We start from the raw sequence: 338,603 nt of genomic DNA on the forward strand, positions 1-338,603 counted from the left end.
AGTATTTCTTTGATGACTTAGAGCTATTTGCAAGCTCAACAGAATTTGAGGCTGTGTATATTGCAAGCCCAAATTCTTTTCACAAGTATCAATCAATTCGAATGCTGAAAAGCAGCAAACATGTCATTTGTGAGAAACCTTTAGCTTCAGATTATACCTCAGCACAAGATATGTATAAAACTGCAGAAGAAAATGATGTGGTTCTATTTGAAGCATTTATGACGCCATATTTACCCAACTTTGCTGTTTTAAAACAAAATATTAAAGATATTGGAACGCTTCGAAAAGTGATGTTTAACTACTGTCAATACTCGTCTAGATATCCGAAATTTTTAAGAGGGGAAAACCCCAATACATTTAATCCATCGTTCTCAAATGGCTCCGTAATGGATATTGGTTATTATTGTTTAGGTGCAGCAATAGAGTTATTTGGCGAGCCAAAATCGGTGTATGCTACAGCAGATATTTTAGAATCTGGGGTTGATGGTAATGGCAGCATCATTCTAGGTTATAATGGGTTTGATGCTGTTTTAATGCATTCAAAAACCTCTAATTCATTTTTACCCAGTGAAATTCAAGGTGAACAAGCATGCCTACAAATTGAGATGATTTCGACTTGCAATAAAGTGAGTAGAATCGATCGTAATGGCCATATTACTGACTTGAGTGTAGGGCAAAAAGAAAACCGAATGTTCTATGAAGCAAACGCTTTTGCTGACCAAGTAATCATAAATAAAATTAATACTAAATCAAAAACACGATCCCTAACGTTGGCAAAAGTACTGACTGATGTGCGTATTCAAACTGGGGTTATTTTCCCAACAGACCCATAAACATGACAGCCCTTTTAACAAAGTTAAAAGGGTATAGGCATACACACGACGATGTCTAAAGCGAACTAATCAGAAATCATTTATTGGGCCAATCAAATTCAGGCAAATAAGAACTTATGATAAAAATGATCAATGCAACGTGTTTAATATTATTCTTGTTCAGTCAGATAATATTTGCCAAAGAACCACTAGAGCTTTTTTGGGAAGACATGGTGCCGCCAGATTATCAAACTCCCGATACTCCTTTGAGCCACGACGGCAATATGCTACAAATGGGACTAGATGCGCCCATAGTCGAGAGTCTAAATGGCAAGCTAGTAAAAATACCAGGATTTGTTGTTCCCTTAGAGGGTGACAACGAAACAACCACTGAATTTTTGTTAGTTCCGTATTTTGGTGCCTGTATTCATGTGCCACCACCACCAGCAAATCAAATAGTTTACGTGAAGTTTTTAGACGCGGTGCCGATAGATAATTTATATGATGCTGTTTGGGTCACCGGTACCCTATCCACAAAAGGGTGGGAAGGTGATTTGGCAACCGTGGGATATTCCTTAGTAGGTATCAGCGTCAGTCCCTATGATGGTTAAAAACACTGTAAAACTGCTAAATTAGCAATTAAAATTGTCTATGCTGATTTCCAAGTTCAGATGTAGTGCGTTATTTATATTCACAAATTCGCAGACACAGTACAAAGTTAATTTGATGAATTTTTTGACAAAAATGTCTATTACGCAAAAGCTGTTTCTCATTCCAATTATTGAAACCGTGGGTTTCTTAATACATTTAGGTATTACTACTTCAATAGCCCTAAAAAATGTGGGTTTATTAGAAAACGTGATTAGAAGTGCAATATCCCGCTTTAGATGTCACCAAAAGTGCATTGATCAAAATGGAAAGCATCAAGAACACAGCAATTTACTGAACAAATTCAGAAAACCATAGAACAACTTCAAAATGCGGCTCGTTCTGCAGTAAGTGTCATGGCTAAAGGCACTGAACAGGCGATAACCAGTGTTGAAACAGCCAATAAGGCCGGAGCTAGTTTGACGGTTATCACTGAAACAATTAGCCGTATTACCAGCATGAACGACCAAATTGCACTCTCCACCGGCGATCAACAAAATGTGGCCAGAACCATCAGTAATACTGTCGACGAAATCCATAATCGTACTGAAGAAACGGCCGCCAGTTCCAAAAAGCTTGCATCAGTAAGCTCAGAGCTTGCACAATTAGCTAAACATTTAGAAGGCATAGCTAAACAATTTAAGGTGTAATGCTAAAATCGCCCATAAAAAAACCGCAGATGCTAGTTTTTTTATGGAGTAATTAATATTTCTACCCAGAGTAACTATTAGCCAAAAGCTCGGCTTTTATACTTTTATTTATTGCTACAGCTTGTTTTGACTGATAATCAAAATGCACCATAGTTGTGGTGCCAGTCGCACATTTTTTTTGCTGCTGCCACAACTCCTGATAGACATCAAAAGAACTCCTGCCTATCCGACTGATAAATGTTCTAACCTGTACTTTCTGCCCATAAAAAATCTGCTCTAAAAAATCGACTTTATAACTGGCCAAAATGAGCGACCAGTTTTGCAAATCTAACTCAGGATTAAATAATTTAAAAATAGGCTCACGGCCGCTTTCAAACCAACCCACCAGCACAGTATTACTTACATGAGCCAAGGCATCTGTCTCGTAAAAACGCACATTAAACTCTTCACTAAACATGCAATATCATCCCTGCTGAAGCAATAATGTTTTAAGAAAACGTGCAGTATGCGACTCTTCTACATTGCAAATATCTTCAGGTGTTCCTTGGGCCACAATCTGACCACCACCAGAACCACCTTCAGGGCCAAGATCGATAACCCAGTCTGCCGTTTTTATCACGTCTAAGTTATGTTCAATCACCACCACGGTATTACCATGGTCACGTAATCTATGTAGAACATGCAATAGCTGTTTGATATCGTGAAAGTGTAAACCTGTTGTGGGTTCATCCAGAATATACAGAGTTTGACCGGTGTCACGTTTGGATAATTCTTTGGCTAACTTGACACGTTGTGCTTCACCGCCCGACAGCGTTGTTGCAGCTTGACCTAAACGTACATAAGACAAGCCCACATCCATCAGGGTTTGTAATTTTCTGGCAATAGCTGGGATAACATCAAAGAAAGGGCGAGCCTCTTCTACTGTCATATCCAACACTTGATGAATATTCAATCCTTTATACTGAATCTCCAATGTTTCACGGTTGTAACGTTTACCTTTACATAAATCACAAGGCACATATACATCCGGTAAGAAGTGCATTTCAACCTTAATCACACCGTCGCCTTGGCATGCTTCACAGCGTCCACCTTTGACGTTAAAACTAAACCGTCCGGGTTTATAACCACGAGATCTGGCTTCTTGGGTACCAGCAAACAATTCACGCACCGGCGTAAAAATACCTGCATACGTTGCGGGATTAGAGCGAGGAGTTCGGCCAATAGGGCTTTGATCAATATCCACCACCTTGTCCATAAACTCCATACCAGTAATGGTTTTATAAGGTGCAGGCTCCCCTGTAGTGGCGCCATTTAATTCTCTGTGGGCAATGCGATAGAAGGTGTCGTTTATCAGCGTCGATTTACCTGAGCCTGATACCCCCGTCACACACGTCATTAATCCTAGTGGTACTCTTAAAGTAACATCTTGCAAGTTATTACCAGTGGCCCCCTTTAGCACCACCCACTTATCTTGATCAATTTCAGTTCGTTTAGCTGGTATTTCAATTCTTTCTCTACCAGACAAGTACTTTCCTGTTAGCGAACGTTCACTCTTTTTAATATCTTCGATAGTGCCCTGAGCTACAATTTCGCCACCGTGTACACCCGCACCTGGGCCAATATCCAGCACAAAATCGGCAGCTCGGATCGCATCTTCGTCATGCTCAACCACAATGACTGTGTTACCTAAGTCGCGTAAGTGAATTAGGGTTTCCAATAACCTTGCATTGTCACGTTGATGTAAACCAATAGAGGGTTCATCAAGTACATACATAACCCCTACCAACCCAGCGCCTATTTGGCTAGCGAGCCTAATACGCTGAGCTTCGCCACCAGATAACGTATCGGCGCTGCGTGAAAGGGATAAGTAATTCAGACCTACGTTCACCAAAAACGTCAATCTATCATTGATTTCTTTGAAGATTTTTTCTGCTATTTTTAGGCGTTTACCGGTTAAAGTAAGATTTGCGAAAAACTTCAAAGCGTCGGCAATCGACATATCAGTAATGACATTAAGCGGTGTCTCACCAATAAATACGTTTCTGGCTTCTAATCTAAGACGTGAGCCAGAGCAGGTTGAGCAATGTTGCTGACTCAAATACTTGGATAACTCATCTCGTACCGCATTGGATTCAGTTTCTTTATAGCGTCGCTCCATATTTGGGATAATCCCTTCAAATGGATGTTTGCGTTCCATAATGTCGCCACGGTCGTTAATGTATTTAAACTTTAACGATGTGCCTTTACTGCCGTTTAACACAATATCTTTGGCCTGTTCATCGAGTTCTGCAAAAGGCACGGTCAAATCAAACTTGTAGTGATCAGCCACAGCTTGCAACATCTGAAAATAATAATAGCTGCGTTTGTCCCAACCCCTAATGGCGCCACCAGATAAACTGATTTCTTCGTTAGCAATAATGCGATGCGGGTCAAAAAACTGCCTTGTCCCCAAACCATCACAACTTTGACAGGCACCAGCAGGATTGTTGAAAGAGAATAACCGCGGCTCTAACTCAGCCATGCTATAGCCACAGTGTGGGCAAGCAAAGTTAGAAGAAAATACCAACTCTAACTTGTCAGGCTCGTCCATAAAGGCAACGGTTGCGGTGCCACCAGACAAGTTTAAGGCTGTTTCGAAAGACTCAGACAAACGAAGTTTTAAATCTTCACGCACTTTAAAACGGTCAACCACTACTTCAATAGTGTGCTTTTTGTGTAAGTCGAGATCAGGTGGATCCGACAAATCACATACATTTCCATCTATCCTAGCCCGAATAAACCCTTGCGCGGCTAGATTTTCGAGGGTTTTGAGATGCTCACCTTTACGAGCCTGAACCACAGGAGCAAGCAACATCAATTTAATATCGGCTGGCATATCTAATACCCGGTCAACCATCTGACTCACCGTTTGTGCATCTAATGGCACATGATGCTCAGGACAACGGGGCTCTCCTACCCGTGCATACAACAAACGCAAGTAGTCATAAATTTCTGTAATGGTGCCCACTGTAGAACGTGGGTTATGAGAAGTAGATTTTTGCTCGATGGAAATTGCTGGCGATAACCCCTCAATATGATCCACATCAGGCTTTTCCATCATGGATAGAAATTGACGAGCGTAAGCTGACAATGACTCTACATAACGTCGCTGTCCTTCTGCATACAAAGTGTCAAAAGCCAAAGAAGATTTACCTGAACCTGACAAACCGGTGATCACTGTCAGTTTGTCTCTGGGGATATCTAAATTGATGTTTTTCAGGTTGTGGGTTCTAGCCCCACGTACTTCTATTCTATCCATTAGTAACCAGATGTGCTGTAAAAGAACAATTATTACATACTCTGTAAATAGGCACTACGACCATTATCTGAATACAACAAGTTTATACACTAAATTAATCTTAAATGGCGCTAGACTTCCAACTAGCTTGCCAGTCTTTAAATACCGCAGTATAACCGCGATTTTTATTGCCTCGGTGACTTCTACTACAGAGCGTTCATCACTTATTTCAAATTGATCAAGTTGGCTATCAGGACTAGCATAACCACCTGGTTGCGTAGAGCTCCCAGCACTCATATGTGTAATGCCCATGGGCAAGAGGTTGTCACGAAAACGTTCACTTTCACGGGTTGATAAACTTATTTCAAGTTGCTCATTAAATAATCTAAAGGCACAAATAACTTGGACCAATCCTTTATCAGAAATGGGTGAATTAGGTTCAATCCCACCTGTACATGGCCGCAAACGCGGCAGCGAAAGACTATATTTACTGCGCCAATAGTGATGCTCTAAATAAGCCAAATGGTGACCCAGCAGCAATGCATCTAATCGCCAGTCGTCTAGACCTAACAATACGCCCAACCCTATTTTGTCGATACCTGCTCGTCCTAACCTATCGGGGCTGTTTAAACGATATTGAAAGTTTTGTTTTTTGCCACGAGTATGGTGTTTAGCGTACGTGACAGGATGATAGGTCTCTTGATATAACATCACCGCATCCAGCCCAAGATGGGCCAACCTTTGATATTCATCTGTGGCCAATGGCTGAACTTCTATGGCTAGATGACTAAAATGTTGTTTGATTTGCGGTAAGACGTCGGCAAAGTACTCGACACCTACTTTGCTTTCATGCTCTCCAGATACCAATAATATTGAGTCGAACCCCCAGCCTTTAATAATATCAATTTCTTGCTGGATCTCATCTGCATTTAATATTTTACGCTTGATTTTGTTGCTCATAGTAAAACCACAATAATCACACTCATTGGCACATAAATTCGATAAATACATAGGAATAAACAAACTAATATTATGACCGAAACGCCTTCTGGTTAATTCCATGGCTTGTTGCGCCATTATTTCCAAGTAAGGCTCTGCGGCCGGTGATAATAAAGCCATCAGAGCTTTGATATCACCGGCAGGCTGCTGCAAAGCCCGCTCGACATCTGCATTAGTCGACCCATACATAGTCAGGCGCAGGTCCTCACGATCTAAATCAGCAAATATATCAGCGAAGTTCATTTAAAAAACCTGTTAATGGACTAGACATACTAGCCTGTTTTAATACTTGGCCTAAACCCACCTGATAGGCATTTCTGCCGGTTATCACAGCCTCTTGAAAACACTTCGCCATCACCACTGGCTGCAAGCTAGAAGCAATACCGGTATTGACTAATACAGCATCAGCCCCTAATTCCATGGCTGCTGTGGCATCAGAAGGGCGTCCGATCCCTGCATCAATCACCACTGGCACCTTCGCCTGTTCAATAATGATTTGCAGAAACTCTTTCGTTAGCAAACCTTGATTGCTGCCAATCGGACTAGCCAAAGGCATGACTGCTGCACATCCTACTTCTTCCAGCCGGTGGCATAACACAGGATCAGCATGCACATAAGGCAGCACCACAAAACCTTGCTTTACCAGTGTTTCGGCCGCTATAAGGGTTTCAATTGGATCTGGCATCAAATATTTGGGATCAGGATGAATTTCTAATTTGACCCAGTTAGTAGCAAACATTTCTTGGGCTAACTGAGCGGCAAAAATAGCTTCTTTTGCATTCCTTGCACCAGAGGTGTTTGGAAGCAACTTTATCCCCAACTCGGTCAAGGGTTGCATCAAGTTATCCGTACTTTGCTTAAGATCAATCCGCTTAATCGCCAAAGTAACGAGCTCTGAACCTGAGGCTTTCAAGGCGTTTAACATGACTCGGCTATGTGAAAACTTACCGGTACCACTGAATAAACGTGACGAAAATTGGTGTCCCGCGATAGTTAACATGCCTTATCCTCCTGCCACGGCACTAAACACATCAATCTGATCACCTTCTCGGCAACCCTGCTCTGACCATTGGCTTTTGGGCACAATATGCTGATTAAATGCGACGGCGATATTAGCCAAATCCAATTGAAGGGGCTCAGTCGCCAACAGCAACACTTGTTGCAAATTCAGGTTTTCATCCACCTTTAGAGCTTGGCCATTAATAAAAACAGGGATCATGAATATGCCTCCTGGGCAAAAGAATTAGTCTCAGAGAGTAATGGTTCTTGGGGCGAAATTTGCCAGTGTTGGCATACTGTGCATTGAGGGTCTCGGTGACGGACAATGCTTTGCCAGATTAACCTTAAACCATCAAAAATATGTAACGTGTTGTCTTTCTCACCTATCGTTAAAACATGCCTAATAGCAGTTAGCGCTTGCATACTTGCAATAACACTCACCATTGGTCCCAGCACTCCCATATCACTACAGGTTTGTAGCGTCTCTTTTGCTGAAAATACACAATGGTAACAACCAGCTTCAGACATCCTCTGCGCGTCTACAACCATTAGTTGCCCAGAAAAAGCAGTTACTGATGCACTGACTAGTGGAATAAGTTGCCTAGCACACCAAGCGTTAATCAGTTGTCGGGTTGGCATATTGTCTGAGCAATCCAGCACCATAAGTTTGTTATGTTGACATGCTTGTTTAACATCTGAGTGGCGACTGATTAAACTCTGGGCAAACTGCTCACTAAATTTTTCGCTGTATGTCCTAACGGTGACATCGGGATTGAGTTTAGAGATCTCTTTTGCGGCGCACTCCACTTTTTCACGTCCCACAGAAGAAGCATTAAACAAGATTTGTCTAGGTAGGTTGGACATGTCCACTTTATCGTCATCCACTAAATGAAGGTGCCCGATACCTGCTGCCGCTAATTGTTGAGCTACGTGAGTGCCCAACCCTCCGATACCCACAATCATAATATGTTGACTCATTAACGTTTGTTGGCCCTGTTCACCTACTTCTGGAAGTAATATTTGCCGGTAGTATTGAACAAACTGCTGCTCACTTAAGGCCTTATTCATGTTAATGCCTGCCATGCCAGTTGTAGAGTCTGCCAGCTTTTTGCTGGGTCGGGTGCAAGCTCAATTCCACGCACAATAGCCACATCATGTACTTGTGTGACTTTTACTTGGGCAAGATTATGCTCGTCGATGCCACCAATGGCCACCAGCGGGAGTTTGTCTTTGAGTAATTGACAATAACGTGAAAGCTTTAATAACCCTTGAGGTTGTGATGGCATGTGTTTGGTTGGTGTGGCAAAGATATGTCCTATAGCCAAATAACTTGGAGAAAATTGCTGAGCTAGCAACATTTCAAAATATCCATGAGAAGACAGACCCAGCGCCAAACTAGCATCACTGATTTGGGATAGATTGGCTTGTAACATATCCTCTTGACCTAAATGTATACCAAAGGCACCGTGTTTTATCGCTAACTGCCAGTGGTCATTAATAAAAACTTGCGCTTGGTATTTTCTACCTAATGCCACCGCAAGCTGAATGTCCTGTTCTAGCTGTTTATTATCACAGGGCAGTTTTATTCGTAGTTGTGCAGTGTGCGCTCCAGCCTTGAGTACTTGTTCTAAGACAGATAAAGACTGCGTTACCGAATACACCTTTAAAGGCAAGCTGACATTGGCAAAATCAAGTTGAGAAACATCTGCCAGTTGTGGGTACTGAGGCAGTATAATCTCTGGAAAATGCACTAAGTCATTGGGCCAACCATGACGCGCTAGCACCCCAGGTCCTTTGCCTAAACCATAACTGCCACTGAGTCCTTGATGTACATAAGCTTTAGCAATCACAATGGCATCTAATAAAGGATGACCTAATGCCATCGTCGTCGCTATTGCTGATGAAAGTGTGCAACCTGTGCCATGATTGTGGCGAGTATTCACTCGGCTTCCACCAAATCCAATACGTTGATGTTGATGCTGTTCAGAAGTATGGGCAATCTTGTGGGCGGCTAACCAGTCAACGACCTGCAGGTTTTGACTATCTCCGCCTGTTACCAGAATATTGGTCTCGACTAACTGAGATAGATGATCAAGTGCTGATTGTTCAGTTTGCCCTTTCCCTTCAAACGTTCCAGCTAACACCATCAACTCGTTATAATTAGGCGTCAACAACGTCACTTGTTTGGCTAGGCGCAGATAAGCGTCAACATTAGTCTGTTGTTTACCACTAGTGGTAAACAACACAGGATCCAAAATGATCGGTATCCGGGTATCGTGAGTTTGCTCATAGTCAGCTAAATTATCTGCTAACCAATTGCTTATCAGCAAAACTTGCTCAGCATCGGCTAACACGCCAATCTTAATAACCTTGGGCGGCATATCGAATAGCAAACAATTTAACTGCCTTGTCAGCATATCTGGGGATACAGCTGACACACCCTCTACGTGATAAGAGTTTTGGACGGTGACAGCGGTGATTATATTACAAGCATGACCGCCTAAATCTTGAATTGTGAGCGTATCTGCCTGAATACCTGCACCGCCGCCACTATCTGAGGCAGCGATGCTCCAGACAATCGGCCGGTCACAACCACTTACAAATAGCCTGTTATCATTTGAATAATTATCCATAATTTATTCAGGCTCGGTCGTGGGTACTTCTCCAAGAGGTGTATAAATTTGCGCCCCTTGTGCTTTAAATTCCTTTGATTTTTCTGCCATAGCGGATTGTATTTCTGCTGAGCTGAGACCTGTGCGACTAGCAGCCAGTCTTGATGCATCCTGTTCAACTTTAATTTTTTGTTTAGCAACGTATTCACGCACTTCGTGAGTGATTTTCATAGAGCAGAACTTGGGCCCACACATAGAACAAAAGTGTGCCACTTTAGCTGACTCTTGCGGTAGGCTTTCGTCATGATAAGCGCGTGCAGTTTCTGGATCTAAACCCAAGTTATATTGATCTTCCCACCTAAATTCAAAACGTGATTTGGACAAAGCATTGTCGCGAATTTGTGCACCAGGATGCCCCTTTGCAACATCTGCAGCATGAGCCGCTATCTTGTAGGCAATCAAGCCCTGCTTAACATCTTCTTTATTTGGCAAACCCAAATGTTCTTTAGGCGTGACATAACACAACATCGCTACGCCATACCAGCCGATCATGGCTGCGCCTATACCAGAAGTAAAATGATCATAACCTGGGGCAATATCAGTCGTTTGTGGGCCTAACGTATAAAAGGGAGCTTCACTACAAATTTCAAGCTGCTTGTCTATGTTCTCTTTAATCAATTGCATAGGAATATGGCCGGGACCTTCAACAATGGTCTGCACATCATATTGCCACGCAATTTTGACTAGTTCACCTAAGGTATCAAGCTCAGCAAACTGTGCTTCGTCATTGGCGTCAGCAATACAACCCGGACGCATTCCATCGCCTAACGACAGAGACACATCATAAGCGGCACATAACTCGCAAATGTCTCTGAAATGCTGGTACAAAAAGCTTTCTTTATGATGAAACAGGCACCACTTGGCCATAATAGAACCACCTCGGGATACAATGCCGGTTAAGCGTTTGGCTGTCATTGGCACATAACGCAATAATACACCTGCGTGAATAGTAAAATAATCCACTCCTTGTTCAGCTTGTTCAATCAAAGTATCCCGAAACACCTCCCAGGTTAAGTCTTCTGCCACGCCATTGACTTTTTCTAACGCTTGATAAATCGGCACGGTGCCAATAGGCACAGGGGAGTTACGTACGATCCACTCGCGAGTTTCGTGAATATAACGCCCAGTGGATAAATCCATTACCGTATCAGCACCCCAACGAGTTGACCAAACTAGTTTTTCTACCTCTTCTTCAATGGAAGAAGTCACCGCAGAGTTACCTATATTAGCGTTTACTTTAACCAAAAAATTACGACCAATGATCATGGGTTCAGCTTCTGGGTGATTAATATTAACCGGGATGATAGCTCGGCCACGAGCTACTTCATCACGCACAAACTCAGCAGTAATCGGCTGCCCCATCAAAGCGCCAAAGGCATTGCCGGGTGCTTTTTGGGTTAAAACATCGTCAGTTACTTCCTCACGAGCCATATTTTCGCGGATCGCGATATATTCCATTTCAGGGGTAATAATGCCCGCTCTGGCATAGTGCATTTGGGTAACACATTGCCCTACTTTGGCTTTAAGTGGTTTATCAATAGAGTCAAAACGTAAATGTTCTAAACCATCATCAGTCATACGCTCTTGGGTATAACCCGAACTGACATGAGGTAATTGTTCAACATCTCCCCGCTGCATGATCCAATTGTGACGAAGTTTGGCTAATCCTTTGCGAACGTCGATATTAGCTTCAGGATCTGAATAAGGACCGGCACAGTCATACACCATAATATCCGGGTTAGTTTCGATGACAGGATTGTCTTCAGTACCACCCAAGATGGTGTCAGTTTGGGAAATAGCCCGCATACCCACTTGGATATTGTGATGGCTTCCCGCTAAGTATACTTTGCGGGAATTAGGGTGTAATAGTGGTTTAAGGTTATCAATAAATTGTTGTGCATTAGCACGGGTTTGACGACGTTTTGACATTAGCAATCTTCCATAGTGTTAAAAAATGAAGTTGCTTGTCTGGAGAGGTATGATGTTGAAAAGCACCAATTGTTGATAATTTGACATCACTAAATCTGATGCCATAAATACAACTTACTGGGTAAGTACTGTTTTAAACGCGCCAAATTTAAATTGGCTATGCTCAATAACATTACGCTTGTTTCCTTCGCGGGTACTAGCCCGATCAGGTTCAACGGATCCCGAATTAACGGTCTCAGCTTATGTTTTTCACCTCAGTAAAAAACACTAGCACTCCGACAAGAAAAAACCATTATAGACAGAGTAATAAAATTGACACAAGGACTTTTAAATATAAACGACTAGCGATTCAAAATCTGTAATCAAAAAAACATGTGATTAATAAGCAATAAAATCATAATACAAAGCGACCAATTGTGTTGGGAATTAAAAAAACATGTTAGACTCTTTATATATTATTATCCGAATTTTTTAACTTTTATTAGACAGTCTCCACTTTGAATTCTACCGAACTTCGCAGCGCTTTTTCTCTTGCCTTTGTGTATGTGCTTCGCATGCTTGGCTTATTTATGGTGATGCCAGTTATAGCTATTAGCGCCAAAACCTATCCAGATTATTCGGCTTTTCTTGTCGGACTAGCAATAGGTGGCTACGGCTTAACACAAGCCTTACTCCAGATCCCAATGGGGGTGCTATCAGATAAAATTGGCCGAAAACCAGTTATTGCAGGCGGTTTAGTTATTTTTGCCATCGGCAGTCTTGTGGCAGCGACCGCTGATAGTTTAACTTGGGTTGTAGTGGGTCGTTTTCTTCAAGGTGCAGGCGCAATTGCAGGAGCCATCATGGCATTGGCTGGAGATTTAAGCCGAGAAAGCCAACGACCAAAAGTAATGGCAATCATTGGTATATCTATTGGTTTCTCTTTTTACATAGCCTTACTTCTGGGACCTATCATCGCGAGTAGATTTGGCCTTAGTGGTATTTTTCTGATGACTGGGGTATTAGCTTGTCTGTGTGTTTTTTTAGTATTGTTTGTTGTACCTAATGCAAAAAATGTGGCACCTAAAGGCGATACTCTACCGGTTATTCAAGATTTAAAAATTCTATTTACGCACCCACAACTAGCCCGCTTAAATATTAGTGTGTTGTTATTACACATGTTAATTACACTACTCTTTGTGCAAATCCCAGTGTTTTTAGTCAATTTAAATTGGCCACTTGATAAGCATTGGCAAGCATATTCCGTGGTATTAGTTGTTTCTGTTGTAGGCCTTATTGGCTTTATGGCTATAGCAAAGAAATATAAAAATGCTGTTTTATCCATCAGTGTTGCAGGCTTAGCTTTAGTGTTTACTTTGATGATATTTAGTCAACAGTCTATTATTTATTTACTTGTACTAGTTTGTTTATTTTTTACTTGTTTCAATTACTTAGAAGCTAATTTTCCAGCTATGGTGTCAAACATATCACCAGCTGGTAAAAAAGGCTCAGCTATGGGGATCTACGCTAGTTTTCAGTTTTTTGGTGCCTTTATGGGTGGTGTGTTATCCGGCAGTATCGGCGAGCTATTAGGCATTCAATGGGTATTTGGTTTAGCCAGTATTTTATGTTGTATTTGGTTGTTGTTGATCAGAGGTTTACAGGCGACGAATCGACTGAAACGTTATACACTTAAAACAACGACACAAATAACAAGTATGGCTTTACAGCAGCTTTCTGAATTAGAAGGTGTGGTGGACATAACGGTTGTTCCAAATGAACAAGTTATGTATCTAAAGGCAGAACAAGATTTCGATATTCAACAAGCTCGGCTTGTACTGAATTTAAAAGATTAATTAGGAGGAATAATGGCGAGCAAAGGCGTAAACAAAGTAATCTTAGTGGGTAATTTGGGTAAAGATCCCGAAGTAAGATATACACCAAATGGCAAAGCCGTTGCCAATTTAACTTTAGCCACATCAGAAAGCTGGAAAGATCAAAGTGGCCAAATGCAGGAAAAAACTGAATGGCACCGCGTATCCATGTTTGGTAAGTTAGCTGAAATTGCTGGCGAATATTTACGCAAAGGCAGCCAGGTGTACATTGAAGGTAAACTGCAAACACGCAAATGGCAGAACAAAGAAGGCCAAGACCAATTCACCACAGAAATTGTTTTAGACCCATTCAATGGCGTTATGCAAATGTTGGGCGGTAAAGGTGGCGGTCAGTCTGAAGGCGGTTTCCAAGGTCAACAACGTCCTGCTGCGGCTCCACAACAATCAAATCAAGGTTATCAACAGGCACCCCAACAAAGTTATCAACAAACACCTCAGCAAGGGCAGCAATACCAAAAGCCTCCAGCTCAAGGTGCGCCACAACAATCAAATCAAGGTTTCAACCAAGCACCCGCTCAGGGACAACAACCGGCTCCTATGGCTGAACCAGACTTTGACTTTGATGACGATATCCCGTTCTAGCACTCTGTTTTTACTAAAGTAAGGTGCAGCAAAAAATATTAAGGCCCTGTTTTTACAGGGCTTTTTTTATTCCTCTAAGTTATTCAGGATAACTTAGAGGAATATCTATATCGAAGCATCTGCAAATATTACAAATATGTAACTTGTCCTGAAAATTCAAAGATAATGAAGCATTAGACAGTTTCTTTGAATGGCTTGTATATATTGATATATCCTCTAGATTATGGACGCCAATAAATGAAAGAAAAGCTTCTCGTTGTGGATGACAACACTACAATTTTGCGGATTGTTGACCTTGTTTAAGAAAACAAAGGTTATGCGTCAATACTGCCACTAGCGGTGAAGAAACCTACCAACTCGCTTTCAGTTTTCAGCCTGTCTTAATGGTTCTAGATGTCAACATGCTCAATGGGTGAAATGGCTTTGCAACATGTCAAAATTTAAAGCTGATATTCGTTTATCTACTATCCCAATAATATTCTTAACCGGCAAAGTTGGCCAATTTGAAGAAGGCTTTGAATTAGGCGGTGCTGATTAGGTATTAAAACCCTTCAACAAAAAAAATTCATTGTACGCATTCAATTTTACTTAAAAGTGCGCCACTTGGTGAATGAGGTGCAACAAGCAAACGAGAATCTAGAAAGCAAAATACAGGCCCGAACCCAAGACTTAACTGATTCAAATAAAAAGTTCAACCTCGTTATCAACCAAAGAAAGTTACTGGAAAGTCGTCTCAAACATGAGGTTTTAACTGACTTTTTGACATAACTACACAGTGGTGCCTCCTTTGAAAGCAACTTGCAATATCTATTGGAAAAACGTGACCCTAAGCTACAAAACGGTGCGTTAATATTTTTGGATTTGTTTAAGTTTGAAGTAATCAATCAACGTTTTAGTTGGGATGCAGGTGACTACTTTCTTAATTAAATCAGTAAGATATTACAAACACAGCTTGGGATAGGTAGACTTGGCGAAGACCAGTTTGCAGTGTAATTGAAACAAGCTACCACAGCGTCTGCCAAAACAATTGCAAGGGGCTTAGTTGATTGTATTAGCGGCTTTCCGGCTAAGTGGAAAGAACAGACGGTTCAAGTTGGTGTCTGTGTAGGTTTTTGCATGGTTGACAGCAGTGACTCAAGTGCAAAAAAGATAACCTCAAAGGCAATATATGCATCGATTATTTCCAAAGGGGAAGGAGTAAGTTCTATTGTCAATGACCAAGACCACGCTGTTAAACAGGAAACTCTAGAGACGAATCAAAATTTAGCTAGCCGCATAGAATCGGCATAATATTTAGATAATCTCTCACTTTTTTATCAAAAAGTTCAACCTTTACAACAAACAACGAGAAAGCTGCCGTCTATTGAATGTTATTAAGATTAAAAAGAGAATTCTTAGATAGATGGATATTACCAAGCGAGTTTTTTGAGTTTACTGAACATAACAAAATAAAGAGTAAAGTTGATCTATGGGTGGTGAAAGAAATTCTAAATTGATTGCAGCCTCTTGCAGCAAATCAAGCACTACAAAATAGATTTAGCCATATTTCAATCAATCTAACCGCAGAAACCAAAGCCAACCCGATGTTTTTGGTCACACTTGAAAATAGATGGGTCCTTTACTCGCTATTATGCCAACAAACCGCCAATGCAATACTCTGCGAAATGCTAAAAAAAGGGGCAGACCTTACTGGTAACACTATGATTGCTTCGCGTATAGAACAAGAGTCGGTCGCTAAAAGTTTGACCGAACTAGGTATAGAGTTCGCCCAAGGCAATTTTGATAACCTCAACTAGAAGGTTATCAAATACATACACAAAATATACCTAGTATTGATATCGAACTGTGGCATAAACTGACCTAAATTCACCTACAAAATAACGGTAACTGCCAAAACCAAAGTCGGCCCTTTCAGCATAATCTTCATCAGTAAGGTTGCTAACTCTGACACCGATATCTAGTGTTTCATTTAATGCCCAACCAGTTCGCAAATTAAGTAAGTTGTGACCACTATATTCAGCGCTATTCTCAGGATCAAGGTAATAATTACCTTGATGTACCCACTCCAACTCGATGAAACTACCTGAATCAGTTCGCCAACCGAGTTGTGCACTGCCCATATGTTCTGGCGCCGTATCTATTTCATTATCTTTAATATTGATCCGACTTAGTGTTAGATTTGAGTCGTACTGGTGCTTAGCAAAAGTACCGTTAGCAGACGCGTAAAAGTATTGCCAATGATAACTTAGCACCAGTTCTATTCCACGATGAGAGGTTTCACCATTGCTGATATTTTGCCTATCAGTATCTTGAAAAATAAAATTATCTTTTTGCATAGAAAATAAGGTGACATCATAAAATAACGAGTCAGTCTTGCCTCTTAAGCCCAATTCAATCGAATTCACATCTTCAGCATCAAGTTCTGCCACTGTTTGGCCGGCTTGAAGTCTAAATAACTCTGTGGCTTGAGGTGCTCGATACCCTGTAGAATATTGAGCGTAGAGTCGATAGTTATTGGTTAATGCGTAGTTTGCATTAACTTGATACGACCATTCATCGTAATCGACTACTTGGTCTTCAGGGCGAGTAAATCGACAGTTTTCAATACCTTGCGCACATGCACTGCCGGTACTTAATCGATTATCGTAATCATATTTGGTATGTTCATAACGCACCCCAGCGCTGAGTATTAATTGTTGTGTTGCGGTCCATTGAAGTTGGGCAAAAGGAGAGTAGACAGTTGCATTCACCTTGTAATCATAATGAATGCCGGCGGGTAAAGTAGGCGAAAAGTCTTCTGCTTGGGTCTCAGTCAATTGCCCTTGAGTATAATCCACATCAAAGCCACTCAACCAACTCAAGTCGCCGTAATACTTTTGGAATTGTGTTTGCACACCAACACTTGAATGACTGTTATCTTCGATGGGTTGCCAAGGAAGATAATGCTGTAAAAACTGCATATCTGTCGACCTTATATAGGGCGTAATGGTAAAGCTTGTGGTGTCGTTTTCAACATAACTGATTTGACTATAAACGCGCATCGACTGACTATCGCGAAACGCTTCAGGATTAGGGTTTTGTCTTTTTAGTGACGCATCTTTATAAACCTCGAATCCGCTAATAAAACCAGCCGTTTCTTGTTTCAGATTACTGACCGCTAGTACATTTTTAATCTGCCATTTACCGCCTTGATATTGATGTATCAGGTTCACTTTTTGCTGCTCATAGCCACTGTCCTGTAAATATCCTGCATCTTTTGTAACGTTGCCATATAACAAAAAACCATGTTGTTCACCTGTTGTAGACAAACTAAACATGCCACGGGTGTAATCATGTGGCCCCAGACTCAAAGACACACTGGATTGCTGGGTATCAAAAGGATTAGGGGTCAGCACATTAATCACCCCATGCACTGCATTCGAGCCATACATAGTACTTGCAGGGCCACGCAACACTTCAAGCGAGGATGCCTGTTCAGTATTGGCATCGAACAATTGATTTACATTACAAAATCCTGGGGCACGAAGCGAAATACCATCCTGGGCAATAAAGAATGCACCACAACCACCTGTTCCAGTTAGCACCGGTGAACGAATCGCAGTTAGGTGTTCTTGGCCATTACCCCGACTGATCCAAGCGCCCGGTATGCGCACCAAAGCTTGATTGATATGCTGCTGTTCTATCAATCTTAAACTTTCATCGTCTAACCAACTGATATTACTAGCGACATCCAACACTTTTTGACTAGCCCGAGAAGCTGTAACAGTAATTTTCTCTATGGGTTGCTCTTGGCTAAAAACCGATGTGCTTAGTAGTATTAACATGAGGTAACTAATATTTAGGTTCAAAAGATCTCCGAGGGTAAAGTTTAAGATAAAATAATGAGGTTATTTTAAGTCATAATATGTGGCATTCCTACGCACAAGATGTAAAAAATCACATCAGATAGGCCATAACATTTTTTAAAGTCAACGCTGACTTGACTAAGTTAGCGCTCACATTAGTTGGTTATCAACAGTGTTTTGTTGCATGTTTTCTCTTAATTGAGACGGCAAAGTACCAAACATCAAACGAAACTGGCGGCTAAAATAACTATGCTCCGAAAAACCACACCGATATGCCACGTCAGCGATGGGTAATCGTGTTTCAATTAACATCCGACGGGCATTTTCTAATCGAATTTCGTTGATAAATTGTTTAGGCGTTTTAGACAAATACTTTTTAAAACGCCTTTCAAGGGCGCTGACTGATATAAAGGCAAGTTTAGCTAAATCTTCAATTTTCAAGTCTCGATGAAAATTTTCTCGCACATGCTCTACTGGTGCCTTTATCGCATCAATGCTTGATAACACCTGTGATGCCTTAGATAACAAGCGAGTGAAACCATAAGAACCGATGATAGTATTTTGACTATCAAATAGAGGCCGCTTCGAAGTTGAGAACCAAGCAAATTCGCCAAACTTAAGAATATTCAATTCTAAGCGGTCAGTAATCACATTGCCGCTCATCACACTTTGATCATCGGTGATAAATTGTTTGGCGATATGCGGTGGGAAAAAGGCTGCGTCAGACTTACCTAAGACTTGACTAATTGAATGCATACCAATGTGCTCAACAAACATTTTATTGGCATAAACCACCCGACTTTCGGTGTCTTTAATCCAAAAAATCACATCCGTTAGTAAATCAAACATACTAAGAATTTGCTGGATACCAATCACATCTTGTAAAAATGGGGATTGTTGAAGACTTTTATATTCGGACATATAATAACGACTTTAAAAAGGAGTACGCCGAAATTATTGCATACAAGGGGGCATTTGTTCTACTCAAATCCGCGTCACAAATGGCGTTATTTATGTTAACTTATTGTTATTAAATTTGTATTTGGCTATAAATTATGAATCAGCAACACAAAAGGTAGGTATCAGATATGGATACAACTATTAAAAATCATCACTATTACGCAGCCTACAACTAGCTTTAATAATTCCTATTGCATTGAGTTTGTCTGGTGTCACTTTCGCACATGAATTAGGTTTACAATTATTCAGTGTAAGAAAACAAATTGAACAGGATTTACCCCAAGCCTTTAGTCAAATCTATCAATGGGAGATCAAAGTAGTTGAGGGAGGAAGAACATTATATGGACATCCAGTTGAAGAGTATAGAAACCGACTATTAAAAACGACTTACAAATTGTGAGCGTAGATGTTTTGTTTGAAGAGCTGCGCAACACCCTGTAGCCGTAGTATACGAAGCTAAATACTTTGGCAGTCGTTTTACCACTTTTTATTGGATCACACACGATGCGGCAAAAGGCTTTGATTTGGAAGATGCTAAAGGAACAATAGAAGTCATGAATAGAGTGAGGAAAATGTTGAACATACTGCATTTCAAATGGACATATTTGGAAGAAGCAAGGGGGGATGGATCCCACTAATCTTTTACAAAAACACCTAGGCCGTTTTTGTCCTTACATTTAAAATATAGGAAGATGGGCACAATGAACTTGATCAATAGTAAAGCAGATGTTGAAACAAATGTGGTCTTAGGCACAGGAGATGTGGGTATTGCTTCTATTATGGCAGAAGCAAAAAACAAGGGACCCGTTATTTCTTTATCGAAGATGAATCTTCTAGAGTGCTTTCTCAAGTTCCCAAAAGTATAAAATATTTGAATGATTTAGATACAATCACGCATTAAAATTGCTATATGCCAACAGTTATCAGTCTCAGTCTCAAAGCTTGATAACCACGAGTGAAAAACACTGCTTTAATAGGTCTTTATGCACACTATTTAGCTTACGACGCTCCCTTTTTTACTCTATAAATCATTGAGTTTAGTAAATAAACGGTACCCATGCATGGGTCATTTAAAACTAGCTCTTTTGATGGTTTTTTGCTGTAATAGATTAACTTTAAAGTGATAAAGCCTATGACATGCAAATTGGTTGGCGCGAATTTATTAAAGGTCGATTTAAAAAGACCTCAAAATTTCATTCCGTAGGGATCGAAATTGGTGTTAACAATTTTCACATTTCTACCTTAAAAAAAGTCAAGGGAAAACTTAACTGGGTAAAGCAACACTCTGCATCTATCGAAAATTGGCAAACTACACTCAAGACTTACGTCGAAACGAATAATATTACAAATACCCAATGTAATATCGCCTTATCCATCTCAAAATATAAATTGTTGCAACTCGACAGGCCTGCTGTAGAAGACGCAGAGTTAATACAAGCCTTGCAATGGATGGTTAAAGAGCAATTATTCAGTGATGATGAATTTGTCATTGATTATTTTGACCCTCCTGCAGTTACTGCAACTTCTACAAAAAAATTAAATGTAGTTGCTGTAAGCAAGGGTGACGTGATGGAAGTTCGCGATGGTGTATTGAAAGCAGGTTTAGCACTCAACATTATAGGTATTGAAGAGCTGGCAATCTGCAATCTTTTAACACCCAGCGATGACGCTGTTATTACTTTAAAACAAGAGGAAGGTGGACAGCTTAGTTTGAACATTATTAAGCGTAACCAATTGTTCTTTTCTCGACGTTTACGGGGTTATGAAAACCTGGCTAACTTTTCGCAAGAAGAATTAAAAATGGGTGTAGTTGATAACTTAAGTCTAGAAATTCAACGCTCCATGGATTATTTTGAGAGCCAGTTACGACAAGCACCTGTAAAAAAAGTCTATATTTCTTTAGATACGATCCATCAAAAGCAGGTCGCCAACATGATCAAACAAGTAATTTTTGTTTCGGTGGAAAAATTCATACCCAGTGTGAATACAGATGATGGAATGCCAATTAAAGCATCAAGCTTTGCTAGTTTAGGCGCAGCAATTGATAATGCGAGTTTGATTGCCTAATGAAGCATATAGTTAACTTTTATCATCCAGAGTTTCATCCTCAGTTACGTTTGTTAACATTGCCTAGCGTCATCATAAGTTGGGTATTTGTAGCACTTATTTGCAGCTTTTTTTACTTTTATCTGGCAACAGAACAAATAAACATCAAATCTGAAATTTCTAAGCTAGAACAAGATAGTCAACAGCAAAAAATATTAGTTAAAGAGTTACAAAACGCAATAGACAACCAGAAAGTTAATCCAACACTGCTTACACAAGTGGAAAAGAATCAACAAATTATCAGTCTCAAAAAACGCGTTTTAAATAAGTTGTCCAGTCAAGAGCAGTTAAAATCACACAGTTTTTCGAAACTGATGATAGATCTCTCCAATCACGATCAAGATGGACTGTGGCTAACTCATATAAACTTGAATGGTATAAGTATAGTAATGGAAGGCGCAGCAACAGACTCTTCCATAGTACCCAGATGGCTTAGTTCATTAGGCCAAACTGATTATTTTAGAGGACAAGAATTCTCTAATACTAGGCTTTATCGTGACTCTGAGCAACAACTCAACTTCGTTATCTCAACAAGTACAGAGCCTACATTAGAAAAGGACTCTAATAATGAGTAATTCTTTGGAGCAGGAATACAAGAAACTTTCGATTAAATTCTTAGAAGTAAGCTTGCGTGAGCAGATTTTAATTCTACTTTGTGGCTTAGCTGTTGTGATATTGATGATGTACACTTTTTTATTAGAGCCCATATTAGAGAATTCAGAAAAGTTACAGCAGAAAAGTATTAGTGCAAAAAAAGAGATTAGTATTTTGGCGGGACAGGTGTCTGAATTGACCAACACACTTAAAACTAATCCAAACGACCCAGTTCTTGAAAGAATCGCTTTATTGAAACGCCAAATACGAAACATTATTAATCAATTACAGACACAAACAGATAATTTAGTGCCCGCTAATGAAATGGCAGGAATGTTAGAAAATGTATTAGTAGGCAGTAAGGGGTTAAAGTTAATCGAATTGCAGTCTATTGCGCCAGTATCTATATCATTGGGACAATCCCAAAAAGGTGAAGAACCAATAGCTGGTTTATATCGCCACGGTGTCACACTTGCATTTGAAGGAAGTTATTTCGATATTAAACGGTATATAGAAAAACTAGAATCCTTGCCATGGCAATTTTACTGGAAAAAATTTGACTACCTAGTAGGTGAATACCCAACTGCAAGTGTTGAGTTAGAAATATATACTCTCAGTACCAACAAAGCTTTCATAGGAGTTTAAGGGCATATGAAACAGTTATTATTATTATTTTGCTTCGGAATAACTAACGTACAAGCAGACGTATTGACGGACCCAACTAAACCCAGTCTAAATAATTCGATATTTAATTCTGGCAATGATTCAAAAACTACCACCACAATGGCGCTAACATTAACTGCCATCATTAATAACAATCAAATTAAGCAAGCTATTATAAATGGGATAAGCTTTGCAGAAGGCCAACAAGTGCAGGGTTACAAAGTGATTTCAATTGGTAAAAATCATGTTGAATTAGATGGAACAAATGGCAAACAGACACTTTTTGTCAATAACAACAGCATAAAAAAAGACACAAATAATGGTTTTTAAGAAATTACTACTTTTGGGCATAGTCTTGATTATTTGTTCATGCCAAAGTCAACAAAAAACCACAGCCGTGGCTCACTCTTTTAACTCTGCTATTGCAGAATATGAAAACGAAGATAAACAAAACAGTCAGCCTCTGGCTGGCCAATCCTTAGTCGGCGGCCCCCTATTAACAATTCCTGACGAAATCAACCAAGCCCTATTGCCTAGCCCGAGCGATACATCCAACCAACTCTTTGGCGAGTCAAAGTATGATATTAACGCACAGAAAGTAGGTGCGGCTGCATTTTTCAGCAGCATAGTCAAAGGTACGCCATATAGCGTCGCTATCCATCCTGACGTTTCGGGGGAGATTTCACTAGACTTAAAGCAGGTAGCATTGACAGATGTGTTCGATTTAGTAGCTGAGCTATATGGCTATGAAATCGAACATAAACAAAACATCTATCGTATATATCCTACAGGAATGCGCACTGAAACCTTCGCGATTAATTATCTATTAATGAAACGAGATGGAGCAACACAAACGAGTATTACTTCAGGAGGTGTTTCACAAGCCTCTGGAAACAGCAGTAGTGGCATTAATTCTCAAAATCGTTTCAGTGGTAATTCTAGTAATTCGGGCAGTAGCAGTAACAGTAACAACAACTTAGGGTCAGGCAATAATAGCAACGGCACGAGTATCTCCACTCGCACCGAGACCGACTTTTGGGCTGAATTGTTGGCTACGCTAGAGTCTATGCTTGGTAAAGGAGAAGGCAAAAGTGTGATGGTCACACCTCAAGCAGGTTTGGTAACAGTACGTGCTATGCCTAAAGAAATTAGGGCCGTAAAAGCTTTTTTAGATGTGTCTGAGGAAATTATTCAAAGACAAGTTATTCTCGAAGCCAGAATTATAGAGGTTGCACTTGATGATGGTTATCAACAAGGCATTAACTGGGGGCAAATTCTAGCCAATAGTGGCTCAACAGATTTTCAGTTTTCTAACTCTCCTGGGGCCATTGGCAATAGCATAAGTGCCGCATTAGGTAACGTCACCAGCTTGTCGTTTATTAATAAAGACTTTTCTGGTGTATTATCGCTGCTATCTACTCAAGGTAATGTGCAGGTGTTGTCTAGTCCACGAGTAACCGCAATTAATAATCAAAAAGCGGTGATTAAAGTGGGAGATGATGAATATTTTGTCACCGATGTATCTAGCCAAAGCACCATCTCTAGCAGTACCACTTCAGTGGTACCCAATATTGAGTTAACCCCCTTCTTTTCAGGCATAGCTCTAGATGTCACACCCCAAATAGATGCAGACGGTATGGTTTTATTGCATGTGCATCCTTCTGTGATTGAAACTCAAGAGCAAGAAAAAATCGTAACCTTAAACCAAGAGCAATTTGTATTGCCTCTTGCTCAAAGTAATATTCGCGAATCTGATACCGTCATTCGGGCTAAATCAGGTGAGATAGTGGTCATTGGTGGATTGATGCAAACAATTATTTCAGAGTCAGAATCAAAAACACCTCTACTTGGAGATATTCCAATTTTAGGAAACCTGTTTAAAAGTAAACGAAACAGTGAAATTAAAAAAGAACTGGTGATTTTAATCAAACCGACTGTGGTGGGTAAAGACACCTGGAAACAGGAGTTAAGACGTAGTAGAGATCAAATGGCCGATTGGCTTCACGTGGACTAAATCATGTATCTATACCACTACGGTATTAAAGAATTACCTTTCACATTAACACCCAACACCAGTTATTTTTTTGGCCTGCCCAGCCACAAAGAAGCGATTCAAGTATTATTGACTGCACTCAAAACGGGTGAAGGCTTTATTAAGGTCACCGGCGAAGTAGGTACAGGTAAAACCTTAATTTGTCGTAAGTTGTTAAACGAATTACCCGCCCACTTTGTTGCCGCTTATATTCCTAATCCATATTTAACCCCCACAGAGCTTCGCCGAGCAGTAGCGAGTGAGTTAAACGTGGTGTTAACTGACAATTCTGATCAGCAGGAATTTACGCAGCGTATTCAACAACGTCTGATCCATATTCACCAAGAAAATAGAGGTGTCGTGCTCATCATTGATGAAGCACAAGCGCTACCAGTAGAAAGTATTGAAGCACTTAGGTTAATTACTAATCTGGAAACCGAATCACGTAAATTGTTGCAAGTGGTATTGTTTGGTCAGCCGGAATTGAACGATAAGTTGTCTTTGCCGGAGCTAAGACAATTAAAACAAAGAGTGACATTTTCTTATACTCTGCAATTGATGGATAGCGATCAAGTTTATCAATATGTAAAACATAGAATGAATGTAGCGGGTTATCGTGGGGGCGATTTGTTCGACCGGAAATGTTGCTCTTTGCTTTTTAAGGCCAGCAAAGGCACCCCACGAATAGTCAATGTGTTATGCCACAAAGCTTTAATGCTAGCCTATGGCGAAGGCCTGCAAAAAATCCCTGTATCACATGTAAAACTATCGATAAAAGATACCGAAGCCGCCACACAAACTAAATACACCTTACTCATATCATGTGTCGGTGTTTTAGTTGTTATGATAGCTTTAAGTTTTACTTATTTTAGCTGGTTGGGGTTTGCTTTATGAGTGTAGTGAACAAAATGCTGAAGGATTTAGAAGCCCGTCAGTCTAAACCGGACGAGATAAATGCTGATTACCAGGCACCGCAAAAAAAACAATCAAAGCGATGGGGTTTAGCACTATTAATATTATCTCTCGCCGCTATCACTTTTGCCTTGGTAGATAAAAACCAGCTGTTTGGTGAAAACAAGAATACTGAAGTTACAGCCATTGTGAATCCAAAACCTTTATCCCCAGCATCGTCAATAAAAAAGATGACTATTCTCACAGAAACGGCCCAAATAAAAGAGCAAATTCAGCCACAGATAGCTGCAACGCAACCTTCCAAAGATACGATTAAAAAGGTTATAGCTGAAACAGACATTACCTCAACAATTAAGGTACCAGCTGTCAAACAAATATTGCCTAGTAAACTTGAAATGGCTGCAGATAATCCTTTTTTTTACAAAAAATAAAAACTCAAAATATAAAAGTTCAAGAGAAACACCTAAACATCCTAGACAGCAACAAACTCAAGATCCAAGAGGCACCGGAACAAACACCAAGCTTTACCATGACTGACAGCAGTCAGAAAAATAACACCAGTAGTTTAAAACAACGAATTGCCAAGAGCCTCAATAATGATAATCTCAACTTGGCACAGTACTTATTAAAGGAATTATTGGAAACTGAACCTGATAATATTAAAGCTAGGAAAAAATTAGCGGCATTACTGTTTGCTCAAGGTGATTACATGCAGTCCAAGCAGCTACTTATTAGAGGTATTGAATTACACCCAGCCAAAGGTGATCTAAGGTTGATGCTGGCCCGATTGTATATGGTTCAAAAAAACCGTCACTCGCCATAAATATATTGTCTGAATTTCAGCCTAACAGAGAAGACCAAACTGAATACTTAGCCTATCGCGCGGCTTTAGCACAGCAATTAAAGCAGACAAAACTAGCTAAGAAGGATTATCAAACCCTGACTAAAATCGAATCTGATAATGCAAAATGGTGGTTGGGTTTAGCGGTTGCAAAAGATCAATTGGGTGAAATAAATATGGCGATAAAGTCCTACAATAAGGCAAGTTCACTTGGTCAATTACAAGGTTCAGTAAACGAGTTTATTCAACAACGTATTACAGTATTAGCAGGCACACCATGAAACCTAAAGTCAAAATACGCTTAGGCGATTTACTTGTTCAACAAGGTATCATCAGTGAAGAGCAGTTAATGAAAGCCCTTGCTGCGCAAAAGGAGTCAGGCCGCAAATTAGGCTTTATGTTAATAGAGCTTGGTCTCGTAACTGAAAAACAGCTTCTGTCGTTTTTATCGCAACACTTAAATGTGCCTTTGGTCGACATCAGTCAATATAACGTGTCATTAGCGGCTGTGAATATGTTACCTGAAGTGCAAGCCCGAAGGCACCGAGCTTTGGTGCTTGAGGACAAGGGCAACAGATTACTAGTGGCAATGAGCGACCCAGCTGATTTAGCGGCGCTAGATGTATTATCTGGATTATTACCCAAACCTATAGATGTGGCTGTTGTTAGCGATTCACAACTGATCCTAGCCTATGACAATTTTTATCGGCGTACCGAAGAAATTGCTTCCTTTGCCCAAGAACTGGCTGAAGAATATCAAGATGAAACCGAGTTTGATTTTAGCTCTGGTTTAGGCGGCGAGCAAGACACAGCCGTAGCCAGATTATTGCAATCTATATTTGAAGATGCGATCCAGGCGAAGGCATCGGATATCCATATTGAACCTGATGAGGGCTCGTTACGCATTCGGATGCGAGTAGACGGTGTTTTACAGGAAAACGTGATCCAAGAAAAAAATATCGCTTCGGCCTTGGTTCTCAGACTCAAATTAATGTCAGGACTGGACATATCTGAAAAACGTCTACCACAAGACGGTCGAACCAGTGTGCGTATCAAAGGACATAACGTCGACGTGCGAGTTTCAACCATGCCGATACAGGCTGGCGAATCCGTTGTGATGCGTTTACTCGATCAATCTGCAGGTTTGCTGACCCTTGACCAAACTGGCATGCCGAATAATTTATTGACACGTTTTAGACGTTTATTATACCGACCGCACGGCATGATTTTGGTGACTGGCCCTACAGGCTCTGGTAAAACCACAACCTTGTATGGTGCATTGAGTGAATTAAACAAAGCAGCATCAAAAATTATTACTGTTGAAGACCCCGTGGAATACAGACTGCCAAGAATAAACCAAGTACAAATCAATAATAAAATTGGACTAAGTTTTTCAAATGTTTTGCGTACCACTCTTCGGCAAGATCCAGACATTATCATGGTTGGCGAAATGCGCGACCAAGAAACAGCCGAAATAGGCTTACGTGGTGCGTTGACGGGTCACTTAGTGCTATCAACCTTGCATACCAATAATGCTATTAGTAGCGCAGTAAGGTTGATCGATATGGGTGCACCTGGTTACTTGGTAGCTAGTTCATTACGTGCAGTGATAGCGCAAAGGTTAGTACGAAAAATATGTGAAAAATGTAGTGAAGATTATCGTCTCAATACCGAAGAATTATTATGGCTAAACACCTTAGATAATAGCCTTAAAGACGTCAATTTTAAGCAGGGAAAAGGTTGTCAAAGCTGTAACAAAACCGGTTATAGAGGGCGAATTGGTGTATTTGAGTTGCTTGAAATGACCGAAAACATGATGAACGCATTAAAAGTAAATGACACTGTCACCTTTTCGCAAGCTGCTCAGCAAAGCCCTGGCTTTGTACCACTGGCCAAAGTAGCCCTGATGTACGCAAAGATGGGTATTACCTCAATAAACGAAGTGCTGAAGTTAATTGAAATGGTGGTAGATGAACGCGTAATCACACAACCAGATATCGCTGACACTATTGAACAAGAATTAGCGCAGGTCGTGATCGAACAAAAGACCAATCAAACACCAACTGACGAAGCACCCAAATCACCAGGCTTTTCATTTGAATTAGAGCCGAATGATCCAGCACCGGGAGGTGACGGTGGCAAAGTTTAGCTATAAGGCCAGAAAAACCGGGGGTGAACTTGCCACAGGTGTGCTAGAGGCACCAGATGCTTCAACTGTTGCACAAATTTTAGCTGGGCGTAGCTACACACCCATAGAGATCACCGAAAACAGCTCAGAAAAGACCACTGAATTATCACAAATTTCATTTTTTACACCTCAGATTACACTCGATGACTTGGTGATATTTTCTCGGCAAATGTATTCTTTAGCTAAATCTGGGATCCCCATTTTGCGTGCGGTCAGAGGGTTAGCCGACACCAACGGTTCTAAACGAATGGCTATGGCACTAGATGATGTGGCAGATCAACTTGAACGTGGTCGTACTTTGTCTTCAGCGTTAAACAAACATCATCATACGTTTGGCCGATTATTTGTCAGCATTGTGCATGTGGGTGAAAATACCGGTAAATTAGACGACGCTTTTTTGCAGTTATCGTTTTACTTAGAACGCGAACAAGAAACTCGAAAACAAATCAAAGCAGCCACTCGTTACCCAATGTTTGTGTTGATTGCCATCGTGATCGCCATGGTGATCATGAATATCGTGGTTGTTCCTATTTTTGCTGATATGTTTTTGTCTTTTGGAGCCGAGTTACCTTTAATGACGCGTATATTGTTATCCACATCTAACTTTTTCATTACTAAATGGCCATTTTTATTGGTAGGTATCGCCCTTATAACGTACCTAGTAATAAGGTACTTACGCACTGAGAATGGCCGTTATAAATGGGACAGAACCAAGTTAAAGTTGCCTGTAGTTGGTAGCATTTTTGAGCGTACTTTATTAGGACGATTTGCTCGCAGCTTTTCTATGATGTTGGTCTCTGGTGTACCATTAACCTCAGCACTTAATTTGGTAGCAGAAGCGGTCAACAATGCCTTCATGTCCGATAGTATTTTAAGTATGCGCAAGAATATTGAAAAAGGTGAAAGCTTATCTAGAGTAGCCAGTAGCAGTAAATTATTTACACCTTTAGTGTTACAAATGATCAATGTGGGAGAAGAAACAGGTAGAGTAGATGAGTTATTATCCGAGGTTGCAGAGTTCTATGAGCGAGAAGTCGATTACGACTTAAAAAGCCTGACGTCAAAAATTGAACCTATTTTAATAAGCATCGTGGCAGGCATGGTACTAATACTGGCTTTGGGTATTTTCACGCCAATGTGGGATATGATGGGCGCAATAAAAGGCTAACGTTATGAAAAGAAATCAAGCAACAGACGAGCGTAGTCGAAGCCTATTTCTCAATATCACTGTAGTGGTGGTATTTGTCAGCTTAATGGTGGGTTTTATTGTTTATTTAAACGATGGCTCCAGTAATCTGAGGCGAATAACATTAGAAAGTGTCGCCGAGCAATTTTCCACCAGCGTTAGTAATTCACATTGGCAGTGGCAAGGTGAAGGGCGACCTCAAATTGTGATGTTGATCACTTATGCAAATAAATTAGGCGAAAACAACACTCTAGTAGAAAAAGAAAGAAAACCTATATTTATGAATCATCTTGGTTGGCCTAAAGCTGAACCAACCTCAGAAGGTTGTGCATACATATGGGATATGGTGTTAAATATACCTATGAACATAGATGGTTTTAAGGTCTTCGCCGAATATTATGATGGGCTAAAGCTCACCAATAATGCCCTTGACTCTGTTTGCCGATATCGATTATCCACTGGTCCATACTTTGAATACAAAGTATTTTCGGGTCAGGTATTAAAGGTAAAAAAATGACTACCTTAATTAAAAAGTTCACTAATAAAACGCCTTGTAGGAGCACAACCATGAACAATAAAAGCGGTATAGTTGAAAAAAACAAACAACATAAAACCATACAATATCGCCACGCTAAAAAAAATAGATTCGGGTTTTACACTGATTGAACTGGTCATTGTAGTCGTTATTTTAGGCTTATTAGCAGCGGTCGCTTTACCCAGATTGCTTGATGTTACGGCTGATGCTGAAGATGCCACGGTAGATGGCGTAGCGGGCGGTTATGCCACTGGTGTAGGTCTAGTGCGTGCAAAATGGGAATTGGAGGGGCGACCCACAGAAAATAACGGAACTAATTTATCGTTTGTCACCATTGAAAGCATTGAAGTAGGTATTGATCAAGATACAGGTTATCCCACAGGCCAATTAAATACCGACAGCAGCAGTGAAGATGACAAAATGAGTACCCTAGACTGTGAAAGTATTTTCAACCTCATCATGCAAAGCGCCCCGACTATCTCTTCTGATTGGAACGATCGCCCCTTTGAAGACTTTCGCTATTTTACCAATGTTAAAACAAGTGTAGGTTCGGGCGGTAACGATGTGTGTTATTACTATCTCACTCAAACTATCAAAAATCGTACCATCGAGCCAACTGATAACCTAGCCGGCAACGGTTTTATCTACGACCCGCGGATTGGCCAAGTAATAGTATTTAGTAATAACTAAAAGCAGCTACGAATTTCTCACCTGCCATTGTGTTATGAGAGCTGCGAAACAAGAGGAAAATAAAAGTACATTGTAAAACATGTTTCTTAGTGTGCTGATTTATGACCAAGTAACCAACAAATCATTGATATTGCTGTTAGCTCAAAAAAAGTACTTAGGTATGAAAAAAAATAACTAAAATATTACAAGTAAGTGGCGTTAACTTGTGTTTTGGTGGTATAAAAGACTTAATAGTTTCAGATACTTAGTCTAAAAATAACCTCTTGAGGACAAAAAATGCAACAACAACAACGTGGTTTTACATTAATCGAATTAATTATAGTGATCGTGATATTAGGAATTTTGGCTGTTACTGCAGCACCTAAATTTATTGATATTCAGGGCGATGCAACTAGCTCTACTCTGAAAGGTGTGAAAGCTGCGTTACAAGGTGGTGCTCAACTTGTATATGCCAAATCTGCTATTGCAAGTGAACAAAAAAATGCAGCTGTTGGAGGCCCAACATCACAAGTAACGATCGGTAATAGCCCTGTTGAAACAGAATTTGGTTACCCAGATGCGGAACTAGCGTCAAACACAACCATAACTGGATGGGTTGATTTAAGCGTTTCTGAATTTACTGTGGTACCCACTTCAGGCGCTCTTACATCAACTGTTCCAGGACCTGGAACTTTTGCTGTCATTCCAGCATCAGGTTCTCCAACAGTTGACTACACAGAAACTTCTGAGGCTGGCGCCAGTTGTCATGTTTTATACACCGAGTCCTCAGCTTCTGAAGTTTCGCCTGTAATAACGACTGTAATTGGCGGTTGTTAATCTGCTAGGTAATATAAATAAAATAGGGAGCATTTGCTCCCTATTTTATTTAAAAGCATATGAGTCACATCACGAAAAAGTGGGAATGATGTTAAACAATCAATGTTACTCATTCAGACACAAAGGCTTTACTCTTGTAGAGCTAATAATAATGATTATTTTAATCAGTGTCTTATCCGTTTCAGTTTTCAGTCGCTTTTCTGGCACCTCCGGTTTCTCCGAATATACTTATCAAGCAAGACTCGTGTCTGGACTACGTAATATGCAGACTCGCGCTATGCATGACGCGCGAGGTGACTATTGTTTTCAAATCAACCTTGACTCAGTGACGCCTGCTTTTGGCCCCCCTGCATTAGATTATATTAGCGACACTGCTAGTGCCAAAGAAGCAACATGTGACACCGACATTGAGTTTGGCAACCCTGAGTATCTCACCACCAATGCCAGCGAAATGACAGATGCTGGAGTAAACCTTTCAACACTTCCTGGGTTTAGTTTTATTTCCTTTAATAGTTTAGGCCAACCGGTTGATGCTGCCGGAGAACTGACTTGTAGCAATCAGTGTGAAATTATTCTGACAGGTGAGTCAGCCGTGTCTGTGTGTATCGAATCGCAGGGATACATTCATGCGTGTGAATAAACCAGCTGGTTTTACTCTTATCGAGCTGGTTATTGGTATTATTGTATTTTCTATTGCCTTGGTATTGTTTACCTCTTTAATTGTTCCCCAAGCCATACGCAGTGTTGACCCTGTTTTCCAGGTACGGGCAACTGAATTAGCCCAATCACTCATTAATGAAATTGCCAGTAAATCTTTTGATGAAAAGTCAGACAGAACAGGTGGTTCGGCACTATGTTCACAAACGGTTACCCCACTTTGCACAACAAGTGATGATTTTGGAGCAGAAGAGGGTTTTTCCAATCGCGAAAACTTCAATGATGTGGATGATTACGATGGTTTATCCGAGACAGATGGAGGTATAAAAAACGCTCTAAATGAGAATGTAACGATAGGCAATGCTAATCTATACCAAGGTTTCTCTGCTGCAGTTTTCGTCGTATATGATGACAATATGAACGGTGTTGATGATGCCTTGGATAGCGGCGGCAATTACATTGGTAAGACTAAATTGATTACTGTGACTATCACTACTCCTAATAATGAAAATATTTTATTTTCAACATTTCGGAGTAATTACTGATGCTTCAACCTAACACCCCAAAAACAAAAGGCTTTACCCTAATTGAGCTAGTGACCGTGATCATAGTATTAGGCGTAGTGTCAGTAGGTATCTCCGGCTTCATCCGAACTGGAATGCAGATTTACTCGGATGTGACTGAGCGCGATCAGCTCTTAAGCGAGAGTCGTTTTGTCGTGACACGCATCAATCGCGCGTTGCGTATAGCGATCCCTAACAGCGTTCGAGAGGCTACTAATAGTGCGGGCAGTATTCAGTGTCTCGAGTTTGTGCCTGCTGCATGGGTCAGCTTTTACACCAGTTTATCTGTTCTGCCAGACTTATCGACAACAGCCAACATTGTAGAATTTGCAAACAATGCTGCCGATTTCACACTAATGACTAATGATTTTGCCATTGTTTATCCCACTTCAAACGAAGATATATATGACTTAAGTAACAACAAACGTAAAGTAATCACTGCCTGTGCGTTGAGTGATGATGACAATTGCAACGAAGATGATGACCCTAGTGGCATTGCTACATTATCACTTTCTGCTGCCTTTGAAGACCACTCGCCAGCTTCACGTTTATACATTGCCAGAACAGCTGTGAGTTATTGTGCACACTCAAATGGAAATATATACAGGGTAGAAGGCGATATCGACACAACACAAACCGTTTACACTTCTGGCACTTTAATGGCCGAAAACCTTAATAATAATTTTAATAATCCTGATGATGCCCCTTTTAGGGTATACGACGCCACTTTGACGCGAAATGGCTTAGTGCACATTTTACTAGCCTTTGAACGAAACGAAGAAATTATTAACTATTCCAGCGAGGTGCATATTCCTAATGTACCTTAGTCGTAATCCAATTCGTAACCTACATAATTTAGCAGCGTCACCACTCTCTCAACGCGGCAGTATGTTAGTCATAGCCTTATTCGTCATTATTGTTTTAGCCCTTTTAGGGCTGACCATGACCCGACTGCTGTCGTCATCCTCAGAAGCGATCATTCATGAAGTATTGGGACAACGAGCAATAAACGCGGCCAGATCTGGAATAGAGTGTGCAGTAGCAGATAAGTTTGGTGCAGGCTGTGTCAACCCCATTTTCAAAGAGCTTAATGATATAGCCGGATTAGAAAATTGTAGCTACCAAGTATCAGAAGCTCCACCTAAAACAATAACAGACGGCGGTAGAACCTTTTCTTATTTGACCTTTACCAGCACGGGGCAATGTAGAGCCGGTAAAATAAACGTGACACGGTTTGTTTATGTTGATGCAATACTGGAGGGGGAATAGCAGTGAAAACATTTATCTCCTTTATAATTTCTCTATTTAATTTTAGCCATGAGTTTGAAACTCTCCAATGGAGTGACTGTGCAACATATACTTATTATCGTTTTAAACATACCCGTTGCTACCAAGCAGATAGAAACTGGTCAGTAGGAGATAAATTTTGATGCATTACAATAGTCAAAAACTGACTTACTTGCGAATACTGCCTATCCTGTTGGTCTGTTTAAGTGGAAACGTTTATGCTGCGATTGGCGACTACTGTGAAACTACCTTCGTAGATGGTGCAACTGCCCATGGTAACGGTAAAATAGAAATTGGTAACTCTCCAACAATATATAACAATCCTGATGGTGTACTTGCCGCACTCAATGAAACGAATATAGAAGATTTAAACTGTAATGGTTTTGGTGCATGTCAAGTTTCGGGTACGGCGACAGAAACCCTCAATTTAGGTGCCTTTCTAGAGAGCTCAAATGAGAACAACAATGTCGATGTCGATTCCTCTTCAGTCACAGTAGGTGGAACCTCAGGCCCTTATACAGGAAACAACTTTGGCACCATCAATGTTAATAGCGGCGGCATACTGACTTTTAGTAGCGAGCATACTCAATACAGAATCAAGGAAATAAATGTTCTAGAAAATGGTAATAACGCGACCTTGAATTTAACCCCTGGAGATTATTATATTGAAGAAATTGAAACTTATGAAAATACTATTATCAATATAATTGGCTCAGGAGAGGTGCGTATTTTTTTAAGGGACCATAGCGATTTTGAAGGCAATACTCGTGTCAACATTAATGGTAATGTAGGCCAGTTATTGATATATGCTTATGACAAAATTCATTTCAAAGGCAGTACAGAAATCAACGGTCTTGTCTATTCACAAGACGAAGTCGAGTTTAAAAATACCACAGTGCTCAATGGAGCCGCCTCTGCCGGAGATAAGTTAAAAATAAAAAATAATGCCAATATTTATTATAGCTGTGGGGCTAGTGAGCCTGCCCCAAATCAGTGTGACGCCGTATTTCCTGATGGGGCATCCACACACAGTCTTGGAGGGACAATATCATTTGGAAACAATAGCCTATTGTTCGGGAGCGATAACAATCAACTTGCAACCACTGCCGTCAGCAAAAATGGTGGTTCAAACGTCGATACCTGCGACACGGCAGACTGCGTAGCAACAGGCACGCCTTCAAGTATAATCTCAACAGTTAATTTTCAGACCACAGCTAGCACAATAGATGTTACCGTAGGTTTCCAAGACACAAAGACAATAGGTACAGGTACTGGCGATTTATCTGGTTATGAGTACAAAAACATTAACGGTTCTAGTGAAGCGACTATTACCTTTTCAGATGCTCACAATGAGTATTGGGTAGATACGTTGGCGTTGGGCTTTAAAAACACGTTGTATCTGCAAGCTGGCGGCACATACTGGATCAATCAACTTACCATGGGGAGTCAAGTAGATATTATTGTGAAAGGCTCGGGTACCGCGCTTATTTATGTCAACCAAAGCCTCACTTCCCCCTCTCCGGGCCTCATTAATTCTCCATCGAATAATAATAGTGGTGATGCTAGCAAATTGGTGATGTACGTATTCTCTGACGTCACCTTTAATAACCAAAGCACTTATACCGGCAGCTTATATGTGGAAGGTAACCTATCACTTATTTCTTCCAGCCATGCATTTGGTAGTATCAGTGCCGCTAATATTGATTTAGGCAGCCAGTCCACCATCACTTATCAGAGCGAAGAAATTGCAGACACTGATTTTGGATCCTTATGTACTGAGGTTGTAATAGCGCCCTATCAGATAACAGGGCATCCAAAATCGATAACCGACGGTGATGATTGGAGTTGGAATGGCAGTTATATAGTTGATTGGCGAGCAGCCATGGAAGATGCCAACAACTTTGGTGAAGGTGGCGTAGTCAGCAAAGTAATAGAATCTGTCGATTTATCAAGCTTAAACGCAAGTTCACTTTCAACAGTTGATGCTTTTGTCAGTACTTGGTGGAGCTCTTCTCAATCCAGTAGTTATCACAGCATGCTGAGAGATTTCTTTTTAGCAGGTGGCGATTTAATACTACTACAAGATGATAACAGTCACGATGGTATAGGTGAGTTTCTGGGAATTGAGGCTATAAGCGGGATGTCAAATCCCACAACCATTTCATCGCCCCTGCAGGATGGACCATTTGGCGCTGTAGGTTCAATTACCTTAAATGATGGGGCCAGTCATCTGGATAGTGCACAAATCGACGCATTAGGCGGAACTATATGCGGTGTAGATCAATCAGAACAGGCTACTTTTGCCTGTTGGGAAGAAGGAGAGTATGCGCTTGGCGCAGGCAAGTTAGTGATCATAACAGACACTGAATTTGTGACCACTATCAACAATGAAGCCAACTATTCGAGTTTAAACGATAAAGGGAAATTGGCATTAAATGTTTTGGAGTTTTTGGTAAGAACACCGCAAACACCCACCCCACTAATAGAATACCATTTTGATGAACTGAGTTGGACTGGCTCAGCCAATGAAGTCATCGACAGTTCCGGTAATAATTATAATGGAACTGCAATTGGGGGCATTACCACTGCAACCGGAAAAATTTGTAATGCTGCACAAATCCCAAATAATAACAGTGTATCGACATTCGAAGCCGTTGATACCGAGGTCGATCTGGATACAGTTATCGGTTCCAGCGGGACGATCAGCCTTTGGTACAAAGGAGATAGTGACTGGAATTCTGGAACTGACAAAAGACTGTTTGATGCTAGTGACGGTGATAAATATTTCTTTGCAGAAATTGGGTCTGACGGTCGAGTCAAATTTTTCTTTGAAGATGGAAATGATGGTGATTACCAGAAGACGACTAATGATCCAATCTCAGTTGGGGCTGGGGTTTGGAAACACTTAACGTTTGTTTGGGATGTCACCAATATCACTGCAAAAATTTTCGTTGATGGTGTAGAGCAGAATATGTCCAGTGGAAGCAACAAAGATGGAGGAACACCCGCATTAACCGGTTTAGATACATTATACTTCGGTGACAACCGTGACACATCTTACACAACCGGTGAATCATCTGCCAGTGGGCTTATTGATGAGGCATTAGTGTTTGACTCAGTATTAACCACAACCCAAATTCAAGACATTTTCACTAACCAAGATGCGGGTAATAACTGGGATGGCACTACACGAAGTTGCCCCGTAATTACCTGTGGCACGTTAAACGCCGTTGGTATTAAAATTGGTAGTGGTGATGGTAGCAGTGACTCTCAAATAAATACAACAAGTGAAGCGTTAGCCATTCATGCTGCATGGTTAACCGCAAGTTCGCCTGCAACTGGTACAATAGATACAGGTAGTGACACCTATAATGTCACTGCAAGTGGTTCAAGCGAAGTTAACCGTATTGACTTTGGTGGTGCAAGTAAAGATTTTGCAGGTACATTATCTTATCCTGGCGCAGATACAGGTGTCAGCGGCGAAGATTTTTTAGTGCATACTTCAGGAACGCTCAGTTTACCCGCCGGTGATTATACGATTTACGTTGAGAGTGATGACGGCTTTAGTTTTGTCATGGATACGCTAAATGGTGACACTGTTTCATTCAGCAAATTTGGCAACTCAAGCAGCGGTACGAATAATGAGTTAAGGCATGAAAACACAACTGGCAATTCAGATACAGGGGGGTCTTTTACCTTAACTCAAGACTCTGTGTTTGACATATCTGCAATATTTTTTGAACGTGCTAGCGGTGACTATTTGGAAATTTCTATTTCCAATGACATCCGCAATAATAAAGCACCTTCAGGTTATGAAATTCTGCGTCACGGTGCTCTCAACGAAAAAATAAAGCTTGGACAATGTGCTGCTACCTCCCAAATAGACCATTATCGTATTGAACATGATAGCCAAGGGTTTACTTGTGAGGCTGAAAAGGTCGTAGTAAAGGCATGTATAAACAACGATGAAAATTGCGGTTTATATGATCAAGACACGATTATTACCTTGTCACCTACTGGATGGATAGATGGCGACAATCCACCGGCATTTGTTGGTTCAGCTGACTTTTTTTTAAATCATAGTGTTGCAGAAACCATTACCTTAGGCATCAGTAGCGCCTCACCTTCTGCACCAGTGAAATGCTTTCAAGCTGGCGTGGAAGCCTCGTGTGATTTAACATTTTCAAATGATGGATTTGAAATTTATGGAGCAAATTTTGGAGATTCATTACCAGACCAACTCGCTGCTAATAACTTCTTAAATGTGAATTTACGCGCCGTTCGCAGCAATAATAATGTGTGTGAAGCGTTATTAATCGGTCAACGAGATATCAACCTAACCTATAACTGTGACTCGCCTGATACATGTCTCACTCCGCTTAATGGGATCAGCATTGCTGGGGATGGCTCTGGTGAAAGTACTGGAAACATAGAAGTTGAATTTGACTCGCTAGGAGTGGCGAGTTTAGACGTACTTAATTACCCCGATGCTGGACGATTAACCCTTAGAGTTCAGGCTGAAGTGGAAGGTGTCACTATTACCAACTCTGATATCAAAACCGTTGATGTCTATCCCAGTTACCTGCAATTAGCTGTTGCTCAAAGCGAGTTACTCTATGCCAGTTCCGGTGAACAAAATAACTATATCGCCGCTGAACCTTTTACTTTTTCTATTGGTGCCTACGGGGTAAACGACGCCCTGTTACCTAACTACCAAGCTGAAAACGCGCTGCTAAAAGTTACCCGTATCCAACCAGCGAGCTTGGGTAGCAATGGTAGCTTTAAATATTCTGACACGGGTATAAACAGCGCATCAATCGGTAGCAGTTTTGCCACAGCATCAGGGTTAAGCTTTAGTGCTGGCAAGCACCAATATACAGGGGCTTATTACGACGAAGTGGGGCGTATAAATATCGATGTTAAGGATGAAACTTATCTAGGCAATGAAATTGTATCAAACGGTAGTTTAACCTTAGGCGACTTTTACCCTGCGTATTTTGACGTTGCTGTATCTGTGCAACCAACCTTAGCTGATACCTGTGGCGTATTTAGTTATATTGGTGAAACTATTGGTTTTGCAACAAATCCAGAATTAACCGTCACAGCTTACAACGCCCTTGATCAAGTAACCGATAACTACAGCGACACCGATTGGAACTATCTACCGGATGAGTCAACTCTTGAAACCAATTTAAGTTATTTGGACAGCTCTACTTACACTGTAACAGGCACAGCCCGTGAAATAGATGTGGGAGATGCACCCATAGTGACCAACAATACCAATTATGACGGTTCGGGCACTGTGGCAATCAATAATGGCCTATTCCAATATAATAAGGTCGGCACAAACAACTCGACTTTTGACATTACATCGCCTTTTAGCGGGTCCGTGGACCTAGTTTTTGCTAGTGGATTTTTTACTACCACTTTTACCGGTAAAGGGGGCTCTGACTCAATTTGTTATCGAGATAGTTATGTCAGTGCCAGTTGTAATAGTCTGAGCATAGAAAATGTAATAGGCACAGAAGTTCGTTATGGTCGGATATCGCTATCTAGTACTTATGGGCCTGAAACCGAATCATTAGTTGTGCCGATTCAAACAGAATATTACGATACAGGACAGTGGTTACTGAATAAAGCTGATAATTGTACCAGTATCGCTTTTGAAGAAAGTGCCAATCATATGGAATTATTACCAAGCGGCAGCACTGATATTACCGGTGACATCAATACTATTTCTAGTACTGGGATGTTGTTATTGGGCGTGGCTGACGACAATAATGACTTTTTACTCAGTGCACCAGGTACTATGGGGGAAGTGAAATTACAATTAGATCCCAACAATGACGCCACTGGTTGGTCAGATTACTTAAATTATGATTGGAATGCAGACGGTTTCATTAATGCAGATGATCACCCCGAAGCTACCGTCACTTTTGGCCAATTTCGTGGAAGCGATAGGATCATTCATTGGCGAGAGATGTTTAATTAACATATGTACCCAATCTACTTTATTTGGGCTCCCACACTCAAGGGTGCAGTGGAGTCCAATTATCATAAAGTGCGCGTTGTATTTTGAGTTGGTTTGGGTGTGAATAACTTAATCGATGTTAATAAAATAGCGTTTCCCATTTAACATACTTGCTCTTTTCGTTGTAACTCAATGGCATAGTTGTGATCTGGTAATGTTACGCCCGATTTTTGTTATGACATAAATAGTTGCCATCAAGCATCCAGATTGGAGTCGAATAATGAACCGTATAGCTCAATTCACTCTTATCATTGCCCTTTCGTTTAGCCAAAATATTCTGTCTAGCGATCTATCGGTTGCAGATGTTGAAAACAAAATATCTGTAAAACAATCCGAATACGACAATTACAACAGCTCACTTGAAGCATAAATTGCTAATGCCGCCAGCTTGGAAAAAGAGCTTGGAGCACTTCGCAAAAATGCCATACTCGCTGATGCAGATAGACAATCTGCACTAATAGAGATGAATTTAAAATATGAACAAGTGATTGATGATCCTGAATTAGATATCACCCCAGTAATAGAAACTTACGCAAAAGCAGTAAGAACCCATAAAGCAATTAAAGATGCCATCACCGATAAATACAACCAGTGGCAAGGAGATTTGCAAGATGTGGAACAAATGCAAATATCTAAACATAGCCTACTGAATACTATCGAAAGTTTAAAAGAGCAACTAAACAGTGCTCGAATCGATCGTTTATATCAAGAATTTAATCGCCAGGAAGCGATTGTAGTCTGTCAGAACATTGCTTGTGACAGAGACGAAACGTTAGGTAAATATAGTGATCGTGGTAAAACGCTTGCAAAACAAAAAGCGTCAAAACGTTTCCTAGATAACCTGAATCCTGTTTAAGAAACTAAACTAAATACCTGTTCCAAGATCCGAACTTTCGACTAAAAGAGATGAATCTAAAAAGGAACAGGCATGAGTAAATTTGTTGAGTTGTTTTGTGATGTCGATTATTTTTGCAAAGTATTTATACCTCAATGGTGTAAACAACTGCTTGAAGACGGTACGCGAAAACGTCAAAGAGAAGGGCAAATGACCACCAGTGAAATTATGACGATTGTCGTCAGTTTTCATATGTCACATTACCGTGATTTCAAAAACTACTCTCTTGGGTATGTATCTCTTGTCTACAAAAATGCGTTTCCAAATTTATTGAATTACACACGATTTCTAGCGGTCAAAGGTGTCCTGATAGCATGACTTATATTGGCTAAAAATTCTGATTTCGCTTAGTTTGCCGCACGTGCTTCGGTTTTCGCTTTTTCTGCTTCACGGGTGCGCTCTATAATTTGTTTTCCAAGTTCTCTTTGAAATCTTCTAGCTCTTGATTACGCTGAAACAGTTCTAAAGATTTTTGTTCTAAAATAACTTCAGCAGCTCACCGAGCTTGACGCTCTCTTTGACAGAGTTTTTTAGATATTTCTTCATTCATCTGAATTCTTAAAATTTATCGCTAGGTTTCCAACTTATTATAGTTATTAACACAGTTTTATAGTTTCTTTTGAGGTCAAATTCATAAAAACGTGTTGAAACTGTTATTTTTATGGTCTTGTTGATGCTCTGTACTTGCCCAAATCCCAGTGCATTGGTACAGTTAACGAATATTAATCTTATCAATAAAAGTGCGGTTTTTACATGTTCAAAAAGCTACGGGGAATGTTTTCCAACGATTTGTCAATCGACCTCGGCACAGCAAATACGCTAATCTATATAAAAGATAAGGGTATTGTTCTCAATGAACCCTCCGTTGTTGCAATTCGTCAAGAACGCGGTACAGGTGGCCCCAAAAGTGTCGCTGCCGTCGGGCGTGAAGCAAAACAAATGTTAGGCAGAACCCCTGGTAATATAAAGGCAATTCGCCCCATGAAAGATGGGGTTATTGCTGACTTTTATGTCACAGAAAAAATGCTTCAGCATTTTATCAAGCAAGTACACGATAATAATTTTTTACGCCCCAGCCCCAGAGTTTTGGTATGCGTACCTTGCGGTTCAACTCAGGTCGAACGACGTGCAATTCGTGAGTCAGCTTTAGGTGCGGGTGCTCGTGAAGTTTATTTGATCGACGAACCTATGGCTGCTGCTATTGGGGCTGGCTTACCAGTTTCAGAAGCAACAGGCTCTATGGTGGTAGATATTGGTGGTGGTACCACAGAAGTAGCCATTATTTCACTCAATGGTATCGTGTATTCATCTTCAGTTAGAATTGGTGGTGATAAGTTTGATGAAGCTATTATCTCTTATGTGCGTCGTAATTTTGGTTCGCTTATAGGCGAGGCAACAGCTGAACGTATTAAACATGAAATTGGTGCAGCGTACCCAGGCGAAGAAGTCAAAGAAATTGAAGTACGTGGCCGCAACTTAGCAGAAGGTGTACCACGTGGCTTTACACTTAACAGCAATGAAATTCTTGAAGCCTTGCAAGAGCCTTTAACAGGTATTGTGTCGGCTGTTATGGTGGCCCTTGAACAATCACCACCAGAACTAGCCTCTGATATTTCTGAACGCGGCATGGTACTTACCGGTGGTGGAGCCTTACTTAAAGACTTAGACCGTCTTCTTATGGAAGAAACCGGTATACCCGTTGTGATTGCAGATGATCCACTTACCTGTGTCGCAAGAGGGGGTGGTAAAGCATTTGAAATGATCGATATCCATGGAGGCGATCTGTTTAGCTACGAATAATAGTTATTGAAATTTCATAGTAATCAAGGCGACATCATGTCTCCTTTAGGCAGACGATAATGAATTTAATGTTTTCAAATGGACCCTCTTTGCCTAATAGACTTGCGCTGGGTCTTTTTCTGTCTATCGCACTGATTCTGTTCGACCACAAGCTAGACGGGTTTGGCACCACTAGGGTGTACCTCAATTCATTGGTTAGCCCACTGCAATACCTAGCTAATCTTCCCGGCCAATTGCTCAATGCCAGCGCAAGTCGTTTTGTTTCTCACGAACGGTTGTTTGATGATAATGCTAAGTTGACTCATGATGCTATGGTGATGAACGGCCAACTGCAACGCTTAACTTTTTTGCAAGAAGAAAATGACCGTTTACGTAGCCTTTTAAATTCGCCTGTGCAACACAACACCCGCAAAGTTGTAGCCGAACTCATGGCCGTGGATAACAACCCTTATAGTCATCAGATAGTCATTAATAAAGGCGCTATAAATGGGGTGTATGAAGGGCAACCTGTTTTAGATGCTAAAGGCATTGTTGGCCAAATAATGCAAGTGAGTTCGACTAATAGCCGTGTATTGCTCATAGCAGATGTCACCCATGCCATACCGGTTAGGGTAGCGCGAAATAACGTGCGTTTGATCGTTTCTGGTTCTGGCAGCTTGGATGAGCTTTTAATCCAACATGTTGCCCATAGTAGTGATCTGAAAATAGGTGATATATTGTTATCCTCAGGCTTAGGCAATGTATTCCCAGAAGGTTACCCAGTAGCCACTATCACATCCATTATTCGAGATGAAAGTAGGCCATTTTCCCAGGTCAGAGCAAAACCTATTGCCCAACTTGACAGGTTAAAGTACTTATTATTACTCTGGTCAGAGCGCACATCTGAAGATAAACAAGCAGTAAAAGAGATTATTTCAAAATGAGCTTACGCAATTATTTTATCGCGCTGAGTATTATCATCGCCTTGGTACTCCAGATTATGCCAATGCCCGCAATCGCAGATTTGTACCGCCCAGATTGGGTCTTATTAGTATTAAGTTATTGGGCACTAGCGCTGCCCAACAGAGTCAATGTAGGGGTCGCGTTTTTTACTGGTCTAATACTAGATATATTACTTGGCACCAGCATGGGTGTGCATAGCTTCGCTATGTGCCTATGTATTTATGTGTTAGCGGCAAATCATAAACGTCTGCGTAATTATTCAGTTTGGCAACAATCTGTCATTATTGGGATTATGGCGGCTTTATATAACTTGGTTATTTTTTGGGTTCAACATTTGATCACCGACATTTATTTCTTATTCGATTATCTGTGGCCCGTTGCCAGCTCAATGGTGATATGGCCTTGGTTATTCTGGTTACTTCGTAAAATTCGTCGCCAGTTGCGTTTAAATTGATGATGTTACTTCTAGCTTCACAGTCTCCTCGCAGAGCTGAATTACTGAAACAAATAGGCATACCATTTAGTCAATACCCAGTGGATATTGACGAAGCCGTGTTGAGCCATGAAACCCCTGACAACTACGTTCGAAGAATGGCGCAAGAAAAGTCTAGTTTAGGTTACAAAAGAGCAGGGGCCAAAAAATTAGTGCTGGGCTTAGACACCATAGTGGTAGCAGATGGCAATATATTAGGTAAACCAAAAAACAAAACTGACGCGTTGCGTATGTTGAGTTTGCTGTCCGATAACACCCACCAAGTATTAACAGCCGTCACTATCACTAACTACAAACAACAAAAAACCGTAGTCGTTGAAACTCAAGTCTGTTTTGGGCCTCTAAGCCCACAGCAAATAGCATGGTATTGGAAAACGGGTGAGCCTCAAGATAAAGCAGGAAGTTATGGCATACAGGGCCTAGGCGGACAATTTGTGAAACATATTAACGGCAGTTACAGCGCAGTTGTAGGGTTGCCGTTATACCAAACAAGACTGTTATTAACTGAATTCGGGATCATTAATGAGTGCTGAACTATTAATCAATGTTACCCCTTCTGAGTCACGTGTAGCCTTGATTGAAAATGGGATCCTCCAAGAAATCCATATAGAACGGCATACAAAGCTTGGTTTGGTTGGCAATATTTACCGTGGAAAAGTGAGCCGTGTGTTGCCCGGCATGCAAGCCGCGTTCGTGGACATCGGATTAGATAAGGCCGCATTTTTACACGCCTCAGACATCGCTGTTCATAATGAAGCGGAAGAAGAAGTTTCATCTAACCAGATCGAAAAGCGAGATATCCGCGAGCTAGTAAGAGATGGTCAAAACATTGTGGTTCAAGTGGTTAAAGACCAAATTGGCACCAAAGGCGCAAGACTTACAACCGATATTACTATCCCATCCCGTTATCTGGTATTTATGCCAAGCGTGGAGCACGTTGGCGTGTCTCAACGAATTGAAGATGAAGCAGAAAGAGAGCGCCTCAAATCCTTAGTCCAAGGCTTTTGTAGCGAAGACGGAGGCTTTATTTTACGCACTGCAGCCGAAGGCATAAAAGAGCAAGAGTTGACTCAAGACGCTGATTTTCTAAAACGTTTGTGGCAAAAAATTCGATCTAGGATGAAAAACAAATCTCATATTTTATATGAAGACTTACCCCTCGCGCGTCGCGTTTTAAGAGATTTTGTAGGTACTCAGTTAGATCGTATTAGAATTGATTCAAAGCTGTCTTTACAAGAATTACAGCAGTTTACCAAAGAGTATGTACCTGAATTACATAAACTTTTAGAATATTACCCCGGCGAAAGGCCTATTTTTGATTTATACGATGTAGAAAATGAATGCCAACGCTCATTAGAAAGGCGAGTAGATTTAAAGTCTGGCGGTTATCTGATCATCGACCAGACTGAAGCCATGACCACCATCGATATCAATACTGGCGCGTTTGTAGGTCATCGTAATTTAGAAGAAACTATTTTCAATACCAATATTGAGGCCACTTTAGCCATTGCCCGTCAACTCAGATTACGCAACCTGGGTGGCATGATCCTAATCGATTTTATTGATATGACAGTAGAAGATCACAAAAGAAGGGTCATGCACAGTCTGGAAATTGCCACCAACAAAGATAGAGCCAAAATCAATATCCATGGTTTTACTGTGCTTGGCCTGATTGAAATGACTCGAAAAAGAACCCGAGAAAGTTTAGAGCATGTGCTATGCGGTGAATGCCCAGTATGCAAAGGTCGCGGTTCGATAAAAACCGTAGAAACGGTGTGTTTTGAAATTATGCGCGAAATAGTCCGAGTCAATCGTGCCTACGACGCAGATAAATTTGTAGTCTACGCGTCGCCAGCCGTTGCGGACGCTTTGCTTGGAGAAGAGTCGCATATGCTGGCTGAGCTGGAAATATTCGTCACTAAGCAGATTAAAGTTCATACTGAACTTTTATATAACCAAGACAAATTCGATGTTGTCATGATGTAACTGAATGAATAACCTGAATACCAAAACTAAAAGTGCATCATTTTATGCCGCTTACTTAATTAAAAAACTCTGGGCCTTGGTTGCTTTAAGCTTGGTGGTGGTTGCGGTGACGCTCAGTCTAGTTCGTTATTCACTGCCCTATATGAACGATCAAAAACATCATTTAGAACAATGGTTATCAGGGCAAGTCGGAGCGGAGTTAAAAATTGGTGAAATTAGTGCAAAATGGCATGGTGTGGGCCCAGCAATAATATTACGCAACATACGGTTAATTCAAAGCACGCAGTCACCGATCACCTTGACCATTGCCGAAACAGCCATCGAAGTAGATTTTTGGCAATCTGTCCGAGCCAGACAAATTCAATCCAATAAGTTTGATTTACGCGAAATGGAATTGAGCATTGATATTGCTTCTTTGGATGAAGAAGAAACCCAATACCCTATAGTAGAAGCATTAGAAAAGTTATTTTTACAACAATTACAGCTGTTTTCTATTAGTCAAAGCAAAATTATTATCAACACTAGAAACAATCAACAGCAAGTAGTACTGATTGATCAGGTGTCTTGGGTTAATAAGGAAGAACATCACCAAGGTGTAGGCCAACTGCAAATAGAAGAAATCGCTAAAAACTCTACCTCTTTTATTCTCGACTTATATGGCAACCAAGAAAAACTCCACGGCACTTTTTTTGCAAAAGGAGAAGAAGTTGACTTATCTCCTTGGGTTGAACAATGGATACCCAGCAAAAACAAGTTAGTGGAGAGTCGAAGTAGTTTTGTTATGTGGGCCGCCATAAAAGATAAATCGATACAGTCTGTACAACTCGATTTATCTAATAGTCGCTTTGAGTGGCAAAATTTAGAAAGTAGTAGTCCAGAAAATAACATTAAAGCTGCCGTGTTGGGTGGCCAAATCAATGCCAGTCCTATGAATAATGAATGGCTATTTAATCTCAATAATTTGACCATGCAAATAAATGACAATGTGCTGGTAACAAACTGGTTAGGTAAAATTGACCAAACTGGCGCATTCACTTTGCAACACAAGCAACCGCTAAAATTAGCGGCTGTATTACCCATGTTAGGCTTGGCGATGGATCCCAATCAGATTGAGTCACTTGAATCTTTGCAACCAAAAGCAACATTAAACTCATTAGATATTCATCGTTCGTTAAGCGGTGATATGGCGGTTAAAGCTTCCATAAGCGATCTGCAGTGGCAACAGACAAAGTTCATTCCCGGTATGGCTGGCTTGGCAACCGAACTGAATTGGTTTAACGGTAATGGGCGCTTAAAATTAAAAGGCAAATCAGGGCAACTATCGATCAATAAGTTGTTACCAAAGAATATTGATTACCAGCGTTTTTATGCTGATTTATTTATTCAAACTTCTGAACAAAACGCCACTATTATAGTTGAAAACACCTTATTTAAAAGCGAACTCATTAGCCTTCGCCCCAACGTTTCTTATGGCAGTAAAGACAATTATTTATCTTTTTCAACTTCAATTGAAGTCATTGACGTTACGCAGTTGCCACTGCTTTATCCGACAGTGCTTATGGGCGTCAATACTAAAAATTACCTTATCGACTCTTTACAGCAAGGGCAAATAGGAAGTGCCCAGGTAATATGGCATGGCGCGGTCAACGCCTTTCCTTTTGAGCAAAACCAAGGCGTTTTCCAAGCCCAACTACAAGTAACTGATGGTCAATTAAAGTTTGCACCACAATGGCCTGCTCTGACAAATTTTGATGTCAATTTACTGTTCGAGAATAAAAGCTTGACCATGACCAGTCAAAAAGGGCAATTATTAGATGTAAAGCTAACTGAATTATCAGCAAAAATTCCAGAATTGGCTGCCAATGCTATTTTGAATATTGATGCAAATGCCCAAGCTAATGGCCAGCAAGTGACTGATTTAATGCTACAAAGTAGCCTTGCCGATACATTAGGTAAAACGTTGCAACAGGTAAAAGTCAGTGGGCCCTTAAAAACCCAATTAAACTTGTATATACCCCTGTCTGGTGATGATTTGGTGGCAAAAGGCAAAGTATTATTAGTTGAAAATCAAGTCGAGCTGCCTAACTTAGATGTTTTATTAGAGCAAACAAATGGCACGGTGAGTTTTATCAACAATAAAATCACAGCAAACGGACTTAAGGCGCAATTGTTAAAGCAACCTATAGATTTAAATTTTACTGGTGCTCAGCAGTACAAAGGTTATCAAACAGATATTAATATTAAAGGTGATTGGCAGGTTACACCTTTACTTGAATCCTTTTCTGAAGACTTAACAAAATATCTATCTGGAAATAGTAACTGGACAGCAGATATTGCCCTGACGCTGCCCACACAAGGTTACCAATACTCAGCAAAAATATTCAGTGAGCTCACTCAACTAAATTCAGACTTACCCGTACCGTTTGCCAAAACCCCATTACAATCCTTGCCGCTTATAGTCACCAGTGAAGGTAATCAGCAAGCCTCTTCAATTCGAATCACATTGGGAGAAGACGTCGAATTTAATGGTAATTTACCCCATCAAGATATGCAGTTTTCTCGAGCACATTTAGCCATTGGTCAATCCGATTTGATGGGCATGGGTTTAGGTTTCAGTATTTCTGCTAGTCTGTCAGAGCTAGATGTTAGACCGTGGTATCAGGTTATTAATACTCTTATTAATAACCTTCCAGATAACAACGAAAAACCATTACTCGAGGCACCTAAACGTATTTTTATCCACGCAGACAATGCTTTGATCGCGTCACAAAGGCTGACTGGATTAGAAATGGTAGCTAAAAATACCAGTGATAGCTGGCTTTTTGATATCAATGCAAAAGAAACACGGATGGAATTAACACTTTACAAGGAATGGTTGAAAAAAAGGTGTTGATATTAATGCTGATTTTATTGAATTTACAGAATGGAAGGGCACTCAATCTACTAATGATGAAACATACTCTATCGCGCCTATTGAATTTGCTGCCAACGTTGATACTTTGCCGCCAATCAGTTTTTCTTGTAGCCGCTGTCGATTTTTGGATAACGACTTAGGAAAAATTGATTTTGACTTATCTCGGTCTGCCTCAGGCATGAAGATAAACCAAGTTCGTTTAAATAATGCACATGGTTTATTTTACGGCTCGGGAGACTGGTTTTTAGCCAATGGTCAAAGTAGTACGCGTTTAAAGGGGGAGTTTAGCAGTTCAGATTTTGGAGCCTTCCTCAAAGAGCTTAAATTAGATTCAGGGATCAAAGATTCAAAAGCCAGTTCTACATTCGACTTAAGCTGGAAGCGCGCCCCCTACGAATTCAACTTCGACACACTTAATGGCGAAATAGACTGGCGTTTAACAGACGGTTATTTAACTGAAGTAAGCGACCAAGGATCACGTATATTCAGCCTGCTTAGCCTTGACTCTTTGGTCCGTAAATTGCAACTTGATTTTAGAGACATATTTGCTAAAGGATTTTTCTACGACAAGATTAATGGCAGCTTTCAATTAGAAAATGGCATCGCTTATACCCGAGATACATTAGTAGATGGAGGGGCAGGCGAAATCACCATGCAAGGTTATACTGACTTAAACGCCCAGCAACTCAATTACCAAATCGAGTTCGCTCCAAATGTAACATCCAGCTTGCCAGTGATAGTGGCATGGATGGTTAATCCAGCTACTGCATTAGCAGCGCTTGCACTCGATCAAATGCTGACTTCTGCAAAGGTGATTTCTAATATCAAATTTTCACTCACTGGCACCTTAGACGACCCAAAACTGACAGAGTTAGGTCGCGATAGTAAAGAAATATCGTTACCAGCAAGAACGAGGATAGAGAATGAAACAGAAACACCAAACCAATCTATAAATCTACAATTAGACATACCGCTTAATATACAAGTACCGATTGAGGCAACAATAAGTGGATAATGACGGCCAAAATATAGTCGCAATTCAAATGAACTCATCACCTCTGGTTGAAGATAATCTTTTATTTGTAGAGCAACAGCTCAAATTATTGCCCACTCAAAGACCTTGTTTGGTGGTATTACCAGAATGTTTTGCTTGCTTTGGTGGTGGTGACAAACTAATGATGGATATTGCAGAAGACTTACACCTCGGTCCAATTCAACATAAGCTCAAACAATTTGCTACACAATATGATGTCTGGTTAGTTGCGGGCAGTTTGCCAATCCTATGCCCATTAGCCAATAAATTTACGGCATCTTGTTTATTGATTAATAACTATGGGGAGACTGTTGAAGAGTATCAAAAAATACATCTCTTCGATGTTCAAGTCGCAGATAATACTGGCACCTATCTGGAATCCCGTTATACCCAGCCTGGTAATACATTAATTGTCACTCATACCCCCTTTGGTAATCTTGGCTTAGCGGTTTGTTACGATATTCGTTTTGCTGGCATGTTTGCAACTATGACCCAGATTGCACAGCTAGACGTATTAGCATTACCTGCAGCTTTCACACAACAAACGGGGCAAGCTCATTGGCATCCTTTACTAACCGCTCGAGCAATTGAAAATCAGTGTTATATCGTTGCCGCTAATCAAACAGGCAAACATAGGAATAAAAGACAAACTTATGGTCACTCCTGTATCATCTCTCCTTGGGGTGAAAATTTAGTTGAGTTACCCCACGATACCGGCATGATACATGCTCAAATTGATCACCAATTACTCGCTGACATCCGCACTAAAATGTCCGTTTATCAGCACAATAAATTCAGGAGTCACCTTGTCTAACTTGGTAGAAGAAAACTTACTAGATGCATCAAATTTAAACCGCTCTAAATTAGAGACAGCACTAGATACCATATATCAACATGACAATGATTTTGCTGATCTGTATTTTCAGTCAAGCCAACATGAAACTTGGGTGCTAGAAGACGGTATAATCAAAGAAGGCAGCTACAACATTGAGCGAGGCGTAGGGGTCCGTGCAGTAAGTGGTGAAAAGACCGGCTTTGCTTACTCTGATGAAATTTCCCCTGAAGCGTTAATGAAAGCGGCTAAAGCCTCTCGTAGTATTTCAAATTCTGGTGGCAAACATAAAATTGCGTCTCTCAAACAAAGTCACCCTGCCAGCCGATATCATGCTGACAACCCACTTTTGGGTATGCAAGAACAAGAAAAAATAGCACTCTTACGGGCTGCAAATGAATACATTCGCAAACAAGAAAGCGCACTTAGCCAAGTCGTTATCAGTATCAGCGGTGTTTATGAGGAAATCTTAATTGCGGCGACAGACGGTACGTTTTGTACCGATATTCGCCCACTTATCCGCTTCAACTGTTCAGTGTTGATGGAAAAAGACGGACGCCGAGAAAGAGGTAGTTCAGGTGCAGGTGGACGATTTGCCTATGATTATTTTGTCGCAGATGACGATGGCCGCCCCCGCTATCAGCAAGTTGCTGATGAAGCCATTCATATGGCAAGAGTAAATATTCAAGCTGTGCCAGCCCCTGCTGGGAAAATGCCAGTTGTCTTAGGCAGCGGTTGGCCAGGTGTATTGTTACATGAGGCAGTAGGCCATGGTTTAGAAGGTGACTTCAACCGTAAAGGCGCGTCTACGTTCAGTGGTCGTATAGGTGAACAAGTCGCATCCAAAGGCTGCACCGTTGTAGATGATGGTACTTTAGCCGATAGGCGCGGCTCACTTAGTGTTGATGACGAAGGCACACCGACACAACACAATGTATTGATCGAAGACGGTATTCTTAAAGGTTACATGCAAGACAAACTTAACGCGCGTTTGATGGGTGTTGCTCCCACCGGTAATGGCCGACGTGAATCTTATGCGCATTTGCCTATGCCTCGGATGACCAATACTTATATGTTAGGCGGTAACCATTCTCCTGAAGAGATTATTGCCTCCATAGATAAAGGCATATACGCACCTAATTTTGGTGGTGGTCAGGTTGACATCACCTCAGGCAAATTTGTGTTTTCTACATCTGAGGCCTACCTAATAGAAAAAGGTAAAATCACCACACCTATCAAAGGTGCAACGTTAATTGGCAATGGCCCTGAAGCCATGCAAAAGATTTCTATGATAGGTAATGACCTAGCCTTAGATAAAGGCGTCGGCGTTTGCGGGAAAGATGGACAGAGTTTACCTGTAGGTGTGGGTCAACCCACCCTTAAAGTAGATGAGTTGACGGTTGGTGGTACTGCTTGATTAAGGATTAATTAAGCTTTACTTGAAAAACAACCGCTGATTCAATCCCAGAAGGCGATGTAATAGTAGCAGTAAGGGTGGAGTCCACTGGTATATCTACATCATTGGTTAAAGTAAAGTTAGCTTCTCTCACTCCCGCTCTATTGGTTCTAGGCATTAATGTGTTTATTTGACCGGCTAAGCTGCCTGCGCTAGACGAAATAACAATTCTTGAACCGCTGGCTATTGGCTGCACAGCAGAGTCAGAAAACCGCAACCTGAAACTTAAGCTACTGCCTCTGGCAATACTTAAACTAGGCTGACTAGCCGTTTGATAGTTACTAAAAATGATAGTGTTACCGGCATCAGTTATATCCATCAAAGCATTAGAACTAGACATTACCAATACCAAGGCCTTGCGCACGTGTAAACTTGTCGCTATACCTTGACCGCAAGCATTACCAGGTATGCATTGGGGTCCATTGAAGACACGTTCAGGGTCTTCAATATCCCCATCAAAACTCCCGTCATCATCATAATCCAAAAAGATCTCGGCGGTGTCTCTACTATTGTTTTCGTTATCATCACGCCACGCCTCAGAATAGTCAACAAAGCCAGTCACTCCATAGTCACTGCCCCCGAAACCACTGTCAGTATTATCAACAATAGGGCCACCATCTGAATCTTCATAACTATTATTACCGTTTGCATCGAAAAGTGTTTCGTGACCTATGGCAGTAGCCAGAATGGTGACCCTATGATCTAAAACTCTTGGGTTTGCACTAGTCCAAATAACACGACAAGTAGCATTTGTTGTGGTACAACTAGGTTCAATAATTCCACCTTCGGTAGTAAAACTTATTGATGTACCATCAGGTACTGGATTATTAAAGGTATCCGCTAATCGAGCAATAATGTTAACAGTTTGCCCGCTAATATTATTGGCTTCAGGGTTAAGGTTATCTGCAGAAAGAGTAAAGCTATTTTGATCAGGCAACCCCGTATTCACCGATAACAAATCTGATTGAGTCAACACAGAAATATCAGAATTTGTCATAACTTCTGCTGTCACTCTGATGGAGGTAGGGACATTACCAGAGGTCACTCTTGTACTGACTTGCCCTTGAGAGTTAGTAATGCCTTTATCTGGAGATAAAGTTAAACCACCAGTTTTAGTATTTAGAGAAAACTTCACCTGTTGCTGGGATAATGGATTACCCAGGCCTCCCAACACCTCAAATACCAATGTAGAGACGGTTTGGTTATTTTGACCGCCAGTACCTTGTAAAACAATCTGCGTGGGTTGTGCAGAAACAAAACTAATAGAACCAATAGACTCGCCTTGAATAACGATGCCGCGAGCCAACGTTACTGTAGAATTATCTAAAATGAGTGATGCAATAACTGTATCGACATTTCCTTCGCTACCAGCACAACTAATATCCTCGTAGGTAACTTGAGCAACACCATTTATCGTATTGACTTGCAAATCTATGCTTGATCTATTCGCCTCAACACATGTGGATGTGAAGCTGACAGGTGATGGGGTTAAAAATCGCTGACCATTTTGATCTACCAAAGCGATAGACAAACCAAGCGTCGCTCCCGCACTAATTTCTGCGTCACCATTAGTGTTGGTAGCACTTACACCAATGACATTTTCTACAAAAACGCCATTGGTTGTGAAATGTCCCACACGGATAATCTGATCACTAATTGCATCCACAGACTGAACTTCGAAATTAAGGCTACTCACTAGATCAACATTATTAACTCTTGCTTGCGCAGTGGCTACTGCGGCCCCTAGTTCGCTAATCTCAGTGGATAATGACACTTCAGCAACGCCTTGACTGTCAGTTAATGCGTCACTGGTATTCAACACGCCTTTTCCAGTTACAAAGTTGATAATTACACCTTCTATTGGAAGACCCTCTTGGTCAACTAGCCTGGATTGCAATTGCACTTGTTCATCCGCTTTAAACCGAACGGATGGCTGTCCGCCCTTTAACATAACAACGTTAATAGAAGGTGGGTTCACAACAGCAATATATGCGGCCAAAAACTCATAGTTCGCGCCAGTGTTCACACTATCGAACGAAGCATTGAGTGATGAAGCGCCAACATTACTCGCATCACTAGAAAGCGTAACTTCAGCCACACCATTACTATTTGTTAATTTACTAGTGGCAGAAAGAGCACCTAAACCAGTTTCAAAAATGACAATTTGCCCTGAAACATTTTCACCGTTATTGCTCAATGTCGCCTGAATACACAAAGTATCACCAGCGGTAAAACTAGGTTCTGATACAGCTCCACATTGCTGGTCAAGAATCGCTAACGTAATAGTAAATGCTTCTGTTGTTGCTCCAGAACCAAATGGGTCGCTGCCATTTTCACCAGACGCCCCACCTCCACATCCGCTGGATCCCAAAAATAACAACACAGAAACAATTAATAGAGGGCGAAAACACATAAATATTATCCGTTTATAATCTGTTTTAGATATTGAAAAAGCTCACGAGAGGCTTTGGGTGGTTTATTATCAACTAGCTCTTTATTAGCCTGACGCACATATTGTCGCAATCTTTGCCGATCGAGCAAGGGATAATCAACAATAGTCGATTCAATTTTGCTATCACCTTGCAGTAAAATGTCATCTCTGAGCATTTCAGTTCCATGAAAAGCATCATTTAATTTTTTGTGGGCAGATTTAATATTACTCAAGGCATGTTCAATAGCGGCGATATCTGTATTACGCATGATCTTGCCAATCAACTGCAATTGACGTCGATAACCTTCTTTTTTGCGTAAAATTTTACGGGCAAGCATCACTGCATCGAGCAATTCTTCCTCCATAGGAACCTTGGCCAATGAGGATTGACCAAGATGAACCAAAGACTCCCCTAACTTTTGCATTGCAACCATTTGGGCTTTAATTTGGGTTTTACTGAGTTGTTCGTCTTCTGCACTTACGTCGAATTCAACTTCAACATCTTTGTTTTTTTTCGGGGCGACCATGACATTATCTTTAGTGATACACTATGCAGATTGTAACCCCCCAAGCAATAATAAACTATAGTGTAGCCAAATAATGAAGGCCTTATGCAACAACAATTAGCTGAAATACAAAGCATAGTAGAAGACGTTTTAAAATTAGCCAAGGACAAAGGCGCAACACAGGCCGAAGCTAGCATGTCTAAAGTAGAAGGTATTGCAGTGTCTTCTCGGCTAAAACAAGTAGAAACCGTTGAGTTTACGAACGATGGCGGTTTGGGTATCACGGTGTACCATGGTAAAAAAAGAGGCAGTGCCTCGACTGCTGATTTGTCGCCCGCAGCTTTAAAACTCACAGTAGAAAAAGCCATTGAAATAGCCAAACATACTGGTGAGGATGATTGCTCTGGTTTAGCTGAAAAAGAACTGATGGCATTTGACTTCCCTGATTTGGATTTATTTCACCCCATAGAGCTAGACACTGAATATGCAATACAGCAGGTGATTGCCGCTGAAACCAGTGCCTTAAACGTAGATCCACGTATTACCAATTCTGATGGCGCATCTTACAACGCCAACTTAGGCACCAAGGTGTATGGTAATAGCCATGGCCTAATTGCCGGCTATAACAGTAGTCGTTACAGCATGAGTTGTGTGGTGATTGGTGAACAAGACGGTGATATGCAGCGAGATTATAGCTATTCAGTAGGCCGCGAAGTCGGCATGCTATCTAGCCCCGAACAATTAGGTCTTGAGGCTGCACAGTTTACATTGGGCAGATTAGGCGCTAGGAAAGTTAAAACTTGTAAGGTACCGGTCTTGTTTGATCGAGAAATTGCTTCTGGCTTATTTGGACATTTTATCAGCGCCATTAGTGGCGGTAATGTGTATCGGAAATCTTCTTTCTTGTTAGATAAATTGAATCAGCAAGTACTACCAGATTGGCTCAATATTTCTGAACGCCCACATATATTGAAGGGATTAGCCAGTTCTCCTTTTGATCATGAAGGAGTCAAAACACAAGATATGGATGTAGTGAGCAATGGATTACTCAATCATTATCTATTAACCAGTTACTCCGCTCGAAAACTAAAAATGCAAACCACAGGTCATGCTGGTGGTATTCACAACTGGTTTATTCAACATACTGGTGACACCGATAAAGAAATGCTGGCGAAACTAGGCACAGGTTTGTTGGTTACTGAACTGATGGGTCAAGGTGTTAATATTGTTACCGGTGACTACTCTAGAGGTGCCGCAGGCTTTTGGGTAGAAAATGGTGTGATTCAATATCCTGTTCATGAAATTACCATTGCAGGTAACTTGGCCGACATGTTGATGAATATTGTGGCTATAGGCGCAGTACAAGAGACCCGAGGAAGTATACAAACAGGTTCAGTGCTGATTGATAAAATGCAGATAGCCGGTGAATAAAGCCTCTAAACAACATTCTCTGCTGTAAGCACAAACTGTAAACAAAAAAACGACACCTAGACGCCTATAAGTGTCGTTTTTTTAGACATACCGAAAGCTATTGAAGTGTATTAATTGCTGTAAAAACACCAGCATTAAAACCTGCTTTATTCTGAAATGTCCTCCGGTGCCGATATGTAACCTTGATAACCGTCAGCCCTTAGGATTGCAAACTGCTGTAATTGTTGCGGATTTTCAATACCAGTAATGATCACGCCTATGTTTGACCCTTTCGCAATGTTGATCAAAGCTCGACACATTTCGTTGCCTTGATTTAACTTTTCATAGAATGCAAAAGACTGGTCGAGCTTAATATAGTGAGGTTGTAATTTTTGTAAATAATCTAGTGAGCCCATTTGACGACCACATTGATCAACCCCAATTTTTGCACCCGCTGAGCGGATTATTTCCGTCAGTTTGTGACACTGTTCAAATGAATGAATCAATGCCGATTCTGGCATTTCAAACAACATCTGAGGTGCATGTTTCGATTGTTGTAAAAACCTCGACAGCCATGGAGCAAACTCGGGATCCTGCAAGCTATCATGGGTTAAATTAATGGCAACGGGCTGATGAGTGAGGTCCAAAATATTCTGTTGCTCAATGGTCTGCAACAAACACCTGTCAAGTTGTCCCCCTAGCGATAACAACTCGATAAAAGGCATAAATTCCGAGGCGCTGACAACCATATCGTCAATCCTCAAGCGACAATATATCTCACGTTGAATAATATCATCAGAGTGCATATCGCTTACTGCTTGCCATTGGAACATAAAATGACTTTTATTAATGGCGTCTACCAGCTTAGTTCGCCATTGCTCTCTGCTGTATTTTTGTGGTTGTTGTGCATCTATCCAATGGCTGATTTTTCCTTCTTTAAGGGCTTGTTGTAATGCGTTGTCAGATTGAGACAACAAATCAGAAGGCTGCATGTTGACAATTCGCTGGCTAACACCGAGGGCGAATTTACTATTGGCAATACAACCTGCCTTAGTGATTTCCTGATTAATGATGCGGATCAGTGTTTGTAAGTAGGTTTCAATTTGATGATGTTCAGCTTTGGTCAGCAAGAATGCAAACTCGGTATTAGCGATCCTCGCTATCACACCCTCAGCAATATCCGGTAATTCAGTCTGCATTCTTTCAGACAGTACCTTGATGATTTGATCTCGGCCTTGATAGCCATATTTACTATGAATGTCTTCTAACCAATCAAATTTAGCTAAAATAAGCCCACCATATCCGGGCTCATTCAACCAATTATTAATTTGCGCAGACAAATATTGACGATTAGGCAAGTGGGAAACCTGATCCACCAATTTATCATCTTTTAATTCACTGACTTCTTTATCTAATGAAGAAAAAACTTGTTTTAACTGCCCAGACATTAAGTTGATGGCACCCACTACATCTTTTAATTCAGTCGTTTTAGGCATCTCAATGCTCTGGCCAAATTTTCGCTGACCAATCTCTTTGGCCTGCAGGGCGATATCATGCAGCGGCTTTAAAATATAATTTAGTCTATACCTAAGTACAAAAATACTGATTATAAACAACAATGATAAAATCATAATCGTATCATTCATAACTCGCCATAATTGCTGATAACCCAGACCTGGGTGTGCCTCAACCTCAAGTGTGGCTAATTGCATCCACCCAGAGGTAATGATACTTTTCTTTTTTTGCACCCCAAATATATCTAAATTAATTAGCCATTTTGGAACACCTTCAATAACAACCGGATTTTCCCATATTTGTTCCTTACCATCGGCTAACCATTTTAATGTGACTTTGCGATAAAACCCTCCTTCAAAAATGACATTCACCAAGGTTTCAGCCGATACCATATCGCCTGTTTCTATATGGGGTTGTAACATTAATCCTAAGGATGTCATGGTGTTATTAAGATCAGACTCCATTTGCTGACTCATAAAATCACGCGCTTGAGTAAACTGAAAATAAACCAAACTGGTCATGACTAAATAAAAAAAGTCCAAATAGTAATGAGTTTATTTGTCGAAATAGGGTCATTTTCTTTAAAACTCCAGTTTAAGCTTGGGTTGTTTGAGTCTTGCGGTGTTTATTCGCTGACGTAAATCACGCCAACGCTTAAGACGTGAAGAATCTCCGGAAGCAACACTGCGTCCCCTGTCTTTGTTTAGCCATAACTGACTGCCGTTAAAGCTGTATATGGGTATGAGATCGTTACGTGTGTTTGCTGGTTTGATCACACCGTCAATATTATCCAATATTAAGGGTATAGAAGCAGGCGTAGCATAGTATGCAAGCACCATATGATATTGATCTAAGTTGACCGCTTTAACCATAGTGATCCTCATTTTTTCATCTGCGACGCCCAATTCCAACAGAGTAAAATATTTGGCGATAGAATAGTCTTCGCAATCTCCCCCATTCACGCCAATAAATTCAACTGGGGTAGCCCAATAATTGTTGACACCCCATAATTTAATATCATCAATAAAGTGGAACGTATTGAAAAATTGATTCACTTTTTCTAGGTTATCGTTTTCTGATAAACGGGTATTTGCTTGCATCAAATTAAGCCAAGCAGTACCTCGTTTCGCCGCACGTTTGCCATAACTTGCTTCTAATGCCGAGACTATTTTTGGGCCTTCAAGTTTCGTTACAGGATCAGCAATAGCAGACAGAAAAATCATACTGAGGAGTAATACGAGAACTGGATTTTTTGATAACATTGCTGCTATAAAACGGCTAGCCCTCACATTACTCCCTAATTATCATTGGGCTTGATCAACAGTATAAATTGTCCACATCATGTCATCGACACTCACTGTTTCGCTTAATTCGGCCATAATACGGCGATTGATGGCATGGGCTACAGCAGTGTCTGCAGAATTAGCCAGGCGATCAAAACCATACCCTATAGACGAAACACGCTCAGTCGCAATACTGAAGTCATTGACCAAAACCGAAACCAAGGCTTTTGCTCGTTTATTTGATAATGTTTGATTAAGTTCTGCTGATCCGATAATACTGGTATGCCCCTCAATAAGTAATCGCAATTCAGGTTCTTGTTCCAGAAATTTCGCTAGCACTTGGATTTTAGGCAATGCTGAAGGCGGTATGCTGTAAGAATTATTAGCAAATTTGATATCGATTTTATGGGGTTCGATATAAGTACTTTGTGTACCACAACCATAATTATCGATGGTCGCGCCCAAAACAGTGTCTGCACATTTTTCCCGTGCTTCAATAACGCCATCACGATCATAGTCATTTAAATCATTTAATTGTTCGACACTTGGTTCGAGGTTGACTATGAAAGTATCGGCACAAGCATTTAGCAGTATAGGACCACATAATAGCAAATATAATTTGATTACTGGAAGGGCTTTAATTAGCGGTAACTTATTAATGATTTGCTCCTTGATCATATTCATGCTCCCCTTGCCATTTAGCTGAACGATTCACCCGTAATGAATCAAGTAATTGGCCTGTTACATTTAATAACCTGTACCTAGCACTCAATTCGTCAAAGTTGGCATCTAAGTAATCTTTGCGCGCCTGAAAGAGTTCATTTTCTGTATCTAATAAATCCAGTAAATTTCTTTGTCCCAGACTAAACTGTTGTTGATAAGCTTCTTGGGTGTCTTTTGAAGTAACCACGTGTTGTTGAATATATTGTTTTTGTAATCCCAACATTTCATAGGCATTCCACGCTAGACCAAAACTTTCTGTGACCTCACGATGAGCACGATAGTTTATTTCTTGTGCTTCAATAATTTTATATGCGGCACCGCGTTCAAGAGCCGCATCCTTGCCACCTGAATACAGGTTATAGCGCATCCGTAACATTACGCTTAAATCATTGCGATGGCCGCCAACATTGGCTTCAAATCTTTTTAAACCACTTTCACCTGCCACATCATTATCAGCATTTGCAGCTAGTTCTAAGGATAATTTTGGATAATAATTAGCTTGCACTGAACCACTAAATGCACGAGCCGCACTGATATCCTGTCGAGCCGATTTAATAATAGGATGACGCTCTATGGCAAATATCAATCCACTGACATTATTTTTAGGCATCATATCTGCATCGGGTACTGGCATGACTAAATCGTCTGGAGTGATATTGGTTAAGCTAATAAATTCTGCTCGTGTATCTTGATAATTGTTACGCGCAGCAATTAAATTAGACTGAGCACGGGCTAAGCGACCAGTGACTTGAGACAAGTCAGCTATACTGCCCATTCCTGAATCTGTACGTTCTTTTATCTGGCTGAAAATTTCTTGGTGAGATTCAACGTTTTTTTCAGATAAAGTTACCAGTTGCTGGTTTTTTAAATAATTTAAATAGGCCTGACTTACCGATAGAGCCAAATCTTCAGCAGTACTGATTAATGCCCATTGTTCAGCACTGGCCTCAAATTTAGTGCGCTTCACTTCACTACTGGTAAACATACCGTCAAACAGCATTTGCCTTAAACTTACTCCAAACTCCCCCCGTCCCAACTCTGTTGCACCATCGTCAAAACCCAAAGCAGATCGTCGGTTGCCTGGACTATCTGTATATTCATAACCGTAACCAGCCGTTATGTCGACCGTGGGTAAATACCCAGCCGAGGCGCGATTGACATCTTCTTCTTTTGATTTGAAACGGGCGAATGCCTGACGAATATCAGGGTGTGTGTCCAATGCAAGTGCCACTGCCTGCTCTAAACTTTGTGCATAGACTCCTGTAACAGGCAATGCAGATAAGCATAATGAGCAAATGATTGCCTTCAAGTGCCTAGTAAATATACCTTTGTTCATAAAATTCCATGGTTTGTTGTTTAGTGGAGTTACTTATATTTTATCGTTCCCGGAGTGCTGCTTCGTTAGCCCTCAAAAGCGGATTTAGTATATATTCTAATATAGTACGTTTACCTGTTATCACGTCTACATTCGCCATCATTCCTGGGATAATTGGCATTTCTTCCTGGGCATGGTTTTTAATACTCGAAGCATCGGTACGTACCCGGATTAAATAAAAACTATTTCCTTCTTTGTCCTGAGTAGTGTCAGCGCTAATATGTTCTACTTTACCGGTTAATCCACCGTATCTGGTAAAATCATATGCAGTTATTTTCACAACCGCGGGTAGCCCAGGGTAAATAAAACCAATATCTCTGGGTTTTATATTTGCTTCGACTATCAATTTATCTTCCGTCGGTACAATTTCAGCTATTGTTTCTCCTGGTTTAACCACACCGCCTAAAGTATTTATATAAATAGTTTTAATAGTACCAACCACAGGGGATAGTATTAATGCTTTGGTTACCTTGTCTTGGGCACTAACCTGAGATTCATTAATACGTGATAGTTTATTTTGGAGCTCATTAAGTTGGGCTCTTACCTCAGTTCGATAAGACAATATTTTTCACGGCGCTTTAAGACCGCTTCTTGTAGCGCAGATTTTAATTGGGGAGAGAGTAAACGCACTGAGTCCAATTCGCCGTTAAGATCGTTTACGCTGCGTTCTAATTTAAACAGCTCTATTTTTGATACTATAAGTTTTTCTGCTAGCGGTCGGGTTAAAGCGAGTTCTTTTTTGGCTAGACGGTGACTGATCTCTAACGTATTGATTTTTGATTCGAGCTCGGTTATCTCTTGTTCTCGTTGCTGTATTTGTTGACCTTGGATTGCCAACTGGTTAATTAAATTATCTAGTCGACCTGAATATTCTTCTTGTTGGCTTTTGACCATGAACTTGGCACTTTTATTCAGATCTTCGGGGTAAATTGGCACTTGTTTTGTTATAATAATTTGCAGCTTCCAGTCATCACTGTTACCCACCAAAATACTCGACAATTCAGCTCTTAAACGAATAATATTTGCTCGTAAACTGTCGACTTCCTGTTTTTGTTCTGCAAAATCAGAACGAAACCTAGTGTCATCAATCCTCGCTATAGGTTGGCCTTTAGTCACTTGCATGCCTTCCTGTACAAACCATTTTTGCAGGACCCCACCGTCTAAACTCTGAATAATTTGTACTTGGGAGGAAGGGATCACTTTACCCGTGCCAGAGGTGACCTGATCTAGAGTAGAAAAGTAAGCCCAAACAATAAAACTTATCAATAACCCAGCCATTGACCATATGATTAACCGATGCAAGCTAGGTACTTCGGTTAACATGGCACCATAAACATTATCAGCCATTTCTAGGTCTTTTTGACTGACCTTCATAGATTTACCACCGGATTGCCCTTACCACCTTTGAGTTTCTCCAACACGACATCTTTAGGACCGTCCATGACTAATTTACCTTTCTCGAGAACGATTATTCTATCCACTAAAGATAATAAATCCATTTTGTGGGTAATTAACAATAAGGTGCGATCCCTTGCTGTAGCGCTAATAAATTTGATAAATTGCTGTTCAGCGCGAGCATCTAAGCTGGCTGTTGGTTCATCTAATAACAATATTTGTGGTGTATTTAAAATAGCCCGAGCTAGTGCAATCGATTGGCGCTGTCCACGTGATAAAGTACTGCCATTTTCACCAACCTGTTGATCAAGTCCCTGAGTGTTATGATCAGTAAAAGCATTCACCCCCGACAGTTGAACCGCACGGATAAGCTGATATTCAGTTACTTGCCTTGTACCAAACAAAATATTGTCGCGAATGGTGCCATGAAATAAAGTGATATCCTGAGGTAAGTAGCCAATATTTCGTCGTAAATCGCTGGGATGTATCTGATTATGATTTAACCCATCAAATTGGATGTTGCCAGCAGTAGGCTGATACAGACCTAATAATAGTTTTGCTAAAGTGGTTTTGCCCGAGCCGTTTCGCCCCACGATGGCGATTTTTTCACCTTGTTTTATATCAATTGACATAGTTTGCAAAGCTGGATTTTTGGTATCCGGGTAGGTAAAACTGACACTTTCAGCACAAATATTACCTACTAGCTTTGGCCTGCTTGCCAAGTGAGCTTTGTTTTCAAACTCCCCCTCTTGCTCCATTAAATTATCAAGTTGTCTTAAGGCACTCATTGTTTGACTAGAGCGTGTCATTAAACCTGCAAGTTTAGCCACAGGTGAAATTGCACGACCAGTTAACATGACAGCTGCGATTATCCCCCCCATAGAAATCAGATTATCTGAGACTCTGTAAACACCTAATACCACAACCCCAATAATTGAAATTTGAACCATAAAACTAGCAAAGTTAATCACAGAGTTAGTGATCATTTTAGACATAAGTAGCCAGCTGGAGGTATGCCCTATCATTTGTTGCCAGGCATTTAGTACCACACCTTCGGCACCATTAGCCTTAATCGACTCTAACGCACCTAAACACTCAATCAAGTGCCCATGGCGTAAACTTGAAAATTTATTACTTTCTTCAATAGCGGCACGCAGTTTGGGCTGTTTTAAAATCGTATAGCCAATAATTAGTAAAGAAGCCACTATTGGAAATAAGGCTAAATCTCCGGCCACTAGCCAAATACAAAACATAAACAGTAGAGCAAAAGGTAAATCAACTAGAGCGGTTATAGTAGCCGATGAAAAAAACTCTCTTACGTTATCGAACTCAGTTATTTGTTTAGCCATCCCCCCGATACTAGGCGCCCGCTTTTCCAGTGGTATACCCACCACTTTAGCGAATAATTTTGAGGAGACCTCTATATCCACTTTTTTCCCAGCTACATCAATCAAATAGCCTCGTAATTGTTTTAAAATGAAATCAAATATATAAGCCACACTTGCGCCAATAGCTAACACCCATAAAGACTCAAAAGCTAAGTTTGGCAACACTTTGTCATAGATATTCATCACAAAAAGCGGCGAGACTAAAGCAAAAAAGTTCACCATGACAGACGCGATAATTACGTCTCTGTAAATAGGAGTCGCATCTTTTAAATGTTGCCATAACCAATGTTTTTTGGAGTCATTAATATAAACATCAAAATTGCTGTCACCACGATATTGCTGCTTGATGAGAAATAAATAACCAACAAAATTGGATTCCAATTCTTCAATGGTTAGGTGTTCTTCCCCTCCTGTTTCAGGCAAAGTGACAATCGCTCTATTTTTTTCTAGATTGAGCTCTTGTAATACACAAGCCTGCTTATCTTTCAGCATCAAGATGCAGGGTAACAACATGGAAGGTAACTCGTTTAATCCTTTACGCACCAGCTTGGCACTGAGTCCAGCCCGTGATGCAGCTTGGGGTAGCAGTTCAGGTGTCAGATAACTGGCAGTAACCGGTAGCCCCGCGGTTAAGGCTTCAGCGGAGCAGGGATCGCCAAAGTGCTCGGTTAATGACACTAAGCAGTCTAATAAAGGATCAGAGGTTAAGCGCTGCGAAGCGTTGATTGTCCACTGGCTAGAGGGTTGCGCCGAAGATTGCACTGATTCTTAGATTCCTTTGAACAGACACATCAAACATAACACAATCAATTAAAATATGACTGTGTTATGAACTACTGAGAGCGTAATAATATTACAATAAGAATTCTTGTGAGTCTAATTCAGCAATAGGTGCACTAGTCGCTTCAGCAGTATCGCTGATTATAATGGCTCCATCAGCTAAAAACCCATTCGTCACTGTGGTAAATAAGGCATTTTCGGAGTTAGGGTTACCTTTTTCCAGTACAACAGAGTCATCCACTTGAAAATCCTTAAATGCGATGGCTAAGTCAATATCGATCTTAGCACTTTGATCTTCTCCTATCGCAGCAAAATATGTTTCAAGCCCGCCGGTGTGCCCGACAGTCAAAATATCACTTAAATCATCTAAGTCGGGAGAATATTTAAAAGCGGCTTCATCGGCATTGATCAAGACTTTTGCATCAAAACCTGTGTTTATGGTGCCACCGGTTTCATCAAGGTCGAGATCGACAGCTTTGGCGGAGGGCTCTTGTGCTATTTTTCCTGATGCTGGTAGTTTTATTTCTATTGTTAGGTTCGCCTCCGTCGTTTCCGGATTCACTGTATCATCATCCTGAATGGTGTATACAAAAACTAAATTAACATCCTCTGCAGGTAGTTGCTCTATATTTACATCACGTTGTTCGAAGAAATAATCGCCTTTATTATCAATTACTAAGGTTCCGTAATGAGTTTCTATCTCGTGCGAAATGTTGATATTATCAAATTTATAGACATCATCTTTGAACTTGATCTGTGTTATGGTAGGTTTCTCCAAATCATCAGCATCTCCACTATCGGACTTATTTCCCGTGGTTACACGACTAATTACGTTTCCTCTATCGATCCCGTCATGACTTATCACACCCTCGTCACTCAATTGAAAGCTAACAGAGCTTGTATCAGGATTAGCAACGGGGGCACTTGTAACGTCGATATTTAGGGTAGAGTCAACGAATTTGGATCCATCAAACACAGTATAGACCACTTCAGGCACCCCACCTTCAAAACCACTCACTGGCTTAAATGTATAGTCGCCATTGCTGCTGACCGTTAACTCACCCTTGGTAAGTGATACTGTTGTACCGCCATCAAACACTACCGTGAAGCTATCCTCACCTTGGTATGGGTCTATCGTCATCGACAGAGCATCCGTCACACCTAACGTTGACGTCGCAGTAACAGCAACATCTTCCGTTACAGACGTATCTGCTGTCCTGATGACCGGTATATCACTCGTACCGTTGATCGTTACCGTGAACGTCTCTACTTCAGTACCATCCGCACTGGTCGCTGTGTACGTCTGTGTGATCGTATCGTTCGCACCCCAGGTATTGAACCGCTGAGTTATCAACTACGAAGGTAGTAAGTTCCATTACTGTTTACCGTCACCGCACTTAAGCGGGGGTGTAATCGATCCAGCGCATCACTGTTCGTACGGCCAGTAAACACAACCGTGAAGCTATCCTCACCTTGGTCTGGGTCTATCGTCATCGACAGAGCATCCGTCACACTTAACGTTGACGTCGCAGTAACAGAAACATCTTCCGTTACAGACGTATTTGCTGTCCTGATGACCGGTATATCACTCGTACCGTTGATCGTTACCGTGAACGTCTCTACTTCAGTACCATCCGCACTGGTCGCTGTGTACGTCTGTGTGATCGTATCGTTCGCACCCAGGTATTGAACCGCTGAGTTATCAACTACAAAGGTGTAAGTTCCATTACTGTTTACCGTCACCGCACCTAGCGGGGTGGTAACCGTATCCAGCGCATCACTGTTCGTACGGCCAGTAAACACAACCGTGAAGCTATCCTCACCTTGGTCTGGGTCTATCGTCATCGACAGAGCATCCGTCACACTTAACGTTGACGTCGCAGTAACAGAAACATCTTCCGTTACAGACGTATTTGCTGTCCTGATGACCGGTATATCACTCGTACCGTTGATCGTTACCGTGAACGTCTCTACTTCAGTACCATCCGCACTGGTCGCTGTGTACGTCTGTGTGATCGTATCGTTCGCACCCAGGTATTGAACCGCTGAGTTATCAACTACGAAGGTGTAAGTTCCATTACTGTTTACCGTCACCGCACCTAGCGGGGTGGTAACCGTATCCAGCGCATCACTGTTCGTACGGCCAGTAAACACAACCGTGAAGCTATCCTCACCTTGGTCTGGGTCTATCGTCATCGACAGAGCATCCGTCACACTTAACGTTGACGTCGCAGTAACATCTTCCGTTACAGACGTATCTTGTGTCCTGATGACTGGTACATCATTTACCGGAGTCACGCTTATGCTTAATGTGTCTAATGCATTGGTATTTGTGAGATAATTCACAACGGGCAGTTCACCATTCCAGTCATCTGCTGGAATAAAAGTGTAACTACCATCGCCATTGACCGTTAAGCTACCATTTTCAACGGTGGCCGTTTGGCCGCTTAAATAAAGATTAGGATCGCCGGCCACTGTATAAGACTGGATCGTGAGTACATCATCCGCATTACTGTCATTATCAAGCACATTGCCGCTAGCGGTCGTATCTTCTGCAACCACATTAACATCGCTTTGGGTAAGGGTAGGTTGCGTAACCCGTGCAAACAGCTCAAGATCTTCTATTGTCGCAAGAGTATTATCCAGTTCAGCTGTCTCGTAACCGGCACCGGCTAAAAGTTCATTGCCTTGTCTGTCCAAACTCACAAAATCTGTACCTTCATTGCCAGTCAAACCGCCGGCAGTTGTATCAGGCAGATCTATATCATCACCAGATTCGATGGATGCCTGAATAGCATCGATATCACCTTGCACATTATTGGGTGTTTCCCCGTTAAGGGTTTGGCTTGGTGTTAGTGTCGAGGCTTGTTGTGATATTTGGTCATTAGTGGCCAAGATTTCATCTGGTGTACCCGTTATTAGTTGCTCTGTGCCATCCTCAAAAATTAGGGTAACTTCACTATCTTGGGCAAGTATTAAAACTTTACCAGCCACTAGATTGTCACCTTTTTGTAATGCTGTATTTTGGTCCGTTGCGGATTGCACTAGCCCGCTAACATCGACTATTTGAGTATCTTTTAAGGTGGTGAAATTTTCCATAGATAACATTCCTAATAATTGACTTAATTCACAAATTAAACGAGTTAGCTTCCGAGATAACAGGGACTCAACCAAATTTTGGTGTGAATAAGTGGTTAACATAGCATTGAAATTGATTAAAATGACTATTGAGGTTAACTAAATTACCTATGGATCTTTAATACTATCTGACTTTATAAGACGAAATAAAGTATTCCCTCTTATACATATTTATGAATGGCGGAGTAAATTGGACTCTTACGATGCAAGTATAGTCCAATCAACTATTAACGTTTAAGTTTACGGACTCCCAAACCCAAAAGGGCTAAGGCAAAAATTGCTGTAGTAGAAGGTTCAGGCACTTCAACCGCCTTAAAAACATAGTTCACATACGTTCCAGCGCCTATATTTTCATCGAGCACAAAAGCTGAAACATCCCCATCATCATCAAACAAAGTCGTACCTGAATTATTAGCAGTTACATCCTCTGCTAATGTAACCAGTGAATTTGCATATCTCGAATACCAAGCCATGTGATTTACAATCACACTATTTCCTGTCGAGTCAATATTACTTGTTCCTCCTAGAGCTGCCACGGCTATTTGTATACCAAAAAGTTCTGGATAATTCTCAGCTAATACTGCGGCAGCAAGACCATTAACAGGTGTGTGGCTTTCATTGCCATTAGTGAGCCAATCAGGTGCATCCGCTAAATCAAACTCACCAACATATTCCCACAGCAAATCAGTTGTAAGTGTGTCTCCATAAATCTGACCCTGAACCAAGCCCGTAATCAATCCCGCATTAGTCTGACCAATCAAGCCAATTGATAAAACGGCTGCGCATATCACTTTAAAAAATCTACCACTCATAAAATTCTCCTTAAAGGCCTACTAGAAACCTTCGTACAACATTAGAATATTTTTAACTTTTTATTTTATCAATAAAAAGTTAACGACTTAATTCCAACACATCTAGCAATTTTCGAACCAACAATTAAATATCTATATTATTCAATAGATTAAGAAAAAAATAGAAAATTTTTGAGATTGAATATGTAAAAGAATCGGACACATTATGTTGCTGAAATTTTTGCGGCTTAGACCGTTTTTGTGGGGCGTTTAGGGGAAAGGTTAGGGTGTAAAATTAAACACTCCCGATGATTTACACCCTTCTTGTCATCTATGGGGCAATGTATGGAGCCACCAGATTATCTTCCCTATGAAAAATCACCTGCAATAATCAGAATAAACTGAAACAGATAAATATGAGTTCCGACTACATTACGCTAACGTTTTATGGGAGAGCGATTAAGTCATGTATCTTTTTGAGCGAAGGAAGTTTAAAGGATTCTTGATAAAAAAGCCGGTTGAGTCTGCCTAACAAGTTGACTGAGCGATTCGGGTCATGAGATTTACGCCTATGCATACTGGCAACTTGTAAAAACTCCCAAGGCTTTAAATTCCAATCTAAAACCTGCTCTGTGGAAATGTGTTGGCTTTGTATACAGCTAAGAATACGCTCTGTTTTACTTTCACTTGTAGCAATTGACTCCTTGTCATAAATATTATTAACCGCTATTCCCACGGCTTCAATGGCATGATTAATAGCAGACCAGATTTGATCGTGAGTAGGATGAGCACCATTTGGCGCATAATACCCCATTACTTCCCATTCCAGCTCGGCGTTACTGACTGCTATCGAACTGCCAACAACTGGGGAATACGATAAATCTGGCATAGCACCAATGTTATAAGCGTCAACCGACAAGCCTATATTGATGGCAATATCACCCATGTTCTTCTTATCAAGAAAAATAGCTTCAAAAGCGGCACGTTTAACCCCCATCCAACCGTAGACAACAGGTGTCAGGCTAGCAAAATCACGCACATCATCCGGCAAATCCTCACCATACTTATCAATAAATAACGGGGTGGGATTAAGCTGAACATGCTCATCTGGCACCCACACTTCGTATTCTTGTCTGTTGTCACCTTTGCCACGACTTTTGATCCCATAAGACAGATTCCGTGGACGGCAAATACTTCTATCTTCATCAACCTTATGGAAGAACTCCGACCGAAAACGTTTAATAAAGGGTGCATCTTGACCCGCAATCGCGGCAGTGGGGTAGCGAAACCCAATATCGCTGTTATTAACAATATAAAAACCGGGAATTTGTTGCTGTAAAATAGGCTTTACCCCCGTAAAAGAGTGATAGTTTTGCACTATTAAACTTCTCTCGGGCTCAATAGTCAGCCTGCGGCCATCAGCAGTAATAAATTTAGGGGTTTTGTGATACGCATAATCGTTGAGACCAAGACATTGCGCATGAGCGTTTCTGGCCATCGCCAGTTCACTAAAAAGCGTATCGTGGTTGCGAATATGTTTAAAAAGTGGTCTGTGATTAAGCATAAATTTCTATTATTAGTATTGCTTGTTATTGGCTGCTGATTATTTATATGAGGTTGCAGAAAAGATTACAAGTAATGATCTTAAAACAATAAAAAAAGTCGGGATTAACCCGACTTACATAACAGATACCTACAATCTAAAAGCTAGCTAGCTTTGATATGGAATACGCCAACATCAGCTTGTGTGACTTCTACCTGAGTGCCAGCTACCAAATGTTCATTGGCCTTCAGCTTCCAGTCGATCCCTGAATAATGATATTCAGGGGTCAACTCAGGCGCCACATCTTCCACTAATATAAAACGGTGACCGACCAAATCGCCTTGTGCTTTTGTCTTGTCCACCTGCGTTTGCATGTTTTTTAAAGGCTTCCATAACAAAACAGCTGATAATCCAGTGAGTACGCCTGTACTCAACATGGCCGACAACCAAGTATCTGGAATAATACCCACATACAATAAACCTGCGGTGACCACCGCAGCGCAGCCTACAAAAAACAGTGCGAAGGTTGAAAAACCCAACACTGCCACTTCAATCACTAATAAAAGAATGCCGAGAATGAGCAAACTTTCAGCTAAGTTATTGAGTGCCCAGTCCATACGTTACGCCTTATTCAACTGATTAATAATAGTCATCGCTTGGGCTACAACACTCGCAGCTTCGGTACTGCTATCAGGCAATAGCACCACAGAGGATTCTTTAGCAATCGCATGTTTGGCCTCAATGGCCTTAGTCGCTAAATCTAATTGAATGGCCTTTTGCCCTTCTTCCGTGGCAGCTGCTTGACCTACTTGGCGTAATGCTTCTGCCTGAGCAGTCGCAACAGCAACTATTGCTTTGGCTTCACCTTCTGCACGTAATACTTGTTCTGCTTTGTCGGCTTCTGCTGCTAAAACAACCGAAGCTTTCTGACCTTCAGCACGGTTAATTGCGGCCTGTCTGTCACCCTCCGATTCTAAAATTTGTGCGCGCTTGACTCGCTCGGCTTTCATTTGGGCTTCCATCGCTTCCATTACGGATTGAGGAGGCACAATATCCTTGATCTCGTAACGCAGTACTTGAATACCCCAAGGGCCAGCAGCATCATTAATCGCCATCACTATATTAGTATTTAGCACATCCCGTTCTTCAAAGGTTTTATCCAGTTCCATTTTGCCTAACTCAGAGCGCATTGTAGTCTGTGCTAGTTGGGTTACGGCAAACACATAATCGTCCACACCATAAGTGGCTTTATAAGCGTCAAGCACGCGGAAATACAGCACCCCATCGACACTTAATGAAATATTATCTTTGGTAATAGCGCTTTGCTCTGGCACATCCACTGCTTGCTCTTTTAGCGAGCGGTCAGCAGAAATTCGATCAATAAAAGGGAAGATGAAATTAAGACCGGCTTCTCTGCTCGATTGGAATTTACCAAATCGTTCAATTACATAAGCACGGTTTTGAGGGACAAATTTAATTGAGGTTTTAAGTAACACCACCACAAATACTAAAATGAGGGTTTGTACAGTTAAAATATAATCAAGTAATACTTCCATGACTGTCTTCCTTATTCAACACGGCTGAGTTAGCCGTATATCAATATGAGGCTAACTCAGCCACTTTTCAAGTTTTAAAAAGGTAACTAGTTTAACCACGCATAACTAAATTTCATAAATACTGAGCGCTCATTTTTAGTCAACGACGTTAGCACATCATCTTGGTAAGCAGAGTCTGAATACCCCACAAAAAATTTGGTCAGTGGATTAAGTTTATAAGAATACAATAATTGAGTGCCTAAACCTTTACTGCTGGCATCCACATCAAATGTGTAATTTTGTTGATTCCGCTCAATGTCAGAATAAACTAAAATCAGACGCAAAAACTGGCGCTGATTGAACTGATAGGTTGCACGAAAATCAGATAGATTCGCAGCAAACAGCAGCTGACTGTTCACATCAAGGTTTTGATAGGTATGACGCAGTTTGAACTGTAAGCTTTTGCCTACGCTCCAGTTAATTGTTGGGCGCACAAACCATTGTTTTCCTAAGCGGTTGTTGTCGTAATCAATATGATCACCATAACGCGCAAATGCACTGATATACCATGATGAACTGGGTCGCATTTCAAAATAAACGCTGCCCTGCTGCTCAGTAAATAAAGTGCTATTGTTGGTAATGCTCAGCTTGCTGGGATCATCACGCAAGCCCACTTTATCTCGCTTTTGCAATCCTATTTTAAAATACGATTGTAATTGACCGTTCATGCTTAAATACACTTCAGCTTCTTTTTCAATCAGCTCATTATTATCGTTATGGCTGATATCCCAATCACCGGATAACCTAATCTTATTCCACCAAGTGTTTTCGCTGTACCAATTATAGCCTGCGCCTACTACAGACTGATGGCGGTCAGCCAAAGAACCAAAGCCCAAATCTGTGCGGATACCTGCTCCCTGGCTATTTCGATTTAAAAAAACATTCCAGTTACGCTCCTCATGATCATAACTAACACGATACGCTCTTCCACTAAAGGCCTCGGTTTTTTTTAAGCGAATGGCTGTCTCTGAATAATCCTCGTCTTGCTCACAATTGTCGTCACAAAACTCTTTGTATAGGTCTAAGGGATATTGTGTGTCAGAACGTAATATTTGTGCCCGAAAAGTATCGTTATCGGTTAGCTGATATTTAGCATCAATAGCATTGACGTAGTTGTAATACCCCTCGGCATCACGCAGAGTGCTGGTCCAGCCAACTGAAAGTTGCTCAGATAAATCATAGCGGTAGCGCAGAGCTAAATTGAGTGATTCCTGCTCGACATTAGCAATACTAGAGCCTAGATTACCCGGCACCAAGAAGGTTGTAGATTCATCATTGGCAACAAAAAAACCAAAGGTATGTTGTTCGATTCGCCCAGTCACTTTAGCACCATAATCAGGCGCGGCTACATTACGGGTATAAACCAAATTATAATTACTCGAAAAATAATCTGTGTTTTCTAAGAAAAACGTACGTTTTTCATCAAAAAAAGCGCAAATGTATCGTTAATACTCAACTGTGCCACATCAGCTTCCACTTGTGAAAAGTCTGGATTGAAAGTGGCTTGTAAAGATACTTCTGGAGTAACCCCCCACTTCAGGTCTAAGCCTACTTCTGTGTTATTAGAGTCTTGCCACTCTAGACTTTCTTCTGGGTCACGACTCTGCCCTTTTCCCAACACTAATGTGGGTATTAAGGCCAAATTTTTTGCCTTGTTTGGCTTGTTTGAATCCACCAATAGAGCCCATTTGACATAAATTACACGAGTTATTGCGATCTAGTGGCATATTCGAAATACGTAACCTATCTGCTCTCGGATAATAGCGCACCAACTCAGCCCCCCAATTTTTGGTTTCACTCCCCTCTTCAAAGTTTAAAATACGCAATGGAATAGCCATTTCGACCTGATATCCGTCAGCAACAATTTTACCTGCCGACTGCCAGATACCATCCCAACTATCACTTTCTCTACCCGTCATTTCGTTTTGAATCGAATCAGCTTGAATACCAAAGGGGTTAACAAAAAACTGATGGGCTAATCTGCTGTCGTTAAAGGTATCAAGCTTAATCCCAACTAAATCATCACTCCATATACCATCGCGATCGCGATAAAAAGCACTGATGTTTTCTACCTTAGGATCTTGGGCTATAAATGCCACATATAAGGTGTCGCCATTTTCAAATATTTTAACATTAGTGGTGACTGGTGGACGAGTATTTTCAAATGGACGAGTAACAAATTTGAGTTCCAACTGTCTTGCTTGCTGCCACTGAATATCATCAAGTTCGCCGTCAATCTTAATTTTTCCAGCTATGTTAGGAATGTCTAATTTAGCGAAATCATTTGAGATATTGGCTTTAGAAGTGGCTTGTTTGGCGTAAGTGAGATTAGTGTAGACAACAAAAAACAATAAACAGATAAACGTTCGAGACATGAATAAAGGTTCCGATTAACAAAATTATAATCCAACATCAGGTTTGGATAATTTGAAAAAAGGGTAAACTAAATACGTAAATAAAAACATCTTTATGCGTTAAATCAACCCGTTAGCCAGACAAGTTGCATATGTACCTATTTATACGCAGAATGTTTGTTTTGATCCTGCCTATGATAGCAATGCACAATTTATGACTAATTTATGTGTAAAGTCGAAGATGTATCACATAAACACTGAAGAGCCTTCGAGGCAATGAAACGCTGTATAATTTTGCTACTGGTGACAGCTCGTTTTTTAGTTTAAGTAAAGGCAAACACTAGCCTTTAACAGTGAACAGCTTTATCTAATTAGGTTTTAAAAGACCTTAATCTATATTTAACTCACGAGTCATATTTTCGTTTTTGTCGCGATGCACAATAACGTTATCTTCGATTCGTATGCCACCAAAAGGTCGTAAACTATCAACAATATTCCAATTAATATATTTGGATTGCTCGCTGCTTTTTAGATCTGCTAATAAGCTGTTAATAAAATATAAACCTGGTTCAATAGTAAAGACTTGCCGTGCTTCGATGGTGCGAGTATTTCGCAGAAATGGATGAGCATCAGGGGCGGGATTAGGGGTACCTCTGTCATCCGAGACGTGCCCAGCCACATCATGTACTTGCAAACCAAGAAAATGCCCAATTCCATGGGGATAAAACGTATTAACAATACCTGTTTCAAGCATATCGTTAGCATTCAAATTCACGATACCTGTGTCACATAACAGTGCTGCGACTTGATGATAAGCACTGCTATGAATTTGAACATAAGACACGCCTGGTTTTAACTCATTCACACATTGTTGAGTAATTTTATGCATAGACCCAATTAAGTCTGCAAACACGCCAGTCTCTCGAGCATAAGTGCGGGTAATATCAGCTGCATAACCATTAAAATTTGCACCCGCATCAATCAAAAAAGAACGGGCTTGGGTAGGCACTTCTGTTTCTACATTGGTGTAGTGTAATATTGATGCGTTTTCATTTAGCGCCACAATATTATTATAGGGAACTTGGTTATCACTTTGCCTAACAGCACGAAGATAAGCTAAATTAATATCAAACTCACTTAACCCTTGTTCAAAAGCAATTTTCGCGGCTCGATGCCCATTAACCGCGATACGGTTTGCTTCACGCATACACACTAATTCATAATCTGTTTTATACGCTCGCTGGTAATGAAGGTAATGCATAACTCTATCAGGATTCACCAATTCAAAACCCAAAGCCTTTGCTACCTCAATATATTCGCCTATATAAGCATATTTAGTTTTATCGAAAGGTAGGTGTTTTTCCACCGCATCAGCTTGCGTCAGTAATACTATATCGAACTGCTGAGCCCAGAAATCGTTTGGCTCATCAGGCACTTTATGCCAGAAATCTTTGGGTCGGTAGAAGACTAATTTTGGCTTATCAACGCCGTTCACAATCAGCCAACAATTTGGGTTATCAATCACTGGCAACCACGCTTTAAACTGCGGATTTACTTTGAAGGGATAATGGTTATCGTCTAAAAACAAACGTTTACCTTGCCCCGAATGGATAATTAAACCTTCAATACTCTCCCGCTGAATAGCTTCACAGGTGCGGCTTTGTAATTCTGAAATATGCTGTGGATAGGTTTGTGCTAACTTTACTTGAAGTGTTTGAACTGACATACCAGACTCTCATCAAAGAATATAATTGCATATTAACATAAGCTTAGGGCTCTTGGCCTGGCGTATATTGTAGAGAAGTAGCTAACTTTTTGGTTGTATTTCCATATTAGCTAATTTCTTAAAAAGGTTCTCACTGCCACCTAAGTGTTGGCTGTATATTTGCTGATATGCCAGCACCGCTTTAACGTAATTACGCGTTTCTTTATAGGGAATAGTTTCTATCCATAAGTCCAAGGGCATATTACCTTTTTCAGGTAGCCACTGTTGCACCCTCCGCCAACCAGCATTGTAAGATGCCGTAGCCAAAATGGCATTATTATCCATCTTATCCATCAGATAACGCATATATTGTGTACCCAGTGCAACATTTCGGTTGGGATTTAATAAGCTATTTTTTCTGATTTTTTCTTGGCGAGATAGCGTGCCGTACCCGGCATTACTTGCATCAACCCCAAGGCACCAGCATGAGAGGCAGCGTCTGGCATAAAAGAGCTTTCACGTCTGACAATGGCAAATGCCCAGGCTACATCAATATTATTTTTCTTAGCGTTGCTTTGCAACTGACTGTCAAAAGGCATCGGGAAACGTCTGCTCAAATCATCCAGATAACCTGAATTGGAAAACCAAAATAGCTTGATCATGCCAACCTTGTTGGCTGGCCAGCACAGCTGCGGTTACCTTCTGTTTCTGAGTCAATTGAGTTTGCAAAAAGATCCACTCACGTCTAGCACTAAGATTGCGGCCTAACTTTCTGAATTCAAAAGCTCTTTGTGCAGCAGGCAAGGAAGCTACCTCGTCTATTATCTCTTTCGGGATGAGCAATGGATTATCATTTAAGCTAGGCATTTCAGACAACTTTCCGCTTGCCAAAAAACCGTAGTAATGACGCTGCTTGGCCAATTTATGTAAGCCCACGTCAGCTAATTCTTTGGCACCTACCTTCTCGTAAGCTTGGGCTTTCCAGTATTCAAACATGTTGTTGTCAGCTGATTCTGCGGGCACAAGGCTAATCACATCCAACGCATCTTGCCAGTTATTCTGCCTTAATACATGAGCTAAATGCCAACGTAGTAATTCAGCATCAGGTTCAAAACTTGTGGCCTTTTCTAACCAAAATTCAGCTTGCTCGTGATCTGCTAGCGCTAAAAAAATAGCAAACCGATGCGATATTTGTTTTTGTTGTGATAGTGAAAACGCAAATCGGCTCGACAGCTTTTCCCAACTGCGTAATGCTAAATCCCTGTTATTACTGATAAGCCGTTTTAAACCGTATACCAAAATCTCAGTTTCTAGCTCTGGGTATTTGCCCAGAAAATTTGATAAACGAGAGACTTGGCTAGGTGAGCGCCGCACCTTTAACCAGAGATCGCCTAAGTATTGCTGATCCTGTGGCATCAAGGTTTTTAAATACGGGATCAGCGTTTGATTGCCCCCATCAGCCGCCAAAGACATTCTTTTCCATACTAAGTCTGATGAACGCTTGCCAGCCTTTTGCCACTTATTGAATAATTCATCACAATCATTAGGCTGGGATTGGCCTACTACCCACAGATTTTTTGCCAGCTCAAATGCCTGGGCGCTTGAGGGATCTTTTTGCAGTAACATATCCGCGTAACTACAGTTTAAAGTGACATTACCCATATCTCGATAAAAATGGCTAAACAGTTCGGGCTGATTTTGTTTATCTAAGTACAGTAACCACTTTTTGCGCAAAGGTCTGTCTAATGGAGAAAATTCATATTTAGCTAAAAAACGTTCTATTTGTTTTTTATTCGCCATAAAAGGAAACTTACTTAAGGTCTTCAATTCAACGTAGGGCTTTAAGGGGTAACCCTCCAGTTGTTCCATTAATTTTTTAAAGGCACTGTTATTGGGGTTGTACGCAAGCCTCTCTGCTTGAATAAAAAGCTTTCGTTGTTGCTCAAGGCCTAGTTCAGGTGAGGCGACTGCCGTTTGAGTAAATAACACAGTAGTGATCACGATGCATAATAAGTAGCGAATAGTCACAAATTCCAAAATAAAAAAAAGAAGCCAACAACATACTAGACTCGATACTAACAAACTTGCTTAGTTATTTAAGGGAGTATTTTGGATAATTCATACATTAACTGGCATGACCAGTTGAATTGACTATATTAACCCACATGTAACAACTCATATATTTTTTGTTAAAAGTTAGGTTGCCCTTTCCAAGTCTTTTAACAACAATTCATATAATCTGTACTCGGAGGGCCATTGGCCTCTTCCCAACTTACGCTTTGGCGATAGCCACAGGAGATGATAATGATATACGAAGGTAAGAGCCTCACGGTTAATTTACTGCAAGATGGCATTGCAGAATTAATATTTGATGCGCAAGGTTCAGTGAACAAGTTTGATCGACAAACCGTTGCAGACTTAGATGCAGCGACCCAAGCACTTGTAGCCCATTCAGAGGTGAAAGGTGTTGTCGTGCGCTCAGCAAAATCGACTTTCATCGTGGGTGCTGATATCACAGAATTTACTGATTTATTTGAAATGCCAGATGCAGAAGTACTGGCCTGGGTAGGCAAAACGTCTCGGGTATTTGACCGTTTTGAAGATTTACCTTTTCCCACTATCGCTGCAGTCAATGGCTTTGCTCTGGGTGGCGGTTGTGAAATGACCCTGGCTTGTGACTTTCGTGTGGCAGATACCACCGCCAGCTTAGGCTTGCCAGAAGTGAAACTAGGCTTAATGCCAGGATTCGGTGGCACAGTGCGTCTTCCTCGCCTAATTGGTGCAGACAACGCTCTTGAATGGATGACCACAGGCCGTGACCGCAAGGCATTAAAAGCTTTATCTGAAGGCGCTATAGATGCAGTCGTTGCACCAGATAAACTTACTGAAGCAGCCATCAGCATGCTGAAAGATGCGATTGCTGGCGACTTTGATTGGCAAGCTCGACGTGCAGAGAAAAAGGCACCTCTGACACTAAATCAAAACGAAGCCATGATGAGCTTTTCAACTGCTAAAGCTATGGTTTTCGCGCAGGCTGGTAAACATTACCCAGCGCCGCATATGATGGTAGAGACAATATCAAAAGCCGCGGGCCTTGATAGAGATGGCGCACTTAAACTAGAAAACCAAGGTTTTGCTCAATTAGCTAAAACCGACGCAGCAAAAGCTCAAGTGGGTATATTTTTGGCTGATCAGTTAGTTAAAGGCAAAGGTAAAAACAAGCAAAAGCAGCGAAAAAAGAAATCAAACTAACTGCCGTGTTAGGCGCAGGTATTATGGGTGGCGGAATAGCCTACCAGTCTGCGGTGAAAGGCACACCTGTTATAATGAAAGACATTAACCAAGCTGCATTGGACTTGGGTTTAAAAGAAGCCGCGACTATTTTAGGTAAAGGCATGCAGCGCGGTAAAGTCGATGTAGCCACAATGGCTTCAACTCTCAATAGCATTGTGCCTACATTAGAATACTCAGCCATTAAAGACGTCGACTTAGTGATTGAAGCGGTAGTCGAAAACCCTAAAGTAAAAAGCATAGTATTAGCTGAAACTGAGCAGCATGTATCTGACGATACGATTATTTGTTCTAACACCTCGACTATTTCTATCAACCATTTAGCCAAAAGCTTGAAAAAGCCAGAACGCTTCTGTGGTATGCACTTCTTTAACCCCGTGCACAAAATGCCATTAGTTGAAATCATTCGCGGTGAAAAAACCTCTGAAGACACAATTTCTGCAGTAGTTGCAGCCACTTTAAAAATGGGTAAAACCCCGATTGTGGTCAACGATTGCCCAGGCTTTTTAGTTAACCGTGTATTGTTTCCTTACTTCGCAGGTTTCAGCAGATTGATTATGGACGGTGCCGACTTTGTTGCCGTTGATAAGGTCATGGAAAAAATATTTGGTTGGCCAATGGGTCCTGCTTACCTGCTTGATGTGGTAGGCATGGACACGTCTGATCACGCATCTAGCGTAATGTCTGATGGTATCCCTGAGCGGATGCAGAAAATTGCTAACGACCCTGTTACCTTATTGTATAAAGCAGATCGTTTAGGTCAGAAAAATGGTAAAGGTTTCTATAACTTCAGCCTAGACAAGCGTGGCCGCCCAGCTAAAGTGGCGGCACCAGAAGCTTACGAATTGTTCGCCCCACATTGCGCTGCTAAGCGCGACTTCGACAAAGACGAAATCATTGCAAGAGTGATGATCCCAATGGCCAATGAAGCCATTCGTTGTCTAGAAGAAGGCATCGTTGCCAGTGCAGCTGAAGCCGATATGGCATTACTTTATGGTTTAGGCTTTCCTCCCTTTAAAGGTGGGATATTCCGCTTTATTGAAACGATGGGCTTAGCCAACTTTGTAGCATTAGCCGATAAATACGCTGATTTAGGTCCGGTTTATCAGATTTCTGATGGTGTGCGCGAAATGGCCGCATCAAACAAATCATATTTTGCGTAGTCTTTTTTACATTTATTCAGGAGAAGATCATGAAAGAAGTCGTAGTAGTTGATTGTATACGCACACCTATGGGTCGATCTAAAGGCGGTATTTTTCGCAACGTGCGCGCAGAAACTTTATCTGCACATTTAATGTCAAAGTTAGTTGAACGCAATCCAAACCTTGATCCTAATGATATTGAAGACATCATCTGGGGCTGTGTTCAGCAAACCAAAGAGCAAGGATTCAATATTGCTCGTAACTCACAATTATTAACTAATATCCCTCGCTCAACGGGTGCAGTCACAGTGAACCGCTTATGTGGTTCATCTATGCAAGCTCTACATGACGCCACCAGCGGTATTATGTCTGGTCGTGGTGACGTGTATATGATTGGCGGTGTTGAACATATGGGCCATGTGCCTATGGATTTCAATCTAGACTTTCATCCTGGTATTGCTAAGCACACCGCTAAAGCGTCAGGCAGTATGGGCATGACGGCAGAGTTGTTAGGGCGTCAAAACGGTATTACGCGTGAAATGCAGGATGCCTTTGGCGCGCGCTCACACCAACGAGCACACCAAGCAACACTAGAGGGCCGCTGGGCCAGTGAAATTGTCACCACACAAGGCCATGATGCAGACGGAATTTTAAAATCTATTAGTGCAGATGAAACAATCCGTCCAGACTCTACTGCTGAATCTATGGCGGCCTTAAGACCGGTATTTGATCCGGTCAATGGCACAGTTACAGCAGGTACATCGTCTGCCTTATCTGATGGTGCATCTGCGATGTTGATCATGTCAGCTGATAAAGCCAAAGCACTAGGGTTGACACCACGGGCTAAAATTCGCGCTATGGCAGTGGCAGGTTGTGATGCAGCTATTATGGGATATGGTCCAGTACCAGCCACCCAAAAAGCACTTAAACGTGCTGGCATGACGATGGCAGATATAGAACTGGCTGAATTTAACGAAGCTTTTGCTGCACAAGCGTTGTCTTGTATCAAACAACTTGGTTGGATTGATAGTTACGAAGACAAAGTCAACTTGAACGGTGGTGCAATTGCACTTGGACACCCACTAGGCTGTTCTGGCTCTCGTATATCCACTACGTTAATCAATCTAATGGAAGCCAACGACAAGTCTATCGGTCTAGCCACTATGTGTATTGGTTTAGGTCAAGGTATTGCTACGGTATTTGAGCGCGTTTAACTAGCTCAACATCCTATTTTAAAAAGGCATTACTTCTAAAAAGTAATGCTTTTTTTTGGACCATTTTTGGAGATTTTATTTCGACTGTTAAGTTAATTAGTCTTTGGCATAGTTAAATTGCCTTCTCGAGTAATGTGAATAGGCAGTGCAAAAGTGCCAACGTCCAATTTCACTTTCAGCGTATAAGCGATACGGGTCTTTCTTGGCTGCATGAGGTCAGCAAATAACCTAATACCTCCGAACAAATCTGCCTGTACGTTTGACTTTACCTCTTCTTCGCCATAAGCAGGCACGATAGGCAGTTGATTCGCCACACCAGAAAATATCTGATTACCTTCAATGCTAGCAGTGTATGCCATGCCTTTAAAATTTAAGGAGATACTATTGGGATTAACCACTCGCAAACCGATTTCAAATGTAGGATCTATACTACCGCCTGGCAGTATTTTAAAGGAATTAACGATTATTTCAGGCTTTTCAAAGTTAGAATTTAAAGTAGCACAGCTGGTGGGTATTAGAATAACCAATAGCGTAGTTAGACGAGATATGAGCAGTTTCAAAGTTTTATCCTTTACTTTTGTGGCAACATTAATCAGGAAATCGTTGTTGTACAAGTATCTACAGCTGCTAAAAAAGTATATGTATTAATAATCTCAGTTCGGGATAAGCCATACCGTCCAGTACCAGTATTATCGCGCCTATCTTCGTTAAACTTGCTCATATTAACGCGTTATTCCCTCATAAGCTCGCCTCGATAAACGCAATAATAGCAGCACTGGTTGCGTTCAATGTCTTTGCAAACCAATTGGCAGCATCTAACATATTGTTTATATTGTAATGACCTCTAGGGACGCGGCAGGTCTTAACCCAAGTTCAGGTTAAATAGATTATTTTTCATCTAAGGATGTGCCCACCGAGGAACCTCGTATCAGGTCAAGTATATCTTATTGCTAATTGCGTGGATTTTTATCATATCTGGCATTAGGTTAGTTGTAATTCACGACACGATCAGTTTTAAAAATTGGCTCGTTGATACCAATAGGCCTGCTAGAGATTGGATCTGTTCTGACTTTAAACGTGGATAAATGTCAGGTTGATCTACTCACACGCCTTATTAAATATTTTATTTGTAGAATGCCGTTTTTTGTTTAAGCGCCTGCACTAAGCGTTGTTTAACCTGAGGAGTCAGGCCAAGGCTGACTAAAAATGATGAGAAAGCAAAGATGAATACAATACTTTTTAGAATTTTCACGCCAGTGAATAACATGGTCAGTACCAGTATTGCTGCATAAACCAAACCAATCATTCCCAAAAACAAGCACAGGCCTTTGATATCTTTATTCATTATTAATTCCTTATTCACTACTACTAATTCTAACTAATCATCATGACTTACCCTAGCTCTTAGATCACGATTAAAGATGTAACTGAATTTATCAAGCAACGCTGCAAAAAATGAAATCCACTCTACAGCTTCTCTCTCGAAGCATTTAAAGCACCGACTGAAAAACCTCTATCATAAAAATGTATCACCTCACCTTGGGAATTTATCAACAGCACACGGGCATTTTTAGCTTTAAACTGCCTGTGTATCTTTGCACCCTTTCACCATCTCTATAAACGATGATCACACCTTTCCATATTTCTTACGGGATCCCGTTACGCATAGAGTTGTCAAACGCTGTACTAAACATCTGTAGAAACATACCTTTAATCCTGGGGATTTCGTAAGCTGCAACCTGAATGTTAGTTTGCTCTAGTCCAATCAACCGTCGGGCGATGTCAATTTGTGACTTATGAATATAGCCAAACAGCAACAAGGTCTTGCGACCTGCAAATGCTTGAGGGACGGAGGTGGGTTGGCCCGCTAAGCTTTCTCCTGTAAATTTAATCATTTTTTCACCCTCTATAACCTGACTGGGATAATCGTAATTAACGCAGACTTGCTGCAGCAAGTTTAATTAAAATACAGTGAAAAAATTCATAATACTTTTTAAGTCGGGGTTCGGTTAAAGCCAACACGTCTTACAGACCAAAATGAATTACAAGTAAAGATTAAAAAAGCCAGTGACATTAGCTGGCACTTAATTCAAAGATACACATTATAAGTAACAATAATCAGGCTAAATGTTGTCTAAAAAATTCCAGCGTTCGCGACCAAGCAAGTTCAGCTGCTTTGGGATCATATCGACTAGTAGAGTCATTGTGGAAACCATGCTGAGTGCTAGGATAAAAATATGCGGTGTAATTAACCTTATTAGCTTTTAATGCTGCTTCATAATCAGGCCAAGTGGCGTTAACACGTTTATCATTTTCAGCGAATTGGATCATGATTGGCGCTTTGACGTTTTTGACTAAATCGCCATTTACTGGCGTGCCATAAAATGGCACAGCTGCATCTATAAGTTCTGGTACTGTCGCTGCTAACATGTTGCTTACATAACCTCCAAAACAAAAACCAACTACACCTAATTTACCTGTACTTGATTCATGCATTTTCAGATAACGGGCCGCCGCTATAAAGTCTTGATCAATTTTGTCTCTGTCCATGCTGCCCTGCATAGCACGACCATCATCATCATTACCTGGATAACCACCTAAAGGAAACAGCGCATCTGGAGCAAACGCGATAAAACCTTGCTTAGCCAGGCGTCTTGCCACGTCCCGGACATATGTGTTAAGCCCACGGTTTTCATGTACCACTAACACACTCGGCGCTTTGCTATCCATGTTACTCGGCACAACCAAATAACCTCGCCCATCTCCGTGACCATTAGGAGATTTAAATTCTTGATAGGTAGCTTTTATATCTTGATCGTTGAAAGAGATTTGTTCAGCTAATGCGTAATTTGGCGTAAGCGCACTTGTCACTGCGCCAAGGGTAAGCCCAGCAACAGATAATGAGCCTAAACGACTTAGAAAAGTGCGACGGTCTATATCACCATGGGCATAATCGTCATACCAATCAAAGGCTTGTTGTGGGATCTGTATTGGCGAAATATGTGATATAAGGCTCTCTGTTAGGTAATTAATTTATTCACAATCATAATTGAAAAACACCAATAAAGATCATCTATGCTTTAACTTCAACAATGGGTAAACCAAAAATAGTTTAATTTCACTCATTCCTAGCAAATCCTAGATTGGTGACAAATTTATCCAACAGCACAGGAAACATCTTAGGTACAGCCTGTTTACAAAACCAACCAAAGTCGTAAAGTTTCCGCTACTGAAGCACTTAAACAACTAGCAACATGATCAGTCTGTTGACCTAACAATAGTAGGTGTAAATCTGTAAAATTGTAGTATCTTGAATCAGACAAATTCTCCAACAAATTAATGAGATAGAGGTAAAATAGTGAATTTCCCAACACACAGATTTTATGAAGACGTATTGGCACTTTTTTGTGCGGGTGTATTGGTATCTTTTGGAGTGGTGTTGTTTGGTACACATAACTTACTGACTGGCGGCACTGCTGGTATTGCCATTATTGGCACACACCTTGTTGATATGAGCTTTGGACTATTGTTTTTTTTGGTCAATATCCCTTTTTACTATATTGCTTGGACTCAATTAAGTAAGCGTTTCGCTATTAATACGTTTATCTCAGTATCTCTGGTGTCGGTTATGACAGAACAAGTGCAGCATCTGATTAATATTGAAAGTATTCACCCAATATTTGCTAGCGTGGCTGGCGGTATGTTGATTGGGGTGGGACTGTTGATTATGTTTAGACATAAATCAAGCCTAGGAGGACTAGGTATTTTAGCCTTGTATCTTCAGAACAAATTTAATATTCGTGCAGGCAATTTTGGCTTATTAGTTGATTCTGTGATCCTGACGTCTTCGATGTTTATCTTTAGCATTGATCTGGTATTTCTATCTGTGATTGGCGCTATCACAATGAATTTACTTATCGCAGTAAACCATAAACCTGGTCGTTATCAGGCTTATATTGAGTCTAAAAAGACTAAAAGCATTCACAAAGATGCAACCTTAGAGGAAAAACTATTAGGTGTGGTTGAGTAGGTCCCAATCTAGTACTCTAGTTTATTAGCGCTTCTATCGAATTTCACATGCAGTTCTTAGGCTTACGGTGGGTAGACAGCAGTTGAAAAAAGGCCGAAGTGTAATTATCCACTTCGGCCTTTTTTGTCAACTTGAGCATCAATAAGTTTTATTGATGCATTTTATTTTAATATTTACTTAACTCAAAGCTCTTAGCATCCATGCTGTTTTTTCATGAATACGCATTCTATCTGACACCAAGGCAGCAGAAGATTCATCGTCTGCTTGTTGCGCTGATGCCAATACCTTGCGGCATGTTTTAACCACTGCTTCATGACCATTAAGTAATATATTAACCATTTCAATTCCAGAAGGTACACCGTCAACTTCTTTAATTGAACTTAGCTTAGCAAACTCTTTATAAGTTCCCGGTGCAGCCACATCTAAAGTACGTATCCGCTCCGCAATATCATCAACAGCCGAAGATAGCTCAGTATAATGCTCTTCAAACATGAGATGTAGTTCTCTGAACTGCGGCCCAGTTACATTCCAATGAAAATTATGTGTTTGTAAATATAGCGTATAAGAGTCTGCTAACAGGCACTTTAAGCCTTCAGCAATAACTTCCCTATCTTGTTCGTTAATACCGATATTAATATTACTCATTATTTGTTCCCTTGTGGGTTGAGAGTGTAAATAAATAATAAGCCTTATCACTCGTGATGGCTAATGAATATTATTAAACAGAACAATCGATTTACACAATCAATATAAAATACCTAATAGACTACTCACATTAACTCGCAAATAATTGATGAATATCTTGAAATGCCTTAAATTCTAATGCATTACCGCAAGGATCCATAAAAAACATCGTCGCTTGTTCACCAGCTTGCCCTTCAAATCGTATGTAAGGCTCAATAATAAAATCAATACGGGCGGTACTAAGCTTAATCGCCAGCGCTTGCCAATCACTCCAGTTTAAAACTACACCGAAGTGAGGAATAGGCACTGCATAGTTATCTACTTGATTATGTTTGGGAAAACTTGGCATCTCAGTAACAAGATGGGTCACTAATTGGTGACCAAAAAAGTTCCAATCAATCCAGTCGTCAGACCGACGGCCTCTTTCACAACCCAGCAGGCCACCATAAAAGGCTTTAGCCTGTTCTAAATCTGTAACAGGTATAGCAAGATGAAAGGGTGTTAGCATCATTTTTAGCCTATAAATGTTTGAAAATCATAAATTAATTATCCGTAAAGGCCGATTCCGTAACGGCGCATAAAACCCCAAAGCTTTACTTATTGAAAGCCTAAACGATGTAGTAAAGAGACTAAACTAGTCTGGGTGACAGGTTTAACCAAAAAACCTTCAGCGCCATCTTTGATTGATTGGCGAATATGATCTTCAGAGCTACTTACAGAACACATTACCACTTTACTGTTTGGACTTTTAATACTTAGATGTTTGAGTAATTCTAAACCGCTCATCGCAGGTAGATTGATATCCAGTAGAATCAAATCAAAAACAACATGTAGGACTTTTTCTAATGCCACTTCAGCATTGTCAGCAGTTTCGACAAATTCGTACCCCATACGTTTAAGTATCAAACTGACAAACTTAACGTATTGCCTCAAACTTGTCCAATGATAAGAATAATGTGTTTGATTCATACTTTTAAAGACTCGTGAGCATGTTATATTACAATTTTTATCATTGAAAGAGAGATGAAAAATTTTCTATCTATATTTTATCAGTCGCCTACAAATATCATAATAGAATCAATTATGGTGGTTCAGGCATATGCGAATCGAACTTGATAATTGTATTTTTATTATTGGATTTCAAAACGTTGATTGACGTTTAATTGACGAGAGAGTATTAAACTTCGTTAAAAAAGGTAACTTTAATATACATCCATTTTATAGACCAGATGTCACTCGAAGTTAGTTACGCTCTGCCGCTATAGTATTTAGCTAGGCAAATAATACGCTCTCAAATAAGAAACAAACTTTTACTTCTTTTAGTCTGTGCCTTGTTAGTTAACCTGAGATCTGCTTAAGCGATGACCATAGAGTTCAGCTCTACGTCAGTTAAATTAAGCGGTAAATGGCAGGTTGGGATAATGATTACTTGCTGAAACTGCTACAAATATTTTAATACGATTGCCCTAGATTAACGGGTACCGGTCCGGTTGAGTATTTGCGTTTGTTGTAGCTGAAATTGTGTGGACACAGGTCGTGATCCCAACAATAGGCAGCTTGGGTTAAACCTGAGTCACGCCCCAGCGGAGCTTCCTGCTTTAAATTTGATGTTGCAGTCGCTTTGTTTTGCTCATACATTTGTAATGAGGTAATTATGCAGCAGATTGCCCGTCAGAATAAGGACGTGGGTTTATTAAGCGCTTACCTAACAGATGTATAAGGGACGTCAATATGGCAAATATGAGACATTATGTGTTTTCATCTTATGAAAAATGATGTTTAATTCTACCTATTCAATACTCTATCAAGCGCAAGCTGAGCACAGTAAAGGGATTTCAGGTGGGTGTGCATTGATACCAACGCTTGATTACTTGATCCATACACCTGATTTGTTATTTTTGTAACCTAATGTCAAATAAGCAGCATCCACTAGGCTCTGGCCGCGATCGTTGAGTAATAAGCCATTGCCCATTTTGGTCATCGTATAACTAAAAGCCAAACCACACTCGGGGTCAGCAAAACCAATAGATCCACCCGCCCCCACATGGCCAAAAGCTTGGTCGCCAAGAATAACGGACTGTCGACTTGCCGCAGAGTGCATCTGACGATTATCTAAAGACTTCATAAAACCTGGACCAAACCGTGTTGGAAGTAACAGTGTAAAATCTTGTTGGGTTGCTGTAGAGACCAGACTCATATTTTTAAGGCATTCGGGCGACACAAGACTGCCGTCATTCTTAGCTAAAGGTTCATACATGGCAACCTGACCACGGGCATTAGAAATTCCGCCAGCGCCACCGATTTCGGCACGATAGCTTTCAGGATTATCCGCTCTCCATCCTCCGGTGTTCAAAAATGATAACGCTTGAACAGACGTTGGGTCAGCCATCAACTTAGCGCCGAAATCAAGTACTATGTCGTCAGGTATAGGTGAATATGGGATCATTGGTGCTATGGGATGAGAAAAGCTGTCTGGAATACCGATCCAGAAATCAGCACCTGTTGGCCCAGCGACTTCGTCAGCAAAAAAAGTGCCTAGTGATTTTCCTGATACTCTTCGCACCAGTTCACCAACCGTCCAACCAAAGCTCACCATATGGTAACCATTACGTGTACCCGGCTCCCAAAATGGTTTCTCATTTTCAAGCCGCGAAATCATGTAGTCCCAATCATTGAAGCCACCTAGTTTTATCGGTTCACGAAATGCAGGTACGCCACTTTCATGGTTGAGCATCATCGCTACTGTAGTGTTGTCTTTCCCGTGTTTACCATACTCAGGCCAGTAATCAGTGACTAGTCCGTGTAAATCAAGCAGCCCCCTATCGATTAGAATATGCGCACAAAGAGCGGTAGCAGCTTTGGTGCATGAAAAAACAATGGATACTGTATCTCTTTCCCAGAGTTCGCCTGTTTTTTGGTTAGCCACTCCCCCCCACAAATCCACCATGGTTTCGCCGTTAACACTAAGGCAAACCGACGCACCAGACTCACCTCTATCGGAAAAATTACGTTCAAATTCGGCTTGCAATTGGACAAATTTCGGGTCGAACTGACCTTTTACTACTGTGGGCATTTGTTGTCTCGATTAATCTAGTTAAAAGAAAAAATGAAGAGCTCATGAACAACACAAAACCTTGATAGTCAGTCGCTTATAAATAAAACTTAGCGATAAAAAATTTAACCCCATCAAGGATAGAAGTCAGGCATTTCAATTGATGAATTTAAAGTGACCATAGCCTTTTTTTTGTGAAGAAATAATTTTATACTTTCTTTACAATTCGGCTAATAATCACCAATGATTTAATGTTACAAGTTGCCAAACGCGGATGACATCAACACACCATAACGTTTACCCTAAAAGACATATTCGCGGTTTTTATTTTCGAGTTAAATAAGCCTAGTAGATACTTAGTTAATTAATATTCAAAGATTTTAAACTCTTGTTTATTAAGTGACGTAAACGTTTCCATGTATCTAGCTTTACAATTTTCCGTAACACGTTCAACTCTATGAACAATAACCATAATAATAGAGTAATCGGTATTCTCGGACGATCCTCAAACTCAACAGAGACAGACATCGCAACGACTGTATCTGCGGTACAATTTTACATTTATACCTTTGGTTGAACACGCCATAAATAAATTACCTAAATTAGCAGTAAAACGATTATGAGTTAACAGTTCGCTTTGCTGCTAGATACTAGTTTAATGTAACTATTTAGGTGGCATTCTCAAACCACCATCGATACGAATAGTTTCCCCATTTATATAGGTATTTTCTGCGATATGTAATACTAGATTGGCAAACTCTTCAGGCAAACCTAAGCGTTTAGGATGCTGTACATGACTTGCCAATGCTGACTGCACATTTTCAGGCATTGCCAGTAACATTGGCGTCCCCATTATGCCCGGAGCGATTGTATTTACGCGAATACCGACAGCAGCTAAATCTCTAGCCATAGGTAAAGTTAAGCCAATGATGCCGGCTTTACTCGACGCATAAGCGGTTTGCCCAACTTGTCCTTCATAACCAGCTACCGAAGCAGTATTGATAATCACTCCTCGGGAATTATCTTGGTCAATTGAGTTTTTTTTAGCCATAATGGCAGCGGCAACTCTTGCTACATTAAATGAGCCGACGAGATTAATGTTTATCACGTTAGCGAAATCCGCCAATGCCATTGGCTCACTATCTCTATTTAATGTTCGTTTTGCAGGTGCGACGCCTGCGCAATTGACTAATAAACGTATATTGCTTTGTTTTGTTTTTTGTTGGAGCCTTTCAAATGCGAGTTCCACACTTCCGCTAGATGTAACATCAGCAAATTCATAATGACAGTTTGACGCGCTCAGCTGAGACGCGATTTGATCACCATTATCTTTATTTACATCAAATATACACACATGCCAACCTGCGTTGATTAAAGCGGTAGCGGTGGCATATCCAAGCCCTGAACATCCGCCTGTAACTATTGCTAATGAATGTGGTGAAGCCATATTGAGTCCTTATTTTATTGCTTGATTCGGTTTAATTCTCTCAATCAAGTATTAACATCGAACACATAGTTACTTTCGTCTATTTCTCTGGTCATTCGCCAGAAATCATCATTACGCCATGGTGTAATCGCAACTACACGGCCTCTTTTATTGCGATACCAATTAGTGGTGCCTTTGTGCGTCCAGATCATCTTCGCGTGTGCACTGTCCACTTTTTGATTGTATTCTTCGAATACATCACGACGAACTTCAATTGTACTACTATGATTTTCAAACATTTTTTCCAATAATAATAATACGTAATTAATTTGTCGCTCTACCACGGGTATAATGCTTCCGCCATGACCAAGCCCAGTATTAGGTCCAAGTAAAACAAACATGTTCGGGAAGTCAGGTACCAATGTCCCCATATAGGCTTTAGGATTATCTGTATCCCAAACTTCCTTCAAGTGCTCCCCTTTAGAACCTAAAACGTCAAGAGAAGATAATATCTCTGTGCTTTTAAATCCTGTTGCCATAATTAAAATATCAGCATCAATAGTCTCTCCGTTATCCGCAACAAGAGTAGAGCCTTTAACCTCTTTAAGTCGGTGTGGAACTAGCTTCACATGAGGTTTTGCTACCGTGCGATACCATCCATTATCAAGCAGAATTCTTTTTCCGTAAGGCGGATAATCTGGAACAAGATCTTCCAGTAAATCTTGTCTATCACCTAATTCGGTTTTGATATAATTGAGGAATATATCGCGATGACGATTATTGGTCGCATTAATGGAGTGTTTTTTATCTGTCCAGTCTGGGTCACGCTGCAAAGCACCGTGTAGACGATCATTAAATGTCCAAGCCAGACGCTGACGATACCAAGCCTGGTAAAGTGGCACTTCTTTCAATAGAAAGCGTATGTCTTCAGGTACTTCTTTCTGAAATTGCGGAAAGGGAGCTGCCCACTGTTTAGAGCGGGCATAAATCGTCAATTTTTTCGCTTTATCAACGATGGCCGGAGCTACCTGCATGGCACTGGCGCCGTTACCAACAATGGCTACCTTTTTATCGGTTAAATCCAAGTCGCTAGGCCATTGTGCTGTGTGACACACTCTACCTGTAAAGGTATCTAGTCCAGGGATATCAGGAACAAAAGGTACACTTAACAACCCAACTGCACTTAATATCACATTACCAATTAAGGTTTGTTGCTGACCGTCTGGCCCAACAATTGTTACGTGCCACTTCTTTGTAGCTGTATCAAATTTGGCCTGTAGCACAGTCGTTTCAAAGTGTGTATCTTTAGATAATTGATAGTCCATAGCGACTGCTTCAATATAGGCGACTATTTCACCTCGTAATGCAAAATAGCGAGTCCAATCGTTAGGCGCAAATGAAAAAGAATATAAGTGGTTAGGTGTATCAACACCTGCTGCCGGATACTGGTTTTCTTTCCATGTTCCGCCAAAGCCAGAATTTTTCTCGATGATAGTGAAATCAATACCATGCTCTTGAAGCTTTATTCCAGCGCATATACCAGATACACCACCGCCAATAATTATCGCATTAAAATCATCAGGTACCTGCCCTGAAAACGTATTGCCATTTTTGCGAGGGATCGATGGTAATAATTCTGCCTCAATGATCTCACCATAGTTCTCAGGAACGGTTTCCCCAGTTGATATGCTAATCATTCGAGTGAGCAAGTCTGCCGAGGGTTCAGAAATAGAAACAGGCTTGCCTTTTTTCCATTCAATCACCGCATCTGCAGCAGCTGTGCGAACTTTTCGCTGAATATCTTCAGGTAGTCCGCCGCTGTCGTTATCATCCAAACCACGCGCGCGGCTTGGCATATATGGTGCGGCTAACCAACTTTGGTCTCCGGTCAATTGAACAAGTACCATTAACAACGTAGGTATATTAGCTATAGAAATTGCTTTGCGGAATCGCTTCTCAAGTTCAAGATCTAACTGAGTATTTATAGCGTCTGACATTACGGATCCTTATAAAAAATAGGCTGCAGCGGCCAAGACACACTGCAGTACAAAATTAGAAGTTCATATCTAAAGTGACACCAAATGTTCTCGGCGGTCGAAGCGAGCCAACACGCGAAAAGCTATATAGTGGTGCTGCAGTGATATTATTCGCTACGACATATTCATCCGTTAGATTCCGGGCCCACAAAGAAAAAGACCACCTATCGCTCGCAGGAGTAAATTTCATACTTGCATTAATGTTAATGAATCCCTCTTGGTAAGCGTCACTATTATTAAACTCAGTAAAATAAACGTCATCTTGATAATTGGCACCAATAGAAAAATCCATCTCGCCTGAATTTCCTAAAGTTAGATAATAATCAGCAAAAATAGCCAGTGTATATTCAGGTGCATTAGGCATTTGATTACCAGACAAATCACTTATGGTAGGGTCTGTAGGACACGTTACAAACTGTCTTTTTGATGGAACCCCTGCAGCATAGTACCCATTACAGAAGTCAGTAAATTCTGTATTAAGGTATGTTGCAAACGCACGAACTGAAAGGTTTTCGGTAACAGGAAATGAAGCGTCTAACTCAATACCCCAAATTTCTGCAGATGCCGCGTTTATAGTTTCCACAAGACTCTCTGCATTTACAAATCCAACTTGTAAATCGGTATAATCATAGAAGAAAGCCGCACCATTTAAGATTAAACCAGTTTCTTTATCGTGTAATTTGAAGCCAGTTTCATAACTCCAAATAAATTCAGGTTCAATTATAGGATTAACACTTCCAACATTTATCACGCCACTTTTAAAGCCTTTCGTTATCCCTGCATATAACATCAAGTCATCACTGAAATCATATTCCATCATGAATTTTGGGGTAAATGCATTCCAACTTTCTGCTTTGTCAGTTTCGACAAAAACACCAAATGGGGAGAAAGTAAAATCACCTTTTCCTTCACGTTTTTCGTGATTATAGCGCCCGCCAGCAGTTAATCTAAATTCTGGTGATACTTCATACGTTGTCTCAAAAAATAAACCTACGGCATCGGTAGTTATAGAACCCTTTTGACGAAAAATTCCGTCAGGAATAACTCCTGGGGGTTCGCCAAAAATAATAGTGCCGATATTATTTAAGAGTACTAGCACCTCACCATCAAGCTCTTCATAAACATATGACGCGCCGCCAAGAAATGACCATTCATCAACGCTGTAGCTCAGGGTGAGGTCTTGTGTAAAAGCTTGGCTATTTTCGGTGTAGTTATTTTGTCCAAATGCATCGACGTCGGTTACATCTAGATCATTCCGGTTAAAACGTTCGAATTGACGATAAGATGTTGTTGATTCAACCTTCAATTCACCGGGACGCCAGGTGATTACACTTTGCAATCCCACCCCTCTTCGATCATTTATTGCATCTTGATCTGAATTGATATCACGGGTTTCAGGGTTATCTGTCAAATCATAAATAGTCTGCCCGCCAAAGACTGGTCCAGGTAAGAGTTCCTTTTCAATAATAGATGGTCCGAGATCATGAAAAGCGTAGTTGAAATCATCTTCTCGAAAAAAATCACCAACCAATAAAACTTCTAAATCATCACTCACGTCATATAGAAGTGACCCACGTATAGCATAGGCTTTACGGTCATCAACAGGATTACCTGTTGCTCGATTGGTACCATATCCATCTCGACTCTCGTATTCACCCGCAACACGATACATCAACTTGTCATTAATCGGCCCTCCAATAGCACCTTCTAAGTTTGCTGTGTTGTAATTACCGTAGGTAATACGACTATATCCTTCCAAATCACTAGAAGGTCTAGTTGTCACCATATTCACAACTCCACCAGTTGCTCCACGTCCGTACAAAGTTCCTTGCGGACCTCTAAGTACTTCGACCTGTGATAAATCATAGAAACCAGCAAGCTGCGCTGCAGGACGGGTAATGACAGAGCCATTTTGTAGAAAAGCGACTGCGCCATCTGCACCAAGATCTATACTATTAAAGCCAATTCCTCGCATGAACGCACGGTTTACACCAAATTGTTCACCCACAGAAAAATTAGGAATTTCTATAGCCAGATCAGAAGAAGTTTGAATACCGCCTGGACCAATATCTTTGCCAGAGACCACGTTCAATGATCCTGCTATATCTTCAAGTGCAGCACTTTTTCTTGTTGCTTGAACAATAATAACTTCAACGTCGTCTACGGACTTATCTGCGTTTTCTTGTGCCCAGGATTGATATGGGAGTACAGCGATACCTATTGCCACAGCAGCAGCAATTTTATTTTGCTTTATCATCGTTTAAATCCTTCAATATTTATCTGAATACTTAGTTTTATATTTATATTCTTCAGTTTTGCCCTAAAACTTCTCGGCTAAATCGTAAACCGGATTTGTCTCGATCCCAGGTATCAGATGTTAAGCCTTCTATCCTAAGTTGAGATTTCTGCACTTTTTCAGTAGGTGTTTTTGGCAGCGCATCTACGATCCTGATATAACGCGGCACCATGTAATATGGCATTCGATTAACCAAAAATTCACACAATGCTTTGAGGTCTATTTCTGCGCCCTCTACAATGGAAATTATCGCCATAACATCGTCTTCTGTTGCTTCGCTAGGTACCCCTATCGCTGCTGCTTCTTTTACTGCTGGATGACTACAAATTTCAGCTTCCACTTCAAAAGAAGAAATATTTTCTCCTCGTCGACGGATAGCATCCTTGATACGATCGACAAAATAGAAATATCCGCTTTCGTTCTGACGAAAAGCATCACCGGTATGAAACCATCCATTGCGCCATGCCTCAGCTGTAGCTTCACTATTTTTGTAATAGCCACTATTCATACCCCAGGGTCGGTCGGTGCGGACTATCATTTCGCCGACTTGTCCTACAGGAACTTCACAGTCATTGCTATCAACCAATCTCACTTCAACTCCAGGTCGCACTTTTCCACACGTGCCTCTAACCGACGGGTTAGGTTCCGATACAATTGGTGATGAGATTTCAGTCATATTAAAAATCGTATAAATATCAATCCCAAAACGCTCATTAAAGGCAAGCGCATCGTCAGATAATGGAACCATAAACGCTTTTTTCACTCCGTGTTTTTTGTCATGTTCACTTTTGGGTTGCTTCATTAAAAATGTTGCCATTACACCTAAGAGGAAAACTACGGTAGCTTTCGATTTTTTTGCCGCAGCCCAAAATTTATCGGTTGAAAACCCACTTAATAATGCAAACGATGCTCCACGCACTAACATTACAAATGGAGGCGCCATTCCGCCGATGTGAAAAAGAGGAGCTGCGACCAAATATCTATCTTCGTGGGTTACCATTGGCCAAGTTTCAGGACCTGCGTTACTAAACATATGTAGGTATGATGACAACACGCCTTTAGACGGACCTGTTGTTCCTGAAGTGTAAATAATAGATTGCGGATCCCAAGGGTCAATTGGTCTAATCAACGGGGTTAGTTCATTAGTTGAGTGCTTTAAATCATCAAAAAAGTGACTTTTTAAACCAGTATCCACATCACTTCCCCCACCACTAAGTATTTGAACCTTTAGGTTAGCTAAATCAATCTCAGTCAATCTAGGAACTAAATCTTTGTGTACAACGATAATGCTAGCATCGGAGTTATCGATAACATGGCGTAACATGTTGCCTCGATAAGCAGTATTAAACGGGACGAAAATCGCACCGATATAATTTAAAGCATAAAATGCGAGTAATGCATCAGGTCCATTTGGCAACCAAACAGCAACGGTTTCGCCCTGCTTCACTCCTTGCTTTTGGAACCCTGCTGCGACTCGAATGACTCGTTCTTTCAATTCAGCGAAAGTCCAAGCATCCCCATCTTCAAATTGGACATATACTTTATCTGGGGTTTCTGCTGCCCAGCGGTCAATTAAATATCTAACCACACATTTATCGCGATCCGGTATTCTGTAATCATAAAAGTCACTTTGTTTCATTAGATTCTTAGCTCCCATTTACTTCGGCTTCTAATTTGAACTTACTGTTTGGTAATTTTATTTTTCTCTAATTCGGACATTTTTTCTGCACCAATTAGTTTTAATCCGGCGCTCACAAAACTCAAGAGAACATCATGCTGTGATAACGTCCCATTTAACGAGAACCAAACAGGCAACCAAGTGATTAAGCCACCAATCCAAATGACATCCATTTCATGGGCACTCAATTCAAACTCGCCAGCACTTGCCCCACAATTAATCAACTTAGCGATATTGTGATCAAATTCATGGCGTTTCAGCAGAATACGCTGGCCATCTTGTGGATTTAGTTTTTTGATTTCTCTCAGATACGTAACGATGCAGGCTTGCCGTTTTATAACGACATTCCCTACCTGCCAGAGAGTTTGAATAAAAATATCTCGGTAAGAACCATCAGTTGATAATGCCTTTTGCAAAACCTCTAATGATTCATTGACTCCAGTTTCACAAACGGCTGCCAATATCGCTTCTTTGTTCTTAAAGTAGCTATATATAAAAGGTTTGGTTACTTGCAGTCTTTTTGCAATTGCGTCAATTGTTGTACCCGCATAACCTTGATCAAAAAAAAGTATCGTTGCCTCCTCCAGAATTCGATTTCGTTTTAATGAAAGCAACTCACCCTTCAGGTGACCCAGAGTATGTTTTGTATCATCACTTTGATTTTTAGAATTTTCTGAATTGTTATCAGTTGTTGAAGTCATCAAAATCACATCGCCATTTTAAGGATTTCTTTAATACTGTTTGCATCCACTATAGGTCTCGGATTTGTGCGTCCCCATATATCCTCTAATGTCAAATCAGCGACCATATCAAACTTATCTTCACTCACTCCGACCTCAGTCAATGTGCGAGGCATACCAAGCATCCTAATCAATTCATCAAGCGCCTCAGAGGCTGTTTTTTCACCCGCTCCCAATGCTTCACAGATACGAACCTGACGAGATTCATCATGTGCTCTATTCCATTCCAATACATAAGGGGACATTACACAGGACGTATAACCATGAGGAACATTGCAAGCACCACCTAAGATATGACCAATAGCGTGACTAGCTCCCATAGGTACGCCGCCTATAATTGGTACCATTGACTGCCAGGCACCCATTTGACATTTCAGGCGCGCATCGAGATCCTGAGGATCCGTTTTCATTTGTTTCAAACCTTCTGACAACATACGTAAAGCATTGGCAGCCAAACCATCTGCAAAATCATTAGATAAGTGTGAAGCTAGCGTTTCGACACAATGGTCAATTGACCTTACTCCTGTAGAGATCCAGAGCCATTCAGGTGTGTGCACAGTTATTGCCGGATCAAGAATGATCGCTTTAGGTGCCATTTCACGGTGGGAATATGCTTGCTTATGGCCGCTTACTTCGTCTGTTGCTCCTGATAGTGGGTTGAACTCCCCACCAGATAGCGTTGTTGGTACACAAATAATCGCTATATCAGGACCAGCATCAACCATATTATCCAGAGGGTTAACCATTTCGCCAGTTTCAGTCATTGTTATCCGCAATGCTTCCATTTGACTGGAATCAGTTACATTGTGCTTAACAAGTAGTGCGGCAATTTTACCCGCGTCGGTTACTGATCCGCCGCCAACGGTTACGACTAGATCTGCATTTACTGAGCGAATTGCGTCTGTAACCTTAATCACATCAGCTCTTGGTGCATGAGGCTGTATCCCGTCAATAGTTGCAGCATGATGGCGCCCAAGCGCTGCTTCTATATTAGAAATTTCACTGGTGTTTTCGTTGAGAGATTTACTAGCCAATATTAAAACTCTCTCAAATTTATATTGTTTAACTAATTCTTTTATACATTCACTAGCGGGACGACCAAACATGACTTGTTCCGTCGCAGCTAAAGTTACTTGATACTTTCCAGACATAATGATTTTCCCTATTAATAAACCAAAAAAATTAACTATAAAGGCTCTGATTGATAACAATATTTTCACATACTACTATTACCATTTACATACCGCTACTTTTTTTTATACTAAATAAATAATTTAATACCTAAGTAATTAAAATATACTCGTCAGTATATTTATCAACAATATAGTGAAAATCAAAAATCATTAGAATGTTTGATGACAAGAAATAGAGTAAATTTGGCGATATATGTCCGAAATATACTAAGGCTGAGACTTGTTACTCCGATTTATAAAAGTTTTATCATTTGTAGTGAGAACATTTTTGAAGATTAGGAAATAAAGTTGGTTGTTAACTATTGTTAACATAACGTTAAAAAATGGGCGGTAAGTCAGCTCAAGGCTGTATCTTTGCTTCAACAAAATTTATGCAGCGTAAACACAAACGAAAGCTACTCAAGATTATTGGTCACACAGTAGAAAACTTATTAAGGAACTTAGCCTTGCTCGATAATAATAACGCCTACAAAAAGCATCTAGATAAGAAATCCGCAAATTTCACGGCACTTTCACCATTAACCTTTATTGACCGGACTGCCAAAGTATACCCAAACCATACCGCAGTTGTTCATGGCAATATCCGCAGAAATTGGGCTGAAACCTATCAACGCTGCCAACAAATGGCTAGCGCCTTAAGTAAATATGGTATTGGTGTAGGCGATACAGTATCGCTCATTGCGCCAAATATCCCGGAGCATTTTGAATTGCATTTTGCAGTCCCTATGTGTGGCGCAGTGCTTAACTCGATCAACACTCGACTCGATTCTGAGAGTTTCGCCTTTATCCTTGAACATGCCGAAGCCAAAGTATTGTTTGTTGATAAAGAATTTAGCGGCATGGTTACCAAAGCGCTTGATATGTTGCCTAATGACTTTTTGGTCATCGATATAGATGACGTTAATTGGCAGGATGGGGAGTTGATTGGCTCTACAGATTACGAAGCTTTTCTAGAAACTGGTGACCAGCATTATAACTGGCAACCCCCGAGTGATGAGTGGGATGCAATTTCTCTAAATTATACCTCAGGCACAACCGGTGATCCTAAAGGCGTGGTCTATCATCATCGAGGGGCCTACCTTAATGCTGTGAGTAACGCAATGTCTTGGGGTATGCAACAGCACCCTGTTTATCTTTGGACGCTCCCCATGTTCCATTGTAATGGGTGGTGCTTTCCATGGACTGTGGCATTGATGGCTGGAGTGAATGTTTGCCTACGCCATGTGCAAGCTGATGCGATATTCGATTTAATCAAGTCAGAAGAAGTTAATTATTTCTGTGGTGCACCAATCGTATTGAATATGCTAAATCTAGCCGATAGTTCATTAAAGTCGGGAATCGAACATAAGGTTAAAGTGATGACTGCTGGCGCTCCACCACCGGCCCAGGTTATAGAAGGAATGGAAGCACTCGGTTTTGAAGTGACACATGTATATGGTTTGACCGAAACCTATGGTCCTTCAGTCGTGTGTGCGTGGCATGACGATTGGAGTAAACAATCCCCGAAAAATCAAGCTCGATTAAAATCTCGCCAAGGGGTTCGAGCACCCATGCTTGACGGCCTGATGGTTGCCGATCCGGATACCCTCATACCCATTCCACAAGATGGAAAAACTATAGGTGAAATCTTTATGCAGGGAAACCTTGTGATGAAGGGTTATCTAAAAAATCCTAAGACTACTGAAAAAGCCTTCAAGGGAGGTTGGTTTCAATCAGGTGATTTGGCAGTTTGGCACCCAGATGGATATATCGAAATTAAGGATAGGTCCAAAGATATAATCATCTCTGGAGGGGAGAATATTTCAAGTATAGAAATTGAAGATGTGCTTTACCGTCATCCATTAGTCCAAGAAGCAGCAGTAGTTGCGATGAAGCATGAAAAGTGGGGCGAAACACCTTGTGCCTTCGTTACCTTGAAATTAGCAGAAACCTGTACTGAGCAGGATTTAATTGACTTCTGTCGCGCTCATATGGCGCATTTTAAGGCCCCTACACGAGTTGTTTTTGGCGAATTACCAAAAACCTCAACAGGTAAAACTAGAAAGTTTGAACTGCGTGAAATAGCAGATAATAACACAGCCTCAGAATAGCAACATATATCAATGATTAGTTCGCTGACTGAGAAGTTAATAGTCAGTGAACGTCTTCTAGTTTCAAATAATTCCCTAAAATCGCCTGATGTTGGGCAATAACATTTATATATTTCGATAAGTGCGGAAAGAGACAGTTGTGAATTTTTGCTATTTAACCTGAATCCTGTTGAAGAAACTAAACTAAATGCCTGTTCCAAGATCCGATCTTTCGACAAAAAGAGATGAATCTAAAAAGGAACAGGCATGAGTAAATTAGTTGAGTTGTTTTGTGATGTCGATTATTTTTGCAAAGTATTTATTCTTCAATGGCGTAAACAACTGCTCGAAGACGCAACGCGAAAACGTCAAAAAGAAGGGCAAAGAGAAGGGCAAATGACCACATATGAAATTATGACGATTGTCGTCAGTTTTCATATGTCACATTACCGTGATTTCAAAAACTACTCTCTTGGGTATGTATCTCTTGTGTACAAAAATGCGTTTCCAAATTTATTGAATTACACACGATTCTACCGGTCATGCCTAGAGTTACCGTGCCCATGTGTGCCTACTTCACATCACTTAAAGGAAAGCCATCAGGACATGAATTCATTGACTCTACAAGCATCAAGGTGTGTCATAACATCGAATACCTAGACATAAAACCTTCGACGGTATCGCTCAACGAGGTAAAGGTACTATGGGTTGGTTTTATGGCTTCAAGCTCCACTTAGTCGTCAATCATCACGGTGAAATTGTTGCTGCGAAAGTCACAACCGGCAATGTGCATGACACTCAACCCATACGTGAATTAGCAGAAGGTTTGACTGATAAATTGTATGGAGACAAAGGCTATTTGAGTAAAGATTTGGAAGCGGATTTATTAGACAAAGGTGTAAGTCTCATCACAACCGTTCGCAAAAATATGAAAGCAAAAGCTATATCGTTGTGGGATAGGGCCATGCTTTCAAGGCGCTATATAATTGAAACAATAAACGACCAACTTAAGAATATTTCTTATATCGAACACTCAAGGCATCGGAGTATGAACAGCTTTATGCTGAATTTACTCGCGGGATTGGTCGCTTATTGTTTAAAAGAAAATAAGCCAAGCTTCAATTTAACTGACGTAGAGCTGAACTCTATGGTCATCGCTTAAGCAGAACTCAGGTTAGCTAAACTACAAAAAGAAGCGGATAGCGTGATACAAGCAATAACTCAGGATAAAGATCAAGCTGTAGCCAGTTTATCTCAAATCAAAAAATCACAGGAATTTGTTGATTCATTAAACCACGTCATTCTTAAAATCAATAATTTGCACGGCGTAATCGAAAAAGAAATAGATGACTAGTTACAACAAACCGATACCACCAATCAAGCACTCTCTAATATTGAACTGCAAAGCACGCAATCGCAGCAGGAAGCCGAAATGATGCAGGAAACATCACACAAATTATCTGATATCTGTATATCTCACACTACATTTTAACACAGACTAGCACGCAAAGTTTTTTTACAAATCATAAGAAAGGCCGCAATCTGCGGCCTTTTTTAATTAATAAAATTAAACATCAAAAGGATGTCTTAATATTATAGTTTCTTTTCTATCAGGACCTGTCGAAATAATATCAATTGGTACACCAGTAAGTTCTTCAAGACGTTTGATATAGTTTTTAGCCGCTTGTGGTAACTCTTCATAATTGGTCACACCAAAAGAGTTTTCACTCCAACCGGGCATGCTTTCATATACAGGCGTAATCAAATCATAACCGTCAGCTGCCATAGGTGGTACATCTTGGATATTACCCAGAGCGTCTTTGTAACCAATACAGATACTTAAACTTTCTAAGCCATCAAGTACGTCCAACTTAGTTAAACAAAAACCAGTAATAGAATTGATTTGTACCGCACGTTTAATAGCAACAGCGTCAAACCAACCGGTGCGACGTTTGCGACCTGTTGTGGCACCAAATTCATGGCCTTTAACGCCAAGATGCTGACCTACTTCACAGTCTAGTTCTGTTGGGAAGGGGCCCGAACCAACACGAGTGGTGTACGCTTTAACGATACCCAATACATAATCCAAGTTAAGTGGGCCAAAACCAGCGCCAGTAGCAACTCCGCCTACTGTGGTATTAGATGACGTTACATAAGGGTAAGTACCGTGGTCAATATCCAGCAATGTGCCTTGAGCGCCTTCAAACATAATGGCATCGCCACGCAAGCGCGCTTTATCCAATACGTCCGTCACATCGACTACCATAGCTTTTAAAATATCAGCTACCGCTAGTGCATCAGCTAATACTTTTTCGTAACTGACTGGCTCAACTTTATAATAATTGGTTAGCATAAAGTTATGGTATTCAAGGACTTCTTTTAACTTAACCGCAAAGTCTTCAGGATTAAACAAGTCGCCAACACGCAAACCACGGCGCGAGACTTTGTCTTCATAGGCTGGACCAATACCACGGCCAGTGGTGCCTATAGCTTTATTACCTCGGGCTTTTTCGCGAGCTAAGTCTAGCTCTACATGATATGGCAAAATAAGCGGACAAGCTTCGCTGATAACCAAGCGTTCTTTAACTGGTACACCGCGCGCTTCTAGCATGGCTGTTTCTTCGAGCAGCGCTTCAGGACTTAGCACGACACCATTGCCAATAACACAGGTTACGTTTTCACGTAAAATTCCTGACGGAATAAGGTGCAATATGGTTTTTTCACCGTCGATAACAAGTGTATGACCCGCGTTGTGGCCACCTTGATAACGCACTACATAAGTTGCTTGATCTGTGAGTAAATCAACAACCTTACCTTTACCCTCGTCACCCCATTGGGTGCCAAGTACAACAACATTTTTAGCCATGAAATAGAAGGGAGTAATAAAATTAGGCGAGGATTCTAACAAAAAACAATCTGCATCTAAATAGCAAAATCGCGCAGCTTATAATCAATTGTATAATGGCTAACAAATACATGCCTGAGACTAAAGCAAGAAAATCAAACTAACGACGCCAATAGTGACCAAAATACCTCCCATCGTGCGTAATTGAGTAACTGGCTGCTGCGAAATTTGTTGCAGGAAATGTTGCCATTTGTTGGCAAATAACATCGGCCCAATCCCTTCTACAATCAAAACAATGGCTATCGCCATCAGGATTACTTCGCCAAACGAATACATTGATAAAACCTCGAATTAGATAAAATATAAGCTAGGATAATACGCCGGTTGGCTAACGCAAATAAACTGACAAATAATTATTTAACTATTCTCACTCCCCTAAAAATTAGATTTATGAAAATTAAACTTTTAATGAACAGTCCAACACGCTTTGTTCTATCTAAGTGAGCTTTCTTAAGCGCTTGAGTTAATCTGCGTAACTGCTGCCTAGTGCGCGAAATGGTAACTCTAATCCCAATTCGGGCACTTCTAACCCCACCCATTGAGGAAATGTATTGCTATTAGGGCCAGGAAATAATGTGTATTCATTTGCCCAAGGATAGCGAGCTACAGCGTCTGCAATTCGCGGAATAAGCTTATTGGCCTTTGCTCCAATAATGGACAACACTTTTTCGGGTTTGGCACCATACCAGTAAGTATCAGGTGTGGTCGTTTTATATTCACGAAGTGCAGGCAGGCCACTGCTTACTCGCCAACCCACTACTTCGTAAACTGTATACTCGGCCGCATTTTGTGGTTTAACCGCTATCCAAGTGTGAACTGCAAACCAACCTCGCCAACTAAACGCATCGGCTGCATACACCTCAATAACAGCACTTTTCTCAATTGTTGGATCAGCAGCCATACCAGCAGGCTCACGACTTGCGTCACGCCAATTAGTATTGGTACAACCCACCAACAATCCAAAAACTAAAATAACCACAACAATTTTATTCACAATTCACCTCAATGACGCAATTCTCTAAACTGTAATAGAGTCTTTGACAGATACTTTTGACCACAAATGGGAACAGTTTTTAACAAAGGCTTGATGAATAGGGTGAGCTTGATATTCACTCTGTCCAGCTAAGTCATCAAACATCATTAATTCAGATACCTGAAAGCTATTATCAACTACATCACGTTTTTCAGTGGTAGCAGGCAGACCTATGTGTAACGCTTTAACCGCTGGGACTTGTCTTAGTGTTTGTAGGCCCGCAATCAATTGATCGCGGTCAGCCACAGAGTCTGAATTTTTTAACCAAAAATAGGCCGTATGGATCAGTTGTGTTTTTGTTGTCATCAATTGTTCTCCTTTTGCGACACTCGCAACTAAGCTTGCACCTGTTAATGCGATAAATTGTCTTCTATTTAATGTTCTCATTTTAACTCGTCTTCTTTGCCTAAAGTACTCATTATTGTTGATCGGGCTTGGTAGTCACACGTTTATGTAGGCGTTCTCAATTTGTTCATGTTCTTTTTTACAGCCTACAGTTTAGCGACAATTTGAATTGCAAAATATTATCATTATTGATTAAGAACAACTCTCATTAATCAGGCAAATTAATCAATCTAAGCTGTTCGAGAAGTTGCTTCTGTTACTAATTACAAATTTTGACACCATTTAAATCAATTCTACGAGGATCCAAACCATTCAATTCTGAATAACTTAAGTTACAACCTTGCAAATGAAACTGACTCTAGCAATCTTCTGAAAATTCCCCCCGACTCCAATCGACCACTCTTAAGGGAGCGCCATATAGATTGGTACCAATCCATCTATTTACAAATAGGTCTGACCTGGTCAACCTAATACGACTACATCAGTTTAGCTACTTTTTGTAATTCATTGTTTTGTGTTCAAAAGTATTTAGGACTTTGGTAATCCAAGTACGAATGCAGTCTATGGCTGTTGTACCACATGGTCATGTAATTCAAGATGTCTTGTTGGGCGCTAAATCGTGAAGAGTAATTACGCCAATGCACCCGTTCTTGCTTTAGACTCCCGAAGAAGCTTTGCTTGCATATTGTAAACCTTGGTCTGAATGCACAATCAATCTTGCTTTGGGTTGTCGTTGCCATATTGCCATGGTTAATGCGTCACACACTAAGCTGGCCTTCATTCTTGAACTCATACTCCAACCCACGACTTTGCGTGAATATAAATCAATCACCACCGCTAAATACAACCAGCCTTCTGATATCTAAACGTAGGTGATATCCTGCACATAATGCACATAAGCTTGGTCAGGCTTTTGTGCTGCAAAATCTTGCTTTAGCTCATTGTCATAAATGGGCTTTTTATGGTCACTGTTGGTGGTGGCTTTATATTTCTTTTTATACCGCACCCACACGCCTGCTTCTTTCATCAATTGAGCTGTTTTCCTGCGACTCACTGGAAAGCTCAGCGTATTCAATACTTTTTGAATGCGTCTCGCCATAGGTATTATCGCTGAACCTGGCGATATCTTTTACCCCTTCCAGCATCTCTTGATGCGTTAAACCATCAGGTTTATCCGTTTGACGCTTCTGGTAACGGTAATAATTGTTACTTTGTACACCGAGTAGTCTGCACATTAAGCGCACAGGCCAGGTCTTCTTATATCGGGTAATAAACGAATACTTCACTTCTTTTTTTTGGCAAAGAAGACCGTCGCTTTTTTTTATATCTCACGCTCCATTTCGAGACGCTTGACTTGCCCCTTCAAGCTGCGGATTTCGGCTTGTTCGGGTGTCAGGGTGCCATTACCTCGAAAAGCATGACCATTATCATCTTCGGCCTCTTTGAGCCAACGACCGAGTATCTGAGGACTGAGGCCTAAATTCCTAGCCGCCTCTACACGACTGTATTTTTGCTCTACCACCAATGCGATGGCATCCAATTTAAATTCTTTTGAATATTTCTTACGTGCTGTCATTACCTATCTCCAGTTAAGGGTATTATGTCTTAACTTAGGTAGTCGGATCTATTCAACCACGTCAGATTGATCGTTTCTTGGTATCTGAGTTGATTAATAACAGCCTGCATCTCTCCACGAATACGTTTAACCTCACCTAATCCTAAGGAATGAATATCAACAACTGACATTTGAGTTGTAGTATAAAAATTACTACGGTTTTGATAGTAGGCTGTGCCGTTTGGTAAGGATATAGCAGCAATGTTAGTTTTACTCTTAGGAATATATTCTAAGACTAGAAAATCGTAAAAATTTTGATGCGCTTTAAAACATGCTTCGAAATGATTTTTGCAGCTTGTTCAGTTAATTTTTATTGTTGAATGGAATCAACGCTATTAGCCAAAAGATCATGAAAGGGTGCATAGTATATACTATCTTCAGGTGAGTCATGAATAAAGGCTTTGACTGGATCTTCAAACCTTGCAAAACAACCTTAAGTTGAATGAACCCGGTTCGTATACCTTTTCTCCATCAAATTAACCTGTTGCTCAAAATAAGATGGAAACTGTTTAAGTCATGCTAAATAATTTTGATAATCCAAGACGGTTCCAAAGCGACTAGAGTGCGGTAAAAAAGCTAAACTACTGTGGAAGCTAGATTCTGATGTAAGCGGCATATAATGCGCATTAAAACTGTATTCATCTATATTTTTTTGCAAATTTCTTTGTTGAATTAACAAACTTATTTGCTCAGTTCTGTTTAATTCGGCTGTATCTATGAGAGATGGTTTTTTAAAAATTCACGAAATTGAGAGTCTTGGTTCAACAGAGCATCAGGGGAAATGTCAGCAAGTTTATTATCAAAATCATGAACCCCTTGGCTTGTTGCGAAGGTAGGGCTAATGGATAAATTATATTGCCAAATTTCATCAAGCAATGGCTGTAACTTACTTGAACCTGTAGCAGAACATATATAGGATAAAAGACTCAATATTAATAAACAGTATAACTTTTTCATACTTCTGCCCTAGTCTCAATAAACGCTATTTAAAAGTGTTTTTAGGCGTATAAATTGGAGTTGGAAAAGCTGCGACCTTATCCGATAGTGCAGTGATCTTTGAAGTGCCTTGTTTCTTCACCTCATCGATACGTAATACACTGTGCATAGGTACGTATGTGCGCGTGACGTCAGCAAATTCATCTTTTAACTTTTCGTGACTAGGATCTAATACCAAACTGGTGTGGGTATCCCAAACAAAATTTCCAATCTCGATAAATCCAAACATACTTCCTTGGCAAACTTCTCGCACATAAAGTTCATAACGTTCACCGTTAGCGATAAATTGGATGCGGAACAAATGTTTTTCACTAGACATAATTACTACTCAATATATTAAGCTGCTATCCCAGTTACAATAAACAGGGTTACAAATAGGCATGTTATAGATTACCTATCAATGGAGATGGTCTGACTAATAGCAAGGCTTATCAAAGCTTGTTCTGGCATATTTTTATCGACTAGTGACTGCATGAGCTATTTATCAATAACTAACAAAAAATCCATGTGGGTTGCTCGTTTAATAACGCATCACTGTTTAATAGCTAAAGGGCCTAATAAAGCTTGCGTGGCTAACTGTAATTCATCAGTATCACCAGCCAAAATGGCATTAACGGCGAAACCTTGGACATAACTTGTCAGCTGTAACGCGGTCGATTCGATATTAATATGAGTGTGCACTTGTCCTAGGCCTTGGGCTTTTTCTAAGCACCCAATAAAGTCAATCTGTAAACGATCAAGATAATGGCGGCCAATTTCTTGTACTTTTAGATCATCGAAGCCTAATTCGGTAATACAGTTTATTAACAAACACCCTTTGCCTTTGATATGTTCAACGTAGTCAGAAAAAAATGCGCTAATAGAATCAAGCCCGTGATTAGACTCCAAATGTTTCATTAACTTGTTTAGTTGGGTTGTTTGATAATGCTTTAATACTATGTATAGGAAGGTTTGTTTGCTACCAAATTCGATATAAAATCCCCTTCTATTGAAGTCGGTTCGGGCGATAATTTCATCCATAATGGCACCGTGATAACCATGCTCTAAAAACACGTCAATGGCTTGGCTTAAAATGGAATCAACGTTGTATTGGGCTTTACGAGGCATTGCTATCAACTTGTGTTGGCAGAATATATGTTCTTAACAGGGTAGCCGAGTCAAATTGTCTGTCAAGGTTGTAGTCGCCGTACATCTCGCTTAATCTGAAAAATTATAAAAGGCAGATTCAAGTTTGAAGTGCATAACCTCTAAGCAGCTATAGCCACCATGTGTTCAGCCATCAATTTGGCTGGCGTTTTATAATTTAGTTTCTTTCTTGGTCTGTTATTGAGATTGACTATTACATCTTGAACGGCTGATTGCGATACCTTTTTAAAGTCTGTTGATTTCGGCCAATATTGTCGTAATAGACCATTGGTATTTTCATTCAAGCCTCGTTGCCACGAACAATAAGGGTCTGCAAAATACACATCACATTTCAATCTTTCAGTCATCTGTTCATGGTACGCAAACTCTTTACCATTATCCGCTGTAATCGTGAGTACAGCGCTTTTAAACGGCGCTAACAAGGCGATGGTGGCTGCTGTGAATGTTTTTTCTGACTTGTCATCTACACGTCTCGAAACGGTAAAACTCGTTTTGCGCTCTACAATCGTGACCAGTGCGCCACTGTGACCTTTGCCAATAACGAGGTCAATTTCCCAATCACCCATTCTACTTTTATCATCAACAACGTGTGGACGCTCATCGATACTTATACGGTTCTTAATAAACCCTCTGCCAGCTTGTTTATCCTTACTACGTGATTGATAAGCTTTACCTTTCCTACGTAAATGTTGGAATAAATAACCACCATTTTTTTTGTCAGACCAAATGTGCTGATAAATAGTTTCATAACTAATGTCGATGCTCTGGTCCTCCCTAAGCCACCCAGACACCTGCTCTGGACTCCATTTCGTAGTAAGTTTGACTCAATTAATGCAATGAGTGCTGTTGTCATTTTAATGGCTTTACAGCGACTAATCGGCGTGTGTCTGTCGATGTTTGAGCTTGCTTAAAACGATAGCCTCGTTTGCCTGTATTACGGGAAAACTCCCTGCTAATGGTTTATTGACTAACCTTTAATTGTTTGGATATTTTATTTTGGCTCATTCCTGTTTTACTTAAAGCATAAATCTGGCTTCGTTGTTCATAGGTCAGTTGTTTACATGTTTACATGTTTTCAATGTTGCATCTCTTGCCGGAGAAAAAGCGATTAGCATATATTCAGCTGACCGTTTTTTCTACCCGTTCAAGTTATGCACTTATTATTTGAATCCAAGTCCCAATTAAACGTATCCTCCCGGGGAAGTTACCTTATCAACCTCCTATTAAAAGTAGAAATCGATAAGGTGGCTATGGTTGCTTTTAAAAAGTACCTCTTATCCCTAAGCTAAGTGAACGCCCAGGTAAAGGCACTTCATCTTTTATATAAGAAGAATGCACACGGCCTTCTTGATCGCCTAGATTTTCGCCTTTGAGATAAATCGTCATATCTACATCGTCTAACTCAAGATAGTAATTAGCTGAAGCCGACAACATAGTATAGCCATCTGTTTCAGTCTCGTTGTCCGCTATTTTATCTTGCTTACTATTACGGACTACTTCCACCTCAGTATGCCAATTTCCAAATTCATAATGGAGTGACGATCCAAATCTCATGGGTGGCATTCTTGGTACATTTCCGCCTGGATTCAATTTAGCACGTGTATAATCTGAGAATATCTCTACACGCCAATCATCACTAAAGTGCCAATCGACTTGGGCTTCATAGCCATACAAACGAGCATCTTTTTGTGCAAAAACAATTATAGGTAGCCCATCTGTTTCTTCTTCGCCTTCACCCTCAGTTCCTACTTGGATCGCAAAAGCTTCTGATGTAATAAATGCGTCATCACTTATCACTAAGTCTGTAAAATTTTCAAATATATAATTATCGATTTGATTATTGTACAAACTAAAGCTTGCACTCCATGTATCTGTATTATAACGATAAATCAGGTCGATATTGTTTGAGACTTCCTTATACATATTTTCATCTGTTTGTAATACAGTATATAGACCATCGTTTTCATCGATCTCAAATTCACCACCTACTTCATAGGTTCCCGAGCCAATATGAGGACCGTACGAGTACATTTCTGATGCCGACGGTGCCCGTTGTGAATAAGCATAATTGAAGGCTAGTGAGTGATTCTCATTTAAGCTCCATACAACTCCTGCGGAGCCAGAAACAGCTGTGTAGTCTTTTTTATTAAACGAAATAACATCTGAAGAACTAAATTCTGAGAAAAAGTCGTTATCTACATCTTGAGTTACTTGCTCTACACGGGCTCCTAACTGCCATAACAGGGAGTCGACTTGTTTCTCTTCCATGACAAACGCTGCCAGGCTATCGGTTTTAGTTGGAGGGGTGAATGCTTCTTCACCGATAGCTTGGAAATCACTATTGTTGTAGTGCACACCAAGAACCCCCTTCCATCCGCTAATTGGGGTATGTTCAACCCATAGCCGCGACTCTATACTTTCATTTTTGAAGGTAGTACCTATTTCACCGCCTTCTATTTCAGAGTGCTGGTAATCAGTATAGGCATTTTGCGAATGCACAGACGAGATGAAGCCATCAAGGTTATTCCAGTCGACAACACCTTGGTAACGGTCTTGCTTTAATCTTATATACACACCTTCTTCACTTGGTAAGCCATATTCTGAATCCATATGACCGTATGCAAATGCGGCGCGAGTATCATCAGTTATCCAACCAGCGCCTAAATTGTAGCCACTCGCATCAATGGCTGAATTTGTTAAGGTACTGCGGCCACCTTCTTCATTTATATTTGCAGGTACAGGAATATCATAGTCATCCGTTTTTCGATTGTAGGCATCTAGATGAAAAGCGAAATCACCTGAACCCATGTTTAAATTTGTTGAAACTGTTTTTCCATTTGAAACACCATCATATTGAGCAAATACCTCACCATTGAACTCATCTTGCCTTGCTGTGGGAAGCCTTTCATCCACTACATTTACAACACCACCAATAGCACCACTGCCATATAAAAGTGTGGCAGGACCTCTAAGTACTTCTATTTGAGTGGCGGTGGAGGTTTCTGTTGATACTTGATGATCAGGCCCTACCCGAGATGCATCAGATGCGCCTAGTCCATTTTGAACGATTTTCACACGAGGGCCATCTAAACCACGAATAATCGGACTACTTGCAACAGGCCCATAGTACGAGCTATGTACTCCAGGTACGTTTTTCAATGTATCGCCAAGGGTTGCGGCTTGATTTTGATCAAGTTCTTCGCCTCTAAGAATACTTACAGGTGTTGCAGATTCTAAAACAGTACGCCTTAACGGTGATGCTGTAATTATTACTGTTTCAATATCATTTTCGTCTTTTTGAATGGTTTTATCAGCAGCATATGCATGGCTGCTTAAGGCTGTTAATAGTGCTAAAGCCAAAGGTGAATAGTTGTTTTTCATGTTCTTATCTCTAAAAATACATCATAAAACTGACCAGTTATCTGTGGATAACTAGCTATTAAAAATAGTTTAAGGTTTAGTGATAGATAAAAACGGAGGGCCTCTAATGTCTACAGCGGTAACAAATATGCCACTAAAGCTCACCTTGATAGGCGAAATAAAGAAATAGGTATTTTGTTCGGGTTCAAAAAGTGCAGTTTTACTAGGGATGGAATGCTCTAAGTCGGCCTCACTTAAACATAACTGACAATGTTGCTCTGCTTTTATAACATGAGAGCTATTATGCCAAGTTGTCATTACACTAAGCAGCACAATTACCACTAGAATATATTTTACTAGTGGTGATTGGTATTTAGGGAGAAGTAAAGTCGAATATGGCATCTCTACTATTATATGGCGTTACCAAACAATAATGTCGATGGTTAACTCATTTTTGAGTTGTTTGGCCTCATTTCCATTTCCCTTTTGTCTAGATTCTAGATAAATGTGTGCTACTTATTTCTGATGTGGCTTAATAGGTCACATCTCATGTTAGGTGAAAAATAGCTTTATAGACCCTTTAACAATGAGGCGCGGCCATCTCATTATTGCTAAAATCGCTGCTTTGGTGCCTTAAGTAAGTTCAAGAACACAAAGTATTAAAGTATAAGTCCAACAAAGCTTGGCTATCTACATCAACACATATTTGTTGTGTGGGTTGCTGCTGCCAGCCATCTATGGGAAAGGCTTTTTTCGGTTGTTTTACACAAGGCCATGCCAATGGCTGGGCCTTCACAGACTACCCGTATTGGCCCCCGCTTTACTTTGAATAATTCCGGAGCTAGTAAATAGGCTACCGCCGATGAGTCGTGTACATAAAATCCATCTAATCCAGCGCTTTGTTTATGAAAGTCGCTGTAAAAGCGACTGATTTGATAGATAAATTCACCGTACTTAGCGGACTGTTCTCTGAGAGTTTGTATGTAGGCATTACTCATAATGCTTTGTTGGGTGACATCTAGCCCTACTACTGTGACTGACCATTTTTGAGTAAATACAATGTCGGCCGCATGAGGGTCACCTATGATATTGGCTTCTGCATAGGGGCTAACGTTACCTGTGTGGCCGTTATGGTCAAAGGCGCCCCCCATCACGATTACTTCTTTTACTAAGTTTGCTATGTCGGGTGCTTTTTGTATGGCTAAGGCTAGATTAGTTAAGCGCCCTACTGCCACAAGTGTGACTTCGTTTGGGTTGTTACGCACCGTTTCGATTATAAAGTCGCAGGCTGAGCGGGAGTCGGCTTTTAAAGGTTGTGTATCGGGTAAGTCGATATCCCCTAGCCCGTTCTGGCCATGTACAAAAGTGGTTGGTTCACCAGCAGGAACGACTAATGGGGTGTCAGCTCCTACACAAACAGTTGTGGCAATTGCAAAGCGCTGTTTTAGATACAAAGCGTTGCGGGTGGCGTTTTCAATGCTTGCGTTGCCAAACACTGTAGTGATCCCTAATAGGTCTATTTTACCACTAGCATGGGCAAATAGTATGGCCATGGCGTCGTCGATACCCGGGTCAGTATCAAAAATGACTTTGTTTTTCATAAGGTTTGTCCCTGTACTTTTATTGTTGAACGGCTTTTTGTTCTAGCAGTAAACATGTGGATATTAAGATTGCCACTAGTACAAACCCAATCACTGTCATCAACATGGCACTACTCACACCAAAGTTTGCTACGACTAAGGCCGAGAGTGCGGGTGCCACTGTGCTACCCACAGTAGCTGAACACAGTAAAAAAGTGACTAATATGGGTGGGGCGTTTTTTATTTGCTGAGAGCCTACGGATATACCTAATTTAAAGATACAGGAGGTCATAAACCCTAAGCCTAAGGTAATAGTTAAAAACCAATTTGGATCTTCAGTGGCATACAACATGCTAGCTAATATAATTGCGACCGCTATTACAGTAAGCAATAAAGGTCGAGTCGGCACTTTTATGACCAATAGGGTAACAATAAGCAAGCCAAATATAGATGGACCCCAGTAGTTACCAACGGCGCCAGCGGCTTGGTTGGCATCTAGGCCAAGTGCTTGCTGTAAATAGCTTGGTGCCCAGATTAAAAATGTGGTTTGTGTGGTTAAGTAGCAACATAAGGCCAAGGCAACAATAAAGACTCTTGGGGTCCATATGTCGGCTTTAGGTGCCGATCCGTTTGACTGAGTTTCTTGTTTGTTGGCTGTGCTTTGATCTGGAAATTTTAAGGTGAAGCAAGCTAATAATATGAGTATTGCCAGTACCCCAACTGCTGCGTAGCTCAATGTCCACAGTTGGTTTGCTGACAGCAGCACGACCGCTAAAGATGGAAACACAAAGCCCGCTAAACTGAAGGAGCAATCTGTAGCTAAGAATGCAGAAGCTCTTTTTTGTTCGTTGTATAAATTAGCAATTAATACCGCACCGCCGGCTAAGCCTACACCGCAACATATGCCCAGTGTAAATAAGTAAAATGATACCACCCATTGTAAGCGACTATCTATTGTCACCATTAATATAAGTAACCCAATAAAAGCGAGATAATTCACCTGAAAAATACGCTTTGTAGGAAAACGTCCATACACCAACATGGCTATAAATGTCCCGGCAAAGGTGCCGCCTGTTAGCAATGAAAACATTGAGGCTGCATGGGTAATGCTGACTTCAAGGTAATCAGCTAGAGGAGAAATTAATACGCCTATTTGCGTTAAAAGGCCAGACATTACCATGTAGGTCATAAAAGCCACTATAGTTAATAACGCTTTGTTCATCTCCATTTTGTTTCCTACTATTTTTGTTGTTTTGTTATGGTTGATAGAGTGCGTTTTTACCACCACCAGTGCTGTCTAACCAAGCTTGGCGACGGGAAAATAAGGCTGGTGCGGCTTGATTAACCTGTTCGATAAGGTGCTGTATATCATGTTCTAGTAATCGGCCGTTATCTACCAATACTTTTCCTGCGACCATAGTCATATCTACATCTTGTCCCTGTACCGCATGGACCAAGTTGTAATGAATATTCATCAATGGGCCTGAATCGATAAGCGGAGTCATGCGAGGAGTGTCACACCTGATGGCAATCATGTCTGCGGATTTCCCCACTTCAAGTGAGCCTGTTACATGGTCGAGCCCTAGCGCCTTTGCACCACCAATTGTAGCCATACGGCATATATCCCAAGCATCAAGGGCGGCAGCATCTAAACTAGAAAATTTGGCGAGTAATGACGATACTTTCATTTCTTCAAACATGTCTAGATTGTTGTTTTCTTTTTCGCCGTCTGTCCCTAGCCCCACGTTTACGCCTGCCTTCAACATGGCAACCACAGGTGCGGCACCCGAGGCAAGTTTCATATTACTGATAGGGTTATGGGCAACACCAATATTGCCCTGTGCCATAAGGGCTATTTCATTGTCATCAGTCCACACACAATGAGCTAAGAGTGTTTTAGGGGCTTTGAGTAAGCCAAATTTTTCGAGGGCTTGAATAGGTCTGGTTTTGTAGCGTTCAAGGGTTTGTTCTACATCAAATTGACTTTCGTTGCTATGGGTGTGAAAGCCAACTTGGTAGTCTTGGCATAGGTCAGCTATACGTTTCAATGCTGGTGGTACGGCATAAAACAAATGCTCAAGGCCCACCCATACTTGTATTCGCCCATCCGCTTCTTGATGCCATTGATTAATCAAAGCTTCGTTACTGTCTAAGGTTTCAAAGTAGTCATGCTCAGGATGTTCGGCTACATAGGGTACTAAGCATGCTCTAATACCAAGCTGTTTGGCCGCCTCGGCACTGCCTTCCATATAACGCCACATATCCACTATACAAGTGGTACCTGATAGCAGGGCTTCGGCATAACATAACCATGACGATAAACTGGCATCTTTGGGAGTTAATACCCTATGCATGGGATCAATATATTGTTGCAACCAATCCCATACTGGTAAGCCTTCAGCCGTGCCGCGCAACATGCCCGAGTGGCAATGTGTATTGATTAAACCCGGCATTAATATGCGATTAGCATAGGTTTTAACGGTGACATTGGGATGTTGGGGGAGTAGCTCACTCGCTTTACCTAGTTGTTTGATTTTACCTTGCTCTACAAGTACCGCACCTTGTTTGATTATGGTGTTGTTACTGTCCATGGTGACTAGGTAGTCTGCTTGGTAAAGTGTTGTTGTCATGAGGTATTAACCTTTTTTCGTTTGTTCAGGTGAGGGGCTAAAAATGGCATTAAGCAGAATAGCGGTACATACGCTTAAGATAATGCCACTGTCGGTAAAGATGTGGCTCCATAGTGGTAAATATTGAAAGTAGTCTGGGGCTATCATAGGGATTAAACCAATGCCTAAGCTTGCGGATACCACCAATAAATTAGAACGGGACTCAGTAAAGTCTACCTCACTTAAAATGCGCACCCCCATCAAGGCAACGGTTCCAAACATCACCATGGCCGCAGCGCCTAAGGCATATTGCGGTATTGAAGCAATAATAAATGCCATTTTAGGAAGGCAACCTAAGGCAATTAAAATAAAGGCTCCGGCGGCGGCCACGTAGCGGCTTTTGACTCCACTTATGGTGACTAAACCTATGTTCTGGGAAAAAGAGGTGTAAGGAAAAGCGTTAAATAAACCACCTAATAAGGTCCCTAGTCCGTCGGAGCGTAAGCCTCTTACTAGTTGTTTTTGGTCTACTTCTTTATCTACTAATTTACCTAAAGCTAAAAACATCCCTGTGGATTCAACCATAGTTACCAACATCACTAGGGACATGGAGCAAATGGCTAAAAAATCGAAGGTGGGCATTCCTAAACTTAAGGGTTTGATGAGGGCAACCCAAGGTTCGTCATTTAAGCCTTTAAGTGAAATATCCCCTAGTAACCAAGCAGCAATAAACCCAGCTAGCATGGCTATCAGCACTGATACATTACTCAAAAATCCTTTAGCAAAACGGGTGATAAGTAGGATTAAGATAAGCTGGAGTAGGCTAACCAGTAAATAAATAGGTTTACCAAAATCAGGGTTAGTTGAACCATCGACAAGAGTAGGGCTACCACCTGCAGACCATTCAATGCCTACTTTCATTAAACTAATGCCAATAACCAGCAATACCGAACCTGTTACCACAGGTGGGAAAAACCGCATTAAACGGCCCATTATTGGCGCAAAGAGTATGCCGAATATACCTGAAACAATAATCGCTCCATAAATCCCTGGTAAGCCTAGTTCCGGGTTAACACCAATGGCAATCATCGGGGCGATTGAAGTAAAGGTTACGCCCATCATTATGGGTAGCTTAATGCCAAAATAACGGTTGCCAAAACACTGTACTAAGGTAGCCAATCCCGCTGCAAATAAATCGGCATTGATGATTAAAGACAAGGTTTCTTTAGGCAGCTGCAGAGCCGCACCTAAGATTAAGGGCACTATTATGCAGGCCGAGTACATCACTAGTACATGTTGTAAACCAAGCAACACAGTAGGTGCAAGTGGTAAACGTTGATCTACAGGGTGAATGCCGCTGCTTTTTGTCTCTGAAGGTGTGTCAGTAAGAGGCATAACTTTTCACTTAACAAGCAAGGCGATAAGACTAATTTACTCTGCTGGTTTTAATGTGCAAAATGGGAACTATTAAAATTTTTAATAGAACTTAGCTATTTATGCATTTATCTCTAGAACAATTAACTGCCTTTTGTGCCGTGGCAAGTGAGAAGTCATTTTCAGCTGCAGCTCGTAAGCTGGGTAAGTCACAATCTGCATTGAGTATTGCAGTGGCAAATTTGGAGATTGATTTTGGGGTGAGCTTGTTTGATCGTAGCGGGCGTTATCCAATTTTAACTGCGCATGGGCAGTCTTTACTTAGGGATGCAGAAGCTATATTACATCAGTGTTCGTCGATGGAGAATCGTGCCAACAGTTTGGCTGCAGAGCTAGAAAGCCAAGTGACTATTGCCATTGACGAAACTATCCCTTTTCAAATATTGAATCATAACCTTGCTGGCTTCGCGGAATATTTCCCTCCTGTGGATTTAAATATATTGCACCCGTCTTCTCAGTATATTCAGCAGTTGATCGAACAAGGCGACGCATCTTTAGGAATAATGTGTGCCGGTGCCCACTATCCTAAAAACATACATTTTAAAAGGCTTGGTAATATAGCATTCGCCAATGTAGTGCACCGAGACCATCCTTTAGCTAATTTACCTCAAGTTAATTTCGAGCAGTTAAATCAGCATAGACAGCTCGTTTATTTGCCCTTACTGGATAAATTGCCTACTAGTGAATACTTGAGCGGCACCAACCAATGGCGAATGGCCAGTTATCTGACATTGATGAATACCCTATGTGCAGGAATGGGATGGGCTACCGTACCAAAGCAACTGGTTTTGGACTTGCAGTTGCAAGAGCAGTTATGCGAATTACAATTAACGTCATATCCTCATACCGAATGGGAGGTGGGTGTGGATTTAATTTGGTCTTCTAGCGAGCGATTGGGTAAGGCAGGAAGCTGGCTTAGAGATGCTTTTGGTTTGACGCCGATTTAAGGATATTTTGAGAAATACCCTTTGCTTAATAACTATTAGTGTTTTAACTAATGGCTCTGGATGTATATATCAACATTCTATAACACCAAGCATTATATCTGTTGCAAACGTTGCGCTATCTCAGGCTCAATAAGGTTAATGACATCTATTTTTAAAGCCTCGCTGAGCTCTGAATGGCGCAATTGGCCATCTTCATCTGCTTCAATTAAGGCATTTTCTTTTAATGCTTGGATAAATGTAGCCAAAACCTTCTTATCAAAAAATTCTGGTGAGTTGATGCCATGCAGCGCGGCTAATCTCTCAGCAAATTGAGCGCTTTTCTTTTCCAGTACCGCGCGACTGACTCTTTCTTGTTTTGATAATAACGTTAACACTACCGCATAGCGGTGTAAGGTTTCTTGAATGCTGCGGTTGAGCAACCAAGCTGAGTAGAATTCTTTACTATTGGCTGCGGGTGTCTTAATTTTGTTTTCATTGGTCTCGAGCAAACCCATTGCCAACATCTTAGTAAGCAGTGATTCAGTGTAAGATGCTGCTTGTTCTGTACTCATATACATAAACAACTCACGTTTGAGTAAGGGGTAGAGCTTAGCTACCAACAGCAATATTTGTTGCTTGGATACACTTTTATTGGCAAACACGATGGCCGCAATCAGGCCGGGTAAAGCAAATAAGTGAAGAATATTGTTGCGGTAATAGGTTAGCGCCACAGCATTTTTGCTTTTTAGTGAGATTATTTTTCCAAAACTATCTTCGGACACGCTAAATTTATTCAGCTTGAGGGTGTTTTCTAATAATTTTTTACCCGTTATTTTTGGCAGGGTGGCAAGTTCACTGTAAGGCGAGTCACGCAATAATTCTAAAAAGTGGTCAATGGCTTGTTCTAATTCAGACTCAGCCATAGCGTGCTTTTTAGCCGATAACAAACAGATGGCACAAATTGACATACCACTAACGGCTGCCGTTTGGTTTATTCTGCCCATCACATCTGTAGCAAGTTTATTTACTACTGGGGTTAGCCATTTGGGTTTCTTGTCGCCATTTTTTTCTTGATCCTCTCTCCAATTAGGCACTTGTAGATCAAGGTAGTTAGTTAAATTTATGGGTTCTCCAAAATTCAGAAAACCGTAACCGTAATTTTTGAGTTTTTTAATGGCTGAAAATATTTGAAAGAATGATTCTTTTTCCTTGCCTGTTCCGTTTAATTCCTTGAGGTAACTGGACACTTCCATCACATGTTCATACCCAATATAGACTGGAACTATACTCACTGGGCGATTAACACCTTTTATTAGCGCCTGTAAAGTCATCGCTAACATACCGGTTTTAGGCGGCAATAAACGTCCGGTTCTGCTGCGCCCCCCTTCAGGGAAATATTTGACTGAATAACCTTTATTAAATAGCAATTCAAGATATTCACGAAAAACCGCAGTGTAGAGTTTGTTGCCAGCAAAGCTTCGGCGGAGATAAAAAGCGCCCGCTTTACGTAATATTCCGCCAACAGGACGAAAATTAAGATTAATACCAGCGGCTATGTGTGGGGTGACTAACCCTTCATGGTAAATAACATAGGTGAGCAATAAGTAATCCATATGGCTACGGTGACAAGGTACATAGATGATTTCGTGGCCATTCTGTGCCAAAGCTCTTACTTTATCGGCATGTCGAACTTCTATACCGTTATAAATTTTATTCCAAATTTTAGTTAAAATTTTCTCGACCAATCTGATCATGCCTGGGCGGTAATCGGCAGCAATTTCATTGACGTATTTTTTTGCTTGTTGTTTGGCTTGTTGGTGACTTAATTTTTTGGTGCGAGCTTCTTCAACAATAGCTTTACGTACCGATTTTGCACCTAGAACACTATTATATAGTTGATGGCGCTCAAGGATGTTGGGACCTGTTAATGTTTGATGGCGACGATAAAAATGTGTACCCGCAACACGGATAAGTTTGTGGGCGATTTCTTCGTCACTACCTTTTAATTCCAGCATTTTCCTTGAAGATACGGCTTTGCTGTAACAGACAAAGTTATCTCTGCCTAAAAACAACACAATAAAAAATTTACGCAGCCAGCTAGGAGAAACTTGGTTGGCGATGACGTCTGACCAGCCTGAGGTATTTTTATCTGGTGCTCTACCCCAAAGTATAGAAACGGGTACTATCTGAATATCGAGGTCTGGATTTTTTCTGTGAAGACTAAATAGTTTAGCCGCATCTTCTTGAATCGAAGTCGCTTTTGTTTTGCGGTTTAATACTGATTTTGGTTTCTGTAAAAACAGGCAAGAAGAATGGTGTTGATCCCCAATAGTCAGATTTAGTGTGGGTTTAGGTAAGCCTAATGCCACCGCAGACATCTTTAGTACTATTTGATCTGTAACCGAACGGGTGCGCAGCAAATAAACAATAGGGCGGGTTTTATCTATGCCTAATTCAGCCTCAAGGTCGCTTGGAGTGCTGTTCACTTTTACTAACCATTTTACCGGTACCGTCACTATTGCTAACAGCAATTTATGCAGCCACAACATACTTTTCGCTCGCAGATATTAAATCTGGCGCAGGATACCACAGACATTCCTAGCAGTTTAACTTTGATAAAAATGATTATAGTTTGTTTGCCGTTTTATTTTAGACATATCACAGCAAGCATAAAACAAATTTGAGATTTAAGTATAACTGTATATAATCATACTAACTGTATAAAAAAACAGGCTGTTTATGCGTCCACTAACTGCTCGACAAGAAGAAGTACTTCAACTAATTAAAAATACAATGTTGAATACCGGTATGCCGCCTACCCGCGCTGAAATTGCCCGGGAATTAGGTTTTAAATCTGCTAATGCAGCGGAAGAACATTTAAAAGCGCTAGCGCGTAAAGGTGTAATAGAAATTTTACCTGGTACATCTCGTGGTATTAAGTTAAATACACCACTTGAAGACCAACTCGAAGAGTTAGGTTTGCCTTTGATTGGTCGGGTTGCTGCGGGCGAACCTATTCTGGCTCAAGAGCATATTGAAGGTCATTATCGGGTGGACCCTAGTTTGTTTAAACCCAGTGCTGACTTTTTGCTCCGAGTAAACGGTATGAGTATGAAAGATATCGGTATCTTGGACGGCGATTTATTAGCAGTACATCGCACTAGTGATGTACACAATGGCCAAGTGGTAGTCGCAAGAGTCGATGACGAGGTTACTGTAAAGCGACTCGAGAAAAAAGGCAGGCAGGTTTTGCTGCATGCTGAAAACGAAGCGTTTTCTCCCATTAAGGTTGATTTGGCGACTCAGCCATTTAATATTGAAGGCATTGCAGTGGGGGTTATTCGAAACGCCGACTGGATGTAATTTTTGCGAGGCGCATTATTCTCTATAATGTGCTTTTTCATATTTATCTGTTTTTTCCTCTTAGAATCCCTTTTCCCTCTTTCATTTGCATTTTTTAACAACTTTGTGTTTAAAAAATAATCAGTTGGTTGTAACTTAGGCAAAAAAGCTAGACTAGTCGCTATTAAATGAGCGACCCTTAACATCCCAGAAGTAAAAAATAACAATAAATTAACTAAATATTAACTAAGATGGCAGTTGTTTCTATTCTGATGTTTATGTTTCAGTGAAAAATAAAAAGTACGTTTGACGTACATGAGGTGCTATGTGAAGAGAATTTTTTTCAGGACTGGAACTATGCTATCTGCATTGATGACAGCGCCGGTATTTGCTGAATCGAAAGATCAAATTGAGCAATACCAGTTAAACATGACTAAAGGCGTGACAGACATCAGTGCTGGTGTGTATGACATGCATATGTTGATGTTTGTTATTTGTGTTTTGATTGGCGCCGGCGTATTTATCGCTATGTTTATTTCTATGTATTTCCACAGAAAATCTAGGGGTGCTAAGCCTGCAAATTTTCATGAAAATGTAAAAGTTGAAATCGCTTGGACAGTGATCCCCTTTATTATATTGGTTGTGATGGCTGTTCCCGCCATGAATCTCCTAATTGATATGGAAGATGCCAGTGAGCCTGATGTGTCCATTTTGGTGACAGGTTCACAGTGGAAGTGGCATTACAAGTATATGGATAATGACGTTGAGTATTATTCGAAATTGGCCACTCAGGCTGACCAAATCTCTGGAAAACTGCCTAAAGGTGAAAACTACTTACTTGAGGTAGACAGACCTCTCGTTATTCCTACAGGCCAAAAAGTCCGCTTTCTTATTACTTCAGACGATGTCATCCATTCTTGGTGGGTGCCAGATTTTGGGTTCAAGCAAGATGCTAATCCCGGCTTTATCAATGACGCTTGGACTAAGGTCAATGATCCTGGCGTGTATCGTGGTCAATGTGCCGAGCTTTGCGGCAAAGATCATGGTTTCATGCCCATTGTAGTGATTGCCAAAGAGCCTGCTGAATATGCTGAGTGGATTTCAGAACAAGAAGCTGTACAGCAACAAGCAAAAGCAGAAGAACAAAGGCTGTTAGCCATGAATATGACAATGGATGAAGCGATGGAGCAAGGCGAAAATGTCTACAACGCCAACTGTGCTGCTTGTCATATGCCAAATGGCGAAGGTTTACCAGGTGTTTTTCCCGCATTAAAAGGCAGTCAAATCGCTGTTGCAGATCAGCCTAAACACATCGATATATTGATAAACGGTGTCACAGGCAGTGCTATGCAATCTTATGCGAAACAATTAACTATGTCTGAAATTGCTGCTGTTGTGACTTACGAGCGTAATGCTTGGGGTAACGATACTGGTGACTTAGTTCAAGCCAAAGACATCAATTCAGCAATGAACGGACAATAGGAGAAGGTGACCATGACAACAACAACTGATGACACACAGCATGATTCTCATGCAGATGATCACCATGAACATCATATTCCATACGGCATAAAACGTTGGTTATATACCACCAACCATAAAGATATCGGTACTCTATATTTGTGGTTTGCTTTCATCATGTTTCTAACTGGTGGCGCAATGGCTATGGTAATACGAGCTGAATTGTTTCAACCGGGATTACAAATAGTAGAGCCTCACTTTTTTAATCAAATGACCACTGTGCACGGCCTTATCATGGTATTTGGTGCGGTTATGCCTGCCTTTACGGGACTGGCCAACTGGTTAATACCTATGATGATAGGTGCGCCAGATATGGCTCTGCCTAGAATGAATAACTGGAGCTTTTGGATATTACCTTTTGCTTTTTTAATTCTGTTATCTTCATTATTTCTAGAAGGTGGCGGTCCTGCTTTTGGTTGGACCTTCTACGCACCTCTGTCAACAACATACAGTGCCGACAGTACGGCATTGTTTGTGTTTGCTGTGCACATCATGGGCGCTTCATCCATCATGGGTGCAATTAACGTCATCGTGACTATTTTCAACATGCGCGCCCCGGGTATGACTTGGATGAAGATGCCTTTGTTTGTTTGGACATGGTTAATTACAGCGTTCTTGTTGATTGCTGTTATGCCTGTACTGGCGGGTGCGGTAACGATGGTGCTGACCGATAAATTCTTTGGTACCAGTTTCTTTGATGCTGCCGGTGGTGGTGATCCTGTCATGTTCCAGCATATCTTTTGGTTCTTCGGGCACCCCGAGGTGTACATTATGATACTGCCTGCATTTGGTATCATTTCACAAATTATACCTACTTTCGCTCGTAAGCCGCTATTTGGATATGCCTCTATGGTTTACGCCACGGCTTCTATCGCATTGTTGTCATTTATTGTATGGGCACACCATATGTTCACGACAGGCATGCCGGTGGCAGCGGAGCTGTTTTTCATGTTCGCGACTATGTTGATATCGGTTCCCACAGGGGTGAAAGTCTTTAACTGGGTGGCGACTATGTGGCGCGGTTCGATGACTTTCGAAGTGCCTATGTTGTTTGCAATCGCCTTTATAGTGTTATTTACCATAGGTGGATTATCTGGACTAATGTTGGCCATAGTACCAGTGGACTTCCAATATCATGATACTTACTTTGTAGTTGCGCATTTCCATTATGTGTTAGTAACCGGTGCTATATTCTCAATTATGGCTGCGGTGTATTACTGGCTACCTAAGTGGACTGGTAAAATGTTCCATATTGGTTTGGCGAAATGGCATTTCTGGTGTTCATTAGTATCGGTTAACGTGTTGTTTTTCCCTATGCACTTTGTAGGGTTAGCGGGTATGCCACGTCGTATTCCAGACTATGCGTTACAGTTCGCAGACTTTAATAAGTGGATCAGTATTGGTGGTTTTGCCTTTGGTCTATCGCAGCTGATTTTCTTAGTCTTGTTGGTTAAGGCTTGTAAGAAGCAAGGCGACCCAGTATCTGCCCAAGTGTGGGAAGGAGCTGAAGGTTTAGAGTGGGAAATCCCATCTCCAGCACCTTATCACACCTTTGAAACACCGCCGGTTGTGAAATAACCTAATAGGAATTAATACTTATGAGCGCAAACCTAAATCAAACAAAAAACAATAAATTGGTGTTGAAGCTGGCTGCAATTGTCATTGGTATGTTTGGTTTTGGTTTTGCGCTGGTGCCCCTTTATGACGTACTTTGTGATGCATTGGGTATCAATGGCAAGCCATCAGATACAGCGGCCGCATACGTGGCTGTTGAAATCGATGAGAGTCGTTTAATCACAGTGGATTTTATTACGCGTGTAAACACCGGTATGCCATGGGAATTTAAGTCTGAAACTAGACAGGTTAAAGTGCATCCTGGACAACTCAATCAAGTCAATTTTTACGTGAAAAACCCTGCCAAGACTGCAATTGTCGGTCAAGCTGTGCCATCGATATCTCCTGGCCCGGCGGCGTTATATATGAATAAAACTGAATGTTTTTGTTTTGAACAACAAACATTACAAGCAGGGGAGGAACTGTTGATGCCGATGCAATTTTATGTCGACCCTCAACTCCCTGAAAATATTACTTATTTTACTTTGCAATATACTCTTTATAACGTCACTGCTAACGTCACTGCTCCGGCTGATGTTGTGGCAATGAATTAGGGTAAAGGAGAACACAATGTCAGAAAAAGAATACGAAAAGTACTATGTTCCCGCAGAAAGCCCATGGCCCTTTATGGGGGCTGTTGCGTTATTTTTGATGGCTGTTGGGGCTGGCAATTTTGTGATTGAAAGCACACGTGATAAAGAGGGCTATGGCGCTTACATTTTTAGGCGCAGGTTTTTTTAGTTTTAATAGTGATGTTATTTGGTTGGTTTAGAAATCAAATACATGAGTCAATGAGTGGGTTGTATAGTGCTCAGTTAGGACGCTCGTATCGTCAAGGTATGGCATGGTTTATTTTTTCTGAAGTGATGTTTTTTCGGGGCTTTTTTTTGGCGCTTTGTTTTATGCCAGATTTATATCAGTGCCTTGGCTAGGCGGAGCTTCAAATAACGACATGACTGGTGAAGTGTTATGGCCTGCGTTTGAAGCCATATGGCCTTTAATAACAACGCCTGGTGGTCTTACGACAGAAGCCATGCCTTGGACTGGTCTACCTTTGATTAATACATTTATACTGCTTACTTCGTCGGTCACTTGTCACTTTGCTCATGTTGCACTGGAACAAAACAACCGCGGAAAACTTAAGCTTATGCTCGGATTGACCGTGCTGCTTGGTGCCATCTTTATGGTAATGCAGGTTGAAGAATATATTCACGCCTACACAGAAATGAATTTGACTTTACAGTCTGGTATTTATGGAAACACTTTCTTCCTATTGACAGGATTCCATGGATTTCACGTGTCGCTAGGTGCAATTATTCTGTTTATTATGTTACTAAGAATTATGAAGGGGCATTTTACGCCCGATAATCACTTTGCTTTTATGGCAGCTAGCTGGTATTGGCACTTTGTTGATGTAGTTTGGGTAATACTCTTTGCAGTAGTGTATATCTTTTAGCAAAGCTATTATTAGGGAAAAGAGCCGCTGTATTGCAGTGGCTCTTTTCATTGGTTAGTGTGGTGTTGGATTTGGAGTGATGAGTCCAGTTGCTACAGCGAGCAGTATAAGGCCAACAATAATGGCTGATGTTAAAACCCTTCTTCCAATAAATTTACTCATGGGAGGACTATTGGGGTCGTCTTTAAGCATAATCATCATGGCTTTAAATAAATTGAATACCATAAACAATAATAACCCGCCAACAAGTATTTTGATTAACATCTATTTACTCCTAAAGATTTTTTGAGCTGTTATGTGGAATTTTATATCACGTTTACCCTTTATAGCTACCTTAGTAACTTTTGTGTGCGTTGTCATTATGTTTGCTTTGGGTAATTGGCAATTACAAAGGGCTGAACAAAAAAACCAGCGCTTATTAGCTGTTGAGATGGCTGCCAAAACAGCTCAAGTCGATTTACAACAAGTTTTGCGCAGCAATATAAATGACATGTTGGATATGCCGGTTAATTTTGATGGTGCAGCAGATGCAACACGTTATTTTTTATTGGATAATAAAATCCATAACGGGCGTGTGGGATACCAAGTATTGACGCCGATGCAAACATCTTCAGGCACTGTTATTGTAAATTTTGGTTGGGTCGCCGCTACCAATAGCAGAGATATTTTGCCCAGTATTAAGATTGATACAGAAACTGCACTTTATGCAGGAGTGATATCCTTGCCGCTAAATAACGCCATGATAAAAGAGACAGCTGTGGTTGATGGTGATTGGCCAAAGGTTTTGCAGCAGACCGATCTCAAGGTTATTCAACAACACTATAACCAAGATTTACTACCTTTTGTGGTGTTATTAAATGCTCAGGAAACCTCACCTTTTGTTAGAGATTGGCAACCTGTAGTGATGGCCCCAGAAAAACACCTTGCCTATGCCGCACAATGGTTTTTATTGGCATTTGCTGCATTAGTAATATTTATTATTGCTCAAAGAAATAAGTTAAAAAGGAACAAAAAGTGAGTACCACTAAAAAAAATAAATTAATGATGTTGCTACTAGCTTCGGTTTTTATACTGCCTGTATTACTGGCTAAACTTGCTTTAGATAATGGCTGGTTTAATCAAGCCGCGACGAATAAGGGAGAGTTACTTTCCCCAATCGTCGATATGAGTGAATTGCGAACCTCTGACCAAGATCCTAAATGGAAGTTACTCTATGTTTTGCCAGAAGTGTGCACTGTTGAATGTGAAAACGCGTTATATAGTATTTCTCAAGTTCGCAGTGCGTTAGGTAAGGAAAGTGACCGTGCTGAAATCGTGGTTATTACCCATGAAAAAAGTAATATCGCACAGCTTGCATTGCTCAAAGAAAAGCAAAACATTCGTTTGTTAAATGCAAATTTAAAAAGTCTGCAACAGATGTTTGAAGATGAGAGTACAGATGCTATTTTCATCGCTGATACTCTGGATAACATAATTTTACGCTATCCATTACAACTCGATAAGAAACAGGCTGTGCTGCACAGTCGTGATATTTTGTCAGATATGCGCAAGGTACTTAAACTGTCGCGTATCGGCTAGAGGATACTTAAATGATGAAGAAGTTGGTGTTGCTAAGCATTCTATTAGCTATGGTAGTAATAGTACTTGGTGCATACGCACGCTTGACTGATGCAGGATTAGGTTGCCCTGATTGGCCAGGTTGTTATGGTCATCTGAGTTTTTCTAAAACCACTGAAAATATAGAAATCGCGCAACAAGCTTTTCCAGAACGTCCATTTGAAGAGCACAAAGCTTGGAATGAGATGATCCACCGTTATTTCGCCAGTGCTTTAGGTTTTTTGATACTGGTGATATTTATAAATAGCCTATTTAACAAAGCATATAACAAGCCAGTAAAATTGCCGCTGTTTCTGGTGTTTTTAGTCTGTTTTCAAGGTGCACTGGGGATGTGGACTGTGACCCTCAATTTGCTACCTGCAATTGTAATGGGGCATTTATTAGGTGGATTCACTGTTTTATCGTGTCTGTTTTTATTGTATCTAAGGTTGCTCAATTACCGTATCCCTGGCGGTGATGCCGGGATGCGTCAGTTTGGTAAATATTCAATTTTGGGTATCATTATTTTGACTGGACAAATTGCTTTAGGTGGTTGGACATCGGCAAATTATGCAGCACTAGCATGTACTGAGTTACCCCTTTGTGAAGGTGCTTGGTTCGAGCGTTTAGACTTTGCGGGAGCTTTTAGTATCCCAGTGGCAGAAAATTATGAGTTTGGTGCCCATGATTATGCTGAGCGTATGACAATGCATATTGTGCACAGAATTGGCGCGTTAATTACTTTTTTGTATTTATGTTGGTTTGGAATCAGGTTGTATGCTGCAGCCCATTCAAGCTTACTTAAAAAGTTATCTGTCATAATGGTTTTGGTACTGGGCGCTCAAATTATGTTAGGCGTGAGTAATGTAGTGTACAGTTTACCCATCGCTGTTGCAGTGATGCATAACGCTGTTGCCGCGTGTTTAATGTTGGTGTTAGTTACCATCAGTTACACGCTGTATCGTAAAACTTAGGAGAACAATATGAGCAAGGTCGTGGCTGTAGAGCAACAGAATAATCAATTTAATTTATGGTCTACTTGCCAAGATTATTATGAATTAACTAAGCCCAAGGTAGTGTTATTGTTATTGTTAACTGCTTTAGTGGGTATGTGTTTAGCGAGTGATACTTGGATCAGTTGGCAAATTCTGATTGCCGGATTAATAGGTATTGGTTTTCTATCGTCTGCTGCAGCTGTAGTGAACCATGTTGTTGATAGAGAAATAGACGGTAAAATGGCACGCACATTTAATCGCCCGGTAGCTAAAGGTAAAGTGACCCCGCAAAAAGCGCTAATGTTTGCTGCGGCATTAACAGTTGTGGGCTATGTGATCCTTGAACTTTGGGTCAACCGTTTAACGGCAGTATTAACATTCGCAGGTTTATTGGGATATGCGGTGGTATACACCATGTATTTGAAACGAGCCACACCACAAAATATTGTTATCGGCGGTTTAGCGGGTGCTATTCCTCCATTACTTGGCTGGACAGCTGTAACAGGAGAAATTCACGCCCATGCATTATTATTGGTATTGATTGTGTTTATTTGGACACCACCACATTTTTGGGCTTTAGCGATTCATCGCGAAAAAGACTATGCCAAAGCCAAAGTACCTATGCTGCCTGTGACTCATGGTATTGATTTTACTAAAACCTCTATCCTGTTGTATACGGTTTTACTCTGCGTGGTGTGTTTGCTTCCTTATTTAGTGGGCATGTCTGGTCTTATCTATCTTATCGGCTCATCTTTGTTAAATGCAGGCTTTTTGTACTACGCATGGAAATTGAAATTTACTGCAACTGAACAAACAGCTATGAAAACTTTTAAATACTCCATTATTCATCTGATGGTGCTGTTTGTAGTGCTTTTAGTTGATCATTATGTGCGGTTTTAGGTATGAGTAGATTACAAGCCGGCCTGATTGCTTTTGTTGCCTTGGTTATTGGGGTCTATGCAGCCATTAATATTGCTCCTCCTAGCAACATTAATAAAACACAACATGTAAGTACTTATCCGCAGGCTAGAGCTCTGCCTGATTTTCAGTTAGTAGATCATAATAACCAAAGCTTCACACCAGAGAATCTGATAGGACATTGGAGTCTGGTTTTTGTTGGTTATACATATTGCCCCGATATTTGCCCGACTACCTTGGCAGAGTTAAAAAGTATTTATCCAGAGCTACAAAAAATACCCACGGATTTTCCTATTCAAGTGGTGCTGATGTCTGTTGACCCTAAGCGTGACACCCCAAAACGGTTAAACGAATATATTCACTTTTTTCACCCTGACTTTATTGCGGTCAGTGGAGAACATGTACAATTATTTCCATTAGTCAGAGCGATGGGCATGATGTATTCGATGTCTGAGAGCACAGACAACCCTAACTACTTAGTTGATCATAGTTCATCTGTGGTGGTCGTGAATCCAAAAGCCCAAGTGGTAGGACGCTTTAAGCCAGATTTTGCGGTAGGCAAGTTGCCGATTAGTGAAGGACAAAAAAATACTGGCCGATATGCCGGCAATTATGTCCCAATAAACGACTAAGGAATGAATTACAGAACGGCTAATAAGAATGATGCTTGCTTTTTGGCGCCATTAATTTTTAGTTCTGCAGCTGTTACATTAGCCGCTACTTTTGATGTTAACGACGAGTTGTCGTCGTTAAATTTCCTACATTCAAATCTTTTAAACTGTGACGGTCAATTCGGTTATGGTAATCATTGGGTGGCAGAAATCGACAAGCAAGTCGCCGGCTGTGTAAGTGCATGGCACAGTGATTTATCAGATTCCTTCCATCAGGCCACGTTTAACAACTTAACGAGTTTTTATGGCATTGCCCACGCATTTTCTGTGTTGCAAGCTAGCCAAGCTTTGCATGATTGTATTCCAAAACCTAAAAAACATGAATTATGTATTGGACATTTTGCTGTGCTTGCAAAGTATCAAAGACAAGGTGTAGCAACTAATTTGTTAAAGTTTGCACAACAAAAAGCGATAGACTGTGGTAAATCTGCCCTATGCCTCGATGTTGAAAGTACCAATTCACAAGCAATAGATTTTTATCTAGGGCGGGGCTTTATTCAGGAATGTGAATCAGGTATTAGCCAAAGAATGCGAACCTTGGGTATAGGTTCGCACCGTCATCTTAGCAAAAAATTAGTCTAGCCACTTCCCCTCAGCTGTTGGCATAAAAAAGGGTTGTGAAAACCAATAGAACCTACCTTTTTCGCTAATACTGGGAGCCGTGCAATTCAATCTATGTCTTCCTGGCTTAGTGATGGGTGTTATAGCCACGGAAACAGTATTTCCGTCAAGTGACTTGTTTAAAGCCTGTCCATTTTGAAAGCAGTTAATTTGCGGTGGCCTTAAGTCTTCAGTTTTTACATTAAACGAAAGGTGTTGATTGTAAGAAGGTAATTCGATCTTAGGATCGCTTGGATAAACGTTATCAACAGGCATCGCCAAGCTGTTTAATTTAACCATCAAGCTTTTAATATTACTGTATATGCCTGCAGACGGATAACGTGGCAAGGCAGAAAAGTCGCTGTGAGAAGCAATGGCACCGCTATGTTGGGCAAAACTAATATAGCCCTTGGAGCTTAGTCTCGCTTGTAGTTTTGAATCAAACTCCCCATAAGGATAAGCAAAGTATTTCAAGCTGTAACCTAAGTTATCTTTGAGAATAGTCTCAGCGTTTTCTATTTCTTGAATACTGCGCTGCAACCAACTTTCATCCGATTCACTGTCACCTTTTGTCAACATATGGGTATGTTGACTACCATGATTAGCAAAGCTTGCGCCTTCATTCGCCATTGTTTTAACTTGTTGCCAATCAAGTTGATAACTCACATTGCCAATCAGCGGCGGGTTAATAAAAATGGTATAGGGAAATGAAAATTCTTTAAGGATAGGATGAGCATTGTCATAAATATTTTCATAACCGTCATCAAATGTAATTACCACTGCTTTGTCAGGCAAAGGTTGCTTGTTTTGCAGGGTTTCTATTACCTCTTTAAGCGGTAATACCTGATGATGGTCGGTTAAATATTGCATGTGTTCTCGAAAAGTATCGGGTGAGACTGACGTCACCTTGGGAGTACTATCACTGACGTGGTGATATAGCAGGATAACTGCATTGTCTTTTGCCCAAGTGTTTATGCTTAGTAGCGCAGATGTTATTGTCAACGCTATAATACCCCGTGTTTTTCTCATGCATTTCCTTCATAAATGAAAACTATATGAATAATAACAATACTCTATCAAACTTCTTTCAGATTAGTCTGCACCAAAAAATTATTGTTATTGCGATACCTATGATTTTAAGCAATGTCACGACTCCCCTAATGGGATTGGTTGACACAGCGGTGTTAGGTCATATGAAAGATGTGTATTTTCTTGCTGGCGCCTCGGTAGCAGCATTGATTATTACTCAATTGTACTGGTTATGTGGCTTTCTAAGGATGACCAGTACAGGCCTTAGTGCACAGGCAAAAGGCAGTAAAGATAATAATCAACTTAATCAAAGCCTGTTTCAGGGCATATTGATTGGCTTTTTGTTAGGTTGCCTTTTGTTATTAATGCAAGATGGTATTTTAGCCTTGGGTTTATACTTCGCCGATGCTACGCCCGTTATTGAGGGGGTTATAAAAGAGTATTTCTCTACGCGTATCTGGGGTGCGCCTGCTGCTATAGTTAATCTAGCCTTGGTTGGTTGGCTGATAGGCCAGCAAAAAGCCAAACCGGTGTTGCTGATTCAGGTGTTCGCAAATTTATTGAACTTGGTACTCAACCTCTGGTTTGTGTTTGGTTTAGGGCTGGAGGTGTTTGGAGTGGCGCTGGCCAGCGTCGTTGCTGATTATTCAATTTCAATCATAAGTATGATTGTTGCGTTCAACATTATTGGTAAGCCAATAATACAAAAAAAATGGTTCTCAGGTGTCTATCTACGTCCACTATTATCCCTTAACGGCAATACGTTTTTTCGAAACCTTATATTACAAGGCTGCATCGCATTCCTTATTTTTAAAGGCGTAGGATTTGGGTCTACGTCAGCGGCAATCAACGCCATATTAATGCAGTTTTTCACCTTAATTGCCCTTGGATTAGACGGTGTTGCTTATGCAGCAGAAGCATTAGTAGGTGAACAAAAAGGACAAAAGAGTGTAAATGGCATTATTCATGTCACTTTACATGGATTGCTGTGGTCTACCTTTGTTGCTGTCATTTACTCATTGGTTTTTATTGTATGGGGAACTGAGATTATTAGCTTAATAACAAACCAAGCGACTCTTCAATTAGAAATGAAAGACTACTTAATTTTTGTATATTGTTTGCCCGTCATCGCTCATTGGTGTTTCTTTTTAGATGGTGTGTTTGTGGGGTTAACTCGTGCAAAAGCTATGCGAAATAGTATGCTGTTGTGTGGGTTAACTGTTTATTTTCCGGTTATTTGGATATTGACAGATTATGCAAACCAAGGTTTATGGATCGCGATGTTACTTTTTTTACTGTCTCGCGGAATAAGCTTGGGTGGTTACTTTATTTATCTCTGTCGAACTGGGAGGGTGGCGGTTTAAAACTGGGCGTCATACGATGTGCCAAAATTCCAAGGTAGCCTCTAAAAGAATATAAGCTACCAACTGCCAATAAAACTAGCCCAGGAATTTGGATTATAGGCGCATATTTTGCGCCTATTAATACGGCTACTGCGCCTAAGCAAAATATACCTAGGCCACGTTTGAAAAAAGTCCAACTTTTACTTGGGTCGTTTGCTAAACGTTGTAACCAGTTAATATTGTATCCTCACCGAGATGGTATTGGAGAGTAACTCTAGTAGTAAGAGTGCTCGCCTGCTTCATGTTCAGTGGCGTCTTTCACAGCTAATAATTCACCAGGAAATTGTTCAAGCATTTGTTTTTCGACGCCTTCTTTCAAGGTGAGATCTACTTGTGAACAACCGTTACAGCCACCACCAAATCGTAACACCGCTTCTTTTTCTTCTGTGATTTCAACTAATGTCACGTTACCACCGTGGCTAGCAAGTTGCGGATTGATTTCTGCTTCAATCATGTAACTCACTCGTTCAGCTAAAGGTGCGTCACTATCTACTTTGCGTGCTTTAGCATTCGGGGCTTTAAGTGTAAGTTGTGATCCCATTTGGTCGGTCACAAAATCAATTTCGGCTTCTTCAAGGAAAGGCACGCTTTCTAAATCAACGACTGCATCAAAACCATTAAATTCTAGCACAGTGTCTGATTTCTCTATCGCGTCTGGTGGACAATAAGATACGCCACATTCTGCACTGGGTGTGCCGGGGCTGACCACAAACACTCTGATATTGGTATCAGGTTCTTGGTTTGCCAGCAGCTTACAGAAATGTGCTTGCGCTGTTTCTGAAATGTTAATCATGGGCTATCTTCCTCTTAAAAGTGTCTGTTTATATAATAACAAAATTACTTGACTAAAACACTCAAGTAATCGTTTTTCCTTATGTTAATTTCGACTAAAACGTGCGACTATTTTTACAAATATTGATGGTTTGGACTGTTTTTTATGAATTTGATGTTTCAAATTTTTACTTTTTGTTTTTTGTTTATCAGTGCACAGGCTAATGCTGTAGCCGATGTTGCTTATTTACCAGCAGGTACTCAATATAAAGCTAATATTACTACTCCAACTCAAGCGTTAGGGGCGTCAGTAGGAGAATGGCACGTACGTCATGATCAAATAGCTAACTATATGCGAGTGTTGGCATCACAGTCAGACCGCGTCAGCTTAGTCGAAACTGGGCGTACGCACGAAAACCGCCCTCTTTATCTATTAGCCTTTAGTTCTGCTGAAAATCAGCAGAATTTAGCCGCCATCCAAGCCCGACATATTAAAAATTTAGGGCAATCTACTGATAAAAATGATCCATTAATTCTATGGATGGGTTACAGCGTGCATGGCGACGAACCTTCAGGCTCGAATGCTGCCCTGTTAATCGCTTATTATCTTGCTGCAGGTCAGAGTGAAATGATAGATCAGTTACTTAATGACAATATTGTTTTACTCGATCCAAGCGTCAACCCTGATGGTTTATCACGCTTTGCTCAGTGGGCCAATATGCACAAAAGTAAGAACTTAGTGGCTGATCCTAATCATCGAGAACATCAACAGGCTTGGCCTTCAGGACGAACTAACCATTACTGGTTTGACTTAAATCGCGATTGGTTGTTGTTGACCCATCCAGAGTCTCAAGCCCGTATTCATCAATTCCATCAGTGGCGTCCCCATGTGTTAACTGATTTTCATGAAATGGGTACTGATAGCACTTTCTTCTTCCAACCGGGTATTTCTTCTAGAAAAAACCCTTGGACACCGTTAAAAAATGTTGAGTTGACTGCTGCACTGGGAGATTTTCACGCTGCAGCATTAGACAAAACAAAACAGCTTTATTTCACTCAAGAAAGTTTTGACGATTTTTATTATGGCAAAGGCTCAACTTATCCAGATGCCCACGGCAGTATCGGTATATTGTTTGAGCAAGCCAGCAGCCGAGGGCATCTTCAAGATTCCGTACATGGTAGATTGAAGTTTTCAGATACGATTCAAAATCAAGTGACAACTTCCCTCTCTACTTTTGCTGGCGCATTAGCTAATAAACAAGCGATTCTTGATTATCAAATAGACTTTGCAGAGCAAACCAAAGGTTTAGTTAAAGATGATGATTTAGCGGGTTATATTTTGAATGAGAAATTTGACCAAGCCCGTTTCTCAAAAATGCTGGAGATATTGTCATCACATCAAATTCAATATTACCCTTTAAGTAAGGATGTAAAAGCAGATGGACAAATATTCGATACAGTCAATAGTATGTTTGTACCACTCGACCAGCCTCAGTATCGACTCATAAAATCTCTTTTCTCAACCCGTAAATCTTTTGATGACAATACTTTTTATGATGTGTCGAATTGGAATTTACCACTCGCATTTAATATTCAATATCAGGCAGTTGAGCGGCAACCCAAGCTTGATAAAGAGCCTGTTAACATACCCAAAACTGTTAATCCTGGATTATTGCCTGGGGCTTATGCCTATGCTTTTTCTTGGCAGAATTATCAAGCCCCTAAACTTTTACAGCGTTTATTAGCGAATAAAGTGAAAGTAAAACTTGCAGGTGAAGCTTTTTTTGCACAAACCGCACAAGGTGGTATGAGTTTTTCTGCCGGTGCAGTGATTGTGCCTATTGCCTTAGAGCAACCTGATAATTTGTTAGACATCATTGGCTCGCAAAATATGGGGCTAGATATTGCTATTCATTCAGTTACATCAGGGCTAACCCGTCAAGGTATTGATTTAGGTAGTCGTAAAATGCTCAATGTTACCCAGCCCAAAGTCTTGTTAGTAGGAGGGCGCGGTACTTCCCAATATGAATTAGGTGAAGTCTGGCACTACTTAGATCAGCATGTTGATATGCCTGTTTCCATCACAGATTTAGAGCAACTGGGTAAACTTTCATTGGACAGCTACACCCATATGATATGGGTTGAAGGCACGTATAAAGATGTGACTGACACAACGGTCAGTAAAATTGAAGGCTGGTTAAATAAAGGAGGCATACTCATCGGCCAAAAATCTGCGGCAAATTGGTTTTCTGATAAAAAATGGCTTAAGGCAGGCTTTAAAACTAACAGTGAGATTAAGTTAGCGTTTGAAACAACAGGCATGACATATAGAGATCAGGAAGCACTGAAAGCCAAGCAAAGAATTGCTGGCGCTGTATTTGAGACGCAGTTGGATCTAAGCCATCCACTCGCCTTTGGTTATAAGTCTACTACATTGCCCATGTTTAGAAACAGTGCGTTGGTGATGCGCCAACCCGATAAACCGTTTATTACCGCAGCGAGTTACACTAAAACACCACTTATGGCAGGGTATACTGCTGATGAGTTACAACAGCTCATTGGCGGCAGCGCTGCCATTGTTTCCCACAATTTTGGCAAAGGTAAAGTGATAGGCTTTGCTACTAACGTCAACTTCAGAGGTGTTTGGTATGGCACTAGCCGCTTGATGAGCAATGCCATTTTTATGGCTGGTTTTATTAACGCGCAAGGGTAAAGCAACGTTAATGCGTAAGGGTGAGGCAAATACTCCAGACATCAATTTTTAAACTAGGATGGTGCTTACGTATGCTGCGATAAGCTGCGTTCATTGTACTTCCCGTGGTGATGACATCGTCGAATAAGGCAATGTGCTTATAGTTTTTTAGCCGCTGTGCCGCTGTTGCATCAATTGCAAAAGCGTTTTGCAAGTTTTTACGTCTTTGAGCGGCTGATAAGTCAGTTTGCGCTGGAGTAGATTTACATCTGCTGATGATCGAAGTGTCCATGTCTAATTGACTTAAGCTGCAAATCTGCTTAGTCAACTCTATGCTTTGATTGAACTTTCTGAATAAATAGCGGTTTTTGTGTAACGGCATTGGAATAATCAGTTGCGGCAACATAGCGTTAGAACGTAAGCAGTGTTTCACAAAAAGCGTTGCTAGAGCATGGGCATTTGGAACTTGTTTTGAAAATTTTAATCCCGTCAATAATTTTGATAATGGCCACTGATAATCTGCAAGAGCCAACACTTGTGGAAAATCTACGTTTACCAATCCTTTGTTTATTTTTGGCGATAACATCAAATTGTGATGGTATCGGTCAATATCAAAGAGTGTAAGATCATCAGTGCAGTATTGGCATATTGCGCTGTTACTGGTTTGTTTGCAGACTAAACAACTTTGACTTAGAGCGATTTGCATCTTGCTATCATCCTGGTACTTAATGAAAAATCAGTCTTTCGAGCTTAAGTGTAGAAGAAATGTCAATGATATTAAACGTATCAACTGTGAGTTGTAGGAAGCCGCTTTTCTTTTTACATGGTTGGGCCTAGATAGTGGCGTTTGGAAACCTTTACTAGACATTTTTAAGAGTGAGTTTTGTATCACCACTATTGATATGACGGGTTACAGGCTAAACCATCAACAGTTACCTTTTGTTTATAATTTGCATAACGCTTGATGAAAGCACTTGTTTAAAGATCTAAATCACTTATATATAAAGTTGAAGCTTTAAAAAAACATTAAAATGGTTAATAATTGAACACGAGAGGTTAAGTAGTAGAGGTAAGGTAGATGGACATTATTAACAATATAAATTCTGCCATTGTCAGTGGCACTATAGGCATCAAACGGGCATATGATGGTGTGTCACAGAATACATCCAATTTGGCCAACTTGTCAGCTTTTTCGGCCCCTTCGCGCGATCCTCAAGAGTTTTTAGCAAACGCTACATTAAACCAGCTAAATGCAATCAAACAAGTTCTTCCGCAAGCACCCGATGGTATTACTTCAAATTTAGTTGGGCTGTCAATAAACCTGACCAACGCTCAAGCTTCTACCAAAGTAGTAGATACTGCTAGCAATACTGTTGGCACCATCTTGGATATTCTGGCCTAGTACTAGGCGACAGATATTATGAATATTCTCCCCCCCGTCCCCACTCCAACAGTATTTAATGTCGGTACCGTTAATACTGAGGCGGTACGCAGAGATAATACTCTGCGAGAGGCGGTGCCAGCTTTAGCGGCTAATGAAAAGCTAGCCGCTGAAACAGGGGTGGGCTCTGATGCTGATAAGGTTAAAACGCCTGGACAAGCACCGCCGCCCCTTACTTACGAAAAACCGGTTCCTCAATCGGGTCAGCAACTCAATACCCAAAATGATGCTTCTAAAGACAATGGCCAAGATGCTAGTGCCGGTAAAGAAAATGCCGAAGATAAACAACAACAACAAGCCGAACAACAACTGACAGAGCTGAAACAACGAGATGCTGAAGTAAGAGCCCATGAACAAGCTCATGCTTCTTTGGGTGGACAATATGTAAGCCCACCTCAGTATGAATACGAAAGAGGTCCTGATGGTAGGCGCTATGCAGTAGGGGGCGAGGTTTCAATTGATATATCTGAAGCCTCCACACCTGAGGAAACCATTCGCAAAGCGCAGCAAGTTAAAGCCGCGGCCTTATCTCCTGCAGTGCCAAGTGCACAAGACTTAAGAGTTGCATCCGAAGCCACTCAAATAACGCTTGAGGCGCGAACACAAATAGCCAGTGCAAAAGCTGAAGAAGCTCAACTGTCCTATAATCAAGCTATTCCGGATGCCCAACAAAGCGAACAACAGCAGCAGAGTGCAATTATTGGTGAGCCTCCTTTACTTGATGATATTATTGACGCCTCAGATGTGGGTATACCGACTCGTTCACTGGATATAAGTCAGTCAGAGGACGATGAACAGAATGTGACTGAATTTGATTCGGATGCTGCCAGTCAATTTATCGCAAATAGAGATTTAGAGATGAGTCGTAGAGCGTCAGTGATTGAAAACTTTTATCAACAAGTGACTAATCCCCGTTCTGAAGGAATGCAGCAATCTGCTTAAGTTTCAGTGAAAAGTACGTAGTACCTAAAAACTAACAAGCCCTCTTTTGAGGGCTTGTTAGTTTTTAGGTACTAGATAAAGTGGTTATTTTTTTGCTTTGGCAAAAGCATCAGCAAAAGCGTTGCCCATCATTTGGTTTGACTGTTTAGGTTGAGTCTGCAGTTGATTAGTTTTAGCCGGTCGGGTATGGGGGTTTTTGTCTGAGTTGTGTTTTTGCCCTGATGGTTTTGGCGCTTGATTAGGCGTGTCGCCCATTCGCATAGTGAAGGACACACGTTTTCTATCAACATCTACTTCCATCACTTTTACTTTGACAATATCGCCTGTTTTTACAATATCCCTGGGGTCAGAAATAAATTTGTCGGTCATGGCGCTGATGTGTACCAGCCCATCCTGATGTACACCTACATCGACAAAAGCCCCAAAGTTTGCAACGTTACTCACGACACCTTCTAAAATCATACCTACTTTTAAGTCTTTCAAAGATTGAACATCATCTTTAAAGTTGGCTGTTTTAAATTCTGGGCGAGGATCGCGACCGGGTTTATCAAGCTCGCTAATAATGTCTGTCACTGTGGGTAAGCCAAACTGGTCAGTCACAAAGTCTTCAGGCTTAAGTTTTTTCAGTATTTCGGTATTACCGACTATGTCGTTCATCGCAATACAAGCATGTGCGACAATCGAGTTAACCACTGGATAGGCTTCGGGGTGTACCGCTGATGCATCTAGAGGGTCATCTCCGCCCATGATTCTTAAAAAACCTGCCGCCTGCTCATAGGCTTTTGGCCCTAGGCGTTCAACATCAAGCAAGGCCTTACGGCGCTTAAAGGCCCCATGCAGGTCACGAAAACTAACGATGTTATTCGCCAAAGTACGATTCAGACCCGATACATGACTCAGTAAAGCACCTGACGCGGTGTTGATATCCACGCCGACTGCATTCACACAGTCTTCAATCACTGTACTCAGTGATTTACCTAAGTTGCTCTGGCTAACGTCGTGTTGGTATTGGCCTACGCCGATAGCTTTGGGTTCAATTTTGACTAATTCTGCTAGTGGATCTTGTAAACGCCTTGCGATAGATACTGCACCACGTAATGAAACATCCATATTGGGCAGTTCATTTGAAGCAAGTTCTGAAGCAGAATAAACAGAGGCTCCCGCTTCACTGACAATAATTTTAGTCACTGACAATTCGGGATTGGCTTTGATCATTTCAGCTGTAAGTTTATCGGTTTCTCTTGAGCCAGTACCATTACCAATACTGATAAGTTGTACCTTATATTGCTTACATAAAGTAGCCAGGGTGCGAAGCGATTTATCCCACTGATTCTGTGGCACATGAGGAAAAATAGTAGACGCAGCTAATACTTTCCCAGTTGAGTCTACAATCGCTATTTTGACACCTGTGCGTAAACCTGGATCTAAGCCCATAGTGACTTTGGGGCCAGCCGGCGCCGCCATTAATAGATCATTTAGATTCTTGGCAAATACATTAATAGCATCTTGTTCGGCTTGCTCACGGACTGCACCAAATAATTCATTTTCCATATGTAAAAGTGTTTTGACTCGCCATGTCCATTGCACCACTGTGGCTAACCAAGCGTCTGCTGGTCTGTTGGCAAATTTAATATTGAAGTGCTCAGCGATAATTTGTTCACAATATGAGCTTTTATCGCCTTCATCCTTCTCTGGGTCAGCATCTAGACTGACTTGCAAAAACTTTTCATTCCTGCCTCTGAACATTGCAAGCGACCGATGTGAAGGCACTTTTTTCAATAGTTCGGTATGTGAAAAGTAATCTTTGTACTTACTGCCTTCGGATTCTTTACCGACAATGACTTGGCTTTTTATATGGGCATGTTTGTTTAAATACTGACGTACCTTTTGCAACAATTTTGCATCTTCAGCAAATCGCTCCATTAAAATATACTTTGCGCCATCTAAAGCTGTTTTCGTATCGGGTATATCAGCATTTTCTGTTACAAATGCTTGAGCTTCAGACTCAGGAGTGAGTTGTGGGTTATGAAACAATGCATTGGCTAAAGGTTCAAGTCCCAACTCAATAGCAATTTGCCCTTTGGTGCGACGTTTTGGTTTGAACGGTAGGTATATATCCTCTAATTCAGTTTTGTTTTCTGCATCAAACAAACTTGCCTTCAATTGAGGGGTCATTTTTTGTTGCTCTTCGATCGACCTGATAATGACTTTTCGTCGGTCTTCTAAATCACGCAAGTAAGTTAAGCGTTGTTCTAACTTTCTCAGGGCTATGTCGTCGAGACCGTTAGTGGCTTCTTTTCGATAACGAGCAATAAAAGGCACAGTTGACCCTTCATCCAGCAATTTTACCGCAGCTTGAACCTGTTGCGCTTGAACTTGTAACTCATGCGCAATTTTTTCTACTATCATCATCGAAGACCCTGTTTGTCATTCATTTCAATCTAGGCACGTTATAGGGGTGTGAGAGATAAATTACCAGTGATAGATGAATAAAAATGGCAATATTTAGCGGATCATAAGTTTAATCCACTATTAAAATGGAAAAAGGCAGGGAAACCCAAGTTTTCCTGCCTGAACATTGATTATTCAGATAGTCTGCATCTGCTAATCTTCCAGAGACGCTTCCTCTAATTTTTTAGCCATATCGTCATTCATCATATCTATGTTAGTGGCCACTTCATCTGGTGCTTCGAAGTTTGCAACATGAAACATCGCATCACCTTCTTGTACCAAAGGAATATTCTGCTTGCCAATGATAATCCCGGCTTTAGGTGCTGATACAATTTCAATAAAGCTGCCTGTTGGGCTGCATATCTGAGCTAAGGCATCGCCTTTTTCTACATGATCACCCAATTGTTTTTTATCTAATACCATACCGCTGGCTGTAGCTCGCACCCAAGCGCTATTGTTGGCAACAAAAGGCAATGTTTTCTTCTTTTTACTGGTTCGGCGTCTGACCATACCCAGTTGTGACATAACATTGAAAATGCCCCTTAATCCAACCCGAATCGCCACTTCATCGAATCGAAGTGCTTCTCCCGCTTCATAAAGAAGAATTTTAGTGCCATTTTCTGACGCAGATTGTCGTAATGAACCGTCTCGCAAGTCTGAATTGAGTAACACCGGTACACCAAAAGCGTGAGCTAGGGATAAAGTTTCTTCATCCTTAAGGTTCGCTCTGATTTGTGGCAAATTACCGCGATTAATAGCACCTGTGTGTAGGTCAATTCCGTATTCACATTTACTCGCTACTTCTGTTAAAAACAGATGGGCAAGTCGACCAGCCAGTGAGCCTTTTGCCGAGCCCGGGAAACATCTATTTAAGTCGCGTCTGTCTGGCATATATCGACTTTGATTTAGCATCCCATAAACGTTAACTATGGGCACAGCAATGAGCGTGCCTCTTGATAATTTAAGCGACTTTGAAATGAGCAAACGGCGGATAATTTCAATCCCATTTAACTCATCGCCATGAATTGCAGCGCTGACGAAAAGTGTCGGACCTGGCTTTTTAGCGCGTATTACATCGACAGAGACTGACATCTGAGAGTCTGTATATAACTTTGCCACAGGGAGTTCGAGTTGCACTCTTTCCCCTAAGCCAATTTTGTTTCCAGCAATAGAAAAAGTATCCGCCACAGACTTAGCCCTTACCTTGGGTGCGATTTTTATGAGGTTTTTGCATACTTTTCAATATGCTTGAAAATCAACGTGGCGACGTCTTTTTTAGTCGCAGCTTCGATGCCTTCTAAGCCTGGTGATGAATTGACTTCCATCACAACTGGACCACGTTCGGCACGAAGTAAATCAACACCACATACGTTTAGTCCCATGATATTTGCCGCCGAAACCGCTGTTGCTCTTTCTTCTGGTGTAAGCTTTATCAAAACTGCCGAACCACCTCGGTGAAGGTTTGATCTAAATTCACCTTCAGCACCTTGACGTTTCATCGCTGCCACAACGCGGTCGCCTACAACGAAACAGCGGATATCCGCACCACCAGCTTCTTTGATAAATTCTTGTATCAAGATATCAGCATTTAAACCCATAAATGCTTCAACAATTGCTTCTGCTGTTTTGGTTGTTTCAGCAAGCACCACACCTATGCCTTGAGTACCTTCAAGTAGTTTAATAACACAAGGTGCACCACCCACGTTTTTAATCAAATCTTTAATATTGTCAGGACGGTTAGCAAACCCCGTTCTTGGCAGGCCTATACCTTTTCTTGATAATAATTGCATGGAACGCAACTTATCTCTAGAACGGCTAATCGCAACAGATTCATTAACGCAAAAAGCTCCGGTCATTTCAAACTGACGAACCACAGCCGTACCATAAAATGAAATAGAGGCGCCAATTCGCGGTATCACTGCATCATATTGTGGAAGCTCTGCGCCTTTATAACGAACCACAGGCCTGTTACTCGTGATATCCATGTAACAGTGCAGAGTATCGATAATGTCAACTTCATGGCCAAGGGCTTCACCGGCTTCTTTCAAACGGCGAGTAGAATATAATTTTTTATTTCTGGATAAGATTGCTACTTTCATTTCGATTGCCTTTTTTTATAAATAACAGGTTCATAGACTAGCTTGTTAATTAAATAGTCACAAAATAATAAAAATATTTTAGCTAATATGGAACATAAAATGCTTGTTATTTTTTAAGTATTTAAATTTTACGCCATTGTGACTTTTAGATGTTTCTACACGTCATATGTGGGTTGTAGATCTGTTCTAAATGTATGAAAACAGGAATTATATTCAAACAATTGTTGTTAAAAATGGTAGATATCTGTCAAAATTAGCCTCTAGTTTGAGTGAAAGTTAATGTGTAATTATAAATGCTAATTTTCCTGCAAAACACAATATCGGGACTTCTAAACTTAACATACTTAATTCGCATCAGTTTTTGGAATTATGAATACCAGAAGATAATTATTTGTCAAAACGTTTCTTCTCTTATTAATATTTATGTTGAATCATCATCCTTAGTGCCATGGATTATTTTATTGGCTCCAATGTTGTTTGCCGGAGTATTATTTTTTATCTAGGCATAAACGTGTTTTCATCGCCTGTGCCCCAATGTGCGCTTTACCGGCCATTTATTTCGCATTTACAGGCATTGATTATGCCTCTTCTTCATCATTTTTGTTTTTCAGTAACGAATTATTACTCGATAAAACAATCCCGCTATTCTTAATGTTGGCCGGTGTTTTGTAGTTTTTAGCTAGCCTATATGCTCAATTTTATATGGCTAAAGATCCTAAACAATCAATCTTTACGATCTTTATGTTATTGGCGATGTCTGGATGTTTTGGTTTGACACTGAGCCAAGACCCATACGGTTTTATTACTTTCTTTACCTTAATGAGCTTGTCTTCTTTTGTGCTGGTTATTCATCAACTTTCTGAAGAAGCTAGAGAGGCCGCTCGTAGCTATATTCATTGGGTCATTATCGGTGAAGTGCTGCTATTTAGTGGATTCTGTTTATACCAATGGCACGCAGGGTTTGCTCTTAATAGTAAACTAGCCTGGATCACTAGTCTCATTGTGGTGCTTGGCTTTGGCTCTAAAGTGGGGTTGTTCGGTATGCACTGGTGGTTACCCAAAGCACACCCTGTGGCGCCTGTTCCCGCAAGCGCGATATTGAGTGGCTTTATGGTAAAAGCGGGCGTCATTGGTTGGCTCCGATTTGTGCCACACAGTGCTGAGCCTGTTGAGATAATCGGTTGCTTGTTATTAGGATTGGGGGTTGTTGGTACCTTTTCAGGCGCAATCAAAGGGGTGTTTCAACACAACCCTAAAGTAGTGCTTGCGTACTCAACCGTCAGTCAAATGGGTATTTTGACTATGGCATTTGGCGCCACTTTTACATTACCAGACAATCGAGATGCTATTATTACCGTTATGATTTTGTACTGCACTCATCATGGATTAGCTAAAAGCGCCTTATTTTTTAGTATCGGTATATCTCCATTTTGACACTAAAATCTCAGGCACGATATTTTGCATTTTTTGTGATAACCATACCTGCATTGGCATTAGTTGGTATGCCATTCTTAAGTGGATGTTACGCAAAACTGTTGTTGAAAGAGCAACTAATCGGAATGCCACTTCTACCCACATTAATAAGTATTAGTAGTCTTTTTACGGGGGTATTATTGACTAAATATGCAGAAAATATGTGAATAAAGCCTGTAACGTGGCTCTAAAAAGAGCCACAGGTTTAAATATTATAGGAACGTATTTTTCATCACTAATGATGAGCGTGAGCAGAATAATGGCAACCACAGCCCAGAGAAAACAATATTTCTATACTAAATTCATCATATTAACTATCAATCGGATATCTACTGCCAATTCTGCTCATTTGTCAGTCGTGGTTTTAACGGTGCTCTCATTGGTCTTTGTAGCTTTGATAGTTGTTTAATAGCTATTGAATTAAGACACTGATGGAGCACTTGGGAAATTAATAGAAGGTAGAAGTTGAGCCTTTAAATCGTTGGTTTCTCTTCATCTGTGACTTGTTTACTTTGGTTTATTCTTAACGCTAAGTACAAGTCAGAATGCACATAAATACCATCGCTACCTGACTTAATATCTGCTTTTTCGAACCACGCAAGTAACTGTCGTTTTCTACCGGCGAGTTCAAGACGTACTCCGCGCTTTCTAAATATAGTATTCAAATCATCCAGCATTGCCATAACACTTAAATCTAAATGAGTGAAACACGGAACCGCATCAATTATTACACACTGAATATCATCTTTATGTCTGGCATATTGCTCTAATAATCTTCGCTTAAAATAACTAGAGTTAAAGTAGGTTAACGGCGAATTAAAGCGATAAATAAAAATACCGTCTATCGATTTTGCCTTATCACTGGTATCTAGACTTCTGACTACACCATTTATATCAACACCCAATATATGGTCGGTTGGACGCATTACTGTGCGAATAAATTGGAACAAACCGAGTAGTACCGCAAGTGTTATGCCTGGAATAACACCGATAAACAGCACTGCAAATAATGTGATCAGGGTTAAGTAAAATGCTTGTTTATCTTTCTGTCTTAATTTCCAAACCGCTTTCAAATCTAAAAGGTGAACCGAAGCAATTATTAACACTACACCCAATGCGGCACTGGGAATAAACTCAAGTGGCGCAGTTAAACAAATGGCAATTATGGCAATGATAATAGCCGCTATAATAGAGACTAGCTGTGTTTTACCACCATTCGCATCATTCACTGCCGTTCGGGAGTCTGCGCCACTCACCGCAAAGCCCTGTGATAAAGCGGATGCAAAATTTGCCATGCCCAAGGCCATAAACTCTTTATCAGCATCAATATCATAGCCATTTTTTGAAGCAAAACTGCGGGCGGTAAGCATCATGCTCACAAAGCTCACGATCGCTAAGTTAAGCGCAGGCATTACAAGTTCGCGAATGATGCCCACATTAAAGTCAGGTGCTTGAAACAAGGGTAATCCACCATCCACAATTCCAATGGTTTTTATGTCGAGTTGTTCTAAATTTAAAAGCCAAACTAACGCCGCACCAAAAGCAATGGCGAACATAGATGCGGGCCAAGTGGGTTTAAGGCGTTTCATACCAAAATAAATACTTACGGTAAGCAAGGCCATTAATATGGTTGGAACATGAGCTTGTGATAGATATGTTGGCACACCTCCTAAACGTTCGATCAAGTACTTTTCATCAAACGTAAAGCCAAGCACTTTAGAAAACTGACCTACAATAATAGTGATCGCGACGCCGTTTAATAGGCCCATTAAGATAGGTTTGGATAAAAAATCAGCCAGAACGCCCAGCTTAAATCGACTGGCAATGATGCACCAAAAACCGGTCATGGCCGTCATTGTTATGACTAACTGCCAATGCTTAATGCTATCACCTGCTGCTAAAGGTGTTACCACCGCAGCAATAACTGCGCAGGTCGCAGCATCGGGTCCCACAATCAACTGTTTAGAGGTACCAAATAAAGCGTATACCATCATTGGTAATATGCAGGAGTAAAGCCCTACGGCAGCATTAACACCAGTCAGTTGGGCATAAGCGATAGCCACAGGTAAAGCTACTGCGGCGACTGACAATGCTGCTTTAGCATCATCCGCAAGCCATTTACGCTCATAATTAAACAATATGTTCAAACCAGGCATGACATCATACAAACGTGACAAAACAGTGGTTTCCTTGCTAGAAATATAGTCTAGTGGTGGCAGGATTATTTCACATTAAAAAATAAGTAATTTTATTTTCTAATTCATTCTAAGGGACTTTATTTGTTTTGATAACAGTAGATGGCACTTTTGTTTTTTGACCTGCTTTGAACCCTGAAGCATTACCACCAGTGAGGGCTATTCTCATCGCCGTTTCAACATCAATATCCAAAGGGGAAACTTGGTCGCTATCGATATATAGCGTATAGCCACCTATTTGATAACTTAATGGTATGTATACACCTATCTTTTTCTCATCCTTAAATAATTCTTTTGCACCTTCGTGGCTCGTGACAAAGCCTATTAGATGAATACTCTCGGTTATCTTAACCGATACCACGCTTTGTATTTTTTGCTGTTTCCCTAAATTGATTAAATTAACGGCGTCTTGAATGGCTCCATATATTGTTTTGATAAGAGGGATTCGTTCAAATACTTTTCCGCTCCAACCTATGAAAAGTTCGACAATATAAACGTTGACTGCAATCCCAACTATCAATAATACCAAAAGGCCGGCAAACAAGCCCATTCCAGGAAAATAAATAGAGGCAGGAATAAGCGGGGTTAATCCTGTTTCAATTGCTGTCACCAACCACACCAGAAAATAGAGTGTCAGTGATATTGGCAGCAGAGCAAGTAAGCCCTGAGCCATTAAAAGAGCAATTTTCTTCAACATTTATTTTCCTTTTTCGCCATCATCGTAAAATGGAACAGTCTAACTTTGCGAGGCATGTTGCTCTTGTCCTATACCTTTTAATAAGCGACCGAGTATATCTGCACCGGTAATAACGCGATGCGGTAAATCGGTCCACACCACTATCACATCGGTATGCAACACTTCGTCTGAGGTGGGCTCTTCATCGTGTACTGATTTCATTTTTTTTAATGCTTCTCCCAAAGTGCATTTCGGATCCCGAATAATAATAGGCCTATGGCAAAATAAGTAGGGATCTGTCACCTCATTTTCTAGGGTTGTTGAGCGCACAAACCCATCTGCATCAAGCATTAATAAGGGCTCATTTTCTTCGCTTTGAATCAATACCCATTTATGGCCAGAGTGATTCACTGCTCGAATGAAATCTTTAAATTCTGAGGTGCCGTTGCTGGGTAATATTGGAAAATCTAATTTGCTCGGCATAGTTATAATACTATCAGGATCAAGTAGTTCTCCTTCCTCAAATACTGTGATGTTTTCTACCTGTAAAAAATTGAGGGCTCCTCGACCTTGAACATGCGCCATATCGGTATCGTCGGAATCGATATGTGCTTTGATAATCGCTGCCAGTTGTTTCTCTCTATAGTAGGTAATACCTTCTTTACCTAACCATCCATCCAAGATTAATGCGGTTAACTTGGCAACGGGGAATAGTAAAATTTGATAAAACTTAATAATGGGTGTCAACTTTGCAGCAACCAGTAACGCGTTTCGAGAGAAATAGGCTTGTGGGAAAATTTCACCTAAAAATGTAATTGCGATAGTTGAAAATAAGAACGCAGAAAGACCCGTAAGCACCGAACCCGACAAAATCGTTAACATTACATTGATTGACACATTTCCCCAGAGTACGGTCGAAAGCAAAAAATTAGAGTCTTCGCGCATCGACAGGATCACAATAGCATTTTTTGTTATTTTGTTTTGCTTCTACCTCTAATTGCAATCGACTTAAGCTGAAAAATGCCAGATTTAACCCAGAAAAAATAGCTGATTGCGTGATACAAAACGCGATGCCTATCCAGGCTAAGATGTCATATGTCATGTGATTTTCTCTATCAATAATTAAAGTGAAATAGGGGCGTGATCTGAAGTGTGTAAAGTAGTCACATTATAATAACCCACGATTTAAAATTAGACACAGGGTTAGTGATAAAAGTCACATGCAGGCAGGTATTCTGTGGTTAATTCCATTTATTTCTGGCTATTTGTTTTAAATCGTTTAAAACAAATATTCCCAAAACGAATAGTTCAAAAAGTGGAGTTTGATGTGACCAACTTTGACAAAAATGCGTCTAAAATAATAGACTTAAAATGAATCTTGCTAAAGGAAACTGAGAATGACCACTCAAACTGCTTTGTCTACAAACTACGAGCAATTAAATTCTTATTTGGTTTACATGTTCCGAAACTGATTGGTGCACTATTTCTTATTTTATTAGGGTGGTTAATTACTTGGGTATTTAGCAAGTTAACGCTGACGTCTGTTATGTTCATTAGCCGAATGTGGCAAAAAGTTGTTAGAGAAGTCGCAGTGAAGGGAGTCGATGAAATTAAAGCGTCTCATGCCGCCGTCATTAGTAAAAAAGCTTTTTGGGTGGTGATGCTGGTTTTTTGCAGCGGCAACGTCTAGTTTAGGGCTAGATTTTCTCTTCATGGTTCAATGCATTGTTAGGTTATGTGGCACCGCTTTTATTTTGATTACTGGTTCTCTCTTGGGCAATATTGTGGGGGTGATAGCGAGAGTGCTGATGAAGTTTCAGTGCTTAGTCAATCTGAATCATTAGGGAGTATAGCCAGAATTTCTATATTCTTCGTTGCCCTAGTCGTCGGTATCGAACTGCGTAGTATCAATATTCAATACCACGTTTAATATAGTGATTGTGATAGTACTGTTATTTGCATTTGGCATAGGAAGCAATGCATTTTTGGCAAATACTATTACCTCTAAACAGGCTAAAAGTCACTTTCGGTTTAATGAACATCTCTAAATGGCCGGAATAGAAGGAACCTTGATTAACATTACCTCAACCATGCTGTGATTAAAACTGATGAAGGGCGAGTGCTTATTCTCGTGCAATAGCGCAGAGTATGAATGAAATAATGGTGACTGGGCTGCTCAATGGTTTGGTAACTGCCCTTACTTGTTCTGTATCCTTGTATTTCTGGAGTCAATCCTTGGGGGCTTGCTATAGTCATTGATTTAGTAATGATATTAGCTTTGATGATTGCAGGGAAAGTTGGAGCCGTAGTGCCTATTGCGCTAAAAAAGTTTGGTATGAACCCTGCCCAATCATCGTCAATCGTGTTGACCACTATCACTGATATTGCTGGTTTCATGTCGTTTTTGGGAATAGCTTTGTTGCTATCAGATATGCTGCCAAGAAATTAAATAGTAAGGCCTACTCAAGGTTTAATAAATATTTTTTATAGCTTTTTACTGCTATAAAACGTTAACCCATTAGGAATTTATGCTCAAAGATATACTGATACATCCAGTTTTAATTTCTTTAATCGTTATCAGCCTCGCGTTTGGTTTAAAAGCGCTGGTAGATAAATTAGCCAAAGAGCGCGCCGAAAAAAAGCAGCTAGATGTTAGAAATACGTCTCATAACATTAAGCATTTTATTAATTTCATTATGATGTTGTTGCTGTTGTCTATATGGGCTGCTGAAATTCAGAATTTTGCATTATCGATTGCGGCTTTTGCTGTAGCTATTGTGATTGCTACAAGAGAGTTTATTCAATGTGTGATCGGTTTTTTCTATCTGGTCACAACTAGACCTTTTAAGATAGGTGATTGGATTCAAGTAGGTGATTATTTTGGCGAAGTGGTGGAAACTGACTGGATAAAAACGACGTTGCATGAAATCGACATCAATACTTATCAGTTTTCAAGAAAAACAGTGTATATCCCCAACAACAAACTGATTACCAGCGCCATAAAAAACTTAAATTTCAGTAAGCGTTATGTCACCCATCATTTTATGATTGTGCGTAAAGAAAGTCTTAACCCTTATTCCATTTATGAAACATTATCCAACAAAGCCAAACATTATTGTGAAGATTTTATAGATGTCGCAGGTCGATATAATTCTGTTATTGAAAGAAAATTAGATGCTCAAGTATCTGGTCCAGAGCCTGAAATATATTTTGGTACTACAGAAATTGGAGAATTTAAGGCAAGTTTCACCTTGTTTTGTCCGATTGAAAAGGCTCTTGATATTGAACATAAATTGACAAAGGATTTTATGACGCTTTGGTATAAAGAACTGAGTAAGCAGAATACTAAGGCTTAATAGCTAAGAGTTATTTAAAAACGCACTGGGTAAATAGACCTGTTCAATTCAACTATACGTTGTTTTTTAAAACAGAGGCATTTTTCAGAAGGGGTAAACTGCCAATGCCTAGCTCCATTGCACAAAAACTTTCCTTATCAAAACCTAATCTTATATATCACTATCTGTTAGACGGAATGAAGTGCCAATTGGTCATAAGGTGACTTTTTAAATTAATATTCTTAAAATGTGACTTCTTTTCGTTTTGACTAGTCTATACCTGTGAACGCCATTTAGACGCGTTGTAATGCTGATAGTAAATTAGTCAAATAATTAGAAAGGGCTAAGCACCGTGATTGGCCCATTTTACGTTTAGTTGGAGAATCGCCATGAGCCCGGATGAAGAACAGTTAAAAAAGCTGTTGAACCAAAGTGCGCCTGTTACTGATGAAGATAAAGCATTACAACAGGTTCTCAGAAAATCTACGAACACAACAGCAATCAAAGATGTTGGCAGCCTTTTTGTTGGTTGGTTTTGGGTTTTGTTGTTAGGTTTTGGTGCGTCAGCATATTCAGCAAAACGTCGCTTCGACTTGCGTCAAAAGCTAAAACAAACAAAAAACAACAAAAATTGAAATTACACACCTTATTCAAAAATGGAGAACCGACATGAACATAGATATTTGGACCCAATCGTTTGGCAATGCCTTGACGCGCTTTTGGACAGAAATTGCTGGGTTTTTACCTAATTTGATTGCCACTATAATTTTCATTTTTATAGGTCTTTTATTGTCTAAATTTGTGACCAAGTGGTTTGCAAAGGTCATTGAGAAAGTAGGCTTTAATACGCTTTGCGATATGCTGGGTATCGAGAGGGGATTGAAAACCTTGGGGTTTAAATTAAGTCCGTCGACGCTTGTAGGACGTATCCTTTATCTATTTTTTGTGCTGATTATTCTTGTTGCCGGTGCAGAAACGTTAGGGTTAGACAGGCTGTCGTCTCTGTTGGATGAGTTCGTGTTGTATCTTCCTAAATTAGTTGGCGCAGTGGTGATTACAGTTATTGGTTTATTTATTGCTAAGGCAGTCAAAAAACAAGTAGAAGCGTCTTTTGAGAATATGGGTATTGAGTTTGGTGACGCTGCAGCAAAAATGCTTCAAATGTTAGTGATATTCATCACCTTTTCATTAGTTGTTGGCCAACTTCAATTAGAAACAGAACTGCTAAACACTATTTTTACTGTGTTAATAGCGAGTATGGGAGTCGCCCTCGCGTTGGCGTTAGGTTTAGGAACCAAGGCCATCGCAAACAGTATTGTTTCAGGCATATATGCAAGAGAACAATTGTTACCAGGAGATGAAATTGAATTTGATGGTTTTATTGGAAACGTTATTCAGGTCAGCACCGTTAATACCATTATAGAAAACAAAGACGGACTACAGATGAGCATTCCTAATCAAGACTTACTGACTAAGACCTATACCATAACCAAGTTGGCTGAACGCTGGGAAGAGTCTTAAAAACATTAACCATGAAAACCACAAGGCTAGGTGCCAGTAGAGTCTCAGAGAGGTTGTCGCAGCTAGATGACAGTGAGCTTCTAAGGATTGCTCGTATTCAGTTGCCCTATGTGACAACTGCATATGAAGTGATCTTTCATAGATATCACTCAAAATTAATACAAGTCTGTTACAGATATCTTGGCTCGATTGAAGAAGCAGAAGAAACTGTGAGCGACACATTGTTAAACGTGTTTAACAATATCCATCGCTTTGAAGGACGCTCCAGTTTTAAAACATGGATATATCAGATTGCCCATAATCAATCATTGAACCGTCTCAGGAAAAAAAAGCTGACGCTTGTTGCTATGGATGAGGCTGATTTTATAGCGGAAGAACAAGTTGAATCTGTGTCAATTGAATACAATGAAAAGATTGATCTTTGGTTAGCTAACCTGAGTGTGGAAGAGCGTTCAATTGTGGTGTTTAGGATCGTTAGCGGACTAAAATTTAATGAAATCTCAGAGATTGTAGATCAGAATCTGAGTACTGTGAAAATGCGTTATAAACGTGCATTGGAAAAAATACCAAATAATACTAAGAAGTAGTCTGTTAGATGGACACAATGTATCCGCATCCCATATATTTGGTACTACGACTCTTATTTCTCAAATTTTAATGAATATTTATCTGACGCGTTGTCGGTAAAAAATAAGGTAGATAAAATATTTTAAAATTTAAAATATCCTTCAGGTACACCGTTGTACTTTGCGTCAGCATATTTATTCTATCGACTATTTCCTCCTTCAGTTCAAAAGGAGTGAAGCGACATGGACTGATTCGGAATACAAATGAGGACCGCTGAGAAAAAATTGCGGTTATTGATGTGCTCAAGTGCCTGTCGTGCCACAGAGAGTTTGAAGACAAAATCGCAAAAAAAGTCAGTGAAAATTCGGGAGTTTAAGCAGTATCAAATTTTAAGTTTTTGACTCCAAAAATAAAAACATGGATAAAATATTCATGGAATAAATTACCCTAGCTACCAAAATTATTATTTTGTTACGTGGAAAAGTGTTCGTGAGCCAGCATATTTTGATGAGGCCTATGTGGCATCCACAGAAAGCAGTATTTTTCTGAATTTAAATAATAAAGTGATATGGACTATGGAAAAGAGTACCAAAAAAATTACAGAGCCGAGGATGTTATTACAGATCCTAAAGGTAAGTCTGCAAATATTTCGGGATTGATTTTTAACAGCTTAAAATCGGAAAACTGTTAATCCCGGTGGGAAAAACAATAAAAAGTATTTGGTACCTGAATTTACAAATTTTTCAATAATAGAAGTGTTAATTATTATGTATCAAACTGATGGGCTAGCGTTGTGCTCGTCCATCAGCGAAAGTCGCGCATGATTTCATTTAAAGACCGTTGATAGGATTTATAACCTGACTTATAAATAAGCTCTAATTAAGCGTTTTGGGAATGCTCTGAAGTAATTCCTCGTAGTGCGCATAATTTTTAGTCATATCCATTTTATTAAGAAATTCAGAGCAGGTTAGATACGCCAATAAATAACGAGCATCTTTAACCCACGGTGGTAAGTATTTCGCCGGTTGGCAGAGACCCATTTCTTCTAATTTGTATAAGACAGGTATGTCTTCAATATCCATTTTCCCGCAAAATAATAACTTCAGACAATCTGCCCTGCCGTTAGCTGCGATGGCTTTTAAAAAATTGTGTACGCGGATAAATCCTTCTAAATAGACCCCATCTTTAGTAAAGGGTGCCCCACCGGTTTAACACGCCACCTCGGAATACTCTTCGGGTATTTTCGTAAGCCTGCGATTCGTTGCCAATCCGCTCTAAAAAATAGTGATATACGTCTAAAAAGTTGGCCCCTTCGATTGCCATTTGTATCGCTAGAATACGATCTGCAAGTCTACGAAGACGGTCTAAATCTATTGCGTTAGTAATGTACTCAGAGAATACGGCTAAGCCTTCTTGTGTCTTAGTGGTGCCAGGATGCCCCGCGGCTAATATTTTAAGATGCGGTTGATGCAAGCCATTAATAGATGTGGCAACATGAATATGTGCCTCATGACTAATAAGCTGCTGCGCATCAAGATCGGTAAAACACGCCGTTTTTCTGATCCTAATAAGCTTTGGGTTTGCTAATGCATTGGCAGAAAGCTCATCTACAATTTCGACTTGTGGGGCTTCGTCACCGAACATCTTCACAACTGCATCCTGCATTTGTTTAGCTATATCAGAGGCGAGGTAACACATTGGAGGTGGGGCGCCTAAGTCGTAGTTCGCGTAACTGCTAATTTGTTTGTCAAATGTATTGGCTAATTCCAGCGGTGTTGATTTACCATCAGTAAAAGGGTTAGTTGGCTTACCATATAACTTTTCAGAGAACTCATAAAACTTCTTAGTGCCTGCAGATGCCATCATTAAAGCTCCATATTCAAGCTTAATTGAGATACGTTGTAACCAGTTATCTATGTCCGTATTTCCAATCAGGGCTCTAGCTTCATTCACTAAGGTTAAGGTTTTACTCGGGTCAAATTGTGGATAGTTAACTTTAGGCAGTTCTTTACATTTATCTGCAAAAAATTGACGCTTAATATCCCTGTTCCATTCTAAGTGAGACAATATTCGAATCGGCTGGCTGGCACTGTATAATATTGAGCTGACCTTACAAAAACGTTCTTTCTCTAGTTCTTTTTTATTCATTAGATAATCAATCTCATCCTAATTTCAAGTCACCTGACAAGATAAAACTAATTTTTTAATCTTTCTAGGTGCGCTATCTACAAAGTAGCGTTTACTTAATCATTTGTGGCAAACTTGCAATGCAATACAATCACTGTCTTTACCAATAATCATTGTGGAGTCAACACGAACGCCACTTCCCGCATAGTTACCTTGTGCGGTAAACGTACATACCTGAACATAAAGATTGTTAATGCAAGGTAATGGGAATAGTTGCTGGTAAATTTTATCTCTGCCGTCAAATTGCCCTGGCTTTTCAGCTATTGTTTTTTGATGTTGATCGATTAACTGAATATTGGCACCACATCTTCCTACTATGGGTTTAACAACGTACCCAGAATTAGCTAACTCAGTATTGATTTCAAAATCAGCGTTTAATAATAGTGGATGGTTAGGAAATAGAGAGCAGAGTATAGGTAGTATTGCCTTATTACTTGGAATAAGTGTCCAAATAGGCTCAAACACCATAATGTCATCGTTAAGCAGTACATTAGCCAATGAAGGAGGGTGATTAAGATAATCTGCTCGTTTCTGACTGCCTTCATCTAGACGAAGTTCATCCAATGCGGTTTCCCAAGCCCAGGTTTTCCAAACCCATTTAATAACATTGCCCTTACAGTCCTCGATTTCTGTACTGGAGTTCCAACGCAGAGAATTCAGCCCTTTAACTAATTCACACTTATATCCAGCTGCCTCTATTGCACTTTTCATGAAAAGTGCGTGATAGGTTTCTTCTGGATCATCGTCTTGAAGAACATGAATGATTGAATTGATCTTACAACTCTTCCAAGCTTTCACTAGATGCTTAAAAAGCTCACCACCTGCGTCATACCCATCTTTTACATCAAAGTGTTTAAGCCATTTTCCTTGTACTTTACCTACCTCCATATAACAAGATGCAGAGTCACAATTGTATTCGTATACCTTTAAACCATTTTCAGACATGGCAAAGTCAAATCGACTGGTAATTAATTGATTTTTTCGATTCGCCCAAGAGGTTCTAATTTTTGTCAATATCTCATCTGGCAAGGTAAATTTAGTCAATAGCTCAGGGTGTTCGAGGGCATAATCAGTGGCATGCATAAACATTTGGTGAAGCTCATCAGTCGCTGATTCTAATGCCTCTTTAGCGGCAGCAGAGAGCTGATAATACTTTAGTTCACTGGAAGCAGCACAGGACAACTTGTGTCCCTGCATCATGTCAACAAAGGCGTTTTCATCTTCATTGGCCAGATTAAGCCATGGTGTATTTATCTTGCCATCATCTTTTGCTTCGCAAGGGATGATGTTAAACATCTCTTTATCGGGTGCGTCGAAACGCGTAGCGTGAGTGGGATCGTTGGTTTGTATTACCCAACCTAAAATAGTTGACTCAGCTGACGGACAATGTAACCAATAGTCGCCTGCAATGCCTACTTTTGCTTTGATTTCTCTAGAAAAATTTTGGCCATCTGGCCATTTTCCAAAGTCCTGATTTTGTTCTACTATTCTAATTTTGTCTTCAAAAACCTCAGTGATGATAGCCACATGCCCGGTTTCTACAAATTCACCTCCCTCATCCCATATTAATAAACACCCAGGCTCTGGGTGACGCTGCGAACCATTACTAAAGGCATTCAGAGGTAACTCTTTATTGTTCACTAAATCTCGTACATATCGCAGTCTAAAAATTTCATAAGCCATAGCAACATCATTAAAAATGTAGCCTTTGTTGGTATATAACCAGCGCCGGGTAAACTCGACACATTGCCACTTGTAGCCCATATAAATGCCGTCTACGTAGCTTCTAAAGTGACTCCGACTAGGGTAGATAGAGTCATCTACAGTGTTATAGTCCGATGAATATGAAATAACGCCACCAGGGGCTACGCCTAGCTCTTCACCAAAAGGAAGATCTCCGGTGATATGATGTTTAGCCATGTTTACTCCAAACCATGAGTAAAAGCTGAATGCGGTATACTACTATTTTTTTCATTTCACGATTTCTCATTATTTTCTCTATCCATAATGATAGGGATAGGTTTTGTTGCTGTGCCAGAATACAAACTGATATGTGAGAAGGGCATCTCAATATCTTGTTGATCGAACGTTTTCTTGATTTCTTGATACATAGTATTTTTTAAGGTTAAAAAATTTTCTCTTTTGGCCCAAACTGAAAATTGAATATCAACGGAAGAAGAGCCAAATCCAAGTAAAATAAACACTGGAGCGGGTTCATCTAAACACTGCGTATTTTTCGCCGCTACGTTGTTAAGGATCTCTTTTACTATTTCAATATCCTCTTTATAAGCAATACCAATTTTCAGATCCACACGTCTTATAGGAAACTTGGTCAAAGTGGTGACTTGAGTTTTAATCATGGACTCGTTTGGAAGTCTTACAAAGAGATTGTCAAAGGTTCTGACTTTTACCGAGAGTAAGTCGATTGATAATACTTCACCAGTGGTGTCGCCAACTCTTATGATATCTCCTACAGAAAAAGGTCTTTCCATCATCAAAAATAAACCACTAATTAAGTTTGATGCTGACGTTTGTGATGCAAAACCAATCGCTACGCTGAAAATACCGGCAGCACCGAGTACCACACTTAAATCAAATCCAAGCTCTTTCATCACTGATATAGAGGTAAGCACTAAGATCCCATAAAACACCACTCTTTTAAGCAATGTCATGCTATGGGGAGTTAAATTTGCAATCTTAAGACGGCCAATACCGTTTCTTGCGAAACGAGCCAAAAAATACCCAATGATAAGTATTAAGAAGCCTTTGCCAATGGCAAATACATGGAATTGTTCTATCAAGTTTAGCGTTGCGCTGGTTTCTTCCATAGCAATTTTTCCTAAAGTAATTATGGTTTAAGCCACTAAGCTTTTAATTGACCGCATAAATGTATTTGCATCAGCGACCTCTCTTGCAGCTGATACTAATGTGAGATCTGTTTTAGCGCTTTCTTTTATTAAGTTCTTTATGTCAAAGGACGGGCGGTCACCATCTAAGTGATGAATTAAATTTACTTTGTCAGTCCAAAACTGATGCGTGGCGTCAACATAAAGATTTAAAAATGGGGTGGGAAGGCTAATGCGTTCTATGATCAATACTTCATCATGTTCATTAGATATGTTTATTGTGGTGATGGCTCTGTGTGAACGTTTTTGGATATTATCTAATGTGAGTTTTGCATCTGTGTACTTTGAGTAGCATAGTTCACCGACCATTGTGTTGGGTCCAAACCATGAATCAGATGGCAGCCAGAATGGAAGGTCACTGATTGATAACGTTTCTTCATGAGCATAGAAAGCCAGCCATAAAGGAGAGCTGACATAGAGTTCTATTTTCTCTCCAGGAAGTATATTGAGAGCAGAGTGAGGCCTAACAATAATTGAGCGGTCAGCCAGAAGTGGTTTAGCAATTAGATTCTTCTGGGTGCTTTTAACCAAGTAGCGTTGAGGTAGGATATCTATTATAAGGTCCGTAAACGTCGTTCTCTCTAATACGAGATCTTCAAAGCTCTCTTCTCCAGTTTTCTCATTCCAAATTAGCCACTCGGCAGCTTTGCGTTGCACAGACATTTTGCGTTGACCAATCCGCCAAGTTTTAGCCTCATTTAATTCAAAATTAATCTCACCCCACCACTTTTTCATTTTTTACTCTTTTTATTCTGGATTGTTTCTAAAGACACTGAATATTTATTTTTACTTTGATAAGCATGAAATTTAAACCTCTGCATCATGCACAACTCACCTAATATTTTGTGAGCCGTAAATATTCTTTAATATATTGGCTCAAAAGGATATTCGTCATATAACTTTTTTTTAGCAAGCTAATTATCACCATTATCTAACACCAAACTTGCTTAAGAGACTTTCCAGTGCTTGTTATTTTGAGGCAGTAACATTAAGGGGTACACCGAACCCTACACACTTTAATTAGGCGATAGTTTTACTGTCTTTATGTGGGAATATAGACGATTCTTAAATCTAAAAAGACACAATCAAAGTGAATTTTTTTAATTTCTAGTGCTACCTTGTTGCCAATATTTATCATGACTTGACACTATTTGCTTAAATGGGATATTAAAGTCTTGTACTGTGGTTAACCGTTTATTTCCAAGTTTGATAGTCATCTCAACGAGTGCTTAAGATTCCACATAGACTCTTAAATGGTAGCTTTTGATATTGCCTGCATTCTTGGTTTCTATTTTACTTAGACTGAGAGTTAATCGGTTAATATTCTATAAGTTAGATTAAGCAAAACTAAAAAGGTGTGTCGGATGATTTGGGCTACTTTTGCAATTTTAGTTGGATTACCTGTTCTAATCTGGAGCGCTGAACGTTTTATTCATGGTGCTTCTTTTACCGCTGGCTATTTCGGTATTTCGCCGCTGTTTATTGGGATGTTTATCATTGGCTTTGGCACCTCTGCGCCAGAAATTATCGTCTCTATTTTCGCCGCGAACCAAGGCAACGGTGGTCTTGCTTTAGGTAATGCGTTTGGTTCCAATATCACCAACATCACATTGGTACTAGGCACTACAGCTTTACTCAGCCCCATTATAGTGAAATCAGAAATTGTCAGAAAAGAACTGCCAATTTTACTCGCAATTACATTCTTTGCCGTATGGCAGTTATTGGATCTTGAGGTTTCACATGATGATGCGTTCTCATTGCTTGGTATATTTGTATTATTGATTTCTTGGAGCGGATGGCAGGCGTTTAAGCGACCAAAAGATCAGCTGGGTAAGGAGGTGGCTATTGAGATTACTGATAGTCAGCTTCAGCTCAAATCGCATCTAATTTGGTTAGCCGTAGGTTTAATTCTGTTGATTATCAGCTCCAGAGTATTGGTGTGGGGAGCGGTTGAAGTAGCCCAATATTTTAATGTCAGTGATGTAATTATTGGACTGACTATTGTGGGTATTGGAACCTCGTTGCCTGAGCTTATTTCTTCCATTATCGCAGTAAGGAAAAACGAACATGAGTTAGCAATCGGCAACGTTGTCGGTTCTAATCTTTTTAATACACTTGCTGTTGTTGGAATCGCGGGTGTGATTCAACCCGTCCAGGTAGATGCTACCTTTTTGTACCGGGATGGCTTGTTAATGTTGGGCTTAACCATAGCGTTATTAATCTTTTGCTTAGGAATAAAAGGCCCAGGAAAAATTAACAGGTTCAAAGGTTTAGCATTACTGTTGTGTTTTGTAGGCTACAACGCATATTTGGTGTCTACACAGTTTTAGCGTCCTTGCTAAATGTATTTGTGGATTATTTTACAAAGCCTTGATTAAGAACTGTGACTTCACGTTGCGGGAATGGAATAGATATATCGTTGGCTTTAAGCGTTTCAAGGATAATGAGCAACAAATCTCCACCTACACGATTTTTACCATCGTCTATACCTTCAATCCAAAATTCAATAAACATGTTCACACCGTTATCGCCAAAACTATCGATTTCACAATCTGGGCGCTCTTCGAATGGAACATCTTCACCACTGATAACCTGAGGATGCTCAGCCACCGCTGCTTTAATTATTTCTACCATAGCACGTACATCTGTGGCATAAGCGACACTGAAATCAACTCTATAACGTTGTTTGGGATCTTTATGCGTCCAATTAATAAGCAACGAAGAAATAAAGTTTTCATTGGGAACTAAAATATCTTTACCGTCATAGGTTTCTAATACTGCATGACGCATTTTAAATTCTCGAACAAAGCCTTTTTTCCCGTCTTCCAGCTCAACAAAATCACCAATTGTCAGTGATTTATCCAGTAAGATAATAATTCCTGAGATAAAGTTTGATGCGATAGACTGTAAACCTAGCCCTAAGCCTACACCGACAGCCCCCCCAAATACGGCCAAAGCAGTTAGATTGACTCCCATTATGTTAAGCAACAATATAAAGACAATGCCGAACAAACCCACTTCAAATAACTTGGTAAATACTTCGCGAGTGCTTATATCAAGCTTGTGTTGGCTACGAATGATATCTTTACCCACATTGTTGGATGCACGTCCAAGCCAGAACAGCAGAGCCCCAAAAAACAATACTCGTGTAAGTCCATATAGAGTGACCTGAATATTGCCTACAGTTAAAGATATTTCTTCAAGCGCTTTAATAAAAATGGGCAGAACACCTAAAAGGTGCAATAAAAGAATTGGCAGTCCTATCCAACGAAACAATGTCGACATAAAATTGCTACTGACAAATTCTTTGATAATAGAGTAGAAAAATAACAACACGGCGATGGTGAGTGCTGCATTAATCAGCCACACCGGATATAAGGCTGATTCTCCTACCGAAAGTGAAATACGCAGTAATACTATAGCTACAAGGGGATAAACGATGCTACCGAGTCTATGAAGTATGTTGCTAAGTGGGTGTTCGATAGATATAGGTTTTTTATTGACCAGCAAGCTTCTTTTAACTGTGTTGGCATATATCCAGTAAGCTACAAAGTAACAGGTAATAATGATACCTACTTGAATATAGGTCGCGGGCTCTCCCAACTGTGACTGAGCTAATAGCCAAAGTTCTTGAAGTTTGTTAACAAAAAATTCTATGTCCATCGTTCAATCCTGTTATGTCAACTATTCTAACATGGTCCAAAATAATACAGTTCTATCAGACTTTTCCAAATAGTAAATAAATGCATTATTTAAAATATTACGGTAAAATTATAACGCTGCAAAAGTCAGGAAATTTTCACCGAGTTTTCACTCGTGTTGCTTATCTAGCCACTGACGTGTGTATCTGATGGAGGTTATGTTCCATTGCTTGATACCATTTGGCGTTTTTACAGTAACGATGTCACCCATCTCCTTCTTCAATAAAGCCCTAGCCATAGGTGAGTCTATGGAAATATACCCTGTAGCATCACCGTAAATTTCTTCTGGGCCGACAATTCGAAACTTTTTTACTTCACCCGCATCGTTTTCTATCTCGACCCAAGCACCAAAAAATACTCTACCCTCCTGCTCCTTTGAGTAATTGATGATTTTGAGCTCGGGTAGTAGCTTTCTAAGAAATCGAACACGCCTGTCAATTTCTCTTAATTTCCTTTTGTTATATTGATAGTCTGCGTTTTCGCTCCTGTCTCCAAGGCTTGCAGCCCAAGTTACAATTTTGGTGATTTCGGGTCTTTGTATGAGCCATATTTCTTCATGTTCGTCATATAGCTTCTTGTAGCCTTCAGGTGTTATAAGTTTTGTTTTCAAGCCTGAACCTTTCTTAAAATATTGGGGTAAATTGTAGATGTAACATTGTTCTAACCGGAATAACAAGTTTATCAATAGGCAAAACTGTTTACCTAGTTTTAATTGAGCGGTGCCTCACGTATTTCTACTTTTATTCAATAACATGGTAAGCAAAATTCAGTAGGGATTCTTCTTCGCTATGGGACTGATTATCGAGGTGGTAGACGTTGACGTAAAAGTTGCCACATCAACTAGGAATAAAAACTATTTTCTTAATACCAGTTATTACAATAAATAATTGAAGTTAACAGTGTGAAAATATACTTATCGACTATGCTTAATATTAATCAAGGTGAAGTAGGGTTTTTGTCAATAACCCCTACGAATTTTAATACTAGATACACTTTGAGGAACCTGGCGTAAAAAAGAGTTGCCCTTTTTTTCGCTCTTTACAGAGTCAGCTTAGAGTAAGAGAGACAGTCATAGTACCTTTAAACATGGCAACACTTGATTGGAGGTAAATATCGACATTAAAACATATAAAGTTGAAACATTATTTCGTCTAAATGACCATAAATCACCTGGTTAATCCGGGATAAACAGCCCTTTTTAAGGGCAATAAATTAAGGGAATAAGGTTCAGCACGGAGAATAGCTGATTATCAAAACGATAAATCTAAGCCGACCACGTAACGTGTTCGGCTTTTTATTGGAAGTTATTAAATCGAGTATTACCTATTTGATCAAAATCCAGGCCTTCTCGTTGCGGGTTTACTTGCATGGATGATTTCAAGTAATTCCACTTCAAATATTAAGGTTGAATAACTACTGATTTTACCCGTTGAGCGGGCACCATATGCTAAGTCTGAAGGCACATAAAACTTGTATTTTGCCCCTTTACTCATTAATTGAACTCCCTCAGTCCAGCCTTTAATTACACGATTTAGTGGGAAGCTGGCTGGCTTACTACGCGCATATGAAGAATCAAATTCAGTGCCGCCTATCAGTGTGCCAAGGTAGTTTACTTTTACTGTATCGGTAGCTTTAGGTTTACTTCCTTCACCGCTTTTTAGTACTTCGTACTGTAAACCAGATTTAGTGACAGTGATGCCAGCACGCTGAGCATTATTTTTTAAAAACGCTACACCGACAGCTTTGTTTTCTTGGCCCATCTGAGCTTTTAGTTCGGCTTGTTTTTCTCGTACTAGAGTTTCAACGGTGCCAGTGATAGATTTAATTTCCTCTTTATTGAGTTGTGACTGGCCTTGTAAGGCTGCGATAAAACCTTTTACCAGCAAGCTTTGGTCATATTGAACCTCCACTTTTTTTTGATTAGCTATTTTACTTTCTATAATGTGACCCACACTAGCGCCGATTGCATAAGATTGTTTTTGTTGTTGTGTACTAAGGACTAAGATTTCTACTTTCATAGGATCAACTGGCGGTGGATGACATGCACTTAAAGTTAAAATAGAGACAATAAAAATAGTGATTGAGGTATAGATTGAGGCCTTTTTCATTATAATTCTCCAACTAGCAGTATGTGATTGGTAGGCAAACGCATATACTAAACGGCATATGACAAAAGAGAAACCCATTGAATAATCGTATTAAAGTCATCTATTTTGTAATATCGCTGAGTACCTTAACCCTTATGGCCTGCAGTGGTTCAAGTGATGTGCCGGTTAGTGAATTTCGCCACGCTGAGGGGGGATCTCATGCCTCCCACATTTCTGCAGACAATACGATCGCTGTTGTTTCTTCTATTGACAATGGTATTACCGTTTGGAATTTGGTTACTAACGAGCAGCGATATGTGTGGCGACATCAAGATGATGGCAGCAATTCAGTGACCAATATTCATATTGCCTTTGATAATTCATATGTTGTCACTGCTGATAGAGAAGCATTTGCGTTATGGAATTTAGAACTTGGTGAGCCAGAAGGTTTTTGGCGAATTGACGAGGCAAGTATTCGAGATATAGCCGTGTCAAATCAAGGTCGAGGTATTTTGGTTGGTCGCGGTAATGGTAAAGTAATGTTTTTTGAGCCCAAGACTGGAAGGCGATTAGAGTTTTTAGGCCACCAAGAAAAAATTAATAGTGTGGATATTTCGCCTAATGGTTTTTATGCATTAACAGGTGGCAACGATTATTTAGCCTATCTGTGGGATACTCGCACTGGCCAAGTTATCCATAAGTTTGATCATCCTAGTAGAGTCACTAAAGTGTCGTTAGATGATCAAGGACGTTACGCATTTACTGCTGACAGTAAACGTGATGCGCGGGTTTGGGACCTGATTACAGGTAAAGAAGTCAGTAATTTACAATATTCAGCTAGACAGCGGATATTCACTACTGCAGTATTTTCAGATAATGGTAAGTACCTACTAACAGGTTCCCCATCAAGAAGGATCAATCGCTGGGATGTAAAAACAGGAGCAGAGCTAAATGAATGGCGAGTTTCGGCGCGTGAAGGTAGTAAACCAGCTTCGGCAGTGGTGCATGATGTAGGTTTTATTGGTGATAGCGAAATTGTTTCAGAAAGTAGCAATGGTTTACTAGAAAAGTGGAAGATAGAAAATTAATGAGCACAGTACAGACAGATATCGAACAATTACAAATGAAAATGGCTTTTCAGGAAGACACCATAGAAAGCCTTAACCAAGCACTCATTTTACAGCAAAAACAAATGGACGACTTACAATTTCAACTTAAACAACTGGTATCAAAAATGAGTGCTATTGAGCCTAGCAATATGGCTTCAGAAACAGAGGAAATGCCGCCTCCACATTATTAATTTCAATTTGCGAGATATAAAAATAGAGTTTTTTTAATAATTAAGCCAGCAGGCCTTGAAGCATTTAATTCTTGAATTAAAATAAACTAAAAGACTGCGTTAATTTGTAAATCGTAGTCTAAATTTGTGGAGTGCTAAGCCGTTAGCGAGGATATTTAGGACTCATTTTTTGGGATTCCTAAATAATGGAGACGTTTTTTCCGTGATTACTGCTTAAAATGAAATAAAACGAATAGTAAGTTGATGCAAGTTAGGCGCAGCTTATTTAGTCGATATAATTAAGTTTACTCGAAAGGTTTAGATGCCATGCACTATTAGCAAAAAACTACTCCGGCTTAAACACCCCAATTACACTTCCACCCGAACGTGAGGCTTTTGCGACTTTTTTATCTGTTTGGGACTCTGAGTAATGACACTTCACACACTCTAACTTTTCGACATTATTTTCGAAATACAGCATGATAGTATCCAGTGCGCGGCACTTGGGGCAATTTGCTCCAGCGACGAATCGTTTTTTTATTTTATTAACCATGGTTTAAGACATTTTTTCGGTTCATCATCTTGATATGATACTCCCATTCAAATTTGAGTGTTATCTCGTTTTAGTTTAAGTGAAACTAATAACAGACTAAACGCTTAAGATAGCTAAAAAGTTCATAACAGGTTTTCATGATCCAATTTTCAGATGTTTCGTTAATGCGTGGCAGCAAAGTTTTGCTGCGAGATGCCAATGCAGTTGTTTACCCCGGCCATAAAGCAGGCCTGATTGGTGCTAACGGGTGTGGAAAGTCCACCTTGTTTGCTTTAATAAAGGGTGAGTTACACACCGAGCAAGGGGATTTTAATATTCCTAAAAACTGGCAAATCGTCTCGGTCGCACAAGAAACGCCTGCGGTTGAACGCTCGGCTCTGGATTATGTGATTGACGGTGATAAACAATACAGAAAGCTACAAGCACAACTCGCCACAGCAGAAGAAGCCCACAACGGCGAACAAATCGCTCTTTTACATGGTTCGTTAGAACATGTGGGTGCTTATGATATTGATGCCCGTGCCTCGACTATTTTAGCTGGTCTAGGTTTTGCCAATGATGTAATGAAAAATCCGGTTTCTGCTTTTTCTGGTGGTTGGCGAATGCGTCTCAACCTAGCCCAAGCATTGCTTTGTCATTCCGATTTATTATTGTTAGATGAACCTACTAACCACCTCGATTTAGATGCAGTCATTTGGTTAGAAAAATGGCTACAGCGTTATACGGGCACCTTGATGCTGATTTCTCACGATAAGTCCTTTTTGGACAGTACAGTGAATGAAATCATCAGTGTTGAGTCGCAGCAACTTGTTAGTTATACCGGTAATTACGATGCTTACGAAAAACAACGTGCCGAGCGTTTACGTCTACAAAGTTTGCAGTATTCAAAGCAACAAGATCAAATAGCGCACCTCGAATCTTTTATTAATCGATTTGGTGCGAAGGCAAGTAAAGCCAAACAAGCCCAAAGCCGTGTAAAACAATTGGCAAAAATGGAAACGTTACTGCCGGTGATGGCCGCTTCCGAATTTAGCTTTAAATTTTTTACCCCGCCAAAGTTACCTAACCCTTTAATAAAGATGGAGCAGGTAAAAGTAGGTTATGGCGATACTATAATTTTAGAAAAATTACACTTGAATCTAGTGCCGGGCAGCCGTATCGGCTTACTAGGTAAAAATGGCGCGGGTAAATCGACCTTAATTAAATTGTTAGCAGGTGAAATATCACCCATTGAAGGGCTATACGAAACATCAGCTGGATTGCGAATAGGTTATTTTGCGCAACATCAATTAGAGTTTTTACGTGGCGAGGATTCAGCCATTGCCCACATGCAAAGGTTAGATAAAAAGGCTACCGAGCAAAGTCTCAGAGATTATTTAGGCGGTTTTGGTTTTCGTGGTGATAACGCCTTAAGCAAAGTAGAGCCTATGTCTGGTGGTGAAAAAGCTCGTCTAGTATTAGCTTTAACCGTTTATCAAAAACCTAACTTGTTGTTGCTGGATGAGCCCACCAACCACCTAGACTTAGACATGCGGCATGCATTAAATATTGCGTTGCAAGGCTTTGAAGGTGCCATGGTACTGATATCTCATGATAGGTTTTTACTGACATCGGTGTGTGATGACTTTTATTTAGTGGATTCAAAGCAAGTACAAGCCTTTGATGGTGACTTAGATGACTACAAAGACTGGATCCTCAAAGGCGATAAAGGCACTAGTGTAGAAAGTGACAAAACCACTGTTAAACCTGATCGTAAAAATATTAAACGCTTAGAAGCAGAATTTAGACAGGCAACAAAACCTCTCAGAAAGTCCATTGAGCAACACGAAAAAACCATGACTGCAGCTCAAACAAAACTAGAAGCTTTAGAGCAGCAACTCGGTGACACTGAGTTATACAACGCCGAAAACAAAAACCAACTCAAACAAGTGTTGACTGAACAAGCCAATCATAAATCAACCCTTGAAGAAGCAGAAATGTATTGGCTAGACGCGCAGGAAGAGTTGGAAACTAAACAAAAGGAATTTGAGCTGGAAATTGTTAGCTAACATGCTGTTTTTGGGTCTTTATAAACACGGATAAACCAATCATTAGTTACCACAAATACGAAGAAAACGATCGGGTGGCTGAGTTAGCGTGCGGCCATTTCAACATGTTAGACATAACCCACCTGAACAAGTCGCCCTTGGGTCATCACAGTAGATGGCCATAAATCTATGCTGGGGCATAAACTGGCATGTAAAAAGTGTGACCGAGATGCTCCTTTGGACAGAAATTACCCGATGTAGAGCTAAACATTATGGTCACTGTTTGTTTACTGGGCTATGACGTAAAAAGTGACGATGTTGATGTGTTATTTTTTGGTACTGGACATACAGATAACCAGCATATTAACGGTGGCATGATGCAGGGAATTAGTACCATGCTATTTCGACTGCTATTGCGGGAGAACTACCTAGTGATCCCAAAAAAGTATTCGATGAAGCAACACAAGGACAATGGCGTATTTGGCCAAAAATTGGTTGGGGACCTAGCGAGACTAGAGGCAGTGGTGAAAATGTGGTTTTAGCCCATGTTAGCTTGTCTTATTTTCAAGGAGGCATAGAGTTTACCCTTGCTGCACAAACCGCCGCACCAGGAAACGATAATATTTATGTCAATTATGCAGGGATAAAAATGCAATCCTTGTTAACGCAAAGTATGTTTGAGTTATTTTAAACTCATCGCAAATAACATTTAACGATGCCAGGGTAAATATGACTTCGATTATCTGTGTTAACACACAACTTGTGATTGCAGTGACACTCAAGCAAAGATTTACCAAGCTATTTTAAGACGTTGACTAAATCTCTAGGTGGCCTTGACCCTAAGTCCTACTGCGATGGTAACTTTTCTAAGATTTTTCATTCAGACTGAATCATACAACTTACTTTTAAAACTCTTTAAAAGTAAGTTGTATAATAGTGATGTCGTCCATGAAAAAGTCTAAGAATGGCAATCGCACACTTTTATGAAACACATCATCACACGCCATAAAACAGAAACGTGGCATAGTACTAAATACCTACATCTGTTTAAACCTTAAGCACCTATAGTTATCCCTGCAGTAAATAATTGACCTTAAGCACACAGTGTAAGAAGCGTAAAAAGTGTAAATTGAGTACATTTCTGACGTTGTGCCTTGGTGAATATTCCATTTCTTAATAATTAAAATATTTGGGAGCATATTATGATAACTAAACAAGGTCTTAGTAAGGTTTTACTATGGCTGCCTGTTGTAGGTGCACTATATCTTTCTAGTCATGTGTTTGCCGGTAGTTGGCAAAATAATCAGTCGTTGGGTGGTTTTAATAAAGTCAATATCTATACACCCGACAGCATTTCGTCTATTGGACAGGGTAAGGCATTGATGATTGTGCTGCACGGTTGCGTGCAGTCCGTTGATGCCTACCTCACAGCTAATTTGGAGTCTGCTGCGGAAAACCACGGTATGGTAATCGCTGTACCAGACGCAATGAATAAAGCGGGTTACAGTTGCTGGTCATATTGGCAAGGGACTAAATCCCGTTCCAGCGGCGACTATAAGAATTTGATTTCACTGGCCACTGCACTGACTACTGATAGTAACCGTGATATCGACCCGGATCAGGTATATATCGCTGGTCTATCCTCAGGTGCAGCTTTCGCCAACACCACCGCTTGTTTGGCTCCTGATATTTTCGCGGGCATGGGTATTAGCGCTGGTCCCAGTATAGGTACCAGTTCAAACGGAGCACTTGGACCCTGTGAAACAGCAAATGTACAAGCTCGATGTCAGCAGTATGCTGGCTCTTATTCCAGTCATTTCTCCAGTCAAATTGCTTCTATTGCCCAAGGGGATCAGGATTCAACGGTGAACTTATGTTACAACGCACAAAATGCCAAAGGTATGGCTGACCTATATGGTGTGAGTGAATTACCCGGCAGCAATATTATCAGTGAAGGAGCCGGTCGGACTGGCGATGAAACACTTTGGCAAGACGGACGCGTGTCTAAACTGTGGTTTAACGGCGTTGATCATGCTTGGTCGGGTGGTCAGGGGGCAAATGGCTCATATATCAATGGTAGCGGCATCAATTATGCCGAATATTTAGGACGGTATTTTGCCACTAACAACCAGCGGGTTGATCGTAACGTAGGTCCTCTATTGAGCAATATTCAGATAAGCCTGTCTGGCAGCCAAATAATGCTAAGTGGCAACGCTCAAGATACTGAAGGCTTTGTGGCTGAGGTCAGTGCTAGTTTTGCGGGAGTCGGTGGCAGTTTAAGCAGTGGTGCAAGTTCAGTAGATGGGGCTGATAATTTTATGATTATCAGTGCTGCACTTGCCGATAACCTTTATCAAGTTAGCCTGCTGGCTACCGATAATGAAGGAAAAGATTCAGCACTTTTCTATAGTTCTATTCGTGTTGGACCTCCTCCGTCACCAGCGGCGCCAGTACTTAGCAATATAACGGTGAGTGTTTCTGGGCAATGTGCAACAGTTAGCGGCAATGTGACAGATATTAATGATGACTTAACATTAGTTAGTATTGCCTTTGCCAACGGCAATATTTCTGCCGTTATTGAACAAACGAGCTATTCGGCAATACAATGCAGTCTGCCCGGTGGCAGCAATACCGCAAGCGTAACGGCAAACGATCAAGCTGCCCAGACTAGCAACGATAGCATCACATTTACTATTGATGCAGGTCAGACAGCCACGTTAGAGCAACATATTAATGCAGGGCGACTGGATTATACCAATTACGCCAATTGCTACCTGGAATACAGCACATCTGCCTTCAAGTTATTTGAAATGGCCTCAGGTGCGAGTCAATGTGTGTGGCAGGATAACGATGCGTCTTGCACTGGACCAATACAGGCCTGCAGTGGTGATGAAAGCGGAGGCGGTTCTGGTGGAGGAAGTGGTGATTCGAACGGCGAAACGTGTGTCGAACATAGCACCTATAACTATTACCATAAAACTGCAGGAAGAGCCTACAGCTCAGGCAGCCCCTATGCGCCAAACTATTTCGCACAAGGCTCTGATGAAGCCATGTCCGGCTCAACTTATGGGCTTAGTATTCTTCACTCTACTGGTAATGCTATCTGGTCTTTAGGTAATTGCCCTTGATATATTAAGTGAACTTAAAGACGGCAGAGCTACACTCACCATTGCTCTGCCATTTTTATTTTATTGTGCATCCAGCTCTTCCTCTGTGGTTAAAGTATTTCACCTTTTCAAACTGATTTTACCTCTCCCCCAGCTTAGATATATACATTGAGCGTAATTGTCCGGTTAACTTGAAGTTTTTTGTCCTTGTTGGCCAAAGGATGCCATGTATTATTTACAACATAAAAATAACAGTTTATTTACATTAAGGTGCAGTATGCCCGAATTTATTATCCCCAGCAGTCCAAGACATAAGCCCAGACTTCATCCACTATGCAGTGCTTTGTTAGTTGCACTTGCTTTGCCTATTCATGCACAAGACAGTGACAATACAAAAGAAGATTCAGAACGCGGTATCGAGTTGATTACGGTGACTGCTACTCGTCAGGTCGAAAATCTACAAGATGTGCCTATTGCTATCACAGCTCTGTCTGCGAATGAGTTAGAGAAGATGCAAATTCAGGATTTGGGCGATCTGGAGTCAAAGGTGCCTAATCTGAACTTGCATGTAGGCGATGCTTCTAACGCCGTGGTGTATATTCGCGGAGTGGGTCAGATAGATTCCATCTCTTTTAATGATCCGGGGGTGGGTGTTTATCTGGATGATGTCTATATGGGTCGGGTTCAAGGTGCATTTCTCGATGTGGTGGATCCACAGCAAATTGAAGTATTGCGAGGCCCTCAGGGCACCCTCTACGGACGCAACACTATCGGAGGAGCGATTAAATTTACCAGTGCTAAACCCACAGAAGATACAGAGGCGTACCTAGGTCTTAATCTTGGTAATTACAACCAATTGGGCCTTAAAGGCAGCATAAGTGGAAGCTTGATAAGTGATACGTTGACAGGACGATTTGCGTTATCTAGTAAAAAACGGGACGGTTATAGTAACAATCTCTTTGATGGCGGCGATGACAATGATAAGGATACCCTGGCTTGGCGGGGAAGTCTGATGTATCAACCGACTGATTATTTTTCAGCCTACCTCGTATTGGACGGTTCCGATAGCAGCCCTAATCATTCACGTACTCCTCATAGGGAAACCCCTATTTATTCGCTGTCAGCAGGAGGTTTTCTGCCTGCTGGTGATGATCCTTTCGAAGTCGATGTTACCTATAACGATCTGGAAAAGTTGAAAACGAAAGGAGCGGCACTGACCCTAGAATACAATTGGGGCAATAATACTGTTAAGTCTATCAGTGCCTATCGCGAAATGGATTATCGAACTCACTTGGATCTAGACGGTAGTGCAGATGAGACGTTTGGTATTTATAATTTCGAAGAGCAGGATCAGTTTAGTCAGGAACTGCAGTGGCTTTATCGCACAGACTCACTTTCAGTGGTTTCCGGCCTTTATTACTTCAAGGAAAATGATCTGACCCTAGGCGGCGCAGTAGCTCCAGAGTTCTTTGTCCCTCTTGGCGATGGTGTCTACTTTCCTTTTCCTGTTATCAATGCCGGAAAACGTGATCAAATCAACACCAGTAGCGCTGTCTATACCAATATCAATGTTGATTTAACTAAGCGTTTAAGCCTTACTTTAGGTGCCCGCTACACCACAGAGAAAAAATCAGTCAGTAACGAAGGAGAAGAGTTTTTCGGTACCGGCATCACGACCGCCGAACAGATGGAGCAAGTGTTCGGTACCGGTGTGGGATTCGGGCAGACCGGTTATGAGGCTGAGCAAGACTGGAATTCCTTCTCACCCAAAGTCGTTTTAGATTATAAGGCTACTAAGAAAACCCTTGTATATGGTAGCGCCAGCCGGGGTTTCAAAAGCGGCGGTTTTAACGGTCGTCTGACATCTATCGCCCAGCCATTTGATCCTGAAACCATGTGGAGTTATGAAGTGGGATCCAAGTCGTTGTTGAACGACGACAACATTCGTTTAAATATGGCGGCATTTTACAACGACTATAAAAACTTTCAGCTGAGTCGCTTTTCTATCGATCCAGACACTGGTGCCTTCTTGTCTCTGTTTGATAACGCTGGTAAAGCTAGTATCTACGGTGCTGAGATGGAATTCAGCGCCATGCTGACCGCTGATCTAACCCTCAACATTAATGTCGGCTACTTGGGGGGAGGTTATGACAATCTAATTGGTGACTTCGGTGAGGAGGTCAGTGACAAACGTGAGTTGGTTAACGCTCCGAAATGGAATGGTCGACTCGGTTTAGAATACTGGTTTGATATAGGCGCAAAGGGTTCTCTTTGGGCTAGTCTGTCATCTAGTTATCGTAGCAAAACTTATCTGACGGTGAGCAGCAGTGAAGTGTTAGCCCAAGATGCATATTCGCTATTGGATGTATCTGTTCGATACCGCTCTCCCGATGAGCGCTGGCAAGTCATGCTGTATGGCAAAAACTTGACTGACAAGCACTATCGACAGCACGGTTTCGATCTTAGTGCTTCACCCGGAGTTCAGCTGGGTTACTACGGTGCTCCACGCACTTTTGGTATCGATATAAAATATGAGTTTTAATATGAGACTTGATAAAGAAACAGCAGTCCTTCTGGAGCAATTTAACCAGCAGATACCAGATCTCCATAACCAACAGGTTTCGATAGAAACCTCTCGGGCTGGTGCCCAAGCTATGTTTATCGGCTTGCAAGGCCCAGTGCCAATAGGATGCCGAGTCAGTGAGCTAAACATACCTAGTGATGAAGGTGATATTCCCGCTCGCCTTTATCTACCAGTCATCGAGACAGAAACCCCGTTGCCAGTAGTTATGTTTCTGCACGGCGGTGGTTGGTCTTTGGGAGATTTGGACTGTTATCAGGCCTTGGTCGCCAGTCTCTGTGAATTGAGTGGTATGGCATTTGTCAGCCTAGAGTATCGGCTGGCTCCGGAGCACAAATATCCGGCCGGTTTAAAGGATGCCTGCTCAGGATTAAGTTGGCTCTATCAACATGCTCAGTCAATGAATTTAGACTCAAACCGTATTGCACTGATGGGTGATAGTGCTGGTGCTAATCTTGCCCTATCGACCAGTTATCAGATGAACAACATAAACGGTATACAGCTGAAAGGTCTGTATTTAATTTATCCAGTATTGGATGTACATAACCCTCATCAGACTTATCCATCAAGAGAGCAATTTGGAAACGGGGATTATTTACTGAGCACAGCGGCTATCGATGACACGCGTGTGATGTACCTAGACGAGAAAGGACGCGCTGATGACCCATTGGTCTCCCCGATGTTTTTGACTGATTTACAGCGTTTACCAGCCACTTCCATTTTGGTAGCCGGTTTTGACCCATTGCACGATGAAGGCCAACAATTCGCTGAAAAACTGCACCAAGCCGGGAAACTAAGGCACTTCGAAGACTTTGACAGCACCATCCATGCTTTTTTGTCCTTCGGAGATTTATCAGTGGCTCAGCAAGCTAGACAACGTTTAGCCGAACAGCTTAAAGCAGACTTGTTGCCCAATAAGGAAAATGAACACACACAAAGGAGAGCATCACGATGAAAAGGATGAATAATAATCAATTCAAAAGCATTCGCCGGCTTCAACAATTCGGTCTGGCGATTCTGTTGACATTCATCGCTAGCCTAGTCAACGCAGCCAGCCCTGTCCTAGAAGCTAGTTTTAGCAGTGGTATCAACAATGGTTGGGCCAAAGTAGAAAGGTGGGGTGATACCAGTGGTAATTTAATGCAGGAGAGCTTTCCCTTAGATGGTCGAGGTAATCAAACCGGTCAAAGAGCTACTTTTTTTGCCAACCCAACCCCCTCTTCGGATACGTTTTTGATCTACTATGGGCCAAACTGGAATAGCAATAGTAAAGCGACGCCAGTGTTACTGATCCACGGTGCTAATCAGGATGCCGATATAGCCTGGGCGAACCCCAATGAAGCCGGTGACTATGGCTGTGGTAGGCAAACCTGTCCAAACACAGGTTTGATGCAAGCTCTAGCAACAGATAACTTTAAGGTATTTGCTCTATCTTTGGCCCATAAAAACGGCGACGGGTATTTCTGGTCAGAACAGATAGCCAATGCCATCAGCGTGATCAAAAATCGAACTGGCGCACAGAGTGTGGACCTAGTTACCTGGTCCAAGAGTGCTTTTAATGCCCGAATGTATGTTTCATCTTTGACCCAATCATGGGGAACGGTTTACCAGAATGATGTAAGACGGTTGATAATGCTGGGAGGTCCTAATAATGGTATCGACTGGTCCTTCCGTCACGGTTGGACTCAAACCTTTGGCGTATACCCTGGTTGCGGCGGTGTCATCAACGGCCCAACGGCCCATGATGCTATATTTTGCTTCGGTGTTTGGCAATATGGTTCTGAATGGAGTTATGCCTCCAGCTATTTTACTGGCGCTGCACAAATGCTGAAAAAATGGGATAGTACCTATTCATTATCAGTAAGCGAACAGGATTGGCATACTACTTATTACGGCGGTTGGGGCTATTATACCCATGCTCAGGGTATCGATGCGTTTATGCCTGAATCTTTGGTGGATTCAGTTAGGGCTGCTGGTACGGACCCTGCTGTTCGAATTCACAATCTTTGTGGTAATCAAGCGGATATCGCGTTGATCCATAATGAACATACCGGCCCTTCAGATGGTGTTGTATTTATAACCAGTTGTAGTGATACCACAGGCATCAATAACAACGGTGGTACTTCCGTGATTGCCTCTAATCATTTGGAACTGGGCTGGCAACTGGCCGGCGTTAATCAGATTAGGAGCTGGCTTAATGCCAACTGATTATTAATGGGAATTAGTCTAAGGTGCGAGAGCTGAAACATCACTCTGTACTTTAGTTGGATTGATTTGCAGGATACTTTATGCTCTATTGCCTTGACTCTTTTACTCTCGGACAAAGCAAATCGGTGCCTGAATCATCCTTTCTGTCACAGCAGCATCCTCAGTCAATCCATGATCATGGCCTGACGATGCTGACGTCAATTTTGGCCGCTGCTGGTTTGTCATTGCCAGTTGTCTTGGCCGATTTAGGTTTGCAAGACAACGGCAGTCTTAGCATTGTGGATTTTCTAAGAATACTAGAATCCTTCTCCATTGAGCTGCGTGATGAGTCATTGCATATGTCTAAGCGCCCTCTATTGCCGGGCACTAATGATCATGTATTGGCCAATTTAAGTCGTTGCGAAACCTTGCTGGACGCTCTGCAACAACTGGCGAGCTCTTATAATTTTATTCATGGCGGCGCCTATAACAGGGTGGAAGTAAAGGATCGTGAAGTAGTCTATGTCATAGATGACCATGATTTCCCTTACTTGGATGACAGCAGCAGCGAACATATTCGTTTCAATCTAGAATGTGTATTATTGTATGTGCATGGTGTGATCTGTAGTCTTTCCCATCCTCAGCAAGCGGACTTAATTAAGGTGCAGAGTAGGATCCCGAGTAAGCAGCAATCCCTGTTGCTGGCAGCATTTCCTAATCTGCCCATCCGCCACACTGCCTCATGTTACGCGCTGCATTATCCCGTCGAGTTGGCTAAAATAAAACTGTGCAGCGAGCAAAATATCCCTCTCACTTCAGCCCAAGTCTATAGTGGGTTACAGCAATATTTGTTAGTTGAACCTGATAGTCATGAAAACTTGCTGACCAAAGTGAGATCAGCATTAAAAGCCGGTTTACACAGCCAGGAAGCGGTGGCAGATTGTCTGGGGTGCAGTGTTGCGACACTGCGTCGCAAATTGGCTGACTGCAACAGCAGTTTTAGAAAAGCTCGCGAAAAATTCTTGAACCAGGAAGCGAAAATACTACTGTCGCAACAAATGAACCTGGATGATATTGCCCATAAACTGGGTTTTTCCGATTCTAGGAGCTTTAATCGGGCTTTCAAGGCTTGGAATGGCATGACGCCCAGAGATTTCGTTGACAACCAATAACGAATCTAAAGTGGTAGGAATTTTACACCGCCTGATATCAACTTAAACAACTATATACGCTTTTAAAAATGTGTTCTTTGTAGCAATGTTAGCTATTTTGATTGGTAACACCAGAATATTTTTATTTTCCTCTGTGTCCACTCGCTCTGTGGTTAAAAGCTTTTATCTTTGCTTTATGCCTGCAACCAAAACAGGTTTTTATGTTTTAGCTGATTTGATGTATTCTATGCTTATAATAATTCACACCTTTGTTGTTGATGAACTCAGAGCCCCAAACCAATCAAAATGTTCGTTATGGTGAAATAGTTGAAAGTGATTTTAGGCCTCCTTGGTGGGCTAAAAATAGACACATGCAAACTATTTTCCCGCGTTTTATACAAAAACGCGCCAAGCTTGATTATCGTAAGGAAAAGTTAGTTTTACCTGATGGTGATTTCGTCAATTTAATTTGGGCCGGTAATGTACAAAAATCATCAGGCTTAATTGCTATGTTCCATGGTTTGGAGGGTTCAATTCGCTCGCATTATAGCAACGACATGGCGGCGAACTTTGTTAAGCAGGGCTACGCAGTGGTGTTAATGCATTTTCGTGGTTGTGGCGGTGAACAAAACGCCACACCAAGAGCCTATCACTCAGGCGAAACAGAAGATGCTTGGTATGTTTTGAATTGGCTTGAGCAGAAATTTCCTGAAACAAGCAAAGCGGCAATGGGTTTCTCTCTTGGTGCTAATATGCTGCTCAAACTCTTGAGTGAACAACCTAAGCAGAAGATTGTAAAAGCGGCAATGGCTGTGTCTACACCGTTCAACTTGGCTCTGTGTGCGAATAGTATTAACCAAGGATTCTCTAAGGTTTACCAAGCTTATTTGTTAAAAAGCATGGTAAACAATCTGTTGATTAAAATGCGAAATATGGATTATGGCAAGTTACTCAAAGTAACAGAGTCACAGATTAAGCAGTTTAAAAGCTTTCGAGATTTTGATGAGCATATCACCGCGCCACTGCACGGTTTTGTAGATGCTGATGATTATTATAATAAATGCAGTTCACAAAATTTTCTTAAAGGCATCACCACACCTACGCTAATCGTTCATGCCAAAGACGATCCTTTCATGCACGAGAGCATCGTGCCCGATATCGATGCTATATCGCCAAATGTATGCCTTGAAGTGAGCGAGAACGGTGGCCATGTTGGGTTTCTTCAGGGTACACCATGGCGCCCTAAAATCTGGATGCAGCAAAGGGCCAATACTTTTTTTCAGCCTTTTATTGCTGGCAAGGCAACTCATTTATTTACAGGTAATCCCCAATGATCATCCCAATTACAGACTTAACCGAAGACGTTTTATTGAATATTATTGAAGGTTTTGTCTTACGTGAAGGCACCGAATATGGTGAAGCTGACGTGTCACTGTCAGAAAAAGTGCAGCAAGTGCTGGCGCAGTTAAGGTTAGGTGATGTGCTGTTGGTTTATTCTGAATTACACGAAACAGTAAACATCATCCCCAAGCAACAGCTCGGGGAATTTGAATTGTCAGAGAATGTGCAACAATAGAGTGTTTGCAGGCTTAGTGGGCCAAAAAAACCAAGTTAAAGTTAACTGGTACGGTTAGACCAATACCACTTAACCCTGCTAACGTTTGCAATATTTCAATTCCAGATGTCAAACCAAAATCTGTAGCCGATATTAAGATTGGCTGAGTACTGGTAGCGACTATGCCATCATCGGCTTTGCGTGTAACTTGCACTGTCGCGCTAATCGTTTTGCTAATACCCATAATACTTAACTCTGCTGGAAGTGTCACTAATACTGAATTACCCTTTGCAAGAGTTAAAACGCTATCAGGTAGTTGCGCCGTTAATTTAGCTGTGGGAAATTTGTCTACTAAAAAAAGTTTCTCGCGCATCCGTGTATCGCGGATTTCGATACCTGAGTCGATGCTACCTAGTTCAATTTCAACTTGTAATTTTCCTTCAGGACCAAACTCGGCGTTAAGTGTCCTGAATTGTTGAACCTCACTGATATGCTGATTTTTAGTTGATACAAAACTCAAGCTTGATTCGTCCTTAACTAACATCCAATGGGCGTTTGCTGCTGAACAGAATAAAAATAAACTGATAAAAATAGTGCTTAGTAATAAAGATTTCATAGTTAACTCAATTAGTAGAAATGATACTTCTATACGGGTTGATTGTCGTTCCCAAATTCACATTTAACGATGTTCTGCCAATCGACATTCTGGTCGCCCATAATAAAAAAATCAGGGTTTATAACACTGGTACGCGAGTTGTAACTTAAAGGGGCAAAATCATGTGCCAATATTTTGCCTCCCGCTTCGACCACTATACATTGAGATGCACCTGTATCCCATTCTCCCGTTACGCCAAATCGTAAAAAAACATCTGCTTTACCCTCAGCAATAAAACAGGCTTTAAGAGAACAACTGCCCGCAGGTAAGGTTTGATAAATACGGTCTTCACTGAGACTAGAGATGACTTTCTCGCGAGGTTGTCTGCGACTAATAGCAATAATCAGAGGATCTTCGTTAGGTGCCTCTAAACTGCGGACATAAATTTGTTTATTCTCTACAGGGCATTCTTTAAATGCGCCATGACCTTTCAGCGCAGAATACAAGGTTTCGCCAGTGGGCCAGTAAATGACGCCCATAATAGGTACGTTGTTTTCTATCAGTGCAATATTAACTGCAAAATCACCACTGCGAGCGATAAATTCTTGAGTTCCATCAATGGGGTCAATAAGCCAATAACGGGTCCAAGTTTTGCGTAATTCTAGTGAGCTAATTTCTGTCTCTTCAGACATGATAGGAATGTCTGGCGTTTCCTTTCTCAACATATCCATAATGACTTCGTTGGCTCTGTAGTCAGCGGTAGTGACAGGCGAGTCGTCATCTTTTTGAAAACTAGTAAAATCACCACTGTCATATATTTCTAGTACTACTTTACCTGCTTTGACCGCTGTTTTTTTGGCTATATCAAAAAGCTGTTGTGCGTTTTCTGTTGGCATTAGCGGGCTTTCCTCCATTTTTCAGCAAGTAACAAGGCAGCAATACATCTAGCCTCTACAAAATCATCTTTAGCTAATAATGCATCTATATCATTAATTGACCATTTAACAACTTCTAAAGGTTCAGGCTCATCACCTGGGAGTACTTCAGGATATAGATCTTCTGCGATAAAAATGGTCATTTTGGCATCAAAAAACGCAGGCGCCATGCTAACACTATGCAGAGGGTGTAATGTTTTTGTACCAAAGCCAATTTCTTCTTTTAATTCTCTATTTGCCGCTACCTCTGGGGATTCACCTGGGTCAATCAATCCTTTTGGGAAGCCTAATTCGTAGGTATGAGTACCTGCGGCATATTCCCTGACTAATAAAAATTCATCAGCATTGATAAAAGGCACCACCATGACAGCGCCTCTGCCACTGCCAGCCATGCGTTCAAAAATACGGGTTTCGCCATTTGAGAACTCTAAATCGACTTGCTCGATTTTAAACAATCCGCTTTTGGCAACCACCTTGCGCGAGTGAATTTGTGGAAGTGTTTTTTTATTGTCTATGTTGCTCATGAATTTTTCACGTTAATATGGCCGCTGCTCTCGTCTGTTTAAAAGTTAAATGAACTTTAAATTGATGAATTGTATGATGATTAAATATACCTGTTAAATAGAGGACATGCTACTTGTCAAAGCTTGCTTGGAAAGATATTCATACTGTGTTGCTAGATATGGACGGCACTTTGCTTGATCTGCACTTCGACAATCACTTTTGGTTAGAGCACCTGCCTAAAAAATTAGCTGAGAAACACGGTGTTTCAGTAGAAGCTGCCAAAGATTTGATGGCCGTAGATTACGCACAGGTAATGGGTACGCTAAGTTGGTATTGCCTAGATTTTTGGACTGAAAAACTGAATATCGATATCATTGAGGCCAAACGCGAGATTGAACATCTAATCAGTATACGCGCCGACAGTTTACCTTTTATAGATACCTTAAAAGCCTCAGGGAGAGAAGTGATCTTAGTCACCAATGCCCATCCAGACAGTTTGTCGTTAAAGGTGGAACATACTCAATTAGACGAGCATATAGACCAATTAATATCGACTCATGAATTTGCTGTCACCAAAGAGTCCCAGCTTTTATGGCAACGGCTGCAGACAAAACTTGGCTTTAATCCAGAGCACACCCTTTTTGTTGACGATAGTTTAGGCATACTAAAAGCCGCTCAAGACTTTGGTATTAAACATTTATTAGCTGTTAGCAACCCTGATAGCCAACAACCCGCTAGAGAGATTAGCGAGTTTCCATCAATACAGGACTATCGTTATTTGCTGGATGATATTACGGCAAATCCGTTTATCCATTAGGTTGTCATATTTTAGAGTGAGCTAAACCCTCAGTCACTTATCGGATACTATAAAAAGAACAGTGATTTGTACTGTATAGACGGTGTTAGAACTTAATCGGAAAATATCCATCGGCATCGGCTTGACCAAAAAACTGTGCAGCCTGATGTACTTCTTTGGGTAAGCTAACCTCGGGTTTAAACCGCCCTTCTATTTTAAATTGCATATTAGCAGGAATAGTGGCTTTTGCGGTTAAGCCAAATCTGTTGGGTTGTTTGACGTGCAACACAACACTGCCATCTTGGCAGCTTAGATCAGCTGTAAAATCACCTAATTCAATGACTCCGGTTACACCTGTAAAATTGGCATTCAACCATTGACCTTTTACCGGTAAAAGTTTGGCAACCTGCTTCGTAATCCACCCGGTTTAGCTCAACTTTAAAGCGACCGTCGGCTTCAATAGGAATGGGTAAAGGCAGCAAGCTAATCGCTAAGTTGGCAGGTATGTAAGCCAATAAATTTTCAACTTTGAGATGTTGCCCTTTGAAACTAACCAATCCACTTGCAGATATTTGAGCAACGTCACGCATATTACCCGCGTTGATATCTGCGCTGATTTTCCCTAGCACTAGAGGGAAAAAAGACAGTGTCCAGTTAACATCAGATATCGGGAAACCTTTGGCTTGCGCACGTTGTGCATGACCATTCCAAATGGTGCCCGAAATGCCACTTACACTCACCCCTTTGGGTAGCTGGATTTTCGACAAAACATGGGCTGCAGGTAATGTAACAATTAAAAATATAACATAAACCACGAGGCATAAGACGCCCCATTTTAAAACTGACTTCATGATTTCCCTAGTTTTAAACGACGAATTTTAACTTGCCCAGGCAAATCAGATTCTGCTATATCAATGTCTAAAATGCTCACACCGGTTTTTTCTAGTGATTGTAACCAACTTAATACATTATTAAAGGGAGCTTGATCTATCCATACTTGTAATTCGTCATCCTGAGGTTGCATCCGAGAAATCGTAATTTTCATGCTATTAGCTGATTGGTTCACCGCTTGAGGCAGTGAGCCTGAAAATGAAGCCTTGTTACCGCCACTCTTTCGAAGTTGCACTGCTCGGTTAGCATTTTTCTGTACCCATTCAAGTAACTCTGTTTGATTGTTAACTGCGGTTTGGTTTCGCTCGAGTGACGTGCTCAGCGGTGACCAAATTCCCCAATAAAATATGGCAACTAATACTAACACCGCTGAAATAATCACTAAGCGTTGTTCACGATTACTTAATTGTAAAAACGTACTTTTGAGTTTGTCCATATTAACTCCTAATCGACAAAGAGCCGATGACTTGGTTATCTTTTTGATTAATAGAACCCTGCTCAACAGTAAACCCTTGGGCTTCTGCTTGACGCTTAAATTGGTCTAAGGCATCAAAATTACGGGCCACTACCTGAATACGTAACTCCCCCCGACTGCTGTCAAAACGCATAGTTTGAGGTTTAACCTGGGATTCTTCAAATGCAGGCCTGAGTTGACTCAACATAATTAACATCGATGCTCCGCCGCCGCCTTGTTCCAAGGCTTTCATCTGTCGCGTCATGGTGGTTTTAAGATCCCGATATGCACCAGCATTGGGAAATGCACGTTTATACTCGCTACTTACCTGTGTCTTTAATGTGGCTAGTTGCTCGGTAAGTCGATTCTGCTCTAGGGTCTTATCTATTAAAGTGGTGAATAGCGCAATAACAGCTAACACCGCCGCTAAACGCCATTTTTTCCATTGGCCACTGACTTTGTTGCTAATTTTGTACTCACCTTGTAACAGGTTGAATTCTGTCAGCTTAACTCCTTGTGCTAAGACTTTCATGGGTAACTCAAGAGGCATTACCGACACCTCTAGATTTTCAACATCAGCTAAATTTGTTCCGGAATAATCATTAACCAAAAGTGCTTGTTGGTTGAGTTTGGCATACTGTCTTGCATGATGATTAATGGCTTGTATTAACCAATCTCTTTCACCCTGTAAACCCGCCCAATCGTCTTTTCGAACCAATAGTTGTCGCCCTAGCTCCAATATTGACCAAGCGTTTTTATCTGCTATTGGCAATGCCAAAACGTCGGGTATGACTTGGTCGCAGGTTAAACCCGCATCTTCAATCATGTTCAGCCAGCTTTGTAGTTTTTCTTTGTTAACTACAGCGACAGCTTGTTTGTTGCCATTTTTGGGACCTAGGGCAAAAAATTGTTGGGCAATATCACCACTTATCTCCTCTTCCAATATAAATGGAATCGCAGCTAAGGCTTTACGCCCAGCTTTAGCTGGCAACTCTACCCACTTCAGCAAAACGTCGCTAGTGGGCACTAAGACACAGATTGATCTTCTGCCCGCCCTGTCTCCTAAGGTGGCTAACTGTGCTGCATTAGGTAACTCACCAGAGGCAATAATTTCGTTTTGTTGGCCAGACCACACAATCCAATGAATCGGTTCATTTGGATTGGCACCTAGTCGCACTACTAACTGTTCCATCAGGTTTATATACCTTGTTGGTTGTTATGGATTAACAAAGCTACTTTTTAAAAGCTTGGTCATTAAAAGCTTGCTGATTCAAAGCCAACTCGTTAAAAGCCACTAAATTCACGTCTGATGACAATGACATTTTTACTTGAGTCGACCTTAAATAAGGTCTGCATAGCAAAAGTCGCATCATTGTACTTGGTCTTAGTATGTAAAATAAAATGTGCTGTTGTTACATCAAACCATTTTTTCTCATCAGCACTAAGATTCTGTGCTTGAACGCTTGGTTCGTTTAAAAATGCTATCGTTGTTGGATAACCATCCGAACCACGACTGGCAAGTAAAGACTTTGCATCAGATAAACTCAGTCTGGCAGCGGCAGCAACCACCGCTGCATTTTCTTCACTCACTGTATTGACATTGATTGAGAATAAATCGTCATTCGGTAATACACACACTAGTTTAAGTAACTCCCTCAGCCAGGGTACTTCGACACCATTGATTAAACGTAATTCTGATTTATGCACCATATAATTATTGGCGGCCACATAAGGAAATTGAAGGCTTTCATACTCACTGTCTTCTGCACCGTAGTCCGTTAGATTGTCATTTTCGTCTAACCAATCGACTAATGAGCCGCTGAGGGTATCAATGTTATAACTAGGGATAGCAGGCTCAACGAACCCTAACAAACGCTTAAAAGCTAAAATGCGGTCAGGTATTAAACTTCCCGCTCCTATGCCACCAAGGCCAGTTCCTGTCTCTCTTAAGGCATTTAGGTTAAAGCAGCTTTGCATATCCACAAGTTGCGCTTGAATACCCCCTCCTTCTATAGGGTACACAAATTCTTGATTCCATGGTTGCTGAAGATGAATAACATCGCCATCCTCATCAATCAGTTGTTTGATTGATTTTCGCGCATACTGCTCAGCTCCCATGGCATTCCAATAGGCTTGGTTGTTTTCTTTGATGTTAGACGCCCGCTTAATTTGTAACTGCAAACGACCGCCCATTTCTGTGGCAAGCACGCTAACAATAGCCACAATTAATAACACTATGATTAAGGCCACGCCTTGTTGCTTGCGCTTGGAGTGATTCATATACCGTTTGCCAATATAAATTCACGGCGAATTTCACCAAATATTTTACTGACTATGGTGATGGATATGGCAATGGGTAATGTATCGCTAGAGTAGGTTTCCTGCCATTCTTCGGGTTCTTCGAGTTGCTCATATTGGGTTAAAAAGCTCACTCGAAAATCTTCGATATCAGATAATAGAATTTTTACTTTCGGTTCGTAACCAATCACATTGTCTACATAATTACCGTACAAACGCTGCAGTTGTTGTCCCTGTATACGATACCCAACAGCTTGCAATGTACTTCGGGGTAGCAACATTTGTGGGTTATGCCAGCCTGCTCTTACGAATCCAAGGCCATCTGCATCACTATCAAATACGTCTTCGCCGCCAGATATAACCGCACTAACGGGTACGCTATTAATGCGTACTTTACGAGGTACAATTTGCAAAATATCTCGCTCTAAAGTCAGCATCGCTCTTTGTAATTCTTCTAATTTTTCGAAGCGTTCAGATGATAACTGGTCGCTGTTAATCACCGAATTAAGCACCCCGGTACTTGCCAAACCTATAATAGTAAAAATCGCCATAGCAACTAATATTTCTATTAGGGTAAAGCCAGCGTTATGATTATTTGGCTGGTGGTTCATGATTTGATTTGCTTAGCAATAAACGTCTTTACTGAGGTAACAGTGCCCTTATATTGCGGGTCTAACCCAACCGACACTTCGACCTGCACCATATCTAAGTCACTGGTTTTAATGACTCGTTGTTGCCAGTACCACTTGCGGCGAGCCATTTCTTGCTCGCCTTTTTGATTGTTTTTGACCGGCCAAGTGGTATCTATATGTAGTTGAGTGAGACGATTGTTGGCAACCCAAGTAGCAATGGTAATATCTTCAATTTGTCCAACACCTACTAAGTGGTCACTAGCCGCCTTCATAATAGCAGTGCCTGTTAGCGCAAAAATGAACAGGGCGACTAGTACTTCAAGAAGCGTCATCCCAGGGCTGTATCTACGACTTTTTGAATACTGATGTTGAAGGTTAAGGGGCATCTAGAGGCCCTTCAGTTGTCAAAGGCGTACTATCTTGACCATTAACACGATAGTAAGTAGGCAACTCATTACTAAACTCTGGTTCGTAGGCGAGGGTGATGGAAAAAGGGGTGATTTCGCCGCTAGAAAAAATAAAGATTTGTGGTGGGTCGAGTTTCTTTTCTCCTTCATTACCTATTTCTACTCCATCATTAGATACTGACAGTTCCTCATCAAATAAGCCGCTACTAAACAGACTATTTTCGGTTTCCCAAGGTAAGCCTGTTAAAAACAATTCCAAGCTGAATAAATCGGGTAATTGGTGCTCAGCAAAGGTGTTATCAAGTTCAAGTTTCTGCCATTCCTGCTCTTCATCTTGATACATAAAATAATAGCTGTTTTTAGCGTTTTCGACTCTTAAACCTAATTGCCGCTGGTTTAGCACCGCGAAATCCGACGCCATGTTGAACACAACTTGCAAACGTTGGGTTTGTTTCTTAAGTAAGTCTGGACCATTTTCACCTGAATAACTGAGCACCACAGCCCCCGTTGCCAATCCCATGATAAGCAACACCAGCATCACCTCTAGTAAGGTAAAACCAGCATGTTTAGCAAAGGGTGAACGGCGCATAGTCATATTAGTGGGTGTTCAGTTTACTTAGTTTAAGTAGTCGTTTAGATTCCAATTACCAATGTCATCTTCGGTACCTGGTTCGCCATCTGGACCATTAGAAAATATATCAATCTGGCCTAGTTCACCGGGGCTAAGTAATTGGTAAGGGTTGTTCCAAGGATCATTAGGCAGACGCGTGATGTAGCCGTTTGCTCTGTAGTTGCGAGGAATGGGGTCGACAGTAGGTTCGCTGACTAAGGCTTCTAAGCCTTGTTCGGATGTAGGAAATACATTATTGCTCAATTTGTATTGGGTTAACGCATTTTCTAGACTTTGAATGTCAATAGCCGCTGTTTTTATTTGCGCTTCTTCTTGGTTGCCCAAAATTTGCGGTGCAATCATACCTGCCATGATGCCGATAATGAGTAATACCACCATGACTTCAATCAGGGTAAAGCCTTTGTTTTTGTGTTTATTTTTGTGCTTGTTTTTGTTTAAAAAGTTACGTTGTTTCATTAGATATTCACCATAGAGTTTAATGCCATAATAGGTTGTAAGATTGCCAGCACAATAAACAGTACTACTGTTGCCATCGTCACGATTAAAATAGGTTCGAATATTTTGAGTGATACACCCACCAAAGATTCAAATTGCCTGTCTTGATTATCTGCTGCACGTCCTAACATTTGTTGTAATTCACCACTGCGTTCACCTGATGCGATCATATGCATCATCATAGGTGGAAACATTTTGGTTTGTTCTAGTGAGGCTCGCAAGCTCGAACCTTCTTTTACAAAACCTGCAGCAGTGTTGACCGCATCTCTTATCTGTAAGTTCTCCAGTACTTCACTAGCAATACGCATACTTTCTAGTAGTGGCACTGCGCTGGAAGTCAAAATGCTTAAGGTACGAGCAAATCGTGCGGTATTTAAGCCTTTAGATAATTTACCAATAAAAGGTAAGCCCAGAATAAGTTTGTGATAACGTTTTTTCATGACAGGCTTCTGCAATACGCGATTCACAATGACTATAAGCACCACCAACACAATGGCTAGTGCTAATCCATAAGCCTGCAAAAACTCACTGACATCAATCAATATCTGAGTGATAGTCGGTAAGTCCTGACCCATATTCTGAAACTGCCCCACAATTTTGGGTACTACCACGGTCAATAATAATATTACTATGGCAAAAGCAAAAAACATCATGATGCTTGGGTAAACCATAGCTTGAGTAATTTGGCTCTTAGTTTGCTGGCGCTTTTCGGTATAATCAGCCAAACGGTTAAGTACCGTGTCAAGGTGTCCTGATTTTTCACCAGCGGCTACCATAGCTCGAAATAAATCATCAAATACGTGGGGGAATTCCGCCATAGCGTCAGCTAAAGTATGACCTTCTACTACCTTGCTACGTACCGCCATCATCATGTTTTTTTGACGTGGTTTTTCACATTGCTCAGCAACAGCCAACAATGATTCTTCGATAGGTAAGGAAGCTTCAACCAAGGTGGATAGTTGACGGGTGAGTAGCGATAAATCGGAAGCCGAAATAGTATTTTTAAATAAAATAAAGCCAGCTTGCGACTTGCGTTCTTTTTCGGCCACTTGGTCAACTTGCATGGGTATTAAGCCTTTTTCTCGCAATTGCTGACGTATTTGCCTTGGGTTATCGCCCTCTAGAACACCATTTTTATTTTTGCCACCTTTGTCCATGGCTTGATATGAATAAGCAGCCATTTAATCTTCCTTTGTCACTCGCAACACTTCTTCAAGCGAGGTAATGCCTAACAATACCTTGTCACAGCCATCGTCTCGAATACTCGGCGTGTTTTGGCGAATATATTTTTCAATTGCTTGCTCACCGTGGCCAGTATGAATAAGTTCTCGTATACCTTCATCGACGACTAATAATTCGTGAATACCTGTTCTGCCTCTGTAGCCCGTTTGATTACAAGCTGCGCATCCTTTAGGTATATGAACGGCATGGCTAGAGGCAGCAGCTGTTTTTATACCTAAAATTATGCATTCTTGCTCACTGGGGATATGTGAAATTTTACAGTCTGAGCATAAAGTACGCACTAGGCGTTGCGACAATACTGCCAATAAGCTAGAGGATAATAAGAAAGGTTCGATACCCATATCTTCTAAACGCGTGATGGCACCTGCTGCAGTATTGGTGTGTAAAGTCGACATCACTAAGTGACCGGTCAAACTGGCTTGCACACTGATTTGTGCTGTTTCTAAATCGCGAATTTCACCTACCATGACGACATCAGGATCTTGTCGCAATATCGCTCTTAGACCACGGGCAAAGGTCATATCGACCTTTGGGTTAACTTGCGTTTGACCAATGCCTTGCAAATCAAATTCTATAGGGTCTTCAACCGTTAAAATATTCCGATCTTTGGAATTAATTTCACTTAAGCCAGCATACAAGGTAGTCGATTTACCTGAGCCTGTCGGACCTGTGACCAAGATAATGCCGTGAGGTTTACGTACCAATTTAGAAAAGACACCACGATTGGTTTTTGTCATGCCTAAGTCTTGCAAGTTTAGGCGTACGTTGTTTTTATCGAGTAAACGTAATACCACGCGCTCACCGTGACTCGACGGCATAGTGGAGACTCGCACGTCAACCGCACGACCCGCAATACGTAAAGTAATACGGCCATCTTGTGGAACCCGTTTTTCGGCTATGTCCATTTTTGACATTACTTTGATGCGAGATACTAACATTGAAGCCATTTTACGATTGGGACGTAAAATTTCTCGTAATACCCCATCGACTCTAAAGCGCACTAAAAGCTGGGTTTCGAAGGTTTCGATATGAATATCTGATGCGCCTTCCTTGATCGCTTCACCCAGCATGGCGTTAATGAGTTTGATAATGGGTGCGTCATCTTCGCTTTCTAACAAATCTTCGGTGTTGGGTAAATCTTCCGCCAGACTAAACAAATCACTTTCATTGCCTATGTCTTCCATTAATTGTTTAGCTGCTGATGAGTCTCGTTGGAAGGCTCTGGTTAAGATGGTCTCAAACTTATCAAGCTCGACTTCCTTAAGGCGAAATTCTGCGCCTAAAAATCGTCTGACTTCTGCAAATATCTGAAATTCGGTATCTTGGGTATGATACAGAATGGCGGGATTTTCGCCTGTATCAAGTAATACTTGATGACGCTTAGCGAAGCTAAAAGCCAATTGTTTGTGCTCGGGCTCGTCAACAGGCATATCCAGATCGGTGCCTGACTCTAGCAATGCCTGTTCTTCTGCATCCACAGCGCTTAGGTGGGCGGCTGGCATGACTAGTCGTTATCCTTTTCTTTGTCTTTGTTCAAAATATAATCGGAAAATGACGGTGGTAAGCTTAGTTTGTCATCCCAATCTGGCAAAGATGGGCCGTCAGTATTGGGCATCAATGGAATGCCGTCGGCCTGGCGTTTTAATTGTTGGGCCCGAATATATTGATATTTTTTGTGGCTTATCTCGTTCATTGTCACACCATCACGAATTATGGTAGGACGAATAAATACCATTAAATTACGCTTACGGACACTGGTTGATGTTGACTTAAACAAGTGACCTAAAATTGGAATATCCCCTAATAATGGAACTTTAGAAACACTCTCTTGTACGTCTTCATCTATCAACCCCCCCAACACAATAGTGCCACCATCATCTACGATGACAGAGGTTTTAATTTCGCGCTTATTAATAATAACGTCAACTGATGTAGCGCCACTGATGCTAGAGACTTCTTGCTCAATTAACAATTGTACGGCATCGCCTTCGTTAATTTGTGGCGTCACTTTTAGCTTGATCCCCACTTCTTGGCGATCGACAGACTGAAAGGGATTCGAATTACCCGAGCCCGTGGTTGAGCCAGTAATAATTGGCACTTCTTGGCCCACTATAAAAAATGCTTCTTCATTATCCATAGTGGTTAGATGTGGAGTGGCAAGAATATTTGAATTGGTGTCTGTGCTCACGGCTTGTAATACTGCACCCCATCCGCCAGAGACGCCGCCAAGAAGGAATCCGTTCACGCCTCCAAGTAAGGAGGCTAAAGAGGTTAAATCCCCAAGTTGGGTTTTTTCTGTGGGTACAACCACTGCATCACCGTTAGAAGTCGTGGTTATGGAATCTACAATGACTTTGTCTTGTGCTTGATCAACCGCGACAGCAAGGGATCCAATGCCCACGACACCATTGTTAAATTGTGTGCCGCCACCTTTTTCATTGGCCCATTGCACCCCTAACGTGGTGCCATCACCTTCAAACACTTCAACAATAATCGCTTCTACTTGCACTTGTGCACGGCGCACATCTAACTGACGTATCACTTCTTCGAGCGAGCGCATCATATCTGGCTCAGCGGTTATCACTAGTGCGTTTGAATCTTGGTGAGAGTCAATACTAACTTCACGACTAGAGGTTTGGCGGCCCTTAATTGCGCCTTTTTCTTCAGCTTGGATGCTGGCACTGACACCTTGTAATACTTTGACTAAATCTTCAGATTTTGCGTAATTGAGGAAAATAACACGGGTATTACCACTGGTTTCTAATTCAGAGTCCATTCGCTGCACTAAATTAATCAAACGTTTACGGGCTTTAACGTCACCACTGACAATAATACTATTGGTTCTATCATCGGCTACCACTCTTGGGTCGGATTTGCCCCCTGTGTTGGACTTACCTTGAGACTTATTGACGCTATCGATAATACGCACTAACTCGGTGGCAGAAGCATATTTTAGTTTAATAATCTCGACTTCTTCGTCACCTGCCTTGTCTACCCGTTCAATTATTTCAACTAGGCGATTAACGACAGCAGCACGGCCGGTGAGCATCATTACGTTGGATGCATCGTGACTAACCACGTTACCACCGCCAGCTGTATCGTTAAGTTGGCGCAACAGTGGTGCGAGTTCTCGCACTGGCACATTATATACTGGCATTACTCGGGTGATCATTTCATCACCATCAAAAGGGCTGCCTTCCACTACCGGTATATTCGAGGACTTAGCATCTTTGGAGCGTATAACCTTGATGACACCACTGGACATTGTGACAGCTGAATAACCGTAAACTTGCAGTACGTTTAAGAAAAACTGGAAATACTGCTCTTCATTGAGCAAATCATAACTACGTACGGTAATTTTACCCCGCACATTAGGATCAACAATGATGGTCTTCTTGAGATTTTTACCCACAATATTAATAAATTCGCTGATTTCAGTGTTTTTAAAATTTGGGGAATAATCCGCTGCGGCCACTAGGCTCGAAATAGCAAAAAACGCACTGCCAATAACAAGGAGTAATCCTTTTAATACATGAGGGCGATTGCGTGACATACACTTCATATTTCTGGTTCCTCTTCCCCTTGGGGCAGATCTAGGTAAATAATAATAATTTCATCTTCGCGTTGCACAGACATTTGCAAAGATTGTAGTTCTTTGAGCATATTCATCGCTTCTAAGGCTTGCTGAATATCGGTTAAATCTAAGCCATTTATATCGGTAATCACATCGCCCGATTTTAGTCCTGCAGCTTTAAACAAAGCAGGCTTCTTACCGGGGCTCACACGGTAGCCCATTAATTCGCCATTAGGACGGTGTGGCGATACGGCAATGTAGTCAACAAAGCTAGCGGGTTGATCTTGTAATTCTCTGCTAGCTTGAATTGCGTCGTCAGATAATATAAGGCGCTCTGGACCTTGGTCACTGAGTTGTGGGCGAGGAAATGAAGCTTGCTGAGGTGAGCTAATCGATGAGCTTGCATTGTTGTTGTAATCCACACCATCTAGCATTAATGTTTCACTGGTGAGGCCATTTTTTATAATGACTCTGTCGGCATACACTTCCTTTAGTGAAGCATTGGTACCTTCAATTTTTTCACCAATACCATAAGTTTGTTGTTGATTGCGATTTTCGATTATTGCTGCGCCTTGATCTTTAGCAGAACTGGCGACTACACCGGTTAAAGTCAAATTGAGTCGAGTGACGGGGGCATCTGTCACTTCCTTTTCTGCTAATGGTTCGGCATTATAATCACCAAATAAATTAAGTCGCTTGATATCAGTCAAATCTAGTCTGTCATTAGCGTTTTTTTGGGAAACAGGTTGACCCCTAGAGACGTTTTCGAAGCTGCCACTATCAGCAGGTTGTGGCAACAAACGCCAGGTGAGTTCTGCCGCATAAGAAAGAAGAAAAATTGCCAACAGCAGCACCGCCAACAAATTAATTTTTTGTTGGTTTTTGACTAGTTGGAGCCATAATTGATTAGCGGTATGATTAACGACGGTCATTGTCTCTCAGTGGGAAGGTTAAAGCTTATCATATTAATTATAACCAGTAGGAACATGTGCGACAACTTTAATCCACCTTAGTTACAAAAGAACTACAAATTAAATTATAAATGAAAAGGCTTGTGCCGATGCAACAAAATTCTGATAAAAACCAAGGTGTTCGCTTAGACAAGTGGCTTTGGGCTGCTCGTTTTTATAAAACCCGTTCCGTAGCCAGAGATGCGGTGCAATCTGGTAAGGTGCAATACAACGAACAACGTAGTAAACCTGGAAAAATAGTAGAGTTGGGGGCGAGCATAAAAATACCTCAAGGCTTCGACTTAAAAGAAGTGTTGGTATTAAAATTACAAGAACAGCGCCTAGGTGCACCTCTTGCACAATTGATGTACCAGGAAACCCCAGCCAGCGAAACGCTACGCGCAAGTAATGCAGAAGCACGAAGACTAAGTGCTTTTCATAGCCCCAAACCTGATGGCCGCCCTGATAAAAAGCAACGTCGTCAAATTATTCAATTCAAACAACAGTAATACTCAAGGTAACAAGGTAAACAACATGGCTTTTGATCAACTTCATCGATATTTATTCAACCAAGGCAACGTCAGAGGAGAGATGGTGCGTTTAGAAAAAAGTTTTCAGGCTATTTTAGACTCTTATCCCTACCCACCTGTTATCCAACAGCTATTAGGCGAGCTGATGGCTGCTGCCAGTTTATTGACTGCGACATTGAAATTTGAAGGCGATATCGCCATTCAAATTCAAGGAGAAGGTCCTCTTAGTTATGCCGTTATTAATGGTACGCATAATCAGCAATTAAGAGGTGTTGCTCGGTGGGACGAAGCACTACAAGTCTTGCCTAAAAACTTCAGTGAATTAGTCCCCAAAGGCGTGCTGGTCATCACTATTACTCCTCAGCATGGTGAACGTTATCAAGGCATGGTTTCTCTAGATAAACCCACTTTGGCAGAATGTATTGAAGCATATTTTGAACAGTCCGAACAACTCGCCACTAAAGTAATATTACGCACTCAGTTAACAGATAATCATGCAAAAGCTTGTGGTATGTTTTTACAAATTTTACCTACCAGCAGCCAAGCAACAGATAAAGCTGACACGGCTTTTGAACACCTCAGTGCTTTAACCGATACCATTAAAAATGAAGAGTTATTCGAGTTGCCTGCTGAAGACATCTTGCATCGTTTATACCATCAAGAGGATCTTGAGTTATACCCTGCTAATGACGTGATCTTTAAGTGTAACTGCAGTAAAGAACGCAGCGCAACTGCGCTTTCTGGAGTCAGCAAAGAGGAGTTATTAGACATTATTGCTGCAGACGGCGACATAAAAATGAATTGTCAATATTGCCATACCGAATACAGTTTTGATGCGATTGATGTAGAGAGTATTCATGCGGGTACTTTTAAACTAACTGTTGGGCAGGGGTAGTCGTACCTTTACATTCAGTGATAGCGTATCATTTTGATGTAGACATAAAATGAATAAGGAATGTTGAGTGTTTATTGAAAAAATCAGGTATGAAATAACATTAAAGGCCTCTTTTTTAACTTTTTTCATCGTTTCATTAGCTACAATCATCAGGCCTCTGATGATTGAGCAAGATGTTTTATTTACTTACATTGGAGTATTCAATTCACTTGCTATGGGCTGCGTATTTCTTTATTTAAAGTATACTAAACCTAAATCATGGTATCCGATGTTATTTACTTGTGTGGGTTTACTGGTTCTCACACCCATAACTGTAGTATCTGGCGGTGTAAATAGTCAATTTACTTATCTAATTCCTACTATTCCCATTTTTATTGCTCTGGTCAGTAACGCAAAATATACCTGGATAACGGCCTTAATAGTTATCGTCCTAGTAATTGGCCTGTATTTCAGTATTGGTATTTCCCCAGATTTCACAAACGAAATTGTCCCTCAGAGTAAAACTGCATCAAGAGCTTTATGGCTTTGCTTATCCGTGTCGTTAAGTACGATGTTAGGCGTACAATTTAACCGCGTTTATGGTGCGTTGGGTGATAAAATTAGTGAACAAGCCGAGACTGATTTATTAACTGGTCTAAAAAATCGCCGCTCTGTAATGAGCTTTTTGCAAACAGCGATTGATCAAGCTAAAAGTAAAAACGGCCAATTATCTGTGATGATGATTGACCTCGACCACTTTAAAGTAATCAATGACACTTACGGTCACTTAGCAGGAGATCTTTGTTTAAAGCAGGTTGCGCAATTGATACAACATAGTGTGCGCGATGCAAGTGACCTAGCTGGGCGCTTTGGTGGAGAAGAATTTATTGTAGTCATCAAAGATATCGATGCACAAAGAGCAACGGATATTGCCAATATAATCCGTCTGAGTATTGAGCAAAAAACGGTCAGTTTAAACGATAGGAAAGAAGTGAAAGTCACTGCCACTATAGGAATTTGTTCGCTTAATAGTGAGCAACTCACTTCAATTGAACATTGTGTAGATTTAGCAGATCAAGCCTTGTATCTAGGTAAGAAGAATGGAAGAAACCGAGTTGAAGTGGCTTAAGGAGTCTAAATTAGATTTCTACAAGTGCTGTCAGATGCAAGGAATTTTAACTTTTTGTCTATCATTTTCTTTCACCCAGAACCTTAAATTAGGGCGCAGTGCACCCTATTTCTTCCAACATGCTTGCCATTATCTTTGTAGTTACTCAATCGAGACAAACACGTTCACCGCATTTTGCGACTTTGAAACCTTTCTGTAGAACTAAATTATATTGTTTACTTGAAGAATACCTGATCTGGTTACTGTGATTAATATGAAAATACCTGACTTTATTTTGTTCAGGCTGAGGTGAGTTTTCGACGCGGGCCATTGAAGCTCAGACTCAAGGATGGGGGATCTTGTTTTCATAAACTTTTTTCGCGAATGCCATGTTCGACACAACTAAGTAGGCAATTGTTATTGCAGTTAGTTTAAGTAGCTTGCTCATATAAAAGTTCTTTAATAAATGAATAGCCTTAAGTCTGGTTAACCCATTAACTGATAACCAATAAACACGGTTGCAATTAAGCCCCCTTCGGCATGATTTTGCAACGTTACTGTTCCAGAGTGCATTTCGACTATACGTTTAATAATAGCTAAACCTAACCCTGAGCCCAAGCTTCCACGGGCTTTATCACCCTGAGTGAAAGGTTCAAACAGGCTTTGTATTTGTTCTTCTGGAATACCGGGGCCGAAGTCGCGTATAGCAAAACACAACTGTCGGTGTTTTTTATTATGCTTTGAAGTAATTTCGATATTGTCGCTGCCATAGCGAAAGGCGTTCTCGATTAAGTTGTCTAACACTCTCTTTAACGCCACTCGTCTAATTAATGTTGTTGGTAGTGGCTCAAGATGTAAGGTAATTCTATGGTTTTCTTCTATATTCCTGACTTGAGTTGCGTCTTTGATCAGATCATTTAAATTACTTACTTGCATACATTCTTGTTGGTCTTGGCGGACATAATCGATAAATTGATCAATGATTTCGTTCATATCTTCAATGTCGTGGACTATGCCTTCTTTCACCCAGTCTTGCGATTCAGGTAACATTTCTGAAGCTAGTCTGATGCGCGTCAGAGGAGTGCGTAGATCGTGAGATATACCGGCGGTGAGTAACGCTCTGTCATCTTCGAGTTGTTTAATGCCTTTGGACATTTGATTAAAGGCATGGGTTACTGCAATTAATTCACTGGAGCCTTCTTCTTTTAAAGGTTTAGGGACTTGCCCTCGGCCTACCAACAAGGCCGCATTCTGAAGGGCTTTTAAAGGCCGATTCAAGCGCCGCACAAAAATTAAACTGCCGCCGACACTTAAGATGCCAATCATCAATAAATAAACAAGGTGCGGGGAACCGTCGCCCTCTCCCAATCCCACCATGGGAATGGTGATCCATATATCAGGGTTTTGTGGTGGATTAATCCAATACAAATAAGGCTCGCCGTGAGTGATTCTGACTTGTGCTGGGCCACCTAAACTGTCTGACATCTGTCTTGACCAATACTGGTAGGGGGTTGCTTGCTCTAAACCATTTTTAATGGCTTCTGACTGGTTGTATACCTGCATGCCAGCGGTGTGATAAAAACGCGGGTCCGGTTCAGGGTTTTGGCTATTGATATCTTCAACAAAGACCAGTTTAATTTGTGTGGCCAGCAAATTATTAATTTGCTGCACATTTGGACTAACAAAATAGAAGGTCACAGACACCAAAGACACTATTTGGTTAATAAACAGTAAGATACTAATCAACAAAACGGTTTGGCCAAAGGCACTTTTAGGAAGAAATCTCACTTAGAAATGAGTACGGGTGTAAGTACGGGTGTAAGTACGGCTGTAAGTACGGGTGTTAAGCACGGAGTTAATCTCGAGTGAAAATTCGGATAAATACACGGCGTTTAAGCACAACTGTTAAGCCGCTCTTTCACCATCTGGCACAAAAACATAACCTAAACCCCAAACGGTTTGGATATAACGAGGGTTGGCAGGGTCCTCTTCAAGCATGCGACGCAAACGGGATACTTGTACATCAATACTGCGTTCTAAGGCACTGTAGTCTCGGCCTCGCGCTAGGTTCATCAGTTTGTCTCGCGATAGAGGCTCTCTAGGATGAGTCACTAAAGATTTAAGCACTGCAAATTCACCACTGGTGAGAGTCATCGGCTGACCTTCTGCACTCATTTCTCTGGTACCAAGATTAAGTGAGTACTTACCAAATTCAATTATTTGTTCTGCAAGGGAAGGTGCGCCCGGTGCTTCGGTTATTTTGCGGCGAAGTACTGCTTTGATTCTGGCAAGCAATTCTCTGGGATTAAAAGGTTTGGGTAGATAATCGTCAGCACCCATCTCTAGGCCAATAATACGGTCAACTTCATCACCTTTAGCGGTTAGCATTATGATGGGGATCCCGTTTTCTTTTTGGCGCAAACGGCGACAAATAGACAAGCCATCTTCGCCGGGTAACATCAAATCAAGTACCATAAGATGAAAGTTTTCTCGCTCTAATAATCTATCCATTTGTTCAGAGTTGGCCGCAGCTCTGACTTGAAAACCTTGTTCAACTAAGTAGCGTTCCAACAGGCTGCGTAGACGCATATCGTCATCGACTACTAAAATTTTTGTTGTTTCCTGTCCCATAACTTAGTCCAAATGTATTCCATGATTGGATATACTATAAGTGAAAGTCTAATAATTCAAAAGGTTGCCATGATTGGCAATGCATTTGGATTGTTACAAAGTTTGTCATATGCAGTCAGATTTGAGCAGTAATATGAAAGTGAACTGATCTTAAAAGAACTTTTTACCTGTTAAAGCTATATACATAGCGAAAACACCGACCAATGAATAAATCACTTCAAAGGCACTGATATCTCCCGAGGTTTGATCAATGAACATCGATATAATCATCGCAGCTAAAATTAATGATGGGATAGCAATAATACCAATCAAAACGCGGGTTTTAAGGGAAAGTTTAGGTTCATTATTCATAGGTTTAGTCCGGCTTACTTCTCACTTACCCAGTCCATTTGAAAACCTGCACGGCGCTTTTTATCCAGCAATTCTTCTAAAAGAGGCATTAATATTAGTTCCATGGCTAAGCCCATCTTACCGCCGGGTACCACTATGGTATTGATACGCGACATAAATGCGCCATCTATCATTTTGAGTAAATAGGGGTAATCAACACTTTTCATTTCACGGCGAAAACGCACCACCACAAAACTTTCGTCTTGGCTGGGTATTTCACGAGCACTGAATGGGTTAGACGTATCAACCGTGGGTACTCGCTGAAAATTTACGTGGGTACGTGAAAATTGGGGCGTGATGTATTTAAAATAATCGTCGAGGCTTCGTACTATGCTGCTCATTACCGCTTCGCGAGAATGGCCTCTGTCTGTGGTGTCACGAACAATTTTTTGGATCCACTCCAAATTAACTATGGGTACCATGCCAACAAGCAAGTCAACGTGTTTGGCTACGTCTACTTCCTCGTCAGCAACGCCACCATGCAATCCTTCGTAAAACAGTACATCGGTGCTCTCAGGTAGGTCTTGCCATGGGGTGAAGGTACCGGGCATTTGATTAAAGGGAACGGCTTCGTCAAAAGTATGCAGATACTGACGATGTTTACCCATACCCGTTTCAGCATATTCAGTAAACAAAGATTCAAGCATTTCAAAATCATTGGCTTTGGGACCAAAATAACTAATGTGCCTACCTTGCTCTTGCGCTTTGCGGATCTCAACTTCCATTTCAGGGCGGGTGAATCTATGAAAACTATCTCCTGCCACTACAGCCGCATTGACTGACAAATTACGAAAGATATGGCGTATGGCATTGGTCGTCATAGTTGTGCCTGCACCGGAAGAACCAGTGATAGCGATTATGGGGTGTTTAACTGACATTCAACGCACTTTGCTGCTTAATGGATGTCATTTATAAGCAAGCTTGCTACTCGGGTCAAGAACTAGTTAACCAAAAGAATTATTGCTTTATTGTGTTAAAATCGTCTTATGGCAGTGTGGGCATACATTTGCAGCCTTTTTAGCATTGCGATCATCCATCATACTAAACATCATCTGAGCCTCACCTCGCTCAATATCTAAACTATGCCGCAGTTGTTCCAGTTCGGCTAACCGTCGCTGGGTAATTTTACCATCGGCTAAAGTTTGCTTGATTTAAGCTTAAAATTTTCTCGTTTTTGATGGGCTGTCTCAGAAAAACTTGATGCCAAAATGTCTGCTGGCAATGCTGCCACCAAAAAATTGCCCCAAGGTGTAATAGGTATAAAGTCACCATAACCCAAAGTGGTAAGCAAAGTTATGACTCCCCACATGACTGCTGGGATACTGCAAAATTTATCTGGTTGTATGTCTTTTTCAATCAAATAGATGCAGCTAAGATCATTATGATAAACAAAATGTTAAATGCGGCCAGTAGTATTTTATATTCTTGTCTAAACGCTTGCAATAACATCTGCATGGCCCTGGAATATCGACCCAATTTAAAGATACACAGTAATCTAAGAACCCTTAAAATACGTAAATAAAGAGTGAAAAAAAGTAGACCGATATAAAAGGGTAATATAACAATCTAGTCGTTCATTGTCATAGGGCTAGAAAAATATTGCAGGCGTTTTTTAGTATGGCTAATAGACTGGGTGTCGAGTTCGATACATGTCGAAGCCCTTAGGCCATATTCAAAGGTAAAAATGACAACTGAAAAAATATTGAACTACTCAAAATGTTGATCGTACTTTGCATCAAGCTCTGGGACTGTTGCTAATATTACAGCAATCACATTCAATAAAATGAGCAGTGAAGTAATATAAAGTGTCGCGGTGTAGTAAGGTTCAGTCTAAGTGCCACCCTCGTGGTATTCATTTTTAATCGTTTAGTAAAACTCGCCTGTGTTTCACACAAAAGCGCCATTCATTAGTCATAATTAGCACTATCTAGCACTATCACGAAATAAAACTAACTAAGCTTGGGTCATATCCTGATCTATTAATGAATAAAATATATAATCGTTTTCATTAGCGTATCAATACTTATTAAATAACGTGGCAAACACGACTAACCAATAGGATAAAACTAAATGAATGTTAAACGAGGGATACTTCTCGTCATTATTGCGATGTTGATCACCGCCTTTCTTATGTTTGATATAGGGCAGTATCTGACTCTCGATAGTTTGAAAGTGCACCAACAAGATTTGGCTGAGTACATCAACTCAAATTGGTTGCAGGCGTTCATCGTTTACTTTGTTATTTATGTGACGGCTACTGCTCTTAGTTTGCCCGGTGCCATTATTTTAACCTTAGGTGCGGGGGCTTTATTTGGTTTAGGTTTCGGACTACTGTTGGCTTCATTTGCTTCGACTATTGGCGCAACACTAGCATTTTTGGTGTCACGATTTCTTCTCAGAGATTGGGTCAAAGCAACTTTTTCAGAACGCATTAAAGCAATAGATAAAGGGGTTGAAAAAGATGGGCCTTTCTATTTATTAAGTTTGCGATTGGTGCCCATTTTCCCATTTTTTGTTATTAACTTAGTCATGGGTGTGACCAGTATCAAAACGGCCACTTATTATATTGTCAGCCAAGTGGGAATGCTCATAGGAACTGCGGTTTATGTTAATGCGGGTACACAACTAGCTGAAATAGAAGCTGTGTCTGACATTGCTTCCAAAGAATTAATTTTATCTTTCGTGTTACTTGGCCTTTTCCCCATTATTACAAAATTAATTTTGAATTTTGTTAAACAGAAACGGGTGTACAAAGGTTGGCAGAAACCTAAGACATTTGACCGCAACCTAGTTGTGATTGGTGCAGGCTCTGCAGGATTAGTTACTGCTTATATTGCCGCAGCGGTTAAATCTTCAGTGACATTAGTAGAAAAGCATAAGATGGGTGGTGACTGTTTAAATACAGGTTGTGTGCCTTCAAAAAGTTTATTACATGCCAGTAAATTAGCTCATACACACAAAGTTTCTGCAAATGCAGGTGTAAATTACCAAGCACCAGAAGTAGATTTTAAAGCGGTGATGAATCAAGTACATAACGTGATTAAAACTATAGAGCCTCACGATTCTATTGAACGTTATGAGTCGCTAGGCGTTAAGGTAGTGACTGGCAGCGCAACGATAGTGTCGCCTTGGCAAGTTGATATTCAAACCGCGGACGGCCTGCAATCGCTTACGACTAAAAATATTGTTATTGCTACAGGTGCCAGTGCCTTTGTTCCACCTATTCCGGGTCTACAGGATATAGATTATCTAACAGCAGATAATTTATGGGATTTGCAAGAGCAACCGAAGCGCTTGGTCGTGTTAGGTGGTGGGCCTATTGGTAGTGAATTATCGCAAGCATTTGGTCGTTTAGGCACACAAGTGACACAGGTAGAAATGTTGCCGCAATTGCTCGCTAAAGAAGACCCAGATGCAGCGCAGTATTTGTATGATCAATTGATCGATGATGGTGTTGATGTGCGTTTAAATACCACCGCTACCGCGATTGAAAAAACGGATGAAGGCAAGTTTATTGTTTTAGAAAAAGACGGTAAGCAAGAGAAATTGCCATTCGATGAGATATTGATAGCCGTGGGGCGAATGGCTAATCTAAAAGGTTTTGGCCTAGAAAAATTGGGTATTGAAACTAATCGAGTTGTTGTGACAAATGAGATGCTACAAACTAAATACCCGAACATATTAGCGGCTGGTGATGTAGCGGGCCCATACCAGTTTACTCATACCGCGGCTCATCAAGCCTGGTATGCTGCGGTAAATGCTTTATTTAGACCCTTTAAAACGTTTAAGGTAGATTACCGTGTTATTCCATGGGCCACTTTTACCGACCCTGAAATTGCTACTGTGGGTTTAAACGAGCAAGCTGCAAAAGAACAAAACACTGTATATGAAGTCACTCGTTATGATTTAGGCGGATTAGACCGAGCATTAACCGATGACCATGCTCGTGGATTTGTAAAAGTCCTGACACCTCCTGGTAAAGATAAAATATTAGGTGCAACCATAGTAGGGGCGCATGCAGGCGAGCTGATTGCAGAGTTTGTGTTAGCGATGAAGTACAATCTCGGTATGAATAAGATTCTGGGTACCATCCATATCTATCCCACTATGGCCGAAGCAAGTAAATACGCTGCAGGAAACTGGAAAAAAGCCAACGCACCCGAAAAGTTACTAGCATTTGTGGAGCGTTTTCATACTTGGCGTCGATCATAAATGGCTAACAAGCATGTTAATGGAAAAACCCTTTGGTGCTTATTCGGTGTGGTTTTGATGATGAGTTCAGCTATCGTGCGGGCTTTTGATCATCAGCATCCACTGTTTACTGAACTGTTGAGTGATGTGGTGCAGTTATCGCCTAATAAAAAGCAAACTCGGGTGGACTATGCGCAGCTTTTTAAACAGCCTGATAGGTTAAACGAATATTTGGCAACGTTATCAGCAGTCAAACAAAGTGAATACAAATTATGGTCTGACGACGAGCAACTCAGCTTTTTGATCAATGCCTATAATGGCTTTACTTTACAGCTGATTAATCGGGACTATGCTAAATTTCAAAACGGTAAAGCAGAGTCGATTAAAGACTTAGGCAGCTTTTTTTCTAGCCCATGGAAACAAGCATTTTTTATCCTGCTCGATGAGAAGCGCAGTTTAGATAATATTGAACATGAGATGATACGTGTGTGGTTTAAGCGCCCACGTATCCATGCCGCTTTGGTGTGTGCCGCAGTAAGTTGTCCGCCACTGAGAAATCAAGCCTTTGTCGCTGACAAATTGGAGCAACAGCTTGATGATCAAATGCGTCAGTTTTTGTCTGATGATCAACGTAACACTATCAATTTAATCGATAATCGAGTGCAGCTCTCTTCTATTTTCAAATGGTATGTTGAAGATTTTGAGAAGGGTCAACAGGGATTTAATAGTCTTAAAGACCTTATTAAGGTGTACCAGACTGATATAGCTAAGGATCCCCAGCAACTGACTTGGTTGCAAAAGCAGGACTTTAATATTCGTTATCTAGACTATGATTGGCGGTTAAATGATATCTCTACTTTCTAAGTCTGTGATTAGCCGATCTATTTTATGTTTCTTCACTTTTTTTGGGTTCCGGCCAATGCTGACGAAACAGTAAAGTCTGTCGCCACTGTTGACGAAAATAGCGCCCAGTGGCAGCAAACTCTAAGTGCAGCCAAAGGTCACTCAGTATATTTCTACGCTTGGGGTGGTTCAAAGGCGGTGAATGAATACTTACGCTGGGCAACACGGGAAATTGCCCAGCAATATCGAATAAAATTAATCCACGTTAAAGTCACCGACCCATCTGAGCCAGTCTCTCGACTCAAAGCTGAAAATGGCCGTGCCAGTGCGATTGATTTGATGTGGGTCAACGGTGAGAACTTTGCGTATCTAAAGCAGCAAGGTTTCTTACTTGGTAATTTATGGTCAGCGATCCCAAACACTGCTTTTTTAGCTGTGCATAGTTTACCCATCACGGTTGACTTTGGTGAGTCTATGGATGGTTTTGAAGTTCCTTGGGGTATTGGCCAATTTAACCTGATTGCTGAGAATGAGGTGTTTCAACCACCACAAGTCAGTGCACAATCGCTATTAGAGATTGCTAAAAAACAACCTAAAACAGTCACTTATCCCAGACCACCAGAATTCCATGGCACCACTTTTTTAAAGCAGTTGTTAGTTGACTTAACTAATGCCGACTCGCGTTTATATCAGTTAGCCACAGAGCAAGCTCAAGAGCAGTTATTACCTGTTTTATGGCAGTTCTTAGATCAGTTACATCCACATTTATGGCAACAAGGTAAAGCGTTTCCCAGTTCAGCAGCCGAACAACTGTTGTTGTATCAACAAAAAATACTCTCGATGGCCGTGAGTTTTAATCCTAATCAATGGTTAAAAGAAAAAAGCACCCAACAAATTTCTGAGTCCAGCGTTAGGCGCTATTTTACTGATGGTGCCATCACCAATAGTCATAACCTTGCTATCCCAAAATCGGCACCTAGCTCCAATGCAGCAAAAGTAGTGATTAACTTTATGTTGAGTGAAAAGGCGCAGCAAGAAAAATTTACTGGAGTATGGGGTGATCCTCCTGTGATCACTTCCCTGCTTGATGAAAAAGCAACAATGCCCGCGCATCCTGAACTTCACAGTTCATGGCATGTAATTATTGAGGACGCATGGCAGCAACGATACGGCGGGTAGCGCCCTTAGCGCGAATACGGCAAATAGCACTCTCATGCGGATGGTTGCTAGTATCCTTGATTTCATTGTTGCCCATCTTAGGCATTGTGGTGGGGCTGTGGCCACCTGAGCACATTACATTTAGCAACTTTGCGTCTTTCTTAGGGTACCAAGGGTTGTTCCCTTCAGTATTTATGACCTTGTTCAGTGCGATATTTAGTACCTTAATATCCTTGTATATTGCGTTTATGGTGTATAGCCAGTATCACTTAAATCGACGTTTACAGTCTTTTGAAAAATACCTCGCGCCGCTTTTATCCTTACCTCATCTTGCGATCGCCTTAGGGTTAGTGTTTTTGTTCAGTGATGGTAGTGTGTTTTTTGTCGATTCAGGATTACCACGTAAAGGATTATCCACCTTAATCATAGCCATAGTGATAAAAGAGGTACCCTTTTTTCTACTGATTTTTAGTGCCATTGGTCGCCAGTTACCCATCAAATATTGGCTGTTGCAGGGCCAAGCTTTGGGATACCAAGACTACCGATGCTGGTGGTTTTTAGTTTTCCCTGCACTACTCAAACAATCCCGATTAGCCTTATTGGCCGCCACGGCTTATACCCTATCGGTGGTAGATGTCAGCTTAATAGTGGGACCCAATATACCTGAGCTATTTGCGGTATCTGTTTATCGTTGGCAAACCAGCTTTGGGGTTGGCGATCAGGCGCTCGCTTTTTGGGCTAATGCTTTGTTAATTATATTGTTGGCCGTGTCGGTATTGATTTTATATGGTCATGAAAAGCTAGCTCATGCTGGATGTAAAGCGCTAGCAACAAAAGGCAGCCGTTTTTATATAGGTAGCATTAACCCTGTATTTAAGGCCTGGTTACCTATGATAGGCCTGTTGACCGCCATGATGGTGGTGGTATTCGCTTTGTGGTCATTTGACTTCAACTGGCACAGTGATAGCTTCGCTTTTACTCAGCTCACCACACGATTATGGCAAGATGAATGGTTGTTTTTTGCATTGCCATTGAAAAACTCATTGTTAATAGGATTGTTCTCGGGCTTGCTTGGTGTTGCTTTTGCATTACTGGCATTGGAATTACAACGACAAAAAGGCAAGTATTGGCCTGACTATTATTGGTTATTAGCCATTATTTTACCCCAGTTGAGCATGGTGTTGGGCTGGCAAATTTTGCATATTTGGTCGCAAAGCGGTTACCACAGTGGTTGGATTGTTTTATCCCACTTACCCTTTACCTTTGCCTACGCATATTTGGTTTTAAAAGGCCCGTTTCAGAGTGTTGAATCACGGTATGAACTATTAGCCGCCAGTTTTGGTTATTCACCATGGCAGAGCTGGTGGCAAGTGAGATTTAGGTTACTATTACCCGCTATTTTTACGGCCTTTGCGATAGCATTTTCGGTGAGTATTGCTCAATATATACCTACCCTAATGCTGGGAGCAGGACGAGTGACGACTATTACAACCGAAGCTGTCGCTATTGGTTCAGGTAGTCAACAAGACCTAATAGCGCTATATGTGTTATTACAATCCATATTACCTTTTATGGCATTTTTTGTTGCGGCGTTGTTAGCCCGGAGATTTCGTGGAAGTATGGGAGGGCAAGATGCTAGAGATTATTAATTGCCAAATCGAAGCTAAAACATGGCGTATAACCTTGCCGGACATTGATGTTCAGAAAGGTGAATTACTGGTGATCACTGGCCCCAGCGGTATTGGAAAATCGACCTTATTACATTGGTTATTAGGAAATATCCCGCAGCATGTGACTATTAAAGGTCAGATTATACTATCGGGTATCAATATCACTAATTTGGCCATTGAGCAAAGACGCGTCGGGTTATTGATGCAAGATGTATATCTATTTCCCCATCTCAATGTACAAGACAATATATGTTTCGCCTTACCTAAATATCCACAGCTCTCTTCAAAAAAGCCGCAGCGCTCCTCTAAAAAACAAAGACGCGATGCGGCTATGAATATGCTCGAACAAATCAACCTAGTTCACCTTGGAACACGCTACCCGCAAAACCTCAGTGGCGGAGAACGTTCAAGGGTGGGCTTGATTAGAGCCTTAGCCAATCAGCCACAAGTCATGTTACTTGACGAGCCGTTTGCTGCACTAGATCCCAGTACTCGAGAACAAATGGGAGATTGGGCATTCCAACAACTAACCGAACAAAACATTCCCAGTGTCATGGTGTCTCATGATGTTGAAGACATCCCTGCATCAGCTAAACAGATATGTCTAGCTGATTATTATCAAGCTTCTGAGCAAAAATAACCCATGATTGACCCCTTACTGAATAAAATACTCAGGCCCCCGTTAGCACTAACAGCCAAACCTTTGATCCGCTTGGGTATTACGGCAAACCAAGTTACTATTTTTGGTTTTGTTTTAGGTATATTAGCGGTACCTGCCATTATTGCTGAACACTTTAATCTTGCTCTAGTACTGATACTGCTGAATCGGGTGTGTGACGGATTAGATGGTGCAGTTGCCCGGCAAACTCGCACCACGGATGCTGGTGGATTTTTAGATATTAGCTTGGATTTTATTTTCTACTCAGCCATTGTTTTTGCTTTTATTGTCAGCCATCCAGAACAAAACGCAGTAGCAGGCAGCTTATTAATGTTGTCTTTCACCGGCACTGGCTGTTGCTTCTTGTCCTTTGCTATCATGGCCAGTAAACACAATATCGACAATCCCCAGTACCCGAATAAAAGTTTGCATTATATGGGCGGCTTAGCAGAAGGTTTTGAAACCATAGTGGTGCTGTGTTTGTTTTGTTTATTGCCACAACACTTTGTGCCTATAGCCTTTGTTTATAGTGCCGCTTGTTGCATAACCGCGGGAGTAAGGATTGTGACGGGATATCAAACTCTTAAAAGTATAGATTAATGGCCAATTGTGCGAATGACCGCTCCCACATTGGTAAGTGCGAACGATCATTCGTGGTTGTGGATTAGATTGCTAGTTTTGTAGCAATCCAGTCATTTACTTTGGTTTCTACTATGTTAAGTGGCAGAGGGCCATATTTTAGGATTTCATCATGATATTCACGAATGTCGAATTTATCGCCTAATTTTGTTTTGGCCATAGTACGTAGCTCCAGAATTTTAAGCATGCCTATTTTATATGCCGTTGCTTGTGATGGCATTACAATATGACGCTCTACCATTTTTACACCATCAGATACTGCATTGGGCGTGTTCTCGGTGTAATAAGCGATACCCTGTTCACGCGTCCACTTTTTAGCATGGATACCTGTATCCACTACTAAGCGGCACGCGCGCCAAAGCTCCATGGCCAAACGCCCGAAGTCAGAATAGGGGTCTTGGTAAGCACCAAATTCTTTGGGTAGGTATTCTGAGTAAAGTCCCCAGCCCTCAATATAAGCGGTATACCCGCCAAATTTCCTAAATTTAGGCACATCTTGCAGTTCTTGTTGAATCGCCAGTTGCATGTGATGGCCTGGAATACCTTCGTGATAAGCAAGGGCTTCCATTTGATAAGTTGGCATGGCTTTCATGTCGTATAGGTTGGCGTAATACAAACCTGGACGTGTGCCGTCTTCTGATGGGCGTTGATAAAACGCTTTGCCCGCGGATTGTTCACGAAACGCTTCTACCGCTTTTACATTGAGATCCGCTTTAGGTTGTGTGATAAACATGCCATCAAGTTTTAGCTTCATGTCGTCAATTAAGGCAGTGGCCTCACGTAAATAACGGGCTTTACCTTCATCAGTATTGGGGTAATAAAATTGATCGTCATCGCGCATAAATTGCATAAAGGCTTGCAAGTCACCTTCGAAGTTGACCTTGTCTTTGATGACGCGCATTTCATCGTGAATACGGGCGACTTCTTTTAATCCTATTTCATGGATTTGTGCAGCGGTAAGGTCAGTGGTAGTGGTGCGTTTAAGTGCCACATTGTAGAAAGTCTCGCCGTTTTTCCACTTCCACACACCGTCGTCTGTAGTGGCCTTGGTTTCAAGTTCTGTTAAGTGTGCCACCAATTTTTCGTAGGCTGGTTTTACTGCAGTATTTAGCGCTAAAATTGCTGCATCAAGCAATCTGGTTTTGTTTTCATCAGTTAACTGACTGCCTTCTTTTTCACTAAGGGTCTGTAATTTTTTAGTCAAGTCAGCCAATAAGGCGCTGGGCTCGCCATCGTCAAAAGGTGCACCTTTAATGATGTTGTTACTGTCGCGAATAACATGTGGAAATACAAATTTAGGTGGAATGATATTGGCAGCGGTGCGCGCTTCAATATTGGTAATTAATTGTTTAAATAATTTTGGTACACCTTCTAAACGCGTAATATAATTTTCTGCATCTTGGACTGAGTTGATACTGTGTTGATTAATTAACAAAGAAACGACACCAGAATGACGGCCAAACATTTGATTAATTGGGTAATTGTACAAACGCCACTTATTATCGGCAATATCGTTTTCCATCGATTGAACCAACAGGTCGTAACTTAATACCGTGCCGGGATCCAGTTTGTTGCGATCAAAAGCCTTGAGTTCAACCAGCTGTTGCTTAGTGAGCTGCATTGACTCATTTGCATAGGCCTCTGATAAATCGTTCCATTCATCAGCACGCTCTTTACGCCCAAGAGAGGTTAGATACTCAGGGTAACGAGCAACGGATTCTTCAAATACGCGCTCAAAAAAGGCATTGACGCGCTGTGATTCTGAAGACGCTGTTGCAACAGCAGTTTGTTTGGAAACGGATTCAGGCGTTGGGTTGGTCGTTTGTTTGGATGATGGGGTACAGGCTGAAAATAAAACTGCAGCAACGGCGGCTGCACAATAAGATTTAAACAAAAGGGATTCCTTGAATAAGTTAGATGCTTTTAGAATAAACGCCATAACTAACTGATGCAACACCCCTTGGGTTTAGTGGCTTAATTTACAAGTTAAATGGATTATTTGCGTGGCGGCTTAAAAGGCATCAACACAAAACTTTTAGGTTGGTATTGTTTTGTGGGCTTGCATACTCTTTTAGTCCCAATTTAATCCCATCATCACCGTACTTAGCATCGGCGAGATAACTACCAAATAGTCTATCCCAAATTGATAAGTTAAATTCAAAATTACTGTCTGTTTCTGACACCACTTGGCTGTGATGAATTCGGTGCATGGCTTGGGTTACGATAAATATTCTCAGAAGCCTGTCTACCTTAACCGGAAGTTTGATATTGCTATGATCGAAAATAGACGTGGTATTTAGCAACACTTCAAAAATTAGAATGGCCAATACAATCGCTCCTAGCAATATTACTGGAGCAATTTTCATTGCTAAACATAGGGCGATTTCGAGCGGGTGAAAACGTAACCCTGTTGATGTGTCGAGAGAGGGGTCTGCATGGTGTACTTTATGTCTCTGCCGATTACTGGAACACGATGAAAAACTCGATGTTGCCAGTAAATCAAACAATCAAACAACAATACTGAGATAGGTACGCTTAGCCAAAGCGTCACTGAAATATTGTTCCAGACTCCTATGTGGTTATTTTGTGCATAGATAGCAATGGCCGCGAAACCTTTGGGTATGATTAACCTCGCTACCACTGCACCCAGTAAAACCATAGAAAAGTTGCTAAACCAGCGTTACTTAGGCAGACAGGCGACAGACGATTGGGTTTTAGATTTTCCCAGAACATCATTATTGCAAGTATTGTAATGAAAACTCCTAGCCTAATCCACGTATCATTAATCATAGTGAGTGATGGTTGCTTTTTGATGAATCAATTAGGAATATAGACTTAACTTCTATATTATAATTTAGTTAATAAGTTACAGGTCACATATCTAAAGGACATTATTTTTATGAAAATTCTTACATTACTTGCAGGTGTATTGGCCTTATTGTTATTGCTACTTTCTGGCCCTCTATATCAGGCCGAAATACTCGGCCTTATGAATGCATTTTTTGCTATGCGAATTGCACTGATTTTAGGCGCAGTAGCAATTGTTTTTGCTCTAATTCAAGTCATTTTTATGCGTAAAACCATTTCTTGGCCGGTTACAGGTATTGCAGTTTTATGTGCTGCGGTAGCGATTTTTATGCCGTTAAGCATGATGAATAAAGCCAAATCGGTACCGCCTATTCACGATATCACAACAGACTTAGTCAACCCGCCAAGATTCATGGCAATTCTAGCGTTGCGAGCCGATGCTCCCAACCCTGCTGCCTATCAAGGTGAAGAGATAGCTAGCCAACAACGTGAAGCCTATCCAGAACTAGAAACACAAAAATATCCGCAAACAACTGAACAGGTATTTGATGCAGCTTTAGCGACAGTTAAGAGCATGGGGCTAGAAGTCGTCACTTCTGATAAGTCTCTTGGTTTGATTGAAGCTTATGACACCACAACCTGGTTTGGTTTTGTTGATGACGTAGTTATTCGTATTCAAAACTCTGAACAGATGACCATACTTGATGCGCGCAGTAAATCCCGCGTTGGTATGAGTGATATTGGTAAAAATGCTGAACGACTTAATACCTTAATAGCTGGTGTAGCAAAAAAATCTTAACTAATTTAGTTGATTTAGCATAATCAAAAACTGCGCTTCAATTTTATTTGATGCGCAGTTAATTTTTAACCCAGATAATCTTATTTCTAGGTTTCAGTCGAAGAGTTTTCTTTTGGCTCCGTAAAAATTGATAAATACTTCCCTGCCACAATCTAATTCGTGACGAATGCAAAAGTGCAACTAGTGCGAAGTCTCCTTAACTCTGTGCAACACCAATGATTAGTCAAAGTCAGCGACATAGGCTAATAGGCTGACACTTGACCCGCTATGGATAGAACGATTGATTATTATTTAATGCTCCTACTGTACTCGGTGCCGCAGATTGCCAAGTGAAATCACTATAATTCTGCCCTGAGCCAGATAACTGCAAGGAATGTCCGAGGCTGGTTGAGCTAGTCTCAGTTACGCCTATATCAGTGGATGTTAGACCACTAGAGTCGCCATTTGTAGCGGTTAATGTTCCTTCATAGCTAATAAACTGCAGTACTTTTCCTGCATTATCAACTAGTGCAATTCCATCAGCAGCCCCATTTTGTAACCCGCTTATATAAAATGATTTTGTTCCAAATCCACGCTGTTGATTATTGATGACACCTGACAGTGAAGTGATTTTATAAGCATTACCATTGTTGCCGTTATACGCCACTAATTTCCAACCAGTTAGATTTAAGTTGGCGGTACCTGCCACCTCAACAAATTCGTTTTTGTCCGAACTTTTATTATCGTAATGCAGTTCATTGATCCAGACATTAACAGTGCTTGGGGCAGATGAGCCGGAGCAATTGTTTTCAAATACACAAATAACGTATTCTGGGTGATCGATGAAAGGATTTCGATTACCTTGATTGGCATATACTGCTTCGTTGTGACGGCGTTCAAAGTCATCGACTGGATCGTCTTTATGCCATTGGATCAAAGTCGATTTTAGTCCCATGTAGGCCACCGCTAGATTTTCACCGGTGTTTGAGTTGGCAATGAGTGCACGGTTGTCTGTTAAAATGAGGTTTGGCTCAGATACGCCGGTGCCCGCATGCGTGCCACCCTCATATCTAACTGCCAGATACATTAATGCCCTAGCGCTGTCGCCTTTTCTTTCGCTCCATGTTTCCCAACTGCCTGTAGCGCCTGATCCTGTGGTCCAGTTTGACTCAGTTGAACTACCACCTCTGCTGTTGTTTGCTGTGGTGACTTTTTCAGAACAACCAGAGTCACACTCTGCGTAAGGTTTATTGCTGCGACTAGAATTATAACCGCTGTTAGCTAAGAATAAGTGATGTGTATCTGTATAGGGATAGTTGTTAGCACCATCATTTGGAAAACCATATGATTTTGGCCAAGTGTGTTCACGGTTGTAATTAAGGTTACCACCACCGGCTTTTGGGTAACTTTCATTTTTATAGAGGCCAATTATTTGTGACGAATCATGTGGGTTTTCATCAGCACGTTCTAAAATATCCCAAGTATCTGTAGCGCTAGAGGTGTATGGAAATCTTTGGTGATCATCAATTATTTTGTGTAAAGAATCGTGAAGCGATACTGCATTTGAAGTATTCACCAAATCGTAATAGCCAGTGGGTATGGCAGCTAAAGTGACATTTGTTGTAACTATGCTGGATGTAACAAGGCCGACCCACAGTGCATGATGTATTTTTTGCATAACGCTTAGCCTTATCTTAATAGTACATATAGAAATAAACGTTCTTTAATTAAATGTCCAATAAAAACAGCGTCTAATAAAAACATAGTCAGTATTTTTGAGTATAAAGAATAGATATTTAAGATATGAGAATAAATATTATTTTACCGTTTTGAAACTGCAGCTTTGATTAACTAAAACAAAAAAAAGCGCCGCAGCGCTTTTTATTAAAACTTATTAGATAATAGCTTTTAGTTAACTGTTTTGCTCACGTGCGATAGCACGATAAGCGATATCATCGCGATAAAACATTCCATTGCAACGAATGGTTTTTGCCAACGTATAAGCATTTTGTTGTGCTTGAGTAACAGTATTGCCTAAAGCAGTAGCACACAGAACTCGACCGCCATTTGTGGTTACTCTGCCATCAACATTCTTGGTGCCTGCGTGAAAGATTTTGCTACTGACATTACCAAGCACTAAACCATCAATCACATCACCTTTAACGTAACTATCTGGGTAACCTCCTGCAGCAAGCACTACACCGACAGCCGCTCTGGTATCAAACTCAGCTTGAATTTGGTCGAGCTTCCCGTCTAAGGCTGCTTCAACTAATTCAATTAAGTCAGACTGCAAACGCATCATGATAGGTTGGGTTTCTGGGTCGCCAAAACGGCAATTGTATTCAATCACTTTAGGTGTGCCATCTGCCATGATCATCAAACCCGCATATAGAAATCCTACATAGGTATTGCCTTCAGCAGCCATGCCTTGCACAGTGGGATAAATTACTTCTTTCATCACGCGATCATGGATATCTGCTGTGACCACTGGTGCAGGTGAATAAGCCCCCATCCCCCCAGTGTTTGGGCCCGTATCGCCATTGCCAACACGTTTATGGTCTTGGCTGGTGGCAAAGGGTAAAACATTTTTGCCATCAACCATTACAATGAAGCTCGCTTCTTCACCGTCGAGAAATTCCTCGATCACTACGCGGCTTCCGGCCTCACCAAAAGCGTTACCCGCTAACATGTCACGAATGGCATCTTCTGCTTCGATTAATGTCATAGCGACAATCACACCTTTACCTGCGGCCAAACCATCTGCCTTAACCACAATAGGTGCGCCCTTTGCTTGCACATAAGCAAGAGCAGGCTCAATTTCCGTAAAGTTTTGATAATCAGCAGAGGGTATATTGTGACGTGCTAAAAAGTCTTTGGTAAACGCTTTTGAACCCTCTAGCTGGGCTGCAGCTTGAGATGGGCCAAATATTTTGAGTCCTTTGGCTTGAAACGCATCCACTACACCTAATACCAATGGCACTTCTGGGCCCACAATAGTTAAGTCTATTTGGTTTTGTTCAGCAAAAGACACCAAAGCAGGCACGTCTTCTGCACCCACATCAACATTGGTGAGTTTGTCTTCAAGTGCGGTTCCCGCATTACCGGGTGCTAAAAACACCTGTGATACTTTTTCCGATTGCGCTGCTTTCCAAGCCAGTGCATGCTCGCGACCACCGCCGCCAATAATCAATACATTCATAGGGTTTGTTATTCTTTAGTTTTTTATTTAGGGCTTAACAAATTACGGCTTAATAAACTTAAGTGTCATACGTGAACTTTCACCGATTGTGAGATATTTTGCTTGGTCCTTTTCGCCCAAACGTAGTCCAGGAGGTAGAGTCCATACGCCTTTCTCATGATCTGTGGTGTCTAGTGGGTTAAGGTTAATGTCACTTTGTGCAAGTAATCTAAACCCTGCTTTTTCAGCGGCAGCAATTACAACGGACTGCTTCATATAACCTGAACTATTTTGTGCATCATCAGCCAAATTTTCTGGCAGCTTATGTTCAACTACACCTAACACCCCGCCTTTTTTAAGGGCTTTAAAAAAGCTTGAGAAAGCGCTATCAACACCTTCTTGACCAGTTTGCATATACCAATTATGTACGTTTCGGAAAGTCAGTACTCTATCCAGTGAGTTTGCAGGAGCAAAATCCATGGCTTTAGTAGGATGAAATGCCGTCACTTTAGTATTTTTGTAGCTATCATCTTGACTAATTTTTTGCATAAAACCATCAAGAGACTTTTTGTAGTATGCGTTGCCGCCTTCTTCTATATAAAAATGCGCAGCATAAAATTGTCCCTTCTCATTTAAAAGAGGAGCAAGAATACTACTATACCAACCGCCCCCAGGAGAAATTTCTGCGACAGCCATCTCTGATTGTACGTCGAAAAAACGCAACGTTTGTTGAGGGTGGCGATATTCATCTCGTGAACGTTCTTTGACAGAACGATTCTCGTTGTTCACTGCATCGCTAATACCGTCAGCAAATACTTGGGGTGAACTGAATAAAGATAAGGTAATAGCAACTTTTAAGGCTTTTTTAAACATAATTCTCTCCGATTGTTAGTGTGTAAAAATGAACAAAAATGAACAAAAGTGTGCAAAAAGGATTTAAATTGATTGTAGCGACATTAGACCTCAGAGTTAACAAAAAACGCAGTCAATATTTTTGAGACTGACTGCGTTTTATAGATCCAAGCTGTTAGTGTTTAAAGTGGCGCATGCCAGTGAAGACCATGGCAATACCATGTTCGTCTGCAGCGTCTATAACTTCTTGGTCGCGCATTGAGCCACCCGGTTGGATAATAGCGCTAATACCGGCGGCGGCAGCGGCGTCAATACCATCACGGAACGGAAAGAACGCATCAGAGGCCATCACAGACCCTGTAACTTGCAAACCTTCATCCGCTGCTTTAATGCCAGCCACTTTGGCAGAATAAACACGGCTCATTTGACCCGCACCTACACCAATAGTCATGCTGTCATTACAATACACAATCGCGTTGGACTTAACGTATTTGGCCACTTTCCAAGTGAACATCAAATCTTTTAACTGTTTGTCAGTTGGTTTAACTTTAGTGACTACCTGAAGTTCATCTTCTTCGACCATGCCAAAATCGCGGTCTTGGACTAATAAACCGCCATTAACCCTTTTGAAGTCATGGCCTTGTGTCAACTGGCCTTGCCAATCCCCGCATGCTAATAAACGTATGTTTTTCTTGGCAGACACCACTTCTACCGCGGCATCACTGATAGATGGGGCGATAATCACTTCAACAAATTGACGATCTACAATAGCCTGAGCTGTAGCGGCATCTAGTTCGCGGTTAAACGCAATAATGCCACCAAAAGCCGAGGTGGGGTCCGTTTTATAGGCGCGTTTATATGCGCTTAAAATATCGTCACCTAAAGCTACACCACAAGGATTGGCGTGTTTAACAATTACGCAGGCTGGTACATCAAATTCTTTTACGCACTCAAGTGCGGCATCTGTGTCAGCAATATTGTTGAATGACAATTCTTTACCTTGCAACTGAGTTGCTGTGGCAACTGAAGCTTCTTGAATATCATTTTCAACGTAAAAAGCAGCACTTTGATGACTGTTTTCACCGTAGCGCAAATCTTGTTTTTTAGTGAATTGCATATTGAAAGTACGAGGAAATTCGCTGTGCTGATGGCCACAGTCAGTTTCGCATTCACTGGATTCAATCATGGCACCAAAATAGTTGGCAATCATGCCATCGTATTCAGCTGTGTGTTCAAATGCGGCGATGGCTAGATCAAAACGTGTGGCTTTAGTCACTGCATTACTGTTCGCCTGCATCTCTGTCATTACACGGGCGTAATCTTTAGTGTTAACCACAATAGTCACATCATTATGGTTCTTAGCCGCGGCGCGAACCATAGTAGGACCACCGATATCGATATTTTCGATAGCGTCTTCTAAGCTGCAATCATCATTGGCAACCGTGGCTGCAAATGGGTACAAGTTCACGACTACTAAATCGATAGGCAGAATATTGTTTTCAGCCATGACTTGTTCGTCTTGTCCACGGCGAGCCAGAATGCCACCATGGATTTTGGGGTGCAAGGTTTTAACTCGACCGTCCATAATTTCTGGATGGCCAGTGTAATCCGATGCTTCAATAACGGTCAAGCCATTGTCGCTGAGTTAATTTTGCGGTGCCACCGGTCGATAATAGCTCTACACCTTGGCTCGCCAAAAATTGGGCAAACTCAAGTAGGCCGGATTTATCTGATACGCTTAATAATGCGCGACGAATAGGAGTTGCTGGTAAGTCTTGTTGCATGTTTGTTCCATGTTTGTTCCACTTTTAAGTGGCAAAGATTTTGGCAATTTAATTCGTATTGTTTTTTGTTGACTATTTGGTCATGGTCAACACAAACAAAAAGAGCACCATAAGGTGCTCTTTATTTTAGACAAAAAACCTTAGTTCATGCCGTATTGTTTTAGTTTCTTACGCAAGGTGCCACGGTTGATACCTAGCATAGTTGACGCTTTAGTTTGGTTGCCACGTGTGAAGGTCATTATTTCTTCCAACATTGGCGCTTCAACTTCGGCCATGACTAGCTCGTATAAGTTTTCGATGTTGGTGTTATCAAGTTGCTTTAAATACTTGTTTACCGCTTGTTTAACAGAATCGCGAAGAGGCTTTTGAGCCTGAGTTTGCGAAGGAGTCGTTACCGTAGTGGTAAATGGAGAAGTTACATTTTGTTCGAACATATACAATCTTGCTCTTTAAGTTAGTCATATTAAGCAGCAGGTGAAACTAGCTCAGTCACGAATGAGAGTACTGGTTCGCCTGCCAATTTATCAAAGTACATAGTTAACTCATCAAGTTGCTGCCCTGCATCTTCAATGGCGTTGAACTTTATACGGAACAGCTTTTGCTGGTCGTGTTCGGCCAAATACCAGCCCACATGCTTGCGGGCAATTCTGCAACCCTTTATCCCACCGTAAAACTGATGGACATTGGCGACGTGTTCAAGCAATACGCTACTCACTTCGTCAATACTGGGTGCAGCCAGTACTTGGCCAGTTTGCAGATAGTGGAGGATCTCGCGGAATATCCAAGGGTGACCCTGAGCTCCACGACCGATCATCAACGCATCTGCGCCGGTGTATTCCAAAACGTGCTTCGCTTTTTGCGCGCTTGTTATATCACCGTTAGCAACAACAGGTATCGACACCGCTTGTTTAATAGCTTTAATGGTGTCGTATTCTGCGTTGCCTTTGTACATACAGGCCTTGGTGCGACCATGCACCGCCAATGATTGAATGCCGTTGTCCTGTGCAATTTGAGCTATTAATAACCCATTGCGATTTTCAACATTCCAACCTGTGCGTATTTTTAAGGTAACAGGCACATTGACTGCTTTTACTACCGCCTGAATGATTTTCTCAACCAATGGTGGGTCTTGCAACAATGCGGATCCTGCTAACTTCTTATTCACTTTTTTAGCTGGGCAGCCCATGTTGATATCAACAATTTGCGCGCCATTAGCCACATTAAATTGTGCCGCTTGCGCCATTAATTCAGGATCTGACCCTGCAATTTGCACTGAGCGCACACCCTCTTCACCCTCATGGTCCATCCGTTGTTTGGATTTTTCCGTGTCCCAAACCCTAGGGTTGGACGAGAGCATCTCTGACACCACCAAACCTGCGCCAAGACGTTTACATAATTGTCTAAATGGCCTGTCTGTCACTCCCGCCATGGGAGCTAGTATCAAATTGTTTTCTAATGCATATGGACCGATCTGCATAATATAGAATGATTATCCTTCACATTTAATTGTGCAAAAATCGACCTTGCTCTAAAAAGGGGCGCAATTCTAAGGGTTTTTTGTTGTCTTTGAAAGGCTAGTAAACAAACAATTTTGTACTTTTTTTAAGCAAACCATATTGACATTAAAAAAAGCAGGCTATTTAAACTGGTTTACCAGTTATTAAGATAAGATCGTTATAATAAAGTAAAGTTGGTTAACGTTTTATGTTGCCGAGCAGCATATCTTTAAACATGACCCAATCACCTAACAAGCTGTAAAATGGATACTTAAAGGTTGCAGGCTTATTGTGTTCAAAAAAGAAATGCCCTGCCCAGGCAAAGCCATAACCTACAATAGGTAAAAACCATAACAACATCCATTGCTCAGTCATAAGGGTGTAAACCAGTAAAATTAAGATCAAACTAGAACCAACAAAATGTAAACTCCGACAGGTCAGGTTTTGATGCTCAGATAGGTAATAAGGATAAAACTCAGCAAAACTGTTAAATTTAGGAGACACTTGTGGTGTCATGAGAGTCAGCTTTTTGCTTGATTAAAAATAAATCTAGCATATTGAATGCCTAGAAAATGTCTACTACACGACATTTTATTTTTATCTCTAAATCGATAATTAGCTTGAGTTTCAATGATTTGACCCCATTCACAGAGCATGTGAATGAATACGGAATCTATTATGAATAACGTGATTGATATTACCCCAGAAAATTTCCAGCAAGTTTTACAAGATTCGCAAACACAAGTGGTGATGGTAGAATTTTGGGCCGAAGGTTATGAACCAAGCCAGCAGCTTGCTCCCGTTTTGCTCAATGTAGCCGCTAAATTTGCTGGTAACTTGATCCATGCTCGTGTTGATTGCCAGCAACAACAAGAAATTGCAGGCCAATTTGGTGTGCAAAATTTGCCTACAGTGATTTTGGTAAAAGAAGGTCAGCCTATAGACGGTTTTGCAGGGGTGCAAAGCGAAGCAGAGATTATAGCCACCTTTGAAAAACACTTGCCCAAGCCAGAAGATGCTTTATATGAACAAGCGGTCGAGTTAGTCAGCGCAGGCGATTATCAGCAAGCTTACACTTTGCTTAAACAAGCTCATGACATGAATCCCGAACGCGCCGATATCAAGTTGTTACTGGCTGATTGTCAAGTAGAGTTAGGTCAAATAAAACAAGCTAAAATCTTATTAGAAGCCATCGGCTTAGTCGATCAAGGCGCCTTGTACAAAAGTATTATGGGTAAAATTGAATTAGCTGAACAAGCGGCTGACTCACCTGAAATCAAAGCCTTACAAAAACAAATGTTACAAACCCCAGATGACCTAGAGATTAAAGTTAAACTTGCTGTGCAATTGCATCAAGCTAATCAAATAGAAGACGCTTTGGAACTGATCTTGTCGGTTTTATATAAAGACCTCAATTTTGGTGATGCCAAGAAGCTGACTTTAGATATGATTAATGCACTGCCTGATGGCGATCCTTTGAAGTCGAAGTTTCGTCGTAAGGTTTATGGGTTGTTGTATTAACTGAGTTAAGCACTTCGTTTCGAGCTAACGTGCGCCAAGCTATAATCTGAGAATATAAACCGGCATTCGCCGGTTTTTTGTTATTTCGGAATGCATTTACTTTGTTGTTTATAGCCAGTAAATACAAATTATCGCCCCTTATTTGAATCTAATTTTCCTTAAATCAAACAGTAATAGCGACAAGAGTGAGTCATTAAATAAATTAGGATAGTGAGTAAAGTGTACTGATTGCATAATTCGCTTTCATTCTTTATATAAATCGTTTGTTGTACATCTGAAAGCTTGGTGTGGGATGAATCTCACACCAAAATACATTACTCTTGGTAAAACCAAAAAGAGAAGAGCCTCCATGAAGTATAAGCTACTTGCACTTGTTGCCATCGTTGCCATTATCGGCATATACCTATGGCAAAAATCTGTACCCCAACCATTGGTGCGTATCGCCTCTCCTGAGGCAATTCGAGATACTATAGCCGGCCCAATTGTAGGTTTTTCCGATGAGGATGACACCTTTGGGTGGCTAGGTATTCCGTTTGCAGCACCTCCATTGGCTGAACTGCGTTGGGCGGCACCACGTCTTCATATACCTTGGAAAGAAAATCGTCAAGCCATTGCTTTCGAGAACGCTTGCGTGCAACTCTGGGGACCTTTAGTAGGCACTGCTGGAAATGAGGGAGAGGTAGTAGGTAAGGAGGATTGTTTATATTTAAATGTATGGGCACCGCGAGACAACAGTGATATTGATTCTGCAGGTCTTCCTGTGATGTTCTGGATCCATGGCGGGGGTAACTCGATTGGTACGGCGAACACCTATCCTGGCCATCGCCTCGCTAGTGGCGAAAATGTGGTGCTTGTTACCATCAACTATCGTCTAGGGTTACTGGGCTGGATGAGTCATCCTGCTCTTCGCGCTGAAGGCCGCAGTGCCAGTGACGCATCGGGTAACTACGGAAATCTCGACATGATCGCCGCACTAGAATGGGTACAGAAAAACATTGCGAATTTTGGTGGCGATCCAGACAACGTGACTATTTTTGGCGAGTCCGCGGGCGGGCTTAACGTATATTCGCTGATGGCTTCTCCTCCAGCCAAGGGACTTTTCCACCGGGCCATTGCTCAGAGCGGTTCAACGAGCACCACACCATTGTGGCGAGCTGAAAATTTTGCTGATGACGTGCAGCCTGGTGAAAGCCTTAGCTCACGGGAATGGCTGTCAATGCAATTGCAGCACGCGGGTAAAACTAAAGGCCGCAAGGCTGCAAAGGTCGCCCAACTTGCTATGTCTGATGCAGAAATTCTGGCATTCATGCAGTCCCGCAGTCCACAGCAAATTCTCAAGGGGATCAGCGGCGGTGCTGGTATGTACCGTGCCCCGCAAAATCTGCGTGACGGCACAGTCTTGCCCAAGGAATCTTTACTCACTCTCTTTCAGTCACCGGAACGATACAACGATGTACCGCTAATGACAGGAACCAACCGGGATGAGGCCAAATTATTTATGGCTCAAGATACAGAGTTTGTTGAACGCCGTTTTGGTTTTCTTCCGCACATCAAGGATATAGACGCATACAATAGTACCTCGGCCTACATCTCTGACACCTGGAAAGCAAGAGCCGTGGATGAGGTGGCTGCTGTCATCTCCGCCCATTCAGAACATAAAGTTTACGCTTATCGATGGGACTGGGATGAGGGTGCGAAAAACTGGCTAGTCGATTATTCAACACTGATTGGCGCGGGTCATGGCATGGAAGTCGCCTTTGTGTTTGATGACTTCGAAGGTGGTATTTTGGTTCCCGGTTTTTACAATGAAGAGAACAGTCCAGGCCGCGATGAGCTGGCCATAGAAATGCGCAGCTATTGGTCTCAATTTGCTGCTACGGGCGACCCCGCAAGTGGTCGTAATGGCGACCTCTTAAAGTGGGACGCATGGGACAACAGTGGCCCCAACCTGATGATCCTCGACTCTCCCGGTGGTGGTGGTTCTAAGATGAGCCGAGAACCTATGACTATCGCGATGCTCAAACAGCGTTTGGCTAAAGATCCGCAGATTACCGATACAAAAACACGCTGTAGGATACATGCGGAGCTGTTTCTAAAAACTAATTCAGGAGATGACTATTGGAATGAGCAGGAATATCTGGATCTTGGTTGTGCTAATTACGACCCTTGGACAGTGATCCAACCTACAAGTGAATCAACAAATTAATCGCTAATAAAATGCATTTACAAGATACCTATCAACTCACTTACAATTAAAATGATGTCTCTGTAAAAAATAGCCATTGGTGCATTAACGGGGTGGTTGTCCGTTAGATGGATGAAACGTCGCGGTTTTCAGCTGCTTGATGATATAGTTATTGGCGTAATTGGTATGGTATTAGATTGTTTTGTATTTAGTTTTTTAGGTATATCTTTAGGGGGTAATCCGCTCATTCTTAACAGCAAGAGCGGGTGCTGCTATCGGAATTATCAAAAAGACGTAATAACCTAACAAGTAAGTAAACATTGACACCTAACTGTTGGTATCGCTAAACAATTTTGGGAAACCACTACTTAGCTTTTTATTTGCATCTATCAAGGGAACACCCGATGTAATTATTTTTTTTTCGAGTGGGCCCGTATTTATGTGATCGGTAGCGATCAGTTATTTATTTTTAGCTGCTTAATCTAACTTTAGCAGCATTGGAGTTTTGTGATATCAAAATTACCCCGCTGGGTAGAATATGGTTCGTTTGTACTTGCCCTGGTTGCAGGCCTAGTTAATTCAATTGGTTTATTAGGTTTTAAACATCAATCCATTTCACATCTATCGGGGACCGCGACGCTTCTTGGCACAGGGATTGTCAATTCCACATTTATCGATGTGTTGCATTTATTTATTATTCTATTTAGCTTTTTAGTTGGTGCGGCTGTGTCGGGATTTTTTTTGCGTAGTGGTGCATTAAAATTAAGCCATAATTACAGCGGCCTTCTTTCTTTGGAGGCGCTGTTACTTTTTAGCTCTATTTATTTCTTATCAAATAATTCCTTAAATGGGCACTATTTAGCCTCTGCTGCATGCGGGCTTCAGAATGCATTGGCCACTACTTTTAGCGGTGCCGTTATTCGAACCACACATGTAACAGGTATATTTACTGATTTTGGCATTATGCTAGGGGCAAAATTACGTGGCGAGGAGTTTGATAAAAGAAAGGCATTATTATTTTTGCTGATCATTATCGGCTTTATTTTAGGCGGCACTTCTGGTGCATATCTATTTAGTATTCTAAAGTTTAATGCTTTGTATGTTCCAGCAGGCATCTGTTTATTGTTGGCACTTTCTTATTCAACTTACCAAGCTAAAGTCAATAATCAAAACAAAAAAAACGATTTGTAGACGGGTTTATTCAATAATTAAGCAAATCAGCATATACGTCTCAGAAACTAGTTTGCATGAAAAAGCGTGATATTCAGAACTACCATAGCCTACTTAAAGATGACATTGGACATCAGCATTTACCCTATAGTCCGAGCTCAATTAGGGAGTTAAACGGTAAACAGTATATGCTTGAAGGAACGCCTTATTATTTGGGTGCTCATACCGAACATGCTGCTACGCTTAAAACAATAATAGTGGGTTGAAATACTTTTGTAGATGATGTCGAACAGATAAATTCCTAAGCCTAAACTTTCAATTATTCAATGCTTTAAGTATCAGAATTTAATTTCTATTCGGTTAGTTCCCCAATGGCTTATAAGGCAGTAAAACTTTTTATTCGACGTCGCTATTGTTGAAAAGTAAAATTACCTGTTTATTAATTTGGAGGCTTATTCCGGCGTTCTAATATGCCGTTTTATATGACTTTATTTTTATTGAGACCTTGGGTGTAGGTGTTAGTCTTCTACTTTATCAAGGGCACAGGCTATTTATGGTAAAAAGTCATGAAGTGTTTAATCACGTTAATTTTTCTAATCAGGATTTGAGTGAGTCACTTTTAAATCGTTATCAGTTTTATTTATGTAATTTTAGCTGGGCTAATCTGAGGGATACACAGTTTGTTGATTGTCTCTTGATTAGAGCAAGGCGCTATTGAAGGCTGTCATTTTAATTATAGCGATCTCCGCGATGCATCTTTTAAGAACTGTCAATTATCAATGTTAAATTTCAAAGGGGCGAAATGTTTCAGTATCGAATTTAGGGATTGTGATTTAAAAGGGGCTGATTTCATGCAAGCCACTTACTCAATCACCTTAGCAGTAGAATGTATTTCTGCTCAGCATTTATCACAGGTTGTAATTTATTCTATGCAAATTATAGACGACAGTGTATCGAAAAGTGTGACTGACGTGGTTGAATAGGTCCGACTACCTAGGTTAAGACATAATACCCTTAACTGGAGATAGGTAATGACAGCACGTAAGAAATATTCAAAAGAATTTAAATTGGATGCCATCGCATTGGTGGTAGAGCAAAAATACAGTCGTGTAGAGGCGGCTAGGAATTTAGGCCTCAGTCCTCAGATACTCGGTCGTTGGCTCAAAGAGGCCGAAGATGATAATGGTCATGCTTTTCGAGGTAATGGCACCCTGACACCCGAACAAGCCGAAATCCGCAGCTTGAAGGGGCAAGTCAAGCGTCTCGAAATGGAGCGTGAGATATAAAAAAAAGCGACGGTCTTCTTTGCCAAAAAAAAGAAGTGAAGTATTCGTTTATTACCCGATATAAGAAGACCTGGCCTGTGCGCTTAATGTGCAGACTACTCGGTGTACAAAGTAACAATTATTACCGTTACCAGAAGCGTCAAACGGATAAACCTGATGGTTTAACGCATCAAGAGATGCGGGAAGGGGTAAAAGATATCGCCAGGTTCAGCGATAATACCTATGGCGAGACGCATTCAAAAAGTATTGAATACGCTGAGCTTTCCAGTGAGTCGCAGGAAAACAGCTCAATTGATGAAAGAAGCAGGCGTGTGGGTGCGGTATAAAAAGAAATATAAAGCCACCACCAACAGTAACCATAAAAAGCCCATTTATGACAATGAGCTAAAGCAAGATTTTCAGCACAAAAGCCTGACCAAGCTTATGTGCATTATGTGCATTATGTGCAGGATATCACCCACGTTTGGATATCAGAAGGCTGGTTGTATTTAGCGGTGGTGATTGATTTATATTCACGCAAAGTCGTGGGTTGGAGTATGAGTTCAAGAATGAAGGCCAGCTTAGTGTGTGACGCATTAACCATGGCAATATGGCAACGACAACCCAAAGCAAGATTGATTGTGCATTCAGACCAAGGCGTGCAGTACGCCAGCAAAGCTTATCGCCGCCTTATCAAGGCTTGTCGGCAGCATGAGTAAAAAAGGGTGTTGTTGGGACAATGCTGTGGCAGAAAGCTTCTTCGGGAGTCTAAAGCAAGAACGGGTGCATTGGCGTAATTACTCCACACGATTTAGCGCCCAACAAGACATCTTGAATTACATGACCATGTGGTACAACAGCCATAGACTGCATTCGTACTTGGATTACCAAAGTCCTAATAACTTTGAACAACAAAACAATGAATTACAAAAAGTAGCTTAACTGAGGTAATCTTATTAGGTAGACCTGGTCATAGAGTGAGTTTGTCAGGACAGACACTTTATTGGCTTTGTAACGTAGAGATCTTCTAGGAGTGATCCATATTTCCACTTTGTCTCGTCGTATGTACAACAGTATCCTAATTTGATATTCCAAAGCACCTGTTGTGTTAGATTTTTTTCCATCATGATTTGATGCATCAAGTATCATTTGGCACGAGGCCATTCGCTTCAGCTATATCAATAATAGAATAGAGTGTTGAACTTGCATTGACACCGTTGACAGTTTTACTGAACAACCAAATATTGCTGTTACCGTCGATAGCTAATCTGTCACCATCCCAATAACGAATGGCACTGTCTCACTGGTTTAACGCGCAGATGAGTACTCTGCCAAGCAGTCTTGCAGTTAACACATTGGGCGCGGATTTATTTAATCTCGATTTAAATTGCTTGAGTAAGGAAACAGATTTTTCTCGATCGATGCGATGTCTCTATTTTATAGGTCAGTCTTTGAGCAGATTTCTGTACGATACAGTTTTTGTATGTTGTATAGAACCTAAAGTGTCTTAACGATTTTTTACTGTCTTGACCTTGCGCCTTCAATGTTTCTGTAAACATAAGCCTTAGTTACACCATGTACACCAATAATGTGGAAAGTGATTGATAATAGCTTGTGTAATGCCTTGAGTTGCATATCGTAAAAAGTCTACAGCGCATTTTCCTACTCGTGCAAACTGGTAATCGTCTAAGACAATATTCAGAGCAATCCTTTTTGAAACTTTCAACTTCGCAAATTACCCGCAGGAAAATTTACGCCAAAGCTGTACCTCTACCTGTAGGACTTGATGTTGTCATCATTGATAATTTTCAGCGGTGTTTCATCGGCATTAATTACGTCCTTTATTGGCATATCTTTTGCCGATACTCGCAAATCATTGAATGTAACATGTTTGCAATTTTAATAAGTCAATCCATCATATGTTGATTACGTAATTGAAAGACCAACTTCTTAAAAATCACTTTTTAGCAATACAATTACAGTATGTTGATATTTTTTGATGCTCAATTGGCTTAAGAAGCTTGGGGTGCATATCTTTTGGTAAAATACTCTGTACCGGTAGAGCTTGTATAATTGTATTGTGTGTGTCGTTTTACTCTCATCCACTACATTCACACTCTGAGTGATGATACTAAACCGCTTCAGTGGTGACTGGCACAAACGCCAATTTCTCAATGAAATCTTTGCCCATTCATTGCAACTCAACTTAGGAGTATACGCAGGCATGATCAACTTCATTAATATTGTGTATCACATCTTCATGGGTAACTTGCTCATCAACGGCTGGGTGTCTTGGTTACAATTAGGTTTGTGTTTAGGCGGCACATTCTTGTCTTTTTATAACTAAGGCCCCACCATCTCTTTTGGCTCACTAAATCAGTTACCTTGCCCAGAATGGGCTTTGTTTTGACTGGTAAAGAGTTTGTATTTAGGAAAGCGAAACTACCCTTCTTAAAAGAGTAACGTGCATGTTGCGATACAATTAATTTATATTTTTCGGAAAAAGTTAAGCCTACTCGGTATGATTTTATGGAGACATTCTATCTTTTTATTAAATCTTTCGGTCTATATTTTCTTGGTATGTATTTTACCGTAATACACACCTAAGCTGTTGTTTTGACCCGTGCTAAATCGTGAATGATATTCCTTATTTATGAACTAACGTTATAAACCTTCGGACCCATGAAATATCGGCAGATGGCAGGGAATATCGAAATTCCCAATCAGACTATTGAATTCATGTACACTCGAATTAATTGAGAATTATGTGCTCTGTGGTGATTTAATTTTACTTTTTCGAACACTTGCTTCACATTGCTAAACGGGTGTTATCTCAATATAGTATTTTAATGCCGTTACGAGGGAGAGTAGTGTAGGCAAACAGTGAACATAACATTAATGGAACATCAAGCTGTTGCTCAGTAATTAGTGTTTAAGCATTAAATTGAGCTTTTAATTCAATAATTTGCATATATCAATACGCAGCAATTGGATTGACAAACATTCTAATGCCACCAATCTATTAGCTACCTACAACGGCACTCATACCAATCAGCATAAATGTGTAATCGAGTATGTTTATCTCAACACCAACTACCTTTTACTTTGAATCACCACGCACTGTAACAATTAAAATCGCTCTCTAAAAAAGAGAAAGATCACTAAATCCGTATAAGTTTATTTGCGGTAACGTATTTTAAGCAGGGAAATAAACTAGTTGACGTCTGATACAGAACAATAGGTGTTAGCAAAAGAATGAGCAATGGGTCATCTACCAACTATCTCAAGGAAGTAATATTTCCCTTGAAAGTAAATACCGTCGGGAATACTCTCTTTATTATCTTCTTAACAACCTCTCGCTGACCGATTTCATCAAGAAACAAAATCAGTCTGAAATTGCGGAATTTCTAAACAATAAAATGCTACATCCTATATTCAGCACGCCTCATTTAAGACTATCATCTGCTCAGTTTTTACTGGATGACCTGTTGGTAAAACATCCGAATCCGTTTCAAGTAACGCAGCTGAGTTTAAAAAAACTGCAAATTGAAATGACTATTTAGATTACTCATCATGTCACGCTAGATAAAGAAAAGCGTTAACCTGCGCTGAAGTTAAAGAGGACGATGCACGTAATATCAGACAACAAAAAAGGGCTACCCTTATGGATAGCCCTTTCTATGAATGGGAGGGTGGAAGTGGGTTTTCAGGAGCATGGCTCCTGCCACTGAAACGGTATGATCTCTACGAGTACCCAGATAATCCACTTTGTGAAGGTTTTTTGCTGAATAGCTTCGCGCTTAAGTACTGAGTCACCTTCTGCACACTAATATGTGATGGCTATTTTCAAATCCCTGAAACGCAAAAAGCCACCTGTAAAGGTGGCTTTTTACTTAATTGGGAGCCTGGCAATGTGCTACTCTCGCATGGGGAAACCCCAAACTACCATCGCCGCTAATGTGTTTCACTTCTGAGTTCGGAATGGGATCAGGTGGGGCCACATCGCTATTGTCGCCAGACAAAAACTGTTATCTATCAAGCTTGCGCTCAATAAATCAATATGTAAAAGCTGATACTCTCCCCTTGCGGGTCAAGCCATAATCGATGCTAAAGAATGTCTCTAGTCTTACTCCTAATCTTGTATTATCTACTTGTCACTCATATAACACTCAGCACTTCTTGCGAAGCCACTTGGGCGTTGTATGGTTAAGCCTCACGGGCAATTAGTACAGGTTAGCTCAACGCATTGCTACGCTTCCACACCCTGCCTATCAACGTCGTAGTCTTCAACAACCCTTTAGGTACGTTAAACGTACAGGGATGACTCATCTTAGGGCTCGCTTCGCGCTTAGATGCTTTCAGCGCTTATCGATTCCGAACGTAGCTACCGGGCAATGCCTTTGGCAAAACAACCCGAACACCAGCGGTTCGTCCACTCCGGTCCTCTCGTACTAGGAGCAGCTCCCTTCAATCATCCAACGCCCACACCAGATAGGGACCGAACTGTCTCACGACGTTCTAAACCCAGCTCGCGTACCACTTTAAATGGCGAACAGCCATACCCTTGGGACCGACTTCAGCCCCAGGATGTGATGAGCCGACATCGAGGTGCCAAACACCGCCGTCGATATGAACTCTTGGGCGGTATCAGCCTGTTATCCCCGGAGTACCTTTTATCCGTTGAGCGATGGCCCTTCCATTCAGAACCACCGGATCACTATGACCTACTTTCGTACCTGCTCGACGTGTCTGTCTCGCAGTTAAGCTGGCTTATGCCATTGCACTAACCTCCTGATGTCCGACCAGGATTAGCCAACCTTCGTGCTCCTCCGTTACGCTTTGGGAGGAGACCGCCCCAGTCAAACTACCCACCAGACACTGTCCACAATCCCGATAAGGGACCTATGTTAGAACATCAAACCTACAAGGGTGGTATTTCAAGGTAGACTCCACACCATCTAGCGACAGTGCTTCAAAGTCTCCCACCTATCCTACACATGTAGGGTCAATGTTCAGTGCCAAGCTATAGTAAAGGTTCACGGGGTCTTTCCGTCTAGGTGCGGGTACACAGCATCTTCACTGCAATTTCAATTTCACTGAGTCTTGGGTGGAGACAGCGTGGCCATGATTACGCCATTCGTGCAGGTCGGAACTTACCCGACAAGGAATTTCGCTACCTTAGGACCGTTATAGTTACGGCCGCCGTTTACCGGGGCTTCGATCAAGAGCTTCTCCGAAGATAACCCCATCAATTAACCTTCCGGCACCGGGCAGGCGTCACACCGTATACGTCATCTTTCGATTTAGCACAGTGCTGTGTTTTTAATAAACAGTTCCAGCCACCTTTTCACTGCGGCCCCCATTCGCTCATGAAGCAAGTTCAATCACAAACAGAGGCGTACCTTCTCCCGAAGTTACGGTACGATTTTGCCGAGTTCCTTCACCCAAGTTCTCTCAAGCGCCTTAGTATTCTCTACCTGACCACCTGTGTCGGTTTGGGGTACGGTTCGATATATCATAAGTTTAGAGGCTTTTCCTGGAAGCATGGTATTTGCAACTTCAACTCCTTAGAGTCTCGTCTCGTGTCTCGAGCATGTAGTTTCCCGGATTTGCCTAAGAAACAACTCTACGCACTTTCACCTGGACAACCAACGCCAGGCTTGCATAACCTTCTCCGTCCCCCCTTCACTGATATACCAAGTACGGAAATATTAATCCGTTTCCCATCGACTACGCATTTCTGCCTCGCCTTAGGGGCCGACTTACCCTGCCCTGATTAGCATGGGACAGGAAACCTTGGTCTTCCGGCGGGGGAGTTTTTCACTCCCCTTATCGTTACTCATGTCAGCATTCGCACTTGTGATATGTCCAGCTCGCCTCTCAGCTCACCTTCAGCCACTTACACAACGCTCCCCTACCACGCAAAGTAAACTTTGCGTCCGCAGCTTCGGTATATTACTTAGCCCCGTTACATCTTCCGCGCAGGCCGACTCGACTAGTGAGCTATTACGCTTTCTTTAAAGGATGGCTGCTTCTAAGCCAACCTCCTAGCTGTCTTAGCCTTCCCACCTCGTTTCCCACTTAGTAATATTTAGGGACCTTAGCTGGCGGTCTGGGTTGTTTCCCTCTTCACGACGGACGTTAGCACCCGCCGTGTGTCTCCCGGATAGTACTCACAGGTATTCGGAGTTTGCAAAGGGTTGGTAAGTCGGGATGACCCCCTAGCCTTAACAGTGCTCTACCCCCTGTGGTATTCGTCCGAGGCGCTACCTAAATAGCTTTCGGGGAGAACCAGCTATCTCCGAGTTTGATTGGCCTTTCACCCCCAACCACAAGTCATCCGCTAACTTTTCAACGTTAGTCGGTTCGGTCCTCCAGTTGATGTTACTCAACCTTCAACCTGCCCATGGCTAGATCACTCGGTTTCGGGTCTATACCTAGCAACTAAACGCGCAGTTAACACTCGCTTTCGCTACGGCTCCCCTATTCGGTTAACCTTGCTACTAAATATAAGTCGCTGACCCATTATACAAAAGGTACGCAGTCACAGAACAAGTCTGCTCCTACTGCTTGTACGTATACGGTTTCAGGTTCTATTTCACTCCCCTCACAGGGGTTCTTTTCGCCTTTCCCTCACGGTACTGGTTCACTATCGGTCAGTTAGGAGTATTTAGCCTTGGAGGATGGTCCCCCCATCTTCAGTCAAGATAACACGTGTCCCGACCTACTTAATATGGCAATAATGACGCTTCGTGTACGGGGCTATCACCCTGTATCGCTGTGCTTTCCAACACATTCCACTACTTCATTACTACTCGGCTGCTCCCCGTTCGCTCGCCGCTACTAGGGGAATCTCTGTTGATTTCTTTTCCTAAGGGTACTTAGATGTTTCAGTTCCCCTCGTTCGCTTCTTATAGCTATGTATTCACTATAAGATACCGCCGAAGCGGTGGGTTCCCCCATTCGGAAATCTGTGGGTCAAAGCATTTTGTCGGCTCTCCACAGCTTATCGCAGACTTACACGTCCTTCATCGCCTCTAACTGCCTAGGCATCCACCGTATACGCTTAGTCACTTAACCATACAACCCCAAATGACCTCTCTGTTACCTGAGTAACAGTGCGTTATTTGTCATCATCTCAGTAACGTCAGAAATAAATTCAAACAACTCGTCTACCCGCTCACCTTTTATTTGAGCGTTAGGTGCAACAACCGTCTAAACGGGTATTGCTGTCGTATGCGTGACAAGTTCTAATCACAAAATCAGATAGAGTAAGTTCCTAAGAACACTCTTTTAGTTTTCGATTACTTTTTATCAGCTTTCCATATTGTTAAAGAACATTGTGACCTGCGTTACACGCCGGCTACAATTAAGGTTTAAAAAACCTTAATCAATAAACACTGATTAGATATTACTAATAGTACATATTGATTAAGGCTACTTAATCTTATGAGCAAATGATGTTCCACCTAAATGGTGGAGCCAAGCAGGATCGAACTGCTGACCTCCTGCGTGCAAGGCAGGCGCTCTCCCAGCTGAGCTATGGCCCCGCTTTATGCAGGCAATCTGTGATAATCACAAATTTGGTAGGCTTGGGCAGACTTGAACTGCCGACCTCACCCTTATCAGGGGTGCGCTCTAACCAGCTGAGCTACAAGCCTATTTCATGCTCTTGCTTGCGCAAAAACAAATAGTGACTTGTTACCCAAGCACTTCTTTTGCTCTTCTTATCAAAACAAAACAATCTGTGTGAACACTCAACGAAGCAAGGTCCGCCGTAATAGTAAGGAGGTGATCCAACCCCAGGTTCCCCTAGGGTTACCTTGTTACGACTTCACCCCAGTCATGAATCACAAAGTGGTAAGCGTCCTCCCGAAGGTTAGACTACCTACTTCTTTTGCAACCCACTCCCATGGTGTGACGGGCGGTGTGTACAAGGCCCGGGAACGTATTCACCGCAACATTCTGATTTGCGATTACTAGCGATTCCGACTTCATGGAGTCGAGTTGCAGACTCCAATCCGGACTACGACGAGCTTTAAGGGATCCGCTTACCCTCGCAGGTTTGCTTCCCTCTGTACTCGCCATTGTAGCACGTGTGTAGCCCTACTCGTAAGGGCCATGATGACTTGACGTCGTCCCCACCTTCCTCCGGTTTGTCACCGGCAGTCTCCTTAGAGTGCCCAACTTAAGGCTGGCAACTAAGGACAAGGGTTGCGCTCGTTGCGGGACTTAACCCAACATCTCACGACACGAGCTGACGACAGCCATGCAGCACCTGTATCTAGATTCCCGAAGGCACCAATTCATCTCTGAAAAGTTTCTAGTATGTCAAGAGTAGGTAAGGTTCTTCGCGTTGCATCGAATTAAACCACATGCTCCACCGCTTGTGCGGGCCCCCGTCAATTCATTTGAGTTTTAACCTTGCGGCCGTACTCCCCAGGCGGTCTACTTATCGCGTTAGCTTCGCTACCCACGGATTAAATCCACAAACAGCTAGTAGACAGCGTTTACGGTGTGGACTACCAGGGTATCTAATCCTGTTCGCTACCCACACTTTCGCACATGAGCGTCAGTCTTTGGCCAGGGAGTCGCCTTCGCCACTGATGTTCCTTCTGATATCTACGCATTTCACCGCTACACCAGAAATTCCACTCCCCTCTCCAAGACTCTAGTCTGCCAGTTCTAAATGCTATTCCCAGGTTGAGCCCGGGGCTTTCACATCTAGCTTAACAAACCGCCTGCGTGCGCTTTACGCCCAGTAATTCCGATTAACGCTCGGACCCTCCGTATTACCGCGGCTGCTGGCACGGAGTTAGCCGGTCCTTCTTCTGTTGCTAACGTCATACCTGCTGGGTATTAACCAACAAGCTTTCCTCACAACTGAAAGTGCTTTACAACCCGAAGGCCTTCTTCACACACGCGGCATGGCTGCATCAGAGTTTCCTCCATTGTGCAATATTCCCCACTGCTGCCTCCCGTAGGAGTCTGGGCCGTGTCTCAGTCCCAGTGTGGCTGATCTTCCTCTCAGAACAGCTAGAGATCGTCGCCTTGGTGAGCCTTTACCTCACCAACAAGCTAATCTCGCTTAGGCCACTCTTTGGGCGAGAGGAGCAAGCTCCCCCCTTTGGTCCGTAGACGTTATGCGGTATTAGCTATCGTTTCCAATAGTTATCCCCCACCCAAAGGCATGTTCCTAAGTATTACTCACCCGTCCGCCACTCGACATCATCTAGCAAGCTAGACATGTTTCCGTTCGACTTGCATGTGTTAGGCCTGCCGCCAGCGTTCAATCTGAGCCATGATCAAACTCTTCAATTAAATATTAAAAATATGAATTTTTTTTGGTGAACTCTCACTTCGTGAGTGTCCACACAGATTGTCTTGTTCTAATTGTTAAAGAGCATGCTAACTGCGTTAGCGGCTTAAGTGGTTGTCCGTAGACCCTCTTAAGCGGGAGGCGAATAATACGGGATTTCGAGTTTCTGTCAATGACTTATTTAAACTAATTTTATAAAAGCCTTACTGTACCCTACGTAAGCCGTACGATTACTGTGTACTTACTGTACAAAAAACATATTTTAAAATGTTGTGTTTAAACGACAAAACTAGGCTCTGCAGTACTTTCAGAAGCATACCTCATTGCTTTATTATGAATATAAATATAATACAACGACACTATAAAGTTATATTCAATATGGCCAGTATTTGTAGCTAAATGAAGCTGTAGAAAACATGTTTATGTTAGCGATGTTGTCATTAAGAAAGATAATTTTATAAACCAAATTGCCCCTCTATAGAAACATAGATAATTCGTCGGATTAGAAGACTTATAAAAAGAAAGTCTAACCTTCCAGTCTTCATGAAACATACTCGAGTTAGTAAATGTTTACCTCATATATAATTACTAGCATTAATATCCGTGAAGGAATTCATTTATATAGTTATTAATATACATGCCTATGCAGATAACTCAGGACTGAAGTACACTGTATATACAAACACCCTGTATAGGTAACCATTACCATGAACATGCCAGAAGCAAGCTTTTTAGCTTGGCAAAACAGTTTAGTACAGAAGATGATTGCTTAAAACACTTGCAACAAATGAAATGGCCAAATGGCTTTATTTCCCCTGATTGTGGCAATAACCATAGCTATGAAATTACAAGTCGTCATTTATACGAGTGTACGCAATGTAAAAAGCAGACCTCAGTCATGTCAGGAACACTTTTTCACGGCAGCAAAATCACCTTGAACCAGTGGTTTTGGGCTATCTATTTTCTTGGCTCTGATAAGGGAAGTATCTCAGCACTGAGACTCAGTAAATTAATAGAAGTCAATTGGCGAACCGCGAGGCTGATTTTAAAGAAACTTAGAACGGCTATGGGGCACAGAGATAGTTTATATCAATTAAGTGGCACAATAGAGCTAGACGACGCTCTGGTTGGCGGTAGACAAAAAGGCAAACGAGGACGCGGAGCAGCAGGAAAAAAGAATGTGCTGATAGCCTGTGAAAGTAAGGATAAAAAAGCAGGATTTATCGCAATGGCAGTGGTCGATAGCATTTGTCATTTTAGCGTGAATGAATTCGTCAAGAAACACTGACGTGATTGAATAGATCCGACTACCTAGGTTAAGACATAATACCCTTAACTGGAGATAGGTAATGACAGCACGTAAGAAATATTCAAAAGAATTTAAATTGGATGCCATCGCATTGGTGGTAGAGCAAAAATACAGTCGTGTAGAGGCGGCTAGGAATTTAGGCCTCAGTCCTCAGATACTCGGTCGTTGGCTCAAAGAGGCCGAAGATGATAATGGTCATGCTTTTCGAGGTAATGGCACCCTGACACCCGAACAAGCCGAAATCCGCAGCTTGAAGGGGCAAGTCAAGCGTCTCGAAATGGAGCGTGAGATATAAAAAAAAGCGACGGTCTTCTTTGCCAAAAAAAAGAAGTGAAGTATTCGTTTATTACCCGATATAAGAAGACCTGGCCTGTGCGCTTAATGTGCAGACTACTCGGTGTACAAAGTAACAATTATTACCGTTACCAGAAGCGTCAAACGGATAAACCTGATGGTTTAACGCATCAAGAGATGCGGGAAGGGGTAAAAGATATCGCCAGGTTCAGCGATAATACCTATGGCGAGACGCATTCAAAAAGTATTGAATACGCTGAGCTTTCCAGTGAGTCGCAGGAAAACAGCTCAATTGATGAAAGAAGCAGGCGTGTGGGTGCGGTATAAAAAGAAATATAAAGCCACCACCAACAGTAACCATAAAAAGCCCATTTATGACAATGAGCTAAAGCAAGATTTTCAGCACAAAAGCCTGACCAAGCTTATGTGCATTATGTGCATTATGTGCATTATGTGCAGGATATCACCTACGTTTAGATATCAGAAGGCTGGTTGTATTTAGCGGTGGTGATTGATTTATATTCACGCAAAGTCGTGGGTTGGAGTATGAGTTCAAGAATGAAGGCCAGCTTAGTGTGTGACGCATTAACTATGGCAATATGGCAACGACAACCCAAAGCAAGATTGATTGTGCATTCAGACCAAGGCGTGCAGTACGCCAGCAAAGCTTATCGCCGCCTTATCAAGGCTTGTCGGCAGCATGAGTAAAAAAGGGTGTTGTTGGGACAATGCTGTGGCAGAAAGCTTCTTCGGGAGTCTAAAGCAAGAACGGGTGCATTGGCGTAATTACTCCACACGATTTAGCGCCCAACAAGACATCTTGAATTACATGACCATGTGGTACAACAGCCATAGACTGCATTCGTACTTGGATTACCAAAGTCCTAATAACTTTGAACAACAAAACAATGTATTACAAAAAGTAGTTTAACTGAGGTAATCGTATTAGGTTGACCAGGTCATATGCATAGCGTTCAAAATTGAACAGTGAAGGGTTGAATAAGAATCAAACTAAAGACTCATACAAAACATAAGTAAATTTTACTGAATCAAAGATGAACAACGTCTGAATCTAGCACCAGATAAGTAATACTAAGGCTTATTTGCGTTCCAATATAATACAAACGATAAACTACCAAACCCTAAAAATCCTAGTGCCACTGGCGTGATCGATGAATCAATAAAACTGCCAATGAAAACAGCAGTAGGTACTGAAATCATACTACTCAGAGATCCAATAATAGCCGCCCCTAAGCCAGCCATTGCACCCAAAGGCTGCATAGCCATAGCATTCACGTTACCAAACAAAATTCCAATGCAAAAGAACGCGCAAAACAGCACAGTAACAAATTGCCATAAAGGTGGAACACCATCAGAGAGTATGCATAAAACCGTTAACACGGCTGAGAATAGTATCCACCCTAACATCGCCCACGTGCACAACTTACGCATGCCCAAACGCATCACTAACGTGCCATTAATAAAAGATGCCAGCCCAATGGAAAATGCCAACATAGCAAAATACATAGGAAACAACTCACCCGTGTCATAAATATGTTGAAACAGGGTTTGAGAAGAGCTGATATAGGCCAAAAACGCACCAAAAATCGTACCCGATGACAGCGTATAAAGCATCACTGATTTATACGTCAGGATAAACTTACTAGAAATCCATAATTGCGACCAACTAAACGGCAAACGCTTTTCTTTAGGCAATGTTTCTGGCTGGCGGATAAAAAACCATAAGCCAATCAATGATCCATAAATCAAAAATGATGAAAAAATGTGCTGCCATGAAAACCAAAACAAGATGGTTTGACCAAAAATGGGTGCCAGCATAGGCACTAAAATAAACACCATCATAATAAAAGACATGACTCTGGCCATAGCTTCACCTTCATACTTGTCTCGAATCACTGCCAAGGTCGCAATTCTCGGCCCTGAGACACCAAAGGCTTGAATAACACGGCCAACTAACATCACTTCTAACGACTCTGCATATATGCACACCAGAGACCCGACAGCAAAAATAATCAAACCAGAAATAATAGCGTAACGCCTGCCCTTACTATCAGACAAAGGCCCATAATAAAGCTGGCCACAAGCCATACCGATAAAAAATAGCGAAACAATTAAGTGGGTTTGTCTAGAGTCAGTAATGTTTAAGTCAGCACCAATTTGAGATAATGCTGGCAACACTGCATCTATACTCAAAGCGACCAAAGACGTCATCAATGCCATAAGCGTCACAAACTCAACTAAGCCAATATTGGCCTTTGTTATGTTATTTGTCTTGCTAGCAGATGGGTTGTGATTGGATGTCATGGTAAAGCCAGTGAAATTCAGGGTCGAGGAGTCTAGCACTGCCGATTGCTAGTGCTTAGAATTTTTAACGAACTCTTTAAGTCAGCGCTTATAAAAACACCTATTTAATTAGGTGTTTTTATAAGCACATAACCGATAAAGAGTAAGATTATTCAAGGGGAATTGAAATGCTCAGCGTCGCATGTCCGAAGTCATGCTTCTGCAGCTTGTAGACAACACCGTAATCACTCTCTTCGATATTAATATATTCACCACCCATTAAACTCAAAATTTGAGGTGTGGTATTGCTATGACCCACCACTAAAACATGCTCCAGCGTTTTTATCTTAGTGGAAAATTCAGCTAAATTCCGAGGATCGTAATATTTTATTAATATATTTTTTAATGTGGCAACGGGAGTGGCGGTCTCGAGGGTCCGACTGTAATCAGTCGAGTAAACATGGGTTATCACCTAACTGTTTTTCAAAATGGCGCACAAAATGCCATGTTTGTGGTTCTGCACAGCCGAAGGAGGATATGACTAAAAGACAAAGTCCTAAAAAATTTAAGCATACCCCTCTCCTAAACAATCACTTCTGACAAATTTTTCAAACGTCCATTGCGCAAACTATATATCCAACTGTGAACCTGCAATGACTGGCCACGCTTGAGCGCCTCTTTTACGATACTGCTTCGTTTAACGTTATCAGCCTGTTCAAGTACGTTAAGCTCACAAAGTCGAGCAGCCTTATCATGTTCATTTAAATGTAAAAGTTCTTCCCGGTGTTTGTATACAATATCTCTAATATGCCCTAACCAATTATCGATCAGCCCAAGTGATTCTTCTTTAAGCGCCGCATCAATTCCACCGCAGCCATAATGACCACATATAATCACGTGTTTCACTTTGAGCACATCAACCGCATACTGCAGCACAGACAAACAGTTAAAATCGGTATGTACCACTAAATTAGCCACATTCCGATGCACAAAAATATCACCTGGGATTAACCCCACAATTTGATTCGCCGGTACACGGCTATCAGAACATCCTATCCATAAATATTCAGGTTTCTGACGCTCTGACAATTTATTAAAGAACTCAGGGTCAGAATTTCTTTGTTCTTCAGACCATTGCCTATTGTTTTCAAGAAGTTGCGTAATGTCGCTCATAAACCCTCACTTTGTTGACGCGCAGTATAGTGAAACTAACAGGTACCACAAGTCCAACCTGTATTTTTTAGGACCCTAATATACGTATAGAGATGGCAGCGGCAGAGGTTCTATTGTCCACGCCTAGCTTTTTGTATATTTTTCAAGGTGTGTGTTGTGTTGCTAATAGTGACACATAAATTAAAAGTCTTTTTAATCGCAAATATTGGATCTGAGTCATATGACTAATTGAGGAAGATTCTACAAAGTCAATAATAGAGCAACCTAAAAAAGGCATAAGATAATCCTATGAATCAAATTAAATGTGCTTCGATCCTGTTAACTGTTGGGTTGTTGATAAGCTCACTCCAGCTATTGGCAAAAGACCAAAAAGAAACTGAAATAAAGGGGCCTGTTACACCTAGTAAAGCAGGTGTCGTACCAGAAAACATTGATTCTGCGACGCCCGGCTTGATGCCCATTAAACCACTAAAAGATATTCCTGAAAGTGTGCAGGACATTCTTGACGCCTTACCAGAAAAGAAAAGTGAGTTTATAAAAAGTGGCAAAAGCAACGACATATTAAAATCAGATATTCTTTTTGATCTACTCCGTTCTGCTTCTTCCACAGAGGCTGAAGAATACATTGATACCATCATATCCATCCACGATCAGGTGGAATTTAAAAAAGGACGTGATATTGAGTCGATTGAACTCAATAAAGCTTCACCTGATTTCAATAGCTGGCGCTTAAAACGGCCTCAATCGATGAACCCTGAAAGAGAAGCAGGCCCCATTTCATTAGGTCGTTACTTAGGTGGCGAACGCTCTGGAATTCCAACTTTTGCTAATGCTCCAGTTGCTCTTACACCTGAAGACCTAATAGCCGGTAAAGTTGACGTTGCGATCCTAGGCGCGCCTTTGGACATGGGATCAGGATGGCGTGATGCTATACATGGTCCAAGAGCGATGCGCATGTTACGTAGAGGGACTGGAGGTCATGACGTTGCGACTCTTATCAATCCAAGTTCGGTACTCAACATAGTTGACTATGGCAACGTTGCAATTGATCAATTGAGTACCGAACGCAGTGTGCAGGAAGTACGATCCATGGTCCGTGAAATTGCAGAAACTGGTGCGATACCAATCATTATTGGCGGAGACCATTCACTCGAATATCCTAACGTTGCAGCTATGGCTGACGTCTATGGCAAAGGTAAGGTAGCGGTTGTACATTTTGATGCACACTTAGATACAGGAAGGGGTCGCGTTCACTTACTCAGTCACGGACAACCGATTTATCGATTGATGAAAGAAGCGCACATACGGCCAGAAGACTTTATTCAGGTAGGGTTACGAGCTCACTACAGTAAAAGCTATTATGAGTGGGAGAAAGAAATCGGAATGAAATATCACACTATGGCAGAAGTTGAGCGTCGTGGTTGGGATGCGGTAATGGAAAGAGTCATCAAAGAAGCTACTGAGAATACAGATTATCTCTACGTATCTTTTGATGTGGACGTGCTTGACCCTGCATTTCAGCCCGGTACCGGAACGCCAGTTTCAGGTGGATTAACTATGCGCGAGGCCATCCCTATTATACGTAGACTTTGTGCCGAAACAAAATTAGTCGGCTTTGATATTGTTGAGCTCGCGCCTGCTCTTGATTCAACCTATGTCAGTACACTGAACGCAAACAGTTTGATGTTTGCCTGCATGACCGGTATTGCCATGCATAAAAAAGGCATAACCGAAAAAGGCTATATAAGCGAGCTTTCATCAGAGCACGGTCAAGACGATTATTATGGAGATAAGAAATGAGCGTTAAAACATATCTACCCACTAACTCTGTATCCTTGATAGTGGTGTCAATGACTGCGATTTTGCTATCCGCATGTGCCAGTAACTTAGACAATAGCTTTTTTCCTAACTCCAAGTCCCCCCCAACAGACAATGTAAAACTGCAGCTTTTAACCGAAGATGAATTAGCATTTCTGCGAGACCCTAAACGCCTACGCTGGTTTAATCTGACTGAAGAAAAAGTCCTCAACCAATTGGCCCAGAGAGATGAACAAGGGGTTAAGCAATATGTATCCGATATGATGGCAACTATGAGTGCAGCTGGATTTCAGGATGGGCAAGATAAGACCAGCACCATTAAAAACGGTATTCTAGAGCCTTTATCAACTACCGCTGATTCAGCGAGTATTCCACTGAATGTTGATGCGCAAGGTTACAACAAAAGCAAAATTATTCAGCCAGCCATATTCGACAAGTACAAACGAACGCCTGGCCCCATCAATTTGCAGCGATATGTAAATGAACAAGATGGCATCCCCACTTTTGCAGGTGCACCTGTCGCGATACGTACTGCAGATCTAGTAGCTGGGCAAGTGGAGGTTGCATTTGTAGGTGTACCGCTGGCGCTTGGTTCTGGATGGCGTGATTCGCAGCATGCACCAACAGTGCTAAGAGGTATGTATGGCCTTGGTGGTTATGACATAGCGGGAGGAGTTGATCCTACGTTAATTCTTAGCATTGCTGATTTTGGCAATATCGCCACCTCATATTTAAGTACAGAACTGAATGTTGACCACATCCGAGAGCAAATTTCAGCCATGATAGAGGCAGGGACGATCCCGTTTATTGTTGGTGGCGATCACTCCATAATGTATCCCACTGTAGCGGCTATGTCTGATAGCTACGGTAAAACCGCGTTTAGCGTGGTGCAACTTGATGCACATTTCAATGGTAAACGTGGTTTAGATCATTATTACTCAGACGCACAAAGCGTATCGCGTTTACTCGAAGATCAAATAATTGAACCTGGAAATTTAATTCAAGTAGGTCTGAGAGGACCTTCTCAAGACAAAGAAGCACTTGAATGGCTGCGCGAAACTGGTGTGAAGTATCACACTATGGTTGAAGTCGAAGAAAAAGGCTGGGATGTAGTACAGAGTAATACTATTGCACAAGCTAAAGGGGCTGAATCAACTTTTGTATCCTTTGATATGAGTGTATTAGACCCCGCATACGCCCCCGGAGCAGGCAGACCGATCCCTGGTGGCATTTCAATCCTTCAAGGCATCTCCCTCGTGCGCCGTTTGTGTGCAGAGACCAAGATAATAGGCTTTGAACTGTTAGATGTTGCACCATATTTAGACACATCGTACAAAACAGCGCTTAATGCCAACTACATTATGCATGCTTGTTTAACAGGTATTGCAATGCGAAAACAGGGGATAACCGGCAGTAACCACTTAGATCCCTTGGCATTCTCACCTAACTAATCCACTTTAGGATAAGTATAAATGAATAAATAAATAGCGGATTAAAAAACATTATCCATTTAGGGAATAATACTTGCTTGTAACATTGCTTAGTAAAGGTCATTCGTGCGGATCTAATTCTCTAAATGGTGCAATCTAATTGACGTTTATGGTACAGCGTTTTATTAAACGCTCTTTAAGTCCTCTAAAATAATAATAGATTAAAGCAGTGTTAATAATTTATGTATACGGTACTTGTAGTAGATGATTCACCTGACTCACTGAGTTTGATAAACGATATTTTAGAAAAAGAAGGGATTAGTACTTTGGTAGCCCTTGAAGGGGGCCAAGCCATCACCATTGCGGAACAAATAAAGCCTGATATTATTTTGCTCGATGCGGTGATGCCTAAAATGGACGGATTTGAGACCTGTATTCGCTTAAAACAAAACCGACTTTTGAATCATATTCCCGTGGTCTTTATGACTGGCCTGAAAGAATCGGAGAATGTCTTAAAAGGCTTGAATGCTGGAGGGGTCGATTACATCACTAAACCCGTTAACCCCGAAGAGTTAATTGCGCGAATAAAAACTCACATCAACAATGCACAAATAACCTCAAGCGCGCAAAAGGCATTAGACAGCATTGGTCAAACCTTATTTTCAGTGAGTAAAACCGGGCAATTGATGTGGGCTACACCACAAACTCACAATTTTTTGTCTACCATTCCCCATGCCGACGACTGGTTAAGCGAGCAATTGCTGCCGTTCGTTGCTGACATAATGCGTGGCCCAGTAAAAAATGGCTCTACCTTTAAATTAAAATATGAAGGTGGTTCATGTGAGTTAGCCTTGGTGTCCAGTCAAGCTTCTGGAGACTGCACCTTTCGCATTGGACTATACACAGAAACATTAACGGGTGAAGAAGTACTAAAATCAAAACTCAGTATTACCAGTCGAGAGTCAGAAGTACTGTACTGGCTATCTAATGGCAAAACAAATAAAGAAATTGCCATTATATTAAGCATAGGATCACGTACAGTAAATAAACATTTAGAACAGGTATTTGCCAAATTAGGGGTTGAAAATAGAACCACAGCTGCGGGCATTGCGATCCGTACTTTGGCGCAGGGTTAGGGTTATATTCAGTGTTATTGTCTAATAGAAAAAGTATTCAAAAACAAGCCTTTACAGCATTTACACAGGGCGATATAAAAACCGCGCATAGCTTAAGCGTGAATGTGATTTCTCACTATCCTAACGACGACGAATCGTATTTTTTACTGGCGCTAATTAACATACAGATCCATCAATACGCAAAAGCTACTGAGTTATTCAAACACGCCATCAAAATTAACGACTGCATACGATACCGAGTAGAATTGGCTAAAGTTTACTCATTGCAAGGTATTTCAGATGCAGTCATCGCGATTGTTAATACCATTAATATTCACCAAGTAAGATCATTTACACAGCTAAACACTTTAGGCGTTACACTTAGCATTGTAGGTTTACATAGTCGGGCTTTGACCTGTTTTGAAAGCGCTATCGCTCAAAAGCCAACGCCGGAAACACTTTATAATTATGCAGTATCTGCGAAGTTTTGTGGACAGCACAAACAAGCGCAAAAGGCCCTTGAAAAGGCTATAGCACTGAAACCCGGTTATCATCAGGCACATTTTGCATTGGCTGATTTAACCGAAGGATCTGCTTCACAAGCTCATATTTTGACTTTGCAACATTTATTATCATCCGAAAAGCTTAGCCTTGAGCAAACAATGCACTTAAGTCACGCACTGGCTAAAGAATACGAAAAGCAAAAGGAATATGCTTTAGCATACAACATCTTGTTGCAAGCAAAGCAGCAGAAAAAAGCGCATTCACCTTACCAACGCTCAGCTGATAACCAGTTATTTGAAGGGCTTAAAGCGACCTTAAAAAAACCAGTTTCTCCCACCAGCTCAAATGTAGGCAATAATAGTGAACGACCTATTTTCGTAGTAGGTATGCCGCGTTCAGGTACTACATTGGTTGAACGAATATTATCGAGTCATAGCCAAGTGACTTCAGGTGGTGAGTTAGAAAATTTTAGCTTACTGATGAAACATTCAAGCCAATCAGCGAGTCATTCAGTACTTGACGCTAAGGTATTTGCTGCCCAGAACAATATTGATTTTTCAACTTTAGCTCAAGCATATTTAACCCAAACCGCGCACATTGGAAAAGGCCAAGGTAAATTTGTCGACAAACTACCCTTTAACTTTTTTTATCTACCCTTTATTCGCAAGGCTTTTCCTAAAGCTCGCATTATATGCCTGATGAGAAACCCTCTGGATACCTGCGTTGGGAATTTCAAACAACTTTTTTCTATCAACAATCCTCATTATAACTACACCCAAAGTTTGGAAGACTGTGCGTGGTTTTACCAGCAGTTTGAGGCTTGGGTGAGTGCTTGGTCCGTTCAAGATACACAATTTACCCATATGCTTCATTACGAAAAATTTGTCGCTAACCCTGAACTGCATATACGTCAATTGCTGGAATTTTGTGATTTACCTTGGGAACCTGCGTGTTTGCATATGGAAAGCAATACTTCACCAGTATCGACCGCAAGCAAAATGCAAGTAAGAGAACCTATTAATCAAAAATCTGTAGGGAAATGGTCAAATTTTCGCCCTTACACTTCACAAATTGAAACAATTTTTTATAGCTAAACTGAGTTTAAATTCCTCCCGCCCCCTTTAAAAAAGGACTTCAACGAGCATCAGCCCCTTAAACCTAAAAATCTTAATGTAAAATGTTTGTACAATTCTTAGTTAAATGACGTAGTCACCGAGGGAGATACACGAGTTCTCAAGTTATACCGCTAACAACATAATGATATGGCAGTGAAACGAAAAGCTGAAGCAAGCATTTAGATCAGTTTTAACTTTGCGGCTTTTTCTGAACGGACACGAAATAACAGAACAGCATAATAAGAGACTCACATATGAAGATTACAGGTCAAAACAAACCCAGCAAAATCGCCATGGCAATCAGTATCGCTCTTTTACCTATAAGTGGATTATTGACCAGTCAAACTGCATCTGCACAACAAGTGCCTCTTAGTGCAGCCATTAGCTCAGTGGAAAGAATTGAAGTTACCGCCACAAGACGCGCCGGCACAGTACAAGATGTGCCCATCAATATTTCAGCACTTTCACCGGATTTAATAGAACAACAAGATATAAGTGAGTTAGAAGATATTGCTAAGTGGGTACCTGGCCTAACCATTACTGACCAAGGTGGACGATACGATGCCCCTATTGTTGTTAGAGGCCTAAACACCAACTCGTCAGGCCCTGGCTCGAACGGTGGAACAGTAGCTACTTACGTTGGCGAAATTCCTTTATTCGTAAACATGCGATTAATTGACATGCAACGGGTTGAAGTACTGATTGGCCCACAAGGCACTTTATATGGAGCGGGCACCCTAGGCGGTGCGCTTCGTTATATTCCAAATCCAGTTGAACTAGATATGACATCGGGTTCTATTTTTGGAGATATCTCGCAAACAACAGAAAGTGACAGTCTCGCAGGAGAAGGTGGCTTTGTTTTCAATTTGCCATTGATCAGCGACGAGTTGGGTGTGCGTATGTCATTAAACTACATAAATGACCCCGGTTTTATGGACTATACCCGCGTCGTAAACGAACCGGGTGTATCTTTACCAGATCCCGACTGGAATGATCCTGAAGCAGTTGCAGCAAATTTACACTCCGTAACAGATGCGAATGGTGAAAAAACGTTAACAGGGCGAATTGCACTTCGCTGGCAGCCTACCGAATGGTTTGATAGTACATTATCTTACTTTTATCAAAATATGGAATTAGAAGGCCGCTCTGTAACTCAATACAACTCACTATCGTCAGAAAGTGAACTGTATGGCACAGTGGGTAAATATGAATCGGTCTATCGATACTTGGAACCATTTGAGCGCAAAAATGACTTACTAAGCTTAGAAATGAGCGTTGATTTAGGCTTTGCCGAATTAGTCTCTGCGACAGGTATTACCTCAACTGAAAGAAGTGGTACCCGAGACCAAACCGACTTACTCATCCGTCTTGGTTATGGATACGAAGAGTTTCCTGCGTTTGCAGCTTATACCGATGACGTATCGTCTGATGACACCTTTACTCAGGAAGTACGCTTAGTATCTACTTCTGATAGCGACCTTACTTGGATAGTAGGCGGATACTACAATAAGGCTGAAGGCGAAGGCTATAGTAAAGAACTTACCCCTGGTTTTGATGAATTCGCCATTGATGTATGGGAAGCCTCTGGTAGCTTGCGTCCAGACTCAATTGAATATTACTCTCGCAGTGAAAGCGACCTAACAGAAAAAGCAATATTTGGTGAATTGAGTTATCGAATAACTGATGACTGGGATGTGACCATCGGAGCAAGAAAATATTGGTACGACGTGTCGGCCTCTTCGGCGGTTGATTTACCACTATATTATACCGTATTTGGTGACAGAGCCCCTGATTCTTTAGAGTTTGACTTTGATACTGTTGAGAACTCAAACGACGGCAATCTACTCAAAATAAACACCAGCTACAAAATTAATGAGGATATTTTAACTTACGTTACAATTAGTGAAGGCTTTCGTATAGGCGGCGCCAACGATGTAGCGGCCTGCCCTTCTAATATCGACGAAATTGAAACTCAAATCATTTGTGCATTACCTAATGAGCAACTTTATTTACCTGATACTACTACCAACTACGAATTAGGCTTAAAAACCTCTTGGTTTAAAAACAAGTTTTATCTAAATGCAGCGCTCTTTAATGTTGATTGGGATGACGCCCAAGTAAGTGGTGCAACCGTGAATGGCTCGGTCGGTTATACGGCGAATGCTGAAGGTGCTAACTCAAAAGGGTTTGAGTTATCGTCAAGAGCAGTTTTTGACGATATTTCAGTTTACGCAACTTATTCTTATGCCAAGGCTGAACTTAAAGCAGACGCGCCGTATTTATTCGGTGTCTTCGATGAAGACGTACAATACTGGTATGACGGTGCCGACGGAGATCGTTTACCAGGATCTCCAGAAAGTTCTTTCTCTTTAGGTATTGTGTATACGGGTGAAGTCATGGGTAAGGTGCTGGATCTATCTTACGGCTTAACGGGACAAAGTGATGTGTACTCAAAAGTAGGCCTAAGAGATGACGGCGAAGTATTACCAGGCTATGGACTAAGTAATATTACCGCTAAATTGTCGGATGAAGCTTGGTCAGTTACTTTTTACGTCAACAACCTATTTAATAAATACACTTTTACATCGGTTAGGGGCGACTTAAGTCAAGTCGGCTTAGGTAAAGAAATCGATCAAAACCGCTATGACTTAACTAGGGGTTATGGACATTATATAAATACTCCAAGAACTGTGGGCTTGAAGTTTAAATATAGCTTTGACCTCTAATACCAAACATCTGTATATAAAATAGCGGGGAGATTCTCTGCTATTTTATTACATGAATGAACTGATAGTAAAGGGAACGATTATGACTAAATTCAACAAATCAATTTTGTCAGTAATAATAGTTTGCTCACTAATTTCGAGTATTAATGCATTTGCAGACGACATCATAGAATTGAACATGCCAGCCTCATTTGAGGCGAAAGTGAAAAACATTACAACCACTAAAATAGAAATCTTAAAATCACCTTTACCCTCAATGTTATTAGGTAGTATGGAGCGATTTTATAAAGCAATGGAAGGAAAAAGCGCACAAGAAATTGAGCAATATCTTGATGGTATGATTGAAGTAAAACAAGCTAACTTATTTAATCCCGACACCGACTTAGCGTCAATTCCACTTAATACAGAATCAAAACAATTTAATGCTTGGAAAGTAAAACGCCCCCAAAGTTTAAATCCTAAACGTGAACCAGGCCCTATCCACTTAAGTCGCTACATGCAGTCACGTCGTGCGGGTATTCGTACTTTTGCCGATGCACCTGTTGCCATTTATCCAGAAGACCTAATTGCTGGCAATGTCGATGTTGCTATAGTGGGCGCGCCACTCGATATGGGATCTTATTATCGTGGTCAGCGCTTTGGTCCGCAAGCTATGCGTAATGAATACGGCGCCGGTGGTGTTGATATGAACACCATGGTTAACCCTAGCGAAGTTTTAAATATTGTTGACTATGGGGATATTGCCATAGATAACATGAGCACTGAAATTTCGGTACATCATGTTAGAGAGCGTGTAAAAAAAATTGCTGAAACAGGCGCTATCCCATTTATTGTGGGTGGCGACCATAGCTTAGAATACCCTGACATTGCCGGTTTAGCTGATGTTCACGGAAAAGGCAGCTTTGGCGTGGTGCATTTTGATTCCCATTACGACGCAGGCAAGAATAATCCTCATTGGTTAACTCATGGACAACCTGTTTATCGCGCGGTTAAAGAATGGCATGTAAAACCAGAGAACTTTATTCAAGTTGGCTTGCGTGGTCCATGGCCCGGTGCAGAGGGCTTTGAGTGGATGCGTAACAACGGTATGCGTTACCACACCATGGCTGAAATAGAAAAAAAGGGCTGAAAAAAAGTGATGAAAACAGCCTTAGAAGAAGCAAGAGAAGGTAGTAAAAAGCTGTTTATTTCATTTGACGTAGATGTGATTGACCCAGCATTTATTCCTGGCACTGGCACAGCAGTTCCCGGTGGTTTAACTATGCGAGAAGCAATTCCTATTGTGCGGGCACTGTGTTCAGAAAACGACATGGTAGGGTTTGAAATAGTGGAATTAGATCCGCTACTAGACCCGACTTATCGTTCGGCGTTAAATGCTAACTTTATTATGCACGCTTGCCTAACCGGCATTGCTATGCGCCGTGAGGGCATTACCAATGGTGATTATTGGACAGAGCTCACCACCGAACATATGCAACCCAGTGCGGGTGAAAAGGGTCGTGAGCAAAATTTACATGAAGTTGTTGATTTTGACTACGCCAAACCAATGCAATAATTGACATTAAAAAAGTAGATAACATGCAGGGAAGAGTTCGAAAATGACTCTTGTCTTCTTACTTGCTAAGATAATTTAAGTTGAGAGAACATATGATAAAAAAACTGTTTCAAGACCCCCTTGTTTTGTTTGTTATTTTCGGTGCGCTCGTGTTTTCCCTTTATGCCTATCTTGATCAAAGCAACATTAATCCGGTGGAATTGAGTGACAAGAACAGACAGCTATTCACCGAACAATTTGAGCTTCTAACTGGAAGGCAGGCCACACAAGCTGACATTGCTAAAATAGAGAATGATTATATTCAAGAAGAAATATTATTTAGGGAGGCTTTAGAAGCAGGTATACATTTAGGTAACCCTGAAATACGTGGCACCTTGGTACAAGAAATGCGCTACCAAGTCACTGGTGTCATTAATGAACCAACAGAAGAACAACTTGTGCAGTATTACCTGCAACATATTCAACGATACGTTATAGAGCCTGCAATTAGTTTTCAACATGTGTTTTTCAATCAACCCCCTGAGAAAAGTGTACTTATACAACTAGTCAATGGTGAAAGAATTACAGGTGACGAGTTTTGGCGTGGACGGGTTTTACCTAACTATGGCATTAGTATGATCAGAGGAATGTTTGGTAAACCATTTTTAGAACGTCTACAAACGGCGCCTTTCAATAATTGGTTTGGTCCTCAACAATCAATGCTCGGCTGGCATTTTGTAAAAGTCATAGGTACACAATCGGCCTCACCACTCACCTTTGAAGAAGCCAAAATGCAAGTGCAAAACGATTACACTGTTGATGCAATTGAAACCTCGGTCGATGAATACATTGGTCAATTTGATAATAAATACCAGATTATTCGCCATGTTAATTAGACCCATAATTAATATAATTAAAGCCTGTTGTTTTGCGACAGCATTAACCTGGTTATCGGTCTTACCGGCAAGTGCAGATGTATTTGTTTTGGGAGATTTTAGAATTACTCCAGGCGAAGAAGCAGGCATGTATGTATTAAACGCACAATTACCAACCTCGATCATGAGCAACACCGATATAACTTTGCCAGAATCCTGTACTTTACAAAGGTTTAATCGCCAAGCATTTACTGATAAAACTCAACTAAGATACGATTTTCAGTGCACACAACATTTTAATCAAGAGGCTGCTATCATCACCCCTTGGTTTATTGATGGCGCTAAAGTGTTATTGAACATAGATGGTCAATCTACCAGCATAACCCTCAAACGCAGTTTAGATACAACTGTTATCCCCCTTAGCCATACAACTGAGCTAACCCTCAGTAAAAGCGAAACCGTAAAACGCTACTTGTGGCAAGGAATGTTGCACATTTGGTTCGGCTGGGATCATTTAGCCTTTGTATTATGTTTGTGTTTGCTGGCCAGTCACTTGCGTTTACTTACGCTTATAACCACCTTTACCCTTGGCCATTCACTCACTTTAGCCTTGGCTTATTACAAAGTGGTAAACATTCCTATCGCACCGATAGAGATTCTCATCGCTCTTTCGATTATATTAATGGCACGGGAAGCACTGAAACACATGAAATTGGCGTGCTTAGGTTTGCCAACAAAAGCTTTAACAGCTTCGGTAGGCGTTGTACTTCTATTTGGCTTAATTCATGGATTAGGCTTTGCCAGTGCCTTATCAGAACTAGGCGTTCCACAAAATGAAATAGGCTTAGCATTATTGTTTTTCAACTTAGGTGTAGAAGTAGGTCAAGTGATGTTTATTGCGGCCCTTTATGCCCTATCAAAAGCCTTATCAACACTCAAAAATAAACAAATTGATTTCTATTTACGCACCAGTGTTTTATATGCGGTAGGAATTCTTGGTTCATTTTGGGTATTTGAACGTCTACTCAGGTTTCCCTTTGCTAATCTCAGCTAAGTCATCAAGTGTTTGAATAATCTTTTGAAATTGACACTGTTGGGCAAAATCTCGTAAAGATTGGTAAGCCTTATCCGGAAATGTATATTCTTCATTAATTTTATTAAGTTTACTGGTAAAGCCAGATAAGTAACCAATTTCAGCTAAAACTTTCAAAGCATTGTATTGATTTTTACCCGTTGGGTGGTTGGCTAATCTATGAGTAACGGTTTCGATTACCGTCGGTTCATCTATCTCGTGCACCCAAGTTAAATTGAGCCAATGCCCTACTTTTTCCAGTAGAGCATTCACCATAAAAGGTTTGACTAAATAGTCATTGTGATGGCCAATAGCAGTATTAGATACTTCAAGATCTCTTACATTTGCAGACACAATCACTATGGGCTGATTAAAACCGGCGTTCCTCATTTGTTTGGCGGCTTGCCAACCATTAACATCGGGCATTTTTAAATCAAGTAATATCAAATCTATGGATTTGTAATTTAACGCCGACATTGCGCTAAACGCTGAATCAGCCATTTCAACAATAAATCCAACGGGGCGCATAATATCCCGTATCAGATCTCGCTGAGCTTGTTCGTCATCTACGACTAATATACGTTTAGCGAGGCCTTCGTATCCATTAATACTACTTTGCGCGATGCCTTCATTTTGAATAGGCTCAATTTTGGGAAGTAAAAGACTCAGCTTGAAAATACTGCCTTTACCAATTTCACTTTCAACACTGATATCCCCACCCATTAACTCAGCAAGTGCCCGCGATATAGTTAAGCCTAGGCCTGTACCAGCAGTTTTATTTTGACTTTCTAACACTCGCTCAAAAGGTTTGAAAATAACCTCTTGGTCGGCATTTGAAATCCCTTCGCCAGTGTCTTCAATTGAAAAATATGCGACTTCGTTACGGTACTTAAGACTAAAACACACAGAGCCTTGTTGAGTAAATTTGATGGCATTAGATATTAAATTAATCAGAATCTGCCGTAACCGTTGCTTATCTACAGTGACATAATCGGGAAGATACTCTGGAAAATGATAGGTGAAATCTAAGCCTTTCGACACCGCTTGTAAACGAAACATATTGACCAACTGTTCAAGTAAGGGCCGCAACTGCACTTCGTCTTTATGAACATACAAACGACCCGCTTCAATTTTTGATACTTCCAAAACACCTTCAATAAGGTCAGCTAAATGTTCACCATTGCGTTTCATAGTGTTAATTGAGAGACGCGTTTCTTGACTGAGGGTGACGTCTTTTGACAATAATTGTGTATAACCCAATAAAATATTTAGCGGGGTGCGCAATTCATGACTTAAACCTGCTAAATAGCGACTTTTAGCTTGGTTAGCCGATTCAGATGACTTAATAGCGAGTTGGTATGCCTTACTGGTTTTTTCATGGGCACTGACTTCATTGGCTAATGCTGTGGTTTGCCCTCTAAGCACAGTCAGTGCATCACGGTTACTGCCTCTGGCAAGCGTAAACAACCAACTGATCACACCAACAATGATTAAAATGAAAAAGAATGTTTTCATTAATAGCGACACAAAAATTTCGTCTTGCTGGGTATCGGTAGCCTGCATTTGTTTGTAAATCAAGAACAATATTAACGCGATGATACTGCTGAGTATGGTGGTTAATAGGGCCCATTGTGCTATTGAAGTAGAGAATATGTTAGTCGTTTTTTCACTAAAATAACGTCTAAGGACCGTTCGAACTTGCGCTGAAAATGTAGCATCGCCTCTGCATTTATCACCGCACCATACGTCAAGCGAACAACACAAAGAGCATATAGTTTGATGATACGCTGGACAATATGCCATATCTTGTTCATCAAATTGGTTTTCACAAATACAACATGTGGATTCGATATTATGAGTTTTCTCAGGATGTGTATCATTTACCAAATAATATTTTCCCTTGGTAATAATACCGATGAAAGGAACTGTAATGAAGGGAATTAAAAATGCAATATATGAGCCTAACGCTTGAGCCAACTCCCCGATTAATCCAGAGTGGGCGACAAACCCCGCAACCGAGGCGATAATCATAGAAAAAGTACCAACTGGATTAATGTCGTAGAGCTTAGAACGCCTAAATTCGATATGAGGTGGGCTTATGCCTAGTGGTTTATTAATGATGAGGTCGGCAACCACTGAGCTTAACCAAGCTAATACCAGCACTGAGTATACTTGCAGCATACTCTCAATAGTTTGATACACGCCTAGCTCCATTAGGAGCAAAGCAATAAGAATATTGAATACCATCCACACTACTCGACCAGGATGGTTATGGGTTAAGCGACTAAAAAAGTTTGACCAAGCTAATGAGCCTGCATAGGCATTAGCTACGTTAATTTTTAATTGCGACAAAATAACGAAAATAGCTGCAATGGCTACACTAAATGATTGCTCGTTAAATATGTATCCAAAAGCTATTTGGTACATATGCGCTGGATCGCTTGCAAGTGAACGGTCTATACCTTGCTGCAAGATAAAGTAAGCTAAATATGACCCTAAGAACAGCTTTGCTGCACCAACAATTACCCACCCAGGGCCTGCAAAGATAACAGCTAACCACCATTTCAACGGTTTTTTATCTTCTGATGTTGCAGGTAAAAAACGTAGAAAATCGACTTGCTCGCCTATTTGCGCGACCAAAGCCAGTAACACCGCAGACGCACCGCCGAATAATAGGATATTAAAACTTGTGCCACTTTCACCGGCATCGCCGGTAAAATTAATCCATTCACTCACATTACTGGCTGGGTGATTAAATACGTACAGCAAGGGTAACAGTTGCAACACTAACCAAATTGGCTGTGACCACACCTGAAAACGGCTAATGTTTGTAATCCCATGGGAAACCAAAGGAATGACCACTAAAGCACTAATCGCATACCCTATCGACAATGGAATGTTTAGCCATAAAAGCAAAGCCATGGCCATTATGGCGGCTTCTAAGGCAAAGAAAATAAAGGTAAACGACGCATAAATAAGCGAGGTTATAGTTGAACCCATGTAGCCAAAACCAGCACCTCTGCTGAGCAAGTCCGCGTCAATGCCATATCTAGCTGCATAATAACTAATTGGCAAGCCGCTTATAAATATGACTACAACTAACGCGACTATGGCCCATGCAGCATTAATAAACCCATAATTTAGCGTAATAGCCCCACCGATAGCCTCAAGCACCATGAAAGAAATGATGCCTAGGGCTGTAATCGCAATTCGTGAGTAAGACCATTTACGGGCCCGTTTTGAGGTGTAGCGTAATGCAAAATCTTCCATCATTTCGTTTGCTACTAACTTTGTGTAAGTGCGTCTGGTGAATGAAGACACTTGCTTTACAGGGATACTTTGATGCGGAGGCTTGGCTTTAATATGCTTAATACCTTTATGTGAAAAACAAAATGAGTCAGTTCAACAAGTCTGGGAAACTAAAGTAGTCTAGGTCCTTAGGTGATTATCAGCAATAGGCATATACAGACATTAACTAAGTAATTTGACTGATGTCATTTCAACAAGCTAAGCGCAATAATCAAACCATGCCTTTTTGGTAAGCATATTTAAACAAATACTTTATTTGCCACGTACGTTATTTCTAATGTGCTCAGGATATGAAGTCATCTACAAGGATCCATCATGAAATTAAATACAATAATAATGATCAGTACTGTTGTGATAAACACAGTGTTGGGGTCATTCGCTATTGCGCAAGAAGACACTATCAAAGTCGGTGTTCTACATTCTTTGTCAGGCACCATGGCCATCAGTGAAACAACACTCAAAGACACAGTGTTAATGATGATTGAAAAACAAAATAAGAAAGGTGGCATCTTAGGCAAAAAACTTGAAGCCGTAGTCGTTGATCCTGCATCAAACTGGCCGCTATTTGCAGAGAAAACCCGTGAGCTGTTAGCTAAAGACAAAGTCGACGTTATTTTTGGTTGCTGGACCTCTGTATCACGTAAGTCAGCATTGCCGGTACTTGAAGAACTTAATGGTTTGTTGTTTTACCCGGTGCAATACGAAGGTGAAGAGTCCTCGAAAAACGTATTTTATACTGGCGCAGCGCCTAATCAGCAAGCTATCCCTGCCGTTGACTATTTGATGAATGATATCGGTGCTACCCGCTGGGTACTCGCTGGAACAGACTATGTTTACCCGCGTACTACCAACAAAATTCTTGAAGCCTATTTAAAAGCGAAAGGTGTTAAAGACGAAGACATCATGATCAGCTACACACCTTTTGGCCATTCTGATTGGCAAGGCATAGTGTCTGATATTAAGACGTTTGGTTCCACAGGCAAAAAAACCGCCGTGGTGTCTACTGTTAATGGTGATGCCAACATCCCATTCTATAAAGAATTAGGTAACCAAGGTATATCTGCTGAAGACATTCCTGTTATTGCTTTCTCTGTAGGTGAAGAAGAGTTATCCGGTTTTGATACCGCACCACTAGTGGGTCATTTAGCTGCCTGGAACTACTTCCAAAGCGTAGAGTCCGAAGAAAACGATGCCTTTATTGCCGAGTGGAAAAAGTATATTGGTGACGACAAGCGTGTCACTAATGACCCAATGGAAGCCACTTATATCGGTTTTGAGATGTGGGTAAAAGCGGTTGAAAAGGCCGGAACAACTGAAGTCGATGCCGTAGAGCAAGCAATGATTGGTGTAGCCGTGCCTAATCTAACAGGCGGTACTGCTGTTATGAATGCTAACCATCACTTATCTAAGCCAGTGCTTATTGGTGAAATCCAAGATAACGGTCAATTCGAAGTGGTGTGGGAAACCCCAGATACCGTGATTGGTGATGCATGGTCAAACTTTTTACCTAGCTCTAAAAACCTCATTTCTGATTGGACTGCACCGGTTAGCTGCGGAAACTTTGATGTCAAAACAGCGAAGTGCTCTGGTCAAAATTTCTAAATTTAATTTGTGTGTAGGCGACTGATAATATTTTAATTAAAACAGTCCCTGTTTGTTCGGCTTCTTGTATTTTTCAGGGGAAGCCGGACTTTTTTAATTTACAGGGCAAGGAATAAGCAATGCACCAAATATTTTTACTATTACTGTTGTTAGTAATATCTGGGCAAAGCTATGCCATAAAAACAGAGGTTAGTGATGAGGTTAATAAAAAGACTCATTCAAAACTGATCTCTCTGGTTAATCAGCTTCCCAAAACCAAATTACGTAATATGGCACCGCTTATAAAGCAAATATCCCTAACCAAAAAGCCATTAACCCGCAACGTATTACAATTTATGCTAGACGGCGATCTCTATTTCTTAAAGGCCAATAAACAACTAGTCCGCGCTCAAGTAGCCGCTAATAATCTTTATCAATTAACAGATGTATTGACGGCAGAGCCTATGCCAGAAGTAAAAAAATCGCGCATATCAAAGATCAAAACCAATAACAGCTTACGCAGTACCTTGCGCAGTATGATTGCCAAAATCGACTTAACAGACGAAAACAAACAGGTACGCTTACAGGCAGTACAACAATTGCTCAGTTCACCAAGCAAAAAGACAACCGCGATCATCACCGAGTTAATTGACAACGAACAAGACGAAGATGTGAAAGCATTAATGGCCACGACTGTAGCTTTGCAACAGCTGAAAGACGGTGACGTTGATGAAAAAATTGCGGCATTGAAACAACTCAACGGTTCGTTAGAGCCCACAGTTAAAAACCAAGTCGTCAAGTTATTGGCCAACCTGCCTGAAAAAGAACGCAGTGCAGAGCAACAAATTCTCAAAGAGGCCTTAGGCACCACACTGCAAGAAATCGAAAATCGAGCCAGCTTCTATAGCCTACTGGAAACCGTGTTCTTTGGCTTAAGCCTGGGTTCGGTATTGCTATTAGCCGCTATTGGTTTGGCTATCACCTTTGGGGTGATGGGCGTGATTAATATGGCCCATGGTGAAATGATCATGTTAGGCGCTTACACCACTTATGTCATCCAATTAGCTTTCCCTTCGATGATTGAATATTCATTACTGATTGCCGTACCCGCGGCGTTTATTGTATCGGGAAGTGTGGGGGTCATCATCGAACGCGGTGTTATCCGCTTTTTAAAAGGTCGACCATTAGAAACCCTATTAGCCACTTTTGGTATTAGTTTGATTTTACAACAGTTGGTGAGAACCATTTTCTCGCCCCTAAACCGCCAAGTCATCAGCCCAGAATGGATGAGTGGTTCATGGCAAATCAATCCTATTTTTTCTCTTACCTTCAATCGTTTGTACATCATAATATTTTCTATTTTTGTGTTTATTTCTTTGCTAATGATCCTTAAAAAAACCTCCTTAGGTTTACATGTACGGGCAGTGTCCCAAAACCGTGATATGGCAAGGGCGTTAAGCATTAAAAGTGATTGGGTAGACGCGATTACTTTCGGCCTTGGTTCGGGCATTGCGGGAGTGGCAGGCGTAGTGTTAAGTCAATTAACCAACGTTGGTCCTAACTTAGGTCAGGCCTATATCATTGATTCATTTTTAGTCGTGGTGTTTGGCGGTGTTGGCAATTTATGGGGCACTTTGGTTGCAGCCATGTCACTTGGGCTCACCAATAAATTCCTTGAACCAGTAACAGGTACAGTATTAGCCAATATCATCGTGTTGGTTGGCTTAGTGTTGTTTATTCAAAAACGTCCCAAAGGGCTATTTCCACAAAAAGGGCGGTCCACAGACTAATGCATACACACATAACGCAAGACAGCACAAAGCAGTCTCTTTTTCGCAGTCAAAATCCACTGCACCTGACAATTGGAATATTGTTAATCACTACCTTACTGGTCACGTTAGGTAATCTGTTTTTTCCCGAGTCGTCAGCATTTCATGTTAGCGACTATACCGTTAGCTTATTGGGTAAATACTTATGTTATGCCTTACTTGCACTAGCGGTAGATTTAGTCTGGGGTTATTGCGGTATTTTAAGCTTAGGACACGGTGCTTTTTTTACGCTAGGTGGCTACGCCATGGGCATGTACCTGATGCGCCAAATTGGTGATCGCGGTGTTTACGGCAACCCTGATTTACCAGACTTTATGGTCTTCCTAAACTTGACAGAACTACCTTGGTTTTGGGCAGGCTCCGACAGCATAATATGGATGGTGTGTATGGTGTTTTTAGGCCCTGGTTTACTGGCCTTCATTTTTGGTAGTTTAGCCTTTCGCTCGCGGGTGAGTGGGGTGTATTTATCGATTATGACCCAGGCCATGACTTACGCATTAATGCTTGCTTTTTTCCGCAACGAAATGGGCTTTGGTGGAAACAATGGTTTAACCGATTTCAAGGAAATATTTGGCTTTTCATTACAATCACCGAGTACTAAATTAGGTCTGTTTATTGCTACGGCTATTGCTTTGTCTTTAGCTTATTGTGTATGTCATTTTATCGTTAAATCGAAAATGGGCAGAGTGGTCACCGCCATTCGAGATGCTGAAAACCGAGTACGATTTGTGGGTTATAAACCCGAGCATTATAAAGTATGGATCTTTGTGGTCTCAGCTATGCTTGCAGGTTTAGCAGGCGCTTTGTATGTGCCACAAGTAGGTATTATTAACCCCGGTGAGTTTTCACCACTGAACTCCATCGAAATGGTGATTTGGGTCGCTGTAGGTGGCAGAAATTCTTTATATGGGGCAATCATCGGCGCTATTATTGTCAGCTACGCCAAAACCCGTTTTACCGCCATTATGCCCGAAGCTTGGCTGTTTGCTTTAGGCGGTTTATTTGTATTAGTCACCTTGTTACTACCCAAAGGTATCGCAGGATTAATACCCAGCATCAAACAGAAGTTTTCAAAAACACCTGATTCAATGGAGCAAAACTCATGACCGTTGATAAGGCAGGTTCGCCATTAACTGCCAGTGAAAACATTGTGCCTGATACCCGCCATGGTGTGATCTTATATGTGGAAGACGTGAACTTAAGTTTTGATGGGTTTAAAGCGCTGAACAACTTAAATTTATATATTAATGACGGAGAATTACGCTGCCTGATTGGCGCAAATGGAGCGGGTAAAACCACATTAATGGACGTGATAACCGGCAAGATCCGCCCTGATTCGGGTAAAGTGAATTTTGGCCAAAAAGTAGATTTATTACAATTGGATGAGTCAGAAATTGCACGGGCTGGTATTGGCCGCAAATTCCAAAAACCGACGGTGTTCGAAGAGTTGTCAGTGTTTGAAAATATCGAACTTAGTTTAAAGGGCGATAAAGGCATTTGGACAACACTATTTCATAAGTTATCCGGAGAGCAAAAAGATCGCATTGGCGAAATCCTACATACTATTGGCTTAATAACTGAGTGCTATTATCCAGCAGGCAGACTGTCCCATGGACAAAAACAGTGGTTAGAAATTGGTATGTTATTAGCTGCAGAACCTAGGGTGTTGTTAGTGGACGAGCCAGTAGCAGGCATGACAGGTCAAGAAACCGAACGCACTGCAGAATTACTCACCTCCTTGGCGGGCGAACATTCAGTAGTGGTGGTAGAGCATGATATGGCCTTTGTGCGCTCTATCGCTAGAAAAGTATCCGTTTTACACCAGGGGTCTGTATTGGCAGAAGGTTCCATGGCGGAAATTCAAGCCAACCCTGATGTTATTCGTGTGTATTTAGGTGAGGAGCAAGGCTAAGATGATTACTTTAAGCGCAGTGAATCAAAAATATGGTGGCACTCAGATTTTATGGGATTTGGACTTGGCAATAAAACCCGGTTCTCGCACCTGTATTATGGGCCGTAATGGGGTAGGAAAAACGACCTTATTAAAAACCATCATGGGCCTGTTACCCATTAGTTCTGGCAAACTAACCTTTGGCGAACAAGATATCACTCATAGTTCAGTTGAATTACGTCCTGATATTGGTATAGGCTATGTACCTCAAGGGAGGCATATTTTCCCTCAGCTAACAGTTGAAGAAAACCTCACCGTCAGCTTGAACTGTAAACGTCAAACGAGTAAAACCATACCTGAACATGTATTTGAGCTATTTCCGGTATTAAAGGAAATGCTGCATCGCCAAGGCGGAGATTTGTCTGGTGGTCAGCAGCAGCAACTTGCCATTGGACGAGCCTTGGTGTTAAACCCTGACGTGCTTATCTTAGACGAACCAAATGAAGGTATTCAGCCAAACATTGTGCAACTTATCCGTGATGTGTTGCTTAAACTCAATAGGGAGCAGGGCATGACTATCATTCTGGTCGAACAAAAATTACCTTTCGCTCGAGCCGTGGGTGAAGAGTTTGTGTTGCTGGAAAAAGGCCAAGTGATATCGAATGGCCCGATGGCAGAACTAACAAATGAGTTGGTTGGTGAGTATTTAGCCGTTTAAACGATGTTTATATGTATTTTTTATAGTTGTTTTTATAAAGAGCTTTCACCCTTAGGTAACAGATGACCGAAGCAGTATTAGACATAGTAAAAAGTCGGTGGTTAGCCAGCTTAGCATTGCAGTTGGGGCATTCGGCATATGGCACCCAACTGACTAAAACCAAACGTTGTGGGCCCTTGACCATTCAAAAAGCCTTTTATCCCGAAGGCAGAGATTGCGCACATCTGTATTTATTGCACCCACCAGCAGGCATAGTGTCTGGCGATGAACTTCGCATTAGCATCGATGTGCAGCAAAATGCCCACACTTTGGTGACAACACCTGGGGCAAACCGCTTTTATCGGGCTCGCACTGATTTATCTATTGGCGATCCAAAACAAACACAAATCACTGACATTAGCTTAGAGGCAGATGCTAAGTGTGAACATTTCCCTCTTGAAACCTTGGTATATAACCAAGCCAATGGGCTCAATAACGTCGAAGTTAGACTCCATGCTTCCAGCGTATATTGTGGCTGGGATATGACCTGTTTAGGTTTACCTAGCTCAAACGAGAACTTTACTGGCGGGCGTTTTACTCAGCTCAATACTCTCTACCGTGATGACATCTTGATTTATCACGATAAAGTATTGATTGAGCCCGAAAGCAATATTCAGCATCACGCTGCCGGTTTAGCTGGCAATACGGTATTTGGCACCTTTTTAGCCTATGCATCCAGCGACCAAGTTAGTAACGAACAAAGAGCACAGTTGATTGCACAACTTAGAGCGGTAATTGAGGAACATAATGCCAGCTCATTAGTCAGCATTACCGATATACGGCAACTATTAGTGATGCGTTATTTGGGGCATCAAGCGCATCAGTGCAAACATTTATTTATTGAACTGTGGAAACTAGTGCGCCCTTTGTATATAGAAAAACAAGGCGTACAACCCAGAATTTGGTTTACCTAAAGGCTGTTTTCAAAGGCCTAATTTTAAAACATAGAGAATAAGATGGATTTATTACCAAGAGAAAAAGACAAACTGCTGTTGTTTACTGCAGCCTTACTAGCAGAACGCCGCCTTAAACGTGGGGTCAAGCTTAACTACCCAGAAGCCATGGCTTATATTTCTATGGAAATTATGGAAGGCGCTAGAGACGGCAGAACTGTGGCAGAAATGATGGACTATGGCCGTACTTTGTTAACCCGTGATCAAGTCATGGAAGGCATTGCAGAGCTGATCACAGATGTGCAAGTTGAGGCGACTTTCCCCGATGGCACTAAATTAGTCACAGTGCATAATCCAATTGTTTAAAGACAAAGCAGATAGAGGGCGAAAGAAATGATCTTAGGTGAAATAAAAACAGACGCAGGCGAACGTTTGCTCAATGTGGGTCGCGAAAAACTAGCCGTCACCGTTGCCAACTCAGGCGACAGGCCCATTCAAGTTGGCTCGCACTATCATTTTTATGAAACGAACGCAGCCCTGACCTTTGATCGTGAAAAGTGCAAAGGTTACCGTCTCGATATCACATCAGGTACGGCAGTACGTTTTGAGCCAGGACAAGAGCGTGAAGTCGCATTAGTGCCTTTCGCCGGAAAACGCCGGGTGTATGGATTTAGAGCCCTAGTGCAAGGAGAGTTATAGTTATGGCCAGTATAGATAAACATGCTTACGCACATATGTTTGGCCCCACAGTGGGCGACCGAGTGCGCTTAGCTGATACAGATTTATGGATCGAAGTAGAACAAGACGCGACGACTTATGGCGAAGAAGTCAAATTCGGTGGGGGTAAGGTCATTCGTGACGGAATGGGTCAAAGCCAAGGTTCATGTAAGGACACGCCAGACTTGGTGATCACCAATGCGTTGATCGTCGACCACTGGGGCATTGTCAAAGCAGATGTTGGCATCAAAGATGGTCGTATTGCCATAATAGGAAAAGCCGGTAACCCCGATATTCAAGACAACGTTGATATCGAAATCGGCCCCGGTACCGAAATCATTGCCGGTGAAGGTCTAATCCTTACAGCTGGTGGTATCGACGCGCACATTCACTTTATTTGTCCTCAACAAATCGACGAAGCCTTAATGTCGGGCGTGACCACTATGATAGGCGGTGGCACTGGCCCAGCGACAGGTACCAATGCTACCACTTGTACGCCGGGTCCTTGGAATATCCACAAAATGCTGCAAGCCACCAATGACTTCCCCATGAATTTTGGCTTTTTAGGCAAGGGCAACGCTAGTTTACCGATAGCCTTAGAAGAACAAATTGAAGCAGGCGTATGTGGTTTAAAACTTCATGAAGACTGGGGCACCACCCCCGCAGCCATAGATAACTGCTTATCGGTTGCTGAAAGATACGATGTGCAAATTGCGATCCATACCGACACCTTGAATGAATCGGGCTTTGTAGAAGATACGATAGGCGCATTTAAAGGTCGCACCATCCACACCTATCATACTGAAGGCGCTGGTGGCGGGCACTCACCCGATATTATTCGTGCTTGTGGTGAGCCGAATGTGTTGCCATCATCCACCAATCCAACACGCCCCTACACCATCAATACCATTGATGAACATTTAGATATGTTGATGGTCTGCCATCATTTAGACCCTTCTATTCCTGAAGATATTGCCTTTGCCGATTCACGTATTCGCAAAGAGAGCATTGCCGCCGAAGACATCATGCATGACTTAGGCGCCATCAGTATGATTGCTTCTGATTCACAAGCCATGGGCCGAGTAGGTGAAATGATCACCCGCACTTGGCAAACCGCTCACAAGATGAAGCAACAAAGAGGGCCATTAGCTCCAGATACTGAGCGTAATGATAATTTCAGGATCAAACGCTATATCGCTAAGTACACTATCAACCCTGCCATCAGCCACGGTATTAGCCATGAAGTGGGGTCGATTGAAGTAGGTAAACTGGCTGATTTAGTATTGTGGAAACCGGCATTCTTTGGCATTAAACCGGCGATGATCATTAAATCAGGTTTTATTGCAGCTGCCCCTATGGGCGATGCCAACGCATCGATTCCCACACCTCAACCGGTTTATTATCGCCCTATGTTTGGCTCGTATGGTTTAGCCTCGGCTAAAATATCGATGACCTTTATGTCTAAGGCTTCTATCGACTTAGGGGTGCCTGAAAAAGTAGGCATGACACGGATGATTGGCGTGTGTAAAAACACCCGTAACATTGGCAAAGACGACATGATCCACAATAGCTGGCAACCACACATCGAGGTAGACGCACAAACCTATGAAGTCCGTGCCAATGGTGAGTTACTTACTTGTGAACCGGCTACTGTCTTACCTTTAGCCCAACGCTACTGTTTATTTTAATAGAGCTTCATAGAATGCTCTTATGCTGCATTGTTTTCGTATTTATGATGAGTCACATATTACTTATATGCTCCTCACCAGAAAAACTCGATAACTTTGCCTAAAACGTTCTATTTTGCACAAACCGACTTTGCAGATTGCATTATAAATTTGAAAAAATAGGAATTGAATAAAACATGTTACAAGCATTTGAACGCCTATCTCATAGTCATTCTCCAATTGATGATTCAGTGACGTTAGATCAAGACACCCGTAAGAAAGCGCGGATTAAGATCAGCACCGACCAAGGTCAAACCTTGGGCATTTTTATGCAACGTGGTCATCCTCTGTTGGTGGGCGAATTATTAAAAACCGAGTGTGGTTTACTGATTGAAGTAAAAGGCAAAGCAGAAGACGTTTCCACAGCTATTGCTACTGACTGGATGGACTTTAGCCGTATTTGTTATCACTTAGGCAATCGCCATACATCTTTGCAAATTGGTGAGTTGTGGGTGCGCTTTAAACCCGATCACGTATTAGAAGAGCTAGCCAAAAATTACGGTTTATCGATTGATCGGACTGCGGCGGTATTTGAACCAGAAAACGGCGCTTATGGAAGCCAAAAGTATCCCCACAGTCATTCCCATTCTCATGATTGAAAGCACGACTAAGCAAAGCCCGTTAGGGCTAAACCGGCTATTGCAATTATGCAGTGCCAATTTGCCTGTAGGCGGGTTTTCGTTTTCTCAAGGTTTGGAGTATGCGGTGGAAATGGGCTGGGTGAATAACCCCGAATCCACCAAAGAGTGGATCAGTTTTAACTTAAATCAGTCTATTGCTTATACCGACTTAGCCTTGTTAAACCGTTTGCAAAATGCATTAGTAGAAGATGATTTTGGCAGTTTTCATACATGGAATCAACACGCACTAGCATGCCGTGAAAGTAACGAATTATATTTAGCCGATGTGGCTATGGGTAAGGCGCTGATGCGTTTGCTCAAGGATATTAAAAGCATTGACAGTCAACACTATGTGCAGTTAATTAGTGAAAAAGAAATCAGTTTTGTGAGTGCCTTTGCTTTAAGTGCTCACCTGTTTGGACTTGAATTAAATGTAATGCAAAGTGGTTTTTGCTGGGCCTATATCGACAACCAAGTTGCTGCAGCCACAAAGTTAGTGCCGCTAGGTCAAACTCAAGCGCAAAACTTGTTATTTGAATTAAGCGAACAAGTTGCAGAAGCTATAGAGCAGGCCAATCAAATTGATGATGAAAATATTGGTGCCAGTTTACCGCGCTTAGCTATGGCAAGCGCTTGGCACGAAACCCAATACACACGTTTATTTCGTTCTTAAGCGAAGAACATAAATTTAGAACACTAACAAAAAACGTAATCAATAAATTTTATTTAAGAAGAAGTGAATTATGACAAAAAACAAACAAATTTTACGTATCGGTGTAGGTGGTCCCGTAGGGTCGGGTAAAACGGCTTTATTGCGTATGATATGCCTTGAACTCAGAGATAAATACGATATGGCCGTTGTTACCAACGATATTTATACCCGTGAAGACGCGGAATTTTTAACTCGCCATGGCGCACTTTCAGCAGACCGTATTTTAGGCGTAGAAACAGGTGGTTGTCCACACACCGCCATCCGCGAAGATGCCTCGATGAACCTAGCCGCTATTGATGACTTACAAGAACGTCACCCCAATTTAGACTTTGTACTCATTGAAAGTGGCGGCGACAACCTAAGCGCCACTTTTAGCCCAGAGTTATCAGACCTAACCTTGTACGTGATTGACGTATCAGCCGGAGATAAGATCCCCCGTAAAGGTGGCCCCGGTATTACTAAGTCAGACTTGCTGATCATCAACAAAATTGATTTAGCTGAATTAGTAGGCGCCTCGTTAGAAATCATGGACAGAGACGCGAAAAAAATGCGAGGCGACAAACCCTTTGTTTTCAGCAATATGAAAACCAAACAAGGCCTGGACGACATAATCCAATTTATTGAAAAAGAAGGCATGCTGCAGATATAACAGCAGCGCTACATTAACCCAATTGAAAATTAACTAATTAAGGAACCTCCATGAAATACTTATTCACATTGATATGTCTTATCGTCACCAGCAGCGCTATGGCTCACGAAGACCACGCCCTTGGCGAAAGCGTACACTTTGCCTATCACATCGCTTTTTGGAGCTTATGTGCGCTAGTTGTGTATAAAGGGTTTGCTTGGTTTAAAGCGAGAAATATCAGCAAAAAAAGATAACTTTGGGGAGTCTAGTTGTGTTGGGATCCTCTTTTTGAGAGGGCACATAACGGCTATTGTAAACCGTCAGATCATATACCGATCACTTATGGTGATTGGTAATAGTGCCATCAAGTAAGTTGTTTAGTTCAAGAAGTTCTTTATCGAAGCGTTTTTGACGTTTATCAGCCCAAATCCATATGGCAATAAACACCACGGCAACAATACATGATGAAATAACCGCTTTATGTATGAGTTTTTCTATAGGGAATATATCGTAATAAAACAGAGCAAAGTATTGAATACCAATCAGCACTAATACCGGCCAAATTGAGTGTTTAGTAATAAAGGCAATTTTGCTGTTATTAGCGAGTTGTTTTTGTAATTGTTGTATATATTTTTCGGTTGATTCGCTAGACCACCCAAGAGAAAACCTTCTTAACCAAGTCAGATAAACAACAAAAGGTACAGATAATAATAAAATTGCCAGAACAATCCGTTTAGTCACGATATCTAACTCATCCATGTACTGCCATATCAATACAAAGGGAATAACCACGCTCAGCACATCAAGACACACATACAAATGCTGCTTTACCTTAGTCCAGCGCCACTTTTTAGTAATAGCCTGTATATCTGGTTGCTCTGCAGTTTGCCCCTGCCAAAGTTGGCTAAGTGGGTCTTGGATATCAGACATGCTGAATGCTCTCCATCAATACTTTTCTCGCTCTGTTAAGAATCACCCCAGCGTTGGAGCCACTTATACCGCAAGCTTCAGCTATTTCGCTGTAGCTCAATCCTTCCATCGACATGGTAACTACTTGGCGCGTTTGTATGGGCATTTTCCTAATTTCTTTAAGCATGGTTTGTATCTGCTGTTGTTGAGCTATTTGCACATCAGAGCTCGGCTGCTGACTTGGCTGCGGTGTTTCTACTTCACAATAAGAGTCGTTACGAGGTTGCTTGGCATGATAAGCCACATGGGTAATCGCTTTATTATGAGCGACACGTAATACGTAAGTTTTAACACTGCTATCACCTTTGAATTTTTCTAACGCCTGCCACACGGCCAAAGAAATTTCTTGCAACAACTCTTGTCGCAAATGAAAATTTGCTTCATAGGTCGTAGCCACGCGGCCTAATAAGGCGGCATGTTCTTTTAAAATTTGGCTAAAATCCTTGCTCAAGTGGCTCTGTATTCCCTAAAAGCGAACGTCAAAATTGTAGGTTCAGTACAATAGTCTGCATTTAAATAAAAATATTACACATTTGTTGTAATAAGTTTTTGTTACCCAAGACTATAGGTTTAAAGGTAAATGAAAATAGTCCATGAACCTTTATCCCACTGCTAACACATGACTTAGGAGTCACTTATGGATCCCCTTAAAATTATCATTTTATTATCTTCTCTTGCCGCGATTTATCTGACAATTTGTTGGTTAGATCACAAAAAAGGCTGGCAATTATCAAGCTGGATAAATGGCCGTTGCAGTAATCCTTTTACGCCGACACCAAAAGCCGCAGACAGTCAGGATGATAAAGATTTACTGATTAAACAATTGATAGAAAGAGTGCAAGTATTGGAAAAAATTGTCACTGAACCTAGCTATGAATTAAATAAAAAGCTTAATCAGCTCTGATTAAGCTTTTTGCTTACGCTTGTTAAATGGCAATTGTAGTTTACCCATAGCAACAGCATTTCCTAATAACACGACTGCCACACCAATAAATGCCTCTAAATGCCATTGATAACCTTCAAACACAGTAGATAATATCAAGGCAATAATGGGATAAACCAACACAACATATGCGGCTTTGTCTGAGCCCATTTGTTTGACCAGTTGCATATAACTTCCAAACGCCAAAACCGAACCAAACACCGACAAATAAAGCATCGAGTAATAGTAATGAGGATTGGTAGGGATCGTAAATTCAGCGCCGTTAAACATGGCCGCGGTGAAAATAAACACAACACCATAACTCATGGCCCAAAAATTCATTTGAATGACAGGTGTGCCATGGTCAAGGATCAACTCAGAGATGACATTGCCCATAGAAGCAAAAAAGAACGAGGCCAATGCAAAACTAATGCCTAATAACAGATATTGATTAGCACTGACCTTAGCAAATTCAGGCAAGAATATTAAGCCTATACCAAACATACCCAAGGTTGCGCCTATCATGACTTCTTTACGAATAGGTTTATTTAATAGAACACGTCGTAGTAAAACATTCACATACACCATACCTGAGCTCATTAACGCCACAATCGCGCTAATGATATATTGTTGGCTTTGATATAAAAGGGTGTAATCAAGAGTATATAAACATAACCCCACACCGGCCATTTTAATATGGATATGCCTAGGTAGGTGTAACGATAAATTTTTAATTTTGCAATAGGTAAACAGGATAATGGCAGCAATCAAGAAACGATATGCGACCGAAAGCACAGGGTCGACTTCACCAAATTGATAAGTGATGGCCAGCCAAGTGGAACCCCAGATAAGCACTACTACAGAAAAAAGGACAGGGTTAGACAACGGTTTATTACTCTTGATGAAAGGTTATACTAGTGGCAAGTTTACCCAGTAAAGCCCTATAAGTGATTCGTTTATGAAAAAAATACTGCTATCCATCGCTACTTTTGTCTGTGTGTTATTAGTTATCGTGGTCTTTCGTGCGACCACTACTTTTGAAAACAATCAGTATCAGGTCACAGAGTCTTTAACTCTAATTACATTAGACGAAAATGCAGCAATCGACAGATTTAGTCAAGCGCTACAAATCCCCACCATTTCCTATGACGAATCCAGCAAGCTTGATCACTCAGCATTTCAAGCGTTCCACCAACATTTAGCCCAGTCTTTTCCATTAGTACATGCACAAACAAAGCTTACCAAGTTCAATGATTACAGCATGGTTTACCGTCTAAAGGGTCAAAATCCACAGCTCAAACCTGCACTTTTTATGGGGCATATGGATGTGGTGCCGGTTGATGAGCAAACTAAAGACCAATGGTTACAACCGCCATTTGGCGGAAAAGTAGTGGACGGGGTGATTTGGGGTAGAGGTGCAATAGACGACAAGGTCAGTGTGCTGGCACTAATGGAGTCCTTAGAGTGGTTTTTAGCAAACAATAAAATACCACAAAGAGATATCTATTTTGCCTTTGGTCACGATGAAGAGGCAGGCGGCGAAGGTGCAAAAGCGATAGCCAAATATTTTGTTGAGCAAGGTATCCAGTTTGAATTTATCTTAGACGAAGGGGGCGTGATTACCGACGGTATTATTCCCGGTACAACTCAACCCATAGCCCTAATTGGCGTGGCCGAAAAAGGCTTTGTGAATTTTAAGCTTAGCGTGAATGCTGAGGGTGGACATTCATCACAACCACCAGCACATACTGCAGCGGGCATTTTAGCCAGTGCCATAGTGAATATAGAGAACAACCCGTTTGATGCACGAACTGAGTTTTTTGAATTGATGTTCGATAACATTGGTTATTCGATGCCGTTATCCCAACGTTTACCTCTGGCTAACTTATGGTTATTTGAACCATTAGTACTTAGCAAACTTCTTAAAAGCCCCAGCTCAGCAGCAAGCGCGCGCACTACAACAGCCGTCACTATGTTACAAGGCAGCACTAAGTCAAACGTACTCCCTACTATTGCAACCGCAGTGGTGAATTTTAGAATATTACCCGGCGATACCATAGACAGTGTTCAAGCGCACCTTGAACGCGTAATCGATGACTCTCGAGTGGTACTATCTACTGAACTGGCCAACGAAGCATCAGCAGTATCACCCACCGATAATATTGGTTTTAAGCTAATCGAAAGCTCAATCAGACGTTTGGACGACAATGTGCTTATCACGCCCTACCTAGTATTAGGCGCAACAGATTCAAGGCATTTTCAGGCACTATCAGATAATATTTATCGCTTTATGATGGTCTCACTCAACTCAGACACACTAAAACAGTTCCACGGGCTGAATGAGCAAATCACTGTTAAAGACTATTTCAACGCCATCCAATTTTATTATGCGATGTTGGAGCAGTCGGCAGGAGCCTCACCTTAGTAACATTTAATGACTAAACAACTGATTTTTACGAGCGTAAAACCAAGTTAACGTTAGCAGGAATAAAGTAAAGATAATAGTAACAGGTTCGAATAGATCGCCCAGCAACGCTCGATACTTTTTCGCCCAAAACAGGGCGAAAAAGCAATGGCTAGTAAGCATAAAACCGCACCAAAAATTTATATATTGGGCCCACTTCACTTGCTTTAGTCCATACCAAGCTAAATTGCCGATGAAAACCGTTACAATTAACAATACAGTTGGGATAATAAAGTGTTTACCGATAATAAAGGTTTGCAACACTGCGAGTGATGCTAACAATGCAAAAACAGCCATTAACCAATCGAGTCCATAACTAAGGGTCATTTTTTTCATTGTTTTATCCACTTGGTTGAGTTGTATTATTTATCAGCTAGGCCGACTAGTTTGGAAAACCATCACACTGATTTGCCTGTTTACCGTCATCATACCAGCTAGCCCGTTCAGCCCAAAAAATATTGTAATTGGGTTCAATATTTTGCCGAGCATCTAAACTGCCTGCAGGCACAATCAAGGCTTTGCCACTTTTAGTCACAAAAGGCAGGCCCGAGCCACATTCAGTGCAAAACACTACGGTAAAATCACGGTCTGGATAGTTGAATTGTTTTTTATGTACTTCGCCTGCCGTCCATTTTATGGCGTCAGGCTCAGTAATTAAATTAGCCGCATGCGCCGATCCAGTAATTTTTTGACATTGTCCACAGTGGCAAAAATAGAAACGTTTGAAATCATTCACCACTTTATAAGTAACAGCGCCACAAAGGCAGCTTCCAAAGATCTTATCGCTCATGTGTTCTCCTAAATTAATCTGAGACTAAGCCTACTGGGTTAGATGAAGAGTGAAACTAGCCTACCTATTTTACCTGAAGTAAAATTACCTTTTGAGCCAATTTGCTTAGCGTTAATTGAGCTTTGCAGCATTTCAAATTAACTACTGGCTTCACTCAATCCAACCTCGTTAAAATAATACCAGACATTGAAAGGACAAGGTGACTCCATCGCCATACAATTTTAGAATTGGAATAATATGCAAGCGGAAAGTAGCGAGCCAAAGTATAATAAATTACCAAAACTACGCTTTTTTAAACAAGTTCATGAGAGATATAAATGCAAAACAGATACGCTGCTGTGTCAGTATGGTTACATTGGTTAATGGTGCAAATGTTTATAGGTGTTTATTCTACTATTGAGCTACGCGTTATATTTCCACGTGGCTCAGAAGATCGCGAACTGATTAAAACTGTACATTTTTTGTTAGGACTTTCGGTTTTTGTAGTGGTGTGGTTGCGCATTTTAGCGCGAGTTGTCACCGAAACTCCAAGCCGCGAAAGCTATGGTAAATTTCAAACTTACTTATCAAAATTTGTGTTTTTTGCACTCTACGCTTTAATGATCGTCATGCCCCTTTTGGGTTGGTCTATCGTCAGTTCCGAAGGGCATATTATTAATATACTGGGCTTTGAATTACCGTCTCTTCTCGATACAAATAAAGATCTTGCCCACGACATTGAAGAAATACATGAAACCTTGGGTAAAGTTGGCTATGGCTTAATTGCCCTGCATGCCATTGCAGCTTTGGGTCATCATTATATTAAAAAAGATGACACCCTAAAACGTATGTTGTGATTTAAGGAATAAAGTGGAATACAATCATGAACACAAGTCGGAGCGTATAAGTTGGATACGAGCCGTAGTATTAGGTGCCAACGACGGCATAGTGTCGACTGCGAGCTTAATTATTGCCGTAGCCGCTTCGCAGGCGGCTGGCGATAACTTATTCACCGTGGGTATGGCAGGTTTAGTGGCAGGTGCTATGTCGATGGCCGCGGGTGAATATGTATCTGTTAGTTCTCAAACTGATATTGAAAAAGCGGAACTGGCACTAGAAAAAAGTCACATTCAACAGAACTGGGCGCTAGAAGTAGAAGAGTTAGCTAACATTTACCACGAAAGAGGTGTTGAGCCACAGTTAGCCAAACAAGTTGCCGAACAATTAATGGAAAAAGATGCCATAGGCAGCCACGCTAGAGACGAACTAGGAATAACCGACTTATCCCAAGGTAATCCACTACAGGCAGCGGTATATTCTGCGCTGTCTTTCTCAGCAGGGGCCTCATTACCGGTGATGATGATATTACTGGTTAGCCAGGCGGCATTAATGCCAGCCGTCATCTGTATTTCACTATTGTCGCTTGTTGTTTTAGGCAGCATATCAGCTCACGCTGGTGGAGCCTCTAAAACTAAAGGCGCAATACGAGTGTTATTCTGGGGTAGTTTAGCGATGGCAGTATCAATGGGGGTGGGCAGTCTATTTGACGTGAGTATATAGTCACTTGTAAAGATAATACCCGTTACTTAATATCAAAAGTAACGGGCCGAATACTCCCTAATTAGTCACGCACTTCGCCATCGCCCATCACGATAAATTTTTCCGTGGTGAGGGATTCTGCGCCCATTGGCCCATAAGCGTGTAATTTGCTGGTAGAGATACCAATTTCAGCACCTAAACCTAACTGGCCGCCATCAGAGAAACGTGATGAAGCATTTGCCATGACCACTGCAGAGTTAATCCGGCGGATAAAAGCTTGGGTTTTAGAATAATCTTGGCTCACAATAACTTCTGTATGCCCTGAGCTATATTCTTCAATATGTTCAATTGCTAGCTCAAAATCAGCGACGACTTTCACTGCTATTTCCATAGCTAAGTATTCTGCATGCCAATCTTCTTCGGTCGCGACTTGTGCACCACTGAAATAATCGATGCTGTTTTCACAAGCGTGAATAACAGTGTTGTATTCGGCTAATAATGCCGCCGCTTTAGGCAGAAACGTTGCTGCAACATCTTGATGTACTAATAATGTTTCTAAAGAGTTACATACGCCGGTACGCTGCGTTTTACCATTTTTAAGTATATTCAACGCCTTCACTTCGTCAGCTGCGCTGTCTACGTATAAATGGCACACCCCTTTGTAATGCTGGATTACAGGGATACGGCTATTTTCGCATACAAAACGAATTAGCCCTTCGCCGCCTCTAGGGATAATCAAATCAATGGATTCATCTAGTGTCATCAACTCATTCATCACGGCACGGTCTGTATCAGGCACAACTACCACAGCTGCAGGATCGAGTTGCTGTTTGGCTAGGGCAATTTCAATGCATTCAGCCAAGGCTAGATTTGAATGTATGGCTTCTTTACCACCCCGTAAAATCACGGCATTACCTGCTTTTATGCATAACGCAGCAGCATCGATGGTCACATTAGGTCGTGATTCGTAAATCATCGCAATCACGCCTAACGGAATACGCATTTTGCCCACTTGAATACCGCTTGGCATACGCTGGATATTAGCAATATTGCCTACCGGATCAGCTTGACCTGCAATCTCGATCACGGCATCAGCAATGCTTTTAATCCGCTCTGGGTCAAGTGCTAATCGGTCAAGCATGGCTGCGTCTAAGTTGTTTTCTTTAGCTGCGTCTAGGTCCTTAACATTAGCGACTAAGATGCTATCAGTATTAGCTATAAGCGCTTCGGCTATATCAGTTAGAAGCTGATTTTTTTGCTTCGCTGTTAAGTTAGCGACTTGGCGAGCTGCCTTCTTGGCTTTTAGTGCCGCTTCGGCAATTGAGAAACTCATGTTGTTGATCCTTATGTAAAAAATTTAATCTAAAGATTAGATGTTTATAGCAGCACTAAGTCATCACGATGGATGACTGTTTCACCCAAAGAGTAGCCTAAAGTGGCTTCGATTTTTTGGCTGTTTAAACCCTTGATTGATGTTAAGTCCGTTGCGCTATACAAAACAATACCTTTGGCAATAGCGTTGTCCTTGTAGATAATATTAACCGCTTCACCAGACAAAAACCGTCCATTGACCTCTATAATACCAGAGGGTAATAGGGATGCGCCATTTTCTAATAAAGCGTGTTGAGCTCCGTCGTCAATTTCGATAGACCCTTTCACTTTTAAAGTGTGTCTTAACCAGTTGTCACGAGCGTTATCTAAACTCTTATTGGGATTGAATAAGGTACCTGGAGAATTTCCTTTCGCCAATTCTTCGAATACTGTTGGGTCACGGCCATTTACAATCAAAGTCTGGATCCCTGAATCCACACATTTTTGTGCTGCTTGAAGTTTAGTATGCATACCACCCGTGCCCATGGTACTGCCCGCACCACCAGCTAAACGGTAAACGCTGTCATCAATAACATCCACTTCAGGTATTAACTTAGCATGCGTATTGCTTCTAGGGTCAGCGTCATATAAGCCGTTAATATCAGAACAAATAATCAGGGTATCTGCTTCTGCCACAAGCGCGGTATAGGCTGCCAGATTATCATTGTCGCCCACTTTTAGCTCGTTAATTGCCACTGTGTCATTTTCGTTAACGATGGGTAACGCGTTATTTTTTAGCAATTCTCGCAGGGTATTTTTAATATTGACGTAACGGGTACGATTATGTAAATCATCAGACGTTAGCAATATCTGTGCGCAATCGAAATCAAATAAGCTTGCCCAATTTGCCATCATTTGTGTTTGTCCAATCGCTGCCATGGCTTGTTTTTCTACAATTGAGGGATGGTGTTTAAACGCTATTTTACCCTTTCCAGCGGCAACACTGCCTGAAGAAACCAAAATCACTTCTTTTCCTTGTTTACGACTATCGCTAATAAATTGGGCAATAGGCCTTAGGTACACCTGACTACATTGATTATTTGGCGCAATTAGGCTGCTACCCACTTTAATCACTGCTCGTTTCCAATTAACCTTAAACATACCTTACCTCGCGATTTTATCGTGTTTAGAGTACGATAAAATAAAACAGAAACAAGCCATTGTAATTATAAGCGATGATCTAAAAGATCATCTGTTGACGGGCTAATTCTTTCTAAAATAACGATTATGAAAGAAAATTGAGACCAATCGGTCATAATACGGGTTACTTTAAGTAAGAATTACCCTCAAGATTATAATAAAATATAGCTACGGGTTATAAAAATACTACATATTGGCTCGAACATGAATACTTACCACAATCAGGGAATACAATGTTTAATAAACTCATCACTATAGCAGTGCTGACGTTTGCGACTATTGGCTCGGCAAATGCAGCGATAAATCAAACTAAGGGCAACTTTGAAGATAAGTTTCGCCAATTAGACGAATCACTACCGACCCCTAACGTATACCGTAACGCTGCAGGCGAACCCGGACACGAATATTGGCAGCAACAGGTAGACTATAAAATCAAAGCGAAGTTAGACGAAGAAAAGCGTCGAATAGAAGCTAGCCAAGTCATCACATATCACAATAATTCGCCCGATACGCTTAAGTACTTGTGGATGCAATTGGATCAAAACGTTTTCCGCAATGACTCGATGTCAGCTATGACAACCGATTTTGGTGGGTCCAGTAATCGTGGACCAGCATCATCATCAGCCTCTAACAGTGAGCCAGCAAAACTCAGTTTAGGTGCCTTACGTCGCCAACAGTTTACTAGCGATAATGTATTGGGTTATGACATCCAATCGGTTAAAGATACAAATGGCAAAACCCTGAAACATACGATTGTGGGTACCAACATGCGTATCGACTTACCGACTCATCTTAAGCCAGGTAAAAAAGTCGAATTTAGTATCGATTACGCCTTTAATATAGTGGAAGAAGATGCAGTCTCAGCTCGTTCAGGTTACGAGCACTTTCCTGACGACGAGCGCAAAGGTGGCAATGGAGGCAACGATATATTCTTGCTTGCTCAGTGGTTTCCACGTTTGCATGCTTACACCGATTATGAAGCTTGGACAAACAAAGAATTTCTTGGGCGTGGTGAATTTACCTTAGAGTTTGGTAACTACGACCTGGAGTTAACTGTACCTGCAGATCATATTGTTAGTTCAACAGGTGCATTACAAAATCCTAAAGACGTATTAACCTCGACTCAACGCAAACGCTTAAAAGAAGCAGAAAAAGCGGCTCGTACAGTATTTGTCGTGACTGAAGAGGAAGCTTTAGAAAACGAAAAAGAAGGTACAGATAAATTTAAAACGTGGAAATTTAGAGCTGAAAACGTCAGAGACGTAGCATGGGCTTCATCACGTAAATTCATGTGGGATGCCCGAGGACATCAACAAGGTGGTAACGACCAACCTCTTGTTATGGCTATGTCTTTTTATCCTAAAGAAGGGGGCGATTTATGGAAGAAATATTCTACTGAAGCCGTGATCCAAACCTTAGAAGTGTATAGCCGTTTTTCTTTTGATTATCCTTATCCCGTGGCGCAATCGGTTAACGGCCCTGTAGGTGGCATGGAATACCCGATGATCACCTTCAATGGCCCTCGCACTGAATTACAAGACGATGGTAGCCGTACCTATTCACAGGCAGAAAAGCGTTTCTTAGTGGGTGTGGTTATCCACGAAGTGGGGCATATTTATTTTCCTATGATCGTCAACTCAGACGAACGTCAATGGACTTGGATGGATGAAGGCCTCAACAGCTTTTTAGACGGTGTAGCAGGTCGTGAATGGGATCCAACTATTCCTTGGGGCGTAGAGCCGCGCGATATCGTGAGCTATATGAAGTCGTCTAATCAAGTACCTATTATGACTCAGTCAGATAGTGTGTTGCGTTTAGGTCCTAATGCTTATACTAAACCTGCTGCGGCATTAAATATTTTGCGCGAAACTATTTTAGGCCGTGAGTTATTTGATTTTGCTTTTAAAGAATACGCACAGCGCTGGAAATACAAACGTCCTACACCTTCAGACTTTTTCCGCACCATGGAAGAAGCTTCAGGTGTTGATTTAGATTGGTTCTGGAGAGGTTGGTTTTATAGCACTGATCATGTGGATATTTCGTTAGATAAAATTTCAAAACTGCGCATGGATACTAAAGACCCAGATATTGACTTCAATCGCTTACGCCAAGAAGAACTAGACAAGCCTATGTCTTTCACTGATGAGCGAAATAGTGCCGAAGGCAAAAAACTTTGGGTCGAGCGTTTCCCTGACATAACTGACTTTTATGACGAAAACGATCGCTTTACAGTGACCAATAAAGAGCGTAACAAATATAAAAAATTCCTGAAGGACTTGAAACCTTGGGAAAAGACAGCTTTTGAACGCGCCGTAAAAGAAGACAAAAACTACTACGTGTTAGAGTTTTCTAATAAAGGTGGTTTGGTGATGCCGATTATCTTAGAACTTACTTTTGCTGACGGCAGCATGGAAAATCAATATATCCCTGCAGAAATTTGGCGCCGTACACCTGAAGCAGTGAATAAAATGATAATCACTGACAAAGATAAAGAATTGGTTAGTGTTACGGTTGATCCACGTTGGGAAACAGCCGACGTCGATATAAGCAATAACCATTACCCGCGTCAAATTATCCCGTCACGTATCGAAGCCTATAAAAAGAAAAAGAGTACCCAGAAAGTATCTCGCGATATCATGCAAGATATTAAAACTGAGCTGAAAGAAGACAGTGACATCGAAGAAGATGAAAAAGATAACGATGAATAAAATCGTTAATTACTTAGTAGGAGCGCTGCTGTTTGCAGCGTTCTCACTTTCAGCTCACCAACAAAAGTCAGCTATTAGCACTGTTTTGTTTAATCCGCGTACCGAGAATATCGAAATCATGCACCGTTTTAGGGTGCATGACGCTGAACATGCAGTAAGAGAAATATTGGGTAAAGATGCAGATATCATCGACTCAAAAAAGACTCAAGAACAGTTTGGCGAGTATGTTAATCAACGCTTTAGTTTATTTGATAGTGATAAACAATCACTTCCACTAAAAATGGTAGGGGTTGAATTAGATGGCAAATTTTTCTGGGTTTATCAAGAAACAACACAACCTACCAAAATAGACAACATGACAATACGTCATGACGCACTGCGTGATCTTTGGCCTGAGCAGGTCAATACTATTAATGTTGAGGGTAAAGGAAAATTACAAACACTGACTTTTACCGATTCAGTTGAATTACTAAAACTCACGTTCGAACACTGAATCATTACTTTGCAACAAAGCTGATCTAGATCAATATAGGCTAATGAACATCACCTAAAATCACCTCGATTATGAAGTTATCTAACAGAGGTGAATCATTATGTGGGATTTAATACTGCACGACCCAGTGGCTTGGGGCTCTATTCTTGGTATAGTGGTAGTCATGGGCGCTTATTATGCGTACTTGATTATCCATAATGCTAAAAATAATATTTAAACTTTTACGTCTTATCTAGCACAACCACCTAGTAAGGCTGGCCCATAGAAAAAGGTAGTGTACAAGCACGTTGCACTGATTCAGGGTTACCTATCATCTCGTCATAAGGCGATTCGTGGAGCATTTGCGCGGCTAATATATTACAGCTGTCAAACGCATCACGGATGAACTGCGAGCTATGAAAACGTTTAGGGCTATCACCTTCGTATACCAAACCAGTGATGTCACCAATGGTGAGCTTAACTAGGTATACATTCATCTCGTAAGAACACACAGTGAGCATATCCACAGTAATAGAACGCGACTCAATATCTTTAATCCAAAATTTAGTTTGCTGCACAGACATTGCTCTTAAAAAACCAATTAGTAAGCTGAATACGTAATCATGAATGAATTGGTTCAGCTAAAAAATTTAAGAGTATATAGCTGTGAATATGTTGCCGACAAAGCAGAGGTTTATCGTTTAACTGCCTAATTAAAACTAACAGTAGGCTATAATAATAATTCAAGGCAGCCAAAAATCGACGTAATGAATAATAAGCAGGTAATCAAAACATCTTCCACAGATTAGTCTTTCAGCCCACCTTTGCAACAATCATAAACTCCTATAGTATGAATCAAGTAAACAATTAGATACAGGGTATACAACCCATTCAAAACAGGTTTATACGGAGTTTCAGGGATACTAATAATTAACCTATCACAGGCTTGGTTTAACAATGGCAAAGATGCGTAAAGCCATGATCTTTTTGAAAAGCTCATAAAAAGAGATGCTGAATTAATTAAACGAGTCAACGAATATAAAAGGTATAACAAACACATCAAACCTGATTCCGCAAGCAGATTACTTTCTTGCAAAACACAAAAAAGCTTCTAACTAGCTAAGCTATTATATGCAAAGTGATAGCTACTTTAATCGACATGGAGATGTTATGAAAAAATTTATGCTGTTTATGTTTATTTTGTTAATTTCAAAATCTGCAATAGCTAACAACAATGAGCAAGCTCTCAATGAGATAGTAAAATCATTCGAGAGTGCGATAATCAACAAAAATAAAAGTAAATTTTTGAGTCTATTTTTAGACGGCACAGTGTCTTGGATTGGCGTGCACACTACAAATGATTTTGAAAAAGAATTAAAGTGGGCCAATTCAAAAGAAGGTAAAGGGTTAAAGCGTCAAATTGGGAATAAATTCCGTGAACCAGCCAAATATAGACACAGCACACCTGAAATATTCATAGACTCTATTATAGATAGTACTAAACACCCGAGAGAAGAAATATCTAATGTGAAAATCGTTAGTGATGGTGAGGTAGCTACAATATATTTTGATTACATATTCTATGATGGCGACAGAAAAAGTAATTCAGGAAAAGAGAACTGGCAACTTGTAAATACGGGTAATGGTTGGAAAATCAATGCAGTTAATTTTTCAATATTAAGAGACTAGAAAATTAGCTCGCACGAACTTCAAACTAAAAAAATCGAACCTATAACAGATACTGTATTACTGCCAGTTTTCAACTCGTTCCTCATCTTAGCCAGCTATTATTTGCCATTTAATGTGGCATTATCTATTTCACTCAATTTAATGAACTACCAAGGATTATTATGAAAATATTGACCTGTGTTGCAAAAATTACCGCTAAAGAAAAGCACAAAGAAACGGTGTTATCTGAATTATCTAAAATTGTTATTCCTACTCAAAATGAGCGTGGTTGTATAAATTACGATCTGCATGTGGACAATGAGAACGATACAATTTTTATGTTTCATGAAAATTGGGAATCAGAAAAAGATTTAGAAGCACATCAAAAGTCATCGCATATTAAAGAATGTTTTAGTGTGATTGGTGAAATGCTAGATTCAGTTGAAATATCAAAGTTAACAAAAGTGATTGTAAAATAAGTAGTTAACAAACGAGGCAATTAAGCAGGACTAAAAATAATGGGTCTTGCTTGTGCCTTGCTAATTTTCGCCTATTACTGAGTCGTTTGCGAACGCAACATGAGGTATCCCGCAATTTTCTAAAATATAACGTTTTATTGATACAAGGTGAGCAATGCAACAACCATTAAAAGAAGTGTTCTGTTCAGAAATGCATAAAGCTATTCGTTTATATAAAAAGAATCAGCTGGACTCTGCATTTTATCATCTTGAACGAGCTCATATTCTTGGTCAGTTATTTATCATCCCTCATACAAAATCACATTGGTGGATGTTGAAAGTCGGTTTCAGGAAACGTAATTTCAAAGAGGTATTGGGTCAAGTGACAAGAATTATCGCTTCAATACTATTTTCTAAGATCTGGGTTCCGTCAGGTAACACCGGAGGAACGGATGTAAATCCATTTAAATCGATGTCAATACCGGACGATTTAAAGATTTTTTTGGAAAAGAAAACATAACCAGAATTTAAAACGGGACAAAGTTAAGTGGTCTATTTTCGTAGCTCCCACTATTCAAACAGCATTTCCTGCCCGTTTTAGGGGTTAAAGTCCTAGATAAAAAATCAACTAGCTCCCTGATAAAACCAAGCGCCTAATCTTCATATCCCCAAGGAGCGGCAGGTGTTGGTATTGGCTTGGTTAAATCAAAATCCACTCTAAACTCTCTACCTTCTCGCACTAAGCGGTACGTAAACATTTCTGGATAAATATAGATTTGCCAAGTGTTGGTGATAGATTGCGGCAGACCTTGCTGAGCGAATAATTCTTTTGAGTATTGGTCAACAGGAAAAGATTGGATTTGGTTGTAACCAGCGTCCTGTGTATGCCCACCATACATAGTCACTGAGTCATCAGTACCATCTTTATGTCGGTGATCATGTTTTAGACTTAAACCGCTACCCGTTTTTTTAATTATCCAAGTACGCGATGCATTGTCTCCCACATAGAAGGGTATTTGTAATTCAGCTTGATCACATTTGCGTACAAACATTACTAATTTTGCATCGAATGCGGGACTAGGCTGGTTATCTACCGCCACTTTTCCTTCAAAAGCCTTACCACAGTGCTGCGCAAGATTAGAGAAAAAAGCATCATGTGTAGGTATTGATACCAAAGGGGCTTGGCTGGCAAAGGCTGCATTACTGGTAAGAATAAAGGAAACTAAGAGCCATTTTTGTATATTCATTTGTTATTCTTCTTATTGGTTTTTTGACTATTCATAAAATGCTTACTGGTTTAAATATGTTAACGAATTCATCGCGATAATATTATTTCAATTACTAGCCTCTACCATCGGCCCTGTTGCATTAATAATATCTGCCTTCCTAAATAACAACAATAATCCGTTAATCAGTATGCTTACTCCTAGGGTCCATTCAATCCATACCGGTAACGTATAAACCACCAGAGTTACCATGATTAAAGAGTATTTTATCCATTCTAAATTAATAGCTAAGGGGTTATTTTCCAAAACCAAACCAGCAGAAATACTGCCATAAAGAACAAAACCCACCACCAGAACTTGCTCTGCAAGCGTAAAAGCAGAAACATTCATCATCAGTAACAAACCAACAAACACCAACAATGAATACTGTATTAGGCTGTAAAATTTGTTTGTCAGAGACAGCGAAACATCAAATTTTCTAAATTGCGTGAGATCAACTTTACTCAAAGGATAATTTTGTTCAACATCAGCAGGTCGCCAACCAGTGCGTTTAAACCAGATGAGTAGCTTGTCTTGCCAACGATTTGCATGCCAGCAATCTTTACCTAACTGCGCATAAACATGTACGTTCGCCCACAGTGGATTCCAGCTTTTTAATGCTTTTCGAATACCATAAATGGGTTTATCACTATCCAACTCTTCTTGAAAAGAGCCAAACAACCGGTCCCAAAGAATAAATACGCCACCATAGTTTCGGTCTATATAGATTTGGTTTTGTGCATGGTGCACACGGTGATTAGAAGGGGTTACAAACACCCATTCATACCAACCTAGCTTAGGAATATGCCGGGTGTGTACCCAAAATTGATATATTAAGTTTAATGAACCCACCGTGATGAGCATAATAGGATCAAAACCCAATATTGCCATAGGTAAGTAAAAAATCCAGCTGAAGAAGCTGCTACCACTTTGTCGTAAAGCCGTGGTCAAATTGTATTCTTCACTAGAGTGATGCACCACGTGAGCAGCCCACAATATGTTCGTTTCGTGACCGAAGCGGTGTTTCCAATAATAACAAAAATCATAAAGCACAAACGCAGTCACCCACATCCACCAACTCGATGATATTTGAAACATAGCCAACTGCTCATAAGCGACCACATAAATTGTGAGAGGCAATAACTGCTTAACAACGCCCGTCATTCTGCTCAACACACCTGCGGTCAAGCTATTAATACTGTCGTTAACACGATAATAATCGGTGCTTTTATTTTTTTCCAACAACAATTCGATTAAAATTAAGAGGAAAAAAAAGGGCACTGCGTATAAAATAACATTCATACTATTCCCACGCTTCTTAAAGTAGGTAAGTCACACATCTAGTCTAATGGCCTATTAATTGACAGTCTATATAAGAATACAATTACACTATATTACACTCTACGCATATCATTTAGATGGAATTTTAAGTACGCTAAATCGACATGTTAATCACAGATGTTTGCTTAACGGGGAAATCATGAGTGAAGAATCAAAAAAATCGTTAGTACCACATTTCGTTATAGCTGCAATTGTATTGGCAATTGTCCTAGCCGTTGTATTTTGGCCCGCTGAGCCTGAACCAGTTATTATTGCGCCTGTTGAACCTGTTATCGAGCCGATAGTCGAGCCGATAGTCGAGCCTATTATTGAGGCGCCGCCTGTTATTTTTATTCCAGAAGTAGTAGAGCAGCAACCTGAGCCCGAAATTATCCCAGAGCCTGAGCCATTAGATACAAGCGATGGCACAGTAAAGACTAAATTATTAGCTCTATCTGACTACGAAGCATTCGCACGTTTGCTGATTGATGAAGCCTTACTAGAGCGCTTTGTAATAATGACTAATACCTTGGCTGATGAAAATTTAGCTGATAACAATAGAGTATTAGTGCAGCCAGAAAAGCCGTTTCGGACTTACAGGCAAGCCGATAAAGAATGGATTGATCCTGCAAGCTTTAAACGTTACGTGCCTTACGTAGAAGTATTTGAGTCCCTTGAAACAGAATCACTATTGCAGTTATATCAAGAATACAAACCAGCTATAGAAAAAATATTTTCTGAAATAAGTAGTCCATCAGATAGTTTTGACGAAAAACTTGAAGAGGCAATAGATGTATTACTAAATACCCCTGAAGTGCCTTTCCCGGTTGAAGTATATTCCGACAGCGTAATGTACAAGTTTGCTGATAAACAACTTGAATCTTTAACTGCTCCTCAAAAACAATTGTTACGCACAGGGCCTGAAAACATGCGCCGTATCAAAACCAAATTACGTGAGATAAAAGAAACACTGTAATGACAACATTCGACTTAGGGACTTTTCAAAAACAAATCAGTTCTCAAAATGCGGCAATGCCTCCTGTAGACAAATGGGATCCTGAATTTTGCGGGGACATTGATATACAAATAAAGCATGACGGCAGTTGGTTTTACATGGGCACACCAATTGGCCGCAAACCCTTAGTGAAACTCTTTGCCAGTGTTTTAAAACGTGAAGAAGAACATTACTTTCTAGTCACACCTGTAGAAAAGGTAGGTATTCAAGTCGAAGACGTACCTTTTCTCGTTACTCAATGGCAGAAAGAGAACGATAAGTTGGTACTTACAACCAACACAGGTCAAGATTTAATAGTTAGTACAGAAAATCCGGTAAAAATATTTGCAGACAAAAAAACAGGTGCATACCTACCTTACGCTTTAGTCCGTAGAAATTTATGGGCCCGTTTTCATCAAAATGTATTTTACCAACTCGCTGAGTTGGGAGAAGAGCAAGAGTTAGATGGCAAGCGTCATCTAATATTTAACAGTGATAACTATCACTTTAGTCTCGGCGAGTTATAACAGGACGTCTTAATATGAAAAATAAAATTTTAAAATCTGCCTTGGCCTTGGCAACCTTAGGCCAACTTTTTTTAACTAGTGCAGCCATAGCCACCACCGAAGTACCGGTCACAATTATCCATGCTGGTAGCCTAATCGATAGCACTTCAGACAAGGTGATAAAAAATGCGTCGGTGATTATAACAGACAACAAAATCACAGCGATCAACGAAGGATTCACTTCAGGGAGTAGTGAAGATACCGTTATTGATTTATCTGATTACACCCTGATGCCAGGTTTTATGGACATGCATACGCATATCTCTAGCCAAAACAGCGGCCCGGCTAGTTATATGGAAGCCTTCACCTTGAATGAAGCAGATTATGCAATTAAAGGTGTGATGTACGCTGAAAAAACCTTGATGGCAGGTTTTACAACAATCCGAAACTTAGGTGATGGTAACAACGAAACGGTTGCACTGAGAAATGCAATTAATAAGGGGATGGTAAAAGGTCCACGTATTTACACTGCAGCGAAATCTATTGCTACAACAGGTGGCCACTCCGATCCAACCAATGGTCGCAGTAAATCAATAATGGGCGACCCTGGGCCTCTCCAAGGTGTCATTAATGGCGAAGCTGAAGCTCGTAAAGCAGTGCGTCAACGTTATAAAGATGGCGCAGACTTAATTAAAATCACGGCAACAGGTGGTGTTTTAAGTGTAGCTAAAAGTGGTCAAAATCCTCAGTTTATGGATGATGAACTCAATGCCATTGTTGCAACGGCAAAAGACTATGGAATGACTGTCGCAGTTCATGCCCATGGTAAAGAAGGTATGTTACGCGCGATTAAAGCAGGCGTGACCTCAATTGAACACGGCACTTATATGGATGAAGAAGTGTTTAAGCAAATGAAAAAACATGGCACTTATTATGTACCGACCATCATGGCTGGTAAATGGGTAGCTGAGAAAGCCAAAATTGATGGTTTCTTTCCCGAACTTGTAAGACCTAAGGCAGCCGCAATTGGCCCCCTTATTCAACAAACTCTTGCTAACGCCTACAAAGCAGGGCTGAAAATTGCATTTGGTACTGACTCTGGTGTTTCGGCTCACGGTGACAATGCCTTAGAGTTTGTATTTATGGTTGAAGCAGGTATGAAGCCCATTGAAGCAATACGTAGTGCCACCCAAAACGCAGCTGACTTGCTCAATATCAGCGATACTGTAGGCACCATAGAAGTCGGTAAACTAGCAGATTTAGTTGCTGTTAAAGGTGACCCTTTAAAGCAAATTTCACTTTTACAAAATATGAACTTTGTAATGAAAGACGGCGTGGTTTACAAGAATATGTAGGTTGACACCAAGCCTTATTACAACGATTTTGTATATATTAAATAAGTGTCTTTCAGAATTTTAAAAAACTTTAAATGGAGATATTTTGGTGAAAAAATTTCTTTCTATATTACTGCTTGCAGCAAGCGCCAGTTCAATAGCGGCAGATAGCTTTGATGCCACAGCAGAGAAAATTAAATCAGCGTTAAAAGCTGAAATCAGAACTGAAGTTGAAACCGACCGAGACAGCAACCGAAAAGCACTTCAGACGTTGGATTTTTTTGAACTTCGTGACGATATGAAAATTATTGAGCTTATTCCTGGTGGAGGCTGGTATACCAAAATTCTGGCACCCGTGGTCAGTGCTAAAGGCGAATATTATGCTGCTTTGGGTACTGGACGTATCGAAAATTTACTTAAAGAGCCTGGGTTTGAAAAAATCAAAATTGTCGCAGAAAACGCTAAACTTTATCGTAAAGATGGAGAGCGTTTTTATTCTTTAGAAGCAGACACTCTTGGGGTAAAAAATCTTGATATGGTGTTGACGTTTCGCAACTATCATAACTTTGGAGAAGAAGGTCGCCGCAATATGAATAAACTGGCCTTTGAGTCGCTCAAGCCAGGTGGTGTTTATGCCTTAGTAGATCATACTTCTCGACATATGGAAGAACAAAATCCTGCTAACCGTCGCCGTATTGATCCTGTCCTTGCCATCAAAGAAATCCAAGAAGCTGGATTTGAATTTGTTGATTATAGCGACCTACATTACCGCGCTGATGACGAGTTACGTTACGAAGTAGGGGTTAAATCTGTTTCTGGAAATTCCGACCGCTGGACCATAAAGTTCCGTAAACCAAATTAAACATGACGGTGTTCGTTAAGATAAAAGATCGCTAAGTTAGCGACCTTTTTTGATCACGTATTGATAAGGAGATGTGACACTCTGGACATCCACTAATTCATGATCCATAAAACGGCAAAAACTGGGGATATCGCGGGTAGTGGAGTGATCGTCAGCTGTCACAGCTAACGTTTCACCCACGTTCATTTCTCGAATTTTTAAACGTACCATCATCACAGGCTCTGGGCAGAGTAAACCTAAAGCATCTAATTGATAATCAGCAGATTCGAATCGACTTAAATCTTTCACTTGCTAACTAAATCCCATAGTCCAAACGATATTGCTGGATATTAGCTAAGTGCTCAGCCATATCTGCTTTATCACTCAGATAATCAACCAAATCAGCTAAACTGACGATAGAAATCACCCTAGTATCAAAATCACGCTCAACTTCTTGAATGGCCGATAACTCACCTTGCCCCTTTTCTTGCCTATCTAAAGCAATCAGAACCCCTGCAAGTTGGGCATTATTGGCTGCGATCAGTTGCATAGACTCACGAATAGCCGTACCGGCGGTAATTACGTCGTCCACCAGCATGATTTTACCCGCAAGCGGGCTACCGACTAAATTACCGCCTTCACCATGGGTTTTCGTTTCTTTGCGATTAAAGCAATAAGGCTTATCTACATTATGTTTATCTGCTAACGCCACTGCCGTAGAAGTAGCAATAGGAATGCCTTTGTACGCAGGGCCAAATAACACATCGTATTCAATACCTGATGTTTGCAACGTTTGCGCGTAAAACTGTCCCAATTTGGCCAAGTCGCCACCGGTATTAAATAAACCCGCGTTGAAAAAATAGGGGCTAATTCGACCTGACTTAAGAGTAAACTGACCAAATTTCAAAACATTCCGAGCTAGAGCAAATTCAATAAAAGCACGTTGATAATCTTGCATGATGACGTCCTAGTTTAAAGCTAACTTTTGCTCGTCGAACAACTCACGAATACCATTTTTCGCCAATTCCAACATTTCATTTAGCTCGTTATAATCAAAAGGTTCGCCCTCTGCAGTGCCTTGCACTTCGATAAATTTGCCGGTGTCGGTCATCACTACGTTCATATCAGTTTCAGCATCAGAATCTTCAAGATATTCTAAATCGGCAATAGCGGTGCCTTTGTAAACACCTACAGACAAAGCTGCAATCATATGTTTAATGGGATTAGTTTTGAGAATACCTTTAGCACGCATCCAACTAAGTGCATCAGCCAAAGCCACGCATGCACCTGTAATCGAAGCAGTACGTGTACCGCCATCAGCTTGAATAACATCACAATCAACAATAATAGTGTTTTCGCCTAGCAACTTTAAATCGACTGCTGCACGCAATGAACGTGCGATTAAACGCTGAATTTCAAGAGTACGTCCACCTTGTTTGCCACGAGCGGCTTCACGATCAGAACGAGTATGCGTAGCCCTTGGCAACATACTGTATTCTGCGGTTACCCAGCCTTTACCTTGGCCTTTCATAAAACGAGGCACACCTTCAGTTACTGAGGCATTACACAACACCTTAGTATTACCAAACTCAATCAATACTGAGCCTTCTGCATGACAGGTAAAATTGCGGGTAATAGTAACGGGGCGAATTTGACTGGCGGTTCTTCCACTTGGACGCATGATTTTCTCCTAAATAATAGTGAACGGAATTATAGAGGCTTCCGTGTAAATTATCTTAAGTTTTAAACAATTAATTGCCCTAGACCCTCGCTCCCAGTTTCAACAGGGGTATAATACAATTAACTAAGACAATGGAAGATTTCAATGATTTACAGTATGACTGCTTTTGCCCGCCGCGAACTTAAAGCCGATTGGGGCACAGCTGTGTGGGAAGTGCGCTCCGTTAACCAACGATTTCTTGAAACCTACTTCCGTCTTCCTGAGCAATTTAAAAGCATGGAGCCCCTGCTACGCGAACGTTTTCGTAAACAATTACAACGCGGCAAAGTGGAATGTTCATTACGTTTTATAGCAAACGACGCGTCAGTAGGTAACCTTAACTTAAACGAAAGTTTAGCTAAACAGGTAATGAAAGCCGCTGATTGGGTGCAATCTCATGGCCAGTCTGCCGGTGTAAATCCTCTTGATGTATTGCGCTGGCCTGGTGTGATTTCAGCCGAAGAGAATGACATGGATAGTATTCAAGCCGAAGTACTTGCTGAATTTGACTTAACGCTCACAGATTTTATCGCCTCACGCGCCACCGAAGGCAGCAACCTCAAAACGATGATCGAACAACGTTTAGATGGTATTAATGGCGAAGTTGAAAAAGTCACAGCCCACATGCCAGAAGTCATCAAATGGCAACGTGAAAAAATTCAAGCGCGCTTCGAGGATGCTAAAATTGAACTAGACCCCGCCCGTGTAGAGCAAGAAATGGTCATGCTGGCACAAAAAGTAGACGTTGCCGAAGAGCTAGATCGCCTGTTATCTCACATTAGTGAAACCCAAAAAATTCTAAAAAAAGGCGGCGCAGTAGGTCGTAGACTAGATTTTATGATGCAAGAATTTAACCGTGAGTCGAATACCTTAGGCTCCAAATCTATCAACACCGACATCACACAATCGGCAGTGGAATTAAAAGTGTTAATTGAGCAAATGCGTGAGCAGATCGCGAATATTGAATAAAAAACTATTTATGCAAAATATAAGATAAGGGTGCGAGTTCAATCTCGCCTTGGAACAAAACGCTTTTATCTTGATTCAAGCCAATGCAATAGTGTGTTAACAAGACTGAACCTTGTTCTTTACCAGATGTAACTTTATTGATGGGCGGCCCCACCAAGATATGTAATTGCTGATCACTTCTTAATTTAGCTACGTTTTCACTATGCACAGATATCTTATGGGATGTATACACCATGGGATTACGTTTAAAATCGAGACCGTTAGCCTTACCCCTTTCTAGTAACGCACATGAAATAAGGCTAGTACAATACGTCTCTGGAAACAGGATCTTGTCATTTACTTCATCAAAATAATTAGACTGCTCTACAGATGATCCGGTTAAAAAATTTTTAGCGTTACTATTGGTTGTATATTTACGTTTATAAAAATAATCAGACTCATCAACAGTAGTTCGGTCAAACACCTCTTTAGTATTAAATGTGGGGAACAAGCCCTGTTCATTTGCGAATAACGGCACATTCGAATTGCTCTTAAAACCCATCAAAACGATCCCTTGCTCATTTTTTATCACTACGCGGTTGGATAAAACCGTTTTATCTTCTGAATATATTCGTGATTTTTTGATGATGGCGGTCAGATTATCTTTGGGCCTTGCAACACCAACAAAATTAAAAGAGTAGTTACTAAATTTTAATTGGTGTTGTTCAAGAGTATTCAATTCATCATTTTGTTGTCTATATTGTTTGATGTAATCCTCAATAAAACACTCTAATTGAAAACCTAGTACGATTGGGCCTCCAAAAGGGTTACCTGTTATCTGTTGCCATTGCTTTTTATCATGAAATAAATTGAAATCGTCCGTAGCATTTCGAGCGACGTCTATATGGACTAAATCTAAACTAATTTTTACTGTATTTTGGTTCATATCAATATCCAGATAGAAGAATATGAATTAACAAATATAGGAACGGATTGGATATCTTTTTACTGCTTTAATAACCATTATTGTAAAACAACAATCCAAAATTACAGAAAACTTTGCCAATACACAAAAAATATAGACACTTTTTGTCAGCTATTTTACATATGCCAAACTACATAATTGTCAATTTTTACCTATCTTATTGAATTATAGTATTAAAAATTTGTTGGCTTAGATTTTGATTATATTCTAAAGTACAACCAATTAAATGCATTATGCGTATTAATTATATTAGCAAGCCCGTCGCATTCTATGCCGGAATTTTATTAATGTATTACTGATTAAGATGTACAGATGTCTTGTTTAACTCGAAAATTGCAGCAAAAACTCACCCGTTATGTCCAGAAAAACAGTTCTGGCTTTTCAACTAATGATCCTGAATGTATTCGTGAAGAGTTGGTTGATAAAGGCGTGTGCCCTTCTGATGTCACGACTGACCAGGTGAGAATCATATTAAAAGAAGTAAAGAATAGTTAAAAAGCGTTGTAAACGCTTAGAGCTTGTTGATTTAGATGACTATTGATTCATTAAAGTATTTGATAAAATCAAGTTTATAATCACTTGCGATCACAGCATCAACAATTTTTACGCCATTGCTAGCTGCAGTTAAATCCAGTTCTTTGGGCTCCAAATAGTGGCTACCACGTACTGAATAAAATACTTTCACAACGGGTTTATTGGCATACACCGGGTGTTGTTTGAGTACCATGGCAATTTTCTGGTTGTTGAGTTTAACTAAACTGCCCGCAGGGAAAATGCCAATACATTGCACAAATTGTGTTACAAATCCTTCATCATACTTTTCAGGCGCATCTTGCAACAAAATTTGCAGTGCTTTTTTAGATGACATTCCAACCTTATAACATCGGTCTGCTGTTATCGCATCATATGTATCCACTATTGCAATCATACGTCCAAATGTGCTGATTTCATTCCCACGAAGACCTTCTGGGTAACCATAACCGTCGAGCCTCTCGTGGTGTTGACCAATTGTTTCAACAATGGAATCAGGCATGCCCATTTCAATCAGCACTTTGGTGCCGTAGTACACATGGTCTTTCATAGTGGTCATTTCTTGGTCATTTAAGCGCCCTGGTTTATGCAATATTTCATCAGGAATTTTAATTTTACCTATATCGTGTAAAAAACCCGATAGCGCCAATTCTTGAATTTGTTCTTCATTCAAGCCTAGATGGGTACCAAAATTGGCTAACAAAATAGCCACATTTAATGAATGCTCTAAAAGGTAGGTGTCTTTTTCTCGTATTTTTGTCGTGCACATCAATGCATTAGGGTTGCGATTAATTGACGACACAAGATTTTTAGTAAACGCTTCTGGGATGGCAATATCGATAGGTAAGTTTTTACCTAAGCTCTCTAACATTGTTTTTTGGAGGTGTTTACCTTTGAGGTGAAGTTTGGCTGCCACTCCAAGCTCAGCTTCAAAAGATGCTTCTTCAGGCGGCTCGGTAATTTTTTCGGGCTCGGGCTCTTGTTGTGCAACAACTTCCGGCTTGATTTGTTTGCTCATATCAACAACTACTGACAAAATTCCTTTGTTTTTTAGATGTGTTATAGCGGCAAGAGAAGTAACCCTACCTCGACTAATAATCTTAAATTTGCCTTGTTGTTTTGCTATAGAGTCAAAGAACATTCCTTCTTCAACATCGTCTGTATCAAAGGTTTTCAACACAGTTAACATCTCGGTTAAATAAATTCAAAAAAGAAGATAAAAATATCTGGCAGATTTAGCCCTTAAGAGCAACATTTACTATTTATCGTGAAGGCTAATACTCTAATTTCCATAACATTTCTGCCAAATCAGGTTGCCATTGATAAAGGCTAAACTTAACTCGGTTATTAAAAACAGCAACCTCTTCTAGTTGCAATAAACCTGTTTGTATTTGTGATTGCTCAGATCCTGTGGGGAATGCAATTTGTCCATTAGAACGCAAGACTCTATGCCAAGGTACGTTCATATTTTTTGGTACGTAACCAAGTGACTTGCCTACTAACCTTGACCGCCCTGGTAATCCTGCAAGATCAGCAATTTGGCCATAACTTGCCACTTTTCCCAAGGGAATGAGCTGCACTGTGCGCCATATTTTGGTGTATTGCGGGTGTTCAAACATAGCAACAACTTAGCTTGTCACAACAAAATTATATTGTGTTTGGATCTGCTCTAAATCAAGCAGTTTTCCTTGTTGGTTAACATTTCGATAAAGTGCTAAGTCACTGGGCGAGGTGTATCCGGCAACCTGTTCAATATCATTGAGTCTGGCACCTTGCCTAGCCAAATACGTTAAATATGTATGCCGAAGAACGTCGAGCGATAGCTGTCCGGGGAAAGCAATCTGTGCATCATGGCCAATATTGACTAAAAGCTGCAAAAAGTCTTCGTTGCTTTTAATATTCGACCAAATTGTTGCTTCATCTTTTAATTTGTTGCATGTAACTTGTAGTGCTTCAGCCAGTTCTTTCTGAATGTATATGTTGCGAGAAAATTGGCTATCTATCTGTAAAGTCGAATAATGTTGGCTGAAGTTTGTTTTTTCTATTCCCCATAATTCGTTAATAGTTACACCACTCAATAGTAAACCTATTATTGCCTTGCCTTGGTTATTTGCGACAGAAAACAAAGCCTGACATTCGTATGTACTTAACAAACGCAGTGTTTGGGTTATGGGCGATAATTTAAGCGGATCTGCTGGCAATTCTGGTGTGGGCGTCGAAAGCTGCCCATGTTGGGCATAACTTAGGCTTGACGACCCAACATTGTTTGCTTGTCTGGGCATAACAACAAAATTATGAGGCGCAGCAGTAATGACTTTTTGCCTAACAATAAAGCTATACAATAAAAGCGAAAATACGGCAGCAATAGTGGCAACAACTAGGCTCAATAAAGTATTGAATTGATAATTTGGTCCGATTGCGAAATCAGGTTCAAATGCCGGCTCAAGCAGGGTTATCTTGGCTTCAAAAGGTTTAGATACTTCTTGAGCTACCTGTTTATTTGTTATGATTAGAGCCTGAGATTGTAGCGCCTTCAATTCATTGTCTAACCTTTTATATTGCTCAAGCTTCTGACTAAAGCTTTGTGCTAATTGAACTTGCTGTACTAACATGGTGCTTAACTGCTTAGCTTTTCCATTAGCCGTGTTTAAGTCTCGTTGAGTATCTTGTATATACTTCAATTGGCTTGTTTGCATTTGCACTTTAAGCTGTTGCTCCAGTTGCTGTGCTTTTTTTTGTTGAGAGACAATAGTTGGGTCACGTTCCAAGTAGGCTTCAGTATACTTTTCTGATAAGGCTATTAATTTGGCACTGATATCTTGAAGGTTTATTTTTGTGTCATCTATTTGTGATTTATCATCTGGTCGAATAACCTCTTGGCCCCTTTCAATAGATTCAGTCAAGCTATCAAGTAATGCTTTGGCTTGAGCTTGATCTGCGACGGCTTGGTCAAGACTTTCCCCTAAGTTTTTGGTTTGACTTAAAACCCGATTTTCATCTCGTTCTAGCGATGTAATATTGTTTTCTAGGGCGAATAATTCTAAAGATTGCTGTTGATTGGCGATTTTATCTTCTAACAGTGCTAACTGTTCGCTTGAAACCTGTAACTCCACATTATTACTAACTTCAGTTTCAGACTCGACTAACTGCAAATAGACTTTTGAGAGTACATCTAAAATTGGTTTAAGAACTTGTGGGTCATTGCCATTGGCTTTAAGTGAAAGAATACGGCTTGTTAGACTGGCTTCCACTGATAATGCCTGAAAAAGTGTTTGAACATCAATTATCAATCCCTGGCCTTGCTCTAACTCTTGGGAAACACGACTCAACACGCTATTACTTTTTAACCTTTGTTGATGCAGCGTAATTTGCTGCTGAGCCAAATCAGCGAACCCTTGGTCAGTTTTTGATTTATATGAAAAATGCAAAATAGATTGGCTTTGGTAAACCGGAGCTTGGCTCCATATCAAAGCATTGGTGATTATTAGCACCAACAAAAACATGCCTATTAAGACCTGCCATCTTCGCTTTTGAATCCGTTTGTGTTCCACGTCGGATGCATTTGTACCAACGCCAGAAAAGGGTTGATTTGGCATATAGTCTATTTTGTTATTAAATGACATTAGAAACGCCCGAGGTAAATAAACAGCTAACTAATTTAATCAAACAATTTCCGATGAGCATATAAGTCCATTTTGCTTTATATTTTATAGCTTAGGGAGGTCGACATCTAACACATACGACCTTGGCTACCAAATTTACCAAGCCTGATCAAAAACACCAAGCATAAGTTACAGTGAGGCTAAAAAATTCAAGAATATGACGACTATAAAAACGAATAAAAGACAAATATGTGAAAAATGTGGTTACCCACAAAACACCTGCTTATGCGTTTGGGTAAATCCCATTACAGCGCCACTTAATATCATTATTTTACAGCATTCTAAAGAAGCAAAACATGCAAAAAATACAGTTAAGTTGTTAGCCTTAGGATTAAAAAAGATAACAGTGTTAGTGGGTGAAAAACCCGACGACTGGACAGAATTAGCACAACATGTCGCTAAACAACCGCAAGATTACAGCTTATTTTATCCGCATGAACAAAGTACCTCAGTTGAATCTATTTCCTCACCAGAACTAAAACAAAGGGTTTTCCCAGTTAATCACAATGTAATATTTATTGATGCATCATGGCGTAAAGCCCTGAAAATTTGGCACCTTAATCCTTGGTTACAGCAATGTAATAACTGGCACTTTACTAATCCACCTGATAACCAGTACCACATTCGACACACATCTCAGCAAGATAGCCTATCGACGCTAGAGTCAGTAGCTTATGTACTTGAGCATACTCACAACATTGATTGTAGTCAGTTGCATGCTCTGTTCTCAAAAATGCAGCAGAAATGTTTCCTAGAAAACTACAAGCAATAATATGATCGATTAAAAGCGCTCGTTTTTTTGTAAATGATTTTTTAGGGTAGATTTAGGATTAGAAAAAAGCCATTTTGGCTATGCTAACTCATTTAAATGGAACATATTTATGTCAGCTTCTTCAACTCGTCCACTATTTTCACGCTTTCCCGGAAATGTTATTGCTAGGCCACCATGTAGAATGACCAATGCCAATATGTATGGTTTTTTTGTGAAGGGTGATACATCTACGATACAAACTTATCTAGATGGAACCTTAAATATTGTGCCTGATAGTGGCAAAAATGATGTTCAGGACTCTAGTGATAATTATAAATGTCTGTCGCCTTATGTATTACTCACTTTTACAGATATCCAAAACATAGCGTCATTGGCACCCGGTTTTGCCGAACAGGGGTCAATGCAAGAAACAGATATTATAATCTGGTTACCGGTGGCCAAAATGCTTAAAGGTAAGGTTGATCATGTTTATTGGTATCCTGCATTTATCTGTGTAAACAATATTTATGCCTTAATAAACGGTATCAATACATGGGGCTACAATAAATATTTATGTGAATACACTATGCCTGATTTAGGTGCTGAACCGGATAAATTTTCAATTACAGTGGATGCTTTTCAACCTTTCAAACCTGAGACTAAAATGGCTGACCATTTACTCATGGAAGTCAAAAAAGTCAGTGATGGCCCTAGCAACAAAATCACAGGGTTTGTTGAATTAGTAAAAGAAGCATTTACCTTATTAAGTTCTGAAAAGTCTTTCTTTAATATGGATATTCACGCATTAAAACAACTGATTGATGGGTTCAAGGATCCACAAATGGATCAAATTTTATTTAAACAATTCCCTGATGGTGAAGGGATTAATGCTGTCTATCAAGGCGTTATGCACTCACCGTCAATTATCAAAAAAGTACATAGTGCACAGATTTACGGACACAGATATGACGTCACCCTGCATCAAGTTGACACGTTTAGACTGGACAAAGCGTTTGGTATTCCCCTTGGCACTCAACGGGCATTATTGCCCTTTAATGTGGTAATGGATTTTGACCAAGAAGCGGCGTTTGCTTTAGCTGAAACCAATTAATCTGAGTTTGGGATAAATAAACCAGTTTTACTACTTTGAGACATCTATGACTGATAAGAAAAAAATAGCGATTTTAGGTGGTGGCGTGTCTGCCATGACCGCAGCTTGTTATTTAACTGAAAAAGACAACTGGCAAAATCAATACGACATTACCGTTTATCAAATGGGCTGGCGCTTAGGTGGTAAAGGCGCCAGTGGCCGTAATGCAGAGTATGGGCAACGTATAGAAGAACATGGCTTACATGTCTGGTTTGGTGCTTATGTTAATTCGTTTAAAACGTTGGAAAAGGTATATGCAGATTTAAATCGGCCAAGTGGGGCACCACTTGCCACATTCGATCAAGCACTTAAACCCCATAGTTTTATTGCGCTTGAAGAGAATATAGAGCAAAACTGGAAAACCTGGGGGATTGAATTCCCCCTTATTCCGGGTAATCCCGCAGATGGCAACCTTGATCCTACTTTCTGGGATCTGATTCAGTTAATTTACTATTGGCTGAAAAAATTCACCGAACAAATGACCCATTTGCATGTACAAAAAACCAAGGCTGCAACCAAGGAGCATGACTGGTTTTCTCACGTTGTTGATGTATTAAAAACAAATACACATCATATTGACGATGACATTCACGCCACACACCAGATGATGTGTTCTTTTATTGAAAAAATTACTCACCCTGTTCGTAAAGTCACAGATCAGCAAATGGTTGAGCAACATATTAAACATCAAAACGCTTTATCTGGCTGGATCAATTGGTTAAAACAATGGATCGAACAAGAATTTGATCATTTATTAGATGAAGATGACAACCTAAGACATTTATATATTGGCGCCGACTTAGCTATTACCAGTATCAAAGGCATTATCGAAGATGATGTGTACCAAAAAGGGTTTGGCTATCTAAATCAATGGGATCTTAGAGAGTGGCTGACAATACATGGCGCTAACTTCAAATATACGGTGAATTCAGCACCCATTCGAGGTTTTTATGATTTAGTGTTCGGTTACGAAAATGGTGATTTTTCTAAGCCTAATCTTGAAGCAGGGGTCTCTATGCTGGCGATGCTGCGTATTGCACTGTGTTACCACGGTGGTGTGATGTGGAAAATGCAAGCTGGCATGGGCGATGTGATCTTTGCACCTATTTATGAGCTTCTGAAAAGACGTGGGGTGAAGTTTGAGTACTTCCATAAAGTTGATGAGCTTATTCCTAATCAGAGTAATGACCAAATTGAAAAAGTGCTCATTACCGAACAAGTTAAACTAAAAAGTGCAGATTACCACCCCTTTGTCGACGTAAATGGCCTGCCTTGCTGGCCTTCCAAGCCCAATTACAGCCAAATAGATGACACACAAGCCGCTCTTTTACAAAACAACAATATCAATTTAGAGTCTCACTGGAGCAACTGGCCAGACGTTTACAAGTCACATTTTGGCCAAACGCTGCCACAAAAAACCTTAACGTTAGGTGCAGATTTCGATCAGGTTATCTTTGGTATTTCTGTTGCAGGGTTAGAGCATATTTGTCCACAACTGTTAGCCAATGACACTAGGTTAAAAACCTGCAGTGAAAAAATTAAAACAGTCGCCACTCAGGCCTTTCAGGTATGGACAGATATTGAATATTCAGAACTTGGTTTTGGTCGTAAACCGGAAGATGATGAAGAGCCAATTTTAAGTGGTTTTGTAGAGCCTTATGATACATGGGCAGCGATGAATCAGTTATTGTGCCGTGAAGACTGGCCAAAAGACTGCGAGCCAAAAAATGTCGCCTATTTCTGTAGCGCTCAACCTATTAGTGAATATCCACCAGCGAGTGATCATAGTTTTCCAGTCCAATGCGCGCAACAGGCTAAAGATAACGCGACGGCATATCTAACGAATGACGTGCATCATTTGTGGCCAAACGTTGCCATAAAAGGCACATTCAATTGGTCAATTTTGACAGATATCTCGACTCAAGTAGGTGAGAAACGTTTTGATAGCCAATATTGGCGAAGTAATGTCGATCCTTCTGAGCGATATGTATTGTCAGTGAAAGATAGTAGTCAATATCGCCTAGCAACAAACAGTACACTCTATTCTAATTTATTCATCACTGGAGATTGGATCAGTACCGGTGTTAATGCGGGCTGTGTGGAAGCCGCCACTATGGCAGGCATGGAAACGTCGAGAGCCGTGTGCGGTTTTCCTGAGGTCATTAATGGTGAACATGGGTTTGAGCCTTATAAAAATAATCGGTAAAACAACTGACATTTGCTTGAAAAACAGGCAAGATGACGGCTTTTTTTTGGCTTGACTCACATACTTATAAACTATTACTGCTAATGTGGGATAGTCGGTTTTAAATTGGCTGAGTCAAATACATAATTTCGATTAGACAAGCTTTAGTTAGCTTATTATGAAATCGAAGGTTTGCGGTGCGGTATGGAAACCCGTAATTGTTAATGGGGTGACCTTGAAGTACCTGATTTTTTTACCTATCTGTTTTTTTACTATGTCGACAAATGCCGATAACGCTGCCAGTTCATCATTGGCAGATAATATTGAGTTGATTGAAGTAAATGTACAAAAACGACCACAAGATATTCGTGATGTTGCCTTGTCTTTAAACCTTATCGATGGCCAAACTATCATTGAGCGACAACTTAAAGACACAACAGCTCTATCAGCTATTGCGCCAAATTTTAAAATAACTCAGAACGCAGCTGAGGGTACCCCACCAGCTTTGAATATTAGAGGTGTTGGCAGTGTAGATTACAATACCTCAACACAATCTCCTGTTGGGGTGTATTTAGACGGTGCTGCGGGGGCTTCTGCAAACTCTCAGTTGGTGAATCTGTTTGATGTGGAATCGGTCGAAATATTGCGCGGTCCACAAGGTACATTATTTGGCCGCAATACCACTGGGGGAGCAGTATTAATTAACTCAGTTAGTGCAAAAATGGATAATTCTGGTTATGTTAATCTGGGTTACGCGCAGCGCAACCACCTTTCAGCAGAAGGGGCAATTAATCGCCAATTAAATGCCGACATGGCCGCTCGCTTGGCCTTTAGCCATCAAGATTATAAATATTCAACTAACAACCTCTTACCTAATACTCCTCAAGCACAAATGCATCAGACACATGGGCGCTTATCTGTTTTAGGGCAGTGGCACAATTTAACCATCGATAGTAAAGTTTATCTCAGCAAATGGGATGGTGTTGTCAATCCGGTGGGCAGCATTGGGGTAATTAAGAGTTTCGATCCTGCTACTGGTTTACCTTCTTCATTTTGTTCGCCAGATGAAGCTGGCTCTGCAGTTTGTACCGATGCTTTTGGGTTTAATAATGGCTCAAATAATTTTCATGATGTTGCTGTTAATAATCATATCAGTGACAACAGCCCACATATAACAGACTCACATGGCATTAATGTAAAAGTCCAATATGAACTAAATGAAAATAGTTACCTTGTTAGTTTGTCTAATTTTACGACTTTAGACAGAGATCATTATTTCAACAGTGATGGCAGCCCCGCTAGGCTAGGTGAAGGTAATCAAAATGTCAGCACAAACACATTCAGCCAAGAATTAAGACTTCACCATGAAATAGGCGATATATATCTGATAACTGGGCTGTTTTTTTTGAATGAAAAATTAAAACAGGATAGTCGCTTTGATTTGCTCAGAGATTTTCGCTCCGTTGAAGGCTTATTTAATAATGCGGTGACTTTTTTATATGACAATACAATTGAAATTCAGTCTTCGGCTTTGTTTGCCCACTTAGAGTATCCGTTATCTAAGCAAACAACGTTCACCGCAGGATTGCGATACACCAATGAAAGCACTGACTATGATGCGATAGGTCAGGTTAATATTGCCACTTTTGCAAATGATCAAACTGGCTTGACGGTTCCAGGATGGGATATTTCTGACAAAGTTAAGGATAACAACGTATCTGGAAAGTTAGCGATGTTGCACAAATTCAATGCCCAACATTCTGGGTTTGTCAGTTATTCTCGAGGATTTAAAAGTGGCGGTTACAATGGAGCACTTATAAGCTCTGCTGCAGAGGCACAAAATAATGATTATGGTGCAGAAACTATAAACGCTTATGAAATTGGCCTTCATAGTCAGTTAAGTCAATCAATTCGTCTGTATTCAGCCGCATTTTACTACGATTATCAAGACCAGCAAGTGTTTATGAATCAGTCTGCAATTACCCCAGGTGCACCCCCGCTGCAATTATTGAGTAACGTGGGTGAATCACTTATCTATGGTGCAGAGTTTGATTTGAGCGCACAACTGACGCCAGCCTTAGTAACTAAATTTTCAATAGGTTATCTACCAGAGGCAAACCTGAAATCTTTTGTGGATGCATCTGGCGTTGAAATAAAAGATAATCGACTACCTTTCACATCTAAGTGGAATATTGCCGCACAGGCAAATTACGTAGTGGAGCTCAACTCGAGCCAATTAAACTTCCATATTGATGCTGATTATCAGTCAGAATTTTATTTTGATCAAAATCAAAACCCCTTTGCTAACCAACAGAGTTACATTATTTGGAATACACGTGTGGCTTGGGAAAATGCTAATTGGACTTGGGGTGCTTGGGTTAAAAATTTAACAAATGAAGAATATAGTCATCTGAAATTTGACTTAGTAAACCTATTTGGTATGTTGCAAGATTTTAAAGCTGAAGCGAGGCAAGTAGGCCTTGATGTGCGCTATGAGTTTTAGAGTAGGTAATCAAACAACATCATCAAGTTTAGCCGTATATATTTTATAAAGTGAATTGCAAAGTGTGTGGTATTAGTTTGAAACAAGTTAAGTTACTGATTGGTTTTTTAACCTTGTGTGTTTTTATTACGGCAAATGCATCAGTTGCGCCTACCGATAATATCGCCAGCTTTAGTTTGAGCGTCATTAATAATCAGAATATTAGTAACAAAGTGAGCTACCTTTCACTTAAGGACAGCTCCACTTTACCTCCCAGCCAATTAGATCAATTGGACACATGGCTGCACACTTTAACTTCGCATCAAAGCACCAGTGTATTGGGAGACAAATATGTTGTAGCTTTCGAAATATACAATGACACCCAGCTCACTGAATGGTTTATCTATCCTTATGGCTCCGTTGTTCAAAGCATAGAAATATTGTGTTTTAGTATCGATAACCCTGTTAGCTACGTTAAATCAGGCCATGGCTTAAAGAACCAACAAGACTTTCATTATGGAAACAAAATAGCAATATCTCCCGGTCAGCGTAAAACCTTACTAATGATATTTGAAAGTGAGTATTTTTTTGCGCCTATCAAAATTTTAGTAAAGCCTCATGTGCAAGCAGAGCAGCTCTTTCAATCTGAAAACGTCATATTGCTTATCAGCCTAGGTATGTGTTTGGCTCTGGGTATATACAACCTTTTCATTTTTTTTAGTACTCGAAATAAACAATACTTAACTTATGCAATAGCCACTTTAGCTTATGCCTTCGGCTGGGCAGCGGTGTTTGGTGTGCCCGAATACGTAGGACTGAATAGCTCAGAGCATTGGTTAATGCCGGCGTATATAATTGGTGCTCTTTTTACTTCTTTATTTAACATTCAATTTTTACGCTTAGAAGAATCGGCACCTAAAACGGCTAAGACACTAAAAATAATCGCGTTATTTGCAACCCTTTCATTACCCTTTGCTTTTTATAGCCAAGGCGTAGGCCTATATCTAGCCTCTTTGTTTACCTCAATAGCGTGTATTTTGGGTCTCTATTCTGGCGTGCGCAGCTGGATGAGTGGCTACTCACCAGCTAAATATTTTGTATTTGCCTTGTTGTCAGTTGTCCTCCCAAATATGGTAGGGAACCTAATGAACTTGGGTGTACTACCCGGTTTAAACATCAATATTTATTTATTAGGCTTAATTGGTAACAGCTTAGATAGCTTATTATTAGCTTTTGCGTTGGCAGCTCAATTACGTCTCTTAACAATACAAAATATTGAGTTGACGGCATCTTTAGAAAACACAGTGCAAGAACGCACTTTCGAACTCAGAAAATCTAATTATCAGTTAGAACAAACCAATAGCGACTTAATTGAGGCAAGTAATACTAAAGGTCGATTTTTAGCGACCATGAGTCATGAAATCCGTACTCCTTTAACCTCTATTATTGGTTATGCTGACGGTATTTTACTTGGCGATATAGACAAAGCCGAGCAAGAGCGTGTGACAAAAATTATTGCAGAAAATGGTAATCATTTATTGAGTGTCATTAACGACATTTTGGATATTAGTAAAATAGAGGCCAACAAGCTCGACTTTGAATCTATACCCACTCCTTTGTTTTCGATCTTGGCACAAATCGAGTCTGTTGTGGGTAAACGAGCCCGAGATAAAGGTTTGGCTTTTCATTTGGAATACCAGTATCCACTGCCTGCACATATCAAAACTGACCCAACACGTTTAAAGCAGATTTTATTTAATCTCACTAATAATGCGATTAAGTTTACGGAACAAGGTTATGTAGGTTTATCCGTAAGTTTGGTCGACAACAGATTACAGATACAGGTAAAAGATTCTGGTGAAGGTATTACTGAACAGCAGCAAGAACATCTATTCCAACCTTTCACCCAAGCTGACAGTTCAATCAACCGACGATTTGGCGGTACAGGTTTAGGGCTGAGTATTTCACGGCGATTAGCTAACGGCTTGGGTGGTGATATTAAAGTGCATAGTTCTCCACGAAAGGGCTCAACGTTTACCTTAAACATCGACTTGAGTGTGGTACAAGACTCCCCTTGGATTAATAATGTGGGAGAAATATGGCAGTCAACTCCCACAAAATCTGTCAAGCGCACAGCTTTGCCAAATTTCGTGGGAAATAAAGTATTGTTAGCAGACGACCACCCCAACAATCGTGAATTAATAAGCATATTGTTAAAACGTATGAATATTACAGTCACTGAAGTAGAAAATGGTAAACAAGTATTGGAAACCATTTTTTATCAGAAATTTGACTTGATTCTGCTGGATATCCACATGCCACAGATGGATGGCACCGAAGCGCTTAAACAGATCAGAGCAGCGGGAAATTACACACCAGTGATTGCGCTAACAGCAAACAACATGAAACATGAAATCGAACATTATATGCGCCTCGGTTTTTCTGACCACTTAGCCAAGCCAATCTCTCGGCATCACTTTATAACTAAACTGTCCTTTTACCTTAACAAACAAGGTGAGATAGATAGTCCTCTTCACCAGGGAGATATGTTGAGGTTAATCAAAGACTATCAGCTAGACTTGAGTGAACAAGTGGTTAATTTAGAGCAGGCATTAAAACAAAGCGATTTAACCATTATTAGTGAAATAGCACACAGAATAAGAGGCTCAGCAGGCTCTTTCGGGTTTGATATTATTGGTAATAAATTTGCTGATATTGAACACTGTGCCCTGCAAGACGATGAAATATCAGTGGCTTATGAGTTACCTAAAATTATAGCTTTAACTAAATTATGTATTGACCTGCCGGGTGTAGATATCGCACAAGGCATTGTGAAGCATCATAACAGTGCCAAACAATTTTTAGACGCTATTTTTGATTTAGTCAAACAATCTCAGCAAACGCTAATAGACCTCTCTGCTGCCCTAGACAACAATGAAATCAACAGCGCGTTAGTTCATCTATATAAGTTTTTTCCTGCCAGCTTTGATTGTGCATTGGTCAAATCTGAGCCTGCATTTCAAGCTTTAGAAGATATGATTAAACAAGGCAAGCCTGAGTCACATGAATATTATCCTCATCTAGACATTATTCGCGCACATTTAGCGGAGCTAAACGAAGCGTTACAACCAAGCTTAACTTACGATATTTAAGCTTGGTTGAGTAACTGTATTTAGGCGTCAAAACCATGCTATCCATATATTGTATATTTCAATACTGACCTGATACCTTTATTAAATGGACGAAAGTTTAAGGTGCATCGCAATTAGTTGTTGTTCACCTATAACTTCAGCTGTATGGCCATGAATATTATTTTCAAAAATAGTGTTAGCGCTTAATTTATCTTGTGCAATAAACATATCACCCGAGGCAAAGTCTCGGTAACTGTGATCCCGTAAACCGATGCGCAAAATACCAGAACGAATAATAATAAGAGTGGGATCCCCAGCAACATGCCAGTCACTAAAATAACCGGGCTCACTCATTCTATGTCTAAAGTTTAACGCTTCTTGGCGAGACGATATAAACAAACCGTTATAATCATCCAAGCAATACTGCTGCTCCATAAAATAAGAACTGTCTGTTTTGATATTACATAATATCGGTACATTCAAGTTTGGCATTAATAGCATCCATTGGTATTCAGTTTTTCAGGGGCGGTACGCATAGTAAAATATGTTACTTATCCTTTTTACACCTCGCATTGACAATATTGCCTTTAGCATTAACTTGCCTACAACTAGCAAAAATTCATAAAACGTCATATTCTACGCAGCATATTTTTTACACCTGTAAGAGTCAATTTATGTTTTGTGGTGTTATTACAAGATTTTTTTCAATCTGTATAGTTTGTGGGATCAGTATAAATATTTTTGCCGAAAATCGGATTGATACTCAGCGTTCTGATGCACCTGAATTAGCTGCTTACGGTCAATATTCTGTTGGTGTCAAAACCTTAGAAATTATTCATGCTCAGCAACTTGATATTGTGAAAATAGATATCGATGAGCTTAAACTTACAAGCCAGCCTAAGTATGATAGACCTTTGACTTTGGAGGTTTGGTATCCAGCAATAAAGGACAGTCAAGGCAACACGTCTCTTGACGTTTATTTACGGGATGGTAAAACTAAAGTAAGCATACAGGGCAAAGCAGTGCGTGACGCTAAACCGTTAAATAGCAGTCAACAATATCCTTTAGTAATACTTTCTCACGGCTATCCTGGCAATCGATATCTAATGTCCCATTTAGCTGAAAATATTGCTTCAAAGGGTTATGTGGTGGTATCTATTGATCACACTGATTCAACCTATCGATCTCAAGCAGCATTCGGTTCGACTCTGCTGAATCGGCCACTCGATCAACTGTTTACGCTTGATCAAATACAGCTTATGTCAAAAGATAACTCTTCCTTTTTATATGACCTAGTTAACACCCAAAATACAGCTTTGATTGGTTTTTCTATGGGTGGTTATGGTGCAGTAATTTCTGCTGGTGGAAGCGTCACTCAAAAGGCTGTAGATTTTCCATGGGGTTTACCAGACAAAGCTTTAGGTATATATCAAAACCTTAATGAAAAACAAAAATTTCCTGATCCAAGACTCAAGACCGTGATTGCGTTTGCCCCTTGGGGAATGAATTACGGCGTATGGGACCAAAAAACCCTTAAAGGAGTTAAAGTTCCAATATTTTTTGTAGCAGGTTCAGTTGATGATGTATCAGGTTACGAAACAGGTGTACGCGCTATCTGGCAAGGCACAACAAGTGTAGACCGAGCATTATTGACCTTTAATAATGCTAATCATAGTGCAGGAGCGCCTATGCCAGCTCCTGATGAGTCTAATGTCTATGATGAAGCTATTGGAATTAATATCAGTGAACACTACACAGATGCTGTTTGGGACACGGTACGCATGAATAACATATCCCAACACTTTGTGACTGCATGGTTAGAAAAGTACCTGAAAGACAATTCTGATATGGACGTTTTCTTGAACCTTAAAGCTAATTCAAACGACGGAGTTTGGAGTAAATATGAAAAAGGCCAAGCGAAAGCTGAACACAGCCATTGGGCAGGTTTTAAAAACCGCACTGCTAAGGGCCTAAAATTTGAGAAGTTAGCAAAGGGCGAACAATAAAACATCTTTGATTTGTGCTAATTCAGACTCAATTTCCATAGACTGGAATGAGTGATAATCAGATCTTGAGCTAGTCTTCGTTAAAGATTGGCTCCGCGAGAAAAGGGGCATCCACAATTGAAATTATATCGTTGTATTATTACTCATTCACAGTCACTTTGATAATTAGTCAAAACAGTCAACTTGATGATGAATGATAGGTTTCAACGAACCTGATTCTTCAGCGGTTTCCTTTTCCTTGGTTACGGCGCAACAACCATGGATTGAATATAAGCGCTTAAATATTTGATATCGCCCTCGTTTAAGTTTTTAACAGACTTTCTCATAACCTTATCAAGTGATTGGTCAATGGTTCGTTTTCCTGTTTTATAGTCAGCTAAGGTCATGCGAACATAACGGGCATGTTGTGCATACAGTTTGGGGATAGACTGCTGGCTGTCGCCCTCTCCAAATTTGCCATGGCAGGATTGACAAGCAACAATACCTCTGGCTTTATCACCTTGTTGATACAATACACGGCCCTTGTCTGCCCACAAGGTATCTTCGGTAGCACTGTGTTTTAAGGTATCTATGGTGGGGTCGAAAGGCAGGTTTTTTGGGGTTGCTGGGAAAAATAGAAGGCAATCTGATTGATTTCTTCAGCGCTGTAATCTTGTAATGTATTGGCCATCTCTTTAGTGTCTCGCCGGGCGAATTTAAAATGATTGAGCTGGGTGCGCAAATACTGATAATTTTGTCCTGCAAGGTTACGGGTTTGCTTATCGTATTTATCGGTTATCGGCGGATTACCTGTTTTGCCATGGCATTCAGAGCAGGAATAGTTGCCATTTTCACGAACACTGGTGATCAACGATTTAGCATCCGCTGGCTGTTTTGTGTTGATGGTATTTGCCAGAGTATAGGTAAGAGTTTGTGTAGGTACCATCACTGTTTTTGAACGATATCAATTCACCTGATATATGCTGATATTCACCAGTTCCACCAACAATGCCAATGGCTGAACTGCCCTGATCAAACTCTCTGCCTGCTACTTCAATAGTGCCGTTTATCAACGTCAGGGTCCATCGATATTGAGAACTGTTGCCCACCATAGTGCGAGTACACACACCACTATCATTGCCAATTTTGTTACGTTCTGCATCCAGTAAGGGTTGGTCAAACAACCATTGATCGCCAATCGTATCACCAGGTTCGCCTAAATCTAGTGCAACTGCCGGTGATGTTTTTGCATCAGCAATAGTGAGCAGCGTTTTCGATTTGATACTGTCAGCCACACTGGCGGTTGAAGCGCCGAGTAAAATGACGCAAGCCATTAGTGTCTTTTTAATCAGGACTATCTCATTGTTATCCCATACTGCCTGCAGCCGTTAAGATCCTATTTAAAATGGACTTGTTATTAAAATCTACTTTTGAGTTTATTAAAAGGGCCGAACGCACAAAGGGTGTCAGATCTGGCAATATATCACCAAATCGCCAAACCTAAATCAATTTATGGTTATAGGTAGAATAAACCGTCATTATTCATAAAAGAACGAGACTTCTTGCCTCATATTTACCTCTCTTTTGTATCCTTGAGCGAGTGAACATTAGCTATTTTTGTCTATTACACAACTGTTTCACATAATTCAAAAAAATCGCCTACCGCTGTTGTGCAAATCAGTTTTGAATATTACTTTTATTTATGATGATGAACTGTTTTCATTCAAACAGGCTTATCTGAGGCGATGCTCTAATTTGTGATGGCAACAATTCGTCGATATCGTCATTTTTTGTATTCAGTTGAGTAAGTATCTTTTAGATCACCAATGGATGTGCATTAGGTATCTCTATGTATATAATCCCTACGGGGTAGCAATCGCTGTACAACTTGGCTTTCCTACCTATTTGTCAAAACTACCTATAACCTCGCACCACCCATTGCTCTTAGGTTTCATAGTCTATGTTAAAAACATTTTTTAATGTCTTTGCGCTTAGATCATAGATTAATGTTTTTGTACCAGTATTTTTTTTGCCATGTCGGCAATGCTTGCTTAGCCTTATTTCTTTTAGCCGGTATTATTGACACTTTATCACGCGGTGGCGGAGGGGCCACCCCGCACAAACACACAATGAAACCTAGTGAGGTTTACGCGGGGTTTGAGTACCAAGGGCGATAAAATATAGCGACTCAAGGATCGCATTATTGTGACCGTCACTGTGTTAAGTAAACAACTTGGTAGTGGGATTTATCTGGTTTAACTACCTGATAAAAATACGCCCTATTGGTTGTTTCCTGTGTTACTACAATCATTCACTATGGTTATTGCGTTTTCTTGGCAATCGCTAAGAGACAGAGGTTTAAAATGCAGAGGTCTATATGATGATTTGTCTTGCTTAGTTGCTCAACAGTAACGTCTTCGGCGATAAATGCTCTCCTATCTCCGACGCCACCATATTTAGAGCGATGACCACCGACTGTGACTTATAATGGACCATGTAAAAACTCAGCTTATTCCTGCGATCTTTGCAGCTTTGCTGGCTTCCAATTTATGGACTTCAGCGGAGCTGCTATTGGTTTCATTAAGCAGCTCATTCAGTTTTATTTTATTACTCCTGGATAACGTCAAAGCATCTCCGCTTTTTAGCACAACCGTATAGTCTCCGTTAGCATTAGACTGAAGCTCCTGCAAACTTGAGAGCCTGACAATGGATGAACGGTGAATGCGAATAAATAAGGCCGGGTCGAGTTGCTCTTCCAACACTGTTAGAGTCTCTCGATGTAAGATCACTCTGTCGTCAAACAAATGTAATTCCACGTAATTCCCCGCTCCTGTAATAAAGTTTATTTGCTCCACATCAATGAGTCGTATCCTGCCCGGCTCTTTGATCAACAATCGAGTCTTGTAATTTTTTTGGATACCGTCTTTTATAAGATTCATCAGCTCAGCAAGCTTTACGTAATCGGTTTTTACCTTATCTAATACTTTCTTTTGAGCCCGTTCCCATGCGGTAAAAAAGCGCTCATCTTCAAAGGGTTTTAACAGATAATCGGTCGCATTTAACTCAAAAGCAGCTAAAGCGTACTCATCGTAGGCCGTAACAAAAACGATCACGATACTGGGATCAAGCATTTTTGCTAATTGAATACCCGTTGTGCCTGGCATTTGAATATCCATAAAAATGATATCTGGTCGACTCTGCTGCACCTTTTCTAGCACTTGCACGCCATCCTTGGCCTCTTCAATCGTTTCAATCCCTGATTGACTTGATAGCAGCAGGGCAATGATATCGCGGGCAATTCGCTCATCATCTGCAATCAATACTTTAAGCATACAATTCACCTGTAGGTAATTTTAAAATGGTTTCAAAATGACTATCGTCTGTTTTATTACAAATTAAAGTGTAATTGCCTCCGTAAATATGCTGCAGGCGTTTTTGGCAATTGGTTAATCCGATCCCGAAGCCCTGATGAGTTTCGTGTTGCGCAACTCTATTTATTAAACTGATTGATAAGACCTGATCATCAATAGTGATCACTAACTTAAGCAAGTTGTTGTCACTTTCTAACTGAGAGCCATGTTGTACTGCGTTTTCGACCAGGGTATGCAGCAACATAAAAGGTACTTGCACATCTAAACTATGCTCACTGATATCCATATCAACGTCAAGTTTGTTCTCAAATCGCATTTTTTGAATTATCAGATAACTATTAATAAACTTAATTTCATTACATAAGGATATAAGCTGAATATCATGATTCTCCAGTACTTTTCGAAACATGAGACTTAATTCGCTTATCGCTTTCACTGCATTATCTTTTTGCTCCAGACGGATGAGTCCTGAAATGGTGTTTAGGGCATTAAACAAAAAATGGGGACTCAGTTGAGTCTTGAGTGATTGCAATTCAACCTTAAGCAGTTGATTGCTAAGTCGCTGGTTATATGTTGCTTGCATTTTTGCCCGAGTATAATAACTCATGGTGAAACCTAAACTGGCAATGGCCGCGTAAACCAGCAAATCCATATGTAAGGGACTAGCGAATAAATGTTCACAAGCAACAAAAAAAGCCTCCAGATCAAAGGTATAATTATTAACCATCAGGGTAATTTCAATTAATGTCAAGCCCCAATACAAGCTCATTGAAATAGTGAGTACCAGGAGATTAGCTGCGACAAACTTATAGGTAAGCTCCTTTTTAATATTAATGTGCCTCACTAAAGCGATTACAATTGGGGCAACTACAGCCCAATTGATCCACCAGGGAAGATATTCGAGCCAAACTGACCAATAATCGGAGTTCTTACCGTAATTTAAGCGCATCCGATGGGTATTATCTGCGGCCACCGAATTAAGTAGCAACCACAAAATGAGATTCAATAACAAAAATGATAGTGAAGGAAAATAAATAAGGCGTTTCATGAACATAGTTAAATAATCTCGATCTGAGCGTGGATTATCCGCAGCTTTTGTCCTGCATTGCAACCGACGGTAAAAATACAAGCCCAAAATATAGTCTTACGCTAAGCTAAAAGGCCCTTATGTCGATAGTATTCCATTTAAATCATACAGTTAAGCACTGTTTACACTTCTTTCGTCACTCTAATCGTGTTTTTGACCTATTTATTAAACATTTATCTTAAGGCTGCGGAATATATTCATGATGGAAGGGCGATTGAGGCCAGTAGTGCGGATGCGATCTAATTGTTTACACCTGGCTCATCCGGCTTTCCATGCAAAATGGCTCACGAATAAATAAGGCCCAATATTGATTAAATTCTCAGTTCACGTCAAACAGGCCTTAAATCACACTAAACATGCCAGCTACAAATCCCTCTAGAGATAACTTTTGACCAGACATACAGTCACTCTCTGGATATAATCAGAATAACCTCTCCGAAAACCTTTAGACAGACCAAAAATGCATGTTTATCATTCCAAAACTGACTAAGTCGCTTAGGCTAACTATTGCTAAGGTATAAATTGAAATTCCCAGTGTTATCAAGGTCGCTAACTCCTGATGGCATTGAGTAACTTGCTGCGGCTAGCACATACCTTATAACTCTGGATTTTTACTCATCACAACCGGCTAACTTTTCATGTTCGCGTATTGATTTCTACCATTCATCACCCCGTTCTATCCATTGGTGGAAAATCGATAGTGATATATACGGCTTAAGCATAAAGTCGATTTAGGTGACTTAAGTTATCTCTAAAAAATCATAATAATATTTGCTCGAAGGCTACTTTGAGCGTCCAGGGGTATATACATGTTTAATAAAAAAATACTGGCGAAGTCAATTAGCTTGTCTTTGGCCTTTGGTGCAGTTACAGCACTATCATCAATAACTGCAACCGCACAAGAAGTAGCTGCTCCGGAGACAGAAGCTGCTGAAGTTGAAAAGATTTCCATAACTGGTAGTCGTATTCGTCGACCTGGTGCTGTTTCTACCAGCCCAATTTTCTCAATGAGCTCTGAAGAGCTTGGTTTCTTTCAAGAGCCTGAAGTGGAAAGAATGCTTAAAGTATTGCCTAGTACAATTCCGGGTGATGGTGCCAACGTAAACAACGGTAGTGCGGGTGCTGCAACAGTTGACTTACGTGGTTTAGGTACTCAACGTACATTAATTTTGATGGATGGTCGTCGTATGACACCCTTCAATTTTAATGGTCAAGTTGATACTGCTTCTATTCCTACCGCATTATTACAAAGTGTTGATGTTGTAACGGGTGGTGCTTCAGCAGTATATGGCTCTGATGCCATATCAGGTGCTATTAACTTCATCATGAAAAAGAATTTTGAAGGTGTTGAACTACAATACAATCATGCTGTAACAGGTGATAATGACGGTCAGAAAGACAACATCTCTTTAACGTTAGGTTCAAACTCTGCTGACGGTAAAGGTAATATTGCTTTATCTGTAAGCTGGATGAATCGTGACCAGGTACTATTAGGTGACCGTCCATTAGGTTTGCTGGGTATCGACAGTGAAACCGGTGCGGGTCTTAATGAATTTAGTGCCGGTCTTCCACCCGTTCCTGGCCCTGCAGGTTGTGACGGTCCTAATGTTGTTGATTTTGTTTTAGGAAGTGGTTCAACTACTGCTATCCCAACAAAGTTTGCACTCGTGGGTTATGCGCCGGCTAATGGGCAATTTAGAAATGACGGTAGCATTGGTGCAGATTGTAGCCGATTCAATTTCAACCCTTTTAACTTCTATCAAACTCCCGCTGAGCGTTATTCTGCGACCGCCATTGGTCATTATGAAATCAATGACCATGCTACTGTTTATAGTACATTCAACTATAACCGTCAGTCTGTTTCACAGCAAGTCGCTCCTTCAGGTACGTTTGGCGCTAGATTTGACATACCCCTTGCTAACCCATTTATCGTTGATCAAGCTCGCCAATACATGATTGATGCCGGTAACGATGCTCTTGCAGCGGGCTTATTAAATACTCCAGGGTTGACTAACTGGATTGATAGTAATGGAAGCGGTGACGTTGATGCTGCCGATTACTTAAATGTGCAATTACGTCGTCGTACAGTAGAGTTTGGTCCACGCTCAGAACTTTTCAACACAGACCAATTTTCTTTGCTAACCGGAGTTGAAGGTGAATTGTATGGCGATTGGATGTATGACGCCTCATATCAATATGGTGAAACAAACCGTGTTACTACACGTGGTGGCTACACTAACCTAACTAACATTCAAAACGCATTAGACAGTACGGATGGCGTTAACTGTAAAAATGGTGTTTCTTCTTGTGTGCCACTTAATTTATTTGGTGGTTTAGGCACGATTACACCTGAAATGGCGGCTTATTCAACGGCAACCGCTCTTCAAACACAAGCCTACACGCAAGAAATTATACTTCTTACGGCTAATGGTCCTGTAGAAGCGATAAAATCTCCATGGTCTGCAGAAGAACTTTCTATCAGTGTTGGTTACGAACATCGTAAAGAGACCGGTTCATTAGAGCCTGATGAGTGCTTAAAACAAGCGCCGGCCAGCTGTCAAGGCGGTGCCGGTGGTAACTTACTTGCCATTAATGGTGGTTTCTCTTCTGAAGAGCTTTTCATTGAAGGTGTTTTACCGGTATTGGAAGATGTTGCTTTTGCTGAACGCGTAGATATAGAATTTGGTTATCGTGGTGCAGATTATAGCTCTGTTGGCTCTGTAGATACGTGGAAACTGGGTGCCACATGGCAACCAACTGACCAAGTATTAATCCGCGTAATGCAGCAATCAGCAACACGTGCTCCAAACGTTGGTGAGCTTTCTTCTCCTGTCGTGACAGGTTTAGATAACGCAACGCTAGATCCATGTTCAATTGCTAATGTGAGTAACATTGATGCAGCGTTAACGGCTCTTTGTTTATCAACAGGTATGCTTCCAGCGCAAGTAGGTGCGGTACAAGATATTATCTCTGGTCAAGTTAACGCCTTCAATGGCAGTGATCCCGATAATGCACCTGGTGCAGAAGATGCTGAAACATTTACTGCTGGTTTTGTTTACACTGCTGATTTCTTGGATGATTTTGTACTTTCAGTTGATTATTACGACATTCAAGTTGACGATTATATTGGTGAATTCTCTCCTCAAGAAGTGCTTGATGGCTGTTACATAGGCGGCGATACCGTTGCATGTTCAAAAATCAAACGCATTGGTGGTGATTTAACCATTTCTGGCTCTGGTATAGAGTTGTTTACGACTAACCTTAAGTCTCGTCAGGTTGAAGGCATCGAAGTAAACGTAGACTTTAGCGTAGATTTAGGTGAAATGGGTGAGATATCATTTAATGCTAACGTAAACAAATATTTAACGCATGAACAACAAAGTTCTAATGAATCTGTATTAATTGATTGTAAAGGTCAGTTTGGTACAACTTGTAGTCCGACATCTGACTTGCGTTGGGTTCAGCGTACAACATGGCAGTTGAATGACTTCACAGTTTCTGCTCTATGGCGTCACATGAGCGGCGTTGATATTCAAAGTGACCAAATTGTTGACACATTTGCCCAGTTTCAAAGTATTGAAAGTTATGACTATGTCGATTTGTTTGCGAGCTATCTCTATAATGAGCATACTAAATTTACGTTTGGTATAGATAACATCTTCGAAAAAGATGCGCCTGTTTTAGGTGGTGAAGTTGGTTCAACTTCATTTAACAGTGGTAATACTTTCCCAAGTACTTATGACAATCTTGGACGTATGTATAAAGCACGGGGTTAAATTTACTTTCTAATCTAGAACTTTTTGGTTAGTAAAGTAGGGTTAAGTTAACAATCTTAGCCCTACTTTTTATTCACCCGTGTACGCAAAATGTGTCAGATATTAGCCGTTAAATTCTACCCTTCTACAAACATCTCCAATGGTATTACCTACAAACCACCTTCGCCATATAAGGGGCGTTAGACAAATATTACCAATCCGTATAAACAACTGACCACTCAGCAAGTTTTAAATAGCGTAACGCTTAGCACCCGATCAAAGCACTCAAATACGATAGTGGTACCAAAACAAAATTCATGCAACGCAGAAGCTCATTTAAACCTCGTCCTTCGGAAAAACCCGAGTTAGTTTTCTGCTGCGTTCTCGCTACTTGAAAGGGGATTTGCCAGACATTCTGGCGACGCCTTGCCCAAAACCGTCTGTGGTTTTCTGAAAAAGCAATTCTTTATATGGATTGGTATTATAATATTACGGCAATCCCACATTTCTCTAAATAACAAAATGAGCACAATGAGCACAATGAGCACAATGTCGGATGTGGGCATTTATGTGATGGATTGAAAATAAACTGGATCAACTCATTAATTATAATTTCTGGTTTAACTGACCCTCAAATGATTCTATTTTAATTGTCCTTATCTTTAATATGATTAACTTACTTTTAGATACAACTAATAAGTTGGTGGAACAGAGCTAATTTCTAAAGTACATATGTGTTTTATTATTGTGGTTTGCTGGAACTTTATAGTGTAAATATACATACATTAAAGGTTGAAACAGTCATTACCCACCAACCACTTGTCGCACCTTAGCGGTCTTTACTAATAGGCATAACTTGAATATCTTTTTTTATCTCAAGTGCCAATTCATTTAATCAATATGTTGTTTTGTCGCCCCAAATATCTGTTAAGCGCTGATCACGACCACAATTCCAACGGTATAATTTGTATCTGACAGAATTATTTTTGTAATAGTCTTGGTGATAACTTTCATTGCCTTTTATAGGATAAAAGGTGGTTGTGGCTAGGACGGGGGTTACTACTTTTTTATCTGGAAATTGCGTTACTACCTTTTGTCTGGATAATTCAGCTATTTTACGCTCTTTCTCATCGGCCACAAATATGGCACTTAAGTAACTAAAGCCTTTGTCACAGAATTGCCCCGTGCCATCAAAAGGGTCTATGTTTACCCAAAAGTGCTCAAGTAAACCTTGATAAGTGACTATTTTTGGATCGTAAGTAACTTCAACAGCTTCATAGTGTCCCTTATGATTACCACCATAGGTTGGGTTTTCTAAAGTACCACCGGTAAAGCCTGAGATAACGTCAGTCACTCCTTCAAGCTTTTCAAAATCTGATTCCATACACCAAAAACAACCTCCTGCGAAGATTGCTCTATCAGCCGTTGCTTGGGATGTATACAAACCAATAAATGTAACTAGCATTAACAGTATTTTTAATTTCATAAAATTCTCCATAATTACTCAATATGTCTAATCACATTGAGAGTGAATATTAGGACCAAAGATTTACCATAATCTTTCAATTTTTTATAAAATATAAAAAACCCAGCTCAAGGCTGGGTTTTTTATACTTACTAATATTGATTACTTACGCAGTTTACGGATTAACCTTAACTGGGCAATTGCTTCAGCTAGCTCCATGGCTGCCTCAGCATATTCAAAATCGGCAGTTGGATTAGCGATATGCTCTTCGGCGCGTTTTTTCGCGTCTAAGGCAGCTTGTTCGTCTAAATCTTCTGCACGAATAGCGGTATCGGCCAATACAGTTACTGTACCGGGTTGTATCTCTAAAACACCACCGTTAATGTAGATGATTTCTTCTTCACCGAATTGCTTAACTAGACGTACCATACCAGGTAACAAAGTAGTCAATAAAGGTGCATGCCCAGGATGGATACCTAGCTCACCTTCACTACCTGTTATCTGAATAGCTTCGACTAGACCAGAAAAAATACTGGTTTCAGCGCTTACTACGTCTAGATGTACGGTCACTGCCATAAAAACCTCCTAAATAGGATCCTTAAAACATGCTTCTAATTCCGTCTAGTTTGGATTGATGTAGGAAATGGGCAATGTATAAGTATACTTGAGCACTTCCGACAACAATGCATAACTAAATGAACCAAAATATTACATGTTTTTAGCTTTTTCGCATGCTTCTTCGATAGAGCCAACCATGTAGAAAGCTTGTTCTGGAAGGTGATCATACTCACCATTCAAGATGCCACTAAAACCAATGATGGTGTCTTTCAAAGAAACATATTTACCCACTGAACCAGTAAATACTTCTGCTACAAAGAAAGGTTGTGACAAGAAACGCTGAATTTTACGAGCTCGGGATACAGAAAGCTTATCTTCTTCAGAGAGTTCATCCATACCTAAAATAGCGATGATGTCTTTTAATTCTTTATAACGTTGCAACACTGATTGCACACCACGAGCTGTGTCGTAATGTTCCTGACCAATAACAAGAGGGTCAAGTTGACGTGAACTAGAATCAAGAGGGTCAACCGCAGGGTAAATACCCAATGACGCGATATCACGCGACAATACAACAGTTGCATCTAAGTGAGCAAAAGTGGTTGCAGGTGAGGGATCGGTCAAGTCATCCGCAGGTACGTATACCGCTTGGATAGAAGTGATTGAACCTGTCTTAGTTGAAGCAATACGTTCTTGTAGAACACCCATTTCTTCAGCTAGGGTAGGCTGATAACCTACTGCTGATGGCATACGACCTAGTAGAGCAGATACTTCTGTTCCAGCTAGCGTATAACGGTAGATGTTATCAACGAAAAACAATACGTCACGACCTTCATCACGGAATTTTTCCGCCATGGTTAAACCTGTCAAGGCAACACGTAAACGGTTTCCTGGAGGCTCATTCATCTGGCCGTAGACTAAGGAAACTTTGTCTAATACGTTAGATTCGTTCATTTCGTGATAGAAATCGTTACCTTCACGAGTACGCTCACCTACGCCAGCAAATACTGAGTAGCCGCTGTGCTCGATAGCGATGTTACGAATAAGTTCCATCATGTTGACGGTTTTACCCACACCGGCTCCACCGAACAATCCAACTTTACCACCTTTTGCAAACGGACAAACTAAGTCAATAACTTTGATGCCTGTTTCAAGTAGTTCAATTGAAATAGATTGTTCTTCGTAAGTAGGCGCGGCACGGTGAATAGACATACGCTCTTCTTCACCGATTGGGCCTGCTTCGTCGATTGGGTTACCCAAAACATCCATGATACGACCCAATGTGGCTATACCAACGGGGACTTGAATAGCTTCACCACTGTTTTCAACAGCTAGGCCACGACGTAAACCGTCAGTAGAGCCCATTGCGATGGTACGGACTACGCCACCACCTAATTGCTGTTGTACTTCCAGGGTCAAACCTTGCAAATCACCTTCGGTAATTCGCAATGCGTCATATATTTTTGGAACCGAATCTTGTGGAAACTCAATATCCACTACGGCGCCAATTATTTGGACGACCTTACCATGACTCATGTTAATTCCTCTTAAATTCTAAAACCATTGCCTAAACCGCTGCAGCGCCAGCTACAATTTCACTAATTTCTTGTGTAATTGCTGCTTGACGTGCTTTGTTATATATCAATTGTAAGTCATCAATTATGTCACCCGCGTTATCAGTCGCCGCCTTCATGGCTACCATACGAGCAGCTTGCTCAGACGCACCATTTTCAACTACGCCTTGATATACTTGGGACTCTATAAATCGAACCAGTAACATATCTAAGATAGGTTTTGGATCGGGTTCATATATGTAGTCCCAACGGTGTTGTAATTCTTTTTCTTCAGATTTAGGCAAAGGCAACAATTGATCTATCTGCGGCTCTTGCGCCATAGTATTTACAAACTTATTAAATACCAAATATAAACGGTCTATTTTGCCGTCATTAAATGCATCCAACATGATGCGTACCAAACCAATAATTTCATTGATAGTTGGCGCATCACCTATACCCGACTCTGCGGCTAAAACACTGCCACCAAAACGGTTAAAGAATGCAACAGACTTAGCACCTAATGCAGCGAAATCGACTTGAACATCTTGCTCTTGCCATTTTTTCGCATCTTTCACCACCATTTTGAATTCGTTGGAGTTTAAGCCCCCACATAATCCACGGTCTGTAGAAATTACGATATAACCAACGCGTTTTACTTCGCGGTCTTCCAAATAAGGATGACGATATTCAAGGTTAGCATTTGCTAGGTGACCGATGACGTTTCGAATATTCTCAGCATATGGACGACCTTGGGCCATACGGCTTTGCGCCTTTTTCATTTTGGACGCGGCAACCATTTCCATAGCGCTGGTGATCTTCTGCGTATTCTTAATACTGCCGATCTTACCTTTTATCTCTTTACCGCTAGCCATAAACTCTATCTCCGATTATTCAACATATTGACGATTCTGTTTTTATAAATAAAAGCAGTATCGTCTAATTGATTACCACGTTTGTGTTGCTTTAAATTTCTCTAAAGCTTCATTTAACGTAGCTTCAATTCCTTTGTCGAAATTACCTGTTGTATTGATAGTGTTCATCAACTCGCTATATTCACTTTTCATGAAAGAGTGTAAAGACGCTTCAAAATCTAGAATTTTATCTAGTTCAACATCTTTTAAGTAACCTCTCTCAACAGCAAACAATGAAACACCCATATCCGCAACTGCAAGCGGTGAATATTGGTTTTGTTTCATTAATTCCATAACTCGCTCACCATGCTCCAATTGAGCACGAGTTGCCTCATCAAGGTCAGAAGCGAATTGCGAGAAAGCTGCTAATTCACGATACTGAGCTAATGCTAGACGGATACCACCACCTAACTTCTTAATGATTTTAGTTTGAGCAGCACCACCAACACGCGATACCGATATACCAGCATTAACTGCAGGGCGGATACCAGCGTTAAACAAATCTGTCTCAAGGAAGATTTGACCATCGGTAATCGAAATTACGTTAGTAGGAACAAAAGCGGATACATCACCTGCTTGGGTTTCGATAATAGGTAGTGCAGTTAAAGAACCTGTCTTACCTTTTACTTCACCTTTAGTGTAACGTTCAACGTATTTATCATTTACACGTGCAGCACGTTCGAGAAGACGTGAGTGAAGATAGAAAACATCTCCAGGATACGCTTCACGACCTGGCGGTCGACGTAGCAATAGTGATATTTGACGATATGCAACGGCTTGTTTAGACAAGTCATCATAAACAATCAAAGCATCTTCACCACGGTCACGGAAATACTCACCCATAGTACAACCAGAATAAGGTGCCAAGTATTGTAATGCTGCAGACTCAGATGCAGAAGCCGCAACAACAATGGTGTGAGCCATAGCGCCGTGTTCTTCTAACTTACGTACTACATTAGCAATAGTAGAGGCCTTTTGACCAATCGCAACATATATACATTTAACACCAGAATCTTTTTGATTAATGATGGCATCAATTGCTAAAGCGGTTTTACCAGTTTGACGGTCACCGATAACCAATTCACGCTGACCTCGACCTACTGGGATCATGGCATCAACTGATTTATAACCAGTTTGAATAGGTTGATCGACCGATTGACGTTCAATAACGCCCGGTGCAATTTTTTCTATGGGTTCAAAACCATCTGCATCTATAGCGCCTTTGCCATCGATAGGTGCACCAAGAGTGTTAACCACACGACCAAGTAGATTACGACCTACTGGTACTTCTAGGATACGGCCAGATGATTTTACCTTTACGCCTTCTTGTAAGTCAGCGTAAGGGCCCATAACTACCGCACCTACAGAGTCACGCTCTAGGTTTAAAGCGATAGCGTAACGATTACCAGGAAGCTCAATCATTTCACCTTGCATTACATCTGCAAGGCCATGAATACGAATAATACCGTCAGTTACACCAACAATAGTTCCTTCATTACGAGCTTCACTTACTACTTCGAACTTCTCAATACGTTGCTTGATTAGTTCTGCAATTTCAGTGGAATTCAGTTGCATGCTCTTTTCCTCGTTATGCTTGTAACGCGTCTGAAAGACGGTTTAATTTACTACGAAGTGAACCGTCAATAACTGTGTCGCCGGCTTTAATAAGTACACCGGCTATCAATTCAGGATCCACGCTACAATTTAGCTTAACTTTACGTGCAAGCCTTGTTTCAAGGGACTTACTGATATCTGTTTGCTGTTGTTTAGTCAGTTTGACTGCTGAAGTAATATCAACATCAATCTCTTTATCAAGATCAGACTTAAATTTATTAAACAAAATAGAAATATCGGGAAGCGCTTGTAAACGTCTATTTTCAGCCAAAACTTTAATTAAGTTTTGACCCTGTTGGTCGAGTTGTTCACCACACACACCATTAAATATCTCAGCAAGTTTTTCAACCGCTAACGAACCAGTTAGTAGATACTTAACCGTATCGTTTTGAGAGACTTCAGCAGCAAAAACTAACATTTCTTGCCATTGTGCGATGGTATTGCTCTCGACCGCGAAATCGAACGCAGCTTTAGCGTAAGGGCGAGCGATAGTAGTCCATTCAGACATAGCTCATTCTCCCTTATAGTTCAGCGACAAGTTTTGCAACTATGTCACTTTGTGCCGCAGCATCTATTTCACGCCCTAAGATCTTTTCAGCACCGGCAACAGCCAAAGCAGCAACTTGTTTACGTAGCTCTTCTTTCGTGCGGTTTCTTTCTGCTTCAATCTCTGAATGTCCTTGCGCGATAATTTTTTCGCGCTCGAATTGTCCACGTTGCGTTTCTTCGTCAACAATAATCGAACCACGCTTTTTAGCCTGTTCAATTATATCTGCAGCTTGCGATTTGGCATCTTTAAGCTGAGCATCGACTTCGACTTGAGCAACTTCAAGAGCTTTTTCGCCCTCCTCAGATGCAGCTAAGCCGTCAGCTATTTTCTTTTGGCGATCTTCAATAGCACCAATGATCGGAGGCCATACATATTTCATGCAGAACATCACAAACACAGTAAATGCTATTAGATTACCAATTAGTGTGGCATTTGGTAACACGGTCGCTCCTCCTTAATAGTTCGTTAAAAGAGATAGGTAACTACTATTGAGCACCAAGAACGAACAACATATAAAGAGCGATGGCAACACCGATCATTGCGATAGCATCGATAAGGCCCGCTACAATAAACATTTTAGTTTGTAGTTGGTTAGAAAGCTCTGGTTGACGTGCAGCAGATTCTAAAAATTTGCCACCTAACATACCAAAACCAATTGCCGTTCCAACTGCGGCCATACCAATAATAATTGCAACTGCGATGTACAAGTCACCTAAGTTTTCCATAGATTTTCTACCTTTGTGTTTAAGTTAAAATTAAAAAATAAAACGTATAAAATTGTTTTTTAGGCTTCTAGCCTTAAGCCCGTAGGCCAGCATCTGCTGTTTTAATTATCTTCATAATAATTAGTGTTTTTCGCTAGCCATACTCAAGTAAACAATGGTTAACATCATAAAAATGAAGGCTTGTAGCGGTATAATTAATAAGTGGAACGTGGCCCATATAAAATGAACCGGTAGTTGCCATAACCCCATGGTGCCTGCTATCAAAATGAAGATAAGTTCACCAGCATACAAATTTCCGAATAAACGCAATGCTAACGATAATGGTTTAGCAACAAGTCCAACAACTTCAAGAATAAAGTTAAACGGATATAACCAAGGTGTATTGAATGGTTGGGCGTACAACTCTTTCATAAAGCCGCCTACACCTTTGATCTTTATTGAGTAATATATCATTAATATAAACACCCCAATAGATAATGCAAAGGTCATGCTGGTATCTGTAGTAGGAACAGACTTGATATAAACATCATTAGGATTTACACCCATTATAATGCCTATATTTTGAGCGATATAAGGAATTAGATCGATAGGAATTAAATCCATCAAATTCATTAATAATACCCAAACAAAAATAGTTAATGCCAAAGGTGCTATCAAAGGGCTATTACCATGATAATTACTTTTGACCGTACTATCTACAAACTCAACAACTATTTCAACGCAGGCCTGCCATTTACCCGGCACACCTGATGTTGCTTTCTTTGCTGCTGAGCGAAAACTTAGAATAAACACTAAACCCAACACTATTGACCAAGCTAACGTGTCTACATGAAGAGTCCAGAACCCTTCACCCACAGAAGCATTAGTTAAGTGATGCTGAATATAAGCACTGACGCTTTGTTCGCCGCCTGTATCTGCCATTTTTCCATCCACAATTATAAAGTTAAAAATCGGTATTCAGTCGTGTTGTCGAATACCTTATCGATCAGCACGACTCAAAAAAATAATAATCGGCCATTGCACCATTAAAGTTACGAAGTAGCTGATAAACAGCGGTAATGGTTGTAAATTTGGCCATCTAAATATCACAGCAAACATTACAATCGTAATTAAAAATTTAAGTTTACTTCCTTTGTTAAAACTCCGCACTACTAGCTGATTTTGGCTAGCACCGGCATATCTAAATGCTAGGAATGCAAATACCTTTCCAGGCACCACACATATCAACCCACCATAAAGTGCTGATATTCCTGTATATTTTCCTATAAATACAGAAAATATTAAGGCTAATAAAATAGCAACTAGGCATTGATAAAAAAGCACTTTTCTAGCAAATTTTCGCCCTTCTTGGGCCAAGCTAGTTACCAATTGAATCACCGATGCATTTAAACCTTAACAAAAAGCGCCAAAAGTATACTTTACTGGTGACAATTTACAACAGTAAACTCTAGTTTGGTGCACAAAAGCACTAGTATGGACATTCCCACAAAGCCTTTGTTTTTGTAGGGTTTTTGGATATAGAAAGTTTATATATCGGCATACTCCTTTAACTTCAACACAGTTTATAAAGAATGCAAAATAAGAACTCGTTATGCTCAACATTTTGTTTCGTTATTAGACATTAATCTATTTAATATGCTCCAAAATACCATCTAGTTGATCAAGGCTAGAAAAGTTAATCACCAACTTACCTTTGCCTTTTGCGTTGTGTGCAATACTGACTGGTGCGCCTAAGTTTTCAGACAATTTTGTTTGTAAACGTTGTACGTCAGGATCTTCTTTAACAGGAGTCTTTTCTTTTGCAGGCTCCAGTAATCGCCGCACTAAATTTTCTGTGTCGCGTACTGTTAAACCTTTACCTGAAACTATTTGTGCAGCTTGGTTTTGTGCCTCTCCCTGAAGTGCTAGCAAAGCTCTGGCATGACCCATTTCAATATCACCATGTTCTAGCAACAATTTCACATCGTCATTCAAATTATTTAAACGTAACAAGTTACTCACGGTTGTTCTGGGTTTACCTACAGCAGTCGCCACTTCTTGATGGGTAAGCTCAAATTCAACCATTAGACGTTTAAGCGCTTGTGCTTCTTCCATGGCATTGAGATCTTCACGTTGAATATTCTCAATCAGTGCAATTGCTACTGCCGATTCATCAGGTACATCTTTTATTATGCAGGGGATAACATCTAATTGTGCTATTTGTGCAGCTCGCCAGCGTCTTTCGCCAGCGATAATCTCATATTTGTCTTCTGAAATTTGACGCACAACTATAGGCTGAATAATACCTTGTGAACGAATCGATGAGGCTAAGTCTTCAAGGGCTTCGGATGACATATCTTTACGTGGTTGATATTTACCAGGTTGTAAAAATTCTAGAGGAATTTTTTGCAATTCTCCTAGTTTTTCAGGTAGCTCCGAACCGCTGCTTTTCCCTGCTTGGCTGGTTGCCAATAAAGCATCTAACCCTCTACCCAAACCTCTTTTTTTCGCCGACATGTTGTCCTCTGTGTTATTCGTTCTATTTTATTATATACACTAATTTTATTTAGCTATTTTATTTACTTTTCCGCGTCTTAATATTTCACCTGCTAAAGCTAAATAGGCTTTTGCGCCTGTCGACGACTTATCATAATACATGGCTGGTGATCCAAAGCTTGGTGCTTCTGCCAATCGCACATTCCTGGGAATAACTGTTCTGTATACTTGCTCTCCAAAATGGCGTTTTAGTTGTTCAGACACATCGTTCGCAAGCCTATTTCTTGGGTCGTACATAGTGCGCAGAACGCCTTCAATTTTTAATTTCGGGTTAACCACAGACGCTAGTTTTTTGATGGTGTCCATTAACGCAGTGAGCCCTTCAAGGGCATAATATTCGCACTGCATGGGCACCAAGACCGAATCGGCGGCAGCCATAGCATTTACTGTCAGTTGATTTAACGAAGGTGGACAATCAATAAAAATATAATCGTAATAGTTTTTAACCGGTGCTAATGCATTGCGTAATCTTAATTCACGAGCAAACACTTCCATCAATTTAATTTCTGCAGCAGTGATATCGCTATTACCGGCTATAAGGTGATACTTGCCAGACGTTTCTTTGATTATAACTTCTTCAACCGGTTTTTCTTCAATCAATAATTCGTAACAGGTGTTCTCAACATTGTATTTGTCTACACCACTTCCCATGGTTGCATTGCCTTGAGGGTCGAGATCAATCAACAATACTTTGCGTTTTGTGGCAGCCATCGACGCAGCAACATTGACAGCCGTTGTGGTTTTACCCACACCACCTTTTTGATTAGCAATTGCAATGATTTTGCCCAAAATAATTTTCCACTTTTTATTTATAAGGCCATAATAGAAAACACATTAATTTTGCTAAGAGTAACGTTCTAGCTTTTAGCTAACTGATTGTTTTTTAATTTTGACAATATGACGTTCGCCTTCAAGGCCTGGTACGTCTAGTTTAATTGTTTCTTGTAAAATAAATCCTAAAGGCAAACATTCCAGCTCATCAGTGGAGAGTTGGCCTTTTAATGCAAGAAAAACACCCTGAGAATCTACCAGATGTTGGCACCAGTGCAACATATCTTTTAACGAAGCAAAAGCTCTGCTCAATACTCCATCAATTTTTACGTTTGGCATAAAATCTTCAACTCTTGATTGCACAGGTTCGATATTGTTTATTTTTAAATCATAGGCGACCTGTTTCATAAAACGTACCCGCTTGCCTAAGCTATCTAACAATATAAATTGTTTATCTGGACACATTATAGCTAAGGGTATACCCGGTAGCCCTGGACCCGTACCTACGTCAATATAGTGAACTTTATCTAATAATGGGGCTACGACTATAGAATCAACAATATGCTTGATCACCATTTGTTGAGGATCTCGCACGGATGTCAAATTATAAGCTTTATTCCATTTATGCAACATCAACACGTAACGGATAAGTTGTAATTGTTGTTCTTCAGTAACGACTAATTCAGAATTTTTAAGACTGCCTTTTAAAACACTCAGTAATTCGTTTTCTAGGCTGTATTGAATATTCATCAGGCTGAAATTTTCTTTTGAGCTATACTAGTTCCGATTAACAGACCATGTTTTTTTAAATATACCAACAACAGCGATACAGCAGCAGGAGTAATCCCTGATATTCTGCCGGCTTTTCCGATGGTTTCCGGACGTGCATCTGTTAATTTGGATACTACTTCATTACTCAACCCAGAAATTTTACTGAAGTCAAAATCCCTAGGAATAAGGGTGTTCTCGTTACGTAATGTCTTAGCAATTTCGTCTTTTTGACGCTCGATATATCCTGCATATTTAATTTGTATTTCTACTTGCTCGGCAGCTTGTTTATTATCAATTTCAGGTCCAAATGCTGTTATTTGCATTAATGTTTGATAGGTCATTTCTGGTCGACGGATCAAATCTTCCAAGCTGTTTTCTTTCGTCACTGGATTTTTTAATAAAAGATTTAATGCTGCGGTTGATTCATGTGAAGGATAAACCCAAGTTGACTTAAGCCTCTGTCTTTCTAATTCAATGGCTTCTAATTTTTGATTAAAAGCCTTCCAGCGTTGTTCGTCAACTAACCCTATGGCATGACCTTTTGCAGTTAAACGTATATCCGCATTGTCTTCACGTAATAGCAAACGGTATTCTGCTCGACTAGTAAACATACGATAAGGTTCTTTGGTACCCATAGTGGATAGGTCATCAATTAATACCCCCATGTAAGCTTCATCACGTCGCAGAATAAATTCATCTTTTTGTTGCACTTGTAAGGCTGCATTCGTGCCAGCTATTAAACCTTGTGCTCCGGCTTCTTCGTAGCCTGTTGTGCCGTTGATTTGACCCGCAAAAAATAAACCATCAATAAATTTAGTTTCTAAGGATTGCTTAAGATCACGAGGATCAAAGAAATCATATTCGATCGCATATCCTGGACGCACAATGTGAGCATTTTCAAAACCAATTATCGATCGCACAAAATCCATTTGTACGTCAAAAGGTAAGCTAGTCGATATACCGTTTGGGTAAACTTCAATGCTATTTAATCCTTCTGGCTCAACAAATATTTGGTGTGAATTTTTATCCGCAAAGCGATGAATTTTATCTTCAATTGATGGACAATATCTTGGCCCGATCCCTTCGATCACACCTGTATACATAGGTGATCTGTCTAAACCACCACGAATAATTTCATGGGTCTTTTCATTGGTGTGCGTGATGAAGCAAGGAATCTGTTGAGGATGATCGCTAGCTTTTCCCATATATGAAAATACTGGAACGGGGGTATCACCGTGTTGTTTTTGCATTACATCAAAGTTAAGTGTGCGTGCATCCAATCTAGCTGGGGTACCAGTTTTTAATCGATCAACTCTAAAAGGTAATGCGCGAAGACGATCTGCCAATGCGATCGAAGGAGGATCGCCAGCACGGCCTCCTTTGTGGTTTTCCATACCAATATGTATGGTGCCGCCTAAAAACGTGCCTACGGTGATGACAACCGTCTTAGCATGGAATTTGAGGCCCATCTGTGTGACTACACCGACAACGCGATCTTGTTCAACGATCAGATCATCACAAGATTGTTGAAATAATGTTAGATTTTCTTGATTCTCAATAAGCTTACGAATTTCAATACGGTATAGCGTTCTGTCCGCTTGAGCACGTGTGGCACGAACAGCTGGACCTTTACTTGAATTTAAAGTTCTAAACTGAATACCGGCTTTGTCTGTTGCCATAGCCATGGCACCGCCTAACGCGTCTATTTCTTTTACCAGATGACCTTTGCCTATTCCGCCAATAGCTGGATTACAAGACATTTGTCCTAGGGTTTCAATATTGTGTGTTAGCAAAAGAGTACTTGCGCCCATGCGTGCAGCTGCTAGTGCAGCTTCTGTTCCTGCGTGGCCACCACCGACAACGATGACGTCAAAATGTTGCTGATAAAACATGATTTTCCTCAAAAGCTAAATGATCAATGTGATCAATTTCTCCCACGTAAAATGGGTCGCATATTCTATATAGATTTTAGCGTAAGTAAAATGCTTAAAAACTATTCAATTTTTGTTTTTTAGATCCCTTAATCTTTATAAGATCTTTTAGATCTTTGTTTATTATTACTATTATTAAGCAGCCACTTTTCTGTTAGTAAGTCACTATTATTTATTTATATCAACCACTTACAGGCAATGTAACTATGTGTATAAGGTTTGATCAAACTGGTATAAGTTGGGTGTAAGTAGCTGTTTTATCCACAGGGTGATTTGATCACAATTTTATTCAGTGGATATAAAGTGGTTTTACATGAGTTATACATATAATTATCCACAGCAGATAACATCTTTTGATCTAACTGTGTATAACTTGTGATCTAAAATTAATATTCACATAGTTAGATCATGATTTATAAGGAAAAGATCAGAACTTATCTTGTTAACCTAATATTAGAAGCCAAAACCTGGGACTTGACTCAAAAATATTCGTCTTTAGTAAAATTAATTTTGATTTAGACTTAAAACTTGGTCAATTATGCTTATTTTGTGATTATCACGGCAATTTTGTTTATGAATTCACGACTATTACTTCGCAAACTTACACCAGAATTGGTGTGATCGTAGGTGTTTGGGATTCATTTACATGGAGTTTAAGTGGTCAAATTTCTATGATATTGATTCTTCCACAGCTAGTTTATAATATTAATTTAGGATTTTAGCGTTTATTAATCGTCTAATAATTACCTTTATTTTACTTTTCCGTCCACTTTAAAATCACTTTTTACTTGTTCTTTTAGTAGTTTAAGTATTCATATTTATTTGGATATTAGGAATGAGATAAGTTGAAATTAAAGCATTTATAAATGGTGAGATTGGTAACTTTATTGGTTGTTTATCAATTAAATTAATAATGCTTCTACTCGATATATGTGCATCAATATTGCCAATGATTGTACCTGTATTACATAGGCCTTTCAGAGGTAAGCAGGTTTACGTTGTTAGTTATATTATTCACGTTGATATGGTTGCTTGAGGCACTAGTATCAAGCTGAGCGATTAATTAATTGATAGATATATATACAACCCAATAGTTAATTCACCTTTATCTAAAACTCTATTATCGTTTCATCATGTGTCTCTATACTATTTAAATCAGTACCAGTTTTAACGGCTATTTGACTGCCACATCAAAATTTAAAGTTCCTGTGATGGTTTAAGTAAAAAAAGATGTGTAATAGAAGAGTATGAGACAAACCAATATCGCGTTTAAATATATGGTTAATTTAATGGATTTTTTAATATCCTCAGTAAATACCCAGTGAGTTAACAAAGGGTAAGTCGTAAGGAATACTAGGAAGGTTTAAATATTTTTTTATATAATAGGCTATTTATTTCACTTGATTCGGACGATATCCAGAGGTTGTTTGAGGCTGTTGTGGTTCTGGCTGTGTAGGAATTATTTCTTTGCGTCTGCTAGGACCTGAGAATTTTACTTTATAGGTATCGTATTCTTTTATGGATTCAAAGCAATAACGACCTAAGGCATTTTCAAATTCAGCAAGGTTATGATTGGTGATCATGATACAGTTTTTGTTATTAGCTAACCGTTGTCTTAATACATTACCTAACCAACTTTGCGCATTTTTCTTCAAAACGCTTTCGTTAACACATACTTCATCAAGTATCAGTAAATCTACATCCAGTAATTCTTGATTTATCTCTCTAAATTTCTGTCCAACATTATCCTGTGCATTATAATCATAAGAGAAAAAGCGCATTTCCAATATGGTAGATAGTTGTCTGTATAGAACAGAAATTTCATATTTTTCGATAAGTTCGTGAGCTATAGCACCTGCAGTATGAGATTTTCCACGGCCATAGTCGCCATAGAAAATCATCATATGCGCTCCACTTCTTCGCCAGGTCATATCTTCATGTGCGGCGATAAAAGATTTAGCAATACTAACAGCTTCAATCACATCATTGCTGTCTTCAATTAGGTTAGCGAAAGTCCATTTTGGATTCAGTTCAGAGCGACCTTGAATACCTTGGATGCGTTGCTTTTTGCCTTCGCGTTGTAACTGTTTTACATCTCGATTGGCTAAAGCTTCATACTCTGATCTTAAGTCGGCATATTGGGTATATTTTTCAGGAACATATTGGCGACCTAGTGCTTTACCTAATCTTTGAATTTTATCTTTAATGCTGTCCACGAGTTATATTTTCCGATTGATAAATATGAAATTTAATGTGTTATTACTTAGTATATAGCTGATTTATTGCTTATTAGTTTTACTATATTTAGCCACTAGATTTTTAGCGTTCTCATCAGCATGAATACCTGCCTTAGTCTGGACTATTTGCTGACCTACTTTTTGTACATTTTTAAACCCATGGGCTAAGCGCATTTTTTTTAAATTAAATACAAATTTCTGTGTCCATTGATATTCGCTGAACTGTGACTCGGGTCTGCCTAACCAATATGCAATAAAATCACCTAACTCACTGGTTGTGTAATCATAATCAATAATACCTAGTAGTTTAGCCAAATCTGTGATTAGTTTCTTATTTGGTAGCCATTCAAGATGCATTGAATGCCAATTAAGATGTAACTTTGAATACTCATCTACCTGCATCGTAGTCAAAGGTAGATTAAGTGTTTTACCATTAAAGCTGTGGTTAAGCTCGACCTCGTCCACAAAATTAACTAAACCCACACTTAACAGCTCTTTTATTAAGCTGTTAACTTGTCGACCTAAAGTGAAATTTTCTTCTTTAGCATTTAAAATGGATAACATAGATTTGTAGTTTAATGGTGAAGTTACACCACTTGTCTGACTGGCTGTTGGTTTTATTCCAAGGATATACAACACACGAGCGTCATTACTTAAAGGCTGAAGTAGGGCGGCTTGTTCTGATTTATTAAATTGCATTGGATCGTTATGCTATTTGTTGATTATTTTTAAGCCAGTTTTTAAGCCATTTAACTGCAGCATCTTCAGGGATAGGATGATTAAGCACATCTATATGCAGGGCAGGGAACAACAGTTCTGCGTTTGCTTTGAGCATTATATTTTCTATGTGTATGGAGCCGTGACAGAAGGTGTCATAACTGCTATCTCCTAAGCCAACAACTAAAAATGGCGTGTTTAAAGTTTGGGTTTTTAATTGTTCAGCAAAAGGTTGAATATTGTCAGGTAAGTCACCGGCACCATGGGTAGAAGTACAAATTAGCCAAATGGCAGTTTGATCTAATTCTGATAACTGTGGGGTTAAATGAATTTCAGCACTATGCTCATAATTCAACAATATTTCTTGTAATGCGTCAGCCACATATTCACTCGCGCCTAATACACTGCCTACTATAATTTCAAACTTAGCCATTTATTTACTACGTAGTTTCTTTGGTTTTAGTATTGTACATTGTGGTTAAGAGATCTCCATGCCTATTTCCATACCTATTTCCATCTTTATGTCCCACTTATTTTCACCATTTCAAAGCTGCTTACCATTTAACTATGTTGGTTACGTTAATCTAAGTGAATATTTTGACAGAATTAAATTATATAAATAGAGGCTTTTGGAACGTCGTTATGACTTGGATTGGTTAAGGGTATTTGCTTTTGCAGTTTTGATTTTTTATCACATTAGTATGTTGTATTTAGCTGATTAGGAATTTCACTATAAAGGTCATTATCAGAGTGAATTTCTGCTAAACATTATGCTGTTGATAAATAGGTGGTACTTACCCTTCTTGTTTTTATTTCTGGAACCGTTTCGCGTTATTTATTAGAAAAATATCCATTTTCCCATTTTACTAAGGCACGGACTTGGCGTTTGTTGTTGCCATTATTGTCTGGTGTATTAGTGATAGTACTTCCACAGTTGTATGTATATATGACAGCAAAAGAAGATTTAAATGTAAATTATTGGTGGTACTTACTAATATTGCTATTATTTTATTCTATTTTTCTGTAGATAAAATAGACAATGTTTTTGACTTAATTCGGAATCATTTTGGTTTTAGCGCAATATTATTTTTTGTCGGTTTCTGCACTATCGATATTTTATGAATCTTCTGAAGGTATAAGAATAGTCCGTAGGTTCACTTTCTTTTTGTTGTGATATGTTGTTTGGCAAAGAGAAAGTTACTGGCAACCTATTATAATAATTGTTATTTTTGTTTGATAAGTTAGTAAGTATTGAAAAGAATAAATATTTGAAGCAGAAATTTCATTAATTTATAAAATATTTGGATTGATAGGGTGGTTATTAATGCTGCCGTTAGGATATTTAATTATATTTTAAATATCGTTATTTTGAATCTTATTTACCGATACAAAAAGAAGAAAATATTTTTGCGAGCAAGTCATCTGAGCTGAATTCACCTGTTATCTCATTGAGATGTTGTTGAGTTAAACGTAGTTCTTCAGCAAGTAATTCTCCCGCAAGGTTTTCTTCTAATTGATATTTACCTAGGTATAAGTGTTCTGCGGCCCTGTCTATGGCATCTAAGTGGCGTCTGCGTGCGATAAACTGGCCTTCAGAGCTCATATTAAATCCCATGCAATCCTTTAAGTGTTCAGTTAGAAAGGTGATTCCCTGCTCATTGCTGGCAGAAATTGAAATAACTGGGTAGTCACCACTATCATCAAAGCCAATAGTCTCATTTGACAGGTCTATTTTATTTCGGATAACACTTAGCCCAATATTTTTGGGAAGTTGTTGGTAAAATTCTGGCCATATTTTTTCAGGATGAGTTTCTGTTGATTCAGTACTGTCCAGCATAAATAACACGCGATCAGCTTGCTTAATCTCTTGCCAGGCTCGTTCAATACCTATTTTTTCTACTTTGTCCGGGCTATCTCGTAAGCCAGCAGTATCAATTATATGTAAAGGCATTCCATCAAGATGAATATGCTCTTTGAGCACATCACGAGTTGTGCCTGCAACATCTGTGACTATGGCTGCGTCTCTCCCTGCCAATGCATTCAGTAAACTGGATTTGCCTGCATTTGGTTTGCCTGCAATCACAACTCGCATACCTTCTCTGAGTAGGGCTCCTTGTTTGGTTTGTTGACGCAAAGTCTCAAATGATTTGATAATATTTTCTAAGTCTTTTTGAATTTTACCATCGCTTAAAAAATCGATTTCTTCATCCGGGAAATCAATCGCGGCTTCGACGTACATACGCAAATGAATTACTTGCTCAACTAAAGTATGAATATACTGCGAAAACGCACCTTGTAAAGAACGTAATGCACCTTTTGCTGCTTGTTCAGAGCTGGCATCAATTAGATCAGCTATGGCTTCAGCTTGGGCTAGATCCAATTTGTCATTTAAAAACGCACGCTCACTGAATTCGCCTGGTCGAGCAATCCGTAATTTAGGTATTTTTAAAATTGCATTAAGCAACATATCCAATACAACTTGACCACCATGTCCTTGTAGTTCTAGTACATCTTCACCAGTAAATGAGTTTGGTGCTTTAAAGAATATGGCTATTCCCTGGTCGATAAGATTATTGTCTGTGTCTGAAAAAGGTAAATACTCTGCTTTACGGGTTTCAGGTAATTTACCTAATATTGTGCGCGCAGCAGTACTTGCGAGATTGCCAGAAATTCGGATTATCCCAACACCACCTCGTCCCGGAGCAGTGGCTTGTGCAACAATAGTATCTTGTTGTGAAGATAAACCGGTAGTAGTCATATTTTATCAGTCTCTGAAGTTAGTAAATTGTAATGGTTGTTCTAAATCTGCCTCTTTTGCCAACGCCATAACTTGTTGCAAGTCGTCTCTTTTTTTACCTGTGACTCGAACTTGTTCACCTTGTATCTGTGCTTGCACTTTTAGTTTGGCATCTTTGATAAGTTTGATAATTTTCTTGGCTACAGGCTGTTCAATACCTTGTTTAAAAGCGATGGCTTGTTTATAGATTTTACCAATGTGTTGTACATCTTTTTCTTCGAAAGCTGCTGTGTCTACATTACGTTTCACACAAGTGCCACGAAGGATATCGAGCATCTGCTTGAGTTGGAAATCATTGTCAGCAGTCATGGTGACAATACTTTCCTTTAATTCAAAGCTGGCCTCTACACCTCTAAAATCGAATCGTGTACTTAATTCTCTATTAGCGTTATCGACAGCATTGAGTAATTCGGGTAAATCAATTTCTGAAACTATATCTAATGATGGCATTCTGACTCTCAAGCTTGATGGTTGGATATATTATTGTATGCACAAAAAAGCCCGCTTTATACGTTAATTTAGTATAAAACGGGCTCTAAATTATTTAGATTTACTTAGTCTTGAGACCACGTTTTTCCATCGAAGCGTAAATTATTTTTGCTTGAACTAAAGTAATAACGTTACTTATCAGCCAGTAAAGCACTAAGCCTGCTGGGAAGATAAAGAAAAATAAGCTCATAGCAACTGGCATAAACTGCATGATTTTTTGTTGCATCGGATCTGTCATGGTCATAGGTTGTAGTTTTTGTAACAGATACATGCTGACACCTGTCAATACAGGTAATACAAAGAAAGGGTCTTTTGCACTTAAATCGGTTATCCAAAATATAAAGTCAGCATGTCTTAGCTCAACACTTTCAAGCAGGACCCAATACAAAGCTAGGAAAATAGGCATTTGTAATAGAAGAGGGAAACAGCCACCCATCGGGTTAACTTTATCCTTCTTATACATTTCCATCATGGCTTTTTGCATTTTTTGCTTGTCATCGCCATAACGTTCTTTGAGTGCATCCATTTTAGGTTTTAATGCACGCATCTTAGCCATCGATTCGTATTGTTTTTTGGTTAAAGGGTACATAGCCCCTTTAACAACAATAGTGATAAGAATGATTGCGAAGCCCCAGTTACCTACAAGGCTATGAATAAATTGTAGGAAGGTGAAAAGCGGCTGTGAGATCATGAACAAAAAACCATAATCGACAGTTAGGTCAAGACCTCTTGCGATGCCTGCTAATGTATCTTGATCTTTGGGTCCAAGGTATAAGATACTGTTAATCTGTGCTGTTTCACCGGCTTGGATAGTTACTGTCTGTCCTGTAAATCCAATGACTCCATTTGTTTGCTGCAATATCCTGCTAAATAAATTGTTTTTCTGGTCTTGTGGCGGTACCCACGCTGATACAAAATAATGTTCAATCATTGCTGCCCAACCTGCAGCAGTTGTTTTTTTCAGATCCAGATCAGCCATATCGTCGAAGGCATACTTTTGATAACGATCATCTTCTGTTGAATATGCGCCACCACGATAGATAGGCATAAACATGCTGCCTTCTTGTTCAAGCATGCTTTGTTTCAGCTGGCCAAACTGTTGGACTTGCTTAGGACTGCTGGTGTTATTTTTGATACTATAATTGACATCAATTTTGTGGCTGTCACGAGTAAAAGTGAAGCTCTTAGTGACTTGTAAGCCTTCAGGAGTTTCTAATTTTAAAGGTACCGTAAGTGTATCACCTTCTAAAAGATAACTATCTTTAGCAACTGTATATATGGGACGCGCTTTACTGTCTGTACCATTTGGGCCGATTAACCCGCTTTGTGCAATGAATAATTTATCACCACTAGGTTTTAGTAAACTATACGACTCACTTGAACCTTCCTCTAAAGGAAACTTAGCTAATTCGGCTGAAACTACATCACCGCCTTTTGTATCAATGCTTAGAATTAGAGTGTCTGTAATTACTGATATAATTTTGCCGCCGCTTGTAGACCTTGCTACAAAGCCTTGTTCTAGTGGCGTAGCAGCCGGTACATCATCCGAATTAGGCATGTCTAGTTGAGTACTAGCCGCTGCAGATGTTGTTATTGGTGCGACTGGCTGTGGGCCATAATCTAATTGCCATTGTTGCCATAATAAAAAGCCGACCATAGCGAGGCCAATTAATAAAAAACTGCGTTGGGATTCCATAAAATACTCTAATTAACTATTTATTATGTGTGTGACTTATTCATGTCAAAACATTAAACCACGGCGACGTTACTGTTTTATTTATGTCCAGATTATTAAATCGGGCATAAGCATAAAACTATTCTCTATTTTTTTTTCTGGCACTGGATCATAACCACCAGCATTCAGTGGATGGCATTTTAGTATGCGTTTGATGCTTAGCCAAGAACCTTTTATCATTCCATATTTTGAAATAGCGTCAATTGCATAATAAGAGCAACTTGGGTGAAACCTGCATGTTGGTCCCAATATCGGTGAAAGCACTATCTGATAGAGCTTAATTATACCGATTGGGATTTTTCGCAGCGTGACGCTAACTTTTTCCATAATTTACTCAGCAAAGAAAACAATTCTTGATTCGATAACTTATCTAAACCAGTTTTACCGACTACGACTATATCAATATTTGGAAATGAATGGCGTTGTAAACGAAAGCTTTCGCGTATTACGCGTTTTAGTCTATTTCTATCATGGGCATGTTTGACCCTCTTTTTAGCTAGAGTAATGCCTAAACGAGGATTATCAAATTTATTGTATCTGGCTAGTAAGGTAAGTTGGGGTGATACAGATGGAATTGCATTATTGAAGACATACTCAAAGTGGGTGGGAGTAAGTAGCCTTAGCTCCCTAGAAAAATTATTTTCACCCACCTTGGATAATTAAGCTGATAAGCGCGCACGGCCTTTAGCACGACGATTGGCAATAACCTTGCGGCCATTTTTAGTCGCCATACGGGCACGAAAACCGTGTGAACGCTTACGTTTTAAGTTGCTTGGTTGAAAAGTTCTTTTCATGACCTAGTCCCGATATACATAAGGTTAAAACAAAATGAACATTTATATGATTACTATATTTTGTAATCACCGTGCTCAAAAATGACGCTGAATAATAGAGATCACTTTGCATCTTGTCAATCATTTACTCTAAGTTAAAGCATTCTATCTTACGGATGATCGAACGTTTTATTCATTAATTTTTGGTAACTGTCAAAATGTGTTAACTTTATCCACAGATAAACTAATAATTCATTTTATTAATCATATTTTATCTTATCTTAACTTCAATATTGGCATTAAATATGCCTCAAACACATTCACGTTTATACATTATTATTTTGAAATAATCTCATTAAAACAATTAGATATAAGTAACCTTGAAGTTATTGCCATTTAATCCTAAATGTATGTTGCGTTAGTATGCTGATTAGCGAGATAATTCATAGCTAGTTTTAGGTTTGCTTATATCTGACTAATAATAATACAGCTATTACTCTTCAATTTTGTTTTGTAATTTAGTTTTTATCCCATTTTGGC

At 40.7% G+C, this 338,603-nt stretch carries 290 protein-coding genes, 2 tRNA genes, 3 rRNA genes, 22 pseudogenes and 1 riboswitch (1 of these 318 running past the window's edge); of the genes and pseudogenes, 148 read left to right on the forward strand and 169 right to left on the reverse strand.

Annotated elements, in window-relative coordinates; translation table 11 throughout:
- From C427_RS22335 to C427_RS22350, 3 genes and pseudogenes are all read left to right on the forward strand, one after another.
- Positions 1–833, forward strand: the 3' portion of a protein-coding gene (locus tag C427_RS22335; protein ID WP_007635895.1) for a Gfo/Idh/MocA family protein. 145 nt of this gene lie to the left of the window's left edge; the window shows 833 of its 978 coding nt (coding positions 146–978); its start codon lies beyond the left edge, outside the window; it ends in the stop codon at positions 831–833.
- A gap of 116 nt (positions 834–949) precedes the next feature.
- Positions 950–1,423 carry a DUF3299 domain-containing protein gene (locus tag C427_RS22340; protein WP_007635887.1) on the forward strand — a complete coding sequence of 158 codons (474 nt, stop codon included), beginning with the start codon at positions 950–952 and terminating at the stop codon, positions 1,421–1,423.
- A gap of 309 nt (positions 1,424–1,732) precedes the next feature.
- A pseudogene (locus tag C427_RS22350) lies at positions 1,733–2,110 on the forward strand (methyl-accepting chemotaxis protein); the annotation flags it as partial.
- A 61-nt stretch (positions 2,111–2,171) separates the two neighbouring features.
- Here C427_RS22350 and C427_RS22355 read toward each other — a convergent pair.
- From C427_RS22355 to thiC, 8 genes and pseudogenes are all read right to left on the reverse strand, one after another.
- Positions 2,172–2,567, reverse strand: a complete 396-nt coding sequence (locus C427_RS22355; protein WP_007635885.1) for an acyl-CoA thioesterase — start codon at positions 2,565–2,567, stop codon at positions 2,172–2,174.
- 6 nt (positions 2,568–2,573) lie between these two features.
- Positions 2,574–5,408 carry an excinuclease ABC subunit UvrA gene (uvrA, locus tag C427_RS22360; RefSeq protein ID WP_007635884.1) on the reverse strand — a complete coding sequence of 945 codons (2,835 nt, stop codon included), beginning with the start codon at positions 5,406–5,408 and terminating at the stop codon, positions 2,574–2,576.
- 100 nt (positions 5,409–5,508) lie between these two features.
- A pseudogene (gene thiH / locus C427_RS22365) lies at positions 5,509–6,629 on the reverse strand (2-iminoacetate synthase ThiH).
- Positions 6,616–7,386: a thiazole synthase gene (locus C427_RS22370; RefSeq protein WP_007635882.1), complete on the reverse strand. Its 771-nt coding sequence runs from the start codon at positions 7,384–7,386 to the stop codon at positions 6,616–6,618. Before C427_RS22370 ends, thiH begins: the two are co-directional and overlap by 14 nt.
- 3 nt (positions 7,387–7,389) lie before the next feature.
- Positions 7,390–7,605, reverse strand: coding sequence for a sulfur carrier protein ThiS (thiS, locus tag C427_RS22375; RefSeq protein ID WP_007635881.1), 216 nt, complete (start codon positions 7,603–7,605; stop codon positions 7,390–7,392).
- Positions 7,602–8,453, reverse strand: a complete 852-nt coding sequence (locus C427_RS22380; protein ID WP_007635879.1) for a HesA/MoeB/ThiF family protein — start codon at positions 8,451–8,453, stop codon at positions 7,602–7,604. The genes thiS and C427_RS22380 overlap by 4 nt, the downstream gene beginning before the upstream one ends.
- Entirely contained in the window at positions 8,450–10,018 is a 1,569-nt protein-coding gene (locus tag C427_RS22385) for a bifunctional hydroxymethylpyrimidine kinase/phosphomethylpyrimidine kinase (RefSeq protein WP_007635877.1), read from the reverse strand. The genes C427_RS22380 and C427_RS22385 overlap by 4 nt, the downstream gene beginning before the upstream one ends.
- Positions 10,019–10,021: 3 nt before the next feature.
- Positions 10,022–11,986 (reverse strand): phosphomethylpyrimidine synthase ThiC, encoded by a 1,965-nt coding sequence (thiC, locus tag C427_RS22390; RefSeq protein ID WP_007635875.1) that lies wholly within the window; start codon positions 11,984–11,986, stop codon positions 10,022–10,024.
- 165 nt (positions 11,987–12,151) lie between these two features.
- A riboswitch (TPP riboswitch) is annotated at positions 12,152–12,274 on the reverse strand.
- Between the two features lie 209 nt (positions 12,275–12,483).
- On the opposite strand from thiC, the gene C427_RS22395 reads away from it, so the two are divergent.
- The 4 genes from C427_RS22395 to C427_RS22410 all read left to right on the forward strand — a co-directional run bounded on the left by C427_RS22395 (position 12,484) and on the right by C427_RS22410 (position 16,238).
- Positions 12,484–13,821 (forward strand): MFS transporter, encoded by a 1,338-nt coding sequence (locus tag C427_RS22395; protein ID WP_007635873.1) that lies wholly within the window; start codon positions 12,484–12,486, stop codon positions 13,819–13,821.
- Positions 13,822–13,833: 12 nt separating this feature from the next.
- Positions 13,834–14,442: a single-stranded DNA-binding protein gene (gene ssb / locus C427_RS22400; RefSeq protein WP_007635871.1), complete on the forward strand. Its 609-nt coding sequence runs from the start codon at positions 13,834–13,836 to the stop codon at positions 14,440–14,442.
- A gap of 993 nt (positions 14,443–15,435) precedes the next feature.
- Positions 15,436–15,732, forward strand: a complete 297-nt coding sequence (locus tag C427_RS22405; RefSeq protein ID WP_007635863.1) for a hypothetical protein — start codon at positions 15,436–15,438, stop codon at positions 15,730–15,732.
- 206 nt (positions 15,733–15,938) lie between these two features.
- The gene (locus C427_RS22410) at positions 15,939–16,238 is read left to right on the forward strand and encodes a hypothetical protein (protein WP_007635859.1); all 300 of its coding nucleotides are present in this window, start codon (positions 15,939–15,941) and stop codon (positions 16,236–16,238) included.
- A 30-nt stretch (positions 16,239–16,268) separates the two neighbouring features.
- Here C427_RS22410 and C427_RS22415 read toward each other — a convergent pair whose 3' ends face one another.
- The gene (locus tag C427_RS22415; protein WP_007635856.1) at positions 16,269–18,290 is read right to left on the reverse strand and encodes a TonB-dependent receptor; all 2,022 of its coding nucleotides are present in this window, start codon (positions 18,288–18,290) and stop codon (positions 16,269–16,271) included.
- A 147-nt stretch (positions 18,291–18,437) separates the two neighbouring features.
- Positions 18,438–19,208: an AraC family transcriptional regulator gene (locus C427_RS22420; RefSeq protein WP_007635854.1), complete on the reverse strand. Its 771-nt coding sequence runs from the start codon at positions 19,206–19,208 to the stop codon at positions 18,438–18,440.
- Positions 19,209–19,948: 740 nt separating this feature from the next.
- Here C427_RS22420 and C427_RS26615 point away from each other — a divergent pair.
- From C427_RS26615 to C427_RS22520, 23 genes and pseudogenes are all read left to right on the forward strand, one after another.
- Positions 19,949–20,113, forward strand: a complete 165-nt coding sequence (locus tag C427_RS26615) for a hypothetical protein (RefSeq protein ID WP_007635846.1) — start codon at positions 19,949–19,951, stop codon at positions 20,111–20,113.
- A 271-nt stretch (positions 20,114–20,384) separates the two neighbouring features.
- Positions 20,385–21,314, forward strand: coding sequence for a type IV pilus biogenesis protein PilM (locus tag C427_RS22425; RefSeq protein ID WP_007635844.1), 930 nt, complete (start codon positions 20,385–20,387; stop codon positions 21,312–21,314).
- Entirely contained in the window at positions 21,314–21,928 is a 615-nt protein-coding gene (locus C427_RS22430) for a PilN domain-containing protein (protein ID WP_007635842.1), read from the forward strand. The genes C427_RS22425 and C427_RS22430 overlap by 1 nt, the downstream gene beginning before the upstream one ends.
- Positions 21,921–22,592: a type II secretion system protein GspM gene (gspM, locus tag C427_RS22435; RefSeq protein ID WP_007635840.1), complete on the forward strand. Its 672-nt coding sequence runs from the start codon at positions 21,921–21,923 to the stop codon at positions 22,590–22,592. The genes C427_RS22430 and gspM (C427_RS22435) overlap by 8 nt, the downstream gene beginning before the upstream one ends.
- A gap of 6 nt (positions 22,593–22,598) precedes the next feature.
- Positions 22,599–22,940, forward strand: a complete 342-nt coding sequence (locus C427_RS22440; protein ID WP_007635839.1) for a hypothetical protein — start codon at positions 22,599–22,601, stop codon at positions 22,938–22,940.
- The gene (gene mshL / locus C427_RS22445; protein WP_034898750.1) at positions 22,930–24,624 is read left to right on the forward strand and encodes a pilus (MSHA type) biogenesis protein MshL; all 1,695 of its coding nucleotides are present in this window, start codon (positions 22,930–22,932) and stop codon (positions 24,622–24,624) included. The genes C427_RS22440 and mshL overlap by 11 nt, the downstream gene beginning before the upstream one ends.
- Positions 24,625–24,627: 3 nt before the next feature.
- A complete protein-coding gene (locus C427_RS22450) occupies positions 24,628–25,536 on the forward strand; it encodes an ExeA family protein (protein ID WP_007635835.1) in 909 nt (302 codons plus the stop codon).
- Positions 25,533–25,985, forward strand: a complete 453-nt coding sequence (locus C427_RS27965) for a hypothetical protein (protein ID WP_015431371.1) — start codon at positions 25,533–25,535, stop codon at positions 25,983–25,985. Before C427_RS22450 ends, C427_RS27965 begins: the two co-directional genes overlap by 4 nt.
- Before the next feature lie 98 nt (positions 25,986–26,083).
- Positions 26,084–26,377, forward strand: a complete 294-nt coding sequence (locus C427_RS27970; RefSeq protein ID WP_015431372.1) for a tetratricopeptide repeat protein — start codon at positions 26,084–26,086, stop codon at positions 26,375–26,377.
- 5 nt (positions 26,378–26,382) lie between these two features.
- Positions 26,383–26,676 (forward strand): hypothetical protein, encoded by a 294-nt coding sequence (locus C427_RS27975; protein ID WP_015431373.1) that lies wholly within the window; start codon positions 26,383–26,385, stop codon positions 26,674–26,676.
- Positions 26,673–28,544 carry a GspE/PulE family protein gene (locus tag C427_RS22465; RefSeq protein ID WP_007635832.1) on the forward strand — a complete coding sequence of 624 codons (1,872 nt, stop codon included), beginning with the start codon at positions 26,673–26,675 and terminating at the stop codon, positions 28,542–28,544. Before C427_RS27975 ends, C427_RS22465 begins: the two co-directional genes overlap by 4 nt.
- Complete coding sequence (locus C427_RS22470; RefSeq protein ID WP_007635830.1) at positions 28,531–29,751, forward strand: type II secretion system F family protein; 1,221 nt, start codon at positions 28,531–28,533, stop codon at positions 29,749–29,751. The genes C427_RS22465 and C427_RS22470 overlap by 14 nt, the downstream gene beginning before the upstream one ends.
- A gap of 4 nt (positions 29,752–29,755) precedes the next feature.
- On the forward strand, positions 29,756–30,286 hold the full coding sequence (locus tag C427_RS22475) for a hypothetical protein (RefSeq protein WP_007635828.1): 531 nt from the start codon (positions 29,756–29,758) through the stop codon (positions 30,284–30,286).
- Positions 30,287–30,358: 72 nt separating this feature from the next.
- The gene (locus tag C427_RS22480; protein WP_015431374.1) at positions 30,359–30,994 is read left to right on the forward strand and encodes a pilin; all 636 of its coding nucleotides are present in this window, start codon (positions 30,359–30,361) and stop codon (positions 30,992–30,994) included.
- 276 nt (positions 30,995–31,270) lie between these two features.
- Positions 31,271–31,810, forward strand: a complete 540-nt coding sequence (locus C427_RS22485) for a prepilin-type N-terminal cleavage/methylation domain-containing protein (protein WP_007635824.1) — start codon at positions 31,271–31,273, stop codon at positions 31,808–31,810.
- 88 nt (positions 31,811–31,898) lie between these two features.
- Entirely contained in the window at positions 31,899–32,450 is a 552-nt protein-coding gene (locus C427_RS22490; RefSeq protein ID WP_034898746.1) for a type II secretion system protein, read from the forward strand.
- Positions 32,437–33,012 carry a type IV pilus modification PilV family protein gene (locus tag C427_RS22495; RefSeq protein WP_007635815.1) on the forward strand — a complete coding sequence of 192 codons (576 nt, stop codon included), beginning with the start codon at positions 32,437–32,439 and terminating at the stop codon, positions 33,010–33,012. The genes C427_RS22490 and C427_RS22495 overlap by 14 nt, the downstream gene beginning before the upstream one ends.
- Positions 33,012–33,857: a PulJ/GspJ family protein gene (locus C427_RS22500; RefSeq protein ID WP_007635814.1), complete on the forward strand. Its 846-nt coding sequence runs from the start codon at positions 33,012–33,014 to the stop codon at positions 33,855–33,857. Before C427_RS22495 ends, C427_RS22500 begins: the two co-directional genes overlap by 1 nt.
- On the forward strand, positions 33,847–34,299 hold the full coding sequence (locus tag C427_RS22505) for a pilus assembly PilX family protein (protein WP_007635813.1): 453 nt from the start codon (positions 33,847–33,849) through the stop codon (positions 34,297–34,299). The genes C427_RS22500 and C427_RS22505 overlap by 11 nt, the downstream gene beginning before the upstream one ends.
- A 160-nt stretch (positions 34,300–34,459) precedes the next feature.
- Positions 34,460–40,309, forward strand: coding sequence for a LamG domain-containing protein (locus C427_RS22510; RefSeq protein ID WP_007635812.1), 5,850 nt, complete (start codon positions 34,460–34,462; stop codon positions 40,307–40,309).
- Positions 40,310–40,568: 259 nt separating this feature from the next.
- Positions 40,569–40,718 (forward strand): hypothetical protein, encoded by a 150-nt coding sequence (locus C427_RS26620; RefSeq protein ID WP_007635811.1) that lies wholly within the window; start codon positions 40,569–40,571, stop codon positions 40,716–40,718.
- Positions 40,719–40,736: 18 nt separating this feature from the next.
- Positions 40,737–41,204: a hypothetical protein gene (locus C427_RS22515; RefSeq protein ID WP_007635810.1), complete on the forward strand. Its 468-nt coding sequence runs from the start codon at positions 40,737–40,739 to the stop codon at positions 41,202–41,204.
- A 72-nt stretch (positions 41,205–41,276) separates the two neighbouring features.
- Positions 41,277–41,540 (forward strand): annotated as a pseudogene (locus C427_RS22520) (IS982 family transposase); the annotation flags it as partial.
- Here C427_RS22520 and C427_RS28950 read toward each other — a convergent pair.
- A pseudogene (locus tag C427_RS28950) lies at positions 41,534–41,611 on the reverse strand (histidine kinase dimerization/phospho-acceptor domain-containing protein); the annotation flags it as partial. The pseudogenes C427_RS22520 and C427_RS28950 overlap by 7 nt on opposite strands.
- Before the next feature lie 385 nt (positions 41,612–41,996).
- On the opposite strand from C427_RS28950, the gene C427_RS22525 reads away from it, so the two are divergent.
- The 9 genes from C427_RS22525 (at position 41,997) to tldD (ending at position 52,660) form a co-directional block, all read left to right on the forward strand.
- Complete coding sequence (locus tag C427_RS22525) at positions 41,997–43,043, forward strand: rod shape-determining protein (protein ID WP_034898742.1); 1,047 nt, start codon at positions 41,997–41,999, stop codon at positions 43,041–43,043.
- A gap of 59 nt (positions 43,044–43,102) precedes the next feature.
- A complete protein-coding gene (gene mreC, locus C427_RS22530) occupies positions 43,103–43,966 on the forward strand; it encodes a rod shape-determining protein MreC (protein WP_007635804.1) in 864 nt (287 codons plus the stop codon).
- Entirely contained in the window at positions 43,963–44,439 is a 477-nt protein-coding gene (gene mreD / locus C427_RS22535; RefSeq protein WP_007635801.1) for a rod shape-determining protein MreD, read from the forward strand. Before mreC ends, mreD begins: the two co-directional genes overlap by 4 nt.
- A 2-nt stretch (positions 44,440–44,441) precedes the next feature.
- A complete protein-coding gene (locus C427_RS22540) occupies positions 44,442–45,011 on the forward strand; it encodes a Maf family protein (RefSeq protein WP_187292435.1) in 570 nt (189 codons plus the stop codon).
- Entirely contained in the window at positions 45,001–46,464 is a 1,464-nt protein-coding gene (gene rng, locus C427_RS22545; RefSeq protein WP_007635797.1) for a ribonuclease G, read from the forward strand. The genes C427_RS22540 and rng overlap by 11 nt, the downstream gene beginning before the upstream one ends.
- Before the next feature lie 4 nt (positions 46,465–46,468).
- Complete coding sequence (locus C427_RS22550; RefSeq protein WP_015431376.1) at positions 46,469–49,357, forward strand: YhdP family protein; 2,889 nt, start codon at positions 46,469–46,471, stop codon at positions 49,355–49,357.
- 70 nt (positions 49,358–49,427) lie between these two features.
- On the forward strand, positions 49,428–50,393 hold the full coding sequence (locus C427_RS27980) for a YhdP family phospholipid transporter (RefSeq protein WP_457920590.1): 966 nt from the start codon (positions 49,428–49,430) through the stop codon (positions 50,391–50,393).
- 28 nt (positions 50,394–50,421) lie between these two features.
- The gene (locus C427_RS22555; protein WP_187292436.1) at positions 50,422–51,225 is read left to right on the forward strand and encodes a carbon-nitrogen hydrolase family protein; all 804 of its coding nucleotides are present in this window, start codon (positions 50,422–50,424) and stop codon (positions 51,223–51,225) included.
- Positions 51,218–52,660, forward strand: coding sequence for a metalloprotease TldD (gene tldD, locus C427_RS22560; protein WP_007635791.1), 1,443 nt, complete (start codon positions 51,218–51,220; stop codon positions 52,658–52,660). The genes C427_RS22555 and tldD overlap by 8 nt, the downstream gene beginning before the upstream one ends.
- A 7-nt stretch (positions 52,661–52,667) precedes the next feature.
- On the opposite strand, the gene C427_RS22565 is transcribed toward tldD, so the two are convergent.
- Positions 52,668–55,112: an Ig-like domain-containing protein gene (locus C427_RS22565; protein WP_007635790.1), complete on the reverse strand. Its 2,445-nt coding sequence runs from the start codon at positions 55,110–55,112 to the stop codon at positions 52,668–52,670.
- Positions 55,113–55,117: 5 nt separating this feature from the next.
- Positions 55,118–55,657: a ribosome biogenesis factor YjgA gene (gene yjgA / locus C427_RS22570; protein ID WP_007635788.1), complete on the reverse strand. Its 540-nt coding sequence runs from the start codon at positions 55,655–55,657 to the stop codon at positions 55,118–55,120.
- A gap of 84 nt (positions 55,658–55,741) precedes the next feature.
- Between yjgA and pmbA the strand changes: the two genes are divergently transcribed.
- Positions 55,742–57,067: a metalloprotease PmbA gene (gene pmbA / locus C427_RS22575; RefSeq protein ID WP_007635786.1), complete on the forward strand. Its 1,326-nt coding sequence runs from the start codon at positions 55,742–55,744 to the stop codon at positions 57,065–57,067.
- A gap of 146 nt (positions 57,068–57,213) precedes the next feature.
- Here pmbA and C427_RS22580 read toward each other — a convergent pair.
- From C427_RS22580 to C427_RS22650, 19 genes and pseudogenes are all read right to left on the reverse strand, one after another.
- A pseudogene (locus tag C427_RS22580) lies at positions 57,214–59,137 on the reverse strand (bifunctional diguanylate cyclase/phosphodiesterase).
- A 5-nt stretch (positions 59,138–59,142) separates the two neighbouring features.
- Complete coding sequence (locus tag C427_RS22585; protein ID WP_034898785.1) at positions 59,143–59,823, reverse strand: transglutaminase-like cysteine peptidase; 681 nt, start codon at positions 59,821–59,823, stop codon at positions 59,143–59,145.
- 42 nt (positions 59,824–59,865) lie between these two features.
- Complete coding sequence (locus tag C427_RS22590; protein WP_236613725.1) at positions 59,866–60,528, reverse strand: OmpA family protein; 663 nt, start codon at positions 60,526–60,528, stop codon at positions 59,866–59,868.
- The gene (locus C427_RS22595) at positions 60,500–61,903 is read right to left on the reverse strand and encodes a TolC family outer membrane protein (RefSeq protein WP_007635770.1); all 1,404 of its coding nucleotides are present in this window, start codon (positions 61,901–61,903) and stop codon (positions 60,500–60,502) included. The genes C427_RS22590 and C427_RS22595 overlap by 29 nt, the downstream gene beginning before the upstream one ends.
- A 40-nt stretch (positions 61,904–61,943) precedes the next feature.
- Positions 61,944–63,316 (reverse strand): annotated as a pseudogene (locus C427_RS22600) (HlyD family type I secretion periplasmic adaptor subunit).
- The gene (locus C427_RS22605) at positions 63,313–65,487 is read right to left on the reverse strand and encodes a type I secretion system permease/ATPase (RefSeq protein ID WP_007635767.1); all 2,175 of its coding nucleotides are present in this window, start codon (positions 65,485–65,487) and stop codon (positions 63,313–63,315) included. The pseudogene C427_RS22600 and the gene C427_RS22605 overlap by 4 nt, the downstream one beginning before the upstream one ends.
- Positions 65,488–65,578: 91 nt before the next feature.
- On the reverse strand, positions 65,579–66,646 hold the full coding sequence (locus C427_RS22610; RefSeq protein ID WP_409371894.1) for a hypothetical protein: 1,068 nt from the start codon (positions 66,644–66,646) through the stop codon (positions 65,579–65,581).
- A 60-nt stretch (positions 66,647–66,706) separates the two neighbouring features.
- Positions 66,707–66,859 (reverse strand): annotated as a pseudogene (locus C427_RS28955) (VCBS domain-containing protein); the annotation flags it as partial.
- The gene (locus tag C427_RS22615; protein WP_015431382.1) at positions 66,856–68,604 is read right to left on the reverse strand and encodes a retention module-containing protein; all 1,749 of its coding nucleotides are present in this window, start codon (positions 68,602–68,604) and stop codon (positions 66,856–66,858) included. The pseudogene C427_RS28955 and the gene C427_RS22615, both read right to left, overlap by 4 nt.
- Before the next feature lie 266 nt (positions 68,605–68,870).
- Complete coding sequence (locus C427_RS22620; RefSeq protein ID WP_007643703.1) at positions 68,871–69,455, reverse strand: PEP-CTERM sorting domain-containing protein; 585 nt, start codon at positions 69,453–69,455, stop codon at positions 68,871–68,873.
- 424 nt (positions 69,456–69,879) lie between these two features.
- The gene (locus tag C427_RS22625) at positions 69,880–70,998 is read right to left on the reverse strand and encodes a hypothetical protein (RefSeq protein ID WP_007643704.1); all 1,119 of its coding nucleotides are present in this window, start codon (positions 70,996–70,998) and stop codon (positions 69,880–69,882) included.
- 143 nt (positions 70,999–71,141) lie between these two features.
- Positions 71,142–71,594, reverse strand: coding sequence for an NfeD family protein (locus tag C427_RS22630; protein ID WP_007643706.1), 453 nt, complete (start codon positions 71,592–71,594; stop codon positions 71,142–71,144).
- A gap of 3 nt (positions 71,595–71,597) precedes the next feature.
- Positions 71,598–72,533, reverse strand: a complete 936-nt coding sequence (locus C427_RS22635) for an SPFH domain-containing protein (protein ID WP_007643709.1) — start codon at positions 72,531–72,533, stop codon at positions 71,598–71,600.
- An 86-nt stretch (positions 72,534–72,619) separates the two neighbouring features.
- Positions 72,620–73,939: a hypothetical protein gene (locus C427_RS25600; protein WP_015431383.1), complete on the reverse strand. Its 1,320-nt coding sequence runs from the start codon at positions 73,937–73,939 to the stop codon at positions 72,620–72,622.
- Between the two features lie 32 nt (positions 73,940–73,971).
- Positions 73,972–74,214: a DUF5916 domain-containing protein gene (locus tag C427_RS25605; RefSeq protein WP_015431384.1), complete on the reverse strand. Its 243-nt coding sequence runs from the start codon at positions 74,212–74,214 to the stop codon at positions 73,972–73,974.
- A complete protein-coding gene (locus tag C427_RS25610) occupies positions 74,168–74,947 on the reverse strand; it encodes a carbohydrate binding family 9 domain-containing protein (protein WP_015431385.1) in 780 nt (259 codons plus the stop codon). The genes C427_RS25605 and C427_RS25610 overlap by 47 nt, the downstream gene beginning before the upstream one ends.
- A 367-nt stretch (positions 74,948–75,314) precedes the next feature.
- A complete protein-coding gene (gene pepQ / locus C427_RS22645; protein ID WP_007643717.1) occupies positions 75,315–76,652 on the reverse strand; it encodes a Xaa-Pro dipeptidase in 1,338 nt (445 codons plus the stop codon).
- Positions 76,653–76,733: 81 nt separating this feature from the next.
- Positions 76,734–77,293 (reverse strand): annotated as a pseudogene (locus C427_RS28960) (lytic transglycosylase domain-containing protein).
- Positions 77,250–78,659 carry a Lytic transglycosylase catalytic gene (locus C427_RS22650; RefSeq protein WP_015431388.1) on the reverse strand — a complete coding sequence of 470 codons (1,410 nt, stop codon included), beginning with the start codon at positions 78,657–78,659 and terminating at the stop codon, positions 77,250–77,252. Before C427_RS22650 ends, C427_RS28960 begins: the two are co-directional and overlap by 44 nt.
- Before the next feature lie 276 nt (positions 78,660–78,935).
- Here C427_RS22650 and fadB point away from each other — a divergent pair.
- Together fadB and fadA are read left to right on the forward strand one after the other, a co-directional pair.
- Positions 78,936–81,085 (forward strand): annotated as a pseudogene (fadB, locus tag C427_RS22655) (fatty acid oxidation complex subunit alpha FadB).
- Between the two features lie 29 nt (positions 81,086–81,114).
- Positions 81,115–82,278: an acetyl-CoA C-acyltransferase FadA gene (fadA, locus tag C427_RS22660; RefSeq protein WP_007643727.1), complete on the forward strand. Its 1,164-nt coding sequence runs from the start codon at positions 81,115–81,117 to the stop codon at positions 82,276–82,278.
- 92 nt (positions 82,279–82,370) lie between these two features.
- Here fadA and C427_RS22665 read toward each other — a convergent pair whose 3' ends face one another.
- The 4 genes from C427_RS22665 to C427_RS22680 all read right to left on the reverse strand — a co-directional run bounded on the left by C427_RS22665 (position 82,371) and on the right by C427_RS22680 (position 85,287).
- Positions 82,371–82,838 carry an LEA/WHy family protein gene (locus tag C427_RS22665; RefSeq protein ID WP_007643728.1) on the reverse strand — a complete coding sequence of 156 codons (468 nt, stop codon included), beginning with the start codon at positions 82,836–82,838 and terminating at the stop codon, positions 82,371–82,373.
- A 563-nt stretch (positions 82,839–83,401) separates the two neighbouring features.
- Positions 83,402–83,623, reverse strand: coding sequence for a hypothetical protein (locus tag C427_RS22670; RefSeq protein WP_007643729.1), 222 nt, complete (start codon positions 83,621–83,623; stop codon positions 83,402–83,404).
- A 301-nt stretch (positions 83,624–83,924) separates the two neighbouring features.
- Positions 83,925–84,173, reverse strand: a complete 249-nt coding sequence (locus C427_RS28625; RefSeq protein WP_007643730.1) for a hypothetical protein — start codon at positions 84,171–84,173, stop codon at positions 83,925–83,927.
- Positions 84,174–84,396: 223 nt separating this feature from the next.
- The gene (locus C427_RS22680; RefSeq protein ID WP_187292437.1) at positions 84,397–85,287 is read right to left on the reverse strand and encodes a dienelactone hydrolase family protein; all 891 of its coding nucleotides are present in this window, start codon (positions 85,285–85,287) and stop codon (positions 84,397–84,399) included.
- Between the two features lie 349 nt (positions 85,288–85,636).
- Here C427_RS22680 and C427_RS22685 point away from each other — a divergent pair, with 349 nt between their 5' ends.
- On the forward strand, positions 85,637–86,308 hold the full coding sequence (locus C427_RS22685; protein ID WP_007643732.1) for a YitT family protein: 672 nt from the start codon (positions 85,637–85,639) through the stop codon (positions 86,306–86,308).
- Positions 86,309–86,485: 177 nt separating this feature from the next.
- On the opposite strand, the gene C427_RS22690 is transcribed toward C427_RS22685, so the two are convergent.
- From C427_RS22690 to C427_RS22735, 11 genes are all read right to left on the reverse strand, one after another.
- Positions 86,486–86,953: a Dps family protein gene (locus C427_RS22690; protein ID WP_007643734.1), complete on the reverse strand. Its 468-nt coding sequence runs from the start codon at positions 86,951–86,953 to the stop codon at positions 86,486–86,488.
- Between the two features lie 130 nt (positions 86,954–87,083).
- Positions 87,084–87,500, reverse strand: coding sequence for a VOC family protein (locus C427_RS22695; protein ID WP_187292438.1), 417 nt, complete (start codon positions 87,498–87,500; stop codon positions 87,084–87,086).
- An 89-nt stretch (positions 87,501–87,589) separates the two neighbouring features.
- The gene (locus C427_RS22700; protein ID WP_015431391.1) at positions 87,590–87,961 is read right to left on the reverse strand and encodes a response regulator; all 372 of its coding nucleotides are present in this window, start codon (positions 87,959–87,961) and stop codon (positions 87,590–87,592) included.
- Between the two features lie 483 nt (positions 87,962–88,444).
- Positions 88,445–88,630: an IS66 family insertion sequence element accessory protein TnpA gene (tnpA, locus tag C427_RS28965; RefSeq protein ID WP_007643739.1), complete on the reverse strand. Its 186-nt coding sequence runs from the start codon at positions 88,628–88,630 to the stop codon at positions 88,445–88,447.
- 229 nt (positions 88,631–88,859) lie between these two features.
- A complete protein-coding gene (locus C427_RS22705) occupies positions 88,860–90,065 on the reverse strand; it encodes an EstA family serine hydrolase (RefSeq protein WP_007643745.1) in 1,206 nt (401 codons plus the stop codon).
- 643 nt (positions 90,066–90,708) lie between these two features.
- Positions 90,709–91,491: an SDR family NAD(P)-dependent oxidoreductase gene (locus C427_RS22710; RefSeq protein ID WP_007643748.1), complete on the reverse strand. Its 783-nt coding sequence runs from the start codon at positions 91,489–91,491 to the stop codon at positions 90,709–90,711.
- Positions 91,492–91,535: 44 nt separating this feature from the next.
- Complete coding sequence (locus C427_RS22715) at positions 91,536–93,467, reverse strand: flavin-containing monooxygenase (protein WP_007643750.1); 1,932 nt, start codon at positions 93,465–93,467, stop codon at positions 91,536–91,538.
- 55 nt (positions 93,468–93,522) lie between these two features.
- Entirely contained in the window at positions 93,523–95,763 is a 2,241-nt protein-coding gene (locus C427_RS22720; protein ID WP_007643751.1) for a TonB-dependent receptor, read from the reverse strand.
- 52 nt (positions 95,764–95,815) lie between these two features.
- The gene (locus tag C427_RS22725; protein WP_007643753.1) at positions 95,816–97,441 is read right to left on the reverse strand and encodes an AMP-binding protein; all 1,626 of its coding nucleotides are present in this window, start codon (positions 97,439–97,441) and stop codon (positions 95,816–95,818) included.
- A 41-nt stretch (positions 97,442–97,482) separates the two neighbouring features.
- A complete protein-coding gene (locus C427_RS22730) occupies positions 97,483–98,181 on the reverse strand; it encodes a TetR/AcrR family transcriptional regulator (RefSeq protein ID WP_007643755.1) in 699 nt (232 codons plus the stop codon).
- Between the two features lie 5 nt (positions 98,182–98,186).
- The gene (locus tag C427_RS22735) at positions 98,187–99,371 is read right to left on the reverse strand and encodes an iron-containing alcohol dehydrogenase (RefSeq protein WP_226991309.1); all 1,185 of its coding nucleotides are present in this window, start codon (positions 99,369–99,371) and stop codon (positions 98,187–98,189) included.
- A gap of 365 nt (positions 99,372–99,736) precedes the next feature.
- Here C427_RS22735 and C427_RS22740 point away from each other — a divergent pair, with 365 nt between their 5' ends.
- From C427_RS22740 to C427_RS26625, 3 genes and pseudogenes are all read left to right on the forward strand, one after another.
- Complete coding sequence (locus tag C427_RS22740; protein ID WP_007643759.1) at positions 99,737–101,503, forward strand: acyl-CoA synthetase; 1,767 nt, start codon at positions 99,737–99,739, stop codon at positions 101,501–101,503.
- Positions 101,504–101,749: 246 nt separating this feature from the next.
- Positions 101,750–102,644, forward strand: a pseudogene (locus C427_RS22745) (IS982 family transposase).
- A gap of 42 nt (positions 102,645–102,686) precedes the next feature.
- Positions 102,687–102,836 (forward strand): hypothetical protein, encoded by a 150-nt coding sequence (locus tag C427_RS26625; RefSeq protein ID WP_007638931.1) that lies wholly within the window; start codon positions 102,687–102,689, stop codon positions 102,834–102,836.
- A gap of 213 nt (positions 102,837–103,049) precedes the next feature.
- On the opposite strand, the gene C427_RS22750 is transcribed toward C427_RS26625, so the two are convergent.
- The 17 genes and pseudogenes from C427_RS22750 to C427_RS22830 all read right to left on the reverse strand — a co-directional run bounded on the left by C427_RS22750 (position 103,050) and on the right by C427_RS22830 (position 118,466).
- Positions 103,050–104,348, reverse strand: coding sequence for an adenylosuccinate synthase (locus C427_RS22750; protein ID WP_034899549.1), 1,299 nt, complete (start codon positions 104,346–104,348; stop codon positions 103,050–103,052).
- 120 nt (positions 104,349–104,468) lie between these two features.
- Positions 104,469–104,636 carry a DUF2065 domain-containing protein gene (locus C427_RS22755; RefSeq protein ID WP_007638929.1) on the reverse strand — a complete coding sequence of 56 codons (168 nt, stop codon included), beginning with the start codon at positions 104,634–104,636 and terminating at the stop codon, positions 104,469–104,471.
- Between the two features lie 214 nt (positions 104,637–104,850).
- Complete coding sequence (locus tag C427_RS22760; RefSeq protein WP_007638928.1) at positions 104,851–105,381, reverse strand: DUF3750 domain-containing protein; 531 nt, start codon at positions 105,379–105,381, stop codon at positions 104,851–104,853.
- Between the two features lie 24 nt (positions 105,382–105,405).
- Positions 105,406–105,807: a Dabb family protein gene (locus tag C427_RS22765; RefSeq protein ID WP_007638926.1), complete on the reverse strand. Its 402-nt coding sequence runs from the start codon at positions 105,805–105,807 to the stop codon at positions 105,406–105,408.
- A 217-nt stretch (positions 105,808–106,024) separates the two neighbouring features.
- Positions 106,025–106,231 (reverse strand): annotated as a pseudogene (locus tag C427_RS28000) (fluoroquinolone resistance protein); the annotation flags it as partial.
- A gap of 52 nt (positions 106,232–106,283) precedes the next feature.
- Positions 106,284–107,341: pseudogene (locus C427_RS25720) on the reverse strand (IS3 family transposase).
- Positions 107,342–107,370: 29 nt separating this feature from the next.
- Positions 107,371–107,604 (reverse strand): DUF885 family protein, encoded by a 234-nt coding sequence (locus C427_RS26085; protein WP_236613796.1) that lies wholly within the window; start codon positions 107,602–107,604, stop codon positions 107,371–107,373.
- A 490-nt stretch (positions 107,605–108,094) separates the two neighbouring features.
- On the reverse strand, positions 108,095–108,337 hold the full coding sequence (locus C427_RS24300) for a hypothetical protein (RefSeq protein WP_051075209.1): 243 nt from the start codon (positions 108,335–108,337) through the stop codon (positions 108,095–108,097).
- A gap of 25 nt (positions 108,338–108,362) precedes the next feature.
- Positions 108,363–108,695 carry a DUF1820 family protein gene (locus C427_RS22790; RefSeq protein ID WP_007634286.1) on the reverse strand — a complete coding sequence of 111 codons (333 nt, stop codon included), beginning with the start codon at positions 108,693–108,695 and terminating at the stop codon, positions 108,363–108,365.
- A gap of 212 nt (positions 108,696–108,907) precedes the next feature.
- A complete protein-coding gene (locus tag C427_RS22795) occupies positions 108,908–109,483 on the reverse strand; it encodes a TetR/AcrR family transcriptional regulator (RefSeq protein ID WP_007634292.1) in 576 nt (191 codons plus the stop codon).
- Positions 109,484–109,623: 140 nt separating this feature from the next.
- A pseudogene (locus C427_RS22800) lies at positions 109,624–110,575 on the reverse strand (IS30 family transposase).
- A 207-nt stretch (positions 110,576–110,782) separates the two neighbouring features.
- A complete protein-coding gene (locus C427_RS22805) occupies positions 110,783–112,903 on the reverse strand; it encodes a TonB-dependent receptor (protein ID WP_007637000.1) in 2,121 nt (706 codons plus the stop codon).
- A 69-nt stretch (positions 112,904–112,972) separates the two neighbouring features.
- Positions 112,973–113,200: a hypothetical protein gene (locus C427_RS22810; RefSeq protein WP_007637002.1), complete on the reverse strand. Its 228-nt coding sequence runs from the start codon at positions 113,198–113,200 to the stop codon at positions 112,973–112,975.
- Positions 113,201–113,577: 377 nt separating this feature from the next.
- Entirely contained in the window at positions 113,578–114,483 is a 906-nt protein-coding gene (locus C427_RS22815) for a nucleoside hydrolase (RefSeq protein WP_015431400.1), read from the reverse strand.
- A gap of 19 nt (positions 114,484–114,502) precedes the next feature.
- The gene (tsgA, locus tag C427_RS22820) at positions 114,503–115,690 is read right to left on the reverse strand and encodes an MFS transporter TsgA (RefSeq protein ID WP_007637009.1); all 1,188 of its coding nucleotides are present in this window, start codon (positions 115,688–115,690) and stop codon (positions 114,503–114,505) included.
- A gap of 28 nt (positions 115,691–115,718) precedes the next feature.
- Positions 115,719–117,092, reverse strand: coding sequence for an amidohydrolase family protein (locus C427_RS22825; RefSeq protein ID WP_007637011.1), 1,374 nt, complete (start codon positions 117,090–117,092; stop codon positions 115,719–115,721).
- A 6-nt stretch (positions 117,093–117,098) separates the two neighbouring features.
- Complete coding sequence (locus C427_RS22830) at positions 117,099–118,466, reverse strand: nucleobase:cation symporter-2 family protein (RefSeq protein ID WP_007637013.1); 1,368 nt, start codon at positions 118,464–118,466, stop codon at positions 117,099–117,101.
- A gap of 101 nt (positions 118,467–118,567) precedes the next feature.
- Here C427_RS22830 and C427_RS22835 point away from each other — a divergent pair, with 101 nt between their 5' ends.
- Entirely contained in the window at positions 118,568–119,452 is an 885-nt protein-coding gene (locus C427_RS22835; RefSeq protein WP_007637014.1) for a LysR family transcriptional regulator, read from the forward strand.
- 92 nt (positions 119,453–119,544) lie between these two features.
- Here C427_RS22835 and plsB read toward each other — a convergent pair whose 3' ends face one another.
- Positions 119,545–121,980 (reverse strand): glycerol-3-phosphate 1-O-acyltransferase PlsB, encoded by a 2,436-nt coding sequence (gene plsB / locus C427_RS22840; RefSeq protein ID WP_007637016.1) that lies wholly within the window; start codon positions 121,978–121,980, stop codon positions 119,545–119,547.
- A gap of 190 nt (positions 121,981–122,170) precedes the next feature.
- Between plsB and lexA the strand changes: the two genes are divergently transcribed.
- The 5 genes and pseudogenes from lexA (at position 122,171) to C427_RS22865 (ending at position 127,364) form a co-directional block, all read left to right on the forward strand.
- The gene (lexA, locus tag C427_RS22845; RefSeq protein WP_007637020.1) at positions 122,171–122,794 is read left to right on the forward strand and encodes a transcriptional repressor LexA; all 624 of its coding nucleotides are present in this window, start codon (positions 122,171–122,173) and stop codon (positions 122,792–122,794) included.
- Positions 122,795–123,130: 336 nt separating this feature from the next.
- The gene (coxB, locus tag C427_RS22850) at positions 123,131–124,255 is read left to right on the forward strand and encodes a cytochrome c oxidase subunit II (protein ID WP_007637022.1); all 1,125 of its coding nucleotides are present in this window, start codon (positions 123,131–123,133) and stop codon (positions 124,253–124,255) included.
- 12 nt (positions 124,256–124,267) lie between these two features.
- Complete coding sequence (ctaD, locus tag C427_RS22855; protein WP_007637024.1) at positions 124,268–125,872, forward strand: cytochrome c oxidase subunit I; 1,605 nt, start codon at positions 124,268–124,270, stop codon at positions 125,870–125,872.
- 20 nt (positions 125,873–125,892) lie between these two features.
- Positions 125,893–126,462: a cytochrome c oxidase assembly protein gene (locus tag C427_RS22860; protein ID WP_007637027.1), complete on the forward strand. Its 570-nt coding sequence runs from the start codon at positions 125,893–125,895 to the stop codon at positions 126,460–126,462.
- Between the two features lie 16 nt (positions 126,463–126,478).
- Positions 126,479–127,364: pseudogene (locus tag C427_RS22865) on the forward strand (cytochrome c oxidase subunit 3).
- Between the two features lie 54 nt (positions 127,365–127,418).
- Here the strand turns inward: C427_RS22865 and C427_RS22870 are convergent.
- Positions 127,419–127,628: a DUF2909 domain-containing protein gene (locus C427_RS22870; RefSeq protein WP_007637030.1), complete on the reverse strand. Its 210-nt coding sequence runs from the start codon at positions 127,626–127,628 to the stop codon at positions 127,419–127,421.
- A 31-nt stretch (positions 127,629–127,659) separates the two neighbouring features.
- Here C427_RS22870 and C427_RS22875 point away from each other — a divergent pair, with 31 nt between their 5' ends.
- From C427_RS22875 to C427_RS22900, 6 genes are read left to right on the forward strand one after another with little or no spacing between them, the layout of a single operon-like run.
- On the forward strand, positions 127,660–128,382 hold the full coding sequence (locus tag C427_RS22875) for an SURF1 family protein (RefSeq protein WP_081588994.1): 723 nt from the start codon (positions 127,660–127,662) through the stop codon (positions 128,380–128,382).
- Positions 128,379–128,942, forward strand: a complete 564-nt coding sequence (locus C427_RS22880) for a hypothetical protein (protein WP_007637034.1) — start codon at positions 128,379–128,381, stop codon at positions 128,940–128,942. Before C427_RS22875 ends, C427_RS22880 begins: the two co-directional genes overlap by 4 nt.
- A 14-nt stretch (positions 128,943–128,956) precedes the next feature.
- Complete coding sequence (locus C427_RS22885) at positions 128,957–129,934, forward strand: COX15/CtaA family protein (protein ID WP_034899053.1); 978 nt, start codon at positions 128,957–128,959, stop codon at positions 129,932–129,934.
- Positions 129,935–129,943: 9 nt separating this feature from the next.
- The gene (cyoE, locus tag C427_RS22890; protein WP_007637038.1) at positions 129,944–130,855 is read left to right on the forward strand and encodes a heme o synthase; all 912 of its coding nucleotides are present in this window, start codon (positions 129,944–129,946) and stop codon (positions 130,853–130,855) included.
- A 2-nt stretch (positions 130,856–130,857) separates the two neighbouring features.
- The gene (locus C427_RS22895; protein WP_015431404.1) at positions 130,858–131,505 is read left to right on the forward strand and encodes an SCO family protein; all 648 of its coding nucleotides are present in this window, start codon (positions 130,858–130,860) and stop codon (positions 131,503–131,505) included.
- A 3-nt stretch (positions 131,506–131,508) separates the two neighbouring features.
- Complete coding sequence (locus C427_RS22900) at positions 131,509–132,126, forward strand: GNAT family N-acetyltransferase (protein WP_015431405.1); 618 nt, start codon at positions 131,509–131,511, stop codon at positions 132,124–132,126.
- Here C427_RS22900 and C427_RS22905 read toward each other — a convergent pair.
- Positions 132,118–133,173 carry a polysaccharide deacetylase family protein gene (locus C427_RS22905; protein ID WP_007637041.1) on the reverse strand — a complete coding sequence of 352 codons (1,056 nt, stop codon included), beginning with the start codon at positions 133,171–133,173 and terminating at the stop codon, positions 132,118–132,120. The genes C427_RS22900 and C427_RS22905 overlap by 9 nt on opposite strands.
- 26 nt (positions 133,174–133,199) lie before the next feature.
- Between C427_RS22905 and C427_RS22910 the strand changes: the two genes are divergently transcribed.
- On the forward strand, positions 133,200–134,537 hold the full coding sequence (locus C427_RS22910) for an MATE family efflux transporter (protein ID WP_007637042.1): 1,338 nt from the start codon (positions 133,200–133,202) through the stop codon (positions 134,535–134,537).
- Between the two features lie 253 nt (positions 134,538–134,790).
- Here C427_RS22910 and nfuA read toward each other — a convergent pair whose 3' ends face one another.
- Entirely contained in the window at positions 134,791–135,369 is a 579-nt protein-coding gene (gene nfuA / locus C427_RS22915; RefSeq protein WP_007637044.1) for a Fe-S biogenesis protein NfuA, read from the reverse strand.
- A 144-nt stretch (positions 135,370–135,513) separates the two neighbouring features.
- Between nfuA and C427_RS22920 the strand changes: the two genes are divergently transcribed.
- Positions 135,514–138,060: a M14 metallopeptidase family protein gene (locus tag C427_RS22920; RefSeq protein WP_007637045.1), complete on the forward strand. Its 2,547-nt coding sequence runs from the start codon at positions 135,514–135,516 to the stop codon at positions 138,058–138,060.
- 7 nt (positions 138,061–138,067) lie between these two features.
- On the opposite strand, the gene C427_RS22925 is transcribed toward C427_RS22920, so the two are convergent.
- Positions 138,068–138,745 carry a ComF family protein gene (locus tag C427_RS22925; protein ID WP_007637046.1) on the reverse strand — a complete coding sequence of 226 codons (678 nt, stop codon included), beginning with the start codon at positions 138,743–138,745 and terminating at the stop codon, positions 138,068–138,070.
- A 372-nt stretch (positions 138,746–139,117) separates the two neighbouring features.
- Here C427_RS22925 and C427_RS22930 point away from each other — a divergent pair, with 372 nt between their 5' ends.
- Positions 139,118–139,441: a hypothetical protein gene (locus C427_RS22930; RefSeq protein WP_007637048.1), complete on the forward strand. Its 324-nt coding sequence runs from the start codon at positions 139,118–139,120 to the stop codon at positions 139,439–139,441.
- A gap of 18 nt (positions 139,442–139,459) precedes the next feature.
- Complete coding sequence (locus tag C427_RS22935; protein WP_007637049.1) at positions 139,460–140,422, forward strand: putative metalloprotease CJM1_0395 family protein; 963 nt, start codon at positions 139,460–139,462, stop codon at positions 140,420–140,422.
- An 84-nt stretch (positions 140,423–140,506) separates the two neighbouring features.
- Here C427_RS22935 and C427_RS22940 read toward each other — a convergent pair whose 3' ends face one another.
- From C427_RS22940 to rimK, 3 genes and pseudogenes are all read right to left on the reverse strand, one after another.
- Positions 140,507–142,831 carry a Tex family protein gene (locus tag C427_RS22940; protein ID WP_034900244.1) on the reverse strand — a complete coding sequence of 775 codons (2,325 nt, stop codon included), beginning with the start codon at positions 142,829–142,831 and terminating at the stop codon, positions 140,507–140,509.
- A gap of 195 nt (positions 142,832–143,026) precedes the next feature.
- Positions 143,027–144,061 carry a succinylglutamate desuccinylase/aspartoacylase family protein gene (locus tag C427_RS22945; RefSeq protein WP_007642643.1) on the reverse strand — a complete coding sequence of 345 codons (1,035 nt, stop codon included), beginning with the start codon at positions 144,059–144,061 and terminating at the stop codon, positions 143,027–143,029.
- Between the two features lie 4 nt (positions 144,062–144,065).
- Positions 144,066–144,972, reverse strand: a pseudogene (gene rimK / locus C427_RS22950) (30S ribosomal protein S6--L-glutamate ligase).
- A gap of 702 nt (positions 144,973–145,674) precedes the next feature.
- Here rimK and C427_RS22955 point away from each other — a divergent pair.
- Positions 145,675–146,406 carry a complex I subunit 5 family protein gene (locus C427_RS22955; protein WP_007642649.1) on the forward strand — a complete coding sequence of 244 codons (732 nt, stop codon included), beginning with the start codon at positions 145,675–145,677 and terminating at the stop codon, positions 146,404–146,406.
- 512 nt (positions 146,407–146,918) lie between these two features.
- On the opposite strand, the gene C427_RS22960 is transcribed toward C427_RS22955, so the two are convergent.
- The 3 genes and pseudogenes from C427_RS22960 to C427_RS22970 form a co-directional block, all read right to left on the reverse strand.
- Entirely contained in the window at positions 146,919–148,601 is a 1,683-nt protein-coding gene (locus C427_RS22960; RefSeq protein ID WP_187292439.1) for a SulP family inorganic anion transporter, read from the reverse strand.
- Positions 148,602–148,710: 109 nt separating this feature from the next.
- Positions 148,711–149,337: a DUF502 domain-containing protein gene (locus tag C427_RS22965; protein WP_007642656.1), complete on the reverse strand. Its 627-nt coding sequence runs from the start codon at positions 149,335–149,337 to the stop codon at positions 148,711–148,713.
- Positions 149,338–149,376: 39 nt separating this feature from the next.
- A pseudogene (locus C427_RS22970) lies at positions 149,377–150,418 on the reverse strand (DUF21 domain-containing protein).
- 276 nt (positions 150,419–150,694) lie between these two features.
- Here C427_RS22970 and C427_RS22975 point away from each other — a divergent pair.
- The 7 genes from C427_RS22975 (at position 150,695) to C427_RS23000 (ending at position 154,759) form a co-directional block, all read left to right on the forward strand.
- Entirely contained in the window at positions 150,695–151,006 is a 312-nt protein-coding gene (locus C427_RS22975; protein ID WP_034900227.1) for a hypothetical protein, read from the forward strand.
- 45 nt (positions 151,007–151,051) lie between these two features.
- On the forward strand, positions 151,052–151,246 hold the full coding sequence (locus tag C427_RS26095; protein WP_007642663.1) for a hypothetical protein: 195 nt from the start codon (positions 151,052–151,054) through the stop codon (positions 151,244–151,246).
- Between the two features lie 336 nt (positions 151,247–151,582).
- Entirely contained in the window at positions 151,583–151,765 is a 183-nt protein-coding gene (locus C427_RS28015) for a magnesium transporter (protein WP_034900229.1), read from the forward strand.
- Between the two features lie 79 nt (positions 151,766–151,844).
- Positions 151,845–152,672, forward strand: a complete 828-nt coding sequence (locus C427_RS22985) for a mechanosensitive ion channel family protein (protein WP_007642667.1) — start codon at positions 151,845–151,847, stop codon at positions 152,670–152,672.
- A gap of 368 nt (positions 152,673–153,040) precedes the next feature.
- The gene (locus C427_RS22990; protein WP_007642669.1) at positions 153,041–153,286 is read left to right on the forward strand and encodes a hypothetical protein; all 246 of its coding nucleotides are present in this window, start codon (positions 153,041–153,043) and stop codon (positions 153,284–153,286) included.
- 34 nt (positions 153,287–153,320) lie between these two features.
- Positions 153,321–154,172 (forward strand): mechanosensitive ion channel family protein, encoded by an 852-nt coding sequence (locus tag C427_RS22995; protein ID WP_007642671.1) that lies wholly within the window; start codon positions 153,321–153,323, stop codon positions 154,170–154,172.
- A gap of 11 nt (positions 154,173–154,183) precedes the next feature.
- Complete coding sequence (locus tag C427_RS23000; protein WP_007642673.1) at positions 154,184–154,759, forward strand: sigma-70 family RNA polymerase sigma factor; 576 nt, start codon at positions 154,184–154,186, stop codon at positions 154,757–154,759.
- A gap of 855 nt (positions 154,760–155,614) precedes the next feature.
- Here the strand turns inward: C427_RS23000 and C427_RS28375 are convergent.
- The 5 genes from C427_RS28375 to C427_RS23020 form a co-directional block, all read right to left on the reverse strand.
- Complete coding sequence (locus C427_RS28375) at positions 155,615–155,899, reverse strand: tyrosine/phenylalanine carboxypeptidase domain-containing protein (protein ID WP_269079252.1); 285 nt, start codon at positions 155,897–155,899, stop codon at positions 155,615–155,617.
- A 25-nt stretch (positions 155,900–155,924) separates the two neighbouring features.
- Entirely contained in the window at positions 155,925–156,887 is a 963-nt protein-coding gene (locus tag C427_RS23005) for a tyrosine/phenylalanine carboxypeptidase domain-containing protein (protein WP_015431412.1), read from the reverse strand.
- A 99-nt stretch (positions 156,888–156,986) separates the two neighbouring features.
- Positions 156,987–158,846: a glutathionylspermidine synthase family protein gene (locus tag C427_RS23010; protein WP_007642680.1), complete on the reverse strand. Its 1,860-nt coding sequence runs from the start codon at positions 158,844–158,846 to the stop codon at positions 156,987–156,989.
- Positions 158,847–158,902: 56 nt separating this feature from the next.
- On the reverse strand, positions 158,903–159,754 hold the full coding sequence (locus C427_RS23015; protein WP_007642682.1) for a mechanosensitive ion channel family protein: 852 nt from the start codon (positions 159,752–159,754) through the stop codon (positions 158,903–158,905).
- A gap of 27 nt (positions 159,755–159,781) precedes the next feature.
- Positions 159,782–160,567: a hypothetical protein gene (locus C427_RS23020; protein ID WP_007642684.1), complete on the reverse strand. Its 786-nt coding sequence runs from the start codon at positions 160,565–160,567 to the stop codon at positions 159,782–159,784.
- A 629-nt stretch (positions 160,568–161,196) separates the two neighbouring features.
- Here C427_RS23020 and C427_RS23025 point away from each other — a divergent pair.
- Entirely contained in the window at positions 161,197–162,162 is a 966-nt protein-coding gene (locus C427_RS23025) for a calcium/sodium antiporter (RefSeq protein WP_007642688.1), read from the forward strand.
- Between the two features lie 25 nt (positions 162,163–162,187).
- Here C427_RS23025 and C427_RS23030 read toward each other — a convergent pair whose 3' ends face one another.
- The 3 genes from C427_RS23030 to C427_RS23040 all read right to left on the reverse strand — a co-directional run bounded on the left by C427_RS23030 (position 162,188) and on the right by C427_RS23040 (position 165,641).
- Complete coding sequence (locus C427_RS23030) at positions 162,188–163,495, reverse strand: mechanosensitive ion channel family protein (RefSeq protein ID WP_007642690.1); 1,308 nt, start codon at positions 163,493–163,495, stop codon at positions 162,188–162,190.
- A 147-nt stretch (positions 163,496–163,642) separates the two neighbouring features.
- On the reverse strand, positions 163,643–164,143 hold the full coding sequence (greB, locus tag C427_RS23035) for a transcription elongation factor GreB (RefSeq protein ID WP_034900233.1): 501 nt from the start codon (positions 164,141–164,143) through the stop codon (positions 163,643–163,645).
- A 721-nt stretch (positions 164,144–164,864) separates the two neighbouring features.
- On the reverse strand, positions 164,865–165,641 hold the full coding sequence (locus C427_RS23040; protein WP_007642693.1) for an FKBP-type peptidyl-prolyl cis-trans isomerase: 777 nt from the start codon (positions 165,639–165,641) through the stop codon (positions 164,865–164,867).
- A gap of 134 nt (positions 165,642–165,775) precedes the next feature.
- On the opposite strand from C427_RS23040, the gene C427_RS23045 reads away from it, so the two are divergent.
- Together C427_RS23045 and C427_RS23050 are read left to right on the forward strand one after the other, a co-directional pair.
- Positions 165,776–166,708 (forward strand): WD40 repeat domain-containing protein, encoded by a 933-nt coding sequence (locus tag C427_RS23045; protein ID WP_051075228.1) that lies wholly within the window; start codon positions 165,776–165,778, stop codon positions 166,706–166,708.
- On the forward strand, positions 166,708–166,920 hold the full coding sequence (locus tag C427_RS23050; protein ID WP_007642697.1) for a SlyX family protein: 213 nt from the start codon (positions 166,708–166,710) through the stop codon (positions 166,918–166,920). Before C427_RS23045 ends, C427_RS23050 begins: the two co-directional genes overlap by 1 nt.
- A gap of 325 nt (positions 166,921–167,245) precedes the next feature.
- Here C427_RS23050 and C427_RS23055 read toward each other — a convergent pair whose 3' ends face one another.
- Positions 167,246–167,452, reverse strand: coding sequence for a YheV family putative zinc ribbon protein (locus C427_RS23055; protein ID WP_034900235.1), 207 nt, complete (start codon positions 167,450–167,452; stop codon positions 167,246–167,248).
- A 137-nt stretch (positions 167,453–167,589) separates the two neighbouring features.
- Here C427_RS23055 and C427_RS23060 point away from each other — a divergent pair, with 137 nt between their 5' ends.
- From C427_RS23060 to C427_RS23100, 11 genes are all read left to right on the forward strand, one after another.
- Entirely contained in the window at positions 167,590–169,500 is a 1,911-nt protein-coding gene (locus C427_RS23060; protein ID WP_007642701.1) for an ATP-binding cassette domain-containing protein, read from the forward strand.
- Positions 169,501–169,644: 144 nt separating this feature from the next.
- On the forward strand, positions 169,645–169,740 hold the full coding sequence (locus C427_RS28970; protein ID WP_407636140.1) for a hypothetical protein: 96 nt from the start codon (positions 169,645–169,647) through the stop codon (positions 169,738–169,740).
- Positions 169,741–169,751: 11 nt separating this feature from the next.
- Positions 169,752–170,021, forward strand: a complete 270-nt coding sequence (locus C427_RS23065; protein ID WP_007642703.1) for a hypothetical protein — start codon at positions 169,752–169,754, stop codon at positions 170,019–170,021.
- Entirely contained in the window at positions 170,012–170,170 is a 159-nt protein-coding gene (locus tag C427_RS26630; RefSeq protein ID WP_007642705.1) for a hypothetical protein, read from the forward strand. The genes C427_RS23065 and C427_RS26630 overlap by 10 nt, the downstream gene beginning before the upstream one ends.
- Positions 170,171–170,681: 511 nt before the next feature.
- Positions 170,682–172,607, forward strand: a complete 1,926-nt coding sequence (locus C427_RS23070; RefSeq protein WP_007642709.1) for an extracellular catalytic domain type 1 short-chain-length polyhydroxyalkanoate depolymerase — start codon at positions 170,682–170,684, stop codon at positions 172,605–172,607.
- Between the two features lie 256 nt (positions 172,608–172,863).
- Complete coding sequence (locus C427_RS23075) at positions 172,864–175,128, forward strand: TonB-dependent receptor (protein WP_007642711.1); 2,265 nt, start codon at positions 172,864–172,866, stop codon at positions 175,126–175,128.
- Between the two features lies 1 nt (position 175,129).
- A complete protein-coding gene (locus C427_RS23080; RefSeq protein WP_015431413.1) occupies positions 175,130–176,122 on the forward strand; it encodes an alpha/beta hydrolase in 993 nt (330 codons plus the stop codon).
- Positions 176,119–177,375: an esterase/lipase family protein gene (locus C427_RS23085; protein WP_007642715.1), complete on the forward strand. Its 1,257-nt coding sequence runs from the start codon at positions 176,119–176,121 to the stop codon at positions 177,373–177,375. Before C427_RS23080 ends, C427_RS23085 begins: the two co-directional genes overlap by 4 nt.
- Positions 177,376–177,455: 80 nt before the next feature.
- Entirely contained in the window at positions 177,456–178,526 is a 1,071-nt protein-coding gene (locus tag C427_RS23090) for a helix-turn-helix domain-containing protein (RefSeq protein ID WP_007642717.1), read from the forward strand.
- Positions 178,527–178,783: 257 nt separating this feature from the next.
- Complete coding sequence (locus tag C427_RS23095) at positions 178,784–179,839, forward strand: hydrolase (protein ID WP_007642720.1); 1,056 nt, start codon at positions 178,784–178,786, stop codon at positions 179,837–179,839.
- Entirely contained in the window at positions 179,836–180,081 is a 246-nt protein-coding gene (locus C427_RS23100; protein ID WP_007642728.1) for a YheU family protein, read from the forward strand. The genes C427_RS23095 and C427_RS23100 overlap by 4 nt, the downstream gene beginning before the upstream one ends.
- Positions 180,082–180,094: 13 nt before the next feature.
- Here C427_RS23100 and C427_RS23105 read toward each other — a convergent pair whose 3' ends face one another.
- Genes C427_RS23105 through nudE form a run of 3 tightly spaced genes read right to left on the reverse strand, consistent with a single transcriptional unit; the run spans position 180,095 to position 182,114 of the window.
- The gene (locus C427_RS23105) at positions 180,095–180,676 is read right to left on the reverse strand and encodes a YceI family protein (RefSeq protein ID WP_007642730.1); all 582 of its coding nucleotides are present in this window, start codon (positions 180,674–180,676) and stop codon (positions 180,095–180,097) included.
- 29 nt (positions 180,677–180,705) lie between these two features.
- Complete coding sequence (gene cysQ, locus C427_RS23110; protein ID WP_007642731.1) at positions 180,706–181,551, reverse strand: 3'(2'),5'-bisphosphate nucleotidase CysQ; 846 nt, start codon at positions 181,549–181,551, stop codon at positions 180,706–180,708.
- On the reverse strand, positions 181,551–182,114 hold the full coding sequence (nudE, locus tag C427_RS23115; RefSeq protein WP_007642732.1) for an ADP compounds hydrolase NudE: 564 nt from the start codon (positions 182,112–182,114) through the stop codon (positions 181,551–181,553). Before nudE ends, cysQ begins: the two co-directional genes overlap by 1 nt.
- Positions 182,115–182,227: 113 nt before the next feature.
- Here nudE and yrfG point away from each other — a divergent pair, with 113 nt between their 5' ends.
- A complete protein-coding gene (yrfG, locus tag C427_RS23120) occupies positions 182,228–182,911 on the forward strand; it encodes a GMP/IMP nucleotidase (RefSeq protein ID WP_007642733.1) in 684 nt (227 codons plus the stop codon).
- An 85-nt stretch (positions 182,912–182,996) separates the two neighbouring features.
- Here yrfG and gspN (C427_RS28380) read toward each other — a convergent pair whose 3' ends face one another.
- The 13 genes from gspN (C427_RS28380) to gspC form a co-directional block, all read right to left on the reverse strand.
- On the reverse strand, positions 182,997–183,263 hold the full coding sequence (gspN, locus tag C427_RS28380) for a type II secretion system protein N (RefSeq protein ID WP_015431414.1): 267 nt from the start codon (positions 183,261–183,263) through the stop codon (positions 182,997–182,999).
- On the reverse strand, positions 183,226–183,741 hold the full coding sequence (gspN, locus tag C427_RS23125) for a type II secretion system protein N (RefSeq protein ID WP_269079238.1): 516 nt from the start codon (positions 183,739–183,741) through the stop codon (positions 183,226–183,228). The genes gspN (C427_RS28380) and gspN (C427_RS23125) overlap by 38 nt, the downstream gene beginning before the upstream one ends.
- Positions 183,738–184,217, reverse strand: a complete 480-nt coding sequence (gene gspM, locus C427_RS23130) for a type II secretion system protein GspM (RefSeq protein WP_007642736.1) — start codon at positions 184,215–184,217, stop codon at positions 183,738–183,740. The genes gspN (C427_RS23125) and gspM (C427_RS23130) overlap by 4 nt, the downstream gene beginning before the upstream one ends.
- 1 nt (position 184,218) lies before the next feature.
- Positions 184,219–185,427 carry a type II secretion system protein GspL gene (gene gspL, locus C427_RS23135; RefSeq protein ID WP_007642738.1) on the reverse strand — a complete coding sequence of 403 codons (1,209 nt, stop codon included), beginning with the start codon at positions 185,425–185,427 and terminating at the stop codon, positions 184,219–184,221.
- A 92-nt stretch (positions 185,428–185,519) separates the two neighbouring features.
- Positions 185,520–186,515 carry a type II secretion system minor pseudopilin GspK gene (gspK, locus tag C427_RS23140; RefSeq protein ID WP_007642739.1) on the reverse strand — a complete coding sequence of 332 codons (996 nt, stop codon included), beginning with the start codon at positions 186,513–186,515 and terminating at the stop codon, positions 185,520–185,522.
- Positions 186,512–187,144, reverse strand: a complete 633-nt coding sequence (gene gspJ / locus C427_RS23145) for a type II secretion system minor pseudopilin GspJ (protein WP_007642740.1) — start codon at positions 187,142–187,144, stop codon at positions 186,512–186,514. The genes gspK and gspJ overlap by 4 nt, the downstream gene beginning before the upstream one ends.
- On the reverse strand, positions 187,141–187,551 hold the full coding sequence (gene gspI, locus C427_RS23150; protein WP_015431416.1) for a type II secretion system minor pseudopilin GspI: 411 nt from the start codon (positions 187,549–187,551) through the stop codon (positions 187,141–187,143). The genes gspJ and gspI overlap by 4 nt, the downstream gene beginning before the upstream one ends.
- Positions 187,541–188,167, reverse strand: coding sequence for a type II secretion system minor pseudopilin GspH (gspH, locus tag C427_RS23155; RefSeq protein ID WP_007642742.1), 627 nt, complete (start codon positions 188,165–188,167; stop codon positions 187,541–187,543). Before gspH ends, gspI begins: the two co-directional genes overlap by 11 nt.
- A 21-nt stretch (positions 188,168–188,188) precedes the next feature.
- Positions 188,189–188,659, reverse strand: a complete 471-nt coding sequence (gene gspG, locus C427_RS23160; protein ID WP_007642743.1) for a type II secretion system major pseudopilin GspG — start codon at positions 188,657–188,659, stop codon at positions 188,189–188,191.
- Positions 188,659–189,879 carry a type II secretion system inner membrane protein GspF gene (gspF, locus tag C427_RS23165; protein ID WP_007642744.1) on the reverse strand — a complete coding sequence of 407 codons (1,221 nt, stop codon included), beginning with the start codon at positions 189,877–189,879 and terminating at the stop codon, positions 188,659–188,661. Before gspF ends, gspG begins: the two co-directional genes overlap by 1 nt.
- A complete protein-coding gene (gene gspE / locus C427_RS23170; RefSeq protein WP_007642745.1) occupies positions 189,880–191,442 on the reverse strand; it encodes a type II secretion system ATPase GspE in 1,563 nt (520 codons plus the stop codon).
- Positions 191,443–191,444: 2 nt separating this feature from the next.
- On the reverse strand, positions 191,445–193,502 hold the full coding sequence (gene gspD, locus C427_RS23175; protein ID WP_007642746.1) for a type II secretion system secretin GspD: 2,058 nt from the start codon (positions 193,500–193,502) through the stop codon (positions 191,445–191,447).
- Entirely contained in the window at positions 193,499–194,446 is a 948-nt protein-coding gene (gene gspC / locus C427_RS23180) for a type II secretion system protein GspC (protein ID WP_007642747.1), read from the reverse strand. The genes gspD and gspC overlap by 4 nt, the downstream gene beginning before the upstream one ends.
- Positions 194,447–194,574: 128 nt before the next feature.
- Between gspC and C427_RS23185 the strand changes: the two genes are divergently transcribed.
- From C427_RS23185 to C427_RS23195, 3 genes are all read left to right on the forward strand, one after another.
- Positions 194,575–194,973, forward strand: coding sequence for an RNA-binding S4 domain-containing protein (locus C427_RS23185; RefSeq protein ID WP_007642748.1), 399 nt, complete (start codon positions 194,575–194,577; stop codon positions 194,971–194,973).
- Positions 194,974–194,998: 25 nt separating this feature from the next.
- Positions 194,999–195,889, forward strand: coding sequence for an Hsp33 family molecular chaperone HslO (gene hslO, locus C427_RS23190; RefSeq protein WP_007642749.1), 891 nt, complete (start codon positions 194,999–195,001; stop codon positions 195,887–195,889).
- A 160-nt stretch (positions 195,890–196,049) separates the two neighbouring features.
- Complete coding sequence (locus C427_RS23195) at positions 196,050–196,997, forward strand: GGDEF domain-containing protein (protein ID WP_226991276.1); 948 nt, start codon at positions 196,050–196,052, stop codon at positions 196,995–196,997.
- Positions 196,998–197,462: 465 nt separating this feature from the next.
- Here C427_RS23195 and envZ read toward each other — a convergent pair whose 3' ends face one another.
- From envZ to C427_RS23220, 5 genes are all read right to left on the reverse strand, one after another.
- Complete coding sequence (envZ, locus tag C427_RS23200) at positions 197,463–198,764, reverse strand: two-component system sensor histidine kinase EnvZ (protein ID WP_081589084.1); 1,302 nt, start codon at positions 198,762–198,764, stop codon at positions 197,463–197,465.
- Positions 198,765–198,881: 117 nt separating this feature from the next.
- The gene (ompR, locus tag C427_RS23205; RefSeq protein ID WP_007642753.1) at positions 198,882–199,607 is read right to left on the reverse strand and encodes an osmolarity response regulator transcription factor OmpR; all 726 of its coding nucleotides are present in this window, start codon (positions 199,605–199,607) and stop codon (positions 198,882–198,884) included.
- A 150-nt stretch (positions 199,608–199,757) separates the two neighbouring features.
- Positions 199,758–199,958 (reverse strand): hypothetical protein, encoded by a 201-nt coding sequence (locus tag C427_RS23210; RefSeq protein WP_007642754.1) that lies wholly within the window; start codon positions 199,956–199,958, stop codon positions 199,758–199,760.
- Between the two features lie 14 nt (positions 199,959–199,972).
- A complete protein-coding gene (locus C427_RS23215; RefSeq protein WP_007642755.1) occupies positions 199,973–200,875 on the reverse strand; it encodes a phosphoribulokinase in 903 nt (300 codons plus the stop codon).
- A gap of 257 nt (positions 200,876–201,132) precedes the next feature.
- The gene (locus C427_RS23220; protein ID WP_007642757.1) at positions 201,133–201,357 is read right to left on the reverse strand and encodes an ion channel; all 225 of its coding nucleotides are present in this window, start codon (positions 201,355–201,357) and stop codon (positions 201,133–201,135) included.
- A gap of 710 nt (positions 201,358–202,067) precedes the next feature.
- Here C427_RS23220 and C427_RS23225 point away from each other — a divergent pair.
- From C427_RS23225 to C427_RS23250, 6 genes are read left to right on the forward strand one after another with little or no spacing between them, the layout of a single operon-like run.
- Complete coding sequence (locus tag C427_RS23225) at positions 202,068–204,209, forward strand: FAD-dependent oxidoreductase (protein ID WP_007642758.1); 2,142 nt, start codon at positions 202,068–202,070, stop codon at positions 204,207–204,209.
- Positions 204,210–205,052: a DUF547 domain-containing protein gene (locus C427_RS23230; RefSeq protein ID WP_007642759.1), complete on the forward strand. Its 843-nt coding sequence runs from the start codon at positions 204,210–204,212 to the stop codon at positions 205,050–205,052.
- A 24-nt stretch (positions 205,053–205,076) separates the two neighbouring features.
- Positions 205,077–206,210, forward strand: coding sequence for an ABC transporter substrate-binding protein (locus tag C427_RS23235; protein WP_015431418.1), 1,134 nt, complete (start codon positions 205,077–205,079; stop codon positions 206,208–206,210).
- Complete coding sequence (locus tag C427_RS23240; RefSeq protein ID WP_034900239.1) at positions 206,186–207,838, forward strand: ABC transporter permease subunit; 1,653 nt, start codon at positions 206,186–206,188, stop codon at positions 207,836–207,838. The genes C427_RS23235 and C427_RS23240 overlap by 25 nt, the downstream gene beginning before the upstream one ends.
- Entirely contained in the window at positions 207,822–208,499 is a 678-nt protein-coding gene (locus C427_RS23245; RefSeq protein ID WP_007642762.1) for an ATP-binding cassette domain-containing protein, read from the forward strand. Before C427_RS23240 ends, C427_RS23245 begins: the two co-directional genes overlap by 17 nt.
- Positions 208,500–208,502: 3 nt before the next feature.
- Positions 208,503–209,117 carry a CDP-alcohol phosphatidyltransferase family protein gene (locus C427_RS23250; protein ID WP_007642763.1) on the forward strand — a complete coding sequence of 205 codons (615 nt, stop codon included), beginning with the start codon at positions 208,503–208,505 and terminating at the stop codon, positions 209,115–209,117.
- A 64-nt stretch (positions 209,118–209,181) separates the two neighbouring features.
- Here C427_RS23250 and C427_RS23255 read toward each other — a convergent pair whose 3' ends face one another.
- Together C427_RS23255 and C427_RS23260 are read right to left on the reverse strand one after the other, a co-directional pair.
- Positions 209,182–211,095, reverse strand: coding sequence for a DUF885 domain-containing protein (locus C427_RS23255; RefSeq protein ID WP_226991277.1), 1,914 nt, complete (start codon positions 211,093–211,095; stop codon positions 209,182–209,184).
- A gap of 82 nt (positions 211,096–211,177) precedes the next feature.
- Positions 211,178–211,663 (reverse strand): sterol desaturase family protein, encoded by a 486-nt coding sequence (locus C427_RS23260; RefSeq protein WP_226991278.1) that lies wholly within the window; start codon positions 211,661–211,663, stop codon positions 211,178–211,180.
- Positions 211,664–211,756: 93 nt separating this feature from the next.
- Between C427_RS23260 and C427_RS26635 the strand changes: the two genes are divergently transcribed.
- Both C427_RS26635 and C427_RS23265 read left to right on the forward strand, forming a co-directional pair.
- The gene (locus C427_RS26635; protein ID WP_007642766.1) at positions 211,757–211,909 is read left to right on the forward strand and encodes a hypothetical protein; all 153 of its coding nucleotides are present in this window, start codon (positions 211,757–211,759) and stop codon (positions 211,907–211,909) included.
- Between the two features lie 146 nt (positions 211,910–212,055).
- On the forward strand, positions 212,056–212,763 hold the full coding sequence (locus C427_RS23265; RefSeq protein WP_015431421.1) for a DUF1499 domain-containing protein: 708 nt from the start codon (positions 212,056–212,058) through the stop codon (positions 212,761–212,763).
- A 265-nt stretch (positions 212,764–213,028) separates the two neighbouring features.
- On the opposite strand, the gene C427_RS23270 is transcribed toward C427_RS23265, so the two are convergent.
- The 7 genes and pseudogenes from C427_RS23270 to C427_RS23300 form a co-directional block, all read right to left on the reverse strand.
- Positions 213,029–214,420, reverse strand: coding sequence for an endonuclease (locus C427_RS23270; RefSeq protein ID WP_007642768.1), 1,392 nt, complete (start codon positions 214,418–214,420; stop codon positions 213,029–213,031).
- Between the two features lie 234 nt (positions 214,421–214,654).
- Positions 214,655–215,941, reverse strand: coding sequence for a phosphoribosylamine--glycine ligase (gene purD / locus C427_RS23275; protein ID WP_007642769.1), 1,287 nt, complete (start codon positions 215,939–215,941; stop codon positions 214,655–214,657).
- 42 nt (positions 215,942–215,983) lie between these two features.
- Positions 215,984–216,793, reverse strand: a complete 810-nt coding sequence (locus C427_RS23280) for a class I SAM-dependent methyltransferase (RefSeq protein ID WP_007642770.1) — start codon at positions 216,791–216,793, stop codon at positions 215,984–215,986.
- A 154-nt stretch (positions 216,794–216,947) separates the two neighbouring features.
- Positions 216,948–218,556: pseudogene (purH, locus tag C427_RS23285) on the reverse strand (bifunctional phosphoribosylaminoimidazolecarboxamide formyltransferase/IMP cyclohydrolase).
- Positions 218,557–218,696: 140 nt separating this feature from the next.
- Positions 218,697–218,990: a DNA-binding transcriptional regulator Fis gene (gene fis, locus C427_RS23290; RefSeq protein ID WP_007619851.1), complete on the reverse strand. Its 294-nt coding sequence runs from the start codon at positions 218,988–218,990 to the stop codon at positions 218,697–218,699.
- A gap of 29 nt (positions 218,991–219,019) precedes the next feature.
- Positions 219,020–220,033 (reverse strand): tRNA dihydrouridine synthase DusB, encoded by a 1,014-nt coding sequence (dusB, locus tag C427_RS23295; protein WP_034900242.1) that lies wholly within the window; start codon positions 220,031–220,033, stop codon positions 219,020–219,022.
- A gap of 217 nt (positions 220,034–220,250) precedes the next feature.
- Complete coding sequence (locus tag C427_RS23300; RefSeq protein WP_007642773.1) at positions 220,251–220,568, reverse strand: DUF962 domain-containing protein; 318 nt, start codon at positions 220,566–220,568, stop codon at positions 220,251–220,253.
- Between the two features lie 162 nt (positions 220,569–220,730).
- Here C427_RS23300 and C427_RS23305 point away from each other — a divergent pair, with 162 nt between their 5' ends.
- The 7 genes and pseudogenes from C427_RS23305 (at position 220,731) to C427_RS28395 (ending at position 228,540) form a co-directional block, all read left to right on the forward strand.
- On the forward strand, positions 220,731–221,573 hold the full coding sequence (locus C427_RS23305) for a tetratricopeptide repeat protein (protein WP_007642775.1): 843 nt from the start codon (positions 220,731–220,733) through the stop codon (positions 221,571–221,573).
- 292 nt (positions 221,574–221,865) lie between these two features.
- On the forward strand, positions 221,866–223,779 hold the full coding sequence (locus tag C427_RS23310) for a carboxylesterase/lipase family protein (RefSeq protein ID WP_226991279.1): 1,914 nt from the start codon (positions 221,866–221,868) through the stop codon (positions 223,777–223,779).
- Between the two features lie 486 nt (positions 223,780–224,265).
- Entirely contained in the window at positions 224,266–224,949 is a 684-nt protein-coding gene (locus tag C427_RS23315; protein ID WP_015431424.1) for a YoaK family protein, read from the forward strand.
- Positions 224,950–225,005: 56 nt separating this feature from the next.
- Positions 225,006–225,194: a hypothetical protein gene (locus C427_RS23320; protein ID WP_007642779.1), complete on the forward strand. Its 189-nt coding sequence runs from the start codon at positions 225,006–225,008 to the stop codon at positions 225,192–225,194.
- Positions 225,195–225,481: 287 nt separating this feature from the next.
- Positions 225,482–225,895: pseudogene (locus C427_RS28975) on the forward strand (pentapeptide repeat-containing protein); the annotation flags it as partial.
- 64 nt (positions 225,896–225,959) lie between these two features.
- Positions 225,960–227,135: pseudogene (locus C427_RS23335) on the forward strand (IS3 family transposase).
- A gap of 1,282 nt (positions 227,136–228,417) precedes the next feature.
- Positions 228,418–228,540, forward strand: a complete 123-nt coding sequence (locus C427_RS28395; RefSeq protein WP_007637959.1) for a hypothetical protein — start codon at positions 228,418–228,420, stop codon at positions 228,538–228,540.
- Between the two features lie 1,556 nt (positions 228,541–230,096).
- Here the strand turns inward: C427_RS28395 and rrf are convergent.
- The 5 genes from rrf to C427_RS23365 all read right to left on the reverse strand — a co-directional run bounded on the left by rrf (position 230,097) and on the right by C427_RS23365 (position 235,514).
- A 5S ribosomal RNA gene (gene rrf, locus C427_RS23345) occupies positions 230,097–230,212 on the reverse strand.
- A 183-nt stretch (positions 230,213–230,395) separates the two neighbouring features.
- Positions 230,396–233,273, reverse strand: a 23S ribosomal RNA gene (locus C427_RS23350).
- A gap of 394 nt (positions 233,274–233,667) precedes the next feature.
- Positions 233,668–233,743 (reverse strand) — tRNA-Ala (locus C427_RS23355).
- Between the two features lie 34 nt (positions 233,744–233,777).
- Positions 233,778–233,854: transfer RNA gene (locus tag C427_RS23360), tRNA-Ile, on the reverse strand.
- A gap of 123 nt (positions 233,855–233,977) precedes the next feature.
- A 16S ribosomal RNA gene (locus C427_RS23365) occupies positions 233,978–235,514 on the reverse strand.
- Together the 16S, 23S and 5S rRNA genes with 2 tRNA genes alongside form the textbook arrangement of a ribosomal RNA operon.
- A 705-nt stretch (positions 235,515–236,219) precedes the next feature.
- Between C427_RS23365 and C427_RS23370 the strand changes: the two are divergent.
- Both C427_RS23370 and C427_RS25420 read left to right on the forward strand, forming a co-directional pair.
- Positions 236,220–236,797: pseudogene (locus C427_RS23370) on the forward strand (IS1595 family transposase); the annotation flags it as partial.
- Positions 236,798–236,861: 64 nt separating this feature from the next.
- Positions 236,862–238,046 (forward strand): annotated as a pseudogene (locus C427_RS25420) (IS3 family transposase).
- A gap of 161 nt (positions 238,047–238,207) precedes the next feature.
- On the opposite strand, the gene C427_RS23395 reads toward C427_RS25420, so the two are convergent.
- From C427_RS23395 to can, 3 genes are all read right to left on the reverse strand, one after another.
- On the reverse strand, positions 238,208–239,440 hold the full coding sequence (locus tag C427_RS23395) for a multidrug effflux MFS transporter (protein WP_007636753.1): 1,233 nt from the start codon (positions 239,438–239,440) through the stop codon (positions 238,208–238,210).
- Between the two features lie 148 nt (positions 239,441–239,588).
- On the reverse strand, positions 239,589–239,891 hold the full coding sequence (locus tag C427_RS23400; protein WP_034898961.1) for a histidine phosphatase family protein: 303 nt from the start codon (positions 239,889–239,891) through the stop codon (positions 239,589–239,591).
- 110 nt (positions 239,892–240,001) lie between these two features.
- A complete protein-coding gene (can, locus tag C427_RS23405) occupies positions 240,002–240,592 on the reverse strand; it encodes a carbonate dehydratase (protein ID WP_007636747.1) in 591 nt (196 codons plus the stop codon).
- Between the two features lie 288 nt (positions 240,593–240,880).
- Here can and C427_RS23410 point away from each other — a divergent pair, with 288 nt between their 5' ends.
- From C427_RS23410 to C427_RS23445, 8 genes and pseudogenes are all read left to right on the forward strand, one after another.
- Positions 240,881–242,392: an agmatinase family protein gene (locus tag C427_RS23410; RefSeq protein ID WP_007636745.1), complete on the forward strand. Its 1,512-nt coding sequence runs from the start codon at positions 240,881–240,883 to the stop codon at positions 242,390–242,392.
- A complete protein-coding gene (locus C427_RS23415) occupies positions 242,389–243,861 on the forward strand; it encodes an agmatinase family protein (protein WP_226991096.1) in 1,473 nt (490 codons plus the stop codon). Before C427_RS23410 ends, C427_RS23415 begins: the two co-directional genes overlap by 4 nt.
- Before the next feature lie 221 nt (positions 243,862–244,082).
- Positions 244,083–244,976, forward strand: a complete 894-nt coding sequence (locus tag C427_RS23420; RefSeq protein WP_007636741.1) for a response regulator transcription factor — start codon at positions 244,083–244,085, stop codon at positions 244,974–244,976.
- Positions 244,977–244,987: 11 nt separating this feature from the next.
- Positions 244,988–246,553, forward strand: a complete 1,566-nt coding sequence (locus C427_RS23425; protein ID WP_007636740.1) for a tetratricopeptide repeat-containing sulfotransferase family protein — start codon at positions 244,988–244,990, stop codon at positions 246,551–246,553.
- A gap of 275 nt (positions 246,554–246,828) precedes the next feature.
- On the forward strand, positions 246,829–249,300 hold the full coding sequence (locus C427_RS23430) for a TonB-dependent receptor (RefSeq protein WP_007636738.1): 2,472 nt from the start codon (positions 246,829–246,831) through the stop codon (positions 249,298–249,300).
- Positions 249,301–249,796: 496 nt separating this feature from the next.
- A pseudogene (locus C427_RS28020) lies at positions 249,797–250,855 on the forward strand (agmatinase family protein).
- 92 nt (positions 250,856–250,947) lie between these two features.
- Entirely contained in the window at positions 250,948–251,730 is a 783-nt protein-coding gene (locus C427_RS23440; RefSeq protein ID WP_007636737.1) for a peptidyl-prolyl cis-trans isomerase, read from the forward strand.
- Positions 251,720–252,763, forward strand: coding sequence for a HupE/UreJ family protein (locus C427_RS23445; protein WP_007636735.1), 1,044 nt, complete (start codon positions 251,720–251,722; stop codon positions 252,761–252,763). Before C427_RS23440 ends, C427_RS23445 begins: the two co-directional genes overlap by 11 nt.
- On the opposite strand, the gene C427_RS23450 is transcribed toward C427_RS23445, so the two are convergent.
- A complete protein-coding gene (locus C427_RS23450; RefSeq protein WP_015431437.1) occupies positions 252,731–256,054 on the reverse strand; it encodes an ATP-binding protein in 3,324 nt (1,107 codons plus the stop codon). The genes C427_RS23445 and C427_RS23450 overlap by 33 nt on opposite strands.
- A 372-nt stretch (positions 256,055–256,426) precedes the next feature.
- On the opposite strand from C427_RS23450, the gene urtA reads away from it, so the two are divergent.
- From urtA to C427_RS23515, 13 genes are all read left to right on the forward strand, one after another.
- Positions 256,427–257,692: an urea ABC transporter substrate-binding protein gene (gene urtA, locus C427_RS23455; RefSeq protein ID WP_407636114.1), complete on the forward strand. Its 1,266-nt coding sequence runs from the start codon at positions 256,427–256,429 to the stop codon at positions 257,690–257,692.
- Between the two features lie 119 nt (positions 257,693–257,811).
- On the forward strand, positions 257,812–259,461 hold the full coding sequence (gene urtB, locus C427_RS23460; RefSeq protein ID WP_007636730.1) for an urea ABC transporter permease subunit UrtB: 1,650 nt from the start codon (positions 257,812–257,814) through the stop codon (positions 259,459–259,461).
- A gap of 80 nt (positions 259,462–259,541) precedes the next feature.
- Positions 259,542–260,606 carry an urea ABC transporter permease subunit UrtC gene (urtC, locus tag C427_RS23465; RefSeq protein WP_007636728.1) on the forward strand — a complete coding sequence of 355 codons (1,065 nt, stop codon included), beginning with the start codon at positions 259,542–259,544 and terminating at the stop codon, positions 260,604–260,606.
- Positions 260,603–261,412 (forward strand): urea ABC transporter ATP-binding protein UrtD, encoded by an 810-nt coding sequence (gene urtD / locus C427_RS23470; protein WP_007636726.1) that lies wholly within the window; start codon positions 260,603–260,605, stop codon positions 261,410–261,412. The genes urtC and urtD overlap by 4 nt, the downstream gene beginning before the upstream one ends.
- A gap of 1 nt (position 261,413) precedes the next feature.
- On the forward strand, positions 261,414–262,109 hold the full coding sequence (urtE, locus tag C427_RS23475) for an urea ABC transporter ATP-binding subunit UrtE (RefSeq protein ID WP_007636725.1): 696 nt from the start codon (positions 261,414–261,416) through the stop codon (positions 262,107–262,109).
- Positions 262,110–262,171: 62 nt separating this feature from the next.
- Positions 262,172–263,062 carry an urease accessory protein UreD gene (locus C427_RS23480; RefSeq protein ID WP_007636724.1) on the forward strand — a complete coding sequence of 297 codons (891 nt, stop codon included), beginning with the start codon at positions 262,172–262,174 and terminating at the stop codon, positions 263,060–263,062.
- A 42-nt stretch (positions 263,063–263,104) separates the two neighbouring features.
- Positions 263,105–263,407, forward strand: coding sequence for an urease subunit gamma (gene ureA, locus C427_RS23485; RefSeq protein WP_007636723.1), 303 nt, complete (start codon positions 263,105–263,107; stop codon positions 263,405–263,407).
- Between the two features lie 27 nt (positions 263,408–263,434).
- Positions 263,435–263,740 carry an urease subunit beta gene (locus tag C427_RS23490; RefSeq protein WP_007636722.1) on the forward strand — a complete coding sequence of 102 codons (306 nt, stop codon included), beginning with the start codon at positions 263,435–263,437 and terminating at the stop codon, positions 263,738–263,740.
- Between the two features lie 2 nt (positions 263,741–263,742).
- Complete coding sequence (ureC, locus tag C427_RS23495) at positions 263,743–265,446, forward strand: urease subunit alpha (protein WP_007636721.1); 1,704 nt, start codon at positions 263,743–263,745, stop codon at positions 265,444–265,446.
- 176 nt (positions 265,447–265,622) lie between these two features.
- Entirely contained in the window at positions 265,623–266,084 is a 462-nt protein-coding gene (locus C427_RS23500; protein ID WP_007636717.1) for an urease accessory protein UreE, read from the forward strand.
- Positions 266,038–266,778 (forward strand): urease accessory protein UreF, encoded by a 741-nt coding sequence (locus tag C427_RS23505; RefSeq protein ID WP_007636716.1) that lies wholly within the window; start codon positions 266,038–266,040, stop codon positions 266,776–266,778. Before C427_RS23500 ends, C427_RS23505 begins: the two co-directional genes overlap by 47 nt.
- 70 nt (positions 266,779–266,848) lie before the next feature.
- Positions 266,849–267,466, forward strand: coding sequence for an urease accessory protein UreG (gene ureG, locus C427_RS23510; RefSeq protein WP_007636715.1), 618 nt, complete (start codon positions 266,849–266,851; stop codon positions 267,464–267,466).
- A gap of 50 nt (positions 267,467–267,516) precedes the next feature.
- On the forward strand, positions 267,517–267,699 hold the full coding sequence (locus C427_RS23515) for a hypothetical protein (RefSeq protein ID WP_007636714.1): 183 nt from the start codon (positions 267,517–267,519) through the stop codon (positions 267,697–267,699).
- Positions 267,700–267,781: 82 nt separating this feature from the next.
- Here the strand turns inward: C427_RS23515 and C427_RS23520 are convergent, their stop codons facing one another.
- Positions 267,782–268,375 carry a hypothetical protein gene (locus C427_RS23520; protein ID WP_007636712.1) on the reverse strand — a complete coding sequence of 198 codons (594 nt, stop codon included), beginning with the start codon at positions 268,373–268,375 and terminating at the stop codon, positions 267,782–267,784.
- A complete protein-coding gene (locus C427_RS23525; RefSeq protein WP_007636710.1) occupies positions 268,368–268,865 on the reverse strand; it encodes an RNA polymerase sigma factor in 498 nt (165 codons plus the stop codon). Before C427_RS23525 ends, C427_RS23520 begins: the two co-directional genes overlap by 8 nt.
- 186 nt (positions 268,866–269,051) lie before the next feature.
- Between C427_RS23525 and C427_RS23530 the strand changes: the two genes are divergently transcribed.
- Entirely contained in the window at positions 269,052–269,318 is a 267-nt protein-coding gene (locus tag C427_RS23530) for a hypothetical protein (RefSeq protein WP_007636706.1), read from the forward strand.
- Here the strand turns inward: C427_RS23530 and C427_RS23535 are convergent, their stop codons facing one another.
- The gene (locus tag C427_RS23535; RefSeq protein ID WP_007636704.1) at positions 269,319–270,221 is read right to left on the reverse strand and encodes a DMT family transporter; all 903 of its coding nucleotides are present in this window, start codon (positions 270,219–270,221) and stop codon (positions 269,319–269,321) included.
- Between the two features lie 73 nt (positions 270,222–270,294).
- On the opposite strand from C427_RS23535, the gene C427_RS23540 reads away from it, so the two are divergent.
- A complete protein-coding gene (locus tag C427_RS23540) occupies positions 270,295–271,761 on the forward strand; it encodes a M20 family peptidase (RefSeq protein WP_007636703.1) in 1,467 nt (488 codons plus the stop codon).
- A gap of 6 nt (positions 271,762–271,767) precedes the next feature.
- Here C427_RS23540 and C427_RS23545 read toward each other — a convergent pair whose 3' ends face one another.
- Entirely contained in the window at positions 271,768–272,136 is a 369-nt protein-coding gene (locus C427_RS23545) for a hypothetical protein (RefSeq protein WP_007636701.1), read from the reverse strand.
- Positions 272,137–272,182: 46 nt separating this feature from the next.
- Positions 272,183–272,590, reverse strand: coding sequence for a GFA family protein (locus C427_RS23550; protein ID WP_007636700.1), 408 nt, complete (start codon positions 272,588–272,590; stop codon positions 272,183–272,185).
- Positions 272,591–272,907: 317 nt separating this feature from the next.
- Here C427_RS23550 and C427_RS23555 point away from each other — a divergent pair, with 317 nt between their 5' ends.
- Both C427_RS23555 and C427_RS23560 read left to right on the forward strand, forming a co-directional pair.
- Positions 272,908–273,426, forward strand: a complete 519-nt coding sequence (locus C427_RS23555; protein ID WP_007636699.1) for a cytochrome b — start codon at positions 272,908–272,910, stop codon at positions 273,424–273,426.
- A 13-nt stretch (positions 273,427–273,439) separates the two neighbouring features.
- Positions 273,440–274,129, forward strand: a complete 690-nt coding sequence (locus C427_RS23560) for a VIT1/CCC1 transporter family protein (RefSeq protein ID WP_007636698.1) — start codon at positions 273,440–273,442, stop codon at positions 274,127–274,129.
- Between the two features lie 61 nt (positions 274,130–274,190).
- Here the strand turns inward: C427_RS23560 and C427_RS23565 are convergent, their stop codons facing one another.
- Both C427_RS23565 and proB read right to left on the reverse strand, forming a co-directional pair.
- Positions 274,191–275,441 carry a glutamate-5-semialdehyde dehydrogenase gene (locus tag C427_RS23565; RefSeq protein ID WP_007636697.1) on the reverse strand — a complete coding sequence of 417 codons (1,251 nt, stop codon included), beginning with the start codon at positions 275,439–275,441 and terminating at the stop codon, positions 274,191–274,193.
- 44 nt (positions 275,442–275,485) lie between these two features.
- Complete coding sequence (proB, locus tag C427_RS23570) at positions 275,486–276,580, reverse strand: glutamate 5-kinase (RefSeq protein WP_007636696.1); 1,095 nt, start codon at positions 276,578–276,580, stop codon at positions 275,486–275,488.
- A 272-nt stretch (positions 276,581–276,852) separates the two neighbouring features.
- On the opposite strand from proB, the gene C427_RS23575 reads away from it, so the two are divergent.
- Together C427_RS23575 and C427_RS23580 are read left to right on the forward strand one after the other, a co-directional pair.
- Complete coding sequence (locus C427_RS23575) at positions 276,853–279,327, forward strand: M1 family metallopeptidase (protein ID WP_007636695.1); 2,475 nt, start codon at positions 276,853–276,855, stop codon at positions 279,325–279,327.
- Entirely contained in the window at positions 279,320–279,820 is a 501-nt protein-coding gene (locus tag C427_RS23580; RefSeq protein WP_007636693.1) for a DUF6702 family protein, read from the forward strand. Before C427_RS23575 ends, C427_RS23580 begins: the two co-directional genes overlap by 8 nt.
- Before the next feature lie 245 nt (positions 279,821–280,065).
- On the opposite strand, the gene C427_RS23585 is transcribed toward C427_RS23580, so the two are convergent.
- Complete coding sequence (locus tag C427_RS23585; RefSeq protein WP_007636689.1) at positions 280,066–280,383, reverse strand: DUF6482 family protein; 318 nt, start codon at positions 280,381–280,383, stop codon at positions 280,066–280,068.
- A gap of 586 nt (positions 280,384–280,969) precedes the next feature.
- Here C427_RS23585 and C427_RS23590 point away from each other — a divergent pair.
- The 3 genes from C427_RS23590 to C427_RS23600 all read left to right on the forward strand — a co-directional run bounded on the left by C427_RS23590 (position 280,970) and on the right by C427_RS23600 (position 282,445).
- A complete protein-coding gene (locus tag C427_RS23590; protein WP_007636688.1) occupies positions 280,970–281,488 on the forward strand; it encodes a hypothetical protein in 519 nt (172 codons plus the stop codon).
- A 161-nt stretch (positions 281,489–281,649) separates the two neighbouring features.
- Entirely contained in the window at positions 281,650–281,946 is a 297-nt protein-coding gene (locus tag C427_RS23595) for a putative quinol monooxygenase (RefSeq protein WP_007636687.1), read from the forward strand.
- Positions 281,947–282,100: 154 nt separating this feature from the next.
- Positions 282,101–282,445, forward strand: a complete 345-nt coding sequence (locus tag C427_RS23600; protein WP_034898952.1) for a DUF3703 domain-containing protein — start codon at positions 282,101–282,103, stop codon at positions 282,443–282,445.
- A 133-nt stretch (positions 282,446–282,578) separates the two neighbouring features.
- Here C427_RS23600 and C427_RS23605 read toward each other — a convergent pair whose 3' ends face one another.
- Both C427_RS23605 and C427_RS23610 read right to left on the reverse strand, forming a co-directional pair.
- A complete protein-coding gene (locus tag C427_RS23605) occupies positions 282,579–283,172 on the reverse strand; it encodes a hypothetical protein (RefSeq protein WP_007636686.1) in 594 nt (197 codons plus the stop codon).
- A gap of 87 nt (positions 283,173–283,259) precedes the next feature.
- On the reverse strand, positions 283,260–284,492 hold the full coding sequence (locus tag C427_RS23610; protein WP_007636685.1) for a sterol desaturase family protein: 1,233 nt from the start codon (positions 284,490–284,492) through the stop codon (positions 283,260–283,262).
- A 178-nt stretch (positions 284,493–284,670) separates the two neighbouring features.
- On the opposite strand from C427_RS23610, the gene C427_RS23615 reads away from it, so the two are divergent.
- From C427_RS23615 to C427_RS23630, 4 genes are all read left to right on the forward strand, one after another.
- On the forward strand, positions 284,671–285,486 hold the full coding sequence (locus C427_RS23615; RefSeq protein WP_007636684.1) for a DUF3014 domain-containing protein: 816 nt from the start codon (positions 284,671–284,673) through the stop codon (positions 285,484–285,486).
- Positions 285,486–286,031, forward strand: a complete 546-nt coding sequence (locus C427_RS23620) for a DUF1285 domain-containing protein (RefSeq protein WP_007636683.1) — start codon at positions 285,486–285,488, stop codon at positions 286,029–286,031. The genes C427_RS23615 and C427_RS23620 overlap by 1 nt, the downstream gene beginning before the upstream one ends.
- Before the next feature lie 14 nt (positions 286,032–286,045).
- The gene (locus C427_RS23625; RefSeq protein ID WP_007636682.1) at positions 286,046–287,365 is read left to right on the forward strand and encodes a metal-dependent hydrolase family protein; all 1,320 of its coding nucleotides are present in this window, start codon (positions 286,046–286,048) and stop codon (positions 287,363–287,365) included.
- An 85-nt stretch (positions 287,366–287,450) separates the two neighbouring features.
- Positions 287,451–288,206 carry a class I SAM-dependent methyltransferase gene (locus C427_RS23630; RefSeq protein WP_007636674.1) on the forward strand — a complete coding sequence of 252 codons (756 nt, stop codon included), beginning with the start codon at positions 287,451–287,453 and terminating at the stop codon, positions 288,204–288,206.
- A gap of 36 nt (positions 288,207–288,242) precedes the next feature.
- On the opposite strand, the gene tusA is transcribed toward C427_RS23630, so the two are convergent.
- From tusA to rph, 3 genes are read right to left on the reverse strand one after another with little or no spacing between them, the layout of a single operon-like run.
- Positions 288,243–288,494 (reverse strand): sulfurtransferase TusA, encoded by a 252-nt coding sequence (gene tusA, locus C427_RS23635; protein WP_007636672.1) that lies wholly within the window; start codon positions 288,492–288,494, stop codon positions 288,243–288,245.
- Between the two features lie 7 nt (positions 288,495–288,501).
- Positions 288,502–289,143 carry an orotate phosphoribosyltransferase gene (gene pyrE, locus C427_RS23640; protein WP_007636669.1) on the reverse strand — a complete coding sequence of 214 codons (642 nt, stop codon included), beginning with the start codon at positions 289,141–289,143 and terminating at the stop codon, positions 288,502–288,504.
- A gap of 9 nt (positions 289,144–289,152) precedes the next feature.
- On the reverse strand, positions 289,153–289,866 hold the full coding sequence (gene rph, locus C427_RS23645) for a ribonuclease PH (protein ID WP_007636668.1): 714 nt from the start codon (positions 289,864–289,866) through the stop codon (positions 289,153–289,155).
- Positions 289,867–290,010: 144 nt separating this feature from the next.
- On the opposite strand from rph, the gene C427_RS23650 reads away from it, so the two are divergent.
- Positions 290,011–290,874 carry a YicC/YloC family endoribonuclease gene (locus C427_RS23650; protein WP_007636662.1) on the forward strand — a complete coding sequence of 288 codons (864 nt, stop codon included), beginning with the start codon at positions 290,011–290,013 and terminating at the stop codon, positions 290,872–290,874.
- 4 nt (positions 290,875–290,878) lie between these two features.
- Here the strand turns inward: C427_RS23650 and C427_RS23655 are convergent, their stop codons facing one another.
- Complete coding sequence (locus C427_RS23655; RefSeq protein ID WP_007636658.1) at positions 290,879–291,799, reverse strand: hypothetical protein; 921 nt, start codon at positions 291,797–291,799, stop codon at positions 290,879–290,881.
- A 351-nt stretch (positions 291,800–292,150) separates the two neighbouring features.
- Here C427_RS23655 and C427_RS23660 point away from each other — a divergent pair, with 351 nt between their 5' ends.
- Positions 292,151–292,333: a hypothetical protein gene (locus C427_RS23660; RefSeq protein ID WP_007636657.1), complete on the forward strand. Its 183-nt coding sequence runs from the start codon at positions 292,151–292,153 to the stop codon at positions 292,331–292,333.
- A 31-nt stretch (positions 292,334–292,364) separates the two neighbouring features.
- Here the strand turns inward: C427_RS23660 and C427_RS23665 are convergent, their stop codons facing one another.
- The 3 genes from C427_RS23665 to C427_RS23675 all read right to left on the reverse strand — a co-directional run bounded on the left by C427_RS23665 (position 292,365) and on the right by C427_RS23675 (position 295,992).
- Positions 292,365–293,558, reverse strand: a complete 1,194-nt coding sequence (locus C427_RS23665) for an HD-GYP domain-containing protein (protein WP_007636655.1) — start codon at positions 293,556–293,558, stop codon at positions 292,365–292,367.
- Positions 293,559–293,643: 85 nt separating this feature from the next.
- Positions 293,644–293,988, reverse strand: a complete 345-nt coding sequence (locus C427_RS23670; RefSeq protein ID WP_007636653.1) for an MGMT family protein — start codon at positions 293,986–293,988, stop codon at positions 293,644–293,646.
- Positions 293,989–293,997: 9 nt separating this feature from the next.
- A complete protein-coding gene (locus C427_RS23675; protein WP_007636651.1) occupies positions 293,998–295,992 on the reverse strand; it encodes a tyrosine-type recombinase/integrase in 1,995 nt (664 codons plus the stop codon).
- A 196-nt stretch (positions 295,993–296,188) separates the two neighbouring features.
- Here C427_RS23675 and C427_RS23680 point away from each other — a divergent pair, with 196 nt between their 5' ends.
- The 5 genes from C427_RS23680 to C427_RS23700 all read left to right on the forward strand — a co-directional run bounded on the left by C427_RS23680 (position 296,189) and on the right by C427_RS23700 (position 305,751).
- Entirely contained in the window at positions 296,189–296,803 is a 615-nt protein-coding gene (locus tag C427_RS23680) for a tRNA-uridine aminocarboxypropyltransferase (RefSeq protein WP_007636649.1), read from the forward strand.
- Positions 296,804–296,912: 109 nt separating this feature from the next.
- Positions 296,913–297,893, forward strand: coding sequence for a hypothetical protein (locus C427_RS23685; protein ID WP_034898947.1), 981 nt, complete (start codon positions 296,913–296,915; stop codon positions 297,891–297,893).
- Between the two features lie 46 nt (positions 297,894–297,939).
- Entirely contained in the window at positions 297,940–300,138 is a 2,199-nt protein-coding gene (locus C427_RS23690; protein ID WP_015431439.1) for an NAD(P)-binding protein, read from the forward strand.
- Between the two features lie 157 nt (positions 300,139–300,295).
- Entirely contained in the window at positions 300,296–302,620 is a 2,325-nt protein-coding gene (locus C427_RS23695; protein ID WP_007636647.1) for a TonB-dependent receptor, read from the forward strand.
- A gap of 77 nt (positions 302,621–302,697) precedes the next feature.
- On the forward strand, positions 302,698–305,751 hold the full coding sequence (locus tag C427_RS23700) for an ATP-binding protein (RefSeq protein ID WP_226991094.1): 3,054 nt from the start codon (positions 302,698–302,700) through the stop codon (positions 305,749–305,751).
- A gap of 81 nt (positions 305,752–305,832) precedes the next feature.
- On the opposite strand, the gene C427_RS23705 is transcribed toward C427_RS23700, so the two are convergent.
- The gene (locus C427_RS23705) at positions 305,833–306,222 is read right to left on the reverse strand and encodes a cupin domain-containing protein (protein WP_007636641.1); all 390 of its coding nucleotides are present in this window, start codon (positions 306,220–306,222) and stop codon (positions 305,833–305,835) included.
- A gap of 182 nt (positions 306,223–306,404) precedes the next feature.
- Here C427_RS23705 and C427_RS23710 point away from each other — a divergent pair, with 182 nt between their 5' ends.
- Positions 306,405–307,736, forward strand: coding sequence for an alpha/beta hydrolase family protein (locus C427_RS23710; protein WP_007636639.1), 1,332 nt, complete (start codon positions 306,405–306,407; stop codon positions 307,734–307,736).
- Between the two features lie 242 nt (positions 307,737–307,978).
- Here C427_RS23710 and C427_RS23715 read toward each other — a convergent pair whose 3' ends face one another.
- The 5 genes from C427_RS23715 to C427_RS23740 all read right to left on the reverse strand — a co-directional run bounded on the left by C427_RS23715 (position 307,979) and on the right by C427_RS23740 (position 312,140).
- On the reverse strand, positions 307,979–308,272 hold the full coding sequence (locus C427_RS23715; RefSeq protein ID WP_015431441.1) for a c-type cytochrome: 294 nt from the start codon (positions 308,270–308,272) through the stop codon (positions 307,979–307,981).
- A 32-nt stretch (positions 308,273–308,304) separates the two neighbouring features.
- Complete coding sequence (locus tag C427_RS23720) at positions 308,305–308,586, reverse strand: c-type cytochrome (protein ID WP_015431442.1); 282 nt, start codon at positions 308,584–308,586, stop codon at positions 308,305–308,307.
- Between the two features lie 4 nt (positions 308,587–308,590).
- Positions 308,591–309,049: an allene oxide cyclase barrel-like domain-containing protein gene (locus C427_RS23725; protein ID WP_007636638.1), complete on the reverse strand. Its 459-nt coding sequence runs from the start codon at positions 309,047–309,049 to the stop codon at positions 308,591–308,593.
- A 1,170-nt stretch (positions 309,050–310,219) separates the two neighbouring features.
- A complete protein-coding gene (locus tag C427_RS23735) occupies positions 310,220–311,047 on the reverse strand; it encodes a LytR/AlgR family response regulator transcription factor (protein WP_007636635.1) in 828 nt (275 codons plus the stop codon).
- Entirely contained in the window at positions 311,040–312,140 is a 1,101-nt protein-coding gene (locus C427_RS23740; protein ID WP_226991093.1) for a sensor histidine kinase, read from the reverse strand. Before C427_RS23740 ends, C427_RS23735 begins: the two co-directional genes overlap by 8 nt.
- An 842-nt stretch (positions 312,141–312,982) precedes the next feature.
- Between C427_RS23740 and C427_RS23745 the strand changes: the two genes are divergently transcribed.
- A complete protein-coding gene (locus tag C427_RS23745) occupies positions 312,983–315,949 on the forward strand; it encodes a TonB-dependent receptor domain-containing protein (protein ID WP_015431444.1) in 2,967 nt (988 codons plus the stop codon).
- 874 nt (positions 315,950–316,823) lie between these two features.
- Here C427_RS23745 and msrA read toward each other — a convergent pair.
- From msrA to rpmH, 23 genes are all read right to left on the reverse strand, one after another.
- Positions 316,824–317,414, reverse strand: a complete 591-nt coding sequence (gene msrA / locus C427_RS23750; protein WP_007634673.1) for a peptide-methionine (S)-S-oxide reductase MsrA — start codon at positions 317,412–317,414, stop codon at positions 316,824–316,826.
- Between the two features lie 141 nt (positions 317,415–317,555).
- Positions 317,556–317,969 carry a F0F1 ATP synthase subunit epsilon gene (locus tag C427_RS23755; RefSeq protein WP_007634674.1) on the reverse strand — a complete coding sequence of 138 codons (414 nt, stop codon included), beginning with the start codon at positions 317,967–317,969 and terminating at the stop codon, positions 317,556–317,558.
- A 132-nt stretch (positions 317,970–318,101) separates the two neighbouring features.
- Entirely contained in the window at positions 318,102–319,487 is a 1,386-nt protein-coding gene (gene atpD, locus C427_RS23760) for a F0F1 ATP synthase subunit beta (protein WP_007634675.1), read from the reverse strand.
- Positions 319,488–319,518: 31 nt separating this feature from the next.
- Positions 319,519–320,379: a F0F1 ATP synthase subunit gamma gene (gene atpG / locus C427_RS23765; RefSeq protein WP_007634677.1), complete on the reverse strand. Its 861-nt coding sequence runs from the start codon at positions 320,377–320,379 to the stop codon at positions 319,519–319,521.
- A 72-nt stretch (positions 320,380–320,451) separates the two neighbouring features.
- Positions 320,452–321,993, reverse strand: a complete 1,542-nt coding sequence (atpA, locus tag C427_RS23770; RefSeq protein WP_007634680.1) for a F0F1 ATP synthase subunit alpha — start codon at positions 321,991–321,993, stop codon at positions 320,452–320,454.
- A gap of 13 nt (positions 321,994–322,006) precedes the next feature.
- A complete protein-coding gene (gene atpH, locus C427_RS23775) occupies positions 322,007–322,540 on the reverse strand; it encodes a F0F1 ATP synthase subunit delta (RefSeq protein WP_007634682.1) in 534 nt (177 codons plus the stop codon).
- A 13-nt stretch (positions 322,541–322,553) separates the two neighbouring features.
- Entirely contained in the window at positions 322,554–323,024 is a 471-nt protein-coding gene (gene atpF / locus C427_RS23780) for a F0F1 ATP synthase subunit B (RefSeq protein WP_007634684.1), read from the reverse strand.
- A gap of 43 nt (positions 323,025–323,067) precedes the next feature.
- Positions 323,068–323,307, reverse strand: coding sequence for a F0F1 ATP synthase subunit C (gene atpE / locus C427_RS23785; RefSeq protein WP_007634685.1), 240 nt, complete (start codon positions 323,305–323,307; stop codon positions 323,068–323,070).
- A gap of 120 nt (positions 323,308–323,427) precedes the next feature.
- A complete protein-coding gene (gene atpB / locus C427_RS23790) occupies positions 323,428–324,228 on the reverse strand; it encodes a F0F1 ATP synthase subunit A (RefSeq protein ID WP_007634686.1) in 801 nt (266 codons plus the stop codon).
- Positions 324,229–324,285: 57 nt separating this feature from the next.
- Positions 324,286–324,663 (reverse strand): ATP synthase subunit I, encoded by a 378-nt coding sequence (locus tag C427_RS23795; protein ID WP_456095274.1) that lies wholly within the window; start codon positions 324,661–324,663, stop codon positions 324,286–324,288.
- A 270-nt stretch (positions 324,664–324,933) separates the two neighbouring features.
- Positions 324,934–325,803: a ParB/RepB/Spo0J family partition protein gene (locus tag C427_RS23800; RefSeq protein ID WP_007634688.1), complete on the reverse strand. Its 870-nt coding sequence runs from the start codon at positions 325,801–325,803 to the stop codon at positions 324,934–324,936.
- Positions 325,804–325,848: 45 nt separating this feature from the next.
- Entirely contained in the window at positions 325,849–326,631 is a 783-nt protein-coding gene (locus C427_RS23805) for a ParA family protein (RefSeq protein ID WP_007634689.1), read from the reverse strand.
- A 75-nt stretch (positions 326,632–326,706) separates the two neighbouring features.
- Positions 326,707–327,363, reverse strand: coding sequence for a 16S rRNA (guanine(527)-N(7))-methyltransferase RsmG (gene rsmG, locus C427_RS23810; protein ID WP_007634690.1), 657 nt, complete (start codon positions 327,361–327,363; stop codon positions 326,707–326,709).
- A complete protein-coding gene (gene mnmG / locus C427_RS23815; protein ID WP_007634692.1) occupies positions 327,363–329,276 on the reverse strand; it encodes a tRNA uridine-5-carboxymethylaminomethyl(34) synthesis enzyme MnmG in 1,914 nt (637 codons plus the stop codon). The genes rsmG and mnmG overlap by 1 nt, the downstream gene beginning before the upstream one ends.
- A 1,430-nt stretch (positions 329,277–330,706) precedes the next feature.
- Entirely contained in the window at positions 330,707–331,531 is an 825-nt protein-coding gene (locus tag C427_RS23820) for an ATP-binding protein (RefSeq protein ID WP_007634694.1), read from the reverse strand.
- Positions 331,532–331,594: 63 nt separating this feature from the next.
- On the reverse strand, positions 331,595–332,251 hold the full coding sequence (locus C427_RS23825; protein ID WP_007634696.1) for a DnaT-like ssDNA-binding domain-containing protein: 657 nt from the start codon (positions 332,249–332,251) through the stop codon (positions 331,595–331,597).
- A gap of 7 nt (positions 332,252–332,258) precedes the next feature.
- Positions 332,259–332,702: an FMN-binding protein MioC gene (gene mioC / locus C427_RS23830; protein WP_007634698.1), complete on the reverse strand. Its 444-nt coding sequence runs from the start codon at positions 332,700–332,702 to the stop codon at positions 332,259–332,261.
- A 942-nt stretch (positions 332,703–333,644) separates the two neighbouring features.
- Positions 333,645–335,027, reverse strand: a complete 1,383-nt coding sequence (gene mnmE / locus C427_RS23835; protein ID WP_007634704.1) for a tRNA uridine-5-carboxymethylaminomethyl(34) synthesis GTPase MnmE — start codon at positions 335,025–335,027, stop codon at positions 333,645–333,647.
- A gap of 6 nt (positions 335,028–335,033) precedes the next feature.
- On the reverse strand, positions 335,034–335,516 hold the full coding sequence (locus tag C427_RS23840; protein ID WP_007634706.1) for a YajQ family cyclic di-GMP-binding protein: 483 nt from the start codon (positions 335,514–335,516) through the stop codon (positions 335,034–335,036).
- A gap of 100 nt (positions 335,517–335,616) precedes the next feature.
- Positions 335,617–337,251: a membrane protein insertase YidC gene (yidC, locus tag C427_RS23845; protein WP_007634708.1), complete on the reverse strand. Its 1,635-nt coding sequence runs from the start codon at positions 337,249–337,251 to the stop codon at positions 335,617–335,619.
- 81 nt (positions 337,252–337,332) lie between these two features.
- Positions 337,333–337,617 (reverse strand): membrane protein insertion efficiency factor YidD, encoded by a 285-nt coding sequence (gene yidD, locus C427_RS23850; RefSeq protein ID WP_051075211.1) that lies wholly within the window; start codon positions 337,615–337,617, stop codon positions 337,333–337,335.
- On the reverse strand, positions 337,572–337,940 hold the full coding sequence (gene rnpA, locus C427_RS25430) for a ribonuclease P protein component (RefSeq protein ID WP_007634710.1): 369 nt from the start codon (positions 337,938–337,940) through the stop codon (positions 337,572–337,574). The genes yidD and rnpA overlap by 46 nt, the downstream gene beginning before the upstream one ends.
- A gap of 9 nt (positions 337,941–337,949) precedes the next feature.
- A complete protein-coding gene (gene rpmH / locus C427_RS23855) occupies positions 337,950–338,084 on the reverse strand; it encodes a 50S ribosomal protein L34 (RefSeq protein WP_007615483.1) in 135 nt (44 codons plus the stop codon).
- Between the last annotated feature and the right edge of the window lie 519 nt (positions 338,085–338,603).

Source organism: Paraglaciecola psychrophila 170 (assembly GCF_000347635.1).
Taxonomy (GTDB): Bacteria; Pseudomonadota; Gammaproteobacteria; order Enterobacterales; family Alteromonadaceae; genus Paraglaciecola; species Paraglaciecola psychrophila.

Bases quoted from the DNA above. Each gene is read 5' to 3' on its own strand.
- C427_RS22340 (WP_007635887.1), top strand. From the start codon at position 950: ATGATAAAAATGATCAATGCAACGTGTTTAATATTATTCTTGTTCAGT.
- C427_RS22355 (WP_007635885.1), bottom strand. From the start codon at position 2,567: ATGTTTAGTGAAGAGTTTAATGTGCGTTTTTACGAGACAGATGCCTTG.
- uvrA (WP_007635884.1), bottom strand. From the start codon at position 5,408: ATGGATAGAATAGAAGTACGTGGGGCTAGAACCCACAACCTGAAAAAC.
- C427_RS22370 (WP_007635882.1), bottom strand. From the start codon at position 7,386: ATGTTAACTATCGCGGGACACCAATTTTCGTCACGTTTATTCAGTGGT.
- thiS (WP_007635881.1), bottom strand. From the start codon at position 7,605: ATGATCCCTGTTTTTATTAATGGCCAAGCTCTAAAGGTGGATGAAAAC.
- C427_RS22380 (WP_007635879.1), bottom strand. From the start codon at position 8,453: ATGAATAAGGCCTTAAGTGAGCAGCAGTTTGTTCAATACTACCGGCAA.
- C427_RS22385 (WP_007635877.1), bottom strand. From the start codon at position 10,018: ATGGATAATTATTCAAATGATAACAGGCTATTTGTAAGTGGTTGTGAC.
- thiC (WP_007635875.1), bottom strand. From the start codon at position 11,986: ATGTCAAAACGTCGTCAAACCCGTGCTAATGCACAACAATTTATTGAT.
- ssb (WP_007635871.1), top strand. From the start codon at position 13,834: ATGGCGAGCAAAGGCGTAAACAAAGTAATCTTAGTGGGTAATTTGGGT.
- C427_RS22420 (WP_007635854.1), bottom strand. From the start codon at position 19,208: ATGTCCGAATATAAAAGTCTTCAACAATCCCCATTTTTACAAGATGTG.
- C427_RS26615 (WP_007635846.1), top strand. From the start codon at position 19,949: ATGAACTTGATCAATAGTAAAGCAGATGTTGAAACAAATGTGGTCTTA.
- C427_RS22425 (WP_007635844.1), top strand. From the start codon at position 20,385: ATGCAAATTGGTTGGCGCGAATTTATTAAAGGTCGATTTAAAAAGACC.
- C427_RS22430 (WP_007635842.1), top strand. From the start codon at position 21,314: ATGAAGCATATAGTTAACTTTTATCATCCAGAGTTTCATCCTCAGTTA.
- gspM (WP_007635840.1), top strand. From the start codon at position 21,921: ATGAGTAATTCTTTGGAGCAGGAATACAAGAAACTTTCGATTAAATTC.
- C427_RS22440 (WP_007635839.1), top strand. From the start codon at position 22,599: ATGAAACAGTTATTATTATTATTTTGCTTCGGAATAACTAACGTACAA.
- mshL (WP_034898750.1), top strand. From the start codon at position 22,930: ATGGTTTTTAAGAAATTACTACTTTTGGGCATAGTCTTGATTATTTGT.
- C427_RS22450 (WP_007635835.1), top strand. From the start codon at position 24,628: ATGTATCTATACCACTACGGTATTAAAGAATTACCTTTCACATTAACA.
- C427_RS27965 (WP_015431371.1), top strand. From the start codon at position 25,533: ATGAGTGTAGTGAACAAAATGCTGAAGGATTTAGAAGCCCGTCAGTCT.
- C427_RS27970 (WP_015431372.1), top strand. From the start codon at position 26,084: ATGACTGACAGCAGTCAGAAAAATAACACCAGTAGTTTAAAACAACGA.
- C427_RS22465 (WP_007635832.1), top strand. From the start codon at position 26,673: ATGAAACCTAAAGTCAAAATACGCTTAGGCGATTTACTTGTTCAACAA.
- C427_RS22475 (WP_007635828.1), top strand. From the start codon at position 29,756: ATGAAAAGAAATCAAGCAACAGACGAGCGTAGTCGAAGCCTATTTCTC.
- C427_RS22485 (WP_007635824.1), top strand. From the start codon at position 31,271: ATGCAACAACAACAACGTGGTTTTACATTAATCGAATTAATTATAGTG.
- C427_RS22490 (WP_034898746.1), top strand. From the start codon at position 31,899: ATGTTAAACAATCAATGTTACTCATTCAGACACAAAGGCTTTACTCTT.
- C427_RS22495 (WP_007635815.1), top strand. From the start codon at position 32,437: ATGCGTGTGAATAAACCAGCTGGTTTTACTCTTATCGAGCTGGTTATT.
- C427_RS22500 (WP_007635814.1), top strand. From the start codon at position 33,012: ATGCTTCAACCTAACACCCCAAAAACAAAAGGCTTTACCCTAATTGAG.
- C427_RS22505 (WP_007635813.1), top strand. From the start codon at position 33,847: ATGTACCTTAGTCGTAATCCAATTCGTAACCTACATAATTTAGCAGCG.
- C427_RS22510 (WP_007635812.1), top strand. From the start codon at position 34,460: ATGCATTACAATAGTCAAAAACTGACTTACTTGCGAATACTGCCTATC.
- C427_RS26620 (WP_007635811.1), top strand. From the start codon at position 40,569: ATGAACCGTATAGCTCAATTCACTCTTATCATTGCCCTTTCGTTTAGC.
- C427_RS22525 (WP_034898742.1), top strand. From the start codon at position 41,997: ATGTTCAAAAAGCTACGGGGAATGTTTTCCAACGATTTGTCAATCGAC.
- mreC (WP_007635804.1), top strand. From the start codon at position 43,103: ATGAATTTAATGTTTTCAAATGGACCCTCTTTGCCTAATAGACTTGCG.
- mreD (WP_007635801.1), top strand. From the start codon at position 43,963: ATGAGCTTACGCAATTATTTTATCGCGCTGAGTATTATCATCGCCTTG.
- C427_RS22540 (WP_187292435.1), top strand. From the start codon at position 44,442: ATGTTACTTCTAGCTTCACAGTCTCCTCGCAGAGCTGAATTACTGAAA.
- rng (WP_007635797.1), top strand. From the start codon at position 45,001: ATGAGTGCTGAACTATTAATCAATGTTACCCCTTCTGAGTCACGTGTA.
- C427_RS22550 (WP_015431376.1), top strand. From the start codon at position 46,469: ATGAATAACCTGAATACCAAAACTAAAAGTGCATCATTTTATGCCGCT.
- C427_RS22555 (WP_187292436.1), top strand. From the start codon at position 50,422: ATGAACTCATCACCTCTGGTTGAAGATAATCTTTTATTTGTAGAGCAA.
- C427_RS22565 (WP_007635790.1), bottom strand. From the start codon at position 55,112: ATGTGTTTTCGCCCTCTATTAATTGTTTCTGTGTTGTTATTTTTGGGA.
- yjgA (WP_007635788.1), bottom strand. From the start codon at position 55,657: ATGGTCGCCCCGAAAAAAAACAAAGATGTTGAAGTTGAATTCGACGTA.
- pmbA (WP_007635786.1), top strand. From the start codon at position 55,742: ATGCAACAACAATTAGCTGAAATACAAAGCATAGTAGAAGACGTTTTA.
- C427_RS22585 (WP_034898785.1), bottom strand. From the start codon at position 59,823: ATGTTATCAAAAAATCCAGTTCTCGTATTACTCCTCAGTATGATTTTT.
- C427_RS22590 (WP_236613725.1), bottom strand. From the start codon at position 60,528: ATGAATATGATCAAGGAGCAAATCATTAATAAGTTACCGCTAATTAAA.
- C427_RS22595 (WP_007635770.1), bottom strand. From the start codon at position 61,903: ATGAACAAAGGTATATTTACTAGGCACTTGAAGGCAATCATTTGCTCA.
- C427_RS22610 (WP_409371894.1), bottom strand. From the start codon at position 66,646: ATGACGATAGACCCATACCAAGGTGAGGATAGCTTCACGGTAGTGTTT.
- C427_RS22615 (WP_015431382.1), bottom strand. From the start codon at position 68,604: ATGGAAAATTTCACCACCTTAAAAGATACTCAAATAGTCGATGTTAGC.
- C427_RS22620 (WP_007643703.1), bottom strand. From the start codon at position 69,455: ATGAGTGGTAGATTTTTTAAAGTGATATGCGCAGCCGTTTTATCAATT.
- C427_RS22625 (WP_007643704.1), bottom strand. From the start codon at position 70,998: ATGCTTAATCACAGACCACTTTTTAAACATATTCGCAACCACGATACG.
- C427_RS22630 (WP_007643706.1), bottom strand. From the start codon at position 71,594: ATGGACTGGGCACTCAATAACTTAGCTGAAAGTTTGCTCATTCTCGGC.
- C427_RS22635 (WP_007643709.1), bottom strand. From the start codon at position 72,533: ATGGAAGTATTACTTGATTATATTTTAACTGTACAAACCCTCATTTTA.
- C427_RS25610 (WP_015431385.1), bottom strand. From the start codon at position 74,947: ATGTCTCGAACGTTTATCTGTTTATTGTTTTTTGTTGTCTACACTAAT.
- pepQ (WP_007643717.1), bottom strand. From the start codon at position 76,652: ATGTCAGTTCAAACACTTCAAGTAAAGTTAGCACAAACCTATCCACAG.
- fadA (WP_007643727.1), top strand. From the start codon at position 81,115: ATGAAAGAAGTCGTAGTAGTTGATTGTATACGCACACCTATGGGTCGA.
- C427_RS22670 (WP_007643729.1), bottom strand. From the start codon at position 83,623: ATGAATAAAGATATCAAAGGCCTGTGCTTGTTTTTGGGAATGATTGGT.
- C427_RS28625 (WP_007643730.1), bottom strand. From the start codon at position 84,173: ATGATTAAATTTACAGGAGAAAGCTTAGCGGGCCAACCCACCTCCGTC.
- C427_RS22690 (WP_007643734.1), bottom strand. From the start codon at position 86,953: ATGAGTAATATTAATATCGGTATTAACGAACAAGATAGGGAAGTTATT.
- C427_RS22695 (WP_187292438.1), bottom strand. From the start codon at position 87,500: ATGCTAACACCCTTTCATCTTGCTATACCTGTTACAGATTTAGAACAG.
- C427_RS22700 (WP_015431391.1), bottom strand. From the start codon at position 87,961: ATGAATCAAACACATTATTCTTATCATTGGACAAGTTTGAGGCAATAC.
- tnpA (WP_007643739.1), bottom strand. From the start codon at position 88,630: ATGTATGAGCAAAACAAAGCGACTGCAACATCAAATTTAAAGCAGGAA.
- C427_RS22705 (WP_007643745.1), bottom strand. From the start codon at position 90,065: ATGCCCACAGTAGTAAAAGGTCAGTTCGACCCGAAATTTGTCCAATTG.
- C427_RS22710 (WP_007643748.1), bottom strand. From the start codon at position 91,491: ATGGCTTCACCACATTCATTAGCAATAGTTACAGGCGGATGTTCAGGG.
- C427_RS22715 (WP_007643750.1), bottom strand. From the start codon at position 93,467: ATGTCAGACGCTATAAATACTCAGTTAGATCTTGAACTTGAGAAGCGA.
- C427_RS22720 (WP_007643751.1), bottom strand. From the start codon at position 95,763: ATGATAAAGCAAAATAAAATTGCTGCTGCTGTGGCAATAGGTATCGCT.
- C427_RS22725 (WP_007643753.1), bottom strand. From the start codon at position 97,441: ATGAAACAAAGTGACTTTTATGATTACAGAATACCGGATCGCGATAAA.
- C427_RS22730 (WP_007643755.1), bottom strand. From the start codon at position 98,181: ATGACTTCAACAACTGATAACAATTCAGAAAATTCTAAAAATCAAAGT.
- C427_RS22735 (WP_226991309.1), bottom strand. From the start codon at position 99,371: ATGTCTGGAAAGTATCAAGTAACTTTAGCTGCGACGGAACAAGTCATG.
- C427_RS22740 (WP_007643759.1), top strand. From the start codon at position 99,737: ATGGGCGGTAAGTCAGCTCAAGGCTGTATCTTTGCTTCAACAAAATTT.
- C427_RS22750 (WP_034899549.1), bottom strand. From the start codon at position 104,348: ATGGCTAAAAATGTTGTTGTACTTGGCACCCAATGGGGTGACGAGGGT.
- C427_RS22755 (WP_007638929.1), bottom strand. From the start codon at position 104,636: ATGGCGATAGCCATTGTTTTGATTGTAGAAGGGATTGGGCCGATGTTA.
- C427_RS22765 (WP_007638926.1), bottom strand. From the start codon at position 105,807: ATGAGAACATTAAATAGAAGACAATTTATCGCATTAACAGGTGCAAGC.
- C427_RS24300 (WP_051075209.1), bottom strand. From the start codon at position 108,337: ATGAAAAAGTTATACTGTTTATTAATATTGAGTCTTTTATCCTATATA.
- C427_RS22790 (WP_007634286.1), bottom strand. From the start codon at position 108,695: ATGTCTAGTGAAAAACATTTGTTCCGCATCCAATTTATCGCTAACGGT.
- C427_RS22795 (WP_007634292.1), bottom strand. From the start codon at position 109,483: ATGCCTCGTAAAGCCCAATACAACGTTGATTCCATTTTAAGCCAAGCC.
- C427_RS22805 (WP_007637000.1), bottom strand. From the start codon at position 112,903: ATGAAAAACAACTATTCACCTTTGGCTTTAGCACTATTAACAGCCTTA.
- C427_RS22810 (WP_007637002.1), bottom strand. From the start codon at position 113,200: ATGACAACTTGGCATAATAGCTCTCATGTTATAAAAGCAGAGCAACAT.
- C427_RS22815 (WP_015431400.1), bottom strand. From the start codon at position 114,483: ATGAAAAACAAAGTCATTTTTGATACTGACCCGGGTATCGACGACGCC.
- tsgA (WP_007637009.1), bottom strand. From the start codon at position 115,690: ATGGAGATGAACAAAGCGTTATTAACTATAGTGGCTTTTATGACCTAC.
- C427_RS22825 (WP_007637011.1), bottom strand. From the start codon at position 117,092: ATGACAACAACACTTTACCAAGCAGACTACCTAGTCACCATGGACAGT.
- C427_RS22830 (WP_007637013.1), bottom strand. From the start codon at position 118,466: ATGCCTCTTACTGACACACCTTCAGAGACAAAAAGCAGCGGCATTCAC.
- C427_RS22835 (WP_007637014.1), top strand. From the start codon at position 118,568: ATGCATTTATCTCTAGAACAATTAACTGCCTTTTGTGCCGTGGCAAGT.
- plsB (WP_007637016.1), bottom strand. From the start codon at position 121,980: ATGTTGTGGCTGCATAAATTGCTGTTAGCAATAGTGACGGTACCGGTA.
- lexA (WP_007637020.1), top strand. From the start codon at position 122,171: ATGCGTCCACTAACTGCTCGACAAGAAGAAGTACTTCAACTAATTAAA.
- coxB (WP_007637022.1), top strand. From the start codon at position 123,131: ATGCTATCTGCATTGATGACAGCGCCGGTATTTGCTGAATCGAAAGAT.
- ctaD (WP_007637024.1), top strand. From the start codon at position 124,268: ATGACAACAACAACTGATGACACACAGCATGATTCTCATGCAGATGAT.
- C427_RS22860 (WP_007637027.1), top strand. From the start codon at position 125,893: ATGAGCGCAAACCTAAATCAAACAAAAAACAATAAATTGGTGTTGAAG.
- C427_RS22870 (WP_007637030.1), bottom strand. From the start codon at position 127,628: ATGTTAATCAAAATACTTGTTGGCGGGTTATTATTGTTTATGGTATTC.
- C427_RS22875 (WP_081588994.1), top strand. From the start codon at position 127,660: ATGTGGAATTTTATATCACGTTTACCCTTTATAGCTACCTTAGTAACT.
- C427_RS22885 (WP_034899053.1), top strand. From the start codon at position 128,957: ATGAAGAAGTTGGTGTTGCTAAGCATTCTATTAGCTATGGTAGTAATA.
- cyoE (WP_007637038.1), top strand. From the start codon at position 129,944: ATGAGCAAGGTCGTGGCTGTAGAGCAACAGAATAATCAATTTAATTTA.
- C427_RS22895 (WP_015431404.1), top strand. From the start codon at position 130,858: ATGAGTAGATTACAAGCCGGCCTGATTGCTTTTGTTGCCTTGGTTATT.
- C427_RS22900 (WP_015431405.1), top strand. From the start codon at position 131,509: ATGAATTACAGAACGGCTAATAAGAATGATGCTTGCTTTTTGGCGCCA.
- C427_RS22905 (WP_007637041.1), bottom strand. From the start codon at position 133,173: ATGAGAAAAACACGGGGTATTATAGCGTTGACAATAACATCTGCGCTA.
- C427_RS22910 (WP_007637042.1), top strand. From the start codon at position 133,200: ATGAATAATAACAATACTCTATCAAACTTCTTTCAGATTAGTCTGCAC.
- nfuA (WP_007637044.1), bottom strand. From the start codon at position 135,369: ATGATTAACATTTCAGAAACAGCGCAAGCACATTTCTGTAAGCTGCTG.
- C427_RS22920 (WP_007637045.1), top strand. From the start codon at position 135,514: ATGAATTTGATGTTTCAAATTTTTACTTTTTGTTTTTTGTTTATCAGT.
- C427_RS22925 (WP_007637046.1), bottom strand. From the start codon at position 138,745: ATGCAAATCGCTCTAAGTCAAAGTTGTTTAGTCTGCAAACAAACCAGT.
- C427_RS22930 (WP_007637048.1), top strand. From the start codon at position 139,118: ATGGACATTATTAACAATATAAATTCTGCCATTGTCAGTGGCACTATA.
- C427_RS22935 (WP_007637049.1), top strand. From the start codon at position 139,460: ATGAATATTCTCCCCCCCGTCCCCACTCCAACAGTATTTAATGTCGGT.
- C427_RS22940 (WP_034900244.1), bottom strand. From the start codon at position 142,831: ATGATAGTAGAAAAAATTGCGCATGAGTTACAAGTTCAAGCGCAACAG.
- C427_RS22955 (WP_007642649.1), top strand. From the start codon at position 145,675: ATGGCTAAAGATCCTAAACAATCAATCTTTACGATCTTTATGTTATTG.
- C427_RS22960 (WP_187292439.1), bottom strand. From the start codon at position 148,601: ATGCCTGGTTTGAACATATTGTTTAATTATGAGCGTAAATGGCTTGCG.
- C427_RS22965 (WP_007642656.1), bottom strand. From the start codon at position 149,337: ATGTTGAAGAAAATTGCTCTTTTAATGGCTCAGGGCTTACTTGCTCTG.
- C427_RS26095 (WP_007642663.1), top strand. From the start codon at position 151,052: ATGTGGCACCGCTTTTATTTTGATTACTGGTTCTCTCTTGGGCAATAT.
- C427_RS28015 (WP_034900229.1), top strand. From the start codon at position 151,583: ATGATATTAGCTTTGATGATTGCAGGGAAAGTTGGAGCCGTAGTGCCT.
- C427_RS22985 (WP_007642667.1), top strand. From the start codon at position 151,845: ATGCTCAAAGATATACTGATACATCCAGTTTTAATTTCTTTAATCGTT.
- C427_RS22990 (WP_007642669.1), top strand. From the start codon at position 153,041: ATGAGCCCGGATGAAGAACAGTTAAAAAAGCTGTTGAACCAAAGTGCG.
- C427_RS22995 (WP_007642671.1), top strand. From the start codon at position 153,321: ATGAACATAGATATTTGGACCCAATCGTTTGGCAATGCCTTGACGCGC.
- C427_RS23000 (WP_007642673.1), top strand. From the start codon at position 154,184: ATGAAAACCACAAGGCTAGGTGCCAGTAGAGTCTCAGAGAGGTTGTCG.
- C427_RS23005 (WP_015431412.1), bottom strand. From the start codon at position 156,887: ATGAATAAAAAAGAACTAGAGAAAGAACGTTTTTGTAAGGTCAGCTCA.
- C427_RS23010 (WP_007642680.1), bottom strand. From the start codon at position 158,846: ATGGCTAAACATCATATCACCGGAGATCTTCCTTTTGGTGAAGAGCTA.
- C427_RS23015 (WP_007642682.1), bottom strand. From the start codon at position 159,754: ATGGAAGAAACCAGCGCAACGCTAAACTTGATAGAACAATTCCATGTA.
- C427_RS23020 (WP_007642684.1), bottom strand. From the start codon at position 160,567: ATGAAAAAGTGGTGGGGTGAGATTAATTTTGAATTAAATGAGGCTAAA.
- C427_RS23025 (WP_007642688.1), top strand. From the start codon at position 161,197: ATGATTTGGGCTACTTTTGCAATTTTAGTTGGATTACCTGTTCTAATC.
- C427_RS23030 (WP_007642690.1), bottom strand. From the start codon at position 163,495: ATGGACATAGAATTTTTTGTTAACAAACTTCAAGAACTTTGGCTATTA.
- C427_RS23040 (WP_007642693.1), bottom strand. From the start codon at position 165,641: ATGAAAAAGGCCTCAATCTATACCTCAATCACTATTTTTATTGTCTCT.
- C427_RS23045 (WP_051075228.1), top strand. From the start codon at position 165,776: ATGGCCTGCAGTGGTTCAAGTGATGTGCCGGTTAGTGAATTTCGCCAC.
- C427_RS23050 (WP_007642697.1), top strand. From the start codon at position 166,708: ATGAGCACAGTACAGACAGATATCGAACAATTACAAATGAAAATGGCT.
- C427_RS23055 (WP_034900235.1), bottom strand. From the start codon at position 167,452: ATGGTTAATAAAATAAAAAAACGATTCGTCGCTGGAGCAAATTGCCCC.
- C427_RS23060 (WP_007642701.1), top strand. From the start codon at position 167,590: ATGATCCAATTTTCAGATGTTTCGTTAATGCGTGGCAGCAAAGTTTTG.
- C427_RS23065 (WP_007642703.1), top strand. From the start codon at position 169,752: ATGGTCACTGTTTGTTTACTGGGCTATGACGTAAAAAGTGACGATGTT.
- C427_RS23070 (WP_007642709.1), top strand. From the start codon at position 170,682: ATGATAACTAAACAAGGTCTTAGTAAGGTTTTACTATGGCTGCCTGTT.
- C427_RS23075 (WP_007642711.1), top strand. From the start codon at position 172,864: ATGCCCGAATTTATTATCCCCAGCAGTCCAAGACATAAGCCCAGACTT.
- C427_RS23080 (WP_015431413.1), top strand. From the start codon at position 175,130: ATGAGACTTGATAAAGAAACAGCAGTCCTTCTGGAGCAATTTAACCAG.
- C427_RS23085 (WP_007642715.1), top strand. From the start codon at position 176,119: ATGAAAAGGATGAATAATAATCAATTCAAAAGCATTCGCCGGCTTCAA.
- C427_RS23090 (WP_007642717.1), top strand. From the start codon at position 177,456: ATGCTCTATTGCCTTGACTCTTTTACTCTCGGACAAAGCAAATCGGTG.
- C427_RS23095 (WP_007642720.1), top strand. From the start codon at position 178,784: ATGAACTCAGAGCCCCAAACCAATCAAAATGTTCGTTATGGTGAAATA.
- C427_RS23100 (WP_007642728.1), top strand. From the start codon at position 179,836: ATGATCATCCCAATTACAGACTTAACCGAAGACGTTTTATTGAATATT.
- C427_RS23105 (WP_007642730.1), bottom strand. From the start codon at position 180,676: ATGAAATCTTTATTACTAAGCACTATTTTTATCAGTTTATTTTTATTC.
- cysQ (WP_007642731.1), bottom strand. From the start codon at position 181,551: ATGCCAACAGAAAACGCACAACAGCTTTTTGATATAGCCAAAAAAACA.
- nudE (WP_007642732.1), bottom strand. From the start codon at position 182,114: ATGAGCAACATAGACAATAAAAAAACACTTCCACAAATTCACTCGCGC.
- gspN (WP_269079238.1), bottom strand. From the start codon at position 183,741: ATGAAGTCAGTTTTAAAATGGGGCGTCTTATGCCTCGTGGTTTATGTT.
- gspM (WP_007642736.1), bottom strand. From the start codon at position 184,217: ATGGACAAACTCAAAAGTACGTTTTTACAATTAAGTAATCGTGAACAA.
- gspL (WP_007642738.1), bottom strand. From the start codon at position 185,427: ATGGAACAGTTAGTAGTGCGACTAGGTGCCAATCCAAATGAACCGATT.
- gspK (WP_007642739.1), bottom strand. From the start codon at position 186,515: ATGAATCACTCCAAGCGCAAGCAACAAGGCGTGGCCTTAATCATAGTG.
- gspJ (WP_007642740.1), bottom strand. From the start codon at position 187,144: ATGAACCACCAGCCAAATAATCATAACGCTGGCTTTACCCTAATAGAA.
- gspI (WP_015431416.1), bottom strand. From the start codon at position 187,551: ATGCCCCTTAACCTTCAACATCAGTATTCAAAAAGTCGTAGATACAGC.
- gspH (WP_007642742.1), bottom strand. From the start codon at position 188,167: ATGACTATGCGCCGTTCACCCTTTGCTAAACATGCTGGTTTTACCTTA.
- gspG (WP_007642743.1), bottom strand. From the start codon at position 188,659: ATGAAACAACGTAACTTTTTAAACAAAAACAAGCACAAAAATAAACAC.
- gspF (WP_007642744.1), bottom strand. From the start codon at position 189,879: ATGGCTGCTTATTCATATCAAGCCATGGACAAAGGTGGCAAAAATAAA.
- gspE (WP_007642745.1), bottom strand. From the start codon at position 191,442: ATGCCAGCCGCCCACCTAAGCGCTGTGGATGCAGAAGAACAGGCATTG.
- gspD (WP_007642746.1), bottom strand. From the start codon at position 193,502: ATGAAGTGTATGTCACGCAATCGCCCTCATGTATTAAAAGGATTACTC.
- gspC (WP_007642747.1), bottom strand. From the start codon at position 194,446: ATGACCGTCGTTAATCATACCGCTAATCAATTATGGCTCCAACTAGTC.
- C427_RS23185 (WP_007642748.1), top strand. From the start codon at position 194,575: ATGCAACAAAATTCTGATAAAAACCAAGGTGTTCGCTTAGACAAGTGG.
- hslO (WP_007642749.1), top strand. From the start codon at position 194,999: ATGGCTTTTGATCAACTTCATCGATATTTATTCAACCAAGGCAACGTC.
- C427_RS23195 (WP_226991276.1), top strand. From the start codon at position 196,050: ATGATTGAGCAAGATGTTTTATTTACTTACATTGGAGTATTCAATTCA.
- ompR (WP_007642753.1), bottom strand. From the start codon at position 199,607: ATGGGACAGGAAACAACAAAAATTTTAGTAGTCGATGACGATATGCGT.
- C427_RS23210 (WP_007642754.1), bottom strand. From the start codon at position 199,958: ATGAATAATGAACCTAAACTTTCCCTTAAAACCCGCGTTTTGATTGGT.
- C427_RS23215 (WP_007642755.1), bottom strand. From the start codon at position 200,875: ATGTCAGTTAAACACCCCATAATCGCTATCACTGGTTCTTCCGGTGCA.
- C427_RS23225 (WP_007642758.1), top strand. From the start codon at position 202,068: ATGAATGTTAAACGAGGGATACTTCTCGTCATTATTGCGATGTTGATC.
- C427_RS23230 (WP_007642759.1), top strand. From the start codon at position 204,210: ATGGCTAACAAGCATGTTAATGGAAAAACCCTTTGGTGCTTATTCGGT.
- C427_RS23235 (WP_015431418.1), top strand. From the start codon at position 205,077: ATGTTTCTTCACTTTTTTTGGGTTCCGGCCAATGCTGACGAAACAGTA.
- C427_RS23240 (WP_034900239.1), top strand. From the start codon at position 206,186: ATGGCAGCAACGATACGGCGGGTAGCGCCCTTAGCGCGAATACGGCAA.
- C427_RS23245 (WP_007642762.1), top strand. From the start codon at position 207,822: ATGCTAGAGATTATTAATTGCCAAATCGAAGCTAAAACATGGCGTATA.
- C427_RS23250 (WP_007642763.1), top strand. From the start codon at position 208,503: ATGATTGACCCCTTACTGAATAAAATACTCAGGCCCCCGTTAGCACTA.
- C427_RS23255 (WP_226991277.1), bottom strand. From the start codon at position 211,095: ATGGCGTTTATTCTAAAAGCATCTAACTTATTCAAGGAATCCCTTTTG.
- C427_RS26635 (WP_007642766.1), top strand. From the start codon at position 211,757: ATGGCCGCGAAACCTTTGGGTATGATTAACCTCGCTACCACTGCACCC.
- C427_RS23265 (WP_015431421.1), top strand. From the start codon at position 212,056: ATGAAAATTCTTACATTACTTGCAGGTGTATTGGCCTTATTGTTATTG.
- C427_RS23270 (WP_007642768.1), bottom strand. From the start codon at position 214,420: ATGCAAAAAATACATCATGCACTGTGGGTCGGCCTTGTTACATCCAGC.
- purD (WP_007642769.1), bottom strand. From the start codon at position 215,941: ATGAATGTATTGATTATTGGCGGCGGTGGTCGCGAGCATGCACTGGCT.
- C427_RS23280 (WP_007642770.1), bottom strand. From the start codon at position 216,793: ATGTTTAAAAAAGCCTTAAAAGTTGCTATTACCTTATCTTTATTCAGT.
- fis (WP_007619851.1), bottom strand. From the start codon at position 218,990: ATGTTCGAACAAAATGTAACTTCTCCATTTACCACTACGGTAACGACT.
- dusB (WP_034900242.1), bottom strand. From the start codon at position 220,033: ATGCAGATCGGTCCATATGCATTAGAAAACAATTTGATACTAGCTCCC.
- C427_RS23300 (WP_007642773.1), bottom strand. From the start codon at position 220,568: ATGACACCACAAGTGTCTCCTAAATTTAACAGTTTTGCTGAGTTTTAT.
- C427_RS23305 (WP_007642775.1), top strand. From the start codon at position 220,731: ATGAATAACGTGATTGATATTACCCCAGAAAATTTCCAGCAAGTTTTA.
- C427_RS23310 (WP_226991279.1), top strand. From the start codon at position 221,866: ATGAATCTCACACCAAAATACATTACTCTTGGTAAAACCAAAAAGAGA.
- C427_RS23320 (WP_007642779.1), top strand. From the start codon at position 225,006: ATGAAAAAGCGTGATATTCAGAACTACCATAGCCTACTTAAAGATGAC.
- C427_RS28395 (WP_007637959.1), top strand. From the start codon at position 228,418: ATGATCAACTTCATTAATATTGTGTATCACATCTTCATGGGTAACTTG.
- C427_RS23395 (WP_007636753.1), bottom strand. From the start codon at position 239,440: ATGACATCCAATCACAACCCATCTGCTAGCAAGACAAATAACATAACA.
- can (WP_007636747.1), bottom strand. From the start codon at position 240,592: ATGAGCGACATTACGCAACTTCTTGAAAACAATAGGCAATGGTCTGAA.
- C427_RS23410 (WP_007636745.1), top strand. From the start codon at position 240,881: ATGAATCAAATTAAATGTGCTTCGATCCTGTTAACTGTTGGGTTGTTG.
- C427_RS23415 (WP_226991096.1), top strand. From the start codon at position 242,389: ATGAGCGTTAAAACATATCTACCCACTAACTCTGTATCCTTGATAGTG.
- C427_RS23420 (WP_007636741.1), top strand. From the start codon at position 244,083: ATGTATACGGTACTTGTAGTAGATGATTCACCTGACTCACTGAGTTTG.
- C427_RS23430 (WP_007636738.1), top strand. From the start codon at position 246,829: ATGAAGATTACAGGTCAAAACAAACCCAGCAAAATCGCCATGGCAATC.
- C427_RS23440 (WP_007636737.1), top strand. From the start codon at position 250,948: ATGATAAAAAAACTGTTTCAAGACCCCCTTGTTTTGTTTGTTATTTTC.
- C427_RS23445 (WP_007636735.1), top strand. From the start codon at position 251,720: ATGTTAATTAGACCCATAATTAATATAATTAAAGCCTGTTGTTTTGCG.
- C427_RS23450 (WP_015431437.1), bottom strand. From the start codon at position 256,054: ATGATGGAAGATTTTGCATTACGCTACACCTCAAAACGGGCCCGTAAA.
- urtA (WP_407636114.1), top strand. From the start codon at position 256,427: ATGATCAGTACTGTTGTGATAAACACAGTGTTGGGGTCATTCGCTATT.
- urtB (WP_007636730.1), top strand. From the start codon at position 257,812: ATGCACCAAATATTTTTACTATTACTGTTGTTAGTAATATCTGGGCAA.
- urtD (WP_007636726.1), top strand. From the start codon at position 260,603: ATGACCGTTGATAAGGCAGGTTCGCCATTAACTGCCAGTGAAAACATT.
- urtE (WP_007636725.1), top strand. From the start codon at position 261,414: ATGATTACTTTAAGCGCAGTGAATCAAAAATATGGTGGCACTCAGATT.
- C427_RS23480 (WP_007636724.1), top strand. From the start codon at position 262,172: ATGACCGAAGCAGTATTAGACATAGTAAAAAGTCGGTGGTTAGCCAGC.
- ureA (WP_007636723.1), top strand. From the start codon at position 263,105: ATGGATTTATTACCAAGAGAAAAAGACAAACTGCTGTTGTTTACTGCA.
- C427_RS23490 (WP_007636722.1), top strand. From the start codon at position 263,435: ATGATCTTAGGTGAAATAAAAACAGACGCAGGCGAACGTTTGCTCAAT.
- ureC (WP_007636721.1), top strand. From the start codon at position 263,743: ATGGCCAGTATAGATAAACATGCTTACGCACATATGTTTGGCCCCACA.
- C427_RS23500 (WP_007636717.1), top strand. From the start codon at position 265,623: ATGTTACAAGCATTTGAACGCCTATCTCATAGTCATTCTCCAATTGAT.
- C427_RS23505 (WP_007636716.1), top strand. From the start codon at position 266,038: ATGGAAGCCAAAAGTATCCCCACAGTCATTCCCATTCTCATGATTGAA.
- ureG (WP_007636715.1), top strand. From the start codon at position 266,849: ATGACAAAAAACAAACAAATTTTACGTATCGGTGTAGGTGGTCCCGTA.
- C427_RS23515 (WP_007636714.1), top strand. From the start codon at position 267,517: ATGAAATACTTATTCACATTGATATGTCTTATCGTCACCAGCAGCGCT.
- C427_RS23520 (WP_007636712.1), bottom strand. From the start codon at position 268,375: ATGTCTGATATCCAAGACCCACTTAGCCAACTTTGGCAGGGGCAAACT.
- C427_RS23530 (WP_007636706.1), top strand. From the start codon at position 269,052: ATGGATCCCCTTAAAATTATCATTTTATTATCTTCTCTTGCCGCGATT.
- C427_RS23540 (WP_007636703.1), top strand. From the start codon at position 270,295: ATGAAAAAAATACTGCTATCCATCGCTACTTTTGTCTGTGTGTTATTA.
- C427_RS23545 (WP_007636701.1), bottom strand. From the start codon at position 272,136: ATGAAAAAAATGACCCTTAGTTATGGACTCGATTGGTTAATGGCTGTT.
- C427_RS23550 (WP_007636700.1), bottom strand. From the start codon at position 272,590: ATGAGCGATAAGATCTTTGGAAGCTGCCTTTGTGGCGCTGTTACTTAT.
- C427_RS23555 (WP_007636699.1), top strand. From the start codon at position 272,908: ATGCAAAACAGATACGCTGCTGTGTCAGTATGGTTACATTGGTTAATG.
- C427_RS23565 (WP_007636697.1), bottom strand. From the start codon at position 275,441: ATGAGTTTCTCAATTGCCGAAGCGGCACTAAAAGCCAAGAAGGCAGCT.
- proB (WP_007636696.1), bottom strand. From the start codon at position 276,580: ATGTTTAAGGTTAATTGGAAACGAGCAGTGATTAAAGTGGGTAGCAGC.
- C427_RS23575 (WP_007636695.1), top strand. From the start codon at position 276,853: ATGTTTAATAAACTCATCACTATAGCAGTGCTGACGTTTGCGACTATT.
- C427_RS23580 (WP_007636693.1), top strand. From the start codon at position 279,320: ATGAATAAAATCGTTAATTACTTAGTAGGAGCGCTGCTGTTTGCAGCG.
- C427_RS23585 (WP_007636689.1), bottom strand. From the start codon at position 280,383: ATGTCTGTGCAGCAAACTAAATTTTGGATTAAAGATATTGAGTCGCGT.
- C427_RS23590 (WP_007636688.1), top strand. From the start codon at position 280,970: ATGAAAAAATTTATGCTGTTTATGTTTATTTTGTTAATTTCAAAATCT.
- C427_RS23595 (WP_007636687.1), top strand. From the start codon at position 281,650: ATGAAAATATTGACCTGTGTTGCAAAAATTACCGCTAAAGAAAAGCAC.
- C427_RS23600 (WP_034898952.1), top strand. From the start codon at position 282,101: ATGCAACAACCATTAAAAGAAGTGTTCTGTTCAGAAATGCATAAAGCT.
- C427_RS23605 (WP_007636686.1), bottom strand. From the start codon at position 283,172: ATGAATATACAAAAATGGCTCTTAGTTTCCTTTATTCTTACCAGTAAT.
- C427_RS23610 (WP_007636685.1), bottom strand. From the start codon at position 284,492: ATGAATGTTATTTTATACGCAGTGCCCTTTTTTTTCCTCTTAATTTTA.
- C427_RS23615 (WP_007636684.1), top strand. From the start codon at position 284,671: ATGAGTGAAGAATCAAAAAAATCGTTAGTACCACATTTCGTTATAGCT.
- C427_RS23620 (WP_007636683.1), top strand. From the start codon at position 285,486: ATGACAACATTCGACTTAGGGACTTTTCAAAAACAAATCAGTTCTCAA.
- C427_RS23625 (WP_007636682.1), top strand. From the start codon at position 286,046: ATGAAAAATAAAATTTTAAAATCTGCCTTGGCCTTGGCAACCTTAGGC.
- pyrE (WP_007636669.1), bottom strand. From the start codon at position 289,143: ATGCAAGATTATCAACGTGCTTTTATTGAATTTGCTCTAGCTCGGAAT.
- rph (WP_007636668.1), bottom strand. From the start codon at position 289,866: ATGCGTCCAAGTGGAAGAACCGCCAGTCAAATTCGCCCCGTTACTATT.
- C427_RS23650 (WP_007636662.1), top strand. From the start codon at position 290,011: ATGATTTACAGTATGACTGCTTTTGCCCGCCGCGAACTTAAAGCCGAT.
- C427_RS23655 (WP_007636658.1), bottom strand. From the start codon at position 291,799: ATGAACCAAAATACAGTAAAAATTAGTTTAGATTTAGTCCATATAGAC.
- C427_RS23660 (WP_007636657.1), top strand. From the start codon at position 292,151: ATGTCTTGTTTAACTCGAAAATTGCAGCAAAAACTCACCCGTTATGTC.
- C427_RS23665 (WP_007636655.1), bottom strand. From the start codon at position 293,558: ATGTTAACTGTGTTGAAAACCTTTGATACAGACGATGTTGAAGAAGGA.
- C427_RS23670 (WP_007636653.1), bottom strand. From the start codon at position 293,988: ATGTTTGAACACCCGCAATACACCAAAATATGGCGCACAGTGCAGCTC.
- C427_RS23675 (WP_007636651.1), bottom strand. From the start codon at position 295,992: ATGTCATTTAATAACAAAATAGACTATATGCCAAATCAACCCTTTTCT.
- C427_RS23680 (WP_007636649.1), top strand. From the start codon at position 296,189: ATGACGACTATAAAAACGAATAAAAGACAAATATGTGAAAAATGTGGT.
- C427_RS23685 (WP_034898947.1), top strand. From the start codon at position 296,913: ATGTCAGCTTCTTCAACTCGTCCACTATTTTCACGCTTTCCCGGAAAT.
- C427_RS23690 (WP_015431439.1), top strand. From the start codon at position 297,940: ATGACTGATAAGAAAAAAATAGCGATTTTAGGTGGTGGCGTGTCTGCC.
- C427_RS23695 (WP_007636647.1), top strand. From the start codon at position 300,296: ATGAAATCGAAGGTTTGCGGTGCGGTATGGAAACCCGTAATTGTTAAT.
- C427_RS23705 (WP_007636641.1), bottom strand. From the start codon at position 306,222: ATGCCAAACTTGAATGTACCGATATTATGTAATATCAAAACAGACAGT.
- C427_RS23710 (WP_007636639.1), top strand. From the start codon at position 306,405: ATGTTTTGTGGTGTTATTACAAGATTTTTTTCAATCTGTATAGTTTGT.
- C427_RS23725 (WP_007636638.1), bottom strand. From the start codon at position 309,049: ATGGCTTGCGTCATTTTACTCGGCGCTTCAACCGCCAGTGTGGCTGAC.
- C427_RS23735 (WP_007636635.1), bottom strand. From the start codon at position 311,047: ATGCTTAAAGTATTGATTGCAGATGATGAGCGAATTGCCCGCGATATC.
- C427_RS23740 (WP_226991093.1), bottom strand. From the start codon at position 312,140: ATGTTCATGAAACGCCTTATTTATTTTCCTTCACTATCATTTTTGTTA.
- C427_RS23745 (WP_015431444.1), top strand. From the start codon at position 312,983: ATGTTTAATAAAAAAATACTGGCGAAGTCAATTAGCTTGTCTTTGGCC.
- msrA (WP_007634673.1), bottom strand. From the start codon at position 317,414: ATGAAATTAAAAATACTGTTAATGCTAGTTACATTTATTGGTTTGTAT.
- C427_RS23755 (WP_007634674.1), bottom strand. From the start codon at position 317,969: ATGGCAGTGACCGTACATCTAGACGTAGTAAGCGCTGAAACCAGTATT.
- atpD (WP_007634675.1), bottom strand. From the start codon at position 319,487: ATGAGTCATGGTAAGGTCGTCCAAATAATTGGCGCCGTAGTGGATATT.
- atpG (WP_007634677.1), bottom strand. From the start codon at position 320,379: ATGGCTAGCGGTAAAGAGATAAAAGGTAAGATCGGCAGTATTAAGAAT.
- atpA (WP_007634680.1), bottom strand. From the start codon at position 321,993: ATGCAACTGAATTCCACTGAAATTGCAGAACTAATCAAGCAACGTATT.
- atpH (WP_007634682.1), bottom strand. From the start codon at position 322,540: ATGTCTGAATGGACTACTATCGCTCGCCCTTACGCTAAAGCTGCGTTC.
- atpE (WP_007634685.1), bottom strand. From the start codon at position 323,307: ATGGAAAACTTAGGTGACTTGTACATCGCAGTTGCAATTATTATTGGT.
- atpB (WP_007634686.1), bottom strand. From the start codon at position 324,228: ATGGCAGATACAGGCGGCGAACAAAGCGTCAGTGCTTATATTCAGCAT.
- C427_RS23800 (WP_007634688.1), bottom strand. From the start codon at position 325,803: ATGTCGGCGAAAAAAAGAGGTTTGGGTAGAGGGTTAGATGCTTTATTG.
- rsmG (WP_007634690.1), bottom strand. From the start codon at position 327,363: ATGAATATTCAATACAGCCTAGAAAACGAATTACTGAGTGTTTTAAAA.
- mnmG (WP_007634692.1), bottom strand. From the start codon at position 329,276: ATGTTTTATCAGCAACATTTTGACGTCATCGTTGTCGGTGGTGGCCAC.
- C427_RS23825 (WP_007634696.1), bottom strand. From the start codon at position 332,251: ATGCAATTTAATAAATCAGAACAAGCCGCCCTACTTCAGCCTTTAAGT.
- mioC (WP_007634698.1), bottom strand. From the start codon at position 332,702: ATGGCTAAGTTTGAAATTATAGTAGGCAGTGTATTAGGCGCGAGTGAA.
- mnmE (WP_007634704.1), bottom strand. From the start codon at position 335,027: ATGACTACTACCGGTTTATCTTCACAACAAGATACTATTGTTGCACAA.
- C427_RS23840 (WP_007634706.1), bottom strand. From the start codon at position 335,516: ATGCCATCATTAGATATAGTTTCAGAAATTGATTTACCCGAATTACTC.
- yidC (WP_007634708.1), bottom strand. From the start codon at position 337,251: ATGGAATCCCAACGCAGTTTTTTATTAATTGGCCTCGCTATGGTCGGC.
- yidD (WP_051075211.1), bottom strand. From the start codon at position 337,617: ATGGAAAAAGTTAGCGTCACGCTGCGAAAAATCCCAATCGGTATAATT.
- rpmH (WP_007615483.1), bottom strand. From the start codon at position 338,084: ATGAAAAGAACTTTTCAACCAAGCAACTTAAAACGTAAGCGTTCACAC.